Raw genomic sequence first — 461,373 nt, forward strand, 5'->3', positions numbered from 1 at the left:
TTGCTAATTGACTAATTCTGACTTCTTGCGCAGCGGTAAAACCCGCCAAGCAAAATACAAAACAACCAATATCGCACCTAAATCACATTCCGATCTCTTCGCTGTGTTTCGACGGCCCGGTGGCCATAGCGGCCGGGAACCACCTGATCCCATCCCGAACTCAGAAGTGAAACCTGCCTGCGCCGATGGTACTTTGTCTTAAGGCACGGGAGAGTAGGTCACCGCCGGGCCTTCTAAACACAGCTTCATATTCCCTAATCACACAAAACATCCAACGCCGCCTCACATCATGATGCGGCGTTATCTATTTAACCCACCGGTTAAAATACACCCTGACGCGGGGTGGAGCAGCCCGGTAGCTCGTCAGGCTCATAACCTGAAGGTCGTAGGTTCAAATCCTGCCCCCGCAACCAAACGATCAAACCCCGCCATTGGCGGGGTTTTGTCGTTTTAGTCTTGGGTCAGAATTAGAACCTGTGATCTTCCTGCGTTATGGGCCTGTGCTCATAACTTGAAGGCTGAGACTGTGAAGAAATCGCTCCAGTGGAGCGATTTTAAGCCGAAGGTTGAGCACGGGCGATAGCCCGCGCGCAGGCTGCGTAGGTTCAAATCCTGCCCCCGCAACCAACTTTAAAAAAGCTCGCCCTCGTGGCGGGCTTTTTTTAATGGTCGCTTGCCGGGGGCATGTGGATTGGAACCCGCAACAGGCCAAGCCTGTTGCCAGGTTCTTTGCGCAGGCCAAAGGCCGGAGCTGAGCGAGCAGCGCGAGCGCTAATCCTGCCCCCGAAACTAATAAAAAGACCCTGTCACCAAAGGCGACAGGGTTTTTTCTTGCCTGCTGGAACAGTATTGGGCGTACGCCAGCAACGCATTTCGCGTATTTCGTCCTGCGCAGTCTGGGCGCGTAGGCTATCCGCCCGTGGTGGCACGGGCGGATGGATCAGACCTTTATGCCGAACAGTTTTTCCGCATTTCGGAACGCAATTTTTTCCTTGGCTTCACGTGGCAGATCGACTGCGCGAAACCAGTCGGTGCCCTGCTTCATGTCTGCAAACGGATAATCGGTTCCAAACATCACGCGGTCCACGCTGATGTATCTCAGCAAAAGATGAAGCAGTTCATCCTGGAAAAATGCGCTGGTCGTGTACCAGAAATTGTCATTGAAATACTGGCCGATAGGCTTGTTTAGTGAGCGCTCGGTCGTATCGCCCAAATCCCCGACGATACGCTCGTAGTAGAACGGAAGGCCTTCTCCCATGTGGCCGATGATCATCTGCAGTTTGGGGAATCTGTCGAACACCCCGGTCATGATCAGTCGGAGGCATTGCGTAAGCACTTCCTGATGCCAACCATATCCTGAACCACTGAGAATATAGTCCTGATACTCGTCATTATATCCCGGTTGCATGATGCGGTAGTAAATGTCGAAGACTTCCTTGGGCGGGAAGCCCGGATGCAGGTATATCGGCACACCCAATGCCTCGGCACGTGCCAGAAGGGGCTCGAAATCGGGGTGGTCGAGAAACTTTTTGCCAATGAAGCCATTGGTCATGGCGCCGACAAAGCCATCTTCGCGAACGGCGCGTTCCAGTTCGTCCGCTGATGCCGACGGGTCCTGTAGCGGCAGGGTCGCATAGGCCCGGAACCGCCCCGGATAGGTGACCATCGGGCCCGTGGCAATCATCCTGTTGAGGCGATAGGCAAAATCGATGCCTTCCTGACCCGCGAGATCCTGTACGCCCGGCGTATGTGCGGAGAGGATCTGAACATTGATCCCCGCCTGATCCATGGCCCCGATGCGGCCTGGGCCGAGTTCGGCAAGACCGGTTTCCTTGAGGTATTCCACGTGATCATCGTTAATCGCGTTCAGCGCGATCAGTTCGTCGGTGGTATAGGTTTCCTCGGTGGCGATAAAGGGCAGGTCCTGGTCTCGCAACGCGATGATCGAAGACGTCTCTGTCGCGGCCGCGCGGGTGATAATGGCGGGGGCTGCCAATCCGGCACCAACACCAAGTGCCGCCGCGCCACCCAGAAAGCTGCGGCGTCCGATTGTGAGGCTATGTTGGGGTTTTTCGGTCGGTTTCATGTCAATTTCTAATCCGCTATTGTTGTGGTGAGCAGTTCGGGTATTGCTTTCGTCATCATGTTGGCGTGAAGGGGGTATGCCCGACCGTGTGCACCCAGACATCGGATCAGCGGGCAAAAGAGATGCTCCTTCGGGGGATTGGCACAGATCGCAAGGCCGCAAGGTGGGATACAGGGCGGGATAAAAGACAGGACATCTATCCGCCGCGATCAGCCACTCAGCCGCCCGGTCGCTTCGGGCCAAACAGGCTAAACCGGGACACCCTGTTGAGGTTCGACAGCTAGGGCAGATGGATCAACGGTGTCAGCCATCCCTCATCCTGCATCAGCTTGATGCCTTCAAATATCGGTCCGGCAACCAGAAACCACATCGCATCGCGTGTTGTGGTTAAAAACAGTGCCGGTTTGCACAGCAGGTTTTCCTCATCCCGCCAGCGAAACCAGGTCGGGCGAAAGCGCGGTACGGTATTCTGATAGCGCCGGAATGCCTTGCCAAAACGTTCCGAGAGCAATGCTTCCTCGTGCGCGACAACATTGCGAAACACCATCCAGCACAGGCCGGCAAACAAACAGCCCAGCACGATACTGCCGGTCTGTGCGCCGACACCGAAGGCGCCGATCATGTTGAAAACATAAAGCGGATTTCGGCAGCTGGAATAAGGCCCGGTGGTGACAAGCTCTGTTTTCTTGCGCCCGCCGATATAAAGGGAGCACCAGCCACGCCCGAAGATGCAGACGCCAATCGCAAACAGCCCGGTGGCTTCGATCATGTCGTGAAGCTCGCTCTGGCGCTCCGCCATCGCCCGGCTTCCGGCAACAAGAACCAGAAGCACGACAACGCCAATGCGAAGAACACGTTTTCGTCGGCGCTGTATGGTGCGCAGAGCCGCGCCATCGGGGAGCACCCCCGGCGTCTGGTCTGATGGGTCTTTACGGGCGGAACGGAGTTCGGCCGAACGCGACATGAAATTCACTCCTGCAGGATCAAGCCACAGAAGTCATATCGTCAGGGGTTGGTTCTGGCGTCCGATACTGCATATCCGGTCGTTCGGATGGCCCTCCCGGACATATGGCCGCCGACCATATGCCTGGGTGGGGTGCCTGCGCCCTTTCCGGCGGCATATAAAATTTCTCGAAAAAGTTCTTGATTTGTTCTTTTATTTGTGGCATAAAAGAAAAGTCAACGGGGGAAAACCGCCCGGACCGAAACCCGCGAGGCCTTGAGCCTCGCGGGTTTTTGCGTTTGGGGCTGGATGAAAAAGGTGATCAGGATGCAGCGGCAAAGATACGGACACAGACAGGGGCAGTGCAGCGGGGTGCTCCGCAGGATATGGATCGGCGGATGGCGGAGCCATTATGGCGGCATTCTGCCCCAAGACTAAAGAGGACGAAGGGGACTAGCCCGATCATTTGTCATGACGGGAGAGGTGCGTCTTGTTGGGGAGGGATAAGTTAAATCTGCCGGGAGCGGCAGGAATGGCAGCAGCGGGCAGCAGTGATCTGTGACCCGCCGATGGTGGACCGGTGGGGGCCGTACGCCCGAAGTGTGTCCGGACCTCGGCGGTTAGCGGAAAGTGTCGCCGTTGCCGAAAGTGACCGGAGCGGGTCGTGGGCCCGGAGACCGTCAGTTCGCGAGGTTTGCGAAGGCCCGAGGTGTGTCCGGGCTTCATCGGTTGCCGGAAATGTCGACGTTGCCGAAGTGACCGGAGCGGGTGGCGGGCCCGAGATGGCCTGTTTGGCGAGACTGGTGGAGGCACGAGATTTGTCCGGGGTTCGCGTGTTGCCGGAAATGTCTTCATGGCCGCAAGGTACCAGAGCGGGTCGTGGCCGAGGCGGCCTGTCTGCACCTCGCAGGCGAGGATGCCAAAGCCCGAGGTTCGTCCGGACTTCCCTGATTGCGGGAAGTCCGGTTTTGGCTGAGCTGTTCTGCCGTTGCATCCATCGTCGCCAGGCTGCTTGTGCTGCCCGGAAGTTATTCGGATTTCGGGGCCATTGCCATTTCTATCGTGTAGCGAAGCGCTTTTTGGCGGCTTCCGTTTCCGGCATGTAAATCGAGACTGCGTTTCCTTCCGGATCGCGGAATTGAAATGTCTTGTTGCCCCACGGCATCGTCTTCAGGTCGTGCACTAGTTGCACTTTGTCCTTCAGGCGCTCGAATTCCGCATCGACATCCTCAACCTGAATCTCCAGATAGGCCGTCCGATTGGCTCCCGGCTCACCACTTCCTTCTTTCCAAAGTGCTACAGTTTCAGATGCGCCGATTGCAAGCGTTGCACCAGGTCCCACAAGCTCAGCGAAGACTGGAGCAAGCCACTCCGCCTTGCGGCCCAAGATCATTTCGTAAAACGCGACCATTTGCTTGATATCGGCTGCGATGAAGCGGATTGATGCGAGTTTCATTTTGTTTCCGTTCCTAAGGTATCGTCGTGTTGGCGTCCAATAGACCATTGTCGCACAGCCCTGTTGCCACCTGTATGGCAACAGGAGTCAACAGCAATGCGCCCAGTGGCCTTGCGGGTTTTTGCGTTTGGGGCCGGATCAAAGAGGTGATCAGGATGCAGCGGCAAAGATACGGACATAGACACGGGCAGGGCAGCGGGGCACTCCGCAGGATACGGGGCGGCGGATGGCGGAGCCATTACGGCGGCATTCTGCCCCAGGATTAAAGGGACTAAGGGGACGAACCCGGTCATTTGTCATGACGGGAGAGGTGCGTCTTGTTGAGGAGGAAGCGTTAAATCTGCCGGGAGTGGCAGCGATGGCAGCAGCGGGTGGCATTGAGCGTGGCCCGCCGATGGTGGACCGATGGGGGCCGTACGCCCGAAGTGTGTCCGGACCTCGGCGGATAGCGGAAAGTGCCGCCATTGCCGAAAGTGACCGGAACGGGTCGTGGGCCCGGAGACCGTCAGTTGGCGAGGATGGCACACGCCCGAGGTGTGTCTGGGCTACATCGGTTACCGACAATTCGGTTTTGGGTGACGTGATTTGCTGTCGCATCGATTATCACTTGGTGGAGGCTCGAATTTCGAGGTCGTGGCTTAGCGGGAGAGTGTCATTGGTCATGGCACCAATGCCGTGGTGTCAGTCTCAGACTTACGCCAGCTTCGCAAAGGGCCTGTGTTCTTGCTGTGTTCTGTGCCTGTGATCATAACCTTACGGTTTCGAGGAGCGATGCGTTTGATGGGGGGCATAAAACTTCGGAAAATACATCAACTTTGGTGTTGTACTACAAATTTGGAGGTGCGGGGAACTTTACTCTATCTTGCTGGTATTCCCCGCAGCGCCCAGTCCCTCAAGAGGGTAGAACATCTCATGAGTCGTACTGTCTATTTGTGGGATAATAACTTTTTCATATTCGAATAACTCTCTGCCGTTTAAATAAAGTTTCCCGTCTGCTTTACTTGGCCAGTGGACACCAAATTCGATAGTTCGGAGGAAAGGATAAATTTTCAAAAGTTGAGGTGCTCCACCGATCACCCCCTTGAGGGTGCCATACCGATCAGTAAAATTAGGTTTCTGAAGCATGTCGCAAAGAGCAGAAAATGGCTCCATGTTAAGACACTCTGCCGTTTGAAATTCAATAGTGTTCTTTAGATGGTCAAAATAATGATAGCGGAGATCACCGATCATTCCAAACTGCGTTGCACGGTTTAAGCTTCTACTGCGTCCTTTTGGAAAACGTGATTTAGAAGCAACATACTCTCCTTTGCCGGCATCATACCGAATGTTACTAATTATTGGTCTCTGTAGACGCCACGAAAAGCTTCCGATTAGAAATGATGTTTCTTTAAGTTCGGATTGTAAGTCTATCGGGTTCATATAAGATTTAAGAAATTTATTTGTCAGGCTGGCAAACCTATTAGGAAGCTCTGATCCATCAAGAGAGCGGTCTAGATTTTTCTTGTAGTGTCGAACATAAGAAATGAATTGATTGATAATTGGATAAGCAAGAAGTGTACTTCCACAAAAACCGATCGCGGCATCTTCTCGAGGTAGAGGGAAGACTTTTTGACAAACATCAATATTTCCTCCGCCACTAAGACGACTATCAGAGCAAAAAACTAATTCAGAGTAGTTTGATAACTTTCTTTCCCAAGCAATAGTAATTGTCATTGTTGCCTCTGTCATTTATTTGAGGGGTTAAAATTAAGTGTTTATATTCGGAGGGATAGTCTGAAGTTTGGACACGTCTAATAATCAACGCGGCGGATCAAGGGGCTGAAGCAACAATCCTCACAACAGAAGGATATGGTAGCGCTATTCTTCCGGAGGATTTGCCCGTAGATTTGTAAAACCATAAAAATTCATGTCCTCCGCATCGCGGAGACGCAGTTTCTTCCATATATCTAATAAACTTGGACGATTACTTGGCAAGCGGTAGCGTTTGTTTGCTATGTAAAACGAGATATTCTTTTGCTTTAGCACTCCGAAGAAAAAATCGTTGTCTACGAAGTTTGTCGGGGTGCCACTAAGCCAACCTTTTAAGTCCGCTTCATATGCCAATAGCCACATGTCGGACTTTAGGCTGTCCGCGGTCATGTAAGTTTTCCAGAGGTTGACATTTAAGTATTGAGCTAAACCTAGTGATTGGAGGTGAAGCGCAACTATCGCACAGATCGAATTTTCAAGGTTGCTAACTAGCTCGCACGATCTTTTACTGAGAGAGATATTCAGGCTTACGGCTAAATATAATACCCAAGAAACCTCGAAGTGATGTCCTCTCGGTGAATGTATTGCAATAGTATCTTCAATTAGTTTTGCACATCTGGCGACGTTGATTGGATAGTGAGCTTCACTGTAAGCCGAAAGAATTTGAACAACTACAGGTATAGATGCCGTCTGCTGGCGAGAGGTTTTTAGTAGAAATGTTTCAAAAGTGGGCCAGGTGCTTTTTTGTATTTTTTTACTTCGAATTGATTTAACTGCCCATAAAACAATATGTTCGTGAGGATGTTGCTGCTGCAAATGAAATGCATTAGTGAAAAACTCGAAAAGCTCAGGTTTTTTTGGTTTAGGGGCCATTCGAGATAAGATTGAAGTGAGCTCTTGAACCCAAACAGAGCGATATACGCTGTCGGTAGAAATTGTTTTCGTTTTTTCTGCGTTTAGCTCTAATTCGAAAGTGCGGTATGAGTTATCTAGGTGATTGATGGCTTTCTCTGCTGCACCAAGGCTATCGAACCCTATAAACCAATCGTCAACATTCCGGATCGCTCTAGCATTTTTTAATGCATTACTTTTCTGGATATTCTGGTCTACAGATGATGCAATTATCTCTGAAAGAATACGGGAAGTATCTGGCCCTATTGGAATACCTAAGGTTTGATTGTCCTGTCCCTTACGAACAGCAATATCTAATTGATTGCCTAGGGAACTTGCGAGTGCTGGACTGTTGATGTTCACCTTGGACCACTGTTTACCGTGCAATGCCCATGCGAGGGTATGTGTATACAAGGTTCCATAGAAACGAGAAACGTCACTTACAAGAGCAAAATTGTATTCAGCGCTTATTTCTAATCTGTGCTGCTCAATTGATTGAAAGTCAGGAGTATCGACGGCTCTACCACCGGTGCTCCTTATTTCTAACTTGGAAGCGGAGTACTGTGATTTAATAAGGTGATTCCGAATCTTGATCCAGTTATTCGCAATGAGCTCAGATAAATAAGTTTGAGAAATGGGGTTCACAACCCGAAGATGTCTGCGTCCGAACTGACCTTTCGGTATAGAGAAAGTTCCTGGAACTGTTTTAGGTGTTTGGCTAAGCGTCTTTGACCATGACCTAAGAATGCTTGATCTATATTTTCCCAAATCCTGTGTATTGAACGGAAGAGGAAGTTCACTAGGAAAGTAGCCTTGCTGGAGCAGTGATCTTAGTCTGGTGGATTTGGATATGAAGCTGAACCACATTTTATTTTTGCCACCTAAGATGGTGATGTCTATAAGTGGTTATTGCAAGTTTAAATAAGATAATTCGTATTTAATGACTGAATAGCCCCTGGAATTGTAGACACCCGATAGCCTATAAATTGAGGCAAGGAGTTTACGATGCCCAAGAGTCATTTTACCGATGAGTTCAAGATTGATGCCGTTCGCCAGATTACCGAACGAGGCTACTCAGTAGCGGAAGTTTCTGCACGTCTCGGTGTCAGCACACATTCCCTGTATGTGTGGAGGAAGAAGTTCAGCAAGTCCCCTGATGCGATTGCTGAAGCTGATCAACAATCATCCGAGATACGCCGCCTGAAGCAAGAACTCGCCCGGATCACCGAGGAGCGCGATATTCTAAAAAAGGCAACCGCGTACTTCGCCAGGGATGCAAAATGAGGTACGCGTTTATTGACCAGCATCGCCGGGTCTATTCGGTCCGCACCATGTGCCGGTGTTTGCAGGTTCATCCCAGTGGCTTTTATGCCTGGCAGAAGAAACCACACAGCGCCCGGTTTCTGGAAGACCAAAGGCAGACCGCGCTTGTTCGCCAGATATGGGAAGATAGCGGTCAGGTATATGGCTACCGCAAGATCCATGATGATCTGATGGATATGGGAGAGCGTTGCAGCCCGAACCGTGTGGCCCGACTGGCCCGCAATGCAGGCATACGCGCGCGGATCGGTTACAAGAAGCGTCCCGGCAAATATGGCGGCAAACCGGCTGTCGTCGCTGACAACAAACTGGATCGGCAGTTTGATACCGCCAGACCAAATACCGCTTGGGTGACCGATATCACCTATATCAAGACACAGGAAGGATTTGCGTATCTTGCCGTCGTCATTGACCTTTATTCCCGCATGGTGGTTGGCTGGGCATTGAAGCAGCGACAAGATACAAATGTTGTTCTGCAAGCATTGCTGATGGCCGTCTGGCGGCGAAAGCCAAAGAACAGGGTACTGATCCATTCTGATCAGGGTTCCCAATATACCAGCATCGACTGGGCCGCTTTCCTTCGTCAGCACGATCTGGAACATAGTATGAGCCGCCGCGGAAACTGTTATGACAATGCTGTTGCCGAAAGTTTCTTTAACTTGCTTAAACGCGAACGCATCCGCCGCAGGGTTTATAAATCACGGGATGAGGCACGTCAGGACGTCTTCGACTACATAGAAATGTTCTATAACCCGAAGCGCAAACATAGTACCAATGGGATGTTGTCACCCGTCGAATTCGAAAGACGACAAATCTGATCAATCCGGGTGTCTACAATTCCAGGGGCTATTCAGACCTCTATAAGAAAACACCCTCAGCCTCACGGCCGAGGGTGTTTCTCGTTCAGAGCCCAAAAGCTCCAATCCAAACCATTTCAAACGCGTAACCTCTCAGGAGAGATCAAGCTGATCCGATTTAAGCTTCGTGATCTGTGGAATATTTCTTCATTCCCTCTCGAAGAATCTCGAGGAAAGTATGATTTCGAACTTGAGCATCAGCAACGATGGCATCAAAAGATAAAAGGAATATTGGGGTTGGAACCTCGGTGCCATTTGGTCTAGGCGTAGAAAATTCTTGATAATAAACTTTTCCTTTAGAGAATAGCGGTGTCCACTTAAGTTGTCGCAACCTGGTTTCCAAGGTGCTTTCGATGTGAATTACCGAGTAATACCAAATTCGCTGAATATTATCGCAATGTATTGCAAGTTTTTCTGCTCTATCTAGGAGCTGATTAATTGCAAAAAGTGTCTCTTTTTCGTCGCTCGTTTTTCTTTTGATTTCAACGATTACGACATCGACAGCAAGTGATTTATCTGGGTCTGCAGAGAAAATCATCGCAATATCTGGGCGGCCATCTCCTCCCAAACTCTCATCGTCTAAGCGTATAGCGCTAATTACAGCGTCCATACGAGCTTCGCTCAAAATAGTGCTATATGACATAAACTTGTCATCAAGTAGCCAAGCATTATTTTGATAGATGTGGGAGCTAAATTCTGTCTGTTCGAATTGTTTGTAGCGAGGCACGATGAGGTTATGAATATCGGCCTCTGGATCAGCCTCATTTACCTCGTTCATCCTGCGGATGATTTTATCTCGATATAAAATATATTCGGTAAGTGACCGCGAGGATAGTTCTAAAGATTTTTCGAATATAGCGTCATCTAGATGTTCGCTCTGCAGAACTTTCTTTTGATCTTTAAAAAAGCTTTGTTGAGCGGCATTCAATGATTCGTCTCTTTCAATCAATCCAACTGTTGTTTCTTCAAAATACCCTAGCAAGTGAGGGAATGTTTCCTCAAACTGTTGCTTGGTTTCTTTATTTTTTTCTGCGATTTCTGGGATTTCTCTTGCCAAGATGTCTCCGATTTCTCGGCGAAGTACACCATTGAAGAATGTTTCATTAATACCTTCCGGCAAGATGAGCTTTTGGCGTGATGTATCGCTCTTGGCTTTGAAAAATTCAGACTCAAAAATGAAGACTATTGACTGTCCTGCAGGGATCGATTTTTGGTTAATCAAATTGGCCGGAATAGTTCGACCATCAATGTTGAAGGCGATAAGGTGCTTCGGCTTCCCCATTGACTCTCGAATATGATACCGAACTTTTATGTTGCTTAAGAGATCAAATTGGGAGCCATTTATTTCAATTTCTTTCATTTCAGGTAAGTCAGATGCTGTTATCGATTCTGACCTAGAAAAGAAATCCTTCTGATTATTTGTATCTTCTGTTTCTAAGGATATTGAAATTTCGAAATCGACAGATTTTCTTTTGAGAGCGAGCAGCGACGGAAGAAAATGATCAATGATCTCTAGCTTTAGAGCTGATGGCTTCAGATCATCGTAAGAATGTACACGTTCCTTTCTAAACCCTGTGAAAACTAATATGCTTCCCGAGTTGGCAGTTTCAGGAGCTTCCTTTGGCGGAGCTTTCCCATCAAATAAGCTGTCAAAGGTAAATATTCTTCTCTTATCACTCCAGAAGCTATCAATATTAACTTTTTCAAAATAATCGAGAAATAGTAACCGCCCGATCCCTTTGTGGAACTCGTCTCTAGGTTTCAGTAATGTTTTAAACCGGTTGAAGTTTTCATCGGTGAAGCCTCTTCCATTGTCCGTAATCGTAATTTGCAAAGAAGAAGGATTATCAAAAGATGAAATTTTTAAATCTATGGAAATTATGGTTGCATCTGCATCCAAGGCATTGGCAATCGCTTCAAAATATACCATGAGAAGTGAGGGATTTGGAAAGAACAGCTTTATTGCGTTTGATGCTTCAATATCCACGAAAAACTGCTCCGTCCAAAATTTGATTATATCTAAGTTAGAGGATGCAACAGACTCTATCCTAGAAATAGCATGCAATTATGCAAAATAACATGTTGCCAAGCTGTTGTCTTCGCTCATCTTTCTTGCTTGTGATGATGAGGGAGCTGTTTACAAAAAACACCCCCAGCCTCACGACCGGGGGTGTTCCTCGTTCAGAGCCCGCAAGCTCCAATCCAGATCATCTCAAAGGCAGGCTGCCCTTACGCGGCGAGGTCAAACCGGTCCGCGTTCATCACCTTGGTCCAGGCCGCGACGAAGTCCTTGACGAACTTCTCGTGGTTGTCGTCCTGGGCGTAGACTTCGGCATAGGCGCGCAGGATGGCGTTTGAGCCAAAGACGAGGTCAACGCGGGTCGCGGTCCATTTGGTCTGGCCGGTTTTGCGATCAACGATGTTGTAAAGGTTGTCGCCTGCCGGTTTCCAGCTATAGGCCATGTCGGTCAGATTGACGAAGAAGTCGGTCGTCAGTTTGCCGACACGGTCGGTAAAGACGCCGTGCTTGGTGCCGCCATGATTGGTGCCAAGAACGCGCATGCCACCGACCAGTGCGGTCATTTCCGGTGCGGTCAGGCCCATGAGCTGGGTACGGTCCAGCATCATTTCTTCGGGCGAGACCACATAATCGTCTTTCAGCCAGTTGCGATAGCCATCGGCCAGTGGTTCGAGCGGCTCGAAGCTTGCGGCATCGGTCATTTCGGCCGTCGCGTCACCCCGGCCCGGTGCGAACGGGACGGTGATGTTGACGCCGGCATCCTTCGCGGCCTTTTCAACGGCTGCCGTGCCACCGAGCACGATCAGATCGGCGAGGCTGACTTTCTTGGCAAGGCCGGCCTGAATGCCTTCAAGGGTTTTGAGAACCTTGGCAAGGCGTTCGGGCTCGTTCCCGGCCCAGTCCTTTTGCGGGGCCAGACGGATGCGTGCCCCATTGGCACCGCCACGCATGTCCGAACCGCGATAGGTTCGCGCACTGTCCCAAGCGGTGTTGATCAGTTCGGCACTGGTCAGGCCGGATGACAGCAGTTTGGACTTGAGATCGGCGATTTCGGCGTCCGAGAGGGTGTAATCGACGCTTGGGATCGGGTCCTGCCAGATCAGGTCTTCCTTGGGCACGTCCGGGCCGACATAGCGGACTTTCGGGCCCATGTCGCGATGGGTCAGTTTGAACCATGCGCGGGCAAAGGTTTCGGAGAAATATTCCGGGTCCTTCATGAATTTCTGGCAGATGGCGTTATAGGTCGGGTCGACCTTCATCGCCATATCGGCATCGGTCATGATCGGTTTGCAGCGGATCGAGGGATCCTCGACATCGACCGGCATGTCTTCTTCCTTGATGTCGGTCGGTTCCCACTGCCATGCGCCCGCCGGGCTTTTCTTCAGCTCCCACTCGTGGCCAAACAGCATATCGAACCAGCCCATATCCCATTTGGTCGGGTTGGTGGTCCATGCACCTTCGATGCCCGAAACCATGGTATCGCGGCCAATGCCACGGCCATTGGTCTTCATCCAGCCGATGCCCTGATATTCGACGTCGGCGGCTTCTGGTTCGGGGCTGAGATCAGACGGCGAACCATTGCCGTGCGATTTGCCGATGGTGTGACCGCCTGCGGTCAGGGCTGCTGTTTCCTCGTCATCCATTGCCATGCGGGCGAAGGTTTCGCGGACCTGGGCGGCGGTTTTCATTGGGTCAGGCTGCCCGTTCACGCCTTCCGGGTTCACATAGATCAGGCCCATCTGAACAGCCGCCAGCGGGTTTTGCATGGTGTCGGGGCGGGTGATGTCCTCATAACGGCTGTCGCTTGGTGCCAGCCATTCCTTTTCCGCACCCCAATAGGTGTCCTTTTCCGGGTGCCAGACATCTTCGCGGCCAAAGGCGAAGCCATAGGTTTTAAGACCGGCGACTTCATAGGCAATCGTGCCGGCCAGGATCATCAGATCGGCCCAGGAGATTTTGTTGCCATATTTGCGCTTGATCGGCCAGAGCAGACGGCGGCCCTTGTCGGTGTTGACGTTGTCAGGCCAGGAGTTGAGCGGTGCGAAACGCTGGTTGCCGGTACCGCCGCCACCACGGCCATCGGCCAGACGGTAGGAGCCGGCGGAATGCCATGCGACACGGGCGAACATGCCAACATAGCTTCCCCAGTCGGCGGGCCACCATTCCTGGCTTTCATTCATCAGCGCGCGAAGGTCGTTTTTAAGGCCTTCGACGTCGAGCTTTTTGAGTTCTTCGCGGTAGTTGAAGTCCTTGCCCAGCGGATTGGTTTTCATGTCGTGCTGATGCAGGATGTCGAAGTTAAGCGCGTTTGGCCACCAATCCATAACCGTGGTGCCCAGTGCGGTCATACCGCCATGCATGACCGGGCATTTCCCTGCTGTCTGTTTTCCGTCCATTTCTCTCTCCCGTAATGGCTGGCTATTCCTGTTTTCCTGATCCGGTCAGGTTTTACCCAAAGCGATATTTGCGGATTGCGGCATGATGGGGCATCCCCAATTCGCGGTCTTGTATCGACTTCTGGTTTCTCTCTCCCGCCCGGTCGTGAGCCGGTCATATTGACCGCAGGAATATTTGAACATTCTGGTGAACATTTCGGCGTGATGCTTCCCTGTTCAAGGTAATGTCGAAACTTGTGATCGCAACAAGACGAGATTGTTAAATCATTGGGCGTCATGTCAGGCGATGCTGTCAAGCAGGCTAACGCGTTTTGAGTGTATAGGTTAAATAGTTATTTTTGAATTTTTTGATAGATTTTACCGATTTATGGTCGGGCCGATCCGGGGGATCGAGGTCACAAAACCGCCATGGCGCATTTGCATGCTTTTCAAGCGCGCGTGATTGGCGTTAGGCTTGCGCGTACAAACATCAAAACATCATTGGGGAAGTTGTGCGACATGGACGGGTCCGATCAGGCGATGCCCGATATCGCCTATAGCCCGATGCCCGACGAAGCAGGCATCCGTGACTTCATAGCCACATGCGACCGGTTTTATCCGCCCGATGCGGTTGCCGCCGATATTGCGCAGCAACGCAAATGGTATGAAGCGCTTTGTGATGCCTTTGCCTATCCCCATCCGCCGGGGCTTCTGACCTGTGATGATCATATTGCCGGGGTGGCGGTCAGGATTTATCGCCCGGCCAAGATTCGGACAACGCGGAAGTTGCTTTACCTGCATGGCGGCGGGTTTATCGTCGGGTCGCTTGATAGCCATGATGCGATCTGTGCCGAGATTGCCGAGGCGGCGGGTGCGGAAATGATTTCGGTCGATTACCGGCTGGCGCCCGAACATATCTGGCCAGCGGCGCATCAGGATGCGTTTGCGGTTGCGCGCGATGTGCTGTCGCACGGTGCGGAGATCGTGCTTGTTGGTGATAGTGCCGGGGCGACATTGGCAGGCGGGCTTGCGATCCGGGCGCGCGATGAGGGGCTTGGCGCGGGTGTTGTCGGGCAGGTCCTGATTTATCCGGCCCTTGGCGGTGATCTTGGCTGGCCATCCTATGGCCAGATGGCATCCGCCCCCGGTTTAAGCACCGATGATGTGATTTATTATCGCGATGTCCTGAAGGCGCCGATGGATGATCCGGTGGCCTATCCGTTATCGGCGGAGGATCTGCGCGGATTGCCGCCGACCTATATCACGGCGGCCTATTTTGATCCGCTGCGCGATGACGGGCGGGAATATACCGCGCGCCTTGCCCGGGCCGGGATTGACGTGACGTATCGCGAGGAGCCGCAAATGATCCATGGCTGGCTACGCGCGCGGCATATGAGTGAGGGGGCGGCGACCGGATTTAAATTCCTGTGTGATGCGATAAGGCGCATGGCGGCAGAATAATTCTGCGGCATAATAATGTGCCGGATATTGCCGCGAATTCGTGCGCAGCATGAAATGATCCGGATTTAATGGGTCCGGTAAATCGCCGGAATTATTTGGCGGTTTCTTCTGGTTGATTGTCGCGGTCTGGTATCTGTATTCACCCGTGGCGTGAAATCCGCCGGTGATGAGTGTTTTGATAATTTCCTGTTCTGGTGATAGTCTTTATCGCCTCATCTGTTTCGAAGGTGTGTTTTGCCCGTTAGGGCACCCGTAGAACGGAGGCAGGGAATGTATCGCAAGATCATGGTACCCGTGGATCTGACGCATATCGACAAGCTGGAAAAGGCGCTTTCGACGGCGGCGGATCTGGCAAAGCATTATGATGCCAAAATCTGCTTTTTCGGGGTTGGAACCAATACCCCATCCCCGATTGCACATACGCCAGCAGAATATGATCGCAAAATGGCGGCCTTTGCCGAAGAGCAGGCCAAAAAGACCGGTATCGAATGTTCGGGCATGACCCGCATTTCACACGATCCGGCGATTGATCTGAGCGAAATCATTGTTGATGCGGCAACAGAGGTCAAGGCGGATGTGATCGTCATGGCGTCCCATGTGCCGGGTATGGCCGATCATATTTTTGCATCCCACGGCGGATATGTTGCGTCGCATTGGGATCATTCCGTGTTTCTGGTGCGTTAATAGCAGGCAAACCGGACAGATTGCGGCCAGGGGTGGCCGCAAAATTGCTTTTCAAGGGAGATTTTCATGGGATCGAATGCCGAGACGGGCATTGAAAGCCCGGATGGTGCGGCCAATCCGATCGATACCGAATATGAAATCGGACAGGATAACATCACCACACAGATCGGGCCGTTTGGCCTTGATATTCATAACCCGGTATTCCTGATTTCGGGGTTATCGATTGTTGCATTCGTGTTTTTCACACTGGCCTTTCAGGAAAGTGTCGGGCCGATGTTCAATGACCTTCGGGGCTGGCTGACATCGACCTTTGACTGGTTCTTCCTGTCGGTGGCGAATGTTTTCGTTTTGCTGTGTCTGTTTCTGATTGTATCGCCGCTGGGCAAGGTCCGGCTGGGCGGGCAGGATGCGACACCGGATTATTCCTATAGCGGCTGGTTTGCCATGCTGTTTGCGGCCGGCATGGGGATCGGCCTTATGTTTTATGGCGTGTCCGAGCCGATTTCGCACTTTACCACATCGATGGGCGGCGCGACGGTCGGTGATGGCGGGGTGCGGACCGACTGGGCACCGCTAGGCGGGGCGATGGGCGATGCGGACGGTGCCTTTGACCTTGGCATGGCGGCGACGATTTTCCATTGGGGGCTTCACCCGTGGGCGATCTATGCCACGGTGGCGCTGGCATTGGCGCTGTTTTCGTTTAACAAGGGCCTGCCATTGACCATGCGGTCGGTGTTTTATCCGATCTTTGGCGAGCGTGTCTGGGGCTGGACCGGGCATGTGATTGATATTCTGGCGGTGTTTGCCACCCTGTTCGGGCTTGCGACGTCGCTTGGTTTTGGTGCGGAACAGGCCAATGCCGGGCTTGAATTCCTGTTTGGCATTCCGGTTACGGATGGATCGAAGGTTGTCCTGATTATCGCGATTACCGGGGTTGCGCTGATTTCGGTTCTGGCCGGGCTTGATGCCGGGGTCAAACGGCTTTCGGAAATCAATATGGTTCTGGCGGCATTGCTTTTGCTGTTTGTCGTGCTGGTCGGGCCGACCATGGATATCATCAAGGGCTTTTTCACAAGTCTTGTCGCCTATGTCGAATATCTTCCAGCGCTTTCGAACCCGGTCGGGCGTGAGGATACCAATTTCAGCCAGGGCTGGACGTCGTTCTATTGGGCGTGGTGGATTTCCTGGTCGCCGTTTGTCGGCATGTTCATTGCGCGCGTGTCGCGTGGCCGGACGGTGCGGGAATTCATTACCTGTGTCCTGATCATTCCGTCGCTGGTCTGCGTGCTGTGGATGACGGCGTTTGGCGGCACGGCGGTGCATATGGTCAATGAAGGCGTGCAGGCGATTGCCGATGCGGCGCTTCCGATCAAGCTGTTTAGCATGCTTGAAGCCCTGCCGTTGCATGCGATCACGTCCTTTATCGGGATTGTTCTGGTGATCGTGTTCTTTGTCACCTCGTCCGATTCCGGGTCGCTGGTGATCGATACCATCACCGCAGGCGGCAAGGTTGATGCGCCGGTGCCCCAGCGGGTTTTCTGGTGCACGTTTGAAGGGCTTGTTGCGATTGCGCTGCTGCTGGGCGGGGGGCTTGGCTCCCTGCAGGCGATGGCGGTTTCAACCGGGTTCCCGTTTGCCATCGTGCTTTTGCTGGCGTGTTATTCCATCATTCAGGGATTGCGTAGCGAACCGCGATAGGTTGCCGACAGACCAACGCAAAAGGGGCGCAGTGATCTGCGCCCCTTTTTTACGGGTTCGTGTGATCCCTGTTCCGCCTATGGCTGGATCGGTTCGAACGTCATGATGGATTTGGCGCTGCCATCCACCAGCATCAGGTCGCCGTCCTGTACTTTCCAGCCTTTGACATCTGCCATGGCGGCGATAAAGGCGTCTTCGATCTCCATCGCGTCTTCCATGCACATCATTTTGGTGCTGCCGAGCGGGGAGACATCAAGGGCGGTATCCTTGCGGGTGTAACTGCCGAAATAGCGGTTGCAGCCGGTCGATCCGGCAATTTTCCCGTCATTGGTAAAGTTGACGCTGGCAAGGATCGGGGTCATCGGGGTCAGGCTTTTGTCTTTCGCCTCAATTCGCATCAGCTGCCAGTCGCGACCGGCGATGGCCGACCAGTCGGCGGGTGATTTTTCCTCGGCCGGTTTGGTTGTGGCAGCACAACCGGCAAGCCACAGGCTGCTGGCGATGCCAAATGCCGCGAAGGTTAATGAGGTTACTTTGCGCATTCGAAATATCCTGTGTTTGGAATCTGTCCCGGTCTGACTGCCGCGTTTCGGGCGGCATGAACCGTGGCGGGATACTCATACGACTTTGCGGCGAAATTTTAGCATATTCGAGCTCCGGTTTTATAGTGCAGTCGTAGGGGTTTTGCCGAATGGTTTTGCAGGGTTGCGGTGCACAAGACCTTTGCGTCGGGGCATTCGCGCGGCTAATGTATCCGGGCCCGCCATCATTATCTTCCCGCCACCATCTTTAAGGTCACCATCATGAAGCTTGCCCTGTCTGACGCACATGCGCTTGTGTGCAATACCCTGCTGCGCTGCAACGTTGATCCCGACAATGCCGGATCGGTTGCGACCGCCCTGGTCACGGCCGAGGCCGCAGGACAGGGCGGGCATGGTTTGCGCCGCGTTCCGGCCTATGCCGCGCAGGCGCGTGCGGGCAAGGTTGACGGGCATGCCAAGCCGGTGGCCGATCAGCCGTTTCCGGCCGTTTTGCGGATTGATGCGCGGTTCGGATTTGCCTATCCGGCGCTTGATCTGATGATCGAACGATTGCCCGATATTGCGCGCAGTCAGGGGATTGCGGTCGCGGCAATCCATAAGTCGCACCATGCCGGGGTGATGGGACTTACCGTGGAAAAGCTGGCCGAGGCGGGGCTGGCGGCGATGATGTTTGCCAATGCGCCAGCCGCGATGGCGCCGTGGGGTGGTCGCCGCCCGATGTTTGGCACCAACCCGATTGCCTTTGCCACGCCGATTGGCGATGGCGATCCGATCGTGATTGATCTGGCCCTGTCCAAGGTGGCGCGCGGCAAGATCATGGCGGCCAAGCAGAAGGGCGTTCCGATCCCTGATGACTGGGCATTGGATGTTGACGGCAATCCGACGACGGATGCCGTCAGGGCGCTTGAAGGCACGATGGTCCCGGCGGGTGGGGTCAAGGGGGCGGCCCTTGCCATGATGGTTGAAATGCTGGCCGCCGGATTGACCGGGGCACAATTCGGGCATCAATCGTCGTCGCTTTTTGATGACAAGGGCGCGCCACCGGCATTGGGTCAGATGGTGATTGCCATTGATCCGGTTGCGGTCGGCGGGGCGGGGATCATTGATCATTTGCACTATATTGCAGATGAAATCGCGCTGGAGGAAACCGTGCGCTTGCCGGGGCGGCGCGGGCAGAATGCGCGCCGGGATGCGGAAATTCAGGGGCTTGATATCGAAGATGATGTCATTGCCGCGATTGAGGCGATCAAGTAAATCCATCCGCGATCAGGCGCAATACAAGGCCCCGGCAGTTTCTTTCTGTCGGGGTTTTTCGTTTTTTGGCCCGTCCATATCCATATTTGTGAACACGGTCACAAGTAATAATTGAATTATTACATTGTTATTTCTTGGTGGTTCGATTTTTTATTTGATTGATATCTTGATGTATAGACAAGTTTGATTGTTGTCGGTGAAATGAAGGCGTCGTAATCATCGAACTGTAACATCACCGTCACCATAGAGTCGCGGATTGTGCGTAGCTTCTTGACCAGCGAAACACAAGCAGGCGGACTTTAATGCTGGTCGTAGACATATCCGGACTGAACAAGAGCTTCTCGCGCGATAAGCGGGCATTGAACAATGTCAGTTTACAGGTTCGCGAGGGCGAGATGGTCGCGCTGATCGGGGCGTCCGGTTCGGGCAAATCCACCCTTATCCGTCATATTGCCGGTTTGCTGCGTGGGGATCGCGATGGCGGCAAGATCGAGGTATTCGGTGAAGTCATCCAGCAGAATGGCCGTATTGCAAGGGGTGCGCGGAAGGTGCGTGCCGATATCGGCGTTGTGTTTCAGCAATTCAATCTGGTCAGCCGCCTGACGGTTCTGACCAATGTTCTGACCGGGATGCTGGGCCGTGTGCCTGCGTGGCGCGGATCATTATGCCTGTTTACCAAGGCTGAGCGCATGCGGGCGATGACCGCGTTAAAGCGTGTCGGTATCGATAGCCATGCGACAAAGAAGGCCCGCAATCTTTCGGGTGGGCAGCAGCAGCGTGCGGCGATTGCACGCACGATTACGCAGGGTGCGCGTCTTATCCTGGCCGACGAGCCGATTGCATCCCTTGACCCGGCGTCATCGCGCAAGGTGATGAATACGCTGGATCGGGTGAACCGCGAAGACAATGTCACGGTCATCGTGTCGCTGCATCAGGTCGATTATGCCCGTGATTATTGCGCACGCACCATTGCGATGCGCGATGGCGCGGTCGTGTTTGACGGGCCATCCACTGAACTGACGCCGGAGTTCCTGCGCGAACTTTACGGCGAATATTCTTCCGAGCTTTTCGCGTCTGCCCCGGATGACGTTCCGGCAAAGAGCAGGGTCGCGGAGAAGGATCTGGCTTTCGTTTCAAACTAGATCAGGACGATTTCTCTCTGCCTTACATCTCTTTTTATTTCACCTCTACCAACCAACCTGACGGGGGACTTCCCATGATCCGTAAAACAATTGCATCCGCAGCCCTTGCTGCCAGCATGCTGGCTTCGGGCTTTGCCCATGCCGATGTCGAATTCAAGCCGCTTGAAAAAGACCCGGAAACCATCGTGTTCGGCTTTATCTCGACTGAATCCAGCTCGAACCTGAAAGCTCAGTGGCAGCCGTTGATCGAGGATATGGAAGAAGCCCTTGGCAAGGATGTCGAAGCGTTCTTCGCGCCTGACTATGCCGGCATCATCGAAGGCATGCGTTTTGGCAAGGTTCACGTTGGCTGGTTCGGTAACAAGTCGGCCATGGAAGCCGTTGACCGTGCGGGCGGCGAAGTTTTCGTCCAGACGTCCAAAAGCGACGGCACGAACGGCTATTATTCCCACATCATCACCCAGGCCGATAACGACAAGCTCAACACGCTTGCCGACATGCTGAAATGCGATGGTTCGCTTAATTTCGGTATCGGTGATCCGAACTCGACCTCGGGCTTCCTGGTTCCGACCTATTACGTCTTTGCGCAGAACGGCGTTGATCCGAAAAACTGCTTCAAGACCGTTCGCAATGCCAACCACGAAACCAACCTGATGGCGACCGCCAATAATCAGGTTGATGTTGCTGCCAACAACTCCGAACAGCTTGCCCGCACCCAGATGGTCAAGCCGGAAATCACCGACAAGGTCAAGGTTATCTGGACCTCGCCGCTGATCCCGTCCGATCCGATGGTTTATCGCAAGGATATGTCGCGCGAACTGAAATCCGAAATCAAGGCGTTCTTCCTTGGTTACGGTCGTCTGGGCGATGTTGAAGAAGCCAACAAGGTTCTTGGCGGCATTCAGGATGGCATGGGCAAGTTCATGGAAAGCAGCAATGCGCAGCTTTACCCGATCCGTCAGCTTGAACTGTATAAAGACAAGCTGAAAATCGAGAACACCGCCGAACTGTCCGCCGACGAGAAAGCAAAACGCGTTTCTGAAATCGACAAGCAGCTCGCAGAACTCGATATCCTGGTTTCTTACGAGTAACCGGCATCCGAACGGGGAGCCCGATATCAGGGCTCCCCGTTTGTTTTTATTTCCCGGGAAAAGAACATGAACAGCAGCCTTTCGACATCTGCCGTAACCGCCGCAGAACTTCCGCCGCGCGATCTGAAACGTTCAGGCGCAAGTTTCCTTCTTTGGGCGTTCATTCTGGCCATTCTGGCCCTGTCCTGGGAGGGGGCCGACATGCGGCCCATGGCCCTGATTGAAAACAGTGGCAACATGGTCGATTTCGCGGACGGGTTTTTCCCGCCGGATTTCCTGATGTGGAAAACCTATGTCAGCGAAATGTGGATCACGATCCAGATTGCGATCTGGGGCACGGCGCTTGCAATTGTCTGTTCGATCCCGTTTGGCATTCTGTGTTCTGAAAACATTGTTCCGTTCTGGGTGTACCAGCCGGTGCGCCGCCTGATGGATTCCTTCCGCGCGATCAATGAAATGGTTTTTGCCATGCTGTTCGTTGTTGCGGTTGGTCTTGGTCCGTTTGCCGGTGTGCTTGCCCTTTGGATTCATACCACCGGCGTTCTGGCAAAGCTGTTTTCAGAAGCCGTCGAGGCGATTGATCCCGAACCGGTCGAAGGCATCCGGGCCACCGGTGCCAACGGATTGCAGGAGGTCATCTTTGGGGTGATCCCGCAGGTTCTTCCGCTTTGGATTTCCTATTCGCTGTACCGGTTTGAAAGCAACGTGCGGTCGGCTACCGTTCTTGGCATTGTCGGTGCGGGTGGCATTGGCATGGTTTTGTGGGAATATATCCGTGCATTTTATTATGCGGAAACCGCCGCGGTCATGATCATCATCATCCTGTCGGTCAGCCTGCTTGATGTGATTTCGCAGCGCCTGCGCAAACTGGTGACCTGATCCATGACGTTCAAGATTACGCAGGCCAAACCGGCAATGAAACAATTGTCGGAGGCCCCGACGATTGATCAGAGTGCGGTTGTTGTTGATTGCGAGTTTGGTGTCTGGACCGAAATTGGCGCACGCACCAGCATCCGCGAAAGCGTGATGGGTGATTATTCCTATGTCGTCAATGACAGCGAGATCATCTATTCCGACATCGGCAAATTCGTAAATATCGCCGCCCATACAAGGATCAATCCGGGGCAGCATCCGATGGACCGGGCATCGATGCATCATTTCCAGTACCGGTCGAGTGCCTATGAGCTTGGCGATGATGATCCGGCGTTTTTTGACTGGCGCCGCGAAAAGCGGGTGAAGCTTGATCATGATGTCTGGATCGGGCATGGCGCGATTGTTCAGGGCGGGGTTGCCATCGGGATCGGGTCGGTTGTCGGTTCGGGTGCGGTGGTGACCAAGGATGTGCCGCCCTATACGATTGTGACCGGTATTCCGGCCACCCCGCTTCGCCCGCGATTTGACGCGGAAATTGTCGATGCGCTGCTTCGCATTTGCTGGTGGGACTGGGATCATGCAACATTGGCAGAACGGCTTGACGATTTTCGGCGTCTGCCGGTACGGGATTTCTGTCTGAAATACGATCTGCGATAAATCGAAAGCCAGTTCGAGGCCACATGACCGACTATCAGCGTTATGCTGTTTACTATGCACCGAAAGCCGACAGTGATCTGGCGGCTTTTGGCAATTCCTGGCTGGGGCGTGATCCCGAAACCGGACGGGAAATGGACCGCCGGGCTGCCATCGGCCTTGCCGATGGCGAGGTCGCGGCGATAACCGTTTCCCCGTCGCGATACGGATTTCATGGCACCCTGAAACCGCCCTTCACCTTAAAGGACGGGCAGACGCGCGTGCAGCTTGAACGTGCGATTGCTGACTATTGTGCGGCAGCGTCTTCGGTGACGTGTGGTCCGCTTTTGCTGAAATCGATTGGCAGTTTTATCGCCCTGATCCCGACTGCGCCGACCGATCAGCTTGGTGCGCTGGCGTCTGGTCTGGTGCAGGCGCTTGACGGTTTTCGGCAGCCCGAAGACGAAGCCGCGATGAATAAACGCCGTGCATCGGGGTTAAGTGATCGACAGGAAGAATATCTGGTCAGATGGGGATATCCCTATGTGATGGAAGAATTCCGTTTTCACCTGACCCTGACAGACAAGCTTGACCCGGACCGGATGATGCGGGTGCGCGATGCGCTTGCCCCGATTGTTGCACCCTTGTGCGAGGCACCATTTACGATCAGCGATGTCTGTCTTTTTGGTGATCCGGGTGATGGAAAGCCGTTTGATTTGTTGGGGCGCTTCGCGCTTGGATGACGGGTGATTGCACCTTGGGAAATAAAAAATGCTGCAGCGTTTTGCTGCAGCATTTTTTGTTCAGACTACCCGGTTGCCGGGCGCTTGGTCCCCATGTGCCGGGCGGTGGAAAATGGCATCAATGAAGCGGCCAATACCGGTTTCAAGGTCATTGTCATTTTCAACGGCGATCACGTTGGGACCATCGACCTGATAGGCCGATGCGCGCCGCAGGCGTTGTTCGATATCGTCGGAACTTTCGCGGCCACGGGCCACAAGGCGTTGGCGAAGGGCATCTTCGTGTGCCCGGATGCTGATGACCCGGACGTGATCGGAACCCAGAAGATCGCGGGCATCGTCAATCACGCTGCGTGATGCGTTGACGACAACGATTTTGCCGTTGGCGACGTCGTTCTGGACATGATTGGGAATGCCGTAACAAAGATTGTGCGCCCGCCAGCTCAGCAGGAAGGCACCCTGCTTTGCCATGGATGCAAAATCCTCGGCCCGCACGGGAATATGGATTTCGCCAACCGACCCGGCCGGGCGGGTAATGCAGCGACGGGGAAACAGGATGGTTTCATCGTCGTGCAAACGCGCCCGTGCCGCATCCAATAGGGTATCCTTGCCAACCCCGCTGGGGCCGACGACAAGAATCAGTAATCCATTTTCCGAAGCGCCATGATGGATGTCATGGCGCGCGGTCATGACACGCGGCTTCCCATACGCCACACACCGCGCACAATCGGATGATGCGGTGAATGATGCACCCGGATCAGATCGCCGCGTTTGCCAACCGCAATCTCGCCCCGGTCGTCAAGGCCGACCTGTTTTGCGGGGGTCAGGGTCGCGGTGCGCACCGCACGCGGAAGATCATAGGCGTCGAAATCATCAAACAGCTTCATGACACCGTGCAGCAGGCTGTGGGGGACATAGTCGCTTGAAATAATGTCGAGATAGCCATGCTTTGCCAGATCGCCCGCCGCGACATTGCCGCTGTGCGAGCCGCCGCGCACAAGGTTTGGCCCGCCCATCATCACGCCAAGACCGCCTTCGTGCGATGCCTTGGCAGCCGCCAGTGTCGTCGGGAATTCGGCCACGGTCATTTTATCGGCGACGGCTTCGGCGACATGTTCCTCGGTCGCGTCATCGTGGCTTGCCAGCGCCAGATGTTTTTGGTGAGCAAGTTCGACGACGTGACGGCGATGTTTGACGGAATAAAGTTCGGAATCACGTTTGCGGCTGGCGACGAATTTGCGCATTTCCTCGTCCGAGAGGCCGTATTTGCCCTGATAATAGGTGTAATAGGCATCCAGGCTGACGAATTGGCGTTGGCCCGGCGTGTGATCCATCACCGAGAGCATCTTGACCAGAGGCAGATCAACCAGATTATCGAGCGCCTCGACCAGACCGCCATAGGACGTTTCACAGCGCAGATGCAGTTTGTGATCTGCACGCAAAAGGTTGTTCTCGAGCGCATGCTGAAGGGCGGTCACCGATTCAACCAGTCGTTCGATCCGTTCTGATCCGTCCGAGACGTCGCCGACAGAGATGGCGTCAAAGACCGTCGTGATGCCGGCACTGGCGACCTGATTGTCGTGTGCAATCACCGCGGCGGTGGCGGGCCAGCGGGTTTTGGGACGCGGGGTCAGGTGTTTTTCGAGATTGTCGGTATGCAGTTCGACCAGTCCGGGCATCAGGTAATCGCCGCCCATGTCTTCGGCACCCGGCAGGTTGGACGGGCGATCCGAGATATCGGTGATCAGTCCGTCCCTGATCTGAACGGCACCCTCGATGACATCATTGGCGAGGACAATTTTGGCATTGGTAAAAATCTGTTCAGTCATTGGCCCCAACTTTAAACGAAGTCACATCAAATGATCCCGTGCAGACCGCATCGCGGGTTTCGTGATCATGGAAAATACCGGCAATGGCAGCGCCGCGTGCCTTGGCTTCTTCAATCAATGCCAGAACCGTGGCACGATTTTGGGTGTCAAGCGATGCGGTCGGTTCATCAAGCAGCATGATCGGATAATCGGCGATAAAACCGCGCGCGATATTCACGCGCTGTTGCTCGCCCCCGGAAAAGGTCAGGGGTGAAAGTTGCCACAGACGTTCGGGGATGCGCAAGCGGGTCAAAAGGTCGCGGGCCTTTTCCATGGCCGTTTCGCGGGGCGCACCCAGCGCGATCAGCGGTTCGGCAACGATTTCCAGTGTCGGTACACGCGGAATGACGCGCAGGAACTGGCTGACATAGCCCATGGTGCGTTTGCGCATATCAAGGATCGCATGCGGGCTTGCGGTGGTGATATCGAGCCAGTCACCATCGTGAAGCACGCTGATCGAGCCGCTTGAACAGGTGTAATTGGCATAAAGCATGCGCATGAAGGTACTTTTTCCCGATCCGGATTCACCGGTCAGCGCAATGCATTCACCGGCATTGAGGCGGAATTCCACCCCTTCGAATACCGGGATCGTGACGCTGCCCTGAGTATGGAGGGTAAAGCCCTTGGCGACGTTTTTGGCGTGAAGCATTTCAGACATTTCAATCGCCCTAGTTTTGCAGGATGGAAGAAACAAGCAGCTGGGTATAGGCGTGCTGCGGATCGTCCAGCACCTGATCGGTCAGGCCGCTTTCGATCACTTCGCCGCGCTGCATGACCATCAGGCGATGCGATAACAGGCGGGCGACCGCCAGATCGTGGGTGACGATGATCACCGCCAGATTAAGGTCGTGAACCAGCCCGCGCAGCAGATCGAGCAGGCGGGCCTGAACCGAGACGTCCAGACCACCCGTGGGTTCGTCCATGAAAACGAGACGCGGGCTGGTTACGAGGTTACGGGCAATCTGCAGGCGTTGCTGCATACCACCCGAAAAGGTTGAGGGCAGATCATCAAGGCGTTCGGTGGCAATTTCGACCTTGCCAAGCCAGCTTTCGGCGGCATTCCGGATATTGCCGTAATGACGATCACCGACGGCCATCAGGCGTTCGCCGATATTGGCCCCGGCACTGACATTCATCCGCAATCCATCGCGGGCATTCTGGTGTACGAACGCCCAGTCGGTGCGCATCAGCAGTCGACGTTGCGCTTCGGACATCTGATAGACATCGCGGATGCCATCGATGCGGGTATGGTATTCGACCGTGCCCTTGGTCGGTTCCTGCTGGGCTGAAATGCTGCGCAGCAAAGTTGATTTTCCGGACCCGGATTCACCAACGATGCCAAGCACTTCGCCGGGGCGGAGCTCGAAACTTACATTGCGGCAGCCGACCCGGTCGCCATACATCATGGTCAGGTCGGAAACGCGCAGAAGCGGTTCAGTTGAACGGGTCATTATTCTGCGGCCTTTCCGTTGCTGTGGCTGGTGCCAAGGGGCTGGTCATGATGTTGCGGGCCACGATGGCCGGCGTCCTGCCGTTCGCTGCAATAATCGGTGTCCGAGCAGACGAACATCCGGTTGCCCTTGTCATCGAGGATAACCTCGTCAAGGTAGCTGTCGGTTGCGCCGCACATGCCGCATTCGTCCTTCCAGCTTTGCACCTCGAACGGGTGATCTTCGAAATCGAGGCTTTTGACCTTGGTGTAAGGCGGCAGGGCATAGATGCGCTTTTCACGTCCGGCCCCGAAAAGCTGCAGGGCGGCCATCATGTCCATTTTCGGATTGTCGAATTTCGGTGTTGGCGACGGATCCATGACATAGCGATCATCAACCATCACCGGATAGGCGTAGGTGGTGGCGATATGGCCGTGACGCGAAATGTCCTCATAAAGCTTCACATGCATCAGGCCATATTCCTCAAGCGCGTGCATCTTGCGCGTTTCGGTTTCGCGGGGTTCCAGGAAGCGAAGCGGTTCGGGGATCGGCACCTGATAGACAAGGATCTGGTCTTCGCGCAGTTCCTTTTCGGGAATGCGGTGGCGGGTCTGGATAATTGATGCCTCGGCGGTTTTTTCCGTGGTCGCCACATTGGCGGTCTTGGCAAAGAACTGCCGGATGGATACCGCGTTGGTGGTGTCGTCCGCGCCCTGATCGATGACCTTAAGCGTATCGTCCGGGCCGATGACGGCGGCCGTGACCTGCACCCCGCCCGTACCCCAGCCATAGGGCATCGGCATTTCGCGACCGGCAAACGGCACCTGATATCCGGGGATGGCAACGGCCTTTAGCAGCGCACGCCGGATCATGCGTTTGGTTTGTTCATCAAGATAGGCAAAATTATAGGCCGAAGATGATTCTAGCGGATTATTTACGGTCTGTTCCATATTGGTTACTCCGCGGCTTCGGGTTGTGATCTGGCGTTTTTGGCATCGGCTGCATCCGCCTTTGCCAGACGTTCCAGCACTTCGGCACGCATGCGCCGGACAAGTTCAAGTTCGCCCTGGAAATCGACATAGTGCGGCAGCTTGATATGTTCGACAAAGCCGGTTGCCTGCACATTGTCGCTATGTTCCATGACGAATTCCTCGTCCTGGGCCGGGCCCATGACCTGTTCGCCCATTTCGCGTGCACGCATCGCACGATCCACCAGTGCCATCGAAATCGACTTGCGTTCGTTTTGCCCGAAGACGAGCCCGTAACCGCGGGTGAATTGCGGCAGCTTGGTTTTGGAACCCTTGAACTTGTTGACGGTTTCACATTCGGTCAGCTCGATATCACCGATATCGATGGCAAAGCCGAGTTCTTCGGGTTCGATTTCGACCGCAACGCTGCCATAGCGGATTTCACCGACAAATGCGTGGCTATTGGCGTAGCCGCGCTGGGTGGAATAACCGAGTGCCAGAACAAAACCCTCGTCCCCGCGGGCGAGGTTTTGCAGGCGAAGATCACGATCCGCCGGGAATTTGACGGCTTCGCGCGTCAGATCGGCGACCGGGGCGTCATCATTGGTTGGGTTCGGTTCGTCCTGTATCAGGCCCTCGTAATTCAGAAGGTCATCAAGAACGCGCGGCATGGTTTCATCCACCGGATGGTCGGCGGTGTGGGCGGTTGCCGGTTCCTCGCCATTGGCCATCAGGGTGAAATCAAGCAGGCGGTGGGTGTAATCAAATGTCGGGCCGAGAATCTGCCCGCCCGGCAAATCCTTGAAGGTTGCCGAAATGCGGCGTGCGATATCCATTTCGGCGGTTTTGACCGGCCTGGAAAAGGCAAAGCGCGGCAATGTGGTGCGATAGGCGCGCATCAGAAAGATCGCCTCGATCAGGTCCCCGCGACCCTGCTTGATGGCAAGGGCGGCCAGATCGCGGTCATAAAGCGATCCTTCGGCCATGACGCGGGTGACCGAAAGCGACAATTGCTGTTCGATCTGGCTGGTTTCGATTTCGGCAACGTCCCTGTCGCCACGGCGTTTTTCGGCCAGAAGCCGGTGGGCATTGTTGATGGCGCGTTCGCCACCTTTGACGGCTACATACATTTTATCTGACCTCGATCCGGGTGGTGCGCGGAAGGGCGGCGATTTTGCGATCCGCGGCAAAGATGACATCGACACCGCATGGGAACAGATGATGGTTTTCCGCGCGCCATGCGTGGAAGGCGGCGGGCAGGCCGGGGACCGAGAGGTGCTGGCTGTCCTTGATGCCGGGGCCTTGCAGGATCATGTCGGCCTTGTCCGATATGTCTTCGACCATCAGGATCAGAGTTGCTGACTGATCGGGATATTCTGCATTGCCGATGGGCAGTTCCTTGATGAAGGCAAGATCACCATCAAGGCGGGCCACGGCAAAATCGGCAGCGGACGGCGTGCTGCTGATCGGGCTGCCGCAATGGAATTTCAGATGGGCATTGGCAGCGTCCGATGCGCAATCAGGTGACAGCCAGATTGTCGTATCCATATCGGCCATCGCCAGCAGGAACGCGGTTGCGGACTTGTTCAGCCCGGCCGGTGCCGGGACATCAAGCGGCAGATCGTAAATCCGACCGGGATGGGCCATGGCATCCAGAATGGTGCGAAAAACGGCATTGGAATCAAAGGCAGCATTTTCAAAACCGCGCAGCAGATCGGCTGTCCGGGGTTGCGGGATCATTCGTCTTCTCCTCGGACAAGGGTAAAGAAATCGACCTTGGTGGCGGCGACCTTGCGGGCGTTTTCGCGTTTTGCCTCGGCCTGCTGGCGGGCCAGCATGTCGATGAAATCCGATGCAGCGTTGTCGCGTTGCATGATGGCATCAAACAGGGCGGCATATTGCGCCTGTATGCGGTCGCGACCCTTGACATAGGCATGACCGACCGTGCCATCGGACAGGGTAACTGCGCAGCGTGTGACCGTCATTTCGCCAAGGTTGAAGCGTTGCCCGGCACCCCCGGCGCGGCCACGTACCATGACCATGCCGATTTGCGGTTCGCGCAGGTGGCTCCATTGCACATCGGCAAAATGATCGTGCCATTCCTGTTCCAGAATTGCGCGGTCTGTGCGTGCCAGTACTGCCATCCAGCGCTGGCGGGCCTGTGTGGCGGGATCGATGTTTGATCCCTGGTCTGATCCGGATTGCGGGGCGGGTTGCGCCGTCATCTGTCTGATCCTTCTATGCGGGTATCGACAAATTCAAAATTTGTCTAGACGTCTATACATATTCACGTTATAAGACGATTACGCGCGCTTGGCAAAGGTCTTGCGGTGAAAGTTTTGTGAATGGGGATTTCGATGGATTGGGAAGCCGGGCTATCTATCTGGAAGCAAATCGAAAAACAGCTTCTTGCCGATATTGCCAGCGGGGTCTTTGCCCCCGGTGACAAAATGCCGACCGAGATGGAACTGGTTCGCAGATTCGGTGTTAACCGGCATACGGTGCGACGCGCGATGTCGGCCCTTGTCGATGCCAATGTCGTGCGTGTCGAACAGGGGCGGGGGGCCTTTGTCCAGGAACAGATCCTTGATTATCCGCTTGGCAGCAAGACACGGTTTTCCCAGATCGTATCGGGGCGTCATCGTTTGCCCGACAAACGACTGATTTCGTCAGAAATCCTGAAAGCCAGTGCGACCATCGCCCAGTTTCTCGATGTCAAACCGGGAACGCGGGTTGTCGAACTGTTTTCCGTATCAGAGGCCGATGGCATTCCGCTGGCGGTGGCGACAAGCTACCTTCCGGTTGCCCGGTTCGAGGGGATTGTCGAGATATTTACCCAGACAAAATCCCTGACCGAGGCTTTCAAGCATTTCGGGATTGATGATTACAGCCGCAAAACCACCCGCATCAGTGCCCAACTGCCATCATCACGGGTGGCCAGCCTGCTGAAACAGGCCAAAAACCGGCCGGTGATATCCACAGAAAGTGTCGATGTCGATGCGGCAGGAGTGCCCATCGAATACGGGATCACCGCCTTTTCCAGCGACCGGGTTCAGTTGATTGTCGAGTAGCCTGCTTAGTTTTTGGGTTTACGGCACCAGAACTGATACATCCCAGCAAATGTTGACGGGTTTTCTTGCTCGTACTTATGCCAGCGTTTTAGCCGTTCGCTCTTGGCACCCTGATTGATCGATGTTCTTTGCTGGCGGAGTTGCTGTGATCCGGTGATTTCAAAATCGAGGAATTCCAACCCAAGGTCTGCCAGGCATTGTTCGATCTGTGGCAAGGTAAAGCGATGTTCCTGTATGTGGAAAATCAGATCGCGGCAATCGCTTAAACTGAAGAAATCGCTGCTGTGAAGCAGGGTGTTTTTGGCATTGCTATCGGAAGCCAGAATATCCTGTCGACATTTCCGAATGTCGTCTGCGGTGGATTTATACCCGTGACTGGCGATGAATTCGCGCGCTTCCACGATCGCTTTTCGCCCGATTTCGCTATAAAGCGCGATTTTCATAAGCCCGCCGGGTTTCAGTAGATCGCAAAGAACCCGCCAACCGGCCATCGGGTCATCCATATGGTGCAACACACCCCCGCATTCGATCAGGTCAAATTGCCGGTTGAGCTCGCCCAATTTCAGGATGTCAGCCTGCCCATAGGTCAGATTTGTCAGGCCAAGCTGTTCGGTTTTGCGTCGTGCGTAACTCAGGCTTGAAAGACTTAAATCTACGGCAAGAACTGTTGCATCCTGAAACCGCGAAGCAACATCAATGCTGTGCTTCCCCGTGCCGCAACCGGCGACAAGTATTTGAGGATGGGGCGGGCTTTGATAATCGCCAATGTCAAGCATCAGCGGATAGGATTTCAAGGTTTCATCGATAGGCTTGGGGTTCTGGACCAATGAGGTGTGGTTCCAGCGTGGATAAGGGTTTTCTTCGTATTGCGACCGGACGGCTTGGGAAATGTTGTTGTCGATGCCGGTCAGTTGCGGGATCTGATCGCGCAGATAACGTTCCTGATTGGGTTCGTGGAACTGCTGTTCGAACAATGATTTCAGATCGTTCGGAAGGTTCTTGCGCGAAAGACGTTCTGCCCAGTCATATTCGAAAATAGGTTTGTAACAGGCCAGAATTGCAGGGATTTCCGGGCTGAAATCTTTGTCTGACAGGATGTCCTGACGCAGTTGATTGTTCAGGTCATCGATTTTTGCGCGTTCCGCGTCGCTCAGTGCATAGACATATTCGTTGTTAAAGCACTGGGCGGCCAATGCTGCGATCAGCGGAACATGAAAACCGGACTTGCCAGCTTCTTTGAACAGTATGATCTGACGAAGCGAGGTCAGGGCGCGTTCAAAGCGCAAATTCGATAATGGGTGGGTCCTGAGGGCTTGCAGAAAAAGGGGCTGTTCCTGAAGTGTATCAAGGTCCGATGGCTGAAACTTTTCAACGGATCCCTCAGCATTTGAAATCCGTTCGATGGCGGCATTAAAACCTTCCTTGAGGCTTAAAACGGCCAGTGTCGCCTTGGTTGCTGTGCGGGGGCTGATTTGGTTGCAACTGAGAACATTGCCTAAGGCTGCTTCGAGGGTGTCATCGGTGCTGGTGAAGGCACAGCTTTCCAGTGTTGTTGCAAAGCTGGAAAGATGACGCACAATGCCGGGCTCAAGCTTTATGGCCTTAAGATGATGAGGCAGGGCCCTGCCGGGTTGATTGACCAGATTAAGTGCAACGGCCAGATCGGTATGCAGATCCGCATCATCTGGCACAAAGCGTAATGCGCGTGTGTATAGATCAATGGCCTGGTCGGTTTTTCCGACATGAACCGAAAGTTTGGCAAGCCCCCGAAGTGATGCCAAATGATCGGGGTTTTGGCCTAGTGCGATTTCGAAATGACGGATTGCTTCGTCGGTGTGGTTATGGTTGCCCAGAATGGCCCCGAGGTTGCTGTGCGATTCAGTGTGATCGGGTTTCAGGGTTATGGCCTGACGAAAATGCTGTTTTGCATCATCGACCATTCCAAGTTCAATCAGCGCAACACCCAGGTTGCTGTGGACGGTCGCATTGTTCGGATTGAGTTGGATCGAACGGCGCATCCAATCAACGGCTTTTTGATGGTCGCCATTCTGGTAATGACAGAGACCGGTCAGATGCAAGGCATCGGGTTGGTCGGGGATTTGCCTTAGGATATCGGCATAAAGGTTGAGTGCGGCGGGTACATTTCCCTTGGTCTGGTATTGCAGCCCCAACTGCAGGACCTGTTCAAGTGTTGCAGTATTTTTGCCAGTTCCGCCGCCTTGTGCCATCTATTTTGCCTTGAACACCGTTGGATTTCATTCGGGACTGTACTTTGATCTGGTTAATATTCCCGCCCCGGGCGGGCCTTGTAAACCGGGAAGCTCAGTTTGAAGCGTATGGCGCTGGCGCGCAGGGCGAAGGAACACAGGAAGGCGATCAGGGCGACCGGGGCACGGGGAAGCGACAGGATATCGGTGCCGATCACATAGATTGATGCGCCGAGGAGCGCGCAGGTGATGTAAATTTCCGGGCGCAGGATCAGCGGGATTTCGTTACACACCACATCACGCACCATGCCGCCAAATGTCGCGGTGATGGTACCAAGGATGATCGCGACCAGCGGCGATACGCCAAGGTTAAGGCCGATAGCCGCCCCCGTCACGCCAAACATCGCAAGCCCAAGCGCATCAAGCCAGATCAGCGCGACATAACGCCGTTCGACCAGATGGGCGGTGAAATAGGTGAAGACCGCACTGCCGATACAGGTAATCACCCAGGCCGGATCCCTGATCCAGAAAACCGGTGTGGCCCCGGTAATGACATCGCGTACCGTGCCGCCGCCGATGCCGGTAAAGGTCGCGATCAGCACGAAGCCGACAATATCCATCTGGCGGCGGGATGCTTCCAGCGCGCCGGTCACGGCAAAAACCGCAACGCCGGTCAGTTCAAGCCAGTAGATGATTTGCGTAATGGTCATAATGTCGTTTCATCACTGTTTCGATTGCGGATCAAGTCTGGTGTAACCTTTGCGTGCCCGGCTTAAAAGAGTTTTGGAACTGCCGATTTTTCAATATGTTGGAAATAACCCGGCCAAACGGAAGAACATCATGAAAAATGTTTTCATGGTTGGGCTTAAAATGGTCTGAGCGATATCTTATATTTTGCGCAAGATAAGCCGCATTCAAAAAAACAGCGGCATACAAACAGGGCAACCAACAAACGTGCTGCCCTATGGGAAGTGTGAGGATTGACTGTGAAAAGTCTTTCGCGGGTGGGTATTCGTATCCAGATCGCGCTGGCCACGGCGGTGCTTGTCGCTGCTTTGGCAGGCGTTATGAGTTATGTTGTCGGCAAAAGATCGGCAGAAGATCTGACAAGGCAGATCGGTACCGGTGTTTCCGATCTTGCCCTGCAAATGGCCGACGAACTCGACCGGACGATGTGGACCCATCGCGGTGAAGTTGCGGTTCTGAGCACCCTTCGCGCCCTTCGCAACCTTGACGACATCGAACAGGCCAGCGCGCTGATCAACCGGCTGCAACATGAATTGCCGATTTTCACTTGGATCGGGGTTCTTGACGCGGGCGGTACCGTGGTTGCGGCAACCGGGGATATTCTGGTCGGCAAGGATATTTCCGCGCGTCCCGTCTATGAATTTGGCAGCAAGGGGATGTTCATCGGGGATGTTCATGATGCCAAGCTGCTGGCCGAAAAATTTCCAAGCCCCACCGGCGAGCCAATCCAGTTTGTCGATATCGCTGTTCCCTTGATGAACGATGCCGGAAATCTCAATGGTGTTCTGGCAACACATCTGAGCTGGGAATGGGCGGACACGGTGCGGCGTAACCTGTTTGCCGGGCAGGGCCTGCATCGCAATGTCGATATTTTTGTCATCGGTGCGAACGGGACGATCCTGCTGGCGCCAGATTTCGCGATGACCGGGCAGAAGCTTGAACTGCAATTGGAGAAAGGGTCGCACAGGTCAGACATTGGATGGGAAATCGCGAAATGGCCGGATGGCCATGATTATCTGACCGGTTTTGCCCCGGCAGACGGGCATTTTGACTATCCGGGGCTTGGCTGGTCGGTGCTGGTCCGTCAGCCGATAGAAGCCGCCCTGATAACCGTTCACGATTTGCAGTCCGATATTCTGGCCCTTGGCCTTAGTCTTGCCGTGCTGTTTAGTGTTTTTGCCTGGTGGGGGGCCGGTTTCATCGTCGGTCCGCTGGTCACGATCGCGAATGCCGCCGGAGAGCTTAAACGTGGCGAGATCGAAAGCCTGCCGCAGGTTTCCGGTGCACGCGAAATCAACATGCTGTCAAACAGCCTGAACAGTCTGGTCGCCAAGCTGACGGAAAAGGATAGGGCGCTGGGCAAGATGAAGCATATTGCGCATCACGATCCCCTGACCGGGCTTGGCAACCGTCTGGCACTGGACGTTTATTTCGAACATGCCCTCGCACAGGCCAAGCGCCAGCACAGTCAGCTTGGCGTTCTTGCCCTTGATCTGGATGATTTCAAACCGGTCAATGACCGCCTGGGACATGCGGCGGGGGATGAGGTCCTGTGCGAAGTGGCCCGTCGGCTGCGTCGCTGCGTGCGCGGTGGGGATCTGGTTGCCCGCACGGGCGGGGACGAGATGGTCATTGTTTCGCATCTTGGTGAGAACGGTGTGTCCGAAGCCCGCGCATTGGCCGAAAGAATCCTTAATGACATTCTGATGCCGTTCATTACCGGCGGAAAACGGATATCGATCAATATCAGTATCGGTATTGCCGTTTATCCCGATCATGACACCCGCCCGGAGACGCTTCTGGAGCAGGCTGATCAGGCGCTTTATGTGGCCAAAAGCAAGGGCAAGCATCGTTACGTCATTTATGGTGAGGAAAACCGCCAGCAGAATTCCGGCTCACGCGCCTGAAATCGGGTCAGACATGACCATCCAATGGCTTGACTTGGTGGTGATTGCTAAGCATTAAGCAATCCATGACCATTTCATCAGAAACCGAACTTGAACATCTGCGCCGTATCGGACGCATCTGTGCGCGTGCGCGCGACGTGATGGGCGCGGCCGCCGTTGCCGGCATGACCACCGCCGAACTTGATGCCATTGGCCGCAAGGTTCTTGAGGATGCCGGGGCGGTTTCCGCACCCGAAAGCGAATATGATTTTCCCGGTGCGACCTGCATCAGTGTGAATGAAGAAGTCGCACATGGCATTCCGGGGGACCGGGTTCTGGCGGATGGTGATCTTGTGAATATCGATGTTTCCGCGTCACTTGATGGCTATTTTTCCGATACCGGTGCCAGCTTTATCGTCGGGACCCCGCGCCCTGAAATCGAAAAGCTGTGTGCGGATGGCAAAAAAGCGATGTGGGCCGGGATCAAGGTCGTGCGTGACAAGGCACCGATCCGCGAAATCGGCCTTCGGATCGAAAACTTTGCCCGAAAGGGCGGTTACAGCCTGATTAAAAATCTGGCCAGTCACGGGATCGGCAAATCATTGCACGAGGCACCGCAAACCATCCCGACATGGGATGATCCGCGTGAACGCCGGACCCTTAAAAAGGGTCAGGTCATTACGATCGAGCCGTTCCTGTCGCGGGGGGCGAACTGGGCGCTTGACGGGGATGATGGCTGGACGCTCTATGCCGATACCGGTGCACCCACCGTGCAGTATGAACATACGCTGGTGGTGACCCAGAACGGCTATGAAATCATGACATTGGGCGGATAAGCCCCACTGATTTATATTGCGCAGCATGATGGATATGAAAAAGGCCGCCCGATATGTTTCGGGCGGCTTTTTTAGTGCGATATTGGCGGCTGTTATGCGCCGTATTTTGCCTTGGCTTCGCGGCGACGTGCATGCAGGACCGGCTCGGTATAGCCATTGGGCTGTTCGCGGCCCTTGAACACCAGATCACAGGCGGCGGCAAAGGCAACACTGTCATCAAAGTTCGGTGCCATGTTGCGATATTCCGGGTCGCCTTCGTTCTGTTTGTCGACGACGGCGGCCATGCGTTTCATGGTTTCCATCACCTGATCGCTGGTGCAAAGACCGTGATGGAGCCAGTTGGCGATATGCTGGCTGGAAATGCGCAATGTGGCGCGGTCTTCCATCAGGCCGACATCATTGATGTCGGGCACCTTGGAACATCCAACCCCGGCATCGATCCAGCGGACAACATAGCCAAGGATACCCTGTGCGTTGTTATCAAGTTCTTCCTGGATTTCGCTTGGCATCGGGTTGATATCGCCAAGGCGCGGGATCGAGAGGATATCATCAAGGCTGGCGCGTTCGCGTTTGCCAACCTCGTCCTGTACGGCACGGACATCGATCTGATGATAATGCATGGCATGCAGGGTTGCGGCGGTGGGGGATGGAACCCATGCGCAGTTTGCCCCGGCTTTCGGATGGCCGATTTTTGCGGTCATCATTTCCGCCATGCGATCGGGTTTGGCCCACATGCCCTTGCCGATCTGGGCGATGCCCTTCATGCCGCATTCAAGGCCGACATCGACATTCCAGTTTTCATAGGCCGAAATCCAGTACTGGTCTTTCATCGCTTCCTTGCGAACGACCGGGCCTGCTTCCATGCTGGTGTGGATTTCATCACCGGTTCGGTCAAGGAAGCCGGTATTGATGAAAACAACACGATCCTGCGCGGCACGAATGCATTCCTTGAGGTTCACCGTCGTGCGGCGTTCCTCGTCCATGATGCCGACCTTAAGGGTGTTTTCCGGCAGGCCGATTTCGCGTTCGACGAAGGCAAACAGATCATTGGTCAGGGCCACTTCTTCGGGGCCGTGCATCTTCGGCTTTACGATATAGACACTGCCATGGCGCGAGTTTGAAACACTGCTGTTGCCATCAATATCGTGCTTGGCGATCAGGCTGGTAAACATCGCATCAAGGAAACCTTCGGGGACTTCGTTGCCATTGGCATCAAGGACCGCGTCGCTTGTCATCAGGTGGCCGACATTGCGCACCAGCATCAGGCTGCGACCGGGCAGAACAACGTCATTGCCATCAAAGCCCTGATAGGAACGATCCGGGTTGAGGCGGCGGGTAACGGTTTTGCCACCCTTTTCAAAGCTTTCTTCCAGCGTGCCTTTCATCAGGCCAAGCCAGTTGCGATAGACAACGACCTTGTCTTCGGCATCGACGGCGGCAACCGAATCCTCGCAATCCTGAATGGTGGTCAGGGCGGATTCCATGATCACGTCGCACACGCCCGCGGCATGGGTTTTGCCAATCGGGTGTGACGGATCAATCCGGATTTCCAGATGCAGGCCATGATTGCGCAAAAGGACTTCGGAAAGCGCGCCGTCTTTTTCATTGTAGCCAATGAACTGTGATGGCTGTGCCAGTGATGTTTCGCTGCCGTCTGACAGGGTTATTGCCAAAGTCCACCATCCAGAGCCGTCTTCGCGGACTTCGTATTTGGTGGCGTCGGCATGTTTGCCATTGGCCAGCGGGACGGCCTGATCAAGGAATTTTGCGGCATAGGCAACAACCGCGGCCCCGCGCTTGGCATTGAAGCCCTTGGTCTTTTCCTTGCCATCGGCGTCGTCGATTACATCCGTGCCATAGAGTGCGTCATAGAGGCTGCCCCAGCGGGCATTGGCCGCGTTGAGGGCGTAGCGCGCATTCATCACCGGCACGACAAGCTGCGGACCGGCGACGCGCGCGATTTCCGGATCGACATTGGTGGTCGAGATATAGAAATCGTCGCCTTCGGGCAGAAGATAGCCGATTTCCTTGAGGAATTCCTTGTAGGCCAACGGATCGCGGGCCTGATCCTGACGGGACAGGTGCCATTCGTCGATCTTGGCCTGCAATTCATCGCGCTTGGCCAGAAGCGAACGGTTCCGGGGGCCAAGCTCGTTTACGAGCTTTTCGAACGATGCCCAGAACTGATCGGAGGAGACACCGGTGCCCGGGGTGATTTCGTTGGCAACCAGATCATGCAGAACGGTTGCAATCTTAAGGCCGCCTTTGGTGATACGTTGGGTCATGTTTCCTCTCGACAGGCTTGAAGTCTTGCGCAAGGCCGGATGTGACCGATGCATATGTTTGTCACAACATATGGGCTGTATGCGGGCAGGGTCCACAGCCGGTTTCACTTTCGTGGGATGTTTTCCGTATTGTGGAAACGATACCGAAAGTTGCGAAACAATACCTGTGCGGGCGACTTTGCGGCAAAGCCGCGGGTTTACTGTCTGCCGGTATTCTGATCGGCTTCCGGTGCCGTTTCCGCAGCTGTTTCTTCTGTGCTGCGAGGGGCGACATCCTCGCCCCTGTCTGCGGCGTGTGAACCGCTTCCGTCTTCTTCCTCGACGATGTCATCGGTAATCGGGGAAAGTTCAAGTGCCATGGGCGTGGTGCGCGGTACCGCAACAAACTGGCCCTGTTCCTCGATCGAGATGCGGCGACCGAAACCGGCACGATAGATGGCAAAGCTTGCGACCAGTATGCCGACAATCGCAAACAGAACCGGCATGCCCCAGGGACCAAAATGCCCGATGGCAAGCGATCCGATGATTGGCCCGGTTGCAGCAGATCCGCCATAAATGATCAAAAGGCCACCGGATGCCGAAACGATCTGATCGGGTTGCAGATAGTCATTCACATAGGCGACCGACAGGCCATAAACCGGCATGATGAAGATGCCGATGATAGCACCCCAGACAGTCAGATTCCCGCGGACAAGTTCGGGCGCGACCAGCGGGAACAATCCGCAGATTGCAAGCCCGATCAGCACGGCGATCATGACATACTGGCGGGGAACCATGTCCGACAGACGGCCAATCGGCCACTGCATGATCATGCCGCCCAGAATGACAAAGGCCATGAAGTTCGCGACGTCATTGGTTGCAAGGCCAAGATTGGACGCAAAGATCGGACCGACACCGTAAATCGCACCGGAAAGAACGCCACTGCCGGCTGCGGCGACAAAACCCAGCGGCGAAATGGCGTATAATTCGCGGAATTTCATGCGCGCACCACTGACCGCGGCGGGCGGGGGTTGCCGGGTCAGCGCAATCGGCACCAGAGAAAGCGACAGCAGGACCGATGCCACGGTGAACAGTTCGAAGCTGCCAATCGGTGACACGTTCAGCAACAACTGCCCGATGGCAAGACCCGCGAGAGATACGGTCATATAGGACGCGATCATGCCGCCGCGCGATGTGTTGTCGACCTGTTCGTTCAGCCAGCTTTCAATCACCAGATACAGGGCCGAAATGCACAGGCCCGTCATGGCGCGGAACAGCGACCAGGTAATCGGATCAACAAAAACGGCATGCAAAAGCGTAATCGCCGATCCGGTCGATGCCAGTGCGGCAAAGGTCCGGATATGCCCCACACGGTTGACAAGCCCGGCCCCCCAGATGATCCCGCCGATGAACCCGGCATAATAGGATGCCATGATGATACCGGTATAGATCGGTGCAAAGCCTTCGGACGAGGCGCGCAAAGCCAGCAACGAGGATTGCAGCGAAGCCCCGGTATTGAGCGTGAAGGCTGCAAACAATGTCGCAGACAATGCAATGATCAGTGCGACCGGCGAACGCGGCATCGGATCCTCTGGTGGTAATGGCGCTTGCAGGTGTCACCCTGCGCGATGGTCGGGAACCCTGTCAATCTTTACAAGGCGCTGATCTGAAAGGTCTTGTCGATCCTGTCGGGTGTGTGATGGATCGAACGTTACGGCACATACGATGTTCCGCAGAATTTCACGGATTGCATTAAAGCCGAAGCCCTGCCGCGAACAGTACCGGTTTTGCGCAACTGCCATGTGAAAATGGGGTAAACTTGCACCGGTGAAGGTTGCCTTTGATGAATAACCGGCTTGACCTTCGCCCCTTTGATGCGCTCTATGACTTGCAATTGGATACAATTTGCCAAAATCGGCCCGCTTCGGGGCGGGTTTTTGCGTTGATCGCCACTATTGGCCCGATCCGTACCCAAGTTCGGTATTTGCAAACCGACCGGTGCCCGGGTTCTGCAAGGGGAGGAAACCTTGAACATTCTTCGTACAATCGGCGCAATCGCGACCGGTATTGTTGCCCTGTCAGCGGTAAGTGCCGCCCAGGCAGAAACCCGCGTTACTTTCAAATCGGCCAAGGCCGCGTCGTCCTATTATCAGATGGCTGCCCAGTTTGCCGAAGCAATCAAGACCGGTACGGACGGCGAGATCATCGTCACGGTCGAGGAAAGCCAGGGATCGGTTCAGAACGTGATGGAAGCATCGGTTCGCCCGGGCAATTACGTTTTCACAAGCCCGCCGGCACTTGTTGGCCTTGCACAGGCTGGCAAGGGTGCCTTTGAAGGACGCCCGACCGAAAAGTTTAATGAGGTCCGGGCCCTGTTCCCGATTCCATCACTGACCATGCATTTCGTGATGCGTGCAGATGCCGGTGTGACCGACTTTGCCGGGCTTGAAGGCAAGACCATCCTTCTGGGTAAAGGATCGTTCGGGGCGACCGAGGGTGAAAAGTACCTTGAGCTGTTTGGCCTGACTGACAAGGTCAAATTGTCCGAAGCGGAACTTTCGAACGCCGTCGCCGCCCTTAAAAACGGTCAGATTGACGGTTTTGTCACGGCCGGTTCCTGGCCTGCGCCGAACGTGATCGAGGCCGCGGCAGGCACGGATGTCAATATCCTGTCGCTTTCCGATGAGCAGCTTGCGATGACCAAGCGCGATCTGACGGTGATCCCGGCTGGGACCTATAACGGTCAGAAGGATGACATCCGCACGTCTTCGCTGTCGGTGGTTGCCTATGCCACGACCCAGATGGATGACGAAACCGCCTATCAGCTGACCAAAACCTATTGGGATCAGAAATCCGCCATGAGCTCGAACGCTTCATGGTGGAAAGGTGTGACCCAGGAGATGCTTGCCAATATCAAGGGTAAAATCCACCCTGGCGCGCTTCGTTATTACGCCGAGGCCGGTTTCCCGGTGCGCGACGATCAGAATTGATCGCCGCATTGAAATAATGTGATGACAGGCCCGGCCGCCACAGCCGGGCCGTTCTTTATCGGACGTATCAGGATTACGATGTCTGCTGTTTCCCGCCCTTTCTGGATTGCGCTTGGCGCGGTATCCATTGTTTTTCATCTTTGGCTGATTTTTTCGGGGCTTGTCCCTAATCTGGTCAGTCGGCCGTTGCATATGGCTTTGGCGTTGCCCTGGGCGTTGGTGTTTGTTGCCAAAACGCCGTGGCAGAAAATCAGCGGGTTGATCCTGACCGTGATCGGGCTTGCTGCGTGTTTGTGGGTGGCGTTCAATCACAGCATGCTGGGCGATCAATACGGGTTCCTGGTCGGGAATTTGCAGATCGCGATATCCTTTGCCCTGCTGGGTATCGTTCTTGAAATGGCACGTCGTGCGATTGGCTGGCCGTTGCCGAGTGTGGCGGCGATTGCGCTGCTTTATGGGTTCTTTGGCGAATATATTCCCGGTGAATTCGGCCATGGTGGCCTTCCGATTGAAAGCATGCTGGGCACGCTGACCATTGCCGAGGGCGGCCTTTGGGGCAGCCTGACCGGGGTTTCGGTCAGCATCGTTGCGATCTTTGTGATTTTTGGCGCGATCCTGAATGGCGGAGAAGCCGGGCAGGGCTTTATGAATGTGGCCGGTGCGGCCGCCGGGAGGCTGCGCGGTGGTGCGGCCAAGGTTTCGGTGATTTCGTCGGCGTTGTTTGGATCGATTTCGGGGTCGGCGTCGGCCAATGTGGCATCGACGGGGGCGATTACCCTTCCGGCCATGACCAAGCTTGGCTATCCCAAAAGACTGGCCGCCGCGGTCGAGGCGGTGGCATCGTCCGGCGGGCAGATCATGCCGCCATTGATGGGGGCCGGGGCCTTTGTCATGGTCGAGCTGACCGGGCGGCCCTATGTCGAGATCATGGTGGCCGCCATTTTGCCGGCGATCCTTTATTTCCTGGCGGTCTGGGTCGGGATCAATGCCTTTGCGCTTCGCTATGACTTACCCGGTGTGCCGGAAAAAGACCGGCCTGATACCCGCGCGGTGATTGTGACCTCTGCCTTCTTCCTTGTGCCGTTTGCGATTCTGCTTTGGGGCATGTTCGGGGGCGGTTACACACCGCAATATGCCGCCTGCCTTGCAATGATTGCCGGTGCGGTGTTGCTGTTTTTGGATGGCAATCTGCAATTCAGCCTGGCCCGGACGGGCGAAAGATTTACCGAGGTTTGCCTGAGTGCCGGGCGGCAGGTATCGATGATTGCCGCGATCATTTTGTGCGCGTCGATTGTGATTGGCGTTCTTGGATTGACCGGGCTTGGCGTGAAGATCACGTCGCTTCTGCTGTCGGGGTCCGGCGGGATGCTTTGGCCGGCTTTGCTTCTGACGGCGATTGCGTGTCTGATCCTTGGCATGGAAGTGCCGACCACGGCGGCTTATGTGATCTGCGTTTCGGTGGCGGGGCCTGCCCTGACCGAGCTTGGGCTTGATCCGTTGCAGGCGCATCTGTTCGTGTTCTGGTTTGCCCTGCTGTCGACGATTACGCCGCCGGTTTGCGGGGCGGTGTTCATCGCTGCGGGTATGGTCGAGGAAAACTGGCTTAAGGTTGCCGGAACGGCCATGGCGCTGGGGATTGGGCTTTATATCGTACCGCTTGCGATGATCGCGAACGGGTCACTGATTGATCTTGCCGCCAATCCGGTTTGGGCGATTGCGGCGGCACTTAAGGTTGCGATTGGTCTGACGGCAATTTCATACGGCATTATTTCACCGCGACATATTGCGGTTCGCGCAGGGCTTGTCGCGGTTGGATTGCTTGCGATTTTTGTTGTCGGCATATGACGAAAAACGGGCCGACACAAAATGTCGGCCCGTAAAAATTCAAATATCAGGATACGTTTTTAAACCCGGCCACTGCGTGGTCCGGCAAAGAACCATATGATCAGGCCAATAACCGGCAGGACGAGAATCAGGATCGTCCAGATGATTTTCGAGCCGGTGCTGGCACCGCTGCCCATGACATTGATGATGGCCCAAATATCGGCAATCAGAATGATCAGTCCGAGAATTCCACCATATTCCATAACCCAACCTCATTTTTCTGTGTCAGCAGACAGGAAGGCTGTCGGCTGTTCTTGAAAATCAAACGATTGGCAAGGGAAGTTGTTCCCGCGGACTATTTTACGACCAAACGGGGAAATTACCTAGACGACTTGTCCAGCCGACCAGCCCGATGACCAGGCCCACTGGAAATTGAAGCCGCCAAGATGGCCGGTAACATCGACGACTTCGCCGATGAAATAAAGACCGGGGACATCGCGACATTCCATGGTTTTTGATGACAGGGCGTTGGTATCGACCCCGCCCAATGTGACCTCGGCAGTACGGTATCCTTCTGATCCTTGCGGCATGACCGACCATTGATTGACATCGGTTGCAAGCAGACGCAGTGCCTTGTCCCCGGTTTCGCCAATCGGGCGATCCAGCCCGTGGCGGGCGGTGATCATCTGGGCCAGACGGTTTGGCAGAATGCGCGACAGCACATTGTGCACGGCCTGTTTCGGACTTTCGGCCTTGGCCGATTTCAGAAGATCAAAGGCGTCTTCTTCGGGGTTCAGGTTGACCGTGATGGCGTCCCCCTCGTCCCAATAGGATGAAATCTGCAGGATAGACGGGCCGCTTAGCCCGCGGTGGGTAAACAGCAATCCTTCGCGGAACTGTTTCTTGTTGCACTGGACGATTGCGTCGACCGAAATGCCGGAAAGCTGACCCATATCGGCCCGCATATCCGGATCAAAGGTCAGGGGCACAAGGGCGGCACGGGTCGGAACGATATCGATGCCAAACTGACGGGCAATCTGATAGCCAAAGCCGGTTGCCCCGATTTTGGGAATGGACAGACCACCACAGGCGACGACAAGCGACTGACAGGTCCATTGCGCGCCAGTGCGTGTGGTGACATCGAACCCGGCATCATCGCGGCGGATGATGTTGCTGATTTCGGTATTCAGGCGCAGCTCGACATTGGCGGCATCACATTCATCGAGCAGCATGTCGATGATCTGGAACGAGGATTCATCGCAGAAAAGCTGACCCAGCGTCTTTTCGTGCCAGGCAATGTCATAACGATTGACCAGATCGATGAAGTCAAACTGGGTATAGCGTTTAAGCGCCGAAACACAGAAACGCTTGTTTTGCGAAATGAAGTTTTCCGGGCTGGCATGCAGATTGGTGAAGTTGCAACGGCCACCCCCGGAAATCCGGATTTTTTCGGCCGGTTTTGCCGAATGATCGACAATTACAACCGAACGGCCGCGTTTCCCGGCTTCGATTGCACACATAAGGCCGGCGGCACCGGCACCAATCACAAGGACTTCAATCTTCTTCACGTCGCAGGCCAATCTATCGAAACAAACGACCTGCCTTATACGGGGAAATTGGCACCCTGTCAGTGCCCGTCAGGCGCAACGCTGCTTTTTGGGTTCGGGCACGGTGATATCCAGCGTCCGGATTACCTTGTTCCCGTCGGTGATCTGGCGTTCGGTCGCGACCCGGTTACGGCCCTTGGCCTTGGCCAGATAAAGTGCCTGATCGGCCCGTTCGATGAAACGGGCAAGCGGTTCGCCAAATTCAAACGTGCTGACGCCGATTGATACCGTGACCTTGCCCAGTTCCTGATGGCGGGTGCGGCTGATGATGGTGCGGGTTTCGACATTGTGGCGGATATGTTCGGCCAACTGGCGCGCGCAGCCAAGCCCGGTCATCGGCAGGATGACGGCAAATTCCTCGCCACCATAGCGCGCGGCGGTGTCCCGGCCCTTGACGTTCTGCTGAAGGGTCTGGGCCATCAGTCGAATGACCTGATCACCGGCCTGATGGCCGTGGGTATCGTTGAATGTCTTGAAATAATCGATATCGATCAGAAGCAGGCTAAGCGGTTTACCGGTTTCCATCGACTGCATGGCGCAATCGCGTAGTTGCAGATCAAACGCCTTGCGGTTGGCAATGCCGGTTAGACAATCTGTCATGGCTTCGCGCTTCATGTCTTCGAGGTCGCGGCGCAGTTTGGAAATTTCGGTCGATGTATTATCCAGCCGGGTTTCGAGAATGCGGTTTACGCCTTCGATCTCGCGTGTGGCGCCCAGAAGCGTTTTCAGCGCGTGTTCCAGATTGGTGAAATCCTTGTCACCGATATATTCGCAGAAATGATCAAGGGCCTCGCCATAGGCGCGGGTATCAATCCCGGCATTGCGGACGGTTTCGAGAACCGACGTCAGCTGATTGCGCAAATCATCGGTAATGCGGGAGACGATTTCACGTTCCCGTACAGTGTCAAAAAACCGGGTGAAAAGATCGCGGCATTGCAATTCATCGAATTCGCGATGATTGCTGCGCAGGATATTGATCGTCTGTTTAAGATCGGGCTCTTCACCGGACAGGTAATTGAAAAAGATCGTATAATTGTTCGGATGCGCGGCAACACCCAGTTCTGCCATCATGGCAAGGGCTGCGTTTGACAATTGCTGTGCCCGATCCGGGTCGGTGTCGTATTCAATCATCGATACCTGCGCGATTTTCCAAAAAATGTATGTTTTGGCAAGGGCAATATACCGTTACAGTCCAAGCATAACGTTGATTTGGATCATGGTCGTGGCCGGGTTACAAAGGCGCATGGACAAAACCGATCCATTAAAAAAGAGACAGGGAAGCAGCAGGAAATGACGTTAAGGTTTGAACGGATTGTCGCGGGTCTCCTCATGACGATGGTGGTGTTTGCCACGTCGCCGGTCCCGGCACAGGAAGGCATGGGGGCGGCCCCTGCCACATCTGAAACCTCGTCTGGCGAGACCCTGCCGCCTGTTGATTTCCGTCCGCTTGAAGCGGGTGAGCGCACCAATATGCCGCCGCTGATGGAACGCTATGTGCTGGACGAGCTGAAGGCATTGCGGACCGAAATGCAGGGGATGCGTGCCGAATTGCTGCGCGAGGTCGTCAATCGCCAGCTTGAAGCCATCGACAAGGCGATTTCCTATTCTTCGAACACGGTGACCTATTTCTTCTATTTCGTGGCCGCGGTCGGTGCGCTTCTGACCATGCTGGGCTGGCAGTCGTTGCGCGAGCTTAAATCAAGTGTGCGCAACCTTGCCGATACGGAATTGCGTCGCCTGTCCGAAGAATTTGAAACACGTCTGAGCGCGCTTGAAGAAGAACTGCGTCAGAAAAGCATGGTGATCAACGATCATCAGGAAGAAATCGAACGCACCCAGACCATTCATGCCTTCTGGTTGCAGGCCAACAAGGTGACCAATCCGCGTTCCAAGATCGAGATTTACGACAAGATCCTTGAACTGTCGCCGGGTGACCCGGAAGTCATGGCCTATAAGGCCGATGCCGCCCTTCAGCTTGGTGATCGCGACTGGGCGCTTAGCCTGTGCAACCGGCTTCTGGCCGAGGCACCGGATAATGCCAATGGCTATTATCAGCGGGCATGTGCCAATGCCGGGCTGGGGTACAAGGAAGCCGCCCTTGCCGATCTGCAGCGTGCGGTGGCGCTGTCCGATGCCATGCGCCAACCGGCCTGGACCGAGGTCGAGTTCGAGCCGCTTCGCGATCTGCCGGAATTCACCGAAATCCTTGGGAATCCCGAGCAATCTCCTCCGGCGGAGTAGGAAGCTTTCCATCATCCATCATCTCCCGGAGCTGTGCTCTGGGACTATCCCTTGTCGCTTTCCCCTGAGGCTGCCCCTTGGGGCTGCCTGCCTGCGATTTTAAAATTGACGAGACGTCTCGTCTCGTTCAAGATTGGTGCTCATCAGCGGGAAGGGGCACCATGCGGCGTTCAGTGACAAAACATCGGGCGATCCTTGATGCAGCGGGCAGACTTGTTGTTGCGCAAGGTTACCATTCGACCAGCATCGATGCGGTTGCCGCCGAAGCGGGCAGCGGCAAACAGACCATCTATCGCTGGTGGCCATCCAAGGCTGATCTGTTTGTCGAGGTCTATGACGATCTGGTCGATCGAGATGTCCTGACAAAAGCGTTCCATCGTCATGAAGCGTCGCTTGAAGCCAGGTTGACGGCTCTTCTTGAACAGCTTTTCCGTTTTTACGAGACGACACCGGCTGGTCGGATTCTGTCAGGCCTGATTGGTGAAGCCGCGCAGAATGAACCGATCCGGAATGCGCTTCGCACCGGACTTGTGATCGGCCGGGCACCAATTGTGGTCGATCTGGTGAGCGCATTCATAGCTGCCAATACCGGGCAGGGAGCTGTTTCGGCGGTGGTTGTGAATGAGATGATTGTTGCACTGGTCTGGAAGCGGCTGGTGATGCACGAAGTGCTGGACAGCGATGCCGCGCACGAGATCGCATGCCTTGCCGTTGCCGCCGGTCGGGATGGAGGGGGCCGTGAAAGGTGACATCGTTTTTGACGGTTATCGACCGGGTGTGATCGGCCAGATCATTGATCTGCACATGCAATATTATACGCCGCACTGGAATTTCGGGTTGCAGTTCGAAGCTGGCCTTGCCCGTGATATGGGCGCGTTTTTTCCCCGGTTTGATGCAACACGTGATTTCTTTGTCTCGGCATATGACAGCACGGGCAATCTTGCCGGTGCCATCGCGCTTGACGGTATTGATCTTGCGACATCGGGTGCGCATTTGCGGTGGTTCATCACCTCGGATGCCATGCGGGGCCGGGGGCTGGGCCGTGAGCTTATGAAACAGGCCGACACTTTTTTAAGTGAGAACCGGTATGACAAGGTCTGGCTTACGACCTTTGCCGGACTGGGTGCTGCCCGTAAGCTTTATGAGGATTTCGGCTTCAGGCTGACTGTGGAGGAGGCGTCCGATCCCTGGTCCGGTACGGTCGGCCTGCAACGGTTCGAACGCGGCTGATAAAAGAAAAACCCCCGGCAGTCGCACTGCCGGGGGTTTGCATATCCGTTGATTTGTGACCTTAACCGGCCAGTTCATTCCACAGCGGATGGATCGGCGCGACATCATTTTCGATTTCGCTGAACCGGGCGTCGCAGTCAAAGAAGTAGTTGTCGGCAAGGTCATCATTGACCTGCGATACTTCGCCAACGATCACCGGGCCTTTGCCTTCTTCGCCATAGAAGCGATGCACAAGCGTGCGTGGCAGGGTGACGCTTTGACCGGGTTCGAGAATAACCTTGCCACCGGCCGGAAGGATGTTGAGTTTACCATCGGTGCGGACATGAACGTCATTGACCATGTCCATTTTGCCGTCTTCGGTCAGGTTGGTCAGTTCGATCACCAGATTGCCGCCGCCGCGTACAATGATGTCTTCCATTTTGACCTTGTGGTAATGCCACGGGCATTCCTGATTTTCGCCGACAATCATGATTTTTTCGGCATAGGGGACTTCGCCCGGCTGGCGCAGGATGCCATTGCGCAGGCAGAACAGGATCAGGCCGCGACGGGCAAAATCGCCTTCGCCGTAATCGGTTACGTCCCAGCCCATCTGATGGGCACGGCACCATTTTGCAAGATCAGGCTCGGCATCCCACTGCGCCGGGGAATAATGCCCCCAGAAGGGCAGCTTGAAGGAAATGGACTCGAACAGTTCCTTGGCATGCGTGATATGAGCATTGATATCGGAACGGCGCATGGACGACCTCGTAAAGCTTTTGCATGTTTGAATGGTTGGCCGCGCGAAGCGCGAGCGTTGCTGGCTTTTAGCATGTTCGGATACGGATTGCGACCCAATTTGAATGCATTCAAATGTCCGGTGTCTGATTTCGCAAACCTGCAAAATGGCTGCCCTGATTTTGTCGATTTTGTTCCGTCTGATAAGCTCTTTGAAGCAAAATTTATGCGTCCAGCGGAACAACAATAATCAAGGAAACACGGGCATGTCTTCTTCTTCGGGATTTGCAAAATTCGTTGCCGCAATCGTGGTCAGTGCCGGTATTGCCGGTGCCGGCTGGCTGGTCGGCAAGGGGCTGTCGGACATGCGGTCGCTTGACCGGTTCGTGACCGTCAAGGGATTGGCAGAACGCGATGTCGTGGCGGATCGCGCCGTCTGGCCGATTACCTATGTTGCGACCGATGATGTTTTGCAAAACGCGCAGGCCAAGATCGAAAGCGATACGACCGCACTTCTGGCGTTTCTTGAAACGCATGGCATCACCAAGGACATGACCGAGTTGCAAAGCCTTCAGGTGACGGATCAGCTTGCGCAATCCTATCGTTCCGGTCCGATTGAAAGCCGTTATATCGTCAGTCAGACCATTCAGGTCCGGACCGACAATGTCGATGCCGTCGTGGGGGCAACTCAGGATATCGGCAAGCTGCTTCAGGGCGGGATTGTTCTGGGCGGGCAGGGTTATAACCCCGGCCCGAGTTTCATGTTCACCAAGCTTAATGACATCAAACCGGAAATGATTGCCGCGGCCACAGCAAATGCCCGTGATGCGGCACAGCAGTTTGCAACCGATTCCGGTGGCCGTCTGGGCGGTATTCGCCGCGCAACGCAGGGATTGTTCCAAATCCTTCCGGCCGATGGTGCGCCAAACAGCACGGAAAGCCAGCAGATCAACAAAACCGTGCGTGTTGTCACCACCATGGAATATCTGATCGAGGATTGATCCTATTTGGCCAGGCCTGTTGACCGGGCAGGTCGACTTGTCCGGTTGACTTGCCCAGTTGACTTGTCTGGCAAAAATGGTTCTATGCGGCGCATGGCGCAGCTGATCCTTTTTAACAAGCCGTATGGCGTTCTGACCCAGTTTACCGACCGTGAAAACGGTCGGGCGACGTTGGCCGATTATATCGATCTTCCCGGTGTCTATGCCGCCGGGCGGCTGGATCGTGATAGCGAGGGGTTGCTGCTGCTGACCGATAACGGGCCATTGAATGCCCAGATCGCCCATCCGAAATTCAAAAAACCGAAAACCTATTGGGTTCAGGTCGAGGGCGCGCCGACCGAGGAAGCCCTTGCCGCCCTTCGTAACGGGGTCGAGTTGAAAGACGGCGTGACCCGCCCGGCGCGTGCGCGCCTGATGGGGGAGCCCGAAAATCTTTGGCCGCGTGATCCGCCCGTGCGGTTTCGCAAATCCGTACCGACAAGCTGGATCGAACTTAGCATCACCGAAGGCCGCAACCGGCAGGTCCGCAGGATGACGGCGGCTGTCGGGTTTCCGACCCTGCGTCTGATCCGCTATGCGATTGGTGACTGGACGCTGGATGATCTTGCGCCCGGTGACTGGCAGGCCATCGAGGTCAGTGCACCGGAAGCGGCCCCGATACAGGTCAAGCCCCTGCCCGGGAACATGCAGGCCAACCGTCGGCCTCGCACCGAGGGTGACGGCAAAAGCACATTCCGGCCCGCACGACCGCAAAAGTCGCGCAACCATAAACAGTCACGCGGCGGCAAGCCGCGCGCACCCAAAGGATAAAGGCAATGCTCAGCTATCTGCACGGCTTTCACGCGGGCAACTTTGCCGATATTCACAAGCATGCCGCGATGCGGATGATCCTTGATTATCTGTGCAAAAAGGAAAAACCGTTTTGCGTGATTGATACCCATGCCGGGTCTGGCTGGTACGATCTTGGCAGTGCCCAGTCGGCGAAAACCGGTGAATGGAAAAACGGCATCGCCGCCGCCCAGCAAAAGGGAAATGCCCCCAAACAGATGCAGCCCTTCCTTGATCAGATCGCGGCATTTGATCCGATTGCCAAGGGGCGCGATTACGGGGTGTTTGAAGATGATGACCTTAAGGGGCCGTTTTATCCGGGGTCGCCGTTTATCATGCGCGAATTGCTGCGCGATCATGATGAAATGATCCTGATGGAATTGCATCCGCGTGAATATGACCTGCTGGAATACAGTGTTGAACGCGATCCGCGTATTCACCTGCACAAGCGCGATGGGTATGAGGGACTGGTGGGCATGATGCCACCGACTATTCGGCGCGGTCTGGTTCTGATGGATCCCAGTTACGACGTGAAACAGGATTATCAGAAGGCGGCGAGTTCGATCAAACGTGCCTGGGAACGGTGGGAAAACGGCATTTTCATGCTGTGGTATCCAATCCTTGAGGCCGGATTTGATGCTGAACTGCGTGAAAACTTTGCCCGGATCAAAGCCAAGGGTGGCGTGCTTTGTGCGGAGCTTTCGACCAATCAGGGCGGGGCAAAGGGACGCATGCGCGGCACGGGACTTATGATCATCAACCCGCCTTATGGATTTGATCAGCAGTTTGATGAAATCGGCCAGTGGCTTTGTGATGCGGTCAAATTGCCCGGTCCGGCAACGCACCGAACCCATTGGCTGGTGCCATCGCAATAGGCCCGTGGGCGAGACGGCGCAGGATTCAAATTAAAAGGCCGCGGACATCGGTGTGTCCGCGGCCTTTCTGCGTTGGGACGCAGTTTGACTTATATGCCGATGAAGGGCTGCAACAGTTTGGGCAGCAGACGGTTGAACTTCATCGGGGCATCGGTGGCAATCAGACAGATGCATTCCTCGGCGGTGTCGGCAATCGGCTGATGATCGACATCGTTGCCAAGATCGGCGACGTCACCTGCACGGAACCGGCCGATTTCATCGATATAGGACCCTTTAAGCAACAGGGTCATTTCATGTCCGTGATGCCCGTGATCAGGGATCGAGACGCCCGGTGCGATTTTCATCAAACGCACGGTGCCTTTGCTTTCGATAGATTTAAGCTGGTAATGCTTCACACCCGGTGCCAGCGACTTCCACGGAATGTCTTCGAGGGAAAGAACATTATCAGGCAAAAGATCGGCCAACGGGCGCGGGACGGACGGAATGGCAGACCCGGTGATGCTTTCCCCGACGGCGACGCGCCGGGTGGACGGCATTTCGCGGAAGACGACATTTTCGTTGGCGGTTTCGCGTTCGATCATGGCCATGACATGGTCAAGCGCATGGGCATCCATCGACATGACATTTGCCGTTTCCAGCGCCGCACCACCAAGGGCCTCGAATTCCGCGACCTTTTCACGGCATTTCGGGCACAGTGTCATATGCGTTGCCACGAGCAGTTCCATCGCCTGCGACAGCTTGCCACTGGCGTAATCCATCAATGTCTGGTCTGTCGGGTGGTGTTTGATATTCATGCTACACCCTCCAATCCACCACGAAGTTTGGTTAAGGCCAATCGCAACCGCGATTTGACGGTGCCCAGCGGAATATCAAGCTGTTCGGCAATTTCGCTGTGCGAGAGATCTTCAAAAAACGACAATTCAACAACCACTTTCTGATCGGCGGGCAATTCTTCCATCGCGGATTTGACGAGAACGGCATGTTCATCCCGGTCGACGATTTCGTCGGCAAGCGGGCTATCATCAATAACCAGCGTCGGATCGGAATCATCCACCTCGATATGTTTGCGTTGCCGGAAACGATCGATACGAAGGTTTCGGGCGATTGTAAAAATCCATGTACTGGCGGCGGCCTTTTGCGGATCAAACAGATGCGCCTTGCGCCAGACCTGCATCATGGCTTCCTGTGCGAGTTCTTCGGCATTTTCGGAATTGCCGCCAAACCGGAACATGTAGGCTTTGACGCGGGGGGCAAAATGGGCAAACAGCTGTGCAAATGCCTCACGGTCCTGCGTCGCCGCAACCGCAACAATCCAGCTGGCACATCGCTTGGCCTCGGCGGGGTCAGCCGGTCCGGGCCTTGTTCTTGTCGTGCCGCTCATTTTCGTTTCTGGTCCCCTTCGGGGCCGCGTCATGATGGTGTTCATGGATCATCATACGTCGGCCGGAAAATTTTGGATCAAACGAATTTGTACGTTTTCTGCCAATTACTTACAATTATCAGCATTCGTTGTTATGCAGTGATCCGCAACTTGCTGTCATGCGTAATCATATGTAGTTCAAACAATAACACTGCAAGCAGGCGCGGCACATATGACGCTTCGATCATCGGGGAAACTCAATATAGCTGTTGTTGGTTCGGGTATTTCCGGCCTGTCGGCGGCCTGGTTGCTCAGCCAGTCCCACACTGTCACGCTTTATGAAAAGGATGACCGTCCCGGCGGGCATTCCAATACCGTGGATGCGGGGCAAACACCGGTTGATACCGGTTTCATTGTCTATAACACCCGTTGTTACCCCAATCTTTGCGCCCTGTTTGATCATCTTGGCGTTGCAACAGCTGCGACCGATATGTCCTTTGCCGCGTCGATGGATAGGGGTGGGCTGGAATATGGCGGATCTGATCTGGCATCATTGATCGCGCAGAAACGCAATATTTTCCGCCCGCGCTTCTGGCGGATGGTGCGTGATATCCTGCGGTTTTATCGTGAAGCGCCGCTTGCGCTTGAAACCGGGCAGGCGGAAACGCAGAGCCTTGGTGATTATCTGACGGCCAATCGTTATTCGAAATCCTTTATCAATGATCATCTGTTGCCGATGGGGGCCGCGATCTGGTCCACCCCCGTTGATACGATGATGGAGTATCCGTTGGCGGCGTTTGTCCGGTTCTGTCAGAACCATGGGCTTTTGCAGATCAAGGATCGGCCGCAATGGCGCACCGTTGTTGGCGGATCGCGCCAGTATGTCGGCAAGATCATCAAGGATATTTCCGGTGGCGTGATCCTTGATAGCGCCATTGCCCAGGTCGGACCGAATGGCAAGGGGGGCGTATTCATCGAAAACCGTTACGGCGAGCGGACGGACTACGATCACGTTGTTCTGGCCTGTCATGGTGATCAGGCGCTTGCTCTTCAGGCCAATCCGGCGCCCGCGGTGCGCGATCTTTTGTCAGCGTTTCAGTATGAACGCAATCTGGCGATCCTGCATGATGATGACAGCCTGATGCCCCGGACGCGCAAGGTCTGGTCAAGCTGGAACTACCTTGCCGAGGAGCATGACGGGGAACAGAAAGTCTGTGTGACTTACTGGATGAACCGGTTGCAGCATCTTGACGAAAGCCAGCCGCTTTTTGTGACCCTGAACCCGGCACGCCCGCCGCGCGAGGGCAGTGTCATTCGATCCTTCCTGTATGACCACCCGGTTTTTGATGCCGCGGCGATGGATGCCCAGAAACGGCTTTGGTCGATCCAGGGGCAGGATAACATCTGGTATTGCGGCAGTTATTTTGGATATGGCTTCCACGAAGACGGCATTCAGTCGGGCCTTGCGGTGGCAGAAGCATTGGGCAATGTCCGGCGGCCATGGAACGTTGAAAATGAAAGCGGTCGTATTCATCTGGGGCCGATCAATATCGCGCAAAAAGAAGCTGCCGAATGACAGGTACATGGACATCCGCCCTGTTTGAAGGATCGGTGATGCATCATCGCCTTCGCCCGCGCGATCACAAATTGCGCTATCGGGTGTTTTCCTTTTTGTTCGATCTTGATGAAATCGATGGCTTGGCCGGGTCGCTGAAACTGTTTAGCCGCAACCGGTTCAACCTGTTTTCATTTCATGACCGTGATCATGCGGACCGCGATCATGGGGATATCCGCACACGCATCGAAGATATCCTGAAAAAGCATGATCTGGGCGATTGTGCGCACCGGATCGAATTGCTGTGTTATCCGCGGATTCTGGGCTTCGTTTTCAATCCGCTGTCGGTTTATTTCTGCCATCGTGCCGATGGGTCGGTGGGGGCGGTCCTATATGAGGTGTCCAATACATTCGGGGATCGGCACAGTTATCTGATCCCGGTCCGCCCGGATGCCATTGATGAAAAAGGCGTGCTGCGCCAGAGCTGTGCGAAGGGATTTTACGTTTCGCCCTTCATCGATATGCAGGCCGACTATCATTTCCGCATTTGCATGCCAGACGAAAAGGTCGCGGTGGCCATTCGTGAAACTGACAGGGACGGCGCATTTCTGAATGCGGCCTTTGTCGGTGATCGAACCGCGCTTTCTGATCGTAATCTGTTTATGGCCTTTGTTCGCTATCCGCTGATGACGATTAAGGTGGTGGCGGGCATTCATTACGAGGCGCTGCATCTGTGGCGCAAAGGCATGAAGTTCCATAAACGTCCAAAGCCGCCAGCACATGATGTGACTTACGTGTTCGCAGCCAATAGCCAGACGGCCGAAGCCGCAAAAAGGTAATCAGGAAATGCCGGAACGCAATCGATCCTCTTCGACCATTGTTCGCCCGTTTCGTGACCGGTTCCTGCCCGTTATTGGGGGAATGACCGGAAGTCGCAATGTGCTGAAAATCATGCTGAAACGCATTCTGGCGCATTTGCATTATGGCCGGCTGACGATTGTTTTGCCCGACGGGGATACCTTGCAGTTTACCGGCGAGGAACAGACCGAAATCCGGGCCGTTTTGCATATCCATGACTGGAAGGCGATCCGCAGGCTTGCCACGGGTGGCGATGTTGCCTTTGCCGAGGCCTATATGGATGGGGCCTGGAGCAGCCCGGACCTTACCAAGGTGATGCGGGTGGCGATGCTGAACGAAAATATCGTTCGCGCCCGGCTGGCGGGTGGCATGATTTCGCGCGTGATTGCCCGGATCGGGCATCTTCGGAATGCCAATACGGTCGAAGGATCAAAACGCAATATTGCCTATCACTATGACCTTGGGAACCGGTTCTATCAGGAATGGCTTGATCCGGGGATGACCTATTCATCGGGTCTTTATCGCCGCAAGGACATGACACTTGAAGCCGCACAGGATGCGAAATACCGCCGGATTTGCGACCTTGCGACATTGCAGCCGGGTGAACGGGTTCTGGAAGTCGGGTGTGGCTGGGGCGGTTTTGCCGAAATGGCGGCAGGCCAGCATCGTTGTCATGTTACGGGGTTGACGCTTTCGCGTGAACAGCATGCCTTTGCGCGCAATCGCCTACTGACACTTGGCCTTTCGGATCGCACCCAGATCGAGCTTCGCGATTATCGTCACCAGGACGGGCAGTTCGACAAGATCGTTTCGATTGAAATGTTCGAGGCGGTTGGCGAGGAACACTGGCCGATCTATTTCGATATGATCCGCAAGCGGTTGAAGCCGGGCGGCAAGGCGGTTTTGCAAATCATCACCATCGATCATGACCGGTTCGAGGATTACCGCAAGGGTGCCGATTTTATCCAGCGCTATATCTTTCCAGGTGGTTTGCTGCCCTCGCCGGAGGCGCTGGGCAAGGCCATTGACAAGGCTGGTCTTTCGCTGCGGCATTCGGAATTTTTCGGCAAATCCTATGCCCGCACACTGGCCGAATGGCAGCGCCGTTTCCAGCATGGCTGGGACAGCATTGCCGAGCAGGGATTTGATATCCGTTTCAAACGGATGTGGGAATATTACCTGTCCTATTGCGAAACCGGGTTTGACGAAGGGTCGATCAATGTCGGGTTCTTTGTGATCGAACATCCCGAAAATGCCGCAACCTGATCGCGCCCGCAAAACCGCCATTTACTATGCGCTGCCAGCGATGGCAGCCGCGGTGCCGACGATTCCGGCCTATGTCCTTTTGCCCAGTTATTATGGCGATGACCTTGGCCTTGGGCTTGCCCTTACGGGGGCGATCCTTCTGGCGGTGCGGATTATCGACATGCTGACCGATCCGCTGGCCGGATGGCTTTCGGATTATACGGGACGGCGCAAAATCTGGGTCGGGTTCGGGGCGGTGATTGCCGGGATCGGGATCTGGCTGCTTTTTGTGCCACCCGATCAGCCGGGTGGCTGGCATCTTTTCATGTCGGCAAGCATCCTTTTCCTTGGCTGGACGCTGTTTCAGGTGCCCTATCTGGCGTGGGGGGCGGACCTTTCGGGGGATTACCGGGAACGGACATTGATCACGTCCTTGCGCGAGGGTTCGGGGCTGATCGGTATTGTCATTGCCGGGGCGATCCCGGTCGTGATGATGAATGCATCCCGGGCCGATGAAATCCGGTCCCTTGCGATCATGACCATCATCGCCGGGGCGGTTTTCGTTACCCTTATGATCATCAAGGTCCCCGATAGTGCGGCCCGTAACGGGCGGCGTGATATCCCAGATCAGACGGGGATTTCCCTTCGCATCCGGTTTGGCCAGTCACTGCGCAGCCTGCGTCAGAACCGGCTGTTTGTCAGGCTTCTGGCGGCATGGATGATCAATGGCCTTGCCGGTGGATTGCCCGCCGTCTGTTTCCCGCTTTTTGTGCGCTATTACCTGAGGCTTGATACCGATGCCGAAAACGGGCTGATCCTTTTGTATTTTGTTGCAGCCATCGCCGCCATTCCGCTTTGGGTGCTGCTGTCAGGGCGAACCAGCAAACACCGCGTCTGGTGCATGGCGATGATCATGGCGGTTTCGGCGTTTGCGTTTGTGCCGTTTCTGTCGACCGGCGACTGGATCGGGTTTGCGGTGATCTGTGTGGTTACCGGTGCGGCATTGGGGGCGGACTTGGCGCTACCACCGGCCATTCAGGCCGATGTCGATGACTGGGACCGGTACCGGTTTCATGCCAGCCGGACCGGGGTTCTGTTTGCGCTTTGGAACATGACCAACAAGCTTGCGATGGCGTTGGCGGCGGGGATTGCCCTGCCGATTTTGGGGGCTTTTGGCCTTACCGATGGGGGCACTGAAAATTCCGCGGCTTTGATCGCACTTGTCATGATCTATGCGGTGCTGCCCATCGTATTGAAAGCAGGAGCAATCGGGATGATGTGGCGTTTTCCATTGGATCGTGTGCATCAGGTTGCCATTCGTCGGCGTCTGGCTCGCCGCACCTTCTGATCCTTGTATCCTTTGCGGGAGAAAGCTGATGCTGCGATCTATTACGGCGCTTGTGATGGTTTTGATACTTACCGGGTGTGGGTCAATGAAACCGCAGGATTTTGCGCAAAAAGAGCCCCGCTTCGATGTATTTGAATACTTCGAAGGCAATAGTCGGGCCTGGGGAATTTTTGAGGACCGGTTCGGAAAGCTGCGTCGTCAGTTCACGGTCGATATCACCGGGACCATCAATGATGGCGTTCTGACGCTGGAAGAAGATTTTCTGTATGACGATGGTGAACAGGACCGCCGTGTATGGATAATCCGCAAGACCGGTGAGCATAGCCTGAGCGGGGAGGCCGATGACATCATCGGCACGGCCGCGGGCGTGCAGTATGGCAATGCACTGAACTGGAGCTATGAAATGGACCTGAAGGTCGGTGACGGTAGCTGGCGGGTCAGTTTCGATGACTGGATGTTTTTGCAGGGCGACGGGGTTCTTGTGAACCGGGCACGCGTGCGCAAATGGGGGTTCGAGATCGGTGAAGTCACCCTGTTCTTTACGAAACAGCCATCCGTGCTGCGAGCCGCCGAATAAACCAGCCCAGCACCGGAATGCGCGCGTAAAAGGCCATGCCGGAATCCCAGTGATCGACATGGGATGAAATGCGCGTGCCGTCATCGGAAAACGTTACCGCCGACATGCCGGTGACATCCCAATTCCCCAGAACCGAAATCCTGGCCGTAAAGCGCCAGCGCAGAAAACCGAGATCGTTATCAACCGCGTGATGGGTGACGATGAATTGCGGATTTTCGGTATCGCGAAACATCTTGTCGAGATAGGCACAGACCCGATCCGGGCCGTTGATAGTGTTGAACGGATCGGTAAAGCTGTAATCGGGTGTGACGTGATGATGCAGGTGTTCAACCGTTTCCGGACCCAGATTGGCAAAGTAATCGCCATAGGCTTTCAGCGTTTCAAGTTTGCCTGATTGCACATCATCCATCGGATTTTCCCATCACTTTGCGGATCAGTTTGAAATAAAGCCCATAGGGCAGAATGCGGGCAAGCTTTAGCTGCCGGACAAAGGGCGGCGGAAAGGCGATTTCAAATCCGTTGCCGCGCGTCAGGCCGCGATAAACAAAGCCCGCGGCCTGTTCCGGTGTTTGCAGATAGGGCATGTCGAAATCGTTTTTGTCGGTCAGCCGGGTTTTGACAAAGCCCGGATTGATCACCCGAAGGCAGACACCGGTTTCCCCCAGTTCGCCGCGCAGGGTTTCGCATAGATTGATCAGGGCGGCCTTGGTCGGGCCATAGGCCCCGGCCTTTGGCAGGCCGCGATAACCGGCGACCGAGGCGACAACCGCGATCTCGCCCGAACCGCGTTGGCGCATTTTCGGGATCAGGATTTCAAGACAATTGACCGTGCCGAAATAATTGACATCGAAATGATCGCGGATGGTTTTGGCCGAAAAATCATCGACCGGCATCGGGGAATAAATTCCGGCGGCCAGAACGACCAGATCAGGCAGGCCAAACCGGTCCTCGATCAGGGCCATCGCATCGCGAACCGCGTCGGGCTTGGTCACATCAAGCGGCACGGCATGGATGTTTTTAGACGATGCAGCCAGATCGGAAAGGGCATCGGCGGAACGGGCCGATGCGATAATCGTCGTGTTTCCATCCGCGTCGGATTTGGCGAATTTTGCAACAAGTGCCGCCCCGATCCCGGCGGATGCGCCGACGATCCAGACCGTTTTGAAATGTTTGGTCATCCGCGATGGTCCTTTTGGGCATTGTCGGTCTGGCAACTTGTGCAGCGATAGGTGATTTCCGAGCCATCCCGCGCCTTGAAGCGCAATCCGACCCAGCGACCATCGGCATCGTACCATGCATTGGTTTGAAGCTCGCCGTCATAGGTGAAGTGGGTGGCGTTGATCATGCCGTTGCCAACAGCCAGACGTTCGCCCCCCGTCTGGGATATGGTGACCGCGTTGGGATTGCCGGTCAGCGTATTGAGGACCTGATCGGTTTGGAGAACGCCGCAATGCCAGTGATCGGTGGGGAAAATTCCGGGCGGCAGGGACTTCTGCCCATCGGGGCCATCAACGACAAGCTGATCGTTTTCGCGCCGTGCCGAAATGCTGGTCTGATCACCGTCGTCATCGACCTTGACCGATAGCGTTGATAATTGACCATCCTGCCAGATGCTTTCGGATCGGTAGCGGAAGCTATAGGCATTGAAGCCCAGAAACGAGATATCGATATTGCTTTGGGCGACGACCTGAAGGCCATCCTGGCCGCGATTGAAACGCACGATATGTTGCCCGACCGGGGCATCGTTGCGGCGGATCTGAAACACCAGTTCATTGCCGTAACGCGCAATCGGATCGAAGTTTCGGCAGGCCGCACTGCGGTCAAGGCCATCGGATTGTGCGGGGGTAAGGGCCGATAATTCGCCGTTCTGCGCGAAGGCCGAACCGGCATTCTGGGCCGCCAGAATGGCAAGGATGGCAAGCAGATATTTAAAAGGTTTCGGGCGTGGCATGTGATGACGTACCCTGCTTTTGGCCCCGGCGAACAAAGCGCGTCAAAGCCGGATTGCGAAGAATGAATTCTGTGTTTCCTTACGCAGATGATTGCCGTCTGGATCAGGTTTGGGGGTGGGGCCGGTTGCTGCGCGATTGCAGCATGTGTGGCTTTGCGGTAAAGCAGGGCCAACAATGAAAGGCCGACCATGCCCCATCCGATTGCCGAAGATCTGATCGCAAGCGTTCTGCATCGCGATTCAAATGTCATCGTTCTGAACAAGCCGCCGGGATTGGCGTCGCATGGCGGGCCGAAAACCTATTTTCATGTCGATGCGTATCTGCCCGACCTTAAATTCGGCATTCAGCCTGAACCGACCCTGGCGCACCGGCTTGATCGTGATACGGCGGGGTGCCTGTTGCTGTGCCGGCATCCGAAATCATCGAAAAAGATCACCCGCCTGTTTACCGAAAAACTGATCGGCAAAACCTATTGGGCGGTGGTGCGTGGTGCGGTTGCCGATGATCACGGCTTTATCGACGCGCCGATTGGCAAGACCAATGATGAAAGCGGCTGGCGGATGCTGGTCCATGAAGACGGGCAACCATCAAAGACCGAATATCAGGTGCTGGGGCGCGGCAAGGACGAAGCGGGCAATGATATCACCTGGCTTGCCTTGACACCCCATACGGGCCGCACGCACCAGCTTCGTGTGCATCTGGACCATATCGGTCATCCGGTTCTGGGCGATCCGTTTTATGGCCGGGGGGATGAACCGCCCCTGTTCGGGCAGCCGCCGACCCTGATGCTGCTGTCACGCCAGATCATCGTGCCGTTCCATGCCGACCGGGAGCCGGTGGTGGTCGATGCACCGCCGCCAGAACTGATGCGGCCGGGGCTTTCGGCATGCGGGTATGCGGGCGACTATGCCCCGCATGCGGCGTCAGTTGATGCTCAGTATGGCGGCGATGGCAGCGATGCTGAAGGCGGACAGGAGAGTTTCGAGGGTGATGATTGAGGCCATGGCCTCCGGATCGCCATTAAGCTGCCGGGCGAGGATATAGGCGTTCCCCGCGCACGGCATACCGGCATAAAGCACCCCCATGGCGAGCACCATGCCCTCCACCCCGGCCAGATGCAGCGCAATGCCGGTGATGACCGGCAGGATCGCAAGCTTGATCGTGGTTGAAAGCGCGATGGCACCAAATGCCTGTTTGCTCAGGATAAAACGCAGTCCGGCCCCGACCGACAGCAGGCTGAGCGGCAGGGCGGCGGTTTTGAAAAGGGCTGCGGTATTTTCAATCGGCAGCGGTACGTGAATGTTGCTGATATTCAGAACCGCACCGGCCCCGGCGGCGATGATGATCGGGTTTTGCGCAAGCCCGATCATGATGCGTTTAAAGCTGCCCTTGCCGCCCGCAAAGGCATTCAGCACCACAACGCCCAGCATGTTGGTCGCAATCACCATCACCGCGACAAAGACAATCGCCAGTGCCAGACCTTCGCTGCCATAAAGCGCATCGGCAACGGCAAGCAGCACATAGCTGTTATAGCGAACCGATCCCTGAAAGATCGAGGTAAAGAGCGGTGTGTTGCTGGTGATCAGCGGCCGCAACAGCAGGAGTGCCGCCGCAAGGAAAAGGGTCGCGCCGAGTGTCACCATGACGGCGGTGCCGGCATGCCCGGAACTGAAATCGGCACGGTAAATTTCCACCATCAGAAGCGATGGCAGCAGCAGATAATAGGTCAGCCGATCAATCCCGGCCCAGATGTCAGAACCGGTGATCAGATACCGTTTGAGTGCCGCCCCGACCAGAATGGCGGCGAAGATCGGAAAGATGGCGGCGATCAGGTCATAGGCGAGATTCATATAGAGAATGACCTAGAAATTGCTATGGTTGGCTTTGCTGGGTTGCTTGATAATGTAATTGCAAGTGTCGATGTTATGCCATTTTTTGCTGAAGCGCTGGGGGCTAATTTGCCGGACAGATTTATTTTTCGCCAAGTGTATTACAAAGATATTGAAGTATTTTTGGTTGACGGAGAGGTGCGCTCAAAAAATCATGAGCATCCTCAGCTGTGTCATCAAGCTTCCTATCAGAGCATAGTTGACCGAAGAGGGAGTCCGCTGTTCCAGATGCCTGATGGTGGCGTTGTTAATGATTATGTACCATTCTATTTTTCTCCAATTACATCATTCACTTTTACAATTTTTAGGGGGAACGTAGATTTGATGTCCCCCGAAGGCGATAATTTAGGACCTGCTTGCGAAGAGGATAGAGTATTTCTGGTTGCAAAGGTTGAAAATTTCCGTGATAGCGGGCTAGATTTCTGTTTCAGCGACTTCGCCTTAAACTCAAATGCTCCATTGCCAATTCTATGTGGTGATTTGGATTCTTTGGAAGAACATGTTCATTGGGATATGTTTGACGAATATCCTTACAAGGGTAGAATCGAAGAGCTTGGGTACAATGGTGTTTGCCAATACTTCAAAAGCATGGACGATCCACCAAAACGTATGACTCGAAGCCAAAAGCGCATGGCTGAATTCCTGGTTCGTTCCGCAGTCCCGCTTGGCCTAATAGATTGCTTGATTGTCAAATCAGAGACGATGAGAGATAAGCTCAAGCACATGATGGATGTCTCGGATTGGGATATCCCGATATACGTAAAACCCGGATGCTACTACCAATGACCCTCTCATTCAAAAAAGGCGACATGTTTTCCGAGGCGGTGGATGCTCTCGTGAATACGGTCAACTGCGTCGGGGTGATGGGGAAAGGTGTCGCTCTTGAATTTAAAAAGCGTTGGCCGGACAACTATAAAGAATACAAAAAAATATGTTCTTCAAATGGTCTAAGGCCCGGCAAAGTTTTTGTTTATGATACAAAGCAACTTTTGCCGACAGATGGCCCTAGGTTTTTGGTCAACTTTCCGACGAAAGATCATTGGAGAGCTAAATCCAAGTTGGATTATGTCGAGAGCGGTTTGGATGCTCTCGTAGAGGCGATTGAGAATTATGGTATCAAATCTATCGCGATTCCGCCGCTGGGATGTGGAAACGGTGGGCTGGATTGGTCTGATGTAAAACCGTTAATCATTGAAAAGCTCGAAAATCTCTCAAATGTTGACGTTCGGGTGTTTTATCCAAAAGAAGCGGTTGATGAACCGGAGTATAGTCACTCCAAGTTTGCGATGACATTTGAGCGGGCAGTGCTTCTTAAAAGTCTGGGTGACTTGGAGCGCTATTTTGACGGATCATTTGATCGAATTTCGCTGCAAAAAATAGTTTATTTTTTGCAGGCTTTTGGTGTGAATTTCAATCTGAAGTTCTCACGGGATTTCCACGGACCTTACTCAGAATCTTTGAAGAAGGCTTTTGTCGCGCTTGAGTATCATAAGATGATTGCCGGTTTTCAAACTGGCGATAGACAGGCACATGTAACGCCAGGCGGATATGCTGCTGCAGATGAGTATCTGAATTCCAGCGATGCAGCAGATCGTATTATTGATCGTTTAGGTAAATTGGTGCAGGGCTATGAGAGCCCTTACGGTCTGGAGCTTCTATCTTCGGTTCATTGGTTGGCACATCATGAGAATTGCTATCCGCTTGAGATGGTAATCAAAGAGATGAACAGCTGGAACGAGAACAAAAGAAACATCTTCAGCGATGAAACAATACGTCTGGCGTACGGTCGTTTGCAGGAAGATGGTTTACTGAACTGCGCGTAAATCACTAAACCTTGCGGTTCTGGTATTCGGCAAAAACCTGTTCGGGGGAATGGCCGCGATATTGTTCGCAGATTTCCTCGAATTTCGGGTTGCTGATCAGAAGGTCGGCGGTGCTGCGGTTACATGCAATCGGCACTTCATACATGTTGGCCAGCCGGATCAGGGCCCGAACATCGACATCGTGGGGCTGGGGCGTCATCGGGTCGGTGAAGAAAAACATCGCCTGCAATTCGCCATGCGCAATCATTGAGCCAAGTTGCTGATCACCGCCAAACGGGCCGCTTTTAAGCGCCACGATATCAAGATCGGGAAACCGTTCCTGAAGCACACGGCCGGTGGTGCCGGTGGCAAAAATCCGGGTGCCTGAAAACTGGGATTTGTGGGTTTCCAGCCAATCGGCCATTTCGCGTTTGCGACGGTCGTGGGCGACAAGTCCGATCGAAAGCGTCATGGGTGGTTTCTCCTGCGTCTTGATCCGGGCAATCCCGGCGGATGATCTTAGCGGACCGGTCCTTCATACCGCAATATGATGGCATAATTTATTGAGAATAAACGAGAATTTTTGCCGGAAACGGAGATCGAAGATTTTTGAAAAATGTTCTTGATTTGTTCTTTTGTTTGTGGCATAAAGATAAAGTCAACAGGACAAATGGGTCCGGAGACAGAACCCGCCAAGCGTGATGCGCTTTGGCGGGTTTTTGCGTTTCCGGGGTCAGATTGTTTGTCAAAAGCAGGGGATGAAGTGATGAAAAAGCGACGATGTTGACGCGCATGGCGGAAGGTAGTCACCGCCATGCGCGGAAGATCCGTGTGGGGAAAGTCAATACGGCAGGAGTGCGTCCGGGCTTTGAAACGGCCCGGAAACGGACGGCGTAAAGTTTGACGAAGTGGAAAGGCAGAACGGGAGAGGTGCGCCTGCCGGGAAGGGCGCGGGAAGATTTGCGGGGCCGGATGCGGATCGAGTGGTCAGCAGCGGAGCAGGGGTGGTTGGGGCTGCGATGTCATCACGCCAGTGCCGGGATCGGAGCGTGGGTCAACACGGGACCGTTCCGTTCTGGCCGTACCATCTGGCGAGAGTGGCAGCAAGAACGGTCGGCGGAGCCCCGTCGCTATCGGTGGGCACGCAGCAATCGCACAGCCCGGTCGGGGGCAGTGAGGCCAGCGGCACCAGTGGGCATCGTCCGGCGTAGAACTTGGCTTGGATTTTCGCTTGGATCTTGGGGGCGTATTGCGTCTTGGAGGGGAGGTCGGCGTCGGTTCGGTGTTGGGCTGGGGCGTTGCCGTTGGCGGGTCGTTTTCGATCCGGGCTTTGGTCCGGTGTCCGGGGCAGGAGCCTGTCCGATGTCACCCTTGGGGCTGTTTTGCATGCCGGAGGCAGCGTAAGGCAGTGGCGGAGCACGGCAGGGCCGAATGGGGCAGCGACGAAACGAGGCATGGTAGACCCGAGGCGGGGCAAGGCCAAGACCGGCTGGGTCAGTCCGTCAGAGGAGCGCAAGTCAAACCAGAGCCTGATGGGCGGGGCCGCAGAAACCATTTTTCGTCACACCCGCGAAGGCGGGTGTCCATGTTTCGGCGGGTTGGGTGTTTCGGGATCTGATAGGGGCGCGTCTCCCGGCGGTCGGTGCTGCCGGGCGTCTGCCTGGATTCCCGCCTTCGCGGGAATGACGGTGGGGAGTAAACCGCACAAAAAAACGGCCGCCCCATTGGAGCGGCCGTTTCACGGATCGGGTTGCCCCGGATCGTATTACATGTGGATCGCGCGTTTGTCGGCGTCCAGGGCGGCTTCCTTGACGGATTCGCCAAGGGCCGGGTGGGCGTGACAGGTGCGGGCGATGTCTTCGGCAGAGGCGCCGTATTCCATCGCAAGCACAACCTCGGCAATCAGATCGCCCGCAGCCGGGCCGACAATATGCGCGCCGACGACACGGTGCGTTTTATTGTCTTCGATGATCTTCACAAAGCCCTCGGTGCTTTCCATTGCCTTGGCACGACCGTTGGCGGTGAAGGGGAATTTGCCGACTTTGTAGTCTGCGCCTTCTTCCTTCAGCTGTTCTTCGGTCTTGCCGACAGCGGCAACTTCCGGCCAGGTGTAAACAACACCCGGGACCTTGCCGTAATCGACATGGCCTTCTTCGCCTGCGAGCATTTCAGCAAGGGCGACACCGTCTTCCTCGGCCTTGTGGGCGAGCATCGGACCGGCAATCGCATCGCCAATCGCAAAGATGCCCTGCACGTTGGTCTGGAAGTGTTCGTCGGTTTTAACCCGACCGCGTTCGTCAAGTTCGACGCCTGCCTTGTCAAGGCCAAGGCCGGTGACAAACGGACGGCGACCAATGGCGACCAGAACGACGTCAGCCTTGATTTCCTCGGCATCGCCGCCCTTGGACGGTTCAACCGTAAGGGTCACGCCAGACTTGCCCGATTTCGCACCGGTGACCTTGTGGCCCAGTTTGAAGTCGAGGCCCTGTTTGGCGAAGATGCGCTGGGTCTGTTTTACCAGTTCGCCATCCATGCCCGGCAGGATACGGTCGAGATATTCGATCACGGTGACTTCGGAACCAAGCCGACGCCAGACCGAACCGAGTTCGAGACCGATCACGCCTGCGCCAATGACGACCATCTTTTTCGGCACTTTCGGAAGAACCAGTGCGCCGGTCGAGGAGACGATGTTTTTCTCGTCAATTTCGACACCCGGCAGCGGGGTGACTTCCGAACCCGTGGCGATCACGATGTTCTTGGCGTTGATGGTTTCTTCGCCGCCATCCAGAAGGGCAACCTTGACCATGGTCGGCGAGGTGATTTCGCCGGCACCCTTGACATAGGTGACCTTGTTCTTCTTGAACAGGAATTCAATGCCCTTGACGTTGCTGTCAACGACCTTGTCCTTGCGGGCCATCATCTTTTCGAGATTGACCTTCGGCTTGGAGACTTCGATGCCGTGGGTATCGAAATGCTCGGTCGCCTCTTCGAAGAGGTGGGACGAATGAAGCAGGGCCTTGGACGGGATGCAGCCTACATTGAGGCAGGTACCGCCAAGGGTGCCGCGTTTTTCAACGCAGGCAACCTTGAGACCAAGCTGTGCGGCGCGGATGGCGCAAACGTAACCGCCAGGACCGCCACCGATCACGACAACGTCGTAGTTCTCACTCATGAGTTCTTTGATCCTTTTGTCTGATCAGATGTCGAGCAGGATGCGTTCCGGGTTCTCGATGCATTCCTTGACGCGTACCAGGAAGGAAACGGCTTCGCGGCCGTCAATGATACGGTGGTCATAGGACAGTGCCAGATACATCATCGGACGGATTTCGACCTTGCCGTCGATCGCGACCGGGCGCATCTGGGTTTTGTGCATGCCGAGGATACCGGACTGCGGCGCATTCAGGATCGGGGAGGACAGAAGGGAGCCAAACACGCCACCATTCGAAATGGTGAACGAGCCGCCGGTCATTTCATCCATGCCCAGTTTGCCGTCACGCGCACGTTTGCCGAAATCGACAATGGTGCTTTCGAGGTCGGCGAAGGTTTTCTTTTCAGCCGAACGGATGACCGGAACAACCAGACCCTGCGGGGTGCCAACGGCAACGCCGATATCGCAGTAGTTCTTGTAGATGAAGCTGTTGCCATCAATCTCGGCATTGACCGCCGGCCATTCGTTAAGCGCGGTGGTGCAGGCCTTGATGAAGAAGGACATGAAGCCGAGCTTCACGCCGTGTTTCTTTTCAAAGCCGTCCTTGTACTGGTTACGGCAAGCCAGAAGGTTGGTCATGTCCACTTCGTTATAAGTGGTCAGCATGGCCGCGGTGTTCTGGGCTTCTTTCAGGCGGCGCGCGATGGTCTGGCGCAGCTTGGACATCTTGACGCGTTCTTCGCCTTCGCGCAGTTCGCGTTCCGGCTTCGGAGCAGCAGGTGCTGCCGGTGCAGCAGCCGCCGCGCGCGGAGCCGATCCACCACCTTCGAGGAAGTTCAGAACGTCGCCCTTGGTCAGGCGGCCGTCTTTGCCGGTTGCCGGAATTTTCGACGGATCGAGATTTTTGTCTTCGACCAGTTTGCGAACGGCAGGCGGCAGCGGATGATCGGTATTGGCCGAGGTCGAAGCCGCCGGTGCGCTTGCTGCCGGGGCAGCAGCCGGTTTGGCTTCTTCTTTTTTCGGCTCTTCTTTCTTTGGCTCTTCCTTGGCTTCGGCTTTTTCTTCCTTGGCCGGAGCAGCGCCTTCGGCACCTTCCTTGATCATGGCGATCAGGGCGCCGACTTCGACTTCGTCACCTTCGCCGGCAACCAGTTCGACAATCGCACCAGCGACCGGTGCGTTGACTTCGACGGTGACCTTGTCGGTTTCAAGTTCGACAATCGGTTCATCGGCTGCAACCGCATCACCGACTTTTTTGTACCATTTCGCAATTGTTGCTTCGGTAACAGACTCGCCCAGCGTGGGAACTTTAACTTCAGTCGCCATTTTTTCCTCGACCGTTTTTTCTATCAGACAGTTTGGGCCTGCCCGAATACGAATGAATTCTGAATGTGCGGGTCGGACGGGCGGTTTCCCGCCCGTCCGGTAAAGTTATTTTACGCTCAGCGCGGCATCGACCAGTTCGGCCTGTTCGCGCAGGTGAGCCTTGAGCAAGCCCGTTGCCGGGGACGCGGCAGCCTTGCGACCGACATAGATCGGGCGACCAGCCTTGTGTTTGATCTCGGACAGCACGCCTTCGATACGACGATCGACGAAGTACCACGAACCCATGTTTTCGGGTTCTTCCTGACACCAGACCACGTCGGCATTCGGATATTTGGCAAGTTCTTCTGCCAGTTCCTTGGCCGGCCACGGATAAAGCTGTTCGACGCGCACCAGGGCAACATTGTCGATCCCGCGGTTTTCACGTTCTGCCAGCAGATCGTAATAGACCTTGCCCGCAGACAGGACGACGCGTTTGACCTTTTTGGCATCGGTCAGTTTGGCGGTTTCGCTGATCACCGACTTGAAGGTGGTACCCGGTCCGAATTCGGACAGGCTGGATACCGCCTGCTTGTGGCGCAGAAGCGATTTCGGCGTCATCAGAACCAGCGGCTTACGGAACGAGCGGCGGATCTGGCGGCGCAGGATGTGGTAATAGTTTGCAGGGGTCGTGACGTTGGCCACCTGCATGTTGTTTTCACCACAAAGCTGCAGATACCGTTCCAGACGGGCGGAACTGTGTTCCGGACCCTGACCTTCGTAACCGTGCGGCAGCAGCATCACCAGACCCGACATACGCAGCCATTTGGCTTCGCCGGAGCTGATGAACTGGTCGATGATGACCTGTGCACCGTTGGCAAAATCACCGAACTGGGCTTCCCACAGAACCAGCGAATGCGGTTCGGCAAGGGTGATGCCGTATTCGAAGCCCAGAACACCGGCTTCGGACAGGGGCGAGTTGAGGACTTCAAGCTCGGCCTGGCCGGTACGGATGTTGTTGAGCGGGGTGTATTTTGCCTCGGTGGTCTGATCGACCAGTTTTGCGTGACGCTGCGAGAAGGTGCCGCGCTGGCAATCCTGACCGGACAGACGCACCGGAGTGCCTTCGCACATCAGAGTGCCGAATGCGAGAGCCTCGCCGGTTGCCCAGTCAATGCCTTCGCCGGTTTCGAACATCTTGGCCTTGGCCTTGAGCTGGCGCAGGATTTTCTTGTTGATGTCATAGTCGCTGGGCGGGGTCGAAAGAGCCCGGCCAACTTCCTGCAACAAGTCATTATCCACACCGGTCTGACCGGTCCAGTCCGCATCTTCGCCGTGCGAGGATGCAAGGCCCGACCATTTGCCTTCGAGCCAGTCTGCCTTGTTCGGGCGGTAGGCTTCGGACGCCTTGAATTCGTCGTCAAGGTAGCTCTGGAATTTCTGATCCAGTTCCTTGACGCGTTCTTCGGTCAGAAGACCTTCCTTGACCAGTTTCTGCGCATAGATGTCCTTGGTGGTCGGGTGTTTGCCGATCACGTCATACATCTTTGGCTGGGTGAAGGCCGGTTCGTCGCTTTCATTGTGACCAAAGCGGCGATAGCAGAACATGTCGATGACGACGTCCTGTTTGAATTCCTGACGGAATTCGGTCGCGATGCGTGCGGCGTGAACCACGGCTTCGGGGTCGTCACCATTGACATGGATGATCGGCGCCTGAACGACCTTGGCAATATCCGAGCAGTAAGGCGAGGAACGGCTATCGGACGGTTTGGTGGTGAAACCGATCTGGTTGTTGACGACAAAGTGGATCGTACCGCCGGTACGATAGCCTTTGAGGTGCGACAGATCGAAGGTTTCAGCAACAAGACCCTGACCGGCAAAGGCCGCATCCCCGTGAAGGAGGATACCCATGACCTGTTCGCGGTTGGTGTCCTTGCGCTGTGCCTGTTTGGCGCGGACCTTACCCAGAACGACGGTGTTGACCGCTTCGAGGTGGGACGGGTTCGCGGTCAGCGACAGGTGAACAACGTTGCCGTCAAATTCACGGTCGGCCGAGGTGCCAAGGTGATATTTAACGTCACCCGAGCCCATCACGTCGTCCGGCTTGGACGGGTTGCCCATGAATTCCGAGAAGATCGCCTGGAACGGTTTGTTCAGGACGTTTGCCAGAACGTTCAGACGGCCACGGTGCGGCATGCCGAACACGACCTCGCGGATGCCAAGCTGGCTGCCGCGTTTGAGGATCTGTTCGAGAGCCGGCATCAGGGCTTCGCCACCATCAATACCGAAACGCTTGGTGCCGACATATTTGGTGTGCAGGTAGTTTTCGAAACCTTCGGCTTCGACCAGGCGCTCAAGGATGGCTTCCTTGCCGCGCGCAGTGAACTGCGTCTGGTTGCCGATGCTTTCGATGCGCTGCTGAATCCATGACTTCTGTTCAGGTTCCTGAATATGCATGAATTCGATACCGATCGAGCCGCAATAGGTTTTGCGGGCCAGCGATACGATCTGACGAATGGTAGCAGTTTCAAGGCCAAGAACGTTGGCGATATGGATCGGGCGATCCATGTCGGCCTCGGTGAAGCCATAGGTTTTCGGATCAAGTTCCGGATGCGGATCACGCGGGGCAAGGCCCAGCGGATCAAGGTTCGCTTCGAGATGGCCACGCACGCGATAGGAGCGGATCAGCATCAGGGCGCGAATGGAATCATGTGCCGCGGCACGGATGGCGTCGGAACTGACCGGCGCACCCTGTGGTGCCGCATGAGCCGCCGGTGCGTAACCGCCATTGGCGGGACGTTCGGCGTGACCCTGGGAGACGTCGTAACCTTCCATACCGCCAACAACCTTGGTTTCCCGCGGCTGCCAGCTGGGTCCCTGCATTTCGGCAAGGAGATCGGAAGCGTCGTCCTGCAACCCGTCAAAAAACTCAGCCCAGCTCTGATCAACCGCAGACGGGTTGTTCTGATACCGGGCATAAAGTTCAGCGATATAAGTTGCGTTCGACTCGTTCAGAATCGTGTCGATATCTTGAGGTTTCATTTGTGGTCTTGGAAGGCATGGTCCCGAAAGAGACCACGCCTCCCCCTGCCTTTCCTCTGACTACCCTGATTACCCTTTCAAAGCCTTGAGCATGGTCGAGCCAAGGCTTGCCGGGGAATCGGCAACAAGAATACCAGCGCTGCGCATTGCTTCCATTTTCGCATCCGCAGTGCCCTTACCGCCGGAGATGATCGCACCGGCATGGCCCATGCGTTTACCCGGAGGCGCGGTTACACCAGCAATAAAGCCGGCAACCGGTTTTTTGACTTTGGAAGCCTGCAGGAATTCACATGCTTCTTCTTCGGCAGAACCACCGATCTCACCGATCATGATGATGCCTTCGGTTTCCGGATCCTTCAGGAACAGGTCGAGGCAATCGATGAAGTTGGTGCCGTTGACCGGGTCACCACCGATACCGATACAGGTCGACTGACCCAGCCCTGCGGCGGTGGTCTGTGCGACTGCTTCGTAGGTCAGCGTACCGGAACGGGAAACGATACCGATCTTGCCGCGACGGTGAATGTGGCCCGGCATGATGCCGATCTTGCATTCGTCAGGCGTGATGACGCCCGGGCAGTTCGGACCGATCAGACGGGTTTTCGAACCCGAAAGGGCGCGCTTGACGCGAACCATGTCGGCAACCGGAATGCCTTCGGTGATGCAGACAGCCAGTTCGACCTTGGCGTCGATGGCTTCAAGGATGGCATCAGCCGCGAAGGGCGGCGGAACATAGATCACCGATGCATTGGCACCGGTCACATGGACCGCTTCGTCAACGGTGTTGAAGACCGGCAGGTCAAGGTGCTTGGTGCCGCCTTTACCCGGGGTTACGCCGCCAACCATTTTGGTGCCATAGGCAATTGCCTGTTCGCTGTGGAAGGTACCCTGCGAACCGGTGAAACCCTGGCAGATAACTTTGGTGTTTTTATCGACGAGAACAGCCATAGTTACGCGGCCTCCTTCACAGCTTTGACCACCTTTTCGGCGGCATCGGCAAGGTTGTCGGCCGAAACAATCGGCAGACCCGATTCTTCGAGGATTTTCTTGCCAAGTTCGACATTGGTGCCTTCGAGGCGAACGACCAGCGGAACGTTCAGGCTGACTTCGCGGGCTGCTGCCACAACGCCGTCTGCGATCACGTCACAACGCATGATGCCGCCAAAGATGTTGACCAGGATGCCTTCGACATTCGGGTCAGACAGGATCAGCTTGAACGCGGTCGTAACGCGTTCCTTGGTGGCCCCGCCGCCAACATCGAGGAAGTTTGCCGGTGCGCCGCCATAAAGCTTGATGATGTCCATGGTTGCCATGGCAAGGCCTGCGCCGTTGACCATGCAGCCGATGGTGCCATCGAGCTTGATGTAGTTGAGGCTGTGTTTTGCAGCTTCAAGCTCGGCCGGGTTTTCTTCGTCTTCGTCGCGCAGTTCTTCGATGTCCGGATGACGGAACAGCGCGTTGTCGTCGAAGTTCATTTTGCAATCGAGCGCGATGATGTCGCCATCACCGGTGACGACCAGCGGGTTGATTTCAACCATGGCCGCATCGGTTTCGAGGAAGCAGTTATACATGGCGGTCATGAATTTGACGGCCTTGGAAACCTGTTTGCCTTCGAGACCCAGCGCGAATGCCAGTTTGCGACCATGGAAGCCCGAGAAGCCGGCAGCCGGATCGATGTCAACGGTGACGATCTTTTCCGGGGTTGCTTCGGCAACTTCTTCGATGTCCATGCCGCCTTCGGTGGAGGCCATGAAGATCACGCGCGAAGTGGCACGGTCAACAAGCAGCGAAAGATAGAGTTCGCGTGCGATGTCGCAGCCTTCTTCGATATAGACGCGTTTGACTTCCTTGCCATCCGGGCCGGTCTGGTGGGTGACCAGAGTGGCGCCGAGCATCTGACCGGCATTGGTGCCGACTTCCTCGACGCTTTTGACGACGCGAACGCCGCCTTTATCGCCAGCGGTTGCTTCCTTGAAGGTGCCTTTGCCGCGGCCGCCTGCATGGATCTGGGATTTCACCACGTAAACCGGACCAGCCAAGGACTGGGCAGCTTCGGTGGCTTCCTGAGCGGTGTAGGCAACCTTGCCGTTCGGCACGGTCACACCGTATTTGCGAAGAATTTCTTTCGCCTGGTACTCATGAATATTCATGTTCGGTCGCTTTCTTGCCTTCCGTACGATTTCCTGTGGGTCAGAAATCGTGGTTTCAATGTCCCTGTCAAAAAGGGGACGTTGTTGCGAGGCCCGCGTTCATTGACGTTATAATAACGACAATGAATGAAAAACGGGCCGGTCACTGACCAGCCCGCTTCGCGATCTTAGAGCATGCCCTTGGCAGCTTCGACGAGGCCGCGAACAGCGTTCACGGAATTGTCGAAGTTTGCCTTTTCGGACTCGTCGAGATTGATTTCGACGATGCGTTCAACACCGCCTGCGCCCAGAACAACCGGGACGCCGACATAAAGGCCGTCAACGCCGTATTCACCGCTAAGGTAGGCGGCAACCGGCATGACGCGTTTCTGGTCTTTCAGGTAGCTTTCCGCCATCGCGATTGCCGAAGCAGCCGGGGCGTAGAAAGCGGAACCGGTTTTCAGAAGAGCGACGATTTCAGCACCACCGTCACGGGTGCGCTGAACGATCTGGTCGATCTTTTCCTGGGTGGTCCAGCCCATTTTGATCAGGTCGGGAACCGGGATGCCGGCAACGGTCGAATAACGGATCGACGGGACCATGGTATCGCCGTGACCGCCAAGAACGAAGGCGGTGACATCCTTGACCGATACATTGAATTCTTCGGCGAGGAAGTAACGGAAGCGGGCAGAGTCCAGAACGCCAGCCATGCCGACAACTTTCTTCGGATCGAAGCCGGTTGCCTGCTGCATCACCCAGACCATCGCATCAAGCGGGTTGGTGATGACGATGACGAATGCGTCCGGGGCATGTTCCTTGATGCCCTGACCAACCTGGGTCATGACCTTGGTATTGATGCCGATGAGGTCATCACGGCTCATACCCGGTTTGCGGGCCACACCGGCAGTCACGATAACGACATCAGCGCCTGCGATGTCCTTATAGTCACTGGTGCCCTTGAGGTCGGCATCAAACATGTCGACGGGGGAGGATTCAGCAATGTCGAGAGACTTGCCCTGTGGCATGCCATCAACGATGTCGAAAAGGACGACGTCGCCAAGCTCTTTCAGGCCGACGAGGTGGGCCAGAGTACCACCAATATTGCCGGCACCGACGAGCGCGATCTTGTTGCGGGCCATTCCGTTACCTTCTTCCCTATTGCGCTTCCGAGGCGTCGAAACTCAACTTGGGAGCGCGATTGAAAATTTAAACCTGCGAACGCGAAAGAATCGTTCGTAAACACCGAGTGTCGTAAACTGATTCGGCCGCTTTTACAAGGGGAAACGCCGCTGTTTTCACGAGGAAAACCGCCGGTTCCCGGTTTGTTGCAACTATTGTCTAAACGCTTAAAAACCGATCATGTTGCAGATGCGAATAAATGCAAATCGGCAGCAAAACCAAAGCCTGTTTGCGCCTTGGCGCTGCCTAAAGGAAAGGCACAACACGCTTTTGCCGCGAATTGATGCGCATGATCTTATCTTCTGGCGTCCAGCCTTGCAGGAAACGGCCATCTGCCATGCGGCAGGCGGGGCATGAGGAAAAGCCCATTGAAGCAGATTCTGCATTTTCGCAAAGCCAATTGCACGCCAGACGCAAGAATCGGCATGCCAACCATCACCTGATGGTGATTTTTTGTGCCGAAATTAAACCTGTGTGGGTGGAGTCGTTTTTGAGGCGTTCAAATTCGCCCGAAGCGTGCCCCGTTCGGGTGTTACGTCAGATGCGGCATGTCGAGATATTCCTGACTGCGCATTTCGGTCAGGCGCGACACGGTGCGCTGAAATTCAAATGAATAATCGCCGTCGGTATAGATTTCCGACGGATCGCATTCAATCGCGCAGATCAGCTTGGTTTTATGTTCATACATCGCATCGACCAGGGTTCCGAACCGTTTGGCCCAGTCGCGCCGCGAGTCCGGCAGTTTCGGGATCAGGTCAATGACGATGGTGTGGAAATGGGTGGCAATCGCGATGTAATCGCCCGGACCCAGCGGCTTGGTGCAAAGTTCATCAAAGGTGAAGCGCGCCACACCGGCCCCGGCGGCGGAAATTTCGATCTTGCGGCCCTTGTTGGTCAGGCTGTCGGGGGCGACGCGTGCGCCTTCGGTGACGGTTGCGAACATCTCGTCAATTTTGGCTTTCGCATCCGGCCCGGCCGGGAACAGGAAGACATCGGCGGCCGTCAGGTTGCGCATGCGGTAATCGGTCGGGCTTGCCAGTTCGAGCACATCAAGTTTCTGTTTGATCATGTCGATGAAGGGCAGGAAGTTCTGGCGTTGCAGGCCGTCCTTATAGAGATCATCGGGCATGCGGTTGGATGTGGTGACAATCACCACGCCATGATCGAAAAGCTGTTCGAACAGGCGGCCCAGAATCATTGCATCGGTGATGTCGGTGACCTGCATTTCATCAAAACACAGAAGCCACGCATCCTTGGCCAGATCCTTTGCAATCGGGGGGATCGGGTCGGCATCGTCCTTTGATTTGGTTTTGCGGAAACGGTGCATGCGATCATGCACATCCTGCATGAAATCGTGGAAATGCACCCGGCGTTTGCGATCGACCGCGACGGTTTCGTAAAACAGATCCATCAGCATCGATTTGCCGCGCCCGACCTCGCCATAAATATACAGGCCCTGCGGTGGTTCGGGTTCTTCGCGGCGGCGCGTTAGGCCAAACCGTTCGCGCCAGCCGCCCGAACCGGTGTGCGGTTCGTAATGGTTCAGCGCCTTGAACAGGCTTTGCAGTTTTTCCGCACAGAGTTCCTGCATCGGATCATGGGACAGTTCGCCCGCTGTGATTTTCGCGCGGTAACGTGAAAGCGGGCCGTCGGTCATCAAGGATCTCGTCATGCAGTGAAGGTGAATAAGGGCGGATGGTCAAAGTCATAGCGCCAAGCCGCTTTGCAATGCAACAAGGCTGTGTCGCATGGCTTGATTGCATCATGTGCAAAAGACCGGGTGGCTCAGAGGGTTCATCAGCGGGTTCAGACCAGACGCATCTTTTTGAACAGCCAGATTTCAAAAACGACGATGACGGCGAGAATGATGGAAACGCCGATAAAGCCAAACGGGTTTTCAGCCGCCGGAACCCCGCCGACATTGATGCCCAGAAGCCCGGTCACGAAGCTGATCGGCAGGAACAGACCGGCAATCACCGTCAGCCAGTACATGGTGCGGTTCATGCGTTCGGTTTCCAGCGCCATCATGTTTTCATTGACGATCTGGATGCGTTCGCGAAGGGAATCAAATTCTTCGACCAGACGGATGGTTTTATCGGTCAGCGTTCGCGCACGCCGTTTGTAGCGTTTATCAAGCCATGCGGTTTTCTGTTCGACATATTGTCCCAGCGCATCGCGTTGTGGGGACAGATGACGGCGCAGACGCGAAAGCTGATTACGGACATCCGAACAGCGGCGGCGCAATGACAGGGTTTTGTTTTCCGGGGTGTCTTCCTGATCGTCTTCGATGGTGTCGACGTTTTCTTCAAGCCCGCGCACGACATTATCGACCCGGAAAACCAGCCGTTCGGCAACGGTCAGGACAAAATCATCGGGATTGCGCGGTGCGTTGTCCTGCGCAATCGCGCTTCGGATATCGTCAAACGCCTTTAGCGACTGATTGCGCAGCGTAATCACCATATTGCCCGATACCCAGAAGCGCACCGAAATCATATCGGCGGGATCATTTTCGGCATTCAGATTTACCCCGCGCAAATTCATCGAATAGCCATGATCGTAAAAGAAGACGGATGGCCGGGTGCCGCGAGTGGACAGGCCATCGGCGATGGTGGGATCGAGCCCGACAATATCGATCAGCCAGCGCCGGACACCTTCCGCCATCCAGTCGAGATGCACCCATAGAAACTGGTTTTCACCTGTCTGGGGAAGGGATTTGACGATGTCCTGCCATTCAAGGGAGGTTCCCTTGCCGTCACTATCGAGGATGAAAGCATTGATCAGGGCGGATGAGGACATCGGGCGGGCTCCGTCTGGTGCGCTACTTTGCGGGCCGGAAAGGCCGGGACAGGCATGGTACCGGTTCGGGAACGAAACGGTACGTGATTCGTTATCGCGGACAGTGTAACCTGTTTGCAAATCAGGAAAAACGGGTTTCGGTCACCGGCCCGACAGGGATCAGCATGGAATATCTATCATGACGACAGTTCGTCCTATTTTGTTTTGGATTATGGCGACAATAATGTCGGCCTTCCTGATCGGCGGCAGCGCGAGTGCGCAGGATGTCCCGCAGGAAAAAACCCAGAAAATCGAACTGGAAAAAAGCCAGAAACTGATATCGGGCTGGAATGACCGTCTGGACGAGGTCGATACGGCCCTGAATTCCGACGAGATTACCGGCCGGCTGTTGAATGAAAGCCGGTCGACGGTTGAAGAGGTGACCGAAGGGGCCGCGACCCTGCAATCGAGTGCGGCGGACCGCTTGAACCGGTTGAATACCGCCCTTGGCAAACTGGGCGAACCCCCGGCCGAGGGCAAAACCGAAGCCCCCGCCGTTGCCGAGGAACGCGAACGGTTGAACAAGGATATCGCCGAGATCAGCGGCGTGATCAAACAGGGTGAACTGGTTGATTTCCGTGCGACCGAAATTTCCGACCGGCTGGCGCAGATTTCACGCGAAAGATTTACCCGCCGCATTCTGGGCCGGGTTGATGTGCCGTGGGACGCGGAAAGCTGGGGGCAGGTGTGGTCTGGTGCCATCGAACTGCCCGATATGGTGCGCAGCCGGTATGCCGACCTTGATCTTGAAGGGCCGATTGGCGACCAGTTGAGCGAAATTGCGCCGGGTCTTGTGTTGCTGACCTTTGTGGTGATGGCGGCCCTGATCGGGGGCGAGGTTGTTGTCCTGCGCTGGTTGCCGGAACGATGGCGCAATGCGCCCAAGGAAGACCGGGTGTCGCTGATATCGGGGACGCGGTTCGTGTTTACCGCACTGGTGCCCGGGGTGGCGTTGCTGGTGGCCTATCAGATGGTGGACCGGCAGCCGGACCTTCTGGTCGGCAGTATGGGCGATTTTGTCTATCAGTGTTTTGCAGCCCTTTTGTTCCTGCTGTTTGTCGGGGCGGCGATCCGCAGCATCTATTCCCCGTTTTCACCGGGCATGCGGCGCGCCGGAACGACGGAAACCGGATCGCGGGTTATCGGGATACTGTCGTTGTTTGCGGCGGTGATTTACGCATCCGATCTGGTGTTGCTGCAAGGCGCGACCACGCTTGGCACGTCGCTTGAAATCGCGCTGGTGCAGAGTGTTTCGAACGTTTTCCTGATTTCGATCATCCTGTTTGTCAGTTCGCTTGGCGTGTTCTGGGAACATGGCGGGCCGGACCGGCATGAATTATGGGCCAAGGTTGAAAGACGTTTGCGCCGCGGATTGCGAAGCGTGTCGATCCTGCTGCCGGTGCTTAGTGTTCTGGGTTATGTCGCACTTGCGCGCTTTATCCTTGAAAACCTGATGATGGCGATGGCGTTCGTCACCAGTTACTGGCTGCTGCGTGGCTATGCGCGCGCGCTGGTTCATACCTATCTGGTGCGGCCGTCGTCCCCTGATGATGACGGGACCAGCGATGCGGTGCATGGCACGCTTTATTTCTGGTTACGCGTGACGATTGATGTCGTGATGTTCACGATTGCCGTGCCTTTGGCGGTTCTGATCTTTACCGATATCGCGTGGGCGGACCTGCTTGATGCCGCCGAGAAGGCATTTATCGGGATACAGGTTGGCGGGATCAATTTCTCGCTCCGCGCCATTCTGATCGCGATTTTGCTGTTCCTTGCGGTTCTGGGCGTGATGCGGTTTTTCCAGCGGATGCTCAACACAAGGGTTCTGCCCAATACCAAGCTTGATCAGGGCTTGCAGCATTCGGTTTCGGCGATTTTCGGTTATGTCGGGATCTGCCTTGCGGTGTTGCTGGCGATTTCGGCGGCGGGCATGGATTTGTCCAACCTTGCGATCATTGCCGGTGCGATTTCGGTCGGTATCGGTTTTGGCATGCAAAGTATCGTGAGTAACTTTGTGTCGGGCCTGATCCTTCTGATCGAACGGCCGATCAAGGTGGGGGACTGGATCGTGGTCGGGGCCGATCAGGGTCTGGTCAAGGATATCCGGGTGCGCGCGACCGAGATCGAAACCTTTGACCGGTCATCGGTGGTGATCCCGAACTCCGAACTGATTTCCAACCGGGTGATGAACTGGACGCTTAAGGACCGCAGCGGACGCGGGATTATCCGGATCGGGGTTTCGTATGGATCGGATGCCAACAAGGTGCGGGAAATCCTGCTTGAGATCGCGGACAAGCGCCGCGAGATTCTCAGCTATCCGGCACCGCAGGTGGTGTTTATCGATTTCGGGGCCAGCTCGCTTGATTTCGAATTGCGCTATTTCCTGCGCGATATCGGTGATGTTCTGGCGGTGGGCAGTGCGGTGCGGTTCGAAATTCTTGAACGGTTCCGGGCCGAGGGCGTTGAAATCCCGTTCCCGCAGCAGGATGTGCATTTCCGCGATATCGAGAAACTGGCAGCCGCCATCCGCGATGCCGGGCATGGCAACCCCAAGCCGGTGATCGAGGCGAAGGATGAAATCCCTGACGCGAGTGAGGGCGATGGGACCGACCCGGCCGCACCGCCATCCGTCGCTAAGGACGAAAACCGCGACAAGGATGCGGCTGCGCGCAGCATCCCCGATGCCGGGGGTGATCCGGATGCGGATGGACCGCGATAAGCGGGTAATCGGGCGGTATTAAATATCGAAAAGGGCGGCCGTGATCTTTTGGCCCATCGGGGCCATCAGGTGACGGTCGCGCTGCGAGAGCCAGCGCATTTCGGCGATTTCGCGTGATGGGGTCAGGGTGCCGGTAAAGCGCGCGGCGAAGCATTGCATGCGGACAATAACCCCGGATGGCTGGTTATGGCCGCGACCGGCATAAAGCCCAAGCGGACGAATGGATTTTTCGATCAGCGTCACGCCGAGTTCTTCGCGGATTTCACGGATCAGGGCTTCGATGGCGGTTTCATCCGCATCAATCTTGCCGCCGGGCAGGTAAAAACGGTCCCGCCCGTGGCTGCGCACCGACAGGATTTTGCCGCCATCGCGGAAAATCCAGTTGGCGGTTTCGACAAGTTTGGGGGCCGGTCTGATAGCGTTCATCGTGATCCGCCCCGGTCAGAGAATGGCAACATCCAGCCCGATATCGACCGCCGGGGCCGATTGGGTGATGCGCCCGACCGAAACATAATCAACACCCGTGGCGGCAATCGCCCCGATGGTCTGAAGGTTTACACCACCCGATGCCTCTGTCTTGCAGCGACCCGCGACAATCGCGACGGCCTGGCGGAGCATATCGGGCCCCATGTTATCAAGCAGGATGATATCGGCACCGGCGTCGGTGGCTTCCTTGACCTGATCGAGCGTATCGCATTCGACTTCGATCTTGGGCAGGTTGGCCGCGCGTGCGGATTTCACGCATTCAGTGATCGAGCCGACAACGCCGATATGGTTATCCTTGATCATCACACCGTCATAAAGGCCCATGCGGTGGTTCTGAGCCCCCCCCATGCGGGTGGCGTATTTTTCCATCTTGCGCCAGCCCGGAAGGGTTTTGCGGGTATCAAGCAATTTAGCCGTCGTATCGCCCATCGCCGTGACATAGGTGCGCGTGGTGGTGGCGATGCCAGACAGATGTTGCAGGGTATTTAGCGCGGTGCGTTCGGCGGTCAAGATGCCGCGCGCATTGCCTTCGACAACGGCAAGCACGTCCTTGGCGGCAATCGCATCGCCGTCTTCGCAATGTTTGGTGATTTTGGCGTCGGGAACCAGTTTGCGGAAACATTCAAGGGCAATGTCCAGACCGGCGACCACGATATCCTCGCGCGTTTCAAGCGCGACGCGCAGGCGCGCATCGGCGGGGATGACATTGTCCGATGTGATGTCGCCGGTGCCGATATCCTCGGCAAAGGCGCGGTCGATGAAGTCCGAAATTTCAGCCGGGGTCAGGACGGTCATGGTGGGGCCGCATTCTTTGTGGGATGGGGATGGAAAACAGCCCCGCAAGTTGCTGCGGGGCTGCTAATCGGGTGGGCGTTAGGCCGCGTGATCCTTTTTGAGCGGAATGCCTTTTGACATTTCCAGCATCCGTTCAAGCGGTTTGACGGCGGCAACACGCAAATCTTCGGGCATGATGATCTGCGGGCCGTTATTGACCAGACACAGATAGAGTTTTTCCAGCGTGTTCAGTTCCATGAACGGGCAATTGTTGCACGCACACGAGCCATCAGCACCCGGCACGGGAATGAATTCCTTGTGCGGGGCGGCTTTTTCCATCTGGTGGATGATGTGGGGTTCGGTCGCGATCAGGTATTTCTGATCCGGGCCGTTGATCACATATTCCAGAATGGCGCGCGTCGATCCGATGTGATCGGCATGTTTCAGAATGCCGTCATGGCATTCCGGGTGTGCGGCGATTTTCGCATCCGGGTTCTGGGTTTTAAGGCGGATCAGTTCGCGTTCGGAAAACTGTTCATGCACGATGCACGAGCCGTTCCACAGCGTCATGTCACGGCCGGTTTTTTTCGCCAGATAGCTGCCAAGATGGCGGTCCGGTGCCCACAGGATCGGTTTATCAAGCGGAATCTGATCGATGATTTCAGCCGCATTCGACGAGGTCACGATGATATCGGATGCGGCCTTAACCTCGGCCGAGCAGTTGATATAGGTGACCGATACGTGGTCGGGATGCTGTTCGCGGAATTTGCGGAACGGTTCGGGCTGGCACGAATCTTCGAGCGAGCAGCCGGCCTTTGAGTCGGGCAGCAGGACGGTTTTGTTCGGGCTGAGGATTTTGGCGACCTCGGCCATAAAGCGGACACCGCAGAACACGATGACATCGGCATCGGTTTCGGCGGCCTTGCGCGAAAGATCAAGGCTGTCGCCGACAAAGTCGGCCAGGTCCTGAATTTCGCCGTCCTGATAATAATGGGCCAGAATGATCGCGTTTTTCTCTTTCTTCAGGCGGGCAATTTCCGCCTCAAGATCAAGGGTGGGATCAATCTGCATCTCGGACATTGCGCCGGGCTTCGCCTCGGCGATGGTGGCAATCTGGTTCATGGCGTCGTCTCATCTCGCCTGTTGCAAGCCGGAGATAAGCAGCGGGTCCCGGCATTGCAAGTTAATGACAGTTTGAAACCTGAATATCGCCATTGGGCCGGTATGGCAAGGAATTGGGCGGCGATGAGGGGCAGCCATGCGTTCGCGACGGCATTTGTGAATACGCGATCATCAGTTTGCGGCGGTTATGCTATTCTTGTTGCGGGACAATTTGCCACAGATCGCCAGAGAGGGGACCGGGCATGAAATCGTATCGGGGATATGGGGTTTGGCTGCTGCTGTGTGTTTTGCTTTCGGTTGCGGGCAAGGCCGCCAGTGCCGCGGAATTGCAGGTGACGACGCCCAAAGGCGCGGTTTCGGTTTATCAGACCGATGACTTGTTAAGCCATCCGGCGGCACGCGAGATTACGGTTGCCGATGATGCGGCCTATGGGCGCGATATGACCTATCGCGCGGTGCCGGTTGCGTCCCTGATCGGGGATGCGGGCGCGGTGGACGGCGAGACGGGGCTTGAGGTTATCGCCCTTGACGGGTTTGTTGCCAATATTCCCCTGCCGCTTGTGTTGCTTGATGGCGATGAAACTGCGCAGGCGTGGATTGCAGTGGAACCCGAAGATGCGCCCTGGCCGAACCTGCCGGGCAAGGAGGTTTCGGCCGGGCCGTTTTCATTGGTGTGGGTCGATGCGGCAGTATCGCATATCCGGTCGGAGCAGTGGCCCTATCAGGTGGCGAAAATCGGTTATGCCGCCTTTCCGGCAGCACGTTGGCCGCAATTGGCACTTGGTGACGATGCAGCGGAAGATGCCAAGAGCGGGCAGGCGGTTTTCATTGATCAGTGTTTTGCCTGCCACCGGATGAACGGGGCGGGGATTACCGAACTGGGGCCGGACCTTAACCTGCCGATGAACCCGGTGGATTATTTCAAGCCCGAGGCGCTTGTGATGCTGATCCGTGATCCGGCATCGGTGCGCCATTGGCCCGATATGCAGATGCATGGATTTACGACTGATCAGCTTTCGGATGCGGAAATCCGGGATGTGATCGCCTATTTGCAGGCGATGGCGGGCAGGAAGGCCGAATAGGAATCCGGCGCGCCAAACCAGCCGGGACGGATGGTACATATCAGCGTTGCAGAACGCGAAGTGTGCATTTGCGCAGGATGCAGCCATAACCCACTGATCTGATGCACTAGGAAGTCTTTGATATGGATTGGGTTCCGTTCGTTTTCGGTACGATCAAGGTTGTCGCGTTGGGCACGGGCATGTTCTTTGCCATCAAGTGGCATTACGATCAGGGCAAGAAGATCGGCATGCGGGCTGTCCTTCGCGCCAGCGCCAAGATGGTCGCGATTTTCGTGCTGGCGGTTGTTATCCTTGGGGCGGTGACCTTCGGGCTTGGCAGTATGCTTGGGCTTGATCTGAGCTACTGATCATCGCCGGGCTAAAGAGCCGGATAAATAAATCGCAAAATAAAATCGGATTGCCGCGCGCCGGATCATTTTCGGTGCGATGGTTTTCTGTATCTATTCAAGGCGATATAAAAATAAAAAATATGTTCGTTGTATAAAATCAAAAAATATTCATATGATCAGACTTGGATATTTATTTCCAAATTTCATGGTCATTTCAATTTTTGTTTGAAATCAAACGTGGCAATGCGGGTTCGATCAGGAATTCGCAAGCGTCGCGCGTGAGGAAAACAAAAGCTGAAAAGCTGGCCACGGGAATGATCCCGTTGATTTTCCCGGATCAACGCGCCCTTGCGCGGTAGGAGCTACTTTGACAAACCGTACCACATCGAAAATCCTGAATTTTGCGCGGCCGTTCAGTCTGCGCGGGCTTGCGGAAGTTCTGCCGGCCGGGGCCTATAAGGTGATTACCGAAGAGATGCTTCCGGAAAACGTGACCTATCCGACCTATCAGTGGGTTTCGACCAAGATGCATCTGCATGCCAATGCGGACCGTGCGGGCGATATCCGCATGATGAATGTCGATCCCCGCGATCTTGAAGTCGCCCATCTGCGCGATCAGAAAATGATGGATTCCCGCCCGCGGGTCGCGTTTTCAGCGCACAAATCCAACAACCGCGCCAAACGCGTCTTCTGATTCTGGTCCCCGGTCAGGAAAGCCTGACCGGCACACCGGCCCCATCATTCAGACCGAAAACCCGTAATATTCCCATTCCGCCGCACTGACCTTGAGCGCCATGTGTTCGTATTCTGCCTGCTTTATGCGGGTAAAGGCGGTGTGGAAGCGGGGGCCGAGCGTGCGTTTGTTGAAATCGGAGGCACCGAAGCGGTCAATGGCGTCCAGCCAGTGACGCGGCAGGTCGTTCGGGGCTTTGTCATGGCCGATTTCATCGGTGCTTGGCTTGCCGGGATCGGTTTTGTGTTCGATGCCGTCAAGGGCCGCCCCAAGGGTTACGGCGGCGACCAGATAGGGATTGGCATCAACGCCCGCGATGCGGTGTTCGAAATGTCGCGTCTTGCCCGGTGTGCCCGGCACACGCAGGGCCACGGTACGGTTTTCAACACCCCAGTCATCGGATGCCGGGGAATACATGGCGGATGCAAAGCGGCGCCATGAATTCATGAAGGGGGCCAAGATCAGCATGGTTTCGCCGATGGTGCCGCGAATGCCGCCGATGGCGTTGAGCATAAGGGGGCTCAAGCTCCCGTCCGGCTGATCGGCAAACAGGTTATTGCCGTTTTCATCCGCCAGCGAGAGGTGCAGGTGCATGCCAGAACCGGCTTCGGTGCCGAACGGTTTGGGCATGAAGACGGCTTCCATTCCGAAACGGCGCGCGCAGGTGCGGATCAGGCGTTTGGCGATGATGACATCGTCGGCCGCGCGCATCAGATCGCGATAGCGGATCGTCATTTCATACTGGCCCGGACCATATTCGGAAATCAGAGTTTCAAGCGTCAGATCAAGGTGCTTGGCGCCCTCGTATACCGCATCAAAAAGCGGCGACATTTCATCGATTTCATCGACCGACATGGTGTTGCGAAGCGATGACCGGCGTTTGGTCATCGCATAGGATGCCGGATGATAAAGCCCGCCCGCGTCGGCTTCGCGATCCACCAGATAAAATTCCAGTTCGAACGCGCCCATCGGGACAAAGCCAAGGGCATTGGCGCGGTTGACCTGAGTGAGGAACACATTGCGCGGATCGACATCGTGCGGGGTTGCGTCCTCGTTATACATGCTGATCAGGAGCTGGCCCCGGCCCGTGTGGGGCAGATAGCCAAGCGTTCCGGGCACGGGCCAGCACCGGCCATCGCCGCCGCCGCCGGTCTGTACCAAACCGCAATCATCAACATCCTCGCCCGTGACGTCCTGCCCGAAGATCGAGGTCGGCAATCCGCGCCCGGATTTATAGATCGAGGCCAGTTCATGACGGCGGATCATCTTGCCGCGCCCGATGCCGTGAAAATCGGTCAGGATGATGTCGATGGCCTCGACATCGGGATATTTGGCAAGGAATGCCTCGGCCTCGGAAAGGGTTGAACCACTGGGGGACGAGGCGGCCGGGGTGGGTACATTGGACACGGACGGGATTCCTGATGAGGGGCGGTTTCTGGTTTTAGCCCTGATAACGGCGGAAGAAATAGCGATCCTGCGGGACGCCTTCGGGAAGCGGTTCGGCAATGGTGCCGGGCACATCGATTTTCTGATCGGAGGCGACAATCGCGCCCTTGATCAGGGCCGCAGGCAGGGTTTTGCCGATGAAGGATGCGATTTTGGCATTGAGTTCCTCGTCCCCGGTGCCGACATCGGAATGAACCAGTGCGACCTTGCCGGCAAAGCGTTCAACCGCCATTGGCAGGGTTTCGAAAATGTCGCCCAGAAACAGGTGATCATCATCGGGGATGCATTTGGGGTGGGCGGCGATCTGACGGTCAAAGACGAATATTTCGCGATCCGGCATGATTTCACGCAAGTGATCGAAGGTGCGACCATTGCCAAGCCCGATTTCAAGAACAATACCGTCATGGTCCTTGATCATTTCGGCGGCGGCATTCAGGCAGTCGCGCTGGGCCTGCAGGCGGCGGATGACGCTGTTAAGGCGGGACATTTATTCTTGTTCTCCGGACGGTGAATGTGAAATCGCGATGTAATCCGAAAGCGACCCGGTGCAAGCAGGATTAAGCCGCACCGGGGTGTAAGTCCTGTCAGCCCTTGAAAACGGTGGCATCAAAGGCCGGAACGCGGGCACGGAAGGCATCAAGCCATGTGACGAGGGCGCCGTAAGTTTCACGCCATCTGCCGTCAAAACGCAGATCAAGATAGCCCAGTGCACAGGCAAGGGCGACATGGCCGATGGTCAGATCACCGGCAAGCGACGGCGGGTTGGCGTCAAGGTGATCCATGGCGCGTTTGACCTTATCCGACTGATAGGAAAGCCAGTCGGATGAACGTTTTTCTTCGGGGCGCATGCGGTGTTCGTAGACCTGCAGGATCGAGGCATCGATGATACCATCGCCAAGCGCCTGAAGGGTCAATGCCTCCCACCGGGTGTCGCTTTCGGTCGGGTGCAGGGTGATGCCATCGACCTGCGCGTCAAGATATTCGCAGATTACGCGGCTATCGAAAATCTTGCGGCCATCATCAAGGATCAGGATCGGAATTTTGCCCAGCGGGTTCTGTTTGCGCAGGGTGTCTTCCGGATCGTTGGTATTGGACATTTCGATGGTGAGCTGATCGTAAATGCCAAGAATTTTGGCGACGATTTTGACCTTGCGGCCAAAGGGTGACGGGTCGCTGGAGCGCAGGATCATGGGGTTCCTCCGATGAATTTCAACAAGTTGCCCGCAGTGTAAGGGGGAAATGCCGTTTCGAAGAACCCCAAATTTCGCGATTGTGGAAATCCTGCCGGGAAAGGGAGGTCAGCCCCGGCGGTAATCAGGGGAATTGCCGGGCTCCATGACGGCCTCGCCCAGCCGGGCAAGATGCAGTTCACGGGCAAGCCGGATGGTAGGCCGCAGGGCAAAACACACGGACCCGATGATGAAAAGCCAGGTTCCGGCCTTCATCAGGTCGCCATAGAGGAACATGATGCTGCCGATGGTAAACAGGACCGCAGCCAGCCAGTCGACCGAGGTATAGGCGATTTCATAGGCGCTATAGACCTGCCTGTGGCGTGAGGATGCGTCAAAGCGGCGGCTTCGGAAAAGCTTCATGGCGGACTCCCGTTTATGTTGGGTTGCTTTGTCCGTAACGCATGAAGGCGGCAAACGTTCTTGAAAGATGTGGCGGCAGATCAACGCCGCGCACGGGGATGGGTCCCCTGATAGACAGCCATCAGGCGTTCGGTATCGACCGAGGTATAGCGTTGGGTGGTCGAGAGCGAGGCGTGGCCCAGCAGATCCTGAATGGTGCGCAGATCACCACCACCGGCCAGAAGGTGGGTGGCGAAGGAATGGCGCATGGCGTGCGGGGTGGCGGTATCGGGCAGGTTCAGAAGGCCACGGATTTTGCGCATTTCGCGTTGGGCGACCTGTGCGACCAGCCGCCCGCCGCGTGCACCAACAAAGAGCGGTTCATTGCCGTTCGGGGCATAGGGGCAGGTGCGGACATAATCCTCGATCGCGTCGCGCACGATCGGCAAAACCGGGACAAGGCGCTGTTTGTTGCCCTTGCCGGTGATAACCATCGAATCGCCCGTCGGGCGTTGATTGGCGTTAAGGTCCAGTGCCTCGGATATGCGCAACCCGCAGCCATAAAGCAGGGTGAAAAGGGCAAGGTTGCGTTTGGCAAGCCAGGGTTCATCCTGCCACGCGCCGGCATTATCAAGGACGGCGATGGCGTCCTGCGGGCTTAGCGGTTTGGGGACCGATTGTGGCAGTTTCGGATTGCGGATCGAATTGACCGCAGCATTTTGCCCGCGCCCGGTGCGATCCAGGAAGCGATAGAAATTGCGTAGCGAGGATAACGCACGGGCAGTCGAGCTTTTGGCCATGCCATCCATGCTGCGCCGCGCCAGCCAGCTTCGGAAGTCGCGCGGGTTAAGTGCGAGAAGATCGGCAATATCGGGTGTATCGCCGCGATGTTCCCGGACAAAACCAAGGAAGGCATAGAGATCGGCAAGATAATTTTCGGTGGTGTGGTTCGATGCGCGGCGTTCGGCAGACAGCCATTGCCGCCAGTCGGCAATGGCATCGCGCACGTCATCAGGCAGGGTCAGGGCAACAAGCCCCTTATTCATTGCGGCGCTGTCAGCCATCGGCGGGCACCAAATTCGATCACGGAGGCCAGGAACATGATCAGGTCATGGGCCTGTGCCGGGCTGAAATAATCGGGTTCTGCCACACCGAATGCGACAAGCCCGACCGGGTCGCCATAAAACGGCGCGAGGCGGACAATGGCGGCGGACCGGATGTTATCGGCCTGCGGGCCAAAAATCGCCTCGTCCCCGGCATTGTCGGGCAGAAGCCAGACGTCGTTTTCCTCGCCCAGAACCTGATCAACTGCACCGGCCGTCAGGCGACGGACACGGCCGCCGCAACGCGGCACCGGGGCATCTTCGCTTTCTTCAAAGCACAATGCGATGGCATCAAGGTCAAGCAGTTCGGGCACAAGATCCTGCAGGGCTTCGACGAAAACCTCGAACCCGCGGGCATTGAGAAGGGCCAGAACCGCACGATGGATGCGGCTTTGGGTTTCGAGGTTGGATTTGGAAATGTTGATCAGCTCGCTTGTGGCGCCGCGCAGCTTTTCGCGTTCATCGCGCAGGCGGGCGACGACATATTGCTGCATGTCGGCAACCCCGGAACCCAGTTCGCGCACCGGCATGTCCAGACTGTCGAGAAGGTCCGGCCGGTTGGCAAAAAAGTCGGGATGTTCGGCGAGGTAGGCCGCGACGTCGTCGGCGCGCAATGCTGTCTTTTCCATCTGATCCGGTAATTTGCAGTGAAATGAAAAACCCGGCAGCCACAATGCGGGCTGCCGGGTTAAATGCGTGTTAAGGACCGGTGATAAAACCGATCAAAGCCGGGTTTTCGACCTTAGAGGATCGACTGGCCGGTTTTCGCCCAATCGGCGACGAAGGTTTCAAGACCCTTGTCGGTCAGCGGGTGTTTGAAGAGCTGGCCAAGAACCTGCGGCGGGATGGTGACGACGTCGGCACCGAGACGGGCCGAATCGACAACATGCTGCGGGCCGCGTGCGGACGCGACAAGGATTTCGGTCTGCCAGTTCGGATAGTTGTTATAAACTTCGGCGATGTCGGCAATCAGCTGCATGCCATCGGACGAAATATCGTCAAGGCGGCCAACGAACGGCGACACATAGGTCGCACCGGCCTTGGCGGCCAGAATGGCCTGACCGACCGAGAAGCAAAGGGTCACGTTGGTCTGGATGCCTTCGTCGGTGAAGGTGCGGCAGGCTTTGAGCCCATCCGGGGTCAACGGCAGTTTGACGACGACATTGTCGGCGATTTTCGCAAGTTTGCGGCCTTCGGCAACCATGGTTTCATAGTCGGTCGCAGCAACTTCGGCGCTGACCGGGCCGTCAACCACGTCACAGATTTCCTTGATCAGATCAAGGAACGAACGGCCGGTTTTGGCAACCAGCGACGGGTTGGTGGTCACGCCATCAACGAGGCCGGATTTGGCGATTTCGCGGATTGCGTCGATGTCGGCGGTGTCGATGAAAAACTTCATTGGATTTCCTGCTCAGGAGCTTTTGAAGATCGTTGTTCGATGATGCGGTTAGCTGATAGGGTCCGGTTCCATTCAAATGACGGTACCAGACGCCCTGTGCTGTGGGACCGTTTTCTTTTGTGCCACAAGCCGGTTATGCATAATCATGCGACCAACCCAGAGGCATCCTGACGGGGTTTATAATATATGAGCGCCGCAAAGGCCATATCGGGAAATCTGTTTGATGATGATCCAGCCTTTCAGGTAACGGGTGAAACGATCAGTGTTCTGCCGCCGCTGCCATTGGCGGGCCCGTATGATTATCTTGTCCCCGAAGGCCTGAACGTTCAGCCCGGCGACTTTGTCGAAATTCCACTGGGCCGTCAGACCCAGCGCGGCGTCGTCTGGGGTAAGGCCAAAGGCGACGTCGATCCGGCCAAGCTGCGCGAAATTTATGGCGTTTTGCAGGCACCGCCGATGGCCGATGTGACGCGAAAGTTCGTCGATTGGGTGTCGGCCTATACCATGGCGCCGCAGGGTGCGGTGCTGCGCATGGCGATGAGTGTTGCCGATGCGCTGGAGCCGCCCAAGCCGATTTTCCGATTTACCCTTGCCGATCCGGCAGAAGGCGATGGGGATGCCAGCGTTCGCATGACGCCGCCGCGCAAGCGGGTGATGGCGTTTCTGCGCGACCATCCACCGATGGAACAGGCCGATATCATGCGCGAAACCGGTGCCGGGGCCAGTGTGATCAAGGGGCTGGTCGAGGCGGGCGTGGTGCGGCGTTTGATGGTGACCCCGCCATCGCCGTTTGAAGCCCCCGACCTTGATATTCCGCGCCCGCATCTGTCGGATGCACAGGAACGTGCGGCGGATATGCTGTGTGCCAAGGTGGCGGAAGATGGTTTTTCGGTCACGTTGCTTGATGGTGTGACCGGGTCGGGCAAGACCGAGGTTTATTTCGAAGCGATCCGCACCGCGTTGGAAAGCGGGAAGCAGGTGGTGGTCCTGTTGCCGGAAATCGCCCTTTCGGCGCAGTGGTTGCAGCGGTTTCGCGACCGATTCGGTGTTGAGCCGGCCCTTTGGCATTCCGAAGTCGGGCAGGCGCGGCGGCGTGACACATGGCGGGCGGTGGCCGATGGATCGGCAAAGCTTGTGGTCGGGGCACGGTCCGCGCTGTTTCTGCCCTATGCCAATCTGGGCCTGATCGTGGTCGATGAAGAACACGAACATGCCTTCAAGCAGGAAGATGGCGTGATTTATCATGCGCGCGATATGGCGGTTGCGCGTGCGCATCTGGGCGGGATTCCGGCCATTCTGGCGTCCGCCACCCCGTCGCTGGAGACTTTGGCGAATGTGGAAGCCGGACGGTATGAGCGGGTCGAGCTTTCGGAGCGGCACGGCATGGCGGTTTTGCCAAGTGTCGAGATTGTCGATATCCGGCAGGATAAGCCGGAACGGCAACGCTGGATCACGCCGACCCTGAAAAAACGGCTGGCGGAGACATTTGCCGCCGGGGAACAGGCGATGCTGTTCCTGAACCGGCGGGGTTATGCGCCGCTGACCCTTTGCCGGGCCTGCGGGCACCGGTTCCAGTGCCCGAATTGTACGGCGTGGCTGGTGGAACATCGGGCATGGGGCAAATTGCAATGCCATCATTGCGGTTATCAGGCCAAGGCACCCGATAGCTGCCCGGCCTGCGGGGCGGAGGAAAAGCTTGCGGCATGCGGGCCGGGGGTGGAGCGGCTTTATGAGGAAGCGGTCGAGACATTCCCGCAAATCCGGATCGAGGTCGCAACATCGGACAATATCGCCGGGCCGAAGGCCGCGGCCGAACTGGTCAACCGGGTGCATAATCACGAAGTGGACCTTTTGATCGGGACGCAGATTCTGGCCAAGGGCTATCATTTTCCGATGCTGACCCTTGTGGGGGTGGTTGATGCCGATCTGGGCCTTGCGGGCGGGGATTTGCGCGCGGCTGAACGCAGTTATCAGTTGATGACACAGGTGGCGGGGCGTGCCGGGCGTGGCGATCGACCGGGCACGGTTTTGCTGCAAACCGCCGATCCGTCAAACCGGGTGATCAAGGCGATTGCAGCGGGCGACCGCGATGCGTTTAACGAGATTGAGTTATCCCAGCGCATGACACATGGCATGCCGCCGCATGGCAGATTGGCCGCCCTGATCATTTCGGGGAAAAAGGAAAACGAGGTCGACGAAGCCGCATGGCGGATCGGGCGGGCAGCGCCGCGGGGGGATGGCATTGTCGTGCTGGGGCCGGCACCGGCACCGTTATCGTTGCTGCGCGGGCGGTATCGCAGACGATTCCTGATCCGCACCGATAAGCAGGTCCGGTTGCAGGCGATGATCCATGACTGGTTATCGAAGGTGAAAACGCCGGGCAGTGTCCGGGTGCAGATCGATATCGATCCATACAGCTTCATGTAGGGTCAGTTCTGATATTGGGATTGCCACCAGTCCAGACCATCGGGGCCAAGGTAATCCTGAAAGATGGAGGCAAGGCGGCCGTCATTGCGCATGGTGCTGATGATCTGGTCATAGCGTTTGAGAAACGCGTCCTTGTCCGGATAGTCGGATGCCTTTGAGAAGACATTATAATAGGGCGCACGGCGTAGCGGCGGATAGATGAAGGCGATTTTTTCGCGCTGCCCGTTGCGCAGGGTTTCGTAAAGCGTGCTGAGGTAATTGACCGGCACGACATCAAAGCGGTTTTCCAGCAGCATCGGGATCAGAAGATCGTTCTTGGCGACGACTTCGATATCAAGCCCGGACTGCCAGAAGGTATCGGTGTAGGAATATTCCGCCGCCGCCCCCACGCGGTGACGGGCGAGATCGGAAAAATCATTAAAGGTGATCCGGTCGCGGTCCTCGGCCCGGACGGCAAAGCGCCAATCAAGCAGAAGATGGGCTTCTTCGGGGTAGTTCAGATACTGGCTGCGTTCGCTGTTTTGCGACAGGGTCAGGACGATATCGCTGCTGCCGGTCTGGGCATTATGCAGAAGGCGGCGGCCATTATCGACAAGCTGAAAGCGGTAATCGGTGATGCCCATGTCGTTCAGGACTTCGGTCATGATGTCGATATCAATCCCGCGCGGGTCGCCATCGACCATCCATTTCAGCGGGGCTTCGGACAGGCCTTCGATGATCAGGGTTCTGGCATGTGAGACGGTGGAAAAGGTGACTGCGCATAGTGCAACAATCAGCGTAAAATATGCAGCCATGCAGGATTTGAATGATCCGGCGGTCTGCACGAACTCCCACTGTCGTGCCATATGTTGTCTCCCGTCGTGATTGCGGGTTATGGATATCCCGAGTTTTGCCGGAATTACGGATAAGATTTGATGACGAATGTTAAAAATTCAACAAACATGAGCGAAAGCCAGCAAAGCATATGTGACTGGGCCGAGGGGATTTTTGGCCCGGTTGCCGATCCGCGGGCGCTTGTTGCGCGTGCGATGCTGGAAATGAAAGAGCTTGATGAGGCGGTGGCGGACCGGGATATTTCGGAAATCGGGCGTGAGGCGGCAGACGTTTTGATTTTGCTGTATCGTCTGGCCGATCAGTTCGGGCTCGACCTTGATGGCGAAGTGCAGGGGAAAATGGCGATCAACCGGGCGCGGAAATGGTCCGCCAAGGGCGATGGCACCGGATCGCATGTCTGATCTTGTATCTCATCTTGGGCAGGCGGACGGATCGGGCCACCGGTAGGGTGACCCGATGCGATGATATCAGTTGGCGCTGTAGACCCTGCTGGACTTGCTGGTGAGCCAGGCCGGGATGGATTGCTTGTTCGGGCCGACGGTGGCGCTGCTGAAATTGTCGGCTTCGAGATAGGCATGCGTCGGGTTGATGCCCTCGGCACTCATCCAGCTATCGGATGGCACGTCTTCGGCCGGGGTTTCCGACAGCGGGGCGGTGACCGCGTCGCAGGCGATTTTATAAACCGTGGTCTTGCCGCCAAAAACATTGCGGCGGCTGTCGGCCATGGCTTTGAAGTCAGCCGATGTCAGATCGACAAAAACGGAAATGGCGGTGCCGGGTTCATCCTGATCATCGTAATAGGCGCGCGAGGCCGATGGCACGAAGGGGCTTGCGGTGCCGGTTTCGACAAAACGGAAATAGCCGCTGCTGCATGCAAAGGCATTGATCGGTGCCAGCAGGGTGGCACCAGCGACCAGCAGGCTGATCATTCGGGGCAGTTTCATTTAAATCTCCTGAGCGATGACATGAAGGCTCGTGATCGACGTCTGAAAGGCCCGAATGTGATGTCGATTACACTTTTTGATGGCAAAAGAAGGTTATCGACCCGCGGTTGCACGGCAGCGTTTGAAGAAAAAAGCGGGGATTCGTCCGTTAAAGTCGATTTCACCAAACCGAAATCCGCCTGTGGCGGGAAAACCGGTATTATTAAATAGTTGTAAAAAGCCTCGAAAAGTAAGCAATCCGGCCCGGTTTTGCCCCAACTTTAGGCAAGAATGAAAAAGACTGCCGAAATGGCGTTGCGCGGGGGTTGCCCCTGTCATGGACATATGATACCAAACGCTCGCTTCTCGGCGGGAACACCTTCCGAGAGACCATTTTTTTATACGTATCCGAGTCGTTCTCATAACCAGAATTGAGGGCTTTCACCGGTGTCCCAAAATACTGCCGCGACCGGGCTTCAAGGGCGTTACGCCACAGCATTATTCGAATTGGCCCAATCGGCCGATGCGCTTGATGCTGTCAAAAGCGATCTTGAATTGCTCGACCAGGCCATCGTCGAAAGCGATGACCTGCGGAATGTGCTCCGTAGTCCCGTGATTTCCCGGGATGTGCAGGCCAAGGCAATGGCGGCCCTTCTGGACAAGCTTGGCGTTTCCGAGTTGACCAAGAAGACCGTCGGCGTTCTGTGTCAGAAGCGCCGCCTGTTCGTTCTGCCGGATGTTATCAGTTCCTACCTTTCCATGCTCTCAGCTTTCAAAGGCGAAGTGACCGCACAGGTGACCTCGGCTTCCGAGCTGAAAAAAGAGCAAATCGAAGCCGTTACCGGCGCTCTTAAAGAAGTTGTTGGCGCCACTGTCAAAGTGGACCTGAATGTCGATCCGGCGGTTCTTGGCGGCCTTGTCGTCAAGGTCGGTTCCCGGGTTTTTGATGCCTCGCTTCGTACCAAATTGCAGAAGCTCGAGCTCGCTATGAAAGGGGTTGCGTGATGGAAATCCGCGCCGCGGAAATCTCCGCTATTCTTAAGGATCAGATTGCCAATTTTGGCGCTGAAGCCGAAGTTGCCGAAGTCGGTCAGGTTCTTTCTGTCGGTGACGGTATCGCCCGTGTTCATGGTCTTGACAATGTTCAGGCCGGTGAACTGGTCGACTTCCCGGGTGGCATCAAGGGCATGGCCCTGAACCTTGAGGAAGACAATGTCGGTATCGTTATTTTCGGTTCTGACCGTAACATCAAAGAAGGCGACCAGGTCAAGCGTACCGGTGCCATCGTTGACGTGCCGGTTGGCAAGGAGCTGCTGGGCCGCGTTGTTGACGCGCTTGGCAACCCGATCGACGGTAAAGGTGAACTGGGTGCAAAAGAACGTCGCCTTGCCGACGTCAAGGCACCGGGCATCATCCCGCGTAAATCGGTTCACGAGCCGGTACAGACCGGTATCAAGTCGATTGACTCGCTGATCCCGATTGGCCGTGGCCAGCGCGAGCTGATCATTGGTGACCGTCAGACCGGTAAAACCGCTATCATCATCGACACCATTCTGAACCAGAAACCGGTGAACGATGCAGCGAAATCCGACAGCGACAAGATGTTCTGCATCTATGTTGCGGTTGGTCAGAAACGTTCGACCGTTGCACAGGTTGTGAAGGTTCTTGAGGAACGTGGCGCGATGGAAAACACCATCGTTGTTGCCGCGACCGCGTCCGACCCGGCGCCGATGCAGTTCCTGGCACCGTTCGTTGCCTGCGCAATGGGTGAATATTTCCGCGACAATGGCATGCATGCTACCATCTTCTATGATGATCTGTCGAAACAGGCTGTTGCCTATCGCCAGATGTCGCTGCTTCTTCGCCGCCCGCCGGGACGTGAAGCTTTCCCGGGCGACGTTTTCTATCTGCACTCCCGTCTGCTGGAACGTGCTGCGAAAATGAATGACGAAAACGGCGCTGGCTCGCTGACCGCTCTGCCGGTTATCGAAACCCAGGGTAACGACGTTTCGGCGTTTATTCCGACCAACGTGATTTCGATCACCGACGGTCAGATCTTCCTTGAAACCGACCTGTTCTATAAGGGCGTTCGCCCGGCCGTGAACGTTGGTCTGTCGGTTTCGCGTGTGGGTTCGTCCGCTCAGATCAAGGCAATGAAACAGGTTGCCGGTTCGATCAAGCTGGAACTTGCCCAGTATCGTGAAATGGAAGCCTTCGCACAGTTCGCATCGGATCTTGATCCGGCAACCCAGAAACTTCTGGCACGTGGCGCACGTCTGACGGAACTGCTCAAGCAGCCGCAGTATTCGCCGCTGAAAGTGGAAGAGCAGGTTGTTGTGATCTATGCTGGTGTTAAGGGTTACCTTGACGGTGTGGCAGTCGGCAAAATTCGTGCTTTCGAAGAACAGTTCCTGAGCGACATCCGTTCGTCGGGTGCCGACATTCTTGATGCGATCCGCACCGAGAAGGTTCTTTCGGAAGCCACCGAAACGAAGCTCAAAGCGTTCCTCGACAAGTTCGCGAAAACCTTCGCGTAAGTCTGAACTTTAGGCGAAGGAGGAAACGCAATGGCAAGTTTGAAGGATCTGCGCTCGCGCATTGCCAGCGTCAAGTCGACGAAGAAAATTACTTCGGCGATGAAGATGGTGGCAGCCTCCAAGCTCCGCCGTTCGCAGGATGCAGCGGAAGCAGCCCGTCCCTATGCAGATCGCATGGGGACGATGCTGGGCCGGCTTGCAGCCGCGGTTGGTGGATCACAGGGGGCACCGAAGCTTTTGGCAGGTACCGGCAAGGATGATGTGCATCTGCTCGTCGTCTTTACCGCGGACCGTGGCCTTTGCGGCGGTTTCAACGCATCGATCATCAAAGCGACCCGTATCAAGATCCGCGCCCTTCGCGCGGCTGGCAAAACGGTGAAGCTGATCTGTGTTGGCCGCAAGGGTGCCGATGCGCTCAAGCGTGAATTTGGTGACGCGATTGTCGCCCGGTATACTGGCGTCGAAGGCAAGAAGGGGATTGATTTCTCTGCTGCTACCGACGTTGCCGACAAAATTCTGGCGCTGTATGACGAAGGCGAATTTGACGTCTGCTCGATCTTCTATAACAAGTTCGTGTCAGCAATTTCGCAGGTCGTCACCGAACAGCAGCTGGTGCCGTTCGCGGTGCCGGAAGCCGACGGGCAGGAAGAAGCTACCGGTTCTTCTGCGGTTTATGAATATGAACCGTCTGAAGAAGCCATTCTGGCTGATCTGCTGCCGCGTAACGTCGGGGTCCAGATTTTCGGTGCGATGCTGGAAAGCAGTGCATCCGAACACGGTGCGCGTATGTCCGCGATGGATAACGCAACCCGCAATGCCGGCGATATGATCGACCGACTGAGCATCCAGTACAACCGCTCACGTCAGGCCCAGATCACCAACGAACTGATTGAAATCATTTCCGGCGCCGAGGCTTTGTAAGCGGGTCGCAGGAACTAACGGATAGTTTTGTCCGAGCAGGAGACAATACCTATGGCGAACAAGAAGGCGGGGAAAATTTCCCAGGTTATGGGCGCCGTCGTCGACGTTAAATTCGACGGCGATCTGCCTCCCATTCTGAACGCGCTGCATGTTGACAACAACGGTCAGCGTCTGGTTCTCGAAGTTGCACAGCACCTTGGTGAGAATGCCGTCCGTACCATCGCGATGGACACCACCGAAGGTCTGCGTCGTGGTCAGGAAGTCATCGATACCGGTGACGCGATCTCGGTTCCGGTTGGTCCGGAAACCCTTGGTCGTATCCTGAACGTCATCGGCGAGCCGGTTGACGAACGTGGTCCGGTCAACGCGAAAATGACCTCCCCGATCCACCGTGAAGCTCCGTCCTTCACCGATCAGGCAACCGACACCGAAATCCTGGTTACCGGCATCAAGGTCATCGACCTGATCGCGCCGTACACCAAGGGTGGTAAAATCGGTCTGTTCGGCGGTGCGGGCGTGGGTAAAACCGTTCTCATCATGGAACTGATCAACAACGTGGCAAAAGGCCACGGTGGTTATTCGGTTTTCGCAGGTGTTGGTGAACGTACCCGTGAAGGTAACGACCTCTATCACGAGATGATGGAATCGGGCGTTATCAATCCGGAAGGTGCATCCAAAGCCGCACTGGTTTATGGCCAGATGAACGAACCCCCGGGAGCACGTGCACGTGTTGCTCTGACCGGTCTGACGATTGCGGAATATTTCCGTGATGAAGAAGGCCAGGACGTTCTGTTCTTCGTCGATAACATCTTCCGCTTCACCCAGGCGGGTTCGGAAGTGTCGGCACTTCTCGGTCGTATCCCGTCTGCTGTGGGTTATCAGCCGACGCTGGCAACCGACATGGGTGCACTTCAGGAACGTATTACCTCGACCAAAAAAGGTTCCATTACCTCGGTCCAGGCCATTTACGTCCCTGCCGATGACTTGACCGACCCGGCGCCGGCAACCTCGTTTGCCCACCTTGACGCGACCACGACGCTCAACCGTCAGATTGCCGAGCTTGGCATCTATCCGGCTGTTGACCCGCTCGACAGTACCTCGCGTGCGCTTGATCCGGGCGTTATCGGCAAGGAACACTATGAGACTGCCCGTGAAGTGCAGCGTGTTCTTCAGACCTACAAGGGTCTTCAGGACATCATCGCAATTCTCGGCATGGACGAGCTTTCGGAAGAAGACAAACTGGTCGTGGCCCGTGCCCGTAAGATCCAGCGTTTCCTTTCGCAGCCGTTCCACGTTGCAGAAGTCTTTACCGGTACTCCGGGCGTGTTCGTTCAGCTCGAAGACACCATCAAGGCGTTCAAGGCAATCTGCGCTGGTGAATATGACCATATGCCCGAACAGGCATTCTACATGGTCGGCACCATCGAAGAAGCCATCGAGAAAGCCAAGAAGATGGCCGAAGCTGCCTAAGGCAGCTTCGGACCCCCTTCCCATACGGGAGAGAGGACTGTCATGACTGATACGACTGTACTGGAACTTGTTTCGCCGTCTGCCCTGCTCAAATCCGAGCCGGTCGAGATGGTCGTTGTTCCGGGCACGGACGGGAATTTTGGCGTGCTGCCGAAGCATGCGCCGATGATCTCGACCATTCGTCCGGGTGTCATCGACATCTATGCAGGTGGCAAGGTTTCCGAACGTATCTTCGTCGCTGGTGGCGTCGCCGAGGTTAACCCCGAGCGTTGCACCATTCTGGCCGAAGAAGCCGTTCCGGTTGCCGATATCAAGGCCGATGAAGCCCAGGCACGTTTTGAGACCGCCGAGGCGGATCTGAAGGCGGCAACGACAGCACATGACAAGGCGAATGCCGAACGTGCGCTTGAAATTGCCCGTGCGCAGATTGCAGCACTGTCCAACTGATCATCGATCTTTGATCTTCGATTTTCAAAAGGCCGCTGTTTGATACAGCGGCCTTTTTTCTTGCCGGTGTGCCAGACGGGATGATCGGGGCAGCGGACGCACATCATTCAGATATCGCGTAAGGCGATGGACTGTGGGCGCCAGTTCCCAGTCCCCAGTCCCCAGTGCCGGGGGTGGCGTGCCGGGTTCAGGTCGCTGGGAACAATGTGTTGGAGCCATGGGAACCGACAGGGGATTGCCGATTGTCAGGGGCAAGGACCGGGCAGCATGATCCGGGCGGCGAAATCAGGGGGACGGGGTCAGGGCGAGGCCCAACCAGAATGATTCGATCATTTTCATCAGATCGATAAATTCGGTCACATCAACCGGCTTGCGCAGATAGCAGTTGGCCCCGGCGGCATAGCACAGATCGACATCATGTTCGGCACCCGATGTGGTCAGAACGATCACCGGGATCGAGGCGGATGACGGGTCATTGCGGATTTCGCGCAGCATTTCCCGACCATCCTTGCGCGGCATGTTGAGATCAAGCAGGATCAGGCGCGGTTTGGGCGCGTTGCGATAGGGACCGTCCTGTTGCAGGAACTGGCGCGCGGTCATCGCGTCCTTGACGTGATGCAACTGAACCGGATGGGTGAATTCGCGCAGGGCTTCCTGAACCAATCTGGCGTCGCCCGGATTGTCTTCTATCAGCAGCAAATTGCTTACGGTCCCGTTGGCACCGGCGATCATGCTATGTCCTTATTCTTTTGGGTGGGGGATTTTGCCATGCTCCCCTTTTGATGGGTAAGAACTATAATCAATCTTTGTCACGAAATGAAGAAAAAGAGAGAATAATTTCAATATTATAGATGAAATTGTTGTTTTTCTGAACCTTGTTCATTTTTTTCCAGAGGGAATTTTTAGCAAACAAAATGACAAATCAATAGGATGCAGGCGAAAGTTTTAGCAGAAATACTATTCTTGCGTATGGTTCGTTGCGGGTGCGTTCCATCCGGATACAGAAAAACGCACCGTGATTTTTCACGGTGCGTTCGACTCTGGCAGGGGATGGCGACCATAACCGTGAGGGTCGGTGCCTAATCCCCGGGAATACCAAGTTCATCCGCCAGACCGGCAAAGCGGGTCAGAAGCGCGGTATCGCCCGCAAATTCCTGGCGGGCGGTATCGTAGGCCTGCTTTGCCTGATCAGGTTGACCGATCACCATATAGGCGCGCATCAGACGTGCCCAGCCTTCGGGGTCTTGGGGATTTTCCGCCAGTTTGTCGGCCAGTTGCGACACCATGCCAAGGATCATTTCCTGGCGTTCTTCGGGGGTCATTTCGGCGGCGGCTTCCATATCCTCGCGGGATGGTCCGCCGGGGGCATTTGATGCCATGGGCGGGGTAACCGTGATCCGGCCGGTAATGTCGATGCCTTGGGCAAGAGCGGCTTCTTCGATACGGGCCAGCACCATCGGCAGCCAGCCAGCATCAGACGGCGCACCATTGACCAAGGCGATCCAACGGTCGACAGCGGCGGCGACATTGCCGTTCTGCGCATCGGCAAGGCCCAGGAAATACTGGATACGCGGGTCCGTGCTGCCGGATTTTGCGGCTTCTTCCAGCGCGCCGCGCGCGATTGTGTTGACCTGCCCATTGTTGGTGCGGATGACGCTTTCGGCATACATCGCGAGGTAATCACCATCACGACCGGATTGCTTGACCGCTTCGAGATAGGCGGTCTGGGCTTCTTCGGGGCGACCAAGGGCCATCAGGCTGGCGCCGAGAAGTTCCCAGCCCTTGAGGTCATCGGGATTTTCAAGCAGGCGGTTTGACAGGTCCTGTACCGCGCGGTTAAGGGCCGCGTTGCGGTTGGCGTCATTGTCGCTGGCCTGACGGGCGGCCATGATTTCATCCGTGCGGCTGGCGATGGGCCGGTCGCGAAGGTCGGGACGGCCAAGGTCAAGATAAAGACCGATGCCGCCAGCAAACAGAAGCAGGGTAAAGATCGCAACCGCGGGGCGCAGGCGCGACACGCGGTTTGCCGCCTCGCCGGACTGGTGGCGTTTGGCGATCCGCTGATCGGTGGCAAGGATGCGGCGCTGGACCTCGGTGCGGGCGGCGTCAGCCTGTCCTTCGGTCAGGACGCCGCGTTCGATATCGCGGCCGATTTCGGCAAGTTGGTCACGGTAAACCGCAAGATCGCGTTGCAGTTCGTCTTCGTCCATGTCAGCAAGGCGATCTTCGTTCGTATCCGCATCAGCCGAACGCGCATTTCGCAGGATCGGCCAGAGGACATAACCCGCCACCAGAGCCGTCAAGGCGCCAAGAACAATCCAGATGGTCATTGATAATCCTATTCGGCGGGTACGGTCTGAGCCGTTTTGGTGGAGCGGGTGGGAGCACCCACGCGATAGCGACGGTCAGACAGGGACATAAGCCCCCCCAGCACCATGATGATGCCGCCAGCCCACATCCACGGGATCATGGGTTTGACATAGAAACGCGTCACCCATTTGCCGCTGGCGTCCTCGTCACCAATCACCGCATAGATATCGCCGGTGAAACCGGACCGGATTCCGGCCTCGGTCGTGGGCATGCCTTCAACCGTATAGACGCGCTTTTCCGGGGTCAGGGTGATGGTGCGTTCGCCCGGGGTTGCGATGGTGATGGTGGCCTCGCGGGCAAAGAAGTTCGGACCCTGATATTCGCGAAGGCCGCTGAGTGTAAAGGTGTGGCCCGAAACAACCGTGCTTTCGCCGATGGCAAGGGACTGAACCGATTCTTCGGTCCAGGCCTGTGATCCGGTGATGCCTGCGACAACAATCGCCATCCCGGCATGGGCCAGCATGGTGCCGTGGGCAGAGCGCGGCAGATTGCGCATGCGGCGGAAGCTATTGGCCAAGGGTTCGCGGAAAAGCTTGATCCGTCCGGCCCATTCCAGCATCGTTCCAATAAACAGCCAGATCGCCAGCCCCATGCCAAACAGGGCAAAGGCCGGGCCACCGGCCAGCCAGTAGGTGACGATCAGAACCATGATGACGGCGGCAATCGCGATTTTGAGCTTGCCCAGAACCGCAAACAGATCGGCGCGTTTCCATGGCATCAGCGGACCAAAAGCCATGGCAATGATCAGGGGCGTCATGATTGGCACGAAGGTGGAATTAAAGAACGGTGCGCCAACCGAGATTTTTTCGCCGGTCACGGTTTCGAGCAACAGGGGATAAAGGGTCCCCAGCAGCACCATGGCCGCCGCAATCGAAAGCAGCACATTGTTAAACACAAGTGCACCTTCGCGCGAGATCGGCTGAAACAGTCCGCCGCCCTTCAATGTCGGGGCGCGCCAGGCATAAAGGGCCAGCGATCCGCCCACCGTCAGGCACAGCAGGAGCAGGATGAACACCCCGCGGGTCGGGTCGGTGGCAAAGGCATGAACCGATGTCAGCGCGCCGGACCGCACCAGGAAGGTGCCGAGCAGCGAGAAGGAGAAAGCCAGAATTGAGAGGAAGATCGTCCAGCTTTTGAGCGCGTCGCGTTTTTCGACAACAATCGCCGAATGCAAAAGGGCGGTTCCGGCCAGCCACGGCATGAAGGATGCGTTTTCCACCGGATCCCAGAACCACCAGCCACCCCAGCCGAGTTCGTAATAGGCCCACCAGGAGCCAAGTCCGATCCCGGCGGTCAGGAACATCCATGCGGCCAGCGTCCATGGCCGGACCCAGCGCGCCCATGCCGGGTCAACCCGGCCTTCGATGAGTGCGGCGACGGCAAAGGCAAAGGCCACGGAAAAGCCGACATAACCGAGATAGAGGAACGGCGGATGAATGGCGATGCCGGGATCCTGAAGCAGCGGGTTCATACCTTCGCCGTTCAGCGGCGGGTTGATCACGCGCTCGAACGGGTTGGACGTCAGCAGAATGAACAGAAGGAAGCCGAGCGCAATCAGCCCCATCACGCCAACAACACGTGCCAGCAGGCTTGGCGGCAGGTTCTGGCCAAAGGCGGCGACGGCGGCCGAAAACAGGGTCAGGATCATGACCCAGAGCAGCATCGAGCCTTCGTGGTTGGCCCAGACGCCGGTGATTTTATAGATCAGCGGTTTGGAGGTGTGGCTGTTGGCAAGCACATTCAGGACCGAGAAATCGGATGTGACATAGGCATATGTCAGGGCGGCGAAGCTTGTACCGACCAGCGCAAAGCAGGCAATGGACAGGCGTGGCGCAATTTTCAGAAGGGCGACATCACGCCGGGATGCGGCCATGAACGGGATGGTCGACTGTGCCAATGCCACCACGAGTGACAGCACCAGGGCATAATGTCCGATTTCAACAATCATAAGTGGGCCTGTTGTTTGCTCTTATCCGCCTGCGGGGCTGATATAGTCGCTTCGATCAGGTTTGAAAACCTTGCGGAATATCAAATATGCGCTATTTGCTGCACAGGCGACGGTCAAAATATGGCAATAGTCATTACATATTACGCCAATTCACGATATAAAACCGCAATCAGCGAGCGGAAATTGAAGACCAAAGGTCTGTAGAACATGAGTCAATGTCCTGTCATTGACATCGCGCAAAGGGAAATGTGGGCACGTCGGGCAACGACGGCCTCTATTGTCATTGCTGCGACGCTGATTGCGATCAAGGCGGTCGGGTGGTTCCTAACCGATTCGGTCAGTCTGTTATCCTCGATGGTTGACAGTATGCTTGATGTCGGTACCGCTGTCGTCAACTTCATGGCGGTCCGCAGTGCATGGCGTCCGGCAGACCATGACCACCGGTTTGGTCATGGCAAGGCTGAACCGCTGGCGGGGCTTTTCCAGTGTGCCTTCATGATCGGTGCCGCGATATTCGTGGTGGCCGAGGCCGCATCACGCGTGTTCGAGCCGCAACCGCTTCGTTTCGCGACGGAGGGTGTGTGGCTGATGGTCGTGTCGCTGGTGATGACATTTGGGCTGGTGCTGCTGCAACGAAAGGCGGCGCGCATGTCGGGTTCCGTCGCGGTCGAGGCCGATTCCCTGCAATATACCAGCGATATCCTTGCCAATGTTGCCGTCATCGTCGCATTGATGATGGGGATGTCGGGCTTCCTGTGGGCTGACCCGGTGATTGGCGGGATTGTTGCGATCTTCCTTGTTGCGTCCGCGGTCAAGGTCGGGCGGCAGTCGGTTACGGTTCTTATGGATGCCGAATTGCCGGAATCGGACAGCCAGCGGATCATCGAACTGACGATGAAAAACGCATCGGTGATAGGCATTCACCGTCTGCGCACCCGATCATCAGGCGTGCATCGCTTTGCCGAGATCGAGCTGATCATGGATGGCGGGATGCTGATGCGGGAATCGCACACCATCTGCCATCAGGTGATGGACAGCATCCGGTCGGAATATCCTGATCTCGATATCACCATCCATCCCGAACCGCCCGAAGACATCCATCTTGATGAATTCAGCGGTTACACCGAAGATCCGGAATTCTGGCATACGGGCCGCGCGCGCAAGGCCGGACAGGAAGGCATTCCGGTTTCCAATGGCGAGCTTGCAACGGGGCGCTGATCTTTTGGCGCGTTGGGCCGTGCCCGCCGATTGACATCCCCCGCATAACTTGTAACCCTGCAATCGATCACCTGGGGAGCCCCGACAAGGGGCTGAGAAACTGCTGGCTTTGCAGCGCAGTGACCCTTTGAACCTGATCCAGTTCATACTGGCGTAGGGATGGTGCGGATGCCGGCATATTTACCTGTTTTGACATATGGGGTGCGCCCTTTTGTCATGGCGGGTGATCCTTTTATCGGTCGGCATTTTTCATCAGCAGCCTCTCGCAGAACTGGGTCTCCATTGCCTTGATTGCAAAGGGGCCTTTTATGTCTGTTCCATCTACCAAAACCGATATCACCAGCGATGTCACAACCGGGGCATTGCCCGCATCGCGCAAAATCCACATTGCCGGATCGCACTTTCCCGATATTCGCGTGCCGATGCGCGAAATTGCGGTTCATCCCACAGCGGGCGAACCGCCGATCAAGGTTTATGACCCGTCGGGGCCTTATACTGACCCGGATGTCACGATTGATATTGCCAAGGGTCTGCCAAGACTGCGCCGAAGCTGGATCGCGGCGCGTTCCGATACCGAACGATATGCCGGGCGCGATATCAAACCCGAAGATAACGGCTTTGTCGGAAGTGAAAGTCATGCGGTTCCGAGATTCCCGCAAAGCCATGCACCGTTGCGCGCGATTGGTGGGCGGGCGGTGACACAGCTGGCTTATGCCCGGGCCGGGATCATTACCGCGGAAATGGAATATGTCGCGATCCGTGAAAATCTGGGTCGGGCGGAAATGCGGGCCAATGCCGAACGCGACGGCGAGGCATTCGGCGCGGTGATCCCCGATAATGTAACGCCCGAATTTGTGCGGGATGAAATTGCACGGGGGCGGGCGATCATCCCGGCCAATATCAACCATCCCGAAGCCGAACCGATGATCATCGGGCGGAATTTCCTGGTGAAGATCAACGCCAATATCGGCAATTCGGCGGTGACATCATCAATGGCTGAAGAGGTCGAAAAGATGGTCTGGGCGACGCGATGGGGGGCAGATACGGTCATGGATCTGTCGACCGGGCGCAATATCCACAATATCCGCGACTGGATCATCCGCAATTCGCCCGTGCCCATCGGGACGGTTCCGATCTATCAGGCGCTGGAAAAGGTCGGCGGTATTGCCGAGGACCTGACATGGGAAATATTCCGCGACACATTGATCGAGCAGGCCGAACAGGGGGTGGATTATTTCACCATCCATGCCGGATTGCGATTACATCACATCCCGTTAACCGTCGATCGGGTGACCGGCATCGTATCGCGGGGTGGGTCGATCATGGCGAAATGGTGCCTGCATCATCATCGGGAAAGTTTCCTGTATGAGAATTTCGCCGAGATTTGCGATATCTGCCGGGCCTATGACGTTTCCTTTTCGCTGGGCGATGGATTGCGACCGGGATCGATTGCCGATGCCAATGATGCCGCCCAGTTTGCCGAACTGGAAACGCTTGGCGAATTGACCCGCATCGCATGGGATCACGATTGCCAAGTGATGATCGAGGGGCCGGGCCATGTACCGATGCATAAAATCCGCGAAAACATGGACAAGCAATTGTCGATTTGCGGTGAAGCACCGTTTTATACGCTTGGGCCGCTAACCACCGATATTGCGCCGGGTTATGATCACATTACATCGGGGATCGGAGCGGCGATGATCGGCTGGTTCGGAACCGCGATGCTGTGTTACGTGACGCCCAAGGAACATCTGGGCCTGCCGGACCGGGATGATGTGAAAACCGGGGTGATTACCTATAAGATCGCGGCCCATGCAGCTGATCTTGCCAAGGGGCACCCGGCGGCGAAGGCGCGTGATGATGCGCTTTCGCGTGCGCGGTTCGAATTCCGCTGGGAAGATCAGTTCAACCTGTCGCTGGACCCGGAAACGGCGCGATCCTTCCACGATGAGACCCTGCCAAAAGAGGCGCACAAGGTCGCGCATTTCTGTTCGATGTGCGGACCGAAATTCTGTTCGATGCGGATATCGCATGAAATTCGGGCCGATGTGCAGAAGGAAGGCATGGCAGCGATGGCGGAAAAATACCGTGATGGCGGTGATCTTTACATGACGCTTGATCAAGGCGATTAAACCACGAAAATGGCGGGCCCGGTGACGGACCCGCCTTCTTCTTTTAGTTTGCCGTGCCGAAAGGTTAAAGGACGGTCAGCATGCTGGCGACCAGCGGATGACGGACGATGTCCTTATCCGCCAGTTTGACGCAGGCGATGTCTTCGACATTTTCAAGACGGTCCGACATTTCAGACAGACCGGACATTTCCGGCAGAAGGTCGGTCTGATCCGGGTCGCCGGTCAGGATCATGGTGGAATTCCAGCCAAGGCGGGTGACCAGCATCTTGAGCTGTCCATAGGTGCAGTTCTGCGCCTCGTCGATCACGACGAAGGCATTGTTGAGCGTGCGGCCACGCATATAGCCGATTGGTGCGATTTCAATCGTGCCGTCCGACAGATACTGCCGCAGGCGTTTGGCGCCGAGGCGGTCATTGAGCGCGTCATAAAGCGGGCGAAGGTAGGGGGCCATTTTGGCTTCGACGTCGCCGGGCAGGAAGCCGATATTTTCCCCGGCCTCGACCGCGGGACGGGCCAGAACGATGCGGCCGATTTCGCCGTTATCAAGGGCTTCGACGGCTTTGGAAACTGCGATAAAAGTTTTCCCGGTTCCAGCCGGGCCGAGTGCAAGGATGAGGTTGAAGGCGTCGATTGCTTCCATCAGGGCCGCCTGATTTTCGCTTTTGGGGCGAATGTGGCGGCGGAAGCTTTGATCGCGTTGGCCGTTCTGGGGGGCGTCACCCTGACCGTTCAGGGGATGCCAGTTTGACTTGTCACCGTCAAACAGCTCGTGAACGTTGGTATCTGCCTGCTGCGGACGGCTACGACGGCGTGCTGCGCGCTTACCCATAAGTCACCTCATCAATTGTGCCAATAAAGCAAAACGCGCCATTCCATCATGGAAAGGCGCGCATTCAATTTTCATCTTGCGATGGAAGTGGCGGGTGGGTTCTCCGCCGTTCGCAGCAGCATGTTGCATCTGCGATCCGGGGGGCGAAAAATTCCGTTTTACAACGTGCTCTCGCGTCACTCGGGAACCCCTCCTTCGGTCGAGTTCTTGACCGTACTTTGGAATCGTACCCCTACATCCTGTGTTTTGTCACTGTTTTTTATCGGATTAAATTTAAGTGAAATCGGAAACTGAGTCTTTTCAGCGATTTATCCCGCATCTGCGAGATAACTTTTTTCTAATGCAGCCGCTAAGACGTTGCTGATTGGTGTTTTGGCAGGCCAAAACTGATCATCCAGCCGATCAGAAGGAACGCCGCCGAGACCACCAGACAGCCGACCAGACCCCCATACATATAGGCCAGTCCCGACAGGATGGTGCCGGTTAGTCGCCCGACGGCATTGGACATGTAATAGAACCCGACATTCATCGCGACCCTGTCGCCATCGGCATAGGCAAGGATCAGATAGGAATGCAGCGATGAATTGACCGCAAAGACCAGACCGAAGATCATCAAGCCGCCCAGAACGGTGATTTCGGGAGAGATATCAAACTGCACGGCAGCCGCAATGCCCGCCGTTACGATGATCAGGGCGAAAATCCACAGACGCGCACTTTGACCATCCGGCGTACCATTGAGGGTGCGTGTGCCCGCGCGCAGGATTTTGGGCGCAATCGTCTGGATGAAGCCATAACCGATCACCCAAAGCGCCATATAGGTGCCGACCTCGATATGGCCCCATCCAAGGTGCGTCGCCAGAAACACCGGAAGCCCGACGACGAACCAGATATCGCGCGACCCGAACAGGAACATGCGGGCGGCCGAGAGCACATTGATCTTGCGATCCTTGGAAAAGACTTCGCGGAATTTCGGTTTTGCCTTGTTGGCGGGGGCAACCATTTCGGGACCGATGGAAAGGGCAACCGCAATCAGGATGATGGTCAGCCCGGTTGCCATGGCAAGCAACGCCCCGCCAAAGCCAAGCCACGCCAGAAGTGCGCCCCCCATGAAAAACCCGGCCCCTTTAAGCGCGTTTTTCGATCCGGTCAGAAGGGCGACCCAGCGAAACAGCGCGCCGTTTGCATTTTCGGGTACCAGAACCCTGATCGCCGACTTGCTCGACATTTTGGTCAGGTCCTTGGCGACACCCGATGCGGCCTGCAGGCCCATGACATAGGCAACCGATATCCATGGCAGCCAGTTTTCATTGGTCAGGGACAGGGCGGAAAGGGCCGCGATCTGGGTGATCAGGCCGGCAAACAGGGTAAAGCGCAGGCCGCGCGCCTGTGCCAGCCAGCCACCGACCAGATTGGTGATGACCCCGGCACATTCATAAAGGACAAACAGAAGGGCGATTTCAAAAGCGGAATATCCAAGGTCATTGAAATGCAGCAGAACCAGCATGCGCAAAGCCCCGTCCGTCAGGGTGAAACCCCAATAGGCGGATGTGACAAGGGCATAGTTGCGAATGGCGGATGACATGAAAAAGAACCCTACAGGCTTTGCGCGACCTTGGCCGCCAGATCAACCATCCGGCAGACATAGCCCCATTCATTGTCATACCAGGCGAGGATTTTGACCTGCCGTTTGTCGATCACCATGGTTGATCCGGCATCAATGATCGAAGATCTGGGATCGTTCAGATAATCGCAACTGACCAGCGGGCGTTCCTCGTATCCGAGAATCCCGGCAAGATAGGTTTCCGATGCGGTGCGCAGCAGGTCATTGACGGTTTCGACATCGGTATCGCGGGCGACCTCGAACACACAATCGGTCAGCGATGCGTTGAGCAACGGCACGCGCACGGCAATCCCGTTCAGCTTTCCCGTCAGTTCTGGATAGATCATGGTGATGGCGGTGGCCGAGCCGGTGCTGGTGGGGATCAGCGATTGCAGGCTGGACCGGGCGCGACGCAGATCCTTGTGCGGCAGGTCAACCACGGTTTGCGTGTTGGTCACATCATGGATGGTGGTGATCGACCCATGCACGATGCCGAGTTTTTCGTGGATGACCCTGACCACCGGGGCAAGGCAGTTTGTCGTGCAGCTTGCCGCGGTCAGCAGGTGATGGATCTCCGGATCATAAAGATCGTCATTTACGCCATAAACAATGTTAAGCGCGCCTTCCTTGACCGGGGCGGCGACGATGACCTTTTTTACGCCCTGATCAAAATAGGGCTGAAGCGTTTCGGGGGTTTTGAATTTGCCAGTGCATTCCAGAACGATGTCGCAGCCCAGCCCGACCCAGTCGGTATCGCCCGGTGTGGCATTTTCGGAAAAGGTCAGGGTGGTTTGGCCATCAATGACGAGCGCATCATCAATGCAGGTCACCGGATGATCCCAGCGCCCGTGTACGGAATCGAATTCCAGCAGGTGGGCGGCGGTTTTTGCCCCGCCGCTGATTTCGTTGATATGGACAAATTCAAGGTCGGGATGGCCCCAGCCCGCGCGCAGGGCAAGGCGACCCATGCGGCCAAAGCCGTTGATGCCGATACGGATTTTGCTGCTCATTTCGAGGTCTCCGGCATGCGGGTGATATCAGGGGCCGGAAACCAGTGGCGCGACCGGTTGGCAATCGCCACCAGTGAGAGCATGACAGGGACTTCGACCAGAACGCCGACAACGGTGGCAAGGGCCGCACCCGATGAAAAACCAAACAGGCCAATCGCGGTGGCGACCGCCAGTTCAAAGAAATTCGATGCCCCGATCATCGCCGACGGGGCAGCAATGCGATGTTCAACGCCCAGAAACTTGTTCGCACCATAGGCAATGGCGGCAATGAAATAGGTTTGCAGAATGATCGGCACGGCCAGCATGGCAATGATCAGAGGCTGGGCAATGATCTGTTTGCCCTGAAAGGCAAACAGCAGCACGAGCGTCGCCAGAAGGGCCGCCATGGAAACCGGGGCCAGCTTTGCCTCGAACCGTTTCAGGCGATCAGCACCACCCTGCAAAACGCGGTTGCGGATCGCCTGACCGGCGAGGAGCGGAATGACGATAAAGGCAATCACCGAAATCGTCAGGGTTTCCCACGGCACGGTAATCGCGGAAATGCCCAGCAGCAAAGCGACAATCGGCGCAAAGGCGAAAATCATCACCGTATCGTTAAGCGCGACCTGGCTTAGCGTGAAATTCGCATCGCCGCGTGTCAGATGCGACCAGACAAAGACCATCGCGGTGCAGGGGGCGGCGCCTAGCAGGATCAGCCCGGCGATATAGCTTTCGATCTCGGTTTCGGGCAGGAACGGGCGAAACACGATGCCGATAAACAGCCAGCCAAGGGCCGCCATGGTAAATGGCTTGATCAGCCAGTTGACGCCGAGCGTCACACCGATGCCGCGCCATTGGCGGCCGACTTCGTGCAGGGCATGAAAATCGACCTTCATCAGCATCGGTACGATCATAAGCCAGATCAGAACCGTAACCGGCAGATTGATTTCATAGGCCGTCAGGCCGCCGATCATCTGAAAGATATCGGGGAAAAGTTCGCCAAGGCCGATGCCGACGATGATGCTGGCGGCAACCCAGATCGTCAGATAGCGTTCAAAAATTCCCATCGGGGCGGTGCCGGTTTCGGTCGTCATCTTCAGGCACTTTCGCTTTCTGGCAGTCCGGTTTTGCCGATATCGTCGAGTTTGCGTTGCAGTGACATCCGGTCAAGGGACGCGAAAGGCAGGCTTGTGAAAATCGAAATCCGGTTGCGCAGCATGCGATAGGCATCGGCAAAGGCGAGGCGGATTTCGGCCTCGGTACCGGTGGCACCTGCCGGGTCGGGCACGCCCCAATGGGCTGTCATCGGCGAGCCGGGGAAAATCGGGCAGCTTTCCTTTGCCGTCTGGTCGCAGACCGTGAAGACGAAATCAAATTTGATCGTGTCCTGCCCGGAATAGACTTCCATCGGTTTGGATGAAAAGACCGACGGATCATGGCCGAGGCTTTCAAGAAGGTCGATCGTATAGGGATGCAGATGGCCGCGCGGATGCGCCCCGGCGCTAAAGCCATGGAAATGGTCCGCGCCTTCGCGGTTCAGGATGGCCTCGGCCATGATGGAACGCGCCGAATTTCCCTGACACAGGAAGAGGATATTATAGGTACCGCCAGCCATAATGATGTCTCCGTCCGGTTATGCCGGTTTGGCGTTTCAGCAACAGGTCGAGGTCGATGTTTTGTCGGGAACCGTAATTCCGCACAGTTCAGGGCGGCCCTGACAGCAATCATCGGCAAGAAACCCCAGAAGATCGCGCATCACATCTGGGACGATCCGATAGATGATCGACCGGCCATTGCGTTGCGACGTGATCAGTCCGGCCTGGCTCAGAACCGACAGATGGGTCGACATGGTGTTGTGCGGGACCGCAAGACTGCGCGCGAGATCACCTGCTGCCATGCCGTCCTCGCCCACGCGCACCAGAAGCCTGAATGCTGCCAGACGATGTTCCTGTGCCAGTGCGCCAAGGGCGCTGATTGCTGTATTTATTTCCATATGTCGGGAAATATCGACATATTGTGTCGAAGTCAAATGACAAGTTTGCGACATCCGTTTTACCGATCCGGAATTCAGAAAAAAGATGACAAAACTAGTTTTATAGTTATATCATTTTCCCCATGAGAGACACCGACAATATTGCAATGGCGTTTGCCGCCCTTGGTCATTCTGCCCGGCTGCGGATTTTCCGCCTGCTGGTGCGGGCTGGTGCGACGGGCCTGAACATAGGCGAGATTGGCCGACATACCGGATTGCCGGCATCGACATTGGCGCATCATCTTGGTGCGCTGGTGCAGGCCGGTCTGGTCTGGCAGGAACGCCACGGGCGCGAAACGGTCAATCATGCGGATGTCGTGGCGATTCGCGACGTGCTTGATGCGCTGGTTGCGGAATGTTGCATCGGTGTGGATGCCGAAGAAAAAGAGGACGCGGTCTAGTCGCCTCTTTTTTTGAGCTAACATAACTATTATTCTAGGAATATAGATATGACTGAAATTGCACTGGCACTGCGCCGTGTCGCCAGATCGGGCAAAACCCTTGACCGTGTCTGGATCAGCGTTGGCGCGATCCTGCTGGCGATTGGCATTTTTGTGCCTCATCAGCTTGGGCCGAGTATCGGCTTTACCATTGATCAGCTTCTGTCGGTTGCGCCGTTCCTGATGGCATCTGTTGTGATTGCGGCATGGGCCGGTGCGACCGGGGCGGATAGCCTGATTGCGCGCGCCTTTACCGGGCAGCCGGCTGCGATGGTGTTGATGGCATCCGCGTTTGGTGCGCTGTCACCGTTTTGTTCCTGCGGGGTCATTCCGCTGATTGCTGCCTTGCTGTCGATGGGGGTGCCGTTGGCGCCGGTCATGGCGTTCTGGCTGGCATCGCCGGTGATTGATCCGGGGATGTTTGCATTGACCGCAGGCACCATCGGGATGGATTTTGCCATCGGCAAGACCATTGCTGCAATCGGGATCGGCCTTATGGGCGGGTTTGCAACATTGTGGTTGTCGCGAATGGGATTCCTGACCGATCCGTTACGCGATGGTGTGGGCAATGGCGGTTGCGGCGGGGCCAAAATGCGCACGCCCAAACCGCCGGTATGGGCTTTCTGGCGCGAAAGCGACCGCGTAACGAAATTTCGCCGCGACGGGATTAAAACCGCGATGTTTCTTGGCAAATGGCTGGTTCTGGCCTTTTTGCTTGAAAGCCTGATGCTGATTTATGTTCCGGCTGAAACGGTGTCGGCTGCGGTCGGTGGGGATGGCATCCTGCCGATCCTGATTGCGACATTTGTCGGGGTTCCTGCCTATTTGAACGGTTATGCCGCCCTTCCGCTGGTCGGGGGATTGATCGGGCAGGGAATGCAACCCGGTGCTGGCATGGCGTTTCTGGTGGCAGGCGGTGTGTCATCGCTGCCTGCGGCAATTGCGGTTTTTGCGCTGGTCAAGAAACCGGTTTTTGCCCTGTATCTTGCCTATGCCCTGATCGGATCGTTTGTTGCGGGGCTGGTGTTCCAGCTTGTGATATGAAACCGGACGTTCTTGTCCGTTCATGCCCGATATGACGATTTCGGGATGGCGCGAGCTGTAAAAATCAGTACAGTGCGCGCCAACCCGAAATCATGATCAATGGATGAACCATGCCGACGATCGACGAGCAGGTATCGCGTCGCCGTACCTTTGCCATCATTGCCCACCCGGATGCGGGTAAAACGACACTGACCGAAAAGCTGCTGCTTTTCGGGGGTGCCATTCAGATGGCCGGTGCGGTGAAGGCGAAAAAGGAACAGCGTGGCGCGCGTTCGGACTTTATGAAGATCGAACAGGATCGCGGTATTTCGGTTTCATCGGCCGTCATGACGTTCGAGTTCGAAAAAAACATCTTCAACCTGCTTGATACGCCGGGCCACGAAGACTTTTCCGAAGATACCTACCGCGTTCTGACTGCGGTTGATTCCGCCGTCATGGTGATTGACGGTGCGAAGGGGATCGAGGCCCAGACGCGCAAGCTGTTTGAGGTCTGCCGCCTGCGTGACGTGCCGATCACGACCTTTGTTAACAAGCTTGACCGTGAGGCACGTGATTCGTTCGAACTGATTGATCAGATCGAACAGGATCTTGCCCTTGATGTATCGCCGGTGACATGGCCGATCGGGTCGGGCCGTGATTTCCATGGCTGTTACGATCTGGTCAATGATCAGCTTCTGTTCATGGAAAAAGGCGGCAATGTCGCCAAGGAAGCCATTCCGATCAAGGGACTTGATGATCCGAAGCTTGATGAGCTGATCCCGGATTATCTTCTGGAAAAACTTCGTGAAGAAGTCGAAATGGTGCGTGAAATCTGCCCGCCATTTGATTTGCAAAGCTATCGCGAGGGACATCTGACGCCGGTTTTCTTTGGGTCGGCGGTCAATAACTTTGGCGTGCGTGAATTGCTGCGCGGTATTGGCGATATCGCGCCGACCCCGCGCCCGCAGGAAGCGGCAACGCGGCTGGTCGAGGCAGCCGAGCCAAAGGTTTCGGGCTTTGTGTTCAAGGTGCAGGCCAATATCGACCCCAACCATCGCGACCGCATTGCCTTCATCCGCCTGTGTTCCGGCCATTTCAAACGTGGCATGAAATTGAAGCATGTGCGTGCGGGCAAACAGATGGCGGTGCATAACCCGATGCTGTTCTTTGCCAATGAACGCGACATTGCTGAAGAAGCATGGCCGGGCGATATCATCGGCATTCCGAACCACGGCACATTGCGCATCGGTGATACCCTGACCGAGGGTGAAGACCTTCGTTTCCGGGGTGTTCCGGCCTTTGCCCCGGAATTGCTGCAGAAGGTACGCCTTGATGATCCGCTGAAAGGCAAACATCTTCAGCGCGCGCTGGAGCAGCTTGCCGAAGAAGGCGCATCACAGGTGTTCAAGCCGATGATGGGCGCAGACTGGATCGTTGGTGTGGTCGGACAGCTTCAGTTCGAGGTTCTCAAAGAACGCATTTCTGCCGAATACGGCATCAAGGTGCATTTCGAACCGACCCCGGCCTATGCCGCGCGCTGGGTGATTGGCAACGATCCGCTGGAAATCAAGAAATTCCGCGATGCCAACCAGTCAGCCCTGTTCGAGGATCACGACGAAACGCTGGTCTTTATCGCGCGCAATGCCTGGCATCTTGAAACCACGCAACGCGATTGGCCGAACCTGAAATTCGAAGCGACGCGTGAACAGAATATGGTTGCGGCGTGAACAACTTCAACCTGCAAGAGCCACAGCCGCCTTTCTCTGAGGCGGCTGTGGCTCTTCTGGGTTTTGCAAGTATTTTTGCAATATGCTACCGCGTTATTGATTGATTTGTAATATTCTGCAATCAAATGTTGCTTTGGTATTATTTTTTGGGAATTATGGTTGCAATTCAGGGGTGGTTTGCGGTTGGTGGGGCCATGAACAAGGCTGATTTCAATCAGTATTTTGACTTAGCATTCAGTAAATACAATCAGACTGAGTTCGAAGAGTGGTTCGCCAAAATGGCGGCGTGCGTTTATGGTACTGACTTTGAGGTAATCAAAGCTGGTGGCAAGCATGGGGATAAGAAGAGTGACGGTAGGTTAATTTCTCAAGAAACCGTTTTTCAGTGCTATGCTCCTGAGTCCTCAAGTACCTTCGCACAAAATGCTAAAACAAAGATTTTGGATAGCTTTCCAGACGTTACAAAATTTTGGCCCAAATTGAAGAAATGGGTTCTAGTGCACAATAACGAGGCAGGGTTGCCAACCAGTGCAAGTGACGTTTTAGAGAACCTCAGGCAGCAATTTCCAGCTATAGATATAGTTGCTCCGTCACCCCGTAGATTTCTGAAAGATAACTTTCACGACAAATTGACGGTTCAGCAACTGATCGACATATATCCATCAGCTAGTTTGAATTTCATGGCTGTAACAATGGAACATATTAGGCCCTTGCTTAGGCAAGTCATGCGGCACAGGAAAACTGCCCAGGTAGATTTGCTAGATTTTGGTGAAGTCCCTGACGAGGAAAAGTTAGATTTTAATTCGCTCAGTCCTGACGCTAAATTTGTTCTCAAGCGGGCGCGTTCTCACGTGGACGTTGTTCGGCGGTATTTGTCGGGCATGAGCAATCCAAATAATGTCTCCATACTTCAAGAGCAAATGCGACTGAAGTACGAAGAAGCTAAGGATCTGGGTGACTATCCGGACGAGATTCTGGGTAAATTGCTTAAATTTGTCGGAGGTGATGGAACCCCGACTGTAGATGCGGCTGCTTATGTAATACTTGCGTATTTCTTCGATGCTTGTGACATATTCGAAAATGTCCCGGATGACGCGCTATGTTGATGCCGACCAAGCACGTAAAGACGGAAAATGCAATTATTGGCATTGGTGCTGACGTTTTAGCCCTGCTGGATCATGATAAAACAGTCTCGCGATTGTTCCATGACCTGCAACAGATTCGAACAGAGAAACAACTTTCTACCATCCACTTTGACTGGTTCTTGTTAGTTGTTGATTTTCTATTTTCTGTTGGGGCTGTTCGGTTCGAGCAGGGTGTTTTAAAGAAAATGAACCAATGATTATAAAGCTATCCAGTTCACTTTCCACATTTAAGACGCTGGAATTTAATCCGGGGCTTAACATTCTGCTGGCTGAGAGGCATGAAAGCTCTGGAGTGCGTGGTACGCGAAATGGGACCGGGAAGACGAGTTTCATTGAGCTACTGCATTTTCTGGTAGCAGAAAAGCGGAACAAGGAAGACGATTTTCACAACCCTTCACTGATCAACAATAAGTTTGAAGTGATTTTTGATAACAGTGGCTCACAACTAACTATTGAGAAAACAGCGGGAGAGGCTAGTGATCTCCTGCTGGTCAATGGGAGAGAGGTCGCCGCGATAGATTTGCGATCTGAGCTTTCTCAAACTTGGTTCGGTCTAAATTCAGAAATCACGTCACAAAAATATAGTCCGAAGTTTGGTGCGCTTCTTTCCTATTTCATTCGCAAGGAGAGAAACGGTGGGTTTGCCGATCCTGTTTTGAATAGCACCTCCCAAAAACCTTGGGATAGTCAAGTGTGTCTATCGTACTTGTTGGGTTTTGATTGGCATTTACCGCAGAAACTCCAACTAAAAAAAGATGAAAAGAAAAACGCGGATGCCCTCAGCAGTATGATCAAAAGCGGTTACCTCACCGATGGGGAACTGGACCTTAAGAAAATGCAGGCCCGCGCAGACCTGCTAGATTCTGAGATTCAAGTAAAACGCAGAGACGTTGCATCGGCTAAGGTGATTGACGGATACCGTAGTCACGAGATATCGGCGAACGAACTGACAGCCAAAATTCGTGATATGAACGAAGCCAATCTTGAAGATATGGATTTGTGTGAAGACATTGAGCTTGCGTTGGTAGAAGTAGAAGATTCAGATATCAGTGATGTGCGTTCTCTGTACGAACAGGTTGGCATTTTCTTTCCCAATCAGGTTCAAAAGCGGTTTGAGCAAGTCGAACAGTTTCATCGGCAGGTTTCAAAGAACCGGCAAATCCATTTGAAGAAGGAATTGGAAAATGCTCGGAACCGTATTGAACTCCGCAGGTCTGAAATTGCTCGTTTGCAACTTTCCCTTTCAGAAAAACTAGCGCTTTTGCGTTCTGGCGTGGCGATTGAAAGATTAAGTCTTCTGCAATCGGAACTTAATTTTCTCGAGGTTGAGCATGCTGATTTACAACAACAAATCCCAAAATTTCAGAATGTTGCTAAAGACCAGAAGCGTTTGAAGCGCGAAATTGACGATCTTGTTGACTTAATAGAGCAAGATGTAATGGAGCGCTCCGCACCTCGTAAAGCGGCAGTACAGATTTTTGCAGAGACATCCCAAGCCCTTTATGATGATGCAGGGCAGCTTATCATTGGACGATCAAGAGGTATTGCCGGTCTTTCAATAGAAACAGACATTGCAGGCAAAAAGAGTGGCGGCAAGAACCACATGCAAGTGTTTTGCTTTGACTGGTTATTGGTCGAGATGGCTAAAAAGAATGATCGCTTTCCAGGCTTCTTGGTTCACGATAGTCATATCTTCGATGGTGTGGATGCTCGTCAAATTGCATTGGCATTGCGATTGGCGCATCAAAAATGTGAAGAGCTTGGCGTGCAGTATATAGTGGCTATGAACTCGGATGACTTGCAGAAGGTTGAAGCTGAACTTGATGCAGACTTTTCAGATGATTTCGATTTAGACGATTTTATTCTGAAGACCCGGTTATCTGATCAACCGGGTGGCGGATTGTTTGGAGTGCAATTTTGAATGGCCGCGCAGCACTGACCGCCCGCGAATAGCTTGGTTGTTGCCCGACGCGGGGCGTGATCAGGATGACAAAAAGCCGCCCTTAAAATTTCGGGTGGCCTTTTTGTTTGTCTATTGTTGTGTGTGGTCAGCCGAGGAAATAGCGCCCCGCCGCGACAAGAAGCATACCGGCGACCATGGCGGCAAACAGGTTGCGTACGAAGATCATGGTGATGACGGTGGCAGCGGCACCGGCGATGCCGATTGCTCCCGCCGACAGGGCACTTGGTACCCAGACGGAAATCAGAACTGCGCCCGGCAGGCGTTCAAGCACATGCGCCCAGCGGCCCTGTTGCGGCAGGCGGTCGGCCATCAGAAGGCCGCCAAGGCGCATGCCATAAGTGACAATCGCCATGCCAAGAATGGTCAGGACCGAGGCGGTGCTGAAAGTGGTCAGATCGGGGAAGCTCATCATTTGCCGGCCTCCGTCGAATAGGTGCCTTCGGGGGCGCCAAAGGTATCTGCTGCTATTTCAGGTTCGGGTGCGGTGTCGTCCATGTCTTCGCGCCATGTCAGGGCGGCAACCACAACCCCGGCCCCGGCCCCGGCAAGGATCGACCATGTGCCGGGCAAGGTGTAATGCCCGATCAGAGATCCGATGGCAGCCGCCAGCCACGGCAGAAGATCAACCCGGCCCTTCCACATGCCGACCGTGAGTGCGGCAAAGACCGCGGTAAAGGCGAAATCAAGCGCGTAGACATTCGGGTCGGGTATGCCCCCGCCCAGCAGATAGCCGATGGTGTTGCCCGTCGCCCAGACAATGCCAAGGAAAATCCCGCCACCGAGCAGGAAGCCCGGATTGGCAAGGTTTTCCTGCGTCATGGTGACGGCCCAGTTTTCATCGGCCACCATATGCATGCCACAGATTTTGACCCAGAGCGGACGGCCACGAAACACCGGGCGCAGGGATGCGCCGATCAGGACATAGCGCAGATTGATCACCGCCGTTGCGACAATGATGGTGGCAGCAGGGATGGTTTCGCGCCACAGATCGACAGACACAAACTGTGCCGATCCGGCAAAGACCGTGAGGCTCATGAACAGAAGTTCACCCAGCGACAGGCCGCGCTGGGTGGCAAGCACGCCCAGCACTGCACCAAAGATCATGGTGCTGGGCAACAGGGGCAGACAGGCGATGGCACCGCGTCTTATGGTGTCGGCATCAAAATGCCGGGTCGGGGCGGATTGGGGGCGAGACATCTTGTGCGTTTCCGTTTCAGTCTTTTCATTTTGATCGCTGGTGGCGACGGGCGGCGACTGGTGGTGGGCGAGGAGCCTGCCCGTAATTTAAGACAGTTCCAAACAGGAATATTGGACGATATTGCTATTTCGCAATCGTGGCTGGGTCGGTTCCCGGGTGAAGCAGGGCCTAGCGGGATTTTTTGGCCGCCGGGGCAAGGCCTGCGATGAAGGCGCCGGGGCTGACTCCCCACATGGTTTTGAAATGCCGGTTCAGGTGGCTTTGATCGGCATAGCCGGTGGCCGCCGCGACATCGGCTATGCCAAAGCCGTCAAACAGCATGCGTTTTGCCCGGCGCAGGCGCATGTGATTGAAATAGGTATGCGGTGGCAATCCGGTGGCGTGACGGAAAACGCGCAGCAGGTGAAATCGGCTTAGCCCGGTCAGGCTTGCCAGTTCATCGAGCGATATATTGGCATCAAGATGGTCGGCCATATAGTCGATGACGGCGCGCACACGTTTGTCTTCGGAGCCCGGTTGATAGGAAAAGGGCGGTGCATCGGCATGGCGGAGCGCAAGCCGCGCGGCACTGTATAAAAGCTGGCTGTCGCGTTCGAGCTGGCCGGTCGTCTGGTGAAGATCAGGTCGGAACATGCGGTGCAGGGATTGCAGTTGCAGATGCAGTTCCGGGTCATCGACCACATGATTGCCAAAAAACGGCAGACCGGTGCTGTTGGGGGACAGTTCAGCCACCAGATCGCCAAAGATTTCGGGCGCGATAAACATGATCTGATACTGGTAACCGTCATCGGATGCCGGGCCGCCGTCATGGACCTGCATCGGGTTCATCATCAGCAACTGACCCCGCCGGGCGACATAGTTGGTGCCGCCGGTCATGAATTGTTCGGCTCCGTTCAGGATGGTGCCGAACGCATAATAATCATGGCTGTGTTTGGGAAAGGAAAAGCGTTTGTAGTCGGCTTCGAACAAATCAATACCGTCCGCCGCGCGCCAGTGGCGGGCGATTTCCCGATGGCGGTCGGATACCGGTGCGCGGCGCGCAGGATTATGTCGAACTGCATTGGCCATGGGGCAAGTATAATCACTCGGTTGCCGTTCGGCTTGCATATTCTTGCTGTTTAATCGCGTGGTTTTTCGGGGCCGCGTGCCTTACGTGCGAATCGATAAACAGGTCACGGATTCTGCCGTTTATGGCCTCTGACATACGCATAGGGCCGGCTTGTGCAATGGTATAAGTCGGGTTCGGTTGGCTTATTTTGCAACGCAGCAAATGTTCGAATGAACATTCGAACGTCCTCATCTGTGCGAATTTGAATAGACAAATGGGGATTTCATCTAACTGTTACAAAAACGACGCGAAAGCCGGGTTATTGATCGCGGAAATGTCCCACATTCCGGATCATTGGAGATCCCATGTTTCTCGACCGTATTCGCATTGGCTATCGCATTTTTGCGGGCTTTCTTGTGCTTGTCGTCATGCTGCTAGGGTTAAGCGCCCTGTCATCCTGGTATCTGCTGGGCTTTGGCGGGCATGCCGACCGTATTGCAAAAAGCACCCAGCTTGTCGGGCTTGCAAACGAATATGCATTGAAGCTTGAACGTCTGTCGAACCAGGTTCTTCTGTTTGCGCAGACGGTTGACCCGATGGATCGCGAAGGTATTTCGACCATCCGTGAAAGTGCCGAAGCCAGCGGTGCGGCGCTGATCAATCAGCTTCGTGCCGAGGGTGACAGCGAAAAGGCCGACGCGCTTGAGAGCCTTAATGCGGAATATATCGCAACGCTTGAGCCGCTTGTCCTGCGGGCGGAAAACCTGACGGCGGCGTCCGATACCATGCTTCTTGGAGCCCATCAGCTTGGCAAATCGGCGGGCGAACTGGTTGATTTCATCACCAAACGCGATCCGGCACTTGCCGAAAAATATGCCGACAAGCTTGGTTCGGCGAACCTCAGTGCCATCGTCAACAGCCTGCAATATGCGATCCTGCGCACCCCGGAATCACTTGATGCGGCACGCACGGAAACCTCGACCCTGACCGACCTTCAGGAAGAAATCAAAAATTCGGTCGATGGGTTGAAACGCGCGGACAAGAAGCTGTTTTCCTATGCGGTGCGCGACAATGACCTGTTGAAGCAGGGGGCGAACCAGCTTGAGGGGTCGATCGGTGGCTTCCGCCAATCAATGGATGATTTCAAGTCAGCCGTCCGCGAAGTGCAGGCGATCACCCAGAATATCCGCGAGGAAGCCGTGGCGGGCCAGAACATGCTGGTCGAGGCAGCACATGGTGAATCCGAAAACAAGGCGATCACCAATATGGTGGTGGCCGGGATCGGTGCGCTGATCGCGTTTGGTCTGGCGATTACGATTGCGCTTAGCATCCTGCGTCCGTTGCGCCGGGTGAATGGCGATATGACACGGTTAAGCGAAAACAACACCGATATCGATCTGGTCGATTTCAATCGAGGTGATGAATTTGGTGCGATGTCGCGAACCGTGGCGATCTTCCGCGAAAATGCGCTTAAGATCGAACAGATGGCCGAGGAACGCATTGCCCTTCAGCGCGAGGAAGAAGAAAAACGCCGCGCATCGCTGGGGGCGATGGCCGAAACCATTGAAGGCGAAACCGCAGGTCTTGTGCAATCCGTCACCCATCAGGTGACCCGGATGCGCGAAGCGGTGGGCGAGGTTGCCGCCGCTGCCGAACGTGTGACCGGCCAGACCGAAATGGCGACCAATGCGGCCGAACAAAGCCAGTCGCACGCCCATTCGATCAGCGAGGCGGCAACGCGGCTTTCCGATGCCATCGGGTCGATTGCTAACCGGGTTGACCGGCAGCGCGCCATTGCCCAGAACGCGGTGGGATCGACCCAGCAATCCGCCGAGGCGGTCGATGACCTTCGCGAAGTGGCGACCAGCATTGAGCAGATTGTCGATCTGATCCGCGGGATTGCGGGGCAGACCAACCTTCTGGCGCTTAACGCGACCATCGAGGCGGCACGCGCGGGTGAAGCGGGCAAAGGCTTTGCCGTGGTCGCGGCCGAGGTCAAGAATCTTGCAGGTCAAACCGCGCAGGCAACCGAGCAGATCACAGCCCATGTCAGTGCGATGGGCAATGTGACGGATCGTTGTGTTCGGTCGATGGAAGATGTCGGTGTGACCGTGCGCGACATGATGTCGATTTCCGAAGAAGTGGCAGGTGATGTTGAACATCAGCGCCGCGAGACCGAGGAAATCAGCCTTGCGATTGCATCGGCCAGTGATGCGGCGCTTCATGTCAGCAATGCCATCCACGAGGTATCGCGCGATATCGAGGTGACGCGGAAACTGAGCATCGATCTGACACGTCGGGCGGACGAGGTTGATCGTAATGTGACCGAGCTTTCCGGGTCGCTTGACCGGGCGGTGGAATCCGCCGCGAGTGATGAAAGTCGTGCTGATGGGGATGATGGCGAGATGGACGAGGCGTCCAATCTTGTTGATTTCCCGGCGCAATATATTCGCGGGGCTGCCTGATCCGGCTTTTTTTGCTGATTTTGGTCATTTAACCAGCCATAAGCCTGTGCAGCATTGCACGGGCTTTTGTGCTTCTGGGGCTGTGCGGGTGATCCGGATCGGCGGATTGAACCTATTACCTGATGAGTACAAGTTGCGACATTTCTGATACAATTTTCCGGTCGCTGCCTTCGGGGAACTAACGTAAGGTCTATGATACTGACTTTAAGACATTTTCAGCGATGTCTTTGCATGATTCCAGAACACACGAGAACGGGCATTCGATGTCACGCACAGGTAGGCTAGTCGTATTTCTGTTGGTTATTGCCGCGGTCGGTGGCGGCTGGTTTGCCTATGACAAAGGGATGTTGCCTTTTGTCGGGGCAGGAAGCGTTGCCGGGGGCGATGGCGCGAGCCGTTCGGGCAACCCGGCCCTGCCGGTGATTGCCGAATATGCCAGCATCATGGAAGAAAAGACGGTTGTCGAGGCGGTCGGAACTGGTCGGTCGACACTGGGCGTTTCGATCTATCCGGCAGTTTCAGGCGAAGTCAGTGATGTTCTTTTTCATGCCGGTGAAACGGTTTCACGCGGGCAGGTTCTTTTGATCCTTGATTCCGATCGGGAACGGCTGGCGCGTGATCTGGCATCGGTGCAGGTCAAGGATGCAAGCCAGCTTCTGGACCGGTACGAGCAGGCCCGTCCGCTTGGCGCGGTATCGGCAAGCGAGGTGGATGCGGCACGCACCGCCCTTGCCGAGGCGCGCATTCGGCTGGATCAGGCCGAGGTTGACCTTGCGGACCGCACCATTCTGGCACCGTTCAATGGCACGGTTGGTATTCCGCAGGTGGAGCCGGGCGACCGTGTGGACAGTTCCACATTGATCGCGACACTTGATAATGTCGAAAGCGTTCTGGTCGATTTTGAAGTTTCCGAAACCCGGTTTGACAATGTGAAAATCGGGCAGTCGCTTCGGGTGGAAACCTGGAGCCTGCCGGGGGAATGGTTTGAGGGGACGGTTGATTCAATCGCCAGCCGTATTGATCCCGAAAGCCGCACATTCAATGTCCGCGCGCGTATTCCCAACCCGACCGGAAGACTTCTTTCGGGGATGTCCTTTGCTGTTTATGTCGATATCGAAGGCCAGACTTATCCGTCGGTTCCGGAAATTTCGGTTTTGTGGGGCGATGGTGGCACCTATGTCTGGCGGATCAAGGATGACAAGGTCGAACGGGTTCCGGTCCGTGTCGTAAAGCGGACACAGGGACGCATCCTGCTTGACGGGCCGATTGCCAAGGGTGATCTGGTGGTGGTCGAAGGCGTGCTGCGCCTGCGGCCGGGCCGAGATGTGGCGGCGACCATTCGCAGCGGCGATGAAACCGGTGTTGCCCAGCGCAACGGCACCGGCGAAGGGTCGTAACATGCAGGACGGGAATCAGAACGAAAACCAGAATGATCTGGCGTCACTCAGCATCCGTCGCCCCGTTCTTATTTCCGTGGTGTCGCTTTTGATCATTCTGGCGGGTCTTGCCGCCATGCTGGGTGTTGAAATCCGCGAGCTGCCCAACGTTGATCAGCCGACGGTCACGGTTTATGCGACCTATGACGGGGCCTCGCCCGAAACGGTTGATGCCGAGGTCACAAGCCTTCTTGAAGGGGCAGCGTCGCGCGTCAGTGGTGTCAAACGCATCAGTTCAAACAGCGAAGAAGGCACGTCGCGGGTTCGCGTCGAATTTTATCCCGATATTGAAATCAATGATGCGGCCAATGACATTCGCGAGGCGGTCAGCCGCGCATCAAGAACCCTTCCCGACGAGGTCGAGGATGTCCGCGTGGTCAAGGCCGATGCGGATGCCAGTGCGATCATGCGGCTTGCGGTGGTCAGCAATCGGCTGACCGAGGAAGAGCTCGCCAATATCGTTGATGACCAGATCAGCCCGGCGCTGCTTTCCGTGCCCGGTGTGGCCGAAATCACGATCAATGGCGAACGCGAAAAGGTTCTGCATGTCCGGGTCGATCCGCTGCGACTGGCCAGTTACGGCTTTTCGGTTCAGGACGTTGCCGATGTTTTGAGAACCGCCAAGTTCGACATTCCCGCCGGCAGTTTTGATTCCAGCGATCAGAAGCTTTTTGTCCGGGCGGATGCGTCGGTCTGGGAGGTCGAGGACGTCAAACAGATGTTCATCCGCAATCAGGTGCGGCTGGGTGATGTAGCGGATGTCTATTACGGGCCCGATGATGCGACATCCTATGTGCGCCTTGATGGCCGGACCGTGATCGGGCTTGGCGTTGTCAGGCAGGCGCAGTCAAACACGATTGCGATATCGGATGGCATTCGCGAGGTGGCCGAACGGCTGAACAGTCAGTACGACGATATCGACGTGTTCGTGAACTCGGACGATGCGGTGTTTATCGAAGGCGCGCTTTGGGAAGTTCTGAACAGTCTGGCGCTGGCGATCATTATCGTGATCGGGGTTCTGTATCTTTTCCTGCGGTCCTTTACCGCGACACTGATCCCGACGGTGACCATTCCAATTGCGCTTGTCGGGACGGTGGCCGCGATCTGGATGATGGGCTTTTCGATCAATATCCTGACGTTGCTGGCGCTTGTTCTGGCGACGGGGATGATTGTTGATGATGCGATTGTGGTGCTGGAAAACATCCAGCGCCGCCGTCATCAGGGATTGGGATCGATGGCGGCCGCAGTTCTGGGGACGCGGCAGGTGTTTTTTGCGGTGATTGCCACCACACTGACGCTGGTATCGGTGTTTGTGCCGATTTCGTTTTTGCCAAGCACGGCAGGCCGCCTTTTCCGGGAATTTGGGTTCGTGCTGGCATTTTCGGTTGCGGTGTCTTCGTTTGTTGCCCTGTCACTGTGCCCGATGCTGGCGTCGCGGTTAAAGCATATCGACCCGCATGACGGGCAAAAGGATGCCAAGCCCAACTTCCTTGAACGGATCGGCCTCTATTGTTCGGGTGTTTACAAATACATTCTGGAATGGGTTTTGCGGTTCCCGCTGATTACCCTGATCGTGTCGATCTTTGCCGGGGTGCTGGCATTTGGGGTCTATAACACGGTCACACAGGAACTTCTGCCCGACGAGGATCGCGGGCGTATTCTTGTATCGCTGCGCGGGCCGGACGGGGTTGGCATCGATTACATGGACCGGCAGGTCGAAACGGTTGAAAACATCCTGCGTCCGATTGTGGAGGCCGGTGATGCCTATAACATCTATACCATTGTCGGGCTTTGGGATCCGAACCGTGCGCTTGTGATTGCACCACTGGTGCCGTGGAACGAGCGCAGCCGCAGCCAGCAGAATATCAGCAATTCGATCCGCGGAAGTCTTGAGGCATTGCCCGGTGTTCAGGCCTTTGTCTATCAGCCCAACAGCCTTGGTTTGCGTGGTGGTACCGGCGAGGGATTTGAATTTGCCCTGACGGGGACGAATTACCGCACGCTGGCGGCAAATGCGCGCGCCATGCAGCAGGAGCTTGAGGCGAATTATCCGCAGTTTGTCGGTCTTCGGGTTTCCTATCAAACGACCCAGCCGCAATTGTTGGTGAATATTGATCGGCAGCGCGCCTTTGACCTTGGCATTCCGATTGAAAGCCTTGATACGACCCTTCGCACGATGATCGAGGGATATGAAGTTACCGAGATCACGGTGGATGATGAAAACATCCCGGTGAAGCTGCGCAGCAGTGCGGGCAGCATCAATGACCCATCCGATCTTGAGAACCTGTTTGTCAGCAATGGCGAGGGTCGTATTTTACCGCTGTCATCGGTCATCAGCCTGACCGAAGAAGCGGTTGCATCCGAACTTGAACGCGAAGGGCAGCAGCGTGCGGTCAAGATTTCGGGCAATCTTGCGCCGGGTTATACCCTGCAGCAGGCGGTTGTCGATATTGACGAGGTTGCAGACAGGGTGCTGCCGCCGGGCATGAGCGTCCTGTTCCTTGGCGATGCGGCGACACTTGGCGAAACGTCGCATGATGTGCAGATCACGTTCCTGATTGCGGTGCTTGTCGTGTTGCTGGTGCTTGCCGCGCAGTTCGAAAGCTTCATGTCGGCCCTTGTGGTTGTCCTGACCGTTCCGTTCGGGTTGGCAGCGGCAATTTATGCGCTGGGCCTTAGCGGCACATCGATCAATATCTATAGCCAGATCGGGTTGGTGATGCTGGTCGGGCTTATGGCCAAGAACGGCATTCTGGTGGTGGAATTTGCCGATCAGTTGCGCGATGCCGGGAAATCCGTGCGCGAAGCGGTTCATGATGCGGCGATGATTCGCCTGCGGCCGATCATGATGACGATGATTTCGACCGTGCTTGGCGGGTTGCCGCTTGTGCTTGGCACCGGGGCCGGGGCCGAGGCGCGTGCGGCGATTGGCTGGGTCGTTTTTGGCGGGCTTGGTTTTGCGACGGTCTTTACCCTGTTCCTGACACCGGTTCTTTACCTTCTGCTGGCGCCGCTGGTTTCGGCCCGTGCCGATGGGGGCAAGAAACTGCAAAGCCAGTTGCGATCTGCGGAAAGCATTCCTGACAAGGGCGAGATTGAAGGAAGTACCAGCTAGAATGTCTGTAAAACGTCTTTCAATCTGTTGTGCCCTGCCGCTTCTGATCGGACTTTCGGCCTGCCAGACGGTCGGTCCGGATTATGTTGCGCCGAAATTTGATCTTGTCGGGGCCTATACCCCGCCGGTGCCGGTGATTGCGGCCAATCAGGCCGATCATGGCCGTTGGTGGGAAAGCACCAGTGATCCGGTTTTGCGCGATCTGATCGCGCTTGGTCTTGCCAATAACCTTGACTTGCGGATCGCGGCCAGCCGGATCGAGGAAGCCCGTGCTGTGGCGCGCGGGGTATCGGGGGCAAATGGCATCGAGGTCGGTGCCAGTGTTAATGGCGATGCCGAACGCGGCACATCATCGCGCGAACGCGGCGATCAGACGACGGACCTCGGATTTGGGGCCGGCATCGATTTTTCATGGACGGCGGATGTCTGGGGCGGGCAGCAGCGCGAGGACGAAGTCGCGCTGGCGGATTATCTGGAACAGGTTTACCTGCGCGAGGACGTTTATCTGACGGTGATTGCCGATATCGTGCGCAACTATATCGAGCTGCGCGGTACGCAGAAGCGTCAGGAATTGCTGCGCAGTTCGCTCGATCTGCAACGCCAGACCAGCAATATCGTGCAGGTCCGGATGCAGACGGGGCTGGCGTCCGAGCTTGATCTTTCGCGTGCCCGTGCCGAGGTTTCCGATATCGAGGCGACATTGCCGACATTGCAGACCGATATTGACCGGTCGATCAACGCGATTGCCATCCTTCTGGGCGCGCAGCCAGGGACCTATCGCGACCGTCTGGTGGATGTGCAGCCGCTGCCGGAATTTGACAGTGCGCCGCCGATTGGTATTCCGGCCGATCTTTTGCGCCGTCGCCCCGATGTCCGCGCAGCGGAGCTTTCATTGATTTCCGCTACGTCGGAAATTGGTGTTCAGACGGCTGATCTTTATCCCGAATTGACGCTGGACGGGTCACTCGCGCTTGGAGCCACGGGATATGGCACGGGGCCGATTGTCCGTACCGCGATGGCCGCCATCGGGGCGGTGATTGATGCGACGCTTTATGATGGTGGGGCACGACAGGCCGATATTGATGTTGCCGAACAACAGGCGCAGCAGGCATTTTACAGCTATCAGCAGACGCTTCTGGTCGCCATTCAGGATGTTGAAAGTGCGATTTACGGATATGTCGGGGCGGTTCAGCAACGCGATTCCCTGATTTCGTCGGTGCGCTATCATCGTCAGGCGTTTGAACAGTCCCGTGTCCGGTACGTTCAGGGGCTTTCAAACTTCCTTGATGTGCTTGATTCGCAGCGCACCCTGACGCAGTCCCAACAGGACCTTGCGGATGCAGAAACCGATCTGGAACTCGAAACCATCAATCTTTATTCCGCCGTCGGGCTGAGCGTTGAAGATGTTGAACGTTATGCCGACAAGGCCGGGATTGACATGAATAATGGTTAGCGGGTTCTTCCGGCAGAGACCTTCATTACACAAGCGTCTGTATTAACGCCGATTTCCATAAGCTGTTGCTTGTTTTAATCGACGGTTCGTCCTAGGTCTTGGGTATCTTGAACCGGGGAAGAAAATGACGGGCGATTTGTTTGCCAACGAACCACCACGCAATCTGCTGCCCTTTGACGGGGAGGCATTGCTGCTGCGTGAGGTCATGGCGGCAAGTGATGCGGATCGCGCGTTTGAACGGCTGTTAAGCGGCATTGTCTGGCAGCAGGAAATTGCCAAGCTGATGGGGCGCGAGATTGCCGTGCCGCGATTGACGGCATGGTATGGCGATGTGGCCTATCGTTATAGCGGTGTTTATCACCCGGCATCGCCATTTCCGAAAATCGTCGCCCCACTTCGCGATTTGGCGGAAGAAAAATCCGGTGCGTCGTTTAACACGGTTCTTCTGAACCATTATCGTGACGGGCGCGACAGTGTTTCGTGGCATGCCGATGACGAGGATGTGCTGGGCGAAAATCCGGTGATTGCCAGCCTGTCATTTGGCGAGGAACGGCGGTTCCATTTCCGGCACAAGAAAACCGGGGACCGGGTCAGTGTCGATCTGCCGCATAATTCATTGTTGATCATGCGGGGCGCGACACAGCATCACTGGTTACATCAGATCCCCAAAACCGCGCGCCAGATCAGACCGCGGATTAATCTGACATTCCGTCATACCGCGCCGGAAAACAAGGTGCGCGGTCGATGAGTTTGGGGGGCTCTGAAAAAAGCCGCCCCGGTCAGGGCGGCTTGAAGTCAGCAATTCGAGATTGCCGGGAAAACCGTCAACACCAGGGTGCAAACGGACAAACGCATAGGCTGTTGTGCAATCGGTGCGTGCAAGAATGAATCGATTCAATGAATGGAGTGTGGCGGTTCAGAAGGGGTTCTGTCAATATCGGGATGAACCGATTCAAAAAAATGTCACGGGATGACCGGTTAATCCGAAAGCCGGGGTGAATAAAGGGGAGACATCGCAAGGATGGCAAAACGGGTACGTCTTCTGGATGTGGCCAAGGCAGCCGGGGTATCGCAGGGCACGGCATCAAATGCCTTTGGCAAGCCGGATTTGGTACGCAAGGAAGTCCGGGAGCGCATTCTGGAAGTTGCCAGGGAGCTTGGCTATCGCGGGCCGCATGTGATGGCGCGCATGTTGCGGACCGGCAAGGCCGGGGCGCTTGGCGTGGTGTTTCCCGATAACCTTGAATATGCCTTCAGCGACCCGGTGGCGATTGAACTTCTGCGCGGTGTCGGGCGGGAATGTGCCCGGCAGGCGGTCAATATGATGATCATTTCGGCCGAAAACCCCGAACAGGCGATTACCGCGATCAACAATGCCGCCGTCGATGCGTTTCTGGTGCATTGTTATTCCGACGATAACGACATCATTTCCGCCATTCAGCGCCGCAACCAGCCACTGGTCTGCATCGATACCGATATTGCCGGGGCGGCGGGCACCGTGGTGCTTGATGATTTTGCCGGGGCGCAAATGGCGGCCCAGCATTTGATCGATTGTGGTTCGCGCAGGTTTGCCATCCTGTCCCTGCAGGCCAATAAGGCGGAAAATTTCGGCCCGATGAATGCCAAACGCCGAGGGGCGGTCAGCCACCGTGTGGTGCGCGAGCGGCTTGGCGGGTATCACGCGGCCCTTAAAAAGGCCGGGATCGCGATTGAGGATATCGTCCATATCGAATGCGAAAACATGTCATCGCACAGTGCCGAAATGGTCGAAACCATGTTGCGTCATCACCCGGAAATCGACGGTGTTCTTGCGATGTCCGATGTGATTGCCATCGGTGCACTTGATGGCGCGCGCGCAAGTGGCCGCAAAGTCCCCGATGATCTTAAGGTCATCGGCTTTGATGGTATTGCGGAGGGCGAACGCACCGACCCGCCATTATCGAGCATCCGACAGGATTCCGTTGAAAAGGGGCGGCTGGCGGCCGAAATGGCGCTTGGCGAGGCGGAAAGCGACAGCCGCGTTCTTGAAACCAGCCTGCTTGTCCGCGGATCAAGTTTGATCCCCTAGAAATCAGCCGAGTAAATCCAGATCCGAAAAGTCTTGTTTCGCGGCCAGTGCATTCCATAGAGAGCGATAGTTTGTATTCATTGACTGCAAACTATAGTGTTCGAGTATGCGTTGGCGAGCCGCAGCGCGACGCGCCTGTTTTGCCTCGTTAGGTTCATCAAGCAGTTCGCAAATGGCGTCGGCCATTTTTCCAGCTGATGCCAGCGGGACAGTTTTTCCCGTATCGCCAACGATTTCTGCAACATCACCAACATCATTTCCGACTACAGGGACCCCGCATGCCATAGCTTCTCCAACAACGTTCGGGAAACCTTCACCGAAAGTTGATGATAGAACGGCAATATCAAAACCGGGAACGATTTTTGCCACATCGCGCCGTAAACCTAACGCGGTCACATTCTTATGGATCGCGAAAGGAATGGGCAATGATTCTGTTTCTCTACCAACGAGGACAAGGTGAATATCGCGGCCCCGTTGCGAGCAGATTTCCAATGCCTTGAACAATGTCGAATGGTCTTTCGCCGGGTCCTTTCGTGCAACCATTCCGATCAAGGAGGTCTCCCTTCGGACCTGCAATTCGCTCCGCAGAGTATTTCTCAGGGTATTGTCTGGTTTCCACTCATCGCAGTCAAAGCCGTTTGGTAAATACGCCCAAAGTTTCGGTTTATATCCGTTCTTGGCATGATGTTTTTTGCCCGCACGGGAATTTACTGCGACAATTGCTGGAAAGGACGACATCGCCCCAAGGCACTTGAAAACCAATCTTGTTGATTCTCCGTATTGTTTGAGGTCCATTTCCGCACAGCGGATGTTCCATGCCAGTCGCCGCAGGCCCACACCCGAAAAAAAAGTCGCAACTGTTGTTATGAAATCGGAATGATAGAGCCACGACATGACGGCATCGGGCTTCTCGGAGCGCATGATCCTAGTGAGCTTTATTATTCCGGCTGGAAGTCCCGAAACGCCCCGGCACAGGCCGAGGGTATACAATCTTGTCCCGGTTGCGCGAATGTCTGCTCCGTACACACCTTCGTTCATCAATGATATAACGACCTGCCGAAGTTCGGTAGAGTTGGCGTTATGTGCAACTATCCTAGCAAGAACGCTTTCTGCGCCGCCAGCATCCAATCCATTGATGATATGCATTACTTTTGTCATACCAAGCCTATAGCAGGCAATGGGTGAGCAGAACAGATGGCTATTTGTTGTTCAGTACATGATAACAGTGACAATCGGTGGTGTGATCCATCACCAGGCCGGTGGCCTGCATGAAGGAATACATGATCGTGGTGCCGACAAACTTCATGCCGCGTTTTTTGAGGTCCTTGGACAGGGCATCGCTAAGTGCGGTGGATACGGGCACGTCAGACATGGCTTTCCAGTGGTTGATGACCTGTTTGCCGCCAATGAAATCCCAGATATAGGCATCAAAACTGCCAAATTCCTTCTGGATTTCGATGAAGGCGTTGGCATTAAGGATGCTTGCCGCGACCTTGGCCCGGTTGCGGATGATGCCCGGATCGGCCAAAAGCGATTGTTGTTTGGCTTCGTCATATTTCGCGATCTTCTGGACATCGAAATTATCGTAAGCCGCGCGATAGGTGTCGCGCCGTGCAAGGATCGTCAGCCAGCTTAAACCCGCCTGCGCGCCTTCGAGGATCAGCATTTCGAAAAAATGCCGGTCATCATGGACCGGAACGCCCCATTCCTGATCGTGGTAGTCGACGTAAAACGGCTTGTCGAGATGGGTTTCGGCCCATTTACAACGGGGGAGCGTGTTGGCCGACATGATCGATCCTTCTTTGTCGTTTGATGGCTGCGCATTTTTGGATGGGATCGGCGGGGCTGGCAAGCCTGATGACTTTATCCTGACATTTCTCCTGACAGAAACTGTCGAAAGGTGGCTTTGCCCGATCATTTTTGCGAAATGATGGAGCCAAAACTGCGCGATGTCTGGTGAAGCAAGTCACATCATGTGGAAAACTTGATTAAAGCATCGCAAATTAGGCGCTCTGTGCTTGCGCCCGGGGCCAAGGCCGACTAGGTTTTGCAGCGTGTTAACACAATTCCGATCAGATCGGCCCGATCTGGACCGACTGCGAGAAGGAGCGGCGATGCTGGCGATTTTTTGGCTTATTGACACCGTTATTGGTATCTACATTTTCATGCTGATTGCTTCGGCAATCCTTTCATGGCTTGTGGCATTTGACGTGATCAATTCCAGCAACCGGTTCGTTTATATGGTTGGCGATTTCCTGTACCGGATTACCGAACCGGCATTGCGACCGATCCGCCGGATCATTCCGAATCTGGGTGGGATCGATATTTCGCCGATCATCCTGATCCTGATCCTGCAATTCGCCAACATGCTGATTCAGACAGACGTGCGCGCAGCCGTGATGGGTTACTAAACCGGCGGGATGGAAAAACCGTTCTGCGAGACGCTGGCGAATGGATCGGGTATCCGGCTGTTTTTGCGCCTGACACCAAAGGCTTCGCGAAATTCGATTGCCGGGGTGGGCGTTGATGGCAACGGGCAGCAGCAGATCAGGGCAATGGTTACGGCTGTGCCCGAAAACGGCAAGGCGAACATGGCCCTGATAAAGCTTTTGGCAAAAACGGCCAAATGGCCTAAATCGTCAGTCGAAATTGTTGCCGGGCATACGGACCGAAACAAGGTTCTGGAAATTTCAGGCGATCCGGACGCACTCATCGCGCAACTTCATGAACTGACGGGCGGACAAGACATATGAGCGACGCAAAAATCATCGACGGCAAAGCATTCGCGGCCAAATTGCGCGGCGATATCGCAGCAGAAGTGACCAAGCTTAAAGATGCGCACGGCGTCACGCCGGGCCTTGCGGTTATTCTTGTCGGTGAAGACCCGGCAAGCCAGGTCTATGTCCGCAACAAGGGCAAGCAGACCATCGAATGCGGCATGAATTCGTATGAGCACAAGCTTTCGGCTGATACGTCGCAGGAAGAGCTTCTGGCGCTGATCGCAAAGCTGAATGCCGATCCCAAGGTTCATGGCATCCTGTGCCAGTTGCCTGTGCCCAAACATATCGACGATCAGGCGATCCTTGCCGCGATTGACCCGGCTAAGGATGTTGACGGTTTTCATGTCGTCAATGCCGGGGCGCTGGCAACCGGGGGCGAGGGGTTTGCGCCCTGCACGCCGTATGGCTGCTTGATGCTGCTCAAAGATACCCTTGGTGATCTTTCCGGGCTGCGGGCGGTGGTTGTTGGCCGGTCCAACATTGTGGGCAAGCCGATGGCGCAGTTGCTTCTGAAGGAAAGCTGTACGGTGACCATCGCGCATTCGCGCACCCGTGACCTGCCCGAAGAAGTCCGTCGTGCCGATATCGTCGTTGCCGCGGTGGGCCGCCCGAACATGATCAAGGGCGACTGGATCGCGCCGGGTGCCACCGTGATTGATGTCGGTATCAACCGCGTTGAAGGTGCTGAAGGCAAAATGAAGCTGGTTGGGGATGTCGAGTTCGAAACCGCATCCAAAGTCGCCGGGGCGATTACCCCGGTTCCGGGTGGTGTCGGCCCGATGACGATTGCGTGTTTGCTCAACAACACCCTGATTTCGGCATGTCGTGCCAATGGCCTTGCGGTACCGAACCTTGGTTTTGACAGCTAAGCTGTCATGCAATTGAATTAAAAAAGGGCAGCCCAAAGCTGCCCTTTTTTTGTTACAGAGGCCAAACCCAAAGCAACATCGGCACGCCGACCAGAACGACGATGATTTCAATCGGCAGGCCGAGCCGCCAGTAATCGCCAAAGCGGAAGCCGCCGGGGCCAAGGATCAGCGTGTTGTTCTGATGGCCTATCGGGGTCAGGAAGGCACAGGATGCGCCGATGGCGACCGCCATCAGGAAGGCGTCGGGATTGACGTCCAGATGGCCGGCACTGCCAATCGCAATCGGGCACATGACGGCCGCCGTGGCGGCATTGTTCATGAAATCCGAGAGCGTCATGGTGATGATCAGGATCAGGCCAAGGGCGATGATGGCGTTTCCCTGTGCGACCCAGTTTAACAGGAAGCGGGCGAGAAGATCGGCCGTACCGGTGGTTTCCATGGCGGTTGCTATCGGGATCAGGGCAGCGAGCAGGACAATCACCGGCCAGTCAACCGCGTCATAGACATTGCGCGGGGCGACGACGCGGGTCACCATGGCGAGCAGAACCCCAATGGAAAAGGCAACCGCGGCCGGCATGACACCGAATGCCGCAGCCCCGATGGCAGCGGCCATGATGGCCGATGCCTTTAGCGCCTGAGCATTATCCGGGATGCGTAGCGAACGTTGGGCAAGCGGCACACAGCCAAGACGTGATGCGAAATCCTGAATGGCGGCGGGTGGTCCCTGCATCAGAAGGACGTCACCGGCCTTCATCGACATGGTGCGAAGGCGCGCCATGGAGCGTTGGCCCTGTCGCGATACGGCCAGCAGGTTCACGCCATAACGGGTGCGCAGATTGATGTCGGTTGCCGATCTGCCGATAAAGCCGGAGTTCGGCAAAATCGCCAGTTCCATGAGCGCGATATCATCGGACTGGATCGCGGCACGACGGCTGTTATCCGGGTTTTCCGCATCTGTTTCGGGTGTTTTTGCATGTTTTTCGGCCTTTGAAGAGGCTGTGGCTGCAGATTTTGCGTTAGAATCGGCTTTTTCATTCGATTTTTCGGCTTTTTCGAGCTGTTTAGCTTCTTTTTCCTGCGCTTCGAGGTCGCGCAATTCTTCTTCGAGTTTCAGATCAAGGGCGGAAAGAGCGACGGCAAGTGCTTCGGGGTCGGCTTCGATGATCAGGATGTCGTTTTCATGCAGTTCGCGATACGGGTTGGGGGCGGGGATGCGTTTTTCATTCCGGATCAGCCCGATGACCTGCGCGTCGCCTTTTTCAAGTTCGCGGTTCACATCGCGCAGCATCATGCCGATTGCCTTGCTGCCCGCGGCAATGCGTGCCTCGGTCAGGTAGGAACCGGTTTCAAAGCCCTCTGCCCCGGCGCGTTCGCGGGTGGGGACAAGCCAGCGGCCAAACACCATGACGAAAATCAGACCGGCGGCGGCCACAACAATCCCGACCGGAGTGTAGTCAAACATCGTAAAGCCGCCTTCGCCCGCCTCGGCGCGGAAACCGGCGACGATCAGGTTGGGCGGGGTCCCGATCAGGGTGGTCATGCCGCCCAGGATCGATCCGAAGGCGAGCGGCATCAGGATTTTGCCCGGCGGCAGGTTCTGTTTGGCGGCAATTTGTAGGGCGACGGGCATCAGAAGGGCCAGCGCGCCGACATTGTTCATGAAGGCCGACAGGATGGCCGCCAGCAGGCTGAGGGCGGCCATGGTGACGACCGGCCCGGCGGATTGCGGTAGAACCATACGGGTCAGGTTATCGACCGCGCCTGATTGCTGAAGTGCCGATGACAGGATCAGGATACAGGCAACCGTGATCACCGCCGGATGACCGAAACCCTGAAAGGCCCCATCAACCGGCACTAGCCCCGCGACCACGCAACATAGCAGGGATGCCATCGCAACCATGTCATGACGCCAGCGGCCCCACAGGAACATCACGACCGTTCCGACAAGAATGGCAAGGATCAGAATTTGTTCGAGTTCCATGGATGCCTGTCTGGTTGCTTCATCGGGTTGAAAACATGGTCAGGATCAAAGATGGCAGAAACATAGATGCCACAGGGAATAGAAACCGCAGGGAATAGAAACCGGCCATAGGAAACGATCCAACCCACCGAAATGTTCCTGCAACCTCCTGACATAATTGTCAGGAGGTTATGATACCATCACACTGTTTTTCTTTGCGATTTTTCAAAGGCCACCATGATTAACGACAAAGCCGCGATTTCCGTATCCGCCCGACAGGCGCGCAATCTGGCGCTGACGGCACAGGGGTTTGATCAGGACGATAGCCGCCCGGTGACCAAACGCCGGATCATGAAAGCCATTCGCCAGACCGGCATGTTACAGGTCGACAGTGTCAATGTTCTGACGCGCGCACATTACATGCCGGTTTTTTCCCGGCTTGGCGTTTATGACCCGGTGGACCTTGATCAGCTGAGCTGGGGCAACGCCCGGCAGCGGCGGTTGTTTGAATATTGGGGCCATGAGGCATCGATGATCCCGGTTGAGGATTACGGGCTTTATCGCTGGCGCATGGCGGATGCCGCCGAGGGCAAAGGCACCTGGGGGCAGATCGCCAAAATGATCCGTGATCATCCTGAATTTGTGCGCAGCATTCTGGATCGGATCGAAAAGGAAGGGGCACTTGCCGCCAGTGATCTGGAACAGGAAGGCGCATCGAGTTCGAAATGGTGGGGATGGTCGAAAACCAAAACCGCGATGGAATTCCTGTTCTGGAGCGGGCAGGTGATGGCGCGCAAACGGCGCACCAGTTTCGAGCGGGTCTATGATCTGCCCGAACGGATCATCGGGCCGGAGGCGCTTGAGCCGCCAATGCCGCGCGCAGAGGCCCAGCATGCCCTGATCCGCAACGGGATTGCCGCGATGGGGATCGCGACCGAAGCCGATCTTCGAAAATATTTCCGCCTGCCGACCGACGATGCCAAGGCACGCGTTGCCGAAATGGTCGAAGACGGCGCGTTGTTGCAGGCGGATGTCGAGGGCTGGAAACAGCCGGGATATTTGTGTCCGCATGTCAATCCGCGCTGCCGTGCGAAGCCAACCGCCTTGATGGTACCGTTTGATCCGATCATGTGGGAACGCGACCGGGTGGAACGGATTTTCGGTTTCAATTACCGGATCGAAATTTATGTCCCGGCGGAAAAACGGCAATATGGCTATTACGTTCTGCCGTTCATGCAGGATGGGAAATTTGTTGCGCGTGTTGATCTGAAAGCGGATCGGCAGGAAGGGGTTCTTCGGGTGCAGAGCGCGCATCTGGAAGAGGGATGTGATGCGGCCACCGTTGCGGGCGATCTGATGGTGCATCTGTCGCGACTGGCGCGGTTTTTGGGACTTTCGGGTGTCGTGGTTGTCCCGTGCAATCCGTTTTCGGTGTATCTGGCCGGTCAGCATCAAGACTAAAAAGGTGAACGGGGCGTAGGTCCCACAACCACGCCCCGTTCCACCACGGTCCTGACCTGATCGCAGAAGCTTCAGGACAATGCGATCAACAGTTTTACCTGTGCCTTACCAGCAGGTATAACCCCCATCAGCCAGGACAATGGAGCCGGTCATCAGGCTGGACGCGTCGGATGCCAGGAACAGCACGACCGATCCGATTTCCTCGGTCAGGCCAAGGCGGGCCATCGGGGTGCCGTTGATCCAGGCGTCATACATGTCCGGCTTGGATTTCACGAATTCATTTAGCGGTGTTGCGATATAGGTCGGTGCAACAGCATTGACACGAACACCACGCCCGCCCCATTCGGCGGCAAGCGATTTGGTCAGATGATGCACGGCGGCCTTGGATGCGTTGTAATAGGCCTGTTCCTGCGGCTTGTTCACGATGAAGCCCGACATGGAGCCGACATTGACGATCACGCCGTTTTTCTTGGCCAGCATCTGTTTGCCAAATTCGCGGCAGCACCAGAAGGTGCCGTTCAGGTTGACGTCAATGACGTTAAGCCAATGTTCGTCGGTCACGGTTTCAGCCGGGGTTTCCGAACGCGCGATACCGGCATTGTTGACCAGAATGTCAACGCCGCCTTCACGGGCCATTTTTTCGGCACTGGTACGGACCTGATCGGTGTTGGTGACGTCCATGATGTCGATATCGGCGGTGTAGCCCTTCGACTTCAGGTAATCACGGCCTTCTTCGGCCACACCTTCGCTGATGTCACCGATAATGACATGCGCGCCTGCTTCTGCCAGTGCCTCGCAGCATGACAGGCCAATTGCGCGACCGCCCCCGGTGACATAGGCGCGGCGTCCGGTAAGATCGAACTTCTTAAGGTACATTTTGGTCTCACATTCTTGTGGTGGTAAGGCGGGGCCGCATGGCGTGTGGGGCATGCGGCCCGGTTGTTTGGAATTCTTAAAGTTTGCCCAGTGCGATGCCGTTCGCGTCAAAGCGATGGATGCGGTCCTGTTCCGGGGTCAGCCAGATCTTGTCATGTTCGCCCAGCGGGACTTCGCCGGTTGCGCGCACTGTCATCGGGCCAAAGCCCTCTGCATTGACGTGCAGATAGGTTTCGGCACCAAGATGTTCGGCAATCTTGACGGTTGCGGGAAGGTCGCCGCTTTCGGTGCTGACCGCGACATGTTCGGGGCGAATGCCGATTTCGTGGCAGTCGTGCTTTTTGGCGTAATCGCCGCCGATGAAGTTCATTTTCGGCGATCCGATGAAGCCCGCGACAAACTTGTTGGCCGGATTGTTATAAAGGTCCATCGGCTTGCCGACCTGTTCGACACGGCCTGCCTGCAACACGACGATCTTGTCGGCCATGGTCATGGCTTCGACCTGATCGTGAGTCACATAGATCATCGTGGTTTTCAGTTCCTGATGAAGGCCGGTGATTTCAAGGCGCATATTGACGCGAAGGGCCGCATCAAGGTTCGAGAGCGGTTCATCAAACAGGAAGGCGGCCGGGTTGCGCACAATCGCGCGACCGATTGCGACACGCTGGCGCTGACCCCCGGAAAGCGCGCCGGGGCGGCGTTCCAGATAATCGGTCAGGTTCAGGATTTTGGCCGCGTTCTGGACTTTTTCATCGATGACCGCCTTGCTTTCACCAGCCATTTTCAGGCCAAAGGCGATGTTGTTATAGACCGTCATATGCGGGTAAAGCGCATAGGACTGAAACACCATCGAAAGGCCACGTTTTGCCGGTGCCTCGTTTGCGACATCGACCCCGTTGATAAGGATCTTGCCGTCGGTAACGTCTTCAAGACCGGCGATCAGGCGAAGAAGGGTGGATTTGCCGCAGCCCGACGGGCCGACAAAGACGACGAATTCACCATCATTGATGTCAAGGTCCACACCCGGAATAACATCCAGTGTCCCGAAGGTTTTCTTGACTTTTTCCAGTCGGATAGCACCCATTTCGGTGTTCCTTCTTGTTGAATTTCGATCAGGCAGCGGTTACTTGACCGCGCCAAATGTCAGGCCACGAACAAGCTGTTTCTGCGAGAACCAGCCGATGATAAGGATCGGAGCAACCGCCAGCGTCGAGGCCGCCGAAAGCTTGGACCAGAACAACCCTTCCGGACTGGAATAGGATGCAATGAAAGCGGTCAGCGGTGCGGCATCAGCGGTGGTCAGGTTCAGGGTCCAGAAAGCTTCGTTCCAGGCCAGGATGATGTTGAGCAGCATGGTCGATGCAATGCCCGGCACCGCCATTGGCAACAGCACAAAGATGATTTCCTTGGGCAGGGTGGCGCCATCCATGCGGGCGGCTTCAAGGATGTCGCTCGGGATTTCCTTGAAATAGGTGTAAAGCATCCAGACCATGATCGGCAGGTTCATCAGGAACAGAACCATGATCAAACCGAACCGGGTATCAAGCAGGCCCCAGTCGCGGAACACCAGATAGATCGGTACCAGCACGCCGACCGGTGGCATCATCTTGGTCGACAGCATCCAGAGAAGGGCGTCTTTGGTCCGTTTGGTCGGGTTGAAAGCCATGGCCCATGCGCAGGGCACCGCGAAAAGCAGACCCACCAGAGTTGAGCCGACCGACAGGATGACCGAATTCATGGCAAACCGGAAATAGTCTGAGCGTGCCTGAACCTCGGCATAGTTTTCCAGCGTCCAGTCGAACGAAATGAAGCTTGGCGGCATCGATACGGCTTCAAGTTCGGTCTTGAAGCTGGTCAGGACCATCCAGAAAATCGGGAAGAAGATCAGAAGGCCAACAATCCAGGCAAAGATCGAGAAACCGATATGGCCAAGGGGTGTTTGTTTGTTTTCCATCTCGTGTCCCTTACCTGTCCAGGTTCTTGCCAATGAGGCGGATCAGGAAGATCGCCACGATATTTGCCAGAACGACAGCAACAATGCCGCCCGCCGATGCGCCGCCAACGTCGTATTGCAGCAAAGCCTGCGTATAGACGAGGAAGGCAATGTTCGTCGTTGCCAGACCCGGGCCACCACCGGTGGTCACGAAAATTTCGGCAAAGACGGTCAGCAGGAATATTGTTTCGATCAGCACGACGACCGTGATCGCACGGCTGAGATGGGGCAGCGTGATATAGAAGAAAATCGAAACTGGACCGGCGCCATCCATCTGGGCGGCTTCCTTCTGATCGCGGTCAAGCGACTGAAGGGCGGTCAGCAGGATCAGAACGGCAAAGGGCAGCCATTGCCATGACACCATGATGATGATCGCGGTCAGCGGTGCCTCGGAAAACCAGTCGATGGACTGGAAGCCAAGCGAGTTCGCGATCCAGGCAAACATGCCCGATACCGGATGCATCAGAAGGTTTTTCCAAACCAGCGCATTCACGGTCGGCATGATAAAGAAGGGGGCAATCACCAGCAGACGCAGGATGCCGCGGCCAAAGATCGGCTGATCAAGCATCAGGCCCAGCAAAACGCCGCCGACCACCGTGATCACAAGTACCGATCCGACAAGCAGAAGCGTATTGGCGAGCGACGCAAAGAATGCCGGGTCGGTCAGGAAGAATTCATAGTTCAGCGTGCCGACCCATTCTTCCATACCAGGAGAGAGCAGGTTGTAACGCAGGAATGAAAAATAAATTGTCATGCCCAACGGCACGATCATCCACAAGAACAGCGCGATGATCGACGGTGCAGACATAATGCGCCCGGTCAGGGTAGAGGACCGTGTCGACATGATGTGCTCCCTGTTTGAAGTCCCTGTTGCCTCGATCCGGATGGAAAGAGGGTGGCGGTCAGAAGTGCCGCCACCCCAAGTTCATCAGGTCAAGGAGGCACAGGCCAGAACTCATTGCACGGAGCGGAGCACTGGCCTGTCATGCATCAGTAGTAACCAGCCTTGCGCATGGTACGGTCGGTGCCTGACTGAGCGGCTGCAAGCGCATCTTCAACAGTCGAGGAACCGGCCAGTGCGGCAGAGAACTGCTGGCCTACTGTGGTGCCGATACCCTGGAATTCAGGGATAGCGGCAAACTGAACACCGACATAAGGTTTCGGCTTCATGGTCGAATTGATCGGATCGGCACTGTCGATGGCGAGAAGGGTCTCGTCAGCAAACGGTGCGGCTTCCAGATATTTCGGGTTTTCGTACAGGGACATACGGGTGCCCGGCGGAACGTTGGCCCAGCCTTCCTTGGAGGCTACGAGTTCCAGATAGTCTTTCGAGGTTGCCCAAGCGATGAATTTTTGGGCGGCTTCGACTTTCTGGGAGCCGGTCGGGATGCCAAGGTTCCATGCCCAGAGCCAGTTGGCACCAGTGCAGGTTTCGGCACATGGGGCTTCGGTGAAGCCAACCTTGTCGGCAACGGTCGATTCTTTTGGGTTGCTGACAAAGGATGCTGCAACGGTTGCATCAATCCACATGCCGCATTTGCCCGAGTTGAACAGCGAAAGGTTTTCGTTAAAGCCGTTCGAGGTTGCACCCGGAGGACCATATTTGCCGAGAATTTCGACATACATGTCGAGTGCGTTTTTCCATTCGGCGCTGTCGAAGGTCGGGTTCCAGTTCTCGTCAAACAGGCGCGCGCCATAGGCATTGCCCATGGTGGTGATCAGCGCCATGTTTTCGCCCCAGCCGGCCTTGCCGCGCAGGCAGATGCCATAAACACCGTTATCCGGGTCATGAAGCTTTTTGGCAATGTCGAGCGTCTGGTCCCAGGTCAGGCGACCATTGATGGTGATGCCTGCTTTTTCAAACAGATCGGTGCGGTACATCATCATCGAGCTTTCGGCATAGAAAGGTGCCGCATAAAGCTTGCCATCGTTGCTTACGGCGGAACGGATGGCGGGCATGATGTCATCGGTATCGTAATCGGCACCAAGGTTATCGAGCGGTGCCAGCCAGCCCTTTTCGGCCCAGATCGGAACCTCGTAGGTGCCGATCGTCATGATGTCATACTGACCGCCCTTGGTGGCGATGTCGGTGGTGACACGCTGACGCAGGGTGTTTTCTTCGAGCGTAACCCATTCAAGGGAAATGTCGGGGTTTTTGGAGGTGAAGTCATCCGTCAGCTTCTGCATGCGGATCATGTCACCGTTGTTCACGGTAGCAATGGTAAGTTTTGTTTCGGCATTGGCGGAGAATGCGACACCGCCTGCCAACAGCGCGCAAAGCGCTGCTCCCGTTACGCGTTTCATAGTTCCTCCCAAAGGACTGTGTACCCGATGGGCAAATTATCTTGCCCGTTTGATCATTTGTTCAGGTAATGAGCATTCACTCAATTTGAGGGGTGTTTGTCAAACGAAATCGTTTTTGCGCTGCAACAATAAAACCCCGCCAAAACTTTTGACGGGGTTGTTCTTTATCTTGATTCAAAAGGCGTTTTGCGGCGGTTATGCGCGCAGCAAAGCTTCGGCAGTGGCTTCGTCGGTGATCAGTGTGGTGATCAGTTTGCCGCGCATCGCCCCGCGAATCGCGGCGACTTTTTTCGCACCCTTGGCGACAGCAATCGTATTTTGCGCCGGAATATGGATCGGTGCACTGGTGACGCGGTGATTGACATCATGGTCAAGGATCACGCCATTTTCATCGAATGACCAACTGACGACCTCGCCGATGCCGCCGTTCTTTTGAAGCGACCGCAATTCATCCTTGCTGATGAAGCCATCAATATAAAGCGGTGCGTCGGCGCCAAGATCACCAACCCCGACAAAGCGCACATCGGCCTTGGCTGCCAGATGCATGATGTTATCCATGGGTGGCTGTTGCTGCATCTGGGCGCGCACATTGGCACTTTCGACAATCACCGGGATCGGTAAGGGATAGTGCGGCGCGCGGGTCCGGTCGGCCAGATCGGTGACCGCATCATAAAAACTTGCCGCACCGTCATGGGCAATCGTCCCGACCAGCGATACGATCTTGTGATGGCGGGCATCGACGCGTTGAACTTCGTCGACCATGCCACGCATGGCGCGTCCCGTGCCCACCGCGATGATCTTGGGATCAGGGGATTGCAGAACGCGTTCAAGATAGGTCGCAGCCGTCTGCGTCATGCCAAACATGGCATCGGGAGCGGCCGGATCGGTCGGCACCACATCACAATTGGCAAGGCCGTATTCCTTGCACAGTGAAGCGGCCAGTTCCATGCAGCGCGCAATCGGATGGTCAAGGCGAACCTTGACCAGCCCTTCGCTAATGGCGGCAGACACCAGACGCTGGGCGGTCGGACGCGAAACACCAAGTTTGGTGGCGATTTCGTCCTGCGTGTTGCCAGCGCAGTAATACAGCCAGCCCGCGCGGGCGGCTTCGTCAAGCCTTGCAGCTTCTTTGCGTGTTCGTTTAACCATCCCTGTCCTCGATTTATTTTTCTTTATGGATCGCAACACTGATGGCGCGTGCGTTGATCAGTCTATCCTAAATTCCCTATCGTTTTTTTGTGGCTCTGACCAGTGGGAATGATCCGGGCAAAAAGAAACCCGCCGGGATCGGCGGGTTTCGAAGACCTTCATTGCGGTTGCGATTATTTCTTTGGCAGATATTCCGCGACCAGCATTTCGGCGATCTGGACCGCGTTAAGGGCGGCCCCTTTCCGCAGGTTGTCGCCAACACACCACAGCGAAAGACCGTTTTCAACCGTCGGGTCCTTGCGCACGCGTGAGACAAAAACATTGTCCTCGCCTTGGACTTCCTGAGGGGTGACATATCCCTCGTCCTGGCGGTAATCGACAACGGAGACGCCGGGGAAGTCCTTCATTGCCTTACGGGCTTCTTCGACGGTGACCGGCTGTTCGAATTCGATATTCACCGCTTCGGCATGGCCGACAAAGACCGGAACGCGAACGCAGGTCGCATGAACCGCGATATCCGGATCAAGGATTTTGCGGGTCTCGGCAGTCATTTTCCATTCTTCGCGGGTTGAACCGTCATCCATGAATTCGTCGATATGTGGGATGACGTTAAAGGCGATCTGTTTGGTGAACTGTTCCTTGACCGGCAGATCGTTGACGTAAATGCCCTTGGTCTGGTTGAACAGCTCATCCATCGCCAACCGACCGGCACCGGAAACCGACTGATAGGTTGACACCACAACACGTTTGATCGGTTGCAGGTCATGCAGGGGTTTAAGCGCCATGACCATCTGAATGGTCGAGCAGTTCGGGTTGGCGATGATGTTTTTCTTGGCGTAGCCAGCCAGTGCGGCACCATTTACTTCGGGCACGACAAGCGGTACGCCCGGTTCCATGCGCCAGTAGCTGGAATTGTCGATGACAACGCAGCCTGCGGCAGCAGCCTTGGGCGCAAGCGTTTTGGCCGTTGCGCTCCCGGCGGAGAACAGCGCGATATCGACCTTTGAAAAGTCGAAGGTTGCGGCATCCAGGACCTTGAGTTCCTTGTCACCGTAATCCAGTTCGCGGCCGACCGAACGTGAGGAGGCGAGTGCGAAAATTTCGTCAGCCGGGAATGCACGTTCTTCAAGGGTGTTGAGCATCTCGCGCCCGACATTTCCGGTCGCGCCGACAACGGCGATTTTATAGCCCATCAGGAGCCTCTTTCAGTCATTCTGGCAGTGCCCATACACTTTGCCCTTCTTTGGTAGAGGACAGTCGCGTTTTGCATATGCCTGTGGATAATCGTCTGTACAGTATGACGCGAGATGTAAGGTTTTATCGAGGTGCACGCAAGGAGATCATTGGCTATTACCTCTTGAGATTGCAAAAAAATCTGGCAGAATTATCCATGGGGTTCGAGTACCGAACCCTAAATCAGAATCGTTCGGCCCCGGCTTTGAGTTTTCTGTTTTCACTGTCTGCGGGTGCGCGGCCTGTCGACTAGCCGTTTCCGCGTTTCCTTTTCGAACGATTGACCAGACGATCCTGATTTAGGGTCCGGTACTTATGTGAAATCCGGCAACGGGTTTTACGTGGGGCGATGGCATTTCCGGCTTAAAAAGGACGGCAGATGACGTACCCGATGACACTGGACTGGACACAAAAAAAGGTTCTCGATTTTTTCCGGGAACATGTCACGCGTGGAACACTGGTATTCCGGGCGGACGATAGACACGAGATTGTTCTGGGGGATGGCAGCGATCCCAGGGCAACAATGACTGTACCGAACTGGAGCGACACGTTGAAAATGGCGCTAAGTCCTGATCCGGGATTTGGCGAATCCTATATGCGTGGCGGTTTCGATGTTGTTTCCGGCGAGATGGAAGATCTGATCAGGGTCTTGCGGCTTAATTTCGAAGGCGGCCATTCGGCAAACGGATTTGGCCTTTTTATCGAAAAGCTGCAGGCGCTTAAATTCCAGATCGCGCAATTTACCTCGGTCAAGGCCGCGTCACGGCGCGTGCGCCATCATTATGATATCGGCAATGACCTTTATACCCGGTTTCTTGATCCGGAAATGCAGTATTCCTGCGCCTTCTGGGATGATGGTGCCCAGACGCTGGAAGAAGCGCAAAACCGCAAGATGAGCCTGACGACCCAGCGTCTGAAGATCGATCAGCCCGATCTTCGGGTGGTTGATATTGGCTGTGGCTGGGGCGGGCTTAGCCGCTTTATCCGGCGCACGACCGGGGCGGAGGTGCACGGTATTACGCTCTCGACCGAGCAATATAACTGGGCGCTGGAACGCAAAGAGGAACTGCCTGATAACTTCCACGAAGGTCTTGGATATCATCTTCTGGATTATCGGCTGTTTGCCGATGCGAATGAAGGCAAGTACGACCGGGTAGTTTCGGTTGGCATGTTTGAACATGTCGGGCGGCCGCAGTTCAAAACCTATTTCGAGAAGGTCGGCAAATTGCTGAAAGCCGGGGGACGGGCGGTGATTCATACGATCATCAAGCCGCGTCCGGATTTCACATCGCCCTGGATTGATCGTTATATCTTCCCGGGGGGATATATTCCGGCTGTGCACGAAGTTATCGAAGCCGCCGAGAATGCCGACCTTAAAGTCGAAGCATCGCACTTTCACGCGGGACTGAACTATGCCCGAACCCTGATCGCATGGCGCGACCGGTTCCGCGAGATTGCCGATCAGCTTGACCCGGAAAAATACGACACCGAGTTTAAACGGATGTGGGAATTTTATCTGGCGGGCTGCATCAATGCCTTTGACGAGCGCGAAGGCGGCGGTGGCATGAGGGTCGGGCAGTTTGTTTTCACCAAACCCGGTTATCGTTTTACGTAAAAAACGCATCGGTCGGGCTGTCGTTTTGCGATGGCCCGACCCATATATACCCAATGTTCAAACGGGCCGCAGAGTCCGAACTTCGATAATGTGTGTCGTGGGTCAACCGGCACGGCGCGCGGTGTTCATACCCGGTTGTTCCTTCGGGAGGAAACAACATGCTGAACATGACACACCGGGATAACCCGGTTACACGTGCATATTCCACCCAGATTACCCACCGTACCGGACCGCATATTGGCCGCGTTGATGATTATGTCCGTGCGCTTAAATCCATTGAGATATCCAGTTGCGAACGCGATATGCTTCGGGCCCATGCCAAGGCACCGGGGCGGGAAATTACGGGCAATCAACTGGCAAATACGATTGGTCATTTCGGGTCCCGGATCGGGAACAAGAAATACGGCAAACTGGCCCGCAAGATTGCGGCAGCGGCCGAATTGCCGACCTGCAAATCCGATGTTAGCGATTATCTGGCAGCGGTTTTCACATTGGCCGATGGTGCGCAGCAAAACAGCGAAGACTGGCATTGGGTCATGCATGAAGAAGTTGTCGAAGCCCTGAAAAAGACCCGCATCGTGTAGAATTTCGGGCGTTATAAAGTTTTTTGGCCGGATATGTAACACAGGCCAAAGCTGTTTCGTCCTGATTGCAGAGGGGATTTCCCCCGGTTTGCAATCACGGAGAAACATGATGAGCCGTTTTGACGTTCCGAAATCGAGCCCGAAAATTTTTGAAGCGATGCTGGGTCTTGCCAGCAGCCTTGAAGATAACCCGCAGATTCCGCGTGTCCTGCGCGATCTGGTGGAATGCCGGGTGTCGCAAATCAATGGATGTTCGCATTGCCTGCGCATGCATTCGAAAAGTCATGCCGATCACGGCGGTGATGCGATCAAGGTGACCATGCTGGCGGTCTGGCGTGCGGCCAAAGGGTATGACGAAGCCGAACGGGCAGCACTTGACTGGGCCGAATGCCTGACAGAGGCCGTTGATCAGGACCGTATTTCGCAAAGCTATCGCAACCTTGTCGATCATTTCGAAAAAGACGCCATTTCCGAGCTGACCTGCATCATTTCAACGATGAATGCCTGGAACCGTCTTGGTATTGCGCAGCATGAGTTTGCCTGATCGCAATCCCCGATCCGATAGGGTCTTTGCTTCGTCAGACCTATCGGGCAGGATGACCACCAAATCGGCGATACGGGCTTGTCCCGTATCGCTTCATGTGTTTGACGGGGATCGCATGGCAGATCAGGTTTTCGAAACCCATCGCGGGCGGCTGCATGCCCTGGCCTATCGCATGCTGGGCAGTCATGCCGATGCCGAAGATGCCGTGCAGGATGTCTGGTTGCGCTGGCGGGCGACAGCAAAGGATGACATCCGCGATGCTACGGCGTGGCTGGTGCGGGTATGCAGCAATATCTGCCTTGATGTTCTGAAATCGGCCCGTCGTCAGCGTGAAAATTATGTAGGGCAGTGGTTACCCGAACCCTGGGCGCCTGTGATTGAGGCGGAAGCCGAAAACAACCTGATTGAACGGGATGGCCTGGGGCAGGCCTATGTGATGATGCTTGAACGCTTGGGACCGGTCGAACGGGTTGCCCTTGTCCTGCATGATGTTTTTGACTGGTCACACGAGGAAATTGCCCCGGTTATCGAGCGGACCGAAAACAATACCCGCCAGATCCTGTTTCGCGCGCGCCGCAAGGTGAACCGCGAACATGACCGCGACCCGACACCGGTTCCCGATAGTGAGGCCGCTGATAAGGGTCAGGTTGCCGCCTTTGTCGATGCCCTGATCGGCGGGGATTTGCAGGCCCTGATCGGGCAGTTGGCACCCAATGTGATCATGCATTCCGATAGTGGCGGCAAGGCCCCGGCGGCGGCAAATCCGATTTATGGTGCGGAAAAGGTTGCGCGCTTCTTTACCGGTGTCTGGCGCAAAAAGGCCGAGAACGCCGTGGAAAGCATTGCGTTTGACGGAACAGATTACTGGCTGCTGCTGCATGAAGGCGAAAGCCTTGTCTCCGCGGTTGGATTTGCACAGAAAGACGGTGCGGTGGTGGATATTTTTGTTCACCGGAACCCGGACAAGCTTGTTTTCCTGCAACATCTGGGACGGGCATAGAAAAAGGCCGGATCAATGATCCGGCCTTTGTTCTTTGAGGCGAGATCAGAAAGATCAGGCGATCTTGTCGAGTTCGTTGATCAGCGATTCACCCATGACGGTGGTCGAAACCTTTGCCATGCCCGGCTGCATGATGTCAGCGGTGCGCAGTCCGCCTTTCAGAACGTTCTGAACCGCGGTTTCGATCAGGGTGGCATCATCGCCCATGTCGAACGAGTAACGCAGCATCATGGCGAATGAGAGGATGGTTGCCAGCGGGTTGGCGATATCCTGGCCAGCGATGTCCGGGGCGGACCCGTGTACCGGCTCGTAAAGCGCCTTGCGCGCACCGTTTTCATCGGCAGCACCCAGCGATGCGGACGGCAGCATACCGAGCGACCCGGTCAGCATGGCGGCACAATCGGAAAGGATGTCGCCAAACATGTTGGTGGTGACCATCACGTCAAACTGTTTCGGATTACGAACCAGCTGCATGGAAGCGTTATCAACATACATGTGGCTGACTTCGACTTCCGGGAAGTCCTTGGCAACGCGTTCAACAACTTCGCGCCACAGAACGGTCGATTCCAGAACGTTGGCCTTATCAACCGAACACAGGCGTTTGTTGCGCTTCATGGCCATGTCAAAGGCGACACGGGCGATACGTTCAACTTCCGGCTCGGAATAAACCAGCGTGTTGAAGCCAAAACGCACACCGTCACGTTCTTCGATGCCGCGCGGCTGACCGAAATAGATGCCACCGGTCAGTTCGCGCAGGATCATGATATCCAGACCTTTGACGATGTCTTCCTTCAGCGTCGAGGCACCGACAAGCGCATCAAACACAAGTGCCGGACGCAGGTTGGCAAACAGGCCCATTTCCTTGCGGATTTTCAGAAGGCCGCGTTCCGGTTTGATTTCAAACGGAAGATTGTCCCATTTCGGACCACCAACAGCACCGAGCAGAACCGCATCGGCCGCCATGGCATCGGCAAGCGTTTCGTCGGTCAGCGGATTGTTGTGCGCATCGATCGACGCGCCACCGATCAGACCTTCGGTGATTTCGAAATTGACGTTACGCTTCTTGGCCATCCAGTCCATGACGCGCTGAACCTGACGCATGACTTCGGGGCCAATGCCGTCGCCGGGCAGCATCAGAACTTTTTTGGTGGTGCTCATCAAACAATCCTTCCCAGATATTATCGGGGCCGCACACCCCGTATCGACAAAAAGGGCGGCAAACCCGAACGGTCTGCCGCCTCTTTGAATTACAGCGACAGCCAGGGCTGCGATGCAGCGCGCTTGGCTTCGAAATCGTTGATCGCATCGCCCTTCTGAAGGGTCAGACCGATGTCATCAAGGCCGTTCAACAGGCAATGTTTGCGGAACGGTTCGACATCAAACTTGATGCAGCCGCCATCCGGACCATGGATTTCCTGTTTTTCAAGATCGATGGTGATGGTGGCGTTTTCGCCGCGTTCGGCGTCATCCATCAGCTTGTCGACATCTTCCTGCGGCAGACGGATCGGCAGGATGCCGTTCTTGAAGCAGTTGTTATAGAAAATGTCGGCAAAGCTTGGTGCGATGATGCAGCGAATGCCGAAATCAAGCAGCGACCACGGCGCATGTTCGCGCGACGAACCACAGCCAAAGTTGTCACCCGATACGATGATCTTGGCATTGCGATAGGCCGGTTTGTTCAGGACGAAATCCGGGATTTCGTTGCCCTTGTCGTCGTAACGCATTTCATCAAACAGGTTCTTGCCAAGGCCCGAACGCTTGATGGTTTTCAGGAACTGTTTCGGGATGATCATGTCAGTATCGACATTGATCATCGGCAGCGGTGCTGCCACACCGGTGAGGGTCGTGAACTTATCCATTAATCTTATCCCTTGCTTCCAGTTTCCCAGGCAAGACCGAGTGCCTCGATCAGTTCCTCGGTTGCGTCGATATCCTTCGCAACGAATTCGGGCAGGTTGATCCCGGTCAGCTGCGGAAGCAGCTGTTCAAGGATCGGAGCCCTACCACAGCGCGCCGCGCCGTCACGGAAACTGATGAATGACTGTTCTGCCATGGGTGTCTGCCTTAACCGAGTTTGCGGACGTCAGTCAGATGACCGGTGACTGCTGCGGCCACGGCCATCGCCGGGCTGAGCAGGTGGGTACGGCCACCACGGCCCTGACGGCCTTCGAAGTTACGGTTGGAGGTCGATGCGCAACGTTCGCCCGGTTCCAGTCGGTCCGGGTTCATCGCAAGGCACATCGAGCAGCCCGGTTCACGCCATTCAAAACCGGCTTCGAGGAAGATCTCGTGCAGGCCTTCGGCTTCTGCCTGTTCCTTGACCAGACCGGAACCCGGAACGACCATGGCACTGACATGATCGGCAACCTTGCGACCCTTGGCGATAACCGCCGCGGCGCGCAGGTCTTCGATGCGGCCATTGGTGCAGGAACCGATAAAGACGCGATCAATCCTGATGTCTTCGATATTGGTGCCAGCCGTCAGGCCCATATATTCGAGCGAACGGGCGATGGCTTTCTGTTTGCCGGGGTCTTTGGCGTCGGACGGTGCTGGCACTTTGCCGTTAACCGGTACGACGTCTTCGGGGCTCGTGCCCCAGGTGACCTGCGGGATGATGTCGGCAGCATCGATTTCGACGATCTTGTCGTAATGCGCACCTTCGTCAGACGGCAGCGTCTTCCAGTATTCGACGGCCTGTTCGAACGCTGCACCTTTGGGCGCCATCGGGCGGCCCTTGATATATTCAAAGGTTTTTTCGTCCGGTGCGATAAGGCCCGCGCGTGCACCGCCTTCGATCGACATGTTGCAAACGGTCATGCGGCCTTCCATCGACAGCGACCGAATGGCCGAACCGGCATATTCGATCACATAGCCGGTGCCACCGGCCGTGCCGATGCGCCCGATGATGGCAAGGGTCACGTCCTTGGCGGTAACGCCCGGATGCAGATCGCCTTCTACCTTGACCAGCATGTTTTTTGCCGGTTTCTGAACCAGCGTCTGGGTGGCCAGAACATGTTCGACTTCGGACGTGCCGATACCGAATGCCAGGGTGCCGAATGCGCCGTGGGTCGAGGTGTGCGAGTCGCCGCAGACCATGGTAATACCCGGCAGGGTGAAACCTTCTTCGGGGCCGACAATGTGAACGATGCCCTGACGCAGGTCATTCATCGGGAAGTAATGGATACCGGTATCCTTGGCGTTCTGGTCAAGGGTGTTGACCTGGATACGGCTATCTTCTTCCTTGATGCCTTCGGAACGGTCCGTGGTCGGAACGTTATGATCCGGAACGGCAAGGGTGAGTTCCGGGTGGCGCACTTTGCGGCCGGCATTGCGAAGGCCTTCGAAAGCCTGCGGGCTGGTCACTTCATGAACGAGATGGCGGTCAATATAAATCAGGCAGGTACCATCGTCCTGCGTATCGACCACGTGACTTTCCCAAATCTTGTCAAAAAGGGTTTTAGGCGCACCCATCTCGACCTCCTCTTAAAATCGATCTTGTATGCAGCGACGACCAGACAGTTGTGCCGGTAATGGACGTTAAACCGGGGATGTTTTTTACGACGGCAATCCCTGGATTGCGATGTCATGCGGCGCACTGTGTCGCCTGTTCCTCCGGGCATCCGGGTTTGTCCCGATATGCGAAATTTTATTATCCAGAACCGCACGGACTTGATCGTTTTTGCCGCGGGAGTGCCTTTATACACTCAAGCTTCCAAATCGCAAGCAACCGGGCGCGTGTTTTTTTACGCAATTACATCCCAAAGTAGATTCAGAGAAAATTGGGCATCCTGTAGTAGCCAAAACAACCAGATTCCGGGAGAAGGCGGCCAAAGCAGGGATAGCTGATATAAAATAAAGTTATATGTTATTTGCAAGGTTTCCGCGCGTTACATCAATCGGGCACGAAAACCGGCGATTCGATATGATGCACGTATAAAGTGTATTTTGGGGTTCTTTGTCGCCCGAAACACAGGCAAAAGAAATAGCCCAAAAGAAACGGGCCCACCCGAAGGTGAGCCCGCTGATCATTCCGACGATACGGAACGCAGATTATTTCTTGCGTTCTGCAGCGGTCAGTTTGCCTTTGTGACCGGTGGTCTGTTCGGCGATACGAGCCGATTTACCGGTACGGCCACGCAGGTAGTAAAGTTTTGCGCGACGAACGTCACCACGACGGACGACTTCGATTTTGTCGATCGCCGGGGAGTAGTTCTGGAAGATACGCTCGACACCTTCGCCCGATGCGATTTTACGCAGGGTGAAGGACGAGTTCAGGCCGCGGTTTTTCTTGGCGATGCAGACGCCTTCGAACTGCTGGATACGCTCGCGGGTGCCTTCAACGACTTTCAGGTGAACACGGACGGTGTCGCCTGCGTCGAATTCCGGAACTTCGCGTTTTGCAGCGATTTTATCGAGCTGATCTTTTTCGATCTGCTGGATGATTGCGTTGGTCATGGTTTAACCCTCTTTGATGTGCCCGCGTGCGACATACTGATCCCAAAGGTCAGGACGCCGAGCACGGGTAATTTCTTCTGCCTGAGCATGCCGCCAGGCTTGTACCTTGGCATGATGTCCGGAAAGCAAGATCTCCGGCACGTCACGCCCGTTCCAATTGGCCGGGCGCGTGTAATGCGGATATTCAAGCAACCCGGTTTCAAAGCTTTCCTCGTCGACGGATTCGGTCTTGTTGACCACACCTTCGATAAGGCGAATGCACGATTCAATCAGGACCATGGCCGGCAGTTCGCCGCCCATGAGGATGTAATCGCCAATGCTGATTTCCTCGACCGCGTGTTCATCAAGTACGCGTTGGTCGATACCTTCGTAACGACCGCACAACAGGATGGCACCCGGTCCGGCTGCCAATTCGCGGCAACGTTTCTGGTTCAGCATTTTCCCGCGCGGGCTGAGATAAATCAGCGGCAATTGCGGAGCTTCCGCACGCAATTCGCGCAGGGTGGCGTCGACAATATCCGGGCGCATGACCATACCGGCCCCACCCCCGAAAGGATTGTCGTCAACAGTGCGGTGACGGTCGGTTGCATGATCACGGATGTCTTTGACATCCAGCGACCAGATCCCGTTTTCCAGTGCCCGTCCGGCCAGAGACTGGCCGAGCGCGCCCGGGAACATTTCCGGGAACAGGGTTGCAACCTTGGCCTGCCACACAGACATCGATCAGGCCTCCTTTCCGCTGCCGGTCGCAGTTTCTGCGCCTACTGCATCGGCAGTGACGGCATCAGAATCGCGGTCGGCCTGAGAGTCCTTGCGGGAGTTGCCCGGACGACGGGTACGATTGCCCGGTCCTTCTTCTTCCTGCAAAAGCCCCTCGGGCGGATTTACCACCAGCTTGCGTTCCGAAAGCACCACATCGGGCACGACTTCCTTGGTAAACGGCAGAACGACGACTTTGCCACGGACTTCTTCCAGCGCGATTTCGATCACATCGCCCGCACCAAAATCAGCCACACCCCGTACGGTCCCGAACAGCGAACCATCAACATGATGGGCTTTCAGGCCGACAAGATCGGCAAGATAAAATTCGTCTTCGTCTTCCGTTTCCGGCAGGGCCGTCCGCGGTACATAAAGCTTGGTACCCCGCAGCCGTTCGGCCGCGTCCCGGTCGTTCACACCATCGATCTTGGCGATCAGCTGGTCGCGAACATGTCCGACAGGAGACAGTTTGAATTTCGCCTGTCCCTTGGCGTCGAACAACGGGCCGTAACCGACAAGGTTATCCGGATCGACGGTATAGCTTTTGACGCGCACGGCACCACGCACCCCGTGCGGGGCGGTGATCATGCCGACGCAGACAAATGCATCGTCGGTTTTGGATTTGCGGGTATCAGCCATTTCGGTTCACAAATTTCCGGTATCTGATCAAAGCGTGCGAAAAGCTTATTCTTCGCTGGCAGCTTCTTCAGCAGGAGCCGCAGCAGCTTCGGCAGCTGCAGCAGCAGCGGCTTCGGCTTTTTCAGCTTTTTCGCGAAGACGTTCCTGGGCTTTCGCCTTCGGAGCAGACTTCTGCGGCTGTTCGGTCGGTTTGAACGCTTCGGCCAGGCCAGCTTTGCCCAGGAAACGTGCAACACGATCGGTCGGCTGTGCGCCAACGCCCAGCCAGTATTTGATGCGCTCTTCTTTGAAGGTTACGCGGTTTTCAGCATCCTTCGGGAGCATCGGATCATAGGTACCGACTTTCTCGATGAAGCTGCCGTCACGCGGGGCACGGGCATCTGCAACTACGATACGGTAGTACGGACGCTTTTTGGCACCGCCACGGGAAAGACGAATCTTGACAGCCATTCGGATAAGTTCCTTTCAGCTTGGGTTTGTAGTCTTCAAGTTACGATCCCGAGGGATCAATTCATTCCGGTTGAGTGAACCGGGGTGTTTTGGTTCTTTCGAAAAATCTTGAGAACCGGGGGCTTGGCTATTTCTTTTTACCGAACCCCGGAAATCCCGGCGGCAAACCACCGCCGCCCAATCCCGGAAGCCCGGGCGGCAAGCCGCCCCCGGCACCGGGAAATCCTTTTGGCAACTTGCTCATATCGGGCATGTCACCCCCCTCGAACATCGAGGGATCCATTTTCGGCATGCCGCCGAACAGACCTTTTTTGCCCATTTTGCCCATTTTCTTGATCATGGTGGCCATGGTCTGATGCTGTTTGAGCAGCTTGTTCACATCCTGAACCGAAAGACCGCAGCCTGCGGCAATACGCTTCTTGCGCGATGCCTTGATCAGGGCCGGGTTTTCACGTTCCTTGGGCGTCATCGACAGGATGATCGCTTCCTGATGCGTCAGAAGTTTGGGATCAAGCTTGGTCTGCGACATCTGTTTTTTCAGCGCGCCCATGCCCGGCAGCATCCCCATGATGCCGGAAAGATCACCCATTTTCTGAAGCTGCTTGAGCTGGGAAAGAAGATCGTTCAGGTCAAACTGACCCTTCGCGAGCTTCTTCGCCATTTTCTCGGCGTCTTCCTGTTTGATCGTCTCGGCAGCCTTTTCAACAAGGCTGACGACATCGCCCATGCCAAGGATACGGTTGGCGATACGATCCGGATGGAAGGCTTCCATCTCGTCGATTTTCTCACCGGTACCGAGCATCTTGATCGGGCAGCCGGTGATCTGGCGCATCGAAAGAGCCGCACCACCGCGTGCATCACCGTCGATACGGGTCAGAACGATACCGGTGATGCCGACCTTTTCGGCAAATTCCTTGGCCACATTGACCGAGTCCTGACCGGTCATCGCATCGGTGACCAGAAGGGTTTCGGCCGGGTTGACCGCGTCACGGACCTGGGCGACCTCGCTCATCAGTTCCATATCGATATGCAGGCGACCTGCGGTATCGAGGATGACGGCGTCGTAGCCTTCCTTACGGCCGGTATCCATCGCACGTTTTGCGATCGAGACCGGCTTTTCGCCCATGACGATCGGCAGAACGTTAAGGCCGTTGCTGTCGGCCAGAATTTTAAGCTGCTGCTGTGCGGCGGGACGATAGATATCAAGCGACGCCAGAAGCACCTTCTTGTTGCGCTTTTTGGTCAGATGCAGCGCGATCTTGGCCGAGCTCGTGGTTTTCCCCGAACCCTGCAGACCGACCATCAGGATCGGAACCGGCGGGGTGGCAGCAAGGTTGATATCCTCGCCCTCGCCCAGCATGTTTTTCAGTTCGTCATGGACGATCTTGACGACCATCTGTCCCGGCGTCACTGAACGCAGGACATCCTGACCAACCGCACGTTCGGTTGCATTGGTGATAAAGGATTTAACAACCGGCAGCGCCACGTCAGCCTCAAGCAGGGCGACGCGTACTTCGCGCATGGCTTCCTTGACGTCGGATTCTTTCAGCGCGCCACGTTTGCGCAGCTTGTCAAGAACACCGCCAAGGCGATCGCTTAGTCCTTCAAACATTCCAAATCCCGTCTGTGTTTCCGGTGTTTCCACCATGTACGCACAAAAAACTAAAACCCAGTGCTCGACAACTCGAGGACTGGGGGAGTCACCCCTTGGGCGACCTTTGTTGCGCAGGGTTTATGCGATAGGGGGTGGAGAGTCAAGCGCAATCAGGCGCAAAAGCGCGATGTTCTGCGCTTTTGATACCGATTTCATCGCAATCGGCGATTCGTCCCGGCCAGCCCGTTGTTTAACCCGCGATATTGGCCGGTTCGATGGCGTGATTGTCAATCAGGCGGGCCTTGCCAAGATGGGCGGCGACAAAGACGCGGCTGGGACTTGTGACGTGTTTGGTGACCAGTTCAAGCGTATTGGCATCGCGGATTTCAAGATAATCGATCGGGCTGAACCCCGCGCGCAGGATGTCTTCGCGTCCCCTGGCCAGAAGCGGGCCGATTTCAGCACCGGATGCCGCGGCTTTAACGATTTCGCTTAGAACCCGGTTAAGGGTCGGAGCAACAGCGCGTTCATCTGGGGTGAGGTAACGGTTGCGCGATGACATTGCCAGTCCGTCTTCCTCACGCAGGATCGGTGCACCGATGATTTCGACCGGTATGTTCAGGTCGGTGCTGAAACGCCGGATGACCATCAGCTGCTGATAGTCTTTCTGGCCGAATATCGCGCTATCGGGCAGGGTCTGCAGCAAAAGTTTGGTGACGATCTGGGCGACGCCGTCAAAATGGCCGGGCCGGGCGGCACCGCACAGCACGTTGGTCAGAGATCCGTCAACGCTGACGCGGGTGGCAAAGCCTTCTGGGTACATTTCCTCGACCGAGGGAGCAAAGCACAACTCCACCCCGGCAGCATCAAGCATCTTCTGGTCATCGGGCAAGGTGCGCGGATAGGCACCGAAATCCTCGTTGGGGCCAAACTGCGTCGGATTGACGAAAATGCTGACAACAACACGATCAGCGTGATTGCGGATATGCTCCGTCAGGCTGATATGCCCGGCATGAAGGGCCCCCATTGTGGGAACCAGTCCGACGCGCAAACCTTCTGCGCGCCATTGGGCAATAACCGCGCGCAGTTCTGCAACGCTGTGAACGGTTTTAAGCGTCATTGTCGTGTTGTCGATCGTCTGTTGGGCGTATGCGGTGCTGCTATTTTACAGCGCGCAATTTGCCGGGTTTGGTCACGCCAAAGCAATGATCATCGGTCGGAAACTGACGTGTCCGGACTTCGGTGGCGTAGCTTTCAACCGCCTTGGAAATCTGATCGCCGAGATTGGCATAGCGTTTGACAAATTTCGGGGTGAAATCGGAAAACATTCCGAGGATATCTTCGGTCACCAATACCTGTCCGTCGCAGGCGACAGATGCGCCAATGCCGATGGTCGGAATATCGATTTCCGTGGTGATGCGTCGTGCCACGGCTTCGACCGTGCCTTCGACGACAACCGAAAATGCACCGGCTTGGGCAACGGCTTTTGCATCGGCAAGCACCTTGGCAGCAGCGTCGTCACCACGGCCCTGACTTTTGAAGCCGCCCATGGTGTTGACCTGCTGGGGCATCAGGCCGATATGGGCCATGACGGGAATACCGCGCTGGCTCAGAAACGCGATGGTGTCGGCCAGCTCGGCGCCACCTTCAAGTTTCACACCTGCGCAACCGGTTTCGGCCAGAATGCGTGATGCGGTGCGGAACGCCTGTTCCTTGGATTCCTGATAGCTTCCGAATGGCAGATCAACGATCACACAGGCGTTCGAGCTGCCGCGCATGACGGCCTTGCCGTGGTTGATCATCATGTCGACGGTGACGGCAAGGGTGCTTTCCATGCCGTAAACAACCATGCCCAATGAATCACCGACCAGAAGAAGGTCGCAGTGTTCATCCAGGCGTTGTGCCATCGGCGTGGTATAGGCCGTAAGGCAGACAACCGGTTCTGCACCCTTGCGGGCACGAATTTCAGGAACCGTGATGCGGCCCTGTTTTCTTGTGGTGGCACTCATGACGTTTCTCCCCCGGTATAACCGGATTTGGCTGCCCGATCTGTGTCAGGCGTGCCGTCATGTTTACAATATGATGACCATTTGCGGGAACTGTTTTTTCGCAATCGCGAAACAGGCTTTTGGTCGAATAGCCTTTAACAGGACAGGTTCCCGTTATTGCAGTCGCAGGATATTCAGTCCATTTCGCGATTTGTTGTGCATTTGCACAACGCAATCACAAACCTTCGGCAAGGTCTTCGAGCATATCAATGCCGACCGCTTCGATATGACGGTTATCCCTTAGCGTAATCGTCGCTTCCTTGCGCAACTGCGTCAGGGTTCGTGACACCGTTTCAATGGTCAGGCCAAGATAATCGGCGATGTCGGAACGGCTCATCGGTACCTGGATCGTGTCACTTTCCTCGCCGCGATGTTCCTGACGGCGGGCCAGCATCAGAAGGAAGGATGCGACTTTTTCCTTAGCGGTCTTGCGACCGAGCAGCAGCATCTGGTCCTGTGCGGCGGCCAGTTCGTCAACCGCCATGCCCAGCATGCGTTTTTCAAGACGCGGGAATTCGTCAAACAGCTTTTCAAGCTTCTCACGCGGGAAGCGGCAGGCGGTTACCGGCTCGATTGCTTCGGCGGTGTAGCTGTATGTGGTGTTCAGCGCCAGACCAAGAAAATCACCAGGGAAAAGGAAACCGGTGATCTGTCGGCGGCCATCACCCAGAAGTTTGTAAAGCTTTACCGAACCCGATGTGACGTTGAAAACGTAATCGGCATCTTCGGCTTCATGGAAAATCGTGCTGTGCGGATCAAACTGAACATGAGTCAGCATTTGGCGCAGACGGTCATGCTCCGTACCCTGCAAAGAAGAGCAGAAGGTCAAGTCCTTGATTCCGCAGGCCTCACAAAGCTGGGAACGCACAGACATGGCAAACTCCGGAGCTACATTTATTAAGGTGTTGAATTGGAATTAATCTATTCGATCAGATAGGGGCAGTTCAAGCGATACTAACGTTTCATTCAGTTGTTTTTCGTATGGCTGTCCTGCGGTTCCTGATCGTCGTCATCAAACAAAATCCGGTTTGCTGCCCCTTCCATATCATCAAACTGCCCGGATTTAAGCGACCACAGAAATGCCGCCAGCCCGAGAAGTCCCAGAAACAGGGCGATTGGTATCAGAAGTAATAGGTTGCTCATACTGACGGAGCTCCTGCCTCTTGGGCACGTACGGGGAGGGGCGCGCGATCTTCGATTACCGGTTTGTCACTTCCTGATCGCAGGCGCAATGCGTTGGCGATCACAATCAAAGATGATGAAGACATCGCAATGGCGGCCACCAGTGGGGTGACCATGCCCGAAACCGCCAATGGAATCGTAATCAGGTTATAGCCAAATGAAAGCATGAAATTCTGCCGCACAAGCCGGTCGGATTTTTTGGCAACATCAATGGTCTCTATCACGGCTGAAAGACGATCACCCTGAAACACGATATCGGCGACATTCTGGCTGATTTCGGCGGCACTGGCTGGTGACATGGATGCGTGGGCCGCGGCAAGTGCAGGCGCATCATTAATGCCGTCACCGACCATAAGGTCGCATTTTCCGTCTTCTGCGCGACGGGCGATTTCGTTTGCCTTGTCCGCCGGAGAAAGTTGCGCCTTCCAGTCGCGGATGCCAAGCGTTTCGGCAAGCTGCGATACCGTCACCGGCCGATCTCCCGACAGAAGGGAAATATCAAATCCGCGTGCAGACAGCGTTTCGATAACCTGTTCGGCATCATGACGGGGGGCATCGCGGAAAACAAATCGGACGGCTGCCCGTCCAGGTTCCTGTAACCATATTTCGGGGCCCGCAACGTGGCTGGACAGGTCGGCATTTTCAGCAATGCCGCAAAATGCACGACTTCCTAGCCGAACCATGCCACCGGGCAGTTCCGCAGACAATCCCTGCCCTGGATGTTCGGAGACGTTGGCGGTTGGCGTTACATTTCCGGCGGCCCGAACCAGGGCACGGGATAGTGGATGGGTGCTATTGGCAGCGATGGAAGCCGCAAGTTCAAGCGACCCTTCATTTTCGGTATTGCTTATCAATTCGGGCTTGCCGGTGGTTAATGTACCGGTTTTATCAAAAATGACACCGCGAATGCTGGTCAGTCTTTCCAGTGCGGTGGCCGATTTGACAAGAATCCCTGCACGCAACAGCCGCCCGGTTGCAATCACCTGAACGACCGGCACGGCGAGCGCCAGCGCGCAGGGGCAAGTGATGATCAGAACGGCAATCGCATTCATCAGTGCATCCTGCCAGCCAATCCCGCCAATCAGCCACCAACCCAGAAATGTTGTGCCTGAAAGAATATGAACCACGGGGGCATAGGATTTTGCCACCCTGTCGGCAAGGGCCACATATTTGGCACGTCCCTGTTCGGCATTTTCCATCAACCGGACAATTTCCGCCAAAAGCGTGGTTTGACCGGTTGCGGTAACACGTATGCGCAAGGGGGCTGAAATATTGGTTGTTCCGGCAAAAACGGTCGCGCCCGGTTTGGCAATGCCGGGGATGCTTTCACCCGTGATCAGGCTGGTGTCGATATCCGACTGTCCGTCGAGGATTTCACCATCAATGCCGATCCGTTCGCCTGCGGCCACTATAACAATCATGCCCGGCTTTGCCTTGTCAGGAGCGATCAGTCGGCGGGTGCCATCGTCATCGAGGACCGTGACCGACCGGGCATTTAGCGACAGCAGATGTTCGGCCGCCGATCGGGCCTGACCGCGAGCACGGCTGTCAAGATAACGACCGACCAGCAGGAAGAACAGAAGTGTTATCGCCGAATCAAAATAGGCATGAGGGCCGCCGCGCATGGTTTCGGCCAAGCTCATGCCAAGGGCAAGAATAACGCCGAGGCTGATCGGGACATCCATATTGACCCGGCGATTGCGGATCGCACCCCATGCGGATCGGTAAAACGGGCTGCCGGCATAGGCTGCCGCCGGAAGGGCAATCAGGGCCGATATCCAGTGGAAAAGATCGCGGGTTGCCCCGCCCATGCCCTGAAAATACCCGGCCCAGACGGACACCGAAAGCAGCATGACATTGCCTGCGGCAAATCCGGCGACTGCCAGACAGCGGAGCAATTCGCTGTTGCGGGCCTGTGTCGCCTGTTCGAGCGCTGCGGGATCAAACGGAATCAGCCGGTATCCCATTTGCAGAACCGGTTTAACCAGCTCATCGACATCGGCAATGTCGCCGTTCCATGCCATCCTTAGGCGGCGGGTGGTCATGTTGACGCGCGCATGCAGGACGGACGGATTTTTTTGCAAAAGGGTTTCGATCAGCCAGACACAGGCAGCACAATGAATGCCGTCTACCATCAGGTTCAGATGATGAATGCCTTTGTCGTCGGTACTGACAAGGTCGGTGAAATTAATCGCTGCGATTTCATCCGTATCGGGGCGCAAAGGTCTGGTTTTTGGATCAATGCTTCGACGGCTGTAATAAGATTTCAGCCCAAGATCACCCAGAAGCGCGAACGCACCTGCACAGCCCCGACAGCAGAAATCGGGTCCCGCCGGTGACATGGATGTCACCGGATCTCCACAATGGTGACAGGTGTTCGGGGTTGTCATGGTTTTACAAGAACGGTCTCGACGGTTTGGTAATCATCACCAAGAGCGCGTGCAACGGTCCGGATTTCCCAGCGTCCATAAACCGGGAAGGCGGCACTGGCACGATATTCCCCCGGGGCGATTTCGGCCAGCCGGACAGTCTGGTCAAGGTCATCACGATCCGAACGGCGCAGAACGATTTCCATTTCTGCACCGCTGATCGGTTGGGAATCACGATCCCGGAACAGGACAGTAACCGTCGCGGACTGATTGATCAGGCCATCAACGGACAGTTTGCTGCGCCATCCCAGTTCTGCCTGGCGTTGCGCGCCTGACATTGCGGCGTTGTAATTATTGCCTTCTTCAAAGGCGTGTTTGGTGACAAGGCCATTCCAGCTGGTCATTGAAAACGTGATCAGAGAGATATTGGCAATCAGCATGATCGCGAAACCACCGACGAAATACCACGGGATCAGACGATCCGATTTGCGCGGGCCGGTGCCAGAAGCCTGTGATGTTGTGGTCTGGATCGTCATAATCTTTATCTCCTGCCCGGTGGCACGTGATCGGCGGCCGGATCATCAGGCCGGTCCGGTTATTTCGGACCGGCAAATACCGTATCATAAGTTTCGCGAACATTATCCTCCGGATCTGTCACGCTGAACTCGAAGGGTGTTGATTCACTGCTTAATGTTTCCGGATTTGCCGCAACAAAGACGCGGAAACTGCCGACACGATCAGGCGCGACATCGAGACTGAATGTGCCGTCCTGGTTCGGTGTCAGACCGATCACCTGAAAATCGCTGGCATCAAGGCCTTCGATCTGAAGGATATAGGTTTTCTCAGCCTGTTCCTTGTTCAGGACTTTCAGCGTATAGCCGTTTCTGACGTCGCCATCTGACAACGTGACAAAGATCGGGTTACGGTCACGCAGGACGTTGACCTCAAGCGTTGTGCGGTTCAGAAGCCCAAAAGCCATTACCGAGGCAACAAGCACGAGAATGACCGAATAGAAAATCGTGCGCGGGCGGACGATGCGGATTTTGGTTGCCTTGCCATGGGCACGAAGCTGGCTGTTTTGCACGGAATCGAACCGCACCAGATCGCGCGGGAAGCCGACTTTGTCCATCATCTCGTTGCAGGCATCAATGCACAGGCCACAGCCGATACATTCCATCTGCAATCCGTCACGGATATCGATCCCCGTTGGGCACACGTTAAAGCAGGCATAGCAATCAACGCAGTGACCGACTTCCGGAACTTCGCCGCGGACAAGGTTCTTGCGTTTGATCGGGCCGCGGGGCTCGCCGCGCCAGCCTTCATAGGTGACGATCATCGACTCGTCATCAAGCATCGCCGACTGGAAACGCGGCCACGGGCACATATAGGTGCAAACCTGTTCGCGGGCCCAACCCGCCAGCAAATAGGTCGAAAATGTCAGAAACGCGATGGTGACATAAACGCCGAGTGACGCTTCGCCGGTAAAGATATCAACCATTACCGTGGGGGCATCGTTGAAATACAGCACGAAGGCACCACCGGTTGCGGCGGCAATCACCAGCCACGAAAGGTGGGTGGCTCCGATTTTCCAGATTTTTTCAAAGGTCCAGGGTGATTTGTCGAGGCGCATGCGGGCATTGCGGTCCCCCTGAATATGGCGTTCGACAAGCATGAAAAGATCGGTCCACACCGTTTGCGGGCAGCCATAACCGCACCAGATGCGACCAAACAGGGATGTCGCCAGAAAAAGACCGATTGCCGCCAGGATCAGAAGGCCGGTGATGTAATAGACTTCCTGCGGCCAGATTTCGATAAAGAAGAAATAGGCGCGTCCCATATCCATATCGATCAGAACCGCCTGATCCGGCGCCGATGCGCCACGATCCCAGCGCAGCCAAGGCACGATCCAGTAAATCGCAAGCAGGGTAATCAGGGCGAACCATTTCAGGTTACGGAAATACCCCGACACCCGTTTCGGATAGACCTTGTCGCGGGTTTTATATAAGGGCTGGTCACGATCATCTTCCGGCAGCGTGTCATTTTGCGGGACGGGATGTGCGGGATCGGGCTGTTGCAAATGGGGCATGGCCATTGTCGCTACCTGACTGTTGTGCCGCATCGCCGATAACTGCTCTCTTGTGGTTTTGGGCCACCAGTCACCGGCACATCGCGCGACATTGGCATGCGGCATGCCAAGCCGGATTAGGATTATTCAAATTGCAGTGCCAACATACGAAAAACCCGCCGCACCTCACCATGATACAAATCAATTTTTGATCAGATCACAGTGCAGAAAGGTGCGGCGGGCAGAAGATTTTAAAGGTTACTGACCGCCACCAAGCGAGTGGACGTAAACCGTCAGCATTTTGATGGTTTCTTCGTCAAGACGACCACCCCAAGCAGGCATCACGCCACCGCGTGAATTGTTTACGGTTTCGGTGATGTTGGCAGCATCGCCGCCATACAGCCAGATTGCATCGGTCAGGTTGGGCGCGCCCAGTTCCTGAACACCCTTGGCGTCTTCGCCGTGGCAGGATGCGCAGTTATCGACGAACACTTCGGCCCCGCGATTGGCCGCTGCCTTGTCGGTCTCGCGACCGGTAAAGGCCAGAACATACTGAACGACATCATTGATGTCTTCGCGTTCAAGTATCTCGTCACGACCAAAGGCGGGCATATCGTTGAAACGGGTGTCTTCATTTGCATCCCAGCGGACGCCAACATGAACCGTTTCATTGACAGCCTCAAGCGTTCCGCCCCACAGCCAGTCATCATCCTGCAAGGAAGGGAAGCCCGGATTGCCCGAGCCGCCCGTGCCGTGACACGGTGCGCAGTTCTCGGCGAATACCGCCTTGCCGCCTGCCATCGAGAAGTTCAGCAGTTCGCTGTCATTGACGATTTCATCCAGATCCAGTGCTGCCAGACGCTCCATATAGGGGGCGCGTTCGGCAGCAACATTGGCCATGGTTTCGTGCAGCTGTGTACGGTTGGTGGTTTCAAACATACCGGTGAGGTAGCTTGTTGCGGTTGGCCAGGACGGATAAACCACCCAATAGCCGACCGACCAGATGATTGTGGCCCAGAAGACATACACCCACCAGGAAGGCAGCGGTGTGTTCAGCTCCTTGATGCCATCCCATTCATGACCGGTGGTTTCGTGGCCAGAAACCTGGTCTTTTTCGACATGTGTCGACATAGCTCGGTTCTCCCCCTAATCCTGATCCCGAAGCGGAATCCGGGCATGCGCATCCATATCTTCGCGGCGTTTCTTGCTGGGCCACATGACCCACGCAATGATCGATCCGAAAAGCAGCATCAGCCACAGACCCCACAAGGGGCGGAAAAAGTCAGCGAGTTGCGTAAAGAATTCCATGACGTTCCCCTTCGCCTTAGCGCAGGTTCAGCTGCGGGTTGTAACTGGTGAAATCAACCATCCGGCCCAGGACCTGCAGATACGCGACAAGCGCATCCATTTCGGTCAGTTTTGCCGGATTGCCATCAAAGTCACCGGTTGCCGCATTCGGATAGCGTGCAAGGAGTTCTTCGTAATCCTCGTCCGCCATTGCCTGCAGATACAGGTCAGCCTTGGCATTCTCGATCTGCTCGTCGGTGTAAGGAACACCGACCATTTTCAGCGTTTCAAGGTGTGCCTGGGCGTCATCGAACTTCAATTCGCGTTCCGCCAGGAACGGGTAGCCCGGCATGATCGATTCCGGCACGACCGCGCGCGGATCAACCAGGTGGGCAACATGCCAGTCGTTGGAATATTTGCCACCAACACGGGCAAGATCCGGACCGGTACGTTTCGATCCCCACTGGAACGGATGGTCGTACATCGATTCCGCGGCAAGGCTGTAATGGCCATAACGTTCGACTTCGTCACGGAACGGACGGATCTGCTGAGAATGGCAGTTATAGCAGCCTTCGCGGAGATAGATGTTACGTCCCGCCTGTTCGAGCGGTGAATAGGGACGTACTCCTTCGACCTTCTCGATGGTCTGTTCCATCGTGAACAAGGGCACGATTTCAACAATACCACCGATGATGATGGTCAGGAAAATCCCGAGGACGAGAACAAAGACGTTCTTTTCAACAATATGGTGTTTTTTCAGAAGCATTTTCCCATCCCCCTTATTCGGCGGCCACGGTGGCAGGTGTGCCGATCGGTGCTTCGCGACGCAGATCACCCCTGATCGTCTTGTAGACGTTCCAGACCATGATCAGCGACCCCAGCACGAACAGCAGACCGCCCGTTGCACGAATGATATAGTAGGGGTGCATGGCTTCTACGGTTTCGATGAAGGAATACTGCAGGAAGCCCAGATCGTCATAGGCACGCCACATCAGACCCTGCATGATCCCCGATACCCACATCGACGTGATGTAAAGAACGATACCGATGGTGCCGAGCCAGAAGTGATGGGCAACCAGACGCATTGAATACAGGCGTTCACGGTGCCACAGGACTGGGATCAGGTGATAGATCGCGCCAAACGACACGAATGCCACCCAGCCAAGTGCGCCGGAATGAACGTGACCAATGGTCCAGTCGGTATAGTGCGACAGGCCGTTGACTGCCTTGATCGACATGACCGGACCTTCGAAGGTCGACATGCCATAGAAACCGACAGCCGCCACCATGAAACGCAGGACCGGGTCGGTGCGCAGTTTGTCCCATGCACCCGAAAGCGTCATCAGGCCGTTAATCATCCCACCCCAGGACGGCATCCACAGCATGATCGAGAAAGTCATGCCAAGTGTCTGCGCCCAATCCGGAAGTGCGGTATAGTGCAGGTGGTGCGGACCGGCCCAGATATACAGGAAGATCAGCGCCCAGAAGTGGATGATCGACAGGCGATAAGAATAGACCGGACGTTCAGCACGCTTCGGAATGAAATAGTACATCATGCCGAGGAAGCCTGCCGTGAGGAAGAAGCCAACCGCGTTGTGGCCATACCACCACTGCGTCAGCGCATCCTGAACACCCGAGAACATCGAGTAGGATTTGGCACCCATGAACGAAACCGGAATCGCCAGGTTGTTGCCCAGATGCAGCATCGCAATCGTGACGATGAAGGCCAGATAGAACCAGTTCGCCACATAGATATGCGGTTCCGTACGTTTAAGCAGCGTACCGACGAAAACGGCAAGATACGCAACCCAGACCACGGTCAGCCAGATATCGACGAACCATTCCGGTTCAGCATATTCACGGCCCTGGGTAACCCCCGTGACATAGCCGATTGCGGCCATCACTATGAACAATTGGTAGCCCCAGAAAACAAACGACGGAAGCGCCTTGCCACCATAAAGTGACGTTCGGCAGGTTCGTTGCACCACATAGAACGACGTCGCCAGAAGGGCGTTGCCGCCAAAGGCAAAAATCACTGCCGATGTATGCAGCGGGCGCAGACGTCCGAAGTTCAGGAATTCGTTATCAAAGTTAAGCGCCGGAAACGCGAGCTGCCAGGCAATTAAATCGCCCGCCAGAAATCCGACGACGCCCCAAAATACAGTCGCCAGTGCGCCCCAGCGCACAACGTCCATATTGTAATCAACAGCAACTGGCGTTGATGCTGTCTGTGCCATGCTCCCCTGGCTCATGCTTGACTCCCGTTCAAGGTGTTCGGGTGAGTTGTCCCCAATCCGATCGGTCAACTCCATCAGTCCCGGCGGTGACCGGGTGCGACACATGCCATCCCCTTGCCACCTGCACCAAAAGCCCCACCGCTGCCGTGATGCGCTATTTGCGGCATCACATGCAAAACGGACGAGGCTTTTGAATGTCTGATGATTATGCGGGCAGGAGCCGCCGACGCCATTGATCCACGTCAATATCGGCGTGCAAAAGCCCCGTGTCTTTCAATCTTCAGGCAAAGCTCGCCCGCGTTGCGGGACAATTGATTGCTAAGTGTGTTTATGCGCGTTCGGGTCTGCAAAGGTGTTGATACAGGTCAAGGTGGCCCCGAATTCTTTGCGGCATGATCGCTAAAATTCCCGGGAAGAGCAGCAATCATGTCAACAACCTATCAGGCACGGCCCTTAACACATCACACGGCGGATATGACCTTTCCGCTTGTACAGATGATGCAAACCGGCCTTACGGTGGAACGCTGGCGCGAGTTTGTTGCCGAGTTCTGTGCGGATCGCGGCAATAGCGTGATAGGTGCCGGATGCGATGATATCCTGTGGCAACGCCCGCGCGGCATCATCGTGATCGCCAATGAGCGGGGGTATATCCACGGTCTGTTTTCCTATCAGGTGCGTGACGACATTGCCGAGGGCCTTGTCCTGCATGTCGACAACATCATGGCGGTCGAAATCGTTTCCAGGCCCTATGTGCTTGATGCGATGCGCAATGCGATGAACCGTCTGGGTCGTGAACATCATTGTGCGGCGGTTCATGTTTCGGTCGGCGAAATGGAAGAACGCCTGCGCGATTATTTCAGCGGAGCCGGCTTTGTGCCGCGCAAAATCCGTTACTGCGCACCGGCAGCACAGCATTGATCGCATTGAGTTTGGTGGACGGCATCCGCTGACACCGTTATAAGGCGGTTATGAACGGTATTCCTTTTGTCAAAATGCATGGTCTAGGAAATGATTTCGTTGTCTTTGACGGACGACGCGATCCCGCCGTGCTTGATCTTGATAACGCGACCGCGGCCCGCATTGCGGATCGCAAGACCGGAGTCGGTTGCGACCAGTTGATCGTGATCGAACCGGCGCGAGACGAGCTTGCAGATGCCTTCATGCGCATTCGCAATAATGACGGCGGCGAGGTCGAGGCCTGCGGCAATGCCACGCGCTGTGTCGCAAACATTGTCATGGGTGAACTTGGTCGCAAGGATGTCATTATTGAAACCGTTGTCGGTTTGCTTGATGCCAATGGACTGGCCGATGGCCGTGTCACCGTTGATATGGGGCAGGTCAGGCTGGACTGGCGCGATATTCCACTGGGTCAGGCGGTGGATACCAACCATATTCCGTTGTCTCTGGGCGGCCTGTCGGATGCGGTCGGTGTCAATGTAGGTAATCCGCACGCCGTGTTCTTTGTCGATGATGCCGAGTCGATTGATATCGAAAAGCTTGGTCCCGTCCTTGAACATCACGAAATGTTCCCCGAACGCGCCAATATCGAGGTATGCAGCATCATCGGCGAAAACCGGATTCGCATGCGGGTCTGGGAACGCGGTGTCGGTGTGACGCGCGCATGTGGCACGGGTGCCTGTGCTGCCGGTGTTGCGGCTGCGCGCCGTGGTTTGACGGGCCGGAAAACTGAAATCATTCTGGATGGCGGTCCGCTGACCATCGAATGGCTGCCCGATGATCATGTCCTGATGACCGGGCCGGTTGCGACCAGCTTCTCGGGCTTTTTGCACGGATCCCTTCTGGGACAGCATTGATTGGATTTATGGTGCCGACCCCGCGGGCAACATGACGGGTCGGTGTCGTTATGAACGGGTTCTCCGTTCACCCCATGTCGGGACGCCCCCTCCCGTCTTTTGTTAAACTCAAAAGCAGGTTCAGATAATGGCTGACTTCAATACGCTTGACGGTGTCAATGTCGCTGGCAAGCGCGTTTTGCTGCGCGCTGATCTTAACGTTCCGATGAAAGATGGCGTTGTGGGCGATACCACCCGCATCGAACGCACGGTTCCGGGGCTGATCGAACTGGCAGATGCCGGTGCGAAACTGGTTGTGATTACCCATTTTGGCCGCCCCAAGGGCGAACGCGTTGCCGAAATGTCGCTTAAGCCGGTTGCCGATGCTCTTGCCAAACAGCTTGGTCGTCCGGTGAAATTTGCCGATGACTGCATTGGTGTAGTGGCGGCAGACGTGGTGAACAGCCTTAAGGACGGTGAAATCGCGGTTCTGGAAAACCTTCGCTATCACGCGGCAGAAGAAAAGAATGACCCGCCCTTTGTTGCCGAACTGGCAAAGCTTGGCGATATTTACGTCAATGATGCCTTTTCCTGCGCGCACCGTGCGCACGCCTCGACCGAGGGACTGGCGCGCAAGCTTCCGGCCTATGCCGGTCGTCTGATGCAGGCCGAACTCGAAGCTCTTGGCAATGCGCTTGAAGCACCGAAACATCCAGTGATGGCAATCGTTGGCGGTGCCAAGATTTCAACCAAGCTGGACCTTCTGGGCAATCTGGTTGCCAAGGTTGATCAGCTGGTTATTGGCGGTGGCATGGCCAATACCTTCCTTGCGGCCAAGGGTGTCAATGTTGGCAAATCGCTGTGCGAGCATGACCTTCTGGAAACCGCGCGCGAAATCTTTGCCAAGGCCGAAGCCGCCAATTGTGAAATCGTTCTGCCGGTTGATGGTCTGGTCGCCAAGGAATTTAAAGCGCATGCCGATCACACGGTTTCCGACATCAATAATGTCGAAGCCGATGGCATGATCCTTGATGCCGGGCCGAAAACCATTGTCGATCTGAACAAACGCCTTGAGACTTGCGAAACGCTGGTCTGGAATGGTCCGCTGGGGGCGTTTGAAATCGCACCGTTCGATACGGCGACGGTTTCCGTTGCACAGCAGGCGGCAAAACTGACCAAGGCTGGCAAACTTTTGTCGGTTGCGGGTGGTGGGGATACGGTTGCGGCCCTTCGTCATGCCGATGCCGATCAGGATTTCTCCTATGTCTCGACGGCGGGCGGTGCCTTCCTCGAATGGCTTGAAGGTAAAGAGCTGCCGGGGGTTGCTGCCCTGCGTGGCTGATCCGCAATCTGCCGGTTCTTAAATGCAAAACCCCGCCGATTGGCGGGGTTTTTGTTATCCGGGCAGGCTGTTGTTTGCTGTTTGGGCGATGATTGTATCGCGATCTTTCAGGAAGGCTGCGTAACCATTATCCATCATTGCACTGGCCAGTTCGATATAGACGGCAAACAGGCGTGACAGGGTATCTGTTTCTTCCGGGTCAAGGATTGCCAGAAGTTCAGCCGACCGGGCCTGTCCGGTTTCAAAATGTTCCCACGCGCGTTCCAGAAGGATGGTGCCCAACCGATCCAGATCATCATATTTCTTCTGCCCGATGGCATTTCGGATTTCGCCAAGCGTTATATCGGCGGCAATCAGGATTTCGGCCGGTATCGTCACCAGCCTGTCGGGGCCTTTGATATCGTCGGGCAGGTCACGCAGGATATGCACCACATAACAGAAAATTGCCATGTCGCGCGCGTGATAGAGCGGCGGATTGGTCAGGGGCGATGTATATCCGATCTCGTTATCGAATCGTGCCGAAAGCAGATAGACAAAAATCGATGCCGGGGCCGCCGTTGCCCCCTCGCAATAGGCAATGAAATCGTCCCATTCATCCATCGGGTCTTCGGCAACATCGCGGCGCAATGCATCGGCCAGATCAACCCACGGATCAACTTCCAGGTCGCTGCGTCCCAGTGTCAGGCGCAGGGCATCGAAAACCCGCTGGTTGAGCGGGCCGCTTTCGGGATGGGGATTGTCGTTATCCTTCTTGGCTGCTTCGATTTGTTGCTGCCACTGGTCAATCGCGATCAGGGTATCTTCGCGGGCATAGTCCCGTTCATGATCGGTCAGTTCAAGGAACCCGTCATCGACGATATCATCAATCACCCGCATCGACGCATAGGCGGCCAGAAAGAAACGTTGCCGTTCCGGACCAAGGCGCATGGCCGCACGATACAGATTGGCATTTTTGGCTGCGGCAAGGTCGTTGCAGGCGGAAAAGGCGTCGGCATTCGGCCCGTTTATCGGTGCTGGCGTGGTGGTCATGCTTCGCGTCGTCTTTCCCTAATGAGTCCTGACCCTAGGAGTCATACAGCCTCGTTCGGGCTGACAAAAGGGTAATTGAGCATCGCGTGCAGGATTGGTTCAAAGCGGGCTCAGAATTCCAGACGATAACCCGCCGTCAGGCCAAGCATTGCATCGAACCGGTCGGGTTCTGCTGCATTGGGGCCTGATGAAAGGTCGCTGGTTACACGGCCGTGCAATCCGATCCAGATATCCTGGAACGGCATGTAGGACAGGCTTGCCGCAATGCCTGCATCATCTGTTCCCGCAGGATTGCTTGAAAAGTTCTGACTGTACACGCCACCGGGACGATGCGTTGGTGTCACATCGTAATCGTTGCCCGATCCGATGCTGGCACTTTGCCCAATCGGGCCATTCAATTCGAAAACCGGGCCGAAGGCAAAGCCAAGATCGGGACGTGGCGCAAAACCGATTCCAATCTGGGCGGCAATACCGTTGCTTGATGTTGGTTGGCTGTCCATTTCAAGCCAGAAAAGGGACTGGTCACCCTCGGAATCGCTGGCGGGATTGCCCAGCACGATCCCCCGATTGCCTCGCGTGGAAAAATAGTTGCGCATGCCACCCGGGGATGCGGGCGGTAAAATGCCGGGAACCAGCGAATTGGGGGAGCCATCGATTTTGGGCAAGCCAATCGTTACACCGGTTTCATCTGGCGTGGCAGTTAGTGTCGACTGTGCTAGGGCCGTTTGCGAAAACCCGCTTGCCATCACAGCAATTGCAAGGCTTGCAATCGGCCACATTATTGGACGTGATACATTCATGCCTCGTATCCCGACAGCCTGATCCCAGTTGATGCACATCCCCTTGTGCGAACAAATACTGGATGTTTCCGGTCCCGGCTTTATCAGTCGGTGAGGAACGCCTTGATGGCTTTTATCTGTTCCTCGTCATTCAAGTGGGGTGCGTGACCACAATTTGCCACTATTAAAACCGGCATTTCCGGTTTTTGTTCCCGCATTTTTTCTACGATAGCGGGCGGGATCAGATCAGATTTCGCACCACTGATCAGCATTACGGGGCATGGAAGGGCGTTGAATTGATCCCAAGCATCAAAGGAATCAATATGTTCGGCAAAAACGCGCATCACTTCGGGATCGTAATGCATCATGAAATTTCCGTTGGGCATGCGCCGGACGGAACGCGCAGAAATAAATGACCATGTGGCTTCGTCAGTGATCCCGAACGGCGCATAGATCAGTTTGACGATTTCCTCGACATCATGAATTGTTTCGAACTCGGGCGTTGTGCCGACATATGACTTGATGCGGGCAACGGCGGTCGGATCAAGTTCCGGGCCGATATCGTTTAAAACCAGCTTTTCGATCCATCCGGCAGCTTCGGCTGTAACGGCAAGCCCGATCAGCCCGCCCATCGATGTGCCGATCCATTTGCAGCTTGAAATTTTGAAATATTCAAGCATTTCAAACGTCTGTGCGACGTAGAAAGGCAGGGTATATTCGCTGTCGGGATTCCTGGCCCACCCGGAAAGCCCGCGTCCGATCATGGATGGGCACAGGACGAAATAGGAATCGGTGAAATGTGGGGCGACATCATCGAAATCATCGGCCAGCCGCGCCAGACCGTGGCTCATGACAAGGGCCGGTTTATCCGGTGTGCCCCATGTCCGGACATGAACTTCATAACCGCAGCAGGGAATAAAATGATCACGAAAGGCGGGCATGGATTGCTCCTTCGGATGCCCGCCAATAAAACGGCGTGTCGGACTTAGGCGTCGCGTTTGCGGGCAATCATGAATAACCGGTTGAACGGAAACAGGGTGATGCCATCTTCACGCGGGGGATAGACCTGTTTCAAGCGGGTTTTGTATTTTTCGCAAAATGCGGCGCGCGCATCATCGTCGGGCAGGGCGGCCAGAACCGGCCGCAAGGCGGTTGACGAGGTCCAGTCAAACACCGGGTCTTCACCATGCAAGACATGGCAATACTGGGTCTGCCAAAGATCAATGGCATCACAGTCCGGGGAAAGAACATCGAAATAGTCGCCTGGCCGCATGATCCGGATTTGCTGGGTTGCTTCGGCAACGGCATCGCGCCATTCAATTCCGGCTTCGCCAATCAGCTGATGACTGGGGGCCAGGAAATTGTTCGGCACCTGAATGGCCAACAAGCCGCCGGGTCGTAAAAATCGTGTCAGCCGCGGGAACAGTTTTGCATGTTCGGGAACCCATTGCAGGGCGGCATTGGAAAACAGGATATCGATTGGCTCGTCAGGTTCCCATTGCGCGATATCAGCCTGTTGCCATTCTATATTTTCACCGCGTGTGCTGGCGGTTTCGAGCATTTCCGATGATGAATCAATCCCGACAATACGGACATCGGGATTTTCTGGTGTCCGATACGCCTGATCTAGCAATGCGGTGATTGAACCCGGTCCGCAGCCAAGGTCGACAATGTGACGCGGTACAAAGCCATCTGCCGGCTTGGGCAGGCGGGCGATCAGATCTTTGGCCGGGCGGCGGCGTTCATCGCCAAACAGGCCGTAGTGAACGGGATCCCAGTGTGTATTGGTCATACCCTGATCCATACCGCGCATGGTCCTGAAAGAAAACCTTTAAGGCGATGCGAACCGTTTCGGCGTTACTTATGGGAGTCCTTTTCCTGCTGGTCATAATGTCCCTTGATCAACTGGAACATGAACAGCACCGCGCCGATGAACAGTGCCAGACCAACAAAATACGAGTAGCCGTCAAGCGAACCCGAGGCATAGAACAGGCCAAAAAGACCTACCACGATCGTCAGAACAACGAAGATCAAGCGATCTGCACCCATCTTAGAACTCCTCTAAACTTCTGATGTATCTTGATTTTCTGCAATCTAGCGCTTTGCGCGCAGTGATCAAGAAATAACGTGGCGTCTTATGCCGTCCCCGAATTTCGAATTCTTTGAGGTACATCACTAAAGATTTCGACCAGTTGCAAATAAACTGGTCTTTTGAACGGCACGATCAGATCGGGCAAAGTTCCGAAATCGGTCCAGCGCCACGCGTCGAATTCGGGATGAGGCACATCGATTTTGATATGTTTTTCCTTGCCGGTAAAGCGCATGGCGAACCATTTCTGTTTCTGGCCACGATATTTGCCTCCAAATGCCTTGCCGATCAGATGGTCGGGCAGGTCATAGGTGAGCCAGTCGGGGCTTTCGGCAATGATTTCTGCCTTGTCGGTTCCGATTTCCTCGGACAGCTCGCGCCGTGCGGCCTGTTCTGCGGTTTCGCCGTCGTCGATGCCGCCCTGCGGCAATTGCCATGCTCCTTCAAATCCGATCCGGTTGCCGATCCAGACCTGTCCGTCATCGTTGAACAGCGCAATCCCGACGCATGGACGATAAGGTAAATCTTCCGCTGTCAGGCCAGCTCCGCCGGTACTTTCGATCGGCTGATCCTTGTCCGGCTTGGCAGCTTTCTTCGACTTGCTACCTGATTTCTTGGCCATTTTTACCCCCTGTCCGCGTTTACGCGTCAGCTATGCCGTCAATTCTCGATTGTTTCATTTGCGCCGTCGCCGGTATCTTCCGGGGCGGCATTCTGCTGCGCACGTTCTTCGGCCAGTGCTGCTTCACGCCGGGCGGCTTCCGCCTCGACCGCAGATTGCGGTGTGACCTGCATCTTTGCAAGGGCCGAAACCGGTGCAAGCTGAACTCCCTGACGCGCAAGCCGTGCCGACCAGTTGCGAAGGCGCTGAATGGTGACAGGATAGGATTGCGCGATCCCGATGGCGACACCATTGCTTTTTGCCTGCTCAACCAGATCGTTCAGGCGGGCGTCAATTTGCCGTCGGCTTGGTATTTCGTCGATCATGATATTGCCTATGGCATTCGGGGTGTCGGCATTCGATGCCAGTTGTGCGCCAAGACTGATCGATCCTGAATTCGTGCCTTCAACATACATCAGGCCCGTCCGGTCGATGAACTCGATAACCGGGCGGATGGCACTGTCAAGGCTGCCAAACTTTGATCCAAGATAACTGACCACACCAGCATAGCCGGGGAATCGCGCCAGCAACCATTCCAGCCTAACAAGGTTTTCACCTTCCGGAAGGCTGGTCAGAAGCGCACGTGGACCGGGATCGGACAGCGGGAAGTCGATTGGCTCCATCGGCAACTGCAAGAATACTTCGTGACCCATCGCCCTTGCATTGGCCGCGACCTCGGGCAGATTGTTCGAATAGGGTGACAGCGCCAGCGAAATGTTCAGCGGCAAATCTTCGATTGCGGCCTGTGTTCTTTCACTATTCAGGCCGATACCGGTGACAATGATGCCGACATAGGGTTGGCCTTCAACCACGTCAAACGGGCGCTTATAAGCATCAAACGGTGTCGTGCCATCATCGGCAATTCGCGGAATGCGCCCAAAGCTGCCTTCCTCATCCAGACCGGGAATGGGGGCCGGGCGCAAGGGATCTGGCTCTATGGGCTGATCAAGTGCACCTTCCTCGGCAAGGGCGGCAAGTTCTTCGGGGGTCGGTGTTGTGCTGCCGTCGGTCGTGCCATCCTGTCCCGGTGTTCCAACCAGATCGGCAACGCCTTCAAGCTGTTTGGCAATGTCCTCTGCATTTTGCGGTTCGCCGGACTGGTTGGTGTCGGCATTGGCAAGGGCCTCCTGCTCGGCACGGGTGCGTTCTTCAACGTCACGCACGCCCTTGGCGATTTCTTCCTGAAGTTCGCGTTCGGAACCGGGAACAGCAGCGATTGTTTTCGGGCTGCCCAGATGGAACAGCCGCCATCCGGTTTCTGGATCAAGGATCGGGATCAGGCCAATTGCTGCGGCCCCGATGGGGCTTAGAAACAGGGCAATGATCAGGAGCTTGGACAACCACCAGCGCCGCGATGGCGGACGCTTGGGCAGGCGTTCCCACTGGACCTCAATCGGCAGCTCGTTAAAGGGAAGATCCTCGTTAGACAGGGTGTTTGAAACATCATCTGTTTCTTCATCGCCCATGTCATCGAGAGTATCCCGTTCCTTCTTTCGGCCAAACCGCAAGGATTTTATGAGTTTCCTGATCACGAAAGGTCAGTCTCTTTCGGTATTCGGTTCGCACCTCACCCTTGCGGGCGGGGTGCGAACAGGGCAATGCCCCGGATCATGTCAAGTGCACGTGACAGCTGATAATCCTCTAGCGCGATTTCCTCGGCGGCACTGCGGCGATCATTTGCATCGCTTTCAGCATTGCTGATGGTTTCGTCCTCGTTGCGCAAGGCACCGTTAAGGTCGGCTTCGGACCGGCGCTGGGCGGCTTCGATGCTCTCTACACGTGCCTGTGGTACGATGATATCAGGCACAATGCCGACTTCCTGGATCGACTTACCCGACGGCGTGTAATAGCGCGCTGTGGTCAGACGAAGTGCCACGTTCCCCGGCATCGGCAGGATGGTCTGAACCGATCCCTTGCCAAAGCTGCGCGTTCCCATGATGACCGCCCGGCGGTGATCCTGAAGGGCACCGGCAACGATTTCCGATGCGGATGCCGAACCATCATTGACCAATACAATCATCGGAAGTCCGTCGGCAAGATCGCCCGGACGGGCGTTGTAACGTTCGGTGTTTTCGGTATCGCGCGGACGGGTTGATACGATTTCACCCTTGTCCAGGAACGCATCCGAAACCGAAATCGCCTGATCAAGCAATCCACCCGGATTGTTGCGCAGATCAATCACGAGGCCCTTCATTTCCGGGCCGATCTGATCGCGCATATCGGTGATCGCACGTTGCAGGCCGCTATAGGTCTGTTCGTTGAATTTGGTGATGCGGATATATCCGACATCGTCTTTTGCTTCGGAGCGGACCGACTGGATTTTGATCACGGCCCGGGTCAGCGTCACGTCAAACGGTGCGGCTTCGCCCTTGCGCATGATGGTCAGGCGGATATCGGTATTGACCTTGCCGCGCATCATCTCGACTGCCTCGTTCAGGCCAAGGCCCCGGATCGGTGTGCCGTCGATATGGGTGATGTAATCGCCCGGCTGCAAACCGGCTTTTTCGGCTGGCGTGTCATAAATCGGGGAAATGACTTTGACAAAGCCCTCTTCCATGGTGACTTCGATGCCAAGCCCGCCAAACTCGCCGCGGGTATCAACCTGCATTTCCTCGAAATTATCCATATTCAGATATGAGGAATGCGGATCAAGCGATGTGAGCATGCCGTTGATCGCAGCTTCAATAAGCTGCTTGTCATCGACTTCCTCGACATATTTCGATTTCACCTGTTCAAACACATCGCCAAACAGGTTCAGCAGCCGATAGGTTTCGGCCGAAGTTGTTGGTGAAGATTGCGCCAGCGCGGGCGAAGCAAGGCCCAAAGTCATGCCGGTAGCGAGTGCGAATACTGCCAATCGAGAGGTTTTCATCCACTTACCTTGCCGTTTTTCGAGGCCAGCCAGGGAAGCGGATTGACCGCTTCGCCGTCATGGCGCATCTCCAGATAGAGTTTAGGCGATATTTCACCCATTATTCCAACAGGTTCGCCCGCCAACAAATACTGTCCTACCACACTGTCGAGCCGATCAAAACCGGCGATAAGACTATGGTATCCTTCGCCGTGTTCGATAATCAAGAGGCGGCCATAGCCACGGAACGGCCCGGCGAATACAACTTTGCCGTCAAAGGGGGATACGACTTGCGCGTTTGGGCGCGTATCGATCTCGATCCCTTTGGAATGTGTAACCGCCAATCCGTCCGGTCCGCGGGACCGTTCGCCAAACAGTGTAACGACCTTCCCGCTTGCAGGCATACGCAATTGTCCGTGTGCCAGCGTGATCGAACTGCCAACGGCCATTTCTTCATCGGGGGCGGTTGACGGTTTGCTTGCCGGGGCCGTCTTTTCGGCAGGTGGGGCGGGTGGTTCGTTTCTGGCAATGGTCGATGGGGGCGGGGCAGGTTTGGGCTCTTCACGTTTGGCAATCTGGCGTTCCGGTTTCATGCGGGGTTCGGGAACGCCTTCTGCCCGCTTTTTCAGGCTTTCCAGAAGATCGCCCAGTGATTTTGCCTCGGTCGCCAGTTCATTGACGGCGCGCGATGCCATTTTGGCCTCTGCCTCGGTTTCCGAACGCAGTTTGCGCTTTTCGTTAAGCAGAGCGGCTAATGACTGGCGTTCTGCCTGTAATTCTTCGGTGGCGGATGCCATTTCGCTGCGGCGCGTGCGGATGTCTTCGCGAAGGGTGCCGATTTCTTCAAGTTCGGCCCGCAGATCACGAGCATGCTGTTCGACGCCGGGCAAGGCGGCCTTCAGAAGGATCGCGGATCGCAACGTATCCTGCGGGCTGGTCGGAAGGGCGATCACGGCTTCTGGCGGAGTGGTCGACAGCCGCTGCAGGGCCATCAGGATGCGGGCATATTGCCCGGCTTTGTCTTCAAGGCTGGTGGCGGCGCGCTTTTCGCGGATTTCAAGTTCGGCAAGCTGGTCTTCAAGCTCGGTCAGCTTTGTCTCAAGGCGTTGGGCACGTCTGGCAACCGAAATGGCTTCGGATTGAAGCGCCTGTTCCTCGGTCCAGAGCTCTCGCGATTTGCGTGACAGGAATTCTTCCTGTTTCTGTTGTTCGGACAACTGGCTTTCAAGTTTATCAAGCTGGCTGTCGACCTTGCGCAGCGACTGCGCAAAAGAGGGCGCAGCCCCGCCCGCAATCATGGCTGCAAGCACAGCCAGCGCAGGCAGGGCGGTCCTGGAACGCAGATCAGCTCGCAAGAAGCGCATCATTCCCTTTCAAGCCCTTGATCAACGGTTTGCCGGTCATTTCCTTGGGCTGCGGCAGGCCGAGAAGCTGAAGCAACGTTGGCGCCACGTCGGCAAGGCGGCCATTTTCCAGTGTGACACCTTCTGGCCCGTTTACCAGAATGGTCGGCACCAGATTAAGCGTATGTGCGGTGTGCGGTTCACCGGTTTCCGGATCGACCATCATCTCACAATTACCGTGATCAGCGGTAACGAACATCACACCGCCCACCGATTTAACCGCATCAACAACCTGCCCAAGGCAGGTATCAACTGCTTCAGCGGCTTTCATGGCGGCTGAAAGAATGCCGCTATGGCCGACCATGTCGGGATTGGCAAAGTTCAGAATGATCGCGTCATAGGTTTCTGCCCTGATAGCAGCCACCAGCTTTTCGGTTACTTCCGGGGCCGACATTTCGGGCTGGAGATCATAGGTCGCAACTTTGGGCGAGGGTACCAGAATACGGTCTTCGCCTTCGAAAACCTGTTCTTCGCCGCCGTTAAAGAAGAAGGATACATGCGGATATTTTTCGGTTTCCGCAATGCGCAACTGTTTCATGCCCGCCCTGGAAACAACTTCGCCAAAGATATTTGGCAACACCTGCGGCGGATAGATCGCATCCATATATTTCGCATGGTCGGACGAATATTCGACCATGCCGGCCTGTACGGCGAATTTGATCGGGGTGCCACGGTCAAAGCCGTCAAAGTCCGATGCGCAAATGGCGGCCAGAATTTCGCGTGCGCGGTCGGCGCGGAAATTGGTCATCAAAAGCCCGTCGCCATCTTTCATGCCGTTATAATCGCCAATTACGGTCGGCAGAACGAATTCATCCGTGGTATCGGCATCATAGGCCGCCTTGATCGCGGCTTCGGCACTTTCGGCGGTGCGGCCATCGGCGTAATTCTTGCCCTGCACCATCGTGAAATAGGCTTGGCTGACACGTTCCCAGCGGTTGTCGCGATCCATCGCGTAATAACGCCCGGTGACGGTCACGATTTCAACATTGGCATCGCCAATCAGGGAGCGGAATTTTTCAAGGAATTTGGCTGCACTCTTGGGCGCAGTATCGCGGCCATCCAGATAGGCATGGATTTTTACCGGCACACCGGCTGATGCGATGATTTTGGCAAGGGCTGCCATATGGGCCTGATGGGAATGCACCCCACCTTCGGACAGAAGCCCTGCGATATGACAAACACCACCGCTTTCTTTCAGCTTGGCGATGACCTTTTTGACCGTGTCGGTTTCGGCAATCAAACCGGTTTTGACCGCGTCATCAATTTTCGGCAGTTCCTGCATCACAACCCGACCGGCACCCAGATTCATATGGCCGACTTCCGAATTGCCCATCTGCCCTTCGGGCAGGCCGACATCCAGACCGCAAGCCTTTAAAAAGCCGGTCGGATTATTGGCATAAAGCGCGTCCCAAACAGGGGTATTGGCCAATGCAACCGCATTGTCCTTGCTTTCCTCGCGATAACCCCAGCCATCCAGAATGCACAGCACCACCGGACGCGGGCGCTTTACGGTATTTGATACAGTCACAATCATAATCCCACGAAGTAAGGTACACGAAATAAGGTAAAAGGCTGAATTACCGGTAAAGATGGTTATTTTCCGGTAATTTCACCATCCGTACAATGACGTCGGGCGCGGTGGGTCCGCCATCAGACGCTGCCAATCATAGCATTTTCAACGCGCAATCTATCATGAATGGAAGCATTGAACAGCCTTCCGGCCGGGTATTTTTTGTGCGGTTGCAAAGCTGCTTTTTGACAAGGCTTGCCACCTGCCTGTAATCTGGCATGCAACGGTGATACCTCGAATAACCGCGATGGGAGAGCCCGTTTTGATCCCGTGATCAGATCGGCGCCGAAGGAGCAATAGCCCCGAAAACTCTCAGGCAGATGGACCGTTGCGGATTGAGGCTCTGGAGAGAGAAAGCGGTACGGGGCCAACGCCCGGCACCATATTTCCACCGAAGGATGAAGCCATGTTGTCAAAGGCGGTTGTTTTTGGTGGCAGGGCGCACAATCTCAGGTCAAGGGACAGAGGGGGCAAGACACCGGTTCTATAACGTCGTGCGGCATTTTTCCGCATGACAAAGAGCCGTGGGAGGCCCTTTTGACCGAAGAAAACAAACAACGTCCGCAAGACGTTAACCTTTCCGTTGTTGATCTTTATACCATCGGGATCGGGCCATCGAGTTCGCATACCGTCGGTCCGATGCGGGCAGGCTATCGGTTCTGTCTGGAACTCGAAGCCCGGAACATTTTGGAAAAAATCGGCTCGGTAATTGTTGATCTTTACGGATCGCTTGCCCTGACCGGCAAGGGGCACGCCACCGATACCGCGGTGATCATGGGGCTTTCGGGGGAACGACCGCGTTCTGTTGATCCCGACCGGATCGCACCGACGATGGATGCGATTGACCGGGACCGCGAATTACAGCTTTATGGTCGCCATCCGGTTTCCTTTAACCGCGATACCAATCTTGTGTTTCACATGGCCGAAAGCCTGCCCGAACATCCCAATGGTATGCGGATCACCGCCTTCGACCATGATGGTATTGTTTTGCACAAACAGGAATATTTCTCGGTCGGGGGTGGATTTATCGTCTCGGGAGATGATCGTGGGGCGGAATATTCCGGCGATAACATAACGCTGCCTTATCCTTTTTCCTCGGCCGACGAATTGATGGCGATCTGCAAACAGGAAAAGCTGTCTATTGCCGAAGTCATGGCCGAAAATGAAAAAAGCTGGCGCGACCCCGCCGAAACCGAGGAATTCGTTGATCGCGTGCATCGCGCGATGATGGATTGCATCGAACGGGGCTGCAAGTCGGATGGTATTCTGCCCGGCGGGCTGAATGTCAAACGGCGCGCGCGTAAACTTTACCTTGAACTGACCGAACGGCCCGAAGCGGGGCTTAAGGATCCGTTGACCGTGATTGACTGGGTCAATCTCTATGCCCTTGCGGTGAACGAAGAAAATGCTGCGGGTTCGCGCGTGGTTACGGCGCCGACCAACGGGGCAGCAGGCGTCATTCCCGCCGTGCTGCGCTATTACGAACGGTTCGGGGCCAATGTCACACAGGGAAAAATACGCGAATTCCTGTTAACCGCGGCGGCCATTGGTTCGATTTATAAAAAACGCGCCTCGATATCGGCTGCCGAAGTCGGTTGTCAGGGTGAGGTTGGTGTCGCCTGTTCGATGGCAGCCGGTGCCCTTTGTGCGGTTATGGGCGGCACGCCAGAACAGGTTGAAAACGCCGCCGAGATTGGTATGGAACATAACCTTGGCCTGACCTGTGATCCGATTGGCGGTCTGGTGCAGGTGCCTTGCATCGAACGCAACACCATGGGGGCGGTCAAGGCGATCAATGCCGCCCGTCTGGCGATGCGCGGTGATGGTCAGCATACAGTGTCACTCGACAAGGTTATCGAAACCATGCGCCAGACCGGTATCGACATGCAAAGCAAATACAAGGAAACCAGCCAGGGCGGGCTTGCGGTTAATGTCAACGTCGTTGAATGCTGATTTGCCTGTCGAAATGACCCTCACACACCTCCGAAGCAATTGTTTCGGGGGTGTTTTTCGTCCGGCCTGATTCTTGCCACCTTGGATCTGTATTCTGATATGCTCAAGTAATTAATAACGGGGCAAAGACCCCGAACAGGTTGGGCAAAGCATGAAAAAGAAACTGTTCCGCATCTATATTGCGGTCAGTCTGGATGGCTATATCGCGCGCACCAATGGTGCGGTTGACTGGCTCGATGATTTCGATCCGGCCGAGTTCGATTTTGAAGGCTTTCTGGGCACCGTGGGAACACTGATCATTGGGCGAAAAACCTTTGATCAGGTGATGGAATTTGGTGAATGGCCTTATGAGGATCGCCGCACGATTGTTCTGACATCGCGCGATTTACCCGATAAACGTCCGGCCAATACAGAGGCCTATGGCGGCAGTCTTGTCGAACTGGCAAGACTGCTTCGCGATGACAGATCGGATACCGGCGATATCTGGATCGTCGGCGGGGCCAGTGTCGTGACCCAGTTTCTGTTTGGCGGTCTTGTCGATCAGCTTGAAATGTTCATCATTCCGGAAATTCTGGGCGATGGCATCCGGCTGTTTGGCCGGGATGCTGCGGGCACAACACCGAAACTGGTGGCATCGGAACACTACAAGTCCGGTGTTGTGCGCATGCAGTATGATTTGCGGTAAGGCTGGTTATTTCAAGGTTTCCAGCTTTTCGGCAATCTTTGATGAAAGTTCGCGAAGGGCATTAACAGCACTGCTTTGCCAGTCGCTGTCGAGGACCATCTGCATCTTTTCCTGATAGCTGTCGGTGACTGTAACCGGTTCGCCCTTGTTCAGTTCGTTGCCCTTCAACGTCACTTCGGACTGGTTATGCACCGTGACCTGCCAGAAACCGGGTTCGAACCATGACCAGAACTTGATCAGGTCGGCATCGACGGCGTCGGCGCTGTCATATTCGGCGTCCCCCGGTTCAAGAACACGGTATCCGGCCTGTTTGAAGCCGTTGGAGATTGCCTTGTTGACAGCATCGGCAACGGTTTTGCCTTCGGGCAGCAAAACATCTCCCATCGCCATTCCGTAACCATTGCGTTTTCGGGCATAGGCACGCGACGTAAAGGCGACATCATCAATCTCGTCATTCGACAGCGACGGGATATCCGGTGTTGACGGATCAATCTCGAATTGGCGTTTGTCTTCGACCGAAACGATTTTAACGGCCGGCCCAGTCGCCGGGTTCTCAATTTTGGCCGGTTCCTGAATTTCGACAACGCTACGCGAAGCTGCGCACGCGCCGGTCAGCATTGCCAAACCGATAACGGCGGCAATCTTTAAGTATCTGGTTTTCATCGTTAATTCCCTTTCTCAAACAGATGGAGGAATACTCAGGGATAAATTTTGAAACAACTTATCCAAGAGTGGGGGAGCCGATGCTTTTGGTAACTTCGGGATTATTCCCGGTGATAGGGATGATTGGTCTGGATCGCGTGGGCGCGGAAAAGCTGTTCGGTAATCAGGGCGCGCACCAGCATATGGGGCCATGTCGCCTTGCCAAGTGACCAGAGCGTATTGGCGCGTGATTTGATGGCGTCTCCATGCCCATCGGCTCCGCCAATGGCAAAGGCGATATTTCCTGCATATTGATCGATCCAGCCTTCAAGTTTTGCGGCAAAATCGATGGAACCGTATTCGTGGCCACGCTCGTCAAGTGCGATCAGAAAGGCATTATCGGGGATGACGCCCAGCAAAAGCTCCGCTTCGCGGTCTTTAAGCTGATTGGGCGGAAGCTTTTTCTTTTCTTCGACTTCCCGCACGGCAAAGGGCCAGCGCAGGCGCGCCGCGTAATGGTCAAAAAGATCTTTTTCGGGGCCGTTCTTCATCCGGCCCACTGCAGCAAGGGTAATTTGCATCTTTCCGATCCGGCTTTGGCCCGCATGGGGACCACCGATAGCCGATCCCCGCGGTGGTCAGGGCAAACCGGGGCGGACTGTATTAATACAGCCGCGCCGCCTGCTGTTTAAGCGCCGGGTTTTCAACGCCCCACATCTGTTCGATGTTGTAAAAAGCGCGAACTTCCGGACGGAACAGGTGAACGATGACATCGCCGGCATCAACCAGAACCCAGTCACCCTGTTCCTTGCCTTCGGCCATTGCACGGCCCTGGCCGGCATCTTTCAGCTTTTCGACAATATGTTCTGCCATTGACGCGACCCTGCGAGAGGACGAGCCGGTTGCAATGATCATATGATCGGCAAGGGAGGTTTTATCGGTCAGATCAATGGTGACAAGGTCTTCGGCCTTGTCGTCTTCGAGCGTGCTCTGGATAAGGGCAAGGAGCTCGCCCGGGGTCAGAGTCTTTTTTGCGGTACCTATGGTCGCCACCTCAATTTACGCGAGAAAGCCCGATCCGATTCGGATTCGGGAAATTCCCGCCGGTCAAACCTGCCATCTGCCTTCGGCGCGGATTGCGGTCGAAGAGGCCGGATGGCGCTTTATTGGCAGGTAAACCCAGGCCGGAACATCGAGATCGGCCAGCAAACCCGCCCTGTCCGATGGGATGCGCCAGCGTTCCATACGCTTGGCCGCCGTCCCGGACAATGCCTTGTTAGAATACCCCTCACGGTCAAGGACCGCAATGGGAGCGCGCAAAATCAACCTGTCCCACCATTTCCATTTATGAAACTGGGCCAGATTGTCCGCCCCCATCAGCCATACGAACCGCGTTCGGGTAAAACGACGCTGCAAGGCTGCGAGAGTGTCGGCCGTATAGCGGGTTCCAAGTTCTGATTCAATTGCAGAAACAACAATGCGGGGATGCTTTGCCATCATCAATGCCGAATCGAACCGGTCGGCAAGGTCTGCCATGCCCTGCGTCGGCTTTAGCGGGTTTTGCGGTGACACCAGCCACCAGACCGCATCAAGACGCAGGCTTTTCAACGCTTCAAGCGATATATGCAAGTGCCCTTCATGTGCCGGATTAAAGGACCCGCCCAGCAATCCGACGCGGGGCGGGGCACTATGGCTTCTGGGCGTAGAAAAGCTCATGGGCGGGTCTGGCCGGTGCCGCGCACGATGTATTTATAGCTGGTCAGCTGTTCGACTCCGACCGGACCGCGTGCATGCAGCTTGCCCGTCGAAATGCCGATTTCCGCCCCCATGCCAAATTCGCCGCCATCGGCAAACTGGGTCGATGCGTTGACGATCACGATACCGGAATCAACACCGTTCAGGAAGGTCGCGGTCGCATCGGCATCCTCGGCCAGAATCGCATCGGTATGGTGCGATCCATATGTGTTGATATGGCTGACTGCCTCATTGACCCCGTTGATGACCTTGATCGACACAATCGCATCAAGATATTCGGTGACCCAATCCTCGTCCGTTGCAGGCAGGATGCGCGCATCCACCTTCTGCGCGTGGGCATCGCCGCGCAATTCGCAACCCTTGTCGGCAAGGGCGGCGGCAATTTTCGGCAACAGATCATCGGCAACCGCCTGATCAATCAGGATGGTTTCGGTCGCGCCGCAAATGCCGGTCCGACGCATTTTGGCATTCACCACGATATCAACGACCTTGGACTGGTCCGCACTGGCATGGATATAAGTATGGCAAAGCCCTTCCAGATGCTTGAACAACGGAATGCGGCTTTCATCGGTTATCCGCGCAATTAGCGATTTGCCACCGCGCGGGACGATGACATCAATATAATCGGACAGCTTCAGCATTTCTCCAACGGCGGCGCGATCCGTAACCGGGATCATCTGAAGCGCATGTTCAGGCAAACCGGCTTCGAGAATGCCGGCAAGCATGCAATCAAAAATCGCACGTGATGAATGGAAGCTCTCGGAACCGCCGCGCAGGATCGCGGCATTGCCTGATTTGATGCACATGGCGCCGGCGTCGGCCGTTACATTCGGGCGACTTTCATAAATGATACCGATCACGCCAAGCGGTACCGATACGCGCGCGATATCAAGCCCGTTGCGCTCTGGGCTCCAGCGGGCCAGTTCGCGGCCAACCGGATCGGGAAGGTCCGCAACCGCCTCGACACCAGACGCCATGCTTTCGATGCGCGTGGGATCAAGCGCAAGGCGGTCCAGCAGTGCGGGCGTCAGACCCTTGGCGCGACCTGCTTCCATGTCGCGTGCATTGGCGGCCAGAATGACATCGGCATTTTCGCGCAATTTGCGCGCGGCCGCTTTAAGGGCGGCGGTTTTTGGTTCGGACGGGACCTGTGCCAGTTTCAGCGAAGCTTCACGGGCATTGATGCCCATGTCGCGCATTAATGCTGCAATGTTCTGGTTTTCGATGCTGGCAAGTGCCGTCATGGTCCTGGTTCCGTTCCTTGAAGATGTCCCGCGGGCCGGAATTGCCGGGGCGGGCTTATCGCAATTTTATCGACAATTTGACAAAATATCCCTCTGACCGCGCAACTGCAATCGTCTAGCGTCGATAAATCAATGTTTTGCGAACTATCCCGTAGACGGAAAGACACGCTTTCTTGTCCAGCTTGCTTGCCAAATCATTGATTACGGGCCATCTGTTGTTTTGGGAAAGCGGGACGTCAATTAGAAAGCCGGGGCTGTGTCGGACACGCCACATGGTGCCCACCAGGGGATAAGAAGTTGAAAAACATGGGTGATAACCAGCCATCAGCCCGCGCTGAATTTGGTGTCGTTAAAACTTTTCTGCCGTATCTGTGGCCGCGTGGCGAGTTCGAACTCAAGACCCGTGTGGTGATCGCCCTGCTGTTTCTGGTCGGGGCGAAGATCGCCAACGTTTATGTCCCGGTTCTGTATAAATACGCGGTTGATGCCCTTGGCGGCGGCAAAGCTGGTACCGGCTCCGCAGGGGCGGACACGACATCCCTGATCGTTGTGCCAGTGGGGATGATCGTCGCTTACGGACTTGTGCGTGTTTTATCCTCGGCCTTCGGGGAATTGCGCGACGCCGTTTTTGCCAAGGTCGCGCAACGCGCCATTCGGACATCCGCCCTTGGTGTCTTTGAACATCTGCATGCCCTGTCGCTGCGGTTCCATCTGGATCGCCAGATGGGCGGGCTTTCGCGCGCGATTGAACGCGGGGTCAAGGGGATCGAATTCCTTTTATCCTTCATGCTGTTCAACATCCTGCCGACCCTGCTTGAAATCTTCATGGTCTCGGGCATTCTTTGGGTGCTGTATGATTTCTGGTTCGCGCTGATCACGTTTGTCACCATCGTGATCTATATCGCCTTTACCCTGATCGTCACCGAATGGCGAATGAAGTTCCGCCGCGAAATGAACCAGCGCGATGACGAGGCCAACACCAAGGCCATCGACAGTTTAATCAACTATGAAACGGTCAAGTATTTCAATAACGAGGATCACGAATCCCGTCGTTATGACAATGCCCTGCGCGGCTATGAAACGGCGGCGGTGAAGTCACAGGAATCCCTGTCCAAACTCAATATCGGGCAGGGTGCGATCATTGCAGTCGGTCTGGTTCTGAACATGCTTCTGGCGGCAAATGGCGTTAAAAGCGGCAATATGACCGTTGGCGACTTTGTGCTGGTGAATACCTATCTTTTGCAGCTTTATATGCCGCTGAACTTCCTTGGTTTTGTCTATCGCCAGATCAAGCAGTCGCTGACTGACATGGAACGCATGTTTTCGTTACTCGATGTTGAAAAGGAAGTCGAAGACAAGGTGGGCGCACCGCCACTGGCCTGCGGTGAGGCGGCAATCCGGTTCGAGGATGTCAAATTCGCCTATAACCCTGACCGCCAGATACTGAAAGGTGTCAGTTTCGAGGTTCCGGCGGGCAAAACCGTTGCTGTCGTCGGGCCAAGCGGGGCGGGAAAGTCGACCCTGACCCGTCTGATGTTCCGTTTCTATGATGTATCATCGGGCAGGATCACGATTGACGGGCAGGATATCCGCGATGTGTCGCAGACATCCCTGCGTCGCTCGATTGGTATCGTCCCGCAGGACACGGTCCTGTTTAACGATACGATTGCCTATAACATCGCCTATGGCCGACCCGGCGCGGACGAGGCGGAAATCAACAATGCTGCCAAACTCGCCAGTATCGATGGCTTCATCGCCGGTCTACCGCAGGGCTTTAAAACCATGGTCGGTGAACGTGGGCTTAAACTCTCCGGCGGAGAAAAGCAGCGTGTGTCGATTGCGCGCATGTTGCTGAAACGTCCGAAAGTCATGATCTTTGACGAGGCAACATCGGCCCTTGATACCCGTACTGAAAAAGACATCCAGCAGGCACTTCGCGATGTGTCGCGCGGGCATACGACGCTGGTGATTGCGCACCGGCTTTCGACCGTGATCGATGCCGATGAAATCATCGTGTTGCGTGACGGGCAGGTCGCGGAACGTGGTCGCCATCAGGACCTTTTGGAACAGGACGGCCTTTATGCCGAAATGTGGGCCCAGCAGCAGGAAATCCGAGAGGCCGAAGAAATCCTTGCCCATGCCGGGGAAGCGACCACTTAGGACGTTTTTTTACTGGAATCCTCCCGTTTCAATCTCCACTATAAAATCGGATGGCATTGGGAGCCGTCCGGTCGGGGGAAGAAACCGGGGGGAACAGTAATGAGACTAAAAGGCCGACATGATCATCAAGGTCATGATCACCATCATCCTCATCACGATCATGAGGTGGATGAAGGCGTTTATCGCGATAATCACGCATCCGAAATTGACCGGATGCGTCGCAATATGCTGGTCGGGCTTGGCATGTTGCCGCTCGCGGCTATGGTGCTTAACCCGGTGCGGCAGGCCTGGGCGATCAGCAATGAGGTCAATATCCGCGAAGACGGGCAATATCGTTACATCCGCTCCAACGCGATCCCGGATCACGCGACCGGCAGCTTCCCCAATCGTCACAATCCTAACAGCATCAAGGCACAGTCGCTTGAATTTCGTCTGCCGGTCAATCCGCAAAGAACCGGGCGCTTCATACCCAACACCCACGGTTTGTTCGGGATTGCGGTCAATGGGGTGCCGTTTGACCCTTTCACCGCTGAATACTGGCAGCGTGATCGGCAATCCGGATGGCGGTACGAGGCGATATCGCCCACGCTTGATCTTGGTCTTGATGAAAACAACGCCCATGTGCAGCCCGATGGCACGTATCACTATCACGGCATGCCAAAGGGTTTGATCAAAAGCTGGTCACCGGAACAGCATTCAATCCGCATCGGTTTCGCCGCAGATGGTTTCCCGATCTATGCCCTGTTTGGCTATCACGATCCTGAGAGACCTGATGCCGGGGTCAAGGCGCTGAGTAGTTCGTGGCGCGTGAAAAAAGGTGTGCGTCCGGGCGGGCCGGGTGGCAGTTATGATGGCACCTTTGGCGAAGATTATGAATTTGTCCCCGGCCTTGGTGACCTTGACGAAGCCAATGGCCGTGAAACCGTTACCCCGGAATACCCCGGCGGTACCTATGCCTATTTCGTGACAGAAAGTTTCCCCTTCATTCCGCGCTTTCTTGCGGGCCAATCCGATCCAAGCTTTGCCCGGGGGCCGGGTGGTCTTGGACCGGGCGGTGGACCAGGTGGCGGACCGGGCGGCCAACGACCCGGCGGTGGTTTTGGCGGGCCAAAAGGCTTTCCGGGGGATCGTCCTCCTCCGCCGCCATTCGGCCGTAACGGTGGTCGCGGGCCGGGTGGTTAAGCCCACTTAGGGCATGGGCCCGAAGACCTGCGTGATATCAAGAAGCCAAAGTGCCGTTGAAATGGTGATGAAGGATAGCAATGTTGCAACCATAAGCGATGCGGCACACAATCCTTCATGGCCATAACGTTGCCCAAAGATGGCGTAGATGCTTAGCATCGGAGAACAGGCGAAACTGACTGCCGCAATCTGTAAAACCGGTTCCATTGGCGGCAGTATCCAGACCAGAGTGAATACGGCAACCGGATGCAGGACCAGCTTGCCGAAGACAATGCGGGCCATGTCAATCCGCATGCCTTTCAGCTTCAACCCGACCAATCCCGCACCGATGACAAACAGGGCCACTGGGCCGGATGCCATGGCCAGCATATCGATTGCCTTCAGGGCCGGACCGGGCAAGTTGATTCCTGTAAGGGCAAGACAAAGCCCAATAAAAATCGCAATGATGATTGGTGTCTTGCACAGGCTTTTTATCGCATTTCCAAGAACGTGAAGGCGTCCGTGGCCGTTGTTATTGGCACTGTCACCAAGAACAAGAACAAGCGGCATCATTACCAGTGTTTCGATCATTACACATAGTGCAAGCGCGATTGCTGCCGGTGGGCCAAGCACCTGTACCGCCACCGGATAACCGATAAAGCCGCTATTGGAAAAAGACATGCCAAGACCCTGCAGGGTCGCATTGGCAAAGGATTTCCGCGCAATAAAGCGTGTATAGGCGATGCCCAGCGTCAACATGATCAGCGACCCGCCGCCATAAGCGATCAGAAATTCGCCGTGAATGATTTCGGCCGGTTCGCGCCCCGATAGCGTCTTGATCAGAAGGGCAGGCAGGGCAAAATTCATCACGAACGCGCCCATGCCGCGCGCCACATCCTGCGATATGATATTTTGCCGGACCGCGAAATAGCCCAAGGCGATGATCAGAAAGATGGGGCTGGTGATGTCCAGAACGTCAAGCATATGATGGCATGTCCCGAAATCGGCGTGGGTATCTGATCAACAGATCGCGCATGCGCCAAAAATATTTGATTTCATTACATATCCCGTGCAATGGCAGACGGGTCAAGAAATGGAATGGATTTATCAATGAACCAACCGGTAATGGATTGGCCCGAAAGTCTCATGCCCGATGCCTTTCGCGGTCTTGATGTTTTGCGATCCGTTTCCGCGCGTGGTCAAAAGGCCGCCGGTCTGCTTTTGCAGCATGGCATCTGGAATGAACTTGCCGGGTTTGATCCCATTGTTGCCGGAACTTTTCCGATAAATCTTGATATCGTCGGATCAGATGTCGATATTTTGTGCTATTGCCCGGATGCTGACGGTCTCGAAGCCCGGGTGCAGACGTCGTTTGGTTATCTTGATGGTTTTGGGTTGCATCACCGTCCAGCGACGCAGCATGTCGGTTCGGCCATTGTCGTGCGGTTTGTTCTGGATGACCTTCCGGTCGAAATTTTTGCCACAGGCACGCCATCGCAAAGCCAGTTCGGCTTTCGCCATATGCTGGTCGAGGCGCGCGTGATCGCTCTTCTGGGCGAACGCTTTGCATCAGATATCCGGCAATTGAAACGGGGCGGAGTTAAAACCGAGCCTGCCTTTGCCCGCCTGCTGAAGCTTGGCGGGGACCCCTATATCGCCCTTGATGGATTATATGAACTAGGGCCTGATGCCCTTCGTGATCGGGTTATGGCCGCGATCAATCCTTAAGATCGTCGAGACTGCCAAATGTATAAAGCGCACGATAACGCACGGTATCACGTCCGCTTTCCTTGGCCTCGTAAAGGGCTTCGTCGGCAATTCTAAGGATGTCGTGAGGCTCGTACTGTCCCGTTGATTCATTGGATATCCAGGTCGCCCCGACACTGACCGTGATTGGAACGGGATTGCCGTTCATATCGCTGACCCGGCATTGATCACGCACCGTATCGCACAGCTTGTAACCCAGATACATGGTCTGTTCGAGGCGAAGCCCGGGCAGGATACAGACAAATTCCTCGCCACCGAACCGGCCGACAATGTCATGATCGCGCAGGCTGGATGACATGATCGCGGCAATCCCTTGTATCACCTTGTCACCGATCAGATGGCCATAGCTGTCATTGACCTTTTTGAAATGGTCGATATCGAGCATGAAGATACCCGCCGAACCCCCTTTTATCCGCGAACTCGACATTTCGCGCGCCAGCAATTCCTCGAGCCCGCGGCGGTTCCACACCCCGGTCAGGCTGTCGATCATCACATCGCGATGGGCGGCATCAAGGTCGGCCAGAAGCTGTTTCTGGCTGCGTTCGGTATAGCGCAGCGCCAGAACGGTTTCGACCCAGTGGGCCAGATCCTTCAGGGTTTCGATTTCGCTATCTGAGAAATTGCGCGTTTTTGAATCGATAATGCAAAGTGTACCAAGCTTGAATCCTTCCGCGTTCGAAAGCGGAACACCGACATAAGACCGGATATGAGGGGCACCCGCCACTAGCGGATTGTCGCTGAAACGCTCGTCATTGATTGCATTGCCAACGACAAGCGGCGCGTCATGCATGATGGCATGCCCACAGAACGAAATATCGCGCGATGTTTCGGACGCACTCAGATTGACCCGTGATTTGAAAAACTGCCGATCGCCGTCAAGCAGGGAAATTGCCGTAAACTCGGTCTTGAAAATGCGTTCGGCCAAGCGCGTGATCCGGTCAAGCTCCGGGTCGCGAGGTGTCGACAGAATACCCATGCTTTCAAGCGATTTCTGCCGTTCGCTTTCGTTTTCCGGTATCGGTGCAACTTTCAAGCCGAATCTCCTGTGACGACATTGATCTATTTTAGGTAGAATCTAGTGTCGTTCAAGTAGTCCTTTGGTGCGGTCTTTCAGCGGTTCAGCATTGAAGACAACCCTGTCACGGCCGCTGTATTTTGCGCTATAAAGTGCCTCGTCCGCCGTTTCAAAAACGGCCTTTCGGTTGATCGGGCCCATAACGGGCGAAAGCCACGTCGCCCCGATGGAGATTGTTAGATCAAGTGTTTTACCTTCGCTCGTTTCAATCGGGGTATTGCGTAGGATATCGCATAGTTTCTGGGCGATTTTCGGTGTCATGTCACGCGTCATGCCGGGAATGACACAGACAAATTCCTCGCCGCCGACACGGGCAATGATGTCGTTTTCCCGCAGATGATTTTTGAGCATTCCCGCAATGCTGATGATCACCTCATCGCCGATCAGATGCCCGTGAGTATCATTGACCGCTTTGAAGTGATCGATATCGCACAACAGAACGCCACAGGGTTCGGGGACCGGTGCGCCATCCGGAGCCAGCTCGCGATCAAGGATTTCGTCAAGCCCGCGCCGGTTCCACAGCCCGGTCATCGGGTCCATCATGCTTTGGCGCACCGCATCATCAAGGTTCTGCAAAAGGCGTTTCTGGCTGAATTGCGCAAACCGCAGCAGCAAAACCATCTCGACCAGATAGGCAAGGTCCTTGAGGTTATCGATATCGCGTTCGCTCATCTCGCGCGGTTTGTTGTCAAAGATGCAAAGCGTTCCGATCGGATAACCCTCGTGATGATGCACAGGCATTCCGGCGTAAAAAATGATCGGTTCGTTACACGCCACCAACGGATTGTCGCAAAATCGCTGGTCGGCACGCGCATCGTTGATCACCATTGGTCCGGTTCGGGTGATTGCATGTCCGCAGAACGAAATATCACGGCTGCTTTCGAGTTTTTCGAAATTTGCCCGTGATTTGAAAATTTGCCGGTCATGGTCCAGAACCGTCACCGTGGCCGATTTGACGTCAAAGATACGCTTGGCAAGCGACGTGATACGATCCAGTTCCGGTTCTGCATCAAAGGTTGCGATGCGCATTCGCGTAATGACGGCCTGACGTTCGGCTTCGTTATGCGGTATTGGAGCAAGTTCCATTCTTTCCCCCGACCATGCTTCTGCCTTTTAAGTGGGAAGCCGACAGGGGATTTCCAGATGGAACGCAGTACCGGTCAGACAGAAACAACCGCGTCCCCAACGCGGATTGCACCGGGTTCGATGGTGCGGCACGTAACACCACCCCGCCAATCGGGGGAAAGCGCCTTTTCAAGGCCTGCGGCGGCTTCTTCCATCCGGCTACAGGGATCGGTTTCGCCGGTGATTTCAAGGACCAGATCACCGATCCGGATACGTGCCCCCGGCGTTCGTGGCAGTTTCATTCCCCGCACCAGCAAATTGGCCCTGCGCGTGGTCCATGGCAAATCCGCGTGGTCAATCTCGGCACAGGCCGCCAGCCAGTCCTCTTCGGCCAGAACCGTGATCTGGCGTTTGCGAAGCCTGCCGCGATAATCGCCATCAACACCGAGATCAAGACTGACATTAACCTTGTCCAGTGTTTCCATCGGTGCACGGGAACGGGTCTTGCGGGCGATACCTATCAGGGTGGCGGTCATGGCTGTTTCTCCGATCAGGTTTTCCATTGGCCCGATACGACCCAGCGGCCGGCAAAGTTTTCGGGTACCAGAATGGTCTGGCGCGGGGTGGCGCTGTCATCGCGTTCCGGGTAATCGGTGGTGTAATGCAGACCGCGGCTTTCATGGCGCCACAATGCCGACTGGATGATCAGCTTGGCAACCACCGACAGGTTGCGCAATTCAAGCAGGTCATTGGTGACACGGAAATTGCCGTAATATTCGTCGATTTCTGATAACAGCAGATCAATGCGATGCTGCGCACGTTGCAGACGCTTGGTGGTGCGCACAATGCCAACAAAGTCCCACATCACGTTGCGCAACTGTTCCCAGTTATGGGCAACGATGACTTCCTCGTCGGAATCGGTAATCCCGGTTTCGTCCCAGTCCGGCAGGTCATTGAAGCGGTCATCAACCGGAAGGGCTTCGACAATGTCGCTTGCCGCCGCCTCGCCAAATACCAGACATTCCAGAAGCGAGTTCGACGCCAGCCGGTTCGCACCGTGAAGGCCCGTTCCCGCACATTCGCCAATCGCATAAAGCCCGGTCAGATCGGTGCGCCCGCGAAGGTCGGTCAAAACCCCGCCGCAGGTATAATGCGCTGCCGGAACAACCGGGATCGGCTGTTTGGTCATGTCAATGCCATATGTCAGGCAGGTTTCATGGATGGTGGGGAAATGCTCGCGGATGAAATCCTCGCCCTTGTGCGTGATATCAAGGTAAACGCAATCCGCACCCAGCCGCTTCATTTCATGGTCAATCGCGCGCGCGACAATATCACGCGGGGCCAGTTCGCCGCGTTCGTCAAACCGGTCCATGAAACGCGTACCATCGGCCAGCAGCAATTTGCCACCTTCGCCCCGAACGGCCTCGGTAATCAGGAATGATTTGGCCTGCGGATGATACAGGCAGGTCGGGTGAAACTGGCTGAATTCCATATTCATCACCCGGCAACCCGCACGCCATGCCATGGCAATGCCATCGCCTGTTGATCCGTCGGGGTTGGATGTAAACCGGTAAACCTTGCTCGCCCCCCCGGTGGCAAGCACCACGGTGCGCGCATTGAACGACCGGACCTTGCCGGTTGTCAGATCAAGCGCATAGGCCCCGATGCATCGGCGGCCTTCACCGCCAAGCTTGCGGTCGGTCACCAGATCAATCGCAAGGTAATTTTCAAAAATCTTGATGTTCGGATGTTTGGCGGCCTCACCCTGCAAGGTGGTCTGTACCGCCCGCCCGGTGGCATCGGCAGCATGAACGATGCGGCGGTGGCTGTGCCCGCCTTCACGTGTCAGGTGAAAGGGCTGGTCATTGCCGCCCTCCGGATCACGGGTCAACTGGATGCCAAGTTCATCAAGCCATTTGATGGCATTGGGGGCATTGCGCGCTACAAATTCGACGGTATCGCGTTTGCACAGTCCGGCACCGGCAATCAGAGTATCTTCGACATGGCTTTCGATGCTGTCGGCGGCATCAAGAACGGCGGCAATCCCGCCCTGCGCCCAGTTGGTTGAACCATCGTCAATCTTGCCCTTCGATAGAACGGCTACCTTTACATGCGGGGCGAGTTTCAGTGCAGTGGATAAACCGGCAGCACCGCTGCCGATGACAAGCACATCATAATGGAAGGACAGATCGGTCATGATATCCCATCGCTTGTGAGGCAAGGCGACGGATGGCATCTGGCGCGGTGGCGTCATCATCCGGGGCCCGAACAGAAGCGGCAGAATAGGACTGCTTGTGACGAAGCTCAAACATTATCGTCGCAATTTTGCCAGCAATTACATTGATATTGTAACATGTCATGCTTGCATGACATGCATCATCGCCCAGATACTGGGAAACGGAGTTTGATCAGAAGGGGAAGGTAGATGAACGCATCGATACCATCCGGGAAAGTTCATTCTGGCGGCTGCCATTGCGGCGAAGTCCGTTATGAAGTGCACGGCAAATTGCATGATACCAAGATGTGTCACTGCAAACTGTGCCGTAAACTGCATGGCCATGTCAGTTCATATGCCCGGGTGGAAAAGGATGCCCTGCATCTGATCCGCGAAGAAGGATTGCGCTGGTATCGCCTTTCCGATCAAAGTGACCGGGGCTTTTGCAAGGAATGCGGATCATCCCTGTTCTGGCGACCGGTCCGTTCGCAGGAAGTTGCGATTACACCCGGAACGCTTGATGGTGCATCGGGCATATCGACATCTGCCCAGATGTTTTGCAAGGACAAGGGCGACTATTACCCGATTGATCCGACGATCCCCACCTATGACGGGGATGACGAAGCCTGATTGGACGAGTTGATGCGCAGTCAGTCCTGATCGGTCACGCCGGGGACCTTCATCCAGGTCAGTTCGTGCTTGTTGTTGTAAAGATGCACGACCTTTGATCCGGGAATGTCGGCAAACTGGGTAATAGCAGAATAATCAGTGTCGCCCTGCAGCTTGATGGTGCAGATGAAATTGGTTGCCATCCCGGCATCCATCCACTGATTGACCAGCTGGAACAACCGGTCCGGATAACATATCACATCCGAACAGAGCCAGTCGATATAACCGACTTCATCGGGGTTAAGTCCGAATGCGCTTTCCTGCCGGAAATCGACACGTGGCAATTTGGCGATCTTGGGGTCAAGCCGCGCCTTGTCGATGCTGATCACATCGGTGCCAAATTCATGCAAAACCCATGTCCAGCCGCCGGGGCTGCCGCCCAGATCCATGGTGCGATCACCAGCTTGCGGTGTTACCCCAAGCCGCGTGAAGGCTTCCCACAGTTTCAGATAGGCGCGGTTGGGCGGGGTGGTCTTGTCTTCTTCAAACTCGACCTCGCCGTTTTTCCACGGGCTGGAACAATCCATCGACGCGATGATCGTATCGGGATCTGTCAATGTCCATGAACCCAGTGGCGCGGTCGGGGCCGGTTCCCCAAAAACCTGCCGTTTGGCCGATACATGCGGCAGGTTGGCCTCGATCAGTTTCGCACGCGAAAAATGATCGAATTTGAACATGGCCCAGTTGCGCTGATTGAATTTCAGGATTTTGGCCGCACCCTTGATCGACGGGATTGCCATACGCACCGGGTTGCGCCAGACATTCTGTGCCCAGAAAACCCGGCGTTCAGCGCCGGGTGCAAACATCAGCCGGTCGTGGCTTTCGATCACGTCGCCAAGTTCGGCGCGCAACTGATCTTCAAAGCCGACAGGGGCGAGATAGCCGGTCGCATCCATCGGTTCGATGACTGCATCGATACCGTCGGGGATGTCAAAAGTCCGGGTGGTGTGTGTCTGATCGTTTTTCATGGGCCGCTTTTACGCTGATTTTGCCCAATAAAAAAGCGGGAAAGCCGCATAACAGCTTTCCCGCTTCGTCAGGTGCCCGGATTACCGATCAGAACTTGTCGGCCTGAACCAGACCGTCGATCAGAAGTACCTTGGTGGCATCGCCCTTAATTCCGAAATCGTTGTCATTGATCAGGGCGAGCGCACCGTCACCCATAACCGCAAGACCTTCGATCTTGGTCGGGGCCATCGGATAATCGGCACTGTCAAAACGAAGGGTTTTAACAACTGCCTTCAGGTCAAGCTTTGACAGGTCGTTTTCCTGTTCAAGCGACGGGCTGGTCGACATGTCGTCCCAGCGCGATGCCAGAATGTTCGATGCACCATCAAGTTTGACTTCATGCAGTTTGGTGGTGCCGTCGGTCCGTTCCAGAACCAGCAGGCGGTCATCGCCAAGGCCAAGGACCTCGGAAATGCGCGGAGCATTCTGTTTATCGGACGGATCGTTGCGGAAGGTCTGCGGATCATCAAGCTGATAGATATATTCGCCTGCAAGCTCGCCCTTTACGCGGTCATAGACAAACAGACGGGTATTCTTGGCGGTTTTGTACGTATCGGCATTCGGGTTCGCCAGCGGGTTCTGCACCATGAAATACAGTTTGCTTTCATCGGGCGACACGGCCATCGATTCAATGCCGCGGTTGGTCTGGCGGGTGACAAGGATCGCCGGAAGACCGCCGCTAACCTTGTAGGCAGCACCTTCGAAGTCCTTTTCCGAGCCGGCCGGAACAATACGTTCATTAACCGTGCCATCAGCAGCGACATGCAGGATCGACGGGCCATTTTCTTCACCGATCCAGTACGAACCATCCGACAGGCGAATGATACCTTCGGCATCGATCGACGAAACCGACTGTGCCAGTTCCTTGCCATTGGCATCGACCGGCTTTTCGGTTTTGGCAACTGACAGTTTGTTGGTCAAACCGGTCAGCGGCACACCATTCTGGTCTTTCAGCGCAATGACATCCTTGACGTCAAAGCTGCCGTCATCATTCAGGAAGATGGTGTAGATCGACGGCGAATAATCCGGGGTCGGATAGACGCGAACCTTACGGCCCTGGCAAACGACATCTTCGGAAACGCCAAGCACGTCCTGTACGTCATCGCAAACAAAGTTCGGACCGCGATCCGATACCGCATAAAACATATTGGCCGGATCACCCGGACGGCGATAGGCACCCGAACCGAAACCAACCGTCAGGTCACGTGCCTTGCCGCCATCCACCATGACGGTCGACAGATTGTTAATTGCACTTTTGGTTTCGAAAACCTTGACGTCACCCGCCATTGCCGTTGTCGCAAGAAGCATGGCCGCAATACCGGCAAAACCGGCTGCAATCGTCCGTTTCATGGTGTGATCCCCCACATCGTGTAATGCATACGAAGAAACGCCCGAACCCGGTTTAAGCATCGGTTCAGGCGCAAGTGATGGAGTTCACATTAGAATTTTACTGTGACAGTTTGTTTGCGGTTGTGCGTCGTTTCCGTGAAACAACAGAAAGTCGTAATTTATCGTCGTGAGCCGGCGGGGCAGTTACCAGAAATCCTCGCGCCGGACAGTAAAGGTTTCCGCAACACTGGCATATTCGTGATAGCCCAGTCGTGCCAGTGGCTCGAACAGGGTGACATCGACCATGCCGTCACGAATGATTGCATCATCGATATGCAAACCGACCACTGTACCGATCACCATCGCGTTTTTGCTTTGCGGGGTGTGGCCAGGCAGATTGACAATCTGGAACACCTTGCATTCCATATGGATCGGCACCCCCTTGATCCGATGGGCGGCGACCGTTTGACCCGGTTCCTTTTCAAGACCGGCATAATCAAATTCGTCCTGTTCGGGCGGAAGCGGTGCCGAACAGAAATTGATTTCGCGCAGCATCGCACGCGGGGCAACGGCGGCGATAAATTCGCCAGTTCCCCGCGCATTGTTCAGACTGTCAATTGATCCGCCAGATGCAAACATGACCATCGGCGGATTGCCGCAGACTGCATTGAAAAACGAATAGGGGGCCAGATTGGCGCGCCCGTGTTTATCGACCGTCGAAATCCAGCCAATCGGACGTGGCGCGACACAGGCCTTGAACGGATCATGCGGCAGGTTATGGGGTGTTTTTCCGGGTTCGTAAAACATGATGTTTCCGCTATTCCTGTTGATCGCCCGAACGGGGAGCATAATCATCGCCGCGCAGTGTTTCTGGCCGTTCCGAAAGATGCAGGCGGGTTTGCTGCAACGGGGTTTCGGCGATGATGTTGCCACGCCGGATGACATAAAGCCGGTTGGCGCGCAGCCGGATGGCTTCTATTGTATCGCGGGCCTGCAACACTACGAAATCGGCATTGTTGCCAACCGCAATCCCGTATCCTTCAAGCCCTATGATCTTTGCAGGTTCGGTTGTTACCGCGTCAAAACACGCCCGGATATCATCACGTGATGTCATCTGCGCCACATGAAGCCCCATCGATGCGACTTCAAGCATATCGCCCGATCCCATAGAATACCAGGGGTCCATCACGCAATCATGGCCGAATGCCACGGTAAGACCCGCCTTGCGCAATTCTGGCACACGCGTCATGCCGCGGCGTTTGGGATATGTATCGTGACGTCCCTGAAGGGTGATGTTGATCAGCGGATTGGCAATCGCGCTGACCTCGGCCTCGGTCATCAGGGCGATCAGTTTCGATACATAATAATTATCCATCGAATGCATCGATGTCAGATGCGATGCGGCGACCCGCCCCTGAAGGCCAAGGCGCTGCGTTTCATAGGCCAGCATTTCGATATGACGTGACAGCGGGTCGTCGGTTTCATCACAATGCATATCAACCCGAAGGCCCCGGTTGGCCGCCATTTCGCAAAGTTCGGTGATGCTTTGCGCGCCGTCCGCCATGGTGCGCTCGAAATGCGGAATGCCGCCAACAACATCGACACCTTTATCAAGTGCGCGAATGACATTCTGCTTTGCCGTCGGGCTGCGCAGATAACCGTCCTGTGGAAACGCCACCAGTTGCAGATCAATATAGGGCGCGACCTGTTTTTTGACATCAAGCAACGCATCAACCGCCAGTAGACGATCATCACAGACATCGACATGGCTTCGAATGGCAAGCAGGCCCTTGGACACTGCCAGATCGCAATAACGAAGCGCACGTTCGATCACTGCCTCTATCGTTAAAAGCGGCTTAAGCTCGCCCCAAAGTGCGATGCCTTCCAGCAGCGTACCTGACTCATTCATCCTTGGCAGGCCCAGCGACAGGGTCGCATCCATATGGAAATGGCTATCGACGAAGGGCGGGCTGACCAGCATTCCGTCGCAATCGATTTCCTCGGCCGCCAGGATCGGCAATTGCGGCCCGATTTCGATGATCTTGCCATCCTTGCATGCGATATCAATGCCGGTACGACCATCGGGCAGATTGGCATTTTTCAGGATCAGATCGGCTTGCATGACGGCATCCTTCGAAAGTGGGGCGTGTAAATCATCAGACTCTTGGGTAAAGGCAGCGATGCAAGTCAACGCTGTCCCTTAAACCATGGCACCAGCAATGCCTTGGGATAGTCGGCCTTGCGCGCGACAATGATCAGGGCGGCAATCGATAACAGATAAGGCATCATCAGGAAAACCTGCGATGGCAGGAACGCACCGACCTCGGTTTGCAGGCGGACCTGAAATGCATCAAACGCGCCAAACAGTAACGCCCCCAGCAACGCCTTGCCCGGTCGCCAGCTTGCAAACACCGTCAGGGCAATACAAACCCAGCCACGGCCATTGATCATGCCAAAGAAAAATGCATCAAACGCCGACATGGTCAGAAACGCACCGCCCATAGCCATCAGGCTTGATCCGGCAACCACGGCCCCGATGCGTAGTGCATAAACCGATAACCCTTGCGCCTCGACCGAGGACGGATTATCGCCAACCGCCCGGATCGCAAGGCCAAGCGGGGTGCGATACAAAACCCAGCCGGTGACAAACACCATGACAAGCGCCAGCATCGTAAGGGCTGTTTGAGAAAAGAGTGCCGGGCCGATAAACGGCAAATCCGACAGGATTGGAATATCAAGCGGCTGGAACGGGATAATCCGCGGCGGGGACGACACATCGGGTAATGCCGTGCGATAGGTGAAATACGACAGACTGGTCGCCAGCAACGTGACCCCGATCCCCGAAACATGTTGCGACAGGCCAAGCGGCACGGTCAGGATCGCGTGGATCAGGCCGAAAAAGCCCCCGGCCAGGGCGGCGACCAGAACGCCACCCCATAATCCGGCACCCAGCCAGACAGCCATCCATCCTGCCATCGCCCCGGCGGTGAAAATGCCTTCGATGCCAAGGTTAAGAACTCCGGCGCGTTCACAAATCAGCGCGCCCAGCACCCCGAAAATCAGCGGTGTTGCAATACGAAGGGCTGCGGCCCAGAAATTTGCGGTCAAAAGGATATCGATGATTTCCATGGTCTTTCCCCTTAACCCGCCGATTTCTGGCGTTCGAAATGGACCTTGAACCGGGTCAGAAACCCGCCGATCAAAACGCACAGCAACGCCATCGCAACAATCAGATCGGCCAGATAGCTTGAAACGCCAATCGCGCGGCTCATGGAATCTGCACCGACAAAAACCGACGCCACAAACAAAGCAGAAATGATCACGCCAATCGGTGACAGCCGGGCCAGCATGGCAACGACGATCCCGGCATAGCCATAACCCGGCGACAGATCGGTCGCGAGGTAGCCACGGGTTCCCGCCACTTCCGATACACCGGCAAGTCCGGCCAAACCACCAGACAGCATCGCGACCAGCACCATGGTCTTGGTCACCGAAATGCCGGAAAACTTCGCCGCCGCAGCATTTTCACCGACTGCACGGATTTCAAATCCCCAGACGGTGCGTTTGACGAAAATCGCCAAAGCCACGGCACAGATCAGCGCGATCACCCATCCCAGATGCACCCGCATCCGTTCGATCAGCGGCGGCAAAACAGCGCTATCGATTACCGGTTCGGACTGGGGCCAGCCCATCGACATCGGGTCTTTCAGCGCACCTTCAAGCATCATCTGGACAAACAGAATGACGATGAAATTCAAAAGCAGGGTGGTGACGACCTCGTCCACGCCCAGCCGTGTTTTCAAAAGTGTCGGCCCGATCAGCATCACCGCCCCAGCAGCAGCCCCGGCAATCAGCACCACCGGGATCATGATATAGCTTGGCCCGTCAATGACGCCTGATCCGATGGCAACGGCGGCCATGGCCCCCATGTAAAGCTGCCCCTCGGCCCCGATATTCCAAAGCTTGGCCCGAAATGCGATGGCGGCTGCCAACCCGGTCAGGATCAGTGGGGTCGCGCGTGTCAGCATTTCCGAAATTGAAAACATCGATCCGAACGCGCCGCTAATCATCAGGCCATACGCCTTGATGATTGGTGCCCCAGCCAGTGCAAGGGGGATCGCCGCCAGAAGAATGGCGATAATTGCCGCCATGACGGGGACGCCATAAACCATGATTGCGGATGGATTGGTGCGGGGTTCAAACCGGATCACGCCGGGTCTCCTGATCTTGGGGCATTTTCATCGGTTTTTTCGTGGGGCTTTGTGCTGGACTCAAAATTATCGGGCCCGAAATCGCTATCGCCTTTTTTCTGTCCGGCCATCATCAGGCCAAGCTCGGACCGGTCGATATCATGTGCCGCAATTGCTGCCGATACATGACCGGCATGAATCACCGCAATCTGATCGGACAGGGTCAGAAGTTCATCGAGATCCTCGGATATCAGAACCACCGCCGCCCCGCCTTCGCGTGCCTCAAGAAGCCGCCTGTGGACTTCGGATTGCGCACCAACGTCAAGTCCGCGTGATGGCTGGTTGGCGAGGATCAGTTTTGGTGATTTTTCAAGAACACGCGCAAGGATAAGTTTTTGAATATTCCCGCCAGATAATAGGCGTGCGGGGGCATCCGGGCCCGGGCAGCGCACATCATAATCTACAATTGCATGTTCGGCCCGTTTGCGGATTGCCTCGAAATCAAGAAAGCCAAATTTCTGGTAATCGCGGGACCGGACATCTTCAATGGCGATGTTTTCCGCCACCGTCATCGATCCGACCATGCCGTCATGATGGCGGTCTTCGGGAATGCGAGCGATGCCATTCTGGGCGAACTGATGGGCATCGAATTTCGTGACTTTTTCACCAAAAATCTCGACTGAACCAACATCGGGACGATCCAGCCCGGCAATCAATCGTGCCAACGCCGCCTGCCCGTTACCCGATACCCCGGCAATGCCAAGAATTTCGCCTTCACGCGCCATAAGGTTCACCCCATGAAGGGAACGTCTGGCATCGCCACGATCAATCGTAACATCCCGAAGTCCTATGACCGGTTTGCCCGGTGCGCGTTCGCTGCGTCGGCTGACCGGAACATCGCGGCCAACCATCAATTCGGCAATTGATCGCCGGTCGGCCTGATCGGTTGCCATTTCGCCAACCTTTTTGCCGCCGCGCAGAACCGCGATGCGATGGGAAACCGCCAGAACCTCAGCCAGTTTATGGGCAATGATAATGACCGAAAGCCCGGTCGCGGCAAGCTGGCGAAGGGTTGCAAAAAGGCTGTCTGCCTCCTGCGGCGTCAGAACCGCGGTCGGTTCGTCAAGCACCAGCAAACGGGCATCGCGATAAAGGGCTTTAAGGATTTCAACGCGCTGCTTTTCGCCGACGGTCAGTTTATGAACCGGCTGATCAAGATCGACGTTAAGACCCGATCCCGCCATCAGCTTCGTCAGTTTGGCCCGTGCACCGGTGCGGTCGCGGCGCAGGCGGAAAATCGGTTCCGTACCAAGGACGATGTTATCAAGGCCGCTTAGATTTTCGGCCAGCGTGAAATGCTGATGAACCATGCCGATGCCGGCATCAAGGGCCGCTTGCGGTGCACCGGGTTCAAGCGGGGCAAGGATGCCATCCGCACCCGCGACCATCACGGTTCCCCCGTCGGCGACATAATGGCCAAACAGGATGTTCATCAGGGTGGTTTTGCCCGCACCGTTTTCGCCAAGCAGGGCAACGATTTCACCCTTGTGCACATCAAGGTCGATGGCGTGATTGGCGATCAGGGGGCCAAATTTCTTGGTGATTGCAGCCAGTTGCAGCAGCAATTGCGGGGACGTTTCCAAAGATGGGTTGGCAGCAGATGACATCCGGCTGATCCGTTAATTTTTATGTGTCACGCCTTGGCCGTATTGCGATAGCGGCGGGGGGTGTTCCCCGAAAACGAAAGGCAGTCCGATGTTTAAACCGGACTGCCCGCAAAGTGGAAGAAATCTTACATGGAAGATTTCGGTTCTTCGTCATTTACGTTGACGGTAAAGCTGCCATCGAGAATTTCAGCCTGCTTGGCTTCAACTTCGGCAACGGTTCCATCGGGCAGAAGGGCGCCATCCAGAACGACGGTGCCGCCACCCGGTGCCATATAGCTGAACTTGCCGTAATCTTCGGCCTTGAATTCTCCCGCCTTGACGGCGGCAATAGCGTGATCAACGGTCGGTTCCATATGCCAGAGTGCCGAACCCAGAATGGTGCCCGGATAATCAGCTGCGGTATCAATCACGTTGCCAACCGCAAGAACACCGCGTTCCTTGGCAGCATCCGAAACGCCAAAGCGTTCGGCATACATGACGTCGGCACCCTTATCGATCATCGCAAACGCGGCTTCTTTGGCCTTGGGCGGGTCATACCAGCTATTGATGAAGGTCACGGTGAATTCGACATCCGGATTGACCGATTTGGCACCTTCCATAAAGGCATTCATCAGGCGGTTGACTTCCGGAATGGCAAAGCCGCCGACCATGCCGATCTTGTTCGATTTGGTCGCCTTGCCAGCCGCCATGCCAACCAGATAGCTTGGTTCATGGATGTAGTTGTCAAAGACCGAGAAATTGTCGCCTTCGGGGCCGAAGCTCGAACCCATCAGAAACGCGGTTTCGGGATAATCGGCGGCAACCTTCCGAGCCGCGCGTTCAACACCGAAAACTTCGCCCAGAATAAGGGCCGAGCCATTTTCGGCATATTCACGCATCACGCGTTCATAATCGGTATTGGCGACGTTTTCGGAAAATTCATAGGTGATGTCGCCACGTTCCTGGGCCGCATTCAGCGCCTTGTGGATACGTGAAACCCATTGCTGTTCGACCGGAACGGTGTAGATCGCCGAAACCTTGATCGGGTCGGCGGCCATTGCCGGTGCGCCAAGGCCAAAAGATACCACCGCGGCTACTGCGGCCATGGCCGACAGCATTGCGCGACGGGAAAGATGGAAAGTACCAGACTTCATGATGTCCCCCTGCAGGTTATTGCCAATCTTGGAAATTCTACTTTTCTGCGTATTTGATATGCAGATTGTATACATGATCAGAAGAAGGGCAAATACAGAGTTGTCCAAATGGTCAAATTGCCGTTTTCGGCTAAATTGCTGTAATCAAATTCACATCAGGATGTATTGAATTATGTGGATTTACGGATGCGTGAATTCAGAACCAGCGAATGCGCATGGCATATCGGCCCACATCAATCCGGTCAGACCAGAATAAAACATGGAGTCCGACGATAATATGCGGGGTTTTGGGCTGTTGATGTCGGGGACGAAAATCTTCCTGTTTTTGAGCCGAACCGGTTAAGATTGTCTAAACGGCTGAAATTACTTTGAAACTGTCGCGACTCCTTGGAAATTTTCGGAGTTTATTAACTTTTTGCGGTGATGCTTTCCTCAAGAAATATGGGGGAACCTGGAACGCATCATGACAAAGAAGACATCCTTACCGCTTGATCAGGTTATGGTCGGGGACTGCATCGAACTGATGAACAGCCTGCCGGAAAAGTCGGTCGATCTGATTTTTGCCGATCCGCCCTATAACCTGCAGCTGGGTGGTGATCTGCTGCGCCCTAATAATTCCAAGGTCGACGCAGTTGACGATCACTGGGACCAGTTTGACAGTTTCCGTCACTATGACGATTTCACCCGTGACTGGCTGACCGCCGCGCGCCGTATCCTTAAGGATACCGGTGCGATCTGGGTGATCGGTTCGTATCACAACATTTATCGTGTCGGCACGGTGATGCAGGATATCGGTTACTGGATCCTGAACGACATCGTGTGGCGCAAAACCAACCCGATGCCGAATTTCCGTGGCAAACGTTTCTGCAACGCGCATGAAACCCTGCTGTGGTGTTCTAAAAACGCCGAACAAAAGGCGATCACGTTCAATTACGAAGCAATGAAGCAGCTTAACGAAGGATTGCAGATGCGGTCCGACTGGTTGCTGCCGATCTGTTCCGGGTCCGAGCGTCTGAAGAATGAAAAGGGCAAAAAGGTCCATCCGACCCAGAAACCCGAAGCATTGTTGCAGCGTGTTCTGCTGGCGACGACCCGTCAGGGCGACGTTGTGCTTGATCCGTTCTTTGGTACCGGCACCACCGGTGCGGCCGCGCGTCGTCTTGGCCGTCATTTCATCGGGCTTGAGCGCGAAGAAGAATATGCCAAGGCCGCCAAGGAACGCATTGCCAAGGTTCAGATGCTTGATGGCGAGAGCCTCGAGATGACGGAGTCGAAGCGGTCGCTTCCACGTATTCCGTTTGGTGCGGTTATCGAACGCGGTCTTCTGGCGCCGGGCGACAAGATTTATGACAACCGCGGCAATGTTGCAGCGCTTGTTCGTGCCGATGGCTCAATCAGTCATAAGGACAATGCCGGTTCGATCCATCAGATCGGGGCCCATGTTCAGGGCGCACAGGCTTGTAATGGCTGGACTTACTGGCATTACAAGTGCGACGGGCGACTGGTTGTGATTGACAATCTGCGCAGTCAGCTTCGCAAGGAAATGGGACAGGTTTCCGCCTGATTTTTTGCAGCGCAGCACGCGTAAAATGATCTGATCTGGAAGGCCGGACGGTTGCGAAACCGTCCGGCCTTTTGCATTTGACGGCAATTCTTGTTATATCTTGGGTCTTGGAATTATCCGTAAGGATAGATGGAGAGCCCCATGCAGGTTGGCGCAACAGGTAGTGCCGCTTACGCACCGAACCCGGTCCAGATTCAGCAGGCAACTGCGCCGATCGCCGAAACAGGTGGTAACGATCTTCAGTCACCGCCGACCCAACGGGTCGATCAGGTGGCAGAAACCGAAACATCGCAACAATCGGCCCCGCCCAGCAGCACGGGCCGTGGACAGGTCATTGATATCTACGCCTGATCGGTCGAATACAGAATTTAAAAGGCCCGCGCCAGAATGGCAGCGGGCCTTTTTGTGTTTTGACGGATGGGTTGAAGCAGCGGTGGTCAGCGATATTTCAGTGCGTGACGCACGATTTTTTTCATCACCGTCGGCAGGGCAAATTTCGATAACCCGTCAATTGTTGTCCAGCTGCCATCAAGCTTCGCGGCATCGCTTTCAGATATGTTGGCGGCAAGAACCGTCACATCGAGATGGAAATGGGTGAAAGTGTGCCCGACAGTGCCATCCAGTTCCGTCCAGTTGGCCTTGATCGGGGCTTCGGACAGCATCACGTCGTCCGGGGCATCAATCGCACGCCAGTCACTACCGGGGACTTCGTAAAGTCCGCCCAGCAATCCTTTTTCCGGGCGTCGGCGGACAAGGATCTTCCCGTCATCGCGCCTTATCCAGAAGGCATATCCGACCCGGGTCTGTTTGGCAGGCTTTTTGCGTTTTCTCGGCAGTTCCGGGGCGATGCCCGATTTGCGGCCCTCGCAGGAGGCCTGCCACGGACAAATGCCGCATGCGGGATTACGCGGCGTACAGATGGTTGCCCCCAAATCCATGAGTGCCTGTGCGTAGTCGCCCGGCCGGTCGGCCGGGGTCAGGGTCGCCGACTTTTCCTTGATTTCAGGTTTGACGTCGGGCAACGGGGTTTCAAGGGCAAAAAGACGGGAAATGACTCGCTCGATATTTCCATCGACAGGGCTTGAATGGCGGTTAAAGGCGATGGCTGCAACTGCGGCGGCGGTATAGGGACCAATGCCAGGCAGCTTCAGAAGGTCTTCCTCGGTATCAGGGAACCGGCCGCCATACTCATTGGCAACAACCTTGGCACATTTATGCAGGTTACGCGCACGTGCGTAATATCCCAGCCCCTGCCAGGAATGCAGAACTTCATCGAGATCGGCATTGGAAAGATCGGTTACGGTCGGCCAGCGTTGCAGAAATGCTGCGAAATAGGGACCGACCGTAATCACGGTGGTCTGTTGGAGCATGATTTCGCTCAGCCAGACGCGATAAGGGTCCTGTGCGTCGCCCGGTTCGGCGCGCCATGGAAGGGTGCGATGATGACGGTCGTACCAGTCCAGCATGGTCCGGCCGAGGTGATGGATTTCGTCGTTGGTGAAATGCACGGCGTTCCCGTGTTATGTTGCGGGGATGAAAACGGGTAATTACGTTTAGGTTCTTAGCAGACCCTACGAAAGAAGCGGGCGTGAGCAAGCAAAAAGATATGACTGATACGCCGACACATAGCACGCCCGATCAGCGTGCCGATATGGTCGCGGCAAAAAATGCGGTCAAAAAGAGCCAGAAAATTACCCCGATGGGCAGCTCGGAACGCCGGATGGGCCTGCGTAATATCGCTGCCATGGTTGGCAATCTGACGCGCCCACTGGTGCGCAAACGCGGTTTCTTTCAGGCCGAAATCATTTTGCACTGGGCGGAAATTGTCGGTCGTGACCTTGAACAATTCACCATGCCGGTCAAATACAACCCGCCGCGGGGTGAAAATGCCGGGGGTGGGACGCTTGTGATCCGGGTGACCGGGCCGGTGGCGATTGAATTGCAGCACCGCATGCCGCAGATCATCGACCGGGTGAATACCTATTTTGGGTATCGCGCGGTGGAACGCATCAAGATGATGCAGGGCGATATTTCCCGCCCCGAACGCAAGGTCAAACGACCGGAAAACGTGCCCGAAGGCCCAATCCGCGAAACCAGTGAAGTCGATATCGCCAAAATCGAAGACCCACATCTGCGCGAAGTGCTGACCCGACTTGGACGTCGCATTTCGGGGGATGTCCATTCACGCGGGCAACCGGTACAGAAGAAATAGCCGGTGAAATTGTATTTTAAATCACGTGTAAGTCATTTGCCAATCAGGGGCCCAAAGCCTTATTCCGGTGCGGGCCGGATCGAATCATTTTCCCATAATGTGTGATCACGGAGTTGCCGCATTTCCAAACGATGTTGGCAACTCGTTGGCTCATTAGCGCTTTTGGGGGGCGTGTTGACTCCCGCGCTGCAACAGGCTTGTAATCACAAAATATTGTTTTAACGGAGGTTTCCTTGCTGAAGGCAGTTAAGTTTTTTGCGGTCGCATTCGCGTTTGCGATTGGTGTTGTCGGGGCGCAGCAGGCCAAGGCTGTGGAATATAAGGAACATGTGCTTGGTAATCCGGATGCGCCGGTGACGATCATTGAATATGCGTCGCTGACCTGCCCGCATTGCGCCGCGTTCCACAATGAAACCCTGCCGGAAATCAAGAAATCGCTGATCGATACCGGTAAGGCGAAACTGATCTTCCGCGATTATCCGCTGGATGGTGTTGCTGTGCGCGCCGCTGCTGTTGCACAGTGTGCCGGTGATGATCGTTATTTCGGTGTTCTGGGGATGCTGTTCAAATCGCAGATGACCTGGGCACGTGCATCTGACCCGATCGAAGGGATCAAACAGGTGGTCCGTTTTGCCGGTATGGATAGCGATGCGGTTGATGCCTGCATGTCGGACGAGGCCCTGATTGACGGGATCGTTGCATCGCGCATGCGCGGTGAACAGGAATTCAAGGTCAATTCAACGCCGAGCTTCGTTATCGATGGCGAAACCTTTGCCGGTTCGCGCGATCTGAAATTCTTCGAAGACAAGGTTGAAGAACTGACCAACTGATAAATGTGATCTTGCCGGATGCCGAAAATGCGGCATCCGGCAATCAGGGGAAGGGACGGACCGGGGGCATGATTGGTCCAGTTTAAATCGCTACGGCTGACGGGGTTCAAATCCTTCGTCGATTCAACCGAATTGCTGGTGGAAGACGGGCTGACAGGGGTTGTCGGTCCGAACGGCTGTGGCAAATCCAATCTTGTCGAAGCGCTGCGCTGGGTCATGGGGGAAACCTCGGCCAAGCAGATGCGCGGCTCGGACATGTCCGACGTTATTTTTGGCGGGACATCGTCCCGTCCTGCACGAAATGTTGCCGAGGTTACTGTCGTTCTGGACAATGCGGAACGTAAAGCCCCGGCAATGTTCAACGATCACGAGACACTTGAAGTTGTTCGACGCATCGAACGCAGTGGTGGCTCGAATTACAAGGTTAACGGCAAGGATGTCCGCGCGCGTGACGTCCAACTGCTGTTTGCCGATGCGGCAACCGGGGCGCGGTCAAACGCCATGGTGTCGCAGGGCAAGATCGGGGCCCTGATCGGGGCGAAGCCAAGCCAGCGCAGGCTTGTTCTGGAAGAAGCCGCCGGGATCACCGGCCTTCATTCGCGCCGCCACGAGGCCGAGCTTCGGCTTAAAAATGCCGAACAGAATATGGAACGTCTTGAAGACGTTCTGGTGACGCTTGATAGCCAGATCGCGTCCCTGCAAAAGCAGGCCCGACAGGCCGAACGGTATCGCAAACTTTCCGAAAGTATTCGCCAGACCGAAGCATTGCTGTTCCACATCCGCTGGACCGATGCCGACAAACGGCAGGCAGATGCCCGTGAATTGCTGGTGCTTGGTGAGAGTGCCGTGCGTGACCTGACCGGTCAGGTGACCGAGGCCACCACCATTCAGGCCCATATTGCTGCAAGCCTTCCCGAACTTCGCAAAAAGGAAAGCGATGCAGCAGCGGCCCTGCAGCGCATGCTGATAGAGCGCGAAGGGCTTGACAAGGACAAGGCTCAGATCGAAACCCAGATGTCGCAGCTTCGCGCGCGCATTCAGCAGATTGATGCCGATCTTGCACGTGAAGCCGAACTGGCAAGTGACGCCGAAGGTGCCCTGAACAAGCTTAAAAATGAACGCGAAGAACTGCGCGAAGCGCAGGGCGGAGAGGATGACGAGCTTGACGAGGCAAAGGAACGCGCCGTCGAGCAGGCCGCACGGGTCGAGACGCTGGAAGGGCAGGTTGACGAGCTGACCAGCCGGGCCGCAGCCGAGGAAGCCCGACTTAAAAGCGTTCAGCAGCGGCTAAGCGAACTTTCCGCCCGCCGGTCGCGTCTGACTGAACGCTATGACGAGGCGGTTGCACGCCTTGATGATATCCGGGTTGAAGCCGATTTTACCGATGCCCTTGAAGAAGCCGGTCTGGCGCTTGAGGAATGCGAGGAACTTTGCGAGCAGCGCAAGCTTGCCATCGAAGAAGCCGAGATGCGCCTTGCCGAATTGCGGGATCGTGAAGACAGCCTGAAAGCAGCCGAAACCGCATCGCGCGATGCGCTTCGTGATGTTGAAAGCCGCAAGGCACGGCTTGTGGCCGAAATCGAAGCGCTTGAAAGTCTGGTCAAGGGAGGTGCCGATCAGCAATTCCCGGCGGTGATCGAAAAGCTTTCGGTGACCAGCGGTCTTGAAATGGCGATGGCCGCGGCACTTGGCGAAGACCTTGATGCACCCGATACCGAAGATGCGCCGATGCACTGGTCGGCGGTCGATCCCGGCGCGGATGACCCGGCCCTGCCCGAAGGGGTTCAGGCGCTGGCGAAATTTGTTGAAGGTCCGGCATTGCTGAACCGCCGTCTTTGGCAGATCGGGGTTGTCGATGACGAGGCAACCGGGAACTGGCTGGCCAAAACGCTGAAAACCGGGCAACGGCTGGTGTCGCGCGAAGGTGCGCTTTGGCGGTGGGATGGTTATCGTATTAAGGTTGGTGCGGAACTTCCAGCGGCAGCACGTTTGCGACAACGTAATCGACTTGAAGAATTGCGCCTTGAGTTTGAGGAAGTCGACGAGGCGGTCGAACTTGCGGTCGAAAAGGCCGATACGGCACGTGAAAATGTCGAACGTCTTGAAGAAGATATCGAAGCCGCGCGCAATGGCGAACAGGAAGCCCACCGTGCCCTTCGCGAGGCGGAGGGATCATTGGCCCGCGCGCGTGAGGAAATTGCCAATATCAAGCGCGACGCCAGCGCCATTGAAGGTCGTCTGCAACATGCTGAAGAAGCCGAAAAGCGCGCCAAGCAGGATCTGGACGAACTGATCGCTGAGCAGGAAGAGCTTGCCGCAACGCCCGAGGAATCGAGCGAAGGCCTGATGGAAATCAAGGCCGAGCTGATTGAAAAACGTGCCGAGCTTTCGGATGCGCGTGCAGATCAGATGGAAGCGCGAAGCCAGCTTGAACGGATGCAGCGTGACGCATCAGGCCGTCGCAAGCGCCTTGAATTTGTCGAAAGCGAAATCGCATCCTGGAATGATCGCGCATCGGGGGCGGGTGAACGTGTGGCCCAGCTTCGCGAGCGTCAGGAAGAAGCGCGGATGGAGATCGAGGAGCTTGAGCTTAAGCCCGACGAGATCGAGGAACGCCGTGCGATCCTTTCGGACCGGATCGAAATAGCCGACCAAGCGCGCAAGGATGCGGCTGATGAATTGGCACGTGCCGAAAATGCGCAGCGCGAAGCAGATCACAACCTGAAAGAAGTGGAACAGAAACTTGCCGAGGCCCGCGAAGGCCGGGTTAGGTGTGAAGCACTTCTGGAACAGGCAGAACAGCACCGCCGAGATTTGATTGAACGCATTCGCGAACGGGTTAATGCCACCCCCGATCAGCTTGTTGAACTGGCCGAGATCGACCAGACCAAGGAATTGCCTTCCGAAGACGATATCGAAGCCCGTTTGCAACGTCAGTCGCGCGAACGCGAAAACCTTGGTGCGGTCAACCTGCGCGCCGAGGTCGAACTGGCCGAGATGGAAGAACAGAAAGACACGCTGGTTTCCGAACGCGATGACCTGATTGCAGCGATTGATAAATTGCGCAACGGCATCAACCAGCTGAACCGGGAAGCGCGAAACCGTCTGAAGGCCGCATTTGACGAAGTCGACAAGCATTTCCAACAGCTGTTTGTTAGGCTGTTTGGCGGTGGTGGCGCGCATCTGATGCTGACCGACGCGGATGACCCGCTTGAAGCTGGTCTTGAGATCATGGCATCTCCACCAGGTAAGAAATTGCAGCACCTTTCATTGCTGTCGGGTGGCGAGCAGGCATTGACCGCTGTTGCGCTTCTGTTTGCTGTGTTCCTCACCAACCCGGCCCCGATCTGCGTGCTTGACGAAGTTGACGCGCCGCTTGACGATGCCAACGTGGACCGGTTCTGCAAGCTGCTTGAAGCGATTGGTCGCCACGCCAATACGCGCTTCCTTGTGATTACCCACCATCGCATGACCATGGCCCGCATGAACCGCTTGTTTGGTGTGACCATGGCGGAACGCGGGGTTTCGTCGCTGGTGTCGGTGGATCTGCGTCAGGCAGAGGTTTATTCCCAGAAAGAGCAAAAAGAGCTCGATTTCACCAACTGATCATTTTTCCCGTATTGGGGTTTCGTTAGGATCTGTCTTTAGGTTAAGAGGGAGCCTTGACGAGACACTCCAACCGGGAAAAGTGTGCAGAATGTCCAAAGAAGTCCGCGCGTTATACGAACAGTTTCCTTATCCGATGCGCGACCCGCAGGAGGAAAAGGACCGGTTGCTGATGCCGCCGATGGATACTCTTTCCCGGGTCAATCATTATGGTTTTGGTGGCCGCAAAAAGATTGATGCCGGTTTTCACGCACTTGTTGCCGGCGGGGGAACCGGAGACAGTCTTGTCTGGCTGGCGGAACAACTGCGGGATTGCGGCGGGCAGGTCACCTATCTTGAACCATCAAGTGCCAGCACGAGGGTGGCACGTGCGCGCGTCGAGGCACGCGGTTTAACCAATGTCACCTATGTAAATGCGACGATTGGCGAGTTCGCCGCGACTGCACCGAAAAAGTTCGATTACATCAATTGTGCAGGTGTGCTGCATCACCTTGAAGTGCCGGAAGAAGGCCTTCGTGATCTGGTTGCGGTTCTTGCCGATGACGGGTGCATCGGTGCGATGCTGTATGGGGAACATGGCCGCCTTGCCGTGACCGAGTGGCGCAGGATGGTTGCGCCGCTTCTGCCGGGCAAGACACTTGACGAACAGCTCGCCATGACGCGGAGCCTGCTTTCGACCCTGCCCGAAGGCAACATACTGCTTAAAATGGGTGGTGGTCCGGGCTTTATCAAAGGATTGCTTGAAAACGATCCCGAGATTGTCGATCTGCTGCTGCATCCGGTTGAATGTGCCTATGACGTGCACGGTGTTTATGACTTTGCGGCGTCAGCCGGGCTTGAAGTTGCAGCCTTTACCGGCTTTTTCGGCTTTGGCGGCACCGGCAAGGCGCATTACAGCATTGATAACCAAATTGCCGATCCGAAAATCCTGCGCGATCTGATGTCTTTGCCGCTTCGTGATCAGCAGGCATTTTGTGAACGGTATAGCGGGGCGATGCCGCTGCATGCCTTTTATCTTACACGTCCCGATGCCAAACGTGCGACGGCAACAACGGCAATACCGGATCGTGCTTTGTGCCCGTGGTTCTTTGTCGCCCCTTCTGAAAGCTTCTTTGACGATCTGCTCAGCAATGCGGGCAAACCGATTGTCCTTGCGGATGGTACCGGCAATGCGGTCGACCTCACAGGTGGGCCGGATCTGGCACGGCTTTTGGCGCTGTTTGATGGCAAGACGTCGTTTGGGGATATATCGGCCCGGTTGCGCGACGAAATCCTGCATAAACAGCCAATCGACATGAACCAGATAGCAGACAATACATTGGCAGCGGTCTGGGGGCTATTTCATAAGTTTGACTGGATGCTGGCATCGTCATCCGAAAGTGGCTGGCAGCAGCAGGACGGACAGCGCCGCCTATCGGTTGATTTGCCGAAGTAATCGCGGATCGGTGTTTCTGTTGGTAACGATGCGAGCGGATTTGCGATAAATCGGCCAGGTAGGTGGTGCCCCTTTGTAACCGGTGTCGGGACATCATTGCGATATTGGGCCCAAACCGCGCGGCAAAAGGTTGAAATCGATAAAAAGCGATTGAATTCACACTCGTTACACAGAAGGCCAATTCTGCGGTTCAAAGGGGCAGGAACCAAGGGAAACCGCCGGTTGCGCGACGGCTTTTGGGTAAATCTCCGGTAAATGCGGGTGCGACTATCGCCTAACGTCAAATGTGAATGATCGCACATTTCGACAATAAAATTTTTATAAAACAAATGGTTAAATGCAATTGCACCCCCCCGACAGGGCAGGGTTTTACGGCTTGACAGCCTATGGGGCGCTAAGTATGTTGCCCGCGCATTTCCTTGCGACGTTTGCAAGGCTGCCACAGCGGGGTTCACGACAATGAGCGATGATAAAGATCGCGCTTCATTAGCAGAGCTTGAAAGCAAGTTGGCGGCTGTAGCAAGCAAGCGTGAAGAAACGCACAGCCCGAACCGGGCGACCGGCAAACCATCCCAAGGGATGGCATTAGGAATGAGAATTTCGGCGGAAATGATAGCTGCGGTTCTTGTTGGACTATTGATTGGCTGGGCGCTGGATCGGGTGCTTGATACGACGCCCTGGTTGCTTGTTCTGTTTGTATTTCTCGGAGCAGGTGCCGGTGGTCTTAACGCTTATCGGGTGGCCAAAGGATTCGACAGTGCAGTCGGACTTGGGCGCGCGATGGGGGAGCGCAAGCAGGGGGACAAGGATTAGCCTTGGCCCTCAAAAGATTGAGCGAGGATTACGGTGGCTGGACCGCTAGAGCAGTTTGAAATCAAGCCCTTGGCCGAGCTTTCGGTTGCTGGTGTTGATGTTTCCTTCACCAACTCCGCACTTTGGATGGTGATCGCAGCCGTTCTCGTAACGGGCTTCATGACGCTCAGCATGCGTCGCGGGGCATTGGTACCTGGCCGATGGCAGGGTGCCGCCGAGGTGATGTATGAATTCGTCGCCAATATGTTGAAAGATAACGTGGGAACCGCGGGTCGCAAGTACTTCCCGTTCGTTTTCACCCTGTTTATGTTTGTTCTGTTCGGGAACCTGCTTGGCATGATCCCGCACAGCTTTACGTTTACGAGCCATATCGCTGTTACCTTTGCGATGGCTCTGGTGATCTTTATCGGTGTGACCATTATTGGCTTCGTTCGCCACGGTACGCATTATTTCCGGATGTTCTTCCCAGAAGGTGCGCCGATCGCAACGGCCTTCATTCTGATCCCGATTGAAGTCATCTCCTATTTCTCTCGTCCGTTCAGCTTGGCGATCCGACTGTTTGCGAACATGACCGTCGGACACATCATGCTGAAAGTGATTGGCGGGTTCGTCGGCCTGATCGGCATCTTCGGCGTGCTTCCGTTCGCTCTTCTGACGGGGATTACGGTTCTGGAGTTCGGCATTGCTGCGCTTCAGGCTTATGTCTACACCATTCTCACCTGCATCTATCTCCATGATGCAATCCACATGCACTAATGCTAGTGGACCGGTGTGATCTCTTCTGATTGCCTTTAAGAAATTCGAAAGGGTGAAGTTATGGAACTCGATGCTGCTAAGATGATCGGTGCTGGCCTGGCTGCTATTGGCATGATTGGTGCCGGTATCGGGGTTGGTAACATCTGGTCGAGCCTGATTGCGACTGTTGGCCGTAACCCGGCTGCAAAAGGCGACGTTGAACTGTATGGCTGGATCGGCTTTGCCGTTACCGAAGCTATTGCACTGTTCGCACTCGTCGTTGCGCTGATCGTTCTGTTCGGCTAATCGGCGCCTTTTGCGCGAATACTCGGCCCGGCGAGGATACCCCTCGCCGGTGTCGTTGAATTCGGGAGTAGGCTATGCCGCAGTTTGATATTGCGACGTTCTCGGAACAGATTTTCTGGCTGTTCGTTATTTTTGGCATCCTGTATTTCCTGATGTCGAAGATCGCGCTGCCGAAGGTTGGCGAAGTTCTGGAACGCCGTCACAAAACCATTGAAGACAACCTTGGCAAGGCCCGGGCGTTGAAAGACGAAACCGATGCCGCCATCGCGAAATACGAGGCTGCCTTGGCAGAAGCTCGTGATGCCGCACAGGCAGATATTCGCGAAGCAACGGAAAAAGCAGCTGCAGAGCATGCTGCGAAAACCGAAGCGCTGGTCAAGAAACTGTCGAAAAAGACCGCTGATGCCGAGAAGGCCATTGCCGGTGCGAAAGACGACGCGATGAAAGGTGTGGCAGAAGCCGCATCCGAAATCGCCCGTGAAGCAACCGACAAGCTTATCGGTGTCAAGGTTCAGGCCAAAACTGCCGACAAGGCTGTTTCGGCGATCGTAGGAGAGTAAGAAGATGGCAACCCCGCACGAGGTTACGTTCCTTACCGATCCCTATACCTGGACCACGCTTTCCTTCTTGCTGGTTGCCGGTTTCGGCGGCTTCAAGGCTGTTAAGGGTATTTCCGGCGCACTCGACAAGCGTGCGCAGAAAATTTCCGAGGAGCTTGATGAAGCACAGCGCCTGCGTGAAGAAGCTCAGGAGCTTCTGGCCAAATATCAGGCCAAACAGCGCGAAGCATTGAAGGAAGCGGATGAAATCCGTGCTCATGCCAAGGCGGAAGCCGACCGCATGCTGGAGAACGCCCAGGCTGAACTGAAAGCGTCGCTCAAGCGCCGTGAACAGCAGGCCATGGACCGTATTGCCAATCTCGAAACCCAGGCCATTGCCGAAGTTCGTGCCCGTGTGGCCGAAATCGCGGCACAGGCAACGCTTGCACTGGTTTCCGAAAAGGTTACCGCTGCAAAGGCAGACGAGCTTGTCGATAATGCGATCGCGGAAATCAAAGGTCGCCTGAACTAAGAATTTCCGGTTTTCCGGAACGCAAAACCCCCGCAGAACTTCTGCGGGGTTTTTGTTTGGCGATCTGTTCGTCACGCCAGTGCTCAAACCCGGCAAGGGATACCTAAATGGCGAACTGTTTATCCCGGCCATGTGGCTGATCAAGATCAAGAACTGGTCCCTTGGGTACGATACCCGTTGGGTTGATCATCAGGTGGCTTTCGTAATAGTGCCCCTTGATGTGATCAAAGCATACGGTCTGTTGGATGCCGGGGACCTGATAAAGCTCGCGTGTATGGCCCCAAAGATTCGGGTAATCCTTCAGCATTTTCAGATTGCATTTGAAATGCCCGTGATAAACCGGGTCGAAACGGATCAAGGTGGTGAATAGTCGCCAGTCAGCCTCTGTCAGCCGATCACCCGTCAGATAGCGATTGGATGACAGACGGTCTTCGAGCCAATCCAGCGTGCCAAAAAGCGTCGTTACCGCATCTTCATAGGCATCCTGTGCCGTAGCAAAGCCGGATTTGTAAACACCATTATTTACGTCATTATAGACGCGGTCATTGATCGCATCGATTTCGGTGCGCAAATCTTCGGGATAATAATCACCTGGTTTGGCACCCAGATCATCAAAGGCGGTGTTGAGCATCCGGATGATGTCAGCAGACTCATTGCTGACAATCCGGTTGGTTTTCTTGTCCCACAGTACCGGCACCGTAACGCGCCCGGTGTACTCGGGTTTTGCTGCTGTATAAATCTGATGCATGAAACGGTGATTACCAAGATGATCGGGCAATCCTTCATCGGGGGAAAATTCCCAACCGTTTTCAAGCATGCGCCAATGTACAACCGACACCGAAATCAAATCTTCCAGTCCTTTGAGGGCGCGAAAGATCAGTGTGCGATGCGCCCACGGGCAGGCATACGAAACATATAGATGATAGCGACCGGCTTCGGCTGGAAATTCTGCGCCACTGTCTTTCGACAGCCAGTTTCGGAATGCGGAATCCTGACGCTTGAACTTGCCGCCGGTCGATTTCGTGTCGTACCATTGGTCTTTCCATTCTCCATCGACCAAAAGGCCCATAATCGTATCCTCCGGCTTTTTGTTGGTCCCGTGATATGCCGATTACGTGCGGCCGGGGTGGTTGTTCCCATCATCGTCATTTCCCCGTTGAACGCAATCAGGGGATATGACATTAATTTGTTTCCAAATAGGCAACAATTGCGCGGCAGTGATATAGCAGTGACGCAGCAGGGTGGGGAGCAGGGTGATGCTGATCGGCAATCTGGACGGAATGACGGTTTTTGCCCGTGTTGTGGAGGAGCAAAGCTTCTCCGGTGCCGCGCGCAAGCTTGCCATGTCCAAATCTGCAGTCAGCAAGCATGTCACGAAGCTTGAAGACAGTCTTGGCATCCGACTGCTTAATCGCACGACACGCCGGTTGAGTCTGACCGACGCAGGAGCAACTTTTTATCAGCATTGCGCGCGGGTGGTTGAGGAAATCGAAACAGCCGAACATGCCCTGACCGATTTGCGCGGTACACCGCGCGGCACACTTCGGATTTCAGCACCTCTGACATTCGGGCAGCGTTACATGCCCGATCTGGTGTCGGAATTTATGGGTCTGCATCCGGGATTGCATGTCGACATTCATCTGGCCGATCATATGGTTGATCTTGTTGCCGAAGGGTTCGATATGGCAATCCGCATCACGCGGTTGAAAGATTCCAGCCTGATTGCCCGCAAGCTTGCCGATTTTAACGGTTATGTTGTGGCATCGCCGGGCTATATCGCCGAACATGGGGAACCCCTACACCCGACCGAACTGGCGAACCACAGGACGCTTGCCTATACCAATCTGGCGAACCCGAATGTATGGGAGTTTGAAGGTCCGGAAGGCCAGATCAATGTCCGCGTCACTCCGGTCATGTCGTGCAACAATGGCGATTTCACTTCGTTCGCGGCCATCCGGGGGCTTGGTATTGCACGCGAACCGGAATTTATCGTTGCCGAGGCACTTCAAAAAGGATCACTCGTCTCAATCCTGAATGAATATAATTCACTGGCCAGCGGCGGGATTTACGCAGTGTATCCGGAACGGCGTCATCTGCCGACCAAGGTACGTATCTTTATTGATTTTCTGGTTGAAAAGTTTCGTGGCGGATTGTGCAATTTCCACAAAACAATGTTTCCGTCCGATTAGGACTACTTGCTTTCGATCCGCCAGCCAATCAGGCATATAAGCCCGAGCAGAACAGCAACGACCGGCAGCGGCAAAAGATTGGTAATGCCGCCGATCACGGTACGATAGCTTTCCGTTTCCATCAGACCAGCCCAGTTGGTACCGTTCCAGATACGGTCATCCTCTACCCGGCGGAAATCGGGAAGTCCTTTTTCGATACGGTCGATATATCCGCCATTGGCTAGAACCAGATCCCGTAGAAGATCGGGCGTGGAATTGGTGTTGCGGCGCTCACTGGTCAAAACATCACGGTCAACATGCAGGGCTGATTGGGTGCCACCTTCGCGATCAAGTGTCTGAACGCGGATCAGGCCCCGTTCCGCAATCGGTAAAGTAGCCTGCCAGGTCTGGTCGGATTGCCGTTCAAAGGTGGTGCGGACAATCTCGCCGGTTTCCGGATTGGCGCCGGTTGCGGTTGTTGGTTCCGCCCCGATCTTTCGCCAGGTCAGGTTCAGGCTTTTGCCATCGGCACTGCGTTCCGTGGTGATGGTGTTTTCATCAAGCGCCGGTTCCTTCATCAGCCAGTGCGACAATCGGCGCAGCATTTCAGCAATCGGTCCACCACCATCATGGCCGCGCTGCCACAGCCACATCTGATCCGAGCTCAGCATCGCCGCCCGACCTTCTTCGATCCGGCGCAAGGACAGCAATGGCAATTGATCCGCGCCGGTCAGAAGGGTCATGACATTGTTGTCGGCTTCCCGGGTTTCGATCTGACGGTACCAGTGCCCCCATTTGGGCGGTGTATTGACCGATCCTGCAATCGGGGCCGTAACCGGGTGAATGCGCCCGGCGGTGTTTACCTGCGGGACAAAGGGTTGTTCAATGACGCGGCCGGTGACACGAACCGGCATTAAATCACCCAGGACCGTGTTCGAAAGTCCGTCAGGACCCAAATATTCCGGCCCGGCGACGACAAGTGCGGCACCGCCCCATTTTACATAATCCACGACCTTTTCAAGATAATGCGGCGGAAGCACGCCACGCATCTGATAGCGATCAAAAATGATCAGATCGAACTGGCGAAGACGAACCTCAAACAGATCCCGGATCGGAAACGGGATGAGGGCCAATTCGTTGATCGGTGTATCGTCGCCTTTTTCCGGCGGGCGCAGGATGGTGAAATGCACCAGATCAACACCCGGGTCGGCACGCAGAAGGTTACGCCAGGCCCGTTCGCCGGGGTGTGGTTCCCCCGAAAGCAGCAGAACGCGCAGCCGGTCGCGTACACCGGTCGTTTCAAGGATCAGCCGGTTGTTTGTCTGATCTGTTTCGTTCGGACTTTCTTCCATTCGCAGTTCGGCGATGACAGGTCCGGCATGCGGAACGGGAATGGTTACGCGATGCGGTTCATTTGCGGGTAGTGTGAGATTACGTTCGCTTCCGTCTTCATGTAACATTCGAACCGATACGGGGCTTCCGGTGGCAAGGCTGTGATCAATGGCTTCGACCATAAAATCCGCATTTTTGCCAACGATGCCGTAATCGGCTGTCTGGCGGATTTGCAAACGCCGGTCGCGTTCGTCTTCGCGTCCGGTGATGAGGGCATGAAGCGGTGCGCCCAAATCCAGATTCGCCGGAATGTCGTGAATCTGGCCGTCGGTGATCATCACGACACCGCCCAGTCTTTCGCGCGGGATACCGCCAAGAAGTCGGTCAAGGGCGGAAAATATACGGGTGTCCGTTTCGCCCGGAACGTCCTCAATACGTAGCTCGATACTGGGATCGTCGGCAAAACGGTTACGTATCTGCGAAATAGCGGCATCGGTTTGGTCCATACGACCGCCGATATTCTGGCTGCTAGAACGGTCAACCAGCACCAGGACGATGTCGCTCAGTTTTTCGCGGTTCTGATCGGTAAATTGCGGGGCAATCAGGGCAAGCAACATGATCGCCATTACGATTGCCCGCCAGATCGTGCCACGCAGACGAAACACGGCAAACAGCAGGATTGCTGCGACGCAGATTACCGCAAGGATCTGAAGTAGTCCGATATCAAGTAACGGTGCGATCTGAAAGTCCTGCCAGTTTCGGTTCATCGGCCAAGCCTTTCAAGGATCGCAGGCAAATGAACCTGATCCCCCTTGTAGCTGCCAGTCAGCGCGTACATCACCAGATTGACACCGAAGCGCCATGCCATTTCGCGCTGCCGCGGGGAAATATCATCCGTGCGGTTCTCAGCTGTGCGGCCTTCTTCCAGCATCCAGGCGGATGCCCAGTCATTACCGCCAAACAAAACAGATGCAACACCATCCAGCCGTTGATCCGGACGGGCATCAAGCCAAAGCGGTGCCGCGAAACGCCCATAGGCATGATCAAGCAGATAGAAGCTGCGAAAAAGGATGTGATCGCCGGGTGCCTTGTCCAGTATCGGAATTTCAAGCCCGGCAAGCAGGCGACGCAGTCGGGCTGGCTCAACTTCCTGATCACGACTGTCGATCAGTATCATTCCTCCGCTGTCGAGATACCGGTTGATACGCGTCTGGGCAAATTCCGAAAACGGCTGTTGCCCGTCAACCAGCGGCCAGTAGATCAGCGGATAAAAACTAAGATCATCTGCTTCAGGGTCAATCGCATCTGCCGGTGCCAGATCGGCGGCACTGCGCCGGCGCAGAATTTCGGTCAGGCCCGCAAGTCCCGATTGGCTGAGGCGATCAATCGGGGCAACGTCGGTCTTGAGATATGCCAGACGCGGCTGTAATGCGGCGGCCTGCGTTTCGACAGCTTGGGCGCTGTTACTAGTGCCAACAGTCATTGCTGTTGCCGCAGTGCCAATAAATGCAATCATAAGCACAGAGGTAAGAGCATCACTGCGCCGGGAGCGTCTTAAACTGACATGGTGAACCAGTATCAATGCAACCCCGTCAAAGATCAGAAGCAGCATCGCTACCATCAGGCACATCGCAGCGAGATCAATCTGGTCCTGGTTGGTGATCTGCCTGATTGTTACGTCAGAAGGCCAGCGAATCTGATGATCCAGATTTTGAAGGGATGAACCAAGGTTAAAGGCAACAGCCTGGCCGTTTTCCCCATATATGCCAGGTGGGTGCCGTGGGCCGGGAACCGGTAGCGGCATCCGCAATGGGAGGATCGTCGCATCGGGCTGATGGGCACGCCCGAAGCCGTCAAGGACAGACTGGGGGGGCAGGCTTGTTTGCAGTTCCGCGTCCGAACGATCACTTGGGCTGGCAAGAGGCAAAAGGCGCTGCCAGATTTCGACGAACAAACCCGACATCGGCAGGTTCGACCAGTCGGCCCACGGGGTTACATGGAACAGAACAATTCGCCCAGCATTGCGTGGTGCGCTGGTAACAAGTGGGGTACCATCGGTCAGACGCGCCCAGGTCTTGGCAACAATATCCGGATCAGGTTCGGCAAGAAGTTGTCGGTTTACAGTAATTTCCTCGGGAATGGTGATCCCGGAAAACGGGCTGGTTTCAGGAAATGCCAGAAGACGTTTCGGTTTCTCCCATGACATCGATCCACCGAAATCACGATTACCCAGGCGAAGGGTTACAGGCAGGAATTCCGGTTCGACTTCGGTTGTGCTGTCACCAGCAAACCGCACCAACATGCCGCCATCTCTGAGCCAACGTTCAAGGGCGTTATACTGGCTCCCGAGGCCCGAAATCGGACCGGCCACAACCAGAATATCCATCCCGCCTTCAAGCAGTTTTCCAAGCGGTGCATAGGTCACATCCGCATAGGGCGAAATTGCGCGATCAAGGAAGAAATATCGATCTGACAGGAGGACCGGACTATCGCCGGAGCTTACAATCACACCAACTTTGCGCTGCTGCCAGCGGGCACCGGTCTGAAAGACGGTGGCTGCGGATTCAATGCCTTCAATTCCGACCGACTGGATCGAATTGGTGATATCACTGGGCAGGGGGATTTCGGCTTCGGTTCGGTTTGTGGCCGGGGAAATTTCTACCTTGTGCCGCAATAGAACTCGGCCAAGTTCATTTCGGGCCAGAAGAACAATTTCGCGCGGAGCATCAATATTTTGATGGGTCAGCGTTGTGCCAAGTCCGGTCCGGTTACGGATCAGCGACTGCACAGCAATCCGGTTATCCCGATCAGGTCCAAGTACGGTAATCGGAGCGATTGTTGCCAGATCATTGGCAAGATCGGCTTTGCCGGATTGTTCCATATTGTCGGTCAGCCACAAAATGCTGCCTATGGAATTGGCCATATACTGATGATCGGCAATCTGATTGGACAAAGCGGCATAATCCGGTGCCCAGGGGCGAGGATGCAGACGATCAATGAAGCGTTCGGCCTCATGCGGGGATACCGGACCGATGATGTCGGGGAGGCGGGTTGTGGTTGCCCCCGAAGCTTCCGGCGCGGTTTGCGCGATATAGATGCTGCGCAGGTCAAGTCGTGCCTGATTTATAATCTGACGCAGACCCGTCCGATATTCCGTCCAGTTTGCTGCGGATGACCAGCTATTGTCGGCGATGACAAGAAGGGCACCTTCGTTTTGCGAAAACTCTGTCCGGTTCAGAACCGGTCGGGAGGCCGCCAAAATCAGCATGGTGAGGATCAGGCAACGCAATATCGTCTGCCAGATAGGTGCGCGTTGCATGTCGCGCCGGTTGGCACGCAGCCCCCGCAATAGCCGGGCCGCCGGAAACACGATTTGTTTCGGAGCCCTGGGTGCTGAGCGGATAATAAGCCAGACAATCGGCAAAACCAGCAAACCGGCAAGCATTGCAGGATATAAAAACGTTATCGCCGCAAGGTTCATCGCGGCCTCGTCGTGCTATTGCGGTTCATCGCCGGACGCCCGCGCCCGTTCGATCCACTTTGGCTCTGGCGTTCGCTCAGATGCTGATAAAGTGCAAGCAGCGTAGGGCTTGCACTTTCCGATGTCACATGCTGATCGCACAGCCAGTCATTTTCGCGTGCAGCATCGCGAATGTCGGCACGCCATGTTTTAGCACGTTGCCGGAAACCTTCCCGAAGATCTTCAAACCTTTCGCTGCGGTAAATCATCTGGTCGTCGGTATCCATGAAATTGACCCGTCCGGTAAAGGGGGGCTCGATCTCAGCGGGATCAAGGACATGTACCAGCGCGCCGTCATTCTGATACTGGCCAAGGGTTTTGATCGCGCGAACCGGTGACTGGTTACTGTCCACGAACTCCAGAAAATCACCAAGTACCAGAACCGAATGTTTGCGACCGGCATGCATCGCACCGGCATGGTTGGTGATGTTGTCCGGACTTGCCAGCATGGCATGGGCCAGTTTTTCAAGATGTTCGGCAGATGTGATGCGGGTGCGTTCGGCATCGAACGTTCCGACCGTTTCCCCGTTACGCAGCAGCAAATCAGCCAGTGCGATGGAAATGATCAGGGTACGTTCGGCCTTGAACGGGATGTCCCGTGCCGATGACCAGTACATGGAGGGGGATAGAACCGGCCATATCCAGTAATTGTGGCTTGCCTGCCATTCGGTCTGGCGGATGAAGGTATGATCACTGCGCGCGGAACGGCGCCAGTCGATCTGGTTGGTTGGATCACCCGTGATATAGGGGCGGAATTGCCAGAAATCGCTGCCGGGACCAACCTTACGGTTGCCATGAAGGCCACTTCGCAGGCTGATCGCCATGCGTCGGCTTTCATCGATCAGTTGCGGCAATCGGGCCGCCAGTGCCTGCGCGGCTGCAACATGATCGTGGACCGCGGCCAATGCCAATTCCTATTTCTCCTGCAGATAATCCAGCGCGTTGGTAATCAGGCCCCGTGCGGTAAAGCCTTCGGCCCGGGCCCCGTAAGTCAATCCGAAGCGATGGCGCAGAACCGGAACGGCAAGGGCTTCTATATCCTCAATTGAGGGTGCGAAACGGCCAAACAGCATGGCCCGCGCACGACAGGCAAGTGACAGCGCCTGTGCCGCGCGTGTGCCGGGACCCCAGGCAACATTATCGCGTATATCGGCCATATGCGTGCTTTCGGGGCGACATTCGCGGCAAAGGGCGATGATGGTATCAAGCACCCGGTCAGGCATCGGCAGGCGACGGACAAAATCCTGCGCCTCGGCCAGATCGTCCGCCTGAAGAACCTGCCTTGGGCGCACCGGATAGCGTCCGGTGGTTTCGGTCACGATGCGGCGTTCTTCATCCTGATCTGGATAGCCTAGCCGGACTTCCAGAAGAAAGCGGTCAAGCTGTGCTTCGGGCAGGGGATAGGTGCCTTCCTGTTCCAGCGGGTTCTGGGTGGCCAGAACGTGGAACGGTTCAGGAAGCTTGTGGCTGTAACCGGCGACGGATACCTCGCGTTCCTGCATGGCCTGCAACAGGGCGGACTGGGTGCGTGGGCTGGCGCGGTTGATCTCGTCGGCCAGTAGCAACTGGCAGAATACCGGCCCCTTGATGAACCGGAATGCGCGTTTGCCATCCGCGCCTTCTTCCAGGACTTCGGAGCCAAGGATATCTGCTGGCATCAGGTCGGGGGTGAACTGAACGCGTTTATCGAGAAGGCCAAGGACCTTGCCCAATGTGTGTGCAAGTAATGACTTTCCAAGGCCGGGTGCACCGACCATCAGGACGTGACCACCAGATAAAATGCCGATAAGTGTTTGCTCTACGGCCTCATTCTGCCCAAATATAACAGATGAAACCATCTTGCGGGCTTCGTCCAAACGGCCAACACAGGCGTCAAGTCGCGCTGCGTCGCGTTCAAGGCTGCTGTCTTGTGAGAGTCCCATTTCTTCGGGAAAACGTGGCGCGTTTGTCATGACAGGAAACTTTGCTTCCTCTGTTGTGCCGGTAATGGATGCCGGTTACCCAAGAAGGATGGTATCAGCGTAGAACAGGTGCGCAATCTTTTGGTTCCGGACTTAAGTGTATAGCATGAGCAAAAACGAAAAAACCGTCGATCTCGCTGAAAAGCTTTGGACCCGTCTGCGTGCCGGAAAACCGGCAGGCGGACGCCATCCGCAGATTTGTGGCGACATACCCATGTCTATAAGTCGGGATGGAACATGGTTCTATCAAGGTGGTCCGATTGGCAGGATCGAACTTGTCAAACTTTTCTCATCCGTATTGCAACGTGACGAAGAAGGCGGTCATTGGCTTGTGACTCCGGCCGAAATGGCGCGGATCGAGGTCGAAGACGTTGCGTTTATCGCAGTCGAGATGGAAAAAAACGGCAGGGGGGAGGCATCGGTCATTCGGTTCAGAACCAATATCGATCAGTGGGTTGAGCTTGATGAAAGCCACGGTTTGCGGGTGGAGCAGGATCCCGAAACCGGTGAGCCATCGCCTTATGTGCAGCTTGATCGCGGGCTTGAAGCACGGCTCAACCGGGCGGTATTCTACCAGCTTGTGGACATGGCCGATGAGATTATGGAACCGGAGACCGGCAAAGTGCGTATCGGTGTTTACAGTCATAATAAGTTCTTCGAGATCGGAACCTTGGAGGAGGCCGACCAATGACACCGGCCCAGATCATTGCGGCACTGAACGCACCGCGCGGCGATATCCTGCAGCGACGCGGGGATCATGCGGTCGATTATCCCGGTTCGAAATCACGGGCGCGTGCCTTCGCCGAAGGAGAACTGATCGCCCGCCCGGCTGCGGTTCTGGTGCCACTGGTGCAGCGCGATGAAGGTTTGAGTGTCATACTGACACGCCGCACCGACCATCTTAGCGATCATGCCGGGCAGATCAGTTTTCCTGGTGGCCGTCAGGAGGACCATGACAATACGCTGGAAGAAACGGCACTGCGCGAGACCGAGGAAGAAATAGGACTGGCGCGTGTGCATATCGAACTGGTCGGCCGTCTTGATGATTATTATACCGTAACCGGTTATCAGGTTACGCCGGTTGTCGGATTGATCACGCCGCCTTTCGACCTTGCACCAGATGCACATGAAGTGGCAGAAGTATTTGAAGTACCGTTGGAATTCATCCTTGAGCCTCGAAACCAGAAACTGCAGACCGTGACCTTTGAAGGGGCGAAACGCCGTTATTTCGCCATTCCGTACCGTGAATATTACATTTGGGGGGCAACGGCGGGGATGCTGGTGAATTTCAGCGAAGTCCTGAAAGCCAGCGCAGAGCGATAATGATTGGAGACCATTGGTAATGTTGCGACAGATTATCCAGATCGTCCTGCCCGTTATCCTGCCGTTTCTGGTTTATGGTCTGTGGCTTAAATGGGCACGGGCAAAGGCCATTCGGGAAGGCCATGATGTGATCCCGCCTTGGGACAAAGGGCCGTGGCTTTTGCTGCTTGGTATCGGTGTGGCTTTGGCGGCGGCAATCCTGATTGTGACGGCACTTGGGACTGGCGCATCACCTGATTCCATCTATCATGCGCCGACATTGAAGGATGGTGTCGTTCAACCTGGATATTTCGAACCCAAGGAATAATTCGGAACAAGCCATCTGCTTGCAAGGTTTCAGGCCAGCAAAGATTTACCGATGACCGCACTGACAGCAACAGGCCATTTGCAGCCTTACGGGGTCATGACCCATCCCGATACGGCACGCGTGTTTGAGGCAATTGCAGCACACGGCGGCAAGGCACGTTTTGTTGGTGGCCTTGTGAGGGACGCGCTTTTGAAGCGCGATCTGGTCGATGTGGATATTGCCTGCGATCTGAGACCGGAAGAAACGGTTATCGCCCTTGAAAAGGCAGGACTGAAAGTTGTCCCGACCGGGCTTAAACATGGCACGGTGACAGCGGTCACCGATACGGCTGCCTATGAAATCACGACGCTGCGCATTGATGTGACAACCGATGGCCGCCATGCCGAGGTTGCCTTCACCGATAGCTGGCTTGGCGATGCCAAACGTCGCGATTTCACCTTCAATGCAATTTATTGCGATCCAGACGGGACGATTTACGACCCGTTTGATGGTGAAACCGATTTGCGCGAAGGGCGGGTGCGCTTCATTGGCATTGCCGAGGATCGCATCGCAGAGGATTACCTGCGTATTTTACGGTTCTTCCGTTTCCATGCGTGGTTCGGGCGACCGCCGCTTGATCCGATTGGTGCCGAAGCATGCCGCAAGGGGGCCCATGGGCTTCGTAATATTTCCCCGGAACGTCTTCGTGATGAAACGCTGAAACTGCTGCGTTCCCGCAGTCCTGCCGCCACGATCAAGGACATGATCGGTTTTAAAGTCCTGCCCGTTATATTGCCGGATCTGGCAGATACGTCGCGGCTTCGCATGATGGAATGGCTTGACAGTTCCGCCCTTGCCGATCCAGCGATTATGCCCGATCCGTTGCGTCGCCTGGCAGCCCTTTATCGTGCGCCGGAAAACACCGATGATGATTTTCTGGCAGCAACCGATTTTGGTAAGGTATTGCGATTATCAAACGATGAAACCGAACGTTTCGCTGCGATGATTTCCAATGCCAGCCTGATCAGCGCAGATATGTCTGAGGAAACAACCCGCCGTGATCTTTATCGTTTGGGGGCCGACGCATTTCGTGATGCGGTTCTGATTGCCTGGGCCACCCGGGCTTCGATCCCGCCTCGTCCCGGAAGTGTTGAAAATAAGCAATGGCAGGGTTTGTTGCAGGCGGCAACCGATTGGACACCCGCGACACTGCCAATACAGGGGCGTGATATTCTGGCGGCTGGTCTTGCACCTGCCGGACCGCGAATGGGGCGGTTGTTAAAGCTTGCCGAGGAATATTGGCTTGCCAATGCCTTTGTGCCGGAGCGCGACGAATTGATGGCCTATCTGGCGGCGAAAAGTGCCGCAAAGTTGCAGGAGTAATTATGGCCGAAGGCGTTACAGGTCATCGCATTTGCTGTTTTGGTGACAGTCTGGTCAATGGCGTGCGCGATAGCAAAAAGGGGGGCTGGCCAATGCGGTTGGGCCGCCGTTTGCTGGACGAGGCGAAGCGTGAAACGACGATCTATAATCTGGGCATTCGTGCTGAAACCAGTGACGGGCTTAAAGCCCGCTGGAAATTCGAGGCAGAGCTTCGCATGGTGCCGGAATTCCCCACCATCCTGATGTTCAGCTTTGGCGTGAATGACGCCAATCATGCCGAAGATCGCGGCGAAGAAACCACGATGCGGGTTTCTCCTGGCAAATCGGCAGCCAATGCTGCCGATATCATTGGCGAGGCATCAAAACTAGCACCGACATTGTGGATCGGGCCGCAGGCGGTGATTGACGGCAGCAAGTCGAGCAGGGAAATCAACGAACGTCTTGAGGGGCTTAATCAGATATATGCCGAAACGGCACGCGGGTTTGATGTGCCTTATCTTGATTTGCATGCCACAACTCTTGCCGATCAGGATTGGCAGCGTGCGCTTCGTCGAGGGGATGGATATCACCCGGATCGAGCCGGTTATGACCGGGTTGCAGAACTGATCTGGAACTGGGATGGCTGGAGACGCGCAATCGGGCTTTAAGTCCGTGATATTGCAGTCTTACTAGACATAGAAATCAACCAGACTGCCGCGGTTGCTGGATGCGTTGATGAAACTGCCGTTAGACTGTCCTTTGGCGCCATAACCGTTCGCGGCATCTTCTGACTGTTTGTTTTCCAGCGTCAGGGGATTCTGCCCTTCCTGAAACCGGCGTTCATTGCGAGCTATTTCCTCTGCACGCTGAACACGTTCGATTTCGTCGTCCGAAAGATGGATCGAATTTGCGACTTGCTCTACGGATTGTTTCTGCTGTTCGTGTTGGGCCTCGGACGTGCGCGGAGAAACCGGGCTCGCAGGGCGAACCGGGATCGGCGGCAGAATTTCAGACGTGCTGGTAACGCTGACCATAATGGCGGGATGGCTCGATACGTTTGTTGTTACGGGCAGCATAAAAGGCATGCTGCGATAATCCGGATTTTAGCGTCAGCGATTTTAAAGAAAAGTCTTATTTGCAACGATAAGGCGAACCACGCAGGTTATCGGACCTCTGGTTGCGTCGATGTGGCGGTATCGGTGGCATCATAATGACCGCTGGCAAACCGGGTCGGGCTGTTTTTGGCTACTGCCTTCAGCTTGGCTGCCTCGATTGATATGTGATCAAGGGTGATATCCGTACGCTCCGGCGGGATACGAACCAATGCGGCACTTACGGTCATAAGTGGAAATTCGCTTGTTTCACCGTTGCGTCCTTTGCCAATCAGATAACCCTGATCGCGGGTTTTGGCATCATAGAAGCTTTTGATCTGTTCATCGAACATGTATTGGGCACGTTGCACCGCGTTGACGGCATCCTCGAAATCAATCGACTGAACATAGGCAAAGAAATCATCGCCACCGATATGGCCAACAAACCAGTCATTCTGGCTAAGTGCTTTGCCAAGTATGTCCTTGAAAAGCAGAATGGCGCGATCACCCTGCCGGAATCCGTATAGATCGTTGAAGGGTTTGAAATTGTCGAAATCAAAATAGACAGCAAATCGACGGCGACGCGGTTTGGCGAGTGCATTTGCGGCATATCGGTAAATGGCACTGTTCCCCGGGAGGCGCGTCAGCGGATTTTCATCGCGGGCATTAAGCGTGTTGCGTTCATTGACAGCGCGTAACAGTGCACTTTGATCCAGAACCCCTAGATAAAGTCCGTTCTCGGTCAGGATCACACCGTCAAGCGAGTCTGCTGCCACAAAAGTTTCAAGCAGTTCTGAGAGACTGGTATTGATGTCTGCAATGGGACAACGGCGCAAAAACCGGCTGATATTGGTTCGGTTCGCCGGATTTTGCAAAAGCTCGCGCCCGAACGGGGTATAGATGAATGCTTTGAAATCAGAGTCCCGGATAACGCCAAGCGGTTCGCCTTGCCGGTTGATAACCGGTGCGATGGCAATGTCGGTATTTTTCTGGAAATAGGATAGAATCTCGACCGGGTTGATATTGTTTTCGATTGGTGGTGTTTCGAGAAGATATGACCGCAGCACATCACCATCACGTTCAACACCGCGCCGGTTTTCCAGTGAAACACCGGAAATGGCAGGCACAATATCGGTACGTTCTGGTAAATCGACAGATGGCCGCGCGATGAAAAAACCCTGAACCAGATCGCACCCGATCCGGCGACAGCACAGAAATTCCTCTCGGGTTTCAACGCCTTCGGCGACAACCTGTGCGGCAATCATGTGCGCGAAAGCGGTGATCTGCGATACAAACAGTTCCTTGCGCCGGTCGCGATCAATGCCGTCGATGAAAAACCTGTCAATCTTGATAATGTCGGGTTCGCATTCATACAGGGCGCGCAACTGGGCAAAGCCACTGCCGTAATCATCAATTGCTACCTTGAAACCCTGACTGCGATATCGCAGCAGGATATCCTGAAGGTACTGAGCGTTGCTGATGTCGTGCCGTTCGGAAATTTCAAGAAAGATGGTGTCGCGTTCAAGTCCGGCATTGCGCAGAAGTTCCGCGGTGCGACCGGGCTGATAATCCCGGGTGCGGACAACGCGACTGTCAAAATTATAGAAAAGTTTTAAACGGCGGGCTTCGGGCAGACGCGCGAATTTTGCAATCGCCTTCTCGCGCAGCATCATATCCACACCGTGCAGGTTTCCGGTTTCCCAGGCGGTATCGAAAAGAGACTGGATCGAGCTAAAGCCGCTGTCTTCCCAGCGACGTAGCAAGGCTTCATATCCGAAAACATGACCGGTATGTGGATTGACGATGGGCTGAAAGGCAAAGTCGACTTTCTCGACGATTTGCTTCCAGTTTCGAAGGCGAATAGCTGGCCCCTCCGATCTGTCAGCTGTCAGTTCGTCCTCCGCATCAAATGCCAAGGCTGTTCCCCGATCTTGAAAAATTTTACCGACCCTTTGGTTAGCAAAGCATCATGAATGATGTACCGCTCCTATCGCAGGATCGGCAACAACCTGATGACAGTACAGTTACGAATATATGACATCCGCAGAAAACCGACATTTTTTGCGGGATTTGGTCGAGTATTCTTATACGGAAAGCTAGACAAATTTGGCGATCCGAGTGGATCGTGATCAACTGCGCAGCAATTGCGCCAGCGGATGATGTTCTTGCACAAGGCCGCGCAATCGCGATTCGAGAACATGCGTATAGATTTGTGTCGTCGAAATATCGGAATGACCTAGCATCTGTTGCAGACTGCGCAGATCGGCACCGTTTGCCAGAAGGTGACTGGCAAACGAGTGACGCAAGACGTGCGGTGATACCCGTGACGGGGAGATTCCGGCTTCGGCGGCTAGGTCTTTGACCATATTCAGAAACATTTGCCGCGTCAGATGACCGGACTTCCCGCGCGACGGAAACAGATAGGGTGAGTGGCCGGGTTGTTTTGCCTTTGTCATCGGAATGAAAGAGTCCCGGATTTCAAGGTAGTTTCGTAAAGCATCACGTGCCGGATCGGACAACGGCACGAGGCGCTCCTTGCTTCCCTTACCGCGCACGATCAACATTTGCGGATCGCGCGCCGCGGCGGAAAAAGGCAGCTCAACCAGTTCCGAAACGCGCATGCCTGTGGCATACATCAGTTCCACCATTGCCAGAAGCCGCTTGCCTTTGATGCCGTCATGGCGGGTTGCGGTGATAATCAGCCGATCAATTTCATCAATTGTCAGAAACTTGGGCAGTGTATTGCCCTGTCTGGGGCTGTCTATATGGGCGGATGGATCGTCATTGCGATATCCGTCGGCATAAAGGAATTTGTGAAACTGCCTTACGGCTGAAAGACGCCGGGCCTGGGTACGCGGTGCCAGACCGGCATCGCCAAGTGATGCCATGTATTTTCGAACATGTATGTCCTGTGCCCCGACAAGGTCTGATTTCTGCCCGGTCAGACTGGCAACATAATCTTCGAGATCGCGGCGATACGCATCGAGCGTATGAATACTCGCACCGCGTTCTGCCGCCATCATTTCCAGAAAGGCAGCGACCAGATTACTGTTAAGCGGCTGGGCCACAATTCATATCCGTTACTGGCTGCGTGCCATCAGTATTTCGACGGCAAGGCGACGTGCTTCTTGTGTCAGTCCGATATGGTTGAGTGCGGCAACCGCATCCGAGAGGTCCTTTGGGTCCCCATCCGGAGCGCCGGCAACCTGCTGTGCCTGAATGGCCAGGGCAACCGTCTTGCCACGTTGCATATTCATTGCTGCGGTTTCAAGATGATGGCTGACAGCCGTGTTGATGGTCTGGCGCGTGTCAAGATAGGGGGCGGTCAGAAGCACATTCCAAAGTGCGACCGGTACTTCGATACCGAACCCGTCAAAAAGGCTGAAGATCAGTTCTGCATCACGTTTTGCCTGTATCTGATCGCCACGCGCCGCGTCCATTTCCTGCCATTCGGTCATGCGGGCACGATGTTTGGCTTGCGCGTCGCTCATCGGGGCGGATGTCGTCGCTGGCGGGGTAAGTGCCACAGCACCGCCAAGTCCATATCGCACCGGTGTCGTGGCCGTATCATCGGGCAGATTAACCGTAACGCTGCCGTTGGACGCGTCGGCATCGGCGTTGGCCATCATCGAGGCACCTGTATCCTCCAGTCCGGCAAGTGCAAGAACCGGATATAGAAGGATCAGTCGGGATTCGATATCGTTCCCCGGATTGGCGTTGTTCTTGGCGGTTTGCAGCCAGCCGGCCGCACGTTCCATATTGTCTGCGGCGACCGAGGCTTTGAGCGCATCAATTGCGAACCAGGAAAAATCGCCATTCACGGGGATATCGGCCAGAAGATCAGATGTCAGACGCGATGCCTGTGCAAAATCACCATTGATGATTGCATTGTCGTAAAGAGCCGCGAGGATTTCCGCACGTACCGCCGGAACATCACTTTTGCCCGCCGCCTGATAAAGTTTGGCATACTGACGGGCCGGGACGGCTTCTGGGGCTGCATCAAGGGCGTTGATAAGTGTATCGGCATCAAATGACACTGCGCCATATATGTTGCGCAACCTCTTAGTATCAATCAGGCCCAGACTTTCAGCTTTCCGTGCGGCTTCAAGCCGGATATCGGTCGATGTTGCCGACGCATTGACCAATCCAAGAATGGCAGAGGGATTGCCGGTCTCAAGTTGACTGGTCGGGATGTTTTGTTTGGCGATTTCAAGCAGGGCGATGTCAATCGGTCGCAGATTGACCAGAATGTCCGAAGATGCGGCGGCTCCGTTCCTGATGGCGGCAACCAGACCAAAGAACGTCTTGTCGGTTTCACCTTCCATTTCGCGGACCAGATCGGTCGAGAACGACGCCGATGCACGGTCATTTGCATGAAGGGCGCACATGATATTGGCCTTGAGCCAGAAAAGATCATCAAAACTGTTGCCGTAACCATCAATCGCGGCACAGGCATCGTCAAGTTTGCCGGAAATCATCAGGGCATTGACTTCTGTCTGGGCCAGAAGCGAACCGCGTGCGCCTTGCGGAGTGGCACGAACAAGATCAATTGCACCATCTAGTTCCCCCATATTGATCAGTTTGGCCGCACGCGTTTCGAGCATGCTGATTTCCTTGTGATCATCGGGAATTGCCGCGATGCTCAGTAGCAGGCGACGCGCAAGATCGCGGGCTGTGTGTGTGGCGGGTGTTGCCGGAAGATCCGTAAGCAGGCGCGCAGCAGTTTCACGGCTGGTGCCATTCCACATGTCAACGCCAAGTCCGCCACGTTCACGTCCCAGTGTGCCGACAGCTTCGGCATCGACCGCTTGGAGAGTTACTGTCTGTACGGCATCGGGGTCGCTGGGGAATGTTTCGGGTTGTGTCCCGTCACCCTGACCGAAATTGTTGTTTGTGGTGGGAGAGGACGGCGCAGATTGTGAATTTGCGTTCTGTTCTGCTTCCTGTTTCAAAAACAGTGGCACCGGTGCCTGTGCATTGGCAAAAGCCGCGGGCAAGGTGATTCCGGCACCTGTCATCATGGTGATGAAACAGGATTGCATCAGCAGGCGAGAACGCAAGCGCATGTCAGTTAAACCTCGAATTCGGAATGGTTTCTTCCATCTGGGTTGTCGGTGACGGTATATCCCAGGTGACCAGAAATGTTGCGCCACCAACGATGACGGCAATGATCAGCAATAAAATGAGACGCGAAATTATCTTCATGATTTCCAGACTTCAGTGCGTTGGTTCGATATGCGCAAAGATAAGTATGCGGAGCCCGGTACAGGATGCAAGACAGAGCCGAACCGATTTGGCCCTAGCCATGAATTCAGCCTGTGATTTCTCCAACCCCGTTCCCCGACCCTTTTCCCTGACATTCCAATTCGGCGATATAAAGGCAGTTTAGGGTCCGGGTCCTCACAGAGGGTTAACGCGATTGGCAAAAGTTTTCGGTCGGTATGCAAATGACCCGACTACCCGATAGTGCGTAGATCCCCTGTGTGACGAAGGAATTTGTCGGTCAATAGCGCGGTTTGCTTGCGTTTAGACCTTAGCTGGCCTAAAGAAATGGGTAAATTGTGTGATAACCGGATTAAAGACAGGACTGCAAACCGATCATGGAGAGCAATATTGCCGAGTCGGGTTTGCGCGATGACGTGCTTGCAAATATCCGGACAAGCCTGAAAGGCAGACCGCTGGTGTTTATCGGTCTTATGGGGGCCGGAAAGAGCTGCATCGGACGGATGGTCGCCAAGGCGCTTGATCTGGATTTTGTCGATGCCGATCGTGAGATCGAGGAAGCCGCAGGCTGTTCGATCGCCGACATATTCAAGCTGTATGGCGAAGAAGCCTTTCGCGACGGGGAGGAACGTGTGATCGCCCGATTGCTTGATGGCGAGCCGCTTGTACTTGCAACGGGTGGTGGGGCTTTTATTCGCGAAAAAACCCGTGCACTTATTCTTGAAAAGTCGATCTCTGTCTGGCTGCGTGCCGACCTTGATCTACTGCTGCAGCGTACCAGCGGGCGGACGCATCGCCCGCTGCTGAACAATGGTGATCCGCGTCAGATTCTCGCTGATCTGATCGAGGCGCGCTATCCGGTCTATGCCGGGGCTGACATCATTTTTGATTGTGACGAATCTTCCAAGGAAGAAACGCGCGACGGGGTTCTCGCCCTGCTCGCACGTTCATTTGATAAAGACGGGAATATAATCCGGTGAGCAATCAGACGCCCTCCGCTGCAAAAAGTCATGACGTCCTTCGCGTTGAACTTGGCGCACGCAGTTATGACATTCTGGTCGGCAGTAACCTTCTGGCAGATACAGCCGGTCATATTGCACCGTTCGTTAAAAAGGCCGGTGTCGTCATTATAAGCGATGCGACGGTCGCCGACCGTCATTTGCCAACGGTTCTGACATCGTTGAATGCTGCCGGGATTGCACATCGTGAAGTTATCGTTCCCGCGGGTGAAAAATCCAAAAGCTTTGCCGTGTTCGAGGATGTCGTTGAACAGATTCTTGCGATGGGGATTGAGCGTTCAACCCTGATCATTGCACTGGGCGGTGGTGTTGTTGGCGATCTTGCCGGTTATGTTGCCGCATCGCTTTTGCGCGGTCTTGATTTTGTTCAAATTCCGACAACCCTGCTGTCGCAGGTCGACAGTTCCGTTGGAGGCAAGACCGGTATTAACTCGAAATCGGGCAAAAACCTTGTCGGGGCGTTTCATCAACCGCGGCTGGTTCTGGCTGATACGGCGGTACTCGATACGTTGCCGCGTCGCGAAATGCTGGCCGGTTATGCCGAAGTCGTTAAATATGGCCTGATTGATGATCCGGAATTCTTCGACTGGCTTGAAAGCAATGCAGAAGCCGTTCTGAATAATGATGGCCCGGAACGCCGTGTCGCCGTAATGCGAAGCTGTGCGGCAAAGGCACGGATCGTTTCGCAGGACGAGCGCGAGTCCGGAAAACGTGCCCTGCTTAACCTTGGGCACACTTTCGGTCATGCGCTGGAGGCCGAAACCGGATACGGAGCAAAGCTTTTGCATGGCGAAGCGGTGGCGATGGGCATGGTCATCGCGCATGATGTTTGCGGTGCCATGGGGATGGCTCCGGCTGGTGAAAAAGACCGGATTGTCAGCCATCTTAAATCTGTCGGATTGCCGGTATGTGCGTCTGAAGTGCCCGGCATGCACTGGGACATCGACCGTTTGATCAGTCATATGTCACGTGACAAAAAGGTAAGCGACGGCGAGATTACGTTTGTGATGACGCGTGGAATCGGCAAGGCCTTTACATCCAAGGCGATGGATATCCAGAAAATGCGTGCAGCCATTACCCGGTCCTGCCACGCCTGATATCGGGTAGGGCTAAATAAATCGCTGTGAAGTCGATGACTTGCCGGATCGATGATTGACCTGATACCTCGCAACAGCACAATGTGATGATCTGTTGTGTGTACCCATTGGAGACGGACCTGAATGACAATCACGATTGTCGTGATTTTTATCCTGCTGATGCTTTCGGCTTTCTTTTCTGGCTCGGAGACTGCGCTAACGGCGGCATCAAAGCCTGTCATGCATCACAAAGAACAGGACGGGGATCCACGGGCAGGTATTGTCAACCGGTTGCGTCAGTATCAGGAACGTCTGATCGGGGCGATTTTGCTGGGTAATAACCTTGTCAATATTCTGGCCTCGGCTCTGGCGACGTCGGTCATGATCGAACTGTTTGGCGAGCGAGGTGTGGTTTATGCAACTGCAGCCATGACAGCACTTGTTCTTATATTTTCTGAAATCCTGCCGAAAACCTATGCGTTGCAACATGCCGACAGCATGGCGCTTCGCGTTGCGCGACCGATGAGTATTCTGGTCGTTGTCTTTGCACCCGTCACCCAGACTATTCAGGTGATTGTCCGTGCTACCTTGCGATTGTTCGGCAGCGGCGAAGGCCCGGGAACGGATCGCGAGCGTGAATTGCGCGGTGCGATCGAACTGCATGCTGATGATGTGGTTGTTGGCGATCACCATGCCGAACGCACGATGTTACACGGGGTGCTTGACCTTGAAGATGTCGGGGTTTGGGAAATCATGGTGCACCGGCGCAAGGTGCAGATGATCGACATCACCCGTCCGATGGAAGAAATTCTTGATACGGTTCTCGCAAGTCCGCACACGCGTATTCCGATCTATGACAAGGACCCTGACAATATCGTAGGTGTCCTGCATGCGCGGGAGGCGTTAAAGGCGATTGTTCGCGGGGCCAAACCGGAAACTGCTGAAGATGTTCGCGCACTGAGTTCCGAACCATGGTTCATCCCTGACAGCACCACACTTGCCGATCAGCTTAAAGCGTTCAAGGAACGTCACGAACATTTTGCCATCGTCGTGGATGAATATGGTGCCTTCGAAGGCGTTGTGTCGCTGGAAGATATCCTTGAGGAAATCGTTGGCGATATCGCTGATGAAACCGATGTCGAGGTTGTCGGAGTCCAACCACAAACGGATGGCTCGGTAATCGTGCGGGGGGATGTAACCATTCGCGATCTGAACCGTCGGTTTGGCTGGCGCCTGCCGGATGAAGAAGCGGCCACCGTTGCCGGTTTGCTGCTTTACGAGACCCGTCGTATTCCCGATGTCGGGCAGCAGTTCCGTTTCCACGGGCTGGAATTCGAAGTATTGCGCCGTATTCGTAACCAGATCACCCGGATCAAATTGCGCGAAGTTCGCGAAGTCGCCACCGACGAACTGAACTAGCACCAAACCCGCTAAAACAGACAGGCAGCGCGGCTTCCCGTGCTGCCTATTTTGCGTTATTCGGCGCAAAACTGTTCTGTTAAATCTACTTATCGGTTAAAATGATCATCAAAGGTCTTGATCGATGTGATTGCAGGGCCACTTGCAAATAAGGGCCCCAATGCGCGTTTGAAGCGCTGTTTCAGGCAATCTGATCGGGGCAGGGCACGTGGCAACAGCAACCCGCAGAGAGAAAAATATGGATACGAAAATCGTACCTGGTGTGGTCAAAGAGCAGTCGATCGCAACCTTGAATCCCGCAGACTCGGTTATGGATGCCGTCAATATGATGACCGAACGCAAGATCGGTGCCGTGATCATTGTTGATAACAGTGCCAGACTTGCCGGTATCTTTACCGAACGCGACCTTGTGAACCGGGTTGTGGCGAAGGGACTGGATGCGGCATCCACACCTCTTAAGCAGGTCATGACCGCCAATCCCGATACGCTTGGTCCCGATGACACGGCAATGAATGCTCTGGAATTGATGAGTGCCCGGCGTTATCGCCATCTTCCGGTAATTGACGGAGAAACTGTTGTCGGCATGGTTTCCATTCGTGACCTTTTCAATGTCGTCAAGGCACAGCTCGAAGAGGATTTGCGGGAACGAGAGAAGTTTATTTTCGGTTCCGATTACGGCGTTGCGTAAATCAGAGTCTGTCGATGTATTATGCTTTATAGCGGCTGATGCGGGCTTGCGCGTCAGCCGTTTTGCATTTTTGAAGGTTGACAACGTAGCGGTTAATGTCTTTACGTTTACGTAAAGGAGAGATGCGCCATGCCCTTGTCCAGCCCTGCTGCTGAGCGTGAACATATCCACACCCGAAATGTCACCTGCACCGGATATCGCCGGAAGGACGGTCTTTGGGATATCGAAGGCCATATTACCGATACCAAGACCTACGGGTTTGAAAATAACGACCGTGGGGAAATACCGGCGGGTGTGCCAATCCATGAAATGTGGCTGCGCATCACTGTTGGAGATGACATGGTGATTAACGCGGTCGAAGCCGTTACAGACCATGCACCATTCAATGCCTGCGATGAAATCGCCCCGAATTACGAGGCACTGGTCGGACTTCGGATCGGGCCAGGGCTGAAACAGCAAATCCGCGAGAGGGTGGGCGGCATTCACGGATGCACCCATCTGACGGAATTGATGGGACCGGTTGCAACAACTGCCTTTCAGACAATCTTTCCTATCCGTGCTCGAGAAGCCGAAGAACGGCGTAAACAGCAGGAAAAGGACGGCACCGCATCGAACCCGCCTAAAAAACGCAGGTCCCCCTTGGTCAATAGCTGCCATGGCTGGCGCAGCGACGGTGCTGCGGTCAAGCGCATCGCCCCGGATATGTATACCGGTGACTGAACCGCGATCTTGTAACGACAATTACCAGCCACAATATCATCTGTGATGGGTTTTCGGTGAAGATCAGGTGTTGCATGGGACGCCACACGCAGTCATGGGGACGAAATATTTTCAGGCAATCGGCATTTGCCTGTATCTTCATTTCGCGACTTTGTCTGGCTGCATTCGGTTTTGTCTTAATCCTGAATAGTTCGTCCGCAGGGGCACAGGATTTCCCCGGTTCACCCGGAGAGGATGCGTTTCTGATCCTGCAAACCAATCTGCAACCCCCCTATCAGCAATTGCAGGATGGTATTCTTCAAGGCTATTCCATAACCGTATTGAATTGTGCGTTTGACCGGATCGGTGTGGGCTACGGAATTGCAATTGCACCTCGCCAGCGTAATCGGGAAATGGTCAGAAACGGGCAGGCGGATGGCTTTTTCCTCGCGCGGATAAGCCCGATTATGGACGAATACGCCGATCCTACCTTGCCGCTAGCCCTTGAAAAATGGGTCTGGATTTCAGCAGCCGGGCAACAGGGCAGTTTCGCGGCAATCCCGGCACCTGAAAGCCTGCTGTCTGTTGGCGCCATCCTTGGTTCGAACGAGGCCGAGTGGCTAGTCGAGCAAGGATATCATGAAATTGCCAAGGTGCCGTCGATTAACTCGCTGATCTCGCAGGTTCTGGCCGGGCGGGTGGAATATGCGCTGGTGGACAAGCAGACATTTGAAGCCGCACGCGACGACATGGGGCATCATGAAACCCAGTTCAATATTCAGTTCGAACGATATGCGCCGCTTGTTGTCTATTTTGGGCGCGAATATACCCGCCGCAATCCGGATCTGATTGCGGCCCTGAACACGGCACTTCGTACCTGTGAAACTTTGCCCATGCGGCTTGAGGATTGGGAACGCGACCTTATCACCCGTCAACAATTGCCGATGATCCGTTCGATGGCAGGTGATCCAAAGCTGATTGCAGCGGTCCGGACTGCATTGGGCGGGGCTGATGTGCGCGCAGGGGCACTTGCCGATCTGGATCGTGAATGGCGGCGGGACAGTGAACGCGGTGTCGCCAGTGCCAAGGCGACCGAGATCCTTGAAAATCCTCTTTCCGGTATGTTGCGTTCATTTCAGGAAGACGATGCCGACAATATCGCGGAAATATTTGTCTTCAACACCAAGGGCGCGGTGATCGGCATGAACCGCCTGACATCTGATTTCGATCAGTCCGACGAACCGAAATTCAAAGTCATAATCCGGCAGGACCCTGATCTGAGCCAGATCGCCGATATCTATTTCGACGGATCGACCCGTACCTTCCTGTCGCAGGTGACAGTGCCGGTTATCGATCCCGATACCGGAAATATCATTGCGGCAATGACGGTTGGCCTTGATGTCTCGGGCGCTTTGCGTCCCGATAGCTGATCGTCGGTTCAGTTCTGTTTTGCCGGGTCGGTGATTTTTATTTCAATGGCACTGTACCAGTCGGCCGCTGCCTGAATATCTGCATCCGTCAGGTCAGCCGCAATCGGCGACATGATTTCATTATTTCGTTTGCCGTTCCGAAACGCTTTCAACTGGGTTTCGATATAGATATTGGTTTCGCCCGCAAGGTTCGGGGCATCCGGCATTTCCGAGATACCGTTCGCGCCATGGCACGCCACGCAAAGTTCTGGTGCATCATCGCCGGATTTTCCGGTGGGGAGTGCGGCGGTAATTTCGAAATGGCTGTACCAGTCGGCCACGTCGGAAATCTGCTGATCTGACAGGCCCTTGGCGACGACGGTCATCATTTCGTGTTCCCGGCTGCCATCGCGAAAGGCGCGTAACTGTGCTTTGATATATTCCGAAGGTTCGCCACCGATGTGTGGCGCAATAGGGATGCGGGCAAAACCGTCCAGCCCGTGACAGGTGCGGCACATTCCCGCAACTTTTCGACCAGTATCAATATCCTGCGCCAAGGAGACCCCGGCGGGCAGAAGCCCGCCGAGGATCATGAAAAGCACTATCCGCATCAGGAGCCCTCGTACCAGATGCGGTAGAGCGCACCGGCAAGGTCATCGGACACGATCAGCGATCCATCCCGAAGTTGTGCGACATCGACCGGGCGGCCAAGATATTCGCCATTTTCATCAATCCAGCCTTCGGCAAAGGGTTCTGTACTCGCATTGCCGTCGCTGTCGATAAAGGTCACCATTACCCGCGCCCCGACCGGTGTTGTTCGGTTCCATGAGCCGTGCTGGGCCGAGAAAATGGCATTGCTGTATTTGGCGGGAAACATCTTGCCGGTATAGAAGCTCATGCCAAGGTCAGCGGCGTGTGCCACGGTTTCCACAGCCGGCATCACGACGTCATAGGGGACTTCTTCACCGGCATATTCGTTGGTTCGAACGTCGCCACCACCATACCAAGGATGGCCGAAATGTTGACCGGCTGCGGTTTGTCGGTTGATCTCACCCGGTGGAATATCATCGCCCATGCCGTCAACCTGATTATCGGTCCACCAAAGTTCACCTGTTTCAGGGTGAAAATCATGTCCGACCGAGTTGCGAACACCATAGGTGTAAACTTCGCGACCGCTTCCATCGATATTGATCCGGATGATGCCACCGATCCCGTGTTCCCGATACAGTTCCAGCTTGTCTTTGGGAGCAACGTTGAACGGCTGCCCAAGCGAGATATAAAGTTTGCCATCCGGGCCGATTTTGCAAACACGTGCGGTGTGATTGTAACTTTCTTCGGATGGCGGGACCAGTTCACCCTCTTTAACCACATTGAATGCCGCAACATCCGGGCTTTCATAGAAAAACTCGGCTGCGGGGAATGTCAGAACCCGGTTCTGTTCTGCGATATAGAGCATGCCATCTGGTGAGAAGCATGGACCGTTTGGAATGGAAAATCGTAAAGACGGGGCGAAATCCTTTACTTCATCGGCAACGCGATCCTTGTTGCGGTCGGTCACCGACCAGACTTTATCCTTCCGCGTGCCTACAAATGTCACGACCCCCTGCGGGCCAACCGCGATATGGCGGGCATCGGGCACGACAGCATAAAGGGCGATCTTGAAACCGGCCGGCAGGGTAATGCGCTCAAGAGTCTTTTTGATGCCGTCGGCATAGTCTCCGGTTTGTTCAATCCTGGTGAATTCAGTGGTTCCGGTCGACTGGAAGTTGGAAAGCTTTTCGAGATTGTCCGGGGCAGGGGCCTGCGCGTAGGCCGTTCCGGACATAAACAGGGCGACGCTCGCCCCGACAAGGCGTGTTTTCATCACATAGTCCTCCCGTTTGTATCGGACGCAGATTTGACCAGCGCCCGTGTTGCATGTGCAGCGAACTGCACGTGCAACTTCTGGGCAGATATTGCGCCGGAAAATAACGGTCGTCTAAGTTGATTTCACCATGTGGAATAAACGCAATGGTTATTTTTGGGCGAGGGCAGCGGCGTACTCGGCAGGCGTCATGGTCTTGAGCGCCAGTGCATGAACCCGGTCCTTGAGAAGCTGGTCAAGGGCGATATAAACCAGCCGCTGGCGATTGACGCGATTCTCGCCTTCGAATTTTTTTGACACCACCAGCACCGAAAAATGGGATTCGCCACGCGGGTCGGCTCCGGAATGACCTGCATGTTTTGACGAATCGTCGAGGATTTCGAGTTTCTCGGGGGAAAATTCCGTGGTCAGGATGTCTCGAATCTGCTGGGCTACCTGCATGACAATGGCCTCTTGTTTCGGTGTGTTTCACATTGATGAATGCGAAAATCTAACTGTTGGCAACGTTCTGGCATGCGATGGCAGTTTTTCAAGCCTTTTATCGCATTAAATCGGCCCGTATGATATTGCGAAACCGGATGATCAGAACATATAGACGCAGATGAACCGAGGCCAACGCAACAAGCGCAAAACCCTTTACCACGAAGAACCAGACCTGCCCGAATGCGAGTGGCCGGGATGCGAAGGTCATGGCGAATTTCGCGCACCCAAAGATCGCAAGCTGCGCGACTATTACAAATTCTGCCTCGACCATGTCCGGGAATACAACAAGTCCTGGAACTACTACGAGGGCATGAAGGCCGAAGACATTGAAAATGATGTCCGGCGCGATACCCATTGGCAGCGTCCGACCTGGCGGTTTGGTCATATTCGCGGTGCCAAAAAGCCGTTCAACTTCAAATTCAGCGACGGTTTCGGTTTCTTTAACGAAGATGGTGACCCGACACACCATGGCCCGGGTGGCGATCCGGCCGGTGACCGGAAACGCAGAAGTGAAGACGCCCAGCGCCGAGCAGGCGCAATGGGCATGCCATCCGAACAGCAGCAGGCGATGGCGACACTCGATCTTGGCTGGCCGTTTTCAAAGGATGAGTTGAAGTCCAAATACAAAACGTTGTCGAAGAAATACCACCCTGATGCTAATGGCGGGGACAAGGGAGCCGAGGAACGGTTCAAGAAAATCAGTGCCGCCTATTCATCATTGATGAGCTATATCCGCGATCTGGAAGCACGGGTTCCCCTTTGATCTGAACACGATGCCGGAACAGATTTTGATAAAATCTGTCTTGCAATTCACGCCCTGGACCTTTTCATTGTTCGATCCATTTGCGGCGATAGACGTTTTTTGCGCATCTTCCCTTTGTCACGCGCATCTTAGCCGCTATTAATGAGCTAGTTTCAAACGAGACCGCGTCACCGGTCCGATAAAATGCGCGAGTACTTATGAGCCAAGGTTACGAAGCGACAGGTGCAGCCGCCGAACATCCGCTGGATGCACCCGACATCAAAATATCCGTCCGCGAAGCGTTCGGAATTGATAGCGACATGAAAGTCCCGGCATTCAGCCAGGGCAGCGAACATGTCCCCATGATCGATCCGACCTACCGGTTTGATCGCGATACCACATTGGCCATTCTGGCGGGCTTTGCCCATAACCGCCGTGTGATGATCCAGGGGTATCATGGGACGGGTAAATCGACCCATATCGAACAGGTCGCTGCACGCCTGAATTGGCCATGTGTCCGTGTCAACCTTGATAGCCACATCTCGCGTATCGACCTGATCGGCAAGGACGCCATTGTGTTGCGCGATGGCAAACAGATTACCGAATTCCGTGAAGGCATTCTGCCCTGGGCGCTTAAACGACCGGTCGCGATGGTGTTTGATGAATATGATGCCGGTCGTCCGGACGTGATGTTCGTGATTCAGCGTGTCCTGGAAGTCGATGGCAAGCTGACCCTGCTTGATCAGAATAAAGTCATCCACCCGCATCCGAATTTCCGCCTGTTTGCGACGTCGAACACGGTCGGGCTTGGCGATACCACCGGTCTTTATCACGGGACCCAGCAGATCAACCAGGCCCAGATGGATCGTTGGTCGATTGTGGCAACGCTTAACTATCTCTCGGTCGCGGATGAAACCAACATCGTCACGGCTAAGGTGCCGTCGTTCGATAATGCCGAAGGCCGCAAGAAGATCGAAGCCATGGTGGCCCTTGCCAACCTGACCCGTCAGGGGTTCGTCGCCGGCGACATTTCGACCGTCATGAGCCCGCGTACCGTTATTACGCTGGCCGAAAATGTCGAGATTTTCGGGGATATATCTTATGCCTTCCGCGTGACGTTCCTGAACCGTTGCGACGAGGTGGAACGCCCGATCCTGGCTGAATATTATCAGCGTTGCTTTGGCGAGGAACTGCCCGAAGAAGCCATCAATGTGATGGTCCGTTAAGGACCATCCGTTGTTAAAGCAAATCGGCGACCTGATCCCAGAAGCGAGTAGTGCGATGAAGAATGATGAAGCGCTTTCCGGATTTTTGCGCGGCACAGCGGCGACGTTTCGCGCGCTTGCCGGACGCAATGATCTTGAAGTGGGCTTTGTCAAAGGCGGCCGGGCAGGTGGCTATGGCGAACATGTGCGCCTGCCGATGCCCAAACAGGCGCTGCCGAAGGACGAGGTTGCCGATCTGCGCGGTGTTGCCGATGGCTGGGCTCTGAAACTGCGTCATCATGACGTGGCACTTCATGCCCGGCGCATGCCCGAAACGGCCGAGGCACAGGCCGTCTACGATGCGCTGGAAACGGCGCGTTGCGAGGCGGTCGGTTCGCGTTATTTCCCCGGTGTGCGCAAGAACCTCCGGGAACATGCCGAACAGGATTGTCGTGCAAAGAACTTCCATCGTCTGACCGCGCGCGAAGATGCGCCTTTTGCAGATGCTATCGGCATGCTCGCGCGCGAGATTTTTACCGGTGAACCGGCCCCGCAGTCGGCCCGTCCGCTGATCGATTTGTGGCGTGCCCATATCGAAAAAAATGCCGGTGCGGATCTGACCGACCTGCGTGACGTGCTTGACGATCAGGACGCTTTTGCCCGTGGTTTGCGTCGCCTTCTTGATCATCTTTCGCTGGAAGATGATATCGATGATGCTCCGCCTGAAAACGAAGGCGAGGACGAAGACGAAAAAGATGGCGAGACCGACCCGGACGAAGAACTCGACAGTCAGGGCGGTCAGCAGGGGCAGGCCGACGAGTCCGAACCGGATGGCGATGACCAGCAACAGGATGCCGGTACCGAAGAGGCCGAAGCGGGTGAAGGCGATATCGACGACCAGCAGCTTGAAGCCATGTCGCAGGAAGAACAGCCTGCCGGACCGGGCGAACAGCCGGAATTTGATGGCCGGAACGAACCGATTGAACGCGGCTATGAGCCATTTACCCGTGAATTCGATGAAATCGTCACCGCCGACGAGCTTTGCGAAGGTCTGGAACTGTCGCGTCTGCGCGCGATGCTCGACAAACAGCTGGCGAATTTGCAGAACGTTGTTTCACGCCTTGCCAACCGCTTGCAACGCCGCCTGATGGCGCAGCAGAACCGCGGTTGGGATTTCGACCTTGAAGAAGGCATTCTTGACGCAGCAAAGCTCGCCCGCATTGTTGCAACGCCGTCAACCTCGCTGTCTTTCAAGCAGGAACAGGATACGGATTTCCGCGATACGGTCGTGACGCTGCTGATCGATAATTCCGGTTCCATGCGCGGCCGACCGATTACGATTGCCGCCCTTTCGGCCGATATTCTGGCGCGTACCCTTGAACGTTGCGGAGTGAAGGTCGAAATTCTTGGCTTTACCACCCGGCAGTGGAAGGGTGGGCAATCGCGTGAAAGATGGGTTGAAAACGGCAAGCCGCCGAAACCCGGTCGTTTGAACGATCTGCGTCACATCATCTACAAGGCAGCCGATACACCTTGGCGGCGCGCACGCAAGAATCTTGGCCTGATGCTGCGCGAAGGATTGCTTAAGGAAAATATCGATGGCGAAGCGCTGCTCTGGGCGCATGAACGACTTCTGGGCCGTTCGGAACAACGCCGGATATTGATGGTGATTTCGGATGGGGCACCGGTCGATGATTCGACCCTGTCGGTAAATTCCGGAAACTATCTGGAACGCCACCTGCGCGAGGTTATCGACTGGATTCAGACCCGTTCGCCGGTTGAATTGCTTGCAATCGGCATTGGGCATGACGTCACACGCTATTACCAGCGTGCCGTGACAATCAATGATCCGGAAGAATTGGGCGGTACCATGTTGCGCGAATTGTCCGATCTGTTCGATGAACAGGGCGCGCGCCAACCCAAACGCCCGATGCGTCATGTGCCTGCGGATAACGCAAAGGACAAGGCGACCGGTGATCGCGACCGTTGGTAGGCAAAGGGGATAGGGCCGTCATGACAGCCATTACCCGATTTGCCCCCAGTCCGACCGGCTTTCTGCATCTTGGCCATGCGGCTTCGGCCCTGTTTTCCGCAAAACAGGCCGGGCCGGATGGTCGCTTCCTTTTGCGGATTGAGGATATCGATCAGACCCGCTGTCGTCCGGGATATATCGATGCGATCTACGAAGATCTTGGCTGGCTGGGGCTTCAATGGGAAGAACCTGTTCGCATCCAGTCGCAACATTTCAGCGATTATCAGCAGGTGCTTCATCGTTTGACCGATGCCGGTCTGCTTTATCCCTGTTTTTGCACGCGAAAAGACATCCAGGCCGAAATTGCGCGGATTGGAAATGCTCCTCACGGCCCGGATGGGGCGCATTATCCGGGAACCTGTCGCGATTGCAGCGTGTCCGAACGTACGGACCGCATTGCCGCCGGTGAAAGCTATGCCCTGCGTCTGGATATGAGGCGGGCCCTCAGGCAGGTTGGTGGCCCATTGTCATGGTATGATCGCAAGGCCGGTAAGCAGGAGGCAACGCCGGAAATATTTGGCGATGTTGTGCTTGCCCGCAAGGATACACCGACCAGCTATCATCTGTCGGTGACCCATGATGATCATTTGCAGGGCATCAACCTTGTCACTCGTGGCGAAGATCTGTTTTTCGCAAGCCACCTGCATCGGTTGCTGCAGGAATTACTGGGGTACGACGTTCCTGAATATCACCATCACGGCTTGCTGATCGGGCCGAATGGCAAACGTTTTGCCAAACGCGACAAATCCAAAACGCTTCGATCCATGCGCGACGAAGGCATGACCGCTGACGAGGTCATTACGATGACCGGCTTTGTCTGAGCGATCCGGTTCTGGTTTCCAGAAGGTCCGGCCGTTCAATAAACCAGTTGCGGATAAAATCGATCATCAGCCGGTTCTTGACCGGCAGGTTCGCCTGATACGGATAGACCAGATAGATCGGCCGCAAGGGTGATGAATAGCCATCAAGTGCCGTTTCAAGCAATCCTTCGGAGATTGCCGGAAGGGCAACATAACGCGGTAGTCGGGCAACACCCAGTCCGCGGATTGCGGCATTGCGCAGCAGCGGATAATGGTTCAGACGCAAATTACCGATTGCCGGGACGGATTGTGCGCCGTCATCGGAAAAGAAAACCCAGTTGCCATCCTTGTAATACTGAAAGTTCAGCAGGCAATTGTGGTTTGCCAGATCGGCGGGTGTTTCAGGTTTTGGGTGCTTTGCCCAATAGACCGGGCTTGCGCATACCAGTTCGGAAAGTTGTCCCAGCGGAATGGCAACCTGTTCCGGATCGTTCGTCAGTCCCGCACGGATCGCGATATCGATATGGGCCGATTGCAGATCGCGAAATGTGTTTTCCAGCTCCATCTCGATCTGGATGCGCGGATGGGTTCTTTGAAACGCGACGATGATGTCATCAAGAAACATTTCCCCAAAGGAAACAGGAACCGTGATGCGTACGGTTCCCACCGGCTCGCCACGCAGTGCTTCGACGGCCTCGAATGCGGCGTTGGCACTTTGGGTGATGTTTTGGCAATACTCCAGAAAGGTCGTACCGATCTCGGTCGGTTCGACCTTGCGGGTGGACCGGAACAGCAATTGCGCACCCAGTTCTGATTCCAGTCTTTTGACATGCTGGCTGATCAGGCCCTTGGACACACCAAGCACCTTGGCGGCCTGCGTAAAGCCACCATTTTCTATCACGGCCGCAAAGCTGCGCATTTCGCTAAGATAATCTTTCATTGTTTAGAATATTAAACAAAATGTTTGAAAATCACTAGATTATCATCACCATTGTCCTATGAGACGATATCTCCATTACAACATATTCCGAAGATGGAGGATTAAATGAAAGTTCTGTTGGTTGGCGCATCGGGAATTATCGGACGTGGAATTGATGCCGAATTATCCCAACGTCACGAAATCGTTCGTGCGTCCCGTTCAAGCGGGGATGTCAATGTTGACCTGACCGATATTGCATCAATCAGGGCAATGTTTGCCAAGGTAGGCAAGGTCGACGCGGTTGTTTCAGCGACGGGTAAGGCTCATTTCGGTGACTTTTCCGAAATGGACGATGACAAATACCGCATCGGTATCAATGACAAGCTGATGGGGCAGGTCAATCTGGTGCTGGTCGGGCGTGACCATGTGGCGGATAGCGCATCATTCACGCTGACTACCGGTATCCTGTCCAAAGACCCGATCCGTTATGGCAGCTCGGCCTCGATGGTGAATGGCGCAATCGAGTCATTCGTGCGTGCCGCTGCGATTGAAATGAAGCCGGGCCTGCGAATCAATGCAGTCAGCCCCGGTGTGATCCTTGAGGCAATGGAAAGATATGCACCGTATTTCCGCGGGCATGACCCCGTTCCGGCAGCACGTGCAGCCCTTGGTTATGCAAAGTCAGTCGAAGGTCTTCAAACCGGTCAGGTTTTCGAGATTTTCTGACGACAGTTGAGAAAACCGGTCGGGACATCATGTCTTGGTCGGTTTTGGGCATTACAAGGGCCTTGCTCCGAAAAAACCATACTTTCTATCTGGAATTATGCAGGGCGACTGCTTACTATCCAAACAGCTAGTGTTGCGCATCCGATGGTTGAGCGTGTAAACGGCTGTAACGGAAATACCGGATGGGGCAGTTAACGGCCAGGATGGCCAAAACCTTGAAACGGCTGCTTTTGGAACCCGGACACGGGAACGAAGCAGGGCCGGCGCTGCAAAAGAAGGTTCGTGGGGACCTTCTTGACCTTGCCTATCGTAACAACTGGGCGAACGTTCTTGTCAATCTGGCGGCCGGGAGCGGCCTTGCAGGGACCCTGTGGTTTCAGGGCGAACTGTCATTTGGCATGAGCATATGGGTTGCCGTTATCATTATAACGACCGCGATCCGGTTGTTTGGCGGGTATCGTTATCATGCTGAACGGCGACTGGTTTCGGCGTTTGATGATACGGATTTCCACAAATGGCTTGTCCGATATGCCTTGGGTGTTTGTTCTGGGGCAACGCTTTGGGCGTTGGCAGCCATATTTGATCTGCCGGGACAAAGCAATGAAAGCCGGTTTGTCATGCTCATCATTCTCGCCGGGCTTGCCGGCGGGGCAACCGGCATTCTGGCCCCTGTTTTCCGGGTCGGGCGGTTTTATCTTGTGATGCTGCTGCTGCCGGCCTGCATTGTATTGATCGTCATGCCCGAACCGAATTATGTGCTGGCTGGACTGGGCTTCATATTTCTGACTGTCATGATGGTTACCCATCGCAACAATCATGTGATCCTCTATCGGTCGCTTGCGCTTAAACATGAAAATGACGGTCTGGTCGATGATCTGCGCGAACAGAACCGGATCACACGGGACTGGAATGTGACACTGGAAACCCGCGTGGCGAAACGGACGCGGGAACTTCGCAATCTTCTGGTCCGTGACACTTTGACCGGATTGCTGAACCGCGACGGCATTGTGTCCTGGTTTGAAGAAGCTCGTGCAAGCCACGGTAATCGTGCTTATGCGGTTCTGTTCATTGATCTTGACCATTTCAAACAGATCAATGACGGGTTGAGCCATGCGATCGGCGATCTGGTGCTTAAGGAAGTTTCGGCCCGCCTGCGGGAATATGTTGATGAACGTCATGCGGTGGGGCGTTGGGGTGGTGATGAATTCATCATGATCCTGACCGACCAGCCCGAAAACCTGCATCAACTGGTTGATCAGACCATCGGTGAGGTTCGTGCGGCGGTCAACCGGCCCATCCATATTGCGGGACAGACATTGCATGTCGGTTTTAGTACCGGCGTTGCTTTCGGGATGACGGAAAACCCGCAAATTGCCGAAATGATCCACTGGGCCGATCTTGCCGCGGCGGAAGTCAAACGATCAGGACGTGGCAGCGTGCACAGTTATGACAGCAAATTACTGGTCGAACAGGAACGTCGGCTTGCCATAAATCAGGCCCTGCGTCAGGCGATGCCAAGCGACGAGCTGTATCTTGAATATCAGCCAGTGGTAGGTGCAAAAACTGGGGAAATTGAGGCTTACGAAGTTTTGCTACGGTGGGAAAGTGGCGAACTTGGGCGTATACCGCCCGACGAGTTTATCCCGATTGCCGAGGAATCCGCGCTGATTGTCGATATCGGTGAATGGGTCATGCGCGAGGCCTGCAAAACCATTCTTGACTGGTCCGGTTTTGCAGGCGGGCCTAAGGTGGCGGTTAACGTCTCGGTCCGTCAGATCGTGGTTCCGCGTTTTGCCCGTATGGTGGAGAACCTTCTGCTTGAAACCGGGTTGCCAGCCAACCGTCTGATTATTGAGGTAACGGAATCGATCTTTGATATCCGGCGCACGCAACTGATTTCGGAAGTCCTGTCTGATCTGCATGATCAGGGGGTGGAAATCCATATTGATGATTTCGGCACCGGCTATTCATCCCTTTCACGATTGCATCAGATCCGTGTAGACGCCGTAAAAATCGATAAATCTTTCATCCTGAACATGGATATCAATGCACGTGCGGTGATTGAAGGGGCGATTTTGATTGCGCACCGGTTTGGGCTTGATGTGATTGCCGAAGGTATTGAAACCGAGCAACAGCGCAGTGAACTTGCCGCGATGGGGGTGGACGCCTATCAGGGCTATTTCTTTGCCCGGCCATCCAGCAGCCCCTGTGATGATCCGCATTGGCAGAAAACGGAATCAAACGTTTAATCCTGCGTCGGATAAACAAAACGGCCCGTCCGCAATGCGGCAGGCCGTTTGTTGTCAGCGTGCAGTGCAAATGCTTAGCGGCTGAAATCCAGAAGCACAAGAAAGCAGACAGGAACCAGCGCCAGGGCGACATAAATCCAGATCGATGCGACAGGAATACCGAAATGCGCAAGCACATACCCGGCCAGATACAGAACCAGACCAATTACGGCGACAAGTAAAATGCCCAAAAGGGGCAGGGATACCTTGGAATCGGTTTTCATCTTGCGCAATGCTCTCCAAGCGTGTGCGGAATAACTATGACAGCACGCTAACACCGAATGCGCGATGATGTTTTGACAAGGATCAATCTGTGCTTCGGCGACATGGGGCAAATTACAGAGTGATCGCTACGTAACCTGTTCATTGAGCATGTTGATCAGACATATTCAGCAATCTGGCCACATGCTGAAGCTTGTCCGGATTGCGGGTGATAAAGATGCGGGTAATTTTGGTGTCCCGAATTTCAAGGGCGGTGGTTTGCAAGACATTGCCGCGCTCCAGACTGGCAAATCCAGGCAACCCGTCGATCCAAAGAAAAGACAGCAGCTTTTCAGCTTCGCCATACCGTTTGCGGAACAGTCCGGCAAACAGCCGCATGATCCGGTCGGCACCACGGATCGGGTTAAGCCACGCGTGAACTTTGCCGCCCCCGTCAGCGTGCATTACAACATTATCGGCCAGCATGGTACTTAATGTGCTGATATCGCCTTGGGTCGCGGCCTTGAAAAAGGCCAGTGTGATTTTTTCGCCTTCGTCGCGTTCGACGCTATATCGAGGTTTTGCTGCCCGGACATGTTTTCGGGCGCGCACGGCAAGTTGCCGGATGGCCGCCGGGTCACGATCCAGTGTTTCGGCGACATCATTAAGCGAGACCGAAAAAACGTCATGAAGTAGAAATGCCGCGCGCTCTAGCGGTGACAACCGTTCAAGCACCAGCATTAATCCAAGGGTCAGTTCATCGGTTTTTGGTTCTTCCTCGACTTCGACCAAAGGTTCGGGAAGCCAGTTTCCGACATAAATTTCACGTTGGGCGCGAGCGGACTTCATTACATCAAGGCATAGATGGGTGACGATGCGTTTCAGAAAAACACCGGGATTCCGGACAACACTTTGATCGGTGCGTTGCCAACGAATCCAGGCGTCCTGCACAACGTCATCCGCCTCGGCCAGAGAGCCAAGCATTCGGTAAGCCAACCGTTTGAGTTGAATGCGGTGTTCTTCGAACACCGCAATTGCATCATCAGGCGGGTACATCGGACGCAATAACCGGATGAGATGCGGCAAAGCCGATCTGGAACCGGTTCCAGCTATTGATCGCACCGATAGCCATCGTCAGATAAACCTGTTCTTCAGGGGTAAATACGCCGGCAAGGGCGGTATATTCCTCGTCAGAGGTGGCGTTGTTGGCGATCAGGGTCAGGGTTTCGGTCCAGGCAAGTGCTGCCCGTTCCCGTTCGCTGTAAAGCGATGATTCCCGCCATGCATCAAGCATATAGATACGCATTTCGCTTTCTCCGGCAGCACGGGCATCGGTGGTGTGCATATGAAGACAAAATGCACATCCATTGATCTGAGACGCACGGATTTTCACGAGTTCAAGCAGGCGATGCTCAAGGCTGCTTTCCTGAATGGCATCTTCCAATGCCATCATCGGCTTTATGCATTTTGATGCAAGTTTGAAATGGTTTTCAACACGCAGTGTCATGGTTTGTTTTCCTTGTTTTGCTTGGTGGACCGGTTGGCAGGTTCTCGGTGCAGCCAACATGTCGGATAAGGATCGCCGCACCCGGGTCGGGGGAAACTGATGCGGCGACCCGTGCCGGCGGAGGGGGGGGACGCCGACGGGTTATTTCTCAATCGGGGTGGTCAGGACGGTCTCGTTGGTATCGACAACAAAAACGGCAAGCAGTTTTGCGGGGTCGGTGTCACTGGCATTTGCGCTGACACCGTGGCGGTCGCCTGGATATTCGGAAAAGCTCTCGCCAGCGCGATAGGTAATGACCGGGCCATCATTCACCTGACTGTTGATCGCACCCTCAAGGATGGTTGCGTAGATGAATGCCGATTCCGGATGGGTATGTGCCGAGGAAAAGCCGCCAGGGCCATATTCGACCAATACAGCCTTCATGCTTTTGCCAGGCACATTGGGCAGTTCGTGCTCATAGACAACGGTGACTTTGGCGTCTTTGTCCTCTGAATGGGCCGCGGCGGCTTGTGCCAAAGTGATGGGCGCAAGCAGGGCGGACGCGAAGAGAAATTTCCTGATCATTTTTGCCTCCTGTCGGGGATGGGTAAACAAGCAAAGGTGGTCGTAGGTTGTGGATGTATGGGGTATTCACTGGGCTGCAATTGAATGCCCGAGCCAGTCTTCAAACCGGTTCGTGCCAAGCCGCGCATCGATATCCGGGACAAGTGCCTTTTCGGAAAGTTCAACACCGAAATAGGGAGCTTTGGGATCGGCAATGACGGCGCGAGGGTCCTGCATGGCACGCAGATATTTCGCGACCAGTTCATGCATGCGGAAACGATCCGGTCCGGCGATTTCGGCAATGCCGTTCATCGGTTTGCCAAGCGTAAAGGCCGCCATTGCATCGGCAACATCGTCCGATGAAATTGGCTGGATAAAGGCTGTTGAAAGGCGAACATCGTTTCCGATGGTGCCGGCATTGGCAATGCCGCTGACAAATTCAAAGAACTGTGTTGAATGGACGATGGTAAAGGGAATGCCTGATGCCCTGATCAGGCCTTCCTGCGCCTTCTTGGCGCGGAAATATCCGCTGCCCTGCAACTGATCTGTACCGACAACCGAAAGGGCGATGTGATGGCGGATACCGGCAGCCTTTGCGGCCGACAGAAGGTTCCGCCCAGATGTCTGGAAAAATTCCATGACTGCCGCGTCTTCAAACGAGGGCGAGTTCGCAAGATCAATAATGACCTCAGCCCCCTCAAGTGCCTCCGCAAGCCCGTCGCCGGTGATTGTATTGATACCTGTATTGGGGGAGGCCGGGATCACGTCATGGCCCTGCGTGGCAAGACGCGCGACGGTTTTGGTGCCGATAAGGCCCGTACCACCGATAATGACGACCTTCATGTCTGAACCCTTCAAGCTGGTCTCGAGCGCTCGGACATCGGAATGACATTCCGTCGACGCTCGTAAACAAGACGAGACGGATTTTGCAGAAGTGACGTGGCCCGGCATTTTTTGTGAAAAAAAACGACTGGCCTGTTGGAGAAGTATCCGGAGGGCGACAGAGGGAAGCCCTCACCTTAATATTATATGTGCTTGGTCGCGATCTGTCAGAATCGGGTAACCCGCAGGTATACGGAGCGCCAAACCGAACCGGAGGTACGGCGGCATGTCGGGGAAAATCGCTTGATTCCGTGTGGTTGTGGTGGGAAAAGCCGTTCTTGCGCGATGCAATATGAACGGAATGTGCAAAACAGGTGTTTTTGTCGTGTAAAAGCGTGGATGAAGGCTTGACGGCATCTGCCAGAGGCGGTAATAACCCGGCTCCAAGCGCGGGCCTGCATGTCAGGCCAAGCGTCCTTTTGCGAATTATAGACCAGGAGATCAGGTCATGGCACGTCGCTGCCCGGTATCCGGCAAAGGCGTTTTGGTCGGCATGAATGTGAGCCACGCCCACAACCGCACCAAACGTCGTTTCCTTCCGAACCTGCAGCCGACCTCGCTGCTGAGCGAGGCGCTCGGTCGTTCGGTGCGTCTGCGTCTGACCACCAATGCGATCCGCACCATTGAAAAACGTGGTGGTCTGGATGCATATGTGCTCGGCACTGCAGCTTCCAAGCTGTCGGCAGAGCTGGTGAAAATCAAACGCCAGGTCGCCAAGGCTGTTGAAGCAAAAGCTGCCTAAGGCACGCTTTCTGCTTTAAGAATTACGAAGGCTCGCGATTGCGGGCCTTTCGTTTTTCAAAGAATTCAGATCGCCCTGTTCCGGGGCCATAAAAGGGTCGTGCATCACCGATGCGCGGCCTTTTTGTTTGTTCGGGCGGCAGGACGCAGATACGAGTCGTCTTTGTTCATGCCGGTTTTATGCAAATGTTTGCGACTCGGCTTCAAGCGGCATTTGCGCTTTGCGAAAATTGGTCTATACTTTGCTCTATCAGTGATTTACGCGACCGCGTCGCATGGCTTGATGAAACGTCACGATATGTTCATCACCCGCGATTCGCGAACCTGCTAAATAGTGGGTGCGACTCGGTAAACACGGTGGAGCGGATGGTATGCATTTATCGCCCAATGCGTGTCCGGCACTTGTTCTTAACGCCGATTTCCGGCCGTTAAGCTATTTCCCGCTGTCCTTGTGGTCCTGGCAGGATACGCTAAAGGCAGTGTTTCTGGAACGCGTTGATGTTCTTTCAGAATATGACCGTGAAGTCCATTCCCCGTCCTTCAAAATGAAACTGCCAAGCGTCATATCGCTCAAGGAATATGTTTCGCTCAAAAGCAGCCCGGCCTTCACCCGGTTCAACGTGTTCCTCCGCGATCAGTTTTCCTGCCAGTATTGCGGGGATCGTCTGCCAACTAGTGACCTGACATTTGATCACGTGATCCCAAGGTCGCGGGGCGGTCGCACGAACTGGTCCAACATTGTGACGGCCTGTTCGGACTGTAACCTTTTCAAGGGCAGTCGATCGATCCGGGAAGCCGGACTTCGGCTGCGCAGGACCCCCGAACAGCCGAGCATGCACGAACTCCAGACCATCGGACGCCGCTTCCCGCCAAACTATCTTCACGAAAGTTGGCGGGATTTTTTGTACTGGGATACCGAACTGGAATACGATTTTTAGGAACGTCCCGTTCTCTTCCCTTCTTAATAAACAAAAAGCACTGCCCAATTAAGAACAGTGCTTTTTGTGTTTCATCGCAGTCAGGTGGTAACTACCAGCGATATTTTACCGATGCCAATATCGTACGTCCCTGGCCGTAATAGCACGAGTTTGTGCTATCGGCGCAGGAAGTCACATAACGTTCGTCTGTCAGGTTAGTGGCATTAAGTGCGAAACGATAAGCATCCAGATCATAGTGAATGCCAGCATCAAGCAGAGTCGTTGAAGGGACTTTGACATTGTTTGCATCAGTTGCAAATGTTGATCCCAGATAGCGTATGCCGCCATTGACTCCCAAACCAGATAACGGGCCAGAATTCAAAGTGTAGTCAGCCCATGCTGATGCAGTGTGCTCTGGAATACCGGATGGAGTATTGCCTTTTTCGGATGCGGTGTTGGTTTCGGTAATCTCGACATCTTGGTAAGTATAGGCAAATTTTGTCGTCAGGCCTTCAATAGGTTCAAACAGGCCTTCAATCTCAAGGCCACGGGACTGCTGTTCACCTTCCTGTATGTTATCAAAAGCACCACCAGAAGGATCATTTGTCAGAACATTTTCACGAGTGATATCGAACAGGGCCACGGTGAACAAGCCATCAAAACCTTCTGGTTCGTACTTGGCACCAACTTCGTACTGAACACCTTCTTCAGGATCGAAACTGTTGCCAAAGCGATCTGAACCGGAAACCGGATTAAATGATTCAGAATAACTGACATAGGGAGTCAGGCCAAAATCGGTTTTATAGGCAAGCCCGGTCCGTCCTGTAAAAGCACTATCGTTTCGACTGCTTTCCGTTCCATTTTGCTGGTTCAGTGTCGATTCATCCGCCCAGTCATGACGTCCACCGAGGGTCAGAACCCAGTGTTCGTCAAACTCGATCTGATCCTGTAAATAAACACCAACCTGTTCTGCTGTAAGCTTTTCATCGGTTGGGGTGGAATAACTGGTCGGACGGCTTCCATAGGAAGGATTGTAAACGTTGATGGAATCAATCGTTCCGTAGCGCAGGAAACGATCAAAAACATATCGCTGATAATCCAGTCCACCCAACATGGTGTGGCGGATGCCGGAAGTCTCGAACTTTGCCTGCAGTTGGTTGTCGATGGCAAAGGAGTCACCTTCCTGATCAGTCTCCTGAACACCGCGGTTTAGTGTGCCTGCGGCTTCGTCTGCCCAGCCATTTCCGTAAAGGCTGTCATAATCAACCTCAACATAGCTATAGCGAGCATTCTGACGGAACATCAGGGAATCAGTGAAGTTATGGCTGAATTCATAGCCGATGGCATACTGAGTACGATCATAGTGATCGTAACCTGGTTCACCCGTGAAGAAATCTGTCGGAATGGCACCGTTGATAGCGTCGCGGAATGTGCCGTTTGCAGGAAGCCAACTATTGGCGCCACCGGTGTTATCTTCTTGATAATAAGATAATAGAGTCAAACTGGTATCTTCCCCTTCCCATGTTAGGGAAGGGGCGAAATAAACTCGGTCATCTTCGACGTAGTTAACCTGCGTGTCAGAGTCTCGGAGAAGCCCGGTTGCACGGAAAAGAACCGAACCATCCTCGACAATTTTTCCACCAATATCAAATGAGCCTTGCTTACGATTATGGCTGCCGGTCTGGAGTTCAATTTCGTTTTCCATGTCGGCTCTTGGCCGTTTGGATACTGTATTGATCAGGCCACCAGGAGCATTTTGCCCATAAAGGACTGAAGTTGGGCCACGCATCAGTTCAATGCGTTCCAATCCGTATGTTTCCTGTTGCCAAGAAACAAAACTATAGGAGCGTTGCTGGAGGCCGTCCCGATAAAGACCGTTCTGGGTTTCATCAAACCCACGAATGTTGAACCAGTCCAAACGCTTGTCATAGCCAAATTTGTCAGGTTGAATACCAGCCGTGTAGTTCAGTGTTTCTGACACGGACTGAGCTTGGCGGGCTTCAATTTCCGTAGTCCCGATCACTGAAATGGACTGCGGGGTTTCTGCAATTGGGGTATCGGTTTTGGTCGCTGTAGCACTTTGTCCGGCAACATATCCCTTGACCGGTGATGTTGCTGTTTCTTGGCGCTCTGCCTCGATTAAAAGAGGATCGACAACGATTTCCTCGTTGGTTTCGTCCGTGGCTTGCTGGGCGAGAAGTTGTGTGGGCAAGCTGGTGCATAGAATTGCAACGCTGCCGAGAAGGGCTGTTTTGAACCGCGTTCGGGTCAAGAACGTCATTTGAGGGGTTTCCTGCATCGGTTGTCATGTGTGACAGTCCGATAGCACGATTAGGAAAACCAGATATTGAACCCTATTTGCCCGTATTGAACGGATTTTGGTTTAATTTTCAGGCGGATTGTTCGCGTCGCCATACGCCCGGTGTGGTGCCTGTGATGCGGCGAAATACGCGGGTCAGATGGGCCTGATCGGCAAAGCCGACATGTGCCGCGACACTGGCAAGCGGTGTTGTGTTGTCCCGCAGCATGGATTTGGCGCGTTCAATGCGTGCCTTCATTTGCCATTGATGGGGCGGCATGCCGGTTGTTTCGCGAAATGCCGAGCAGAAATAGGATTGTGACAGACCAGTCAGTTCCGCCAGTTCATCAAGCCGGATGACGCGACCGCAATTCTGTTCAATAAATTCGACCGATTTGCGCAAGTGGTGCGGGGCAAGTTTGCCGCGTTTGCGTGATGTTTCGCTTTCGGGAAGTGGTGTCAGCAATGCACTGGTAAGGGCCGTTACCAGGCTCTCTCCGTACAGGTCGGGCGAGGCGATATCGCTGGCGAGGTCGTCTGCGATCATGTGCACAAGTGATCTGATCCGGGGATCGCAAAAACCGATCCGGGGCGTTTCAAGGATTGCGCGATCAATCTCTTGATCAAGATGCTTTTCAAGGCTGTTGATATCGAGATGGATATCAAGGTGGCGTAACCGGCATTTTTCCCGAATTTCGGCCGAAATTTCCATTCCTGCCGGAATATATGACAGGCACCCCTGTTGGCGACGAGAAGATCCAAAAGGATATTCGGGCGTTTTGACGCGGAAGTTCGATTGTCCGCTGCAATCAAGAATGGCGACCAGTCTTGGTGCACAGGAAACGTAGGTGCCCCCGGCCTTTTCACAACATTCGACATGCCACAGATCGGTAATCGCAGAATTCCAGCGACGAAAACGCAGATCGTCCAGAAGCGAGATGCCCTCTATCCTGCTGGTCATTTGAGGATGGAATGTCATGTCCGGCATTCCTAGGATCGTCCTTGTCTGTGTTATGGCAGAAGCCGGTTGCCTTCAATGCGCCGGTCCTGCCTGATTAATTAATGGTTGGATTGGTGGACACTATAAGAAGAATTGCATGCAAACAAGAACAATTCGCATTATCAATCTGGAGAAAGGCACAAATGGAGCAAATTTAATCGGGTCGGGTATTGGTCGTGTTAGGTATCGGTCTTCAAACCCGCCAGATCGTTACCGGCAGGTTCGTGGGGCAGATCGCAAATGTTACCGCTTCATCCAGCGCGATGGAGCGATAAAGCACAGGATGGCAAGAATGGCGGAGAAGAAGACATTGACCGTTGGCATCGTGATGCCAAACAGGGCCCAGTCAATCTTGTCGCAGCGAACAATCGGCTGCGCCATCAACTGTGCCTTGAGGTCCGCGACCGAAGCTGCACCGCTTGTCAGTCCGCCGCACATTGCCGGGCCTTCCCACCATAGTTCCTGGACACCGACGTGATAGATCGCAATGCCGGTTCCGATGGCAAATGCCATGCCACACAGATAAACAAGAACGCGTGACGCGCCGGGTATCCTAAGCAAAAGCAGGGCAAGGATGGCGAGGCCGCCCGCTACATAAAACGGAACGCGCTGATACAGGCACAACACGCAGGGTAGAAGCTTCTGCACATACTGGGCATAGAAGGCAAAGCCGAGGCTCCCGGCTGAAATCAGGAAAATGGCAACCGGTGGCAGGGTCGGGGCATAATGTGCGCGAAGCAATTTTATCATCGGGTCGTTCCGTTATCGTTTTGCGGTATTAACCGTGCGGGATCAGCTTGATGGCAGCAAATCCACCGACAAGAACCACAACAAATATGGTAAAAACGAGGCCAAGCCGTTTTTCGATAAAGTCGCGAATAGCCGGGCCGAATTTCCAGATCAGGGCAGCAATGATGAAGAAGCGCAAACCGCGCGCCAGAACTGATGCAACCATGAATATTGCCGGGTCGAGCGCGGTCACACCCGACAGAATGGTAATGACCTTGTAGGGGAACGGGCTTACGCCGGCAATAAACACCGCCCATGCACCCCATTCATTATAATAGTCGCGGAATGTATCGAACTTTGCGCCATAGCCGTAAAGCTGCAATACCGGCTGGCCGATGCTTTCAAACAGGAAGTAACCGATGCCATAACCAGCAATGCCGCCCAGTACAGACCCGACAAGGCAGATCAAGGCATAACGCCATGCTTTGGTTGGTGCTGCGATTATCATGGGAATCAGCAGGACGTCGGGCGGGATCGGGAAAATTGAACTTTCCACAAAGGCGATAATGAAAAGCGCAATGGCAGCGTGGCGATGGGCGGCCAGGCCAAGGGTCCAGTCATAAAGGCTACGCAGCACGGAAACGCCCTTTGCGGTTAAGACGATCAAAACGATGCGGCGCGGTGGCCGATATGGGGGTGATGTAACCGCATTTGGCCTTGTGCCGCAATGATCTTTTCCCGCAGAGAGTCCCATCTGGTTGACAACGCAATTTTTGCGCAAAGCCCCATTGACCGGACGAAATTTACAGCTATTATCCGCCCCCACGATGGCGGGTGCGCAACGCACCCATATATGCCTGCCCCTGTGGCGGAATTGGTAGACGCGGCAGACTCAAAATCTGTTTCACCTAGTGAGTGGGAGTTCGATTCTCCCCGGGGGCACCATCGCTTTTCCCAAAAGATAGAACGACAAAAATAGCGAGCTTGGTGAGACAGGCTGATCGCCTGCATGTTTTGCCGGAGCGATAACCGATCATGTCAGGTGTTCGATTGATCGGTTGCCGCTCAAATTCCTTTTAACGATCGCCGTTTTAAGCCATTTTTTTGTTGGCACTGTAATTGCTGTTCCCTGAGTCCTTATCAACTTAGGGAGGAAAAAATGCAAAAAGCAAAAATGCTTGTCTCTGCATCCATGATGCTTGGTCTTATCGGCACAATCGGTACCGCTTCGGCAGATGACCGGTTCACATCACCGTTTGGACCTGATGATCAAATCGGGGCAGCGAACTATCTCACTTCGGACGTAACACTTGCCGCCAGTAAGCTGATTTCCGAAGGCAAGGTCTATTCACTGGGGATGGAAGTTTCACGTGATACGCCTGCCTTTGCACCACGTGGCGTCGCTGTGACGGTTTTCTCGCCTGGACAAAGCGGTAACAAAACAATCGGCAGCAATGCAGGAACCTATAACGATGACATGTTCACTGGCTGGCTCGGCGTCGGGACACAGATTGATGGTCTGGGTCATCTGGGTGATCATCATACCTATTATAACAATAACCACGCCGAAGACATGGTCGCAGCCACCGGCCTGACCAAGCTTGGCATTGAAAATGTACCACCCATGGCAACACGTGGTGTCTTGCTGGACGTTGCTGCGATCAAGGGGACGGATCGTCTTGAAGGCGGCTATGTCATCACCCTTGAGGACATCATGGCGGCTCAAAAAGCTGCGGGAACCGAAATTCGAAAGGGAGATGTGGCTCTGATCCATACCGGGTGGCTCGACTTGGTCGGGAAGGACAATGAGCTTTACGGAACGACGGAACCGGGCCTTGGTCTGGAAGCAGCGGAATGGTTGGCAAATCAGGGTGTTGTCGCCGTTGGCGCCGATACATGGGGGCTTGAAGCTGTTCCCCATGAAGATCCCAGTGCTTTCTTCCCGGTCCATGTGAAGCTTCTGGCAGAAAATGGTGTCTATATTCTTGAAAATATCGTCACTAGGGATCTGGCCGCAGACCGGGCGCACGAGTTCCTGTTTGTTCTTGGGCAGGCCAAGCTTACGGGCGCTGTACAGATGATCATCAACCCGGTTGCCATTCGCTAATTCGGTCTGATCATTTTGATAACTTTAGAACCGGCGGCCAAGCGACCAAACAGGCCGCCGGTTCTTGTGCCACGGTACAAACCGAAGTTTGCACCCGGCCAAATTAATAAACGCTGTGATAAATCGCCTCGATTTCCTTGGCGGTCATGTCGCGCGGGTTGCTGTCGATCAGGCGATGGATCTTGGTAAAGACTTCCTCGGCCATTTCGGGCAGGGAGTCTTCGGTGATGCCAAGATCGCGCAGGCGGGTTTCAAGGCCGCTGGCAGGAACCATTTCCTCGATCCGTTGAACGAACGCCTCGGCAGCAGCATCTTCGCTTTCGAAATCGACGCCTTCGATCAGGCAGGGTGCCAGTTCGGCATACAGCTTTTTGGCCGCTGGCAGGTTAAAGCGGATCACTTGCGCCATGACCAGTGCATTGGCATGGCCATGTGGGATATGGAACCGCGCCCCCAGCGGATAGGCCAAGCCATGAATGGCGGCAACCGATGCATTGGCAAAGGCCATCCCGGCAATCAGCGATCCCTGTAACATGGCAGAGCGTGCTTCCTTGTCACCCGGATTTTCAATCACCTTCATCAGGTTTTTGCCCAGCAGCGAAAGGGCCGTCACCGCCATGCCATCGGCAATCGGATTCTTGCGTGTGCGGCTGGTATAGCCTTCGATGGCATGGACCATGGCATCAAGGCCGGTGGCCGCCGTGACCTTTTGCGGCAGGCCATAGGTCAGTTCCGCATCAAGAAGCGCGATATCGGGCATCAGTTGTGGGGTGTAGACAACCTGTTTGAGGTTATTGTTGTCGGTAATCACCGACACCCATGTGACTTCCGATCCGGTCCCGGCGGTGGTCGGGATCTGGATCAATGGCAGGCGATCACCGGTTGCTTTGTCCACCCCATAGATCTCTTCGATGGTCTGATCGCTGTTGGCAAGCAACGCAACCAGCTTGGCACTATCAAGCGAGCTGCCACCGCCAAGACCGATCACGCCATCCGCCTCCCAGTCGCGTGCACCGGCAATGGCGGCTTCGACGATTTTCTGGGGTGGGTCGGCTTCGACATCGGAAAAGATCTGAACCGCGATACCGGCGACCTCAAGTGCGTCTTGGGCCTTTTGTGCAAAGCCCAGTTTGACGATGCCCGGATCGCAGACGATGGTGACGCGGCTGGCACCGAGTTCCTTCATCAGGCTGCCGGTTTTGGCAATGCCACCGGTTTCGCAGACGATGCGCGGCACGCTTCGGAACATGAAACTCATGATGTGTCTCCTTATCCGGGATCAGTTGGCATTCCCGGCGAGACCGCCGAGGCACATGTATTTAATCTCGACGAAATCATCGACGCCGTATTTCGATCCTTCGCGGCCGATGCCGGATTCCTTGACCCCGCCAAACGGGGCTGCCTCGGTCGAAATGATGCCTTCGTTGATGCCAACGATGCCGTATTCAAGCGCCTCGCCAACCCGCCAGATGCGGCCGATATCACGGGCATAGAAATAGGCTGCCAGACCAAATGGCGTGTCATTGGCCATGCGAATGGCGTCTTCCTCGCTGCTGAACTTGAACAGCGGTGCGACCGGACCAAAGATTTCCTCTGAAAAAATTCGCATATTTGACGTAACCCCGGTCAGGATGGTCGGGGTAAAGAAGTTGCTGTCCGGCTTGGCGCGATCACCGCCAAGAACGGCTTTTGCCCCACGGGAAACGGCGTCTTCGACCAGTGCTTCGACCTTTTCAATTGCCTTTGCATTGATCAGCGGGCCTTGGGTGATGCCTTTTTCGGTGCCCAAACCGACACGCAATTTGCCAACGGCCTCGGCCAGTTTGGCGGCAAAGGCGTCATAGACACCTTCTTGAACCAGAATGCGGTTGGCACAGACACAGGTCTGCCCGGCATTGCGATATTTCGAGGCAATTGCACCTGCAACCGCCGCGTCCAGATCGGCATCGTCAAACACGATGAACGGCGCGTTGCCGCCAAGCTCCAGGCTGACTTTTTTGACGGTGTCGGAACACTGACGCATCAAAAGTTTGCCGACCTGGGTCGAGCCGGTGAAGGACAGCTTGCGCACGATCGGGTTGGCAGTCAGTTCAGCACCGATTTCCGCCCCGTGTGATGCGGTGACGATATTGATCACGCCATCGGGGAACCCGGCGCGTTTGGCCAGCCCAACCAGTGCAAGCGCGGTCAGTGGCGTATCTTCCGCCGGTTTGATGACAACCGTGCAACCCGCGGCAAGGGCCGGGGCACATTTGCGAGTAATCATGGCCATCGGGAAGTTCCACGGCGTAATCGCGGCAACAACACCAATCGGCTGTTTGACGGTGATGATGCGTTTGTCCGCCCCATGCGACGGGATGACATCGCCATAAATGCGTTTGCCTTCTTCGGCAAACCATTCAATGAAGGATGCGCCATAGGCCACTTCGCCGGATGCCTCGGCCAGGGGTTTGCCCTGTTCGCGGGTCATCAGCAATGCAAGGTCGGCCTGTGCCGCCATGCAGAGGTCAAACCATTTGCGCAGGATGTTTGCCCGTTCCTTGGCGGTTTTGGCCCGCCAAGTTAGAAGGGCGGCATTGGCGGCATCAATCGCACGATTGGTTTCGGCTGCACCCATATCGGGCACATCGGCAAGATGTTCGCCGGTGGCCGGGTCGACAACCGCAAAGGTCTTGCCGCTGTCAGATGCAACCCATTTGCCGTCGATATGCCCATGGGTCTGCCAAAGGCCGGAGTCAGTTAGCTGGATGGTCATGGTGGCTATTCCTTCTCGTTACAGGACGGCGGCATAGATCGCGCGTGCGGCGTCGAACGTCATTTCACGCGGGTTGTTGATCAAAAGGCGTTCCACCTTCATCGCATCGGTCGCCAGCATGTCGAGGTCACTTTCGGCCACGCCGACTTCGCGCAAGGTGCGGCTAAACGGCATGCGTTCGACCATGTCGGTCATGAAGGCAAGAAAGCGATCACAGGCGGCATCGTCATTTGCGAATTTTTCACCCGGCAGTACGGCACGGGCGAGTTCGCCGTAGTGCGATATGGCGGCATCCCGATTGAATTTCAGAACTTCAATCAGGACCAGTGCATTACTGTGTCCATGCGGGACATGGAAATGTCCGCCGAGCGGATAGGCAAGGGCATGAACAGCCGCCACCGGCGCATTGGCAAAGGCCATCCCGGCCAGCATGGACCCCTGAAGCATGGCTTCACGGGCTTCGCGTGACGGGGTGGCAGAAACCGCATCATCGATATGGGCGGTCATCAGTTGCATCGCGCGGATGGCAAGTCCGTCCGACAGGGCATTTTTCTTGTGTTTGGTGGTATATGCCTCAATCGCATGGACCATGGCATCAATGCCGGTCATGGCCGTGATCGGGGCCGGAAGGCCCATGGTCAGTTTGGCATCCAGCAGCGCAATGTCGGGATAAAGCAGGCTGGACACCACACCCTTTTTCTCGTGTGTCGGCGTGGTAACGATCGAAATCGGCGTGACTTCCGAACCGGTGCCAGCCGTGGTCGGCACCTGAATAAGCGGCAGGCGCGGACCGGTTGCCAGACCGATGCCATAGATATCGTCAAGCTTCTGGTCTTTTCCACACAGAAGCGCGACCAGTTTGGCGGTATCAAGCGATGAACCGCCGCCAAGGCCGATGACGATATCGGCCTTGAAATCACGGGCACCTTTGACCGCGGCAAGAATGCTTTCCTCGGGCGGGTCTGCCTGAACATCGGTCCAGAGCAGGGTTTCAATTCCGGCTTCCTTAAGTGCTGCATAAGGGGCGTCGATCAGGCCAACCTTCTGCAAGCCCGGATCGGACAGAAGAACGGCGCGTTTCGCACCGAACTCCTTGCACAGGGTACCGAGTTGCAAGGCACCGTTGAACTCGCAGATGACGCGAGGGGTGGTTTCAAACACAAAGTCTGACATGGAGAACCTCGTCTTTTGACTTGTCTGTTGTCGGGATCAGGCCGTTTTCAGTTCAGCCTTGGAAACGGTGCCACGTTCGATGCGGTAACTGCCCGCCACCAGATCGGCGGAGTGGCTGTCATCGGATTCAGAAATCAGGACACACAGGCCACTGCTGCCCAGATCGGAAATGACTTCCGACAGGCGGCGTGACAGAACCGGTGCGACCCCCTCAAACGGTTCATCAAGCAACAAAAGATTGCGACCGGGCATCAATGCACGACCGAGCGAGACCAGTTTCTGCTGACCACCGGAGAGCTGAAGTGCACGTCGGTCGCGGAACTGCGCGATTTCGGGCAACAGGTCATAGACCCATTTCAGCCGTTCGTCGGCGTCCGCAATACCGTTGGTCCATGCCGGAAGAAGAATGTTTTCCTCGACCGTCAGGGACGGGATCAGACGGCGGTCTTCGGGCATATAGCTGATGCCGGTTTTGGCACGGGCAAAGTCGGCCATCTTGCGCAGGTCCTGCCCATCAAAGGTGATGGTGCCCTGATCGGCATCAAGAAGGCCCATGATGGCGCGCATCAGGGTGGTTTTGCCCGCCCCGTTGTGACCGATCAGGCCAAACATCTTGCCGGACGGCACCGAAAGCGAGACATCACGCAGGATCGGAATATTGCTGATTGATACATCGAGATTGCGGATTTCCAGGGTCATGATGCGCCATTCCCTTGTTTGGTGGTGGGACGATGGCCGGTCACAAGATCGCGGACTTGCTGATCAGCGAGAACTGCCGCAGGTTCACCATCAGCAATGATTTCACCGCTATAGAATGCCAGAACGCGCGAGACATAACGTTCGACCACATCCATGTCATGTTCGACAAACAGCACGGTCACACCATGCTGACGCACGGCATTCATGACCGTATCCATCAGGTCGGTTTTTTCATCCACGCTGACACCACTGGTCGGTTCATCAAGCAGCAGCATCTGAGGATTGCCGATCAATGCCATGGCGATATCAACCAGTTTACGCGCACCCTGCGGAACGGCGGTTACCAGTGAATCGCGATAGTTTTCGACACCGAATTCCTTAAGGATTTCCTCAGCCCTGGCGATGCGGGCATCGCTGCGAAGGGGACTTAGGAAACTCGGACGGGCGCTTTCGGCAGCAGCCAGCGCGACAATCAGGTTGTCGAGCACGGTCATTTCCGGGAACAGCTGCGCAACCTGGAAGGAACGCGCCATACCTGCCCGCGTGATCGCACGCGGGGAATGGCCCATGATGGACTTGCCATTAAACAGGATCTCGCCGCGCGTCGGCTTGAGATAGCCCGTCACCATGTTGATGAAGGTCGTTTTACCAGCCCCGTTGGAGCCGATCACACCAACGACTTCACCCTTGTTGATCTGAACGTTCAAATCCTTTGCGGCGATGACCGCGCCGAATTCCTTGTTCAGCGAACGTGTTTCAAGAATGCAGCTCATGCCCGTTCTCCTGTTTTTTCACGGCTAACAAGGCTCCACAGCCCTTTGGGCAGGAAGATAATGACCGCAAGCAGCGTGAAACCGAGGATCATCTGCCAGGTGTGGGGAACGAATTCGATGGCGTAGGTCCGCACGAACGAGAAGACGATGGCCGCAATAAACGGTGCCGCCACGTGGCCCAAACCACCCAAAAGCGCGATGAAGACAAATTCGCCCGACGTGGTCCAATAGGCCATCTCCGGATCAACGTGGCCGGTGGCAAGGGCCGTCAGACCGCCGCCAAGGGCCGATACCGCCGCCGCAGCGACATAGTTGCCATAAAGCAACCAGCGCGGTGACAGACCAAGATATTCAACACGGACTTCATTTTCGCGAACAGCTTCGCAAATGACGCCAATGCCTGCCTTGGTGTACCGATGGATCAGAACAGCAACGATCAGACCAGAGACCACAGTCATGGTAAAGACGGTGTGCTGGCTGCCAGCGCCCGCTTCGGGGGCCCAGCCAAACAGGGTCCAGTCATGAACGTTAAAGCCGTCCGTGCTGCCCAGTTCCTGACTTTTGACAAGGATGCCAAACAGGATCATCGAAAATGCCAGCGACAGCATGGCAAAGAAGATTTCGCGATAGCGCGTCAGCAACAGTCCCAGCAGCATGGCAACAACGATTGCGACAAACATGCCAAGTGACAGGGCAGCAATCGCATCATGAATGCCAAAGAACTGGCCGCCCATGCCAACGGTGTAACCACCGATGCAATAGAACAGGCCCTGACCAAAGGATACGAGGCCGGAACGCATCTGCATGACGACGCCCTGGACGACAAGTGCCTTGGCCAGTGCGATGGTCAAAAGGAAGATTAGCCAACCCGGCGAAACGAAGCCGAACAGAACGCAGGCAAGCGCGATCAGTCCGAGCGAGATTTCAGTTTTATCAAGACGCATGTCAGATTTTCCTCGCCAAAGTACGGCCAAACAGGCCTTCGGGACGGAACGCCAGAACCAGCGACATCACGCCATAAATGACGAACAGTTCGAATTCAGGGGCATAGTGAACGGCGGCTGCACGGCTTAGTCCGACCAAAAGGGCACCAACAGCAGCCCCCCCGATGCTGCCAAGACCACCAATAACCACCACGGCAAAGGCCAGAACGATCACTTCGATGCCTATCCCTGGCACGACAGAGATCGCAGGCGCAGTCAGCGCACCAGCAAGTGCGCCCAGTGTGGTTCCCAGAACGAAGGTGATGGTGAACATCAGTTTCACGTTCACGCCCATGGCAACCGCGATTTCGCGGTCATGGATCACTGCACGAAGGACCTTGCCCTGGTTGGTGCGTTCAAGCCACGCCCACAGGCCAAGCCCGAGCAATGCGGATACCCCGACCAGGGCGACGTCGTAATTGGAAACCTTAAGCAAGCCGAGCGATGTTCGCCCAAGCTCGGAATAAGGCTGATAGGCGAAATACGGGCTGACACCCCAGACGATTTTCATACCGTCTTCAAGGATCAGAAGAAGGGCATAGGTAATGATCACCATCAGGATTTCGTCGCGGCCATACATGAGGCGCAGCAATCCGCGTTCGACGATCACACCGACAATCAGACCGGCAACCAGTGCGGCACCAACCAGCAACAAATAGCTGACCCATGCTGGGCCCATGCCGTTGTTGAAATACCAGCCAACCAGTGACGCTGCCGAATAGGCGCCGATGGCATAAAAGCTGCCATGCGCCATGTTCAGGATGCGCATCACCCCGTAAATCACGGTCAGGCCGGCAGCCACAAGAAACAGCCACGATGCATAGATCGAGCCATCAATCAGGACGGCAAGAAGACTTGTCATCACAAATATCCAGTGTGCAGGGAAAGGGGCGAACATCCCAAGGGAGACGGGATGTCCGCAGGATCATGAAGCTCTGTGAAACAGAGCGGGCAACTTAGTTACACTTAGCGCCCGGGAAGCCGTCTGCGATCCAGTCCGCAGCAGCAACACCTTCCGGGGGTGTTACGCATTCGCCATCAAACGAAACAGCGTTCTTGATCGAGGCAACGCCATCTTCGTAGTGGTATTCACCATAGGTGATACCCTGCATGGCCTGATGACCATTGCCGCGTGCCATTTCAACCGTGCCCGAAACCGACTCAAAGGTTGCACCTTTCATCGCAGCAGCAAGTTGCTCTGCCGACGGGATTTCCTTATCGGCGACACCGGCATTCTCGGCGGCATACTTCAGACCCAGGATCGCCTGGGCCATCTTGGTTGCCGGATAGACCGGCTCAAGGTCATAGGCATTCTGATAGACACCCTCAAACCAGGTGTTCAGTTCGTTGTCCGGGGCAAACTGGCCAAACGGGCCACGTGCACCGATGATCATGCCGTTCGGGGCCTGATCCTTGTAGGTGGCAAAGGATGCTTCGCCGCAGGTCAGAAGGCCGGTGGCGTCTTCAAGCAGGCCACGGGCATTTGCCTGCAGAACCAGGGCTTCCATGTCACCACCCCAGAAGGAGCTGTGAACGATTTCCGGGCGTTTCACGGACAGGGCAGAGATTTCAGCACCGTACTGGCCCTGATAGATTTTCGGGAACTGTTCTTCGACAACTTCTGCTTCAGGGAGGAGTGCCGATGCAGCGGCGGTGAAGTCAGCCCAGCTGTCCTGACCCCAGGAATAGTTCTGCTGGATGCCGGCAAGACGGGTAACGTCCGGGCGGGTCGCGGCAAGGTAACGAACAGCACCGATGTTATCGACCGATGCGTCAAGACCGGTACGGAACATGTATTGCGCGTCCGGGTTATCCGCAAACAGGCGGGGAGTACCGCAATCATATGCGATGGTGAAGGTTTTCAGTTCTTCGGCAACCGGCGCAATTGCCAGGCAGTCGCCCGAAGAAACATAGCCGATGACAGCATCGACTTTCTGACGCTGAACAAGGTTGCGATATTCTTCAACCTGCTTGGTTGCACCACCGGCTTCGTCGATGATCACGGCTTCGATTTCAGCACCATTGATGCCGATCTTGTCGTATGGCGCGGGCAGGTTGCCCTTGTTCAGTTCTTCAACAAGAACCTTGGCGGCATTTGCCGACGGAACGCCGAACGGACCAGCTGCCGGACCGGACAGGAAGGTCACGATCCCGACGCGGAATTTGCCGTTCTCAGCAGCCGATGCAGAACCGGCTGCGCCAGCTGCAAGGGCAAGCGCTGCGACGCCCGATACAAGGTATTTGCTGAATTTTGATTTATTGTTCTTCACTATTTCCTCCCTTGGGAAAGGTCATGGAGTTGGCGGTGGAACTGCCTCTGACCCGCCGGCCACGGCATCGCGGCGACGTTTGACCATCTCTTTTGATGGTTTGAGGTCTTCGGCATCGTAGATCGCCCAGTTCCCCACCATCAGTTTCGATGGCGGAAAGTCTTCGTTGTGGACGACCGTGCCCACGGCTTGCGCCTGGACAATCTGGTGAGTTTCGGGATCGATATAGGATGCAAAGCCCGGCGGATCTTCGGGCAGGGCCAGTTGCAATCCTTCAAGTGCGGTGATGAGCGCGCGGTCATCGTCAACGCCGCCAGCCTTTTCAATGGCGCGTGCTATGGCGATGATCCCTGTATAGGCGCCTTCGGCCGCATAGGTCGGATAACGCCCGGTCATGTCGTGAAATTGTTTGACGAACCGCTTGTTACGTCCGGTGTCGGGCCAGTTATTGTGATGGCGCGCCGACAGGATCAAACCCGGATAGGGCTGATCGCCAAGGGCCATCATCACGTCGTAATTTGCACCGGTATCGAAATTGGCCAGACGGGTGGTTTCAAAGAAACGGGTTGATGCCGCCTGCTTGATAAAGGCGATGAAATCCCCGCCCCAAAGGGCGGTTACGACCACGTCGGCCTTCGCCGATTGCAGGGCGTTGATATAAATCGAATAATCCGGCTCATAGAGCTTCGGCCACAAATCGCCGACGGTCTCATATTCGACACCCAATTCATCAAGGGCAAGTTGCAGATCCGTCCAGGAAACATGGCCGTAATCATAATCCGGTCCGACAAAGGCAAGGCGTTTCCAGCCGGTTTCCTTTTGCAGATCGCGCAAATAACGCGCACCGGCGGCCATCGACGTCCAGCTGTCATTGGTGACGCGGAAGTAATAATCGTGGCCGGCCTCGATGCTGAGCCGCGATGATGCATGATCGGTACCGACCATGATGATCTTTTCGTTCTTGGCGAGATCGCTCACGGCGTGGGCCACACCCGATGACACGATGCCACAGAAGAACTTGGCATTGTCATTGGTGATGAAATCCTGTGCCAGACGGACCGCATAGGATGCCTTTGATCGCGGGTCATCGGCGATGACACGCAGATTGGGCACATCCAGGCCGGATTTTGCTTCGGCTTCGAGGTCCTGAAGGGCGATCTTGATGCCCGAAATACTGTCGCGGCCATAGGTGGCCGACCGTCCGGTCATCGGGTACAAACAGCCGATGACAGCATCTGCGTTCTGTGCAGATGCGCCCAGCTCAAAGCGTTCTGCCTGTGCGGTATTGGCCGCAAACAGCGCGAACGTGGCAGCAATAATGGTGATGCACCCGGAAACCGGGTGTTTGAGCATCTCCATGACTTTCCTCCCTGCGAATGGTTGTTCCATCCGCGTTTGTACCTTTGTCTCGCTATTCCGCAAAGGCTGTGCCAGTTGCGAAATTTCGGTGCAAAGTCAGGAAAGCCGCGCGATTGACCGTTTTGGGCCAAAATCATGGAGCGGTCTTGAGCGCGAATATGAGCGTTAGGCGCTCAAACAGCAAAACACCCTTGAGCGGAAACCGCTCAAGGGTGCATCGGAAATGCTTCGGGTTGGGGATACGTTATTGCAGGCCCAGCCTTTGCAGGCGACGTTTCAGGGCATGACGTGAAATACCAAGTATTTCTGCCGCACGTCCTTTGTGACCATCGGCCTGATCAAGCGCATCTTGCACCAGATGACGCTCGGTGTTGTCCATGCGGTCCTGCAATTGCGCATTGCCATCCGAAACTCCGCCATGCCGATCATCCGGGTTATCATCCGTGACGTGGAATTCAGCCGGCAGCAGATCCGGTAAAATCTGTTTGGACGGATAAAGAATGGTCAGACGCTCAATCAGGTTTTTAAGTTCGCGCACATTGCCGCGCCAGCGATGATGGCGCAGCAGATCAAGGGTTGCATCGTCAAAATGGATCGGATGGCATCCTTCGGCCTTGGCCTGATGATCGGCGAAATGGTCAACCAGTTTGATAATGTCCTCGCCGCGGTGGCGTAGGGCGGGGATATCAATGGTGATGACGTTCAGGCGGTAAAACAGGTCTTCTCGGAAATTGCCCAGACGGACTTCCTCGGCAAGATCACGGTTGGTCGCGGCAATCACGCGGACATCGGCCGATGCGGAATGTTCGCTCCCGACCGGGCGATAGTCGCCGTTTTCAAGGAAGTGCAAAAACTTCGCCTGCAGCGCCAGCGGCAATTCGCCGATTTCATCCAGAAACAGACTGCCACCATCGGCAAGACGGACAAGGCCGGTGCGTTTCTGATGCGCACCAGTGTAGGAGCCCTTTTCGGCGCCAAACAGTTCGCTTTCAATCAGCTGTTCTGGCAGGGCGGCACAGTTGACTTCGATAAAGGCGTTTGAAGCACGCGGGCTTTGGCCGTGAATGGCACGCGCAACCAGCGCCTTGCCGGTCCCGGACTCCCCTTGCAGCAGGATGCGGCTGGCACTGCTTTGTGCGACACGGTCGATTGTTGTGCGCAATTCGCGCATCGGCGCGCATTCGCCAATCAAACCGTTGTTCGGGACATTGCGCTTGCGGTGGTAATCAAGCTCAAGTGCGGTGCGGTTCTGATCAAGGGTGGTGTTGATCGTGTGGATCAGCTCATCAAGTTCGAACGGCTTGCTAAGGTAATCGGCCGCTCCGAGTTTGACGGCCTTCACCGCCGCACGGGTATCGCCATGGGCCGAAATCATGATGACGGGCACGTCGATATCAAGTTTGCGGATGCTATCAAGGACCTCCATGCCATTGGCACCGGGCAGGCGCAGATCAAGCAGGATGATATCGAACTTGTTTTCACGGACTTGCAAAAACGCATCTTCACCGGAATGGACGCCGGTGACATCCATGCCTTCGGTGCGGAGCGCAAAGCTTAGTGATCGGACGAATGATTCCTCATCATCGACGATCAGAATCCTGATCTGGTGGGGCATTTTTCGATGTTTCCTCTTTTGAAGCTCCCGATTTCGTTGCCGGGAACTTCAATGTGATTGTTGTGCCCTCTTGCGGGGCACTTTCAATATTGATTGAACCGTTATTGTACTCGACCAGTTGTTGGCTGATTGTCAGGCCAAGTCCGGTTCCTTTGCTTTTCATGGTAAAAAATGGCTGCACGACGTCAAGCAAATGCTCTTTGGGGATGCCGGCACCATCGTCGGTGACGCGTATTTCCACCTGGTCATTATGGCGTTCGGCCCTGAGGCTGACCGTGCCACCGGGCTGGCAGGCCTGAATGGCGTTGATCCCGATGTTGAGCAGGATCTGCAAGACCTGATCGGGATCGACAAAGATCGTCAGGCGGGAATCGCCACTGGTATAAAACCGAACCCGGGCTTCTTCGGCGACGGGGGTCAGGACGCGCGATGACTGTCGGAACAGATCCCGTATTTCGGTCTCCTGCGGGCAGGCTTCACCGGGTCGGCCATAAGCCAGAAGATCATTCACCACGCGTGACAGACGATCAATCTGGTGGCCCATATCATCCAAAAGTGTTTTGCGTTCGCCATCGGGTTCCTTGCGCACAAGGGCCTGAACGGTGGTTTTCATGGTGGCCAGCGGATTGCGGACCTCATGCGCCACACCGGTGGCAAACTGGCCCAGAACGGCAAGCTTTTCGGCGCGCACTGTCCGGTCAATCAGGTCTTTAAGCTGCCAGGCCATGGTATTGAAGGCCTTGGCGACCGTGCTGATTTCATCGCGACGGCGACCTTCGGGCAGGCGGTAATACAGATCGCCCGACGCAATACTGTGTGCCCCCTGAACAAGTGTATCGACCCGTCGGCGCAGGCTGCGTGACAGGGCAAAAAAGATCGCCAGAATAACCACAATGATGACGGCGGCTGTCACTGTCAGCCAAAAGCGCGTTTCATCAATCGGCTGCAGGATGGTGCCCGGTCGAACACTCATCACAAGGTTCCATCCCGGAAGGATGCTGGGGCCTTCGATCAGTTCGCCAGTGACCTCGGTCGGCCGCCCGGTCGCATCAAGAACAATACCGCCCGGCGTGCGCAAAAGCGGATCGATCACGCCCGACACCCCGGCACTCGCCAGAAGCTCGGTCAGGGATGCCAGACGCACATGCAGGGCGACAGACGTGTTCTGCCCCAAGCCGGTATCGCGAATGTGTGCGCGCATTAAAATCCAGCCGGAATTGCCATTTTCGGGCAATTTGGGACCGATAAACTCAATGCCTTCGTGCTCTACACGCGGCAGGCCGGAAATATCCCAGCCGTTTTTCGACCAATAAGGCGGGCCGGATGCGGCTTGGCCTGCGACCAGACGATCAAGATTGTCGTACCAGTCAAAAAACAGCACACCATAAAGGTCAGGCGAGTCTGCCTCCACCCGAAGCAGGGTCAGGGCCTCTTCCGCCTGTGGGGAATTCGGCGCTTCAATGAAAGCTGGCATAGCTGGATGATTTGACAGCGTTACCAACTGATAGATTCGGGTATCGAGAAAAGCAGAAAGTTTGTTTGATGTGGCCGCGACCTGTGCGCTAAGCCTCTCACCTGTGAGCCGGTCAATCAATTCGTTGGAAAAGCGCTGATAGAATAGGCTAAGGGCAAGGAGTGCGCATACGACAACTCCTACCGATAATAGTGTATAGCGGCCCACAAGGCTCAGGCGTTGGTTTCGGGACCAGTGAAATCTGGGCACCTTGGACCTCCCTTAAATGGCCGACGTCATAAGAAATCCAGTCAAGGCACAACTCTTGCGAAACGACACTGCTCGGTAGTGCCGATTTTTTGTTGTGCAGAAATGGCGGAAGAATAGCAAGTGATCAAATGGGCTGTGCTCAGAGACTCTTGGTTGAAAGCTTGCGAGATAAATAATGTTGCTTGACAGGGGCGATTATGGCTTTGTCTTACGCTTGCCCTAGCAACATCCCTTATTCCGTAAAACTGTGTAGGCCATTCAAAATTTCTTCCTAGTGAGAAGCTTTGTTCAGCCTCGAAACAAGAAAAATTATTGATTTTATTGAGTTATTTTCTGCGTCAAAATCTGTTTCACTTAGTGAGTGGGAGTTCGATTCTCCCCGGGGGCACCATCGCTTTCCAAACCCAGCCGTAATCGGTTGGGTTTTGTTCTTTTAGCTTCCCACATCTTTTCCAGACGCTGCGTATTGATCGATATGTGCTGCGTTGAGATATGGATTGCTTAAAGACAGTGTTGGCAATGGCGATCGAGCATTGCGTTATCAGCCGGTTTTCTTTGAGGCTGTGCTTGCGCGGACAACAAGCTCTGCGCCGACCTGAACCTTGACCGCAGGCAGGGAGCCCTCTGCGTTTAGGAGTTCATCAAGTACCGTAACAGCCATGCTTCCGATTTTGCGTTTCGAAACATCGATCGTTGTTAAGGACGGGTCAAGAGTGGCGCTCATTGGAAGGTTATCAAACCCGACGATCGAGATGTCCTGTGGAATCTTATATCCTTTTTCTTTCAGGGCTTTGGTAAAGCCATATGCCATGATGTCGTTCGCGCAAAAATAAGCTTCGGCAACGCTGCCGTGATTGGAAAGCGCCTTGAAGCTATCTTCATATGCCGACGAGATGGTGGACCCGATTGACAGGATGTGACTACTGTTCACCGTCAGTCCGAGATGGTGCATGTTTTTCAGGAAGGCTTTCTTACGCAGAGCAAAGTTTCGGGTCTGCGTTTCACTGCCGACAAAGCCAATTTTACTAAAACCAAGATCTTTTAAGTGCGAAAGCACGGTGTAAACCGCATCGCCATTGTTCATGTCGACGAAATTTGCATCAATGAGATCATAAAAAGAATCAATAAAAACAGTTGGTAATCTGAAGTCCTGGATTTTCTGAATATCTTCACGCGTTAGCTCGGTGCCAAGTATGATGGCGGCCGTTGCATCCGAATTTGCCAGGATGTCTGTGATGTCACTTGCAGTGACATTTTCATAGCTTAAAACCTGCAGCTTATAACCACGACTGGTTGCCTCTGATGACATGCCGTCAATGTAATCAGAAATGAAATGGCTATGGTCACGGTTCACAGTATGACCGTGTTTGGCGATCTTGAGAAACTTGATGGTTTTCGCCGTTTTTTCGCGATTTTTGGGAGCGCGCGGTAGGTAGTTCAACGAAGAAACAACTTCAAGGACCCGTGAACGGGTAACGCCGGAAATTTCACCCTTGCCATTCAGAACAAGCGACACCGTCGAAGGGGAGACGCCCGCCTGTTCGGCAATCTGTTTGATCGTCGGTTTGTTATTTTTTTTCATGTACTTAACCTTGGTGCTCTTCCCTGATTCTTCATTGTTTATGTTTTTTAGTAAACATCCTGCCAGATATCAATGCAACTGTGATGTAACAGTTTGTGTCAAACAGATGCTTGCCAACATAAAAATGAATTGATAGTTTTTAGTCAATAAACATAAAAATTTACTAAAAGTATGGGGAGGATCCATGCGCTTTTTTGACGGGCACCTGACCGTTCTAATCGGTCTGATCATCACGTTGATGACGGCGGGCGCGATTGTTTCTGATGGAAACTATCTTTCGCTGTTTAATCTTCAGTCGATGGCGGGCCAAGTGCCTGAAATCGGGTTGTTGGCGATCGGTGTTTTGCTGGCGATGTGTGTCGGGAATGGCGGCATCGAATTGTCGGGGATCGCGTTGGCCAATCTTTCGGGCGTCGTCGCTGCGACCATTGCTGTAAGTTTTTTCTCTGCCTCTCAGGACCCGGAGATTTTCTCGCTCATCTTTATCGTGGTGGCATTGGCAACCGGGTTTCTTGGCGGTTTGCTGAACGGCCTGTTGATTGCCTATCTTAAAATCACGGCGATCCTTTGCACGCTGGGCACGCAAATGCTGTTTATCGGGCTTGCCGTTGCGATTTCCGATGGTCGTTCGGTAAGGGTTGGTGCACCGGGCCCGCTTTATGAAATCGGCAACGGATTGTTGTTTGAAATCCCGATCAGTTTCCTTTTGTTCATCGGGGTTGCCTGCATCATCGGTTTTGTTCTGCGCTATACGCCGTTTGGCATGTGGCTGATGCTCAACGGGTCAAACCCCAAGGCCGCTGAGTATGCCGGGTTTCCAAAAAACAAAGTGATCATTTCGACCTATACCGTAAGCGGCATCCTGTCGTCGCTTGCCGGGATCATAATTGCCGCGCGGACCATCAACGTGAAGTGGGATTACGGCACATCCTACCTTCTGGTGGCAATCCTGATTGCGGTGATGGCCGGTGTTAAACCCGAAGGCGGTTATGGGCGGGTGATCTGTGTTGTTCTGTCGGCAATCACGCTGCAGATGATGTCGAGCATGCTCAACTTCATGGGCCTTTCAAACTTTATTCGTGATTTCGCTTGGGGGGCCCTGTTGCTTGGGTTCCTCGCGATCGGGCGGTTCAGATTGCTTGATCTGATTAACCTGCAAAAGCATGCGATCTCTGCCTCTGTGCGCAGCCCTCACGCACAGAAGTAATCAAAAATCAGAGGGAAACATCTGGCCAAACAGAATATTTCCAATTGGGAGGAAACATTATGAAAATTGCCAACCTTATGAAAACCACAGCTTTCGCACTGGCTGCGATGTCTGTTCTTGGTTTTGCTGCTCCGTCCTCGGCGCAGGACACAAAATCCATTACGACTGTCGTTAAAATTAGCGGTATTCCATGGTTTGATCGTATGGAAACCGGTGTTACCAAGTTTGCCGAACAAAACCCCGAAATGGATATTCGTCAGGTAGGTCCGGCAACGGCGGATTCCGCCCAGCAGCTTCAGATCGTCAATGATCTTGTGGCAACTGGCGTAGACGCACTGGCTGTTGTGCCGATGGATCCAGATATTCTCGAAGGTATCCTTGGCCGCGCGATGGATCGCGGCACAATCGTTGTGACGCACGAAGCCGATAACCAGACCAACACCCATGCCGATATCGAAGCATTCGATAACAGCGATTATGGTGCGGCCCTGAACGAACGTTTGGCGCAGTGCATGGGCGAAAAAGGCAAGTGGACAACGTTTGTTGGATCGCTGGGAAGCCGTACGCACATGCAGTGGGTTGGTGCCGGCGAAGAAAATGCCAAAAAATATCCGGGTATGGAATTGGTCGACCCGAACAATGAATCGTTCGATGATGCCAATGGTACCTATGAAAAAGCCAAGGAAATCCTCCGCAAACATCCTGACATCAAGGGCTTCCAGACTTCGGCTGGCAACGATGTTCTTGGTGTCGGACGTGCGATCGAAGAAGCTGGTCTTGCCGGCAAGGTCTGCCTGGTTGGCACCGGTCTTCCGAACCCGTCAACGGCCTATCTGGAATCTGGTGCGATCACCGCAATTGGCTTCTGGGATCCGCAGAAAGCTGGCATGGCAATGAATGCCGTTGCCAAGCTGATGCTTGAAGGCAAAGAAGTTACCGATGGCATGGACCTTGGTGTTGAAGGCTACGAAAGCGTGACCGTCACACCAGGCGCAGGCAAAGGTCTTCTAATTGTTGGCAATGGCATGGTCCTTGTCGATAAGGAAACCTACAAAGATTACCTTTTCTAAGCGAACCCGGTTGAGGCAGCCCGGAATGTGTCTTGGCATGTTTCGGGCCGCCCGGCCTCGTCAAAGGCCGGGACATGTCAGCAGGAAAGGGTCTGACTGGTGACGCAAAACACGCAGAAAAATCGCTGTTTTCTTGAACTAAGAAACATTCACAAACGTTTTGGCGGTGTCCATGCCCTGCGCGGTGTTGACCTGTCACTTGAAGCCGGGGAGGTATACCACCTGCTGGGCGAAAACGGTTGTGGCAAAAGCACCGTGATCAAGATCATGGCCGGGGCGCATCCGCCCAGCGAAGGCCAGATTGTTCTTGATGGCGAGGTGTTTAACGAACTTACCCCCATTCAATCTCTCGATTTCGGGATTGAGACCGTCTATCAGGACCTGTCTTTGATCCCCAATCTGAGCGTAATGGAAAATGTTGCCCTTGGGGAGCAACTGGTCGAAGGCCACGGCAGGCTTCTGCGCCGTATTGACGGGGCGCGGATGCAGCAAACGGCGACCAAAGCCCTGTCGCAAGTGGACCTGGACGTAACACCCGAACTGATGTCGACGATTGTCTCGGAACTGCCTTTGGCAACACGTCAGCTTGTGGCAATTGCCCGTGCGATTGCCTGTGAAGCACGCCTTGTCATCATGGATGAACCGACGACGTCGCTGACCCGTCGCGAGGTGGAAAACCTTATTGATGTGGTCTCACGTCTGCGGTCGCAAAATGTCGCGGTGCTGTTTGTCACCCACAAACTCGAAGAATGCTATCGTATTGGCGGGCATGCGATCGTGTTTCGTGACGGGCAATGCGTGGCACAAGGACCGATTGAAAGTTATAGCAGGGCCGATTTGGCCGAACTGATGACAGGTCGTCAAATCAGCGAAAAGCGATACCGCGAAGGTAGCCCTTCGGAAGATACGCTGATGTCGCTTTCGAACTTCAGCATGCCGGGCCGTTTCAACGATGTCGGATTTGATCTTCGCAAAGGCGAGGTACTTGGCATTACCGGGCTGTCGGATTCCGGGCGAAATGAACTTGCTTTGGCAATAGCCGGTATCCGGCCTGCGGCAAGTGGCACGATCTCCATCAATGACAAGAACATCCGCATTGCAACAGCATCGGATTCAATTGATGCCGGCATTGCCTATGTCCCGGAAGATCGTCTGTCCGAAGGCCTGTTTTTAAGCAAATCTATCTATCAGAACGAAGTGGCTCTGATCCTGCGTAAACTTGCAGGGTTCATGGGCATTCTCGACATGAAGAAGGGTAAGGAAATTGCCCGCGAAATTTCGGCCGACATGCGTCTGAACACCGCAGATATCGAATTGCCGGTTTCATCGCTTTCGGGTGGGAACCAGCAACGCGTTCTGATTGGTCGCTGGTTAAGCATCAATCCGGAAATTCTCGTGCTGCATGGTCCAACTGTTGGTGTCGATGTCGGGTCAAAGGACGCGATCTATCAGACAATTCAGAAAATGGCTGAAGACGGTATGGGGCTGATCATCGTCAGCGACGATTTGCCTGAACTTCTTCAAAACTGTGACCGCATACTTGTGATGAATGCCGGCGAGGTCGTCTCAGACCTCAATGGGGCATCCGCAAGTGAAGACGATATTTACCAGGCGATGCTTGGTTCAGTACAGGAAGGTGCAGCATGAGTTCGGCTGGAACCTCAAACAAACCTGCTCCGGGCCATGTATCGGCATCCGGGCAATTGCAGCAGCGCCGGGGATTGGGTGATCTGATTGCCAAGAAACCGGAATTGGTGACCTTGGGTCTTCTTATTGCCATTTGTATCGCTGTCGCCATTGCAAACCCGGCCTTTTTGCAGCCATCCACCCTGATTGATATTGGTCGTGCCAGTGTCGTGACCGGCCTGTTTGCATTGGGTGTTTTTGTGATCCTGGCGGCAGGCGGCATTGATGTGTCATTTACGGCCATCGCAGCACTGACGATGTATTCGATCACACTTCTGGCAATCAACCATGCACCGAACATGCCGATCTATGTCGTGTTCCTGATCGCGGTTGCCGGTGGCATTGCACTGGGCGTTCTCAATGGCTTTCTGGTTTATACGCTGCGTGTGCCGTCTCTGATTGTCACGATTGGGACGCAGTACCTGTTTCGGGGCGGCTTGCTGGCTTTTGTCGGCACGACCTGGATCATGGAGTTGCCCGGTCAGATGGGCACGTTCGGGCGTATTTCCCTGCTAGAATTTGAAACGGCAAATGGCGCAACGGTCAGTTTGCCTGTTTACTTCCTGATCCTGCCAGCAGCAGCGATCCTGACCTGGTGGATCATGCGCCGTACCCTGATGGGACGCGCCATCTTCTCGCTTGGTGGAAGTCCGGATGTCACCGCCCGTCTGGGGTACAACGTCAAGATCGTCCATCTTTTCGTGTTTGGTTATGCCGGTGCTTTGGCCGGCCTGGCAGGCATCGTTCATGTGACGGCCAACCGTTTGGCGAACCCGTTTGATCTTGTCGGAACCGAAATTGCGGTGATTGCAGCGGTTGTATTGGGCGGGGCCCGGATCACCGGCGGAACCGGGTCGGTCATTGGCACCATGCTGGGCGTTTTGCTTGTCGTTGTGGTCGATAATGTTCTTGTGATGGTTGGAATTCCAAGCACATGGCAACGGGTGTTCGTCGGCGCGTTCATTCTGCTTGCCGCGGCGTTCTTCGTAACCCGTCAGCGCAAATTCAAACCTGCGAAATAAAGAGAAAACCATGAAAAAATTTATGAATGATCCGAAGAATTTCGTCGATGAAATGCTTGAAGGCATCTATCTGGCGAACAAAGAGGTCACCTATGTTGCCGATGACAAGCGCTGCTATGTCAAGGCCGAGCCGGTCAAAGGCAAGGTTGGCATTGCCACCGGTGGTGGTTCGGGGCATTTGCCGCTGTTTCTGGGTTATGTCGGCGAAGGAATGCTCGATGGTGCGGCTGTTGGCGGCGTGTTTCAGTCACCCAGTGCCGAACAGATGCTTGAAGTGACCAAGCATATCGATCAGGGGGCGGGTGTCCTTTACATTTACGGCAATTATACCGGGGATATCATCAATTTCGATATGGCGACCGAACTGGCCGACCTTGAAGACATCAAGGTGATGTCGGTTGTCGGCAATGATGATGTGGCGTCCTCTGTCGTTGGTGAAGAACACAAGCGCCGTGGCGTTGCCGGGATATTCTTCCTTTATAAAGCTGCCGGTGCGGCCGCACAGGAAGGCATGTCACTTGAAGAGGTCGTTCGCGTTGCCGAAAAGGCCAAAGATCGCACACGCACTATCGGTGTCGCGCTGAGCAGCTGCATCATTCCCGAAGTTGGCAAGCCATCCTTTGAAATCGGCGATGACGAGATGGAAATCGGCATGGGGATCCATGGCGAAAACGGTATTACCCGTAAAAAACTGACTGCTGCTGATCCGCTCGTCGACGAGATGATGGCGAAAATCTTCGCCGAGCAGGATTACAAGAAAGGCGACGGTGTTGCCATTCTGGTTAACGGTCTTGGCGCGACACCGCTTGAAGAACTTTACATCATGTTCCGTCGTGTTTCCCAATTGATGAGCGAGCGCGACATCAACGTGAAGCATGTTTGGGTCGGTGAATTTGCGACTTCGATGGAAATGGCCGGTGCATCTGTTTCGGTTCTGCATCTTGACGAAGAACTTGATCGCCTGATGGCTGCCAAAGCCGACACGCCATTCTTCAAACATTTCGCGCAGTAATCGGAGGCCATGATGGACACAATTAATACCGGCAATATTGCCGCCCTGTTCGAGGCCTTTCATGCCACATTTCGCGACAAGCGTGATGAGCTGATCGCCCTTGATGCCAAGGTCGGTGACAGTGATCTTGGCATCACTATGAATTCTGCGTTTGAGGCTGCCACTAAAACGGTCTCTGACATGGACGGTGAACCGCTGGGCAAGCAGTTCAAAATGGCTGGTGCGGCAATGGCAAAGGCAGCGCCCTCGACAATGGGGACGTTGACAGCAACCGGATTTATGCGCGGAGGCAAGGCTGTTGATGATGCTGACGCGATTGGCACCAAGGAAATGACGGCCTTCTGGCGGGCGTATGCCGACGGGATTGCCGAACGCGGCAAAGCCAAACTTGGCGATAAAACTGTCTTGGATGTGCTTGAGCCCATCGCCCAAAGCCTTGAACAATCTGCCGACCAACACGCCCCGTTGGTCGATGCGGTTGCAGACGCCGCACGTGCCGGACAGGCAGCGCTGGTAGCAACCAAGGATATGGTCGCCCAGCACGGCAAGGCTGCGGCGTTTGCCGATAAAAGCAAAGGTCTTCAGGATGCGGGGGGCACGGTTGCCTTCCTGTTGATTGAAACGCTCGCACGCTTTGTAAAAGGCTGACTTTCTAAGTCTCAGCATGATTGCGCCGTGCTTGGGCGGCATGCTGAGACCTTTTCCTCCTTGCGCCACACCGCAATGACTTGCATCGAAAGGACCGGGTTATGGAGTATAGAAAACTAGGCAGATCAGGGTTGAAAGTCTCAGCCCTTTCGATGGGAACATTTACTTTTGGCGGCGACGGACCGTTCGCAATGGTCGGTTCGCAACAAGTGCCCGAAGCACGCCGTCTTGTCGATTGCTGCATTGATCACGGTGTGAACCTGTTTGACACTGCCAATATGTACTCGACGGGCCTGTCCGAGCAAATCCTTGGCGAAGTCCTTGACGGCCGACGTGATCAGGTTCTTGTCACATCCAAGGCCCGCATGCGGATTGGCGATGGCCCGAATGATGAGGGGGTAAGTCGCTATCACCTGATCCGGGAATGCGAAAAGACGCTCAAGAATCTGCGCACCGACCACATCGACATCTATTACATGCACGAATGGGATGGCGTCACCCCGGTCGAAGAAAAGATGGCCGCTCTTGATGCTTTGGTCACACAGGGCAAGGTGCGCTATGTCGGCTGCTCAAACTATTCGGGCTGGCACATCATGAAATCATTGCAGGCATCCGAACGGGATCGCCGTGTGCGGTTCGTCACACAGCAAATTCATTACACCCTTGAAGCCCGCGAAGCAGAATATGAACTTCTGCCGATTTCGGTGGACCAAGGGCTTGGGGTTTTGGTCTGGAGCCCATTGGCGGCGGGATTGCTCTCGGGCAAGCATCGCCGTAGTCAGCCTGTTGCGGAAGGGTCCCGGCAGGCTGCGGGCTGGACCGAACCACCCATCCGGGATCAGGATCGTTTGTGGGACATAGTTGACGTCCTGATCTCGGTGGGTGAAAAACATGGCGTTGAAGCCGCCCAGATTGCACTGGCTTGGTTGTTAACCCGCCCCGCAGTTTCATCGCTTGTAATTGGGGGCAGCAATATCGATCAGTTCAAAGCTAATTTCCGTGTGTTTGATGTCAAGCTTGATCCAGATGATCTTAAACGTCTTGATCAGGTCAGTGCTCCGCCTTTGATTTATCCTTACTGGCATCAGGGGCAATTTGCACATGACCGTTTTTCCGAAGGTGATTGGGCCTTGCATGCTAGGCCGGGTAAATAGCAGGCCCTTTTGGAAAGTATCGTCCATGAGTTAAGCATGATTTTCTTTTCAATTAGAATGAACGTGTCTTGTTGAGCAAGTTGTGATGCGCGGCCCTCGTTTCCAATTTTGGGGGCGTAAAAGTTGAATGTGCCCGTCAAATGAAAGGGACTTTCGTTTGAGAAAGCCCCGAGTTCTTCGGCGCGCGGTCATCTTCGCATATCGATTTTTCATAGCTTCGCTGAACGGCAGGTTGAATAATCATGTTGTTTCAGCTTTGGAGTTGACAGCAATCTGAGCCGAGAAATCTTAAGTACTGCGTGGTCAGCGGATATGATGAAATCCATTCCGTAAATTCATTCACGAAGTACAAGATACAAGCTCCGAAATGCTGCCTGTATTTTGGAAATGTACTGATTTCATTGAGTTTTCTCCGCCCTCAAAATCTGTTTCTCTTTGAGAGTGGGAGTTCAATTCTCCCCGGGGGCACCATCGATTTTTCCAAGGTTCAAAAATTTCGCAATCATTCTTGAACGCGAGAATAGTCAGGCCTTTTATAGGTCTGTGTGAAGTGTAACCTATTTGGGACTTGTCCATCGATCCGTGAAACGGATGGTGAAGCACAATGATTTCCCCTTGTTTTGTGGAGCTCGAACCCTGTTTACGGTTGAATGCCGTAGTGTCTGGGGATTTGACAGCATGAAAAATTCAAAGTAAATGCAAACAATTCGCAGTTGCTTTGCTGCGGGATGTGATCTGTCGGGGGCCCATGGTTGCAAGTTGGCGCGACGAGGAATTGCTCGCCCTGTTCGTGACCAGAAGGCGCGAACTGGTCAATTACGCGCGCGCAATTGTCGGAGATCGTGCTGCTGCCGAGGATGTCGTGCAGGATGCCTATTTCCGGCTGGAACGTGCCGGTGCCGTTAAAATGGATGATAGGCTTGATGAGCCGGTTGGCTATATTTTCCGGATCGTTCGCAACCTTGCCATAGATGGCCGTCGCAAGATGGTACGCGAAAGCAACCATGTTGGCATTGATGAAAACAGCATGACCGACGCCGTTCCCGAAGATCGGCCGGACCCTGAAGCACAAGCCATCGCACGAAGCGAACTCAGGCTGCTTGAGCAGATATTGGCGGAGCTTCCGGCCCGGTCGCGCATCGCCCTTGAAATGCACCGGTTTGGCGGGTGCAAATTTTCTGAAATCGCCGCAAGGCTTGATATTTCGGTAGGTACAGCGCACGCGCTGGTGACCGACGCGATAGAGCATTGCAAAACGCGTTTGGCAAGGGAGAGGTAAGCGTGCGCAATAAATGCTGAAAAATTGAAAATTCAGCAGACTGCCATCGTTTATTCAGTAAGGAAGCAACGCAATGTGTCAGGACATGAAAAATCCCGCAAAACGGACCGCAAAGGCGGCCCCTGTCCTGCGAAGCACATGGAGAGATGCGAAGCGATGAACGATATGACGAAACCAGAGTCGGCAAGCGAGTGGATCGCCTTGCTAAGCGACGATCCCGATAACCGGGATTTGCGCGCGCGCCATGACGCGTGGCTGGAAAGCAGTATGGAAAACCGTGCCGACTGGAACGAGACACTGCGTGTCTGGCAGATGCTTGATATGACTGTGCCGGTCCATGTTGCGGAATGGCAGGACAGGATAGGACAAGTACAACCGACCGTTTCGCGCGAAGATCGCGTCGTTGCGAGGCCGGATACGGATGCCGGTCCAGTTGTCCCGGTGCGCGGGCGAGGCGGGCGTTCATTCTGGCCGCGGCAGCTGTCGCTGGGGCTGTCGGGATCTGCCCTGATCGCGTGCCTGCTGGTCTTTGCCTTGCCGGGCTGGATGATTGATCTGAATGCGGATTATCAAAGCCCGATCGGGGAGATACGCGTGGTCGAACTGCCGGATGGCAGCATGTTGCATCTTGCTCCAGATAGTGCGGTTGCGCTGGCTTTTGCCGGGGACAAACGACAGATTGAACTGCTGCGAGGTGAAGCGTTTTTCGACGTTGTACCAATGACGGATCGACCGTTTCGTGTGATTTCCGGCGAAGCGGAAACAACGGTTCTCGGGACGGCGTTTGATGTCCGTCGCGGTGGATACGGTGTTGATGTCGCGGTCGAACACGGGCGGGTTCGTGTGGAACATAGCCGTGGGAGCCAGTCGGACAATGTATCCGAACTTGGTGCCGGTGACATGGTGCATGTTGACCCGGATGGTTCATTTGTTCGTCAGACGATGGCGCCCGAACTGGTGGCGGCATGGCGTGGCGGACGACTGATTGCCAAGGATCAGTCGGTTGCCGAGGTCGTTGAAACGGTTGACCGTTATTTCGATGGCTGGATTTTGATCAGCGATGATGCACTCGGAAGTGAGCCATTGACCGGGATTTATAACCTTGAAGACCCCAAGGCGGCTCTTGCCGCGATTGCAGATGCGCAAGGTGCTGTGCTTCGCGAAATTTCGCCATGGATTCTTATGCTGTCACCCGAATAGCGCTTGTCTGAAATCGCCGTGAAAACACGGCGAAGAATGATATTGCGAAAAAATCTCAACTTTTTTTGAATATCGCCACGCCCCCCTTCGTTGCTTGGTTAAAGGGTGAACTTAATTCGCATTTGCAAATCACCCATTCTGCAAAACGTAAAACCAGGCGGAGACTGAACTTTATGACGGGGGTTAATTTGTCGATGGCTTCGGGGAAATGGCGTCGTACCTTTGCGATGTCGACAGCATTATCGGCATTTGCGGTTTCGGGGATCGCATTTTCGGCCGGTGCGATGGAAAATACGATGCCGGCCACGCCGGCCCAAGCCGCAACCAGTGAACTGGCGCAGGCCAGCCAGCAACATGATTTCGATATTGCCAGACAACCACTTGCCGATGCGCTTGCCCTTTTCGGGCAGCAGGCTGGTCTTCAGATTTCGGCCCATGGTGATCTGGTGCGTGATGTTGAAACCAATGGCGTCGTCGGTCTGATGAATACCGAGGCTGCGCTACAACGTCTTCTGGCCGGAACCGGGCTTGTGTACCGGATTGCTGATGACGGCTCGGTCACGATTACAAGTTCGGCGCAAAGCAGTGACGCATCCGAAACCATGGTCAGCCCGATCCTGATCGAAGCTGCCAGTGTGGCTGATGATCGTCCGGGGGCCGCAGATCGGGCAAACTCGGTCCGTGTTACGCGAGAAGATCTTGATCGTCGTAATCCACAAGACGTCAAACAGGTTTTTGCCGGTGAATCCGGTGTTTCGGTCGGTGGATCGATCCCCTTAAACCAGAAGCTTTATGTTAACGGGATCGAGGAAACCAATCTTGCGGTTTCCATTGACGGCGCGCGCCAGAACAACAAGGTGTTTCACCATAGCGGAACAAACCTGATTGACCCCAGTCTTCTGAAGGCGGCCCGGATTGATCCGGGTGTGGCCCCGGCGGATGCCGGGCCGGGGGCGCTTGGTGGTGCGATTGTCTATGAAACCGTCGATGTTGCCGATGTCCTGGAACCGGGCCGTTCACTTGGCGGGTTTGTCAAAGGCAGTTATGACACCGACAGCGAAACCTTCAGCAACGATCTGTCATCCTATGGACGAGCCGGTGCCTTTGAATTGTTGGGCTATTTCAAATGGGCCAAGGGTGACGATTACGAGGCAGGGAATGGGGAGCAGGTCCCAGGCACTGAAGCCGACATGCGTTCAGGTCTGATCAAAACTGCCTACGAAGCCCAAAACGGTCACCGTTTCGAATTTTCCGGGGAACAGGTTCGCGACCGCGCCCAGCGTCCGTATCGTGCCAACATGACCGATCTTACCAACCGGAACCAACCGGACGAACTTGGTTATGATATGCGTCGTCGTAACTTTGCGTTCAATTACGGACAGGCCGGTGCACAGGGGCTTTGGGATCCCAAAGCGGTTCTGGCCTATAGCGAGACATATCTGTACGCGCCGTTGACTGAACAAAGTCGTGGCACGACCAGCAGTTTTTCGGGAAAGTTCGAAAACGACTTCAATTTGACGGACCGCGATACGGTTACGACCGGCGTCGATTTTTATAATGACGTTGCCGAATACGATGGGCCGGATACCGATGTAGATGAAGAGGCAACCAATTTTGGTGCCTATGCGCAGGCACGTATCCAGCCGTTTGATCCTTTGCGTCTATCGTTCGGTATGCGTGGCGATACACAGAAATTTACAGGCATTGACGGTACCGAGTTTGAAAATGATGGACTGAGTGGCAACGTATCTGCGGCGGTTGACGTTACCGATTTTCTGACAGTCAATGCAGGTTATTCCAATGTCTGGGGTGGCATCGCACTGGCTGAAAACTTTATCCTGAACCCGGCATGGGATTACAGCGACGGTATCAAGCCGGTTCGTTCGGAAAACTACACCACCGGATTTGAAGTTCATCACGAAGGGTTCAGTTTTAATGCCGGTATTTTCCGCAGTGTATTTGACAATGCCCGTGATCCGGGCTGGACACCCGGTCCTTCGGTTGTCGTCGATTTCGAAACACGCGGCTACAATCTCGGTGCCGGTTATAATTGGGGCCCAGGTTTTATCCGGGTGTCTTATACCGACAGCGAAATCACCGTGAACGGCAACCCGGGTGATTCTGACGGTACCCAATATCTTGGTGCGCCGCTTGGTCGGATCATCGCGCTCGAAGCCGCCCACCGGATCGACACGATCAATCTGACCTTGGGCGGGACGCTTGATGCCGCCTTGAAAAATACCGATACGGCCGATGCGGGTGGAACGGCACAGGAAGCCTATGAGGTCGTCGGGCTTTATGCCGAATATCAACCCGAAGCAGCTGACTATCTGACGCTTCGCATCGAAGCAAACAACATCTTTGATGAAGAGTATTCCGATCGTGCATCTTACGGGCAGGACTTCACCAACGTTGTCCCGCTTTACGAACCGGGCCGGTCTTTCCTGTTGATGGCGAAGGCGCGCTTCTAGGGTTTTAAAGGATTTGGATGCATTGCCTGGGACCGGTTCGCTGGTCCCAGGTTTTTCTGTTAACGGAGGCAAAGTGGTATGCCGCATGTGATACGCGCGCTTTTTCTGACGGGTCTGGCTTTGATGGCAAGCCTTCCTGTGCGGGCTGGAACGATTGAAATAACCGACCTTGCCGGGCGACAGGTGCGCATTGAAACGCCGGTCGAACGACTGGTAATCAGCGAGGGGCGGTATATTCCGCTTTTGGCCATGCTGCGGCCATATGATCCGGTTGGCAGTTTGGTTGGTATGATGACGCCGCTTGGCTGGACTCAGCCCGACCTTGAACAGCAGCTTTTTGCCAGTTTCCCTGAAGCAAAAAACATCCCCTTATTTGGCGGGCGCAGCGAGGATAGCGTTTCGGTCGAAAAGATTATCGATCTGGCCCCGCAATTGGCGATTTTCGGGCTGAATGACCACGGCCCGGGGGCAAAAAATGCAGAAATGATTGATCAGCTGACCGCCGCAGGTACGCAAATCATCTTTATCGATTTTCGAGCTGATCCATTGAACAACACCCTGCCTTCCATCGAAATTCTCGGTCGTGTACTGGGGGCGGAGGACCGGGCAGGCGACTATATTGCCTTTTACCAAAGCCGGCTTGAGACCATTCGCCAACGGGTCGCGGATGTTGATGTCCGTCCGACGGTATTTTTGCAGGCCCATCCCGGTCGTTTCGAATGTTGCTGGGGCATGGCAGAGGGCATGCTGGGACCGTTTGTTGATGAGGCGGGCGGCCTTAATATTGCCGATGCCGTCGCCCCCGGACCAACGGCCCAGCATACGGCTGAGTTTCTGCTGACGGAAAATCCGGATGTCTGGATCGGGACAGCATCGGGTACGGCCAAGGAATATCGAGATGGGGCTTTGCCGGTTGCGCTGGGGGCAGGTATGACGGCCGAAATGGCGGCCGACAGTCTCGCACGCTATCTCGCTGCGCCGGAATTTGCAGCCCTTGATGCCGTTCGAAGCGACCGGGCACACAGTATCTGGCACAATTTTTATAACTCGCCTTTTAACATCGTGGCGCTCGAAGCCTTTGCAACATGGATCCATCCAGACCTGTTTGCCGATCTTCATCCGGAAAAGACCATGCAATATATCTACGACACCTGGTTACCGTTCGACCTTCATGGTGTTCACAGCGCGACGGTACATCATGGCGCCCGCTGATCTTTCGCTTCATGACCGGTTTGGAGCCATTCATCGTCGCAGGTTGTTGATCATATCCGTAATGGTTCTGGCGCTTTTTCTCAGCCTTGGTCTTGATCTGGCGGCGGGGCCAGCCGGGCTTGATATCCGCGATATTGTCGGGGGTATTCTTGATCCGCAATCGCTGGCGCTTCGGCATCGGATCATTCTTTGGGAAGTCCGGTTGCCTGATGCACTGATTGCGCTTGCGGTTGGGGCTGCATTGGGGCTGGCAGGGATCGAAACCCAGACCATTCTTGATAATCTGCTTGCCAGTCCCTTTACGCTTGGCGTGTCATCGGCTGCGGTTCTCGGGGCCAGCCTTGCAATCGTGCTTGTTCCGGTTCTGCCCTTCCTGCCCGAAACCGCGATCTTGCCGGTGATGGCACTGCTTTTCGCGCTGGGATCTGGGATATTGATCCTGTTGATTGTGCGTTGGAGCGGCGGCGCACGCGAGACCGTTGTTCTGTTCGGGATTGCATTGGTGTTCCTTTGCAATGCCCTGACCGCCGGGTTGCAATATCTGGCCAGTGCCGAAGCGGTTCAGCAGATCGTATTCTGGACCATCGGCAATCTGACCCGTGCCGGATGGCTTGAAGTCGGGCTGGTGACGGCGTGCTTCATGGTTATTCTGCCCTTTTCCCTGCGGCAGGTCTGGATCATGACACTTCTGCGCGGGGGCGAGGCCCATGCGCGCAGCATGGGGATCAATGTCGCCCGGCTTCGCATTTGGGTGATCCTGCGCATTTCTGTTCTGGCGGCCTTTGCTGTTTGCTTTGTCGGGGCGATCGGTTTTATCGGGTTGGTCGGGCCGCATATTGCCCGCCTGCTTCTGGGCGAGGATCACCGTTTGCTGGTCCCGGGATCGGCAATTTGCGGGGCATTGATCCTGTCGCTGGCGTCTTTCCTGTCCAAGGCACTTGTGCCGGGCGTTATTATTCCGGTTGGCATTCTGACTGCTGTTGTCGGCGTGCCGGTCTTTCTGGGGCTTCTTGCCGGACGGAGGAAAACGATATGACGATCTTTTCCGCCACCGGTATTTCCGCATCCTATGGCCGGACCCGGATATTGCATGATGTCGATCTGCCTGAATTGCAAGATGACGAGGTATTGGGGCTTCTTGGCCCGAATGCATCGGGTAAATCGACCCTGATGCGGTGCCTGACCGGCGAGAAGACCCATCATGGCCGAATCGTTCTGGATGGCAGCGACCGGGATGATATGGACGTTATGGCATGGCATCGCCGGGTGGCAACCATGCCGCAAACACCGCCCAATCCCAGTGTCCTGATGCCGACCGAACTGATGTGGAGTACGGCGCGCGCCCTTGATCTTGATTTTTCGGATCGCGAACTGGCTGATCGGATAGAAGATATCTTTAACCGGCTTGGGCTGGATGATTTTGCCCTGTCGCCGCTGCATGTTCTGTCAGGTGGCAAGCGACAGCTGGTCGGGCTTGCGCTGGCACTGCTGCGTGACCCGGATGTTTTGCTGCTTGATGAACCCACATCGGCACTTGATCTGCATTGGCGAATGGTGGTGCTTGATCTTGTGCGTGAACGGTTGACTGAGCGCGGCGGGGTTGTGATTGCCGCCCTGCATGATCTTGATCTGGCGGCACGTTATTGCGACCGGATTGTATTGCTTGAAGCCGGTCAAATCGTTGCATCCGGCACCCCCGGCGAGGTGTTAACGCCTGATAATCTGGCGCGCGTCTATCATGTGGAAACATCGGTTTCGCGAGATGAGCAAGGGCGGCCTGCGGTGCAGGTGATACGGCCCATTCGTTCCGGCGAACGGCTTGCCCGATAACGGCAAACATGAAACGGCCCGGCTTTGCAATAGCCGGCCCGTTTCCTTTTACCTCTCAGGCGCAGTCCGACTTGTTATCGGTCCTGATGCCAAGTGACTGTGCTTCATGCAGGCGCCGATAGGTGCCACCGGCGGCAATCAGGGCATCATGGGTACCTTCTTCGGCAATGCCGTCTTGCGTGATCACGACGATCCGGTCGGCATTGCGGATGGTGGCCAGACGATGCGCAATTACCAGTGTCGTGCGCCCTTCGGCCAGTTCATCAAGCGATTGCTGAATGGCGCGTTCGGTTTCGGTATCGAGTGCTGAGGTCGCCTCGTCCAGAATAAGGATCGGCGGGTTTTTTAGGAAAATACGGGCGATTGCGACACGTTGTTTTTGGCCGCCCGAAAGTTTGACCCCGCGTTCACCGATCACGGTATCAAGCCCGTCAGGCATATCTGCAATCAGTTCCCGCAGGCGGGCGCGATGGGCGGCATCAATGATTTCATCCTCGGTCGCGTCAAGACGGCCATAGGCAATGTTGTCGCGCAATGTTCCGGCGAACAGGAAAACATCCTGCTGGACGATGCCGATCTGACGGCGAAGCGATTTCATTTTGATGTCGCGAATATCGATCCCGTCGATTGTGATCCTGCCCGCTGTCACATCATAAAAACGTGGTACGAGCGAACAAAGAGTGGTTTTACCCGCACCGGATGGCCCGACAAATGCAACCGTTTCACCGGCTTTGATCGAAAGATTGATGTCATTGAGTACAGTGCGTTCCGGGCTGTATCCAAAGCCGACCTGGTCAAATGCGACATTGCCGGAAAGGTTTTCGATATCACGCGCACCATCGCGATCGACAATATCGGGTTCGGTGGCCAGCAATGCCTGATAGTTTTTGAAACCGGCGATGCCCTTGGGATAGGTTTCGACAACAGCAGCGATCTTTTCAAGCGGTTGATAGAACACATTGACCAACAGCAGGAAGCCGACAAACCCGCCAACCGTCAACCCGCCGGTCACAACGAAATATGTCCCCGTCACCAGAATGACGACCTGGACAATTCGCATGCCAAGGTAATTGATCGCAAGGCTGATCGCCATGATGCCATAGGCCTGCAATTTCACATGGCGATAAAGCTCGTTATCCTTGTGAAACAGGGCGCGTTCGTGATCCTCGTTGGCAAAGGCACGCACTACGCGTACGCCACCTACATTTTCCTCGATCCGGGCGTTGAAGGCACCAACACGGCCAAACTGGCTTTGCCAGTTGCGTGTCATTTCCCCACCGAACCGGACGACCAGCCACATCACCAGCGGCGCAATCGTCATTGCAATCAGCGCCAGTTCCATATGCACGGTAAACATCAGGATCAGCGCCCCGACAAAGGTCATGACCGCCACAAACAGGTCTTCGGGGCCGTGGTGGGCGACCTCGCCGATTTCTTCCAGATCCTTGGTGATGCGTGCCACCAGATGGCCTGTCTTCTGGTTGTCGTAAAAGCGGAAGGAAAGCTTTTGCAAATGGTCGAATGCGCGTTTGCGCATTTCGGTTTCGATCGTGATACCCAGAACATGGCCCCAATAGGTGACGACGGCCATCAAGACGGTATTGGCAAGATAGACCAGAAGCAATCCGACAGCCGCCAATCCAATCAGCAGCCAGTCCTGTTTGGGTAACAGCACATCGACAAAACCGGCAACCGCAACCGGAAAGCCAAGGGACAAAATACCCGACAGGACAGCCGACCCGAAATCGAGCATGAAGAGCCGTTTATGCGGCAGATAGTAGGAAAAGAATTCTTTGAGCATGGGGCGGATCCGGTGGCAAAGGATTAATCGCGGCAACAGGGAAATTACCAGCACATGAAATAGCGAAATTGATTACTATTATCAATTGATACGATGCGAATTTTAACTGTTATTGCACCGGGCTGCCGGATAGTTGTGATTTCGGGGCCGTAATTCTGACAGAGGTGACCCAAGCAGGAATGTTCAGGCCCTTTGATCGAGGCTTCAGCTGTTTATAATCGCCCTCTATTTCCATTCTGAACTCGATAGCCCGGCAACAAGTTTTGAGACAGGCATCAGGGTGACAATTCCCCCAGCGCATGTGCCAATTGCATTGCAAATCTGGCGGATGCGACGGGCAGGGTACGTCCACGCATCTGGCCGAGAATAAGACTGCCCGCTGGCAGATCCCGTTCCGAGATCGGACGGTTGATCAGGATGCCATTTTCTTCCGTTCGAAGACCGATCGGAATTTGGAATCCGATCACATTTTCATGCATTACATAGTGCCGGATCAGTTCAAAGCTTTCGGTTTCAATAACAGGCGACATCTGTCTGGAATTACGGCGGGCGGCAAAATCCAGCAAGTGGCGGACACCAAACCGGTGGGTCGGTGCGACGTGGGGAATGTTCAGGCAATCGCGCAAACGAATTTCCGGTTTGGTTGCCAGGGGATGATCAGAGCGCATCACCACGTTAACCGTTTGCGGGATCGTGTGGATGACTTCGAAATCGACAAGGTATACGGGCTCAAACACCAGAGCCAGATCGCTTGAATAACTTGCCAGTTCCTGTTCGGCTTGCGCCCGATCACGGATATTGACGCTGAATGTTACGCCGGGGTGATCCTTGCGGTATTCGGCGATCTGCCGGGGCAGGAAATAGGGCAAAAGAGCCTGTGAGCAGGCAATCGAGATATGGCCGCGCCGTTCCCCGGAAAGGTCGGCGACCTGCCCTTGCACGCGTTCCAGGTCGGATGCCATTGCCCGATAATGGTGCAAAAGAAGTTCGCCCGCCGGATTAAGTCGCACCCCGCTGGGCAGTCTTTCAAACAGTTCTGTCCCAAATTCATCCTCGAACCCGTTAATCCGCCGGTTCAAGGCCGAAGCTGTGAGGTTCATATCTTCGGCAGCCTTGCGCATTGATCCTGCGCGGGCAACGGCCTCAATCAATCGGAAGGTTTGCAGATGCCGCATGGGTTGCATTTTCCTGATGATGCAAATGGTGGTGCATTTTTTGCAACGGATTGGTGAAATCATAGCAATTTTCGCGAACGCGAAAAACTGCAAACTATCAGGATTACATCCAATCATGCTGTTCATGGGGGTTTTGGCGATGGTTACGAGACGCAATTTTCTAAAAGCCGGTGCTGTAATTGCAGGCACATTGCCGTTCGCGCGTTCATTGTCCGCATTGGCGGCAGGAAGCGACACGCTGGTTGCCGTGTCCGCCCAGACGGTCAATAGTCTTGATCTGCATCGCACCGGGACCAACCGTGCCAGTTACCAGATTGCGGTGAACTGTTATGACCGTCTGGTATCTTTTGGGTCGAAGCCTGCCGAAGGCGGTGGTCTTTCCTATGATTATTCCACCATTGTGCCGGAGCTGGCTGAAAGCTGGACCTTTTCCGAAGACGGCATGAAGATCACCTTCAAGCTGAAATCCGATGCGGTTTTCACCGATGGCAGCAAGGTAACGGCAACAGACGTCAAATGGTCGTTTGATCGTGCCGTCAGTGTCGGCGGATTCCCGACAGTTCAGATGAAAGCCGGTGGCTTTGTTCGCCCCGAGCAATTCGAGGCTGTTGATGACGAAACCTTTGTTGTCATCCTTGATCAGGCATCCAAGCTTGCACTTCCCGATCTGGCAGTGCCAGTACCCTTCATCATCAATTCGAAGGTGGCCAAGGAACATGCAACCACGGATGATCCGTGGGCAATGGAATATCTGCATACCAACACCATTGGTTCGGGTGCCTATACCGTTACCCGTTGGGATGCCGGTCAGCAGGTCGTCTTCGAGCGTAATGACAAATGGGTTGGCGGGCCGGTTCCGCCGGTGCGTCGTGTGATCATGCGCGAAGTTCCGTCTGCGGCCACCAGCCGCGCCCTGATCGAACGGGGTGACGTTCAGGTTGCCTTTGATATTCCGGACAAGGATGCCGCAGAACTGGCCGGTAAAGTCACGGTGCATTCAACCCCGATTGAAAACTGTATCCATTCACTTTGCCTGAACACCAAATTTGAACCGTTCCAGGACCCTGACGTGCGCAAGGCGATCGCCTATGCCGTACCGTATGAGGCGATCTTTAATGCGGCGGCCTATGGTCGTGGTGCGCCGCTTTGGGGGGGCGGGGCAAAGGCAACCGATATCGCGTGGCCGCGTAAGTCGCCCTATGACACCAACCTGGACAAGGCCAAGGAACATATGGCCAAGTCGGGCTTTGCCGATGGATTTGAAACCAAGCTTTCCATTTCAACCGATTTGTCTTCGTGGATGGAACCGACCGCCCTGCTTATTCAGGAGGCGGTTGGCAAGCTTGGTATCAAGGTCGAGATCGAAAAGATCCCGGGTGCCAATTGGCGTACAGCGGCACTGGTGGAAAAGCGCCTTGATTTCCATCTGGAAAACTTCGGTGGCTGGCTGAATACGCCGGACTATTACTTCTTCTGGGCCTATCAGGAAGGACATCTGTTCAACTCGTCGAACTATTCCAATGCCGAGGTTGAACAACTGACCAATGAAACCCTGCATATGGCCATGGACGATCCGGAATATGCGCCCAAGATCATGCGCATGATTGATATCGTCTTTGAAGATTTGCCACGTATTCCGCTGTGGCAGCCCGCCCTTAACGTCGCACTGAACGGGGCGGGTGGTTATGAATTCTGGTTCCATCGTCAGCTTGATATCCGCGGCCTGACAACGGTGGAAAGCTGAAATCATGGCAGTCCGGGGAACCAGCGTTCTGACACGTATCGCACAGGCCATTCCGGTCCTGTTTGGGGTCATCGTTATCAGCTTTGTCCTGACGCGTGCCTTGCCTGGTGACCCGGCTGTACAGTTTGCAGGGATCATGGCAACACCCGAGACAATTGAAGAAACCCGGGCAAAGCTTGGTCTCGACAAACCGCTTCCGGAACAGTTCGTGGTCTATCTTGGTCAACTGTTTCAGGGTGATCTTGGACAATCGGTTTCAACCGGGCGACCGGTTCTGACCGAACTTACCAGTCGCCTTCCGGCATCGCTTGAACTGACGCTAAGTGCGTTGCTGTTGTCTTGTCTGGTGGCGGTGCCGCTTGGCGTTCTGGCGGCAACGCGACCGGGAAGCTGGGTTGACCAGATTTGTCGATTGCTTGTGACAATGGGGGTGTCGCTTCCGACCTTCTTTACCGGTGTGATGCTGATTTACATCTTCTATTACCTGCTGGGTATCTCGCCGTCACCCTTGGGACGACTTGATTTTATCTATCTTGATCCTCCGCATGTGACGGGTTTCTTCCTGATTGATGCCGCACTGGTCGGCGATTGGGAAACCTGGTTTGGCGCGTTCAAACAGCTCATTCTTCCGGCTGTGACATTGGCGCTTTTCACCCTTGCACCGATTGCCCGCATGACCCGTGCCGCCATGCTTTCGGCCCTCTCATCGGATTACATTCGAACGGCCCGTGCTGCCGGGTTGGGATCGGGTCGCATTCTTTACGGTTATGCGTTTCGCAATGCGTTGTTACCGGTGGTGACGACACTTGGCATGGTGTTTTCCTTTGTGCTGGGCGCGAACGTTCTTGTCGAAAAGGTTTTTGCCTGGCCGGGAATCGGATCATATGCGGTCGAGGCCCTGATTGTGTCGGACTATGCCGCGGTTCAGGGGTTTGTCCTAGCGATGGCGTTTCTTTTCGTATTCCTCAATCTGGTGATTGATCTGGCTTATTCGCTGATTGATCCGCGTTTCGGGACCTCAGGAAAATGAACAAGATTTTGTCATCCGCCTCCGAAACGTCTGCTGCGGAACCTGGAATGGCCGATGCGGCTATCGACGTTACCCAGCCAGCCAAATCAAGGTCCGGTGGCTTTGCCCATCTGGTTTATGTGCTGCGCGAAAATCCGGTTACGGCATTTGCGTTTGCAATGTTCGGGGTTCTGATTTTTGCCGCCGTATTTGGCCCGTCAATCGTGCCTTACGATCCGCTGGAAACCAATGCGGCAAGTGTCCTGCAGCCACCTTCCATGGCCCACTGGTTCGGAACGGACAACTTGGGCCGTGATGTTTTTAGCCGCGTGGTTGTCGCCACCCGCCTTGATCTGGTGATTTCGGTTGCGGCGGTGGCACTTTCATTTGTTATCGGTTCATTTCTGGGTGCGATTGCAGGTTATCGGGGCGGCTGGACAGACATCACGCTGAACCGTGTTCTTGATACCATCATGGCCTTTCCGCTGTTTGTTCTGGCGATGGGCGTTGTTGCGGCCCTTGGCAATTCGGTTGCGAACATCATTTACGCAACTGCGATCATCAATATTCCGTTCTATGCCCGCCTTGTCCGGGCCGAGGTCAATATTCGTCGCAATGCCGGCTTTACCCTGGCTGCCAAGCTTTCGGGCAACAGTGATGCGCGCATTCTGGCGTTTCACATTTTTCCGAACGCGTTGCCGCCAATGATGGTGCAGGTTTCGCTGAACCTTGGTTGGGCAATCCTCAATGCCGCGGGGCTGAGCTTTATCGGCTTGGGGGTCCGTCCGCCGACCCCGGAATGGGGGATTATGGTGGCCGAGGGGGCGAACTTCATCGTGTCGGGTGAATGGTGGATGGCCCTGTTCCCGGGGTTGTCATTGATGATCGCGGTTTTGACATTCAATCTGATGGGCGATGGTCTGCGCGATATCGTCGATCCGCGACGGAGGACATGAAAATGCTATCCATCAAGGGACTAGGCGTAGCCTTCCGGACGCGAAACGGCGAAGTCAATGCGGTCAAGGGGATCGATTTCGAACTGGCAAAAGGCGAACGCCTAGGCATCGTTGGCGAAAGTGGGTCGGGAAAATCGGTTACGTCCTATGCCTTGATGCGCATCCTTGATGCTGGCGGGACAATCAAATCCGGCGAAGCGGTCTATGGCGGTATTGATCTGCGCCGAGCGTCCGAGCGCGACATGCGCGACATTCGCGGCCGCGAAATCAGCATGATCTTCCAGAACCCGCGTGCGGCACTCAATCCGATCCGTAAGGTTGGTCATCAAATCGAAGACGTTCTGCGGCGTCACAGCCGCGCCACCCGTCACAATGCCAAGATCAAGGCGATTGAAGCGCTTGAGGCGGTTAAAATCCGCGATGCGGCAGCACGCTATGAAGCCTATCCGTTCGAGCTTTCGGGTGGAATGTGTCAGCGAGTTGTCATTGCGCTTGCGCTTGCCTGCGATCCGAAACTGATCATTGCCGATGAACCGACCACAGGGCTTGATATCACCACCCAGAAGGCGGTTATGGACCTAGTGGATGATCTGGTGCGTGCACGGGGCATGTCATCAATCCTGATCACTCATGATCTTGGACTGGCATCGCAATATTGCGACCGGATTGTCGTGATGAAAGACGGCCTGATTGTAGAGGCTGGTGATCCGGTCAAATTGTTCACCAATCCCCAACATGCCTATACCCGAAAACTTGTCCATGCGACCCCGCGCCGGATGGGCACCATTCGATCCCTTTTACCCGAAGGCGAACGACCGGAACTTGAACCGCACGTAATTGGTGACAAGCCACTGATTGACGTGATCAATCTTGCCAAAACATATCAGGGCAAAAGCGGCCCGGTTCATGCGGTCAGGAAAATCAGCTTCACTGTCCATGAAGGTGAAAGTGTCGGGCTGGTTGGTGAATCAGGTTGTGGAAAATCAACCACTTCTTCGATGCTGGTGCGGTTGCTGGATTCAACATCGGGCAGCATTTTCTATCGCGGCGAAGATATCGCGACATTGCCAGCAGCAGGTTTTGCCAAACATCCGTTGCGATCGAAAATCCAGATGGTGTTTCAGGATGCGACCGATAGCCTGAACCCCCGCTTTACCGCCCGTCAGGCCATTGCCGATCCTTTGCATCGCCTGATGGGGATGCGCGGCGATGCGGTAACCACACGCACCGAAGAACTGGCGGAGATGACAGGCTTCCCGGCGCATCTTCTTGACCGGTTCCCGCATCAGCTTTCCGGTGGGCAGAAGGCTCGCGTCGGTATTGCCCGTGCGCTCGCGACTGAACCTGATTTCCTGATCCTTGATGAACCGACAGCTGCCCTTGATGTGTCCATACAGGCGCTTGTCCTGAACCTTCTGGCGGATTTGCGTGTGCGGCTAGGCATCAGCTACCTGTTCGTCAGCCACGATCTCAACGTCGTCAGGTTGCTCTGTGATCATGTGATCGTCATGCAAAATGGCAGCATCGTTGAATCCGGTCCTGTCGCAACCGTGATGGAAAATCCGCAACACCCCTATACACGCGAATTGCTGTCCGCGGCCCCACAGGCCCCGGAACGTGAAATCGCCTGACCTTCCGACTTTTCAGAACATTCAACAACGCCACAGACGGAATACCAAAATGATTGCTGATCTTCCCTTCACACTTGCCGCATTGCGGCAGGCATACGCATCCGGTTTGCGTCCAGAGCAGGTAGTAGAAGAAGCATTTCGTCGTCTGGATGCGACCGGTGACCCGGGTATCCTGATTTATACCGCGCGTGATGAAGCGTTGGCAGCGGCCGGGGAACTTGGTGCTTATGATGGTCGTCCCTTGTGGGGCATTCCCTATATTGCCAAGGACAATATTGACGTGATGGGGATGCCGACAACGGCGGCTTGTCCAGATTTTGCATATGACGCGCTGTCAGATGCTTTTGTTGTTGCCCAATTGCGGGCTGCCGGTGCGATCTGTCTTGGTAAGGCTAATCTGGACCAGTTTGCAACCGGTCTTGTCGGGGTCCGAAGCCCCTATCCCGTGCCACTTAATGCAATTGATCCTGCGATTGTGCCGGGTGGATCGTCGTCGGGGTCTGCCGTGGCGGTCGCGCACGGGATCGCGAGTTTTTCCCTTGGTACGGATACGGCGGGGTCGGGCCGTGTACCTGCCGCGCTTAACAGCATTGTTGGCCTGAAGCCTACATTGGGCACCCTGTCTGCAACAGGCGTTGTTCCGGCATGCCGGACTTTGGATACGGTTTCAATTTTTGCCCTGAATGTATCGGACGCGTGGGACGTGTTTGATGTTGCAGCACAATTTGACGCCGCGGATGCCTATAGCCGGAATTTCGTCAAAAAGGGTGGATTGTCAAAAACGCTTCCTTTGCGCGTTGCGGTGCCGGATGCTCGAACTCTCGAGACGTTTGATGACGACATTCAGCGCGATCATTTTCATGGCGATGTCGCGAAGCTTGCAGCACTTGGTTGCGAAATTACAGAGATCGATTTTACGCCCTTCTATGATGTCGCAAGCATGCTTTATCAGGGCGCATGGCTGGCCGAACGTGTTGCCGCGGTCGGCTCACGGCTGACTGAAAAGCCGGAAACCCTGCATCCAACAACACGGGCCATTCTTGAGCCAGGGTTGGATTTGACTGCGGTCGATGCTTTTAACGGATTTTACCGGCTAAAAGCCCTGCAGCGTCAGTGTGAGAATGCGTTGGCGGGGATTGATGCCATCTGTGTGCCGACCATTCCGCATTTCGTGACGGTGGACGACATCGCGTCCGACCCGATCGGACCAAACTCGCGTTTGGGGACCTATACAAACTTTGTGAACCTGCTTGATATGTGTGGCATTGCGGTTCCGACTGGCCCCCGCAAAGATGGGCGTCCGGGCAGTCTGACAATTCTGGCAGGCAAAGGTGAAGATGCGAAAGTTGCATCCTTGGCAGCCTTGCTTGAGGCTGGTGATGTTGGCGCAACAGGATGGACCCGCGACAAGATCCGCTATTCCGAACCGGTCATCGGTGAAGATGAAATCGGGCTCGTGGTCTGTGGGGCACATATGTCCGGCTTGCCGCTTAATGGTGAATTGACCGGACGGGCGGCCCGCTTGATCCGTAAAACAAGGACAGCCGCAAAATACAGCTTCTATGCCTTGGCCGGTGGCCCGCCCAAACGTCCCGGTATGTTGGTCAATACTGATACCGGCGGATCAATCGAGGTTGAGGTATGGGCCGTTCCCAAATCGGCAATCGGCGGTTTCCTTGCCGGGATTCCATCACCGCTGTGTCTGGGTACCGTTGAACTCGAAGATGGCAGTCGCCAAAAAGGGTTCTTGTGCGAAGCCGCAGGTCTGGATGGCGCCACCGATATTACCGAGTTGGGCAGTTGGCGGACATATCTTGAGAAGATGGGCAAGACGGGTTGAATATTGATCTTCCAGCCTATCGGTGGTTGTATTGATGGTATTGCGCTTGAGGACGGATATGTCGGGTAAGGCATTGCCTGCGAACCCAATCGTTGATGATTGGGTTTTCGGGTGGCAGCAGTATTCTAAACTATCCGGATTGATCATGTAGAGAAGGCTAAACAGGAAACAGGTTCAGTTGGCGAAAGACAACTGAACCTTGACCGATTTGCTGCGATCACTTGCCACGTCAAAGGCTTCTGTGGCGGTTTCAAGCGGGAAGGTCTGGGTGATGATCGGGCTTACGTCAATTTTACCGCTATCGATCATGCGAACGGCCTCGGCAAACTCCGTATGGAAACGGAAGGTGCCGGTGATTGTGATTTCCTTGGCGACCAGCGGATTGAACGCTACCGGAATTTCGCCGGCAACGCCGACCTGAACGAGGATGCCTTGCGGGCGCAAAACGCTGATGGCGGACCGCAAAGCCGCTGGGGCGGCGGAGCATTCCAGGCAAACGTCAAACTGGCCCTTATCCTGTTCATAAGGTTTAAGGTCGTCGGCGGCCGTGGCGATGTTGATGGTGCGGGTTGCCCCCATCTGCTTTGCAACATTCAACGCAAAATCCTGCAAGTCGGTCACAACGATTTCGCTGGCACCGGCAAGTTTGGCGGCCGCCGCACAAAGGCTGCCAATCGGACCAGCACCGGTAATCAGAACCTTCTTACCCGCAAGATCACCTGCGCGTGCAACTGCATGCAGGCATACGGCAAGGGGTTCGGCACAGGCGGCCTTGCAGATATCGGTTTGATCGTTGATCACGAAACACTGGCCTTTGCGCACATTGACCAGATCGCGGAACGCCCCCTGAATATGGGGCATCGGCATTGCCGACCCAAAGAACTTCATGTTCAGGCAATGCTGCTGCAGGTTCTGTAGGCAATAGCGGCACGTGCCGCACGGATGGCTTGGGTTGATTGCAACCTTTTGCCCGACGGCCAGACCGTTTACATCCGGGCCAAGTGCAACGATGGTACCCGCGGCCTCATGTCCAAGAATGATCGGTTCTCGCACGCGGATTTGACCAATCCCGCCTTCGAAATAGTAATGCATGTCCGAACCGCACACACCACCGGCACCTACACGGATAAGGACTTCGTCACCAATAGGGGCGGTGGTTGCTTCGGTATCGATCCTAAGATCATCTTGGCCATACAGACGGCAAACACGTGTTTGCATTCATTACTCCATCAGGGACGGCAGCCAGGTTGACAGCGCCGGGATATAGGAAACAAGGAACAGGATCAGGATATTGGTCAGAAGGAACGGCATCAGTGCCCTGATAACCGTGGTCACCGGGGCTTTGGCGATGTTCGCACAGATGAACATGCAAATGCCTACCGGCGGGGTCGTCAAACCGATCATCAGGTTCAGAACCGCAAACACCGCGAAATGGATAGGATCGACACCGACATTGGTGGCAAGGGTCAGAAGTGGCACAAACAGGATGATCAATGCCGCAATCGTTTCCATGAACATGCCGACAATGAGCAGAACCAGATTGATCAGCAATATCACGGCATATTTGTTATCTGTGAATGACAATACCGCGTTTGAAATCATCTGCGGGATGCGTTCGGAAACAAGGATCCAGCCAAACACGTTTGCCAAACCGACAAGCGCAAGAATGGCGGCGGCGGTCACCGCGCTGTCGATGATGATTTTCGGAACCTTGCGCAGCGGCAGTTCGCGATAAATGAAACAGCCGACAATCAGGGCATAGATACTGGCAATGACTGCGGTTTCAGTCGGGGTGACGATGCCGCTCAGCAAACCGCCGACAATCAGGGCCGTCATGGCAAGTGCCCAGAAGGCGCCGACGAAGGATCGGGCCAGTTCACCAAATCCCTGCCACGGCTGGTGCGGAAAATTGCGTCGGACCGCGATGATGTAGCAGGTCACCATCATTGCAAGACCCATCAGGATGCCGGGAATAGCACCCGCAATGAACATCTTGCCAACAGAAATGCCAGACAATGCACCAACGATGATCATGGGCATGCTTGGCGGGATGATCGGCCCGACCGTTGATGATGCCGCCGTAACAGCGGCCGAAAAAGCAGGAGTGTATCCGGCGCGGACCATGCCGGGGATCATCATGCCGCCGATTGATGCCGCGTCGGCAACAGCTGTTCCGGAAATGCCCCCAAACAGCATGGAACCGGTAACATTGGTCAGGCCAAGGCCACCCCGCATCCATCCGACCATCGCATTGGCGAACCGCACAATACGCGGTGTAATCCCCCCGCCATTCATCAGGTTCCCGGCAAGGATAAAGCCCGGAATACAAAGCAGAACAAATACATCCATCCCGGCAAACATTTTTTGCGGGATCACAACAAGAGGAATGCCTTCCAGCAGCAAATAGCACAGCGAGGACAGACCCAGCGTCACGGCGACCGGAAGGCCGATGACGAGGCCGAGGGCAAAAACGCCAAGTAAAATTGCGAGGCTCATGGGAAGTCCTTCGTCGTATCTTCAGCTTTTCCGTCAGAAGCCCCGGCGATGACACGTATCATCCGCAGGACCGCGAAAAGGCCGAGAACGGCAAGAAGAATGAAAACGGTGGCGTGAATGAAGTCCATCCGGACGCCTAAAGCGGGTGAAGTTTGAAGAACACCGATTGAAACAAACATCCACGCAGGGGATAGCAGTATCAGGCAAAATGCCGCCGTCAGCCCGGCCGAGATGAACATCAATGCCCGCTGAATACGCAAAGGCAGCATTTCGCAAACGATGTCGACATTAACCAGTTCGCCATTGCGAAAAGACAGCCCGACGCCAAAAGCCGCAAGAAACAGCAGCGCATGACGCGTGAGTTCTTCGGTCCATACCGGTGAACTGGTCAAAAAGGTTCGCGACACAACCTGTATCAGGACCGTGCCGATCAGAATGCCGAAAGCGGCACCGGTTCCGATCCGGCAAAGTGCAATGATGGATGCGTATAATCTGGCAGAAAGCACGTTACTTCCCCGTCGAAAAAAGGTTCGGTCGCGCGTACGCAACCGAACCGGTAGCAATCAGTTTGCGAAAAGGTCTTCGACGACAGGACGGATTTCGTCGGAAACATTTGCAAGAACAGCGTCTTTTGCTTTTTGGGCAAAGGCCTGCGTGTCGACTTCAACGAAGGTCATGCCCTTTGCCTGAAGTTCCTTCGTCAACCGTTCTTCATCAGCGCTAAACAGGTCGCGCTCATATGCCTGCGCCCGTTTTGCGGCTTCCATGACGGCTTCCTTGTCGGCATCTGACAGTTTGCCCCAGGTGATTTCCGAAATGGTCAGATAAATCCATGAACGGACATGCTCGGTCTTGTTCACAAATTTCTGCACTTCGTTGAAGCTTGCCGAATCAATCAGCGCCAGCGGGTTTTCCTGTGCGTCGATGGTGCCTGCCTGAAGCGAGGTAAAGACTTCCGAGAACGCCATCGGTGTCGGTTGCGCGCCAAGCGATTTCCAGACATCAACAAAAAGCGGAACGTTCGGAACGCGCAGTTTCAGGCCGTTCAGATCATCCGGGCTTTTGATTTCGCGATTTGACGTCAGGTTGCGCGGGCCGCGGGCAAAATAGGCAATTGGGCGGATGCGGGCTTTCTCGACGATCTGCTGTTCGATTTTGTCGCCGATTTCACCACTGGCAACGGCATCCATGTCTTCGAGCGTCTGATAGGCATACGGAACAGCCAGAAGGGCCGCCATCGGTGCCCAGTTCTGCAGGCTTTCACCGGTAATGGTCATGTCGACCGAACCAAGCTGCATGCCGTTGATCAGGTCGATTTCCTTGCCGAGTGTTTCGTTGGGGAAGACCTGCACATCAATACGGCCGTCGGTAAGGGTCGAAAGTTCCTCGCCGAACTTCACGGCAGCTTTGTGCCAGGCATTCTGTTCATTGGCGAGATGACCAAGTTTCAGGGTTATTTCTGCGGCAATCGCAGAGTTACCCATCATCATGGCGGCTACACCGGCGATCATCAGTTTCTTGGTCGTTTTTTTAAGCATCTTTTCCTCCCTGTTCGGTTGATGCCTTAGGGCGACAACGTGGAATTTGCGTTGTCAAAAAGCTCCGTTCTGGAGCGGGCAATATCAGGCAGCGTATGCAGAATCTCACGGAGGTGCTCACGCATGGCTGCGCTGGCTGCTTCGGGATCACGGGATGTGATCGCGGAAACAATTCGGATATGCTGTTCGATGATCTCGTTCATCGGAAACTGGAAGTAACTGAGGTAGCGCACTCGGTCGAGCTGGGCGCGAACATCCTCAACGACCTTCCATGCGTATGTCTTGCCTGCCGCTTCTGCGAGGCAGCGATGGAAATCATGATCCAGTTTAAGGAATGCACGCGCATCGCCTTCCATCGCCTGGCGCTGATCGGTGATCAGTTGTTCAAGGCGTGCCAGAAATGCATCATCGGGCTTGGTTGCGACGAAACGGGCAATGTCGGCCTCGATGGCTTCGCGGACAAAACGCGCATCAAGAACGGCGGCGACGGAAATCTTTCGGACATAGGTTCCGCGTTGCGGGCGAACCTCCAAAAGGCCTTCGTCGGCAAGCTTGATGAAGGCCTCGCGGACGGGTTGGCGGCTGACATTGTAATGTTTGGCAAGTTCGGCTTCGGACAGGCGCACGCCGGGAAGCAGATCCGTGCACACGATCCGTTCGCGAATAATGCGATGGATCTGTGGGCCTACGGCCTGATCGTGTGTGATTTCCCAGTCATTTTGTTCGGGATCGCCCATCAATCTCTCCTTGCTTTTCTGAGTCATGATGCATACTACCATACTAGTCAACAAAATTATGACGTGATATTATTCCTAACCGTTATAGTCGGTGTTGAAGACACCACGCCAATACAGAGAGAAACACATGAAACAAACCTGGAGATGGTTCGGCCCGCGCGATCTGGTCAGCATTGACGATATTTGCCAGGCTGGCGCACATGGCGTGGTTTCCGCCCTTCATCATGTGCCAAGTGGTGCTGTCTGGACGCCGGATGAGATTGCCAAACGTCATGCCGAAATCGCGACCATGAAGGATGGGGCGCCTTCGGGCCTTACCTGGGATGTCGTCGAGAGTCTTCCGGTTTCCGAATCGATCAAACGGCAGGTAGGCCCGTGGCGCGATCATATCGCAGCCTACAAGCAAAGCCTGCGTAACCTTGCCGATTCCGGGATCAGCATCGTTTGCTATAACTTTATGCCGGTTCTTGACTGGACCCGAACCCATCTGAGCTGGCGTCTGTCAAACGGCGCAACCTGCATGCGATTTGATCTGGTCGACTTTGTTGCATTTGATCTGTTCATTCTGAACCGCGATGGTGCTGCCGATGATTATCCGGCCGCAATTGTTGCGGATGCAAAAAGTCGTTTCGCACAAATGTCCGAAGATCGCCGTAGTGAACTTGAACGGACGGTTGCCTTCGGCTTGCCCGGTTCGGTCGAGAATCTCTCGCTGGATGATTTGCGTGCGTTGCTTGCAACCTATGCCGATATTGATGCCGATACGCTTCGTGGCAATCTGGTTGCCTTCCTTGAGGAAGTCGTACCTGTCGCACGCGAGGTTGGTATTCGCATGTGCTGCCATCCCGACGATCCGCCCTTTGCCCTTTTGGGATTGTCGCGGATCATGTCGACCGAGGCCGACTATGCCTACATCATGCAGGCGGTGGATCTTCCGGAAAATGGCATAACGCTATGTTCCGGGTCGCTGGGTGTACATCCGGAAAATGATTTGCCGGGGATGATGAAACGCTTGGGTGACCGTGTGCATTTCATTCATCTGCGCAATACAAAACGCGAAAGCGAAGGTCTGCCATGCAGCTTCCATGAGGCGGAGCATCTGGATGGCGATACCAACATGGTCGATCTGATCGAGGAAATCCTGCGCGAAGAGGCACGTCGCAAAGCAGCGGGACGTGCTGACTGGAACATTCCGATGCGTCCGGATCATGGGCAGGATATTCTTGATGACTTGAACCGCAAGGGACAGCCGGGTTATCCGGCGATTGGGCGCCTCAAAGGCCTTGCCGAGTTGCGCGGTGTGATGACGGCACTTTCGGCAAGGTTTGATTTGCTTGGGGTCCCAAAATGACATCTTCCGATAGTTCCGCTGCTGCACCCGATGCAGATAGGGCAACGGCCGGTATCGTGCATATCGGGATCGGTGCCTTCCACCGGGCCCATCAGGCGGTTTATACCGACGTGGCGATGCAGGCCAAAGGCGGGAACTGGCGCATTATCGGTGTCAGTTTGCGCAGCACTGACATTGTCGATGCCTTGAATGCGCAGGACTGCGCCTTTACGGTGATTGAACGTCATCCCGACGGCCCCAAAGCCCTTAGGATCACCAGCCTGTCAAAGGCAATTGCGGCTTCGCGTGATATTGCACCGGTTTTGGACGCGCTTACCGATCCGGCAATCGGGATCGTGACCATCACGGTCACCGAAAAGGCATATGGCATTGATCGGGTGTTGGGGGCGGTTCAGGCGGAACATCCGGCTGTGAAACATGATCTGGCAAATTCCACCACGCCAACCGGGCTTCTCGGGATCTTGGTCGCCGGGCTGAAGCGCCGCAAACAGGCCGGCATTCGACCGTTTACAATCGTTTCCTGTGATAACCTGCCATCGAACGGAGTGTTGTTGCGCAGCGGTGTGATTGACTTTGCCAAGCGTGTCGACCCGGATCTGGCAGGTTGGATCGAGGAAAATGTTTCCTTCCCCTCGACGATGGTTGACCGGATTACGCCAGCGGCGGCAGCTCGCACGTTTGAAGATGCCAAAATTTTGACCGGAATCGACGATCCGGCTGCGATTGAAACCGAACCCTTTTCGCAGTGGGTTATCGAGGATGATTTCCCTGATGGCAGGCCCGCCTGGGAAGAAGCCGGTGCGATTCTGGTTCACGATGTCGAGCCATACGAACTTATGAAACTTCGTATGCTTAACGGCAGCCACTCCCTGATCGCCTATTTGGGGCAAGTCGGTGATTACCGCTATGTTCGTGACGCAATGGCAAATGAGGCCTTCTCGCAACTTGTTGCGCAACATATGAAAAATGCTGCCGCAACGATGGCACCGCTTGCCGGGATTGATTTTTCCGATTACGGGGCCGAATTGGTCGAACGTTTCCGCAATCCCGAAATCGCACACGAAACCCGTCAGATTGCCATGGATGGCACGGAAAAACTCCCGCAGCGGATTTTCTCCCCGGCTTGTGATCTGCCGCAGGAAAGCAAGATGCTCGGTACGTTTGCCCTTTGTTTTGCTGCATGGATGGCTGTGATTTGCCAGCGCGTCAATACAGCACAGGATGGAACCGCTGAACTGCTCAATGATCCGCGTGCAAACGAAATCATGGAAGCACTGGCGGATCATCAGGATGCAACCGCGATATACGAAAAACTTTCCGGTCTTAAGGGCTGGATGCCCAAACAGTTGCAGGATAGCCTGTTCTGGCGTGAAGCCGTGATTAAACGCTTGTCGATACTAATGTCGGACGGTGCAGATGCCGCCATCAGGCACGAGATCGACGCGTGACTTTATCCCAGTTCTTTGCGATCAAGCATATGCCAAAATGGTTCCATCCGGACCTGTTTACCGATTTGATCCCGACGAAACATTTCGCCGGCTGTATGACCGCTTACTGCGGATCAATTATCAGCCTAGCTATTTTGCGTTATCGAACGGAGCAAAGTGACACCGCAATACCTCACTATATCGCGATGGATATGGCGGGAGATTTTGCGGTCTAAATGATTTCCAGAACCGGTGTGGTCAAAAGCTGCCCCGTCGTGACATCGCCGATACCACGGTCGGTTTGATGCGGGCCGGGGTTGCAGGCCAATGTAGCGCCGAACAGGGCCTTGAAAACCAGATAGGGCGGTTGCCAGTCGACAATTGCATCTGTCGCGGTTCGGATATCGGCAAATTGCTGCGCAACATGATCCATCGGTGCGTCGGACACCAACCCACAAAGTGGCAGCGGAAGAAGCGCATCAAGTTTGCCGTTTGATGCGACCGCCATACCGCCACCGGCACGGATGACGGCATTGGCGGCAACCATCATATCGCGCGGATTGCCACCGAACACCGTAACATTGTGGCTGTCATGCGAGACGGTGGTGCAAACGGCACCTTTCCAGTCACCCCATCCGGTCAGAAAGCCGACGCGTGGTTTGCTGTCTGCCTTTCCGTGGCGATGGGCAACGGCGATCATGGTCGTGCCCATAGGCGGCACCACATAGCCGTTTTTGACATCGGCGTCGTCTGTTGCCCAGCGAGTAAAGCGTGGCCGGTCAATGGTGGCGATCCGGACGCGATCCCCGGATGCAGGAACACGAAAATCATCGATGGTCAGGACATCCATCTTCATGGTGTCAGACAGGGGGGCGGGATCAATCGAAACCGCCCGTGATGCCATTTCACCGACCCCGGCGACGATTTCACCATTTGCAATAACCTGGCGTGCCCTGAAATCGGTCAGGTCGTCAAAGATGACAATATCTGCACGCCGTCCGGCAGCAATCAAACCAAGATCGGAACGGCCAAGGCGCATCGCGGCATTCAGGGTTGCCGCCCGCAACGCCCATTCGGGCTTCATGCCATAACGGACCAGCCGACGCACCACATCATCAAGCCCACCAGCATGAAACAGGTCATCGGGGAATACGTCATCGGTACAAAGCGTGACGGTTTGCGGCAGGAAACCCAACTCATTAAGCGTCTCGACAAAGCTCGGCAGAAGGTGGTCGTGCGATCCGCGCATTTCAATCGCAAGACCGGCTCGCAGTTTTGCCATCAGATCATCGTTTGAAACCAGTTCATGGTCTGAACTGACACCCGCCGTCATAAAGGCGGCAAGATCGGGTCCTTCAAGGCCACGGGCATGACCACAGACAAGTTTCCCCGATGCAAGACCTGCCTGCATGATGTTGGTCATGCGGGGATTGCGATCAATCACGCCGCGCATATTCATGACTTCGGCAACCCCGGCGATTTCTGGCCAGGACAGCATTTCGGCCATGGCCTCACCGTCAAAATCAGCACCGGATATTTCAAGGCCGGGGGCGGCGGGAACGCAGGACGGTGCCAGAACCAGAACACGTAATGGCAGGTCACGTGTTGCATCAATCGCCCAGCGGACACCATCAAGCCCCCGCACATTGCCAAATTCATGCGGGTCCCAGACGATTGTCGTGACGCCGCGGGCAACGACCGTTTCGGCATAGATCGCCGGTGTGACCATCGAACTTTCGATATGCATGTGCGTGTCGATCAGGCCGGGGCTGACATAACCGCCCCGGGCACTGACGATCTTGCGGGCGTCGCTTCTGGTTGCCGGTTCATGGACGCTTGCGATCATTGGACCGATCAGGCCGATATCGGCCTTGCGGATTTCACTGGTCACCATATCGACAAGCTTGCCACCGGTAATCAGGATATCGAACGGTTCATCGCCGCGTGCGGCGGCGACGGCACGTGTGCGCAATTTATGGCAGGTTAGATCGCCGGGTTCTGTCGTGCGATTATTCATTTCGCTGCTTCCGCCTTGAGGGCTGAAAAGATCAGGTCGCACGCACGTTCCGTGTTAACAGAAACGGCATATTGCGCGTTTTTGATCGCGGTCGGGCGGGGATCAATAATGGTTTGCCCGCGCGAAGGATCTTGGCTGGTGTCAATTTCGATATGTGCATCAGCAAAGCTGATCGCATCTTCATCAATCACCGCTACCGCTGCGCAAGGATCGAAAACCGCCATCGCATCGCGCCCGCGTGACAGGGCGATATTGATGTATCCTTCGCTCAGATCGGCCAGAAGCCCCGCATTTTTCCCACCAGCATTGCGGATAGGTGCAACATCATCCGGGGTGGCAAGCACCCGTCGGCAAAGGTCGAGATCAACCATGCGCAATTGCACCTGATGGGACAGGGTAATGGCGACCGCTTCGGGGTCGGCAAAGGCATTATATTCGGCGAGGGCGGTGTGATTGCCGCGCGTTACGGCGCCCCCCATCCAGGTCACGCAGTCGATTCTGCGCGCCAGATCAGGCCGGGCCAGAACCAGCGATGCAATATTGCCAAGCGGGCCAAGGGCCAGAATATGGCGTTCGTCATTCGGTCCGGATTTGCTTTCAAGCCAGTCACAAAGACCGTCGAACGCGCTGCATTCTGCAATCGGGCGGCAATCGGGAAGATGTACGCCGCTTGATTGCATGCCAAGGGGCCCAAGAATCCGTTCGGCGGTTTCAAGCCCACCCATAACCGCCGTTTCGCGACCGGTATAGATTTTGAAATCCCAGTCAAACTGGCGCGCGGCACTGGCAGCATTAATGCGCACGCGCTCAAGAGGGGAGTTCCCGGCAATCAGCGACATCCCGTCGATATGCTTTCCGGCATGGATGACAACCAGCACGGCGACCAAGTCGTCAAAGCCCATATCGGTGTCGATCCACAGTCCCATCAGAGGCTCCCGACGCGCGATAGGGATGCGGCCCGCGATACAGGCAGATCGAATTTCAGGACAGAACTGAATTCATGGGCCGGAAGGCTGGCATCGCATTCCGCCTTGATCGGGCCAAGCGGGGTATCAAGCAGATACTCCCGTGTTCCACCGGCAAAAGACGTACCGCGTATCGTGCCCTCGAACGGCCCATCGCCAAGGGTGACCATGGACGGGCGCCAGGCAAGGCCTTTGGTATCAAGAGGGGCCGTGCCCGACAGTTCGACAGCCCCGGTTGCGGTTTTAAGTTTGCCGTTTTCAAGCGCGAAGACATTTTCAAACCCGACAAAGTCCGCAACGAAATCGGAAACAGGGCGGTAATAGATATCTTCTGGTGTTCCGATCTGTTCGATATGACCATCAAGCATCACGATAATCCGGTCCGCCATCGCAAGGGCTTCGACCTGATCGTGGGTGACGAAGATCATCGTGACACCGCTTTCCTTTTGCACGCGCTGCAATTCGGTCCGCATTTCAAGGCGCAGACGGGCATCAAGGTTTGATAGCGGTTCGTCAAGAAGCAGCACCTTGGGCTCCATCACCATCGAACGCGCCAGTGAAACGCGCTGCTGCTGGCCGCCGGAAAGCTCGGCGGGTTTGCGGGTGGCGAATTTGGACAGCCCGACAGTACGAAGGCCTTCCTGAACCTTGTCGTCCAGTCCCTTGCCGCGAACTCCCATCAGCTTCAGGCCAAAGGCAACGTTTTCATAGACGTTAAGGTGCGGGAACAGGGCATAGGACTGAAACACCAGCCCGACCGGGCGTTTGTTGGCGGGGGTCCGGGTGATGTCGACATTATCAAGGATGATCTTGCCCGATGACGGCTCCATCAACCCGGCAATGGCGCGCATGGTGGTGGTTTTGCCGCAGCCCGACGGGCCAAGTAGGGCAACCAGTTCTCCCTTGCCGATATCAAGATCCATTTCCGGTACGGCAACATTTTTACCGTAAGACAGGGTCAGTTTTTCAAGACAGAGAAAGCGGGCATCAGACATAGCGGGAAAATCCTAGGAAACGTTCGGCCAGAAAGACAATGCCCAGCGACATGAAGGCAAGCAGCGCGGACAGGGCTGCGACCGACGGGTCATAGGTGATTTCCATATAGGCGAGCATGTCGATTGGAAGGGTTCGGACACCGGGCCCGGACAAAAACAGGGAAACCGGCACCTGATTGAAACTGGTGACAAAGCCAAGAATGAAGGCAGCAAGAATACCGCCACGGATATTTGGCATCACCACGCGGAAAAAGGCACCAATCCGCGACGACCCCAAAAGCACGGCGGCTTCTTCAATGTCGGATCGCAAATTGTTCAGGCTGGCCGACACTACGCGTACCGCATAGGGCAGGATCAGCGCGGTATGCGCCAGAAACAGTGCAAACAGAATGCCGAAATTGAAAGGTACGACGAAGTAACGCAACAGTGCCAGACCGACAATGATGCCCGGCACAATGATCGGTGACGATACGATGGTCCGGATGGTTTCAGCACCGGGGACCTTGTAGCGCGATAGCGCATAACTTGCCGGAATGCCAAGGATCAGGGCGGCAAGCGTGCCGCCGATGGCAAGAAACATCGAGATGCCGAAACTCGCACGGAAGCTTTCGACCTCGAAGACTTTCAGCACCCAGCGCAGGGATAGTCCCTGCGGCGGGAAGGCAAGCGTTTCGCCGGCCGACAGCGATGCCGCGATAATGATCAGGAACGGACCAATCAGAAAGGCCAGTACCAGTAAAAGAATGATCGGGGAAAACAGCTTGTTGGTCATTGCTTGTTCCTCGCGGTGGCAAGGCGTTTGAGCAGAAGATTGGCCGCAAATGCCATGACGATCAGGATCAGGGCGATCACACTGGCCGATACGAAATCATTGGCAACAGTCACGCGCTGATACAGTAGGGTTTCAAGCATCAAAACCTTGGAACCGCCCAGAATGGCCGGGGTGATATAGGCGGTCATGGATCCGGTAAAGACCAGCGTGCCACCGATCACAAGGCCCTCTTTGGTTAGTGGCAGGATGACTTTCGTGAAAACCTGCAACCAGTTGGCGCCAAGAACGCGAGCAGCTGGCACCGCATCGCGCGGCATGTTTTCAAGCGCACTGATGAGTGAAATGATCATCAGCGGCAGAAACAGTTGCAGCAACCCGATGAAAACGGCTGTTTCGGTGAACAGGAAACGGATCGGTTCATCCGATAGCCCGACAGCAACCAGTGCCTTGTTCACAAAACCGGTCCGGCCAAGGATCACCAGCCACGCATATGTGCGTGCTACTGGTGAAATCATCAGTGGCAACACAACGAGCCCTGTAATCCGGCCCTTGCCCTTTGGCGGCAGGTTCACGATTGCAAAGGCCGCGGCATAGCCGATCACGGCGGAGGCTGCCGTGACCAGTGCCGCAAGTTTAAGCGTGCGCAAAAAGACGGTCTGATTAAGCGACTGGGAGAAGAAATCGATATAGGCCTGTATCGTCCAGCTATCGCCCGACCGAAAACCTTCGGACAGAAGAATCAGAACCGGGGCCAGAAAGACCACAGCGGCAAAGATCGCGGCAGGGAGGACCAGCGCAAAGGCTTCGGCCCGGTTCTGAAACATCTCGGCAACCTTGTCGTCGGTTAAAGTCAATAAGTGGTGGCGCGAGCAAGGCCCGCCGGATCGGGGTAAATGAGAGGAGGCCCCGATCCGATAATGATCATGGTGGCGATTACTGGCCGACCTTGTTGTTCCATTCCGACAACCAGGTTTCCTGATTGTCGATGGCAACCTGTGACGGGATCAGATGCAGATTGGCAACGGTATCGGCCCCATAGGTCAGGTTTTCGGCAATCTCGTCGGAAACCTTGACGTCCTTGTTTGCCGGGCTGTCGACAAGGTTTTCGGCCAATGCCGTCTGGATTTCGGTCGAAAGCCAGAAATCCATGAATTCAAGCGCAAGATCGCGGTTCTTGCTGCCTTTGGTCAGGACCATGACATTCATGCCACCGGACTGGCCTTCTTTCGGGGTTGCCCATTTGATCGGCAAATCCATTTTCGAAAAACCGGACCATGCAAAACGCCCGATGGGTGCGGCCCAGATTTCTTCCTGCTGCATTAACTGAACCAACTGCGATGAACGGACATAGAAGGTGACGATCTCGTCCTTCTTTTCGCCAACGGCGGCAATCGGGGTTTTCAGCGACGGGTCTTCATCGCCAAGTGCCTTGCCCAGCATATAAAGGGTCAGCGGGCCCTGTGTGGTCGTGACGTTCGGAAGGGCGACATGATCAACCACGTCATCAGCCAGAAGGTCCGACCAGCTTTCGACTGTCATCTTGTCAGAACGATAGGCGATCGAGCTGGCATAGAAGGTGTAACCAACACTCATGCCATCGCCATTCGGGTCTTTGGCAATGTCGTAAAGCTTGTCAAAGTTCGACAGCCTCGACGTATCGATCTTGTCGGTCAGGCCATCCTTGGCAGCGGCCAGTGCATCGCGCATGGAAATAACCGCAAGGTCGATGACCGGATCGGCTTTGTTGGCTTCGATTTTGGCGAGACGTTCGACCGAGTTGCCGGTTTCGACAACCAGTTCGCAACCGCATTTTTCTTCGAACGGGTCGTACAGGAGTTCCTTGAATTCATCCTGTGCGAAACCATAGACCGAAATGGTCAGGGTCTTTTCCTGGGCCTTTGCCGCACTTACGGACAGCAAAAGGGCAGCAGAAGCCATAAGCAGTTTTTTGATCGGCATCACAGCGTTTCTCCGGTTGGGAAGGGTGCGTCAGGGGAAGCCGCCGGTCCGCTTGACGCGCGGACCATCAGTTCCATCGAAACCTTCGACGTATCGGCGGTGACGGTCTGTCTTGCCGTCTTGCCACTTTGAACGGTGGATTTGCCCTGTTCGATTTCACGGACAAGGGCGGCGATGGCCAGCTCGGCAATCCGGGCCATATCCATATGCACCGTGGTTAGCGAAGGGGTCACCACGGGGGAAAAAATCAGATCGTCAAAACCGGTCACGCTGACCTGCTGAGGGACCTTGATCCCGGCGGTCTGCAATTCGGTCAGAACGCGAAGGGCATGCAAATCCGAAACGGCGGCAATCGCCGTGACGCCGTTTTTAACGTGGTCAATCAGGCCAAGCGATGCCCGTTCGCCACGTTCGTGCATCAATGTTTCAAGCCAGACCGTCGTATGACGGGTATTGCGACCAAGGGCCGATTTCATGCCGCCGATCCGGTCATTCTGCACATTCGATGCCGGATCATGCCCGATCAGAAGAAAATTCTTATGCCCCAGATCGACCAGATGGCGCGCAACCTTCGCCCCGCCTTCCCAATGGTCCGCCGAAACGGTGTTGCCCGGTGTTGAAGGGGTATCGACCATTGCGACAGGACATCCAACATCGCCGATCCGTGTGCCACGACGCGGAATGACGACCAGACCATCAACACCTCGTTCGATCAGGCGACTGATGGCCTGTGTCTGGGTGGTGACCTTGCCACGCGAGTCCGCAATCAGAACCCCATATCCGACATTTGATGCCGCCGCTTCCATGGCCTGCGCAATTTGCGGGAACAGCGGATTGGAAATATCTGGAAGGACAAGCCCCAGAACATTTGATCGGCCCGTTCGCAGTGCACGGCCCGCATTGCTGGGCACATAACCAAGTTCGTCGGCCTTCTTGCGGATTTTATCGACCAGGTCGGTCGATACCCGGCCTTTCCCCGAAAGCGCGTTCGATACAGTTGCCGAAGACACGCCCAAGGCGTCAGCAATCATGCTCATATTCGGTCCGGAACGCGGTGAAGCCACTTAATACCCCCGTCAAACATCCAAAAGATGTGATCTGGCAACATTGATTAACTGGTTAATCGATTAATCATACGCTACCGGACTCTTTTTGAAGAGTCGAGGGGTAAATTTATACAATATCCGGTGGCAGACCATGCCAAGGCAACGGCATAAATGCGAAGCCTTTGAAACAGGGCGAAAAACCCGGGCGCGGAAAATTTCCGGCCCGAACGTCGTCGGGATGCTTTTTAGAGGAGGGTTGCGGGGGAATTAAATGATGCCGATGGCGGCCCCGTCGCTACGTGGATCATGGGCACCGTCAACATTGCCGTCAGGCGCGATCCGGATGATGCCGGCCTGTCCGGCAAGGGCACTTTGTGCCTCTATCTCGCGCAGGATATGACCACGGTTTTTCAGTTCGGCAAATACGGTAGGTCCGGCGTCTGCTTCGAGTTTCAGGCTGTCACGCGAATCAGAAAATGTTTTCCCCAGAAGGAACCGCGGGCGGGCAAGGGCGTCAGCCGGGGATAATCCGAAATCAATCAATCTGGTCAACAGCATGGCCAGTGTCTGTGGTTGCCCGTCAGCACCCTGCGTTCCGTAAAGCAGGCAGGGTTTGCCGTTCCGCAAAGCCAGACCGGGGTTCAATGTATAAAACGGTCGTTTGCCTGGTTTAAGCTGGTTGGGATGGCCGTCGATTGTGCTGAATGCCGCACCGCGATTTTGCCAGACAATGCCGGTATTGCCCGCGACTACGCCACTGCCCCAATCGAAATAGGTACTTTGCAGAACGCTGGCGCAATTACCCTGTGCGTCTGTTGCTGCAAGAAAAACAGTATCACCATGGCGGAATGGGTGCGGCCATTCCATTGCGTGATCTGTTGCAATATCGGCGGCATTTTTGCGCAGCGTGTCAGCTCCAAGCATATCGCTGAAATCAAGGTTCGTGCCGTCAGGATCACAGATCCGATCACGTTCCAGAAAGGCGCGTTTGATGGCCTCTACCACCAGATGGAAATGGTCCGGATTGCTTTCATCCCAATACTTGGTCCCCAATTCACGCAGGATGCCCATGGTCATCAAGGTTGCCAACCCCTGCGTCGGTGCGGGCGGGGCAAACAGCGTAACGTTACCATATTCTAGCGAAACAGCATCTGCCGTCCGGGTGCGGGTCAATTGCAGATCGCGCGCCCGGATCGGAGAGCCGACCTTGCCAAGGCCCTTGGCAATCCGGGTAGCCAGTTCGCCTTCGTAAAAATCGCGGGCACCATTTTTGGCAATCAGTTTCAGGCTCTCGGCAAGGTATGGCTGGATAAATGTGTCACCTGCTTTGGGGGTGCGGCCGTTCGGAGCAAAGATATCGGCAAATCCCGGCCAGTTGCGGTAATCATCTTTTCGGAAATCCAGCCAGAAACATTGTGATTTGCTGACAGGAAAGCCATTTTCGGCCAGCGTAATCGCCGGTTCGATCAGATCGGCAAGCTTGCGCGTTCCGCCCCAATTGCGCGCCGAATGATCAAGCGCGTGTTGCCAGCTATCGACCGTGCAGGCCGTGGTCAGGGTTGATGCCGGTCCGCGCAACGCAATGGGGACGCCCGCATCACATTTGGCATCAAGCGCGGCCTGTCCGATGCCAAGGAACGATGAAACCTTGCCGGTTCTGTCGGCAACCATCCAGACGGCATCGCCGCCGATGCCGCAAAAATGCGGATATGTCACGGCGAGAACCGATGCGGTGGCCACAACGGCCTCGATTGCGGTGCCGCCATCACGCAGGACCTGGGCGCCTGCCTCGCTGGCGGCGATACTCGGGCTTGTGACCATCGCGCGATAGGGTGTGGAAATGTTGGCAGCACTCATATCGGCGTCTTTCGTAATGGATGGTTGGGCTGGAAATGAACGATCAGATTGTGTGGATCGGCGGTGGCGCAATTGCATGCAATCGACTATACAGAGTTGCATTCATCATCATTGTTGCCGGGATCTTATGAAGGCTTCTGATAAAGCAAAGCATCGCAATGAACTGATCAGTTCGGCATTGCGGTCCGCCATTCTTGAACGTGTTCTGCTGCCCGGTATGAAGCTGCCCGAAGATTCCCTTGGTGAACGGTTCGGCGTCAGTCGCACTTTGATCCGTCAGGCGCTTGAACGGCTTGCGGCCGAAGGGCTTGTGGAACTGCGGCGCAATCGAGGGGCGATGGTGGCCAAGCCAAGCCTTGAAGAAGCCCGCGATATATTCGAGTTGCGTACCCAGATCGAGGACCTTGTGATCAGCCGTGTGATCAAGGAAATGACCCCGGAAAAGCTTGCGGAACTTGAAGCCCATCTTGCCAAGGAAGTTGAAGCCGAACATGCGTCCGAGCCGATTTCGATCCGGCTTGCGACCGAGTTTCATATCCTTCTGGCAAAGCTGGCCGGAAGCCCGGTTTTGTTGCGTTACGTCGAAGAGATCGGCTATCGCTGCGGACTGACATTGTCGCTTTATGCGCGGCCGCATTCCACCGATTGCGGCATTCAGGAACACCGCCAGATTATTGATGCCCTTGCTTGCGGGGACGAGGAAAAGGCGCGTGAGTTGATGCGATCGCATCTGACGGCGGTTGCTGACCGGGCGCTGATCACGCGCAAGGAAGCCGGGCCGCTTGTGTATCTTGATGCGCTTGAGCCCTATGCACGCAAAGTGCGTGACGGTCAGGAATAGACCGTCACACGGAGGTGCATCCGACCGTAAAAGCTGTGGCACCCGATCAGGCCCTTGTACCCTGACGGATCAGAATGCGTTCCGCACTTTCGTTCCAGACATCCATTTTGACGATCTTGCCGTTACGAATGACAAAGCGGTCAACATAGCGGTTGCCGTCGAACGGTGTTCCATCCGGCCATTCGCCATATAGCGTGCCCACACTGTAAACCACGGTTTCGGTCTTTCCCGGTGCGACGTCGAACTGCCCGAACTTCTTTTTCACCCATTTATAACGTGCCGCGTTAAAGGCGGTTGTGCCCGACGGGTGGTCGTATTTGGCGCCGTCGGTAAACGTGATGACAACATCGTCCGACATATAGGTCGCGGCCTTTTCCGGATCGGGCTTCATCGATGCGTCCAGAAAATCGCGCACAATCTGAGCGTCGGGTGACAATAGTTCCGGAGCATCCGGAGCAAGAGTGGCGGTCATCTTGTATCCTCGTTTCGTGCGATTGATCTTTGATCAGCATAATACGGCGGCAGATTTTTTGCATGCACTAATTTTATGCAATAATTGCATGCAATTTGCGTATACATGAGGCAATCCAATTTGGGAGTCTGGGATGAAATCTGATAATGCATTGAATTAAAACGATTTTGATTCTTGGCACGTGGCTTGCTGCACTGCGAAGGCCAACAGGCACTTCAAAATAATCAGGGAGTCTCACATGTCTGTTTATTCGCCTATCCCGAAACTGACACGGCGTGCCGCGCTTTTGGGGGCAGCTGCTGTACTGATGCTTGCCAGCGCATTGCCGGTTACCGCTGTACGTGCCGAGGATACCGTGAAGCTTGGTCTTGTCGCAGCCCTGAGTGGCCAGTCGGCCAAGTCGGGTGAGGCCATCACGCGTGGCATTACCCTTGCGATTGACAAGATCAATGCCGAGGGTGGGGTCCTTGGCAAGCCATTGGAACTTGTGTCGCGTGATGATGAAAGCAACCCGGGAAAGGGCCTTGTCGCGGCGCGTGAATTGGCGCAGCGCGAAAGGGTTGCTGCCCTGATCGGTGGTCTTGATACGCCTGTATCGCTTGCCATAGTGCCGTTTGCCAATCAGCAGAAAATTCCGTTTGTCGGCCCGTGGGCGGCCGGTACGCCGATCACCAAAAACGGTGCGGAAGAAAACTATGTTTTCCGTGTCTCCGCCGTGGATGAATATGTCGACGAAGCGATCACCGAATATCTGGTCAAGAAATACGGTGCCAAAAAGCCGGGCATGATCCTGATCAACAACCCGTGGGGGGAGTCCAATGAGAAGGGGCTTCTAAAGGCGCTAGAAAAACGCAGCATGCCCAATGCCGGGATTGAAAAGTTTGAATCAAACGATGTTGATGTTGTCCCGCAGCTGACACGCCTTAAGGAAAACGGGGCAGATTCCCTGTTTGTGGTTGCCAACGTGGCCCCGACCGCACAGGTCGTTAAATCGCTTGATCGCATGGGCTGGGATGTTCCGATTTCATCGCATTGGGGGCCGGCTGGGGGTCGCTTTACCGAACTTGCCGGTGCCAGTGGCGAAAAGGTTCATTTCATCCAGACCTATCTCTTTACCGATGCCTCAAGCCCGATGTTTGTAAAGCTTCAGGAAAAATTCCCGGAAATCAAAACGCTGGCCGACGTTACCCCGGCAACCGGTATCGCCAATGCCTATGACGCGACCCTTTTGATTGCCGCAGCTATCGAAAAGGCTGGTTCGACCGAAGGCCCGGCTGTTCGGCAGGCAATGTACGAGATCAGCGGGATCGAAGGCATGATCAAAACCTATGACAAGCCTTTCACCCCGGATGATCAGGATGCGCTTGGTCCGGAAGACTACACCTTCGCGAAGTTTGTCGAAGGCGAAATCATTCCGATCACTGACTGATTCCGATTTTCCCTGCGGCCCTGCCTTACCTGTTGTGGCCGCAGGGAAACCGCGCGCCATTTTGCTGCGGTTTCGTGCAAAGGATAGTTTGCAATGACCTTGTTAATGGCCGCCCTTATTACCGGTATCGGTTTGGGCAGCATGTATGGCCTGATCGCGCTTGGCTTTCAGATCACTTATTCGGTTTCATCCAAAGTCAATTTTGCCCAAGGCAGCATGGTCATGCTTGGGGCTGTTTTGGGTTTTGTTTTCTGTCAGCAATATGGAATGCCGGTGATTTTGGGTTATCCGCTGGCAATTCTGTGCTGTGGCGTGATGGGGGTTCTTGTTGAATTTTTCCTTGTCCGTCCGTTTGCGGTTCGCAATTCCGAAGCGTGGCTGATGGCAACCGTGGCAGGCGGTATTTTGCTTGATAACGCGGTGCTGTTTACCTTCGGAAATGAACCCAGAACCTTGCCATCGGTTCTTGTGGAAGACAGCTGGAATATTCTTGGCACCGGGGTTTATCCGCAACAAATCCTGATCCCGATTGCAGCAATTGGTGTCGCATTGGGATTGCATGCGCTGTTTCGTCATACCCGACAGGGCCGGGCGTTGCTGGCCGTTGTGCAAAACCAGACGGCGGCGAAGCTTATGGGGATCAACACCACGGTCATGGTGACCGGATCCTTTGCCATATCATCAATGCTGGCCGGGTGTGCCGGACTTTTGATCGCACCGCTTTTTTCCGTGCATTCAGACATGGGAACGCTGTTTGGCCTGAAGGCTTTTGCTGTTGCCATTCTGGGCGGCATGACATCGGCTTATAGCGTTATGCTGGCCGGGTTCATCTATGGGATGGTCGAGGCCGCTGTGACCACCTATCTCGGTTCGTCCTATACTTTCATCGTTGTCTTTGCACTGGTGATCGCGGTTCTGACGATCAAGCCAAGCGGCCTGTTTGGCCGTGCTGCCATCAAGAAGGTGTAGGGATGAAACTGCCCGTGAAATTCAAAAATCCGATCCCGAAACTGAACAAGCCGGTAGCACTCGACAGCGTCATTGTTGCTGCGATGGCCGGGGGACTTGTCGCCGTATTGTTCACTGGCGGCTATACGCAGTTCATTATCGGGCTGGTGGCGATGACCGTCATTCTGACGGTGGGCCTGAACGTGCTTTATGGTCTGACCGGGCTGGTCTCGCTAGGGCAGGTTGGCTTCTTTGCCATCGGGGCCTATGCCAGTGCGATCCTGACGCTTGCCGGGCTTAACTTCTGGGTCAGTTTGCTGGCGGCCACCATCATTGGCGGGATTGCCGGATGTTTATTGGCGATTTCGGCCGTGCGGATGGCAGGGCCATTTCTGGCAATGGTCACGATTGCCTTTGCCTTTATCGTTGAACATGGCGCGATTGAATGGCGTGACCTGACCGGCGGGCAAAACGGTTTGATGGGTTTCCCGATGCCGCAGATCGGATCATATGTTTTTTCTGAACGTGATCTGGTCATGCTGTGTGTGTTGCTCGGCGGCATTGCACTTCTGGCATTCCGGCGTCTGGCGGTTAGTGGCTGGGGCATGGCAATGACCAGCATGCGGGATGCGGAAATCGCTGCAAGTTCGCTTGGTTATAATGCCTTTGTGGTCAAGGCATCGGGCTTTGCCATTGCGGCGGCAATGGCCGGATTAGCGGGGGCGTTGTTTGCACCGTTGATGATGTTTATCGCACCGTCAAACTTCCCGCTCAGCCAATCCATCCTGTATCTGTTTGCGGTTATTCTGGGCGGGGCCGGAACCGTTCTGGGGCCGTTGGTTGGGGCGTCTGTTTCCGTCCTGCTGCCGGAGCTGCTTTCGGACTTCGCCGAATACCGGTTGCTGATTTTCGGTGCACTTCTTGTTGCGGTTCTGCTGATTGCGCCGCGCGGCATTGTCGGCACGATTGCCCGTTTCATACCGCTGGCGCGGCAGAAGGTGACACCGGTTCCCCCCGAAAAGATCGAAGCCGGGCTGGCCGATTATCCCAAATCCGATGGTTTGCTGGTCGATGATGTATCGATTGCCTTTGGTGGTGTTAAGGCAGTTAATCAGGTGTCCTTCACGGCCCGACCGGGGCAGGTGACATCAATCATTGGGCCGAATGGTGCCGGTAAAACGACGTTACTGAACATCATCAGCGGGTTTTACAAACCGACCGAGGGAGCCGTTCGCATCGGTGATCGTGATATCGCAGGCAAGGCTACCGATTTTGCCGCGCGTAACGGCATTGCACGCACCTATCAGGCGACCCGTTTGTTTGAAAACATGTCGGTGGTCGACAATGTGATTGCGGGCATTTCATTGGGCCGGTTCGGGGCGCCATTTTCACGTATCGCATCGGATGAAAATCGCAATTTCGCAGCGGGGCTTTTACAGTTTTGCGGATATCTTGGTGATCCTGATGCACGTGCGGGTGATTTGCCACATGTGGATCGGCGTCTGGTCGAAATCGCCCGCTCGCTTGCGACCAAGCCCGGAGTCCTTCTGCTTGATGAACCGGCCGCGGGTTTGATGCATGCCGACAAGGTTGCACTTGCCAAATTGCTGCGCAAGCTGGCGGATGCCGGGATTGCGGTGGTTCTGGTCGAACATGACATGGAAATGGTCATGGGCATTTCGGACCTGATACTGGCGGTTGATGCCGGAACACCGATTGCCCTTGGCAATCCGCAGGACGTTCAGAAAAATCCGCGTGTCATCGCCGCCTACCTTGGCGATGGCAACAGCAAGGCGCATCCAAGACCGACACCACTTGTGACCAGCGAAACACCGGTTATCGCGTCACTGCGATTGACGGCCGGTTATGGGGCGGCCCCGGTATTGAAGTCGGTGGATATCAAGGTCCGGCAGGGGGAAATGGTGGCGTTGCTTGGGGCCAATGGGGCAGGAAAATCGACCTTCCTGATGGCGCTTTCGGGATTGCTGCGCCCTGTTTCAGGCAGCATCATTCTGAATGACGAATATATCCATAATCTGGCGCCACATCAGATCGTCGAACAGGGACTGGTCCTTGTGCCCGAAGGACGGCAGGTTTTCCCCGAACTGACGGTGCGTGAAAACATCGAACTGGGGGCTTACAAACAACCCAAACCGGTCAACCGTGACGAACTTGAAGCCATCCTGACCCGTTTCCCGCGACTGCGTGACAGGATCAACAGTCAGGCTGGTCTTCTGTCGGGGGGGGAACAGCAGATGATGGCCATCGCGCGCGGACTTGTGGCCAAACCGAAGGCGTTGCTTCTGGATGAGCCATCCCTTGGTCTGGCCCCAGCCATGGTCGAAGAACTTTATACCATTCTGGGTGAATTACGCGATGACGGGGTCACGATCCTTCTGGTGGATCAGATGGCGACCATGGCGCTGTCGGTTGCCGATTATGCCTATGTCCTTGAACAGGGACAGGTCGTTGCCGAAGGCAGCGCCAAAGATCTTCTGAAAGATGAACGATTGATTGATGCGTATCTCGGTGGTGCGGATCAGTCCAAAAATGAAAAGGTGATCAGCGAGCATGCTTGATTATGTGGTTAGGAACGCCTGCCTGCATGGCGAAACCGGTCTTCTTGATATTGTGATAAAGGATGGAATAATCGCCGGTATTGCGGCATCGATTGCGAGCGAGGCACCGTCCTTTGACGCCGGTGGCAATCTTCTGACCGGTGGTTTTGTTGAAAGTCACCTGCATCTCGACAAGGCCTGCATTCTTGATCGTGCCAAAAACGAAAGCGGTACGTTGCAAGGCGCAATAAGTGCTGTTGCAAAGGCCAAAAGCGGCTTTACCGAAGATGATGTTTATGCCCGCGGGGCGAAAGTCATTGAGAAAGCCGTCACACAGGGTACGAACGCCATCCGGACCCATGTTGAAATCGATCCGGGTATCGGTTTGGCCGGCTTTCGGGCGATCAAACGCCTGAAGCACGACTATGCATGGGCGATGGATGTCGAGATTTGCGTTTTCCCGCAGGAAGGTCTTCTGAATTATCCGGGGACCGAGGAGCTTCTGCGTGAAGCACTTGATAACGGTGCGGACCTTTTGGGGGGCTGCCCCTATATGGATAGCGATCCGGTCGGACAGATCAAACGCCTGTTTGAAATGGCGCGCGATTATGATGTCGATCTGGATTTTCATCTGGATTTCGATCTCGACCCGACATGGCGACATCTGGATGAAGTCGCGCGTCAGACGATTGCCTTTGGCTGGCAAGGGCGCGTGATGATTGGTCATGTGACCAAATTGTCCGTCCTGCCCAAGGATCAATTGGCTAATACAACCGCCCTGATGCGACAGGCCGGGATTGGGTTGACGGTGTTGCCATCGACTGATCTTTTCCTGACCGGACGTAATTGCGAACATTCGGTCCCGCGGGGTGTCGCCCCGGCGCACAGTCTGGTGCGTGCGGGTGTGTGCTGTACCATCGCAACCAACAATGTCCTGAACCCGTTCACGCCGTTCGGGGATTGCTCGTTATCACGGATGGCAAATCTTTATGCCAATGTCAGTCAGCTGAGCACGACCGAGGAACTTGAAATGTGCTTTGCGATGGTTGCCGATAGCCCGGCAAAGCTTCTGGGGCGGCCAACCGAAATCATGATTGGCGGGGCTGCGACCTTTATTGCATTACCTGCGCAAAGCCGGGCACAGGTGGTTTCCGAAATCAGTCGCCCGGTCTGGGGCATGAAGGATGGACGGGTAACGTTCGAACATCCGGCGCCAAGATTGCTGCATCCATAAAGATGCAGCAATCACGCGTCTGAAAGGGTGAAAATTGCGCGCATGCCGCCAGAGGCAAGGAAAGCTGTCTCGCAATGCCAGTTGCAGCGTTCGCAAATACTGCGCACCAGATGCAGGCCGATGCCTTCACCCTGATCGCGGGCGCAATCCCCGGCACAGGTCATCAGGTTGTTTTCGACAACCAGTTTGTTGGCCTCAAGCCGGACCGTAACCTGCCCTTTGGGCGTATGTTCGAACGCATTACGGATCAGGTTGGATACGACAATCATCAGCGCTGCAGGTGATGCTTCGATCTCGCCGCTTTCTGCGTCAGCACTGAATTCACATGTCAGATTCTTGCCGTCGGTCAGATAGGCAAGATCAACGATGGCCTCGCGCACGAAAGCCGGATAGTCGATCTTTTCGTGTATGCCGTTAGGCGTTGCTTCGCGCCCGAGCCAAAGCAGGGTTTCAATCAGTTGCTGCATATTGCGGTTGGCGCGTTTGATCCGTGCGGCCAGACGAACCTGAATTTCGTTTAACGGTGTTTTATCAAGCAGTTCAACATTGCCGCTGACAATCGTTACCGGGGTTCGCAGTTCATGACTGGCCTGACGCAGGAATTCGCGTTCGCGTGTCACGAACCTGTCGACCCTTACCAGTGACTGATGCAGTTCGCTGGCGACATCATTCAGTTCGGTAAAGCCAAAATCGGGTACCGGTTGGTCAAGGTTTTCGGGTGACAGGGTTTTCGCCCAGCTTTGCAGGTTTTCAGATGGCTGCGTCATGCGTTTGCCGATCAGCCAAAGCACATAGGCAAATATCGCCATAACTCCGAGTGCAAACGGGATGGAAAGAAGGGCCAGTTTGTGAAGGCGCGCAAAATAGACGCTGTCTTCATCTCCCGCGTGATAGGTCTGTAGCAGCATGATCTGCGTGCCGTCGGCAAGAATATGGGGGAACACCAGAAAGACCGGATTATCCGGATCTTTTTGCGCAGCATATTTATCGGTGTTCAGATAATAAAGCTCGCCCGGATCGATATCTTGGGGTTTGTAGCGGTTGCGCAGAAGCTCCGGCAATTCGTTGTAGTCTGTAAAGGTCTGAATGTTAAAGCCATTGGGAAGCGGGGCGGTTGGGTCATTGCTGCGCATTTCATCATATTGATCGGCAATGGTCTGTAGCTGGAAACTCGCGACCATCCATTTGCCATACAGCATGTAGAAATTAACGACACCGGTATAGATCACCAGTGTAATGACAAGTGCCAGCAAAACGTAGTTCCGCACAAAGCGGGAAAAAGTTTTCTGGATTGGTGCGCAGGAATGCATTTCTTTTACTCGCGAAGGGCCACGCCCTGGCCGGCAACTGTATGTATCAGGTTTTGATCGAATGGTTTGTCGATGCGCATTCGCAATTTGTAAAGATGCGTTTTAAGCGCATTGGTATCTGGCGGATCGCCCTGCCACAATGCCATCGACAATCGTGACCGTGTCACGACATGCGGACTGTTCTGGGCAAGAACTTCCAGAATGGTCCAGCTTGTCGGGGAGAGATTGATTGCCTGTCCGGATCGCGCAACATGTCTGTTTTCAAAATCAACGATCAGATCGCCAAGCGAAAAGCGCCGGATTTCGCCACTGCGGCGGCGCGACAGAACCCTTGTACGCATCAGAAGTTCTTCAAGCGCAAAAGGTTTGACCAGATAATCATCCGCCCCGGCACTGAAACCTTCAAGTTTGTCTGCGAGTGTATCGCGCGCTGTCAGCATTAGAACCGGGGTGTCGATCCCCTCGTTGCGCAAGGCGTTGCAGATGCTGATGCCATCGCGAAACGGCAACATGATATCAAGCAATATCACATCATATTCGCCAGTCAGTGCGCGCTGAAAACCCGTTTCCCCATCAAAGGCGTGATCGCATTCGATGCCTTCTATTGTCAGGTAATCGCTTATTGTTCCGGCAATATCCATGTTGTCCTCGACCAGAAGGACCATGATGTTGGCGGTTGTTTTCATATGTTTGTGGTTCCGGTTTCGGCGGTTTTGCCAGATGCTGAAGATACCAGATTGCCCTAAAAGCGGTGAAAGGTCAGCCCGGTTCGAAAAGCCGGTTGGCAAACAGTTTCAGATCATCCTGAGTGTCGATGTCGAACGCTGCATTTGGCATGGCGATCGCACTGATATCGTGACTGCTGCTATTGAGCACCTGTTGTGCGCCGCGGGCGCCGTCCAACTTGGAAAGTTCCGGGAAATATGCGGCTGGAAACAGGGCGGGGACGCCGTTCATTTCCTTATACCGGGATGCTATGACGTGGCTTCCGTCAAAGGCATTCAGAAGTTTCTGATAGTCATTTCTGGTCAAGCCGACCTGATCCGCAAGGGCGATCAGGAGGCCGTCATACGTACCGGCTGCGCAAATTCCGGCAATGCCTGCTGCAATCGATGATCCCATACCGGATTGCCAGTTGTCGTTGGCGATGGTTTTTGCGCGATTGCCGATCACCGAAAGGATTTCATCGCGAAATGCACCCAGCACGACATAAAGATCATCGTTGAAAATGGGGCGAAGCTGATCAATGGCGTGTTCCAGCATCGGCTTGCCATTGATATCGGCAAGCTGTTTGCGTCCGCCAAATCGTGTGCTTTCACCCGCTGCAACGATAAGACCGGCAATTTTCATCATTCAGCCGCCTGAGCGAGTGCCGGGGCGGCATCAAGTTTGTAAAGTGCGACATGAATACCCGATAACATTGAAAGTGCGATGCTTTCGGGCAGTTGTCCGCCAATATCGATCCCGGCGGGGCTGGCTACCGGGAAGGGCAGGGCAGGCTCGGCAATTTCCGCACGTTCAAGAACATCGACAAAACGATGCCGCGGACCCAGCATGGAAACATGACGCAACTGGCTGGATTTCAGAATCTGAAGCGCCTTGGCATCGATATCAATGCTGTGCGACATCAGGATTGCCGTATCGACGCGATGTTGCGCAACATAATCAACCAATGTTGTGTCGATCTGACGCAGGATGGTGCCTGCCTTGGGGAAATGTTCGGGGCGGGCATTCGCTGGGCGCGGGTCAACCAATGTGGTTTTCCAGCCCATTTCATGTGCGATGGAAACCACAGGCCGCGCATCCAATCCACCCCCGACGATCAGGATGTGGGGTTCAGGCACAATCGGGGTTACAAGCCAGTCACCATCAGACCGGTTTTCGATATAGCCGGTGCGCTGGCCGGTATGGTCCGCACGTTTGAAATATCCGCGGGTATCGCCGACTTTCTGAAAATACAGACCGCTTTGGCGCACCATCAAAGCATCGCAAAGATCGGAAAGCCCAAGGTCGTTTGCGTGGTCAAGGGGTTGCAGCATGATGAATACCTTGCCGCCGCAACCAACGCCCAGCCGGAAAGACAGGTCGTCTTCGTCATTGCCGTCATAGACAAGCATGACCGTTTTGTTGGTTACCATGGCGCGCCGGGCGTTGCGGATAATATCGGCTTCAAGGCAGCCGCCGCTCAGTAGGCCAAACTGCTGGCCATTCCCGTTAATCAGCATCATGGCCCCGGCCTTGCGATAGGCCGAACCCTCGGTGCGATAAACCGTACCCAAAACCCATTCGGTATCTGTCTTGTTTTCCTGCCAGACGCGTAGCATGGCCGATAACTGGTTACTCATGATGTGCTCCCGCAAAAGGGGCTGCCCGGGGGACGGGTGGGGACCCGAAAATGCCCCCCGGGCAACATGCCTTACACGAAGTCGAAACCGGCTTTGGTCATCGGAAGATCCGTGATCCGTTTTCCGGTCTTGCCAAATATGGCGTTGGCAACAGCCGGAGCGGTCGGGGGGACGCCCGGTTCGCCAACGCCCGTAGGGGCATTGTTCGATTGAACAATTGCCACTTCGATGGCAGGCATTTCGGCATTTCGAAGCAGTTCGTAATCCGGGAAGTTGAACTGGTCGACTTCACCATCCGTCAGGGTGATTTCGTTGCGGAAGGCGGCACATAATGCGTAACCAGCACCGCCTTCCATCTGTGCGCGGATGACATCGGGGTTAACAGCTACCCCGCATTCAACCGCCATGAACAGTTTGTTCACATGCACACTGGTGTCCTCGACCGTGACGTCGGCAACAACCGCAACGCAGGTATTGAACGAAAGGTGCGCGGCAAAACCACGTTTGTCGCCCTTTTCCCATCCGGATATCTCGCGGACAAGCTTGATGGCTTCGATCATGCGGGCCTGATTGGTGCCTGCCGGATCAAGCATCGCAAGGCGCATTTCGATCGGGTCCTGCCCCGTTTCGGTTGCGAGCATATCCATCAGTGTTTCCATGACATATCCGGTGTGGGTATGTCCCACCGAACGCCACCACAATATGGGGGTCGGGGTCTGGAAGTCGCTTAACCCGATGCCATGGTTGGGGATGGTATAAAGACTTTCGGTGACACCCTCGACCGATGTCGGGTCGATGCCATCCTGTACCATGCCTTCCATCGGCCCACCCTTCATGATGGATTTGACAGCCATCCGGTGATCCCAGCCAATAATCTTGCCATCACTATCCAGACCGATTTTTGCCCGGTGTACGGCCATCGGGCGGTAATAACCGCCGCGAATATCGTCCTCGCGGCTCCAGACCAGTTTGACCGGAACCTTGCGGCCCGAAACGGCAAAGGCCATGGCGGCTTCGACATTATAGTCGGAGGCGCCGTTGGCACGACGACCGAACGAACCGCCGGCATAAAGCGTTCTGATCTCGACCTGTGACGGTTCCAGTCCAAGGGCGGCTGCGACCATTGGGCGGGTCAGGGTCGGGAACTGGCAGCCATCATGGAGGCGAACGCCATTTTCGGTCGGCTCGATGATGCAGTTTTCCGGTTCCAGCGGGGCGTGAGCCAGGAACGGGAAGGTGAATTCTGCATCAATGGTTTTGGTGGCATTGGCCAGAAGCGGTTCAACGGATGCCAGCGGCACTTCGTGATTGGCGTCAAACTGCGGCGCATCAAGCAGTACCTTGTGATCGGCAATCATGGCATCCGTGCTGCGTGTTTCGGCCTGGCTGAAATCCCATTCAACAGAAAGGGCATCACGTGCCTGAAACGCAGCCCAGGTGTTTTTGCCAAACGCCACAACTCCTGCCTTGTTCGGCAGAATTTGTGCAGCAATGAACCCTGCAACATCTTTGGACGCAGTGTCGTCAAAGGAGGTGACGGTGCCACCGAATTTCGGGCTGCGCATGATCGCGGCATAGATCATGCCCGGCAGATTGACATCCATCGCAAAGATTGCGGTGCCGTTCGTCTTGTCGGTGTTGTCCTTGCGATGCAGTTTGTCGCTGCCAATCAGCTTGAACTGATCCGGGGTTTTAACGGTTGGTTTTTCAACCGCCTCAAGGGTTGCTGCAATCGCGACAAATTCTCCGAAATGACCGGAATTGCCACCGGATTTCAGCATGCCGTTTTCAACGGTGATGCTGCTGGCATCGACACCCCAGTTCTGGGCAGCCGCACGGACCAGAAGATCACGCGCTGCAGCACCGGCTTCGCGATATTGCATGAAGGAATTGGCGATGGATGTTGAGCCACCGGTTCCCTGTGCATGGAAGAACAGGTTGGCATAACGTTCATTATCGGCAGGGGCGAATGCCGTCTGAACCGTGTCCCAGTCAGCGCCGAGTTCCTCGGCAACCAGTGTCGTCAGGCCGGTTGTGGTGCCCTGACCCATTTCGAAATGTTTGATGATGACGGTTACCGTGCCATCGGCATCGATTTTGACAAACGGGTTAAGGTCGGTTGCGGCAGCCACACCGCTGCCTGCTGCAAGAACGCCTTTGGCATTGACGCCGACCAGAAGGGCGGCGGTACCGGCGGCTGATCCGATCATGAAGCCGCGACGTGATACATTGATTGTCATGACTTATGCCTCCAGCTTTTCAGACGCCAGTTTGATGGCTTCGTTGATGCGTACATAGGTCACACAACGGCACGCATTGCCGTACATGTATTCCTTGATTTCATCGTCCGTCGGTTTCGGATTCTCGGTCAGAAGGCCGATGGCCGACATGATCTGTCCGGATTGACACCAGCCACATTGTACGACGTCCTTTTCGCGCCATGCGGCCTGAACCGCTTGGGCGATCTTGTCGGTTGCGCCTTCAATCGTCGTGATTTCACTGTCGACAGCGTCTTCAATAAAGGTCTGGCAGGAACGGGTCGGGTACCCGTCAATGTGAACGGTACAGGCGCCGCAATAGGCAACGCCACATCCAAACTTGGTGCCGGTAAGTTCCAGTCCGTCACGCAGAACCCATAATAGCGGGGTGCCAGGTTCTGCTTCGACGGTACGGGATTCTCCGTTTATTTTTAGCTGATACTGCATGACCGCCTCATCTCTCTCGATAAACAGTGATTTATCTTCTGATGAGCGGGGGTAACCGATGGGTAAACGCCAATTGGAATGGTTAAAATGAGGGGTGGGCTGGCAATCAGGCGGCGGGAACAAACACCCTGAAGGTCGCACCACGGCCCGGCGGACTCTCAACCCAGATCTTGCCTTTGCAATGTTCCACGACATGTCTGGCGATAGCCAGACCAAGACCGGAACCGGACGGGCGGGGTTTGTCATCGGGGTATTTGCCGCCACGGGCAAATTTATTGAAGATTACCGCCTGTTCGTCTTTGGTGATGCCGTTTCCGTTATCGGTGATCGAAACAAGATAACCACCATCCATGACTTCACCGCGGACCTTTACGCTGGGATCACGGGCCGCAGAAAATTTTGCAGCGTTTGACAGCAGGTTGATAAAGACCTGTGTCAGCCGGTCGCGATCCACATGCAGCGTGACAGTCGCGGGCGACAAGTCGAGTTCCAGATCAACCCCCTTGTTGTCGAGCAACCCTTTGATTGCTTCGACGCTTTCGTCAAGGACGGACCGCGGATCAACATTTTCCGGGCGCCAGTCGGAATGACCGGCCTCAAGCCTGGCAAGATCAAGATGGTCGTCAATCAGACGGGTCAGGCGTTCGCTTTCGCGTACGATAATTCCCATGAAATGTTCGGCGCGTTCCGGATCGAGTTCCGGTGTGTCGACAAGGATTTCGGAGAAGGACCGGATTGAGGTGAGCGGCGTTCTGAATTCGTGACTGACCATGGTCAGGAATTCGTCTTTCAGGCGATCAAGTTCCTTAAGCCGTTCATTGGCAGCGCGAAGTTCGGCCGCTGCACGTTCCAATTCGTGCGATTTCTGTTCAAGGCGCTGGGAATATTCGATCACATGTGATGTTTCCTCGAGAATTTCGAGGACTTCATCAAGACTGACCATTTCCCCCTTGGCGACAGAGGAAACCATTACGCGCGCCGACGCCGCCCCGATGGACCCGGCAAGCAGCCGTTCGGTAAAGGCGATCATGTCGGCATTGGCTTCGCCTTTGCCGCGCCAGGGCGTTTCGCGCGTCCAGCCGAAATCGCGAAAGGAATGAAACGCACGTTCACGGCCCAGAAAACGTTCAACCAGTTCATACAGATCGTCAATCGTTGCTGATGACCGCCAGATAACTGTTTCCTGACCTTTGCGCAGAAACGCATCGACAAACAGGGTGGCCTGAATGCGTTCCAACGCGCTTGGCGATGTGAACAGGCTGATCAGGACATAGGCCGCTGTATTGAGTGTGATTGACCAGATCAGGGCATGGGTGAGTGGCTCGAACCCGGTTAAGCCAAACAAGCTTTCCGGTCGAAGCCAGGGGTGACCAAATGCACCATGTTCGATCAGTGTCGGGTTCATCCAGCCGCTATCGGCAAGCGATGGCAGCAGCAGGGTATAGGCCCAGATGGCAAAACCGATCACAAGGCCGACCTGGGCACCGGTTTTGGTGCCCCCCTTCCAATAAAGGCCGCCAATCATGATCGGGATGAATTGTGCGGTGGAGGCAAAGGATATCAGGCCGATTTCAGCCAATGCATCGCTGGCTCCGGCCGACCGGTAATAGGCAAAGCCCATAAACACGACCAGCACGATGGAAGCGCGCCGGATGAAGATCAGAAGGCCGGTAAGATCATCGCGTTCGGTGACGCGCAGCCAGCGAATGCGCAGCAACGCGGGAACGACAAGGTCGTTGCAGACCATGGTCGACAACGCAATCGTTGCAACAATCACCATGCTGGTGCTGGCGGATAATCCACCGACATAGGCAATCAGGGCCAGTAGCGAATGACCTTCAAAAAGGGGTACGGAAATCACAAAGAAATCCGGATCGGCCCAGCTTGGCAAAACGCCAAGGCCCGCCAAGGCAATTGGCAGGACGAACAAATTCATCGCCAGCAGATAAAGCGGAAAGGCCCAGCTTGCGGTCGACAGGTGGCGTTCATCGACATTTTCGACGATGATGACCTGAAACTGCCGCGGCAATGTCAGGATTGCCGCCATGGACAGCATCATCAACGTCATCCAGCGTGCGCTGCCGTTTTCGGGCAGTTGCAGCAAGGATGCGGTTTGTGGATTTGCCGCGGCCTGATCAAACAGATCGCCCAATCCGGCAAACATGAAAAAGCAGACAAAAATGCCGACAGCAAGCAGGGCGAACATTTTGACAAGGCTTTCAAAGGCGATGGCTGCGACCATGCCTTCGTGATGTTCATCCGCATCAATAAACCGGGTGCCAAACAGAATGCCAAACAGGGCAAGACCAAGGGCCGCCCAAAAGCCGCTATCGGCAAGCATGGGCACCTGATTGACGACCGGGCCGGTCATCGCCCCGCCCCAGACGGTCAGAACGGTATAGCTGGTGGCAATCGCCTTAAGCTGGAGCGCGATATATGGCGTTGTTCCGATCACCGTGATCAGGGTAACCAGCATCGATAATTGCGTGCTTTTGCCATAACGCGATGAAATGAAATCGGCGATGGATGTGATGCGATGCGCCTTGGAGATGCGTAGCATCTTGCGCAGCAAAAACCACCATCCAAGGAAAATGACCGTCGGTCCGAGATAGATCGTCAGATATTCAAGGCCGTTCCGTGCAGCCGACCCGACCGCGCCATAAAATGTCCAGGATGTGCAATAGACCGCAATGGACAGGGTATAGACAGTCGGATTGCGCACCCATGATCGTCCGTCGCGTGCCCGTTTGTCCCCCCACCATGCGATGGCATAAAGCAATCCGACATAAGCAAGCGAAACCGTGATCACCAGTTCGGAGGACAGCATGCCTATTCCCTTTCCTCCGTCTGGATGCTGTGACGAAGGGCGCGTGTGATGAGCGCACAGCAACCGATAAGCAAGGCCCAGCCGGCAAAGAAATAAACGAACAGGATGGGTAACCCGAACAGCGTTCCTTCAAGAGAAAAGACCCCGACCAAAGGCGGGATCCATGCAAAGAACGCAACAAGGGCAAGGACAAAGGCGCGTTCGGTAAGTTTCCGGGGGGGGGGCATTGGCCAGCTCCCGCTTTTTTGCGCCTAGTTCCGGTCGCCAGCCAGCATGGCTTTGACGCGTGAAACCACATCGCGGGTGGAAAACGGTTTGGTGACAAAGTCGTCAACGCCAAGCTCAAGTCCTTTGCGTCGGTCGACCTCACGGGTTTTGGCCGTCAACATCATGATCGGAACGGGACGGGTGTGCGGATTTTCGCGAACGGCGCGGACAACATCAAAACCGTCACAGCCCGGCATCATGACATCAAGCAGAACCATGTCAGGAAGGTCGCGCACAATCATTGCGATGGCCATCTGGCCATCGGTTGCAACGCTGACGTCATAGCCTTCCTTCTCCATCAGAAAGCTAAGCGATTCGACGATGGTTTCCTCGTCCTCGGCTATCAGGACCTTTGGTCTCTCCGTCACGGACGTTCTCCCCAATATTCGAATTATTATATATTCGATCCTAACCGGTTATTGCGCGAGTTTTAATGCTACTTTGGGGTGGTATGGATCTCGTGCCCTGTATCGGCAACCGCATAGGCGCGCTGCATGCATTCTTCACGTGGGCATTGTCGGCACCCAATGCCAACCGGAACGGCTGCCTGCGGGGTATCAAGCGGCAATCCGTCCGCATAAACAATGTCACGGGCAAAGGCCGTGTCGCAACCGATCATAACGGAATAAACCGATTGCGGCACCCGATACCCTCCGGCACCAGTACGCACCGCACGCGCAATAAAAAGATATTCGCTTTCATCGGGCAGGCGAACAAATTGCGGTATTACCCGTTCTGGCGTCAAATAGGCTTCGTGAACCACCCAACGGGGGCAGGCACCGCTGTAACGCGGTAGTTGCAGGCCGGATGCCGAAAAACGTTTGGAAATATTGCCGGCAATATCGGTGCGCATGAAATGGAAAGGAATGCCTTCAGCACCCGGGCGGCGCAAGGTCGTCAGGCGGTGGCAGACCTGCTCCCAGCTTGCGGCAAAGCGTTGCTGCAGCAATTCGATGTCATGCCGCAAAATCTGGGCCTCGGCCCGGAAGCTGTCATAGGGGAACAGAAGGGCCGCTGCGAAATAGGATATCAGGGCCTCGCCTGCGCGTTGGCGGGCGGCATCGGTGCCAAGGTTGGCGCGGTCCAGGATGTCATTGACCGTATCCTCGCCTTCCAGTCGGCAAATGATCCGTGCCGCATGAAAGCGTGTCGAGGTGATCGGCATCGCGCGTGAAAATCTGAGGTGGGAATCCGCGCGGTTCCAGTCGAACCCCGATGCGGGCAAATCTTCGGGGGGCAAACGATCAACCCGGATTTGATGACGTCGTTCCAGATGCTTGATCAGGTCGGTCAGAAACAATCCGCCTGCAGGATCAATGACAGCCCGCATTTCATCTGCTCGATCTTCGAGTGTCGGGAAATAGTTGGCATTGTCATAAAGCAGGTCGTCGACTTCCTCGGCGGGGCTGGCGGCAGGGCGCCCGGCATCACCGCGTTCAAGGAAGCTGAAAATCTCGGTTGCTGATTCTGCCAGTCTTTGGGATTCCCGCACCAGTGTGGCGTTGAAGCGCGCCCGTTGTTCGGCAGGCAAATCATCGTAATCGTCAAAGATTTCGGCAACTGTCCGGATTGACGTGATGCGGGTCAGGATTGAATGGCTGGCCTCGGCCAGGAACGGATCGTGGCTGAGCCGTTCGGACAGATTGTCAATTTCCTCAAGCCCGTTGCGATAGGCGCGATAAAGCGACAGGAAGGCGGAAATCATGCCCGGTGCTGCGGCGATCATTGCCGGAAATTCACGCGGGATCAGCGGGGTTTCACGAAAAACCGGATCGGTTGCGGCTTCGCCAAGATCGGCAAGCAGGCGGCTTTCTTCCGACCCTGACAGGGCATGGGGCTGGATTTCAAGTGCGCTTGCCAAGCGCAGCAGTAATCCACCGCCAATCGCACGGCGGTTATGTTCGATCAGATTGAGATAAGAGGGCGAAATTCCCGCGGCCTTGGCCAGGGCATTCTGCGTCAGGCCGATGTCTTTGCGGCGTCCGCGAATACGGTGTCCGATGGGTGCCTGACGGGACATGGCGTGCCCTTTTCTTGACAAAATTTACAAATTTTCATTTGAGTTGTTTATATATTTACAAAAAAACTGTTCTTGTTCAATCATATATTGATTCATTTTCAACTAGTCCCCATTGTTTTGACAGGTCGACAAAAACATTAATCAAAAAACGCGGCCTCAGATTTTTCTGAAACGCATCCCAAGACATTGGGGAGGAAAACCATGTCGGAGACCAAGAACACCCGAAATGTATCCCGTCGTACGGTTCTTAAAGGAACGGCTGCGACGACAGGGGCTGCGCTGATCGGCGCATCATTCCCGATGCATTTCATCAAAAATGCACATGCACAGACCTTCCGGGGCGACCCGGGTAGCTCGGGCAGCGTCAAGTTCGGTTTTAACGTTCCACAGTCCGGTCCGTATGCCGACGAGGGCGCCGATGAATTGCGCGCCTATCAGCTCGCTGTGAAACACCTGAACGGCGAAGGCGATGGCGGCATGCTCAATACCATCAAGCCGCTGGAGCTTAAGGGGAACGGCGTTCTGGGCAAGAAGGTCGAATTCGTGACCGGTGACACCCAGACCAAATCCGATGCGGCGCGTGCTTCGGCAAAGCGCATGATCGAAAAAGACAATGTTGCAATGATCACCGGTGGTTCATCGTCCGGTGTGGCGGTGGCCGTTCAGGGGCTGTGTCAGGAAATGGGCGTGATCTTCATGGCCGGTCTGACGCACTCGAATGATACCACCGGCAAGGACAAAAAGCGGTATGGCTTCCGTCATTTCTTCAACGCTTACATGTCCGGTCAGGCGATTGCGCCGATCCTGAAGGAAGAATATGGCACCGATCGTCGTGCCTATCACCTGACGGCCGATTACACCTGGGGCTGGACCCAGGAAGAATCGATCAAGGCCGCAACCGAAAATATCGGCTGGGAAACCGTGAATACCGTTCGCACTCCGGTTGGTGCGGGTGACTTCTCGCAATATATCACGCCGGTTCTGAACTCTGGCGCGGATGTCCTGATCCTGAACCACTACGGCAAGGACATGGTCAACTCGCTAACACAGGCGGTTCAGTTCGGTCTGCGCGACAAGCAGGTAAATGGCAAGAACTTCGAAATCGTCGTTCCGCTGTATTCCCGTCTGATGGCACAGGGGGCCGGTGATGCCGCAAAAGGCATTCTGGGGACCACCAACTGGCACTGGTCGTTGCAGGATGCCGGTTCGCAGGCGTTTGTGAAATCGTTCGGTCAGGAATACGGCTTCCCGCCGTCACAGGCCGCACACACCTGCTATGTTCAGGCGCTGCTTTATGCGAATGCCTGCGAAATGGCTGGCACTTTCGCGCCCTGGGAAGTCATCAAGCAACTTGAAGGTTTCGAGTTCGATGGTGCGGGCAATGGCCCGACCCTGTATCGCGCAGAAGATCACCAGTGCTTCAAAGACGTTCTGGTCGTGCGTGGCAAGCAGGAGCCGCAGTCCAACTTCGACCTTCTTGAAGTGGTCAAAGAGGTTCCGCGCGCACAGGTCGAATATCCGGCCGACATGTTCGGCGGGGAACTCGGTCCGTATCAGGTCTGATCCCCTTGTAACGTAACAGGCTGGGCCGACTGTCATCCGACGGTCGGCCCAACTGCCCCGATGGGCAATGCTTTTGGCAAATGCTTTGGCTTTCTGTTCGTTAAGCCCTTTTGAACACGCGGCGGATAATCAATGGACGCTATATTTCTTCAAATCCTGAATGGTCTGGACAAGGGGGGTGCTTATGCGCTGATTGCCCTTGGTCTGACCCTGGTGTTCGGCACGCTTGGCGTGGTGAACTTTGCCCATGGTGCCATCTTCATGATCGGCGCCTTTTGTGCGGTGACGCTGGAAAAAATCCTGACGCTTTCTGTTCGGGTCAAGGACGAGTCAGTCACCTTCTTTGACGCCTACAAGGAAACGCCTTATCTCGAAGTCTGGTTTGGCGATACCGGCACGGCGATTATTGACTGGTCTGTGCCGTTATCAATCATCCTTGCCATTCCGGTGATGCTGGCGATTGGCGTGATTATGGAACGGGCACTGATCCGGCATTTTTACAAACGTTCCCACGCCGAACAGATCCTTGTGACATTCGGTCTGGCGATCGTGTTGCAGGAACTGATCAAATCCTTCTTCGGGGCAAACCCGATCCCGCAAGGTGCACCGGAAATTGTTGCCGGTTCTGCCAATATCGGGGCATGGATCGGCCTTGGGGAATCCGTGGTTTATCCATGGTGGCGTCTGATTTACCTGCTGTTTTCGGCAACAATTATCGGTCTTGTCTTCTCGTTCCTGCATTTCACCACTTACGGGATGGTGGTGCGTGCCGGCATGGCTGACCGTGCAACGGTCGAGCTGCTTGGCATCAATATCGAACGTCGTTTTACCATTGTGTTTGGCATGGCTGCAGTGGTCGCAGGGCTTGCCGGTGTGATGTACACACCTGTCTTGCCGCCTGATTACCATCTCGGGATGGACTTCCTTGTCCTGTCCTTTGTCGTCGTCGTTGTCGGCGGCATGGGGTCGCTTCCCGGAGCGGTGCTGGCGGGTTTCCTGCTTGGTATCCTGCAATCCTTCTCGTCGATGACTGAAGTGAAAGACATCTTTCCCGGTATCGACCAGATCATCATCTACCTTGTCGCCGTCGTGATTCTGCTGACCCGTCCGCGTGGTCTGATGGGGCGACGGGGCGTGATGGAGAGCTGATATGTCAAATACTCAAATCGTCTCGCCCAAGCAGGACCTGATTTACATGGTGGTTCTGTCGGTTGTGGTCCTGACCATGCCGATCTGGTTGCAGCCTTTCGGTGCGGCCTATCCCGATCTGATGCAGAAATTCATGATCTTTGGCATTTTTGCCATCGGTTACAATGTCCTGTTTGGTCTGACCGGTTATCTTTCCTTCGGTCACGCGGCGTTTCTGGGCGTCGGGTCCTACACCGCCGTCTGGTCATTCAAACTGCTGTCAATGAATGTCCTGCCGGCAATGATCTTTGCCGTTGCGCTTTCGGGGCTGTTTGCCCTTCTGATCGGCTATGTCTCGTTGCGTCGTTCGGGGATTTATTTCTCGATCCTGACGCTGGCTTTTGCGCAGATGTCCTACAATCTGGCCTATTCGGTTCTGACGCCGATCACGAACGGTGAAACCGGCCTGCAACTGACGCAGGGTGATGCAAGGGTTCTTGACCGGATGGCCGGGATCGAAGCATCGGCGGCATTGCCGACTCCGAACCTGTTCGGAATAGAGGGGATCGGATATTCCGGCTTTTACATATGCGCGGTTCTTCTGATCATTTCGTTCTTTATCTATCTGCGCATCTTCCGGTCCGCTTTCGGGTTGAAGTTGCGTGCCATCAAGTCGAACCAGAACCGCATGGGGTATACCGGATATAACACCCGGCCCTACCTGATGACCGCCTTTGTCATTTCGGGCATGTATGCCGGACTGGCCGGATCACTTCTGGCGGTGACCGATCCGCTGGCCGGGGCGGAGCGCATGCAGTGGACGGCGTCGGGCGAGGTTGTTCTGATCACCATTCTTGGTGGTGCGGGAACACTGATCGGGCCGCTTCTGGGTGCGGGGATCATCAAGTATTTCGAAAACATCTTTTCGGCCTTTAACGATCAGGTTCTGCAAAATGCGTTTTCCTTCCTGCCCGACTGGCTTGGCCATGCGGTGGCATCGGTTGCAGGTCTGTTCGTTGGGGATGGCTGGCACCTGACACTTGGTCTTGTTTTCATGCTGATCGTGATCTTCCTGCCCGGTGGGGTGATGGAAGGGATCAATCGCCTGTGGCGTCTGATCCGGAACCGTTCAACATCCTTCGAGAATAACGAAAAAGAACAACAACCTTCGACGAGGGAGGTCTGATCGATGTCCGAATACATTCTTGATGTTACCGATGTCGACAAGCATTTCGGCGGCCTGCGGGCCCTGTCCGACATCAATCTTCGGGTCAAGGAAGGCACCGTTCATGCCATCATCGGCCCGAACGGGGCGGGAAAATCGACCCTGCTTAACGTGATTGTCGGGCGTCTTGCGCCCAATCGCGGGCGGGTGTTGCTGGGGGACGAGGTTCTGACCGGCAAAAATCCGTATGAGATCAACCAGCTTGGTGTCGCACGTGTTTTCCAGACGCCGGAAATTTTTCCGGAACTGTCGTTGCTGCAAAATGTGATGGTACCGGCACTGGCCAAGCGTGATGGCGAGTTTAACCTGAGCTTTCTCAAGAGCCTGTTTTCGGAACGCGAAATTCGCGATCAGGCGGAACACATGCTTGAGGATGTCGGGCTGATCGAACACAAGGATCATCTGGCAGGATCAATGTCGCGCGGGGATAAACGTCGTCTTGAACTGGCGATGTGCCTGAGCCAGCGGCCTAAACTGTTCCTGCTGGATGAGCCGACCGCTGGTATGTCGCGACATGACACCAACCGCACGATTGATCTGCTCAAACGGATCAAGGAACGCGGGATGACCAAGGTGATCATCGAACATGACATGCATGTCGTGTTCAGTCTGGCAGACCGCATCAGCGTTCTGGCGCAGGGTGCGATCATTGCCGAAGGCACCCCGGAAGAGGTGCGCAACAATCCCAAGGTCAAGGAAGCCTATCTCGGAGGGGAAACTGTATGAACGCGGTCCCGCAAACCAAACCCGTCATGAAACAGGGCGGTGATCCGGCCTTCTTCTCGGTCTATGATCTGCATGCCTATTACGGCGAGAGCTATATCGTGCAGGGTGTCAGCTTTGACATTCGCGAGGGCGAAATTCTTGCCCTTCTGGGGCGTAACGGTGCCGGTAAGACATCGACCCTGCGTGCGCTTGCGCGGATGGCCGATCCGGAACTCAAGCATGGTGAAATCTGGCTCGATCATCAGCCGCTTCACACCATGAAGGCGTGGCAGGCCGCCCGCCTGGGGCTGCAGCTTGTGCCCGAAGACCGCCGCATCATTCCGGGTATGACGGTTGAGCAGAATCTTGAACTGGCCCAGATTGCCGAGCCGATTGGATGGTCGATCCAGCGCATTTACGAACTGTTCCCCCGTCTTGGTGAACGTGCCGAGCAGGAAGCGATCACCCTTTCGGGCGGGGAGCAGCAGATGCTGGCGATCGGGCGGGCATTGGCACGTGATATCAAGCTGCTGTTGCTTGATGAACCGTATGAAGGTCTTGCACCGGTGATTGTCCAGGAGATTGAAAAGACGCTTCAGAATGTCAAAAAGCTTGGCATCACCACCATCATTGTCGAGCAGAACGCGATTGCTGCACTTAAGCTTGCTGATCGCGCGATCATCATGGATAGCGGCCAGATCGTGTTTGACGGTACCGCGCAGGCGGTTCTCGATGATACCGAATTGCGTGATCAGTATCTTGCGATCTGATTTTTGACCTGACAGGGGGAGGATCCCGGCATCTTTGGGTAAGGGTGTGCCGGGATGTCAAAAGGCCGCGCCATTGTGCGCGGCCTTTTCCGTATTCATGTATTGCCGATTATATGCCAACCGCAGATAGCCGGTTCACAATTGCGGGCTCCCGGTGCACAATGGATGCTGCAGACAGGCTTCATGACGGGTTGCCAAACAGCAAGCGGAAGCACGTATGGAAAATATTCGGGTCCTCGGAACCGGGCATATTGATCTGGCGCGTGATGATATGGGCGAAGTTGATATCGCCATCGGGCTGTTGCGTGCCACGCTTGCGCATGTGGCTGTTTGCAATGAAGGCGAAGCCGGCGAGGATGCCGAAAACTGGCTCCATCCCGAAGAACTGTCTTTGGCGCGCCGGATGAGCCACGATGGCCGCCGTACCAGCTATATCGCCGGGCGGGTTGCCGCCAAAATTTCCCTGACCAGCTGGCTTGCGACCGATGAGCCGGATCGTTTCTGGGTGCGGCCGGGGGTGTTCGGGCAGCCGTTTATTGATGGCACATCGGCAATCGGGTCCGGGCTGGGGCATAAGCTTCCCTGTGTCAGTATCGCGCACAGCGAAGATGCTTCCATGGCGATGGCCTATCACCGGGCCCATCCGATGGGTATTGATCTTGCACCCATTGACGAAGATGCGATGCCGTTATTGCAGGCGGAACTGACCCGCGAGGAACTTGCGGTGATGGCAAAGCTTGACCTGCCGGAATGTGACGCTGCCCAGCTTCTCTGGAGCTGCAAGGAAAGCCTTGGCAAAACGCTTAATACTGCCCTGATGGTGCCGCTTCCGGTTTTCGAGGTGGCAGAGCTGATAGAAGAACCGCCCTTTATCACGATCCATTACCGTAATTTCGAGCAATTCCGCACCATTGCCTGCCGCAATCAAACCGGCTGGTTTACCCTGACCCTGCCACGTGAAACCGAAATTACCGATACGTCATGGCTTGAATGTATCTGATTGCGTCGGCGGACGTGCCTAGCCGGTTTCAACGGCCAAACCTTCGAAGTCTTTCAGGACGTTAAGCACAATCGATGTTTTGACATGCTGCACGGAATCGTGAGGCAGCAAAACCTCGTTCACGAAATGCGAAAGGGCGGCAAGGTCTTTGGTCACGACCTTCAGGTGATAATCCATTTCCCCGGTCAGGGAATAGGCTTCCAGTACTTCGGGAAGGTTGGCCAGCAGTTCGGAAAACCGTTTGGCATTGTCGCGATTATGGGTGGCCAGGGTCACGGAAATTACCACCATCAGGCCAAGGCCCATTTTTTGCCGGTCAATATCGGCGCGGTATCCGCGAATGAAACCTTCGGCCTCCAGCCGGGCGCGGCGGCGCGAACATTGCGACGGCGATAATGCGATCCGTTCTGACAGATCATTGTTGGTCAGACGCCCGTCGCGCTGCAATTCGGCAAGCAGTTTCAGATCAAGTTTATCAAGTTGCGTCATTCATGCACCATTTTGATGATCTGCGCATGATATGTGTATGAAATAGCGAAAATCAACCGTGAATGCACGCACATTGCGGCCGATCTGGCGCAAGATAGGTCCATAACAAGAACCTTTCTAATTCCAGATCAAGGAGCCTTCGATGGGACCGTTTCCACATGATGCCCCCCGCGCAACGATCACTGCCGATAACCCGGCCGGAACGGATGGCTTTGAGTTTGTCGAATTTGCCCATGAAGAGGCCGAGAAGCTTGAAACCCTGTTTACGCGCATGGGCTATACGCCGGTTGCCAAGCACAAATCAAAAAACATTACCGTCTGGCGTCAGGGTGACATCAATTACATCCTGAATGCCGAGCCCGGTTCGCACGGGATGAAATTTGTTGAAAAGCACGGCCCCTGTGCGCCGTCGATGGCGTGGCGGGTGGTCGATGCCAAGCATGCCTTTGATCACGCGGTTTCCAAGGGCGCGGAGCCGTATACGGGCGATGACAAAACCCTTGATGTCCCGGCGATTGTCGGCATTGGCGGGTCGCTTCTGTATTTCATCGATGCGTATGGTGAAACCGGTTCGGCCTATGATACGGAATTTGACTGGCTGGGCGAACGTGACCCGAAACCCGAAGGGGTCGGTTTCTATTATCTCGACCATCTGACGCATAATGTCTATCGCGGCAATATGGATAAATGGTGGGATTTCTATCGCGACCTGTTCAATTTCAAACAGATTCACTTCTTTGATATTGCGGGTAAAATCACCGGTCTGGTCAGCCGCGCGATTACATCGCCGTGCGGCAAAATCCGTATTCCGTTAAACGAATCAACCGATGACAAAAGCCAGATCGAGGAATACCTCAAAAAATACAACGGCGAAGGCATCCAGCATATCGCGGTGGGCACGGACGGTATCTATGACGCGACCGACAGGCTTGCGGCCAATGACCTTAAATTCATGCCGGGGCCGCCAGATACCTATTACGAAAAATCCCATGACCGTGTGCAGGGGCATGACGAGCCGATTGAGCGCATGAAAAAACATGGCATCCTGATCGATGGCGAGGGCGTTGTGGATGGCGGCATGACCAAAATCCTGTTGCAGATTTTCTCGAAAACCGTGATCGGCCCGATCTTCTTTGAATTCATCCAGCGCAAGGGCGATGAAGGCTTTGGCGAGGGCAATTTCCGTGCCCTGTTTGAAAGCATCGAAGAAGACCAGATCCGTCGCGGCGTTCTGAAAGTCGATGCAGCGGAATAATCGTTGGTGAGAGATATTTTACAAAAGCCCGGATTGCGTCATCCGGGCTTTTGCTATCTTGCCTTTCAGACAGACAGATTCTTTTCAAAATAAACGCGGTTGAACCCGTTTTCAGTACGCCGTCCTGTTTCGACATAACCAAGATGCGGATAGATCGATAAATTCGCAGTCATCTTTTCATTGGTATAAAGACGCATATGGGAAAATCCCTGCTGCCTTGCGTTTTCCTCGCAAAAGGCCATTAGGCGTTTACCAATACCGCGCCCTTTCTGGTCGGGCATAACCGCAATGTTTTCGAGCATCATGGTCGTGTCGTCGTCAGGGTAAAAAACGATAAACCCGACAACTTGGTTTTTGTCATCGGTTGCGATGTGAACATGCCCGGCCATAATTTGTGCAGCAAAATCGGCGGTCATGGGGGCCGGTTTGCGCCCGATGATGGCAACATATTGCTGATAAGCCGAAATGGCGCAGTCGCGGATGGCGGTTTCATCGCTCGGCCGGGCAGGGCGGATCATGTCGTTCCCAAATCAGTTGTGGCACCATGATTTTTTTATGATTGTGCAAGTAAATCAATGGGTTTTGACCGTGCTGGGAACTTTTTCCGGATTTTTTAGAAAAAAGTTCTTGATTTGTTCTTATCATTGTGTCATAAAGATAAAGTCAACAGGACAAATGGGTCCGGAGACAAAACCCGCAAAGCGTGATTCGCTTTTGCGGGTTTTTTGCGTTTCGGGCGGCAAAACAGGAATGAGACGATGACAGGGCAGCGATCTGACAGGATGACATGGCGGGGACGGCGTCGCCAAAGGGACGTCAATGGCGCATGGAAAAGTCATTACGGCGGTGGTGCATCCGGGCCGTGAGGCCGTCGGAAATTTACGAAAAACGGGTGTTTATCATGACGGGAGAGATGTGCCCTTGGGGCAAGGGCGTTTGTTCGGGGCTGGGATAGCCGGGGCGAGGTGAAGCTGGTTCGGTCCAGCTCAGTCCAGTCCGGTCGGTGAAGCGCGAAAATGCCGAGAATCAGCGGGCCCGAATTGCGCCCGGATTGGATCGGCATTGGATCGGCTGGCCGGGGTGCCGGGATTGGCTGGTGGGATTGGTTGCCAGCGGGCCGATGCATCGTTCGGACATGCCAACAGGCCGATCATCGATGGCGGGACGTGGGTCTGCCATGCGGCAATGTTCTTGCCTTTGGGGTGGGGTGCGTTTTCGCCGTCCATCGAAAGCCAGAAATTTTTGTTTGGGGCAGCGGTGACTGGGCGAGGCCGGTCTGGTGCTGCCCGGTTCAGTTCATCCCCGTCTCGTTCTGTCCGCTTTCGTCTGGCCCACCCGGTCGGTGGTGTTTGGTGATGCCGAGGGGTAGCAGGGCTGGTTGGTGGGATTGGCTTGTCGATGGATCAAAATCGTCATTCCGGGCAGAGCAGAGCGCAGACCCGGAATCCATGCCCCATTGAAAGAGACTGGATTCCCGCCTTCGCGGGAATGACGATCAGGTTGGGTGTGTCCTGCCATCGATGATGACGTTGCCCTTGTCCGGGGTTGGGCTGGTTTCCGGCATGGGTCGAAAGCGGTTACACCGGGGCAGGCGCCTAGTAGGCACCAAACCCCAGAAGATGGGGCAGCCACAGGACCAGACCGGGGATGGCGACCATCAGGATGACGCGGACAATATCGGCGGTGAGGAAGGGCAGGATGCCGCGTGACAGGGTGGTGATGGTCATGTCGGATGACACGCCCTGAATGATGAACAGGTTCATGCCAATTGGCGGGGTGATCAGACCGATTTCAACAACCGATACCAGAACAACCCCGAACCAGACCGGATCATAGCCGACCCCGGTGATCACGCCATATGCCGGGACCACCGTCAGAAGGATCATGGAAAGGCTGTCCATGAAGCAGCCGAGTACGACGTAAAACACCAGAAGCGCGATCAGGACGACAAGCGGTGAATAGCCCTGTGTGGTGATCCAGTCCACGAGCGTCTGGGTCAGGCCGCTGGTTTCGATGAAGAAGTTGAAAAGTGCTGCCCCGATCAGGATCAGGAAAATCATCCCGGTCATGCCAGCGGTTTCGCGAATGCCGGTGCGTAAAACCGTCCAGTTCAGGCGTTTGCGCAAGAATGCAAACAGCAGGGCACCACCGGCGCCAACGGCTGCGGCTTCTGTGGGGGAAAACAGGCCGGCATAAATCCCGCCAATCACCAGAACGATCAAGACGATGGCATCCCACATGCGCAGCAATGCACCCCAGCGCTGTGACCAGGGGACATAGTCACTGACCGGGGCAAGGGACGGGTTGCGCATGACCTGAATGCGGATGGAGATGATGTAAAGCACGGTTGCCAGAAGGCCCGGGATCATCGCACCGGCAAACAGGGCGCCGATGGATTGTTCGGTCATGAGGGCGTAAATCACCAGAAGGATTGAGGGCGGGATCAGAACGCCAAGCGTGCCGCCCGCAGCAATCGATGCCCCGGCGAGGCTTTTGGCATAGCCGCGTTGGCGCATTTCAGGAAGGGCGACGCGGCCCATGGTCGCACAGGTCGCAAGCGATGATCCGCAAATGGCACCAAATACCGCACTGGCGCCGATGCTGGACGCGGCCAGACCGCCCGGACGATGGCCGGAAAAAGCGGTGATGCCGCGAAACAGATTGCCCGATAGTCCGGAATGGGAGGCAAACACGCCCATGAAAATGAAGAGCGGCACCACCGAAAGGCCATAGGGGAATATCGCCTCGAACGGGAGGCTTGCCATGACGTAGCTTGCCGACATCCAGTCGGTCAGAAGCAGGGTGCCGATGATGCCGACAACCGCCATTGCGACAGCGACCGGCACCCGCAAAAGGGCCAGTGCGAGAGCCGCCACAAACCCGATCAATCCCGCCCATTCCGTCGCCATCAGCTCTTCTCGTCCGTTAAAAGCAGTTTTAGAAATTGCACAAGACACACCAGTGTCGAGATCGCCATGCCGGTCAGAAGGAAGGCCCAGAACAGGATCATCGGGATCGCAAGGTTTTGCGACACATCGCCATAGGTCCATTGTTCCATCGCACGGCCCCACGACAGATACAGCAGGAAAGCCATCAGCCCGGCGCATAAAAGCGGGATCAATCGATCAATGGTTTTAAACAGGATGCGAAGGCGGTTCTTGCCGATCAGGTCAACCGTGACATGGGCATGCGCGCTAAAGGCATAGGGGATGGCCCATGATGCGGCGGCCATGACGCAAAACTGGGTCAGGTCAACCGCACCGACCAGCGATTGCCCGCCAATGCGCCGCCAGATGATATCGACAACCACAATGGCAATCGCCCCGATCAGGGCCGCCATGCCGACAAAGGCCAGAATGTCGGTCAGCCGGTTCATCAGGTGATCCATTTGGTGAACCGCGGCATAGAGCCGCGATCCACCGGATTTTTCAGCCCGATGCGTCATTTGTCGCCAGCGTGATATTTGGCATCAAATTCCGCGATCAGTTCCTGTGCGCGTTTATAGATGGCGTCGGGGTCGGAGACGCCCTTTTCCTTCAGCCCGGCCAGATATTCCTGGATCATCGGCTGGGATGCTTCCTGCCATTGAGCACGGGTGGCGTCATCGATCGTGATGATTTCATTGCCATGTTGTTCGGCATTGGCCTTGCCAACGGCTTCCCATTTGGTCCACCAGTCGCCAAATTTGCCGACAAGGACGTCGCCGGAAATTTCGTCAATCGCGGCGCGGACATCGTCGGGCAGGCTGTCATATTTTTTCTGGTTCATCACGAAATAGAAGCCGGCGGTATAGGCCGCGGCATCGGTGTGATATTTCAGAAGTTCGTTGGCCTTGACCGCGTTGACCAGATCCCAGGTGGCAACCAGACCTTCGATGTTGCCCTTTTGCAGGTTTTCGTAAATCGCCGATGGCGGCAGGCCGACCGGGGATGCGCCAAAGGATTCCAGCATGGCCGAAATCGCCGGGCTTGGCGTTCTGAGGCGCAGGCCCTTGAGATCGTCAAGGGTCCGAACCGGGTTATCAAGGGTATGGATCAGGCCGCCCGGATGGGTGAACAGGGCAAGGAGCTTGAAGTCTTTATAGTCGCTGCCAAGCAGACCTTCCTTGTAAAGCGTCCAAAGGGTTTCAGACCCGGAATCGGCATATTTCACCAGAAACGGCAGTTCAATGATCGAGGCGGCCGGATAGCGGTCACGTGGAATGCCGTTCAGGCCAACGGCCATATCCATCACACCTGCGCGGACCTGATCGGCCTGACGGTCGATTTTGCCAAAGGCGGATGTCGCGTCATAAATTTCGACTTCGACCTTGCCGTTGGTTTTTTCCGACAGTTCCTTGCCCCAGCTTTCGAGGAAGTCTTTCTGGAAGCCGTGGCTTGGCGGCAGATAGTGGCTGACCTTCAGCGTGATGTCGGCGGCATGGGCCATGCCCGCACCGGCCAGAATGGTTGCCCCGGCCAGAAGCCCAAGCAGTGTGTTGCGAAGTTTCATCGGTTTCATGTTCCTCTCCCTGTTTTCTGATCATGTGTTTGATCGTGCTTTTGATCGGTCCGGTGCCAAGGGCGCATCACGGCCGCTGATGGGCTTTCCACGTTCTGATCATCGGTGTGGAGTGCTGTTTTTTCTTTGAATTGGAATTATGATATATATAATCAATTACGCAATATGAAATTTATGCAGGTAAATTTTGACCAAAGCCTCATCGAAAAACATCCCGGTTGCGGATAGCGACATCGATATTTCGGACGCGGTTGATGCCGTTGATGCGGCCGATACGCGCAAGGGCATTCAGTCGGTCGAGGTCAGCGGCGTGATCATTGCCGCATTGTGCGATTTCAAATTCCCGGTGCCGTTAAAGGATCTGGCGGCGGCGGTGGATATGCCACCGGCAAAGGTTCATCGCTATCTGGCGAGCCTGGTGCGGATCGGGCTTGCCTGGCAGGATGATCTGACCGGGCTTTATGGCCTGGGGCCGATGGCGTTGCGGATGGGCATTTCGGCGATTGAACGCAATGACGTGGTGATGCGGGCCGGGCGGCTTTTGCGCAATCTGGCGATTGAATTGCGGTCGTCCGGGCATCTCGCGATCTGGGGCGAACGGGGCCCGGTCCTGATCCGGACCGAGCATGGCGGGCCGCCGATCATATCGACCATGGGGCTTGGCACGGTGATGCCGTTATTGCGGTCGGCCACCGGGCAGGCGTTTTTATCGACCATGCCGCGTGGGGCGATTGAGCATGTGATCCGGGCCGAACAGGATATCCTGCATTGGGATGATGCCACGGTGGATCGGTTGATTATCGAAACGCGCGAACGCGGTGCGGCGGTGATCGAAGGCGATATCGTGCCGGGCTTATCGGCGATCAGTGCGCCGGTCTATAATCTGGACGGGGCGGTGGCGTGTTGCGTGACGCTGATGAACCCCAAGGCCAATTATTTCCAGCCGGGACAGCCAGCCTTTGACGTATTTTTGCGCGCGATTGCCGATTTCACCCAAAGCTGGGGCGGGCAGCCGCGCGATGAGGCCGAGGACAGTCAAACAGCAACTGTCACAGGAAATGTCACAGGGACCATCAAAGATCATTCAGCTTTGTCAGGAGGTCGGAAAGGCGTTTGAAATCCGCATCGCCCAGAAAATCGCGGACCTTTTTGTCATAGGCAATGCCCGCCTCGCACAGTGACTGAAAGGCCGATTGGCCCTGCGAGGTCAGTTCAAGGCGATGAACGCGACGATCATTTTCGTTCTGGACGCGTCGGAGCCAGCGGCGTTGTTCGATGGAAAAGACGGCACGCGAGACCTTGGTTTTATGAAGCCCCGTATGGGTGACGATTTCGGTCGCGGTTAGCGCGCCATATTGTCCAAGGGTGGCCAGAACCCGCCATTCGGATCGCGTCATCCGGTATCGGTCGCGATAGATGTCGCGAAAGCCAAGACTGACCTTTTCGCTGGCGTGGTGCATCAGAAACGGCAGAAAGCGGTGCAGATCGAATTCGGATTTCTCGGATTTCATGGCTTTAAAAGGCTGTTTGATAGTTACAAAAATTACAGTTACGGATGTAACTATATCGAAGATTGGTAGGAAAAAGGCAATGACGGATCACAAGGTTACGACTGGAACCGCCGGAAATGCTGCAAACGGCGTTGCGAACGATCTGCGTTACATGCCCGGTTTTGGCAATGATTTTGAAACCGAAAGCCTTCCCGGTGCCTTGCCGCAGGGGCAGAACAGTCCGCAGAAATGCGCCTATGGGCTTTATGCCGAACAGCTTTCGGGCTCACCCTTTACCGCGCCGCGCGGCACCAATGAACGGTCGTGGCTGTATCGCATGCGGCCGAGCGTGCGCCATAACGGGCGGTTCAAAGCCTTTGCCCTTCCGGAATGGAAAACAGCCCCATGCGTGAATGACCATAGCCTTGCGCTGGGTCAGTTGCGCTGGGACCCGGTGCCGATGCCAACCGAACCAACCGATTTCATTTCCGGTATGCGCACGGTGACCACGGCCGGGGACGCCATGACCCAGACCGGCATGGCAAGCCACGTTTATGTGTGCAACACCGATATGGTGGATGACTATTTTTTCAATGCGGATGGCGAATTGCTGGTGGTGCCCGAAAGCGGCACGCTTCGCATCTTTACCGAACTTGGCATCATGGATGTCGAACCGCTTGAAATCGCATTGATCCCGCGTGGCATGATGTTCAAGGTTTCGATCGTAACACCCGGGATTGAGGGCGGAGCGCGGGGTTATGTCTGCGAAAACTATGGGGCGAAATTCACCCTGCCGGAACGCGGGCCGATTGGCGCCAACTGCCTTGCCAATCCGCGTGATTTCAAAACGCCGGTGGCGGCCTATGAGGATAAGGAAACGCCGTGCCGGATCCTGATCAAATGGTGCGGGCAGTTTCATGAAACCGGGATCGGGCATTCGCCGCTGGATGTGGTGGCGTGGCATGGCAATTACACGCCGTTCAAATATGATCTTCGGACATTTTCACCGGTCGGCGCGATCCTGTTTGATCATCCCGATCCGTCGATCTTTACCGTGCTGACCGCCCCGTCGGGCGAGGCCGGAACGGCGAATATCGATTTTGTCATCTTCCCGCCGCGCTGGATGGTGGCGGAACATACCTTCCGCCCGCCATGGTATCACCGCAATATCATGTCGGAATTCATGGGGCTGATTTGCGGGCAATATGATGCCAAGGAAAAGGGATTTGTTCCCGGTGGCATGAGCCTGCATAACATGATGCTGCCCCATGGGCCCGATGCGTTCGGGTTTGAAAAGGCATCGAACGGGGAGCTTGGCCCGCAGAAGCTGGAGGGCACCATGGCCTTCATGTTTGAAACCCGTTTTCCGCAGCAATTGACGAAATTTGCCGCCGAGCTTGAGACCCTTCAGGATGATTATCTTGATTGCTGGGACGGGCTGGAACGCAAATTTGATGGCACGCCCGAAGGTCGCCCGTAAACGGCGACCGGTAAAAAGAACATCACAGGACTTAACGACAGGAATGCCGGAGGCATAAAAACCGATGAAACTTGCAACCCTTAAAAACGGCACCCGTGACGGCCAGCTTGTGCTGGTGACCAAAGACCTTGGGGAATATGTCGATGCCAGCGCGATTGCGCCGACAATGCAGGCAGCGCTTGATAACTGGGACAAAGTTGCGCCGCGCCTGAGCGAACTGGCCGATGAAATCGCCGCCGGATCGACGATTGCCAAACGTTTCGCGCTTGATGAAACCAAGCTGCATTCGCCGTTGCCGCGGGCGTTTCAGTGGGCGGATGGGTCGGCCTATGTCAATCATGTCGAACTGGTGCGCAAGGCGCGCGGTGCGGAAATGCCCGACACCTTCTGGACCGATCCGCTGATGTATCAGGGCGGTTCGGACAGTTTCCTGGGACCGCGTGATGATATCCGCATGGCCGATACGGCATGGGGCATTGATATGGAAGGCGAGATCGCGGTTGTAACCGGTGATGTGCCGATGGGCGCATCACCTGATCAGGCGCGCGATGCGATCCGTTTGATCATGCTGGTCAATGATGTGTCTTTGCGTGGGCTGATCCCCGGTGAGCTTGCCAAGGGATTTGGTTTCTTCCAGTCCAAGCCGTCCTCGGCCTTTTCGCCGGTGGCGGTGACGCCCGATGAACTTGGCGATGCGTGGGATGGGGGCAAGGTTCACCTGCCGCTTTGTGTTGATCTGAACGGGAAGCCGTTTGGGCGCGCCAATGCCGGGGTCGATATGACCTTTGATTTTGCCCAATTGATCGCGCATGCCGCCAAAACCCGCCCGCTTTGTGCGGGATCGATCATCGGGTCGGGCACGGTTTCGAACAAGCTTGATGGGGGTCCGGGCAAACCGGTGGCGCAGGGCGGGGCGGGATATTCCTGCATTGCCGAAATCCGCATGATTGAAACCATTGAAAACGGCAAACCGGAAACCCCGTTCATGCAGTTTGGCGACCGGGTACGGATCGAGATGCGCGATGGCAATGGTCAGTCGATCTTTGGCGCGATTGACCAGAGCGTTGTGAAGTACGCACCATGAGCGATGTCGTCCTGTATGATTATTGGCGGTCTTCGGCCAGCTATCGGGTCAGGATTGCGCTTTCGCTGATGGATATGGCGTATCAATCCGTTGCGGTTGACCTTTTGGCGGGGGCGCATAAAGCGCCTGATTTCCGCAAACGCAATCCGCAGGGGTTGGTGCCCGCCCTTGAGATTGACGGGTTGATGCTGACCCAGTCACTCGCAATCATCGAATATCTGGATGAGACCCGCAGCCATGCGGGTTTCCTGCCCAAGGACGCGGTGGGGCGGCAGCGCGTGCGCGCACTTTCGCACGCGATTGCCATGGATATTCACCCGGTCTGTAATCTGGGGGTTGTCGGCAATATCATGAAGCAGGCCGAAGCCCATGGCGAGGACCCGGCGAAGGTGCGGCTGGCATGGATGGGGAAATATATCGGCGAGGGGCTTGAAGCGTTTGAACGGCTTCTGGACCATCCGGGCACGGGCAGCTTTTGCCACGGTGACCGGCCATCAATGGCCGATATCTGTCTGATTCCGCAGATTTATAATGCCAAGCGGTGGGACGTTGATTTAAGCCACCTTCCGATGATCAACCAGATTGCCGAGCGGTGCCTTGCGATGGACGCGTTTGCGCGCGCCCATCCCGATCTTGCAAAGCCGAAGGATTAGGGGCAAGGCCCTAAAGAACGAGGGCATAAATCGCGCGGGCGTCGTCAAACGTGACCTCGCGCGGGTTATTGATCAGCAACCGTTCGACTTTCATGGCATCGGTCGCAAGCAGATCAAGGTCGGATTGTGCGACACCGACATCGCGCAGTTTTTGCGCAAACGGCATGCGCGCCACCATTGCCGCGATAAAGGCGATGAAGGCGTCGCAGGCGTCGGCATCGTTGGAAAAACGCTGGTCCGGCATGACGGCAGTGGCGAGTTCGCCATAATGCTGCATCGCAGCATCGCGGTTGAATTTAAGGACCTCGGTCAGGACGAGGGCATTGGATAATCCGTGCGGCACGTGAAAATGCCCGCCCAGCGGATAGGCCAGCGCATGGACCGCTGCCACCGGGGCATTGGCAAATGCCATTCCGGCCATCATGGATCCCTGCAACATTGCCTCGCGCGCGGCACGGCCGGGATTTGCCGAAACCGCATCGTCGATATGGGATGTCATCAATTGCAATGCCCGGATGGCGAGGCTGTCGGACAGGGGATTTTTTTTGTGTTTTGTCGTATAGGCCTCGATCGCATGCACCATGGCATCAATGCCCGTGGCCGCCGTGATCGGGGCCGGCAACCCCATGGTCAGTTCCGCATCAAGCAATGCAAGATCGGGATAGAGCAGGGGGGAAACGACACCCTTTTTTTCCGATGTCGGCGTGGTGACGATGGAAATCGGGGTGACTTCGGACCCGGTGCCAGCCGTCGTCGGGACCTGTATCAGACGCAGGCGCGGGCCTGTCGCCAGACCGATCCCATAGATATCGGCAAGGTTTTGCGGTTTGCCGCACAGCAGTGCCACCAGTTTGGCGGTATCCATCGAACTGCCGCCGCCCAGCCCGATGACAATATCGGCACCGAATTCCAGCGCATGGCGGGTGGCTTCAAGGATGCTTTCCTCGGGCGGGTCAGCCTGCACACCAGTCCAGAGCAGATAATCGACCCCGGCCTGCCGGAGGGAGGCACAGGGGCCCGATGTCAGCCCGGCCTTTTCAAGGCCGGGGTCGCTTAGGATGAAGGCGCGTTTTGCCCCGGTTTCGGCGCACAGTTTACCAAGTTCCTGTGCACCGCCAAACCGGCAGATTGCACGCGGGGTGGTTTCGAAGATGAAATCGGACATCTGGCTTCCCTAGCTTCCCTGACTGATCATTTATTTTGACAGCAAGGGTGCCGTGGATCCGGCCCGGCAGCAAGACGCTATTTCAGGCGGCCATGTCGGCAGGTCTGATCAATCTCGTCGCGATTGATGCCGATATCGCGCAGAATGGCGTTCGGGGATTGGCGCAGCCATGCGGCGTCACGCGCGATTTTGCGCTGTGTTGCGATATGGCGGATCGAAAGAACGAGCCAGCGCCAGACAACATTGCCGAACGACGCATTCGCGGTCGACCCGGCATGGGGGGCGGTGGCGGCGAGGGAGTTGGTCGTGATGTGCATTGTCATGATGCTGGCTCGCTAGTTTGCTTTGCTAATGAGGTTCGAAATCGGTTTCGAACACAGGTAAAAACTAGCCCGCCTTTGACGACTTCGGTGCGCAAAGATCGCAAAAGCGTGCGAAATTTCCGCAAATTTTGCGTAAAAACGATTTTTCTTATCGGCCCGGTTCGGTCATTGTTTGGGGCGTATTGACGACCATGCGTTTGGGGCAGGGGCATTTTGACTGAACTTGATAAATTCGACTATCGCCTGCTGGAACTGTTGCAGCAGAACAGTCGTCTGACGGGAACCGAATTATCGGCACAGGTGGGGCTGTCATCGGCGGCGTGTCTTCGCCGGGGGCAGCGTTTGCGCGAAACCGGCGTGATCGAACGCGACGTTGCGATTGTGTCGCCCAAGGTATTTGGCAAACGGATGATGATCATCGTGTTGCTGACCATGGATCGCGACCGGCCGGATCGGTATATGCTGATGCGCGAGGAATTCGGCAAAATGCCCGAAGTCGTCCAATGCCATCACGTGACCGGGGCGCATGATTTTGTCCTGCGCATTCAGGTCGCCGATATGGATGAATATAGCGCGTTCGTGGATCGGGTTTTTCATGAGCCCTATATCAAGCGTTATGAAAGCCTGGCCGTTCTGGGGTCGCTTAAATAAAAACGGCGGGCATCAAAGCCCGCCGTTCGCATTTTGGATCATCAGGATTATGGCTTAGGCGAAATCAAGCGCCCGGTCGCCATTGGCGTCCTTGATGCGGGTCGGAAGACCCATGCCGTTCAGAAGGTTCAGGAACGGTTTGGATGGCAGTTCTTCGACATTGGCCATCTTTTTCACATCCCATTCGCCGGTGGCGATCAGCATGGCGGCTGCGACCGGCGGAACGCCAGCGGTATAGGAAATGCCCTGGCTTCCGACTTCCTCGTATGCGTCCTTGTGGTCCGCGACGTTATAAATCAGGACTTCGGTTTCCTTGCCGTCCTTGCTGCCCTTGACCAGATCACCGATGCAGGTTTTGCCGGTATAGTCGGGTGCCAGCGAGCTTGGGTCCGGCAGGCAGGCCTTGACGACCTTGAGCGGCACGACTTCGAGGCCCTCGGCCGTCGTGACCGGTTTTTCCGACAGCAGGCCGATATTGTTCAGGACCGTGAAGACATTGACGTAATGATCGCCAAAGCCCATCCAGAAACGGACATTGGGGACATCAAGGTTCTGTGACAGGGAATGAACCTCGTCATGGCCGGTCATGAAGGTCTGGCTTTCGCCGACAACCGGCATGTCCCAGATTTTCTTGACCTCGAACATCTTGTTTTCCTGCCAGGCGTTGTTCTGCCAGGAATAAACCGTGCCGGTAAATTCGCGGAAATTGATTTCCGGGTCGAAATTGGTGGCAAAATATTTGCCGTGGCTGCCGGCATTGATGTCGATGATGTCAATCGAGTCAATCTTGTCGAAGTAATCCTCGACCGCCAGTTTGGCATAGGCATTGACCACGCCCGGATCAAAACCGACGCCCAGGATCGCGGTGACACCGGCCTTTTCGCATTCTTCACGGCGTTTCCACTCGTAATTTGCGTACCAGGGCGGGGTTTCGCAGATTTTGTCCTGTTCTTCATGGATGGCGGTATCGAGATAGGCAACGCCCGCCTTGATGCAGGCTGACATGACCGGCATGTTGATGAAGGCGGAGCCAACATTGATGACGATTTCGCAGCCGGTTTTCTTGATCAATGCGACGGTGGCATCGATATCGGTTGCGTCAAGCGCATGACCTTCGAGCGTGCCGGCATTCTTCAGGTTTTTCTTTTCATGAATGCTGTCGATGATTTTCTGGCATTTTTCCGCCGTACGCGACGCAATATGGATATCGCCAAGCACATCATTATGCTGTGCACATTTATGCGCGACCACCTGTGCGACGCCACCTGCGCCGATAATCAGAACATTCTTCTTCATTTCGGGCCAAAAACTCCCTTTTTACGAATAGATGAAACCCAAAGCGCCTTTTTACGAAAGGCTCGAAACATAATCATCGAAGGTGAACTCACGTACAACGCGTTCGCTGCCGTCGAGTTCCTTGATCACGATGGACGGCATGCCGACACCGTTGAACCAGTTCTTTTTGACCATGGTGTAACCGGCGGCATCCTGTACCGAGATACGGTCGCCGACCCTGATCTCGTTTTCGAAATTGAATTCGCCAAAAACGTCACCGGCAAGGCAGGACTTGCCGCAGATCATATAGGCATGATCGCCCGTGTTCGGCTCAATCTTGGCAGTTTCGCGATAGATCAGAAGATCGAGCATGTGGGCCTCGATCGAGCTATCGACAATCGCAAGGTTTTTGCCATTGAACAGGGTATCAAGCACGGTGACCTCAAGGGTCGTGCTTTTGGTGATCGATGCTTCGCCCGGTTCGAGATAAACCTGAACGCCGTATTTTTGCGAGAAGGCCCTGAGGCGGGCGCAGAATTTATCAAGCGGGTAATTGTCCCCGGTGAAGTGAATGCCACCCCCCAAGCTTACCCATTCAACACGCGACAGAAGCGATCCGAATTTGGTTTCGATATCGCCCAGCATTTTGTCGAACAGATCGAAATCGGCGTTTTCGCAGTTATTGTGGATCATGAAGCCGGAAATGCGGTCCATGACGGCCTCGACCTTGGTGACGTCCCATTCGCCAAGGCGAGAAAACGGGCGGGCCGGATCGGCCAGATCGAAGCTGGAACTTGAAACCTGCGGGTTCAGGCGAAGACCGCGCACGATGCCGGACGCAGCATCGGCAAAGCGGTTAAGCTGGCTGATCGAATTGAAGATGATCTTGTCGGCGTTTTCGATCACTTCGTCGATTTCGGAATCGGCATAGGCCACGCTATAGGCATGGGTTTCCTTGCCGAATTTCTTGCGGCCCAGTTTGACTTCGTGCAGCGACGAGGATGTCGTGCCATCCATATAGTCCGACATGAAATCGAAGACCGACCAGGTTGCAAAGCATTTCAATGCCAGCAACGCCTTTGCGCCGGAATGTTCGCGCACATAGGCGATCTTTTCCATGTTGCGCAGCAGTTTCGATTTATCGATCAGATAATAAGGCGTATGCGGCATCGTATTCTGGTTCCTCGACCGAAGGCCCTGTTTTCAGGGACCGAAAAGACAACACGGAAAACGTCCGTCGACCGGCAAACATTCCCCGCAAGGTTCGGCATTCAAGCCCGGTTTGCGCCAACGAATTTCATACCATCGATGCGAAGGCACTTTGTGCCTGTATCGCATGCGCCGCGACCCAATAGCAGCGGGGCGCATACGGGTCAACAGTGTGACCACATTGTCTGATCGCGTGGTCTTTAAATTACCGGGGCCTTTGCGCCTTTTGATGCAGGATTTGCAAGGGTAACAGTTTGATTCCATAGGGAAACAGACGGCGATCAGATGCAGGTTTCCGTTTCGTGAAACTTGGGCCTGCCCGGTGGGGCTTTGCGCAAGCCGGATTTCCAACAGTATCACCAAATCGCGGATTTTGCATGGTTGCGGGGCAAAAAGCCCGCGATGGCATCTGTGCTATTGCTTTTTTGTACCGAATGGATAATTGTTTATCGATTGGTACAATAAAACTGATGGAGCCGACGATGAGTGAGCTACGCCAACCCCTGCCGCCCTTTACGCGGGAAACCGCAATCCAGAAAGTCCGCATGGCCGAAGATGGCTGGAACAGCCGTGATCCGGCGCGGGTGTCGCTGGCCTATACGCCCGATACGATCTGGCGGAACCGTGCGGAATTTGCCAATGGCCGTGAGGAGGTCATTGCCTTTCTGACCCGCAAATGGAACAAGGAACTGGAATATCGATTGATCAAAGAGTTGTGGGCGCATGACGGCAACCGGATCGCGGTGCGTTTTGCCTATGAGTATCGCGATGATTCCGGGAACTGGTATCGGGCCTATGGCAACGAGAATTGGGAATTTGCCGAGAATGGCCAGATGCATCGCCGGTTTGCCTGCATCAATGACATGCCGATCCGCGAAGAAGACCGCAAATTCTTCTGGGATCGTTCGGGGCCGCGCCCGGCTGATCATCCGGGCCTGTCCGATCTGGGATTATAAGTAAGCCATGCCAAAGATTATCGCGGAGCGTTCCGATGTTATTCCCGTCCTTGCGGAGATTTTCCGCGAGTATGGCTATGAAGGGGCGAGCCTTTCGCTGATTGCCAGCCGGACGGGTCTGGGAAAGGGCAGCCTTTATCATTTCTTTCCCGGTGGCAAAGAGCAGATGGCATCCGAAGTGCTTCGCGAGATCGATGGCTGGTTCGAGGACGCGGTTTACAAGCCGCTGCGTGACGCAGACGACCCGCGGGCGGCGATTTTGGAAATGTGCCGTTCGGTTGCGACCTATTTCTGGTCGGGCAAGCGGGTGTGCCTGATCGGGGCCTTTGCGCTTGATAATGTGCGCGACCGTTTTTCGGACGCAATCCGCGATTATTTTGCGGTCTGGCAGCGGTCGTTGCAGCAGGCGCTTGTGCGGATCGGGCATGATGCGGACCGGGCATCGGACATTGCCGAAGATGCGATTTTATCGATCCAGGGGGCGCTTGTTTTGTCGCGCGCGCTGGACGATACGGCGGTGTTTGAGCGCGCCATGGTGCGGGTTGAAACCGGGTTGCTGGCGGGGCCGGATCAGGGGAACGGGCACACGGGACCCTGACGGGGTGTGATACCATTACGGTATCAAAAAATGACAAATTGCCGACCGTGCGGCCCTTGATCATCGGGATGCGATGATTAAGTTTTATAGTGATTTAGGTGCCTGACCCCGGATCATTCCAAGCGACAAATGAGGAGGCGTCCATGCCTGCACCCGTCAGTGTCGATCACTTGGCCTTTCCGACCCGCGATCTTGCGGCGACGGATGATTTTTATTCCCGTGTTCTGAAGGCGCGGCTGGTTCATGCCGAAAGCGGTTACAGCCCGTCATGGAAAAGCGATTTTCTGCTGATTACCTTTGCGCTGACCGATGGAACGCGGCTGTCATTCTTTGACTGGCCAGCCGATACCGGACCGTATCCCGATGATCCCGACATGCCCAACGACGTGTTTCATATCGGGCTTCGGTGCGATACGCCGCGTGATGTGATTGCCTGGCAGAACCATTTGTTCCAGCACAAGGTGGTTTACCATAACGAGGATGACGGGAAATCGCGCCGGTTGTTCATCCGTGATCCGAACGGCATCCGGTTTGAAATCTTTGCCGCCGATCAGCCGAAATACAGTGACGATCACGAAGATCGGGCACGTTCGGTTTATGAAGAATGGCAGAAGATCGCCAATCGCTGATCAGATTTTGTGATTAGGCTTCAGGTCAGGTCGGGCAGGGGCCGGTGCTTTGGCGGATGATCAGTTCGGTCGGGACAATGACCGGGTTTTCCGCCGGTTCCGGGATCGCGCCAGCTTTATCAAGCCGGGCAAGCAGCAGCGAAATCGCCTGTTCACCCAATCGTCGGCGCGGCTGACGCACGGTTGTGAGCGGCGGATCGTAATTGGCGGCCAGATGAATATCATCGAAACCAACCACGGATACATCGTGGGGCACGCGAAGGCCGAGTTCCTTGGCCGCGACAATGACGCCGATTGCCATACCGTCCGATGAGCAGAAAAATGCCGTTGGGCGGTTTTTGCTGTCTTTAAGCAGGGCACGCGCCGCCGAAATACCCGATTCAATCGAAAAATCGCCGCGATAGATCAGGGACGGGTTGACTTCGATGCCGCTGCTGGAAAGCGCGCGGCGATAGCCGGCAACGCGGTCGGTCGTCAGGATGTTGCTGGCGGGGCCCGCGATATGGGCGATGCGGCTGTGTCCAAGGTCCAGCAGATGTTTTGTCGCGCTATAGGCGGCCTTTTCATTGTCGATGATCACGGTCGGCAGGTTGCAGCCCGGAATGCGTTCGCAGGCAATGACCACGGGCGGAATGATCCCGCGCGGGGTATTGGCAAGCGGTGCCGGAAGGCGCCCGTTTAGCAGGATCATGGCATCGGCCTGATTGCTGCGCAGGTAGGCGGCATAGGTGGCTTCGCGTTCGGGTTCGTTCTGGGTATCGCCGATCAGGACGTTGTAGCCCGCCTTGCTGGCGCCCTGTTCGATTCCCGACAGAATTTCCGAAAAGAAGGGGTTTCCGATATCGGGGACCAGCAAAAGGATCATGCCCGACCGGTTCAGGCGGAGGTTTCGGGCCATGACATTGGCGGTATAACCGGTCGCGGCGATGGCGGTTTGCACTTTTTCGCGCGTGCTTTCGGAAACCACATGGGGTTTGTGCAAGGCACGGCTGACGGTGGCAATGGATACCCCGGCATGTTCGGCAACATCTTCAATCGTCGCGATTTTTTCGATCATTCTTCTTCCTACTCTGCCGCTCGCAAGCTGTCCAGCGGCATTGATGGCGGGGTAGTGGCCCTGATAACCGGTGTGATTTTCATCACCATATGAAAAATGTAAAGGTTTACATAATGAATGAAAACGTTTACACAAGAGGCAATCAAAAGTTGATCGCATCAATGCGACGCTAGGGAGGCTACATAAATGACGGATGCGGCTGTTCATGCCGTTAATCCCGGTATCGGGGGCGAAGTACGTCTTTCCGGCCGGAAGATTTGCAAATCATTTGGCCCGGCACAGGTGCTTTTCGATGTGTCCATCGATCTGCATGCAGGCGAGGTGCACGCGCTTTTGGGCGAAAACGGTGCAGGCAAATCAACACTGGTTAAAATCCTGTCGGGCTATCACGAACCGACCGAGGGTGAGCTTGTCCTTGATGGCAAATCCATCAGCTTTGCCGATAGCGAGGCGGGTGAAGGGCACGGGGTGATCCTGATCCATCAGGAACTTAACCTTGCCGAGCAGCTTACCGTTGAAGAAAACATTTTCCTGGGTCGCGAAATCAAACGCGGCTGGTTCCTTGATAAAACCGCGATGCGCGCCGAGGCCAAAAAGCTTCTGGAGCAGCTGCAATGCGATGTCGATCCGCGTACCCGCATTCGTGATCTTTCGGTTTCTGATCGCCAGATGGTCGAAATTGCCAAGGCGCTCAGCAAAAAGGCCGATATCCTGATCCTGGACGAACCGACTGCGGTTCTGACCGGGCGCGAGGTTGAAATCCTGTTTGATCAGATCCGGCGTCTGCGCGAACAGGGTGTCGCGATCCTTTATATTTCCCACAAGCTTGATGAAATCAAAGCCATTGCCGACCGCGTCACCGTGCTGCGCGATGGCCGCCACATCGTGACCGAGCCGGTGGTTGACCTGAGCAAGGATGACATGGCGCGGCTTATGGTCGGGCGCGATATCAAACAGATGTTCCCGCACCGGGTATCGGATACCAGTGCGCCGATTGTGCTTTCGGTGCGCGATCTTTCGGTGCCCGGACAGGTGCGTGATGCGAGTTTCGACCTGCATAAGGGCGAGGTGCTTGGCTTCGCCGGGATCGTCGGGGCGGGACGGACCGCCCTGATGGAGGCGATTATCGGCCTTCGCGAAAGATCGTCGGGGACGATTGAACGCGATGGCAAGCCGGTGCGGATTGCAAGTTTGCAGGACGCCAAAAACAGCGGCATCGCCTATCTGACCAAGGACCGGAAAGGCAGCGGGTTGCTGCTGAATATGGATATGCGGCCCAACCTGACATTGCTGGCGCTGGAAAAGTTCGGCAACGTGATTGTTGATCGCAAGGCGGAAGAAGCCGCCCTTGAAAAGGCGATTGAGGCGTTTGATATCCGAGCGGCCGACCGCAAGGCAAAGGTCGGTGATTTTTCCGGTGGCAATCAGCAGAAGCTTTTGCTGGCGAAGGTCATGGAAACCGATCCGGATATCGTGATTATCGACGAGCCGACACGCGGCATCGATATCGGCACCAAAAGCCAGATTTACCATTTTATCGGCGGTCTGACCGATCGCGGAAAATCCGTCATTCTCCTGTCGTCGGAAATGCCAGAAATGCTTGGCCTGTCGGACCGCATCGCGGTCATGGCGGCGGGACGCATTACCGGCATTCTTGAAGGAAACGACCGCAACGAACATGAAATCATGCGGCACGCGACAGGAATATCAGGCCAAGAGGGAGTGTCTGTTCATGAGTAGCCTTGAGCGCCGCGAGGCAAGTGCCTCGCCCCGTTTTTCCATCGATTTCAAGGCACTTGGCCCGTTTATGGCCCTTGTGGTGCTGTTTGTTCTGGGAACGGCGATCAATGACGCCTTCCTGAGTGGCGGCAACCTTTCGAATATTTTCACCCGTGCGGCCTTTATCGGCATTATTGCGGTCGGTGCGACCTTTGTGATCACGGCGGGCGGGATCGACCTTTCGGTCGGCTCGATGGCGGCGTTCATATCCGGTGCGATGATTGTCGTGATGAATACGCTGGTCGAGACACTCGGACCGGGGCTTGAAACCGTTCTGATCGGGATCGTGTTAAGCATCATTCTGGGCATCGGGGCCGGGGCGGTCAACGGGCTGGTCAGTACCAAGGGCAAGATCGAGGCCTTTATCGTGACGCTTGGCACGATGGGGATTTATCGGTCGCTTGTGACCTATATGGCCGATGGCGGCACGCTGTCGCTTGATTTCGAGGTGCGCGGCACCTATCGCCCGGTTTATTACGGCGAGCTGCTGGGCATTCCGGTGCCGGTTCTGGTGTTCCTTGCGGTGGCGGTTGCCGGTTATGTGTTGCTGAACATGACGCCGTTCGGGCGCAAATGTTTTGCCATCGGCTCGAACGAGCAGGTGGCGCGTTATTCCGCGATCCATGTCGACCGGGTCAAGACGATGACCTATGTCATTCAGGGGCTTTGTGTGTCGATTGCGACCATCATTTATGTGCCCCGCCTTGGTTCCGCATCCAGTTCGACCGGGGTTCTTTGGGAACTTGAAGCCATCGCGGCCGTGATCATCGGCGGCACGATGCTCAAGGGTGGTTATGGCCGCATCTGGGGCACGGTGGTTGGTGCGATCATGCTGACCACGATTGGCAATATCCTTAACCTTACCGATGCGATCAGCAATTACCTGAACGGGGCTGTTCAGGGCTTGATCATTATCGTTGCCGTGTTCCTGCAGCGCGGGGACTGGCGACGCAAGAAAAGCAAATAACCGGCGATCAACGTCCGGCTCAAGATGACATACAGAATCATTTTTTGATCAGGAGGAAGCTTGAATGAAAACGATTACAAAGTTTCTCGGGGCGGCCTGCGTTGTGGGTCTTGGTCTTGCATCGACCTTGGCATCGACCACGGCACTGGCACAGGAAAAGGTAAAGATCGGGGTTTCGATCCCGGCGGCGACCCATGGCTGGGCCGGTGGTCTGAACTACCACGCGGAACAGGCCGAAAAGCGCCTTGAGGCGACCTATCCGAACCTTGATATCATTGTTGTTACCGCCAATGGTGCGGGTGAACAGGCCAACGATCTTGAAGATCTGGTATCGGTTCAGAATATCGATGCACTGGTGGTTCTGCCGTTTGAATCCGATCCGCTGACCGTGCCGGTCCAGCAGGTCAAGGAAGCGGGCAAGTTTGTGACCGTGGTTGACCGTGGTCTTTCCCTGCCGGGGATCGAGGATGTTTATGTTGCGGGTAACAACCCGGAACTGGGCCGTGTATCGGGCGAATACATCAAGGAACGTCTGGATGGCAAAGGCAAGATCGTCATCCTGCGTGGCATCCCGACCGTGATTGACGAAGAACGCGTCGAAGGTTTCATGACGGCAATCGAAGGATCGGATATCGAGGTCCTTGATATGAAGCACGCCAACTGGAACCGTGATGACGGGTATGAAGTCATGCAGGACTTCCTGTCGCGCTTCCCGGAAATCGATGCTGTCTGGGCGCAGGATGATGACATCGCGCTTGGTGTGATCGAAGCCGTCAAGCAGGCCGACCGTACCGATGAACTGTTCATCGTTGGCGGAGCTGGCATGAAGGACATCATCAAACGCGTGATGGATGGTGATGAACTGACCCCGATTGACGTTCTGTATCCGCCATCGATGATCGCAACCGCGATGGACATCACCGCGATGAAGTTCGTTTCCAATGCGGCGGTCGAAGGCCGTTACATTCTGGGGGCGACCGTCGTGACCCAGGAAAATGCCGAGAACTTCTATTTCCCGGATAGCCCATTCTGATCCGGCCGTTCTGATGCGAATTGGCGTTGTTGAATAAACGCGAGCAAGCAGAAGGAACCCCGCCCTGTCACGACAGGCCGGGCGGGGTTCGAATTTTACATCACTTTCGTCACCAGATGACATCCGGGCCACCCGGAAGAAAACACACGAGGTCAGTATGAAAACGCTTAAGGGACCGGCGATTTTCCTTGCCCAGTTTGCCGGGGACGAGGCCCCGTTTGACAGCCTTTCCAATATCGGACGCTGGGCGGCGTCGCTTGGCTATAAGGGGGTGCAGATCCCGAGCTGGGACAAGCGCCTGTTCGATGTCGAAAAGGCTGCCCAAAGCAAGGATTACTGTGACGAGGCCAAGGGTATTCTGGCCGAACATGGTGTCGAGATTACCGAACTTTCGACCCATCTGCAGGGGCAGCTTGTGGCGGTGCATCCGGCCTATGACGAGATGTTTGACGGTTTTGCCGCCCCCGAAGTGCGCGGCAACCCGAAGGCGCGCCAGGAATGGGCGGTCAATCAGGTGAAGGCCGCGATCCGCGCATCCCGCCATCTGGGCATTGGCGATCATGCGACATTTTCAGGCGCCCTTGCCTGGCCCTATGTCTATCCGTGGCCGCAACGCCCGGCGGGCCTGATTGAAACCGCGTTTGATGAACTGGCAAAACGCTGGTTGCCGATCCTTGATGTGGCCGAGGAAAATGGCGTCAATGTCTGTTATGAAATCCATCCGGGCGAGGACCTGTTTGATGGTGTGACGTTCGAGATGTTCCTTGAACGCGTCAAAAACCACGCGCGGTGCAACATCCTTTATGATCCGAGCCACTTTGTATTGCAGCAGTTGGATTATCTGGATTTCATCGATATCTATGCCGACCGGATCAAGATGTTCCACGTCAAGGATGCCGAATTTAATCCGACCGGGCGGCAGGGCGTTTATTCCGGTTATCAGGGCTGGGTCGGGCGTGCGGGGCGGTTCCGGTCGCTTGGCGACGGGCAGGTTGATTTTGGCGCGATCTTTTCGAAACTTGCGGCGATTGATTTCGATGGCTGGGCCGTGCTGGAATGGGAATGCGCGTTGAAACATCCCGAAGACGGCGCGCGCGAAGGGGCCGATTTCATTCGCAACCACATTATCCGCGTGACCGAAAAGGCATTTGACGATTTCGCCGATAGCGGTGCTGACGAGGCCACCAATCGGCGTCTGCTGGGGCTTGATTAAGGCGACGGCAGAAAACCATTCAGGACGGAGATTGACATGACTGAGACGAAAAATCCGGCGCGGCGCATCCGCCTTGGCATGGTTGGCGGCGGGCAGGGGGCGTTTATTGGCGCGGTGCATCGCATTGCGGCCCGTCTGGATGACCGGTATGAACTGGTTGCGGGGGCGTTGTCGTCCAAACCCGATATTGCACGCGCGTCGGCGGCGGAACTGTTTATTGCACCCGACCGGTCCTATGACAGTTTTGCCGACATGGCCAAACAGGAAGCCGCGCGCGAGGATGGCATTGATGCCTGCGCGATTGTCACGCCAAACCACCTGCATTTCCCGGCCGCCATGGCGATGCTGGATGCCGGTATTCATGTGATTTGCGACAAGCCGCTTTGTCTGAATGTTGAAGAAGCCGAATTGCTGGCGGCCAAGGTGCGCGAAACCGGGCTTCTGTTCGCATTGACGCATAATTACACCGCCTATCCGATGGTGCGCGAAGCCCGCCAGATGGTGCGTGATGGCAAGCTTGGCGATATCCGTCTGGTGCAGGTTGAATATCCGCAAGGCTGGATGGCAACGCGTGTCGAGGATACCGACAACAAGCAGGCCCATTGGCGTGCCGATCCGGCCAAGGCCGGGATGGGCGGGGCGTTGGGCGATATCGGAACGCATGCCCATAACCTTGCCGATTTTGTCACCGGGCTTGAGATTGCGGAATTGTGCGCGGATATCGATGCCATCGTGCCGGGCCGCAAGCTTGACGACAATGTCCAGATCCTGCTGCGTTACGATAATGGCGCGCGCGGGATGCTTTGGGCAAGCCAGGTGGCGATTGGCCATGAAAATGGCCTCAGGCTTCGGGTCTATGGTGACAAGGGCGGCATTGAATGGGCGCAGGAACATCCCAACCATCTGCATTTCCGCCCGCTTGACGGCCGCCCGGAACTGATGACGCGCGGCGGGGCGGGGATCGGATCAGCCGGATTGCGTGGGGTCCGCGTGCCGCCGGGCCACCCGGAAGGTTATCTTGAAGGTTTTGCCAATCTTTACACCGATTTCGCCGATCAGCTGATCGCGCGGATTACCAATGGCAAGGCCGATCCGGCATCGATGCTGATCCCGGGGATCAATGAAGGTGTCAAAGGCATGAAATTTGTCGAGGCAGTGGTCCGTTCCAGCCAGCGTGGCGCTGTGTGGGTCAGCTTTTAGGTTCCGGAAACGGGATCACCACGCAAATTGGAACATCTGGGGAGAAACAGGCGGCGATCCTTGTGATCGACCGCCTGCTTTTTTATGGCCGGGTGCCGTTACGGAAAGGAGGCATCCGGGGAATTTGCGATGACGGGCAAAGCGGTCTGGTATTCCATCTGGTGGAAAAGTCACCCTGTTGGGTTGATATGCTATTGTTCTATCTGCCGCGAAAGTGTTTCAATGCGGTATAAAGAAAACTGCAATCCATGCAGGAAACAGGGAGTAGACGATGGCGGAGAAGCCTGTGCTACTGATCACCCGGCGTTTGACCGATGCGGTCCAGGCGCGTGCGGCGCGTGATTATCAGGTCATTCTGAACGACGCGGATCACGTCTTTTCGCGTGATGAGCTGATTGCGCGCTGTCAGGATGTTGACGCGGTTCTTCCCTGCCATTCCGAACATTTCAGTGCCGATGTCATTGCCGATCTTGGTGATCGGTTGCGGATCATTGCCAATCATTCGGTCGGTGTTGACCATGTTGATCTTGAGGCCGCAAAGAAGGCCGGGATCACGGTCACCAATACCCCCGATGTGCTTTCCGATGCGACGGCCGAGATCGCCATGCTGTGCATGCTGGGTGCGGCCCGGCGTGGTGCGGAAGGTGATGCGATGGTGCGGGCCGGGAAATGGGATTTCTGGTCGCCGGCCTTTATGGTCGGGCGGCAGGTGACCGGCAAGCGGTTTGGCGTTCTGGGCATGGGCCGTGTCGGGCAGGTTGCCGCCGAGCGCGCACGCGGCTTTGGCATGGAAGTGCATTATCACAATCGCACCCGTCTGCCGGGTCACCTTGAAAAGGGTGCTGTTTTCCACGACACGGTCGAGGGGCTTCTGGCGGTATCGGATGTCTTGTCGCTGCATTGTCCGGCGACGCCCGATACGACCGGCATCATCAATGAGAAAACCATCGCATTGCTGCCGGATCGGGCCATTCTGGTCAATACGGCGCGCGGCAATCTGGTCGATGAGGACGCCCTGATCAAGGCGCTTCAAAGCGGGAAGCTGTTTGCGGCCGGGCTTGATGTGTTCCGCAAGGAACCCGGTGGAAACCCCGATCTGTCGTCGTTGAAAAACGTCTTCCTGTTGCCACATATAGGCTCTGCGACTGAAGAGACGCGTGATGCCATGGGCTTTCGGGCGCTAGATAATCTTGATGCCTTCTTTTCCGGCGGGCAACCGCAGGATCGCGTTGCCTAACGGCGCGCCAAAAACAAGAACTTGCTAAATTCCGGAACACGTCATGTTTCGGAAAATAATAATCGAAAAAAGTTTTCCACATGGTGGAAGGCCAAATATTCGATGTCCCTTGTATCAGGTCAGGGCCTATGTAAGGCTGAAAATCATCGCCTATTTTCCGCCAATTAGTTGTCGGGTGCGGCGATAATTCTGGGAGGAAGTAATGAAAAAGATACCTACGCCTGAAGACGTGAAGTCGAAGCAAGTGTCCCGCCGTTCGTTCCTTACCAAGGGTGCTACCGGTGTTGTTGCCGGTGGCGCTGCTGCTTCGGGGCTGTTCGCGGCCCCGGCAGTTCATGCACAACCTGCACCTTTGGTCGTCAAAATGCAGACGTCCTGGCCGTCATCGGACATCTGGATGACATTTGCCAAGCAATATGCCGATCGTGTCGAAGCCATGTCGGGTGGTCGCCTGAAGGTTGACCTTCTGCCGGCCGGTGCCGTTATCGGGGCTTTCCAGGTTCTGGATGGCGTCAATGACGGCGTGATCGATATCGCCCATTCCGTGCCGGTTTACTGGTACGGCAAGAACAAGGCAGCGTCGCTGTTTGGTACCGGTCCGGTGTTTGGTGGTTCTGCAACCACCATGCTGAGCTGGTTCTATGCCGGTGGCGGTGAAGAATTCTATCGCGAACTGACCCAGGACGTTATGGGGCTGAACGTGATTGGTCTTCTTGGCTTCCCGATGCCGGCCCAGCCGTTCGGCTGGTTCAAGGGTGAAGTCAATTCCGTCGCCGATATCCAGGGCTTCAAATACCGTACCGTGGGTCTGGCTGCCGATCTGCTTCAATCGATGGGCATGTCGGTCGCACAGCTTCCGGGTGGCGAGATCGTCCCGGCGATGGAACGCGGCGTGATTGACGCGTTTGAATTCAACAACCCGTCTTCGGACATGCGTTTCGGCGCGCAGGATGTGGCGAAGAACTACTATCTGTCGTCCTATCATCAGGCATCCGAAAGCTTCGAGTTCATCTTCAACCGTGATTTCTATGAAGACCTCGAACCTGATCTGCAGGCGATCCTGCGGTATGGCGTGGAAGCGGCTTCGACGTCGAACACCGCACTTGCGATGGACAATTATTCGTCCGACCTGCAGAAACTTGCAGACGAAGGCGTTACCATCCATCGTACATCGAAGGAAATTCTGGCTGCCCAGCTTGATGCCTGGGACAAACTGATCCCGCAGCTTGAAGAAGATCCGTTCATGAAGAAGGTTCTTGATAGTCAGCGTGCCTGGGTTGAGCGCGTGACCTATTATGAACTGATGAACTCGCCCGATTATCAGCTTGCCTATGACCACTACTTCCCGGGCAAACTGAAACTGTAATGAAACCCACCGGTTTCATACGGTTTGTCTGACCCAAAGGCTGCCCCGGGGATCCATGATCCCCGGGGCGGTTGCTACGGTAACGGAAAAGACTTCATGATCAGCTTTATTGAATTCGCGGACAAGCTTTCGGCCTGGTTTGCCAAGGCTTTCGGGTGGCTCATCATCCTGATGACGTTGGGAATGAGTTACGAAGTGATGGCGCGTTATGTTTTTAATGCGCCGACGACATGGTCGCTCGACGTTTCCTTCATCATGTATGGCTCGTTATTCATGATGGGCGGGGCTTATACGCTGTCGCGCGGGGGCCATGTGCGGGGTGATTTCCTTTACCGTCTCTGGAAGCCAAGAACACAGGCGACTGTCGACCTTGTGCTTTACATCTTCTTTTTCTTCCCCGGCATTACGGCCCTGATCCTGACAGGCTGGAAATATTCATCGCGGTCCTGGGGATACGGGGAAGTCAGCGTGAACAGCCCGGCGGGCGTTCCGATCTTTCAGTTCAAGGCCATTATGGTGGCTGCGGGGATTCTGCTGTTCATTCAGGGGATCGCCCAGGTCATGCGCTGCATCATGTGCATGCGTGAAGGATACTGGCGCGGTGCCGATGACGATGTCGAAGAAACCGAAGAATTGCTGATGAAGCAGCATGTCGCAAAAGACAACTAACCAAATCGAAACCCGCGATAACCGGTCCGAACGGAGCTGCAAACGTGATTGACGCACATGTCGCCCTGATGATGCTTGGCATCTTCATTATGCTTGTTTTCCTTGGCTTTCCCGTCGCGTTTACGCTGATGGCGCTGGGGATTGGTTTTGGTTACTACGCGTATTTTGACGCAGGACGCATGTGGCGTGCCTTTGACCGTCTGGCCGAGGACAGCGATACCCTGACATCGGCGATAACCTGGATCGAAGGGGCGGTGAATAACCGGATTTTCGATCTGTTTATCAACCAGACATACACGGTGATGTCGAACGAGGTCTTGACCGCGGTTCCGCTGTTCCTGTTCATGGGGTACATCGTTGAACGCGCCAATATCGTTAACCGGTTGTTCTCGACACTGAATATCGCTGCCAAGAATGTCCCCGGTTCGCTTGGCGTTGCCGCCCTTGTGACCTGTGCGCTGTTTGCGACCGCGACCGGGATTGTCGGTGCAGTGGTGACCCTGATGGGGATGCTGGCACTGCCCGCGATGATCAAGGCCCGTTATGACAAAAGTTTTGCCACCGGCATCATCTGTGCCGGCGGGACGCTGGGCATTCTGATCCCGCCATCGATCATGCTGATTGTGTATGCCGCGGCATCGGGTGTGTCGATCGTGCGGCTTTATGCCGGTGCGCTGTTGCCGGGCCTGACGTTGGTCGGGCTTTATCTGCTTTATGTCGTGGGGCGTGCCTTGTTGCAGCCAAAAGCCGCACCGCGTCCGACATCCGATGAAATTCCTGATGTGCCGTTGCCCAAGGTTCTGTGGATGCTGGGGACGTCGTTCTTCCCGCTGGCATTCCTTATTCTGGCGGTTCTGGGGTCGATCCTGTTTGGTCTGGCAACCCCGACCGAGGCGGCATCCATCGGGGCGCTGGGCGGGATGGTTCTGGCGCTGGCGTATCGTGCGCTGACCTTTGACCGGCTGCGCGAGTCCGTTTACCTGACGGTACGGACATCGGCCATGGTGTGCTGGCTGTTTGTCGGGTCCTATACGTTCTCGTCGGTGTTCTCGTATCTTGGTGGCGAGCATGTCATTGCCGAGTTCGTTGGTGGGCTTGACCTGACACCGCTTCAGTTCCTGCTGCTGGCGCAGTTGATCATCTTCCTGCTTGGCTGGCCGCTGGAATGGTCGGAAATCATCATCATCTTTGTGCCGATCTTCCTGCCGCTGCTGCCGCTGTTTGATATTGATCCGCTGTTCTTTGGTATCCTCGTCGCGCTGAACCTGCAGACGTCATTCCTGACACCGCCGATGGCGATGTCGGCCTATTACCTCAAGGGGGTTTCGCCTCCGGGTATTTTGCTGACGGATATCTTCAAGGGGATCATGCCGTTCCTGTTCATGGTGATTGTCAGCATGGTTCTGATGTATACCTTCCCCCAGATCGTGTTCCATCTGCCGGATCTGTTCTATGGCGCACGTTAGGAGGCCGTCGGTATGACACTTAATCCGTTGCTTAACCTTGACGTGGTCGAAGTGCGTGACCGGCTGGCATCCGGTGCCGTGAGGGCAGTCGAGTATGCCGAGGCCTGCCTTAATCGGATCGCGGCACTTGAACCGGAAATTCAGGCGTGGGCCTATCTTGATGGTGACTATGTCCTGGCACAGGCACGTGCGCTTGACGCGCGCCGCCAGTCGGGCATGCCGATCGGCCCGTTGCATGGTCTGCCGGTCGGGCTGAAGGACGTTATCGATACGGCCCGGATGCCAACCGAAAATGGCACGCCGCTTGATAAGGGACGGGTGCCGACCGAGGATGCGGTGCTGGTCGAAAAGCTGCGTGCGGCGGGTGCGATCATCATGGGCAAGACGGTTTCGACCGAAATGGCCTTCATGTGCCCGTCCAAAACACGCAACCCGCACAACACATCCCACACACCGGGGGGATCATCGGCCGGGTCGGCGGCGGCAGTTGCCGCGGCGATGGTGCCGTTGGCCGTGGGGACGCAAACCGGCGGTTCGGTCATCCGGCCGGCATCGTTTTGTGGGGTGGTCGGGTTAAAGCCGACCTTTGGCGCGATTTCCCGTACCGGGGTTCTGGCCCAGTCACCGTCGCTTGATACCATTGGTGTGTTTGCCCGTTCTGTCGAAGGGGCGGCGATGATTGCCGAAATCCTGTTCGGGCATGACGCGCGTGACCGGGCGACGACATTGCAACCCACCCCGCGTTTGCAGGAAGCCGCCAAATCGACGCCGCTGGTAACGCCGACATTGGCCTTTGTCCGCCCACCACAGTTTGACAGTGTGGCCGATGACGATACCGTCATGGCGTTTCGCGAATTGACGAGTGTTTTGGGCGAACAGTGCTTTGAGGCACCCCTGCCCAAGGCATTTGATGATGCCGCCGACCTGCGGGCAAAGATCAATTTCGCCGAAATGGCGAAATGTTATTACAGCTATGAAAAGCGCGGACGCGATCAATTATCCCCGCAGATGACAGAGGCGCTTGACGCGGGGAACAGGGTCACGGCGCGGGATTATCTTGCCGCACTGGACTGGCGCGATCTTTACAATGTTGCGCTTGATGAAGTGTTCCAGCGTTGCGATGTGATCATCACCCCGGCGGCACCGGGCCCGGCCCCCGGCAGCCTTGATACGACCGGGAATGCCATTTTTAACGGTCTTTGGACGTTGTGCGGGACGCCTGCGATTACGCTGCCGTTGCTTTGGGCGGAAAACGGGTTGCCGATGGGCGTGCAGCTTGTCGGGCGGCGCGGCGATGATGCCCGGTTGCTTCGAACGGCGCGCTGGCTTGTTGAATTTGTTACGAATTCTGAAAATGAAGGAGCATCGTCATGATACCGTCACGTCTTGATCAGGCAATGGCGATTTTGGCCTTTATCGTTTTTGGGGGCTTTCTTGGCATTCTGTTTGGCTATGTCACGCGCTGGGATCTTGGCATCATGGTCGGGATCACGCTGGCGCTGTGTGCGTGGGATTTCTGGCATATGGCCACAGGGCGAAAAAGCGACCATCACTGATCGCTTTTAATTCACGCCAATTGTTTCGGGGCGCGCCGGGGATTTCAAAATCCCTAGGCGCGTTTTGTTTTGGCCATGTGGGCAGCTTGTTCCGGTTTGCTGTCATACCCGAAACGGGCGGCTGCAATTGCCGTGACATCGCGGATCAGATCAATTTCTTCGTCGCTGAATTTCGGCCGGTAATAGGTCGGCGCGTGAATGGTCGGGGCGACTTCATTGATGATCGGTTCGGCGTCGGGCAGGTCGACATGATCAAACAGGCGGCGTAACTGATTTGCCGGGTCGGCGACGAAATCCTCGTAACGGACCACCAGCGTCGCGTCGCCAAGCGCCTTGTTCACGGTCATGCGATCCGCGATGTAGTGGTGCAGGTCGCTCCAGTAATGGGCCCAGCCGGCGACTTCGTTGCCTTCGTTCCAGTGTTTCATGATCTGGCGGGTGGCGTGCAGATCGCCGGTATTGATCGGACGACGATCAAGGCCGAATTCGTAATGGCCGACACGCTGCATATGGGCGACCGCGCGTGGGTTATCCTGTTCGCCCTTGCAGAACAGGTCGTGCTGTTTGGCAAGGGATGCGATATGCCACAGCGGATCACGCACCGGCAGGACGAACCTGGCATCGGGGAAGATCGACAGCAGATATTCCATCCGGGTGACCAGATAGTTCGCCTTGGAGATATAGCGTTTGCCGCCGCGCACATGGATCAGTTTGCGGATGTGATCGCGATAGAACTTCTCGAACGCCGGGTTGCTGATCTGACCATCAAGGACGTTGCTTTCATTGACGTCATGCAGATGACGGAAAAACGCCATCCAGATCATTTCCTCGAACGCTTCGGGGCTTTCAGGCGTGATGTTGATGCCATCCGCATGGGTGCGTTCAACCGCAACCTCCTTGCCCTTGGGGGCAAGATCGACAAACTTGTTCCACAGATAGGGCGTGAAAACCGGCGGATAGTCGCGGTAACGATGGGTTGCCGCATCGGAATGGCGGGCCAGCGTTTCCAGAAGGATCGTGCTGCCGGATCGGGCAAGACCCGCGACAAAGACCGGCTTTTCTATTTGGACATCTTCAATCGCATCACCGGCAAGTTTCGTTTCGAAATTGCCAAGTCTGATCCATTGCATCGGGTGGCGGGCAATCAGGCCGCTTAGCCAGTTATCCCAGCCCGATACATGGAAGGCTGCGCCATTAGACGCGGGTGTGGTTGATTTTTCGGATGTCGTTTGGCCAGTCATTCGATGCGAAATCCTTTTTTGATCGCCAGCGACCCCAATACGAGAGCAAGGAAGAAAGTCAGTTCCCAGCCACGTGCCCAATCCGGGCCGGCGCTGATGATTTGTTGGGTTGGCAATTCGAAACGAAGCTGTGTTACCGGGCTGTCGTCGGGCAGATAGCCCGCCGGATTGCCGATAATCAGGTTCCACCACTGTTTTTGATGGATCACGGGAATGGCGGCGGCCGGTGCCACCAGATAGGTTTCACCGTCACTGGCACCGGGCACCTGAACAACAGGACAGGCACCGTCTTCCAATCCGGCCGGATTGATGCCGACCTGTTCGATGGCGACATTTTCCGGCTGGGCGCTGATGGAAACCTGCTGCCCCGGTGCCGGGCAGCTATAACCGTACTGCCCGTCCAGCCAGACGATCATCGCAAGGGCGGGCAGGGATGCGACAACCGCCGGGCCGATGACGAAACCGACAAGTTTCAGCGACTGGGCAAGCTGTGCCTTGGCCAGCTTCATGCCTTCGCCGAAATCCTCGCCATCGTCTTCGGCCATGGCCTTGCGGGCTTCTTTCAGCCGTTCCTTGATCGCCTTGATGCGTGTTTGCGGCGACAGCACCTTATAAAGCAGCATCGAAATCACCGCACAGACCAGCGCCCAGATCAGGACGCGTCCAAACGGTCCGAGGGCATCTGCCATCAGGGCATCAAGGGTGCTAAAGGCGGGGGCGGGCCAATCGAGTATTCCCATGCGTCATCGTTCCTGTTGGTCGTTGACCGTTCAGGCCTTCGGCTGGTGCGAATGCGCCGAATGCGTTGAATGCGAGGTGGTGCCAGAGCCGTTTTGCTGCGCACGTTTGCGGTTGCGCATCATTTTGCGGATCGGCCACAGCAGGACAAAGCCAACCGCGACAAATACGGCGGCCAGAACAGCCCACAAAGCAGACAGAAGGCTAAGACCAGCGCCCGGTCCCACATATGCCTGTGCAGGCAGGGCTGTCAGAAGTGTTGCTGCAGCAATGGTCGCGGTTCCAATCGAAAGCAGTTTCATGTTCTGTTTCATTGCTTTTCTCCATCAGGGGAGGTCGGGGTGAAGTTGGTATCGCTGTAAAGGGCTGCGCGTTCATCGCTGATGCGCTCGGCCTGCGATACGACGGGGATCAGTTTTTGGCCGGGATTGTCGGGATCATCACGGCGGATCGGGTTGTGGTATTCCCAGACGATCTCGCCTTCCGGGGTGACTTCAAAAAGGCGTCCGCCCGATGATTCGGTAATCAGCGTATTGCCATTGGGAAGGCGCTGCTGATCAGCACGGATGTTGCTGTCAAACCTGTGTTCGGCAGTGCCCTTGTATTCCCAGGTGATGCCGTTGGTTGCGGGATCAATCTGCAGCACGCGGGATTGACCGGCGTCCGGATCGGCAAGCTGGCCCTGATTGTCAAACAGCAGGATATCGCCGTTTGGCAGGACATCCGGGTCATGCTGCCCCAGCCAGGGGCCACGGGTTGCCCAGACGACTTTTTCCGCATCCATATCAAGCACGGCAATGATGCCAAGATCACGGAAGGACAGAACAACATCGCCCGCCTTGCCCTGTTCAAAGTTTTGCGCCGTTTCTTCGGTAATCAACTGGATCGTGTTGGTGTGCAACACGTCCTCGTTCGAGAAATAGGGCGCGAAATCGACCATGTTGGCGTAGCTGGAATTGATCAGCGCATCGAGGATCGAGACACGTTTGATTTCCTTGCCTTCAGGCGAGAGGATCACCGCGAAATCATCAAGCCGCGGCGGGGTGAGCTGTTTGCGGTTGTCATATGTGTTAAAGCGGAATTCCTGGGTCAGGGCATAAACCCGGCCATCAGGCGCAATCGAAAAATCGTGATGTGCGGTTCCCAGATATTTCCAGACCGGTTTGGAATTGCGGTCGATCTTGGCCATGCCATAGCCATATGGCGTGTCGCCCGCCGCGGTATATTGCACGATCAGGTCACCATCAGGTGCCATCTTGGCGGTATGCCAATGCATGAAATCGTCTTTTTGCGGGTTGGGGATCGGCGATGTTTCATCGTGGATTTCGCTGAACGGCATGCGCCATTCATGCACGATGTTGCCATCCATATCGACCAGCACCGCATGCGGCCCGTCACCCGACGAATACAGGGTCAGACCTTTCTGGGTCTTGTCGGCTTTATTGATCGTGACACCGGTTTCTTCGGTTCGGGCGGGGGACCAGAAATCAAGCCGTTCGACACTGCTGTATTTGGTACGCTGTTCCCACAGGGCCGTGCCCGCACGCCACGCGTTTTTCATCGACTGATAGGGCGGTACTTCGGCCAGTATGACAAACGCACCAATACCGAAGCTGATCGCGGCAACGCCGGTCATGAAGGCAGCAAAAAAGATTTTATCGCCGCGGTTGTTTTCCGCGGATTCATCTGTCTGTTGAGGTGCAGGCACGCGGTAATCTCCTTGTCATCTGACAAAAAGGTTACGCGGGCCTCCGGGCAAATTTACGGCCAGTATCAAGGGGATTGGGGCGGTTTGGCCGCTTTTCGCCTTTGTTTCGCCCAAGAGTTTAATTGTAAGTTGGGATGTTTTTCGGCGGTTTGTTTGTTTGATTACTGCCGGTATTCCACCCCGTCCATGACCAGAAGATTACCGTCAAACCGGCACGAAACAGTGCCTGACGGTGCACTCATGCGTTGCAGAACCTGTCCGGTTGCCGCATCGCTATAGGTGCCGTTGCCATAGGTGACCGAAATGCTGTCGGGCGTGGTGACATAGGTGAAGCCGATTTCGAACCGGAATTTTTGCGCGCTGCCATAGGTGTAACTGACGAAATTACCGTTTCCCTGACCGGGCGAGTCGAGTTTAAGGGTGGAATTGCCGGTATTGTCGCGGAATGTGCCACTGGCATTGCGGCAACCGCTTTGGGCTGTGGCCTGCGGTTGGGTGGTTTCGGATGCGGCTTTCCGGGCGGCTTCTTCGGCAGCGGCTTTTGCGGCAAGCTGGCGATCACGTTCCATCAGGGTGGCCAGTTCATCCGGCCCCGAAAGCTTTTTGCCGCCGTAATAATAGCAATCACCGGCCGGGACGGTTTCCCCGCCGCAGACGAATTGGCCGGTCTGGCTTGGGAATGCCGATCCTTCGGGCAGTTCCATCCACCCGCCTTCCCACCAGGTCAGGCGGCCCTGACCGGCGGGCTTGCGTTCGCGCACCGGCCCCTGCCAGACATTGCCGTCCGCCATGCGCAGTTCACCCTCACGCGGGTCGAACACGCGATAGGTGCCGGTAAAGCTTGTGCCATCGGGCCATTTGGTCGTGCTGCCCGGTTCGATCTGGCGGCTGTCGCTTAGATATTCGCCGTCCACCACGCGGCCATCGGCATATTCGATGTCGCCGGTGATTTTATCGCCGGTAATGTCGGCATTGTCGATTTCGGCAAAGGGCTGTTCGTTGCGGGTGATTTCGACCGTGCCGGTGCCGACCGGATTGCCGTTATTTTGCGGGCCGGTATATTCCGCCCGGTAGCCGTCATGGGCAAACATGACTTCGGGGCCATAGGTGGTAGTGATCGGTATGCGCCATACCGTGGTGTCGATATTGGGGTCAATCCGGGCGGGATCGGGTTCGCGGCTTATTTTGACGTCTTCGGAAAACAGGCCGTAATCGGCATAAACCACCGTGACCTCGCCGGGGAGCACATCAACCCAGCTTTCCGATTTCAGTTCGCCCAGTCGAGAGACCCTGACCAGGTAGCTGTCTGGCCAAAGGGTATATTCCTTCATCTGTCCGGCGGAAAGCTGTTCGGTGGTGAAGGGCTTGAACCCCTTGTTGCGGGAAGCCTTTACGACCTGCATCTGCCAGCCGTAGTAAGCGCCGTTACCGGATGGGTTGATCCGGAATGCGATGCTGCCGGGATCGGAAACACTGGCCGGGGCAAGGGATGTTTGCGATGGCACGGGCGAGGGGGCTGGGGGTGTGTTGACTGTCTGGCAGGCAGAAAGGCTTATGCCCAGAATGCCAATCGTCATGGTCCTGATCATGGTAACGCCCGGTTTCATCACCCATTCCCCCATAGGCCAAATGATAAAACCGATTTCGCCACAACTTTGGCAGGTTGGGAAGCGTTTAAATTTAGCCTTTCCAGGCAATAAGCGCGGCACCGGTGCCGATCATCACGACGCCAAGCCAGCTTGCGGGGGACAGTTTTTCACCAAGAAATGCTGCGCCGAAGATCGCAACCAGTACGACGCTGAGCTTGTCAATCGGGGCGACCTTTGCGGCCTCGCCAATCTTGAGTGCGCGGAAGTAGCATAACCACGATGCCCCGGTCGCAAGCCCGGACAGGATCAGGAACCACCATGTTTTGGCCGATACGGTTGCCGGGTTTTGCCAGTGACCGCCAATCATCAGGATGGCGAAGACCATGACGAAAATGATTGCGGTGCGGATAAAGGTGGCAAAGTCGGAATTGATGTTTTCAATCCCGACCTTGGCAAAAATCGCGGTCAGGGCGGCAAAGCAGGCGGCAAGGGCAGCCCATAATTGCCAGCTTTCCATCACATCCTTCATGCCGATGACCCCCGTTTTGCCTTTCCGGATGCTGCCAGTCGGCCGTTATTTCCGGATCGAGGGATCCAAAAGGGCGTCGATTGGCGGGACCGGTGTGGTTTTGACCTTTTTTGTCACGATATAGGTAAAATATCGGTCAATACCGATGCCTGCGATCAAAAGTCCGTCGATCAGGCGCTGATAGGCATCGACATCACGACAGAGTATCTTGAGCATATAATCGACCCCGCCGCCAAGGGCATAGCATTCGACGATTTCGGGGATGTCCTGAACGGCCTTTTCGAAAATCGTGAAATCCTCGTGCTGGTGATGACGAAGCGTTACCTCGGTCATCACAAGGGTCGGCTTGACCAGCATTTCAAGATTGATATGGGCGTGATAGCCCGAAATCACGCCAAGGTCTTCAAGGCGCTTGAGCCGTTCCCAGCACGGGCTTGGCGAGAGGTTCACCGCCTCGGCCAGTTTGACCTTGGTGATGCGCCCCTCGCGTTGCAGCGTGAGCAGGATTTTCAGATCCTGATCATCCAGCCTGATCATTTCCCGACCACCTCGGCAATGACGGCAAGACAGTCACCGGTTTTGATCAGGCCGGGGAAATGGCGACAGGCGACGATGCCATCACGCGGTGCCTTGTATTCCGTCGGCACCCCGCCGGTCCGGTTGGCATCGTAAACGCGCGCAATCAGATCACCGCGCGTGACCATCTGCCCCAGATCGACACAGGGTTCGAACAGGCCGCTTGAAACCGACGCAACGAAACAGTTGCCATCCGGCATATCCAGCATTACGCCGCTATCGTCGGGGACGTCCGGTTCACCGGTCAGAATACCGGCATGGATCAGAAGGTTGCGCACCCCGCGATCGGCAATCGCCACCCGTTCTGCGGTGGTTGAACCCCCACCACCCAGTTCGGTGGTGACGAATGTTTTGCCGGCTTCCTCAACAACCGTGTCGAACATGCCGACCGAATCAAGTTCGAGCATCATCATCGAATAAGGGGCGGCAAAGGCCTTCATCGCGTTTACGCAACGGGCTTCCTGTTCCTTGTCATCAAGGACGTGGACGGCGGCAAACGGAATGAAGTCCAGCGTCTTGCCGCCGGAATGCAGATCAAGGACGATGTCGGCTTCGGGTACCAGATGGCGCAGGACGTAATCGGCGATTTTCTGTGTCACCGTACCATCGGCCTTGCCGGGGAAGCTGCGGTTAAGGTTGCCCTTGTCAATCGGGGAAGTCCGCGACGCATTCAGGAAAGCCGGGAAATTCATCGCCGGTAAAATGATGACCCGCCCGGTGATTTCAGCAGGTGACAGTTTCCCCGCCAGTTTGAACAGCGATACCAGACCTTCGTATTCGTCACCGTGATTGCCGCCGGTCAGAAGGGCGGTGGGGCCATTACCGTTACGAATGACCGTGATCGGGATCATCACAGCCCCCCACGCGGAATCATCACGCGAATAGGGCAGCTTTAAAAAACCGTGATGAACACCATCCTGATCGAACGGGATCGTTGGCGTAATCGGGGATTTCTTTGTCATGGCCGTTTCCTTGCATAAAGGCAGGATACCGCGACCGTCGGTATCCTGCGTGGCAGTCTTGCACCGGCATTTTATCTGCGATGCGATTGTGATCGGCGGTATTCGCGTCAGTTTTTGACGAATAACTGCCTTGGATAACTGGTCAGCGTTTTGCTGCCTGTTTCCGTGATCATCATGCTTTCGGTGATCTCGATCCCCCAGTCATCAAACCAGAGTCCCGGCATGAAATGGAATGTCATGCCCGGTTCAAGAACCGTGCGGTCACCGGGGCGCAGGCTCATGGTGCGTTCGCCCCAGTCGGGCGGATAGGAAAGCCCGATGGGATAGCCACACCGGCTGTCTTTGTGGATGCCGTATTTTTGCAGCACGCCAAAGAAGGCAACGGCGATATCTTCGCAGACGTTGCCGGGTTTGGCGGCTTCAAGGCCAGCCTGAAGGCCTTCGATCAGGGCACTTTCGGCATCAAGGAAACGCTGTTCGGGTTGCCCCAGATAAACAGTGCGCGATAGCGGTGCGTGATAGCGTTTATAGCAACCGGCAATCTCGAAAAACGTTCCGGCATCGCCCGGTATCGGTTTGTCATCCCAGGTCAGATGTGGTGCACCGGCATCGGCACCCGATGGCAGCAACGGCACGATTGCCGGGTAGTCCCCGCCGATCCCGTCAATGCCGACAATCCCCGAACGATAGATTTCGGCAACCAGTTCGTTTTTCTTCATGCCCGGTTCGACAACCTCGAAAATGCGTTCATGCATGTTTTCGACGATGCGGGCCGCCTGACGCATATAGAAAATCTCGGACTCGGATTTTACCGCGCGCTGCCAGTTTACCAGTGCGGTTGCGTCATGGAACTTTGCATTGGGCAGATGGGCCTGCAATTGCGCATAGCATCTGGCCGAGAAATAGTAATTGTCCATTTCCACGCCGATATTGCGCGTGCCCCAATTGCGATATTCGATCACTTCGCACAGGTAATCCATCGGATGATGGGTGGTGGATTGCACATAGTAATCGGCATAGGGGATGATGCGGTCATGGGTCATATAGACCGTGCGCTTTGCCCCGTTTGCATCCTGCGACCGGCCGAACCAGATCGGATCATCTTCGATCGGAACAAGGACGCATTGGTGAACATAAAACGACCAGCCGTCATAGCCGGTCAGCCAGGCCATGTTTGATGGATCGGTCACGATCAGAAGATCGAGCCCCTTTTCCACCATGGCTTTTTTTGTTTTTTCCAGACGCTCGGCATATTCCTCGCGCGTGAAATTCAATTCAACCTGGCTCATCGCAGGCCTCCAAAAAAAGGCGGGGTTTCAGTTTTTCCTGACCCTGTTTCCCTTTGTTATTACGACGTGATCTCGGTCCCAGCCTTGGCTGCGTCGCAGCGGGCGCGGGCGAGGGTGGCGATTGCGGTGTCCTGGACACCCGTACCGGTCAGATCGGCAACCGTGATCGCATCATCGGACGTACGTCCAGATGCCGATCCGGCGATAACCTGCCCCAGTTCTGAAAATGTGCGGTCGGCTTTGATGATCCGGGCATCAATGGCGTGATGCAGTTCGCCCAGGATCCGGCATTGCGAAAGGCTGTCGCACACATAAAGGTCTGCCCGGCCGATTAATGCCGGGTCGATTTCGTTTTTATGTTCCGCATCCGATCCCATCGCAGTGATATGGGTACCGGGTTTGACCCAGTCCGACAAAAGGACCGGTTCACGTGCGGGGGTGGTGGTGACAATAATGTCGGCATCCTGTGCCGCGGCCCGGCCATCGGGCGTTGCGGTTACGGAAAGGCCAAGTTCGCTGGCGCAGGCGGCGGCACAGAGTTCGGCCTTGGCCATGTCGCGTGCCCAGATGGTGGCCGATGTGATGCCGCGTACCAGTTTAAGCGCCTTGAGCTGCAATTTCGCCTGCACCCCGGCCCCGAAGATCGCGGCATGTTTTGCATCCTTGCGTGCCAGATGTTTGGCGGCGACACCCCCGGCAGCGGCGGTGCGGACATCGGTCAGATACCCGTTATCGAGCATGACGGCTTCGAGCAGGCCGGTTTTGGCCGAAAACAGGTTCATCAACCCGTTGACCGACGGCAGGCCGAGTTTCGGATTGTCAAAAAAGCCGGGGCTGATTTTGATGGCGAAACTGTCCAGTCCGGGGACATAGGCGGTTTTGACATCGACCTCGCCATTGTGGTCGTCGATATCAAGCCGAAGGATTGGCGGCATCCGCACATCCTTGGTCGCCAGGGCCAGAAAGGCATTTTCGATACAGGCAATCGCATCGGTATCAAGGGTGATAACGTTGCGAAGGTCGGTTTCGGTCAGAATTCTGATGTTGGGCATATTGGTTACTCCGCCATCAGGTCGACGTCTTCGCCGCCGACAATACGTTTATGCAAATCCATGTCGATATTGCAGCCGGTCGACAGAACGACCGTGGTGCCGGGATTGTCGATCAATCCGGCGCGAAGGGCCGCGATACCAACGGCAGCGGCCCCTTCGATCACCTGCTGGTCATCGTGATAGGCGGCCCGGATGCCGTCCGCGATCTGGGCTTCGTTCACCAGAACAAAGTCATCGGTCAGATCGGCACACATATCGAATGTGTATTGGTTGTTTTGCCCGATGCCGCCGCCCAGACTGTCGGCCAGTGTCGGCAGTTCTTTGACCGCGGTCGGTTTGCCTTCCTGCAAGCTTGTGATCATCGCACAGCCGCGTTCCATCGAAATGCCGACAACCCGGATGGCCGGATTGATCGACTTCGCCGCCAGCGCAACACCCGCCAGCAGCCCGCCGCCCGACAATGGCACCAGAAGCGTGTCGGTTTCGGGAAGCTGTTCAAGGATTTCAAGGCCAAGGGTTCCCTGACCGGCGATGATATCGGCATGGTCAAAGGGGGGCAGCATGGTCATGCCCTTTTCCGATACCAGACGGTCGACTTCCTTTTGGGCTTCGTCCTGCGAGGTGCCGGAAATGCAGATTTCTGCCCCCTGGGCGCGGATGCCTTCGACCTTGTTTTTCGGGACCAGTTCGGACATGCAGATGACGGCGCGCACCCCGGCATTGCGTGCCGCATTGGCAAGGGCGCGGCCATAATTGCCGGTCGATACGCCGACAACGCCCTTTTCCTTTTGTTCGGGTGACAGTTTCAGAACGGCATTCGCCGCCCCGCGCAGTTTGAAGCTGCCGGTATATTGCTGGTGTTCGCATTTTAGCCACACGGGCGATCCGATCTGCTCAGACAGGCTGGCAGACGGGCGCAGTGGTGTATGGATCACGTGGCCCGCGATGGTTTTGCGGGCAGAAAGCACATCACCAAGCGTGATGGGTTCCTTCATGGCGACCTCGTTACGATTTGTGTGGGGCGTGGTCAAACAGGGTTCCGAACCCCGCGACCGGTTTGTCGTATTTCATCAGATGCAGCGCATGCCAGATCATTGCCTGATTGCTGGTGATCACGGGCTTGCCCAGAAGCTTTTCCGCACGTTCGGCAATCTCGGCGGACCGAATTGCGGTGCATGAAATGAACACGGCATCGGCATCCGGGCTATTGACCTGCAGGGCCGCAGCCAAAAGGGCGTCGGGCGGGATTGCGGTCATATCAATATCGTTTTCAAGCCCGAACCCCATCAGCCGGGTCACATCGAAACCGCGCACGATCAGTTGTTCGGCAACGGATCGGGTGACATCCAGAACATAGGGGGCGACCACGGCGATTTTTTGCGCACCGATTGTTCGCAATGCGACATCTGTTGCCAGCAACGGATTGGTCACGGCTGTGCCCGGCATTCCCTTGTTGATCAGGGCTTCGATCCGGTCCGATCCATTGACCGCCGTGCCCGACGTGCAGCCAAAAATGGCAACATCCACCCCATAGCCCGGCAACAGTGTGCGTGCGGCACGTGGCAGATCGTCAGCCATGCTGCGCAGGGTGTCGACCGTGATGGGATTGGCATTTTCAATGCGGGTGGTGAACAGGCCAACATCATCGGGAATGATGCGACGCAGGTCATCCTCGCTATTGAAATCGGTGGCGAGCGTAATCAGCCCTATCCGCCCGGCCGGGGCAACCGGATCGGGCAAATAGGACAGGTCTACCGGCTCTGGCGTGACCGCGGGGGCAACGGACATCGTCCTGAACTCCTTGATGGGGCGGGGCAATGAATGCCCGCACCCCGGTTTGATATTGTGGTTGTTCTTTCCGGGACGATCCCGGTTACCTGCCGATTAACGGAAAGCCATGGTCGGCAGGAACAATGCGATCTGCGGAACAAAGACCAGAATCACGGCGGCCAGCAGAAGCATGAAGATAAAGGGCGGCGTTCCGCGGATGACCTCGTAATAAGGTCGCCTGAAGATCGCGATGGCGGTGAAAATATCGCAGCCAAATGGTGGCGTTGCCGACCCGATGGCGACCTGCAGGGTCACCAATGTACCGACCAGCACCGGATCAAGCCCGGCATCACGTACCAGCGGCATGAAGATCGGTGTCAGCACCAGAATGACAACAATCGGATCAACGAACATGCAGCCAATGAAGAAGGCGATGCAGATGGCGGCAAGGATCAGATAGCTGTTCGCACCTTCAAGACCCAATGCACCGATCACGTGTTGCGGAATCTGGGCAAAGGAAATCACGAAGGAGAAAGTTGTACCCGCACCGACAAGGATGAAGACCACAGCGGTGATCAGGCCGGTCGATCGGGCGATTTCCAGCATTTCCGACCATTTCACCGACTTGAAGATCAGAACCTCAAGAATGATGGCATAGACCACGGAAACGGCGGCGACTTCGGTCGGGCTGACCCAGCCGAGATAGATGCCGCCAACAATTAGAACCGGGAACATGATGGCCGGGCCGGCATTGATAACGGCCTTGCCGCGTTCCGCCCAGCTCATGCGCGGGATGGTCGGGATGTTGTTCTTTTTTGCGTAATAGACGCAATAGGCCGAAAACATCAGAAGGATCAGAATGCCCGGACCGATCCCGGCCAGGAACAGTTCGCCGATCGATACCTTGCCAACCACGCCAAACACGATCATGCCGATGGAGGGCGGGATCAGAAACGCGATGTCACTGGCATTGATGATCAGGGCCATGGCAAAGCTGTCTTTGTAGCCTGCCTTAAGCATTTTCGGGCGCAAAGGTCCGCCCATCGCAACCACGGTTGCCTGTGTCGAACCCGATACCGCGCCAAAAAGCGTACAGCCAAGGGCGGTTGTTACGGCAAGGCCGCCGCGCACATGACCGACAAAGGTCATGGCAAGGTCGATAAGCCGGTTGGCCGTATGTCCCTTTGTCACGATATCGGCGGCAAAGATGAACATCGGCACGGCAATCAGTGCCACCGGTGAAATCCCGGTCACCATTTGCTGGATCAGAATTTTGGGATCAATCGGCATGTAGAAGGTAAAGGCGACAACGCTGGCCATGGTCAGCGGCACCATCATCGGGAAACCCAGCACCAGAAGGACGAGCATCACGATGAGAATTGTGGTTCCAAGATCCATTTTTCCGTCCCCCTACAGATGATGGTCGTCAGCTTCGGAGAACGTATCCTCAACCCGGTACGACAGATGCGTTCCGGGTCTGACGATATTCGTTACCGCGGCAAGTACGAACTGGATCCCCGTGACGGTCAGGCCAAAGGGTACGATGAGGACGGTCAGATAGTATGGGATGCGAAGGGCAGGCGTCAGGCGGTTGGACTGGATCAGGGATGAAACATAGCCGATAGAATACCATGCCAGAAGAAACAGAAGGGCCGCCGTGCCCAGCGTGATGATGATCATCATGATCTTGCTGGCCTGCGGACCCAGCATATCGGTAAAGGCCGACATGCGGATATGGCGCCCCATGCGGGCGGCCTCGCTGATGCCGACGAATGTGACAAGAATGATCAGAAATTGATTGAGCTCTTCGGAAAAGAAGATGCTCGAACTGAAACCCAGACGCATGATCACATTGGCGACCGTATTGACGGCCATGATCACGATGCTCCACCCCAGCAACTGACGTTCGACGACAGATAATCCATCATCGAGCCGTTTCAGCACCGACAGCACCCCGCCTTTCGGCGCGGGAGCCTCCCCGTTAGAATCCGACATACGACCTCCATGATGCGCGTGCGAGACATTCTTGCTGAACGTTGTGTGTGGTTGTTGGTTCCCTCCCACACGTTTTCCTGCTCGCTTCACGCCAGACTGCCAGAATAAAAACGGTTTGTGACGGTTCAATCAGATTTTTGTCATGAGACAAAAATCAATACATAACGTCGAAGGCATGGACACCCGGCATCTGTTCCATCGTGTGACGGATCTGCATCAGACCGTGATGCAGGGACGGGGTATCAACCGCCCCACCAACACAAATCCGGATGGCATTCGGGCGGGGGACCTTGACGGTCATGAAGGGATCGGAAATCGTCACGGCAACCCCGTTTTTCCGCAGTTCCGAGGCAAACCATTCTTCCTGCCAGTGATGCGGAATACGCACCCAGGCGCTTAGCGAGGTGGGGTGGTGGCGAACCACGGCATCGCCCAGTATTTCCGCAACAAGGGTCTGTCTTTCGCGCATCAGGGCGCGTTGGACCGTTACGGCCTGATCGACGGTGCCATCGGCAATCCAGCGTGCGCCGATCTCGGCCATTAATGGTGTGCCCATCCAGCCGGTGACTCGCAGAACGCTGCTGGCGCGGATCGAAAGATGCTGTGGCACGATGAGAAAACCGGTGCGAAGCCCCGGCATGACAATCTTGGTCAGGCTGGAAACATGGAAGCCCAGACGCGGCAGGAAGCTTGTGATCGGCGGCAGGTTTTGTTCGAGAAGCGGGCGGTATACATCGTCTTCGATGACGTAAACGCCGTAATGTTCGGCGATCTCGGCGATTTGTTTGCGCCGTTCAAGTCCCATCAGGCAGTTGGTCGGGTTGGTATAGATCGGGGTAACGACAAGGGCGCGGATATGGCGCGCGCGGCATTCGCGTTCGAACGCTTCAGGCAGAATGCCCTCGTCATCGGTGGGCAACGCGCCCAGCTTGAACCGCAGGATGCTCGCCGTGCCGATAACCCCATGATCGGTCAGGCTTTCGGTCAGGACGACATCATCGGGCTGAACCACCGTTGCGAGGGCGGTAAACACCCCCTGGGCGGCACCATTGGTGATCAGGATATTGGGAAGTTCGGCCGAAATACCCATGGATTCCAGCCATTTACTGCCGATTTCGCGATGATATTCAAAACCGGCAACCGGGCGGCAGCTTTCCATCCAGTTGTGGTGGGTTTCTTCGGCCAGTCTGCTGTGTATCTGGCGCGACAGATCATTGTGGAAATCGGTATAGGCCGTGCGCACGATCGACAGGTCGATCAGGTCGGGCTGGCGGTTATCCAGAATAAAGGTCGATGCGCGATCTGTCAGGCGTGCCTGAACGAATGTGCCCCTTCTTCGTTCCGATCTGAGATAACCCTGTCGTTCTACTTCCTTGTAGGCCGCGCTGACGGTTTGCACGCTGACATGCAGCCGATAGGCCAGTTCACGATGGGTCGGCATCCGGACATCGTGCCGAAGGCGCCCGGCCTCTATATCCGTGATGATTGCTTCGACAAGGGCCTTGTATTTCGGTCCCGTATCGCCGCTCAGGTCAATATTTGGCAGCCACATCCTGTCGATTCCTACCCTTGTCTACCCTTGTGCTTCCTTGGGGGTTTTCCCGACCCTAACATGACCTGTGGGTTAATGTGTAGACGTCAATGTTATTTTGTCATGATACAAAACTAACATTGACCTGATGCAGGAACATTTCAACACTTTGCGCGTTCATGACATTGATGTGCCAACTAATCGCCGCCGGTCCAGGGTTCAATCCCGGTCGTCGCGGCATAATAAGGGAGACTTCGATATGAGTTTGAACAAGCTCTTCAAGGCGACCCTGTCTGCCGCCGCAATCTTTGCGGTTGCCGGGACAGCCGCCCATGCCGAAGAATGGAAATTTGCGCACGAGGAAAGCCCGGGCGATGTGCAGGATCTGTATGCACAGGAATTCAAACGCCTGGTTGAGGAAAAAACCGATGGTGAGGTCGAAGTCACGATCTACACCTATGGCCAGTTGGGTACCGAAAACGACATTACCGAGCTGACTGCGGCGGGGGCTGTCCAGTTCTCGAACGCGTCGCCGGGCCACCTTGGCACCTTTGTTCCGGAAATCCAGGTTTTCGGTGTTCCCTATCTGCTGTCGCAGGATAACGAGGTGAACAAGGAAGTCCTGTCGAGCAGCCCGACGATCTATGATGGTCTGGCGAAGGATTTCGAGTCCAAGGGGCTTAAGCTTTACACCATGTATCCGGAAGGCGAGATGGTCTGGACCACCAAGAAAAAGGTGACCCAGCCGTCCGAATTTGACGGGGTTAAATTCCGTGTCATGACATCGCCGATCCTGATCGAAAGCTATGAATCTTTCGGTGCCGATCCGGTGGCATTGCCGTGGGGTGAAGTTTATTCCGGCCTTCAGACCAGCGTGATCGATGCACAGGTCAACCCGATCTTCTTCATCGAAAGTGCCAAATTCTATGAAGTGACCGACTATCTGATCTATGCCGGTCAGCAGCAATACACCACCACCGTGGTGTCGAACGCGGCCTTCTATGAAGGTCTGTCGGACGAGCGCAAAGAGATGCTCAAGGAAGTCAAATCCGAACTGGACGACTTCATCTATGAAGCCCAGGAAAAGGCAAATGCCGAGGCACTTGATCGCATCAAGGAAGCCAAGCCGGGCATCGAAGTCATCAAGCTGAACGAAGAACAGCGCGCTGCCTTCAAAGAGGCATCGGCCGGTATCGGCGACAGCCTTGTCAGCGAAGTTGGTGGTGACACCGAAGAAGTGCTGAATGCGCTCCGCAAGGAATTTGGCACCGAGATGTAATCGTCTCTGACGCCATTCCCCTTCGCGGGATGATATCTGAAACCCCTGCAATGTTGGCCGCAGGGGTTTCTTTTTGTCTGCTTTTGGCGGGGGTGCCGGTTACAGGCCGCTGTTGATCCGAAGCGGACGCTGGAATGTGATGGCGGCAAATAGCGCACCCGCCGCCAGTGTGAGAAGCGATCCGATGATGGCGATGGCTTCGGTGCCGCCCTGATGGGCGATGGCAATACCGATGCCCATAATGACCGATCCGACGATTGCGCAGCCAACCTGAATGCTTGCGACCCTAGAGCGTGTCAGTCCGATCAGCCGGTAATAGGTGCCATACAGCGCCAGACCGACCCAGCCCAGAAGATTGAGATGGGCATGCGCCGCAAGATTGCTGTGATCGCCGCTTCCGGCCATCTGCATGCCCCAAACCATACCTGCAAGCCCCAGACAGGCGGAAACTGTCCAGCAAATGCGTGGCAAATTATTCATCGCGGTTTCCCCGACATATGTTAAGAATGATCCCTCAAAACGAAACTGTACGGTACAGTTTCAATTTTGACAAATGAAAAATGTGGTCTGATCGTGTCCAGGGATTTACAAAGCGGATAGCTGTGAAACGAAACCGTACAGTTCTGTTTGGCGGTTCGACGAGCTTGGGGAATTTCCGATCCGGAATGAGCCCGACCGTTTGATGCCTCTTTTTATGTCTGTGACGAAACCAGCAACAAGGAACCCGGCTATATGTCTGCCGAAAGCCTGACCCCAAAACAGCAGGAACGCCGCACCCGGATCCTTGAGGCAGCTGCAACCGAACTGCTTGATATGCGTGATGACAGCACGGCGGTGGATCGGATAGCCACGCGTGCCGGAACGTCAAAGGCGACCATCTATCGGTATTTCGGGGACAAGATCGGGCTGGAACGCGCCATGGTCGCGTGGCTGTGTGAACGTGCCCGCGATCCTCTGGAAGGGGTCACCGTCTGGCCATACAATCCGCGCGCGACCCTGATCGCCATAGCCACGGCCTTTGCGGATGGCATTTTACGTGCCCCGGTGATGGATCTGCATCGCTATGTTGTTGCGCGCACCCCGACCCACCCGGAACTGGGTGAAATCTTCTGGAATGCCGGGCCGGAGGCAACCTATGAAAAAGCGGCCAGGCTGATGACGCAAACCCATTTGCCGTCAAACCTGCGCGCGATTGCCCCGCGACAGTTTGCCGAACTGTTCATCAACATGCTGACCGGCAGCATCCAGCTTGGCTATTTCTGCAAAGGCCCGGTTGTGCTTGAACAGGATGACATGGCCAAACGGATCGAGGACGCGGTAAACGCGGTTGGCTTTCCGCCGTGATTTAAAGCGGGCCAGACAGACTTGCGGGCCGCTGTGTATAAAAAGCTGTGTATAAAAAACAGAGGCTGGCATGGGACTATGTCTCATATTCAGCGTCGTTTATCGTAGGCGAGCCGGCTTTCCTCGATTAGTTTCCGGTTGGTTTTCGCCCACTCCGCGAGTTGTCGCACGGTTTCTGACAAGGACAGTCCAAGCGCCGTTAGCTTGTATTCCACCTGCGGCGGCGTACTGTGGTGAACTGTCCGTTCGACCATCCCATCACGTTCCAAGGCCTTAAGCGTTCTCGTCAGCATCTGCTGCGAGATACCTCGAACCTGCCGTTTAATGGCGTTGAAACGCAGCGAACCCAGCCGAAGTGCAACGACCACTTGAATCGTCCACTTGTCGCCAACACGGTTGAGGACTTCACTTACGCCTCTGCAATCAGCTTCCGCGTGGGACACAGTCACATCCATCTGACCAACTCCCAAAGATATGCTTTTGACGGGTATTTTTAAGCCTCATAAATAGATGTGGTCAATAAAGTAGACTTAAAATTTCGATAGAAATTCGTGAGGTCTACGCAACACGGAGACCACCATGATCCTCTTTTACTATCCGGGCGCTTGCAGCTTGGCTAATCACATCGCCCTCATCGAGACCGGACTTCCCTACGAACTGGTCAGTATCAATCATGAGAAGAAGACCGCCGACGGCCGTGACTTCCTCGCGATAAATCCAAAGGGTTATATTCCGGCTCTTGAACTGGAAGACGGTACTGTCCTTACGGAGAATCCAGTTATTCTGAACTATATTGCCGAGAAGAGTGGCAAGCTTCTTTCAAAAAAGGAGGGCATTCGATGGCAGGTGCTCGAGGTTCTCGCCTTCATGGCATCCGAAATACATGGGAGTTATCAGCCGTTTTTCAGAAACTTCTCGGAACCAGAGAAAGAGCGCGCACGCGAAAAGCTGAAAAAGGCTTTTTCCATTCTATCCGACCAGATAGGAGGCAAGATGTTTTTGGTGGGCGACGAGATCACGATCGCCGACTGCTATCTGTTTTGGGTGCTTATGGTCGCGCCCAGAAGTGGCGTCGAGTTGCCGACACCACTGCGGAACTATTTTGATCACATGAAGATACGACCTGCCGTAGCTCAAGCGCTTTCCGAGGAACACTTGGATTGACTGACCTTTTCATTGAACCTGTTGGATATTTACTTTGATAAAGTCAGTGGATGTTGGCGTCTCGTGGCGAAATGGTTTCCAGTCCCCTGTTGAGTAATCTCTGGGCGTAATTATGGTCGGGCGGGGCTTTGGAGAATAGCGCCGCCTAATATAGACACAGGGGCCGGTCATGGGCCCGGCCCCTGTGTGCACCGCGTCGGGAAGAAGGTATGACGCGGTGGAGATCAGAATAGCGCGCGAGATTTAATTGCCAGCGGCAACTTCGTCGGCAACGGCATCGACGGCCTGTTTGGCGATGTCGATGACCTTGTCGATTTCGGACTTGGTGATGCAAAGCGGCGGGGCAAAGCCCAGGATATCACCATGCGGCATCGCACGTGCGATCATGCCGCGTTCAAGGCAGGCGGCCGAAACGCGCGGGCCGATTTTCGCATTCGGATCGAACCGTTCCTTTTTGGTTTTATCAGCGACAAATTCCAGTGCCGCCATCAGACCAACACCGCGCGCTTCGCCAACCAGCGGATGCTCGTTAAAGGTTTCGCGCAAGCGTTTCTGGAAATAGCCACCGGTATCAGCCGCATTGCCGGTCAGGTTTTCACCATCGACAATATCAAGGTTGGCATTGGCGGCAGCGGCACAGACCGGATGCGCGGAATAGGTCCAGCCATGACCAATCGGCCCCATTTTATCGGACCCCTGTTCCAGAACTTTCCAGACGCGTTCGCCGATGATCACACCCGACAGCGGCAGGTAGCCCGAGGACACACCTTTGGCAATCGTGATCAGGTCGGGTTTGATGTCGTAATGGTGCGAACCGAAATAGGACCCGGTGCGGCCGAATGCGGTGACGACCTCGTCGGCAACCAGAAGCACATCATATTTGTTCAGAACCTTCTGGATCGCGGCCCAGTATCCTTCGGGCGGGGTGATGATGCCGCCCGTACCCATGACCGGTTCGCCGATAAAGGCAGCAACAGTTTCCGGGCCTTCGCGCAGGATCAGTTTTTCGAGATCATCGGCACAGCGTTTGGCAAATTCGGCCTCAGTCTCGCCCGCGTCGGCATTCCAGTAATGGTGCGGGCAGGTGGTGTGCAGGATCGGCGCGCGTGGCAGATCGAACGCGTTGTGGAAGGCGGCAAGGCCGGTCAGGCTGCCGGTCATGATGCCGGAACCGTGATAGCCACGCCAGCGCGAGATGATTTTCTTTTTCTGCGGCAGGCCGCGGATATTGTTGTAGTACCAGATCAGCTTGATGTTGGTTTCGTTCGCATCCGAACCCGACATGCCGTAATAGACGCGCTGCATGCCTTCTGGTGCCGATTTGACGATACGATCCGACAGGCGGATGACCGGCTCGTTCCCGTGTCCGACATAGGTGTGGTAATAGGCCAGTTCCTTGGCCTGCGCATAGATCGCATCAGCGATTTCGGTACGGCCATAGCCAACATTCACACAGTAAAGACCGGCAAAGGCATCAAGCGATTCCTTGCCTTCGGTGTCATGAATGTAAATTCCCTTGCCGCCATTGATGATGCGGTTTGGGGTTTCACCCGCCGCGTGCTGGCGCATATGGGTCGAGGGATGCATGAAATGGGCGCGATCCATTTCCTGCAGATCGGCGGTGGTGTTTTTGATGACATTCATTGTGCTTCTCCCATGTGAATGCGGTGGCCGCTGCGCGCGTTACGGTTTGAACGCGGCGCAGACATATTTAAGCTCGGTGAATTCTTCGAGGCCGTGGCGCGACCCTTCGCGGCCAAGGCCGGACTGCTTGACCCCGCCAAACGGGACCGGGGCGCCGGTAATCTTCACGCAATTCAGCGCGACCATGCCGTATTCAAGTGCGTTCGAAACACGCGCTGCGCGATCATGGTCGCTGGTATAGACGTAAGCTGCAAGGCCATATTCGCTGTCATTGGCGCGGCTGATCACTTCTTCTTCGGTATCGAACGGGATCACCGGTGCAACCGGACCAAAAGTTTCCTGATGATAGATGTTCATATCCTCGGTCACATCGGCCAGAAGGGTTGGGGCATAGAAAAGCCCGCCCATTTTCTTGCCACCTGTCAGAACACGGGCACCCTTGGCGCGGGCATCTGCAACATGCTCATCACATTTGGCAACCGCACGATCATGCATCAGCGGACCGATTTCGGTGGTTTCATCCAGTCCGTTGCCAACGCGGAGTTCACCAATCGCCTTGGCATATTGATCAAGAAAAGCGTCATAGATTTCGCGATGGACAAAGATGCGGTTCGCTGCAAGGCAATCCTGCCCGCTGGTGGCGAATTTGGCACCGACGGCATGTTTGACGGCTTCGTCCAGATCGACATCGGGGAACAGGATAAAGGGTGCATGCCCGCCCAGTTCCATCGACATCTTTTTGACCGTCTGTGCGCCTTGCGATAGCAGCAACCGGCCCACTTCGGTCGAACCGGTAAAGGACAGGGCGCGAACAACCGGATTGCCGCAAAGCTCGCCGACCACCGGATTGGGATCACCGGTCACGACGTTAAACACACCGGCCGGAATACCGGCCCGTTCGGCCAGTTCCGCAAGGGCGGTGGCCGAAAACGGCGTTTCGGTGGCCGGACGAACGATCATGGTGCAACCCGCAGCCAGTGCCGCGGCGGCCTTGCGCGTGATCATCGCACAGGGGAAGTTCCATGGTGTTACCGCAGCGGTGACGCCAACCGGTTCGCGTTTGACGGTCATATTACGACCGGGGAGATGAGACGAAATGTTTTCGACATTCACCCGTTTGGCTTCTTCGGCGAAGAATTCGATGAAGCTTGCGGCGTAATCAATCTCGCCACGCGATTCTGAAATCGGTTTGCCCTGTTCAAGCGTCATTAGAAGAGCCAGGTCTTCCTTGTTTTCGATCAGAAGGTCAAACCAGCGGCGCAGACGTGCGGAACGATCCTGCGGCAGAAGAGCCGCCCATGCCGGAAAGGCCGCATGGGCCGCGGCAATCGCGTTACGGGTTTCGGCAATGCCCATATTGGGCACGGTTCCAAGAAACGCACCGTCAAACGGATTGGTGACTTCGATAACCTGGCGATTGTCGGCCGAGCACCAGCGCCCGTCGATATAAGCATGTTCGCGCAGAAGCCGAAGATCGGACAGCTGGCTTAACGACACGCAGCGCTGTTCTTTGAGTTGTGCCGTCATGAAAACCTCCTTGAAACAAGGCTGCGCATAAGGCGTCAGCCTGTTTGTTGAACTGCCAGCAGGCTATCAACAAGCTGGCAGAGGAGGTTTCCGAACTCGATGCGATTTGATGCGCTTTTTTTGGCAAGCCGCGGTCGAAAGCAGATGTTTTTTCTGCTGGCCAACCGTGAGGATATTCAATCTTCGGCGTTATCTTTGAGAAAAGCCCGCATTTCGCGGCGTTCGCGCCTTTTCTGGATGACGGTGCGGACGATGATCACGGCGAAGAACAGGACAACGATGCTGGTTGACATCGGAAAGGCGACCGGGATGCCGATGATGAAGACAATTGCCCCCAGAAGGCCGCCACCGATCATTGCCGCCATTCCGCCAAGCAAAGCGATGGCGAAAACGGCGGCGATAATGATGGAGGCAATCTTGTTCATGACGGATCAGACAGGGCGAAAATCAATCAGTTATTCCGGCTGGTAAGCTGTTTGGTGGTGACATCAACGCGGTGTGCCAGAACACGGATCAACTGGACGGCAACCGCCTGGTCCTGTCGGACAAGGCCAAGGAACTCGTTTTTATCGAGCTTCAGGACGGTCATTTCCTCGACCGCGCGAATGGTTGCGGAGCGGGGGGCATCGACCAGAAGGGCGATTTCACCAATGACTTCCTTGGGTTCGACATCGCGAAGCTTGATGGTCTGGGCTTCCTCGGTCGTCAGCCAGATTTCGCCCCGACCGGAAATCACGATATAGGCCGCATCCCCCGGATCACCCTGTTTGACCAATACCTCGCCACGTTTGAAGGTCAGGCGCGGGCTGGTAAAGGCCAGCAGCTTGATCACGCTCGGGTCAAGACCGGCAAACAGCGGAATGGTCCGAAGCAACCGGACTTCTTCCTCGATGCTGCCATCGCTTGTATCGGGTGCGGCTTCGGCGGCTTCTTCCTCGGCCTCTTCGGCGGTGGCGTCGTCGATTGCATGGCTTTGGCGTTTGACGATCTTGCCGTTCGCCATGTGCAGATAAGTCCCGAAACGCTGACTGTCGGTGTCATCGCCATCGACCCAGATCACGCTGCGATGTTCGGCCTGCCCGGTCAGCCAGGCGATGACCTGTTCGCGTGTTTCACGGTCAAGTGCCGAAAGGGCTTCGTCCACGACCATCAGGTCGGGATTTTTGATCAGGGCACGGACCAGCGCAATTTTCTGGCGCAGGCTTTGCGAAACGCGGCTGCCACCGACACCGACCTGGCTTTCAAGGCCGAGGGCGACAAGCGCCTCGTAAAGGCCGCCTTCATGGGCGATTTCAAACAGTACTTCGCCGACGCGTTCTTCGGAATTTGCACGGCCATAGGCAAAACGACCGAACAGAAGGTTATCGATGACCGGGGCGGCAGCGGCATATTCATCGACCTTGAAGAAATCGATCATTTCAGCGAGATCGTCGGGCAGATTGCCGTAGAATTTCGGTCGTGCTTTCAAAACCAGTTGGCGGAATTCGTCATCGATCACGCGCAAACGATGACGTGCCGGGGTCAGGTTCATGGCGACGTCAAGGAGCTTCAGCTTATCCTCGGCGCGCATATCCTTGATCGCGACCCCGTCGGTCCGTTTCAGCATGTTTTTGACCTCGGGCAGTTCGTCGGCCGAGATAAAGCTGTAACGGTCAAAGAATTCATGTCCGGGCGGCAGGCCGGTAAACAGTTCGATCATCAGATCAAGCGTATCGCGACCGATGCTGATCATGACTTCGTAAAGCCCGGTTTCGCGCAGGGTTTCCTGCATATAGGGATGTGACAGGAATGCCGTGCGTTCGAAATCGGATCGGGCCGGGGCACCAAAAAGAATGTTTACGCCGACCGGCGCGTTGTCGTTGTAAAGGTCAATGTCATAGGGCTCGACCAGATCAGACAGGCCGCGTTCCGCAAGAATTTCCTTCAGTTTCGGGCGTGCAACCAGAACGGCCTCGACCAGATCGGGGCGTTCCTTCGGATCAATGCGGCGTTGCAGACCGATGCGGTAAATGTCGCGATCAAGCTGAACGACTTCGAGCAGGCGCATCAGTTCGGCCTTCAATTCATCAATCGAATTGAAGCCGGGCCCGACATAGTCGATCCATTCCGCTGCCGGGTCATAGGGGATATTTCCCGAACGCTTGATTTCGTCGTACATCTCGTCGGTCAGACGCCATGGCAGATCGGCCGGGTCGGCAAGTTCGACATTATCGACGAATTTCGGCAATGGCAGTTTCAGGTTTTCCGAGCCGTCATCGCCGTCATCTGATCGAGAGGCAAGGATCGGGCGATGTTTCAGCCCGTAAAACAGGTTGTCGGCGATGGTGCCATTAAACAGATAGGCATCATTGCCGATATAGGCCAGGCGTTGCCCCAGTGTCGATGCCGGAAGGTCTTCGGCATTGCGGTCATTAAACTGTATGCGGCCACCGGTCGGTGTCAGCAAGCGGGCGATCAGGCGGGCGAGTTGTGACTTTCCGCTATCGGCCGAGCCGGTTAGAAGGGCCGTCCCCGGCAGCGCCATGTTGAAGGACACATTTTCGACAACCCGGGTGCCGTCATCATCAACCCATGACAGGGCCGCGACATCCAGTGGTCCGGGCAGGTGTTCGGATTTCGGCGCGATCAGTTCGTGTTCACGGCCAAGATCGGGCAGTTCAAACTGTTCATGAAGCTGTTCGTATTTGATCCGGGCATCGGCAAGGCGCTGATAATAGGCCAGAAGCTCTTTCCAGGGGGCGGACATATCCTTGTAGGCGGCAAGGGCTGCGACCAGCGCACCGAAGCTGAGATCCCCCATGATCACCAGATAGCCACCGATGGAATAGAAGAAGAACGGCGTGATCTGGGCGATGAAGTTGTTCAGGAACTTGATAAAGAATTTGCGGAAATAGATTTCCTTGCGGATTTCAAAAATCCGGCCCATCCGCTGTGTGAAATGGGTAAGTTCGTATCCTTGGGTTTCGTGGGCGCGGATATCGGTCGCACCGGCGACGACTTCGCCGATATGTTCGGACATCCGGCGCACATTCTGCACGCGCTGTTTGCCAAGCTGGTTTACGCGGCGTTGCAGTTTCGGGATCAGGTAGCCCTGCAACGGATAAAACGAAATCGCGGCCAGACCCATCAACGGGTCCTGGATAAAGATAAAGGCCGTGATCGTGACCAGAATACCGCCCTGATACAGCGGCAGCGAAAATGCTTCGCCGAAGAAACCGCCAAGCGGTTCTGCTTCGGCGGTGATCATTGAAACGATTTCGCCCTGACTGGTTTTCCGGAAATGCGGCAACGGAAAACGCAGAACCCGTTCAAACAGGGTATAGCGCAACCGGCGCAAAAGCCGTTCGGACATCACGCCGACATAGACGTTGATGAAATACTTGAACCCGCCATTTATGAAAACCAGCGCAAGGAAAATACCAGACAGGGTGAACAGGTATTCGATCTGGTTCAGTTCGATCCCGAGAACGTCATAAGGTTCGCCTGCGCCACCGATCGCCTCGTTGACGATCAGTTTCGGCAAATCCAGCGAGTAATACAGAAAAGGAAAGGAGATCATCGTGACCAGTGTCAGGATGATCTGCTGCATACTGCTGTGGCGCCAGATATAGGCAAAAACCGACTTCGGCATTCACGGGTCCCATATTTTTGTCGGAACGCGCGTTATCGCATGTTCCTATTGCTCGTTTGGCGCAAAATGTACCCGGCCTGTAAGGCGTTAGCCAAGCTCGAAACTTTGACCGGGCTCGATAAATCCGCAGAAGCCGTCAGAAACCGCATCGGGCCTTGGATAGGCCTGATAGTGATAGAGCCACATTTTGGCTTTGATATCGGCGGGCAGGGTCACAAGTTGTTCGTAATGTGCATGAACGCCGGAATGGCGGGGGCCAAGTTCGCAATCCTGAAAGATGATATCTGCTTTTTGGTACAACGGCATATGGGCATCTGGATTGAAAATCGCATCTGTCGTCAGGAAAAAGCTTTGTTTTTTTCCATGTCCGAAAAGCGCATAGGACAGCATGGTGTTTTGCGCGGTAACGACATGTTCAACCGGGATCACATCGAAATGCACACCCTGCCAGTCAAATCCCGTGGCGGGGCTGAGTTCCTTGATGTCGAAATAGGATGACAGGCTGCTATTGCCCGTATCACTGATTTGCAGGCCGCCGCGCAGGCTGTGTTCCCAAAGCGGTTCGATCAGATCGTGAACCGCAAGCAGTTTGACCCGGTGGCCTTCGAAAATGAAATAATTGGCAAGCGCCATCCATTCGAGACCGCCAATATGGTCCGAATGCAGGTGGCTGATATAGACAGCATCAAAGTCATTGGGCATATGACCCAGATTGCGCAACGAGTGCCGCGCATCTGAACCGCAGTCAATCAACATGCGCGCCGGTTGGTCACTGCCGGGCTGAACTGCTTCCAGAACCATGTTGCTCTGGAAATTGTCAGCCGCCATGCAGAACGCCGAACCTGTCCCCGCAAAAGTAAGCTTCATTCCCCGATCTCCCGACATTTTGCCGAAAGATTAGACGAGGTTTGGGGCAAAGAACCACCCCCTTTGATAGAGAAATGCTAATTTTCCCGATAAAAGCCGCGGGATGACCCGTCGTTCAGCAAGATATTATGCGCTATTCGCCGGGTTGGCGAACCGTGTCGACGTCTTTTTTGCCATCGGCAAGCCGGGTGACTTCGGCGCGCAATTCCCGCAGTTCTGCAAGGATTTCATGGTGATCAAGACCAAGTTCGCTGCGAGTCTGCGTTTCTTCGACGTCAACATGGGTCGCCATCGCATCGACGACAATGGCGATGAACAGGTTGAGGACGGCAAAAGTCGTAACCAGGATGAAAGGCACAAAAAACATCCACGCCAGTGGATAGATTTCCATAACCGGGCGGACGATTCCCATTGACCAGCTTTCCAGCGTCATGATCTGGAACAGGGAATAAAGCGATGCGCCGATTGTGCCAAACCAGTCGGGGAAACCCGATCCGAACAGCTTGGTTGCCATGACGGACGAAACGTAAAATACCAGCGACAGCAGGGTCAGAACCGAAACCATGCCGGGGATGGCTTTCATCAGGGCTTCGACGACCTTGCGCATCGACGATACGGTCGAGATCAGGCGGAAGGCACGCAGGATGCGAAGCGCACGCAGGACCGATACACCCTGTCCCATCGGCAGCAGGGTGATGGCAACAATCGTGAAATCAAAGATGTTCCATGAACGCCTGAAAAAGCCCAGTCGATATACGACAAGTTTCATCAGAAGTTCGACAACGAAAATCGCAACCGCGATCTGATCAAGCAGATGCAGGATCGATCCGGCGGCATTCATAACAGTCGGGGATGTTTCAAGTCCGAGAATGACGGCATTGATCGCAATCACGGCCGTGATGAAATTCTGGAACTTTGAAGATTCGACAATCCGGCGCAGCTTTTCCATTAGGCCCTCCCGGCGGGTGCCGGTTCAAAAGGCGCAGCGACCGGGGTTTTCACCGACGGGCGGGACAGCGCCGGAAAGAAAACACAAACAGGGCGCAGGTCAGACGTGCTGATGACTGCGCCCTGCGAAATCAGTTCAGGCCGTGACGGCCCATATCGAGGAATTTGTCACGACGACGTGCCTTCAGCACACCGCCTTCGACATTGTCCATCGATTCAAGTGCCTTGATGATGGCATCGCCAACGCGTTTGCAGGCATCAACGGGTGAACGCTGTGCGCCGCCAAGCGGTTCAGTGATGATTTCATCAATGACGCCAAGCTGGTGCAGATCCTGTGCCGTCAGGCGCAGTGCATCAGCAGCGGTTTTGGCTTCGTCACCCGAACGCCACAGGATCGAGGCGCAGCCTTCCGGCGAAATGACGGAATAGATCGAATTTTCAAGCATCATGACGGTGTTGGCAACGGCAAGTGCAATCGCACCACCAGAACCACCTTCGCCGATGATGATCGAAATCAGCGGAACCTTGATATCAAGGCAGGCTTCGATTGAACGTGCGATGGCTTCGGACTGGCCACGTGCCTCGGCGTCGGCACCCGGGAAGGCACCGGCGGTATCCACCAGCGTCACAACCGGAATGCCGAAACGTTCGGCCATCCGCATCAGGCGGATCGACTTGCGATAGCCTTCGGGCTTGGCCATGCCGAAATTGTGTTTCACACGCGATTCAGTATCGCGGCCTTTTTCGTGGCCGATCACCATGACAGTGCGACCCTGCAGGCGCGCAAGACCACCAATGATGGCCTCGTCTTCGCCAAACAGGCGGTCGCCGGCAAGCGGGGTGAAACCCTCGAACAGGTGGGCGACATAGTCGGTGAAATGCGGCCGGTCGGGATGACGAGCGACCTGCGTTTTCTGCCACGGGGTCAGCTTGCCATAGGTGCTTTGCAGCAGCTTGGTCAGCTTGTCCTGCAGGCGCGCAACCTCGTCGGCGATGTTGACTTCATCATTGCCGGTCAGGTGGCGCAATTCTTCGATCTTGCCTTCGAGTTCGGCGATCGGCTTTTCAAAATCCAGAAAGTTATGCATCAGGGCATCATATCCGGCTGGGAAACAATGAGGCGGAACATAGTAGATCAACCCGTCACGTCAAGGGTTGAGGTCCGATACGCATATAAATTCCATCGATACAGGGGTTATATCGTATATTTCATCCTGCACAGTGATAGTTTTGCATATGGAAATCCATGACATCCAGTATCGAGATCACATCGCCCCGCGATCCCGCCCTTGTTCCGTTCGACCGGCTTGTTGAAATCCTGCTGGCCGCCTTTGCCTTTCAGGACGATATCGTCGATCCGCCAAGTTCGGCGAAATCGGTCAATATTGCCGAACTTCAATGGCGGTTTGCCCGTGATACGCTGTTTCTGGCGCATGATTCCGCAGGCCGTGTTATCGGTCAGGTCTGGGTCGAGGATGTCGGTAAGGACGCCTATCTTTATAAATTGTCGGTCGATCCGTCCATTCAGGGCGGTGGCATCGGCAAGGCACTGGTCGAGGCCGCCTGCGCCCATGCCGAAAGTGCGGGCAAGGAAAACATGCGACTTCATGTTCGGGTCGAACTGACCGGCAATATTGCCTTTTTCAAATCGCGCGGTTTTGAAATCGCCGGTGAAGGCGTTCATGATGGATATGATCGCACGACATTCTGGAAAATGGCGCGGCCCTTACGGCTGGCAAAAACGGCCTGATCACACCGGTAATCAGGCGACGTCGGTTTCCGGTTTGATTGCATAATAAGGCACGTGGCTTTCGCCCCAATCCTTTAGCGCAAGGATGATCTGGCGAAGCGTTTCGCCCTTTGCGGTCATGCTGTATTCCACGCGTGGCGGGACTTCGGCATAGACTTCGCGATGGATCAGGCCGTCGGCCTCCAGCTCGCGCAGTTGGCGGGTCAGCATGCGTTGTGTGACACCGGGCATCAGACGGTGCAATTCATTGAACCGCTTGGTGCCGTCGAGCAGGTGAAACAGGACGACACCCTTCCACTTGCCACCAATCACATCAAGCGTGCCTTCGACCGGGCAGCCGGGGCTGCGATTCGGTGGGCAATTGAATGTCGTTGCCATTCATTTATTCCTTAAAATCCGCAGAAAACGCCAATAGTATACAAATTGTCACTATTGGCATGAATTGTGCGTACTTACGTTTATCGATATTATGCGTTAGGTCTTGGGCATTCGCAAATCAAACCTTTTCACAAAGGATGCCGACAATGAAAGCTATCGGACTTTATAAAGCCGCCCCTGTCGAGACAGACGGGTTGTTTAGTGAAATTGATATGGAAGTTCCAAAGGCAGAAGGCCGGGATATTCTGGTTCGGGTCAAAGGTGTTGCCGTCAACCCGGTTGATTTCAAGGTACGCCGTGGCAAGGTGGATGACGGCAATTTCAAAATCCTTGGCTGGGACGCGGCCGGTGTCGTTGAGGCCGTTGGCGCGGATGTCACCCTGTTTCGCCCGGGCGACGAGGTCTGGTATGCCGGGGATGTTACCCGGTCGGGCAGCAATACCCAGTTTCAGCTTGTCGATGAACGCATCGTTGCATCAAAACCCAAGTCGCTTGGTTTTGCTGATGCGGCGGCATTGCCATTGACTGCGATTACGGCATGGGAAGCCCTGTTTGACCGTATGATGATTGATCGCAATGCCAAGGATGCCAATGCGGGCAAGACACTTCTGGTGATTGGCGGTGCAGGCGGGGTTGGCTCGATCGCGATTCAGCTTGGCAAACTGGCTGGTTTGACCGTTATCGCGACCGCATCGCGCCCGGAAACCATCGACTGGGTCAAAGATCTTGGTGCGGATCAGGTGATCAATCATCGCAATCCGTTGAATGACGAGCTGAAGGCAATTGGCTTTACCCATGTCGATTACATTCTGTGCACGTCGGAAACCGATCAGTATTTCGATGTCATGGCCGAAATCATCACCCCGCAAGGCCGGATCGCGACGATTACCGAAGCCAAGGAAAACCATAATGTCGATCTGCTGAAGGCAAAATCGGCCAGCTTTTCCTACGAATTCATGTTTACCCGTTCGATGTTCCAGACCCCGGACATGATCGAGCAGCACAAGCTGCTGTCGATCGTTGCTGATCTGATTGATGCCGGAACCGTTAAAAATACTGCCAATGAAAGCTTTGGGGCCTTAACACCCGAAAGCCTGCGCAAGGCGCATGCGTTGCTGGAATCCGGCAAGGCGATTGGCAAGATCACGTTTGACGGTTTGGGCGCATAACGGCCACGGTCCTGTTGATCAAACAAACGAAGGCCGCCCTGCTTGAATGCGGGGTGGCCTTTTTCATGTGCCTTGTGACCTGTTTTGATGGCTATTGGTTCTGTTTTACCAATGTGATCAGTCTGTCACGCAGCCAACGGTGCATGGGGTGGGTGGTGGTCCGGTCATGCCAGACCATTGCCATGTCAAACCCGGTTACCGGTAAGGGTGGTGCAAATTGCTGCAGTCGGTCTTCCCGGTTCAGGGCAAGGCGACCGGGAACAAGTGCGATCATGTTGCTGTGTGCGACAATTTCCGGGACAACCAGAAAACCGGGGGCGGAAAGCATAACCCGTCGTGTTTGCCCCAATGCGCTGAGGGCTTCGTCGGCAGGCCCATAAAAGCCGCCGCCCCGGGGCGACACGATCACATGATCGAGTTGGCAGAATGTCTCAATATCAAGACCATTACTAATGGCGGGATGGTCGAGCCGGGCAATCGTGACATATTCCTCGCGATAGATTTTGCGCATGCGCAGGGTTTCCGGGGCTGTTTCCGGCGTGGTCAGGGCAAGACCGACATCCCCGCGGATCATCTGTGTTTCGAGGTTTGCCGTATCAATCGTGCGCCATGCCACCCGGATGCCCGGTGCCTCGACGCGCAGAACATCAAGCAGCGGCATCAGCACCGAATACTGGACATAGTCACTGGCGGCAATGGCGATGGTTGCCGTGATGGATGATGGATCAAACCGGCTGTTTTGCAGTAGGACCTGACGGACGCCTTCAAGGGCGGCATGCAGGGGTTCCTGTAATTCAAGCGCGTGTTCGGTCGGGATCATGCCGCGCTGGGAGGGTAGCAATAACGGATCGCCCAGTTGATCACGCAGACGGGTCAACCGCGTTGAGAGGGCCGGTTGGCTGATGCCAAGGCGCTGGGCCGCGCGTGTCACATTGCGTTCGACAAGCAGCGTATCAAGGGTGACCAGAAGATTGAGATCAAGCTTGTTGATATCCATTTTATTTATACCAAAACAAAAATTTTTGAATTTCAAAGATACCACATGCCGGGTCCATGATCAGGCATCGAACATGATCCACAGGAAAAGGACCGGTATCATGCCCAATATTTTGATCGTCCATGCCCACCCCGAGCCCAAATCGTTGACCAGCGCCTTGAAAGACGTTGCGGTTGAAACCCTGCGCGAGCAGGGGCACGAGGTCAAAGTCAGTGATCTTTATGCAATGAAGTGGAAGGCCGTCGCCGATGAGGCCGATTTTACCGAACCGAATGATCCGGATCGGCTGATCTATGTAGCCGAATCCAAGTATGCCTATGCCGGTGGCACCCAAAGTGCGGACATCGCCGCCGAGCAGGAAAAGCTTTTATGGGCCGATGCGGTTATGTTCAGCTTTCCCATGTGGTGGTTCGGGATGCCTGCCATCATGAAAGGCTGGTTTGACCGGGTGTTTGCTTATGGCTTTGCCTATGGCGTGGGGGAGCATAATGACAAGCACTGGGGAGACCGGTATGGCGAGGGAACCCTTGCCGGGCGGCGCGCGATGGTGATTGTGCCGATTGGCGGCCGTGCACCGCATTACAGTGAACGTGGCGTGAATGGCAGTCTTGAAGACATTCTTTGGCCGATCCATCACGGAGGGCTGTTCTATCCGGGGATGGATATCATGCCGCCATTCGCGGTTTATCACACTGACCGGATGGATGAGGCCGGATGGCATGATGCGGTGAAGGATTTAAAGCAGCGCCTGCAGGGCCTGTTTACCGATGCACCGATCCCCTATCGCGCGCAAAATGGCGGTCACTATGACGCGCAACAGCGCCTTAAGCCAGGATTGGGACAGGGTGCGGGTGGCACGGCCATGCATCTGGTGCAATCTGGTGATCCGGAAGAAATCCTGCGGGGTACGGTCCGGCGTCTGGCGTCGTGATCATAATGTATCAAAGGGCTGAAACAGTGTGTTCGGCCCTTTGATCAATCTTGTTCGGTTTTCGACCTAACCTGCGTCGCGTGCGGCAATCGCCTCGGCCTGCCGGACCATGACTTCGGCCTGTTTGATCGATGCGATATCGATCAAACGACCATCTAGGGCAACCGCGCCGGCACCTTCGGCCTGTGCCTTGATCATGGCTTCCAGGATGCGTTTGGCTTTGGTGACTTCGGCCTCGGACGGGGAATAGACATCGTTGGCAAGGGTGATCTGGCTGGGATGGATGGCCCATTTGCCTTCGCAGCCCAGAACCATGGCGCGCGCGGCCTGTGCACGATAGCCATCCGGATCGGAAAAATCGCCAAACGGACCATCAATCGGGCGCAGACCATTGGCGCGTGCGGCCACCACCATGCGGGCAATGGCGTAGTGCCACATATCGCCCCAGTGATAATCGCGCGGATTATCGCCATCCTTGTCGGTCAGCACACCATAATGCGGGTTAGGTCCACCGATGCCGGTCGTCATTGCCTTGGTCGAGGCGGCGTAATCGGCCACACCAAAATGCAGGCTTTCATTGCGTTTGGATGCACCTGCAATTTCGTGGATATTCTGCATGCCAAGGGCGGTTTCAATGATCAGTTCGAACCCGATGCGCTTTTTGCGGCCCTTGGCGGCCTCGATCTGGGTTGCCATCATATCAAGCGCATAGACATCGGCCGCCGTTCCGACCTTGGGGATCATGATCAGGTCAAGCCGGTCACCGGCCTGTTCGAGTACATCGACGACATCGCGATACATATAATGTGTATCAAGGCCGTTGATGCGGACCGAAAGCACCTTGTCGCCCCAGTCGATATCGTTGATGGCGGCAATGATGTTTTTGCGCGCCTGTTCCTTGTCGTTTGGCGCAACCGCGTCCTCAAGATCAAGGAAGATGGCATCGGCCTTTGATCTGGCGGCCTTTTCAAACAGTTCGATGCGGCTGCCCGGAACGGCCAGTTCGGACCGGTTCAGACGTGCTGGTGCCGGGGTCGGTGTGGTGAAGCTCATGGTAACGTCTCTCCAAAGCCTGTCATTCTGGAAGGATCGGCCTGTTTGTGTTTGGGCCAAGCTTCCGGCGTTAAATGCTTTTGTCCCGTTTTCGGGATCGTACCGTGGCCGCCGTGACAGAATTCTGCGCCTGCGGTCATTGTGCGCCGCAGTAAGATAGAGCGAATTTGATCCAATTTATGGTGCGCATGCTAACAGATGCAAGCCATTTTGCGCACACGACCATTGTCTGATGCCTATCGGAAGGCAACACGGAAACGGGTCTTTGCGGCTGAATTAGAAAAAACGCAGAAACACGGCATAAAGCAATGGCCCCTTAAGGATGCAGTGGTTAGATTACCGGCGATATTGCGGATCGGGCCTGCCCGATACCGTATCCTTGGGGGAATTTCAGGCAGAACCAAACGGCCCATGCGTCGCGCTTATTCCATTCTTGTCTCGGCCGGGCTGGCACCCTTTCTGATATTGGGGGCCTGTCTTGTGCTTGCGCTGTCACCCGGACTGGTTCCGGGTGAACTGGCGGGGCTTGTGCGATACGGGCCGTTCATCCTTGCGGTGCTTGGCGGTGCAATCGGGTGGTGGTTTAACCGCGGGCGGGCGGTTTTCGTCATGATCCTGCTTTTGGTCTGCTACTGGCTGCTGGTGGGGAATAGTGGCGGTTTTTCCTCCGATGGCCTTGCCTTCATGCGCATTGCGACGCTTTATCTGATCCCGGTCAATCTGCTGGTGCTTGGTTTTACCAAGGAACGCGGGGTTCTTAATCCGCGTGGCATTGCCCGGATGCTGGTGCTGGGATTGCAGCTTTTTGTCATGCTGATGCTGGCTGGCAAGGCCGATGTTGGCGCGGCGCTTTATCAGGTACTTAATTACCGGCTGATCGACACCGGAACCTTTATGGCCGATATGCCGCAACCGGCCCTGATTCTGGCGGTTGTTTCGGTCGGTATTCTGCTTGCGCTGCATCGGCCGCTTGAAACCAGCTTTGCCGCCGCGATCATTGCCATTGCGGTGGCGACCGTTATGGGGCCGGGGTTTATCAAGTTCGGTTATCTGGCGGCGACGGGTGTGGTTCTGGCCGGGTTGGCGCAGGAAGCGTGGCGGATGGCGTTTGTTGATGATCTGACCGGTTTGCCCGGTCGTCGGGCATTGGGCCATGCCTTGGCCGAACTTGGCAGCCAGTATGCGATTGCGATGCTCGACGTCGATCATTTCAAGAAATTCAACGATACCTATGGTCATGATGTCGGCGATATCGTGTTGCGCAAGGTTTCGCGCGAACTAGCACGCGTTGGCGGCGGGGGAAAAGCCTTCCGTTATGGCGGCGAGGAATTCACCGTTGTCTTTGCCGGACGCAGTGCGGAAAAAGCCCACGAACCGCTGGAAGCCCTTCGTAAACGGATTGCCGCAACCAGAATTGCCCCGCCCGACAAAAACAAGACCGTTTCGGTCACCATCTCGGTCGGTCTTTCGGAACGGGATGAGGATATTGATGATCCCTGGGCGGTGCTGAAACAGGCGGATGAAAAACTTTATGCCGCCAAGCAGGCGGGGCGCAACCGGGTTGCGGTTTAAGGGCGTCATTGGCGCGATGTCGTGCCATTATTGGCAGAAAACCTGCATTTCCGGATGAAAATAGAACTATATTTAAGGTTTTGTTTTTCTTTTTTGAATCACCTATAGGGCGCACCGTGGGGTCGTTTCATTTAACGACAGGAGGTCTTCTATGGCACGGATCATCGGTACAAACGAAGACGACGTGTTGAACCATACCTCTCGTGGTCGTGATATTATTTATGGGCTGGATGGTGATGATGAAATCCATTTCAGCCAATCAGACACGGTGATTGGTGGGGCCGGGGGCGACAGCTTTTTCGTCAGTGGGCTATCTGACGATTACGTGCTGTCATATGCGACCTCTGAGGAGCCACTGACATTCAAGTTTTACAATAATGAAGATGCCCCATCAGGCGAACAGGTCGCGCAGCTTGACGCTAGTGGTGGTGACGCGGATGGCGATCAGCTGATTGTTGGGGAGTATGGCGACCATGTTTCCCAGAAGTTGGGCGTGATTGGTACTGACGGAGACGACTATTTTGAAGGAGAAATAAGTGCGGTCGAAGGTGGCGGCGGTGCCGATACCATCAACTTTGATTTTCGCGATATATTTCCCAGTTCCTACTCCCGCTATGCGCCGACTGTTGCATATGGCAGTTCGCCCGAAGCCATTTATTTCGATCAGGACAGCATGATCGGTTATGGCGGGGATGCCGAGGGGGATGTGATTTCCTTTGCCGATGATAGCGAGTTGCGCGATCTGAATATACGCGGATCAAATCATGATGATCTGCTGATTGGCGGTGAGGAGCGGGGCGGAACGCTGTTTGGTGCCGGTGGTGACGATATGATGATCGGCCGGGGCGGTGATAATGCAATGTCCGGGGATAGCGGTAGCGATACCCTGATGGGACGTGCCGGTGATGATTTTCTGACAGGGGGCAGCGGTGCTGATTTCCTTGATGGAGGCAGTGGGCAGGATACTGTCAGCTATCAGACTTCGGCCGAAGGTGTGCATATCGACCTTGGTGCTGGCATTGCCGGAGGCGGGGATGCGGACGGGGATGTGCTGACGGATGTCGAGGGCATTTTCGGAACCAGCCACAGCGACCTTTTGATCGGTGATGAACAGGGTAATAATATTGATGGCTATTTCGGCTACGACACCATCTATGGCAATGGCGGTGACGACACGTTAACCGGCATTACCGCCTATGGTGGCGATGGTAACGATACTCTTTCGGGTTCGGAGTATGGACAACCTGATCGCGATTACCTTTACGGTGATGGCGGTGATGACACCATTCTAGGCAATGAAGGTGGCGACCGTCTGTATGGCGGAGAGGGGAATGACACAGTTCTCGCCGGTTACACATATTACGGGGACGATCTTTTCCCGCCGGATGGCACTCATGCCGATGGTGGTGACGGTGATGACATTGTCAAAGGCAATAATGCGGATGACTTTCTTTATGGCGGTGCCGGGGACGACCTTATGGAAGGTGGTCTTGGTGACGACGCGATGTATGGCGGTGATGGCCAGGACATCTTGCGGGGTGGGCAATGGGAGGATCTGCTATCGGGTGGCGCAGGACGTGACCTTCTGGAAGGTGGCCGGGATGATGACCGGATGTTGGGGCAGGACGGTCATGATGTCCTGAGGGGAGAGCATGGCGAAGACCTGTTGTTTGGCGGGGATGGCAATGATCTTCTGACGGGCGGCCAATCGTCGGACAGTTTCGTCTGGGCTACGTTCGAAGGCGGGGCGGAACGTGACCGTATTACCGATTTTGAAGCGGGCGAAAACGGCGATCGCTTTCTGCTTGGCAAAACATTTCAGGAAAAAAGCGGCATCGATGATTTTGGTGATTTCATCAATCACGCAGAACAGAACGACACGGGTGTTTATGTCGATTTCAGTGGTGGCCGACATTACAGCTATGGCGTTCAGATCGACGGGGTCGAGATCGGCGATCTGGTCGCTGATAATGTGGTCTTTGACGTAGATGATTACGGGACTTTGTAACCAGCTACACTGTTAAAGTTCTTCAAACCGGAACAGCATGCGCATTGATCCGGCAGTGTTGGCAAGTGTTGCCAGACAGGCGGCAGCACGGTCAGCCGGAATGGCGATAGCAAAGCGTGTGGTATAGATGCGTGCATCCTTTTCATCGGTTGCCGATGCCGCCAGTTGCACGATGTTGGCGTTGAATTCGATGAAAATCTCTGACAGCCGGGCAATCAGGCCGGGTTGATCAATGCCGGAACACTCAATCATATGGGTTGCCCCCGGTGCGCGGGTCAGAAGTGGGGCGGGCTGAATTTCTTCGACCGTGATTTCGGCCTGTTCCATAGGCAATTCAAAAAGGGCGGCTTCGCATTCGGTGATCGGGCAGGTGTCGGGAAGTTCGCAGGTGGTAATGAAATTTGCGCGTCCCTGATCAAGCATGAAACTGGTCGGACCAAGATTGGCCCCGATATCAAACAGACGACCGGATATATCCGATACCAGGCCGACACGATCGGTGCAGGAAATGGTGATGCGCGTATTGGCGTTCATGCGTGGGGCTCCTTGAGGCGGTCGTCAGATGGCATCAAGCATAGCATTCCTTGCCACTTCCGGGCACGGGCTTTTTCCCGTTTTCAACTTGCACAAGCGTTCCTGTACGCAAGCCAGCCTGATGTGGATGTCAGGGTGGCTATCACAATTAAATGAAGCATCACGATGGATCCGTTTACCGGGCACGGCGCGTAGGTTTTTCGACAGCAGAGATGTCGGGCACATCCGACAATATATGGACAGGAGTTCGAAACATGACTGCTTTGAAGAAAACCGTGATCGCAACCGTTGCCGCAGCGGCATTTGCATTGGCAAGTCTTCCGGCAAAGGCGGCTGACATCGTTGATACGGCGGTATCTGCCGGGTCCTTTAAAACGCTTGTTACCGCGGTTCAGGCAGCCGGGCTTGTCGATACCCTTAAGGGTGAAGGACCCTTTACCGTGTTTGCGCCGACCGACGAAGCCTTTGCCAAGCTGCCGGCGGGCACGGTCGAAGACCTTCTGAAGCCGGAAAACAAGGAAAAGCTGGTCGCCATTCTGACTTATCACGTTGTACCGGGCAAAGTGATGGCAGCCGATATCGCGGGTAAGGAAATGGAAGTTGCCAGCGTGCAGGGCGACACCATTGATGTGAATGCCACAAGCGGCGTCATGGTTGATGGTGCGACAGTAACCCAGGCCGATATCGAAGCCGACAACGGCGTCATTCACGTGATTGATACGGTCATCATGCCTGCGATGTGAGCCGGGCTGACAGGATATTGCAACTGCAGGCCCGAACGACACTGTTCGGGCCTGTTTTTCGTTGTCTGGGCTTAAGCGTTTGCGAATTCCTGCCGCGCACCTTCGGCCTGCGTATCAAGGTGGGTGCGCAATTCATCGGGCAGGCCAAGACATCCGGCAAGCCTTGAAAGATATTGCTGTTCAAGTTGATCATCGGGATCAATCGACAGGCTGGATGCCAGATAGATTTCCGCACCCTGTTCGCTGGTTCGGGCCAGCCGGGCAATCGCCAATGGGTCAGCATCGGCGGAAAAGGCATCAAACAGAAAAGCCTTTTCCGATGCACCCAGTTCGAATTGTTCGATCTGGGCTGCAATGCGTTTGTGTTCGGTCTGATCGATATGACCATCCGACTTGGCAGCAGCGATCATCGCGCGCACCAAAGCAAGGCGGAAATCAACATCACCTTCGCCGCGTTCCTGTTCAGGGGCAAAGCCGCTATCGGCAGGAATGCTGGCAAGATCGGTATCACGGGCATGGCTTTGCGGTTTCTGGCGGTTGCTGTAATCGCGCCATGCCTTGTAGGCGAGGCCTGCAACCAGTGCGGTGCCGCCGTACGCCAGCACCTTGCCGCCCATTTTGCGGCCCTTTTTCGACCCGAGAACCGCAGACATCAATCCGCCGCTTAGCGCGCCACCGACAAGACCGCCTCCAAGGCCGCTATTGCCCAGCGCCTTGCCGATCCCGCCGGACGATCCGCCGGAAGTGGCTTGCTTGATCCGGTCGCCGATCTGGCCGGTACTGCCGGAGCCGAGTACGCCACCGAGAATTTTTCCGATATCCATTCCTGTCTCCTTGCGGGTTACGGGGCCGTTCCCCTGATATGTTTGAGGGACCGGCAGGGGCAAGGATGGCGGGGAAAAGTTGCACGATAAGGGCGGGGAATTGGCCAAAAGGTGTAATCCGGTTCACATTTCGGCGGTTTTATCGGATGAAAGCGGGGGCGCGGTGCTGCATGATCCGGAAATGGCAAAGGCCCGACGCGTTAACGTCGGGCCTTTGAATGGCGCGCCCGGAAGGATTCGAACCTCCGGCCTTCTGATTCGTAGTCAGATGCTCTATCCAGCTGAGCTACGGGCGCTTTGCCTTGGTTTCCGCCGGTTTGCGTTTGGTGCTCCCCGTCGGCGGAGCGGAACTTATGCAAACGAGCGGGGCATTGCAAGCGGTAAATTTCAAAAAACCGTATTTTTTCCGACAGCAGGTTTTTTCACGCTGCTAGGGCCTTGTTCTGCCCCGGTTTGTTGCGTTTGACACGGATATGACAAACTATGGCTAAAAAAGGGGCAAATGCGTCTTGTTCCACACGTGGTCGTGGACTAAGATGCATTCAATCCCGGGGGAGCAGGGGCTTGTTTCAATTCATAAAAAAGCAGGCCCAGGGAGATTCGCTTATTCCTACTTAGGTAATAGATCGAAATGGCCGTTCGTAAAACCTACCTCGCCGTAATCGGCGCCGCCCTTTTGCTGGGGGGATGTTCTTTTTCTTCAGAGGCCCTTTGGCCGACTTTGGCTGGCGAAGAGAATGCCGGCACTGAAAACTCGGCCGCGATGGCCGATACAAGCGGGGCAGATGCTACGACGTCGACCGATGTTGCGCGCAGCTCTCAACCGTTGACCGGCATGTCGCAGACCGGGACCTTTGTCGGGTCCAAGGTCGAAAACATGCAGGCCGAACTCAATCGCCTGAAATCGGCGCTGAGTGATCACAGCAACGAATTGCAGCAGCTTCGTGCGCAGACCGTTCGCAACTCGCAGGCCTATCACGGGACTGTGGCAGCGATCAGCGCGCGGCTTCAGGTTGGTACCACGCCGGGCAACCCGGTTCTGGTGCAGCAGTGGAATACTGCACAGCAGGAACTTGATCGTGTGAATGACGATATCGCGGCGATGAATTCGCTGGCCAACAAAGTGGCCGCTGATTCGACGCTGTCGACTTTCCTTCTGGAATCTGTCCGGTCTGCCTATCAGGTTTCCGGCGCGGTTGACGAAGATCACCGTCAGCTCGCACTGCTGGAAGACGAAACCAACCGCACCACGGTGCTGATTGACCGTCTTCTCAATGAAATCAGCGAAGGCCTTGCCCGTCAGACGTCTTATGTCAGCAACGAGCGTGCGAACCTCAATGCGCTGGCGCTGGCTGTCAAGAATGGCGAGATTTTCGGCGACGCGCTTTCCAAGCGTGTCTTCCAGTCGCAGGCTGCACCGGCATCCGCCGGTAGCAGCATGGCATCGACCAGCGATCGTCCGCTGGTCGTTATCCGTTTCGACAGCCCGAGCGTGAAATACGAGCAGGCGCTTTATAATGCGGTCAACCGCGTTCTGGAGCGCCGCCCGCAGGCCAGCTTTGATGTTGTTGCGGTAACGCCGAATCGCGGGACCCCGGCGCAGGTTGCGCTGAACAGCAACAAATCAAAACGCAATGCACAGTCGGTTCTGCGTTCCCTGACAGATATGGGAATGCCCAGCGCGCGTGTTCGTGTTTCTGATGCGACCAGTGCCTCGGTTTCGGCCAACGAGGTCCACGTCTTCGTCCGCTAAGACGGATTGAGGCAGGTTTTATCAACGGTTTGCCAAGCTTCTAGGCGGGTGCCCTGATCAATCGGGGTGCCCGTTTGTCATTTTGGACCGGGATGAAAGGGGACGTTCGCATGGGCGATCTTGTTAATCTGCGGCAGGTGCGCAAGCAGAAGAAACGCAGTGCCAAGGAAAGGCAGGCCGATGCCAATCGGGCCCTGCATGGCCGCACGCGGGGCGAGCGTACGAAAAAGGACGCCGAGGACCGCAAGGCCGACAGGCAGCATGACGGCCATTATCGAGGTGCCGTGTCGCCCGCCGATGATACCAAGCCCCATGGAACGGACGATAACATCGAAGCGGCCAAGCGCGGCGAAGATGCCGGTGATAGTGAGCGCGCCGATGACGGTGCCGGTGCTTCCGATGCCGCGTCGTCCGATACGGATAATGTGGTTTCATTCTTTCGGGCAGCCAATCCGAATTCCAAACCCGACAACGACTAGAAATGGCGACACCGTGGCCGGGTTGATTCGCCTTGCCGCGCGATAAAATCACAAGCATCGTATTATCGGGAAAACAGGGTGACGAGGGTACGTTGCCCGGCTGTTGGCTGTGGCGGTACGGACGCGTACCCGGGCACAGTCGGCGGGCAAGTCAGTGGCCATCGGACGGGTATCCGGGCCGACCGGATCGATACCGGTCTGGTCAATTCCGGCACCGCCCTGGTTCCCCCAAATGGTGCCGGTCCGCAAATCTTTCATGCCGGATCGCCTTGGGCGTCCGGGATGGTCCCCTAGCTTACAAGCGTTTCCGCTTCGCGTTTGCTTTGGTCAAGGGCCTCGTCCCAGCCCATCAGCCAGTCTTCATGGTCGCGGCTGTCTGATGGATAGGGGTTCTCGGTCAGACGATGGGAACCCAGTCCCGCCGAAAAGCCCGATCCATAAGCAGGATTGGGAAGATGGCGTTCATGCACAACCGGCGCATTGGTGTCGTAAATCTGATTACGGAATGCCGGTAGCGAACACAATACCCCGTCATCAATGCCCATTGGATAGGCCATCATCATGGCCCGACCAAGGGACGTGATGGACAGGCTGCCATCCGTTTCGGTGTGCACCAGACCAGCAATTTTCAAATGTGAAATTGCTATGCTGATCCGCCGCCTAAGATCGGGCGTGTCTTCGACAATGATCTGGTTGCCATCATCATCGGTGCAAAACAGGGATAAAATGCGTTCAAGAAGGACGCTTTGGTCAAGGTTGCCTTCGGCACCGCGTAGTACCGTCAACATCAAGGCGGGATCGCCAGGCACGAAATCAGTCGCAGTGGACATCAGGAGCCTCCGTTCTGTCCGAACCGAATTCCCTCCCATTGGCAGCTTCTCTCTCTCGTTTTCAGGCCCGTCGCCGGAACCCTGCTGCCTTTTATTATTATAGTTTGCAGATATGTTTCCATCTTGTGAAGACAAGATTGCGCTTTAGTAGAATTTTTTGTTTCCCGGACGGATTTTTGCCGCGGGTTGCGCGTTAGCCGATGAAAAATATGGAAAATTTTGTGAAGTGCCGGCGATTTGATGCCGGTTGGGAAGGCGATCACATTTTCGATATTGTGGGGTGGTCTGGGGTATTCCCCGCGACAAGGGGCCTTTCCTGCGCTGGAAAACGCAAAGGCGTGTCGGGTTCAGTCGCGGGATTTTGATTTGTCGGGCTTGCCGCTATCTTTTTCACCATCGGGATTGCGCCAGACCCGGACCTTGTTCCGCCCGCCTTCCTTGGCGGCATAAAGGGCCTGATCGGCCTTTTCGATGATCTGTTCGATGGTGCGGGTTTTGGTCATCGGGGCGGCCCCGATGGAGGCGGTGACAGGCAAAATCGTGCCGTCATTAAGCGTAACCGGGGATGCTTCGATGACGCGACGCAGGCGTTCAAGGACACGTGCGCATTGCTTCATATCGGCATTTGGCAGGCAAATCAGGAATTCTTCGCCACCATACCGATAGACCTTGTCGAACGGGCGGACATGGGATTGCAGGATACCGGCAACCGATTGCAAAACCAGATCACCGGCCTGATGGCCGTGGGTATCGTTGACCGCCTTGAAATGATCCAGATCGACCAGGGCAATTGCGGTTGGTGTATCGGTTCGCACCGCGCGTTCGCGTTCGGTGCCAAGATCGCCCAGCATGGTTTGCCGGTTATAGGTCCCCGTCAACGGATCAACATCGGAGCGCGCCGTCCGGAACGCGCGTTCAAGACGGCGAAGCTGCGCAAAAAACGATTCGGCGCGCAGGGACAGCATTTCAAATTCGGCTTCGTCGACATCGCCGTCGATCTCGTGGCCTTCCAGAAGCCGTCTGGCAGATGCGTGAAGCTGTTCATGAGTGGCGGCAAGCGCATGCATCGCAGGCTGGTCTATGAGCCTGTTGTGGCGATTAAGCGCATACCATGCCCCGAAGTCACAATCGTGATCATCGCTGTGGTCATGAAGGGGGGCTGGGCCAGTCTTGCCAGCAGGCAGGGTAAGGCGACGGCTCCATCCCAGCAGAAGCGAGATATGCTCGCTTAACGCCTTGTCGAGTTCGGCCAGAATATCGCGTTCCGCGTCGGCCATGCCGACTTCGGCGATGCTTTCGCCCATCTTCCGGGAATTGCCCGGTTTGGCTTTGCTGTTTTTGGCAACCTTTTTCGGGCTGTCACTCATCTGCGAATCCGGGGAACACTTCGACAAAGGTCTGTTTTAACAGCCTATCGAGTTCCGCCATAGAAATATCGACGCCAAGATCGGCAAGGCTGGTGACGCCGTGATCGGAAATACCGCAGGGAACAATCCCGCCAAAGTGCGACAGATCGGGGTTCACATTGATTGCAATGCCGTGGAACGTGACCCAGCGTCGCACCCGCACACCGATGGCGGCGATTTTATCTTCGCGTCCGCCTTCACGGGTAACCCATATTCCGACCCGGCCATCGCGGCGTTCGCCGGCAACGCCAAGCAGTGCCAGCGTGCGAATCACCCATTCTTCAAGGTTATGGACATAGGCCCGAACGTCCCGACCGCGCCTTTTGAGGTCCAGCATCAGGTAGACAGTGCGCTGTCCGGGGCCGTGATAGGTATATTGGCCGCCGCGTCCCGCGTCATAGACGGGGAAGCGATCCGGATCGACAAGATCTTCGGCATGTGCGCTGGTTCCGGCCGTATATAGCGGCGGATGTTCCAGAAACCATACGAGTTCCGTGGCTTTGCCTTCATGGATGGCTTCGGCGCGTGCTTCCATTTCGGCCAGTGCTTCGGGGTAGGAAACCAACCCGGAGGCGGTGCGCCAGTCGGGAATTTGCGCGGCAGGGGCGATGGTTTGCATTTTTCCTGTCAAATAAGTGAAATGAGCCCTTGATCAGGGGTAACCTTTTTGCTATCTCCCTTTCCGCACCAAGGCAAGCCCGCAAAATTACCTCATGGGTTTGCAGACAAGACATATGCGGTCGTGGCGGAATTGGTAGACGCGCAGCGTTGAGGTCGCTGTGGGCTAACCCCCGTGGAAGTTCGAGTCTTCTCGACCGCACCATTATCTGGATCTTTCCTTCGGGAAGGGTCATGAAAAAGAACCCGCCAGAGATGGCGGGTTTTTTCGTTTCTGATGATCCCCATATGAAACGGGACCGCTATCGGATCGGGAACGTGGAAAGTTGCGGTGTGGTGTTGAAAATTATGCAATGCTGACCCTTGCCGTGTTTGGGTGATTCTTTGAACTGAATGCTTCAAACCGGCTTGAAAGTGCTCTACGCTGTGCGCCCCACTTAAAGACAAAATAATCAGGATTTAACCAATTTAAGGTTAATTTGGCTCAAATACCTGAAATTAAAAGGTATTCTTATGGCAAACAGAAATGACAAGCTGCGCGAAGCGGCTTTGGACTATCACCGGTATCCCACCCCGGGGAAGCTGTCCGTTACGGCAACCACGACGCTTGCAAACCAGCGTGACCTTGCGCTGGCCTATTCGCCGGGTGTTGCGTTCGCCTGCGAGGAAATCGTCAAAGACCCTGAAACCGCTGCCGAATATACCGCGCGCGGCAATCTGGTTGGCGTGATTTCCAATGGTACGGCGGTTCTGGGTCTTGGCCCGATTGGTCCGCTGGCATCCAAGCCGGTGATGGAAGGCAAGGCGGTTCTGTTCAAGAAATTCGCCAATATCGATGTCTTCGACCTTGAAGTAAACGAGACCGACCCGCAGAAATTCATCGATATCGTCGCGGCACTTGAGCCAACATTTGGCGGTGTTAACCTGGAAGACATTAAGGCGCCGGAATGCTTCATTATCGAGAAGGCATTGCGCGAACGCTGCAACATTCCGATTTTCCACGATGACCAGCATGGTACGGCGATTTGCGTTGCCGCAGCCGTGCGCAACGGCCTTCGGGTTGTTGGCAAGGATATCAGCAAGGTGCGCCTTGTTGCATCGGGTGCCGGGGCTGCGGCACTTGCGTGTTTGAACCTTCTGGTTTCCATGGGCATGCCGCGTGAAAACATCACCGTAACCGACCGGTTCGGTGTTGTTTACAAGGGACGCAAGGAAGAGATGGATCCGTGGAAAGCGGAATATGCCATCGATACCAATGCACGGACCCTGAATGACGTGATCGAAGGGGCCGATGTGTTCCTGGGGCTTTCGGCGCCGAACATCATGGGTGAGGAAGAACTGCGCAAGATGGGGGAACGCCCGATCATTATGGCGCTGGCCAACCCGACCCCGGAAGTGTCACCCGAACTGGTCAAGGAAATCCGCCAGGATGCCGTGATGGCGACCGGACGTACGGATTACCCGAACCAGGTTAACAACGTTCTTTGTTTCCCGTTCCTGTTCCGCGGTGCGCTTGACGTTGGCGCGACCGAGATCAACGAGGAAATGAAAATTGCCGCGGTCGAAGCGATTGCCGATCTGGCAACCGCCGAGGTCTCCGACATTGTGGCCGCTGCCTATGGCGGGCAGGAGCTGCGCTTTGGCCCGGAATACCTTATTCCGAAGCCGTTTGATCCGCGCCTGATGCTTGAAATTCCGCCGCGCGTAGCAAAGGCCGCAATGGATAGTGGCGTTGCCAAACGCCCGATCACGGATTTCGATGCGTATCGTCAGCAGCTTGAAGGCTTTGTCTTCCGGTCCGGTCTGGTGATGAAGCCGGTGTTTGACATGGCACGCGCGCACAAGAAACGCGTTGTCTATCCCGAAGGCGAATCGCGCCGTGTTCTGCAGGCCTGTCAGGTTCTGGTCGATGACGGTGTGTGCCATCCGGTCCTGATCGGTCGTCGTGACGTGATCCTTGAACGCATTGCCGAACTTGGCCTGCGCCTGATCCCGGACGAGCAGGTTGAAATCCATGATCCGGAAGACAATCCGCATTTCGAACAGGATTGGCAGGATTTCCACAACATCATGGGCCGTCGCGGTATCAACCCGGAATATGCGCGTTCCATCGTGCGGACCCGGCCGACCGTGATTGCCGCCCTGATGCTTCGTCGCGGCGAGGTGGATGCGATGTTGTGCGGTTGCCAGGGTGGTTTCCTGCGTCATCTGCGCTATGTGCGGAACCTTGTTGGCGTGCAGAAAGGGGTTACCGACTTCTCGACCGTCAATATGATGATCATGAAGCAGGGGACATTCTTCCTGACCGATACCTATGTGTCAGTTGATCCGACGCCGGAACATGTTGCGGAAACCGCGATCATGGCCGCCGACGTGGTCAAACGTTTCGGGATCACGCCGAAAGCAGCCCTGATTTCGCATTCGAACTTTGGCAGCCATGAAAACAAATCGGCCTGCAAGATGCGCGATGCGTTGCAACTGATCCGTACCCTGGCACCGGATCTTGAGGTTGAGGGTGAAATGCACGCCGATGCCGCGATTTCCGAAGAAATCCGGTCCCGCATTTTCCCGAATTCGATGCTGAAAGGCTCGGCAAACCTTCTGGTGATGCCGACGCTTGATGCGGCGAATATCTCCTACAACATGGTCAAAATGCTGGGCGATGGTTTGCCGGTTGGTCCGATTCTGGTCGGTGCGGCCAAACCGGCCCACGTCGTCAGCCCGTCGATCACGGTGCGCGGTATCGTCAATATGAGTGCGATTGCCGTGGTTGATGCCATCAATCGCAGTCAGGAATACAATTAACCGCACATTGCTATCGCGCGGCCCTTGACCGGGCCTGACCGATAGCGCAGAAACAGCCGTGTCGGGCAAAATGGCCCGGCACGGCATTTTTAATTGAAGTGCAGGAACGAACTTAGCGCGCAACACATTCAGAGGAGGGGCAGATGACGGATCAGGTCGAAGAACTGGAACGTCCGGCGGAAAATACGTCGTCTGGTGACGAGTATGTCGATCTTACTCCTGAATATGCGCGCGAGATTCTTGATGCACTGGGCGACGATGACGTATCGCGCGCCGAAGAACTGATTTCCGAACTTCACTTTGCCGATATCGCCGACCTTCTGGGGTGGGCGAGCAGCAGTCAGCGCGTCAAACTTGTTGATCTGATCCGCCCGGATTTTGATCCGGAACTTCTGACCGAGCTTGATGACGAGTTGCGCGAAGAGGTCATTTCGCTGCTCGGTACCGAGGCGGTGGCCGAAGCGATTTCCGAACTCGATTCGGATGACGTGGTCGAGGTTGTCGAATATCTGGAAGAAGAGGACCAGAAAGAACTTCTGGGGGCCCTTTCCGATATCGAACGTGCGCGCGTTGAAGAAGCGCTGTCCTATCCGGAATATACCGCCGGCCGTATCATGCAGCGCGAGCTGGTGGCGATTCCGGATTACTGGTCGGTCGGCCAGACCATCGATTTCCTGCGGTCTGCGAAAAATCTGCCGGATGACTTTTATGACATCATCGTGGTTGATCCGCGCTACAGCCCGGTCGGGATTGTGCCGCTTTCACGGGCTATCCGCACGAACCGCCCGGTTCTGATCCGTGATGTCATGGATTCTGAGAACATGCGCACGGTCGTCGTGACCGAAGAACAGGAAAACGTCGCCCACCTGTTCCGTCAGCGCGACCTTATTTCGGCGCCGGTTGTTGACGATAGCGGCCGACTGGTCGGCGTGATCACGGTCGATGACGTGGTTGACGTTATCGATGAAGAATATGAAGAAGACATGATGCGCCTTGCCGGTGTTGGCGAGGAAGACGACCTTTCAAGCGCAATTCTTGATACGACGCGATCCCGCTTTACCTGGTTGCTGGTCAATCTTTTTACGGCGATTGCGGCATCAATGGTCATTGGTGTGTTTGAGGGAACCATCCAGCAGCTTGTTGCGCTGGCGGTTCTGATGCCGATTGTGGCCTCGATGGGGGGCAATGCGGGGACCCAGACCCTGACGGTTGCCGTACGCGCGATTGCCACGCGTGAACTGACCAGCACCAACGCCTGGCGTGTCATCCGCAAGGAGGTCGCCGTGTGCGGCCTGAACGGGCTCGCGTTTGCGGTGTTGACCGGGGCTGTGACATGGTTCTGGTTTGATAGTGGTTTGCTGGGTGCCGTTATCGGGGCTGCCATGATCATCAATCTGCTGTTTGCGGGATTGTTTGGCGCATTGATCCCGCTTGGCCTGGAGCGGGCGGGGATTGATCCGGCCGTGTCTTCATCGGTATTTCTGACGACGATTACCGATGTGGTTGGCTTCTTTGCCTTCCTGGGATTAGCCGCAACCTTCCTGTTGTAACAACGTGAAAAAAAAGGCCGGGTATCTGACCCGGCCCTGTTGTTTGTGGCTTATCCTGAAAGTCCGCGAAATTCAGCTTCGCGCTGGTGATTTGTCCGTCGGGTTCTGATGGCTGAGCAGTGCGGTCGTTTCAATCGCATCGACTGGTGGCGACAGCAGGAAGCCCTGTAATTCATCACAATCGGCGGATTGCAGGACGGCAAGCTGGTCCTCGGTTTCGACCCCGACAGCAACCACCTTGCGGTTAAGGCTTTTGCACAGCCGGATGGCTGGTTGCAGGATGCTGTTTTCGGGTTGTTCATCAAGGGCGATATTGAACAATGCCTTGGACAATTTGATCCGCTGCACCGGGAACCGTTTCAGATATCGGAGCGAAGTATTGGCCGCGGCAAAATGATCCAGCGTCAGACCAATGCCCGCCTCCGCAAAGCGATAGAACTGGCCAAGTGCCCGTTCCGGGTCGCGCATCGCAATTTCTTCGGACACTTCGATTTCGATCATCGCGGGATCGATTTCGTGCGCCTTGGTGAATTCGACAATGCTTTTGAGCAAGTCTGCCTGAATGAACTGGCGGCTTGATACGTTCAATGCGACCGGAACCGGGATGTAGCCGTCATCCCGCCATTGAGCGATCTGTTTGCAGACCGTTTCAATGATCCAGCGCCCCAATGGGGATAGCAGGCCCGTGCGATCAGCAACGGCAATGAAATCGGGCGGCAGGCGTCGCTTGCCGCTTTCATCAATCCAGCGCAGCAAAGCTTCGAACCCGGTTAGGGTTCTGTCCGATGTGCGATAGCGCGGCTGGAATTCCAGAATAAAGCGTTTTTCATCGACTGCACGGCGTAACTGCGTTTCCATAGACAGGCGCGCATGCATGACGCTGTTCATCGTTTCCACAAAGAAGCAATAGGACGATTCCGCGGATTTCTGTGCGCGGTACATCGCGGCATCCGCATTTGCCAGCAATTGTGACGGTGCCCGTGCATCATTTGGATAAAGGGCAACCCCGACACTGACATGCAGGCGGATTTCATCGTTGCCACCCGCCTGAATTGGCTGGGACATTGCTTCGACGATCCGTTCCGCGACAAGGGCGGCACCTTCGGCCTCGGACAGATCGGTTGCGATCACGGCAAACATATCGCCGGAAAAACGCGCACAGCTATCCTTTTCCCGAACGGTCGCCCGTAGACGGCCAGAAACGGTGCGCAGTGTTTCATCACCGATATCGGAACCAAACCTGTCATTGATGGCACGGAAATTGTCGATATCAACGACCAGCACAGCCAGAAGTTTTTCATAGCGTTTGGCGTGGGCAACAGCCTGGTTAAGCCTGTCGTCAAAAAGGGCCCGGTTGGGAAGGCCGGTCATCGGGTCATGCGTTGCCAGATAGCGCAGGCGATTGACCGATGCGTTGGCCGCCGGATTGTGATGCAGGGTGATATCCACGCAATCGTCATGATTGACCGACGGACGCATGGACAGATCGCAAACGACATGGACGCCTTCGGCACTGCGAACCACCCATTCGCGGCGGATTTCCTCGTCACCGCGGCTGAGTGCCAATAACATCTTTTCCTGTGCCCGGCGTGATGCGGTGCCGTCGGACTGGAATTCCGGCGCCAGATTATAGAACCGTATGAAACCGTAATCTTCTTCACGCAGGTCAAAGAAATCTGCGGTTTCGGGTGTCATGGATTTCAGATGACCGTCCAGTCGCGTAATGGCAAGCGACAGGTCGCTGATATCATCAGGAGCACGCATGTGATGGATAATGCGGCCCGAGGATCGCGGTTGCCGATTGGCAAGAACAAAGACCACGATGGTCATGATGATCGTGATGACCGCCCCGATAAACAGAACCATTTCCGGGCTGAACATGGCCTGATTTGCGAGGGCCGGATCAGCCGTGACATCGACATGCCACTGGCGACCGGCAATGTCGACGGCGGTAGTCTGTTCCAGCCTGGGATCATCACCTTCGCCCTGAAGGTCAAACAGGACGGTGTCACCTTCGCGGACACGGACCGAATAACCGATGATACCCTCGTCATCGATAACCGATGTCAGCATGGTCCGGATGCGCACAACACCGTTGATCACGCCAATGATCTGCCCATCCCGGCTGAGTACGGGGGTATAGACGGCAAAGCCGCGACCACCCTGCAGCAATTCAAGGGTCGGGGTGATCTGTGTGCGGCGCTGATCAAGTGCGATATCAAGAACCGGGCCGGCAAGCGGATGGCGTTTAAGATCCGCACCCATTGCCGGGACATTCCCCTTAATCGGGGCGACATACATGATGATGTAATTGGGCGTGACCCAGTTTACGGCCTGAAGGGCAGGGAAGCGGGCCTGCAGTGGGGTGGCGAGGCTAAGATAGTCGCGTTCTTCCGTCGGTGCGCCGTCCTGCCAGTTATCGGCGAAAGTTTCCAGCACATGCAGATTGTTATCGACGATCTGTTTGACCTGCCGTGCGATGCTAAGAGACATGATCCGCGCAGACGACAGCAGCATTGTATCGCGGTTCTGAAGCGCGTTGCTCCAGAGCAGGAAGGTCGAGAGTGCCAGCAGCACAGCGGTCATGAAGCTGGCAAGAAGGGCCTGCTTGCGAATGCCTGTTTTGCGCTCGGTTGCTGTTTCTTCAGTTGGCCGGTTATCGTCTTCCATGTCTTCCCCAAGTCTCACGGTTATGGCGGACCGTGATATTATTCTGCGTCTCGACCGTACGGGACAGATTGCACCTATTGGCAGCTGTCACAATGATTGCACTGACGGGACGGCGTTCTTGTGATTATCGAAAATGGCCTCACCGCGCTTTGTGGCCCCCAGATTAATCCACTACGCTGTTTATGGGGGCATTCTTACACGATTTTAAGGGTTTGAGCGTGCGCAAAAGACAATAAAAGCCAAATTTCAACTGACCGGCAGGTCACTTGCCGGAGCGAAAGGCGGATTTCCGGCCTTTGGGCAGCCATGCATTGTGCGGGTCTGTTCGCCATAGCATATCTGGTGTATGTCGATGTCCGACGCGCCATCCCGCAAGGTGCTTAGAAATATCGATCCAAAGAGAGAGTTCATGAAACATCATCACCGTAATCCCCGTGCCCGCGGTGGGCGTCGTAAGTCCGCGCCGCGTCGCGATCCGTTGATCGGGTTTGAGGCGACGACGACTATCCGTGAAATCGGTGCGCGGGGTGACGGTATTGCAAGCATCACGGGGCCGGATGGTTCCAGTATCATCGCCTATGTCGATTGCGTACTGCCTGGGGATGAAGTGCGTGTGGCGCTGCGTCAGAAACGCGGTGACGGATATGGTGCGGAACTGGTCGAACTGATCGCGCGCAGTGCTCCTGCCAGTGCCCCGCGGTGCAGCCATTATGAAAGCTGCGGCGGATGTGCGCTTCAGCATCTTGATGATGACAGTTATCGCGACTGGAAGCGCCAGAAGGCAATTATCGCAGTTCAGCGTGCCGGAATTGATCCCGACGAGGCAGAGGAACTGGTGGGGGCTGTCGAAATTTCGCCGCCGGCAAGTCGCCGCCGGGCGGGTTTTGCGGTTCATGTGGGGGCAACCGGTGTTCATGTTGGTTTCCATGGCCGGTTCAGCCACACTGTTGTCAACATTACCAACTGCGCGGTTTTGCATCCGGACCTGATGGCGTTTCGTGATGCCTTTGAAACCTTTCTTGGCGAATGTGATCCGGATGCTGCCAAGACGATCAAGGAAGTGTTTGCGACCCGTGCAGACAATGGCCTTGATGTGGTGATACATGCGGGGGTCGAGCCGGGGCTCGATATGCGGCAGGATCTGGCCGAATTTGCCGAAAATCTTGATCTGGCAAGGCTAAGCTGGAAAGTCGGCGACGCAAATGATGAGCCGGTTGCCGCACGCCGTACGCCGACCGTGGCATTTGAGGGGATTGATGTCCCGGTTCCGCCCGGTGGTTTCCTTCAGGCGACGCAAAGTGGCGAGGCATCGCTTGTCAATGCCATCAAGACGGCCTTGCAACGCATTCCGGCCCGCCATGTTGCCGATCTGTTTTGCGGCATTGGCAGCTTTACCTTTGCACTGGCACTCGGCGGGGACCGACGCAATGTCGTGGCGGTCGAGAGTGATCCACGTGCAGTGCGCAGCCTTCAGTATGCGGTGGGGCAATCGTCGAGTCCGATCAAGGTTGTCGAACGCGATCTGTTCCGGCGGCCGCTGGATAAACCCGATCTTTCGGGGCTTGATCTGGTGCTGTTTGATCCGCCGCGGGCAGGCGCGTTGGCGCAGTGCGAGTATCTTGCTGTCGACGGGCCGGAATGGCTGATTGCGGTATCCTGCAATCCGGCAACTTTTTCGCGTGATATCAGGGTGTTGCGCAATGGTGGCTATGAGCTGAAACAGGTGGTGCCGGTAGACCAGTTTTTATGGTCATCGCATCTTGAATTGTTTGCTGTTTTGCATCGCCCGAAGTCGGCTTTGTCGTAAACTTCTTCAGTTGCTTGTTTTGGTTTAATATTTAACCTCAAATACGCTATACTTATGTCTGGTTTTTCCGCCGGACTTCCAGGATGGGCTGCCCGGATTTGAACCATTGTGGTTCGGACCGGGGCGCGGCATGTAGCTGCATAACCGGCTTTTGTGCGGAAACGGTATTGCAGGCAGTTGGTAGCCCTTATCCGGTCTATACTGACACCGCGCGCGCGATTGCGCCGCAGAACCGTCTGCTTGCGTCCGTCAACAGCATCCAAAGCAGTACTTCCCAGAATACCAGCCGCAGCAATGATGCTCTTCGCAATAGTAGTGCTGCATCCCAGAGCCTGCGCGGATCACTTGGGCGCGCAGATGATCTTCTTGATGTCGCTGCCAACGATCTCTCGCGGATCGGTTCGGTTCTTGATGAGATTGATACGCTGGTCACCAGCGTTGAAAACAATTCATCGCTTTCGCGGACCGAGCGCGCATTTATTTCATCACAGATTCAGGATTATCTCGAACAGATCGACGATATTGCGGCCAGCAGCAATTACGATGGTCAAGATCTGCTTATTAGTGACCGAACAATTGAATTGCAGATCGGGTCCGGCACGACATCCAGTGATCGCCTGAATGTCGAACTGTTTGCATCTGGTACCGAGGGACTGGCCACCGGCTTCTCCGCCATTGATGTTTCGGATGATGCGGCAGTTTCGAATGCGCGTGATCTTGTCGATGCCGCGCAGGAAGCCCTTTCCAGCCGGGAACTGTCGTTACAGGCGGATCGTCAAAGCATTGCCGGTGCCGCAGATCGCAGCCGCGTTTCGCAGGTCGCGGGGGATAATATCCTGCAGGCGCAGCTTGCCGCCGCCGAGCCAAACATCACCGATCAGGCACGGTCAGGAATTATAGAGGCATTCCAGGGCTATCTTGGCGAGGTATCCGCACGGTTGCAGGACCAGACCGTGACCGTTGGGGGCATCAGCCTGCCAGAACCGCGGCCAGAACCTGTTACCGAGCGGGATGATCCGTTTGCCTATGATCCAAATGCGGATCCGTTTGACCAGGATGATAGGGAATACTTCACACCGGATGCGCGAACAAATACCAGTAATCCGCCTCTATCCACCGGGTTTGGTGGCTATGACAGCAACGGCAGTGGCACGGGAATTGGCGGGGCTTCGTCAGGCGGCGGCAGGGCAGGTGGTGCGAGTGGAACTAGTGGATCGCGTGTGTCGATAGAAGCCTGATGTTCTCGTCCTTGCCCCTGACAGAGACGTAAAAAGACCTCTATTCGATATATTCCCCGTCATAGATGCCCCAGTAACCCTGTCGCGGTGCCCATCCCTCGAAATCGCCAAACTGTAACTGGCACCAGTCAACAGAACGCGGGCAGGCTTCGATCTTGCCGATGACGGAATTGGAAATCAGGGCGATCTTGCGCGCATTTTCATCGGCTGCGGAATAAAGCGTGATGGTGTCGGCGGTAACAATCACATGACGTGATCCAAGCAAAAGGCTTTGATGTACCCATCCTTCGCTGCCTTCCCAGTCGCGAACCTTGCGCCAGGTGTCAAATTCCGAAATTACTTCCATCGGCATGTTGCGGCGCTGATAAATCCAGACCTTTGGATATCGCAGACCGGGTCCGGATCGCAGGTGAACCTTATCTGATCGCAACGCAACAAAGCGCGGGATCGGCAGACCTGACTCCTGTGCGCTGGCGACAATCGGCGCGACAAGGCTGCCAAGGATCAACATGGCGATAAAAGTATGAAGGAATTTACGGCTGATCCGCGGCATTGTGACGGTTTTCCCTGCTCTTTCTTCTGCTGCCGGAAATCGGCGAACCTCAGTCTTTAAGAAATAAAATTACAAAAATGACGTCAAAATTCTTGCTTTAATACCCTGTGCCGTGGCATCACTGCATTGCGGCAAGAGCGCATTTGGCGCATGAAACCCATCTTGTCAGCAAAAGAGTTAAAAGACCGCATAGGAACGGCAGATGACCAAGAAAAAACCGCTCGTCATCGTGACCCGCAAACTGCCGGAAGCGATTGAAACCCGCATGATGGAACTGTTTGATGCGCGCCTGAACATCGACGATGTGCCGATGTCCAAGCCCGAACTGATCGAAGCGGTCAAACAGGCAGATGTCCTTGTCCCGACGGTAACCGACCGGATCGATTCCGCCGTGCTTGCCCATGCGGGGCCGAATTTGCGCCTGATCGCCAATTTCGGGACGGGTGTTGACCATGTCGATCTGCAAACCGCACGGTCGCGCGGCATCACCGTGACCAACACACCCGATGTCCTGACCGAAGACACCGCCGACATGACGATGGCGCTGATCCTTGCGGTATCGCGTCGCGTGGCCGAAGGTGAACGCATGATCCGCAGCGGCGAATGGAGTGGCTGGGCGCCAACATCCATGCTGGGGCATCGTATCTGGGGCAAGCGGCTTGGCATTGTCGGTATGGGACGCATTGGCCGGGCCTTGGCCCGGCGGGCAAAGGGTTTTGGTCTTTCGGTGCATTATCATAACCGCCGCCGCGTTCATCCTGATACCGAGGCAGAACTGGATGCGACCTGGTGGGAAAGCCTGGATCAGATGTTGGCCCATGTTGATGTTGTGTCGGTCAACTGCCCGCATACACCGGCAACCTATCATCTGCTGTCGGCCCGTCGCCTTAAACTGATGCAGCCGCACGCCATTCTGGTCAATACGGCCCGTGGCGAGATTGTCGATGAACCGGCATTGACCCGGATGCTGGCCGATCGTGAAATTGCCGGGGCCGGGCTTGACGTGTTCGAACATGAACCGGCCGTAAACCCGAAATTGCTTGAGCTGCAGAACGCTGTCCTGCTGCCGCATATGGGGTCGGCTACCATCGAGGGGCGTGTTGATATGGGCGAAAAGGTCCTGATCAATATCAAGACCTTTGTTGATGGTCACACGCCGCCGGATCGGGTGATTGAAGGATTGCTTTAATCTGCTTTTTCGACGGTATTAAATGGTATTAAGCGACCCGCCAGATGGCGGGTCGTTTTGTTTGGGGCGGGCTCCTGTCATGAAATGTCAGGATGTGTTCTGTTTTTATTTCTCGGCCATTTCAATTTGTTGGTGGCTTGGTTATCACTAAGGGCAATATTTCCATCAGGATTTCCTTCAGGGGGCCACCATGAGTTTCGTCTTTCCTGCTGCCAAACCTGTTACCGTTCCGGTGCAGAATTCGGATCAGCTTTTCCCGGTCAATCGTATCTTCTGCATCGGCAAGAATTATGCCGACCATGTGCGCGAAATGGGCTCCGACCCGGCCGATACCCCGCCCTGCATCTTCATGAAGCCGACCGACTGCCTCAAAGTCGGCAACGGTGATCTAGCCTATCCGTCGGGAACCGAAGACCTCCATTACGAGGGGGAGCTGGTTGTTGCCCTTGGTGCGGGGGGCAAGAATCTGGATCGTGCAGCGGTTGAAGCCGCCATTTTCGGATATGCCGCAGGCCTTGATATGACCCGCCGCGATGTGCAGGCCGGTCTTAAGGACCGTCGTTTGCCATGGGATATGGCAAAGTCCTTTGATGATTGTGCCGCGATTTCGGCAATCCGGCCCAAGTCCGATGCCGGTAATCCGCAGGCAACCAATCTTAAACTGTCGGTCAATGGATCGGTCAAACAGGATGATACCACGGCCAAGATGATCTGGCCGATGGTTGATGCGCTGGTGCATCTTTCGACACTGATCGAACTTAAAGCCGGCGATCTGCTGTTTACCGGAACGCCGGAAGGTGTCGGTCAGGTGGTTCGCGGTGATCGCATGGATGTTGTCATTGCTGGTGTTGCGGAACTGTCGGTCACGCTGAAATAGCATCAGGATATCGAGATACCGGGATTAAAGGGTCAGGGCCCAATTCACCCCATCAGGAAACGGAGTCCGTTTTGAAAATCGTCAGCTGGAATATCAATTCCGTTCGATTGCGCATCGAACAGGTCATAAAGTTTTTAGAAGAACAACAACCCGATGCGCTGTGTCTTCAAGAACTGAAATGCCCGGACGAGCATTTCCCCCACGAAGCATTTGAAGCCGCTGGTTACGTCCATCGTCATAACCACGGCATGAAAAGCTATAACGGTGTCGCGATCCTGTCGCGGTTACCGTTTGCGGAAGTCGACATCAAGCATTTCTGCGGCAAGGAAGACCGCCGTCATTGCATGGTGGCGTTTGAAAACGGGGTCGAGCTGCATAATTTCTATATCCCGGCCGGGGGCGATGAACCGGATGTGACGATCAATGAAAAGTTCGCCCACAAGCTTTCATTCCTTGATGAAATGACCGCTTGGTGGGCGGAACGCCGGGTTGCCAATCCGGATCGCAAGGCCATTCTGGTTGGGGATTTCAATATTGCCCCGTCGGAAAATGACGTCTGGTCGCACAAGCAGCTTTTGAAAGTTGTCAGCCACACCCCGATCGAAGTCGAAAAACTCGAAGCATTTCGCAAGTCGGGCGATTTTGTGGACTCGGTGCGTGAAATCGTTGAAGAACCGGAAAAGCTGTTTAGCTGGTGGAGCTATCGTTCACGCGACTGGCGGGCAAGCAACAAGGGACGTCGTCTGGACCATGTCTGGATGACGCCGAATATGGCCGGAACGGTGCGCACGGCATCGGTCTATGACCTTGCCCGGGATTGGGAAAAACCTTCCGATCATGCACCGGTGGTTGTCGAATTTAATATCTGAACACCGTTTTTCTCAGCATCAAACAGCGGGCCGGATTTATCCAGTCCGCTGTTTTTTCATCTAAAATGACTTGATCAGGGAGCTTGCCGGGGTGAAGCTTCTGATTGAAACAGGACACAACCGTCCCCAATTCTTTAAACAATTTTATCCCGATGAAACAAAAAGCAGGATACGGGCAATGAAAAAGATCCTTATCGCGTTGGCAGCCATCATTTTGCTGGTCGTTGCCGGGCTTGTTTATGTCTATGTCAATCTCGACAGTATCGTCAAAGCAACCATTGAAGAGGCGGGCACACGTGTGACGCTGGCCGATGTGACGGTGGACAACGTCAAGATTGAAACCACCCAGAACACGGCATCAATTGGCGGGCTGGTTGTAGGGAACCCGGATGGTTTTGAAACCGACTATGCCTTTTCACTGGGCAATATTTCGGTCCGGCTGGATGGATCAACCCTTACCAGCGATACCATTCGTATTATCGAAGTGATCGTTGATGAACCAAGCGTGACCTACGAATTGGGGCAGGGATCGTCAAATATTGCGACCATTCAGCGTAATGTCGAAAGCTTTGTCCAGCGTATGTCCGGCCCGACGGGTGCGGGCGGTGCCGATGGCGGTAACGCGGATACGGCGGCGGATGATGGCACCGGCACCAAGGTCGTGATCGAGAATGTTTATGTTCGCAATGGCAATGTCAGCGTATCGGCTGCGATGCTGAAGGGCAAAAAGCTGTCCTCGGGGCTTCCGGAAATTCACCTGAAGGACATTGGCAAGGAAGAAGGCGGGGCAACCCCGGCGCAAGTTGCTGAGCAAATCATCACCGCCCTTAACACTGCAGTGTTCAAATCGGTTGCCAGCCTGAATGTCGATGGGCTTTTGCAAGGGGTCGGTGACCTTGGCAAAGGTGTCACCGGATTGATTGGCGGTGCTGCCACCGGAACCGGCGGCGTGGTCAAGGACGGTGCGGGTGCCGTTGGTGATGCGGTCAAGGGACTGTTTGGCGGTTCGTCCGAATAACGGGACTCGGGACTGGAATTACGGGATATTTCAATAATATCCGTATAATCAATGTCTTGGCGGAAGGAGCGATTATCGCTTCTTCCGTTTTCTTTTTAGGAACGAATTCATGGCCTGACCGCACGGCATAAGGATAGTCCGCATATTACTGATGTGCGATTTTCTCTATCCCCCTGCTTTTTTTCATGAATTTGGTTTCCATATATTTTGGGGTGTGGAAACATTTCACCAAAGGCCGGTGTCGTCTTGGGGAGCCCTGTTCGGTAAAACGCACCGAACAAGGTTATTTTCGGGGTCGGGTCACTTTTCCGATCTGGTTATCGACAACGATTTACACCGCCAAATACGGACCGGCATCTTGCGCCGGTCACAGGGGCGTTTGCCATCAAGCCGGATAAACCGGTTGGTTGCGCATCCTGAAAACAAAATGATTGGGATTGGGATCATTATTGTCGTCATCCAGACAAGGAGTGAAGACCAATGAGAGCTAAACTGCTTTTCGCTGTTTCCGCTGCGGCATTTCTTGGTGCCTGCGCCAATATGGACATTCCGGGCGTTCGCGGGATGGTCGATGAAGGTTCGGCATTCGACGCAGCCCTTCATCAGGGTTATTCCGATCTTGCCCAGGCGGAATATGAAGAGGCGGACTGGGTGGATGCACGTTACTTCACCAACCGCGCGAAAATGGCGGCAATGGGACAGGATACAGGTCCACAGCCGCTGGCAGACCGTGATCTGCCGGAAAATGGCCTGTCGGAAATCAGCGTTGCACGTGCCGATATGATGGCAGCATTCGACGCCGGCGGTCGTGACAAGTCGCCGCAGGCGGCCGGGCGTACGCAGGTCGGGTTCGATTGCTGGATGCAGGAACTTGAAGAAAACATCCAGCAGGAAGATATCGACAATTGCCGTGCGGCTTTCTATCAGGCACTTGCCATCGTTCAGGCCGATATCGCCCCGTCGGAAAGCATGGCCAAAGCCGCGCCAATGATGATGCCCGAACCGATGAATATCTATTTCGCGTTCGACAGCGCTGTTCTGGGTGACAAGGCAATGCCGGTCGTGACCGGAATTGTCGAGGCATATGAAAAATACGATCCGAAAATGATCAGTCTGACGGCATATGCTGACCGTGCCGGGGATGCGATGTATAACGATATGCTTGCCAAATCGCGTGTCGATGCGGTGGTCAAGGCATTGCGTGATCATGGTATCAGCCCAAGCAAGCTTGCCATCAGCATCAGCGGTGAGGCCAATGTACCGGTTCCGACGGCTGATGGGGTCGCCGAACAGGGCAACAGGGTCGTTACAGTCAAATTTGAAGACGGCATGTAAGCCGACACAACAAAGAGGATTAATTCATGCGGTTACTCATCGCACTTCTGCTGCCGTGGTTGTTGTTCTTTACCATTGGGCGGCCAATCGCCGGCATCATCTGCCTGATCCTTCAGATTACTCTTCTGGGCTGGATTCCGGCGGCGATCTGGGCAGTTTATGCGCTGAGCCAGTACAACACCGACAAAAAAATCAGTCAGGCCATGGGCGGTGGGCAGGGTTAAATCCCGGCAACGCGTTCAGGTATTCTGAGGATTGGCGGGTAACCGCATTGCATCTGAAAGGCAGGCCTTCGGGCCTGCTTTTTTGTTAATGCATGTGGCGGCGAACGCCGCCGATAAACCGGGATATCAGTTGTGAGACGGTAAAGCGTGTGATCACAAATGTGACAAAGCCAGCAATTCCGGGCCAGTACCATGCCTGCACTTCCGGTCGGATGCTTTGTTCAACCAATCCGTAAACGATGGCTGCCAGTCCTGCGCCCGCCAGAAAAGCCAAACGCCTGCGATAGCGGCCGATAAAAGGTGCAAATAACCACATCGCCCCGCTTTCCTATGCTTTCAACCGGCAGTCAGGATTGCTGCCGGGCATCAATGCTGCCCGCCGCCGATATCGCGCGCAAGGCGGGCGGCAAAGTCGTCCGTCATGCCCGATATGTAATCCAGGATCGTCAGATACAGGTTGTAAAGCGGTGCGCCGACCGGCATCGAATCATTGCCGATCAGTTCGCGAACCCGCCCGGTGCGATAGGAAAGCTCGGCGTCATCCTTGGCCTGATGGATTTCAAGTGCGGACTTGCAGAAGGTATCAAGCAGCGTTTCAAGGCACGCAAATGCCCCGACCTCGATCTGGACTTTGCGCCGGTTCAGAATGATCTGCTTTTCGGAAAACTGTTTGGCGGTCGCGATCATTTCGTTGAACGGACCATCGGCACAGGACAGAAGATCACCATCGACAGCCCCGTTCAGCAACTGCTCCTCGCGCAAGACAAAGGCATCGGTCAGGGCATCGAGCAGCCCGGTGATGATCTTGCCGCGCAGGAAGGTCATCTTGCGCCGGATGTTGGTTTCACGGTGATATTCGGCGGGAATATCGTCGGGAATGCAGGGCAATAACAGGTTTTCAAAGACGCTGAAATCGACCAGTTCTAGCTCCACACCATCTTCGATATCAATCAGGGCGTAACAGACGTCATCGGCCGCCTCGACCAGATAAACCAGCGGATGACGGCAAAATGATTGTGCGCCGGTTCGGATCAGCCCGGTGGCATCGGCGACTTCGGTTAACAGATCCATTTCACGCTGAAACGCACCGAATTTCATTTTTTCGGGATAAGGGCTGCCAATCGCCGACCATGGATATTTTACGAAACTTGCCAGCGTCGCATAGGTCAGGCGCATGCCGCCGTCATAAAGGCCGCTTCGTTTATGGGTCAGTAACCTGAACCCCTGCGCATTGCCTTCAAAGGTGGTCAGATCGGCGCGTTCGGCCTCCGACAACGGCGCAAGATATTTGGGATCGGCATCCAGAAACCACTGACGAACAGCATATTCCCCGGCATGGCCGAATGGCGGATTGCCGATGTCATGGGCAAGGGCGGCGGCCTGAACAATGGCGGCCATATGATCGGGTTCAATTCCGTCGGGCAGGTGGCCTTTTTCGGCCAATTGATGACCGACCATAAGTCCCATGGACCGTGCCACACAGGATACTTCGAGACTATGGGTCAGGCGGGTATGGACATTGTCGTTTTCAGGCAGCGGATGAACCTGCGTCTTGCGTTGCAGACGCCGGAATGCCGACGAAAAAATGATCCGGTCGTAATCCTTGTGAAAATCGGATCGACCGAACGCTCCGACGCTTGAATGTCGTGTGCCCAGACGTTCAGGCGACAGCAATTTTTGCCAGTTCATCATCGGTTTTGCATCCTGAGTCTATCGGTCGCATACATGTTCGTGTCGCACTATGGCGCAAACTTCATGACATAATCGTAAAGTGACGGGCTTAAAATGTCGGGCGATGCTTCATTGCATGCACGTTTACATTACCCCGGCGTTGCCGCCGAACCGGCCAGCAATCCACCATCAATTGTCAGTTCCGTTCCCGTCATGTAAGTGGCTTCATCCGATGCCAGCAAAACGGCAAGTGCTGCGACTTCGTCCGGGGTGCCGAAACGCTTGGCCGGTGTATCAGCGACAAGGGCTGCCATGCGGGCGTCGCGATCCGGACCGTTGCCAAGCATCGGTTCCCACATCGGTGTCAGAATGGCGGCGGGATGGATTGAATTGCAGCGAATATTGTAACCCTGTTGTGCGCAATATAGCGCGACAGTTTTGCTGTGATTGCGAATGGCCGCCTTGGACGAGGCATAGGCCGCCGCAGCCGGAATGCCAACCATTCCCGAGCGCGATGAAATATTAATGATCGAGCCCGATTTACGCTGGCGCATGGCCCTGATGGCGTAGCGACACCCCATAAATGTACCGTCAAGATTAACCTGATGGACTGCGCGCCAGTCGGCAAGTGATGCATTTTCCGGATCATGTGCGACGATGCCGTCTTCAAAACCAGTAATGCCGGCATTGTTGACCATGACATCAATGGCCGGATAGGCATCGGCAAGCTTTTGCCAGTCATCCTCGTTGCCGACATCAAGGCGCATGGTTTTGCAACCTGCCTCCTTGGCAAATGCCAGAAGCGCACCTTCGTCTCGGTCGGTTGCTATGACGTCAGCACCTTCTTTGATAAAGGCTTTTGAAATCGCAGCACCAATGCCGCGCGCCGCACCGGTTATGATGCAAATCCGGTTTTCAAGTCGTTTCATGGTCGCTTCGTTCCCTGTTCGGCCTTTGATGGCCTTTGCCGGTTTCGGTGTTATAGCCAAAAAGAAAGCGGCGCGTCCATCGACGCGCCGCCATCTTTTGTACGGTGTGGGCAGGGAAAGCCTAGCTACCGAGACCTTTTTCCATCACCAGATCAAGGCGTCGGGCGAAGCTGACCGGGTCGGGCAGGGCTTCGCCTTCGAGGATACGGGCCTGATCAAGTAACAGGAGGGCGGCGTCATTAAGGATCGGGGCCTTGGCGTCCTTGATGGCAATGTCCGACAGCTTTTTGATCAGGCTGTGTTTCGGGTTGATTTCAAGGATGCGCGGGCTGATTTCGTCAACACGGTTGTGCTGCTTCATCAGGCGTTCCATCCGCAAATCCATACCGGTTTCATCGGCAATCAGGCAGCAGGCCGAACTGGTCAGGCGATCTGATTCACGGACATCCTTGATGCTGGTGCCAAGTGCTATCTTGATCGATGCGATCAGGGCATCAAGCGATGCATCGGATGCGGCATCGTCTTTCTTGTCGTCCTTGGCATCATCCTTGTCGTCGGATTTGACGTCGGCAAGGTCTGCACCGCCACGGGTGACCGATTTGAAGTCTTTTTCTTCAAACTGGCCAACGGATGGCAACCAGAATTCATCCACCGGGTCGGTCAACAGCAGGACTTCGATCCCCTTGGCGGCAAAGCCTTCAAGCTGCGGGCTGCGTTTCAGCGCATCGACGTCTTCGCCGCTGATATAGTAGATCGCCTTCTGACCATCCTTCATGCGGGTGACATAGTCGGCAAGCGTTGTCCAGCCATCCGAATGCGTGGACCGGAAACGTGCCAGTTTCAGGATGCGGTCGCGGTTGGTGTAGTCCTCATACAGGCCTTCCTTGACGACGGAACCGAAGTTTTCCCAGAAGGTTTCGAAGCCTTTCGAGTCTTTATTCGATGCGGTTTCAAGTTCGGACAGGAGTTTTTTGGTCAGGCCGTTTTTGATTTTGGTGAGGACCGGATTGTGTTGCAGCATTTCGCGCGAAATGTTCAGCGGCAGATCCTGGCTGTCGACGACACCCGACACGAAACGCAACCATGGCGGTAGGAGATCATCTGCGCCTTCGGTAATGAAGACCTTTCTGACATACAGCTTCAGATGGCCTTTGCGCGCCGGATCATAAAGATCGAACGGGCGCATGGTCGGCAGGAACAGAAGACCGGTATATTCAATCGCACCTTCGGCCTGATAGTGGATCGTTTTCCACGGATCGTCGAAGGCATGCGAATTGTGTTTGTAAAATTCCTTGTACTGTTCGTCGGTAATGTCGGACTTCGGACGGGTCCAGAGTGCCGATGCCTCGTTCAGCGTTTCGTCATTGCCGTCCGCCTTCATCAGGACAACCGGGATGCCGATATGATCGGAATAGGTTTTGACGATATGGCGCAGGCGGTATTCTTCGGTGAATTCCTTGAAATCATCGGTCAGATGCAGGGTGATCTGGGTGCCATGGCCTTCCATTTCTGCTTCGGCGATGGTGTATTCGCCCTTGCCATCCGATGACCATTTCCACGCCTGATCTTCACCGGCCTTTTTCGTGACGACTTCGACCTGACCCGCGACCATGAAGGCAGAATAGAAGCCGACGCCGAACTGACCGATCAGGTCTACATCCTTGGCCTTGTCAGATTTCGACAGTGCTTCGACGAATTTTGCCGTTCCGGAGTTGGCAATCGTGCCAAGGTTTTCGATCAGGTCGGTCTTGTTCATCCCGATCCCGTTATCGGCAATCGTTAGAACATTGCGGACATTGTCGGTCAGTAGGCGGACCTTGAATTCCGAATCACCGGCGAGCAGTTCCGGCTTGGCAATTGCTTCGTAGCGCAGCTTGTCGCAGGCATCCGATGCATTGGAAATGAGCTCGCGCAGGAAGATGTCCTTGTTCGAATAAAGCGAATGGACAACGATATCGAGCAGGCGGCTGACTTCAGCCTCGAACCGCATTTTTTCTTCCGTCATGACCTCTGTGTTCTCCTGTAATTTCAACCCACTATGTGCAATTTGCGCGATCAGGTCCCGATTTGGCAACCGTCCGGCAGTGCTTGATATGCGTCAACGCATCTTGCAGCGCAAGCCCTGTATCCTAAGTATATAAAAAGACGGTTTCATTACAGGGCGCGAGGCTGCTGGAAGTTGTCTTGGGTCCTGTCCTGCCCCGAAACGGCAAACGTTTCGGATAATTGCAAGGTGCAATGCCTTGTGAATGTCTCAGGCTCTATAACAGGAGGCCGCAATATGAAGGTTCCCGTTCAAATCACCTACCGTGATGTTGATCAATCAGATGCATTGGACGAGCGTATCCGCTTCAAGGTGCAAAAACTGGAAGAAACCTTCGACCGCATGACAAGTTGTCATGTCATCGTGGAAAGACCTCATGCATCCCACGCACAGGGAAACCGCTATGCGGTTCATTTCGGAATTAATGTGCCGGGTAAGGAGATTATGGTTAAGCGCGATAGTGCCGATCATGCCCATGAGGATGTCTATATCGCGCTCAAAAACAGCTATCAGGCCGCGCGCCGCCAGCTCAAGGAGTATGTCGACCGGATGCGCGCCCACTAGGGTTCCTGTTAACAACAGCGAGTAAATGAAATTACGGAGCGGTCGGCTGACCGCTCCGTTTATGTTCTGGACAATGTGATGTGGTTGGGGCCGCTATACATCGCCCGAACGCCAGAGTGCCGTGTAACGGCCCGGCACAGCCTGTTCCAGCATCGGCCCGACACGGGCCAAGTGACCGGCAAACAGTTCCGAAGTGCTCCAGTTCGCAAGATCGTCGCGCGTTTTGAAACGCGACATGATGATCAGCGACCAGCCATCCTCTGAATGCAACAGCCGTCCCCCGAGCAATCCATTGATCCGGCCCGTGACACTTTTCTGAAAGCCGGTCTGAATTTCGATAAATTCGTCAATTCTGTCGGGTTTTGGTGTCACGAGACTTACTGTGACAATCTCATCGCCGGTTTCGGTTTCGCTGTTCATGATGCTGCGACTTCGAGCAGCTCGGCTTTGACTTGCGGATAGCGCCCATCGCGCAATGTGCGGGCCCACCATTTCAGATCGATGACCATGTTTCTCAGGGCTGTTTCGCTTCCTGCCTTGTCGATTGGGTAGCCATCCGGATCAAACAGGTTCCATACATTGGCGAAACTGACGACATCGCGCATCGTCACGACGTGCAGTTCGGCAAAAACATGCCGCAGATGTTCAACGGCCCGCAAACCACCCGACATTCCGCCATAGGACACAAAAGCCAAAGGTTTTCGCCGCCATTCGGCTTTGGCTGAATCGATCAGCAGTTTCAGTTCGCCGGTAAAGCTGTGATTGTATTCCGGAGTTACAACCAGAAAGGCGTCGGCTTCGGCCAGACTGGCTTGCAGTTCGGCAACGCCGGGATGCGTATTGCCAACATGGCGTGAAGGCAGATCAAGTTTGGCAGGATCAATCACATCAATGGACAAGTCCGGATCACTTTTCAGGATTTCGACGGCCCATCCGGCAACCGTATCGCAGAACCGGTTTTCACGGGCACTGCCATAGATCACGGCAAGGTTAAAAGACTCTTTCATGGCGTGGCTCCTTGATTATTTCGCAACAAGGAGTCATTCTATAGAACCTTAACATTGGTTTAGGTCAATAGCAGATTTCGAATGCAGAAATGCATCACAAAAGAATGACAAAAGGGCAGGGAAATGGAAAAGAGCGGGGTATTGCATCGCTATCTGAGTGTCGGGGAGGTCGCAAAAAGAAGCGGACTTGCGGTATCGGCGATCCATTTTTACGAGCGCAAGGGACTGATTTCCTCGATCCGGACGGATGGCAATCAACGACGTTTTCCGCGCGGTGTCCTGCGCCGGGTCGCGATCATAAAGGTGGCGCAACGTACCGGCATTCCGTTAGCGGAAATCGGCAATGCGTTATCAGGACTGCCAAATAACCGGGCGCCGACGACACAGGACTGGGAAAAGCTTTCGTCGCGGTGGCGCGATGATCTGGATAGCCGGATCGAACAATTGACCCTGCTGCGCGATCAACTGGGTAAATGCATCGGGTGTGGCTGCCTTTCGATCAACGACTGTCCGCTTCGCAACCCGTCGGATGAACTGGCAACGGATGGTCCCGGTGCGCGTTTGCTTGAACTTGATGACATACAGGATCACGAACCCTCAGATGGAACGTCTTGATCCGTAACGGAATGCATTGGGATACTCTGACCGATACGGCAGAATGCTTGACATTGTGCGATGCGGCGTGTTGAAAAGCGCATTGAACTAGGCGCGCGAGATCATCCGCGATGCCTGCTGGAAAAGTTTGATGCAGATTTCAACCCGAACCGGTCCCCGTATCCTTGCCATACTGGGCCCCACCAACACCGGCAAGACCCATCTGGCCATGGAACGGATGTTGGCGCATACCTCGGGTATGATCGGTTTTCCGCTTAGGCTTCTGGCACGGGAAAACTATGATCGCGCGGTCGCCCATGTTGGCAAGGGGGCGGTGGCGCTGATCACCGGTGAAGAACGCATTCTTCCGAAATCAGCACGCTATTTCCTGTGCACCGTGGAAGCCATGCCGATCAACAAGCAGGTTGATTTTCTGGCCATCGATGAAATCCAGATGTGTGCCGATCCCGAACGCGGGCATGTCTTTACCGATCGGCTGTTGCATGCACGCGGTATGAGCGAAACCATGTTCATGGGGGCGGAAACCATCCGCCCGGTGATCCGCCAGCTGATCGACAATGTCGAATTTGATACGCGCGCACGATTTTCGACTCTGACCTATAACGGATCGAAAAAGATCCAGCGCCTGCCATCCCAGTCCGCCGTCGTGACATTTTCCGCTCAGGAAGTTTACGCCGTTGCCGAACTGGTCCGCCGCCAAAAGGGCGGGGCGGCTGTTGTGCTTGGCGCGCTTAGCCCGCGCACGCGCAATGCCCAGGTCGAGATGTTCCAGAATGGCGAGGTCGAACATCTGATTGCGACCGATGCCATCGGCATGGGCCTTAACCTTGAACTGAACCATGTTGCCTTTGCGGCACTTCACAAGTTTGACGGTGAGTTCAATCGCGGGCTTTCGGCGGCTGAAACCGCCCAGATTGCCGGGCGTGCCGGACGTCATATGAATGACGGGACCTTTGGCGTTACGGGTAATCTTTCGGGGATTGATCCCGATATTATCGAACAGATCGAAGCCCACGAGTTCGAACCACTTGCCAAAGTCTTCTGGCGTAATGCGCGACTGGATTTCAGAACCGTCGATGCCTTGCAGAAATCGCTGCGCAAGCGGTCGGACAATCCGACGCTTGTTCTGGCGCGCGAACCGGTCGATGAAGTCATGCTGGCGCATTTATCGCAGAACGAAGACGTCGCGCGCATCGCATCGGCCCCGGATCGGGTGCAACTATTGTGGGAAGTCTGCCAGATTCCGGACTTCAGAAATATCCATACCGATGTCCATCCAAGGCTGCTAACATCCATCTATCGCTATCTGGCAAAACCAAATAGCAAACTGCCGGTCGACTGGTTAGGCGAACAAGTCTTGCGCCTGGACCGTTATGATGGTGATATCGACCAGTTGTCATCACGGTTGGCGGGTATTCGCGTCTGGACTTATGTATCGCACAAGCATCACTGGCTCGAAGATGCCAATCATTGGCAGGAACGTACGCGGGCCATTGAGGATAAGCTCTCTGATGTGCTACATGAACGCCTGACCCAAAGGTTCGTTGACAGACGAACTTCGGTTTTATTGAAAAGTCTCAAGGACAAGTCTGAACTCATGTCTACCATCACTGCGAATGGTGAAGTCCAGGTCGAAGGTGAATACGTCGGCCGACTGGAAGGATTCCGTTTCATCGCCGATGAAACCGATGCTGCGTTTGAAGGCAAGGCTATCGCCAGTGCTGCACGTCGTGCACTGACTGGCGAAATTGCCCAGCGTGTCAAACAACTGGAAACCGATGAAGACGATAAATTCGCGGTGAATGGCCAACTGGAAGTCCTGTGGAACGGGGCGGTTGTCGGTGGACTGAAAAAGGGCGACACCGTCCTCAGCCCTGATGTCCAGGTCATTGACAGCGAGTTCTTTGATGGTCCGACCCGCGAACGTGTGCGGACCCGTCTTCAGAATTTCGTCAACGCCCATATCGAAGCGCGTCTGAAAATGCTGACCCGCCTGCGCGATTGTCAGTTGCCAGGCCCGATTCGTGGTCTTCTGTTCCAGTTGAACGAAGGCTTGGGCTGTGTGCCGCGTGCCGATCTTGAAAGCCTGATCAAGGATCTTTCAGACGAGGATCGCAAGGCGCTGGCCAAGCTTGGCGTACGTTTGGGGGTTGAAACGGTTCATGTGCTGGATGCGCTGAAACCTGATCCTGTGGAACTGCGTGGTATTCTTTGGGCGATTTCGCGCGAACTGGATGCGCTTCCGGAACTGCCGCCGGCAGGCCGGACGTCGGTTCCAAATGATCGCAGCAATTCCAAGGGCTTCTATCTGGCGGCAGGTTACATGCCTGTTGGCCCGCTTGCCGCACGTGTAGACATGCTGGAGCGTTTTGCTGCGTTGCTGCGCCAGAAGGCACGCGAAAATGATGGCAAGGTCAAACCCGATCCGGATCTGCTGTCGCTTCTTGGCTGCACGGTCGAGCAGGCAGAGGGTGTGTTCACCGCCCTTGGCTGGCGTGCCGAGGTGGTCAAGGTCAGCAAGGCTGAACTTGATGCCAAGGAAGCTGCTAAAAAGGCTGCTGAACCTGTTGCAGTAGCTGCCGATGGCCCGACTGAGACCGAAGCTCCGGCGGAAGTCGCGGAAGAAGCTCCTGCCGAGACTGCAGAAGAAGTCAGTAAAACGACAACCGAAGCTGCACCGGAAGCCGGAGAGGCCGAGGCTGAGCCGGAATTCGTTGAGGTGAAATATTTTGTCCGTGTTGATCGCCGCAAGCGCGGTGGTCCCAGCGGCAAAGGCCAGCGTGGTGGACCACGTCAGGACGCGCGCGGCAAAGGTGCCCCCAAAGGTAAAGGGGGGCAGCGCCCGAATCGTGGCGGCCCGAACAAGGGTGACGACCGTTTCGGCGGCAGGCAGGGACGTCCGAATAACGCCCCGGCCAAAAACAACCAGATCAACGAGGATTCACCTTTCGCCAAGCTGAAGGAAATGCTGGCGGCAAAGGGGTAACCCCGAACTGTTTTCGGCACCACGGCGACCCTTTGCGGGGTCGCCGTTCTGCTTTGGGGATGGTAAAAACAATCCATGACAATTGATCAGACAGGCGGCAAGGTCCGTATAGACAAATGGCTATGGTATGCGCGGTTCTATAAGACCCGCTCGCTTGCCAGCAAGGCATGCCAGTCGGGCCATATCGTGCTGAACGGGCAATCGGTGTCCAAGGCCAGTGTGACGGTTGTGGCCGGGGACAGGCTGCAATTCTTTCAGGGGCCGCATTTGCGGGTGATTGAGGTGGTAGCACCGGGGGAGCGTCGCGGACCTGCCCCCGAAGCCCAGTTGCTTTATGTTGATCATTCGCCGCCGCGTGTGGCGAAAAAGGAAGTTGCATCGGATATCCGAACCGCCCCGATTGCCGAACGTGAAGCCGGAAGCGGTCGTCCGACAAAAGCCGAAAGGCGCGCAACAGACCGGTTGCGTGGCGATGAATAGTATTTTACACGCAGTAATCTGATCTAACGCCAGGTACGGCGCGAACAATATATCGGGTTGTAGAACCTTCAGGATTTTCTTGCCTCGGGCTTAGGCTTGGGTTATTGATCCTATATTAAGGTATAATATACCCACTTTAGTATGGTTTCGCTCGGACTTGGAGAATAACGGCGTTATGAAACGCAAGCCTGGCCTGCATATAGGGACGTTGTCGCATCTGGGCGCGGGCCGTTTTACCATTCTGCTCGCAGCACTTGTGATCAACCTTTTGTCGCTGGCTTTGCCGGTGACCCTGTTGCAGGTCTATGACCGTGTGCTGCCACATAATGCCATTCCGACTTTGACCCTGCTGGTGCTGGGGGTGTTTGGTGCGTTGGCGCTTGAGGCCATCCTGCGTCTGGGACGTGCCTATATTTCATCGCTGTCCGCAGCCAAGTTCGAACATAGAAGTTCGCAATCTGCCGTTGGTCATCTGTTGGCGACCAGTCTTTCCGACTACGAGAAAACAGCGCCGGGTCTGCATCTGCAGCGGTTGAACAGTCTGAATGTCCTGCGTGATTTCTATGCCGGGCAGGCTATCGGGGCCGTCATTGATCTGCCATTCATCGCTCTGTTCCTTGGTCTGATCGCGATTATCGGGGGCAAGCTTGTCATTGTTCCCCTGGTTATTCTGATGGCCTTCATGTTAACGGCGATGGTGCTGGGGCGGCGATTGCGCCAGGCTCTTGATGAACGCAGTCAGGCCGACGAGCGGCGTTACAATTTCATCATCGAAACCCTGACCGGTATTCACACCATCAAGGCAATGGCGATGGAAAACATGATGATCCGTCGTCATGACCAGTTGCAGAACCAGTGTTCCGAGGATGACCTTTCCGCGGCGCGCTGTGCCCATGCCGCGATCAATTCCAGTGCCAGCTTTTCGATGATCACCATGATCCTGGTTGCCGGTGTTGGCAGTCTTCTTGTTATTGATGCCGATCTGACGGTCGGCGGTCTGGCGGCATGCACCATGCTGGCCGGGCGTTCGATCCAGCCGCTGCAACGTGCCATGGGGCTTTGGACCCAGTTTCAGAATATTCGCGTGGCACGTGATCGTTGTCGCGAACTTTTCCGGTTACCCGCCGAAGACGCCGAAGATGCTGCTGAAATGCCGCCGCTTGACGGACGTATAGAGCTTGACGATGTCAGTTTCTCGCATACTGGCGGGGAGAAAGTTTTTGAAAATCTGACACTTTCGATCCAGCCGGGCGAGTCAGTGGCAATCACCGGTGAGAATGGAACCGGCAAAACCACGTTGCTGTGGCTTCTTATGGGGGCCTTGCGCCCCGATAGCGGTACGGTGCAGCTTGATGGCCGGGATCCTCAGAAATATGCGTCGGAGTCGATCCGCAAGCAGATTGCCTATCTGCCTCAACATGGGGTGATGTTCAAGGGAACGATCCTTGAAAACATCACATCTTTCCGCAAGGAAATTGGCAGTGATCGCGTAGTCGAAATTTCCAAACGTCTGGGGCTGGATGAAATCGTGATGCGTATGCCAAGCGGTTATGACACCGAGGTGGGCGGACAGGCATCCGAAACCCTTCCGCGCGGGGTCAAACAGCGTATCGCAATTGCCCGTGCACTGATCGACTATCCGCGGATTGTACTGTTCGACGAAGCCAACAGTTCGCTTGATATTGCTGGCGATAACATTCTGGCTGGTCTGCTGATTGAACTTCGGAAGCATTGTACGCTGGTGATGGTTTCGCACCGCCCATCGTTGATCGCCCTTGCCGACAGGCAATATCGCCTGATTGAAAAACGTCTGGTGCCGGTTTTGCGGCGAAGCGGAACCCAGCCGGTGATCGAGGCGGAAGAAGTCGAACGCGCGGAGGCCCGATCATGAATATCGAAAACATGGATTTCGCGCTGAACTACCGTATGGGGCTTGCGAGCCACGACGCCCAGTCGGATTTCGATGCCTGTCTTTGGCCGCTATTGCAGGCGCTTGGCTGGCGCGGGCTGCCCCGTCAGGTTGCCGAAGCATTGCCGCATATGGATGAGGCACTTGATCTTACCGATTTTCGTAATGTGCTGGCGAACCTGAATTACCGCTCGCGCGAGATTGATACCACATTTGACCGGATTGATGATCGCCTGATGCCTTGCCTGTTTGTGCCCGATAACGGCACAGCCCTTGTGGTGATCAAGCCGGAAAATGTTGGCATCCGTGTTTTTGATGGCGGTACCAGCCGCGAAAAAGTGATCCAACCTGGCAATCTGCCCGGGCGGTTGTTCCAGTTCACCCAGGCTGGCCGGAACGAACGATTCTTTGAAGATGACAAGCGTGGCTGGTTCGGCGGAATTACGGACAGGTTTTCTGCTCTTGGCGGACAGCTTCTGCTGATTACGCTGACGCTCAATCTTATGGCCTTGGCCAGCCCGCTGTTTGTCATGGGGATATATGACCGGGTTATCGGCACGCGATCCATCCCGATGCTGATCCAGTTTGGGATTGGCATGGGAATTGTTCTGATCCTTGACTGGGTCTTGCGCAATTTACGCAGTCAGATGGTCTGCCATTTTGGTGCGCGCCTTGATACCCTTGTCAGCAGTGCCATTTTCGAACGTCTTTTGTCCCTGCCACCGGCCTTTACCGAACGGGCACCGGTTGGGGTGCAGATATCGCGCATTCGCGATTTTGAAAGCGTGCGTGAATTCTTCAGCGGACCAATGGCGCTTGTCATTCTTGAAATGCCATTCCTGCCGATCTTCCTGATCGTGCTGGCCATCCTTGGGGGCTGGCTTGCCCTTATTCCAATTGGGCTGATTGTTGTTTTTGTCCTGATCGGCATGGTGTCCTTCCCGGTCGTATCGCGACGGGTTTCGGAACTTGGCCGCAATGGTGCGAACCGACAGGAATTCCTTGTCGAGACAGTCGGTAAAATGCAGGCACTGAAATATACCGGTGCAGAACATCGCTGGTTGTCGCGGTTTCGCGATATTTCGGCCGATACGGCCTATGCCGGATTCCGGGTGGCGATGGTCAATAATGTGATCAACACGTCTGCCCAGATTTTGATGATTTCTGCCGGTGCGCTTATTCTTGCCTTTGGTGCAGCGCAGGTGATGGCCGGTTCAATGACAATCGGTGCGTTGGTGGCATCGATGATGCTGGCGTGGCGTGTTCTTGGCCCGATCAATCAGGCATTTGTCGGCATGCCGCGTCTTGCTCAGCTTCGCGGGTCTGTCCGGCAGATCAATCGCCTTATGACCCTTGCGCCGGAACGTGATCTGGTGCCGCGTACCGTTGGTCAACGCCGGTTTGAAGGCAATGTCACCTTCTCGCGTGTCAGTTTCCGCTATACGCCGGACTCCGATCCGGCACTTGTCGGCGTGAATTTCGATATCAAGGCCGGGCAGGTGGTTGCGGTTGTCGGATCGAACGGGGCTGGCAAGTCATCGCTGATCAAATTGATCGCCGGGATGTATCAGCCACAGGCCGGGGCGGTCCTGATTGACGGGGCGGATATTCGCCAGATGGACCCGCAAACCCTGCGTCAGTCGATTTCCTATGTGCCGCAGGATGTTGAATTTTTCCGCGGATCAATTGCGCAAAACCTGCGCCTTGCCAACCCGATCGCATCGCCGGATGAACTGCGGATGGCCTGTATGTCCGCAGGCATTCTCTCCGAAATCGAGGCATTGCCGGATGGTTTTGAAACCCGGATCGGGGATCAGCATTCGTCGCGCTTTTCGGCGAGCTTCCTGCAGCGACTTGCGCTTGCGCGTGCCTTTGTCCGCGAAGCTCCGATCATCCTGTTTGACGAGCCCACCAATGGTTTGGATCAGAAAGCGGATCGGGCATTCCAGCATGCGATCAATCGCCTGCGCGGCGGATCGACGATTTTCCTCATTACCCATCGGCCCAGTCACCTTGATCTGGCCGACCGCATAATTGTTCTTGAAGCTGGGCAGGTACGTGCCGATGCACCGCCTGCTCGCATCAAGCAGCAGGTGCTTGACGGAGGTTTCCTATGAGCGAAGCAGTTCAGAACACCGCAATAGAACGGTTCCGCCAGTCGCGCCGGATGGCACGCTATCTGTCACATGCTGTATTGCTGGAAGAAGGCGGGATTTCCGTCTTTGTCCGTTCGGCAATGGTCATGCTTTCGGTTGGTTTCATCGCCCTGGTCGCGTGGGCGGCAACCACCCAGATCAAGGAAACGGCAACCACCTTCGGGCAGGTGATGCCAACCGGTGCGGTCAACAAGATCCAGCATCTTGAAGGCGGGATCATTTCCGAAATCATGGTACGTGACGGTGATCTGGTCGAGAAAGATCAGGTTCTGATGCGCCTGAAACCCGAGGCATCGCAAGCAGAATTGTCGCAGGCCGAAACCAAACTGGCCAGCCTGCGTCTTGAAGCCGAACGTTATCGCGCACTTGCAGAATCGCGTGAACCCGATTTTACCCTTCTGATAGACCGGTATCCTGAACTGGCAAAGAATCAGCAGGAAATCTATAGGATCAAGACCGATCTTGATCGCAGTCAGCGCGAAATCCTCGAAGTCCAGATCAAGGAGCGCAATGCCGAACTGGCCCAGCTTCAGCAACAGGAAGCCACATTGCGCCGTTCTGTCGACCTGCTCAATCAGGAAGTAACGATGCGTCGCTCGCTCTATGAGCAGGGCCTGAACTCTAAGGTGCTGTTCCTGAATATCCAGCGCGAACTGAACGAGGCGCAGGGCAATCTTTCGGGCGTGGTTGCGGAAATGGCACGTGCACGCGAAACCATCGCCGAAGCCAACTTGCGTCAGAATGAATTGGAACACAGTCAGCGCGAGGAAGCGCTAAGTGAACTCGGACGGCTTGGTGGTGAAATTGCCCAGGCTGATGAGGCTCTGCGCAAGCTTAAGGACAGGGTCGCGCGACTTGAAATTCGCGCGCCAACCAAAGGTTATATCAAGGGGCTGCAATTTACCACGATTGGTGGGGTTATTGCTCCGGCACAGGTGGTCATGGAACTGGTGCCGACTGACGAGGCGTTGGTCGCCGAAACCCGGATTTCGACCGAGGATATCGGCCATGTCCATTTGGGGCAGCCGGTGACTGTTAAAGTCAGTGCGTTTGATTATATACGATATGGTAGTATCAGTGGTGAATTGGTATCGATATCGGCCTCTACTTTTGTTGATGAAGAGGGCCGACCGTATTATAAAGGAAGGGTGGCACTTGATTCCGACCGTGTCGGTGAAGGTGCACAGGCTCAGCCGATTATCCCTGGCATGACGGTTCAGGCCGACATCCAGACGGGTGAAAGGACATTGCTGCAATATCTGCTCAAGCCGGTTTATGTCTCGCTTGATCAGGCATTTAGCGAACGCTGAGTTTTCATAAATGGTCCCGCTGGAAATGTTCATTTCATTTCTACTGCCTGGCCGCAAGTTTCTCTGGTAAAACAGAGAATTCTATACTTTTGTATAGAAATGCGGATCAGGGATTCCCTTCCCGCATTTCTCGGAGAATGGGTTAGATGGCGGACGATCCTCGCGACGCAGAAGACACTCGCAACGAACTGGGCGGCAACCGATCAGACACCGGTACCGGCGGTGATGATCTTATGCGTGATGATCGCGGGGACGATGATGCGGACGAACATGTCGAACTGCATGGCGATCAGGATGGTGACGGGGCCGGTTCCAACGAACAGCTTGGCAATGTTCATTACGGCAATCAGGTCAATAACCCGCAAGGCGAACAGCAGCGCGAGTTTCGCCGCCGCAATGCCGGTGAAAAGCGGGCAGAGGAAACAATCCAGGCCGAGGCGACCGAGAAGCAGACTCTGGCCGAGTCCAAGCGCACAGAACTTGAAAACAACATAGACACGGTTGGCGAGGGATCTGAAACCGCTGATGGCAGTTCCGGCCGGGACCCGATCTCCCTTCGTGGTGGTGAAACAGGCAGTCCGCAGAACCTGCAACCGGTTTCCACACCGGACACAACAACGATTCCTGGCGCGCGTGAAGGTGGTCGAGGCCGATCGGGAGAAAATTTTGAACCCGATTTCGTTGCGCAGGCAACGCCAGAAGCTTCTGAAAACGCGGCACCTGCAGGCGCGGTTGCCTCTGACGACGCAAATGACGCTCTGGAGGAGGAGCCTCAGGTCGAAGTAGCAAAAGTTGCTGATGCACCCAGCCTGTCGGCAGCAGATGTTATCGGTGATGAAGACAGCGCGATCTCGCTTGACGTGTCCGCAGCTCTTCGTGACCTTGATGGTGGAAACGAAACACTCTCGATCACGATCTCGGGTGTGCCTGATGGCGCGGTTTTGTCAGCGGGCACGAATAACGGTAATGGTATCTGGACGCTGACGCCGGGGCAGCTCGCGGGTCTTACGATAACGCCGGGCGAAAATTACAACGGCAGTTTCGATCTTTCGGTGACCGCAACCAGTACCGAGGCAAACGGCAGCAAATCCTCCACAAGCACATCCTTCACGGTTGATGTCGCGGCTGTTGCGGATGGTGCGACGCTGGATGTCAGCGATGCATCTGGCGAGGAAGACAGTGCGATAGCTCTGTCGATTGATACCGAACTGCTTGACGCGAACGAGGGCATCTCGATCACCATCTCAGGCGTGCCCGATGGTGCAACCCTGTCTGCCGGAACCGATAATGGAGATGGAACCTGGACCCTTGATGTCGCCGACCTCGACGGCTTGACGATCACACCGGGCGAAAATTTCAGCGGCAGCTTCGATCTGACCGTATCTGTCTCGACAATTGACGGCACGGATAGCGCAGTCGTAGTCGAAGAGATTACGGTTGATGTTGCCGGTGTCGCGGATGCGCCGACATTGGCGGCTTCTGATGCAAG

At 55.3% G+C, this 461,373-nt stretch carries 422 protein-coding genes, 4 tRNA genes, 1 rRNA gene and 3 riboswitches (1 of these 430 cut by a window edge); of the genes, 191 read left to right on the top strand and 236 right to left on the bottom strand.

The features are described 5' to 3' along the window. Nucleotides 1-115 precede the first annotated feature (115 nt). Both rrf and R1T41_RS09360 read left to right on the top strand, forming a co-directional pair. Nucleotides 116-230 (top strand): 5S ribosomal RNA (gene rrf, locus R1T41_RS09355). A 106-nt stretch (nt 231-336) separates the two neighbouring features. Continuing rightward, a tRNA-Met gene (locus tag R1T41_RS09360) sits at nt 337-413 on the top strand. A gap of 527 nt (nt 414-940) precedes the next feature. Here R1T41_RS09360 and R1T41_RS09365 read toward each other — a convergent pair. From R1T41_RS09365 to R1T41_RS09385, 5 genes are all read right to left on the bottom strand, one after another. Continuing rightward, entirely contained in the window at nt 941-2,086 is a 1,146-nt protein-coding gene (locus tag R1T41_RS09365) for an amidohydrolase family protein (protein WP_317341363.1), read from the bottom strand. Between the two features lie 280 nt (nt 2,087-2,366). Beyond that, the gene (locus R1T41_RS09370) at nt 2,367-3,050 is read right to left on the bottom strand and encodes an isoprenylcysteine carboxylmethyltransferase family protein (protein WP_317341364.1); all 684 of its coding nucleotides are present in this window, start codon (nt 3,048-3,050) and stop codon (nt 2,367-2,369) included. 1,036 nt (nt 3,051-4,086) lie between these two features. Then, the gene (locus R1T41_RS09375) at nt 4,087-4,485 is read right to left on the bottom strand and encodes a VOC family protein (RefSeq protein ID WP_062953147.1); all 399 of its coding nucleotides are present in this window, start codon (nt 4,483-4,485) and stop codon (nt 4,087-4,089) included. 852 nt (nt 4,486-5,337) lie between these two features. Beyond that, the gene (locus tag R1T41_RS09380; protein WP_317341365.1) at nt 5,338-6,198 is read right to left on the bottom strand and encodes a hypothetical protein; all 861 of its coding nucleotides are present in this window, start codon (nt 6,196-6,198) and stop codon (nt 5,338-5,340) included. 144 nt (nt 6,199-6,342) lie between these two features. Continuing rightward, nucleotides 6,343-7,992, bottom strand: a complete 1,650-nt coding sequence (locus R1T41_RS09385; RefSeq protein WP_317341366.1) for an RNA-directed DNA polymerase — start codon at nt 7,990-7,992, stop codon at nt 6,343-6,345. Between the two features lie 138 nt (nt 7,993-8,130). On the opposite strand from R1T41_RS09385, the gene R1T41_RS09390 reads away from it, so the two are divergent. Continuing rightward, nucleotides 8,131-9,263 (top strand): IS3 family transposase gene (locus R1T41_RS09390; protein WP_317336890.1). Its coding sequence is split into 2 segments (ribosomal slippage): nt 8,131-8,380 and nt 8,380-9,263, totalling 1,134 coding nucleotides; the frame shifts between segments, so codons are not numbered across the junction. 157 nt (nt 9,264-9,420) lie between these two features. On the opposite strand, the gene R1T41_RS09395 is transcribed toward R1T41_RS09390, so the two are convergent. Together R1T41_RS09395 and katG are read right to left on the bottom strand one after the other, a co-directional pair. Continuing rightward, on the bottom strand, nt 9,421-11,289 hold the full coding sequence (locus R1T41_RS09395) for an ATP-binding protein (protein ID WP_317341367.1): 1,869 nt from the start codon (nt 11,287-11,289) through the stop codon (nt 9,421-9,423). 242 nt (nt 11,290-11,531) lie between these two features. Continuing rightward, a complete protein-coding gene (gene katG / locus R1T41_RS09400; protein ID WP_247794290.1) occupies nt 11,532-13,718 on the bottom strand; it encodes a catalase/peroxidase HPI in 2,187 nt (728 codons plus the stop codon). A gap of 498 nt (nt 13,719-14,216) precedes the next feature. Here katG and R1T41_RS09405 point away from each other — a divergent pair, with 498 nt between their 5' ends. The 3 genes from R1T41_RS09405 (at nt 14,217) to R1T41_RS09415 (ending at nt 17,540) form a co-directional block, all read left to right on the top strand. Next, nucleotides 14,217-15,158 (top strand): alpha/beta hydrolase, encoded by a 942-nt coding sequence (locus R1T41_RS09405; RefSeq protein WP_317341368.1) that lies wholly within the window; start codon nt 14,217-14,219, stop codon nt 15,156-15,158. A 270-nt stretch (nt 15,159-15,428) separates the two neighbouring features. Then, complete coding sequence (locus R1T41_RS09410; protein WP_317341369.1) at nt 15,429-15,842, top strand: universal stress protein; 414 nt, start codon at nt 15,429-15,431, stop codon at nt 15,840-15,842. A gap of 66 nt (nt 15,843-15,908) precedes the next feature. Then, nucleotides 15,909-17,540 carry a BCCT family transporter gene (locus R1T41_RS09415; protein ID WP_317341370.1) on the top strand — a complete coding sequence of 544 codons (1,632 nt, stop codon included), beginning with the start codon at nt 15,909-15,911 and terminating at the stop codon, nt 17,538-17,540. 77 nt (nt 17,541-17,617) lie between these two features. Here R1T41_RS09415 and R1T41_RS09420 read toward each other — a convergent pair whose 3' ends face one another. Then, nucleotides 17,618-18,082 (bottom strand): META domain-containing protein, encoded by a 465-nt coding sequence (locus tag R1T41_RS09420; protein WP_062953153.1) that lies wholly within the window; start codon nt 18,080-18,082, stop codon nt 17,618-17,620. 261 nt (nt 18,083-18,343) lie between these two features. On the opposite strand from R1T41_RS09420, the gene R1T41_RS09425 reads away from it, so the two are divergent. From R1T41_RS09425 to R1T41_RS09450, 6 genes are all read left to right on the top strand, one after another. After that, the gene (locus tag R1T41_RS09425; RefSeq protein WP_317341371.1) at nt 18,344-19,336 is read left to right on the top strand and encodes an Ldh family oxidoreductase; all 993 of its coding nucleotides are present in this window, start codon (nt 18,344-18,346) and stop codon (nt 19,334-19,336) included. Between the two features lie 302 nt (nt 19,337-19,638). After that, nucleotides 19,639-20,478, top strand: a complete 840-nt coding sequence (gene phnC / locus R1T41_RS09430) for a phosphonate ABC transporter ATP-binding protein (protein ID WP_317341372.1) — start codon at nt 19,639-19,641, stop codon at nt 20,476-20,478. A 74-nt stretch (nt 20,479-20,552) separates the two neighbouring features. Further along, complete coding sequence (gene phnD, locus R1T41_RS09435) at nt 20,553-21,569, top strand: phosphonate ABC transporter substrate-binding protein (protein ID WP_062953155.1); 1,017 nt, start codon at nt 20,553-20,555, stop codon at nt 21,567-21,569. A 66-nt stretch (nt 21,570-21,635) separates the two neighbouring features. Then, the gene (gene phnE / locus R1T41_RS09440) at nt 21,636-22,448 is read left to right on the top strand and encodes a phosphonate ABC transporter, permease protein PhnE (protein ID WP_062953156.1); all 813 of its coding nucleotides are present in this window, start codon (nt 21,636-21,638) and stop codon (nt 22,446-22,448) included. Between the two features lie 3 nt (nt 22,449-22,451). After that, nucleotides 22,452-23,099 carry a chloramphenicol acetyltransferase gene (locus tag R1T41_RS09445; RefSeq protein WP_317341373.1) on the top strand — a complete coding sequence of 216 codons (648 nt, stop codon included), beginning with the start codon at nt 22,452-22,454 and terminating at the stop codon, nt 23,097-23,099. Nucleotides 23,100-23,122: 23 nt separating this feature from the next. After that, entirely contained in the window at nt 23,123-23,818 is a 696-nt protein-coding gene (locus tag R1T41_RS09450) for a DUF1045 domain-containing protein (protein WP_317341374.1), read from the top strand. 60 nt (nt 23,819-23,878) lie between these two features. On the opposite strand, the gene phnN is transcribed toward R1T41_RS09450, so the two are convergent. Genes phnN through phnG form a run of 8 tightly spaced genes read right to left on the bottom strand, consistent with a single transcriptional unit; the run spans nt 23,879 to nt 30,306 of the window. Further along, the gene (phnN, locus tag R1T41_RS09455; protein WP_317341375.1) at nt 23,879-24,505 is read right to left on the bottom strand and encodes a phosphonate metabolism protein/1,5-bisphosphokinase (PRPP-forming) PhnN; all 627 of its coding nucleotides are present in this window, start codon (nt 24,503-24,505) and stop codon (nt 23,879-23,881) included. Continuing rightward, nucleotides 24,502-25,644 carry an alpha-D-ribose 1-methylphosphonate 5-triphosphate diphosphatase gene (locus R1T41_RS09460; RefSeq protein ID WP_317341376.1) on the bottom strand — a complete coding sequence of 381 codons (1,143 nt, stop codon included), beginning with the start codon at nt 25,642-25,644 and terminating at the stop codon, nt 24,502-24,504. The genes phnN and R1T41_RS09460 overlap by 4 nt, the downstream gene beginning before the upstream one ends. Next, on the bottom strand, nt 25,637-26,341 hold the full coding sequence (gene phnL / locus R1T41_RS09465) for a phosphonate C-P lyase system protein PhnL (RefSeq protein ID WP_317341377.1): 705 nt from the start codon (nt 26,339-26,341) through the stop codon (nt 25,637-25,639). Before phnL ends, R1T41_RS09460 begins: the two co-directional genes overlap by 8 nt. Before the next feature lie 10 nt (nt 26,342-26,351). Further along, nucleotides 26,352-27,134, bottom strand: coding sequence for a phosphonate C-P lyase system protein PhnK (gene phnK, locus R1T41_RS09470; RefSeq protein ID WP_317341378.1), 783 nt, complete (start codon nt 27,132-27,134; stop codon nt 26,352-26,354). Next, on the bottom strand, nt 27,134-28,063 hold the full coding sequence (locus tag R1T41_RS09475; protein WP_317341379.1) for an alpha-D-ribose 1-methylphosphonate 5-phosphate C-P-lyase PhnJ: 930 nt from the start codon (nt 28,061-28,063) through the stop codon (nt 27,134-27,136). The genes phnK and R1T41_RS09475 overlap by 1 nt, the downstream gene beginning before the upstream one ends. Before the next feature lie 5 nt (nt 28,064-28,068). Further along, on the bottom strand, nt 28,069-29,211 hold the full coding sequence (locus R1T41_RS09480; protein ID WP_097051388.1) for a carbon-phosphorus lyase complex subunit PhnI: 1,143 nt from the start codon (nt 29,209-29,211) through the stop codon (nt 28,069-28,071). 1 nt (nt 29,212) lies between these two features. Then, on the bottom strand, nt 29,213-29,821 hold the full coding sequence (gene phnH / locus R1T41_RS09485; RefSeq protein WP_317341380.1) for a phosphonate C-P lyase system protein PhnH: 609 nt from the start codon (nt 29,819-29,821) through the stop codon (nt 29,213-29,215). Next, a complete protein-coding gene (gene phnG, locus R1T41_RS09490) occupies nt 29,818-30,306 on the bottom strand; it encodes a phosphonate C-P lyase system protein PhnG (RefSeq protein ID WP_317341381.1) in 489 nt (162 codons plus the stop codon). The genes phnH and phnG overlap by 4 nt, the downstream gene beginning before the upstream one ends. A 132-nt stretch (nt 30,307-30,438) precedes the next feature. Here phnG and phnF point away from each other — a divergent pair, with 132 nt between their 5' ends. Then, nucleotides 30,439-31,152 carry a phosphonate metabolism transcriptional regulator PhnF gene (gene phnF, locus R1T41_RS09495; RefSeq protein ID WP_247742056.1) on the top strand — a complete coding sequence of 238 codons (714 nt, stop codon included), beginning with the start codon at nt 30,439-30,441 and terminating at the stop codon, nt 31,150-31,152. A 5-nt stretch (nt 31,153-31,157) separates the two neighbouring features. Here the strand turns inward: phnF and R1T41_RS09500 are convergent, their stop codons facing one another. Continuing rightward, on the bottom strand, nt 31,158-33,380 hold the full coding sequence (locus tag R1T41_RS09500; RefSeq protein WP_317341382.1) for a tetratricopeptide repeat protein: 2,223 nt from the start codon (nt 33,378-33,380) through the stop codon (nt 31,158-31,160). 53 nt (nt 33,381-33,433) lie between these two features. After that, on the bottom strand, nt 33,434-34,069 hold the full coding sequence (locus R1T41_RS09505; protein ID WP_062953168.1) for a trimeric intracellular cation channel family protein: 636 nt from the start codon (nt 34,067-34,069) through the stop codon (nt 33,434-33,436). 276 nt (nt 34,070-34,345) lie between these two features. On the opposite strand from R1T41_RS09505, the gene R1T41_RS09510 reads away from it, so the two are divergent. After that, entirely contained in the window at nt 34,346-36,013 is a 1,668-nt protein-coding gene (locus tag R1T41_RS09510; protein ID WP_317341383.1) for a GGDEF domain-containing protein, read from the top strand. Between the two features lie 65 nt (nt 36,014-36,078). Then, nucleotides 36,079-36,828, top strand: coding sequence for a type I methionyl aminopeptidase (gene map, locus R1T41_RS09515; RefSeq protein ID WP_114111161.1), 750 nt, complete (start codon nt 36,079-36,081; stop codon nt 36,826-36,828). A 92-nt stretch (nt 36,829-36,920) separates the two neighbouring features. Here map and R1T41_RS09520 read toward each other — a convergent pair whose 3' ends face one another. Together R1T41_RS09520 and R1T41_RS09525 are read right to left on the bottom strand one after the other, a co-directional pair. After that, nucleotides 36,921-39,113 carry a malate synthase G gene (locus R1T41_RS09520; protein ID WP_317341384.1) on the bottom strand — a complete coding sequence of 731 codons (2,193 nt, stop codon included), beginning with the start codon at nt 39,111-39,113 and terminating at the stop codon, nt 36,921-36,923. Between the two features lie 197 nt (nt 39,114-39,310). After that, nucleotides 39,311-40,675, bottom strand: a complete 1,365-nt coding sequence (locus R1T41_RS09525) for an MFS transporter (protein WP_062953173.1) — start codon at nt 40,673-40,675, stop codon at nt 39,311-39,313. 444 nt (nt 40,676-41,119) lie between these two features. Between R1T41_RS09525 and R1T41_RS09530 the strand changes: the two genes are divergently transcribed. Then, nucleotides 41,120-42,082 (top strand): TAXI family TRAP transporter solute-binding subunit, encoded by a 963-nt coding sequence (locus R1T41_RS09530; protein ID WP_085642474.1) that lies wholly within the window; start codon nt 41,120-41,122, stop codon nt 42,080-42,082. A 21-nt stretch (nt 42,083-42,103) separates the two neighbouring features. Then, entirely contained in the window at nt 42,104-43,927 is a 1,824-nt protein-coding gene (locus tag R1T41_RS09535; RefSeq protein ID WP_317341385.1) for a TRAP transporter fused permease subunit, read from the top strand. Between the two features lie 59 nt (nt 43,928-43,986). On the opposite strand, the gene R1T41_RS09540 is transcribed toward R1T41_RS09535, so the two are convergent. The 3 genes from R1T41_RS09540 to R1T41_RS09550 all read right to left on the bottom strand — a co-directional run bounded on the left by R1T41_RS09540 (nt 43,987) and on the right by R1T41_RS09550 (nt 46,644). Beyond that, a complete protein-coding gene (locus R1T41_RS09540) occupies nt 43,987-44,169 on the bottom strand; it encodes a PLD nuclease N-terminal domain-containing protein (RefSeq protein ID WP_062953175.1) in 183 nt (60 codons plus the stop codon). A 120-nt stretch (nt 44,170-44,289) separates the two neighbouring features. After that, entirely contained in the window at nt 44,290-45,474 is a 1,185-nt protein-coding gene (locus R1T41_RS09545; protein ID WP_317341386.1) for an NAD(P)/FAD-dependent oxidoreductase, read from the bottom strand. 69 nt (nt 45,475-45,543) lie between these two features. Then, nucleotides 45,544-46,644 carry a GGDEF domain-containing protein gene (locus tag R1T41_RS09550; protein ID WP_317341387.1) on the bottom strand — a complete coding sequence of 367 codons (1,101 nt, stop codon included), beginning with the start codon at nt 46,642-46,644 and terminating at the stop codon, nt 45,544-45,546. A gap of 159 nt (nt 46,645-46,803) precedes the next feature. Between R1T41_RS09550 and R1T41_RS09555 the strand changes: the two genes are divergently transcribed. The 3 genes from R1T41_RS09555 (at nt 46,804) to R1T41_RS09565 (ending at nt 48,984) form a co-directional block, all read left to right on the top strand. Beyond that, entirely contained in the window at nt 46,804-47,754 is a 951-nt protein-coding gene (locus R1T41_RS09555) for a tetratricopeptide repeat protein (RefSeq protein ID WP_317341388.1), read from the top strand. Between the two features lie 161 nt (nt 47,755-47,915). Further along, entirely contained in the window at nt 47,916-48,503 is a 588-nt protein-coding gene (locus tag R1T41_RS09560; RefSeq protein ID WP_317341389.1) for a TetR/AcrR family transcriptional regulator, read from the top strand. Then, nucleotides 48,493-48,984 carry a GNAT family N-acetyltransferase gene (locus R1T41_RS09565; protein ID WP_317341390.1) on the top strand — a complete coding sequence of 164 codons (492 nt, stop codon included), beginning with the start codon at nt 48,493-48,495 and terminating at the stop codon, nt 48,982-48,984. Before R1T41_RS09560 ends, R1T41_RS09565 begins: the two co-directional genes overlap by 11 nt. 61 nt (nt 48,985-49,045) lie before the next feature. Here the strand turns inward: R1T41_RS09565 and R1T41_RS09570 are convergent, their stop codons facing one another. After that, complete coding sequence (locus tag R1T41_RS09570) at nt 49,046-49,720, bottom strand: D-lyxose/D-mannose family sugar isomerase (protein WP_114111165.1); 675 nt, start codon at nt 49,718-49,720, stop codon at nt 49,046-49,048. Between R1T41_RS09570 and R1T41_RS09575 the strand changes: the two genes are divergently transcribed. From R1T41_RS09575 to R1T41_RS09590, 4 genes are all read left to right on the top strand, one after another. After that, the gene (locus R1T41_RS09575) at nt 49,694-49,948 is read left to right on the top strand and encodes a hypothetical protein (protein ID WP_317341391.1); all 255 of its coding nucleotides are present in this window, start codon (nt 49,694-49,696) and stop codon (nt 49,946-49,948) included. The two genes, R1T41_RS09570 and R1T41_RS09575, sit on opposite strands and share 27 nt — an antisense overlap. 16 nt (nt 49,949-49,964) lie before the next feature. Further along, complete coding sequence (locus R1T41_RS09580; RefSeq protein WP_062953182.1) at nt 49,965-50,699, top strand: SIMPL domain-containing protein; 735 nt, start codon at nt 49,965-49,967, stop codon at nt 50,697-50,699. 84 nt (nt 50,700-50,783) lie between these two features. Beyond that, on the top strand, nt 50,784-51,509 hold the full coding sequence (locus R1T41_RS09585) for an rRNA large subunit pseudouridine synthase E (protein ID WP_411045555.1): 726 nt from the start codon (nt 50,784-50,786) through the stop codon (nt 51,507-51,509). Between the two features lie 5 nt (nt 51,510-51,514). After that, nucleotides 51,515-52,402: a 23S rRNA (adenine(2030)-N(6))-methyltransferase RlmJ gene (locus R1T41_RS09590; RefSeq protein WP_209221058.1), complete on the top strand. Its 888-nt coding sequence runs from the start codon at nt 51,515-51,517 to the stop codon at nt 52,400-52,402. 89 nt (nt 52,403-52,491) lie between these two features. Here the strand turns inward: R1T41_RS09590 and R1T41_RS09595 are convergent, their stop codons facing one another. Together R1T41_RS09595 and R1T41_RS09600 are read right to left on the bottom strand one after the other, a co-directional pair. Next, on the bottom strand, nt 52,492-53,196 hold the full coding sequence (locus tag R1T41_RS09595) for a ChrR family anti-sigma-E factor (protein WP_097051374.1): 705 nt from the start codon (nt 53,194-53,196) through the stop codon (nt 52,492-52,494). Next, the gene (locus tag R1T41_RS09600) at nt 53,193-53,783 is read right to left on the bottom strand and encodes a sigma-70 family RNA polymerase sigma factor (protein ID WP_317341393.1); all 591 of its coding nucleotides are present in this window, start codon (nt 53,781-53,783) and stop codon (nt 53,193-53,195) included. The genes R1T41_RS09595 and R1T41_RS09600 overlap by 4 nt, the downstream gene beginning before the upstream one ends. A 211-nt stretch (nt 53,784-53,994) precedes the next feature. On the opposite strand from R1T41_RS09600, the gene R1T41_RS09605 reads away from it, so the two are divergent. The 5 genes from R1T41_RS09605 to R1T41_RS09625 all read left to right on the top strand — a co-directional run bounded on the left by R1T41_RS09605 (nt 53,995) and on the right by R1T41_RS09625 (nt 59,345). Continuing rightward, the gene (locus R1T41_RS09605; RefSeq protein ID WP_317341394.1) at nt 53,995-55,338 is read left to right on the top strand and encodes an NAD(P)/FAD-dependent oxidoreductase; all 1,344 of its coding nucleotides are present in this window, start codon (nt 53,995-53,997) and stop codon (nt 55,336-55,338) included. After that, nucleotides 55,335-56,156 carry a DUF1365 domain-containing protein gene (locus R1T41_RS09610; protein WP_317341395.1) on the top strand — a complete coding sequence of 274 codons (822 nt, stop codon included), beginning with the start codon at nt 55,335-55,337 and terminating at the stop codon, nt 56,154-56,156. Before R1T41_RS09605 ends, R1T41_RS09610 begins: the two co-directional genes overlap by 4 nt. 7 nt (nt 56,157-56,163) lie before the next feature. Beyond that, on the top strand, nt 56,164-57,441 hold the full coding sequence (locus tag R1T41_RS09615; RefSeq protein WP_097051371.1) for an SAM-dependent methyltransferase: 1,278 nt from the start codon (nt 56,164-56,166) through the stop codon (nt 57,439-57,441). After that, a complete protein-coding gene (locus tag R1T41_RS09620; protein ID WP_317341396.1) occupies nt 57,428-58,768 on the top strand; it encodes an MFS transporter in 1,341 nt (446 codons plus the stop codon). Before R1T41_RS09615 ends, R1T41_RS09620 begins: the two co-directional genes overlap by 14 nt. An 85-nt stretch (nt 58,769-58,853) precedes the next feature. Further along, a complete protein-coding gene (locus tag R1T41_RS09625; RefSeq protein WP_317341397.1) occupies nt 58,854-59,345 on the top strand; it encodes a DUF3833 domain-containing protein in 492 nt (163 codons plus the stop codon). Here the strand turns inward: R1T41_RS09625 and R1T41_RS09630 are convergent. From R1T41_RS09630 to R1T41_RS09640, 3 genes are read right to left on the bottom strand one after another with little or no spacing between them, the layout of a single operon-like run. Beyond that, nucleotides 59,308-59,754: a nuclear transport factor 2 family protein gene (locus R1T41_RS09630; protein ID WP_062959370.1), complete on the bottom strand. Its 447-nt coding sequence runs from the start codon at nt 59,752-59,754 to the stop codon at nt 59,308-59,310. The two genes, R1T41_RS09625 and R1T41_RS09630, sit on opposite strands and share 38 nt — an antisense overlap. After that, nucleotides 59,747-60,523, bottom strand: coding sequence for an SDR family NAD(P)-dependent oxidoreductase (locus R1T41_RS09635; RefSeq protein WP_062959369.1), 777 nt, complete (start codon nt 60,521-60,523; stop codon nt 59,747-59,749). Before R1T41_RS09635 ends, R1T41_RS09630 begins: the two co-directional genes overlap by 8 nt. Next, nucleotides 60,520-61,296, bottom strand: coding sequence for a DUF6134 family protein (locus R1T41_RS09640; RefSeq protein WP_062959368.1), 777 nt, complete (start codon nt 61,294-61,296; stop codon nt 60,520-60,522). Before R1T41_RS09640 ends, R1T41_RS09635 begins: the two co-directional genes overlap by 4 nt. Before the next feature lie 189 nt (nt 61,297-61,485). On the opposite strand from R1T41_RS09640, the gene R1T41_RS09645 reads away from it, so the two are divergent. Beyond that, a complete protein-coding gene (locus R1T41_RS09645) occupies nt 61,486-62,295 on the top strand; it encodes an RluA family pseudouridine synthase (RefSeq protein WP_317341398.1) in 810 nt (269 codons plus the stop codon). Here R1T41_RS09645 and R1T41_RS09650 read toward each other — a convergent pair. After that, nucleotides 62,221-63,147, bottom strand: a complete 927-nt coding sequence (locus R1T41_RS09650; protein ID WP_317341399.1) for an AEC family transporter — start codon at nt 63,145-63,147, stop codon at nt 62,221-62,223. The two genes, R1T41_RS09645 and R1T41_RS09650, sit on opposite strands and share 75 nt — an antisense overlap. A gap of 24 nt (nt 63,148-63,171) precedes the next feature. Here R1T41_RS09650 and R1T41_RS09655 point away from each other — a divergent pair, with 24 nt between their 5' ends. Both R1T41_RS09655 and R1T41_RS09660 read left to right on the top strand, forming a co-directional pair. Beyond that, on the top strand, nt 63,172-63,972 hold the full coding sequence (locus tag R1T41_RS09655; RefSeq protein WP_317341400.1) for a DUF4433 domain-containing protein: 801 nt from the start codon (nt 63,172-63,174) through the stop codon (nt 63,970-63,972). After that, nucleotides 63,969-65,009: a macro domain-containing protein gene (locus R1T41_RS09660; RefSeq protein WP_317341401.1), complete on the top strand. Its 1,041-nt coding sequence runs from the start codon at nt 63,969-63,971 to the stop codon at nt 65,007-65,009. Before R1T41_RS09655 ends, R1T41_RS09660 begins: the two co-directional genes overlap by 4 nt. Nucleotides 65,010-65,013: 4 nt before the next feature. Here R1T41_RS09660 and R1T41_RS09665 read toward each other — a convergent pair whose 3' ends face one another. The 10 genes from R1T41_RS09665 to R1T41_RS09710 form a co-directional block, all read right to left on the bottom strand. Then, a complete protein-coding gene (locus R1T41_RS09665) occupies nt 65,014-65,460 on the bottom strand; it encodes a methylglyoxal synthase (protein WP_007089211.1) in 447 nt (148 codons plus the stop codon). Between the two features lie 47 nt (nt 65,461-65,507). Then, nucleotides 65,508-65,804, bottom strand: a complete 297-nt coding sequence (locus R1T41_RS09670; RefSeq protein ID WP_317341402.1) for a hypothetical protein — start codon at nt 65,802-65,804, stop codon at nt 65,508-65,510. A 949-nt stretch (nt 65,805-66,753) separates the two neighbouring features. Further along, entirely contained in the window at nt 66,754-68,160 is a 1,407-nt protein-coding gene (gene lpdA, locus R1T41_RS09675; RefSeq protein ID WP_317341403.1) for a dihydrolipoyl dehydrogenase, read from the bottom strand. 24 nt (nt 68,161-68,184) lie between these two features. Next, on the bottom strand, nt 68,185-69,462 hold the full coding sequence (odhB, locus tag R1T41_RS09680) for a 2-oxoglutarate dehydrogenase complex dihydrolipoyllysine-residue succinyltransferase (protein ID WP_062953196.1): 1,278 nt from the start codon (nt 69,460-69,462) through the stop codon (nt 68,185-68,187). A 105-nt stretch (nt 69,463-69,567) separates the two neighbouring features. Further along, nucleotides 69,568-72,480, bottom strand: a complete 2,913-nt coding sequence (locus R1T41_RS09685) for a 2-oxoglutarate dehydrogenase E1 component (protein WP_317341404.1) — start codon at nt 72,478-72,480, stop codon at nt 69,568-69,570. Between the two features lie 69 nt (nt 72,481-72,549). Further along, a complete protein-coding gene (gene sucD / locus R1T41_RS09690; RefSeq protein WP_097051357.1) occupies nt 72,550-73,425 on the bottom strand; it encodes a succinate--CoA ligase subunit alpha in 876 nt (291 codons plus the stop codon). 2 nt (nt 73,426-73,427) lie between these two features. After that, complete coding sequence (gene sucC / locus R1T41_RS09695) at nt 73,428-74,657, bottom strand: ADP-forming succinate--CoA ligase subunit beta (RefSeq protein ID WP_258547382.1); 1,230 nt, start codon at nt 74,655-74,657, stop codon at nt 73,428-73,430. A 137-nt stretch (nt 74,658-74,794) separates the two neighbouring features. Beyond that, nucleotides 74,795-75,745, bottom strand: a complete 951-nt coding sequence (gene mdh, locus R1T41_RS09700; protein WP_007089203.1) for a malate dehydrogenase — start codon at nt 75,743-75,745, stop codon at nt 74,795-74,797. 572 nt (nt 75,746-76,317) lie between these two features. Beyond that, nucleotides 76,318-77,442, bottom strand: coding sequence for a cell division protein ZapE (gene zapE, locus R1T41_RS09705; protein WP_062959364.1), 1,125 nt, complete (start codon nt 77,440-77,442; stop codon nt 76,318-76,320). Nucleotides 77,443-77,591: 149 nt separating this feature from the next. Then, nucleotides 77,592-78,581, bottom strand: coding sequence for a CorA family divalent cation transporter (locus R1T41_RS09710; RefSeq protein WP_062953200.1), 990 nt, complete (start codon nt 78,579-78,581; stop codon nt 77,592-77,594). Nucleotides 78,582-78,792: 211 nt separating this feature from the next. Between R1T41_RS09710 and R1T41_RS09715 the strand changes: the two genes are divergently transcribed. Further along, on the top strand, nt 78,793-81,339 hold the full coding sequence (locus tag R1T41_RS09715) for a mechanosensitive ion channel domain-containing protein (protein ID WP_317341405.1): 2,547 nt from the start codon (nt 78,793-78,795) through the stop codon (nt 81,337-81,339). An 18-nt stretch (nt 81,340-81,357) separates the two neighbouring features. Here R1T41_RS09715 and R1T41_RS09720 read toward each other — a convergent pair whose 3' ends face one another. From R1T41_RS09720 to nadA, 3 genes are all read right to left on the bottom strand, one after another. Beyond that, nucleotides 81,358-81,765, bottom strand: coding sequence for an NUDIX domain-containing protein (locus tag R1T41_RS09720; RefSeq protein ID WP_317341406.1), 408 nt, complete (start codon nt 81,763-81,765; stop codon nt 81,358-81,360). Between the two features lie 15 nt (nt 81,766-81,780). After that, on the bottom strand, nt 81,781-82,620 hold the full coding sequence (nadC, locus tag R1T41_RS09725) for a carboxylating nicotinate-nucleotide diphosphorylase (RefSeq protein ID WP_317341407.1): 840 nt from the start codon (nt 82,618-82,620) through the stop codon (nt 81,781-81,783). A gap of 78 nt (nt 82,621-82,698) precedes the next feature. Next, the gene (gene nadA / locus R1T41_RS09730) at nt 82,699-83,721 is read right to left on the bottom strand and encodes a quinolinate synthase NadA (RefSeq protein ID WP_097051352.1); all 1,023 of its coding nucleotides are present in this window, start codon (nt 83,719-83,721) and stop codon (nt 82,699-82,701) included. A 242-nt stretch (nt 83,722-83,963) separates the two neighbouring features. Here nadA and R1T41_RS09735 point away from each other — a divergent pair, with 242 nt between their 5' ends. The 3 genes from R1T41_RS09735 (at nt 83,964) to R1T41_RS09745 (ending at nt 85,826) form a co-directional block, all read left to right on the top strand. After that, nucleotides 83,964-84,803: a cytochrome c gene (locus R1T41_RS09735; RefSeq protein ID WP_317341408.1), complete on the top strand. Its 840-nt coding sequence runs from the start codon at nt 83,964-83,966 to the stop codon at nt 84,801-84,803. A gap of 122 nt (nt 84,804-84,925) precedes the next feature. Further along, nucleotides 84,926-85,150, top strand: a complete 225-nt coding sequence (locus R1T41_RS09740) for a hypothetical protein (RefSeq protein WP_062953205.1) — start codon at nt 84,926-84,928, stop codon at nt 85,148-85,150. A 349-nt stretch (nt 85,151-85,499) separates the two neighbouring features. Further along, on the top strand, nt 85,500-85,826 hold the full coding sequence (locus R1T41_RS09745; protein WP_062959359.1) for a hypothetical protein: 327 nt from the start codon (nt 85,500-85,502) through the stop codon (nt 85,824-85,826). Between the two features lie 48 nt (nt 85,827-85,874). On the opposite strand, the gene R1T41_RS09750 is transcribed toward R1T41_RS09745, so the two are convergent. The 7 genes from R1T41_RS09750 to fsa form a co-directional block, all read right to left on the bottom strand. Next, nucleotides 85,875-87,272: a glutamine synthetase family protein gene (locus R1T41_RS09750; protein WP_317341409.1), complete on the bottom strand. Its 1,398-nt coding sequence runs from the start codon at nt 87,270-87,272 to the stop codon at nt 85,875-85,877. 34 nt (nt 87,273-87,306) lie between these two features. After that, the gene (locus tag R1T41_RS09755; RefSeq protein ID WP_097051349.1) at nt 87,307-87,798 is read right to left on the bottom strand and encodes a class I SAM-dependent methyltransferase; all 492 of its coding nucleotides are present in this window, start codon (nt 87,796-87,798) and stop codon (nt 87,307-87,309) included. Between the two features lie 97 nt (nt 87,799-87,895). Continuing rightward, nucleotides 87,896-88,501, bottom strand: a complete 606-nt coding sequence (locus R1T41_RS09760) for a glutathione S-transferase N-terminal domain-containing protein (RefSeq protein ID WP_317341410.1) — start codon at nt 88,499-88,501, stop codon at nt 87,896-87,898. Nucleotides 88,502-88,609: 108 nt separating this feature from the next. Next, nucleotides 88,610-88,903, bottom strand: coding sequence for a YrhK family protein (locus tag R1T41_RS09765; protein WP_317341411.1), 294 nt, complete (start codon nt 88,901-88,903; stop codon nt 88,610-88,612). 80 nt (nt 88,904-88,983) lie between these two features. After that, on the bottom strand, nt 88,984-89,946 hold the full coding sequence (locus R1T41_RS09770; protein WP_317341412.1) for a tyrosine recombinase XerC: 963 nt from the start codon (nt 89,944-89,946) through the stop codon (nt 88,984-88,986). Then, entirely contained in the window at nt 89,925-90,614 is a 690-nt protein-coding gene (locus R1T41_RS09775; protein ID WP_062953212.1) for a DUF484 family protein, read from the bottom strand. The genes R1T41_RS09770 and R1T41_RS09775 overlap by 22 nt, the downstream gene beginning before the upstream one ends. A gap of 113 nt (nt 90,615-90,727) precedes the next feature. Continuing rightward, the gene (fsa, locus tag R1T41_RS09780; RefSeq protein WP_037990470.1) at nt 90,728-91,384 is read right to left on the bottom strand and encodes a fructose-6-phosphate aldolase; all 657 of its coding nucleotides are present in this window, start codon (nt 91,382-91,384) and stop codon (nt 90,728-90,730) included. 186 nt (nt 91,385-91,570) lie between these two features. Between fsa and R1T41_RS09785 the strand changes: the two genes are divergently transcribed. Then, entirely contained in the window at nt 91,571-93,811 is a 2,241-nt protein-coding gene (locus R1T41_RS09785) for a primosomal protein N' (protein WP_317341413.1), read from the top strand. A 2-nt stretch (nt 93,812-93,813) separates the two neighbouring features. Here the strand turns inward: R1T41_RS09785 and R1T41_RS09790 are convergent, their stop codons facing one another. Beyond that, entirely contained in the window at nt 93,814-94,656 is an 843-nt protein-coding gene (locus R1T41_RS09790) for an ABC transporter substrate-binding protein (protein ID WP_317341414.1), read from the bottom strand. Nucleotides 94,657-94,725: 69 nt separating this feature from the next. Here R1T41_RS09790 and R1T41_RS09795 point away from each other — a divergent pair, with 69 nt between their 5' ends. Continuing rightward, a complete protein-coding gene (locus tag R1T41_RS09795) occupies nt 94,726-95,046 on the top strand; it encodes a nucleotide pyrophosphohydrolase (protein ID WP_197468318.1) in 321 nt (106 codons plus the stop codon). A gap of 66 nt (nt 95,047-95,112) precedes the next feature. Here R1T41_RS09795 and R1T41_RS09800 read toward each other — a convergent pair whose 3' ends face one another. Continuing rightward, nucleotides 95,113-95,589, bottom strand: a complete 477-nt coding sequence (locus tag R1T41_RS09800) for a hypothetical protein (protein ID WP_297207157.1) — start codon at nt 95,587-95,589, stop codon at nt 95,113-95,115. Between the two features lie 426 nt (nt 95,590-96,015). On the opposite strand from R1T41_RS09800, the gene R1T41_RS09805 reads away from it, so the two are divergent. The 5 genes from R1T41_RS09805 to atpC are packed head-to-tail and all read left to right on the top strand — an operon-like array spanning nt 96,016 to nt 100,943. Further along, entirely contained in the window at nt 96,016-96,573 is a 558-nt protein-coding gene (locus tag R1T41_RS09805) for a F0F1 ATP synthase subunit delta (protein WP_007089181.1), read from the top strand. Next, nucleotides 96,573-98,105 carry a F0F1 ATP synthase subunit alpha gene (gene atpA, locus R1T41_RS09810; protein WP_062953217.1) on the top strand — a complete coding sequence of 511 codons (1,533 nt, stop codon included), beginning with the start codon at nt 96,573-96,575 and terminating at the stop codon, nt 98,103-98,105. The genes R1T41_RS09805 and atpA overlap by 1 nt, the downstream gene beginning before the upstream one ends. Nucleotides 98,106-98,135: 30 nt before the next feature. Then, nucleotides 98,136-99,026, top strand: a complete 891-nt coding sequence (locus R1T41_RS09815) for a F0F1 ATP synthase subunit gamma (protein WP_062953218.1) — start codon at nt 98,136-98,138, stop codon at nt 99,024-99,026. A 51-nt stretch (nt 99,027-99,077) separates the two neighbouring features. Then, nucleotides 99,078-100,496: a F0F1 ATP synthase subunit beta gene (atpD, locus tag R1T41_RS09820; protein WP_062953219.1), complete on the top strand. Its 1,419-nt coding sequence runs from the start codon at nt 99,078-99,080 to the stop codon at nt 100,494-100,496. A gap of 42 nt (nt 100,497-100,538) precedes the next feature. Then, complete coding sequence (gene atpC / locus R1T41_RS09825) at nt 100,539-100,943, top strand: ATP synthase F1 subunit epsilon (RefSeq protein ID WP_317341415.1); 405 nt, start codon at nt 100,539-100,541, stop codon at nt 100,941-100,943. A 285-nt stretch (nt 100,944-101,228) separates the two neighbouring features. Here atpC and R1T41_RS09830 read toward each other — a convergent pair whose 3' ends face one another. From R1T41_RS09830 to R1T41_RS09840, 3 genes are all read right to left on the bottom strand, one after another. Beyond that, a complete protein-coding gene (locus tag R1T41_RS09830) occupies nt 101,229-101,675 on the bottom strand; it encodes a response regulator (RefSeq protein WP_062953221.1) in 447 nt (148 codons plus the stop codon). A gap of 347 nt (nt 101,676-102,022) precedes the next feature. After that, nucleotides 102,023-103,273 carry a c-type cytochrome biogenesis protein CcmI gene (ccmI, locus tag R1T41_RS09835; RefSeq protein WP_247794227.1) on the bottom strand — a complete coding sequence of 417 codons (1,251 nt, stop codon included), beginning with the start codon at nt 103,271-103,273 and terminating at the stop codon, nt 102,023-102,025. Nucleotides 103,274-103,281: 8 nt separating this feature from the next. Then, a complete protein-coding gene (locus R1T41_RS09840) occupies nt 103,282-105,261 on the bottom strand; it encodes a heme lyase CcmF/NrfE family subunit (RefSeq protein WP_317341416.1) in 1,980 nt (659 codons plus the stop codon). Nucleotides 105,262-105,507: 246 nt separating this feature from the next. On the opposite strand from R1T41_RS09840, the gene R1T41_RS09845 reads away from it, so the two are divergent. Next, nucleotides 105,508-106,479, top strand: coding sequence for a cation diffusion facilitator family transporter (locus R1T41_RS09845; protein WP_231858354.1), 972 nt, complete (start codon nt 105,508-105,510; stop codon nt 106,477-106,479). 62 nt (nt 106,480-106,541) lie between these two features. Next, nucleotides 106,542-106,657, top strand: a riboswitch (TPP riboswitch). A gap of 130 nt (nt 106,658-106,787) precedes the next feature. Next, nucleotides 106,788-108,611 (top strand): phosphomethylpyrimidine synthase ThiC, encoded by a 1,824-nt coding sequence (gene thiC, locus R1T41_RS09850; protein ID WP_317341417.1) that lies wholly within the window; start codon nt 106,788-106,790, stop codon nt 108,609-108,611. Between the two features lie 64 nt (nt 108,612-108,675). Here thiC and R1T41_RS09855 read toward each other — a convergent pair whose 3' ends face one another. The 6 genes from R1T41_RS09855 to R1T41_RS09880 form a co-directional block, all read right to left on the bottom strand. After that, nucleotides 108,676-109,440, bottom strand: coding sequence for a PhoH family protein (locus R1T41_RS09855; protein WP_062953226.1), 765 nt, complete (start codon nt 109,438-109,440; stop codon nt 108,676-108,678). A 349-nt stretch (nt 109,441-109,789) separates the two neighbouring features. Next, nucleotides 109,790-111,022 carry an organoarsenical effux MFS transporter ArsJ gene (arsJ, locus tag R1T41_RS09860; protein ID WP_317341418.1) on the bottom strand — a complete coding sequence of 411 codons (1,233 nt, stop codon included), beginning with the start codon at nt 111,020-111,022 and terminating at the stop codon, nt 109,790-109,792. 11 nt (nt 111,023-111,033) lie between these two features. Further along, entirely contained in the window at nt 111,034-112,050 is a 1,017-nt protein-coding gene (locus R1T41_RS09865) for an ArsJ-associated glyceraldehyde-3-phosphate dehydrogenase (protein WP_317341419.1), read from the bottom strand. Then, nucleotides 112,047-113,096, bottom strand: coding sequence for an ACR3 family arsenite efflux transporter (gene arsB, locus R1T41_RS09870; RefSeq protein ID WP_411045561.1), 1,050 nt, complete (start codon nt 113,094-113,096; stop codon nt 112,047-112,049). Before arsB ends, R1T41_RS09865 begins: the two co-directional genes overlap by 4 nt. Nucleotides 113,097-113,125: 29 nt before the next feature. Continuing rightward, on the bottom strand, nt 113,126-113,644 hold the full coding sequence (locus R1T41_RS09875) for an arsenate reductase ArsC (protein WP_317341421.1): 519 nt from the start codon (nt 113,642-113,644) through the stop codon (nt 113,126-113,128). Nucleotides 113,645-113,680: 36 nt separating this feature from the next. Beyond that, nucleotides 113,681-114,022, bottom strand: coding sequence for a metalloregulator ArsR/SmtB family transcription factor (locus R1T41_RS09880; protein WP_317341422.1), 342 nt, complete (start codon nt 114,020-114,022; stop codon nt 113,681-113,683). Nucleotides 114,023-114,144: 122 nt separating this feature from the next. On the opposite strand from R1T41_RS09880, the gene R1T41_RS09885 reads away from it, so the two are divergent. The 6 genes from R1T41_RS09885 (at nt 114,145) to R1T41_RS09910 (ending at nt 120,317) form a co-directional block, all read left to right on the top strand. After that, complete coding sequence (locus R1T41_RS09885; RefSeq protein ID WP_317341423.1) at nt 114,145-114,462, top strand: ArsR/SmtB family transcription factor; 318 nt, start codon at nt 114,145-114,147, stop codon at nt 114,460-114,462. 48 nt (nt 114,463-114,510) lie between these two features. Beyond that, a complete protein-coding gene (locus tag R1T41_RS09890) occupies nt 114,511-115,545 on the top strand; it encodes a permease (protein ID WP_317341424.1) in 1,035 nt (344 codons plus the stop codon). A 110-nt stretch (nt 115,546-115,655) separates the two neighbouring features. Further along, entirely contained in the window at nt 115,656-117,251 is a 1,596-nt protein-coding gene (locus R1T41_RS09895) for a peptide chain release factor 3 (RefSeq protein ID WP_317341425.1), read from the top strand. A 155-nt stretch (nt 117,252-117,406) separates the two neighbouring features. Then, nucleotides 117,407-118,357: an ABC-three component system protein gene (locus R1T41_RS09900; protein WP_317341426.1), complete on the top strand. Its 951-nt coding sequence runs from the start codon at nt 117,407-117,409 to the stop codon at nt 118,355-118,357. Continuing rightward, nucleotides 118,351-118,593: an ABC-three component system middle component 6 gene (locus R1T41_RS09905; RefSeq protein ID WP_037990477.1), complete on the top strand. Its 243-nt coding sequence runs from the start codon at nt 118,351-118,353 to the stop codon at nt 118,591-118,593. Before R1T41_RS09900 ends, R1T41_RS09905 begins: the two co-directional genes overlap by 7 nt. After that, nucleotides 118,590-120,317, top strand: coding sequence for a DUF2326 domain-containing protein (locus tag R1T41_RS09910; protein ID WP_317341427.1), 1,728 nt, complete (start codon nt 118,590-118,592; stop codon nt 120,315-120,317). Before R1T41_RS09905 ends, R1T41_RS09910 begins: the two co-directional genes overlap by 4 nt. Nucleotides 120,318-120,444: 127 nt before the next feature. Here the strand turns inward: R1T41_RS09910 and R1T41_RS09915 are convergent, their stop codons facing one another. From R1T41_RS09915 to R1T41_RS09925, 3 genes are all read right to left on the bottom strand, one after another. Beyond that, nucleotides 120,445-120,771 carry an AzlD family protein gene (locus tag R1T41_RS09915; RefSeq protein ID WP_062958820.1) on the bottom strand — a complete coding sequence of 109 codons (327 nt, stop codon included), beginning with the start codon at nt 120,769-120,771 and terminating at the stop codon, nt 120,445-120,447. Then, complete coding sequence (locus R1T41_RS09920) at nt 120,768-121,556, bottom strand: AzlC family ABC transporter permease (RefSeq protein ID WP_097051336.1); 789 nt, start codon at nt 121,554-121,556, stop codon at nt 120,768-120,770. Before R1T41_RS09920 ends, R1T41_RS09915 begins: the two co-directional genes overlap by 4 nt. A gap of 169 nt (nt 121,557-121,725) precedes the next feature. Next, nucleotides 121,726-122,625, bottom strand: a complete 900-nt coding sequence (locus R1T41_RS09925) for an AraC family transcriptional regulator (RefSeq protein WP_317341428.1) — start codon at nt 122,623-122,625, stop codon at nt 121,726-121,728. A 345-nt stretch (nt 122,626-122,970) separates the two neighbouring features. Here R1T41_RS09925 and R1T41_RS09930 point away from each other — a divergent pair, with 345 nt between their 5' ends. The 6 genes from R1T41_RS09930 to R1T41_RS09955 all read left to right on the top strand — a co-directional run bounded on the left by R1T41_RS09930 (nt 122,971) and on the right by R1T41_RS09955 (nt 133,142). Further along, nucleotides 122,971-125,070 carry a methyl-accepting chemotaxis protein gene (locus R1T41_RS09930; RefSeq protein ID WP_209221086.1) on the top strand — a complete coding sequence of 700 codons (2,100 nt, stop codon included), beginning with the start codon at nt 122,971-122,973 and terminating at the stop codon, nt 125,068-125,070. A gap of 263 nt (nt 125,071-125,333) precedes the next feature. After that, nucleotides 125,334-126,467 (top strand): efflux RND transporter periplasmic adaptor subunit, encoded by a 1,134-nt coding sequence (locus R1T41_RS09935; RefSeq protein WP_317341429.1) that lies wholly within the window; start codon nt 125,334-125,336, stop codon nt 126,465-126,467. A 1-nt stretch (nt 126,468) separates the two neighbouring features. After that, nucleotides 126,469-129,621, top strand: coding sequence for an efflux RND transporter permease subunit (locus tag R1T41_RS09940; RefSeq protein ID WP_317341430.1), 3,153 nt, complete (start codon nt 126,469-126,471; stop codon nt 129,619-129,621). 1 nt (nt 129,622) lies between these two features. Continuing rightward, a complete protein-coding gene (locus R1T41_RS09945; protein ID WP_317341431.1) occupies nt 129,623-131,074 on the top strand; it encodes an efflux transporter outer membrane subunit in 1,452 nt (483 codons plus the stop codon). A 124-nt stretch (nt 131,075-131,198) separates the two neighbouring features. After that, nucleotides 131,199-131,822, top strand: a complete 624-nt coding sequence (locus R1T41_RS09950; RefSeq protein ID WP_317341432.1) for an alpha-ketoglutarate-dependent dioxygenase AlkB — start codon at nt 131,199-131,201, stop codon at nt 131,820-131,822. Nucleotides 131,823-132,095: 273 nt separating this feature from the next. Next, nucleotides 132,096-133,142 carry a LacI family DNA-binding transcriptional regulator gene (locus R1T41_RS09955; protein WP_317341433.1) on the top strand — a complete coding sequence of 349 codons (1,047 nt, stop codon included), beginning with the start codon at nt 132,096-132,098 and terminating at the stop codon, nt 133,140-133,142. Between the two features lie 3 nt (nt 133,143-133,145). Here the strand turns inward: R1T41_RS09955 and R1T41_RS09960 are convergent, their stop codons facing one another. Together R1T41_RS09960 and R1T41_RS09965 are read right to left on the bottom strand one after the other, a co-directional pair. Further along, entirely contained in the window at nt 133,146-134,288 is a 1,143-nt protein-coding gene (locus R1T41_RS09960; protein WP_317341434.1) for a glycosyltransferase, read from the bottom strand. A 52-nt stretch (nt 134,289-134,340) separates the two neighbouring features. Then, nucleotides 134,341-134,931: a DNA-3-methyladenine glycosylase I gene (locus R1T41_RS09965; RefSeq protein ID WP_317341435.1), complete on the bottom strand. Its 591-nt coding sequence runs from the start codon at nt 134,929-134,931 to the stop codon at nt 134,341-134,343. On the opposite strand from R1T41_RS09965, the gene R1T41_RS09970 reads away from it, so the two are divergent. The 4 genes from R1T41_RS09970 to folD all read left to right on the top strand — a co-directional run bounded on the left by R1T41_RS09970 (nt 134,921) and on the right by folD (nt 136,791). After that, nucleotides 134,921-135,073, top strand: coding sequence for a hypothetical protein (locus tag R1T41_RS09970; RefSeq protein ID WP_317341436.1), 153 nt, complete (start codon nt 134,921-134,923; stop codon nt 135,071-135,073). The genes R1T41_RS09965 and R1T41_RS09970 overlap by 11 nt on opposite strands. A 183-nt stretch (nt 135,074-135,256) precedes the next feature. Further along, nucleotides 135,257-135,553 (top strand): YggT family protein, encoded by a 297-nt coding sequence (locus tag R1T41_RS09975; RefSeq protein ID WP_062951638.1) that lies wholly within the window; start codon nt 135,257-135,259, stop codon nt 135,551-135,553. Between the two features lie 9 nt (nt 135,554-135,562). Further along, complete coding sequence (locus R1T41_RS09980; RefSeq protein ID WP_317341437.1) at nt 135,563-135,895, top strand: DUF167 family protein; 333 nt, start codon at nt 135,563-135,565, stop codon at nt 135,893-135,895. Beyond that, nucleotides 135,892-136,791 carry a bifunctional methylenetetrahydrofolate dehydrogenase/methenyltetrahydrofolate cyclohydrolase FolD gene (folD, locus tag R1T41_RS09985; protein WP_317341438.1) on the top strand — a complete coding sequence of 300 codons (900 nt, stop codon included), beginning with the start codon at nt 135,892-135,894 and terminating at the stop codon, nt 136,789-136,791. The genes R1T41_RS09980 and folD overlap by 4 nt, the downstream gene beginning before the upstream one ends. A gap of 52 nt (nt 136,792-136,843) precedes the next feature. On the opposite strand, the gene R1T41_RS09990 is transcribed toward folD, so the two are convergent. After that, nucleotides 136,844-138,772: an SLC13 family permease gene (locus R1T41_RS09990; protein ID WP_317341439.1), complete on the bottom strand. Its 1,929-nt coding sequence runs from the start codon at nt 138,770-138,772 to the stop codon at nt 136,844-136,846. 216 nt (nt 138,773-138,988) lie between these two features. On the opposite strand from R1T41_RS09990, the gene R1T41_RS09995 reads away from it, so the two are divergent. Continuing rightward, complete coding sequence (locus tag R1T41_RS09995; protein WP_317341440.1) at nt 138,989-140,212, top strand: winged helix-turn-helix domain-containing protein; 1,224 nt, start codon at nt 138,989-138,991, stop codon at nt 140,210-140,212. 105 nt (nt 140,213-140,317) lie between these two features. Here R1T41_RS09995 and R1T41_RS10000 read toward each other — a convergent pair whose 3' ends face one another. The 7 genes from R1T41_RS10000 to R1T41_RS10030 form a co-directional block, all read right to left on the bottom strand. Further along, nucleotides 140,318-141,088, bottom strand: a complete 771-nt coding sequence (locus R1T41_RS10000; RefSeq protein ID WP_062958805.1) for an SDR family NAD(P)-dependent oxidoreductase — start codon at nt 141,086-141,088, stop codon at nt 140,318-140,320. Between the two features lie 76 nt (nt 141,089-141,164). Beyond that, nucleotides 141,165-142,172, bottom strand: coding sequence for an ABC transporter ATP-binding protein (locus R1T41_RS10005; protein ID WP_062951633.1), 1,008 nt, complete (start codon nt 142,170-142,172; stop codon nt 141,165-141,167). Nucleotides 142,173-142,211: 39 nt separating this feature from the next. After that, complete coding sequence (locus R1T41_RS10010) at nt 142,212-143,042, bottom strand: carbohydrate ABC transporter permease (RefSeq protein WP_097051322.1); 831 nt, start codon at nt 143,040-143,042, stop codon at nt 142,212-142,214. Nucleotides 143,043-143,052: 10 nt separating this feature from the next. Then, nucleotides 143,053-143,925, bottom strand: coding sequence for a carbohydrate ABC transporter permease (locus tag R1T41_RS10015; RefSeq protein WP_062951631.1), 873 nt, complete (start codon nt 143,923-143,925; stop codon nt 143,053-143,055). Nucleotides 143,926-144,071: 146 nt separating this feature from the next. Continuing rightward, nucleotides 144,072-145,385, bottom strand: a complete 1,314-nt coding sequence (locus R1T41_RS10020) for an ABC transporter substrate-binding protein (protein ID WP_062951630.1) — start codon at nt 145,383-145,385, stop codon at nt 144,072-144,074. 195 nt (nt 145,386-145,580) lie between these two features. Then, nucleotides 145,581-146,534 carry a sugar-binding transcriptional regulator gene (locus tag R1T41_RS10025; RefSeq protein WP_062958804.1) on the bottom strand — a complete coding sequence of 318 codons (954 nt, stop codon included), beginning with the start codon at nt 146,532-146,534 and terminating at the stop codon, nt 145,581-145,583. Nucleotides 146,535-146,707: 173 nt separating this feature from the next. Continuing rightward, nucleotides 146,708-147,727, bottom strand: coding sequence for an aspartate-semialdehyde dehydrogenase (locus R1T41_RS10030; RefSeq protein ID WP_297010897.1), 1,020 nt, complete (start codon nt 147,725-147,727; stop codon nt 146,708-146,710). Nucleotides 147,728-148,146: 419 nt separating this feature from the next. On the opposite strand from R1T41_RS10030, the gene R1T41_RS10035 reads away from it, so the two are divergent. From R1T41_RS10035 to sigJ, 4 genes are all read left to right on the top strand, one after another. Continuing rightward, entirely contained in the window at nt 148,147-149,382 is a 1,236-nt protein-coding gene (locus tag R1T41_RS10035) for an SAM-dependent methyltransferase (RefSeq protein WP_231858241.1), read from the top strand. Between the two features lie 158 nt (nt 149,383-149,540). Further along, nucleotides 149,541-149,966: a hypothetical protein gene (locus tag R1T41_RS10040; protein WP_062951627.1), complete on the top strand. Its 426-nt coding sequence runs from the start codon at nt 149,541-149,543 to the stop codon at nt 149,964-149,966. Between the two features lie 109 nt (nt 149,967-150,075). Then, complete coding sequence (locus R1T41_RS10045; protein ID WP_062951626.1) at nt 150,076-150,510, top strand: carboxymuconolactone decarboxylase family protein; 435 nt, start codon at nt 150,076-150,078, stop codon at nt 150,508-150,510. A gap of 115 nt (nt 150,511-150,625) precedes the next feature. Beyond that, nucleotides 150,626-151,510: an RNA polymerase sigma factor SigJ gene (sigJ, locus tag R1T41_RS10050; RefSeq protein ID WP_317341441.1), complete on the top strand. Its 885-nt coding sequence runs from the start codon at nt 150,626-150,628 to the stop codon at nt 151,508-151,510. Between the two features lie 54 nt (nt 151,511-151,564). On the opposite strand, the gene leuB is transcribed toward sigJ, so the two are convergent. From leuB to ccoN, 20 genes are all read right to left on the bottom strand, one after another. Further along, nucleotides 151,565-152,668 (bottom strand): 3-isopropylmalate dehydrogenase, encoded by a 1,104-nt coding sequence (leuB, locus tag R1T41_RS10055; RefSeq protein ID WP_062951624.1) that lies wholly within the window; start codon nt 152,666-152,668, stop codon nt 151,565-151,567. An 89-nt stretch (nt 152,669-152,757) separates the two neighbouring features. Then, nucleotides 152,758-153,369 (bottom strand): 3-isopropylmalate dehydratase small subunit, encoded by a 612-nt coding sequence (gene leuD / locus R1T41_RS10060; RefSeq protein ID WP_062951623.1) that lies wholly within the window; start codon nt 153,367-153,369, stop codon nt 152,758-152,760. A gap of 5 nt (nt 153,370-153,374) precedes the next feature. Continuing rightward, nucleotides 153,375-153,563, bottom strand: a complete 189-nt coding sequence (locus tag R1T41_RS10065) for a hypothetical protein (RefSeq protein ID WP_062951622.1) — start codon at nt 153,561-153,563, stop codon at nt 153,375-153,377. An 11-nt stretch (nt 153,564-153,574) separates the two neighbouring features. Then, entirely contained in the window at nt 153,575-154,981 is a 1,407-nt protein-coding gene (gene leuC, locus R1T41_RS10070; RefSeq protein ID WP_097051317.1) for a 3-isopropylmalate dehydratase large subunit, read from the bottom strand. A gap of 579 nt (nt 154,982-155,560) precedes the next feature. Continuing rightward, nucleotides 155,561-155,965 carry a 50S ribosomal protein L19 gene (gene rplS, locus R1T41_RS10075; protein ID WP_007089127.1) on the bottom strand — a complete coding sequence of 135 codons (405 nt, stop codon included), beginning with the start codon at nt 155,963-155,965 and terminating at the stop codon, nt 155,561-155,563. Nucleotides 155,966-155,968: 3 nt separating this feature from the next. Then, nucleotides 155,969-156,685 (bottom strand): tRNA (guanosine(37)-N1)-methyltransferase TrmD, encoded by a 717-nt coding sequence (gene trmD, locus R1T41_RS10080; RefSeq protein WP_062951620.1) that lies wholly within the window; start codon nt 156,683-156,685, stop codon nt 155,969-155,971. Nucleotides 156,686-156,688: 3 nt separating this feature from the next. Next, nucleotides 156,689-157,363 carry a ribosome maturation factor RimM gene (rimM, locus tag R1T41_RS10085; protein WP_114111216.1) on the bottom strand — a complete coding sequence of 225 codons (675 nt, stop codon included), beginning with the start codon at nt 157,361-157,363 and terminating at the stop codon, nt 156,689-156,691. Nucleotides 157,364-157,408: 45 nt separating this feature from the next. After that, nucleotides 157,409-157,813, bottom strand: a complete 405-nt coding sequence (gene rpsP / locus R1T41_RS10090; RefSeq protein ID WP_062958792.1) for a 30S ribosomal protein S16 — start codon at nt 157,811-157,813, stop codon at nt 157,409-157,411. A 127-nt stretch (nt 157,814-157,940) separates the two neighbouring features. Continuing rightward, the gene (gene ffh / locus R1T41_RS10095) at nt 157,941-159,425 is read right to left on the bottom strand and encodes a signal recognition particle protein (RefSeq protein WP_114111217.1); all 1,485 of its coding nucleotides are present in this window, start codon (nt 159,423-159,425) and stop codon (nt 157,941-157,943) included. A 232-nt stretch (nt 159,426-159,657) separates the two neighbouring features. Beyond that, the gene (gene panC, locus R1T41_RS10100; RefSeq protein WP_317341442.1) at nt 159,658-160,527 is read right to left on the bottom strand and encodes a pantoate--beta-alanine ligase; all 870 of its coding nucleotides are present in this window, start codon (nt 160,525-160,527) and stop codon (nt 159,658-159,660) included. Between the two features lie 40 nt (nt 160,528-160,567). Beyond that, nucleotides 160,568-161,416 (bottom strand): 3-methyl-2-oxobutanoate hydroxymethyltransferase, encoded by an 849-nt coding sequence (gene panB / locus R1T41_RS10105; RefSeq protein ID WP_062958789.1) that lies wholly within the window; start codon nt 161,414-161,416, stop codon nt 160,568-160,570. A 214-nt stretch (nt 161,417-161,630) separates the two neighbouring features. Further along, nucleotides 161,631-162,329, bottom strand: a complete 699-nt coding sequence (locus tag R1T41_RS10110) for a cyclic nucleotide-binding domain-containing protein (protein ID WP_062951615.1) — start codon at nt 162,327-162,329, stop codon at nt 161,631-161,633. A gap of 92 nt (nt 162,330-162,421) precedes the next feature. Further along, the gene (ccoS, locus tag R1T41_RS10115) at nt 162,422-162,598 is read right to left on the bottom strand and encodes a cbb3-type cytochrome oxidase assembly protein CcoS (RefSeq protein ID WP_062951614.1); all 177 of its coding nucleotides are present in this window, start codon (nt 162,596-162,598) and stop codon (nt 162,422-162,424) included. Next, entirely contained in the window at nt 162,595-164,979 is a 2,385-nt protein-coding gene (locus tag R1T41_RS10120) for a copper-translocating P-type ATPase (RefSeq protein WP_411045556.1), read from the bottom strand. The genes ccoS and R1T41_RS10120 overlap by 4 nt, the downstream gene beginning before the upstream one ends. 44 nt (nt 164,980-165,023) lie before the next feature. Further along, entirely contained in the window at nt 165,024-165,542 is a 519-nt protein-coding gene (locus R1T41_RS10125) for a FixH family protein (protein ID WP_062958787.1), read from the bottom strand. A gap of 59 nt (nt 165,543-165,601) precedes the next feature. After that, the gene (gene ccoG / locus R1T41_RS10130) at nt 165,602-167,098 is read right to left on the bottom strand and encodes a cytochrome c oxidase accessory protein CcoG (RefSeq protein WP_317341444.1); all 1,497 of its coding nucleotides are present in this window, start codon (nt 167,096-167,098) and stop codon (nt 165,602-165,604) included. 231 nt (nt 167,099-167,329) lie between these two features. Beyond that, nucleotides 167,330-168,202, bottom strand: coding sequence for a cytochrome-c oxidase, cbb3-type subunit III (gene ccoP / locus R1T41_RS10135; protein ID WP_097051312.1), 873 nt, complete (start codon nt 168,200-168,202; stop codon nt 167,330-167,332). A gap of 15 nt (nt 168,203-168,217) precedes the next feature. Further along, nucleotides 168,218-168,379, bottom strand: a complete 162-nt coding sequence (locus tag R1T41_RS10140) for a cbb3-type cytochrome c oxidase subunit 3 (RefSeq protein WP_082824732.1) — start codon at nt 168,377-168,379, stop codon at nt 168,218-168,220. A 16-nt stretch (nt 168,380-168,395) separates the two neighbouring features. Then, a complete protein-coding gene (gene ccoO, locus R1T41_RS10145; protein WP_317341445.1) occupies nt 168,396-169,124 on the bottom strand; it encodes a cytochrome-c oxidase, cbb3-type subunit II in 729 nt (242 codons plus the stop codon). A gap of 13 nt (nt 169,125-169,137) precedes the next feature. Beyond that, nucleotides 169,138-170,595 carry a cytochrome-c oxidase, cbb3-type subunit I gene (ccoN, locus tag R1T41_RS10150; RefSeq protein WP_317341572.1) on the bottom strand — a complete coding sequence of 486 codons (1,458 nt, stop codon included), beginning with the start codon at nt 170,593-170,595 and terminating at the stop codon, nt 169,138-169,140. A 426-nt stretch (nt 170,596-171,021) separates the two neighbouring features. Between ccoN and R1T41_RS10155 the strand changes: the two genes are divergently transcribed. From R1T41_RS10155 to R1T41_RS10165, 3 genes are all read left to right on the top strand, one after another. Beyond that, a complete protein-coding gene (locus tag R1T41_RS10155; protein ID WP_231886887.1) occupies nt 171,022-171,513 on the top strand; it encodes a hypothetical protein in 492 nt (163 codons plus the stop codon). 50 nt (nt 171,514-171,563) lie between these two features. After that, entirely contained in the window at nt 171,564-172,409 is an 846-nt protein-coding gene (gene dapF / locus R1T41_RS10160; protein ID WP_317341446.1) for a diaminopimelate epimerase, read from the top strand. 127 nt (nt 172,410-172,536) lie between these two features. Continuing rightward, on the top strand, nt 172,537-173,730 hold the full coding sequence (locus R1T41_RS10165) for a phosphoglycerate kinase (protein WP_317341447.1): 1,194 nt from the start codon (nt 172,537-172,539) through the stop codon (nt 173,728-173,730). Between the two features lie 54 nt (nt 173,731-173,784). Here R1T41_RS10165 and R1T41_RS10170 read toward each other — a convergent pair whose 3' ends face one another. The 10 genes from R1T41_RS10170 to gpmI all read right to left on the bottom strand — a co-directional run bounded on the left by R1T41_RS10170 (nt 173,785) and on the right by gpmI (nt 184,076). After that, a complete protein-coding gene (locus R1T41_RS10170; RefSeq protein WP_317341448.1) occupies nt 173,785-174,759 on the bottom strand; it encodes a phytoene/squalene synthase family protein in 975 nt (324 codons plus the stop codon). A 110-nt stretch (nt 174,760-174,869) separates the two neighbouring features. Next, a complete protein-coding gene (locus R1T41_RS10175) occupies nt 174,870-175,559 on the bottom strand; it encodes a hypothetical protein (RefSeq protein WP_142994481.1) in 690 nt (229 codons plus the stop codon). An 83-nt stretch (nt 175,560-175,642) separates the two neighbouring features. Then, nucleotides 175,643-176,479 (bottom strand): alpha/beta hydrolase, encoded by an 837-nt coding sequence (locus R1T41_RS10180; protein WP_317341449.1) that lies wholly within the window; start codon nt 176,477-176,479, stop codon nt 175,643-175,645. Nucleotides 176,480-176,523: 44 nt separating this feature from the next. Next, nucleotides 176,524-177,330 carry a methyltransferase domain-containing protein gene (locus tag R1T41_RS10185; protein ID WP_114111323.1) on the bottom strand — a complete coding sequence of 269 codons (807 nt, stop codon included), beginning with the start codon at nt 177,328-177,330 and terminating at the stop codon, nt 176,524-176,526. Nucleotides 177,331-177,395: 65 nt separating this feature from the next. After that, the gene (locus R1T41_RS10190) at nt 177,396-177,587 is read right to left on the bottom strand and encodes a hypothetical protein (RefSeq protein WP_317341450.1); all 192 of its coding nucleotides are present in this window, start codon (nt 177,585-177,587) and stop codon (nt 177,396-177,398) included. Between the two features lie 86 nt (nt 177,588-177,673). After that, nucleotides 177,674-178,249, bottom strand: a complete 576-nt coding sequence (locus R1T41_RS10195) for an RNA pyrophosphohydrolase (protein ID WP_317341451.1) — start codon at nt 178,247-178,249, stop codon at nt 177,674-177,676. 38 nt (nt 178,250-178,287) lie between these two features. Further along, on the bottom strand, nt 178,288-179,754 hold the full coding sequence (locus tag R1T41_RS10200; protein ID WP_317341452.1) for a divergent polysaccharide deacetylase family protein: 1,467 nt from the start codon (nt 179,752-179,754) through the stop codon (nt 178,288-178,290). A 101-nt stretch (nt 179,755-179,855) separates the two neighbouring features. Further along, nucleotides 179,856-181,160 carry a S41 family peptidase gene (locus R1T41_RS10205; RefSeq protein WP_062951601.1) on the bottom strand — a complete coding sequence of 435 codons (1,305 nt, stop codon included), beginning with the start codon at nt 181,158-181,160 and terminating at the stop codon, nt 179,856-179,858. Beyond that, nucleotides 181,157-182,503: a peptidoglycan DD-metalloendopeptidase family protein gene (locus R1T41_RS10210; protein WP_114111230.1), complete on the bottom strand. Its 1,347-nt coding sequence runs from the start codon at nt 182,501-182,503 to the stop codon at nt 181,157-181,159. Before R1T41_RS10210 ends, R1T41_RS10205 begins: the two co-directional genes overlap by 4 nt. Next, entirely contained in the window at nt 182,484-184,076 is a 1,593-nt protein-coding gene (gene gpmI, locus R1T41_RS10215; RefSeq protein ID WP_317341453.1) for a 2,3-bisphosphoglycerate-independent phosphoglycerate mutase, read from the bottom strand. Before gpmI ends, R1T41_RS10210 begins: the two co-directional genes overlap by 20 nt. Before the next feature lie 274 nt (nt 184,077-184,350). After that, nucleotides 184,351-184,450, top strand: a riboswitch (glycine riboswitch). 3 nt (nt 184,451-184,453) lie between these two features. Next, nucleotides 184,454-184,579: riboswitch (glycine riboswitch) on the top strand. A gap of 70 nt (nt 184,580-184,649) precedes the next feature. On the opposite strand from gpmI, the gene R1T41_RS10220 reads away from it, so the two are divergent. Further along, nucleotides 184,650-186,065 (top strand): L-serine ammonia-lyase, encoded by a 1,416-nt coding sequence (locus R1T41_RS10220; protein ID WP_062951598.1) that lies wholly within the window; start codon nt 184,650-184,652, stop codon nt 186,063-186,065. 151 nt (nt 186,066-186,216) lie between these two features. After that, on the top strand, nt 186,217-186,750 hold the full coding sequence (locus R1T41_RS10225; protein WP_317341454.1) for a dihydrofolate reductase family protein: 534 nt from the start codon (nt 186,217-186,219) through the stop codon (nt 186,748-186,750). A 6-nt stretch (nt 186,751-186,756) separates the two neighbouring features. Here R1T41_RS10225 and R1T41_RS10230 read toward each other — a convergent pair whose 3' ends face one another. The 5 genes from R1T41_RS10230 to R1T41_RS10250 form a co-directional block, all read right to left on the bottom strand. Next, nucleotides 186,757-187,413 carry a hypothetical protein gene (locus R1T41_RS10230; RefSeq protein WP_317341455.1) on the bottom strand — a complete coding sequence of 219 codons (657 nt, stop codon included), beginning with the start codon at nt 187,411-187,413 and terminating at the stop codon, nt 186,757-186,759. Nucleotides 187,414-187,514: 101 nt separating this feature from the next. Next, complete coding sequence (gene rlmH, locus R1T41_RS10235) at nt 187,515-187,973, bottom strand: 23S rRNA (pseudouridine(1915)-N(3))-methyltransferase RlmH (RefSeq protein WP_317341456.1); 459 nt, start codon at nt 187,971-187,973, stop codon at nt 187,515-187,517. A gap of 82 nt (nt 187,974-188,055) precedes the next feature. Further along, nucleotides 188,056-188,445: a ribosome silencing factor gene (rsfS, locus tag R1T41_RS10240; protein WP_062951594.1), complete on the bottom strand. Its 390-nt coding sequence runs from the start codon at nt 188,443-188,445 to the stop codon at nt 188,056-188,058. Nucleotides 188,446-188,499: 54 nt separating this feature from the next. Beyond that, nucleotides 188,500-189,108: a nicotinate-nucleotide adenylyltransferase gene (locus tag R1T41_RS10245; protein WP_062958771.1), complete on the bottom strand. Its 609-nt coding sequence runs from the start codon at nt 189,106-189,108 to the stop codon at nt 188,500-188,502. Continuing rightward, nucleotides 189,105-190,391 (bottom strand): glutamate-5-semialdehyde dehydrogenase, encoded by a 1,287-nt coding sequence (locus R1T41_RS10250; RefSeq protein WP_317341457.1) that lies wholly within the window; start codon nt 190,389-190,391, stop codon nt 189,105-189,107. The genes R1T41_RS10245 and R1T41_RS10250 overlap by 4 nt, the downstream gene beginning before the upstream one ends. 306 nt (nt 190,392-190,697) lie before the next feature. On the opposite strand from R1T41_RS10250, the gene R1T41_RS10255 reads away from it, so the two are divergent. Beyond that, complete coding sequence (locus R1T41_RS10255) at nt 190,698-192,551, top strand: ABC transporter ATP-binding protein/permease (RefSeq protein WP_317341458.1); 1,854 nt, start codon at nt 190,698-190,700, stop codon at nt 192,549-192,551. A 99-nt stretch (nt 192,552-192,650) separates the two neighbouring features. Further along, on the top strand, nt 192,651-193,733 hold the full coding sequence (locus R1T41_RS10260) for a YHYH protein (RefSeq protein WP_317341459.1): 1,083 nt from the start codon (nt 192,651-192,653) through the stop codon (nt 193,731-193,733). A gap of 6 nt (nt 193,734-193,739) precedes the next feature. Here the strand turns inward: R1T41_RS10260 and R1T41_RS10265 are convergent, their stop codons facing one another. Beyond that, on the bottom strand, nt 193,740-194,696 hold the full coding sequence (locus R1T41_RS10265) for an AEC family transporter (protein WP_317341460.1): 957 nt from the start codon (nt 194,694-194,696) through the stop codon (nt 193,740-193,742). 126 nt (nt 194,697-194,822) lie between these two features. Here R1T41_RS10265 and R1T41_RS10270 point away from each other — a divergent pair, with 126 nt between their 5' ends. Further along, complete coding sequence (locus R1T41_RS10270; protein ID WP_181850028.1) at nt 194,823-195,440, top strand: DUF4269 domain-containing protein; 618 nt, start codon at nt 194,823-194,825, stop codon at nt 195,438-195,440. Here R1T41_RS10270 and R1T41_RS10275 read toward each other — a convergent pair. The 4 genes from R1T41_RS10275 to nadB form a co-directional block, all read right to left on the bottom strand. Beyond that, nucleotides 195,430-196,512: a sensor domain-containing diguanylate cyclase gene (locus R1T41_RS10275; protein ID WP_317341461.1), complete on the bottom strand. Its 1,083-nt coding sequence runs from the start codon at nt 196,510-196,512 to the stop codon at nt 195,430-195,432. The genes R1T41_RS10270 and R1T41_RS10275 overlap by 11 nt on opposite strands. 42 nt (nt 196,513-196,554) lie before the next feature. Next, complete coding sequence (locus R1T41_RS10280; protein ID WP_062958764.1) at nt 196,555-197,640, bottom strand: sensor domain-containing diguanylate cyclase; 1,086 nt, start codon at nt 197,638-197,640, stop codon at nt 196,555-196,557. Between the two features lie 74 nt (nt 197,641-197,714). Continuing rightward, on the bottom strand, nt 197,715-198,155 hold the full coding sequence (locus R1T41_RS10285) for an MOSC domain-containing protein (protein WP_317341462.1): 441 nt from the start codon (nt 198,153-198,155) through the stop codon (nt 197,715-197,717). Nucleotides 198,156-198,169: 14 nt separating this feature from the next. Then, a complete protein-coding gene (gene nadB / locus R1T41_RS10290; RefSeq protein WP_317341463.1) occupies nt 198,170-199,816 on the bottom strand; it encodes an L-aspartate oxidase in 1,647 nt (548 codons plus the stop codon). A gap of 228 nt (nt 199,817-200,044) precedes the next feature. Between nadB and R1T41_RS10295 the strand changes: the two genes are divergently transcribed. Continuing rightward, nucleotides 200,045-200,464 (top strand): GFA family protein, encoded by a 420-nt coding sequence (locus tag R1T41_RS10295; RefSeq protein ID WP_317341464.1) that lies wholly within the window; start codon nt 200,045-200,047, stop codon nt 200,462-200,464. Between the two features lie 20 nt (nt 200,465-200,484). Here the strand turns inward: R1T41_RS10295 and R1T41_RS10300 are convergent, their stop codons facing one another. The 8 genes from R1T41_RS10300 to R1T41_RS10335 all read right to left on the bottom strand — a co-directional run bounded on the left by R1T41_RS10300 (nt 200,485) and on the right by R1T41_RS10335 (nt 209,830). Then, entirely contained in the window at nt 200,485-201,471 is a 987-nt protein-coding gene (locus R1T41_RS10300; RefSeq protein ID WP_317341465.1) for an SAM-dependent methyltransferase, read from the bottom strand. A gap of 88 nt (nt 201,472-201,559) precedes the next feature. Continuing rightward, entirely contained in the window at nt 201,560-202,861 is a 1,302-nt protein-coding gene (locus R1T41_RS10305; protein WP_317341466.1) for an esterase-like activity of phytase family protein, read from the bottom strand. Nucleotides 202,862-203,044: 183 nt separating this feature from the next. Next, nucleotides 203,045-203,647 carry a flavin reductase family protein gene (locus R1T41_RS10310; RefSeq protein ID WP_317341467.1) on the bottom strand — a complete coding sequence of 201 codons (603 nt, stop codon included), beginning with the start codon at nt 203,645-203,647 and terminating at the stop codon, nt 203,045-203,047. A 10-nt stretch (nt 203,648-203,657) separates the two neighbouring features. Further along, entirely contained in the window at nt 203,658-204,962 is a 1,305-nt protein-coding gene (locus R1T41_RS10315) for an amidohydrolase family protein (protein ID WP_317341468.1), read from the bottom strand. A 65-nt stretch (nt 204,963-205,027) separates the two neighbouring features. Then, the gene (locus R1T41_RS10320; protein WP_209221128.1) at nt 205,028-205,969 is read right to left on the bottom strand and encodes an ABC transporter permease; all 942 of its coding nucleotides are present in this window, start codon (nt 205,967-205,969) and stop codon (nt 205,028-205,030) included. 11 nt (nt 205,970-205,980) lie between these two features. Beyond that, nucleotides 205,981-207,051 carry an ABC transporter permease gene (locus R1T41_RS10325; protein ID WP_317341469.1) on the bottom strand — a complete coding sequence of 357 codons (1,071 nt, stop codon included), beginning with the start codon at nt 207,049-207,051 and terminating at the stop codon, nt 205,981-205,983. Continuing rightward, on the bottom strand, nt 207,048-208,697 hold the full coding sequence (locus tag R1T41_RS10330) for an ABC transporter ATP-binding protein (protein ID WP_317341470.1): 1,650 nt from the start codon (nt 208,695-208,697) through the stop codon (nt 207,048-207,050). Before R1T41_RS10330 ends, R1T41_RS10325 begins: the two co-directional genes overlap by 4 nt. A 125-nt stretch (nt 208,698-208,822) precedes the next feature. After that, nucleotides 208,823-209,830 (bottom strand): BMP family protein, encoded by a 1,008-nt coding sequence (locus tag R1T41_RS10335; protein WP_114122143.1) that lies wholly within the window; start codon nt 209,828-209,830, stop codon nt 208,823-208,825. A 463-nt stretch (nt 209,831-210,293) separates the two neighbouring features. Between R1T41_RS10335 and R1T41_RS10340 the strand changes: the two genes are divergently transcribed. After that, the gene (locus R1T41_RS10340) at nt 210,294-211,394 is read left to right on the top strand and encodes a site-specific DNA-methyltransferase (protein ID WP_062958756.1); all 1,101 of its coding nucleotides are present in this window, start codon (nt 210,294-210,296) and stop codon (nt 211,392-211,394) included. Between the two features lie 141 nt (nt 211,395-211,535). Then, nucleotides 211,536-211,745, top strand: a complete 210-nt coding sequence (locus tag R1T41_RS10345; protein ID WP_114111251.1) for a hypothetical protein — start codon at nt 211,536-211,538, stop codon at nt 211,743-211,745. Between the two features lie 86 nt (nt 211,746-211,831). On the opposite strand, the gene mutY is transcribed toward R1T41_RS10345, so the two are convergent. Further along, the gene (gene mutY / locus R1T41_RS10350; protein WP_317341471.1) at nt 211,832-212,902 is read right to left on the bottom strand and encodes an A/G-specific adenine glycosylase; all 1,071 of its coding nucleotides are present in this window, start codon (nt 212,900-212,902) and stop codon (nt 211,832-211,834) included. Nucleotides 212,903-212,982: 80 nt separating this feature from the next. On the opposite strand from mutY, the gene R1T41_RS10355 reads away from it, so the two are divergent. The 9 genes from R1T41_RS10355 (at nt 212,983) to R1T41_RS10395 (ending at nt 222,402) form a co-directional block, all read left to right on the top strand. After that, a complete protein-coding gene (locus tag R1T41_RS10355) occupies nt 212,983-213,606 on the top strand; it encodes a DUF721 domain-containing protein (protein WP_317341472.1) in 624 nt (207 codons plus the stop codon). Nucleotides 213,607-213,839: 233 nt separating this feature from the next. Further along, the gene (locus tag R1T41_RS10360) at nt 213,840-214,436 is read left to right on the top strand and encodes a thioredoxin domain-containing protein (protein WP_097051282.1); all 597 of its coding nucleotides are present in this window, start codon (nt 213,840-213,842) and stop codon (nt 214,434-214,436) included. Between the two features lie 72 nt (nt 214,437-214,508). Beyond that, nucleotides 214,509-218,042 carry a chromosome segregation protein SMC gene (smc, locus tag R1T41_RS10365; protein WP_317341473.1) on the top strand — a complete coding sequence of 1,178 codons (3,534 nt, stop codon included), beginning with the start codon at nt 214,509-214,511 and terminating at the stop codon, nt 218,040-218,042. Between the two features lie 91 nt (nt 218,043-218,133). Continuing rightward, a complete protein-coding gene (locus R1T41_RS10370; RefSeq protein ID WP_317341474.1) occupies nt 218,134-219,477 on the top strand; it encodes a class I SAM-dependent methyltransferase in 1,344 nt (447 codons plus the stop codon). A 459-nt stretch (nt 219,478-219,936) separates the two neighbouring features. Further along, a complete protein-coding gene (locus R1T41_RS10375) occupies nt 219,937-220,290 on the top strand; it encodes an AtpZ/AtpI family protein (protein WP_244204898.1) in 354 nt (117 codons plus the stop codon). Between the two features lie 33 nt (nt 220,291-220,323). Further along, complete coding sequence (locus tag R1T41_RS10380; RefSeq protein ID WP_062951574.1) at nt 220,324-221,046, top strand: F0F1 ATP synthase subunit A; 723 nt, start codon at nt 220,324-220,326, stop codon at nt 221,044-221,046. 60 nt (nt 221,047-221,106) lie between these two features. Then, nucleotides 221,107-221,331, top strand: a complete 225-nt coding sequence (locus R1T41_RS10385; RefSeq protein ID WP_007089066.1) for an ATP synthase subunit C family protein — start codon at nt 221,107-221,109, stop codon at nt 221,329-221,331. 74 nt (nt 221,332-221,405) lie between these two features. Continuing rightward, nucleotides 221,406-221,891, top strand: coding sequence for a hypothetical protein (locus tag R1T41_RS10390; RefSeq protein WP_062951573.1), 486 nt, complete (start codon nt 221,406-221,408; stop codon nt 221,889-221,891). A gap of 4 nt (nt 221,892-221,895) precedes the next feature. After that, entirely contained in the window at nt 221,896-222,402 is a 507-nt protein-coding gene (locus R1T41_RS10395; protein ID WP_062951572.1) for a F0F1 ATP synthase subunit B, read from the top strand. Nucleotides 222,403-222,505: 103 nt separating this feature from the next. Here the strand turns inward: R1T41_RS10395 and R1T41_RS10400 are convergent, their stop codons facing one another. Continuing rightward, entirely contained in the window at nt 222,506-223,471 is a 966-nt protein-coding gene (locus R1T41_RS10400) for a glutathione S-transferase family protein (RefSeq protein WP_317341475.1), read from the bottom strand. A 187-nt stretch (nt 223,472-223,658) separates the two neighbouring features. Here R1T41_RS10400 and R1T41_RS10405 point away from each other — a divergent pair, with 187 nt between their 5' ends. After that, nucleotides 223,659-224,591 (top strand): LysR family transcriptional regulator, encoded by a 933-nt coding sequence (locus tag R1T41_RS10405; protein ID WP_317341476.1) that lies wholly within the window; start codon nt 223,659-223,661, stop codon nt 224,589-224,591. Nucleotides 224,592-224,593: 2 nt separating this feature from the next. On the opposite strand, the gene R1T41_RS10410 is transcribed toward R1T41_RS10405, so the two are convergent. The 4 genes from R1T41_RS10410 to R1T41_RS10425 are packed head-to-tail and all read right to left on the bottom strand — an operon-like array spanning nt 224,594 to nt 231,374. After that, nucleotides 224,594-226,669 (bottom strand): hypothetical protein, encoded by a 2,076-nt coding sequence (locus R1T41_RS10410; protein WP_317341477.1) that lies wholly within the window; start codon nt 226,667-226,669, stop codon nt 224,594-224,596. Then, the gene (locus R1T41_RS10415) at nt 226,666-229,383 is read right to left on the bottom strand and encodes a DUF4159 domain-containing protein (RefSeq protein WP_317341478.1); all 2,718 of its coding nucleotides are present in this window, start codon (nt 229,381-229,383) and stop codon (nt 226,666-226,668) included. The genes R1T41_RS10410 and R1T41_RS10415 overlap by 4 nt, the downstream gene beginning before the upstream one ends. Continuing rightward, complete coding sequence (locus R1T41_RS10420) at nt 229,380-230,333, bottom strand: DUF58 domain-containing protein (protein WP_317341479.1); 954 nt, start codon at nt 230,331-230,333, stop codon at nt 229,380-229,382. The genes R1T41_RS10415 and R1T41_RS10420 overlap by 4 nt, the downstream gene beginning before the upstream one ends. Before the next feature lie 3 nt (nt 230,334-230,336). After that, nucleotides 230,337-231,374 carry an AAA family ATPase gene (locus tag R1T41_RS10425; protein WP_062951566.1) on the bottom strand — a complete coding sequence of 346 codons (1,038 nt, stop codon included), beginning with the start codon at nt 231,372-231,374 and terminating at the stop codon, nt 230,337-230,339. A 115-nt stretch (nt 231,375-231,489) separates the two neighbouring features. On the opposite strand from R1T41_RS10425, the gene R1T41_RS10430 reads away from it, so the two are divergent. Genes R1T41_RS10430 through R1T41_RS10450 form a run of 5 tightly spaced genes read left to right on the top strand, consistent with a single transcriptional unit; the run spans nt 231,490 to nt 235,022 of the window. Then, on the top strand, nt 231,490-232,074 hold the full coding sequence (locus R1T41_RS10430) for a DUF1285 domain-containing protein (protein ID WP_317341480.1): 585 nt from the start codon (nt 231,490-231,492) through the stop codon (nt 232,072-232,074). Then, complete coding sequence (locus R1T41_RS10435) at nt 232,071-232,706, top strand: CoA pyrophosphatase (protein WP_317341481.1); 636 nt, start codon at nt 232,071-232,073, stop codon at nt 232,704-232,706. Before R1T41_RS10430 ends, R1T41_RS10435 begins: the two co-directional genes overlap by 4 nt. Before the next feature lie 19 nt (nt 232,707-232,725). Next, complete coding sequence (locus R1T41_RS10440) at nt 232,726-233,013, top strand: hypothetical protein (RefSeq protein WP_062951563.1); 288 nt, start codon at nt 232,726-232,728, stop codon at nt 233,011-233,013. Nucleotides 233,014-233,064: 51 nt separating this feature from the next. Beyond that, nucleotides 233,065-234,375: a CCA tRNA nucleotidyltransferase gene (locus R1T41_RS10445; RefSeq protein WP_317341482.1), complete on the top strand. Its 1,311-nt coding sequence runs from the start codon at nt 233,065-233,067 to the stop codon at nt 234,373-234,375. A 2-nt stretch (nt 234,376-234,377) separates the two neighbouring features. Beyond that, complete coding sequence (locus tag R1T41_RS10450; RefSeq protein WP_317341483.1) at nt 234,378-235,022, top strand: GDSL-type esterase/lipase family protein; 645 nt, start codon at nt 234,378-234,380, stop codon at nt 235,020-235,022. Between the two features lie 21 nt (nt 235,023-235,043). Here R1T41_RS10450 and R1T41_RS10455 read toward each other — a convergent pair whose 3' ends face one another. From R1T41_RS10455 to R1T41_RS10475, 5 genes are all read right to left on the bottom strand, one after another. After that, nucleotides 235,044-235,439: a hypothetical protein gene (locus tag R1T41_RS10455; protein WP_317341484.1), complete on the bottom strand. Its 396-nt coding sequence runs from the start codon at nt 235,437-235,439 to the stop codon at nt 235,044-235,046. A gap of 77 nt (nt 235,440-235,516) precedes the next feature. Continuing rightward, nucleotides 235,517-237,361 carry a GGDEF domain-containing protein gene (locus R1T41_RS10460; protein ID WP_097051268.1) on the bottom strand — a complete coding sequence of 615 codons (1,845 nt, stop codon included), beginning with the start codon at nt 237,359-237,361 and terminating at the stop codon, nt 235,517-235,519. 213 nt (nt 237,362-237,574) lie between these two features. Beyond that, complete coding sequence (xerD, locus tag R1T41_RS10465) at nt 237,575-238,513, bottom strand: site-specific tyrosine recombinase XerD (protein ID WP_317341485.1); 939 nt, start codon at nt 238,511-238,513, stop codon at nt 237,575-237,577. Between the two features lie 12 nt (nt 238,514-238,525). Continuing rightward, nucleotides 238,526-240,511, bottom strand: coding sequence for an antifreeze glycopeptide (locus R1T41_RS10470; protein ID WP_317341486.1), 1,986 nt, complete (start codon nt 240,509-240,511; stop codon nt 238,526-238,528). A 1-nt stretch (nt 240,512) separates the two neighbouring features. Further along, entirely contained in the window at nt 240,513-240,650 is a 138-nt protein-coding gene (locus tag R1T41_RS10475; protein WP_167443535.1) for a hypothetical protein, read from the bottom strand. Nucleotides 240,651-241,045: 395 nt separating this feature from the next. Between R1T41_RS10475 and R1T41_RS10480 the strand changes: the two genes are divergently transcribed. From R1T41_RS10480 to R1T41_RS10505, 6 genes are all read left to right on the top strand, one after another. Beyond that, nucleotides 241,046-241,648, top strand: a complete 603-nt coding sequence (locus tag R1T41_RS10480) for a shikimate kinase (protein WP_082824728.1) — start codon at nt 241,046-241,048, stop codon at nt 241,646-241,648. Continuing rightward, nucleotides 241,645-242,784 (top strand): 3-dehydroquinate synthase, encoded by a 1,140-nt coding sequence (gene aroB, locus R1T41_RS10485; RefSeq protein WP_062958740.1) that lies wholly within the window; start codon nt 241,645-241,647, stop codon nt 242,782-242,784. Before R1T41_RS10480 ends, aroB begins: the two co-directional genes overlap by 4 nt. A gap of 123 nt (nt 242,785-242,907) precedes the next feature. Next, entirely contained in the window at nt 242,908-244,182 is a 1,275-nt protein-coding gene (locus R1T41_RS10490) for an HlyC/CorC family transporter (RefSeq protein ID WP_062951556.1), read from the top strand. Nucleotides 244,183-244,420: 238 nt separating this feature from the next. Beyond that, entirely contained in the window at nt 244,421-244,870 is a 450-nt protein-coding gene (locus tag R1T41_RS10495; protein ID WP_062951555.1) for a CBS domain-containing protein, read from the top strand. Between the two features lie 129 nt (nt 244,871-244,999). Beyond that, complete coding sequence (locus R1T41_RS10500) at nt 245,000-245,590, top strand: DUF2889 domain-containing protein (protein ID WP_062958739.1); 591 nt, start codon at nt 245,000-245,002, stop codon at nt 245,588-245,590. Nucleotides 245,591-245,664: 74 nt separating this feature from the next. Beyond that, nucleotides 245,665-246,999, top strand: coding sequence for a transporter substrate-binding domain-containing protein (locus R1T41_RS10505; RefSeq protein WP_317341487.1), 1,335 nt, complete (start codon nt 245,665-245,667; stop codon nt 246,997-246,999). An 8-nt stretch (nt 247,000-247,007) separates the two neighbouring features. Here the strand turns inward: R1T41_RS10505 and R1T41_RS10510 are convergent, their stop codons facing one another. The 3 genes from R1T41_RS10510 to R1T41_RS10520 form a co-directional block, all read right to left on the bottom strand. Next, the gene (locus R1T41_RS10510; RefSeq protein ID WP_317341488.1) at nt 247,008-247,589 is read right to left on the bottom strand and encodes a cytochrome c; all 582 of its coding nucleotides are present in this window, start codon (nt 247,587-247,589) and stop codon (nt 247,008-247,010) included. Then, nucleotides 247,589-248,842, bottom strand: a complete 1,254-nt coding sequence (locus R1T41_RS10515) for a PQQ-dependent sugar dehydrogenase (protein WP_062958736.1) — start codon at nt 248,840-248,842, stop codon at nt 247,589-247,591. The genes R1T41_RS10510 and R1T41_RS10515 overlap by 1 nt, the downstream gene beginning before the upstream one ends. Nucleotides 248,843-248,992: 150 nt before the next feature. Further along, entirely contained in the window at nt 248,993-249,283 is a 291-nt protein-coding gene (locus tag R1T41_RS10520; protein ID WP_317341489.1) for a BolA family protein, read from the bottom strand. A gap of 160 nt (nt 249,284-249,443) precedes the next feature. On the opposite strand from R1T41_RS10520, the gene R1T41_RS10525 reads away from it, so the two are divergent. From R1T41_RS10525 to gluQRS, 4 genes are all read left to right on the top strand, one after another. Beyond that, nucleotides 249,444-250,088: a J domain-containing protein gene (locus R1T41_RS10525; protein ID WP_062951549.1), complete on the top strand. Its 645-nt coding sequence runs from the start codon at nt 249,444-249,446 to the stop codon at nt 250,086-250,088. A gap of 197 nt (nt 250,089-250,285) precedes the next feature. Next, nucleotides 250,286-251,293: a cobaltochelatase subunit CobS gene (gene cobS / locus R1T41_RS10530; protein WP_097051261.1), complete on the top strand. Its 1,008-nt coding sequence runs from the start codon at nt 250,286-250,288 to the stop codon at nt 251,291-251,293. 55 nt (nt 251,294-251,348) lie between these two features. Beyond that, nucleotides 251,349-253,265 carry a cobaltochelatase subunit CobT gene (gene cobT, locus R1T41_RS10535; RefSeq protein ID WP_317341573.1) on the top strand — a complete coding sequence of 639 codons (1,917 nt, stop codon included), beginning with the start codon at nt 251,349-251,351 and terminating at the stop codon, nt 253,263-253,265. A 20-nt stretch (nt 253,266-253,285) separates the two neighbouring features. Next, nucleotides 253,286-254,125: a tRNA glutamyl-Q(34) synthetase GluQRS gene (gluQRS, locus tag R1T41_RS10540; protein WP_317341490.1), complete on the top strand. Its 840-nt coding sequence runs from the start codon at nt 253,286-253,288 to the stop codon at nt 254,123-254,125. Here the strand turns inward: gluQRS and R1T41_RS10545 are convergent. After that, on the bottom strand, nt 254,103-255,044 hold the full coding sequence (locus R1T41_RS10545; protein WP_062958731.1) for a LysR family transcriptional regulator: 942 nt from the start codon (nt 255,042-255,044) through the stop codon (nt 254,103-254,105). The two genes, gluQRS and R1T41_RS10545, sit on opposite strands and share 23 nt — an antisense overlap. A gap of 105 nt (nt 255,045-255,149) precedes the next feature. On the opposite strand from R1T41_RS10545, the gene R1T41_RS10550 reads away from it, so the two are divergent. Next, complete coding sequence (locus tag R1T41_RS10550) at nt 255,150-255,749, top strand: short chain dehydrogenase (protein ID WP_317341491.1); 600 nt, start codon at nt 255,150-255,152, stop codon at nt 255,747-255,749. A 215-nt stretch (nt 255,750-255,964) separates the two neighbouring features. Then, nucleotides 255,965-257,998: a bifunctional diguanylate cyclase/phosphodiesterase gene (locus R1T41_RS10555; RefSeq protein ID WP_317341492.1), complete on the top strand. Its 2,034-nt coding sequence runs from the start codon at nt 255,965-255,967 to the stop codon at nt 257,996-257,998. A gap of 74 nt (nt 257,999-258,072) precedes the next feature. On the opposite strand, the gene R1T41_RS10560 is transcribed toward R1T41_RS10555, so the two are convergent. The 5 genes from R1T41_RS10560 to R1T41_RS10580 form a co-directional block, all read right to left on the bottom strand. Further along, entirely contained in the window at nt 258,073-258,261 is a 189-nt protein-coding gene (locus tag R1T41_RS10560) for a hypothetical protein (protein ID WP_062951542.1), read from the bottom strand. A gap of 139 nt (nt 258,262-258,400) precedes the next feature. Next, nucleotides 258,401-259,294 carry a sigma-70 family RNA polymerase sigma factor gene (locus R1T41_RS10565; protein ID WP_317341493.1) on the bottom strand — a complete coding sequence of 298 codons (894 nt, stop codon included), beginning with the start codon at nt 259,292-259,294 and terminating at the stop codon, nt 258,401-258,403. Next, entirely contained in the window at nt 259,281-259,745 is a 465-nt protein-coding gene (locus R1T41_RS10570; protein WP_317341494.1) for a carboxymuconolactone decarboxylase family protein, read from the bottom strand. The genes R1T41_RS10565 and R1T41_RS10570 overlap by 14 nt, the downstream gene beginning before the upstream one ends. Nucleotides 259,746-259,886: 141 nt before the next feature. Continuing rightward, nucleotides 259,887-260,309: a cupin domain-containing protein gene (locus R1T41_RS10575; RefSeq protein ID WP_317341495.1), complete on the bottom strand. Its 423-nt coding sequence runs from the start codon at nt 260,307-260,309 to the stop codon at nt 259,887-259,889. A gap of 66 nt (nt 260,310-260,375) precedes the next feature. Next, nucleotides 260,376-261,131 carry an SDR family oxidoreductase gene (locus R1T41_RS10580; RefSeq protein ID WP_317341496.1) on the bottom strand — a complete coding sequence of 252 codons (756 nt, stop codon included), beginning with the start codon at nt 261,129-261,131 and terminating at the stop codon, nt 260,376-260,378. A gap of 487 nt (nt 261,132-261,618) precedes the next feature. Here R1T41_RS10580 and rpmB point away from each other — a divergent pair, with 487 nt between their 5' ends. Further along, entirely contained in the window at nt 261,619-261,912 is a 294-nt protein-coding gene (gene rpmB / locus R1T41_RS10585) for a 50S ribosomal protein L28 (RefSeq protein ID WP_062951537.1), read from the top strand. Nucleotides 261,913-262,282: 370 nt separating this feature from the next. Next, on the top strand, nt 262,283-262,849 hold the full coding sequence (locus R1T41_RS10590; RefSeq protein ID WP_007089028.1) for an HNH endonuclease: 567 nt from the start codon (nt 262,283-262,285) through the stop codon (nt 262,847-262,849). Between the two features lie 91 nt (nt 262,850-262,940). Here R1T41_RS10590 and R1T41_RS10595 read toward each other — a convergent pair whose 3' ends face one another. The 4 genes from R1T41_RS10595 to R1T41_RS10610 all read right to left on the bottom strand — a co-directional run bounded on the left by R1T41_RS10595 (nt 262,941) and on the right by R1T41_RS10610 (nt 267,493). Further along, nucleotides 262,941-265,109: a TonB-dependent siderophore receptor gene (locus R1T41_RS10595; protein WP_317341497.1), complete on the bottom strand. Its 2,169-nt coding sequence runs from the start codon at nt 265,107-265,109 to the stop codon at nt 262,941-262,943. Nucleotides 265,110-265,218: 109 nt separating this feature from the next. Continuing rightward, the gene (locus R1T41_RS10600) at nt 265,219-266,106 is read right to left on the bottom strand and encodes an AraC family transcriptional regulator (protein ID WP_317341498.1); all 888 of its coding nucleotides are present in this window, start codon (nt 266,104-266,106) and stop codon (nt 265,219-265,221) included. Between the two features lie 264 nt (nt 266,107-266,370). Beyond that, entirely contained in the window at nt 266,371-266,877 is a 507-nt protein-coding gene (locus tag R1T41_RS10605; protein ID WP_317341499.1) for a disulfide bond formation protein B, read from the bottom strand. Between the two features lie 28 nt (nt 266,878-266,905). Continuing rightward, complete coding sequence (locus tag R1T41_RS10610) at nt 266,906-267,493, bottom strand: YqaA family protein (RefSeq protein WP_114111331.1); 588 nt, start codon at nt 267,491-267,493, stop codon at nt 266,906-266,908. Between the two features lie 222 nt (nt 267,494-267,715). Between R1T41_RS10610 and R1T41_RS10615 the strand changes: the two genes are divergently transcribed. Continuing rightward, nucleotides 267,716-267,801 (top strand) — tRNA-Leu (locus tag R1T41_RS10615). A gap of 214 nt (nt 267,802-268,015) precedes the next feature. Next, on the top strand, nt 268,016-268,963 hold the full coding sequence (locus R1T41_RS10620; RefSeq protein ID WP_317341500.1) for a cyclase family protein: 948 nt from the start codon (nt 268,016-268,018) through the stop codon (nt 268,961-268,963). A 103-nt stretch (nt 268,964-269,066) separates the two neighbouring features. Here the strand turns inward: R1T41_RS10620 and R1T41_RS10625 are convergent, their stop codons facing one another. The 12 genes from R1T41_RS10625 to R1T41_RS10680 all read right to left on the bottom strand — a co-directional run bounded on the left by R1T41_RS10625 (nt 269,067) and on the right by R1T41_RS10680 (nt 283,895). Further along, nucleotides 269,067-270,221: an iron-containing alcohol dehydrogenase gene (locus R1T41_RS10625; protein ID WP_317341501.1), complete on the bottom strand. Its 1,155-nt coding sequence runs from the start codon at nt 270,219-270,221 to the stop codon at nt 269,067-269,069. 21 nt (nt 270,222-270,242) lie between these two features. After that, on the bottom strand, nt 270,243-271,718 hold the full coding sequence (locus tag R1T41_RS10630; protein ID WP_317341502.1) for an NAD-dependent succinate-semialdehyde dehydrogenase: 1,476 nt from the start codon (nt 271,716-271,718) through the stop codon (nt 270,243-270,245). 18 nt (nt 271,719-271,736) lie between these two features. Continuing rightward, nucleotides 271,737-272,891, bottom strand: coding sequence for an iron-containing alcohol dehydrogenase (locus R1T41_RS10635; RefSeq protein ID WP_317341503.1), 1,155 nt, complete (start codon nt 272,889-272,891; stop codon nt 271,737-271,739). A gap of 36 nt (nt 272,892-272,927) precedes the next feature. Then, entirely contained in the window at nt 272,928-273,590 is a 663-nt protein-coding gene (locus R1T41_RS10640) for an ABC transporter ATP-binding protein (RefSeq protein ID WP_317341504.1), read from the bottom strand. Then, on the bottom strand, nt 273,587-274,363 hold the full coding sequence (locus R1T41_RS10645) for an ABC transporter ATP-binding protein (protein ID WP_317341505.1): 777 nt from the start codon (nt 274,361-274,363) through the stop codon (nt 273,587-273,589). The genes R1T41_RS10640 and R1T41_RS10645 overlap by 4 nt, the downstream gene beginning before the upstream one ends. Further along, nucleotides 274,360-275,307 carry a branched-chain amino acid ABC transporter permease gene (locus R1T41_RS10650; RefSeq protein WP_008889929.1) on the bottom strand — a complete coding sequence of 316 codons (948 nt, stop codon included), beginning with the start codon at nt 275,305-275,307 and terminating at the stop codon, nt 274,360-274,362. Before R1T41_RS10650 ends, R1T41_RS10645 begins: the two co-directional genes overlap by 4 nt. Before the next feature lies 1 nt (nt 275,308). Continuing rightward, complete coding sequence (locus R1T41_RS10655) at nt 275,309-276,208, bottom strand: branched-chain amino acid ABC transporter permease (protein WP_008889930.1); 900 nt, start codon at nt 276,206-276,208, stop codon at nt 275,309-275,311. A gap of 94 nt (nt 276,209-276,302) precedes the next feature. Next, nucleotides 276,303-277,616, bottom strand: coding sequence for an ABC transporter substrate-binding protein (locus tag R1T41_RS10660; protein ID WP_064781110.1), 1,314 nt, complete (start codon nt 277,614-277,616; stop codon nt 276,303-276,305). A 21-nt stretch (nt 277,617-277,637) separates the two neighbouring features. After that, nucleotides 277,638-278,975, bottom strand: coding sequence for an ABC transporter substrate-binding protein (locus R1T41_RS10665; RefSeq protein WP_317341506.1), 1,338 nt, complete (start codon nt 278,973-278,975; stop codon nt 277,638-277,640). A gap of 244 nt (nt 278,976-279,219) precedes the next feature. Further along, nucleotides 279,220-280,590, bottom strand: a complete 1,371-nt coding sequence (locus R1T41_RS10670) for a sigma-54 dependent transcriptional regulator (protein ID WP_317341507.1) — start codon at nt 280,588-280,590, stop codon at nt 279,220-279,222. Further along, a complete protein-coding gene (locus R1T41_RS10675) occupies nt 280,556-282,064 on the bottom strand; it encodes a sensor histidine kinase (protein WP_317341508.1) in 1,509 nt (502 codons plus the stop codon). Before R1T41_RS10675 ends, R1T41_RS10670 begins: the two co-directional genes overlap by 35 nt. A 790-nt stretch (nt 282,065-282,854) precedes the next feature. Next, on the bottom strand, nt 282,855-283,895 hold the full coding sequence (locus R1T41_RS10680; RefSeq protein ID WP_317341509.1) for a LacI family DNA-binding transcriptional regulator: 1,041 nt from the start codon (nt 283,893-283,895) through the stop codon (nt 282,855-282,857). Between the two features lie 184 nt (nt 283,896-284,079). On the opposite strand from R1T41_RS10680, the gene R1T41_RS10685 reads away from it, so the two are divergent. The 13 genes from R1T41_RS10685 to R1T41_RS10745 all read left to right on the top strand — a co-directional run bounded on the left by R1T41_RS10685 (nt 284,080) and on the right by R1T41_RS10745 (nt 299,686). Next, nucleotides 284,080-285,102, top strand: a complete 1,023-nt coding sequence (locus R1T41_RS10685; RefSeq protein ID WP_008889916.1) for an ABC transporter permease — start codon at nt 284,080-284,082, stop codon at nt 285,100-285,102. 59 nt (nt 285,103-285,161) lie between these two features. Further along, entirely contained in the window at nt 285,162-286,172 is a 1,011-nt protein-coding gene (locus R1T41_RS10690) for a substrate-binding domain-containing protein (RefSeq protein WP_008889917.1), read from the top strand. A gap of 99 nt (nt 286,173-286,271) precedes the next feature. Beyond that, nucleotides 286,272-287,819 (top strand): sugar ABC transporter ATP-binding protein, encoded by a 1,548-nt coding sequence (locus tag R1T41_RS10695; protein WP_317341510.1) that lies wholly within the window; start codon nt 286,272-286,274, stop codon nt 287,817-287,819. Further along, nucleotides 287,816-288,880: an ABC transporter permease gene (locus tag R1T41_RS10700; RefSeq protein WP_008889919.1), complete on the top strand. Its 1,065-nt coding sequence runs from the start codon at nt 287,816-287,818 to the stop codon at nt 288,878-288,880. Before R1T41_RS10695 ends, R1T41_RS10700 begins: the two co-directional genes overlap by 4 nt. Before the next feature lie 10 nt (nt 288,881-288,890). Beyond that, nucleotides 288,891-289,892: a dihydroxyacetone kinase subunit DhaK gene (locus R1T41_RS10705; protein ID WP_317341511.1), complete on the top strand. Its 1,002-nt coding sequence runs from the start codon at nt 288,891-288,893 to the stop codon at nt 289,890-289,892. Nucleotides 289,893-289,901: 9 nt separating this feature from the next. Continuing rightward, nucleotides 289,902-290,540 (top strand): dihydroxyacetone kinase subunit L, encoded by a 639-nt coding sequence (locus R1T41_RS10710; RefSeq protein WP_245960861.1) that lies wholly within the window; start codon nt 289,902-289,904, stop codon nt 290,538-290,540. A 152-nt stretch (nt 290,541-290,692) separates the two neighbouring features. Then, nucleotides 290,693-291,694 carry an aldo/keto reductase gene (locus R1T41_RS10715; protein WP_317341512.1) on the top strand — a complete coding sequence of 334 codons (1,002 nt, stop codon included), beginning with the start codon at nt 290,693-290,695 and terminating at the stop codon, nt 291,692-291,694. A 748-nt stretch (nt 291,695-292,442) separates the two neighbouring features. Further along, nucleotides 292,443-292,973 carry a sigma-70 family RNA polymerase sigma factor gene (locus tag R1T41_RS10720; RefSeq protein WP_114111284.1) on the top strand — a complete coding sequence of 177 codons (531 nt, stop codon included), beginning with the start codon at nt 292,443-292,445 and terminating at the stop codon, nt 292,971-292,973. 165 nt (nt 292,974-293,138) lie between these two features. Further along, entirely contained in the window at nt 293,139-294,173 is a 1,035-nt protein-coding gene (locus R1T41_RS10725) for a FecR family protein (protein ID WP_317341513.1), read from the top strand. 173 nt (nt 294,174-294,346) lie between these two features. Then, complete coding sequence (locus tag R1T41_RS10730) at nt 294,347-296,644, top strand: TonB-dependent receptor (protein ID WP_317341514.1); 2,298 nt, start codon at nt 294,347-294,349, stop codon at nt 296,642-296,644. 78 nt (nt 296,645-296,722) lie between these two features. After that, entirely contained in the window at nt 296,723-297,856 is a 1,134-nt protein-coding gene (locus R1T41_RS10735; protein WP_317341515.1) for an ABC transporter substrate-binding protein, read from the top strand. After that, nucleotides 297,843-298,892 carry an iron ABC transporter permease gene (locus R1T41_RS10740; protein ID WP_317341516.1) on the top strand — a complete coding sequence of 350 codons (1,050 nt, stop codon included), beginning with the start codon at nt 297,843-297,845 and terminating at the stop codon, nt 298,890-298,892. Before R1T41_RS10735 ends, R1T41_RS10740 begins: the two co-directional genes overlap by 14 nt. Further along, nucleotides 298,889-299,686 carry an ABC transporter ATP-binding protein gene (locus R1T41_RS10745; RefSeq protein ID WP_062951914.1) on the top strand — a complete coding sequence of 266 codons (798 nt, stop codon included), beginning with the start codon at nt 298,889-298,891 and terminating at the stop codon, nt 299,684-299,686. Before R1T41_RS10740 ends, R1T41_RS10745 begins: the two co-directional genes overlap by 4 nt. Before the next feature lie 55 nt (nt 299,687-299,741). Here R1T41_RS10745 and R1T41_RS10750 read toward each other — a convergent pair whose 3' ends face one another. After that, entirely contained in the window at nt 299,742-301,487 is a 1,746-nt protein-coding gene (locus tag R1T41_RS10750; RefSeq protein ID WP_317341517.1) for an ABC transporter ATP-binding protein, read from the bottom strand. Nucleotides 301,488-301,762: 275 nt separating this feature from the next. Continuing rightward, on the bottom strand, nt 301,763-302,662 hold the full coding sequence (locus R1T41_RS10755; protein WP_062951916.1) for a LysR family transcriptional regulator: 900 nt from the start codon (nt 302,660-302,662) through the stop codon (nt 301,763-301,765). Between the two features lie 115 nt (nt 302,663-302,777). Here R1T41_RS10755 and R1T41_RS10760 point away from each other — a divergent pair, with 115 nt between their 5' ends. The 5 genes from R1T41_RS10760 to atzF are packed head-to-tail and all read left to right on the top strand — an operon-like array spanning nt 302,778 to nt 309,842. Next, a complete protein-coding gene (locus R1T41_RS10760) occupies nt 302,778-304,406 on the top strand; it encodes an ABC transporter substrate-binding protein (protein WP_317341518.1) in 1,629 nt (542 codons plus the stop codon). A gap of 4 nt (nt 304,407-304,410) precedes the next feature. After that, nucleotides 304,411-305,436 carry an ABC transporter permease gene (locus R1T41_RS10765; protein WP_097052500.1) on the top strand — a complete coding sequence of 342 codons (1,026 nt, stop codon included), beginning with the start codon at nt 304,411-304,413 and terminating at the stop codon, nt 305,434-305,436. Between the two features lie 47 nt (nt 305,437-305,483). Further along, entirely contained in the window at nt 305,484-306,371 is an 888-nt protein-coding gene (locus R1T41_RS10770) for an ABC transporter permease (RefSeq protein ID WP_317341519.1), read from the top strand. Further along, nucleotides 306,368-308,002, top strand: coding sequence for an ABC transporter ATP-binding protein (locus R1T41_RS10775; protein ID WP_317341520.1), 1,635 nt, complete (start codon nt 306,368-306,370; stop codon nt 308,000-308,002). The genes R1T41_RS10770 and R1T41_RS10775 overlap by 4 nt, the downstream gene beginning before the upstream one ends. A gap of 49 nt (nt 308,003-308,051) precedes the next feature. Beyond that, entirely contained in the window at nt 308,052-309,842 is a 1,791-nt protein-coding gene (atzF, locus tag R1T41_RS10780; RefSeq protein ID WP_317341521.1) for an allophanate hydrolase, read from the top strand. A 174-nt stretch (nt 309,843-310,016) separates the two neighbouring features. Here the strand turns inward: atzF and R1T41_RS10785 are convergent, their stop codons facing one another. Genes R1T41_RS10785 through R1T41_RS10805 form a run of 5 tightly spaced genes read right to left on the bottom strand, consistent with a single transcriptional unit; the run spans nt 310,017 to nt 314,613 of the window. Next, on the bottom strand, nt 310,017-311,060 hold the full coding sequence (locus tag R1T41_RS10785; RefSeq protein ID WP_317341522.1) for an L-idonate 5-dehydrogenase: 1,044 nt from the start codon (nt 311,058-311,060) through the stop codon (nt 310,017-310,019). Between the two features lie 3 nt (nt 311,061-311,063). Then, nucleotides 311,064-312,338 carry a TRAP transporter large permease gene (locus R1T41_RS10790; RefSeq protein WP_062951531.1) on the bottom strand — a complete coding sequence of 425 codons (1,275 nt, stop codon included), beginning with the start codon at nt 312,336-312,338 and terminating at the stop codon, nt 311,064-311,066. Next, nucleotides 312,335-312,844, bottom strand: coding sequence for a TRAP transporter small permease (locus R1T41_RS10795; protein WP_062951530.1), 510 nt, complete (start codon nt 312,842-312,844; stop codon nt 312,335-312,337). The genes R1T41_RS10790 and R1T41_RS10795 overlap by 4 nt, the downstream gene beginning before the upstream one ends. A gap of 57 nt (nt 312,845-312,901) precedes the next feature. Beyond that, on the bottom strand, nt 312,902-313,876 hold the full coding sequence (locus R1T41_RS10800) for a TRAP transporter substrate-binding protein (protein ID WP_062951529.1): 975 nt from the start codon (nt 313,874-313,876) through the stop codon (nt 312,902-312,904). Nucleotides 313,877-313,902: 26 nt separating this feature from the next. Beyond that, nucleotides 313,903-314,613, bottom strand: a complete 711-nt coding sequence (locus R1T41_RS10805) for a GntR family transcriptional regulator (protein ID WP_297015273.1) — start codon at nt 314,611-314,613, stop codon at nt 313,903-313,905. Nucleotides 314,614-314,740: 127 nt separating this feature from the next. Here R1T41_RS10805 and uxuA point away from each other — a divergent pair, with 127 nt between their 5' ends. Genes uxuA through R1T41_RS10820 form a run of 3 tightly spaced genes read left to right on the top strand, consistent with a single transcriptional unit; the run spans nt 314,741 to nt 317,627 of the window. Next, nucleotides 314,741-315,964 (top strand): mannonate dehydratase, encoded by a 1,224-nt coding sequence (gene uxuA / locus R1T41_RS10810; RefSeq protein ID WP_317341523.1) that lies wholly within the window; start codon nt 314,741-314,743, stop codon nt 315,962-315,964. Continuing rightward, entirely contained in the window at nt 315,961-317,412 is a 1,452-nt protein-coding gene (locus tag R1T41_RS10815) for a mannitol dehydrogenase family protein (protein WP_317341524.1), read from the top strand. The genes uxuA and R1T41_RS10815 overlap by 4 nt, the downstream gene beginning before the upstream one ends. Next, entirely contained in the window at nt 317,409-317,627 is a 219-nt protein-coding gene (locus R1T41_RS10820; RefSeq protein ID WP_317341525.1) for a hypothetical protein, read from the top strand. The genes R1T41_RS10815 and R1T41_RS10820 overlap by 4 nt, the downstream gene beginning before the upstream one ends. On the opposite strand, the gene R1T41_RS10825 is transcribed toward R1T41_RS10820, so the two are convergent. The 8 genes from R1T41_RS10825 to R1T41_RS10860 all read right to left on the bottom strand — a co-directional run bounded on the left by R1T41_RS10825 (nt 317,624) and on the right by R1T41_RS10860 (nt 327,002). After that, the gene (locus tag R1T41_RS10825) at nt 317,624-319,408 is read right to left on the bottom strand and encodes an adenine deaminase (protein WP_317341526.1); all 1,785 of its coding nucleotides are present in this window, start codon (nt 319,406-319,408) and stop codon (nt 317,624-317,626) included. The two genes, R1T41_RS10820 and R1T41_RS10825, sit on opposite strands and share 4 nt — an antisense overlap. Further along, nucleotides 319,405-320,334 (bottom strand): nucleoside hydrolase, encoded by a 930-nt coding sequence (locus tag R1T41_RS10830; protein ID WP_317341527.1) that lies wholly within the window; start codon nt 320,332-320,334, stop codon nt 319,405-319,407. The genes R1T41_RS10825 and R1T41_RS10830 overlap by 4 nt, the downstream gene beginning before the upstream one ends. Then, on the bottom strand, nt 320,334-321,368 hold the full coding sequence (locus tag R1T41_RS10835; RefSeq protein WP_317341528.1) for an ABC transporter ATP-binding protein: 1,035 nt from the start codon (nt 321,366-321,368) through the stop codon (nt 320,334-320,336). Before R1T41_RS10835 ends, R1T41_RS10830 begins: the two co-directional genes overlap by 1 nt. Continuing rightward, a complete protein-coding gene (locus R1T41_RS10840) occupies nt 321,361-322,140 on the bottom strand; it encodes an ABC transporter permease (protein WP_037990613.1) in 780 nt (259 codons plus the stop codon). The genes R1T41_RS10835 and R1T41_RS10840 overlap by 8 nt, the downstream gene beginning before the upstream one ends. Continuing rightward, the gene (locus tag R1T41_RS10845; RefSeq protein ID WP_114111300.1) at nt 322,137-322,964 is read right to left on the bottom strand and encodes an ABC transporter permease; all 828 of its coding nucleotides are present in this window, start codon (nt 322,962-322,964) and stop codon (nt 322,137-322,139) included. The genes R1T41_RS10840 and R1T41_RS10845 overlap by 4 nt, the downstream gene beginning before the upstream one ends. A 109-nt stretch (nt 322,965-323,073) precedes the next feature. Beyond that, on the bottom strand, nt 323,074-324,099 hold the full coding sequence (locus R1T41_RS10850; protein WP_317341529.1) for an ABC transporter substrate-binding protein: 1,026 nt from the start codon (nt 324,097-324,099) through the stop codon (nt 323,074-323,076). Continuing rightward, entirely contained in the window at nt 324,099-325,136 is a 1,038-nt protein-coding gene (locus R1T41_RS10855; RefSeq protein ID WP_317341530.1) for a LacI family DNA-binding transcriptional regulator, read from the bottom strand. Before R1T41_RS10855 ends, R1T41_RS10850 begins: the two co-directional genes overlap by 1 nt. Nucleotides 325,137-325,412: 276 nt before the next feature. Beyond that, a complete protein-coding gene (locus R1T41_RS10860) occupies nt 325,413-327,002 on the bottom strand; it encodes a gamma-glutamyltransferase family protein (protein WP_317341531.1) in 1,590 nt (529 codons plus the stop codon). Nucleotides 327,003-327,129: 127 nt separating this feature from the next. On the opposite strand from R1T41_RS10860, the gene R1T41_RS10865 reads away from it, so the two are divergent. Further along, nucleotides 327,130-327,843: a GntR family transcriptional regulator gene (locus R1T41_RS10865; protein ID WP_062951512.1), complete on the top strand. Its 714-nt coding sequence runs from the start codon at nt 327,130-327,132 to the stop codon at nt 327,841-327,843. Nucleotides 327,844-327,889: 46 nt separating this feature from the next. Here the strand turns inward: R1T41_RS10865 and R1T41_RS10870 are convergent, their stop codons facing one another. After that, the gene (locus R1T41_RS10870) at nt 327,890-328,315 is read right to left on the bottom strand and encodes a nuclear transport factor 2 family protein (protein ID WP_114111303.1); all 426 of its coding nucleotides are present in this window, start codon (nt 328,313-328,315) and stop codon (nt 327,890-327,892) included. A 238-nt stretch (nt 328,316-328,553) separates the two neighbouring features. Here R1T41_RS10870 and R1T41_RS10875 point away from each other — a divergent pair, with 238 nt between their 5' ends. The 4 genes from R1T41_RS10875 to R1T41_RS10890 all read left to right on the top strand — a co-directional run bounded on the left by R1T41_RS10875 (nt 328,554) and on the right by R1T41_RS10890 (nt 334,484). Further along, a complete protein-coding gene (locus R1T41_RS10875; protein WP_317341532.1) occupies nt 328,554-329,744 on the top strand; it encodes an ABC transporter substrate-binding protein in 1,191 nt (396 codons plus the stop codon). Between the two features lie 93 nt (nt 329,745-329,837). After that, nucleotides 329,838-330,713, top strand: a complete 876-nt coding sequence (locus tag R1T41_RS10880) for a branched-chain amino acid ABC transporter permease (RefSeq protein ID WP_247742070.1) — start codon at nt 329,838-329,840, stop codon at nt 330,711-330,713. Nucleotides 330,714-330,727: 14 nt separating this feature from the next. After that, nucleotides 330,728-333,271, top strand: a complete 2,544-nt coding sequence (locus R1T41_RS10885) for an ATP-binding cassette domain-containing protein (RefSeq protein WP_317341533.1) — start codon at nt 330,728-330,730, stop codon at nt 333,269-333,271. Then, nucleotides 333,264-334,484: an amidohydrolase family protein gene (locus R1T41_RS10890; RefSeq protein WP_317341534.1), complete on the top strand. Its 1,221-nt coding sequence runs from the start codon at nt 333,264-333,266 to the stop codon at nt 334,482-334,484. Before R1T41_RS10885 ends, R1T41_RS10890 begins: the two co-directional genes overlap by 8 nt. A gap of 11 nt (nt 334,485-334,495) precedes the next feature. Here the strand turns inward: R1T41_RS10890 and R1T41_RS10895 are convergent, their stop codons facing one another. The 10 genes from R1T41_RS10895 to R1T41_RS10940 form a co-directional block, all read right to left on the bottom strand. Continuing rightward, complete coding sequence (locus R1T41_RS10895; RefSeq protein ID WP_062951507.1) at nt 334,496-335,737, bottom strand: sensor histidine kinase; 1,242 nt, start codon at nt 335,735-335,737, stop codon at nt 334,496-334,498. 62 nt (nt 335,738-335,799) lie between these two features. Continuing rightward, nucleotides 335,800-336,480: a response regulator transcription factor gene (locus R1T41_RS10900; protein ID WP_317341535.1), complete on the bottom strand. Its 681-nt coding sequence runs from the start codon at nt 336,478-336,480 to the stop codon at nt 335,800-335,802. A gap of 73 nt (nt 336,481-336,553) precedes the next feature. Next, nucleotides 336,554-337,147, bottom strand: coding sequence for a nucleotidyltransferase family protein (locus R1T41_RS10905; protein WP_317341536.1), 594 nt, complete (start codon nt 337,145-337,147; stop codon nt 336,554-336,556). Next, entirely contained in the window at nt 337,144-338,139 is a 996-nt protein-coding gene (locus R1T41_RS10910; protein ID WP_317341537.1) for an XdhC family protein, read from the bottom strand. Before R1T41_RS10910 ends, R1T41_RS10905 begins: the two co-directional genes overlap by 4 nt. A gap of 71 nt (nt 338,140-338,210) precedes the next feature. Further along, nucleotides 338,211-340,379: a xanthine dehydrogenase family protein molybdopterin-binding subunit gene (locus R1T41_RS10915; RefSeq protein WP_317341538.1), complete on the bottom strand. Its 2,169-nt coding sequence runs from the start codon at nt 340,377-340,379 to the stop codon at nt 338,211-338,213. A 3-nt stretch (nt 340,380-340,382) separates the two neighbouring features. Next, nucleotides 340,383-340,844, bottom strand: a complete 462-nt coding sequence (locus R1T41_RS10920; RefSeq protein ID WP_062951502.1) for a (2Fe-2S)-binding protein — start codon at nt 340,842-340,844, stop codon at nt 340,383-340,385. Nucleotides 340,845-340,950: 106 nt separating this feature from the next. Then, complete coding sequence (locus R1T41_RS10925; protein WP_062958701.1) at nt 340,951-343,671, bottom strand: sensor histidine kinase; 2,721 nt, start codon at nt 343,669-343,671, stop codon at nt 340,951-340,953. A 2-nt stretch (nt 343,672-343,673) separates the two neighbouring features. Further along, nucleotides 343,674-343,898, bottom strand: coding sequence for a hypothetical protein (locus R1T41_RS10930; protein WP_317341539.1), 225 nt, complete (start codon nt 343,896-343,898; stop codon nt 343,674-343,676). A gap of 24 nt (nt 343,899-343,922) precedes the next feature. Beyond that, nucleotides 343,923-344,306, bottom strand: a complete 384-nt coding sequence (locus R1T41_RS10935; protein WP_317341540.1) for a response regulator transcription factor — start codon at nt 344,304-344,306, stop codon at nt 343,923-343,925. 68 nt (nt 344,307-344,374) lie between these two features. Beyond that, entirely contained in the window at nt 344,375-345,958 is a 1,584-nt protein-coding gene (locus R1T41_RS10940) for a helix-turn-helix domain-containing protein (protein ID WP_114111311.1), read from the bottom strand. 201 nt (nt 345,959-346,159) lie between these two features. Between R1T41_RS10940 and R1T41_RS10945 the strand changes: the two genes are divergently transcribed. The 6 genes from R1T41_RS10945 (at nt 346,160) to R1T41_RS10970 (ending at nt 352,349) form a co-directional block, all read left to right on the top strand. Continuing rightward, entirely contained in the window at nt 346,160-347,521 is a 1,362-nt protein-coding gene (locus R1T41_RS10945) for an ABC transporter substrate-binding protein (RefSeq protein WP_062951498.1), read from the top strand. 132 nt (nt 347,522-347,653) lie between these two features. After that, complete coding sequence (locus tag R1T41_RS10950; protein ID WP_062951497.1) at nt 347,654-348,670, top strand: branched-chain amino acid ABC transporter permease; 1,017 nt, start codon at nt 347,654-347,656, stop codon at nt 348,668-348,670. 1 nt (nt 348,671) lies between these two features. After that, complete coding sequence (locus R1T41_RS10955) at nt 348,672-349,835, top strand: branched-chain amino acid ABC transporter permease (RefSeq protein ID WP_062951496.1); 1,164 nt, start codon at nt 348,672-348,674, stop codon at nt 349,833-349,835. Between the two features lie 3 nt (nt 349,836-349,838). Further along, nucleotides 349,839-350,600, top strand: coding sequence for an ABC transporter ATP-binding protein (locus R1T41_RS10960; RefSeq protein WP_062951495.1), 762 nt, complete (start codon nt 349,839-349,841; stop codon nt 350,598-350,600). Next, a complete protein-coding gene (locus R1T41_RS10965; RefSeq protein WP_062951494.1) occupies nt 350,597-351,349 on the top strand; it encodes an ABC transporter ATP-binding protein in 753 nt (250 codons plus the stop codon). Before R1T41_RS10960 ends, R1T41_RS10965 begins: the two co-directional genes overlap by 4 nt. Nucleotides 351,350-351,566: 217 nt before the next feature. Next, nucleotides 351,567-352,349 (top strand): 4'-phosphopantetheinyl transferase family protein, encoded by a 783-nt coding sequence (locus tag R1T41_RS10970; RefSeq protein WP_062951493.1) that lies wholly within the window; start codon nt 351,567-351,569, stop codon nt 352,347-352,349. A gap of 18 nt (nt 352,350-352,367) precedes the next feature. On the opposite strand, the gene R1T41_RS10975 is transcribed toward R1T41_RS10970, so the two are convergent. Continuing rightward, entirely contained in the window at nt 352,368-352,838 is a 471-nt protein-coding gene (locus R1T41_RS10975) for an Lrp/AsnC family transcriptional regulator (protein ID WP_097051219.1), read from the bottom strand. 142 nt (nt 352,839-352,980) lie between these two features. Between R1T41_RS10975 and hppD the strand changes: the two genes are divergently transcribed. Next, nucleotides 352,981-354,093, top strand: a complete 1,113-nt coding sequence (gene hppD, locus R1T41_RS10980) for a 4-hydroxyphenylpyruvate dioxygenase (protein WP_317341541.1) — start codon at nt 352,981-352,983, stop codon at nt 354,091-354,093. A 65-nt stretch (nt 354,094-354,158) separates the two neighbouring features. On the opposite strand, the gene R1T41_RS10985 is transcribed toward hppD, so the two are convergent. The 4 genes from R1T41_RS10985 to R1T41_RS11000 all read right to left on the bottom strand — a co-directional run bounded on the left by R1T41_RS10985 (nt 354,159) and on the right by R1T41_RS11000 (nt 358,593). Next, entirely contained in the window at nt 354,159-354,611 is a 453-nt protein-coding gene (locus R1T41_RS10985; RefSeq protein WP_317341542.1) for a GNAT family N-acetyltransferase, read from the bottom strand. Nucleotides 354,612-355,688: 1,077 nt separating this feature from the next. Then, entirely contained in the window at nt 355,689-357,002 is a 1,314-nt protein-coding gene (locus R1T41_RS10990) for a TRAP transporter large permease (protein ID WP_317341543.1), read from the bottom strand. Next, nucleotides 357,002-357,538 carry a TRAP transporter small permease gene (locus tag R1T41_RS10995; protein ID WP_317341544.1) on the bottom strand — a complete coding sequence of 179 codons (537 nt, stop codon included), beginning with the start codon at nt 357,536-357,538 and terminating at the stop codon, nt 357,002-357,004. The genes R1T41_RS10990 and R1T41_RS10995 overlap by 1 nt, the downstream gene beginning before the upstream one ends. Continuing rightward, nucleotides 357,535-358,593, bottom strand: coding sequence for a TRAP transporter substrate-binding protein (locus tag R1T41_RS11000; RefSeq protein ID WP_317341545.1), 1,059 nt, complete (start codon nt 358,591-358,593; stop codon nt 357,535-357,537). Before R1T41_RS11000 ends, R1T41_RS10995 begins: the two co-directional genes overlap by 4 nt. A 187-nt stretch (nt 358,594-358,780) precedes the next feature. On the opposite strand from R1T41_RS11000, the gene R1T41_RS11005 reads away from it, so the two are divergent. Further along, nucleotides 358,781-359,710, top strand: coding sequence for an IclR family transcriptional regulator (locus R1T41_RS11005; RefSeq protein WP_317341546.1), 930 nt, complete (start codon nt 358,781-358,783; stop codon nt 359,708-359,710). Here R1T41_RS11005 and R1T41_RS11010 read toward each other — a convergent pair. Then, nucleotides 359,667-360,104: a MarR family winged helix-turn-helix transcriptional regulator gene (locus R1T41_RS11010; protein ID WP_085642194.1), complete on the bottom strand. Its 438-nt coding sequence runs from the start codon at nt 360,102-360,104 to the stop codon at nt 359,667-359,669. The two genes, R1T41_RS11005 and R1T41_RS11010, sit on opposite strands and share 44 nt — an antisense overlap. Before the next feature lie 79 nt (nt 360,105-360,183). On the opposite strand from R1T41_RS11010, the gene hmgA reads away from it, so the two are divergent. The 3 genes from hmgA (at nt 360,184) to maiA (ending at nt 363,300) form a co-directional block, all read left to right on the top strand. Next, on the top strand, nt 360,184-361,563 hold the full coding sequence (gene hmgA / locus R1T41_RS11015; RefSeq protein ID WP_317341547.1) for a homogentisate 1,2-dioxygenase: 1,380 nt from the start codon (nt 360,184-360,186) through the stop codon (nt 361,561-361,563). Nucleotides 361,564-361,627: 64 nt separating this feature from the next. Beyond that, entirely contained in the window at nt 361,628-362,647 is a 1,020-nt protein-coding gene (locus R1T41_RS11020) for a fumarylacetoacetate hydrolase family protein (RefSeq protein ID WP_317341548.1), read from the top strand. Further along, nucleotides 362,644-363,300, top strand: a complete 657-nt coding sequence (maiA, locus tag R1T41_RS11025) for a maleylacetoacetate isomerase (RefSeq protein ID WP_317341549.1) — start codon at nt 362,644-362,646, stop codon at nt 363,298-363,300. Before R1T41_RS11020 ends, maiA begins: the two co-directional genes overlap by 4 nt. Nucleotides 363,301-363,310: 10 nt before the next feature. On the opposite strand, the gene R1T41_RS11030 is transcribed toward maiA, so the two are convergent. Together R1T41_RS11030 and R1T41_RS11035 are read right to left on the bottom strand one after the other, a co-directional pair. Next, nucleotides 363,311-364,465 (bottom strand): iron-containing alcohol dehydrogenase, encoded by a 1,155-nt coding sequence (locus R1T41_RS11030; protein WP_317341550.1) that lies wholly within the window; start codon nt 364,463-364,465, stop codon nt 363,311-363,313. A gap of 77 nt (nt 364,466-364,542) precedes the next feature. Beyond that, nucleotides 364,543-364,788 (bottom strand): hypothetical protein, encoded by a 246-nt coding sequence (locus R1T41_RS11035; RefSeq protein WP_156484567.1) that lies wholly within the window; start codon nt 364,786-364,788, stop codon nt 364,543-364,545. A 213-nt stretch (nt 364,789-365,001) separates the two neighbouring features. Between R1T41_RS11035 and R1T41_RS11040 the strand changes: the two genes are divergently transcribed. After that, nucleotides 365,002-365,439 (top strand): Lrp/AsnC family transcriptional regulator, encoded by a 438-nt coding sequence (locus tag R1T41_RS11040; protein ID WP_317341551.1) that lies wholly within the window; start codon nt 365,002-365,004, stop codon nt 365,437-365,439. Nucleotides 365,440-365,493: 54 nt separating this feature from the next. Here R1T41_RS11040 and R1T41_RS11045 read toward each other — a convergent pair whose 3' ends face one another. Both R1T41_RS11045 and R1T41_RS11050 read right to left on the bottom strand, forming a co-directional pair. Beyond that, nucleotides 365,494-366,735 carry a saccharopine dehydrogenase family protein gene (locus tag R1T41_RS11045; RefSeq protein WP_247794122.1) on the bottom strand — a complete coding sequence of 414 codons (1,242 nt, stop codon included), beginning with the start codon at nt 366,733-366,735 and terminating at the stop codon, nt 365,494-365,496. 51 nt (nt 366,736-366,786) lie between these two features. Then, nucleotides 366,787-367,884, bottom strand: a complete 1,098-nt coding sequence (locus R1T41_RS11050) for a carboxynorspermidine decarboxylase (protein ID WP_317341552.1) — start codon at nt 367,882-367,884, stop codon at nt 366,787-366,789. 521 nt (nt 367,885-368,405) lie between these two features. Between R1T41_RS11050 and R1T41_RS11055 the strand changes: the two genes are divergently transcribed. The 3 genes from R1T41_RS11055 to R1T41_RS11065 all read left to right on the top strand — a co-directional run bounded on the left by R1T41_RS11055 (nt 368,406) and on the right by R1T41_RS11065 (nt 370,106). Continuing rightward, the gene (locus R1T41_RS11055; protein WP_062949580.1) at nt 368,406-368,879 is read left to right on the top strand and encodes a DUF1348 family protein; all 474 of its coding nucleotides are present in this window, start codon (nt 368,406-368,408) and stop codon (nt 368,877-368,879) included. Between the two features lie 7 nt (nt 368,880-368,886). Continuing rightward, nucleotides 368,887-369,477 carry a TetR/AcrR family transcriptional regulator gene (locus R1T41_RS11060; RefSeq protein ID WP_317341553.1) on the top strand — a complete coding sequence of 197 codons (591 nt, stop codon included), beginning with the start codon at nt 368,887-368,889 and terminating at the stop codon, nt 369,475-369,477. A 143-nt stretch (nt 369,478-369,620) separates the two neighbouring features. After that, a complete protein-coding gene (locus tag R1T41_RS11065) occupies nt 369,621-370,106 on the top strand; it encodes a VOC family protein (RefSeq protein ID WP_062949576.1) in 486 nt (161 codons plus the stop codon). A 25-nt stretch (nt 370,107-370,131) separates the two neighbouring features. Here the strand turns inward: R1T41_RS11065 and R1T41_RS11070 are convergent, their stop codons facing one another. After that, complete coding sequence (locus tag R1T41_RS11070) at nt 370,132-371,163, bottom strand: LacI family DNA-binding transcriptional regulator (RefSeq protein ID WP_062949574.1); 1,032 nt, start codon at nt 371,161-371,163, stop codon at nt 370,132-370,134. 186 nt (nt 371,164-371,349) lie between these two features. Between R1T41_RS11070 and R1T41_RS11075 the strand changes: the two genes are divergently transcribed. The 11 genes from R1T41_RS11075 to R1T41_RS11125 all read left to right on the top strand — a co-directional run bounded on the left by R1T41_RS11075 (nt 371,350) and on the right by R1T41_RS11125 (nt 383,649). Continuing rightward, on the top strand, nt 371,350-372,903 hold the full coding sequence (locus tag R1T41_RS11075) for a sugar ABC transporter ATP-binding protein (RefSeq protein ID WP_097051202.1): 1,554 nt from the start codon (nt 371,350-371,352) through the stop codon (nt 372,901-372,903). After that, the gene (locus R1T41_RS11080; protein ID WP_062958675.1) at nt 372,896-373,909 is read left to right on the top strand and encodes an ABC transporter permease; all 1,014 of its coding nucleotides are present in this window, start codon (nt 372,896-372,898) and stop codon (nt 373,907-373,909) included. The genes R1T41_RS11075 and R1T41_RS11080 overlap by 8 nt, the downstream gene beginning before the upstream one ends. Before the next feature lie 64 nt (nt 373,910-373,973). Next, complete coding sequence (locus R1T41_RS11085) at nt 373,974-374,942, top strand: ABC transporter substrate-binding protein (RefSeq protein WP_062949568.1); 969 nt, start codon at nt 373,974-373,976, stop codon at nt 374,940-374,942. A 157-nt stretch (nt 374,943-375,099) separates the two neighbouring features. Next, entirely contained in the window at nt 375,100-376,155 is a 1,056-nt protein-coding gene (locus R1T41_RS11090) for a sugar phosphate isomerase/epimerase (protein ID WP_317341554.1), read from the top strand. Nucleotides 376,156-376,191: 36 nt separating this feature from the next. After that, a complete protein-coding gene (locus R1T41_RS11095) occupies nt 376,192-377,355 on the top strand; it encodes a Gfo/Idh/MocA family oxidoreductase (protein WP_317341555.1) in 1,164 nt (387 codons plus the stop codon). Between the two features lie 271 nt (nt 377,356-377,626). Continuing rightward, on the top strand, nt 377,627-378,592 hold the full coding sequence (locus R1T41_RS11100; RefSeq protein ID WP_297206396.1) for a 2-hydroxyacid dehydrogenase: 966 nt from the start codon (nt 377,627-377,629) through the stop codon (nt 378,590-378,592). 202 nt (nt 378,593-378,794) lie between these two features. After that, a complete protein-coding gene (locus R1T41_RS11105) occupies nt 378,795-379,958 on the top strand; it encodes a TRAP transporter substrate-binding protein (RefSeq protein WP_062949560.1) in 1,164 nt (387 codons plus the stop codon). Between the two features lie 96 nt (nt 379,959-380,054). Then, nucleotides 380,055-380,627, top strand: a complete 573-nt coding sequence (locus R1T41_RS11110; protein ID WP_062949558.1) for a TRAP transporter small permease subunit — start codon at nt 380,055-380,057, stop codon at nt 380,625-380,627. Between the two features lie 44 nt (nt 380,628-380,671). Beyond that, the gene (locus R1T41_RS11115) at nt 380,672-382,093 is read left to right on the top strand and encodes a TRAP transporter large permease subunit (RefSeq protein WP_062949556.1); all 1,422 of its coding nucleotides are present in this window, start codon (nt 380,672-380,674) and stop codon (nt 382,091-382,093) included. A gap of 12 nt (nt 382,094-382,105) precedes the next feature. Continuing rightward, on the top strand, nt 382,106-383,467 hold the full coding sequence (locus R1T41_RS11120) for an amidase (protein WP_317341556.1): 1,362 nt from the start codon (nt 382,106-382,108) through the stop codon (nt 383,465-383,467). Then, nucleotides 383,464-383,649: a hypothetical protein gene (locus R1T41_RS11125; protein WP_062949552.1), complete on the top strand. Its 186-nt coding sequence runs from the start codon at nt 383,464-383,466 to the stop codon at nt 383,647-383,649. Before R1T41_RS11120 ends, R1T41_RS11125 begins: the two co-directional genes overlap by 4 nt. 53 nt (nt 383,650-383,702) lie before the next feature. On the opposite strand, the gene R1T41_RS11130 is transcribed toward R1T41_RS11125, so the two are convergent. The 15 genes from R1T41_RS11130 to R1T41_RS11200 all read right to left on the bottom strand — a co-directional run bounded on the left by R1T41_RS11130 (nt 383,703) and on the right by R1T41_RS11200 (nt 398,650). Then, nucleotides 383,703-384,890: a sulfotransferase family protein gene (locus R1T41_RS11130; protein WP_062958668.1), complete on the bottom strand. Its 1,188-nt coding sequence runs from the start codon at nt 384,888-384,890 to the stop codon at nt 383,703-383,705. After that, the gene (locus R1T41_RS11135) at nt 384,887-385,630 is read right to left on the bottom strand and encodes a hypothetical protein (protein WP_247794094.1); all 744 of its coding nucleotides are present in this window, start codon (nt 385,628-385,630) and stop codon (nt 384,887-384,889) included. Before R1T41_RS11135 ends, R1T41_RS11130 begins: the two co-directional genes overlap by 4 nt. 30 nt (nt 385,631-385,660) lie before the next feature. Further along, complete coding sequence (locus R1T41_RS11140) at nt 385,661-385,942, bottom strand: hypothetical protein (protein WP_062949546.1); 282 nt, start codon at nt 385,940-385,942, stop codon at nt 385,661-385,663. Continuing rightward, the gene (locus R1T41_RS11145; RefSeq protein ID WP_114111754.1) at nt 385,939-387,336 is read right to left on the bottom strand and encodes an arylsulfotransferase family protein; all 1,398 of its coding nucleotides are present in this window, start codon (nt 387,334-387,336) and stop codon (nt 385,939-385,941) included. Before R1T41_RS11145 ends, R1T41_RS11140 begins: the two co-directional genes overlap by 4 nt. 161 nt (nt 387,337-387,497) lie before the next feature. Continuing rightward, nucleotides 387,498-388,943: a hypothetical protein gene (locus R1T41_RS11150; RefSeq protein ID WP_317341557.1), complete on the bottom strand. Its 1,446-nt coding sequence runs from the start codon at nt 388,941-388,943 to the stop codon at nt 387,498-387,500. Between the two features lie 73 nt (nt 388,944-389,016). Continuing rightward, nucleotides 389,017-389,454 carry an EamA family transporter gene (locus R1T41_RS11155; protein WP_411045421.1) on the bottom strand — a complete coding sequence of 146 codons (438 nt, stop codon included), beginning with the start codon at nt 389,452-389,454 and terminating at the stop codon, nt 389,017-389,019. A 45-nt stretch (nt 389,455-389,499) separates the two neighbouring features. Next, nucleotides 389,500-389,991, bottom strand: coding sequence for an Lrp/AsnC family transcriptional regulator (locus tag R1T41_RS11160; RefSeq protein WP_062949537.1), 492 nt, complete (start codon nt 389,989-389,991; stop codon nt 389,500-389,502). Continuing rightward, nucleotides 389,988-390,992: a N(2)-acetyl-L-2,4-diaminobutanoate deacetylase DoeB gene (gene doeB, locus R1T41_RS11165; RefSeq protein ID WP_062949535.1), complete on the bottom strand. Its 1,005-nt coding sequence runs from the start codon at nt 390,990-390,992 to the stop codon at nt 389,988-389,990. Before doeB ends, R1T41_RS11160 begins: the two co-directional genes overlap by 4 nt. Before the next feature lie 107 nt (nt 390,993-391,099). Continuing rightward, complete coding sequence (gene doeA / locus R1T41_RS11170; RefSeq protein ID WP_317337066.1) at nt 391,100-392,281, bottom strand: ectoine hydrolase DoeA; 1,182 nt, start codon at nt 392,279-392,281, stop codon at nt 391,100-391,102. 59 nt (nt 392,282-392,340) lie between these two features. After that, entirely contained in the window at nt 392,341-393,333 is a 993-nt protein-coding gene (eutC, locus tag R1T41_RS11175; RefSeq protein ID WP_114123070.1) for an ectoine utilization protein EutC, read from the bottom strand. A gap of 5 nt (nt 393,334-393,338) precedes the next feature. After that, nucleotides 393,339-394,328 carry a hydroxyectoine utilization dehydratase EutB gene (eutB, locus tag R1T41_RS11180; protein WP_114111758.1) on the bottom strand — a complete coding sequence of 330 codons (990 nt, stop codon included), beginning with the start codon at nt 394,326-394,328 and terminating at the stop codon, nt 393,339-393,341. A 10-nt stretch (nt 394,329-394,338) separates the two neighbouring features. Beyond that, nucleotides 394,339-395,121, bottom strand: a complete 783-nt coding sequence (locus R1T41_RS11185; protein WP_317337075.1) for an Asp/Glu racemase — start codon at nt 395,119-395,121, stop codon at nt 394,339-394,341. A 96-nt stretch (nt 395,122-395,217) separates the two neighbouring features. Then, nucleotides 395,218-396,501 carry a TRAP transporter large permease gene (locus R1T41_RS11190; protein WP_062949525.1) on the bottom strand — a complete coding sequence of 428 codons (1,284 nt, stop codon included), beginning with the start codon at nt 396,499-396,501 and terminating at the stop codon, nt 395,218-395,220. A 12-nt stretch (nt 396,502-396,513) separates the two neighbouring features. Continuing rightward, nucleotides 396,514-397,098, bottom strand: a complete 585-nt coding sequence (locus R1T41_RS11195) for a TRAP transporter small permease (protein WP_231858165.1) — start codon at nt 397,096-397,098, stop codon at nt 396,514-396,516. A 154-nt stretch (nt 397,099-397,252) separates the two neighbouring features. Then, nucleotides 397,253-398,650 carry a PLP-dependent aminotransferase family protein gene (locus R1T41_RS11200; protein WP_317337080.1) on the bottom strand — a complete coding sequence of 466 codons (1,398 nt, stop codon included), beginning with the start codon at nt 398,648-398,650 and terminating at the stop codon, nt 397,253-397,255. Between the two features lie 238 nt (nt 398,651-398,888). Between R1T41_RS11200 and dctP the strand changes: the two genes are divergently transcribed. Then, nucleotides 398,889-399,908, top strand: a complete 1,020-nt coding sequence (gene dctP / locus R1T41_RS11205) for a TRAP transporter substrate-binding protein DctP (RefSeq protein ID WP_062949514.1) — start codon at nt 398,889-398,891, stop codon at nt 399,906-399,908. Nucleotides 399,909-400,007: 99 nt separating this feature from the next. On the opposite strand, the gene R1T41_RS11210 is transcribed toward dctP, so the two are convergent. Further along, nucleotides 400,008-400,388 (bottom strand): hypothetical protein, encoded by a 381-nt coding sequence (locus R1T41_RS11210; RefSeq protein ID WP_062949512.1) that lies wholly within the window; start codon nt 400,386-400,388, stop codon nt 400,008-400,010. 252 nt (nt 400,389-400,640) lie between these two features. Between R1T41_RS11210 and R1T41_RS11215 the strand changes: the two genes are divergently transcribed. Then, nucleotides 400,641-401,252, top strand: a complete 612-nt coding sequence (locus tag R1T41_RS11215; protein WP_317337083.1) for a TetR/AcrR family transcriptional regulator — start codon at nt 400,641-400,643, stop codon at nt 401,250-401,252. Between the two features lie 89 nt (nt 401,253-401,341). On the opposite strand, the gene R1T41_RS11220 is transcribed toward R1T41_RS11215, so the two are convergent. Continuing rightward, a complete protein-coding gene (locus R1T41_RS11220; RefSeq protein WP_297014338.1) occupies nt 401,342-401,707 on the bottom strand; it encodes a winged helix-turn-helix transcriptional regulator in 366 nt (121 codons plus the stop codon). A 124-nt stretch (nt 401,708-401,831) separates the two neighbouring features. On the opposite strand from R1T41_RS11220, the gene R1T41_RS11225 reads away from it, so the two are divergent. Continuing rightward, nucleotides 401,832-402,416 carry a glutathione binding-like protein gene (locus R1T41_RS11225; RefSeq protein ID WP_097051183.1) on the top strand — a complete coding sequence of 195 codons (585 nt, stop codon included), beginning with the start codon at nt 401,832-401,834 and terminating at the stop codon, nt 402,414-402,416. A gap of 243 nt (nt 402,417-402,659) precedes the next feature. On the opposite strand, the gene R1T41_RS11230 is transcribed toward R1T41_RS11225, so the two are convergent. From R1T41_RS11230 to R1T41_RS11260, 7 genes are all read right to left on the bottom strand, one after another. After that, nucleotides 402,660-404,060 (bottom strand): aspartate aminotransferase family protein, encoded by a 1,401-nt coding sequence (locus R1T41_RS11230; protein WP_317337089.1) that lies wholly within the window; start codon nt 404,058-404,060, stop codon nt 402,660-402,662. 39 nt (nt 404,061-404,099) lie between these two features. Then, nucleotides 404,100-405,587, bottom strand: coding sequence for an NAD-dependent succinate-semialdehyde dehydrogenase (locus R1T41_RS11235; RefSeq protein WP_317337091.1), 1,488 nt, complete (start codon nt 405,585-405,587; stop codon nt 404,100-404,102). Between the two features lie 176 nt (nt 405,588-405,763). Beyond that, nucleotides 405,764-406,012 (bottom strand): hypothetical protein, encoded by a 249-nt coding sequence (locus R1T41_RS11240; protein ID WP_317337093.1) that lies wholly within the window; start codon nt 406,010-406,012, stop codon nt 405,764-405,766. A gap of 26 nt (nt 406,013-406,038) precedes the next feature. Further along, nucleotides 406,039-409,218 carry an ABC transporter transmembrane domain-containing protein gene (locus tag R1T41_RS11245; protein WP_062958652.1) on the bottom strand — a complete coding sequence of 1,060 codons (3,180 nt, stop codon included), beginning with the start codon at nt 409,216-409,218 and terminating at the stop codon, nt 406,039-406,041. 87 nt (nt 409,219-409,305) lie between these two features. Then, complete coding sequence (locus tag R1T41_RS11250; protein ID WP_114111765.1) at nt 409,306-410,085, bottom strand: MBL fold metallo-hydrolase; 780 nt, start codon at nt 410,083-410,085, stop codon at nt 409,306-409,308. A 133-nt stretch (nt 410,086-410,218) separates the two neighbouring features. Further along, nucleotides 410,219-411,034 carry an ion transporter gene (locus R1T41_RS11255; protein ID WP_317337096.1) on the bottom strand — a complete coding sequence of 272 codons (816 nt, stop codon included), beginning with the start codon at nt 411,032-411,034 and terminating at the stop codon, nt 410,219-410,221. A gap of 130 nt (nt 411,035-411,164) precedes the next feature. After that, the gene (locus tag R1T41_RS11260) at nt 411,165-412,121 is read right to left on the bottom strand and encodes an acetyl-CoA carboxylase carboxyltransferase subunit alpha (protein ID WP_062949494.1); all 957 of its coding nucleotides are present in this window, start codon (nt 412,119-412,121) and stop codon (nt 411,165-411,167) included. Between the two features lie 158 nt (nt 412,122-412,279). On the opposite strand from R1T41_RS11260, the gene R1T41_RS11265 reads away from it, so the two are divergent. Beyond that, entirely contained in the window at nt 412,280-412,783 is a 504-nt protein-coding gene (locus R1T41_RS11265; protein ID WP_317337099.1) for a GNAT family N-acetyltransferase, read from the top strand. A gap of 12 nt (nt 412,784-412,795) precedes the next feature. Here R1T41_RS11265 and R1T41_RS11270 read toward each other — a convergent pair whose 3' ends face one another. Then, on the bottom strand, nt 412,796-413,161 hold the full coding sequence (locus R1T41_RS11270) for a winged helix-turn-helix transcriptional regulator (protein WP_114111768.1): 366 nt from the start codon (nt 413,159-413,161) through the stop codon (nt 412,796-412,798). A 146-nt stretch (nt 413,162-413,307) separates the two neighbouring features. On the opposite strand from R1T41_RS11270, the gene R1T41_RS11275 reads away from it, so the two are divergent. Beyond that, complete coding sequence (locus R1T41_RS11275; protein WP_317337101.1) at nt 413,308-414,330, top strand: zinc-binding alcohol dehydrogenase family protein; 1,023 nt, start codon at nt 413,308-413,310, stop codon at nt 414,328-414,330. A 91-nt stretch (nt 414,331-414,421) separates the two neighbouring features. On the opposite strand, the gene R1T41_RS11280 is transcribed toward R1T41_RS11275, so the two are convergent. Continuing rightward, a complete protein-coding gene (locus tag R1T41_RS11280; protein WP_317337102.1) occupies nt 414,422-415,327 on the bottom strand; it encodes a LysR family transcriptional regulator in 906 nt (301 codons plus the stop codon). Nucleotides 415,328-415,427: 100 nt separating this feature from the next. Between R1T41_RS11280 and R1T41_RS11285 the strand changes: the two genes are divergently transcribed. Then, on the top strand, nt 415,428-416,258 hold the full coding sequence (locus R1T41_RS11285; protein WP_317337103.1) for an NAD(P)H-dependent oxidoreductase: 831 nt from the start codon (nt 415,428-415,430) through the stop codon (nt 416,256-416,258). A gap of 66 nt (nt 416,259-416,324) precedes the next feature. On the opposite strand, the gene R1T41_RS11290 is transcribed toward R1T41_RS11285, so the two are convergent. Then, nucleotides 416,325-417,311, bottom strand: a complete 987-nt coding sequence (locus tag R1T41_RS11290) for a CoA ester lyase (RefSeq protein ID WP_317337104.1) — start codon at nt 417,309-417,311, stop codon at nt 416,325-416,327. Nucleotides 417,312-417,722: 411 nt separating this feature from the next. On the opposite strand from R1T41_RS11290, the gene R1T41_RS11295 reads away from it, so the two are divergent. Both R1T41_RS11295 and R1T41_RS11300 read left to right on the top strand, forming a co-directional pair. Continuing rightward, on the top strand, nt 417,723-418,883 hold the full coding sequence (locus tag R1T41_RS11295) for a GGDEF domain-containing protein (protein ID WP_317337105.1): 1,161 nt from the start codon (nt 417,723-417,725) through the stop codon (nt 418,881-418,883). Nucleotides 418,884-419,034: 151 nt separating this feature from the next. Beyond that, nucleotides 419,035-420,891, top strand: a complete 1,857-nt coding sequence (locus tag R1T41_RS11300; RefSeq protein ID WP_317337106.1) for a calcium-binding protein — start codon at nt 419,035-419,037, stop codon at nt 420,889-420,891. A 12-nt stretch (nt 420,892-420,903) separates the two neighbouring features. On the opposite strand, the gene R1T41_RS11305 is transcribed toward R1T41_RS11300, so the two are convergent. Further along, complete coding sequence (locus R1T41_RS11305; protein ID WP_062949479.1) at nt 420,904-421,425, bottom strand: glycine cleavage system protein R; 522 nt, start codon at nt 421,423-421,425, stop codon at nt 420,904-420,906. 254 nt (nt 421,426-421,679) lie between these two features. Here R1T41_RS11305 and R1T41_RS11310 point away from each other — a divergent pair, with 254 nt between their 5' ends. Beyond that, nucleotides 421,680-422,168: a fasciclin domain-containing protein gene (locus R1T41_RS11310; protein WP_062949478.1), complete on the top strand. Its 489-nt coding sequence runs from the start codon at nt 421,680-421,682 to the stop codon at nt 422,166-422,168. A gap of 71 nt (nt 422,169-422,239) precedes the next feature. On the opposite strand, the gene R1T41_RS11315 is transcribed toward R1T41_RS11310, so the two are convergent. Then, entirely contained in the window at nt 422,240-422,992 is a 753-nt protein-coding gene (locus R1T41_RS11315) for a tellurite resistance TerB family protein (protein WP_317337108.1), read from the bottom strand. A 219-nt stretch (nt 422,993-423,211) separates the two neighbouring features. Further along, a tRNA-Arg gene (locus tag R1T41_RS11320) sits at nt 423,212-423,288 on the bottom strand. Between the two features lie 335 nt (nt 423,289-423,623). On the opposite strand from R1T41_RS11320, the gene R1T41_RS11325 reads away from it, so the two are divergent. The 3 genes from R1T41_RS11325 (at nt 423,624) to R1T41_RS11335 (ending at nt 425,518) form a co-directional block, all read left to right on the top strand. Further along, entirely contained in the window at nt 423,624-424,745 is a 1,122-nt protein-coding gene (locus tag R1T41_RS11325) for a hypothetical protein (RefSeq protein WP_062949475.1), read from the top strand. 110 nt (nt 424,746-424,855) lie between these two features. Further along, nucleotides 424,856-425,224, top strand: a complete 369-nt coding sequence (locus R1T41_RS11330; protein WP_062949472.1) for a DUF4169 family protein — start codon at nt 424,856-424,858, stop codon at nt 425,222-425,224. 78 nt (nt 425,225-425,302) lie between these two features. Further along, nucleotides 425,303-425,518 (top strand): hypothetical protein, encoded by a 216-nt coding sequence (locus tag R1T41_RS11335; protein WP_317337109.1) that lies wholly within the window; start codon nt 425,303-425,305, stop codon nt 425,516-425,518. Here the strand turns inward: R1T41_RS11335 and R1T41_RS11340 are convergent. The 3 genes from R1T41_RS11340 to lipB form a co-directional block, all read right to left on the bottom strand. Continuing rightward, nucleotides 425,515-426,054, bottom strand: a complete 540-nt coding sequence (locus R1T41_RS11340) for a hypothetical protein (RefSeq protein ID WP_062949470.1) — start codon at nt 426,052-426,054, stop codon at nt 425,515-425,517. The two genes, R1T41_RS11335 and R1T41_RS11340, sit on opposite strands and share 4 nt — an antisense overlap. A 347-nt stretch (nt 426,055-426,401) precedes the next feature. After that, nucleotides 426,402-427,421 (bottom strand): diguanylate cyclase, encoded by a 1,020-nt coding sequence (locus R1T41_RS11345; RefSeq protein WP_317337110.1) that lies wholly within the window; start codon nt 427,419-427,421, stop codon nt 426,402-426,404. Further along, nucleotides 427,414-428,079 (bottom strand): lipoyl(octanoyl) transferase LipB, encoded by a 666-nt coding sequence (gene lipB, locus R1T41_RS11350; RefSeq protein WP_062949464.1) that lies wholly within the window; start codon nt 428,077-428,079, stop codon nt 427,414-427,416. The genes R1T41_RS11345 and lipB overlap by 8 nt, the downstream gene beginning before the upstream one ends. A gap of 117 nt (nt 428,080-428,196) precedes the next feature. On the opposite strand from lipB, the gene R1T41_RS11355 reads away from it, so the two are divergent. The 3 genes from R1T41_RS11355 to mgtE all read left to right on the top strand — a co-directional run bounded on the left by R1T41_RS11355 (nt 428,197) and on the right by mgtE (nt 432,433). Next, nucleotides 428,197-428,283: transfer RNA gene (locus tag R1T41_RS11355), tRNA-Leu, on the top strand. Between the two features lie 308 nt (nt 428,284-428,591). After that, complete coding sequence (locus R1T41_RS11360) at nt 428,592-430,883, top strand: NADP-dependent malic enzyme (protein ID WP_317337111.1); 2,292 nt, start codon at nt 428,592-428,594, stop codon at nt 430,881-430,883. A gap of 143 nt (nt 430,884-431,026) precedes the next feature. Beyond that, nucleotides 431,027-432,433 (top strand): magnesium transporter, encoded by a 1,407-nt coding sequence (mgtE, locus tag R1T41_RS11365; protein WP_062949460.1) that lies wholly within the window; start codon nt 431,027-431,029, stop codon nt 432,431-432,433. A 72-nt stretch (nt 432,434-432,505) separates the two neighbouring features. Here mgtE and R1T41_RS11370 read toward each other — a convergent pair whose 3' ends face one another. After that, entirely contained in the window at nt 432,506-435,103 is a 2,598-nt protein-coding gene (locus tag R1T41_RS11370; protein WP_062958640.1) for an EAL domain-containing protein, read from the bottom strand. A gap of 409 nt (nt 435,104-435,512) precedes the next feature. Here R1T41_RS11370 and R1T41_RS11375 point away from each other — a divergent pair, with 409 nt between their 5' ends. Both R1T41_RS11375 and R1T41_RS11380 read left to right on the top strand, forming a co-directional pair. Next, nucleotides 435,513-436,910, top strand: coding sequence for a class I SAM-dependent RNA methyltransferase (locus tag R1T41_RS11375; RefSeq protein WP_317337113.1), 1,398 nt, complete (start codon nt 435,513-435,515; stop codon nt 436,908-436,910). Nucleotides 436,911-437,077: 167 nt separating this feature from the next. Further along, on the top strand, nt 437,078-438,148 hold the full coding sequence (locus tag R1T41_RS11380; RefSeq protein ID WP_317337114.1) for a hypothetical protein: 1,071 nt from the start codon (nt 437,078-437,080) through the stop codon (nt 438,146-438,148). Nucleotides 438,149-438,188: 40 nt separating this feature from the next. Here R1T41_RS11380 and R1T41_RS11385 read toward each other — a convergent pair whose 3' ends face one another. Then, entirely contained in the window at nt 438,189-438,701 is a 513-nt protein-coding gene (locus R1T41_RS11385) for an SH3 domain-containing protein (RefSeq protein ID WP_317337116.1), read from the bottom strand. Nucleotides 438,702-438,903: 202 nt separating this feature from the next. Here R1T41_RS11385 and R1T41_RS11390 point away from each other — a divergent pair, with 202 nt between their 5' ends. From R1T41_RS11390 to R1T41_RS11415, 6 genes are all read left to right on the top strand, one after another. Further along, nucleotides 438,904-439,890: a 2-hydroxyacid dehydrogenase gene (locus R1T41_RS11390; protein WP_209221245.1), complete on the top strand. Its 987-nt coding sequence runs from the start codon at nt 438,904-438,906 to the stop codon at nt 439,888-439,890. Between the two features lie 190 nt (nt 439,891-440,080). Continuing rightward, nucleotides 440,081-440,767, top strand: a complete 687-nt coding sequence (locus R1T41_RS11395) for a fumarylacetoacetate hydrolase family protein (protein ID WP_317337118.1) — start codon at nt 440,081-440,083, stop codon at nt 440,765-440,767. Nucleotides 440,768-440,838: 71 nt separating this feature from the next. Next, complete coding sequence (xth, locus tag R1T41_RS11400) at nt 440,839-441,636, top strand: exodeoxyribonuclease III (RefSeq protein WP_114111782.1); 798 nt, start codon at nt 440,839-440,841, stop codon at nt 441,634-441,636. Between the two features lie 178 nt (nt 441,637-441,814). After that, entirely contained in the window at nt 441,815-442,654 is an 840-nt protein-coding gene (locus R1T41_RS11405) for a hypothetical protein (protein WP_317337119.1), read from the top strand. A gap of 480 nt (nt 442,655-443,134) precedes the next feature. Continuing rightward, entirely contained in the window at nt 443,135-443,989 is an 855-nt protein-coding gene (locus R1T41_RS11410; protein ID WP_317337120.1) for an OmpA family protein, read from the top strand. A gap of 26 nt (nt 443,990-444,015) precedes the next feature. After that, a complete protein-coding gene (locus tag R1T41_RS11415; RefSeq protein ID WP_007088905.1) occupies nt 444,016-444,213 on the top strand; it encodes a YqaE/Pmp3 family membrane protein in 198 nt (65 codons plus the stop codon). An 85-nt stretch (nt 444,214-444,298) separates the two neighbouring features. Here R1T41_RS11415 and R1T41_RS11420 read toward each other — a convergent pair whose 3' ends face one another. The 4 genes from R1T41_RS11420 to htpG all read right to left on the bottom strand — a co-directional run bounded on the left by R1T41_RS11420 (nt 444,299) and on the right by htpG (nt 448,818). Continuing rightward, nucleotides 444,299-444,529: a hypothetical protein gene (locus tag R1T41_RS11420; protein WP_297015393.1), complete on the bottom strand. Its 231-nt coding sequence runs from the start codon at nt 444,527-444,529 to the stop codon at nt 444,299-444,301. Between the two features lie 50 nt (nt 444,530-444,579). Next, nucleotides 444,580-445,905, bottom strand: coding sequence for a deoxyguanosinetriphosphate triphosphohydrolase (locus R1T41_RS11425; RefSeq protein WP_317337131.1), 1,326 nt, complete (start codon nt 445,903-445,905; stop codon nt 444,580-444,582). A 128-nt stretch (nt 445,906-446,033) separates the two neighbouring features. Next, nucleotides 446,034-446,813: an SDR family NAD(P)-dependent oxidoreductase gene (locus R1T41_RS11430; protein WP_317337133.1), complete on the bottom strand. Its 780-nt coding sequence runs from the start codon at nt 446,811-446,813 to the stop codon at nt 446,034-446,036. A gap of 121 nt (nt 446,814-446,934) precedes the next feature. After that, on the bottom strand, nt 446,935-448,818 hold the full coding sequence (htpG, locus tag R1T41_RS11435; protein WP_317337135.1) for a molecular chaperone HtpG: 1,884 nt from the start codon (nt 448,816-448,818) through the stop codon (nt 446,935-446,937). Nucleotides 448,819-449,094: 276 nt separating this feature from the next. Here htpG and R1T41_RS11440 point away from each other — a divergent pair, with 276 nt between their 5' ends. Further along, complete coding sequence (locus R1T41_RS11440) at nt 449,095-449,421, top strand: HPF/RaiA family ribosome-associated protein (RefSeq protein WP_062949429.1); 327 nt, start codon at nt 449,095-449,097, stop codon at nt 449,419-449,421. 93 nt (nt 449,422-449,514) lie between these two features. On the opposite strand, the gene R1T41_RS11445 is transcribed toward R1T41_RS11440, so the two are convergent. Further along, a complete protein-coding gene (locus R1T41_RS11445) occupies nt 449,515-449,841 on the bottom strand; it encodes an antibiotic biosynthesis monooxygenase (protein WP_317337138.1) in 327 nt (108 codons plus the stop codon). Then, entirely contained in the window at nt 449,838-450,428 is a 591-nt protein-coding gene (locus R1T41_RS11450) for an NAD(P)H-dependent oxidoreductase (RefSeq protein WP_317337140.1), read from the bottom strand. Before R1T41_RS11450 ends, R1T41_RS11445 begins: the two co-directional genes overlap by 4 nt. A 123-nt stretch (nt 450,429-450,551) precedes the next feature. On the opposite strand from R1T41_RS11450, the gene soxR reads away from it, so the two are divergent. The 7 genes from soxR to R1T41_RS11485 form a co-directional block, all read left to right on the top strand. After that, entirely contained in the window at nt 450,552-451,043 is a 492-nt protein-coding gene (soxR, locus tag R1T41_RS11455; protein ID WP_062949423.1) for a redox-sensitive transcriptional activator SoxR, read from the top strand. A 130-nt stretch (nt 451,044-451,173) separates the two neighbouring features. Beyond that, complete coding sequence (locus R1T41_RS11460) at nt 451,174-454,029, top strand: helicase-related protein (protein ID WP_317337142.1); 2,856 nt, start codon at nt 451,174-451,176, stop codon at nt 454,027-454,029. Nucleotides 454,030-454,104: 75 nt separating this feature from the next. Next, complete coding sequence (locus tag R1T41_RS11465; RefSeq protein WP_062949420.1) at nt 454,105-454,509, top strand: RNA-binding S4 domain-containing protein; 405 nt, start codon at nt 454,105-454,107, stop codon at nt 454,507-454,509. Between the two features lie 175 nt (nt 454,510-454,684). After that, a complete protein-coding gene (locus tag R1T41_RS11470) occupies nt 454,685-456,400 on the top strand; it encodes a peptidase domain-containing ABC transporter (RefSeq protein WP_317337144.1) in 1,716 nt (571 codons plus the stop codon). Continuing rightward, complete coding sequence (locus R1T41_RS11475; RefSeq protein ID WP_062949416.1) at nt 456,397-458,535, top strand: peptidase domain-containing ABC transporter; 2,139 nt, start codon at nt 456,397-456,399, stop codon at nt 458,533-458,535. The genes R1T41_RS11470 and R1T41_RS11475 overlap by 4 nt, the downstream gene beginning before the upstream one ends. Next, entirely contained in the window at nt 458,532-459,884 is a 1,353-nt protein-coding gene (locus R1T41_RS11480) for an HlyD family type I secretion periplasmic adaptor subunit (RefSeq protein WP_317337147.1), read from the top strand. The genes R1T41_RS11475 and R1T41_RS11480 overlap by 4 nt, the downstream gene beginning before the upstream one ends. 146 nt (nt 459,885-460,030) lie before the next feature. Continuing rightward, a protein-coding gene (locus R1T41_RS11485) for an Ig-like domain-containing protein (protein ID WP_317337149.1) crosses the window boundary here: on the top strand, nt 460,031-461,373 show its beginning. 13,198 nt of this gene lie beyond the right edge of the window; the window shows 1,343 of its 14,541 coding nt (coding positions 1-1,343); it begins with the start codon at nt 460,031-460,033; its stop codon lies beyond the right edge, outside the window.

It is taken from the genome of Thalassospira lucentensis (genome assembly GCF_032921865.1).
In the GTDB taxonomy this organism is placed as follows: Bacteria; Pseudomonadota; Alphaproteobacteria; order Rhodospirillales; family Thalassospiraceae; genus Thalassospira; species Thalassospira lucentensis_A.

Excerpts from the sequence above, each read along its gene's own strand:
- R1T41_RS09365 (WP_317341363.1), bottom strand. The coding sequence starts at position 2,086 with ATGAAACCGACCGAAAAACCCCAACATAGCCTCACAATCGGACGCCGC.
- R1T41_RS09370 (WP_317341364.1), bottom strand. The coding sequence starts at position 3,050 with ATGTCGCGTTCGGCCGAACTCCGTTCCGCCCGTAAAGACCCATCAGAC.
- R1T41_RS09375 (WP_062953147.1), bottom strand. The coding sequence starts at position 4,485 with ATGAAACTCGCATCAATCCGCTTCATCGCAGCCGATATCAAGCAAATG.
- R1T41_RS09380 (WP_317341365.1), bottom strand. The coding sequence starts at position 6,198 with ATGACAATTACTATTGCTTGGGAAAGAAAGTTATCAAACTACTCTGAA.
- R1T41_RS09385 (WP_317341366.1), bottom strand. The coding sequence starts at position 7,992 with ATGTGGTTCAGCTTCATATCCAAATCCACCAGACTAAGATCACTGCTC.
- katG (WP_247794290.1), bottom strand. The coding sequence starts at position 13,718 with ATGGACGGAAAACAGACAGCAGGGAAATGCCCGGTCATGCATGGCGGT.
- R1T41_RS09405 (WP_317341368.1), top strand. The coding sequence starts at position 14,217 with ATGGACGGGTCCGATCAGGCGATGCCCGATATCGCCTATAGCCCGATG.
- R1T41_RS09410 (WP_317341369.1), top strand. The coding sequence starts at position 15,429 with ATGTATCGCAAGATCATGGTACCCGTGGATCTGACGCATATCGACAAG.
- R1T41_RS09415 (WP_317341370.1), top strand. The coding sequence starts at position 15,909 with ATGGGATCGAATGCCGAGACGGGCATTGAAAGCCCGGATGGTGCGGCC.
- R1T41_RS09420 (WP_062953153.1), bottom strand. The coding sequence starts at position 18,082 with ATGCGCAAAGTAACCTCATTAACCTTCGCGGCATTTGGCATCGCCAGC.
- R1T41_RS09425 (WP_317341371.1), top strand. The coding sequence starts at position 18,344 with ATGAAGCTTGCCCTGTCTGACGCACATGCGCTTGTGTGCAATACCCTG.
- phnC (WP_317341372.1), top strand. The coding sequence starts at position 19,639 with ATGCTGGTCGTAGACATATCCGGACTGAACAAGAGCTTCTCGCGCGAT.
- phnD (WP_062953155.1), top strand. The coding sequence starts at position 20,553 with ATGATCCGTAAAACAATTGCATCCGCAGCCCTTGCTGCCAGCATGCTG.
- phnE (WP_062953156.1), top strand. The coding sequence starts at position 21,636 with ATGAACAGCAGCCTTTCGACATCTGCCGTAACCGCCGCAGAACTTCCG.
- R1T41_RS09445 (WP_317341373.1), top strand. The coding sequence starts at position 22,452 with ATGACGTTCAAGATTACGCAGGCCAAACCGGCAATGAAACAATTGTCG.
- R1T41_RS09450 (WP_317341374.1), top strand. The coding sequence starts at position 23,123 with ATGACCGACTATCAGCGTTATGCTGTTTACTATGCACCGAAAGCCGAC.
- phnN (WP_317341375.1), bottom strand. The coding sequence starts at position 24,505 with ATGACCGCGCGCCATGACATCCATCATGGCGCTTCGGAAAATGGATTA.
- R1T41_RS09460 (WP_317341376.1), bottom strand. The coding sequence starts at position 25,644 with ATGACTGAACAGATTTTTACCAATGCCAAAATTGTCCTCGCCAATGAT.
- phnL (WP_317341377.1), bottom strand. The coding sequence starts at position 26,341 with ATGTCTGAAATGCTTCACGCCAAAAACGTCGCCAAGGGCTTTACCCTC.
- phnK (WP_317341378.1), bottom strand. The coding sequence starts at position 27,134 with ATGACCCGTTCAACTGAACCGCTTCTGCGCGTTTCCGACCTGACCATG.
- R1T41_RS09475 (WP_317341379.1), bottom strand. The coding sequence starts at position 28,063 with ATGGAACAGACCGTAAATAATCCGCTAGAATCATCTTCGGCCTATAAT.
- R1T41_RS09480 (WP_097051388.1), bottom strand. The coding sequence starts at position 29,211 with ATGTATGTAGCCGTCAAAGGTGGCGAACGCGCCATCAACAATGCCCAC.
- phnH (WP_317341380.1), bottom strand. The coding sequence starts at position 29,821 with ATGATCCCGCAACCCCGGACAGCCGATCTGCTGCGCGGTTTTGAAAAT.
- phnG (WP_317341381.1), bottom strand. The coding sequence starts at position 30,306 with ATGACGGCGCAACCCGCCCCGCAATCCGGATCAGACCAGGGATCAAAC.
- phnF (WP_247742056.1), top strand. The coding sequence starts at position 30,439 with ATGGATTGGGAAGCCGGGCTATCTATCTGGAAGCAAATCGAAAAACAG.
- R1T41_RS09500 (WP_317341382.1), bottom strand. The coding sequence starts at position 33,380 with ATGGCACAAGGCGGCGGAACTGGCAAAAATACTGCAACACTTGAACAG.
- R1T41_RS09505 (WP_062953168.1), bottom strand. The coding sequence starts at position 34,069 with ATGACCATTACGCAAATCATCTACTGGCTTGAACTGACCGGCGTTGCG.
- map (WP_114111161.1), top strand. The coding sequence starts at position 36,079 with ATGACCATTTCATCAGAAACCGAACTTGAACATCTGCGCCGTATCGGA.
- R1T41_RS09520 (WP_317341384.1), bottom strand. The coding sequence starts at position 39,113 with ATGACCCAACGTATCACCAAAGGCGGCCTTAAGATTGCAACCGTTCTG.
- R1T41_RS09525 (WP_062953173.1), bottom strand. The coding sequence starts at position 40,675 with ATGCCGCGTTCGCCGGTCGCACTGATCATTGCATTGTCTGCGACATTG.
- R1T41_RS09535 (WP_317341385.1), top strand. The coding sequence starts at position 42,104 with ATGACAGGCCCGGCCGCCACAGCCGGGCCGTTCTTTATCGGACGTATC.
- R1T41_RS09540 (WP_062953175.1), bottom strand. The coding sequence starts at position 44,169 with ATGGAATATGGTGGAATTCTCGGACTGATCATTCTGATTGCCGATATT.
- R1T41_RS09550 (WP_317341387.1), bottom strand. The coding sequence starts at position 46,644 with ATGATTGAATACGACACCGACCCGGATCGGGCACAGCAATTGTCAAAC.
- R1T41_RS09555 (WP_317341388.1), top strand. The coding sequence starts at position 46,804 with ATGACGTTAAGGTTTGAACGGATTGTCGCGGGTCTCCTCATGACGATG.
- R1T41_RS09560 (WP_317341389.1), top strand. The coding sequence starts at position 47,916 with ATGCGGCGTTCAGTGACAAAACATCGGGCGATCCTTGATGCAGCGGGC.
- R1T41_RS09575 (WP_317341391.1), top strand. The coding sequence starts at position 49,694 with ATGAGCATTGATATCGGAACGGCGCATGGACGACCTCGTAAAGCTTTT.
- R1T41_RS09570 (WP_114111165.1), bottom strand. The coding sequence starts at position 49,720 with ATGCGCCGTTCCGATATCAATGCTCATATCACGCATGCCAAGGAACTG.
- R1T41_RS09580 (WP_062953182.1), top strand. The coding sequence starts at position 49,965 with ATGTCTTCTTCTTCGGGATTTGCAAAATTCGTTGCCGCAATCGTGGTC.
- R1T41_RS09585 (WP_411045555.1), top strand. The coding sequence starts at position 50,784 with ATGCGGCGCATGGCGCAGCTGATCCTTTTTAACAAGCCGTATGGCGTT.
- R1T41_RS09590 (WP_209221058.1), top strand. The coding sequence starts at position 51,515 with ATGCTCAGCTATCTGCACGGCTTTCACGCGGGCAACTTTGCCGATATT.
- R1T41_RS09595 (WP_097051374.1), bottom strand. The coding sequence starts at position 53,196 with ATGAATATCAAACACCACCCGACAGACCAGACATTGATGGATTACGCC.
- R1T41_RS09600 (WP_317341393.1), bottom strand. The coding sequence starts at position 53,783 with ATGAGCGGCACGACAAGAACAAGGCCCGGACCGGCTGACCCCGCCGAG.
- R1T41_RS09605 (WP_317341394.1), top strand. The coding sequence starts at position 53,995 with ATGACGCTTCGATCATCGGGGAAACTCAATATAGCTGTTGTTGGTTCG.
- R1T41_RS09610 (WP_317341395.1), top strand. The coding sequence starts at position 55,335 with ATGACAGGTACATGGACATCCGCCCTGTTTGAAGGATCGGTGATGCAT.
- R1T41_RS09615 (WP_097051371.1), top strand. The coding sequence starts at position 56,164 with ATGCCGGAACGCAATCGATCCTCTTCGACCATTGTTCGCCCGTTTCGT.
- R1T41_RS09620 (WP_317341396.1), top strand. The coding sequence starts at position 57,428 with ATGCCGCAACCTGATCGCGCCCGCAAAACCGCCATTTACTATGCGCTG.
- R1T41_RS09625 (WP_317341397.1), top strand. The coding sequence starts at position 58,854 with ATGAAACCGCAGGATTTTGCGCAAAAAGAGCCCCGCTTCGATGTATTT.
- R1T41_RS09630 (WP_062959370.1), bottom strand. The coding sequence starts at position 59,754 with ATGGATGATGTGCAATCAGGCAAACTTGAAACGCTGAAAGCCTATGGC.
- R1T41_RS09635 (WP_062959369.1), bottom strand. The coding sequence starts at position 60,523 with ATGACCAAACATTTCAAAACGGTCTGGATCGTCGGCGCATCCGCCGGG.
- R1T41_RS09640 (WP_062959368.1), bottom strand. The coding sequence starts at position 61,296 with ATGCCACGCCCGAAACCTTTTAAATATCTGCTTGCCATCCTTGCCATT.
- R1T41_RS09645 (WP_317341398.1), top strand. The coding sequence starts at position 61,486 with ATGCCCCATCCGATTGCCGAAGATCTGATCGCAAGCGTTCTGCATCGC.
- R1T41_RS09650 (WP_317341399.1), bottom strand. The coding sequence starts at position 63,147 with ATGAATCTCGCCTATGACCTGATCGCCGCCATCTTTCCGATCTTCGCC.
- R1T41_RS09655 (WP_317341400.1), top strand. The coding sequence starts at position 63,172 with ATGGTTGGCTTTGCTGGGTTGCTTGATAATGTAATTGCAAGTGTCGAT.
- R1T41_RS09660 (WP_317341401.1), top strand. The coding sequence starts at position 63,969 with ATGACCCTCTCATTCAAAAAAGGCGACATGTTTTCCGAGGCGGTGGAT.
- R1T41_RS09665 (WP_007089211.1), bottom strand. The coding sequence starts at position 65,460 with ATGACGCTTTCGATCGGACTTGTCGCCCACGACCGTCGCAAACGCGAA.
- R1T41_RS09670 (WP_317341402.1), bottom strand. The coding sequence starts at position 65,804 with ATGGCGGTGACTACCTTCCGCCATGCGCGTCAACATCGTCGCTTTTTC.
- lpdA (WP_317341403.1), bottom strand. The coding sequence starts at position 68,160 with ATGAGTGAGAACTACGACGTTGTCGTGATCGGTGGCGGTCCTGGCGGT.
- odhB (WP_062953196.1), bottom strand. The coding sequence starts at position 69,462 with ATGGCGACTGAAGTTAAAGTTCCCACGCTGGGCGAGTCTGTTACCGAA.
- R1T41_RS09685 (WP_317341404.1), bottom strand. The coding sequence starts at position 72,480 with ATGAAACCTCAAGATATCGACACGATTCTGAACGAGTCGAACGCAACT.
- sucD (WP_097051357.1), bottom strand. The coding sequence starts at position 73,425 with ATGGCTGTTCTCGTCGATAAAAACACCAAAGTTATCTGCCAGGGTTTC.
- mdh (WP_007089203.1), bottom strand. The coding sequence starts at position 75,745 with ATGGCCCGCAACAAGATCGCGCTCGTCGGTGCCGGCAATATTGGTGGT.
- zapE (WP_062959364.1), bottom strand. The coding sequence starts at position 77,442 with ATGACCGACGGCCCGCTTTCACGTTACCGCGCGAAAATCACAGCGGGC.
- R1T41_RS09710 (WP_062953200.1), bottom strand. The coding sequence starts at position 78,581 with ATGTCCTCATCCGCCCTGATCAATGCTTTCATCCTCGATAGTGACGGC.
- R1T41_RS09715 (WP_317341405.1), top strand. The coding sequence starts at position 78,793 with ATGGCGACAATAATGTCGGCCTTCCTGATCGGCGGCAGCGCGAGTGCG.
- R1T41_RS09720 (WP_317341406.1), bottom strand. The coding sequence starts at position 81,765 with ATGAACGCTATCAGACCGGCCCCCAAACTTGTCGAAACCGCCAACTGG.
- nadC (WP_317341407.1), bottom strand. The coding sequence starts at position 82,620 with ATGACCGTCCTGACCCCGGCTGAAATTTCGGACTTCATCGACCGCGCC.
- nadA (WP_097051352.1), bottom strand. The coding sequence starts at position 83,721 with ATGAACCAGATTGCCACCATCGCCGAGGCGAAGCCCGGCGCAATGTCC.
- R1T41_RS09735 (WP_317341408.1), top strand. The coding sequence starts at position 83,964 with ATGAAATCGTATCGGGGATATGGGGTTTGGCTGCTGCTGTGTGTTTTG.
- R1T41_RS09740 (WP_062953205.1), top strand. The coding sequence starts at position 84,926 with ATGGATTGGGTTCCGTTCGTTTTCGGTACGATCAAGGTTGTCGCGTTG.
- R1T41_RS09755 (WP_097051349.1), bottom strand. The coding sequence starts at position 87,798 with ATGTCCCGCCTTAACAGCGTCATCCGCCGCCTGCAGGCCCAGCGCGAC.
- R1T41_RS09760 (WP_317341410.1), bottom strand. The coding sequence starts at position 88,501 with ATGATCCTGCGCTCCAGCGACCCGTCACCCTTTGGCCGCAAGGTCAAA.
- R1T41_RS09765 (WP_317341411.1), bottom strand. The coding sequence starts at position 88,903 with ATGAAGCTTTTCCGAAGCCGCCGCTTTGACGCATCCTCACGCCACAGG.
- R1T41_RS09770 (WP_317341412.1), bottom strand. The coding sequence starts at position 89,946 with ATGGCTGACAGCGCCGCAATGAATAAGGGGCTTGTTGCCCTGACCCTG.
- R1T41_RS09775 (WP_062953212.1), bottom strand. The coding sequence starts at position 90,614 with ATGGAAAAGACAGCATTGCGCGCCGACGACGTCGCGGCCTACCTCGCC.
- fsa (WP_037990470.1), bottom strand. The coding sequence starts at position 91,384 with ATGAAGTTTTTCATCGACACCGCCGACATCGACGCAATCCGCGAAATC.
- R1T41_RS09785 (WP_317341413.1), top strand. The coding sequence starts at position 91,571 with ATGAGCGCCGCAAAGGCCATATCGGGAAATCTGTTTGATGATGATCCA.
- R1T41_RS09790 (WP_317341414.1), bottom strand. The coding sequence starts at position 94,656 with ATGGCACGACAGTGGGAGTTCGTGCAGACCGCCGGATCATTCAAATCC.
- R1T41_RS09795 (WP_197468318.1), top strand. The coding sequence starts at position 94,726 with ATGACGAATGTTAAAAATTCAACAAACATGAGCGAAAGCCAGCAAAGC.
- R1T41_RS09800 (WP_297207157.1), bottom strand. The coding sequence starts at position 95,589 with ATGAAACTGCCCCGAATGATCAGCCTGCTGGTCGCTGGTGCCACCCTG.
- atpA (WP_062953217.1), top strand. The coding sequence starts at position 96,573 with ATGGAAATCCGCGCCGCGGAAATCTCCGCTATTCTTAAGGATCAGATT.
- R1T41_RS09815 (WP_062953218.1), top strand. The coding sequence starts at position 98,136 with ATGGCAAGTTTGAAGGATCTGCGCTCGCGCATTGCCAGCGTCAAGTCG.
- atpD (WP_062953219.1), top strand. The coding sequence starts at position 99,078 with ATGGCGAACAAGAAGGCGGGGAAAATTTCCCAGGTTATGGGCGCCGTC.
- atpC (WP_317341415.1), top strand. The coding sequence starts at position 100,539 with ATGACTGATACGACTGTACTGGAACTTGTTTCGCCGTCTGCCCTGCTC.
- R1T41_RS09830 (WP_062953221.1), bottom strand. The coding sequence starts at position 101,675 with ATGATCGCCGGTGCCAACGGGACCGTAAGCAATTTGCTGCTGATAGAA.
- ccmI (WP_247794227.1), bottom strand. The coding sequence starts at position 103,273 with ATGACCATCTGGATTGTTCTTGGCGCCTTGACGGCTCTGGTGGCGGGT.
- R1T41_RS09840 (WP_317341416.1), bottom strand. The coding sequence starts at position 105,261 with ATGATTGTTGAAATCGGACATTATGCCCTGGTGCTGTCACTCGTGGTG.
- R1T41_RS09845 (WP_231858354.1), top strand. The coding sequence starts at position 105,508 with ATGTGGGCACGTCGGGCAACGACGGCCTCTATTGTCATTGCTGCGACG.
- thiC (WP_317341417.1), top strand. The coding sequence starts at position 106,788 with ATGTCTGTTCCATCTACCAAAACCGATATCACCAGCGATGTCACAACC.
- R1T41_RS09855 (WP_062953226.1), bottom strand. The coding sequence starts at position 109,440 with ATGGGTAAGCGCGCAGCACGCCGTCGTAGCCGTCCGCAGCAGGCAGAT.
- arsJ (WP_317341418.1), bottom strand. The coding sequence starts at position 111,022 with ATGTCATCCGCCATTCGCAACTATGCCCTTGTCACATCCGCCTATTGG.
- R1T41_RS09865 (WP_317341419.1), bottom strand. The coding sequence starts at position 112,050 with ATGAGCAGCAAAATCCGTATCGGCATCAACGGCTTTGGCCGCATGGGT.
- arsB (WP_411045561.1), bottom strand. The coding sequence starts at position 113,096 with ATGGGAATTTTTGAACGCTATCTGACGATCTGGGTTGCCGCCAGCATC.
- R1T41_RS09875 (WP_317341421.1), bottom strand. The coding sequence starts at position 113,644 with ATGGCTGGCGGTACCTATAATATCCTCTTCCTGTGTCAGGGAAATTCG.
- R1T41_RS09880 (WP_317341422.1), bottom strand. The coding sequence starts at position 114,022 with ATGGAAATAAATACAGCAATCAGCGCCCTTGGCGCACTGGCACAGGAA.
- R1T41_RS09885 (WP_317341423.1), top strand. The coding sequence starts at position 114,145 with ATGAGAGACACCGACAATATTGCAATGGCGTTTGCCGCCCTTGGTCAT.
- R1T41_RS09890 (WP_317341424.1), top strand. The coding sequence starts at position 114,511 with ATGACTGAAATTGCACTGGCACTGCGCCGTGTCGCCAGATCGGGCAAA.
- R1T41_RS09895 (WP_317341425.1), top strand. The coding sequence starts at position 115,656 with ATGCCGACGATCGACGAGCAGGTATCGCGTCGCCGTACCTTTGCCATC.
- R1T41_RS09900 (WP_317341426.1), top strand. The coding sequence starts at position 117,407 with ATGGTTGCAATTCAGGGGTGGTTTGCGGTTGGTGGGGCCATGAACAAG.
- R1T41_RS09905 (WP_037990477.1), top strand. The coding sequence starts at position 118,351 with ATGTTGATGCCGACCAAGCACGTAAAGACGGAAAATGCAATTATTGGC.
- R1T41_RS09910 (WP_317341427.1), top strand. The coding sequence starts at position 118,590 with ATGATTATAAAGCTATCCAGTTCACTTTCCACATTTAAGACGCTGGAA.
- R1T41_RS09915 (WP_062958820.1), bottom strand. The coding sequence starts at position 120,771 with ATGATGAGCTTCCCCGATCTGACCACTTTCAGCACCGCCTCGGTCCTG.
- R1T41_RS09920 (WP_097051336.1), bottom strand. The coding sequence starts at position 121,556 with ATGTCTCGCCCCCAATCCGCCCCGACCCGGCATTTTGATGCCGACACC.
- R1T41_RS09925 (WP_317341428.1), bottom strand. The coding sequence starts at position 122,625 with ATGGCCAATGCAGTTCGACATAATCCTGCGCGCCGCGCACCGGTATCC.
- R1T41_RS09930 (WP_209221086.1), top strand. The coding sequence starts at position 122,971 with ATGTTTCTCGACCGTATTCGCATTGGCTATCGCATTTTTGCGGGCTTT.
- R1T41_RS09935 (WP_317341429.1), top strand. The coding sequence starts at position 125,334 with ATGTCACGCACAGGTAGGCTAGTCGTATTTCTGTTGGTTATTGCCGCG.
- R1T41_RS09940 (WP_317341430.1), top strand. The coding sequence starts at position 126,469 with ATGCAGGACGGGAATCAGAACGAAAACCAGAATGATCTGGCGTCACTC.
- R1T41_RS09945 (WP_317341431.1), top strand. The coding sequence starts at position 129,623 with ATGTCTGTAAAACGTCTTTCAATCTGTTGTGCCCTGCCGCTTCTGATC.
- R1T41_RS09950 (WP_317341432.1), top strand. The coding sequence starts at position 131,199 with ATGACGGGCGATTTGTTTGCCAACGAACCACCACGCAATCTGCTGCCC.
- R1T41_RS09955 (WP_317341433.1), top strand. The coding sequence starts at position 132,096 with ATGGCAAAACGGGTACGTCTTCTGGATGTGGCCAAGGCAGCCGGGGTA.
- R1T41_RS09960 (WP_317341434.1), bottom strand. The coding sequence starts at position 134,288 with ATGCATATCATCAATGGATTGGATGCTGGCGGCGCAGAAAGCGTTCTT.
- R1T41_RS09965 (WP_317341435.1), bottom strand. The coding sequence starts at position 134,931 with ATGTCGGCCAACACGCTCCCCCGTTGTAAATGGGCCGAAACCCATCTC.
- R1T41_RS09975 (WP_062951638.1), top strand. The coding sequence starts at position 135,257 with ATGCTGGCGATTTTTTGGCTTATTGACACCGTTATTGGTATCTACATT.
- R1T41_RS09980 (WP_317341437.1), top strand. The coding sequence starts at position 135,563 with ATGGAAAAACCGTTCTGCGAGACGCTGGCGAATGGATCGGGTATCCGG.
- folD (WP_317341438.1), top strand. The coding sequence starts at position 135,892 with ATGAGCGACGCAAAAATCATCGACGGCAAAGCATTCGCGGCCAAATTG.
- R1T41_RS09990 (WP_317341439.1), bottom strand. The coding sequence starts at position 138,772 with ATGGAACTCGAACAAATTCTGATCCTTGCCATTCTTGTCGGAACGGTC.
- R1T41_RS09995 (WP_317341440.1), top strand. The coding sequence starts at position 138,989 with ATGATTAACGACAAAGCCGCGATTTCCGTATCCGCCCGACAGGCGCGC.
- R1T41_RS10000 (WP_062958805.1), bottom strand. The coding sequence starts at position 141,088 with ATGTACCTTAAGAAGTTCGATCTTACCGGACGCCGCGCCTATGTCACC.
- R1T41_RS10005 (WP_062951633.1), bottom strand. The coding sequence starts at position 142,172 with ATGGGTGCTATCCGACTGGAAAAAGTCAAGAAAACCTTCGGGACACTG.
- R1T41_RS10010 (WP_097051322.1), bottom strand. The coding sequence starts at position 143,042 with ATGGAAAACAAACAAACACCCCTTGGCCATATCGGTTTCTCGATCTTT.
- R1T41_RS10015 (WP_062951631.1), bottom strand. The coding sequence starts at position 143,925 with ATGTCGACACGGTCCTCTACCCTGACCGGGCGCATTATGTCTGCACCG.
- R1T41_RS10020 (WP_062951630.1), bottom strand. The coding sequence starts at position 145,385 with ATGAAACGCGTAACGGGAGCAGCGCTTTGCGCGCTGTTGGCAGGCGGT.
- R1T41_RS10025 (WP_062958804.1), bottom strand. The coding sequence starts at position 146,534 with ATGGTTAAACGAACACGCAAAGAAGCTGCAAGGCTTGACGAAGCCGCC.
- R1T41_RS10030 (WP_297010897.1), bottom strand. The coding sequence starts at position 147,727 with ATGGGCTATAAAATCGCCGTTGTCGGCGCGACCGGAAATGTCGGGCGC.
- R1T41_RS10035 (WP_231858241.1), top strand. The coding sequence starts at position 148,147 with ATGACGTACCCGATGACACTGGACTGGACACAAAAAAAGGTTCTCGAT.
- R1T41_RS10040 (WP_062951627.1), top strand. The coding sequence starts at position 149,541 with ATGCTGAACATGACACACCGGGATAACCCGGTTACACGTGCATATTCC.
- R1T41_RS10045 (WP_062951626.1), top strand. The coding sequence starts at position 150,076 with ATGAGCCGTTTTGACGTTCCGAAATCGAGCCCGAAAATTTTTGAAGCG.
- sigJ (WP_317341441.1), top strand. The coding sequence starts at position 150,626 with ATGGCAGATCAGGTTTTCGAAACCCATCGCGGGCGGCTGCATGCCCTG.
- leuB (WP_062951624.1), bottom strand. The coding sequence starts at position 152,668 with ATGAGCACCACCAAAAAAGTTCTGATGCTGCCCGGCGACGGCATTGGC.
- leuD (WP_062951623.1), bottom strand. The coding sequence starts at position 153,369 with ATGGATAAGTTCACGACCCTCACCGGTGTGGCAGCACCGCTGCCGATG.
- R1T41_RS10065 (WP_062951622.1), bottom strand. The coding sequence starts at position 153,563 with ATGGCAGAACAGTCATTCATCAGTTTCCGTGACGGCGCGGCGCGCTGT.
- leuC (WP_097051317.1), bottom strand. The coding sequence starts at position 154,981 with ATGGGTGCGCCTAAAACCCTTTTTGACAAGATTTGGGAAAGTCACGTG.
- rplS (WP_007089127.1), bottom strand. The coding sequence starts at position 155,965 with ATGACCAACGCAATCATCCAGCAGATCGAAAAAGATCAGCTCGATAAA.
- trmD (WP_062951620.1), bottom strand. The coding sequence starts at position 156,685 with ATGTCTGTGTGGCAGGCCAAGGTTGCAACCCTGTTCCCGGAAATGTTC.
- rimM (WP_114111216.1), bottom strand. The coding sequence starts at position 157,363 with ATGGCTGATACCCGCAAATCCAAAACCGACGATGCATTTGTCTGCGTC.
- rpsP (WP_062958792.1), bottom strand. The coding sequence starts at position 157,813 with ATGGCTGTCAAGATTCGTCTTTCCCGTGGCGGTGCCAAAAAGCGTCCG.
- ffh (WP_114111217.1), bottom strand. The coding sequence starts at position 159,425 with ATGTTTGAAGGACTAAGCGATCGCCTTGGCGGTGTTCTTGACAAGCTG.
- panC (WP_317341442.1), bottom strand. The coding sequence starts at position 160,527 with ATGACGCTTAAAACCGTTCACAGCGTTGCAGAACTGCGCGCGGTTATT.
- panB (WP_062958789.1), bottom strand. The coding sequence starts at position 161,416 with ATGAGTGCCACCACAAGAAAACAGGGCCGCATCACGGTTCCTGAAATT.
- R1T41_RS10110 (WP_062951615.1), bottom strand. The coding sequence starts at position 162,329 with ATGTCTGTGCGTTCCCAGCTTTGTGAGGCCTGCGGAATCAAGGACTTG.
- ccoS (WP_062951614.1), bottom strand. The coding sequence starts at position 162,598 with ATGAGCAACCTATTACTTCTGATACCAATCGCCCTGTTTCTGGGACTT.
- R1T41_RS10120 (WP_411045556.1), bottom strand. The coding sequence starts at position 164,979 with ATGTCACCGGCGGGACCCGATTTCTGCTGTCGGGGCTGTGCAGGTGCG.
- R1T41_RS10125 (WP_062958787.1), bottom strand. The coding sequence starts at position 165,542 with ATGACGATCCAGACCACAACATCACAGGCTTCTGGCACCGGCCCGCGC.
- ccoG (WP_317341444.1), bottom strand. The coding sequence starts at position 167,098 with ATGGCCATGCCCCATTTGCAACAGCCCGATCCCGCACATCCCGTCCCG.
- ccoP (WP_097051312.1), bottom strand. The coding sequence starts at position 168,202 with ATGTCGACACATGTCGAAAAAGACCAGGTTTCTGGCCACGAAACCACC.
- R1T41_RS10140 (WP_082824732.1), bottom strand. The coding sequence starts at position 168,379 with ATGGAATTCTTTACGCAACTCGCTGACTTTTTCCGCCCCTTGTGGGGT.
- ccoO (WP_317341445.1), bottom strand. The coding sequence starts at position 169,124 with ATGCTTCTGAAAAAACACCATATTGTTGAAAAGAACGTCTTTGTTCTC.
- ccoN (WP_317341572.1), bottom strand. The coding sequence starts at position 170,595 with ATGGCACAGACAGCATCAACGCCAGTTGCTGTTGATTACAATATGGAC.
- R1T41_RS10155 (WP_231886887.1), top strand. The coding sequence starts at position 171,022 with ATGTCAACAACCTATCAGGCACGGCCCTTAACACATCACACGGCGGAT.
- dapF (WP_317341446.1), top strand. The coding sequence starts at position 171,564 with ATGAACGGTATTCCTTTTGTCAAAATGCATGGTCTAGGAAATGATTTC.
- R1T41_RS10165 (WP_317341447.1), top strand. The coding sequence starts at position 172,537 with ATGGCTGACTTCAATACGCTTGACGGTGTCAATGTCGCTGGCAAGCGC.
- R1T41_RS10170 (WP_317341448.1), bottom strand. The coding sequence starts at position 174,759 with ATGACCACCACGCCAGCACCGATAAACGGGCCGAATGCCGACGCCTTT.
- R1T41_RS10175 (WP_142994481.1), bottom strand. The coding sequence starts at position 175,559 with ATGAATGTATCACGTCCAATAATGTGGCCGATTGCAAGCCTTGCAATT.
- R1T41_RS10180 (WP_317341449.1), bottom strand. The coding sequence starts at position 176,479 with ATGCCCGCCTTTCGTGATCATTTTATTCCCTGCTGCGGTTATGAAGTT.
- R1T41_RS10185 (WP_114111323.1), bottom strand. The coding sequence starts at position 177,330 with ATGACCAATACACACTGGGATCCCGTTCACTACGGCCTGTTTGGCGAT.
- R1T41_RS10190 (WP_317341450.1), bottom strand. The coding sequence starts at position 177,587 with ATGGGTGCAGATCGCTTGATCTTCGTTGTTCTGACGATCGTGGTAGGT.
- R1T41_RS10195 (WP_317341451.1), bottom strand. The coding sequence starts at position 178,249 with ATGGCCAAGAAATCAGGTAGCAAGTCGAAGAAAGCTGCCAAGCCGGAC.
- R1T41_RS10200 (WP_317341452.1), bottom strand. The coding sequence starts at position 179,754 with ATGGGCGATGAAGAAACAGATGATGTTTCAAACACCCTGTCTAACGAG.
- R1T41_RS10205 (WP_062951601.1), bottom strand. The coding sequence starts at position 181,160 with ATGAAAACCTCTCGATTGGCAGTATTCGCACTCGCTACCGGCATGACT.
- R1T41_RS10210 (WP_114111230.1), bottom strand. The coding sequence starts at position 182,503 with ATGCGCTTCTTGCGAGCTGATCTGCGTTCCAGGACCGCCCTGCCTGCG.
- gpmI (WP_317341453.1), bottom strand. The coding sequence starts at position 184,076 with ATGATTGTGACTGTATCAAATACCGTAAAGCGCCCGCGTCCGGTGGTG.
- R1T41_RS10225 (WP_317341454.1), top strand. The coding sequence starts at position 186,217 with ATGAAAAAGAAACTGTTCCGCATCTATATTGCGGTCAGTCTGGATGGC.
- R1T41_RS10230 (WP_317341455.1), bottom strand. The coding sequence starts at position 187,413 with ATGAAAACCAGATACTTAAAGATTGCCGCCGTTATCGGTTTGGCAATG.
- rlmH (WP_317341456.1), bottom strand. The coding sequence starts at position 187,973 with ATGCAAATTACCCTTGCTGCAGTGGGCCGGATGAAGAACGGCCCCGAA.
- R1T41_RS10245 (WP_062958771.1), bottom strand. The coding sequence starts at position 189,108 with ATGAGCTTTTCTACGCCCAGAAGCCATAGTGCCCCGCCCCGCGTCGGA.
- R1T41_RS10250 (WP_317341457.1), bottom strand. The coding sequence starts at position 190,391 with ATGACGGCACTTGCCAGCATCGAAAACCAGAACATTGCAGCATTAATG.
- R1T41_RS10255 (WP_317341458.1), top strand. The coding sequence starts at position 190,698 with ATGGGTGATAACCAGCCATCAGCCCGCGCTGAATTTGGTGTCGTTAAA.
- R1T41_RS10260 (WP_317341459.1), top strand. The coding sequence starts at position 192,651 with ATGAGACTAAAAGGCCGACATGATCATCAAGGTCATGATCACCATCAT.
- R1T41_RS10265 (WP_317341460.1), bottom strand. The coding sequence starts at position 194,696 with ATGCTTGACGTTCTGGACATCACCAGCCCCATCTTTCTGATCATCGCC.
- R1T41_RS10270 (WP_181850028.1), top strand. The coding sequence starts at position 194,823 with ATGAACCAACCGGTAATGGATTGGCCCGAAAGTCTCATGCCCGATGCC.
- R1T41_RS10280 (WP_062958764.1), bottom strand. The coding sequence starts at position 197,640 with ATGGAACTTGCTCCAATACCGCATAACGAAGCCGAACGTCAGGCCGTC.
- R1T41_RS10285 (WP_317341462.1), bottom strand. The coding sequence starts at position 198,155 with ATGACCGCCACCCTGATAGGTATCGCCCGCAAGACCCGTTCCCGTGCA.
- nadB (WP_317341463.1), bottom strand. The coding sequence starts at position 199,816 with ATGACCGATCTGTCCTTCCATTATGATGTGCTTGTCATCGGCAGCGGT.
- R1T41_RS10295 (WP_317341464.1), top strand. The coding sequence starts at position 200,045 with ATGAACGCATCGATACCATCCGGGAAAGTTCATTCTGGCGGCTGCCAT.
- R1T41_RS10300 (WP_317341465.1), bottom strand. The coding sequence starts at position 201,471 with ATGAAAAACGATCAGACACACACCACCCGGACTTTTGACATCCCCGAC.
- R1T41_RS10305 (WP_317341466.1), bottom strand. The coding sequence starts at position 202,861 with ATGAAACGGACGATTGCAGCCGGTTTTGCCGGTATTGCGGCCATGCTT.
- R1T41_RS10310 (WP_317341467.1), bottom strand. The coding sequence starts at position 203,647 with ATGTTTTACGAACCCGGAAAAACACCCCATAACCTGCCGCATGATCCG.
- R1T41_RS10315 (WP_317341468.1), bottom strand. The coding sequence starts at position 204,962 with ATGCAAGCCGATCTGATCCTGAAAAATGCCAATCTGCCCGATGGTCGT.
- R1T41_RS10320 (WP_209221128.1), bottom strand. The coding sequence starts at position 205,969 with ATGGAAATCATCGATATCCTTTTGACCGCAAATTTCTGGGCCGCAGCC.
- R1T41_RS10330 (WP_317341470.1), bottom strand. The coding sequence starts at position 208,697 with ATGTCATCTGCTGCCAACCCATCTTTGGAAACGTCCCCGCAATTGCTG.
- R1T41_RS10335 (WP_114122143.1), bottom strand. The coding sequence starts at position 209,830 with ATGAAGTCTGGTACTTTCCATCTTTCCCGTCGCGCAATGCTGTCGGCC.
- R1T41_RS10340 (WP_062958756.1), top strand. The coding sequence starts at position 210,294 with ATGACAAAGAAGACATCCTTACCGCTTGATCAGGTTATGGTCGGGGAC.
- R1T41_RS10345 (WP_114111251.1), top strand. The coding sequence starts at position 211,536 with ATGCAGGTTGGCGCAACAGGTAGTGCCGCTTACGCACCGAACCCGGTC.
- R1T41_RS10370 (WP_317341474.1), top strand. The coding sequence starts at position 218,134 with ATGTCCAAAGAAGTCCGCGCGTTATACGAACAGTTTCCTTATCCGATG.
- R1T41_RS10375 (WP_244204898.1), top strand. The coding sequence starts at position 219,937 with ATGAGCGATGATAAAGATCGCGCTTCATTAGCAGAGCTTGAAAGCAAG.
- R1T41_RS10385 (WP_007089066.1), top strand. The coding sequence starts at position 221,107 with ATGGAACTCGATGCTGCTAAGATGATCGGTGCTGGCCTGGCTGCTATT.
- R1T41_RS10390 (WP_062951573.1), top strand. The coding sequence starts at position 221,406 with ATGCCGCAGTTTGATATTGCGACGTTCTCGGAACAGATTTTCTGGCTG.
- R1T41_RS10395 (WP_062951572.1), top strand. The coding sequence starts at position 221,896 with ATGGCAACCCCGCACGAGGTTACGTTCCTTACCGATCCCTATACCTGG.
- R1T41_RS10400 (WP_317341475.1), bottom strand. The coding sequence starts at position 223,471 with ATGGGCCTTTTGGTCGATGGAGAATGGAAAGACCAATGGTACGACACG.
- R1T41_RS10405 (WP_317341476.1), top strand. The coding sequence starts at position 223,659 with ATGCTGATCGGCAATCTGGACGGAATGACGGTTTTTGCCCGTGTTGTG.
- R1T41_RS10410 (WP_317341477.1), bottom strand. The coding sequence starts at position 226,669 with ATGAACCGAAACTGGCAGGACTTTCAGATCGCACCGTTACTTGATATC.
- R1T41_RS10415 (WP_317341478.1), bottom strand. The coding sequence starts at position 229,383 with ATGAACCTTGCGGCGATAACGTTTTTATATCCTGCAATGCTTGCCGGT.
- R1T41_RS10425 (WP_062951566.1), bottom strand. The coding sequence starts at position 231,374 with ATGACAAACGCGCCACGTTTTCCCGAAGAAATGGGACTCTCACAAGAC.
- R1T41_RS10430 (WP_317341480.1), top strand. The coding sequence starts at position 231,490 with ATGAGCAAAAACGAAAAAACCGTCGATCTCGCTGAAAAGCTTTGGACC.
- R1T41_RS10435 (WP_317341481.1), top strand. The coding sequence starts at position 232,071 with ATGACACCGGCCCAGATCATTGCGGCACTGAACGCACCGCGCGGCGAT.
- R1T41_RS10440 (WP_062951563.1), top strand. The coding sequence starts at position 232,726 with ATGTTGCGACAGATTATCCAGATCGTCCTGCCCGTTATCCTGCCGTTT.
- R1T41_RS10445 (WP_317341482.1), top strand. The coding sequence starts at position 233,065 with ATGACCGCACTGACAGCAACAGGCCATTTGCAGCCTTACGGGGTCATG.
- R1T41_RS10450 (WP_317341483.1), top strand. The coding sequence starts at position 234,378 with ATGGCCGAAGGCGTTACAGGTCATCGCATTTGCTGTTTTGGTGACAGT.
- R1T41_RS10455 (WP_317341484.1), bottom strand. The coding sequence starts at position 235,439 with ATGCCTTTTATGCTGCCCGTAACAACAAACGTATCGAGCCATCCCGCC.
- R1T41_RS10470 (WP_317341486.1), bottom strand. The coding sequence starts at position 240,511 with ATGCGCTTGCGTTCTCGCCTGCTGATGCAATCCTGTTTCATCACCATG.
- R1T41_RS10475 (WP_167443535.1), bottom strand. The coding sequence starts at position 240,650 with ATGAAGATAATTTCGCGTCTCATTTTATTGCTGATCATTGCCGTCATC.
- R1T41_RS10480 (WP_082824728.1), top strand. The coding sequence starts at position 241,046 with ATGGAGAGCAATATTGCCGAGTCGGGTTTGCGCGATGACGTGCTTGCA.
- R1T41_RS10490 (WP_062951556.1), top strand. The coding sequence starts at position 242,908 with ATGACAATCACGATTGTCGTGATTTTTATCCTGCTGATGCTTTCGGCT.
- R1T41_RS10495 (WP_062951555.1), top strand. The coding sequence starts at position 244,421 with ATGGATACGAAAATCGTACCTGGTGTGGTCAAAGAGCAGTCGATCGCA.
- R1T41_RS10500 (WP_062958739.1), top strand. The coding sequence starts at position 245,000 with ATGCCCTTGTCCAGCCCTGCTGCTGAGCGTGAACATATCCACACCCGA.
- R1T41_RS10505 (WP_317341487.1), top strand. The coding sequence starts at position 245,665 with ATGGGACGCCACACGCAGTCATGGGGACGAAATATTTTCAGGCAATCG.
- R1T41_RS10510 (WP_317341488.1), bottom strand. The coding sequence starts at position 247,589 with ATGCGGATAGTGCTTTTCATGATCCTCGGCGGGCTTCTGCCCGCCGGG.
- R1T41_RS10515 (WP_062958736.1), bottom strand. The coding sequence starts at position 248,842 with ATGAAAACACGCCTTGTCGGGGCGAGCGTCGCCCTGTTTATGTCCGGA.
- R1T41_RS10520 (WP_317341489.1), bottom strand. The coding sequence starts at position 249,283 with ATGCAGGTAGCCCAGCAGATTCGAGACATCCTGACCACGGAATTTTCC.
- R1T41_RS10525 (WP_062951549.1), top strand. The coding sequence starts at position 249,444 with ATGAACCGAGGCCAACGCAACAAGCGCAAAACCCTTTACCACGAAGAA.
- cobS (WP_097051261.1), top strand. The coding sequence starts at position 250,286 with ATGAGCCAAGGTTACGAAGCGACAGGTGCAGCCGCCGAACATCCGCTG.
- cobT (WP_317341573.1), top strand. The coding sequence starts at position 251,349 with ATGAAGAATGATGAAGCGCTTTCCGGATTTTTGCGCGGCACAGCGGCG.
- gluQRS (WP_317341490.1), top strand. The coding sequence starts at position 253,286 with ATGACAGCCATTACCCGATTTGCCCCCAGTCCGACCGGCTTTCTGCAT.
- R1T41_RS10545 (WP_062958731.1), bottom strand. The coding sequence starts at position 255,044 with ATGAAAGATTATCTTAGCGAAATGCGCAGCTTTGCGGCCGTGATAGAA.
- R1T41_RS10550 (WP_317341491.1), top strand. The coding sequence starts at position 255,150 with ATGAAAGTTCTGTTGGTTGGCGCATCGGGAATTATCGGACGTGGAATT.
- R1T41_RS10560 (WP_062951542.1), bottom strand. The coding sequence starts at position 258,261 with ATGAAAACCGATTCCAAGGTATCCCTGCCCCTTTTGGGCATTTTACTT.
- R1T41_RS10565 (WP_317341493.1), bottom strand. The coding sequence starts at position 259,294 with ATGTACCCGCCTGATGATGCAATTGCGGTGTTCGAAGAACACCGCATT.
- R1T41_RS10570 (WP_317341494.1), bottom strand. The coding sequence starts at position 259,745 with ATGACACTGCGTGTTGAAAACCATTTCAAACTTGCATCAAAATGCATA.
- R1T41_RS10575 (WP_317341495.1), bottom strand. The coding sequence starts at position 260,309 with ATGATCAGGAAATTTCTCTTCGCGTCCGCCCTGCTTGCGCCCATCACT.
- R1T41_RS10580 (WP_317341496.1), bottom strand. The coding sequence starts at position 261,131 with ATGAAGGTCGTCATTATCGGTGGTACGGGCCTTATCGGCACCAAAACC.
- rpmB (WP_062951537.1), top strand. The coding sequence starts at position 261,619 with ATGGCACGTCGCTGCCCGGTATCCGGCAAAGGCGTTTTGGTCGGCATG.
- R1T41_RS10590 (WP_007089028.1), top strand. The coding sequence starts at position 262,283 with ATGCATTTATCGCCCAATGCGTGTCCGGCACTTGTTCTTAACGCCGAT.
- R1T41_RS10595 (WP_317341497.1), bottom strand. The coding sequence starts at position 265,109 with ATGACGTTCTTGACCCGAACGCGGTTCAAAACAGCCCTTCTCGGCAGC.
- R1T41_RS10600 (WP_317341498.1), bottom strand. The coding sequence starts at position 266,106 with ATGACATTCCATCCTCAAATGACCAGCAGGATAGAGGGCATCTCGCTT.
- R1T41_RS10605 (WP_317341499.1), bottom strand. The coding sequence starts at position 266,877 with ATGATAAAATTGCTTCGCGCACATTATGCCCCGACCCTGCCACCGGTT.
- R1T41_RS10620 (WP_317341500.1), top strand. The coding sequence starts at position 268,016 with ATGCAAAAAGCAAAAATGCTTGTCTCTGCATCCATGATGCTTGGTCTT.
- R1T41_RS10625 (WP_317341501.1), bottom strand. The coding sequence starts at position 270,221 with ATGAGTTTCATGTTCCGAAGCGTGCCGCGCATCGTCTGCGAAACCGGT.
- R1T41_RS10630 (WP_317341502.1), bottom strand. The coding sequence starts at position 271,718 with ATGACCATCCAGCTAACTGACTCCGGCCTTTGGCAGACCCATGGGCAT.
- R1T41_RS10635 (WP_317341503.1), bottom strand. The coding sequence starts at position 272,891 with ATGTCAGACTTTGTGTTTGAAACCACCCCTCGCGTCATCTGCGAGTTC.
- R1T41_RS10640 (WP_317341504.1), bottom strand. The coding sequence starts at position 273,590 with ATGACCCTGGAAATCCGCAATCTCGATGTATCAATCAGCAATATTCCG.
- R1T41_RS10645 (WP_317341505.1), bottom strand. The coding sequence starts at position 274,363 with ATGAGCTGCATTCTTGAAACACGTTCGCTGAACAAGGAATTCGGCGCG.
- R1T41_RS10650 (WP_008889929.1), bottom strand. The coding sequence starts at position 275,307 with ATGCGTCTTGATAAAACTGAAATCTCGCTCGGACTGATCGCGCTTGCC.
- R1T41_RS10655 (WP_008889930.1), bottom strand. The coding sequence starts at position 276,208 with ATGACAAGTCTTCTTGCCGTCCTGATTGATGGCTCGATCTATGCATCG.
- R1T41_RS10665 (WP_317341506.1), bottom strand. The coding sequence starts at position 278,975 with ATGGAGATGCTCAAACACCCGGTTTCCGGGTGCATCACCATTATTGCT.
- R1T41_RS10670 (WP_317341507.1), bottom strand. The coding sequence starts at position 280,590 with ATGCCCCACCAGATCAGGATTCTGATCGTCGATGATGAGGAATCATTC.
- R1T41_RS10675 (WP_317341508.1), bottom strand. The coding sequence starts at position 282,064 with ATGCCAGCTTTCATTGAAGCGCCGAATTCCCCACAGGCGGAAGAGGCC.
- R1T41_RS10680 (WP_317341509.1), bottom strand. The coding sequence starts at position 283,895 with ATGAAAAAAAATAACAAACCGACGATCAAACAGATTGCCGAACAGGCG.
- R1T41_RS10685 (WP_008889916.1), top strand. The coding sequence starts at position 284,080 with ATGCGCTTTTTTGACGGGCACCTGACCGTTCTAATCGGTCTGATCATC.
- R1T41_RS10690 (WP_008889917.1), top strand. The coding sequence starts at position 285,162 with ATGAAAATTGCCAACCTTATGAAAACCACAGCTTTCGCACTGGCTGCG.
- R1T41_RS10700 (WP_008889919.1), top strand. The coding sequence starts at position 287,816 with ATGAGTTCGGCTGGAACCTCAAACAAACCTGCTCCGGGCCATGTATCG.
- R1T41_RS10705 (WP_317341511.1), top strand. The coding sequence starts at position 288,891 with ATGAAAAAATTTATGAATGATCCGAAGAATTTCGTCGATGAAATGCTT.
- R1T41_RS10710 (WP_245960861.1), top strand. The coding sequence starts at position 289,902 with ATGATGGACACAATTAATACCGGCAATATTGCCGCCCTGTTCGAGGCC.
- R1T41_RS10715 (WP_317341512.1), top strand. The coding sequence starts at position 290,693 with ATGGGAACATTTACTTTTGGCGGCGACGGACCGTTCGCAATGGTCGGT.
- R1T41_RS10720 (WP_114111284.1), top strand. The coding sequence starts at position 292,443 with ATGGTTGCAAGTTGGCGCGACGAGGAATTGCTCGCCCTGTTCGTGACC.
- R1T41_RS10725 (WP_317341513.1), top strand. The coding sequence starts at position 293,139 with ATGACGAAACCAGAGTCGGCAAGCGAGTGGATCGCCTTGCTAAGCGAC.
- R1T41_RS10730 (WP_317341514.1), top strand. The coding sequence starts at position 294,347 with ATGACGGGGGTTAATTTGTCGATGGCTTCGGGGAAATGGCGTCGTACC.
- R1T41_RS10735 (WP_317341515.1), top strand. The coding sequence starts at position 296,723 with ATGCCGCATGTGATACGCGCGCTTTTTCTGACGGGTCTGGCTTTGATG.
- R1T41_RS10740 (WP_317341516.1), top strand. The coding sequence starts at position 297,843 with ATGGCGCCCGCTGATCTTTCGCTTCATGACCGGTTTGGAGCCATTCAT.
- R1T41_RS10745 (WP_062951914.1), top strand. The coding sequence starts at position 298,889 with ATGACGATCTTTTCCGCCACCGGTATTTCCGCATCCTATGGCCGGACC.
- R1T41_RS10750 (WP_317341517.1), bottom strand. The coding sequence starts at position 301,487 with ATGCTCAAAGAATTCTTTTCCTACTATCTGCCGCATAAACGGCTCTTC.
- R1T41_RS10755 (WP_062951916.1), bottom strand. The coding sequence starts at position 302,662 with ATGCGGCATCTGCAAACCTTCCGATTGATTGAGGCCGTTGCCCGCGCA.
- R1T41_RS10760 (WP_317341518.1), top strand. The coding sequence starts at position 302,778 with ATGCTGTTCATGGGGGTTTTGGCGATGGTTACGAGACGCAATTTTCTA.
- R1T41_RS10765 (WP_097052500.1), top strand. The coding sequence starts at position 304,411 with ATGGCAGTCCGGGGAACCAGCGTTCTGACACGTATCGCACAGGCCATT.
- R1T41_RS10770 (WP_317341519.1), top strand. The coding sequence starts at position 305,484 with ATGGCCGATGCGGCTATCGACGTTACCCAGCCAGCCAAATCAAGGTCC.
- R1T41_RS10775 (WP_317341520.1), top strand. The coding sequence starts at position 306,368 with ATGAAAATGCTATCCATCAAGGGACTAGGCGTAGCCTTCCGGACGCGA.
- atzF (WP_317341521.1), top strand. The coding sequence starts at position 308,052 with ATGATTGCTGATCTTCCCTTCACACTTGCCGCATTGCGGCAGGCATAC.
- R1T41_RS10785 (WP_317341522.1), bottom strand. The coding sequence starts at position 311,060 with ATGCAAACACGTGTTTGCCGTCTGTATGGCCAAGATGATCTTAGGATC.
- R1T41_RS10790 (WP_062951531.1), bottom strand. The coding sequence starts at position 312,338 with ATGAGCCTCGCAATTTTACTTGGCGTTTTTGCCCTCGGCCTCGTCATC.
- R1T41_RS10800 (WP_062951529.1), bottom strand. The coding sequence starts at position 313,876 with ATGCTTAAAAAAACGACCAAGAAACTGATGATCGCCGGTGTAGCCGCC.
- R1T41_RS10805 (WP_297015273.1), bottom strand. The coding sequence starts at position 314,613 with ATGGGCGATCCCGAACAAAATGACTGGGAAATCACACACGATCAGGCC.
- uxuA (WP_317341523.1), top strand. The coding sequence starts at position 314,741 with ATGAAACAAACCTGGAGATGGTTCGGCCCGCGCGATCTGGTCAGCATT.
- R1T41_RS10815 (WP_317341524.1), top strand. The coding sequence starts at position 315,961 with ATGACATCTTCCGATAGTTCCGCTGCTGCACCCGATGCAGATAGGGCA.
- R1T41_RS10825 (WP_317341526.1), bottom strand. The coding sequence starts at position 319,408 with ATGAATAATCGCACGACAGAACCCGGCGATCTAACCTGCCATAAATTG.
- R1T41_RS10830 (WP_317341527.1), bottom strand. The coding sequence starts at position 320,334 with ATGGGACTGTGGATCGACACCGATATGGGCTTTGACGACTTGGTCGCC.
- R1T41_RS10835 (WP_317341528.1), bottom strand. The coding sequence starts at position 321,368 with ATGTCTGATGCCCGCTTTCTCTGTCTTGAAAAACTGACCCTGTCTTAC.
- R1T41_RS10840 (WP_037990613.1), bottom strand. The coding sequence starts at position 322,140 with ATGACCAACAAGCTGTTTTCCCCGATCATTCTTTTACTGGTACTGGCC.
- R1T41_RS10845 (WP_114111300.1), bottom strand. The coding sequence starts at position 322,964 with ATGTTTCAGAACCGGGCCGAAGCCTTTGCGCTGGTCCTCCCTGCCGCG.
- R1T41_RS10850 (WP_317341529.1), bottom strand. The coding sequence starts at position 324,099 with ATGCCGATCAAAAAACTGCTTATGGCTTCTGCTGCCCTTTTGCTGTCC.
- R1T41_RS10855 (WP_317341530.1), bottom strand. The coding sequence starts at position 325,136 with ATGAGCATGATTGCTGACGCCTTGGGCGTGTCTTCGGCAACTGTATCG.
- R1T41_RS10860 (WP_317341531.1), bottom strand. The coding sequence starts at position 327,002 with ATGAGTGCTGCCAACATTTCCACACCCTATCGCGCGATGGTCACAAGC.
- R1T41_RS10865 (WP_062951512.1), top strand. The coding sequence starts at position 327,130 with ATGAAGGCTTCTGATAAAGCAAAGCATCGCAATGAACTGATCAGTTCG.
- R1T41_RS10870 (WP_114111303.1), bottom strand. The coding sequence starts at position 328,315 with ATGACCGCCACTCTTGCTCCGGATGCTCCGGAACTATTGTCACCCGAC.
- R1T41_RS10875 (WP_317341532.1), top strand. The coding sequence starts at position 328,554 with ATGTCTGTTTATTCGCCTATCCCGAAACTGACACGGCGTGCCGCGCTT.
- R1T41_RS10880 (WP_247742070.1), top strand. The coding sequence starts at position 329,838 with ATGACCTTGTTAATGGCCGCCCTTATTACCGGTATCGGTTTGGGCAGC.
- R1T41_RS10890 (WP_317341534.1), top strand. The coding sequence starts at position 333,264 with ATGCTTGATTATGTGGTTAGGAACGCCTGCCTGCATGGCGAAACCGGT.
- R1T41_RS10900 (WP_317341535.1), bottom strand. The coding sequence starts at position 336,480 with ATGAAAACAACCGCCAACATCATGGTCCTTCTGGTCGAGGACAACATG.
- R1T41_RS10905 (WP_317341536.1), bottom strand. The coding sequence starts at position 337,147 with ATGATGAAAATTGCCGGTCTTATCGTTGCAGCGGGTGAAAGCACACGA.
- R1T41_RS10910 (WP_317341537.1), bottom strand. The coding sequence starts at position 338,139 with ATGAGTAACCAGTTATCGGCCATGCTACGCGTCTGGCAGGAAAACAAG.
- R1T41_RS10915 (WP_317341538.1), bottom strand. The coding sequence starts at position 340,379 with ATGACAATCAATGTATCACGTCGCGGCTTCATGATCGGATCAGCCGCC.
- R1T41_RS10920 (WP_062951502.1), bottom strand. The coding sequence starts at position 340,844 with ATGCAGTATCAGCTAAAAATAAACGGAGAATCCCGTACCGTCGAAGCA.
- R1T41_RS10925 (WP_062958701.1), bottom strand. The coding sequence starts at position 343,671 with ATGCTGTCCTCCGAACTGGTGATCACGGTTTCGCTTGCTTATGTCGGA.
- R1T41_RS10930 (WP_317341539.1), bottom strand. The coding sequence starts at position 343,898 with ATGCCCCCCCCCCGGAAACTTACCGAACGCGCCTTTGTCCTTGCCCTT.
- R1T41_RS10940 (WP_114111311.1), bottom strand. The coding sequence starts at position 345,958 with ATGTCCCGTCAGGCACCCATCGGACACCGTATTCGCGGACGCCGCAAA.
- R1T41_RS10945 (WP_062951498.1), top strand. The coding sequence starts at position 346,160 with ATGTCGGAGACCAAGAACACCCGAAATGTATCCCGTCGTACGGTTCTT.
- R1T41_RS10950 (WP_062951497.1), top strand. The coding sequence starts at position 347,654 with ATGGACGCTATATTTCTTCAAATCCTGAATGGTCTGGACAAGGGGGGT.
- R1T41_RS10955 (WP_062951496.1), top strand. The coding sequence starts at position 348,672 with ATGTCAAATACTCAAATCGTCTCGCCCAAGCAGGACCTGATTTACATG.
- R1T41_RS10960 (WP_062951495.1), top strand. The coding sequence starts at position 349,839 with ATGTCCGAATACATTCTTGATGTTACCGATGTCGACAAGCATTTCGGC.
- R1T41_RS10965 (WP_062951494.1), top strand. The coding sequence starts at position 350,597 with ATGAACGCGGTCCCGCAAACCAAACCCGTCATGAAACAGGGCGGTGAT.
- R1T41_RS10970 (WP_062951493.1), top strand. The coding sequence starts at position 351,567 with ATGGAAAATATTCGGGTCCTCGGAACCGGGCATATTGATCTGGCGCGT.
- R1T41_RS10975 (WP_097051219.1), bottom strand. The coding sequence starts at position 352,838 with ATGACGCAACTTGATAAACTTGATCTGAAACTGCTTGCCGAATTGCAG.
- hppD (WP_317341541.1), top strand. The coding sequence starts at position 352,981 with ATGGGACCGTTTCCACATGATGCCCCCCGCGCAACGATCACTGCCGAT.
- R1T41_RS10985 (WP_317341542.1), bottom strand. The coding sequence starts at position 354,611 with ATGATCCGCCCTGCCCGGCCGAGCGATGAAACCGCCATCCGCGACTGC.
- R1T41_RS10990 (WP_317341543.1), bottom strand. The coding sequence starts at position 357,002 with ATGGCGACGGAATGGGCGGGATTGATCGGGTTTGTGGCGGCTCTCGCA.
- R1T41_RS10995 (WP_317341544.1), bottom strand. The coding sequence starts at position 357,538 with ATGACGCATCGGGCTGAAAAATCCGGTGGATCGCGGCTCTATGCCGCG.
- R1T41_RS11000 (WP_317341545.1), bottom strand. The coding sequence starts at position 358,593 with ATGAAACCGATGAAACTTCGCAACACACTGCTTGGGCTTCTGGCCGGG.
- R1T41_RS11010 (WP_085642194.1), bottom strand. The coding sequence starts at position 360,104 with ATGAAATCCGAGAAATCCGAATTCGATCTGCACCGCTTTCTGCCGTTT.
- hmgA (WP_317341547.1), top strand. The coding sequence starts at position 360,184 with ATGACGGATCACAAGGTTACGACTGGAACCGCCGGAAATGCTGCAAAC.
- R1T41_RS11020 (WP_317341548.1), top strand. The coding sequence starts at position 361,628 with ATGAAACTTGCAACCCTTAAAAACGGCACCCGTGACGGCCAGCTTGTG.
- maiA (WP_317341549.1), top strand. The coding sequence starts at position 362,644 with ATGAGCGATGTCGTCCTGTATGATTATTGGCGGTCTTCGGCCAGCTAT.
- R1T41_RS11030 (WP_317341550.1), bottom strand. The coding sequence starts at position 364,465 with ATGTCCGATTTCATCTTCGAAACCACCCCGCGTGCAATCTGCCGGTTT.
- R1T41_RS11035 (WP_156484567.1), bottom strand. The coding sequence starts at position 364,788 with ATGACAATGCACATCACGACCAACTCCCTCGCCGCCACCGCCCCCCAT.
- R1T41_RS11045 (WP_247794122.1), bottom strand. The coding sequence starts at position 366,735 with ATGAAGAAGAATGTTCTGATTATCGGCGCAGGTGGCGTCGCACAGGTG.
- R1T41_RS11050 (WP_317341552.1), bottom strand. The coding sequence starts at position 367,884 with ATGCCGCATACGCCTTATTATCTGATCGATAAATCGAAACTGCTGCGC.
- R1T41_RS11055 (WP_062949580.1), top strand. The coding sequence starts at position 368,406 with ATGAGTGAGCTACGCCAACCCCTGCCGCCCTTTACGCGGGAAACCGCA.
- R1T41_RS11060 (WP_317341553.1), top strand. The coding sequence starts at position 368,887 with ATGCCAAAGATTATCGCGGAGCGTTCCGATGTTATTCCCGTCCTTGCG.
- R1T41_RS11065 (WP_062949576.1), top strand. The coding sequence starts at position 369,621 with ATGCCTGCACCCGTCAGTGTCGATCACTTGGCCTTTCCGACCCGCGAT.
- R1T41_RS11070 (WP_062949574.1), bottom strand. The coding sequence starts at position 371,163 with ATGATCGAAAAAATCGCGACGATTGAAGATGTTGCCGAACATGCCGGG.
- R1T41_RS11075 (WP_097051202.1), top strand. The coding sequence starts at position 371,350 with ATGACGGATGCGGCTGTTCATGCCGTTAATCCCGGTATCGGGGGCGAA.
- R1T41_RS11080 (WP_062958675.1), top strand. The coding sequence starts at position 372,896 with ATGAGTAGCCTTGAGCGCCGCGAGGCAAGTGCCTCGCCCCGTTTTTCC.
- R1T41_RS11085 (WP_062949568.1), top strand. The coding sequence starts at position 373,974 with ATGAAAACGATTACAAAGTTTCTCGGGGCGGCCTGCGTTGTGGGTCTT.
- R1T41_RS11090 (WP_317341554.1), top strand. The coding sequence starts at position 375,100 with ATGAAAACGCTTAAGGGACCGGCGATTTTCCTTGCCCAGTTTGCCGGG.
- R1T41_RS11095 (WP_317341555.1), top strand. The coding sequence starts at position 376,192 with ATGACTGAGACGAAAAATCCGGCGCGGCGCATCCGCCTTGGCATGGTT.
- R1T41_RS11100 (WP_297206396.1), top strand. The coding sequence starts at position 377,627 with ATGGCGGAGAAGCCTGTGCTACTGATCACCCGGCGTTTGACCGATGCG.
- R1T41_RS11105 (WP_062949560.1), top strand. The coding sequence starts at position 378,795 with ATGAAAAAGATACCTACGCCTGAAGACGTGAAGTCGAAGCAAGTGTCC.
- R1T41_RS11110 (WP_062949558.1), top strand. The coding sequence starts at position 380,055 with ATGATCAGCTTTATTGAATTCGCGGACAAGCTTTCGGCCTGGTTTGCC.
- R1T41_RS11120 (WP_317341556.1), top strand. The coding sequence starts at position 382,106 with ATGACACTTAATCCGTTGCTTAACCTTGACGTGGTCGAAGTGCGTGAC.
- R1T41_RS11125 (WP_062949552.1), top strand. The coding sequence starts at position 383,464 with ATGATACCGTCACGTCTTGATCAGGCAATGGCGATTTTGGCCTTTATC.
- R1T41_RS11130 (WP_062958668.1), bottom strand. The coding sequence starts at position 384,890 with ATGACTGGCCAAACGACATCCGAAAAATCAACCACACCCGCGTCTAAT.
- R1T41_RS11135 (WP_247794094.1), bottom strand. The coding sequence starts at position 385,630 with ATGGGAATACTCGATTGGCCCGCCCCCGCCTTTAGCACCCTTGATGCC.
- R1T41_RS11140 (WP_062949546.1), bottom strand. The coding sequence starts at position 385,942 with ATGAAACAGAACATGAAACTGCTTTCGATTGGAACCGCGACCATTGCT.
- R1T41_RS11150 (WP_317341557.1), bottom strand. The coding sequence starts at position 388,943 with ATGAAACCGGGCGTTACCATGATCAGGACCATGACGATTGGCATTCTG.
- R1T41_RS11155 (WP_411045421.1), bottom strand. The coding sequence starts at position 389,454 with ATGAAGGATGTGATGGAAAGCTGGCAATTATGGGCTGCCCTTGCCGCC.
- R1T41_RS11160 (WP_062949537.1), bottom strand. The coding sequence starts at position 389,991 with ATGATCAGGCTGGATGATCAGGATCTGAAAATCCTGCTCACGCTGCAA.
- doeB (WP_062949535.1), bottom strand. The coding sequence starts at position 390,992 with ATGACAAAGAAATCCCCGATTACGCCAACGATCCCGTTCGATCAGGAT.
- doeA (WP_317337066.1), bottom strand. The coding sequence starts at position 392,281 with ATGAGCCAGGTTGAATTGAATTTCACGCGCGAGGAATATGCCGAGCGT.
- eutC (WP_114123070.1), bottom strand. The coding sequence starts at position 393,333 with ATGCCCAACATCAGAATTCTGACCGAAACCGACCTTCGCAACGTTATC.
- eutB (WP_114111758.1), bottom strand. The coding sequence starts at position 394,328 with ATGAAGGAACCCATCACGCTTGGTGATGTGCTTTCTGCCCGCAAAACC.
- R1T41_RS11185 (WP_317337075.1), bottom strand. The coding sequence starts at position 395,121 with ATGTCCGTTGCCCCCGCGGTCACGCCAGAGCCGGTAGACCTGTCCTAT.
- R1T41_RS11190 (WP_062949525.1), bottom strand. The coding sequence starts at position 396,501 with ATGGATCTTGGAACCACAATTCTCATCGTGATGCTCGTCCTTCTGGTG.
- R1T41_RS11195 (WP_231858165.1), bottom strand. The coding sequence starts at position 397,098 with ATGTCGGATTCTAACGGGGAGGCTCCCGCGCCGAAAGGCGGGGTGCTG.
- R1T41_RS11200 (WP_317337080.1), bottom strand. The coding sequence starts at position 398,650 with ATGTGGCTGCCAAATATTGACCTGAGCGGCGATACGGGACCGAAATAC.
- dctP (WP_062949514.1), top strand. The coding sequence starts at position 398,889 with ATGAGTTTGAACAAGCTCTTCAAGGCGACCCTGTCTGCCGCCGCAATC.
- R1T41_RS11210 (WP_062949512.1), bottom strand. The coding sequence starts at position 400,388 with ATGAATAATTTGCCACGCATTTGCTGGACAGTTTCCGCCTGTCTGGGG.
- R1T41_RS11215 (WP_317337083.1), top strand. The coding sequence starts at position 400,641 with ATGTCTGCCGAAAGCCTGACCCCAAAACAGCAGGAACGCCGCACCCGG.
- R1T41_RS11220 (WP_297014338.1), bottom strand. The coding sequence starts at position 401,707 with ATGGATGTGACTGTGTCCCACGCGGAAGCTGATTGCAGAGGCGTAAGT.
- R1T41_RS11225 (WP_097051183.1), top strand. The coding sequence starts at position 401,832 with ATGATCCTCTTTTACTATCCGGGCGCTTGCAGCTTGGCTAATCACATC.
- R1T41_RS11230 (WP_317337089.1), bottom strand. The coding sequence starts at position 404,060 with ATGAATGTCATCAAAAACACCACCGCCGATCTGCAGGAAATGGATCGC.
- R1T41_RS11235 (WP_317337091.1), bottom strand. The coding sequence starts at position 405,587 with ATGACGGCACAACTCAAAGAACAGCGCTGCGTGTCGTTAAGCCAGCTG.
- R1T41_RS11240 (WP_317337093.1), bottom strand. The coding sequence starts at position 406,012 with ATGAACAAGATTGCCTCCATCATTATCGCCGCCGTTTTCGCCATCGCT.
- R1T41_RS11245 (WP_062958652.1), bottom strand. The coding sequence starts at position 409,218 with ATGCCGAAGTCGGTTTTTGCCTATATCTGGCGCCACAGCAGTATGCAG.
- R1T41_RS11250 (WP_114111765.1), bottom strand. The coding sequence starts at position 410,085 with ATGAAGCTTACTTTTGCGGGGACAGGTTCGGCGTTCTGCATGGCGGCT.
- R1T41_RS11255 (WP_317337096.1), bottom strand. The coding sequence starts at position 411,034 with ATGGAAAAGCTGCGCCGGATTGTCGAATCTTCAAAGTTCCAGAATTTC.
- R1T41_RS11260 (WP_062949494.1), bottom strand. The coding sequence starts at position 412,121 with ATGCATAACTTTCTGGATTTTGAAAAGCCGATCGCCGAACTCGAAGGC.
- R1T41_RS11265 (WP_317337099.1), top strand. The coding sequence starts at position 412,280 with ATGACATCCAGTATCGAGATCACATCGCCCCGCGATCCCGCCCTTGTT.
- R1T41_RS11270 (WP_114111768.1), bottom strand. The coding sequence starts at position 413,161 with ATGGCAACGACATTCAATTGCCCACCGAATCGCAGCCCCGGCTGCCCG.
- R1T41_RS11275 (WP_317337101.1), top strand. The coding sequence starts at position 413,308 with ATGAAAGCTATCGGACTTTATAAAGCCGCCCCTGTCGAGACAGACGGG.
- R1T41_RS11280 (WP_317337102.1), bottom strand. The coding sequence starts at position 415,327 with ATGGATATCAACAAGCTTGATCTCAATCTTCTGGTCACCCTTGATACG.
- R1T41_RS11285 (WP_317337103.1), top strand. The coding sequence starts at position 415,428 with ATGCCCAATATTTTGATCGTCCATGCCCACCCCGAGCCCAAATCGTTG.
- R1T41_RS11290 (WP_317337104.1), bottom strand. The coding sequence starts at position 417,311 with ATGAGCTTCACCACACCGACCCCGGCACCAGCACGTCTGAACCGGTCC.
- R1T41_RS11295 (WP_317337105.1), top strand. The coding sequence starts at position 417,723 with ATGCGTCGCGCTTATTCCATTCTTGTCTCGGCCGGGCTGGCACCCTTT.
- R1T41_RS11300 (WP_317337106.1), top strand. The coding sequence starts at position 419,035 with ATGGCACGGATCATCGGTACAAACGAAGACGACGTGTTGAACCATACC.
- R1T41_RS11305 (WP_062949479.1), bottom strand. The coding sequence starts at position 421,425 with ATGAACGCCAATACGCGCATCACCATTTCCTGCACCGATCGTGTCGGC.
- R1T41_RS11310 (WP_062949478.1), top strand. The coding sequence starts at position 421,680 with ATGACTGCTTTGAAGAAAACCGTGATCGCAACCGTTGCCGCAGCGGCA.
- R1T41_RS11315 (WP_317337108.1), bottom strand. The coding sequence starts at position 422,992 with ATGGATATCGGAAAAATTCTCGGTGGCGTACTCGGCTCCGGCAGTACC.
- R1T41_RS11325 (WP_062949475.1), top strand. The coding sequence starts at position 423,624 with ATGGCCGTTCGTAAAACCTACCTCGCCGTAATCGGCGCCGCCCTTTTG.
- R1T41_RS11330 (WP_062949472.1), top strand. The coding sequence starts at position 424,856 with ATGGGCGATCTTGTTAATCTGCGGCAGGTGCGCAAGCAGAAGAAACGC.
- R1T41_RS11340 (WP_062949470.1), bottom strand. The coding sequence starts at position 426,054 with ATGTCCACTGCGACTGATTTCGTGCCTGGCGATCCCGCCTTGATGTTG.
- R1T41_RS11345 (WP_317337110.1), bottom strand. The coding sequence starts at position 427,421 with ATGAGTGACAGCCCGAAAAAGGTTGCCAAAAACAGCAAAGCCAAACCG.
- lipB (WP_062949464.1), bottom strand. The coding sequence starts at position 428,079 with ATGCAAACCATCGCCCCTGCCGCGCAAATTCCCGACTGGCGCACCGCC.
- R1T41_RS11360 (WP_317337111.1), top strand. The coding sequence starts at position 428,592 with ATGGCAAACAGAAATGACAAGCTGCGCGAAGCGGCTTTGGACTATCAC.
- mgtE (WP_062949460.1), top strand. The coding sequence starts at position 431,027 with ATGACGGATCAGGTCGAAGAACTGGAACGTCCGGCGGAAAATACGTCG.
- R1T41_RS11370 (WP_062958640.1), bottom strand. The coding sequence starts at position 435,103 with ATGGAAGACGATAACCGGCCAACTGAAGAAACAGCAACCGAGCGCAAA.
- R1T41_RS11375 (WP_317337113.1), top strand. The coding sequence starts at position 435,513 with ATGAAACATCATCACCGTAATCCCCGTGCCCGCGGTGGGCGTCGTAAG.
- R1T41_RS11385 (WP_317337116.1), bottom strand. The coding sequence starts at position 438,701 with ATGCCGCGGATCAGCCGTAAATTCCTTCATACTTTTATCGCCATGTTG.
- R1T41_RS11390 (WP_209221245.1), top strand. The coding sequence starts at position 438,904 with ATGACCAAGAAAAAACCGCTCGTCATCGTGACCCGCAAACTGCCGGAA.
- R1T41_RS11395 (WP_317337118.1), top strand. The coding sequence starts at position 440,081 with ATGAGTTTCGTCTTTCCTGCTGCCAAACCTGTTACCGTTCCGGTGCAG.
- R1T41_RS11405 (WP_317337119.1), top strand. The coding sequence starts at position 441,815 with ATGAAAAAGATCCTTATCGCGTTGGCAGCCATCATTTTGCTGGTCGTT.
- R1T41_RS11410 (WP_317337120.1), top strand. The coding sequence starts at position 443,135 with ATGAGAGCTAAACTGCTTTTCGCTGTTTCCGCTGCGGCATTTCTTGGT.
- R1T41_RS11415 (WP_007088905.1), top strand. The coding sequence starts at position 444,016 with ATGCGGTTACTCATCGCACTTCTGCTGCCGTGGTTGTTGTTCTTTACC.
- R1T41_RS11420 (WP_297015393.1), bottom strand. The coding sequence starts at position 444,529 with ATGTGGTTATTTGCACCTTTTATCGGCCGCTATCGCAGGCGTTTGGCT.
- R1T41_RS11425 (WP_317337131.1), bottom strand. The coding sequence starts at position 445,905 with ATGATGAACTGGCAAAAATTGCTGTCGCCTGAACGTCTGGGCACACGA.
- R1T41_RS11430 (WP_317337133.1), bottom strand. The coding sequence starts at position 446,813 with ATGAAACGACTTGAAAACCGGATTTGCATCATAACCGGTGCGGCGCGC.
- htpG (WP_317337135.1), bottom strand. The coding sequence starts at position 448,818 with ATGACGGAAGAAAAAATGCGGTTCGAGGCTGAAGTCAGCCGCCTGCTC.
- R1T41_RS11440 (WP_062949429.1), top strand. The coding sequence starts at position 449,095 with ATGAAGGTTCCCGTTCAAATCACCTACCGTGATGTTGATCAATCAGAT.
- R1T41_RS11445 (WP_317337138.1), bottom strand. The coding sequence starts at position 449,841 with ATGAACAGCGAAACCGAAACCGGCGATGAGATTGTCACAGTAAGTCTC.
- R1T41_RS11450 (WP_317337140.1), bottom strand. The coding sequence starts at position 450,428 with ATGAAAGAGTCTTTTAACCTTGCCGTGATCTATGGCAGTGCCCGTGAA.
- soxR (WP_062949423.1), top strand. The coding sequence starts at position 450,552 with ATGGAAAAGAGCGGGGTATTGCATCGCTATCTGAGTGTCGGGGAGGTC.
- R1T41_RS11460 (WP_317337142.1), top strand. The coding sequence starts at position 451,174 with ATGCAGATTTCAACCCGAACCGGTCCCCGTATCCTTGCCATACTGGGC.
- R1T41_RS11465 (WP_062949420.1), top strand. The coding sequence starts at position 454,105 with ATGACAATTGATCAGACAGGCGGCAAGGTCCGTATAGACAAATGGCTA.
- R1T41_RS11470 (WP_317337144.1), top strand. The coding sequence starts at position 454,685 with ATGAAACGCAAGCCTGGCCTGCATATAGGGACGTTGTCGCATCTGGGC.
- R1T41_RS11475 (WP_062949416.1), top strand. The coding sequence starts at position 456,397 with ATGAATATCGAAAACATGGATTTCGCGCTGAACTACCGTATGGGGCTT.
- R1T41_RS11480 (WP_317337147.1), top strand. The coding sequence starts at position 458,532 with ATGAGCGAAGCAGTTCAGAACACCGCAATAGAACGGTTCCGCCAGTCG.